The following is a 461,373-nucleotide window of genomic DNA, read 5'->3' on the forward strand; positions in this document are numbered from 1 at the left end:
CTGGTGTTGCTGCGGTGAGTCGGGTGGGGACGGTAAATACCAACGGCGAAAAATTTTCTGAATCGACAATCCTTCCACCGGCTGGTGTGATGACATCAACCACACCATGCGCCAGGATGCTGATTGTCGAATGCGAACCGGTGATTGTTAAGGTGTGCGATTGATTATTATAAGCGTCGATAAACGCCGTTTTATGTCCTGCCGTTTTGACGTCCCATTGAATGACTTGCTGATGCGTTTCTATCCGCGGCGTCAAACGTAACTGTTGAATCGTATACGTTGACGGCAGCGAATAGTGATAGGTTGTTTGATGCTGAATAAGGAGTTGCATATCAATACTAAGCAGCCAACGGAACCAGAAAATCGCGGCTGATGCGATTACCTAATTCAAAGATGCGCTCTAAGAATTCAGTCAATGTGTCGTGTAATCCGGCGGCAAGTATATCTTCGATTTTCGCAAATTTCAGCTCTGCATGGAGTTTGCCAGCAAGTCGCTCAGTATCTGCTGAGACATCGTTACGCACTTCCGCGAGGTTGGCAACGACTTCATCCATACATGCCAGCAATGAGCGAGGCATATCGCCGCGCAACATTAACAGCTCGGCGACGCGTTCAGGGGTAATCACATCGCGATAGACTTTGCGGTAGATTTCAAACCCAGACACTGACCGTAACAACGCACCCCAATAATAGAAATCTCGTTGCATGACTTGATGGTTGCGCTCCACCTCGTTGATACTATGAAACTTCACGTCCAGAATCCGTGCCGTGTTATCTGCACGCTCTAAGAATGTACCTAAACGAATAAAGTGGACCGCCTCGTCTTTAAGCATCGTGCCCAGTGTCACGCCGCGTGACAGGTGGGAACGGAATTTCACCCATTCAAAAAACTGACCGGGATCTTGTTCTAGCATACCACTGGCCAGCTTTTCTTGGACTTCTAGCCACGTCGCATTTTGTGTCTCCCACACCTCGGTGGTGAGTGTCCCACGTACGGCACGAGCATTTTCGCGGGCTTCTTTCAGACACGATGCAATCGACGATGGATTCATGGGATCGCGAACCATAAAATCGAGCACGTCTTTTTTGGTCAGGATGCCATAGTGATGATCGAATGCTGATTGCAATTCAGAAATGCCCAACATCGCACGCCATCCGTGTTCTGCATTTTCTGCTGATTGCGGCAACATGGATGTCTGGACATTCACGTCCAGCATCCGTGCGGTGTTTTCGGCGCGTTCGGTATAACGAGCCATCCAAAATAAATGATCAGCGGTACGACTTAGCATGGTAGTTCCTAGCGCGCCACGAGTGACGCCGTAAAATCATAATGGTATTGAGTCATCCAGTAACCGAGGTGCATCACTGGCTGGATTATTTTTCTAGAATCCACGTATCTTTCGTGCCGCCACCTTGAGAGGAATTGACGACCAGTGATCCTTCTTGTAACGCGACACGTGTGAGTCCACCCGGTACCATTGAAATCGTTTTACCCGACAAGACAAAGGGGCGTAAATCAATATGTCGTGGTGCAATCCCATTCTCAACAAACGTCGGACATGCAGACAGGGCGAGCGTTGGCTGCGCAATGTAGCCGTCGGGTTTGGCAATAATACGCTGACGGAAATCTTCAATTTGTTGCTTTGTTGACGCAGGACCGACCAACATACCGTAGCCACCGGCACCATGCACTTCTTTGACAACCAAATCAGCCAGATTCGCCAGCGTGTAAGACAAATCTGCAGGCTTGCGGCATTGATAGGTAGGCACGTTATTGAGAATCGGTTCTTCGGAGAGATAAAACTTGATCATATCCGGCACATACGGATAAATCGATTTATCATCAGCGACGCCGGTACCAATTGCGTTGGCCAAGGTCACGCGACCCGAACGATAGACAGATAACAAACCCGGTACACCCAACGAAGAATCCGGACGGAACGCGAGTGGATCTAAGAAGTCATCATCGATACGGCGATAAATGACATCGACGCGTTTCGGACCACGCGTTGTTCGCATATACACCGCGTTATCGTTGACAAACAAGTCTTTCCCTTCAACCAGCTCCACACCCATTTGTTGTGCGAGAAACGCATGCTCAAAATAGGCAGAGTTGTACATGCCCGGTGTCATGACAACGACGGTTGGGTTATCAACACCGACCGGCGCGACAGACCGTAAATTATCCAACAGCATGTCAGGATAATGATCGACTGGTGCAATTTTATTGCTGCTGAATAATTCCGGAAACAGTCGCATCATCATTTTGCGATCTTCCAGCATGTAAGACACGCCAGAGGGAACACGCAAGTTATCTTCGAGCACATAAAATTCACCAGCACCAGCACGGACGATATCGACACCAGCAATGTGGGCATAGATATCGGAGGCCACGGAGATACCTTGCATCTCTGGGCGATACTGCGCGTTTTTGTAGATCTGGTCTGGCGGAATAATGCCTGCCTTGATGATGTTCTGATCATGATAAACGTCATGAATGAACATATTGAGCGCTTGAACGCGTTGCACTAAACCTGCTTGCAACTGTTGCCACTCATGCGCTGGAATAATCCGGGGAATAATATCGAAAGGAATCAGACGCTCAGTTCCTGCGTCATCGCCGTAGACTGCGAAGGTGATACCAACGCGTCGGAAACTCAGATCGGCTTCAGCACGTTTGCGCTGCAAACGCTCCGGTGTTTGCTGCTTCAACCACAAATCAAAATCGCGGTAGTGTTCTCGCGTTAAGTTCGCTGTGTCGGGGCTGCTTGTTACATCAGCAGTCATTTCATTAAAAAATTTTGCCATGTTAAATTTCCGCGAGTGCTGTTGATGCTGACTATATCAAGAAGCGTGCCAGATCATCGTCAATGAGAGGACTGATAGCAGACTGTATTGGCTGGGAAAAATGACAAAGAAGGCACAAGGCGATCGTCTTGTTGTCAGCTACCCATGCGGAAGCGCCAGTACAGTGCCATCCATCAGGATTAAATCACTGATCCAAAATGGCTCTCGGAAAGTGCGTCAGTGATACAAGCATGACGGAGATTGCGTGCGCATCCAAAAAAGCAGCGCGCAGAAGACCATACCACACTGTCTATGAGACGATTTTGTGTCAGTCCTATTTTTATATCAAGGCGCGCGGATATAGTCAATCAATTCGAGTGTATGTGTATCTGGTTTGGGCGTGAAGATGCTAACGAGTGCCATGGCGAGAAATCCCGCTGGTACTCCAAACACACCTGCTGAGATTGGTGCGATGTGCCACCATTGATTGTGAATGTTGCCGCCGAACAATGGATGGGTGTACAGCATGTAAAAAACGCACACACCAAACCCAGTGATAATGCCGGCGATTGCACCTTGGTGGTTCGTTCTTTTCCAGAAAATGCCCAATACCAGTGCAGGAAAGAGCGCCGATGCAGCAACCGAAAATGCTGCACCAACAAGTGACAAAATATCCGCTGGTTTTAACGACGCGACATAGGCTGCAAACAGCGCCACAACCAGCAAGAACAGTTTTGAGATAGTCACGCGCTTTTGTGTTGATGCAGAAGGATCAACCATCTTGTAGTAAATGTCGTGCGATAAAGAATTAGAGATGGTCAGCAATAAACCATCCGCGGTTGATAATGCCGCGGCCAAACCACCCGCAGCAACCAATCCGGAAATCACGTACGGCAAACCAGAAATCTCAGGTGTCGCGAGGACAATAATGTCACCATCGATGTTGATCTCGGAGAGTTGCACAATACCATCTTTATTGATATCAATGATGCTAACGAGAGGGTTCAATTTATCGATATTCGCCCAGTAGGTGACCCATGAAGGTAGCTCCGAAAATTTACTTCCAACGAGGGATGTGTAGATGTCGTATTTCAGCAGAATAGCGAGTGCTGGGATCGTGATGTAGAGCAGCATGATGAAAAACAAAGACCAAAAAACAGAATCTCTGCTCTCGGTAACCGAGGGTGTTGTGTAATATCGTGTTAATACATGGGGTAATGCAGCGGTTCCCATCATCAAGCACAGTACCAGCGCGAGAAAATTATTTCTCTTGTCATCTGATTCTGAGGCTGTTTTTGCTGCATAAGGTGTGTATTGTGAAAATCCTGCCTGAGCCTTCGCTAAATACGTGTTCTGCATCTCAGTCCACCGCTGGCGTGCTTCTTCAGGACTTGCTGGATAATTGGCGAGCGCTCTTGTTGCGTTTTTAATCTCAATCAAACTGCCTGCACCATTTTTTAATGTTTCCAGTGTGGTGACCAACTCTGTGCGACCACTTTCCCATGATGCGGGTAAATGCTGAATTTTTTCCTGAAATTCGTTGGCCCTTAGTTTGTAAATTGCGCGCACATCTTTTTCCTTTGGATCATTCTCAAAGGTTTTTTCTAAGTGACTTATTTTGGGTAAGAAAGAGCCATAGGCGATTTGTGGCAGTGGATTGTCACTATGCTTGATCGACAACCAAATCACCGGAATCATGAATGCGACCAAAATAATGATGTATTGCGCAACCTGCGTCCACGTAATCGCACGCATGCCACCCAAAAATGAACACACCAGAATACTGGCTAGCCCTAAAAAAATACCGACAGAGAAATCAACACCCGTAAAACGCGAAGTAATCAGGCCGACGCCATAAATTTGAGCGACGACATAAATGAAAGAAATAATGACCGTGGCAAAGACAGCGAGTAAGCGCACAAGATTGCTATCGTTTTTTCCTGCAAAACGCGCCCCAAGAAAATCTGGAATTGTGTATTGCCCGAATTTTCGAATATAGGGTGCGATGAGCATCGCTACCAAACAAAAACCGCCCGTCCACCCGACGATATAGGCAAAGCCATCAAAGCCTTGCAGATACAACCCACCCGCCAAACTTAAAAAACTTGCCGCCGACATCCAGTCTGCCGCTGTTGCCATGCCATTAAAGACAGCGGGAACACGGCGTCCAGCGACATAGTATTCGGTGATATCCGAGGTGCGGCATAGCACACCAATCCCGGCGTAAATAATGATGGTCACAAACATGAAAAGATAACCGATCCATGAACGTGGCACACCTTCTCGCTCTAAGATGGCGAGACTAATCAGAAAGACGAAAAAGAGCAGCGTGTACCACGTATAGTATTTCGTCAGCCGTCTGGAAAAACGATGATCCGCCATCAATGTTTCTCCTTGGATGTGGTGCGTGTAATCCAGCGCATACCTAGGGAGTAAATCGCCAGTAGCAGCACAAAACTCAGTGTGAGTCCTTGGGCTGCCATATAGAGCGATAATGGCCAGCTGAAGAAATGGATAGTGGACAATTCACGTGCAAAAAATAAGCTGATAAAAGTGAGGCTGAACCACACTATGAGCAGTGTGATAGTGAGTCTTTTCGTATTACGCCAGTCGTTGCGTTTTTCTGGTAGCGTCGTTGTATTCATCTCAGTCGCCTTCCGGGACGAAATCATCGAATGGATTTAATTTAAAGGAGATACGGAACACACAACCGGGAAATTGTGGATCTTGCGGATGCGGATTGTCGCTGATGTCAATGTGTGCATCATGTTGCAAGGCAATTTCACGCACAATCGCCAGCCCCAAACCACTGCCTTGGACATTGGTTCCTAAAATGCGATAAAAGCGTTCAAACACGTGTTCGCGTTCCGACGCGGGGATACCTGGTCCGTTATCTTCTACTTCGAGGATCGCCAATTGTTGTGCGTGGTTGATATTCACTTTCACGGTGATACTGTGCTCAGCCGGAGTGTAGCGAATTGCATTGTCGACCAAGTTGCTTAGCATCTCTCTAAGCATCAGTGGATTGCCAAAGATATACACGGCTTCATCTGCCTGTTCAAAGCCAAGATCAATCCGCTTATTGAATGAGATCGGAATCCATTCACGTACGACATCCATCGCTAACTCGTTGAGATTGACTTGTTCTCGTGGTTGCTGCGCCGGTGTTTGGTTTTCTGCGCGGGCCATGGTCAGCAACTGATTAATCAAACGAGTGGCAGCTTCTGAACTAGTTGATAACTGGATCAGTGACCGATGAATTTCTTCTTGATCCGTTTGTCGTAGCGCGAGTTCTGATTGCATGCGCATTCCCGCGAGCGGCGTTTTCATTTGATGAGCTGCATCAGCAATAAAGCGCTTTTGACTATTGATCGTCTGTGTCAGTCGCTCTAACATGTCATTGAGCGAATTGACGAGGGGGGTAATTTCTTCAGGCACCTGACGAGAATCAATCGGACTAAGATCGTCGGGACGACGCGCACGGATTCGTTGTTGGAGTTCAGCAAGGGGCGATAACCCGCGACTCAATGCAAACCAGACCAAGGCTAAGGCGATCGGCAAAATGATGAATTGTGGCAGGATGACGCCTTTGATGATTTCATTGGCGAGATTGGAACGTTTATCGAGTGTTTCTGCGATTTGAATGAGAACTTGTGGACGCGGCGTTTTCTTGGTGTTGTTGGCTGTTGTTTGGAGGGAGCCGCTGTCAGGAGTGTCTACACGATCGACTTCCATGTAGGCGTACACTACACGAAAATCAGCTCCACTAAAGCTGACATTTTTGATTTGGATGGCACCAAGCGCTGGTTTTTCATCTTCGTCCGGTGGGGGAATAACTTGGTCGCCATCAATGAGTTGTCCACCACTTGTTTTGACCTGAAAATAAATCCGATCGATATCATCAGCGCGAAGAATGTCACGGGCCGCCGGTGTGAGGCGTGATACCAGTTTGCCATCCGCTTGCTTGATCTGCTGCGCGATGAGTGTGATTTTATTTTCTAGAGCATGATCAAAGGGTTGATTCGCAATCGACTTCGCCACCAGATAGGTGATCGCGATACTCATTGGCCATAGCAATAAGAGCGGCGCCAGCATCCAATCCAAAATTTCACCAAACAGCGAGCGTTGAGTGACTTCTTCTGGTTGGTTGAGCAGCGTGTTCTCCGGGCTCCCCCGAGGTGGCGCGGAATTGACGCTACTCTCTATCGTCATTTTTGATCAGTGCTGGAAAGCGGAGTGGTATCGGAAGATGCTGCACGTGCGGCTGGTGCAACAAAGAATTTCTCTAAGCAGTAACCAAGCCCCCGTACTGTCGCGATGCGTACCCCATCGATTTCGATTTTTTTCCGCAAACGATGAACATAGACTTCAATCGCATTGTTACTGACTTCTTCACCCCATTCGCAGAGATGATCAACCAGCTGTTCTTTTGAAACCAAACGACCGGTACGTTGTAATAGCACCTCTAGTAATCCCAATTCACGCGCAGACAGATCCAGCATTTGCTCATGGATGTAGGCGATTCGCCCCACTTGGTCATAACTTAATGGGCCATGTTTGATGATCGTCGGACCACCGCCAGCACCACGGCGGGTCAGCGCCCGAACTCGTGCTTCTAATTCGGATAAGGCGAAGGGCTTCGCCATGTAATCATCTGCACCGAGATCAAGACCTTTGACACGCTGCTCAACGGAATCGGCAGCGGTGAGGATGAGAACGGGTAAATGAGAATTTCTGGCCCGTAGACGGCGTAATACTTCGAGGCCACTCATTTTGGGCAAGCCCAGATCGAGAATGAGTAGATCGAAATCTTGGGTCGATAGGGCAGAATCCGCTTCCTGACCGTTGTTCACGCAATCGGTTGCATAACCGGATTGACGCAATGAGCGGGTGAGTCCATCTGCCAGGACACTATCGTCTTCAGCAAGCAAGATACGCATGAGATTTCTTTACAATGAATTTGTCTCTTATTCCAAAAGAACATGCGCTGTGGTGCGTGCTCTTTTCTTTCTGTGTCGGGAGCAAACCACGATGACGCGCTGTCTTTCATCGCTTTATTATGATCATTATTATCGTTGAAATTCTCCCAAGAGAGGCTTGGAAAGCGCATCACGCTGTACTTTTCGCCACTCTGAGAAACAATTTCGTCTTTGTTTAACGTTATACCAAATTTGCTGCAGGATTTATAGGCGAATTTACCAATTCATCAGAGAAAAATGAACCGGACTTGATATTTATTAGGAAAGCCGTCTCTTATTCTTGCTGATCGCTCTGCTGCATGATGTGTACCTTGACCTTGATGCTCTCAGTGACGATCGTCTTTGTCGATCACATTCATGAGCATGCTTGCAGACCGAGAGGGATGTTAAACTGTCACTACATGTAAAAAACATTCGTCAATATTGCGTCATCGTTGACGAAAGAGCGTACAAATCACGAAAAGTGAGTGGAACATTCAATCAGTTGAGGAAGTGTCATGGAAGTATTTGGTCTTGGTATTCATGTATTGGTTGCGATTTTTTTTGCAATCCACGTCGTTCGGACGGGGCAAAATATGTATTGGTTAGCGATTTTATTCATGTTTCCTCTCCTTGGTAGCGTGGTCTATGGTATCGCGATCTATTTGCCAAGTTCTCGTATTGAGCATGGTGCGAAAAAAGTCATTTCTGTCGCTGGAAAATTACTTGATCCAGACCGTGAATTACGGGCAGCGAAAGAGGCATTCGAATACACACCGACGGCGCAGAATCAGATGCGTTTGGCGGCAGCCTTGTTGGCAGCAAATCAACCGCAAGAGGCAGCGCAGCATTACGAGGCGTGCTTGCAAGGTCCCTTTGCGAGTGATCCGGCAATACGCTTGGGAGCAGCCCAAGCCAATTTCGCTTGCGCCCGTTTTGAGGCGTGCCTCACCCATTTGCAGACACTGCGCCAACAGTCGCCCCATAATGCGTCCGAGGTCGTTGCGGTCCTGATGGCGCGTTCGCTGGCTGGAATGGGGCGCACCTCTGAGGCCCGTGCTGAGTTTGAATTTGCGCTACAGAAATATGGAAATTTTGATACCCGTGCTGAATATGCGATATGGGCACAGAGTCTTGGTGATACAGAGACGGCTCAGCGTCTAAAAGCGGAGTTGGATCAGACAATCAACCGCTGGAGCAAACACAATCGGGAACTCAACGCAGAGATGTTGAGACGTCTTCGCGATGCCTTTTAATGCAGCGACCGTTATTTGTCAGGTCGGTGAGCGTTAATTGACCATATCGGGTGCTTCAAGTGGCAAAAGGAGCGTAAAGCAAGTACCTTCACCGGGCTTACTTTTAACGCTTAACTGCCCATGCAAGATGGACGTCACAATGTTGTAGCTGATACTGAGCCCTAAGCCACTCCCTCCTTGGCCGAATCGAGTGCTGAAAAAAGGCTCAAAAATATGCCGAATATTTTTTTCTGGAATGCCGTTGCCGTCATCGGTAAAGTAAATTTTGATTTGCTCACTACCGACTCTTTCGGCACTCATGGTCATCTGGCCATGGCTGTGACCGTCGAACGCATGGAGCAAGGCATTTTCGATCATGTTGGTCAGCACTTGGCCTAATGGTCCAGGATAGCTGTTCAATACAAGATCATGAGCGATATCAAGATGTAATTCATGTGCTGAATTGACGATACGATTTCGCATAGACGCGATAATATCTTGGCATGTTTCTAGCAGGTTAAAACGTCGTTTGTGTTCGGTATTTCTGTCCACTGCAACTTGTTTGAAACTGCTTAACATCGTTGCCGCCGCAGTGAGTCCGTTGAGAATGAGTTTCGAACCTTGTTGTACGTCTTTGAGATAGTCGTCGAGATCTCGCCGCTTTAAATTTTGCTGATGGATCTGTTCAATCACAGTGTTGGTTTTTTCAGCGATGGTGCTGGCGATTAAAAGACTGTTGCCAATCGGCGTATTCATTTCATGCGCAACACCAGCGACCAGTGACCCCAGCGCTGCCATTTTTTCTTGATCCACTAATAAATGCCTTGCATCCATCAGTTGCTGATAGGCATGTGCATTATCCAGTGCGATCGCACTGTAGGAACACAGGGTACGAAAAATAAGACGCTCTCTTTCCGGATAGGCGCGTTGTTTTGGCGATTGGACTGACATGACGCCAATGACTCTTTCCGCGACAATTAACGGCGCAAACAACAACGTTTCCATGCTTAAGGTGCCGGGGAGTTGTGATGCTGTATTAATGTCATCGAGAAGCTCGACCAAAATTTCGCGCCTTTCTCGGACGCAGCGAGAAGAATAATAAACGGGACTATCAACAGGAAAAGCATACTGAGATAGGCGCGTACCTGCTTCCATGCCATACGCGAGCGTCAGTGTCGAACCGGTATTGTCGAGGAGCCAGATCGATAGATGTGTTGCATCAAGTAAATTATTGACATGATGCAGGAGTACTTGATAAATATTCTCTAATTCGAGCTGCGTGGTAATTTCTTGCCCGATCGTCCCTAAGATCGATAAGGTCTCATTATTTTTTTCAAGCAGTAGTGCGCGCCGCTCTTTCTCTTCCACCATGGCTTGATGGTGTTCGTTATCACTAATCGCCTTCTCTACTTGCAACCTGAGCTGCAATGCGATGGCACTATTGCTGATATCGGCATTGAGACTTTTTTCGCGAGATGAAAAGGCGCAGAGTGAATAGCGATAGGCTTCAGTATATTCGTCTCTTTTTGCGTACTCTTCTGCAATGCGTGAATAGAGCTTGTCGGGAATCGTGTAATCCTGAATCTGCTTACCAATGGCGACTGCTTTGAGCAGATAATCGAGCGCGAGTTGGTTTTGTTCTGGGCTGGCACCATGAATAATATTCTTTGCAGAATAGATATCAGCCAGAACCCATAAAGACAGGATCTGATGTTCTTGATAGTGGTTTTCTGTTGCGATCTCAAGCGCTAGATTGGCGGCATTTAATGCGGCTTCAATTCTCTCTAGCCCCAATAATGCTTGCGCCTGACCCCTCAGTGATATGCACTGAAAGTCGAGCTGTAACTGGGCGAGAGGGTGGCTATACAGCTGTTTGAAGCAGTCATAGGCCTTGTCGTATGCTGATTGCGCAAGCGTGATCTCGCCGAGGGATCGAAGCGCAAGCAAATAATTCCGTGTATTGGGTACTTTGCTTAGAATTCTCAGCGCTTCATTCAATAATTCTTTGCTCGAATCGAATTGATCTATTTTGAGGAATGCTTCTGCGGTCTGTACCAGACTCACGCCGAGAGAAATGGGCCAATCTTTTTGGCGCGCTAGTTGGATCGCACGATGGCCCCATTTGAGTGATGACTCATGATCGCCTAAGCGTGCCATGGAGAAGCATACGTTGGACGAGGCAGCAACGGCGCGGGCAATCTGACCGCTATGTAATGCGGCGTCAGCCGCACGAATGAAGAGTGCAGTTGCCGTCGCGAAGTCACTATATTGCACCGCTTGCCCGGCAAGAAAATTGAATACCCAGGTCAGCAGCCCTTGGTCTTTTTGGGTTTGCAAGTGATCAAAATGGCTCACGAGACTCTGCTCTTCTGGATAACGCATTTCAAACACTTTGAGGCGTGCATTGCATGCGTTGGCAATTTCAAAACGAATTTGATCGCCTGCGGCGGTCGCATGCGTCATGCACAGTCCCAGTTCCTTTTGCTGTAATTCAATATCACCAGCGTCATTTTCAAGAATGGAAAACAGCCAATGCGTATCAGCGAGACCAACGTCATCATGAGCGAGTGTGAAGTGCTCTAGTGCCGCGTTGGCTTGTGTCCGGGCGTTGACAAAATGTGCCCTGAGCAGCGCAATTTCCGCGCGAATTAACAATACGCGCGCAATACATTGATTCTTTTTCTCTGTTTGCTGTTGGGACGCGTTGAGTTTCTCATCTGCTTGGTCGCATAATTTGAGGGCGCGCTGCGTATCACGTTGACGCATTGACCAAGCAAGGTGAATCAGTAGCGATACCGGTGGTTCATTCGTATGACGAATGAACGCCTGTTCCAGTTCTGAAACAGTATCGTTACTGACAAAGAGTTCCATACCATGCATCTCCAATTGATGAGAAGAGTTTGCCCTTCAGCGGTGCGAGCATCAACAATGACAGCCCTATTGCATTGTCAAGAGCACCGCGCCTCATAGTGAGTCGCTCATCTCAAGTGACCCTATAAGGCAGTCAAAGACAATGCCGTGATAGCGTCGCAAGCAACATTATGAAGAGATGTTACCCCAGAAAAGCCGAATTCCATTGAGTAAAAATTGCCAAATATTGTCAGATGGTTAGTTAGGAACGATCACTTGTTTAGTGGGCTCGATATCCTCTTTGACTGGAAAATACGCCTGATAGTTCACATCGTGATGAAGATGGTGTGTTGATGTAGTTTGGCTACAATTTACTTTTCGTGAAAATTTGTAAATTGTTGATTATTAAAGAATTTGTGAGATTAGTGAGTGAAAAAGTGGCGTCTTGCCGTATGTTATCGTTTACATTGTATTTAGTTTAATTACATAATGGTGTAGGGCATAGACCCTGATGCATACCTCATTGGCTAATTCATTAGCCATAAAAATATAAAAAATACAATGTAAAACACGGAGACGGTGATGAAGAAAAAGACGATTCAGCCATGCGTTCATTTGTACTCGGGCGATAGCTCAAGCAATCAGTTGTTTCATGAAATAAGCTTTCATCGCATTGCGATCACAGTACTCGCATCAGCAACCTTGCTGTTGAGTGCGTGTGGTGGCGGAGGAGGTGGGGCACCGGCAGCAAGTGGCTCTGGGGCGTCCACACCAACGGGGCCGACACCCGTGGCGATCAGTTTTAATGCATCCAAGGCGATCTGGCTCACGTCAGATACCGTTGTTTGGCCCAATGCCAGCACCACTGCGCAATACCAACTAACAATCGCCAACGCAGGTGGGTTAGCGGTCAATAGTTCTGGTGTCATGAGCGGGAATAGTGCGCAGTATCCGATGTCCGTGGTGACAGCAGGTTTCAGCAGCTTACCGGCGTCGGTGCAAGCGCAATATCCGCAATACGCTAATGCGACGGTTTTAAAATTAACAACGCCACTCACTGCGGCACAAATGGCGTCCGCATTATCCGGTGAAATGGCGGTGATTCAGACCGCTAGCAACGGCGTAGCGACTGATGGCACCCAACTGCAAATTGCACCGCTCTTAGATAATCTCTATTCGCCGACAAAGCAAAGTGCGACGCAGACTTCATCGCTTGGCGTGACATTTTCAGCGGGCATTCCTACTTTCAGTTTATGGGCACCCACCGCAAAATCGGTGGCGTTAAACGTGTATCCGACAGCGACGGCTACTACGCCGTCGACCACGGTGCCAATGAGCCTCAACGCTGCCACAGGTATCTGGACTTATACGGCAAGCGACACTAGTTGGACTAATACCGCGTATTACAGTTACACCGTGAATGTGTATTCTCCCTATGCCGCAGGGGGAACCGTCGTCACCAATACCGTCGCCGATCCTTATGCCGTTTCAATGAATGCATTGGATTTGACGAATCCTGGCAATCATCATTCGATGGTGCTTAACTTAGCCGATCCCGTTACGATGCCAAGTGGTTGGACGACACAAAACTTACCAGCGACCTTAGATGGAACGGACAGTGCGATTTACGAGTTGCATGTCCGTGATTTTTCTTCGGGGGATGCGAGTGTTGCGGCGGCATCGGTGGGGCGATTTGAGGCGTTTTCTCCTGCTAACGCCACGACAACGAATGGCATGCTGCATTTGGCGACACTTGCGCGTGCAGGTCTGACGCATGTCCATTTGCTACCTGCCGCTGAATTTGCCAGCATCGATCAACTTCATTGCGCTTCACCGAGCATTGCGCCCTCTGTTGGCGCTGGATTGAATGCGCAACAAGCGGTTGTTGCAAGTCAGAATAGCGATTGTTTTAACTGGGGTTATGATCCGCTTGTCTATGGCGCACCGCAAGGTAGCTATTCAAGCAACGCCAACGATGGCGCTGCGCGTGTCCGGGAATTCCGCGATATGGTGTTGGGTCTCCATACGATTGGATTACGCGTCATTATGGATGTGGTGTACAACCACACTGCCGCAGCGGGTCAAAATACGAATTCCATTCTGGATCAAATCGTACCGGGTTATTACTATCGACTAGATGCCAACGGAAATCCAACCTCGGTGTCCGGTGCTGGGCCTGATCTCGCGACCGAGAACGCGATGACTGAAAAACTCATGATCGACACACTCGCTCGCTGGGCAGGACAATATAAAGTCGATGGTTTCCGCTTTGACATTATGAGTTTGACTCCAAAGCAAGTGATGCTCGACGTGCAGAGCGCGCTGAATCAAGTGGCTTTGAGCGATGGGCGTCGCACAGCGACCGGGCCAGGTGTGTATCTCTACGGTGAGGGATGGACGCAGACAGGTCTGAACTTTGTCAATGCACAGCAATCGGCAATGAGTGGCACGGGTATTGGTACCTTTAATGATCGCTTGAGAGATGCGGTACGTGGAGGAAGTCCTTTTGATAGTGGTGGAAGTATGGTGTCACATCAAGGCTTTATCAACGGGCTTTGCTACGATAATAACGATGGCTCAGGATGCAATACGACAACAGCGAATGTATCGGGCTGTTCGTCTGGTTCGATGACGCAGCAACAATGTCTGTTTTTATTGCAGAGTCGGATCAGCGTCGGCTTAGCGGGTAATCTGTCCACGTTCCAGCTCAATGCGACGACCTCTGGTGCAAAACTCGATTATTTCGGATTGCCCACGGGTTACACGGCGATGCCGCAAGAGAATGTGGCCTATGTCTCGGTACATGATAATGAGACGCTCTTTGATCTTAGCCAATACAAACACCCTGTCGCCACGTCCGCTAGTGACCGTGCTCGTGCGCAGACCGTTGGTTTGTCCTTAGTCGCCTTGGCGCAAGGCGTGCCGTTTTTCCAAGGCGGTGACGATATGCTTCGGTCAAAATCGATGGATAGTAATAGCTACAATTCAGGCGACTATTTCAATCTGATTGATTGGACGGGTAGGGGGAATAATTGGGCCGTCGGCGCACCGCCGCAAAATACTGGTAATAATGCGGCGAATTTGGCAGTGATGACGCCATTGCTCAACAATGTAGCCCTTGCGCCTGCGAGCGCAGACATCAGTAGCGCGACATTGGCGTTTCAGGATTTTCTCAAAATCCGACAGGATACGACCATGTTCCGTTTGAAGACCGCTGCAGCAATTTCAAATTGTGTCAGTTTCCCTGATCAATCTTCACAACAAGCGGGCCTTATCGTGATGAGAATTTCTGGTGCATCGGGCTGTGGGGATAGTAAATATAAGAGCGTTATCGTGTTATTTAATGCGAACAAAATTGCGCAAAGTTTTACGATTCCATTTTATGCTGGTGCGACTGTTCAATTGCATCCAGTTCAACGCAATGGTAGCGATAGTATAGTGAAGACAGCGGGGTTTAATACAGGCGTGTTCACAGTGCCAGCGCGAACAACGGCGGTGTTTGTTCAAATATAAGAGCGATTAATAAGATGCATGGCGGGGGCTTTGGATGTGATGATAAAGTTCCCGTCGTTGTGTTCGTGCCGTAATTTCTTCACTGCTGAATCAAGCGTTAGTTCGCTGTCCCATTCAGTACTAAACGCCTCTCGGTGGGCACATTGTAGCCATTGGTCTAGATGGTGAATGTCAATCCGGTTATAGCCCACTTTCAGTAACCCACACATCTCAAAGTATTTCAGTAAATTGGACGTCGTTGTACGGCCTGCTGCACTGACTTTTCCTAGACATTCTTGTGAGATATTGATGGTCAATCGATCTGAACGTATCTCGTCATCAGTCCTCACGTTCGTTAAGGTAAATGTATTGCCTTCTACCAAAAAAAGAAGAGTGTAAAAAATTTTACCGATGGCATTGGAGTACAGTCGTCGGAGGGTGATGTAATTTTGGCGGACGGCTTGAATCGCGATGGCGTTTAGAAATTTTTCACCAACATGAGATTCCGTCGCAATGACCTCGCGCAAAATCGAAAAAGGAATTTCAATCAGGCTTGATTCAACCTCCGCGATCATATTGAGGGACAAAGGATAATTTTCGTAAAGGTATTCTTCACAACACCAACGTCCCGGGAAAAAAAGAATCGAATATCTCTGTTCTGTCACTTTATTCAAGATTTTTCCGGCTAATAAACCATCGAGAACAAAGACGAAGTGCTCAGGAATACTTCCCTGTTCAAAAATAATGTCTCCTTTTTCATAGTTGCGGAAACTAAAATTTTTAAAAATACGCTCTATATTTTTTTCATCCCTTATCTGTAAAGGTTTCAAAATATCGAGGAGAATTTTCTTTAGCATTTGTCGTTTCTTGAAGAAATTTTTGAATAAAGCACGATATACACAGAGCGTAAAAAACGGCTTTTTGTCTCTAGATGATGTCGACAGGAAAGTTAACTTTATGCTGAGAAAATAGTTAATGCTAGACACTTGTTTAAGTAAGAATGAATACCGCTATCGGTATATCAATGCAAGTGTCAAGAAATGCTCTAGGGAAATAGGCATTGAAGAGAACCCCGGCGAATGCGACGCCGAGGTATCAGTGATATTCCAATTGTTGTATATAAGGGAAATTAAACGCGATCAGCGTAATTTAGCCCACGTGATTCTTTTTCCAATACTAACGCCAGCGGAATTAACTTCGACGGCTACCCCCGCTCCATTGGTCGTTTGTTGAATCATGTATTGCTTAGTCACGGAGCCCGTTGTACTAGGGTTACTTCCTTGATTGGTGGTCGACGACGTAACAAACGTCGGTGTCCCTGTTCCGTTGAGACCCAATCCAGCGATCACAGAACCGGAAGGTGGCGAAATACCTGCTGCAGAGGATGCGGTGGAGAAGAACGATGAAACCGGTGCTCCGCCTGTGCTTGGATCGAGTGCCATCGTGAATCCTGAAGCACCTTGCGTTGAGCACGTGATCACTTGATTGACACTTGGGATGGTGGTGTTGACAAACAGTCCCCCATTTTGCATCACAGGGTTGTAAATAATTTGCTCTCCTGTATTTGGTAGCGGCAATTGCCATCCAAATTGGGTGTTGGCGCTGCCTGCGCAGGTCGTTGAGCCCGCCCAGCAAACTGGGTTCTGGCTCACAGTTCGGTAAGTCGTGATGCTACCGCCAGCGGTATAGTTAGTAATCGTTTGCAGCTGTAGATTACCAATTCCCACATTTTGTGGCGCAGGCAGTGAGGCATATTTGGCAGAGCTCATGCTATTCCACGTCGACATATCCCAGTCCCAAACGCCATATAATGCCTGTGGAGTCGTTGCGTAGGTAATGCTGCTAGTAAGTGTTTGTGGAAACTGTACCCCTGTGCCAAAGTTGAGAATAATTAACGGATTTTTGGCGGAGAGGATGCTTGAATTGACGGAAATCTTTGTTGTGATGGGTTGTCCGCTTGCTGTCGTAAATACCTTTTTATTGATGCTCCATAAACTCGGACTATTACTTGTTAAGTCCAAACGCCACACTTGACCATAAGCGTCACCTGCATAGACGTAATCGGCAACACCATCACCGTCGAGGTCGACTGGCGTGACGTGATCAATCCAATTGATATTCGATGTCGATCCAGAACCAGTATCAAAATAAAGAAAGGAGATAGCACCGCTCGTTCGATTAACAGACATAATAAAAATGCCTGCAGTGCCATTAGCACTATTGCGTCCATTTCCAAAAATGACAGCAAAATTCCCGTCGTGTAAAACACGAACGACTGGCGTCCCAAAAATTTGTCCGAGTTTTGTTTTGCAATTTGCATCGTTTGTGCAGCTAATTGTGGATGAACTCCATTCACCGATGACAAGCTTTGCTGCGTCACTCTCTTGAAACGTCGCTGGATCTGTAACGTCAAGGGCATAGAGAACACCATTCCCTACCGTTTTCGTATCATTAATAACCCCATTTGTATTTCCGCCACCACCGAGTCCGCCAATGATCCAGGTATGCCACGCATTGGCATAAAAAAGACTACCCGAAGCGGGGGCTGCATCAACGAAACTATTATGACCGTAATTGGGAGAGCTAAAATCAAGCACTGGGTTCGTTGAGTGGATGGTGTTGATGACCGCGTTCGGAACGTAGGCGATCATCTCATGTCCATCGTTGGGATTGTTTGCACGGAATCCATGAAGCATTCCATCATTCGCACCCACATAAACGACACTTGTTCTAGAGGCGTAGGCCTTGGAAAATGCCGCGTAGGAACTGTATCCTGGTAAGGCATTTTTGTAGAGCGCATCGATAGTCGGTAGCGTCATCACACTTTTTGGTGGTCCTACCCACATCGGTGTCGAATTAACGATGTCACCCAAAACGCTGTCTCGGGTGCGATAAGTTCCTATGCCCGCCGCGTTGATCTCGTTCGTTCTATCACCACGTAAGTAACTGATGCGGTTTGTACCGGTGTCATTACCAGATCCCACCCCTCCAATGGCAGCAGCTTGTTGTGCGTTGAGTTTGGCATACTGAAACGCGATACCTTGATTGGCACTGGGGTCCCAAGAGACAATATTACGGCTTGCAGGCACTTGTGCGCTGGTAATAGTTGGACCTGATAAGCAGCCAGTCAGTACGCAGCTACCATCCCAGTTGGGATTGCTACTGATCGTGATGTTACCCAAACTATCCGTGAGCAAATTAGCCGCCAGTAGTTGTCCCCATGAGTTAATGGGATGATAAAAGGCCAGGTAAATTTGTGAACCGACTTGCAACTTGGCGGATTGTTCTGAGTTGGTCCCCGCTGTTGTTGCTGAGATAATAATTTGCGATGCTGAGAAACAGGTGATCTCATGCACATTGGTGCCCGCCCCAGTGCTCGACGTAAAACCAAAGAGTAGCGACGATGGCAATGGACCATTATTTTGTCGGATGTCTTGGTTGGTAATCATTGAGATCATTGCGCCACCATTGATGCTATAAGCAAGGCTGAGCAATGAGTTAGGGGTTATTTTGAGGGAGTAGGTAATCGGTGTGGCTAAGCCACGTTTCGGCAATGTTGTGCCTCCTGCTCCTGGCGTCATTTCTTGGTTTGATATTGGGACAGGAAAGGGGACTGGGCCCGCAATCACGCGATAGTCTGGTGCCACCACATTCGTTGACGTCCAACTGCTTGTACTCGCATTCCATGCGCGATAATAGCCGCTACTGCATGTCGCCAAGACGCCCGCTTTTTGCTGTGCTGGCGTTAATCCAGATGGGTAGTAGGTGGGATTGTAAGCGTTCAACGCTGCGTAATTCACGCTACCGCCACCGCGGACGGTGATGGCATTTGGCGTCTGAATCGGAAGGCCATCAGATGTCGTCAGTTGACTATTAGAATAGTTACCAAATTCGTCAATGCCAACACCAAGATAGCCGCCGCTTGTACCGCCTGCACCATCATTTCTGCAACTGTAGCCGAGGCTTGCGCCAGGTGCACCCAACACCATGTTAGAAGTGGGGCTGGTCAGATAACTTGCATCGATCAATGAGAACGCTAATCCGTCAGCCCCTGAAGCGATATTGCTATCGTTGGCGTAGCCATTGCCGCCGTAGGTAACTGTCGTAAATGTGACTTGGAGGCCAGATGTGGCGCTGAATGGCTGTGTGGAGACGATTTGTCCTGTTCTGTTAATGTCAACATTACCGCCATTTGTTAGACGTAATGCGCCTTGTCCCACTGGGTCTGGCAGTTGCCCATTGACACCACCGACATGCGGTTTACCTGTATGCGTATTTGTCGCGGTACAAGCGGGGATGGTACTCGGTGACCCATCTCCCGCTGTTAAGCAGGTATCCCCAAACGTTTGCCATGCATAGTTGGATGACGTGCCTGTGAGTACATCCTTGACAACCAACTGTGCATGCAAAGAAGACGCTTTGCAAATCAATACTAACGTCACGCCTCCAGTAATGATTAACTTGGTTAATTTCATGGTCATTCATTGAGCTTGAAAAAGGTGATTGCCAAAGTGCGCAACGACATATGCCAATCGATAATTTTTCATTCCCACAAGATGATGCATGTTCAATCAGCGTAAAAACCAATCTGAGAACGGTGGAAATAAATGGAATGAAGGCGATTTTATGAACGCTGGGAAAAAATCAGAATTGCAACTGTTCAGCATCGAACAAATGTTGAAAAGTCGTTTGAATTAAAAAAAAGACAGCATCACGTGGACAACGTGATGAATTTTTTAAAAGAAGGAAAAAATCGGGAATGACATTCTTCTGATGTAAGAAGAATTCATGTGGGACGTGTGCGTGCTATTGAACGGTCGCTGACAAAACGCATATCACTGGTAACGAATACCAAGAGATAAAAAAAGCTGATCTCTCTCATGGTGAAAGGACGTTGCTTGAGACGCTAGCCAATCCCTGACCGACTGAATTGCTTGAGAATTATCGTCCGTTTTTACAAAGTAATAGGCCGCTTTTGAATGAACCGCAATGGGAAACGGTGCCAGCAGTTTTCCCGATAGAAGGTCGTCAAATACGATGGCGAGTCGTCCTATCGCGATTCCCTGATTTGCCTTTGCCGCTGCGATCGCCATCTGTGACAAATTGAAGTATTGGCCGTCATTCCAATGATGATCTAGGCGTGTATTACTAGTGGCGTCAAGCCATGTCATCCATTCTTCATGGGGTTGCGCACCATCCCAGGGGGCCGCATCATGCAGTAGATGTGTAGCGTCGAGACGGCGTTGACGAATCGCTGTTTGATGTTCCGCCACCCATGCAGGACTTGCCACAGGTATGAGCCACTCGTCCAGAAAATGCTCGGCCTGCAGATCAATGTAATTGCCTAAGTCATAGCGGATGGCTGCATTGACCTGATCTGCTTGCATGCGCGTGCGATCCATCGCATGAAATTCACCCGTCACGCGTAGACCAATGGGAGGAAAAGCACGAAAAAAGTCGCCCAATCTGGGTGTTAGCCATGCCATCGCAAAGGAAGGGGAACAGTTCAATATCAGGGAGCTTCCAAGCGGCTGAGGGCGAATTTGGTCGAGGATGTTTCCTAATTCGAGAAACATCTTCGATAAAACGGAAGATAAATTTTTTCCATCGACCGTTAATACCAAACCGCGGGCTGTGCGCAGAATAAGCGTGCGCTCGATCCATCGCTCTAGACTCTTGACTTGTTGACTTACCGCACCCTGTGTGATGCAGAGCTCATCGGCTGCTTGTGTAAAGCTGCCGAGACGCGCCGTGGCTTCGAAACAGCGAAGCCAACTTAAGACAGAGGGCGAGAGTCTATTTTTCACGGGGCCTTGAGAATGAACTTAACATATTAGTGAGACTAATGATGGATCAGTATAACTCCATTGACCAATACCCCATAGAAATTTAAAGTGACATCAAGAAATCAGACCAAAGGTTCACCATGACACATCAGAATGACATAGGTATACGAGCTGTTCCAACGATCCAACAATCTGGGGAGATCAACGATTTATTGCTGACGATGCGTGCGTTGCAGTCCGTTTTTTGGACTGGACGTTCTACTCGCTCTGTAGAAAGCGGAGGCACTATTAGCCACAATGATATTGTCGAAGCCGAAAGACGCTTTGAACGATTTGCACCACTTCTTCAGCAACTCTTTCCTGTACTTGCTGAGAGCAACGGAAAAATGGAGTCCAACTTGGTGCATCTTCCTCGCATGCAACAGCAACTTGGTATGCAGTCATCGTCTGGTGCGCTATTTCTGAAGGCCGATCATGCATTGCCAATTGCTGGTTCAATCAAAGCGCGTGGGGGTTTCCATGAAGTGCTGGACTATGTTGAATCATGCGCAATGCAATTTGGCTTGATGCCAAATGGCGACTATACGGCACTTGCGACGCCCGCTAGCAGGGAGGCGCTTTCAAAACATGAACTGGTTGTGGGGTCGACGGGCAACCTGGGTCTTGCAATCGGTTTGATGGGAGCGAAGCTCGGCTTGAGAGTCGTGGTGCATATGTCAGCAGATGCGAAGGCATGGAAGAAAAATAAGTTAAGGGAAAATGGTGTGTGCGTTATCGAGCACGAAGGTGACTATGGCGCGGCAGTCGCCGCGGGGCGTCGTGAGTCCATGCAAAAGCCTTTTTCGCATTTCGTTGATGACGAAAAATCATCTTCACTGTTCGTTGGCTATGCCGCGGCTGCCAGACATCTTTCAGAGCAACTCACCGATGCGGGTCGTGTCGTCGACAAAAATAATCCATTGTTTGTTTATATACCTTGTGGCGTCGGTGGCGCACCAGGTGGGATTGCAACTGGCTTGCACCACATCTACGGAGAACATGTCCATTGCTTTTTTGCTGAACCTATTCAGTCTCCCTGCTTTTTGCTTCAAATGCTGTTTGAGTCTGGTGAGTTCACTGGCTATGGAAGTAATCCTTCAGTTTATGATCTTGGACTGAATAACCTTACGCAAGCGGATGGTCTTGCGGTACCGCGTGCTTCTTTGCTTGCGGCGCGCGAAGTGAGACATTTTATCGGTGGTGTCTATACTGTACCGGACGGTGAACTCTTCCGTTTGCTTTACGAATTGTTCGTGAGTGAAGGGATACGCATCGAACCTTCTGCAGCGGCTGGGTTAGCGGGACCAGGTCAACTTTTGAATTCAGCGGCGGGGCAACGTTACCTTCAACGTCATGATTTAGCCCATCTTGTTCATCAAAGCACGCATATTGCTTGGAGTACGGGCGGACTGCATGTCCCAGATTTGGACTATTCTGAATTTCTGTCTCAAGGCGAAGCAATGACCAGAAAGATTGAATGAAGATGGTTTTGTTTGGCTAAAACGGGAATAAAACAGATGTACATCAATAACGTGGCATTTGATGTTGCTTAGAATAAATTGTTAACCACTTTTTTTCATTCAAAAGTCTTCTTGTAGACAATCTTATCTTGTTATATGGGAACTCAGTTGGTAAAACACTATTATTGAGATTGCAATATGAGCGTTTTGCGATGAGCGCATGTCTATTTTTAGGTAGCGGTAATAACAGCAAGGAAGTGATTCAGTGCCCATATATTTCCACAAACATAGCCACAAACGCCACAACCATAGCCACAAGCAACAGGAAAGCCAACTAATTCGATTGTTGTCCTCAACAGAGCTTGGTCTACGTTGTTGCGCCAGCGAGATATGACATGAAAATTCTGTCATTTGGTCGCCCTCTGGTTCGTAAACTGATTGACAACAGCCCTTGGCTAGCATCGTGGGACGCATCTGACGTAAATGAAATTTTCGACAAAGGCGAGCTCCGTGAATATGAGAAAGCTGAGTTGGTGTACAAAGATTATGAAACACCCGAAATTTTGTTTATCGCCACCGGATCCGTCTGGATTTGCTTGAGAAATACAAACGGGGTAGCTAAATTCGGAATGATGTTTCCAACAAGTATTATTGGCGTTTCTCAGTTGCTTCGAAATACACAATCTGATTCGCCGTGTTACGAGTTTTATGCCGTTGAAAAATGTGTCGTGTTTGCAGTGCCCACAAAAATTTTTCTGGATCGACTAGCCAATAAGCCGCTGCTCTGGCGTACGGTGGCTGAGGCATCGATTTTTTTCCAACGAAAATGCATGCGGCTAGCACTCCTCTTGTACGTTGGAACGACCAAAGAACGACTGAGCACAGCACTCCATCACTACGGACAACCCAAAGGAACGAAGTCGCAGCCATCACAAACGCGTATTGTCAGCATCTCGCAAGAGGACCTAGCGATTTTAATTCAGTCCTCAAGGCAACACGTGAACCGCGCGTTGAAAGAACTTGAATCTGAGGAGTTGATTGTTCTTGGCTACAAGAAGATTGAAATTATTAAACCTGATGAATTAGAACGCATCGCCCTCAGCAGACACCTTGGCATATCAGCCTCCTAACTATCGTCAACCATTGTCTGCAGTGCGTGTCTGCCATGAATTTCAGGATTGTTTCAAGTCATACCCTCAGGAGATGGACAGTGGCACTCTATAAGCATGCAAACATTCTCGTCCAGTCAGGAGATCAAGCGTTTGATTTTGTCTATGCACCCGGATCGTTAGCACCTCACACTGGGCTGTATCGCTGCATCACATGTGGATATGAAATTGTGATGTCGAATTTACAGACATTTCCTGATGTCGGATGTCACACAAAGACGGAATCGATGCCAATGGGATGGCGATTAGGCGTCTATGCACAGATATCCGCATTCTCTCCGGCGGGGACGTTGAACAAGGCGGACTGAGGCAGGTTTACTTGTATAGACCTCTACTGCGGTTTATTGCCTATCGACGATTCATGTAAATCTTGCTCCAACTTGCATAACAAGACGTAGTAACGACACAGGCGGATATTTGTCATGCATGTCTTCAAACTGGGACATTTTGTCTCAATGGCTAAACGTCGTTTTGAAGTAATATGTACGCGCTGAAGTGATGGTCCGACTCATAGAAAGACGCGGAAAAAGACTTCGGCACTCGGCGTCATACACCACAATCACGCTGTTAAATACAAAACTTGCATCATAGATCGAACATCAACGGTTGAGCTAACGTTGAGACGCGACGACTGCACGTTCTATACGTGCCAATGAATTAATTGAAAGTTAGTGAATATAATGGATTGGGTTCCAATCGTCTTAGTGACGTTCAAACTTGTCGTACTTGGTATCGGTATGTATTTCGCCATTCGCTGGCATTATGATAAAGAGACAAATAAGCGAGCTGCACTTCGAGGAGCGGGCAAAGTACTTATTATCTTTGCCATCGCGTTGCTTGCATTGGGATTATTCACTAATGCGCTCGTGCATATGCTTGGACTCGAATTAACTTTTTAACTCGGTCAATTTGCTGTATTGAGTTTTTCTAGAAAATGACATCTGAGGTGGGATGTTATTTCACCTTTAATAGCAACACCATCGCCAAAGCGCATACCACACTCTCTTTTCATTGACTGCGTCGCTCGTATAGCATGTGACGCAGTCAATTCACAATTGACGATCCGTCCATCACTCCATCACGCGTGATCAAAATAAATCCGCGGCTTTCCTTGTTCACTTTGTTCAGCACAGAACATTCCACATTGAACCCATTCTTCTATTTTCAGAAAATAACATCACAGACTGATTCGCAACGATTACTTGTTTGCGTTGTAGTTTAAAAAGCACCGATGTGTAAATGAAAAGAGATTACTAAAAAAGTTCTTAGCGAGTCTCAATGTGAGTTGGCAAACGATTTGAAATGCTTCAGAACCTGGGTAAGAAAAATGGCGTCCGAATTTGAAGTGGTGACATTAAAAAGATGGCCAGATTTAAGGGCGGAATCGATTGAGGATCAAATAGATATCGCCAAAATCTGTGCCTTTTTAGCGTATCGACCATCCGTAAAATATCTACTCTCCAATCGGCTCGAGATAGATCGATATCGAACAAACATGTTGTTGGATGGACTGATTAGAAATTCTCACGTCACGATCACTCAGCACAATAGAGCCGAGATCGTTGATGAAGCTGATACTGAAGTGTGCGAAAAGCGACCGAATAACAAAGTATCAAAGCAATCGATTTGGAAGAATTTTTTTAAGTGGATTCGAGATGATTATTCAATGTGAAAGCAAAATTTTGATCATCGGATCTGTCGGTGTCGGAAAAACGACTGCGATACAAACAATCTGCGATGAAGACGTTATTTCCACTGAAGTGATTCCTACCGATGCGATTGCTCAAATTAAATCGTTAACGACAGTGGGCATCGATTTTGGAGTCATCAACGTTGCTAATCATTCTCGCATTGTTTTGTATGGAATGCCGGGGCAGGAACGGTTTGAATTTATGCTGACCGTTTTATTGGATCAAATCAACGCCGTACTCTTACTTATTAATCATTCGTCGAAAGATCCAGTGGGGGAGTTGCGTGCCACGCTTGAAAAATTAAGTAAAAGCCTGCCGCATTCCATGCCCATGGTGATTGGTATTACCCATTATTGTCAGACGAGCGATGCTGGGCTTTCTCCTTATTTTGACCTTGTTGAAAGCATTGATTTTCCTTGGAATCACCAGTACGGAGCACCACCCATTTTCATCGTTGATACGCGAAAAAAAGATGATGTGATTTCTGCATTGATTGCGCTTGCTGCAATCACAGAAGGCGATATGAAATTCAAAAAAAATACCTTAAAAAAAGAGTTTGTTTAAAAATTTGATGGTGCCCATTTTATCGTTTCATCACTTTTCAATGAGATTTCGCGGAAAAACCATTCTGCAGAATGCCAACATCGCAATAAGAGATCGTGGTGTGACCGCAATTTTGGGACCGAGTGGCACGGGGAAATCGACATTGTTACGTTACCTCTCTGGCGTGCGATGGTCAGCAGATGAGGCGCAATGGTCGGGGGAGATTTTTAGGCATGGTATTGAATGTACTGAACAGATCAGTATTCCACTCCATCCACAAAAGAAAAAAATAATGCGGCAGCGTGCGCATCAACAATTTGACTATGAGGGAATTGAATTACCACATTTGGATCTCCATGCGCCCCAACTGATCGCGTTGTGTATGCGGTTTGATTGCAAAGATATTGCAGCAAAAATTGCTGATTGCGCAGATACGCTCTGCTCATTTGAAAAAGTATGTATTCAACTTTTGAGCCTTTTTCTGCTTGATAGCGACATGCTTTTAATCGACGAGCCGACTGCGAATATGAAGGCGATCGAAGCGAGCATTATCTTGAATCTCATCAAAAAAATGAGTGTTGAAAAGGCGGTACTGTTAGTCAACCACAATATTTCGCAGTGCAAGGAAGTGGCAGATGACATCGTTTTATTGGCAAACGGTGATGTCAAAGAACATGGAAATGCATTTGAGTTTTTCACGCATCCAAGCACTGATTCTGGCCGTGAATTTTTATTATCGGGATCATGTCAGGAGCGACTTGAATGGAGTCCAGTGTCGATGACAACGCTGACCCAGTGTCGATCGATACGTTCTAAAAAAATTGTGCCAACGCATGTTATCGCGCGGGGGCCCAATGGATTTGCATGGTTAGTAGAAGGAAGAATTGGTGGCGCTCCTCGTCCTGGAATCATTCAGTCAATCGAGCACGATTTAAAGTTATTAAAGAGTATGGGTGTGACGCGAATGATCTCGGCTACGGAGTCGCCCATTGATTCTGCTGTAGCAGCGCGTTACGACATTGATTTTTATTGGTTTTACGTCACTGATATGGGGGCTCCATCGATTGAGGCGATGCTGAGTTTGTGTCGACAAATAGACTGGTGGTTGAGTTCTGGTGAAGTCGTGATCGTTCATTGCCACGCAGGGAAGGGGAGAACGGGAACATTACTCGCTGCTTGGTGGATTTGGCATACAAGAGGAGAAGTAACGGCGATGGACGCCATCTACTATATTCGGTCGCAAAACAGCGTTTGGATAGAGTCGGCTCAACAAATGAATTTTTTAAGGAATTTCGCTGTAGTTGTTGCATCAATGTGTTTGTAAATTTTAGTTCACGAGTTTTTTCAACATCAAAGGATAAGTCATGGCAAATATCGAGACTGAGCTGCAAAAAACAATTTCTTCTGTACCTGATTGCATCGCCGCAGGATACATTGATCTTGATTCTGGAATGGTATTGGGAATGAAGACGGTTGATTCACATCCGATCGAGGTACTCAATTTAGTGGCTGCTGCGACTGCTGATTTGTTTCAAGGTCCGAATGTGGCAGCGATCGAAAAGATGTTCCGCATTGCTCGCGGCTTGCCTGAAGATGGTCGTCACTATTTTCAAGAAATTATTGTCAATAGCGATAACCTGATTCACATCTTCTTACGGAACAAATCGCAAAAGCATGTTCTGGTGATCGTCTGCAGAAAAGGGGCAAATTTAGGCATGGTGTTGATGAAAACACGCCTGGCATTGCCATCGGTCGAATCTAGTTTTTAAGAAATCAATGGCTGATATTCTACAAGTATCGAGCTCAGCCAAATCAATTTTACGCCGACTCCGGTCGGCGGAATCGTTAATTGATGGCTGTGCATTTGTGACGCGTGATGGCGTCGTCGTTGCCTCTGAATTTGATCAGAGTGCGAATTCAAACAGGCTCGGAGCAATGTGCGCAACCTTGCTAGCACTAGCGCAGCGCACGGTCATGGAAGTGAAGAAAGGGGAGCTCGCTCAGCTCATCGTTGACGGAACGTCAGGGTTAATGATTATTTCACCAGCTGGCTCAGGCATATTGGCGGTGGTAGCTAATCGTAAAGTCAAGTTAGGGCTGTTAATTCTAGAAGCAAAAAAAGCATCCAAAGAGTTTGAAAAGATTGAAGCAAGCTGAGAGGTGCCGTTGCATTGACTTTTAAAAGAAAATCGGTCATGCCCAGCACCTTTTTGAAATTGGCTTATCGCGTTTGAATCCCTGACTTAACGAGCGGTATCGCTATTTTGTGTTGCTAACGCTGGTTGTGGAGTGCTGGGTTCGCTCACCGTATTTGATTTATCTGGTGCGATATACTTGTCGAGAAATGCCAACAACGTGTTGTAATAAATAAATTCGTTGCGGGTATAGAAAATACCGTGCCCCTCATCCTCGAGAACCAACCATTCCACTTTTTTCCCATGGCGCTCTAATGCATCCTTCATTTTTTCAGCGTGAGAAATGGGGACCCGCTGATCCAATTCGCCATGAATTAATAAAACGGGCGCGTGAATTTTGTCTGCATGCTTCAAGGGGGAGACCTCGTCGAACTTTGCTTTCTCCGTGTTCACATCACCGATGCGGTTGAGCATCCATTCTCTTGCCGTTTTTTGGCCTACTCTGTCGGAGCCATCATGGAACATGTATTCGATGTCTGAGACCCCTGCAAAACTCACGCCACACTGATATAAATCTGGGGTTTTGACCAGACCCCACAGAGCCGCATAGCCACCGTAACTTGCACCAACAATGCAAATACGCGCTGGGTCAGCGACACCTTGTGCAATCAGGTCATTAACACCCGCCGTAATGTCATCTTGCATCGCGCGACCCCATTGACCAAATCCTGCTTCCTCAAAACGGCGACCGAAGCCCGTCGATCCACGAAATTGTGGTTGAAACACAGCATAACCATGCGCAGCAAGAATTTGTACTTCTTCATCCCACGTCCAATAATCACGCGCTGTGGGACCGCCATGAATCAGCACTACCATTGGCATAGGCTTAGCATTATCGTTTGCGAGCGTCAGAAAAGCGGGAATTTCTTTTCCATCCAACGCTTTATACGAATATATTTTCATCGGTCGCATCGTGGCATTTGACACAGACGGTTTGCGATGAGCAAATAATTTTAATGTTCCATTTAATGTATCGAATAAATACCAGCTTCCGGGATCTGTATCGCTTCGAGAATGGATCAGCACGTTACCTTTTGGATCACCGCTCAATTTATTGATATGGTTTGGAAGCGCTTTATCGACTGCTTGCTGCACAGCGGCCCAATTCGCATCAAACCAAATTTGTTGTGGCACCATGCCGCCCGTTACCACACGTTCTAATGCGCTCTGTTCTAATCCACTGAAACTTAAAATGTCCTGTGTCGGGTGCCCTGCTAACATCTCAGTTAGTGCGTGCTGTGCTATATCGTAGTTAAATAGAGCATAAGTATCGCGGTCGATACGACTAGTAACGATCAATTGGTTTGCTTCGTCCGGTACGTAGACTGGATACCAATATTCATCGGTGATTTTGAACTCTGCCAGTTTTTCCCAATCGGCATTAGCTGATTTTTTATACCAATTGGATATGATCGATTCATCCTTCCAAAACGCTGAATTAACCAAGGTGACCGCACGCAATTGACCATGGCGATCAAAGGCACGCCGCAAGATCTTTCCGCGAGGAGTGCTAAACTTCGTTTTGATGCCAGTACGAGCATTAACGAGAGCGACATCCCCGTCCTCGACGTCAGTGTAGACTAAAAGATTGGGCGAAGTTGGTACGCTAGGTTCTGCATGGCCGATGACTTCTTCACCCAATTCTCTGCCTTTTTTGCCTTGTAGATCGATCGTCTCTGCGACGAGCCCGTAATTGACCGCGATTAAGTCGTTATCAACCCATGTAATCTCGCGCGGTGCTTTTGTGTAGGTATAAAATCCTACGCGCCCACGCCCTCCTGACGTCAATAGCCTTGGAGTGAGCGTCTCGGTATCATATAAAACCAGACCATAATTGGTACCATTAAAAATGACACTGGCGATGTATTTTCCATTTGGCGAAAGACTTGCATAGGTCATCCCTCGAGAATCGATTGCCTGCTCAATTTCTAATTGCTCAGCTTGGGAAATTGATGAAAATGTGCAACTCCATATAACAAACAAGAATAATAATTTCATTTTCCTAAATCACAATAATTTAAATAGATGTAAATCTCAAAGGTATTGGGAGTGACAGCACAAGTTTAAAATTGAAATGCAAGCGCAATAAAAGAATGCCCGATCATCCCTCTGGTAATGCTTTATTTTGTCGCTTGGAATCCACGCGCCACGGTTCCGAATTTTCAAATTTATTTTAATTTTTTGAAGCAGTATATTTTCTCGCTCAAAAGTACTTTAAAACTGCCATTTTGGCAATATTTTCATTTTAAAGTCGTGTATGGTTCAGTCGCAATTATCATTTTGGGATAGTTTATTAGAGCGATCTCTATCTCCAGCGACAATTGCAATGACCGTTGACTTGAATCTGAAGGCAGACATTCGTAGATGTGAATGGCGATAGTTGCATGCCTTCCGTGTTAGCGCCTTTGGGACACAAACCCGGATACGGATGTATTCTTCTGACTTAGGGGTGTTATGTTGGCTACCGACAAAACGGTTCCGTCGCGTTTACTTTTTAAAAGCGAAATCAATTATGCTCAGCATCTTTTAAAAACGGACGTTAGTCATGCTTGATACAAACGAATGCGATTTCCGTTGGAAATTATAGCCGTCTGTATTCGTTGGTATGCGACTTACCCATTATGATAGTATCTATTGCAATTAACTTTGCGCTGGGTCCTGAAGGTTCTGGTTTGCTTAGCGCATTGACAGAAAATCCGATAGCGCAAACTGCAATTGCTGGTTTTGTGAGTGGTACGGTTGCAACCGGTAATATCAAAGGTGGACTGCAAGGAGCGGCGACTGCTGCGGCATTCTTTGAGGTTGGTGATTACCTCAACGGCAAAGGCGCGTTTTCTGGAAATGCTGCACCGGGTGAGTGGTCAGTACAAGGCGTTGCACTGCATGGCGTAGTCGGGTGTGCGTCTAGTGTTATGGCGGGATCGAAATGTGGCTCTGGTTTTTTGAGTGCAGCGTTTTCTCAGGCAGCTTTGCCAATAAAAGGAAATGACGTTGTTTCTGGGACGATTTCGAGTATGGTTATTGGTGGGACGGCTTCTGTTCTCGGTGGAGGGAAGTTTGCTAATGGAGCAGAAACTGCGGCGTTTGGGTACCTGTTTAATTTCTTGCGTCACGGGCAGTACATATCTAAAGAAGAGGGACAGTTAGTTGTTGAAGAGGCGGCTAAGTGGAAAGGTACAGCATATAAGCTTGTTGGTCCAAATTCGGAAATTAAAGAATTTGGAGATTGTTCTGGAACAACTTATAAGATCTACGATGCTGTTGGCGATCCGTTTGAATACAAGATGGCTAGACAATTTGGTGCTGCTGCTGATCAAGAAGGATTTCCTTTCCAGAGACTTGGTACTAATGATGCACGTCAGCTTGGCGATGTTCTTCAATTTGACGGACATGTTGCTATCTATGCTGGTCAAGATTCAAATGGAAATGACCTGATGTGGACTGCATCTACGGGTCATAAGCAATACGAGCTCCAACAAATTAAATTTTTTGGAAAACCAGTTATTGGTACCTTTCGATACCAAGTGCAGGATGGTCACTAATTATGGTAAAAATAATATTAGAGTCTCTATTTGCTATAGTCTCAATCTTTGCGTTATACCCGACCTATGCTATTGCAGATAGCCCTGAAGAATTTTTACTCAATATTGTAAAATCTGATTTCAAAGGCGATCCTGAATACAGGGGCAAACGCGTGACATTTTCTCGTAAGTCAGCACAAGCGGCGTATGAGAAGGCACTAGAATTACCTGATATTCGTCCAGAATATTACTCTTTGGATCTTGATCCACTAAAAATTGTAACGGACTGGGAAGTCATAGAACAGAGAAGTTTTAGTAGCAAAAAATTTTGTATGGATGTACGTTTTACTTTAGTTGCCTACAGTATAGGAAGAGGCCTTCCTCCGTGGTTTAGCAAAAATACTCGCAAATTTGTAAGTCTAGATAGACCTATTCTTGAAACCGTTCGTTACTGTGCTGTAGAAATTAATAACCAGTGGATGTTGGTTGATCCGCCTATTCCGAGAGTAGAAAAAGTAATTGTGGTTCGTTTTTTTCAAGAAAAGTTAAAAGATGCAATGCATCAAATTGATATCGTCAAAACAAATAGACCACTAGGGATTAAAAACATGGCGGTTATTATTGCTTCCTTCGCAGATCAGTTAGCGTCATTAGGAGCGAGCGCAAATTAAAGTTAAATTTATAAATTGCAAATAGAGTGTAACCCTCCCGTAAATTCAAGCCACCTATAATTACCGTGGTTGAAGTGAGTTAGAATAATTGCTGAGAAGCAGCAGTTTTGTATTCGCCTCAGTGCATCGGCGCTTAAGGCAACCCTAGAGCAACGCTAGCTGGCTAATCTGCGCTAGCGGATAAGAAATCGAAATCTTAGTGACTAGCCCGTCCATCTTTAAAATCAAATTTTTGTGTATTTGATAAACCATCCTTATTTGATAATTCTTATTATCAAATATTGATTTATAAATCACTTTGGCTGTAAAGAAAGACTATTGATCCAATTCGACAGTACGCATGATTGCGTACAAAAAAATTTACATATTTAAATTCGATTAAGTCTTTTTTAAATATTTTTTAAGAGTCAAGAACATATATGATCTACATGCATTTTATTAACACCAAATGCCACAATCAAACTTGAACGGTTTAGTTTTGAGATTTTTGACAAAATAACAATCAGTCGTACAAATGAATATGTACTGCTAATGAGTCATTGATCAGTAAAAGCAAGATTCGGCCGTTCATGATCTACAGCGCCTATTCAGAATGGGCCTAGTTCGGCTCGTTAGCGAAACACAAGCCATTAAATTCGACCCCTGTTATTGATTAAAGACATTCTTATCAGTAAATATCATTTCCCATCATTTTTCCATATTGCACACGTTAGTGATGATGTTTGCGGTAAATATCGAAATATCCAAAAAAAATTCAGAGTTAGCTGAACAAAAATCAGACTTAAGTGCATTTCGACAATGTCGACAAATGCGCAAATCCAGAACGATTTTCAATATGTTTTAAAAAGTCGCTTGCATAAATCACTGTTTTTTTATACAGTACTACAAAACCTGGAATTCACTCCTGCGTTTATTTTCCACCGGCTGCTTATTGAATGAAAGAATGTATGGACGATAAGAAATCTGACAACAGCTCAGAAAAGAGCAAGGCGCTTGCTGCGGCGCTGGCACAAATTGAAAAGCAATTTGGTAAAGGATCGGTCATGCGGATGGCCGATGGTGCAGTGGTGGAAGAAGTGCAGGTTGTCTCCACTGGCTCATTAGGCCTCGATATTGCTTTGGGCGTTGGCGGTTTGCCACGTGGTCGCGTTGTTGAAATCTACGGTCCAGAATCGTCGGGTAAAACAACACTCACACTCCAAGCCATTGCTGAAATGCAAAAAATTGGCGGTACGTGTGCATTTATCGATGCGGAACACGCACTCGATGTTGGTTACGCACAGAAGCTGGGCGTTAATTTGAATGAATTGCTGATTTCGCAGCCAGATACGGGTGAACAAGCACTGGAAATCACCGACGCGTTAGTGCGCTCTGGTAGTGTTGACTTGGTCGTTATTGACTCGGTCGCTGCGTTGACACCACGTGCTGAAATTGAAGGTGACATGGGTGATTCCTTACCAGGTCTGCAAGCACGTCTGATGTCTCAGGCATTGCGTAAGTTGACAGGTAGCATCAAACGTACCAATACACTGGTCATCTTTATTAACCAGATCCGTATGAAAATCGGTGTGATGTTTGGTAGCCCTGAAACGACCACTGGCGGTAATGCACTGAAATTCTATGCATCCGTGCGTTTGGATATTCGTCGTACCGGTTCGATCAAGGCGGGTGATGAAGTCGTTGGTAACGAAACGAAAGTCAAAGTCGTCAAAAATAAAGTCGCGCCTCCATTTAAAGAAGCGCATTTCGATATTCTTTATGGAGAAGGCACTTCTCGTGAAGGTGAAATCCTTGATTTGGGTGCCGATGCCAAAATCATTGAAAAAGCGGGCGCTTGGTATAGTTACAATGGCGAGCGTATCGGTCAAGGGAAAGATAATGCACGTAATTTCCTGAAAGAACGTCCACAGCTGGCGCATGAAATTGAAAATAAAGTACGCGAGCACCTTGGTGTTCCAGCTTTGCCAGCGTTTAATGCCGAAGCCGCTGAGTAATATCGTAGTAACTAGGTAGGAACGAAGTGGTAATGAAGTAATGAAAATGTATCGGCGTTGTGTATTTTTCGATATACGCCGATCAACATGAAAGCCGATAATTGACAGCGAAGTAGCAAGCTGAGATTGTCGGCTTTTGTTTTTCTGGCACATGGTGAACGGTGTGAGAGCCCAATGTTGATGCTACATTGGCATTCTATTGGCGTTCGCTTTCTATCGCGTTGGTACTCAGTGTGTGCTGTATCTGGCCATCCTCTATCTATGATGAAACAAAAATTGAGTCTCAAAGGACGCGCGTTACGGTATTTATCGATGCGTGAACATAGTCGGGTTGAGTTAGCGAGAAAGCTGTCTCCCTATGCAGAAGAGGCTGACGAGGTTGATGCGGTATTAAACTGGCTAGAGGCGTCTAACTTTATGTCGGCTGAACGCTTTTCTGATTCTCTTGTGAATCGCCGCTCAGCGCGTTTTGGTAATCAACGAATCTTGGCAGAGCTACAAACACACCAGCTTGATCATGCTGAGATGCAGCGTGTGAAAGAACAACTCGTTGAAACTGAGTTGGAGAGGGCGGTTGCGGTGCTTCATCGTAAGTTTCCGCATAGCCCAGCGGACCACGAAGAACGGACTAAGCAAAGTCGATTTTTGCAGCAACGGGGATTTTCTGGGAAAGCGATCCAAGCGGCAATGCGCGCAGCGAGAGAGGATGACGAAGTTTAGGTCGGGCGCCCACGTTTTGCATCGAGATAGTTATAGATGTTAGATGGCACGTGAGGTAACCACCTTGATCATATTGAGTTTTGGTGGGGTGTCGCATTCAGCCATCGAGTCTCCTCATTTCTTCCTACTGATTTTCATTTCCATTCATTCAAAATCGAAGTCAAAATAGCAATTAAAATGCCTTTTTTTGGGTTTTGATGTCCGACTTTGTACTTTAGAAATGCAAAAAATGACCGCTTTTGGTGAGTTCATGTTTTAGCTGTGCTAGAATTCGAAGGTTTTTTGCAGCGCCGCAGGAGCGGCTGTTATCGTAGAAGCTGCGGTAACGACGCGCAATTGTGGCTCTTTTATATTGAATTAGCCGCCAGCAAGGCATGATGCCCTTACCATCACCGACAATCCCACGCACGTTGAAACATACCCGTGCCATCAGCATCGCCGCGTTTGCTCGCGAAGATGGTCTATGGGATTTTGACGCCCACATCACCGACCATAAAACGCGTGATATCAAGCTCGCGTCAGGTGTGCGTCCACAGGGGCAGGCCTTGCACGATCTCCACATCCGTGTGACCGTCAATCTGCAACTTCAAATCGTCGATGTTGAAGCCAGCTCTGACGCCGTTCCGTATCCAGGCTATTGCGAAGTCATTACGCCGGATTATAAAAAATTGATTGGTTTAAATTTACTCAAGCAGTTCCGTCAGGGCGTCAAAGAGCGCATGGCAGGCGTACATGGCTGCACGCATCTGACTGAACTTGCACAAATTTTACCAACCGCGGCGGTCCAAGCCTTTGCAGGCGACGTGATCGATACCCGCGATAGCGCCAGTGATCAAGCTGGTAGCGCAACCCAGACTCAACCTCCGTTCCAGCTTGACCGTTGCCATGCGCTGCGTCTCGATGGACCGGCTGTTGTGCAGTATTACCCGCGTTGGGCGAAAGCATCGCCTGACGCAAAATCACCCAGCTAGTTTGTTTGTTTAATTATTTATACCTCAGTGTCTGAAGGGAAGTCGTATGAAAATCCATGAGTATCAGGGTAAAGAAATCCTCCGTAAATTCGGAGTGACCGTACCACGCGGTATCCCATGCTTGTCCGTTGAAGAAGCAGTGAAAGCGGCTGAAACCTTGGGCGGACCAGTCTGGGTCGTCAAAGCGCAAATTCATGCCGGCGGTCGCGGTAAAGGTGGTGGCGTTAAAGTTGCAAAATCTTTGGAGCAAGTGCGTGAGTACGCCGATGCGATCATGGGTATGCAATTGGTTACACACCAAACTGGCCCAGAAGGTCAAAAAGTGCGTCGTTTGTTGATCGAAGAAGGCGCAGATATCGCTAAAGAACTGTACGTCAGTATGGTGACAGACCGTATCAGCCAACGCGTTGTCTTGATGGCATCGTCTGAAGGCGGTATGGACATCGAAGAAGTTGCTGAAAAACATCCAGAACTGATTCACTCCATCGCTATCGATCCAAGCGCTGGTCTGCAAGACGCAGAAGCAGATGATATCTCCCGTAAAATCGGTGTGCCAGAAGGCTCTATCGCTGATGCGCGCGTTCAATTGCAAGGTTTGTTCAAAGCCTTCATGGAAACAGATTGCTCCTTAGCTGAAATCAATCCTTTGATCTTGACTGGTTCAGGCAAAGTAATCGCTCTGGATGCCAAATTCAACTTCGATTCTAACTCCCTGTTCCGTCAACCAGAAATCGTTGCTTACCGCGATCTGGACGAAGAAGATCCAGCGGAAATCGAAGCATCCAAATTTGATCTGGCTTACATCTCCCTCGACGGTAACATCGGTTGCTTGGTGAACGGTGCTGGCTTGGCGATGGCAACGATGGATACGATCAAATTGTTCGGTGGCGAACCAGCGAACTTCTTGGACGTGGGCGGCGGTGCTACAGCAGAAAAAGTAACTGAAGCGTTCAAGATCATGTTGAAAAACCCAGGTCTGAAAGCCATCCTGGTGAACATTTTCGGCGGCATCATGCGTTGTGACGTGATTGCTGAAGGCGTGATTACTGCATCTAAAGCAGTATCTTTGCAAGTACCACTGGTTGTACGTATGAAGGGTACAAACGAAGACATCGGCAAGAAAATGCTGGCTGACTCTGGTCTGCCAATCATTTCTGCTGACACGATGGAAGAAGCAGCACAAAAAGTTGTTGCCGCAGCCGCTGCTCACGCTTAATTATCGCAAGGAATCAATATGTCCATCCTGATTAATAAAGACACTAAAGTCATTACCCAAGGTATCACTGGCAAAACTGGCCAGTTCCATACACGTATGTGCCGCGAATACGCGAACGGCAAAGAATGTTTCGTTGCTGGCGTGAATCCAAAGAAAGCTGGCGAAGATTTCGAAGGCATTCCTATTTATGCTAACGTTTCTGAAGCAAAAGCGGCAACTGGCGCAACTGTTTCCGTGATCTACGTTCCACCAGCAGGTGCAGCAGCTGCGATCTGGGAAGCTGTCGAAGCTGAACTGGATCTGGCGATCTGTATCACAGAAGGCATTCCTGTTCGTGACATGATGATGTTGAAAGACCGCATGGCAAAAGCTGGTAGCAAAACAAAATTGCTCGGCCCTAACTGCCCAGGTCTGATCACACCAGACGAAATCAAAATCGGTATTATGCCTGGTCATATTCACCGTAAAGGTCGTATCGGCGTGGTTTCCCGCTCCGGTACATTGACATATGAAGCAGTGGGTCAATTGACTGCATTGGGCCTGGGTCAATCTTCCGCTGTTGGTATCGGTGGTGATCCGATCAACGGTCTGAAACATATCGACATCATGAAGATGTTCAATGATGATCCAGATACAGACGCTGTGATCATGATCGGTGAAATCGGCGGTCCAGATGAAGCGAATGCTTCTTACTGGGTACGTGACAACATGAAGAAACCAGTTGTTGGTTTCATCGCTGGTGTTACAGCGCCTCCAGGCAAACGTATGGGCCACGCAGGTGCCTTGATTTCCGGCGGTGCAGATACTGCACAAGCTAAATTGGATATCATGGAAGAGTGCGGTATCAAAGCAACTAAAAACCCGTCCGAAATGGCGCGTTTGCTGAAAGCGATGCTGTAATCTGGCTTCAACGCCGCATTCCCATCGTTAAGCATCAAAAAGCCGCGTTGAACGCGGCTTTTTTTCGTTTAATGGCGTCGATTTGCCGGAATTTTGTGCAAACTCGTTTCCTTAATGTTAAGCTTAGGTTGTTCACAGGCGAAATGCCACGTGAGCGTTCGGTTGGCGTTTTTAATCTCTTGTCGTCTGTGTCGTTCTGTTCCACTCTTTCTCTGTTGATGTATAAACAGACGAGCTGATTGGCGGAGGCTACACTCTGTCTAAGCTAGACATGGCGTTTGCGCAGGAGAAAAAATTGGATTGTGCTCCCTCATAGGCACTCGATGTCGGTCTCTTTACACGTAGCCATTGCACCCGCCCGAGAATGGCAGCAATATTTCCACGCGGGTAATCATCGACTCCAAGTAGAACAGCCGAACAAAAAGGCGAGCAGTTACGCCGTGACGTGTTTTTATTTTCATTCCACCAGATTGGCACAGTTAAGCATTTATCGATGTCTCACCAGCATGTACTAGAATTCGCAGCACTCTCTGATACGGGGTGTGTCCGAGATCATAATGAAGACGCCATTGTTGTGTGCGCTGATTATGGCTGCGCCATTCTTGCTGATGGGATGGGGGGGTACAAAGCCGGTGAGGTAGCGAGTGCGATGACAACGCAAGTCATCGCGGATTATTTGTGTTCAAAACTCGACGGTGCTTGGACTTCAAAGCTTGGTTTGCAGGCGCTGAACTTGTCTCGCTGGATGGTGGAATCCATTGAACTCGCCAATCGCCATGTGCTGTATTCGTCGCAAACCAATTTGGACTGTTTTGGTATGGGAACAACCGTCGTGTTGGCGTGTTGTCTTCAGGATAAATTGTTGCTCGCACACGTCGGCGATTCACGTGCCTATCGCTTCCGGGATGGTCACTTGGCGCGTCTTACCCATGATCATTCGGTTCTACAAGAACAACTCGATGCTGGATTGGTGACCGAAGAGCAGGCGCGATTCTCGTCGATCAGAAATTTGATCACCCGAGCGATCGGTACGCAGGAAGATGTTGTCGTCGAATTACATGCCCACCAGTTGAAAGAGCAAGATTTATACATGTTATGTTCAGACGGATTGACCGATATGCTCAGTCATGATGAAATTCAACTTTTAATACAACAGAATGCAGGCGATTTATCGCTTTGTTGCAGAGCATTGATAGATAATGCCAATGCGGCTGGCGGCATTGATAATACATCGGTCGTCTTATTCAGAGTCAATGCGGTACCGAGTATGACCTGGCTTCAGCGCTTGTTATTACGTTAATCTTGAAGTTAGCGATTCTGTTGGTCGTTTGCTCACATTGAATTTATGAGAGAGTTATGGCGAAGATCATCGTCACCTTTAATGGTTTGATACAACAAGAAGTCAGCATTACCAAATCCCGCATGACGATAGGGCGTCGGCCAGGCAATGATATCGTCATTGATCACCTCACTGTGAGTGGTCAGCACGCTGCCATCGATACCACAGCGAACGGTTCGTTTGTGCTGGATCTGGGCAGTACCAACGGCACCATGGTCAATAGCCAGCCTATCAAAAAGCATCTATTGCAACATGACGATGTGATTGATATTGGCAAATACAAATTGCGTTTTCAGGTAGAAAAAAGCGCGCAGGTGAAACCGCTTGGTGAGGTGGCGGCGGACCCCGGCATCGCGGCTCTTGCAAAAATCCGCGTAATGAATGGTAACAATGCAGGCAAAGAGTTAACGCTCGTCAAACCCATCACGACGATTGGCAGCCCCGGCGTACAGGTCGTGGTGATTGCAAAGCATGCCACCAATTACTCTATTACACCCGTCGAAGGTGCCACAAAGCCTAAAATCAATGAACGGGAAATCATCGCAAAGACCATTCTGGCACATGGTGACATTATCGATTTGATGTCAACCAAGATGCAGTTTTTGGTTGATCGCTCATAAACAAAAATGGACTACCCATTGCTGGCGTAGTCCATTTTTATTGAAGAGCAAACAGCAGCTTAGCACTCCTCTTTTCACATCATATCGTTCTTCGTTGTATCGAACGAGTTGTTGCTTTCGTCAAATTCGTTTACTTACCGCACAGCACCGCTTCGGTACTTTCTGAGCAGTTGCATGTTATTCGAATAACTAACTGGACCGTCATTCACATTACCTTTTGGCGTCGAGTATTCCAACCGAAGGTTGTTGTCATCGGATATCCATACCATTGGATCTACGCCCACGTTGACGAGGTAACGATCAATACCCTGACTATCTAGCTCTCTGCTTTCGATCACATGTTCAATCGTTTGATTGGCTTGCGCTAAAAGGTTCACAAGTGGCGATGTTTGGCGAACCAAATTGATGGCTGTTGGATTCACGTCGCTACGAAGCGGATCATTAGAAGCAATCAGCATTCCTTGGCCGCCAAGTTGATACAAAGAGACATACTTAAACTCAGACCTAGCGGTACTGATGATACTTAGGATGTCCGTTGGATTTAAGTGGTGCAGCTGTACCCATTGTTGGAGAATGCCGTCTGGTTGGAGATGTGCTTTGGCCAATTGATAAAATTCGCGGTTGTACAGCGACGCCGCGCCAGCGAACCAAATAGAGGTAATTTCAAGGCTGATCATATCGTAACGTTGTTCCGGCGAAGCGAGCAATAGCATATTGCGTCCGTCGGTGATGTGAAGATGGACATGCGGCAGATCAGTCACATGCGCATTCACTTCACCGAAATGCTTATTCGCCATCTGAACGACATCGCGGCTTAGTTCTGCGATATCTAGGTTTTTAAAGCCAGCATCATTCAATACGCGGCTGGTGACACCAGTCCCGTAGCCAATCACTAATGCACGATCACGCTTCTCTTGATGCATCAATGGAACGATAGCGAAGCCAATTTGGGCGGTCATTTCACCTTGCCAGGAATTGTTGCCTTGAAATTTACCGTTGGTGAGCAAAGTTTTTGTTTTCTCGCCTGTTGCTTGTGTCACCGAGGTCAATCCACCATCAATACTTTCTGCATGATCAATGACCTTGCCGATCGCTTGAGGCGCAAAATAAACATTCGCACCAGAGCTCAAGGCTTGATAATTGAGCGGAATTTCAACGCAAACTAATATCAGGCACCCGGAGAACACCACTAAAAGATAGTCGTGTTTCTTCAATGGCAAACCACTCAGAACTATCACGAGCATTGATAACAATAACGCCGTCAAACTGATGACGTGAATGGATTGAATACCACCGATGCTTGGTAATAAAACGAAACCAAATAACACGACGCCGATAATATTACCCACCGTATTGATTGCTGATCCAACGCCAACAGCCTGGATCTGCTTGTTCGGTGTTAGGTGGGTGATGATGTCCATGCCTAGTACATACGCGCCACCGATAAAAATAGTGGGTGGTAACATAATCAATGCACAAACGATGGCACGAATTGCTTCTCTTGCTGCAAAAGTGCGAGCTGGTGGGTGTGCCGCGAAGCTAGCGAAATAATCTGGAATAGCGTTCCAAAAGTAGATACTGCATGCAGTGCTGAGTGCTAGTCCAATCAATGCATAGCTGAGCCATCTTAATGGTTCTGGCTGTGATCTTTCCAATAGGCCCTTGAAGAGAAAACCACCAATCGACAGTCCTGACAGGAAGGTCGCCAGCATCAAGCTAAAAGCATAAACGCTGTTTCCTGCTACGATAGAAAGCATATGTACGTATGTGACTTCAAGTCCTAAAGATAACAGTCCTCCAATGCCCAACGTGGATAAGACGAGATTCATTGCATACTTCGGTGATTCTGGGATGATATAGACGATGGTTTTCGTATCTATGGAGGGTTGAATGATCCATTTTTTATTAAGTTCGATACCACCCAGAGCCACTAAAAAATTAAGCACTGCAGCGATGAGTGTCGTGTTTGTGATACCAACGTAAGGGATCAACACATAACCACAGATCAAGGCGCCGATTGTGGCTCCTGCTGTATTGGCAAGATAAAGCAGTGCAACTTTGCTACCAATTCGATGTGTTTTTATATTAAGTATTTGTGCAAGCAGAGGCAATGTTGCCCCCATAAGTATCGTCGGTGCGATGAGCACCAGCCCACCGAGACATACTCTGAGCGATAACAAAGCTGGTGAATCTGGTGAGATTCCCTTCGCTACAGACACATAGAGCGTTTGAGTCGCATGAAATAGCGCGGGGGTGGCAATACAATACAGAGCAATCAGACCCTCGATCGCAGCATAGGTGAAAAGGGGTCGTTGCGATTGACTCGCGAACCTTCCACCCAGATACGACCCGATTGCCATTCCACCTAAGAACGTTGAGAGTACTGTCAACGTAGCTGTTGAGGTGCTACCGAAGGTGAGAGCGAGCGTCTTCGCAAATACCACCTGATAAATTAATGCTGCAGCGCCAGAGGCAAAAAACATGACGCTGACTTTTCTTTCCAAAGTCGAAAAGAAAGTCAGTTTGAGACCACGATCGCTAACTGCATTTTCAATCGGTAATGCTGCGAGGTAATTGAAGCGCTTTATGGCAATTGATTGAAAAACCACGACGATGGCTGTCCATCCATTCATCACCCAGCAGAACCATGGATGTTGCTCTGAAAAAGGCACTAGCTCACGCAGTACGACGATCCAAATGAACCAGGTGAGGAATCCACCAATAACAGTCCATTTTCTCTCAGCGTATGACCAAGCAACGGTTTCGGTGCAGAGCGCGATAGCCGCTAGTGTAAAAGGGACGGCTACGATGAGGTCGACCACATAGTGCTCACCTAGGTAGAGAGTAGCGGTCATAGTCAACGCCGTCGCGATAACATAAAGGAGCTTACTCCACCAAGAACTACCAGTGCGCCACCATAGCAAAGTTGACGCTAGCATCCAGCCAAAATGCATAGAAGGCATACCATTTCTTGGCGCAGCTCCTCCTGGTACTAGTTGGATCGGGAAATGGTTCCACTCTTTTAATGAATGAATATATTCATTTGCTCCAAAAATATACTTTGGGCCAGTTACTGGGAAAAAATAATACGCGAAGATCGCGGATCCAGACAAAATCAACCATGTTTTTGCACCAGAAGCGACGTGCGTAGGCATACCGCTTAATTGTTTTAAAGAAACCAATAAAAAACCGATAGGCGTAAAACCGTATGCGATATTTACTAAAACTGGTAGCCAACTGTTGGAGTTTACAATGTGATAGAGGGATGGGACAAAGTTAAGACCACTACTTACATCCCAACGCACTGCGTATAAATCGTAGACAAGCGGGTCGAAAAGGACCCCTAACTCAAATGCGGTAGCAGGAAATGCAAAAAATAAAATAATAACGACAAATAATCGAGATAAATTTTGCTCAAATATCGTGTTACTGGTTGTTCTGAAAATTTTAATTATTTTTATGAAGAGCAAAGTGATGGCTGGAATGCTCATGAGGGCGGTCAAAGTAATGAAGCCATCGACTCCATGTTTTTGTAGCCACGTGAGGGGGTTTCCTACTTTTAGATGCACAGCAACGTAAATAGTGAGCAATGCTCCGGATAGAAAAGCGAGTTGACAGGATTTGACTGATGGTTTTGAACCAATAAAAAGTAAAAGAAAAATCACCGAGAGGCTTTTAAACAATCCAAAAAAAGCACTTGGGCTAAAATCTGGCATATTCCGAATATAAGACTCATATGGCCAGGTATTAAGTTTTAATGTTGCACTGACTAAAAAAATAAAAGTAAAAATGAGTGCGATTTTTTGAGCTGATTTGTAGTCTTCTACACCATTTTTTCTAGATATCATTTTTATTCTTGGTCGTTAGGAGAGTTAGATCTTGTTGATAGTTAAAAACTAGATACTATTGCAATATTCTCGTTTGATTTCTTTAGAGCTTTTCGGTCGAAAAAATCTCAAGTAAAAAAAATAGCCCCATAGGGGCTATTTTTGGAGATCAAACTAATTAATTACCGCGGCAGCTTGCAGGCAAGTAATTAGTTGGGATCGCTGTTGTACCTGTGTTGCAAGTCCAAGTCACTGCGCCACCTGTTGTTGCCGGTGCTGTTGGTGTCAACACAATAGTACCCGAGCTCATTGCTGGTTCCGCAGCAGATGCTGTAGCGGTAATGATACCGGCGCTTTGCGCAACAGATGCGACATACTTCGTGCTTTGTGTAGCAAGAGTTAAAGAAGTCGCTGCAGGGAACGCATTATTGTAAGCGTAGAATTCGGCTACAGCGTCTTTACCAGCAGATGCCGCCAAGATAACTTCGGAAACTTTAGCGCGCACTGTGTAATCTTTATACGCTGGCAATGCAACAGCAGCCAAAATACCGATAATCGCGACAACGATCATCAATTCGATCAGAGTGAAACCTTTTTGTGCTTGAGAAGCAATGCTTTTAGTGATTTTCATTTAAAACTCCTTGAGTGATAGGGAATGAACTACAACGCTGATTAAGCATTTAGTGTGCCAGCTTTCAATTAGCTACAATAATTAAGATTTTATTAATAAAATAAATATAAAAATAGTCGAATGTTCCCGATGTTTCTTTTTTAATTTAGCTTTGTTCGTGCATGCTTCGTAGAGGGAAGATGAGTGAAGGAAAAAAATCCACGACGCAATTTTATAGTTGTCCGCTTCGACGTGACAAAAAACGTCAATTATTTGAGAGTGACAAAATTTGGCGGTCGGTGACCTGTTATCGGCCAAATTTGGGGAGTATGTGAAGACGTCTGGCAAATCTTTATTTAATTCAGATTTTAAAAAGATAAATTTTCTGAGTGATTGACGTTGAGCAGTCGCCGGCGTTAATGTCTCGATTTTCTGAGTTGGCTTAGAAAGGAATTGTAGTGAAGATGACTTGTGTTTTTAGCTTTTACAACTTTTTTCTTTTCCATTGTTTATCATGACTAGTAAATTCAACATTCAATCTCGTCTGAAAGCTTCGGGTATTCACCTTGCTCTTTCTGTAACCATTGCGGCTTTAGTCGCCGCTATCGTGTTTTTAGTTTGGTATCCGGTTCCCTATGACACAATTTGTGGTGGTTTAAATCTTTTAATGTTGGTATGTTCCGTTGATATTGTGTTAGGACCACTTCTTACTTTCGTCGTTTTCGACGTCCGAAAGAAAAAATCAGTCCTCGTGCGTGACTTGGCTGTCATTGGCCTTGTTCAATTGGTAGCGCTGACATACGGTGTGCATACAGTCTATATCGCACGCCCGGTCGCGATTGTTTTCGAAGGCGGTAAGCGATTTCGAGTGGTTACGAATGTAGAAGTTCAAACGGAAGAGCTCCCGAAAGCTTTACCTCAGTTCCGAAGCTTGTCAATGACTGGACCTGTATTAATGAACACTCGAACTGTTAGTGATAGTGAAAATTATGATGCCGTCATGGGCGCATTGGCCGGCGCGGATATTGGCACACGTCCCAGCTTCTGGGTGCCCTATGAAGGTCATGAGCAAGAAGTGATCAAAGCTGGTAAGCCGTTGGATCGGTTGTTGAAGCAATATGCAAGTTCAACCGAGACGATTGATGCGATGATTCGCCATGCGGGGCTTACGCGTGAAACGACTCGCTATCTACCTCTGGTTTCTCGACGGGTGACGTGGACGGTTCTGATTGATGCAAATCATGGCAAGATTATTGGCTTTTTGCCATTGGAAGGCTATTTTTAGCGGTCAGTGAGGGTGTTGCCTTTGCTCCAATGCGAAGGTGTTTACCGGTCTGCGGTTCGTGGGTCTGGTGGTGTCATTAAGGGGTGCGACTGATCTGAAAGGCAATGTCAGTCGCATTTTATTTTGTTGGTGATTTTATTGGGTGTGGTCGAAGTGATGGGTTTATCGAAGTGGACGACAGGAGCAGTCGGAACAGATCGCAAATCGGATCTGGTATATGCCATCCTAGGTGTTGGGTTGTTGTTATCTTTTATCCTGCCTTGGCATGTTCATCCGCTCAGAAGCTATTACCACGATCTGAGTAGTATCGCGGGTGTACTTTTATGCGCGGCGAGTATGGCATGGTTTGCACGCGGTCGTCAGCTGATGCTGCAGGTGCCTGCGTTGATATTGTTTCCGATCGCGATGGTGCTGATCATCGCCATCGATGTTTGCTTTCCGAACAGAACGGCTTGGTTTGATGTGTTGATCCCGATTCAGTATTTCTTGATGATGGCTGTATCGATTGTGCTTGGTGCATCGTTGACGTCAACCGAGCGTGGTCGTGATGATTTTTGCGTCATGGTGGCGAGTGTCTTTTTGATTGCGGCGATGCTTTCTTTTGTGATGCAGTTGATTCAGGTTGCCGGGATTGATGTTTCGCCAGCAGTGATGTATCTGCCATTTACCAAAAATTTAGGGCGCCCCTATGCCAATCTTGCTCAGCCAAATCAATTGGCGTTACTGTTTTGCCTTGGCTTGGCAGGTACATGGTATTTGTTTAAAAAACGAGGCGACGATCATCAGCCGCAATTAACCGCACCCCAATCGCTGCTCATTGCAATGTGTCTGATTGTGGGTATCGCGCTCACACAGTCAAGAATTGGCTGGATTATTCTGCCGTTGTTTACAGCGATGCTTGTTGCGCAGCATCGTGATGCATCTTCTCGTCGTCAGCATGCAGCGATTATTGGGTTAATGTGCCTGTATGCCGCGATTGTGTTTTTACTACCGCACATCACTGCCTCTGTTGGCATGGTTGGCGGTAATGTCGCAGAACACGTGGGTGGCCGATCTGAGCGTAAAGGTTTGTGGTTGCAGGCTTTGACGTTAGCACAGACGCATCCGTGGTGGGGTGTGGGTTGGTTTGGTTTTGGTGCCGGACAGGTCCACATTGCGGCCGATTTTTCTTCGTCGACGTATGCGGAGCATGCACACAACCTGATTCTGAATTTTGCTGCAGAAATGGGCTGGCCCATCACAATCATATTTGTTGTCGCGTTTGGTTGGTGGTTCTGGCAAAGTTTTGTCGTCGTTCGCAAACAGCCTGCGTTGCAGTTATCTGGAATGTGTCTGATTGCTGCCTTGGTACACAGTATGGTGGAGTTTCCACTCTGGTATGCCTACATGCTGTTGCCTGTCGGCCTGCTGATGGGGATGCAGCATCAAATGCGTTGGTCTGCCCGTGTGGTGGCCGTCAAACCTTCTGCGGTAATCAGTGCTGTTATCCTCGCTTTCGCTTGCATCGGGTATATGACGTGGGATTACCAACGGGTGGTGGCCGGCTTTCAGGTGTTGCGGTGGGAACCGACGCCGTCCGCATCGGGGCTCAAAAAATTAGAAAAGCCGAACTTTACCTTGTATCCGCAGTTTTTTGATTACTTCAAGCTCATGGAAATGGACGCTGAAGAGGGGATGTCGGCAGAGGATATTGCTTATGTCGAGAAATGGACACTCCGTTTTGGCTTTGTCCATATCATTAATAAATTGGCAGAAATTCATGTGCTCAACGGTGAGCCGCAAAAAGCAGCCCGTGAGATGACGACTTTACAGCGTTTGCATCCCGATGCTTACCCTGAATATTTTGATTACTGGAAAGCAAAATCGGCCTTGGATTCACGCTACGCGATGGTGTTTGCACAAATGCCGCCGCGCAACGCGCCCTGACCGCATCGGGCGCGGGTTTGAACTAGTCTGTCACTGGGGGAGTCTGATGATTGGCTTGATCAATTAGACTCACCCAATCTCCTGATTTACCACCGTGTTTTTCCATGACGCGGATATCGCTCATCACCATGCCACGATCGACGGCTTTGCACATATCATAGATGGTGAGTAAGCCGATCTGTACTGCGGTCAGTGCTTCCATTTCTACACCCGTTTTACCGATGGTATCGACTTGTGCTTTGCATTGTATGGTATTGGTCTCGGCGCTGATGCTAAAATCAACTTGTACTTTGGTTATCGCAAGTGGATGGCAAAGCGGGATGAGATCACTGGTGCGTTTTGCGCCCATGATCGCTGCGATGCGGGCAATACCCAGGACATCTCCTTTTTGTGCTGTACCGTTGGTGATGATGGCCAGTGTTTCTGGCTTCATGCGAATGGTGCCGCAGGCGATGGCAATGCGGTGAGTATCTTGTTTTTCTGCGACATCAACCATATGTGCTTGACCATCTTGGTCAAAATGGGTGAGCTGTGTTGGTGGTAAATCGTTTGCCATGAGAGTCACATCAGGAGGAAAGTTGAAGAATTTTGGAACGAACGCTGTCAGCAGACATCATAGCACCGTCACAAAAAAAAGCTTATCCGGTCGATTAAATCGGATGTTGGTTCAGCGTAGTCTCGTGGCCGCAATGCTTGCCGCCTTATGCTACGCGCCAGCGGGGTACACCCAATCGACTTCCGCAACACAAAATCTGCCCACCCTTGGCGACACTTCGCGCGAGGACTTATCCCCACTCGCTGAGCGCAAACTCGGCGAGCAGATCATGAATGTCGTCCGGAATGACCCAGATTACATCGATGATGGTCCTGTTTCTGAATACCTCAATCGACTCGGCAATCGCTTACTTGATGCACACCCAGATGCGCGGGGCGAGGCGGCATATAACTTTGAATTTTTTGCGGTTCGTGATCCGGTGTTAAATGCCTTCGCCTTTCCGGGGGGATTCATTGGATTACACACCGCCTTGTTGCTCACGGCACAAACGGAGTCTGAGTTAGCTTCGGTGATTGGGCATGAGATCGGTCACGTCGCACAGCGGCATATTGCACGGATGCTGACGAGCCAGAAATTTGATTCGTACATTCCCTTGGTCGCCTTAGCGCTTGCTGTGCTGGCTGCGAGGTCTAGTCCGGATGCCGCGATCGCCGTTGCAGCAGGGGGGCAGGGTGTGGCTATTCAGAAACAGCTTAATTTCAGCCGGGATGCCGAACGGGAAGCGGATCGCGTCGGCTTTCAGATTTTGAGTGATGCGGGTTTTGACCCAACGGGAATGGTGACTTTTTTTGGGCGATTACAGGCTTCTACTCGTAATTACACGGATAACGCGCCTGATTTTTTACGAAGTCATCCCCTGACAAGCGAACGGATTGCGGATATTCAGGCACGTGCACAGACCTTGCGCTACAAACAATACGCGGATGGCCTTGAATTCTTTTTGATGAAATCCCGTGTTCGCGTGTTGCAAGATACGACCGTGCAAGGCTTGATGGACGCAAAACAAGCTTTTGAGTTGCAATTGAAATCGGAGCGGGAGGTTGATCAGATTGCTGCAACCTACGGTCTTGCGTTTGTCGCTTGTAAGCAGCGTGATTTTGTCAAAGCGAGCACCTTACTGGAAGACGCTAAGGCGCAAACGGCACGTTCGTCATCGCAAAAGCATGTCCTTGAACTCAGTAGTGCGTTCGATAGTCTGAGTATTGATATTTTATCGGGTAGCAAACAATTCGACAAAGCCAGCAATGAAGCAGCCCATGCCATTGAGCGCCTACCGTTGTCACGAGGCTTGGTCTATCAATATGTCGATACATTACTTGAGGCAAAAAAAGAGGCTGCTGCTGGTGTGTTTCTGCGCGATCAGTTAGTGCTTTATCGGCAAGATGCGAAGTTGCAAAAATTGTTGGCCAAAGTGTATGCGGCTGAAGGGAAGCAAGCCCTGCAACACATCGCGCTCGCTGATGCATTGGCGATTCAAAATAATTGGAGCGGCGCTCTCCAGCAGCTCGATATTGCCCGACGCGAGAAAGACGCCGGTTATTATGAGTTATCGGTGATTGATGCGAATGAGCGCGACTGGAAAGAGAGCCACAAAGAGGAATTGGCCGAAGAACGTAAGCAACGACGTTGATGATCAAGGTTGTGGCTGGGGATGACTGATAAATCGATAGGCTGCCATCTGCAGTGGGATGGTACTGAACTGAACCGCGATCACTTCGTCGCTCCGTTTGTCGAGGCGCAATGTTAATGCATGGTGTTGCCCCTCGGACGCCAGCCACCCAAAAAGTGTCTCGTCGCTGACTGGGTGTCCGTCAATCTGTAAGTGGCTTGCGACCTGCGCTAAATCTCGGTCATCCACTAAGGCAAGTAGTTTTTCTGACGCTAAAACGAGATGGCCATCGGCGTCCATGGTCGCTGCGATCACCGGCGGCATTGCTTGCTGGGTATGAAGTTGGAGTGAGAGCAGGTCGTCAGTGGTGCTTTCGTTTTTGTCGATGGTACGCGCAATATACGGTGTGGTATCGAGATCGACATACACGCGTTGTGGACCATTCTGAAAATACCAGCAACCTCGCTCATCGGAGGAATAATTGCGATGGATAAAGTCGATTAACGTCGGATGACGAATGATATCGCCGGGTAATTGCAATGCTTGGCAGCGTTCATCGCGCATGCGCCATTGCCCCCGAGCGTCGAGCGCTAACCAGCCGTAACAGTGCGGCACATTGGGCCATTTGGCCATCGCGGCCTTGACGATTTCATCCATCAGCATGCCTTATCAAAAAAATGCAATATTTTCTCGGGCAACCAGTTGAGGCTGCCAGGAGGGGTGCCGGTCGCAAAACCGACATGTCCCCCATGTTGCGGGTAATCGAGCGTCACGCAGGGCGCGGCGTGTTGAGGTAAATGCTGGCCCGGCAAGAACGGGTCATTTTTTGCGTTCAGTACCAGAGTGGGCAGCGTGATGTCATGCAAAATATGTCGTGCGCTTGCCCGGTACCAATAATCTTCGGTATCGAGATAGCCGTGCAACGGGGCTGTTACTACGTTGTCGAATTCATAGAGATTTTTCGCTTCCAGCAGACGATTTTTATCAAATAGACCTGGGAATTGTTCTAATTTTTTTAGGCATTTGGGCTTTAAGGTTTTCAGAAACATCCGCGTGTACATCATATTGATGCCGCTTGATAGCGAGGCGCCCCCTTGTGCCAGGTCAAGTGGAGCGGAAATGGCGCAAGCGGCGCGGACAATTTCAGCCTGATGTTGGGATTCGCCAAGCCAACGTAAGAGCGCATTCCCACCGAGCGAGACGCCTGCCGCAAAGAAATGGGCAGTAGGGTAGTGCTGGTGATGGCGCTGGTGAAGGCGACGTAAAACCCAGTCGATCTCTTGCGCGTCGCCTGAATGATAGAAGCGGGGCGCTTGGTTGAGTTCTCCGGAGCAACCGCGAAAATGCGGAATCACGCCCCACCAGCCGCGCGTCTTCAGAGCGGCCATTAATGCTCTCGCGTAGTGACTATCACTCGATCCTTCTAAGCCATGAAACAACACAACCATTGGCTGACCGGGTTGACCATCCACAAAATCGAGGTCGATAAAGTCGTCATCAGGTGTCTCCCAGCGCTCGCGCCGGAAGGCTACCTCGGGTTTAGTGATCCAAAGTGCAGGATAAATCGTTTGTAGATGCCCCCCGGGGAGCCAGCGTGGTGACTGATAGTTCATTCTGACGTGGTAGTGAGATCGTGCTTCGCTGTGTGTGAGCAGGAAATGATACCGCAGAAGCCCACGCAGCGTGGGAGTCGCGTCAATGCAGAACGCTAGCTTTGAACAAATCGAGTGGAGCCTTGCCTGCGGCGACCGAGGCGTGATGCATGGTGATTCGCCATCCCTGTGGGGTTTTCATGTAGACGTTCGTTGCCAGAATATGGACATCTGGCAGATTGTCGTTGGCATTGTGTACTTGCTCAATGACACTATGGACGGCGCTGAGCAGGTTATGCGTCGCATGGAGTTGCGTGGCCTGAATATGCACGCTACCCCGCTCAAAGATGGCTTCCCATGAAGCGCGGATTGCAGCGTGGCCGATCTGACGGCTCGCCCCAGGATGAATACAGACAATTTCTTCATCTTCCGCCCACAAAGCCATCAAACCATCGATATCAGCACGTCCAAGCGCATCATAAAATGCGGTTTCGACTTCATCGGCGCTACCATTAAACTGCTTCTTTGCGGGCATGTGAGTGACCTGGTGTGATCGATCGGTTCGTTGGGCGATGTGGGTGTCGGAGCAAAGGATCGTCTTAGTGACCTTTGATGACGGTGCCTGGAGCCAGTTTGTATTGCGTTCCGCAATAAGAACAGGTTGCCGAGCCGCCATGTGACAGATCCAGGTAAACTCGTGGGTGGGAAGACCACAGCGGCATCGCTGGATTTGGGCAATGTGCCGGTAAATCTTTGGCTTGCAGTTCGACAACGTTATTCGCTGATGTGGTGTTCTGTGTAGCTGACATACGGACTCCGGTAAAAATAAGTGCGGTTGTGAAGAAAAACAGGGGCAGCAGATACCGCTGAACCGCCATTTGCTTCAGTTGAAGACAATAAGCGGTGATTTTAACGGATTCCAGTCAATTACTGTCATTGATTTGTGGTCATGGGTGAGCGTCGTTTTGTAATCAACGTTAAAATAACGGGCTCTATTATCAAAATAACGATCTGCACACAACGATACGATGACGCTGCCCACATTGGCGGCTACGTGGCCGGAGACGCCGACGTCATTGTTTTGTGTCACTCCTTTTCACCATGTCTTTTGAATCTGATCACGCTGCAACGAAAGAGGCCCTGCGTCTTGGTGCGCCCACTTGGTTTGGTATTGGTGCCTGGGGGCTGGTGGTGGGTGTCGCCATGATCAAAGCCGGTCTGAGTTTGCCCCAAGCCTTGGGAATGACTTTTATTGTCTTTGGCGGCTCAGCGCAATTAGCCTCGTTACCTTTGATTGGTGCGCACGCACCAGTGTGGGTGATTTTTGTGACGGCGCTGGCAGTCAATTTACGTTTTGTGATTTTTTCAGCGATTTTGGCACCGCATTTCTCGCATTTGCCATGGCGTAAGCGTGCCTTGTTTGGGTTTATGACGGGCGACGTAGCGGTTGGTTTATTTATTCAGCGTTTTCCTGATCTGCGGGATATGAAAGGTAAGTTGGCCTTTTTGAAGGGGCTGATTTTTCCTAACTGGTTGGCATGGCAGGTGGGTTCGGTGATTGGTATTTTTCTGGGAAGCCAAGTACCGAGTCGGTGGGGACTTGGCGTTGCCGGAACGTTGGCAATTTTGTGCGTCATGTTGCCGTTGATTATCAGCCGCGCCGCACTCGCGGGTGTCGTCGTTTCTGGCGTGGTTGCTTTGCTGTGTTTCCACTTTCCTTATAAATTGGGAATATTGTTGGCAGTTGTCGTCGGGGTCATCACGGCCATGATGTTTGAAGAAATGATGCTTAAAAAGCAATTATCGAAGGGACCTGAGGCATGACTGACCTTGAGATTTGGATTGTCATTGCTGCGTTATGGCTGGCCACCTTTATTGCCCGAAGTGGCTTTTGGCTCGCTGGTCACCGTATTCAACTGCCACAACGGGTGCAAGAAGCATTGCGCTATGCCCCTGCCTGCGCTTTGGCCGCCATTATCGTGCCTGATTTTTTGACTTATCCCACTGGTGCCGATCAATGGGATTTTAGTTGGCATAATCCTAAGTTGCTGGCAGGTATTGCGGCAACCGTGTTTTTCCAATGGAGAAAGAACATGTTGCACACGATTATGTTTGGCATGGTGGTCTTCACAGGTCTACGCCTAATGTCGTGATGCCTTGACGGGACTGCCCAGAGCCTCAAAAAGGGCACCGCGCCGCGTTCCACGACACAAAAGATTGTTATAATGATACTTTTTAACTGGTATCCTGCAATTTCTTGTTATCACGCACAAAATCACGCACAAAACTCTGTGGTGTCGGCAAGGGGCTTTGGTAAAATAGCGCTTTTAGTGCGGTCAACCAGATCCAGGATGGAGCACCACCTTGGCTTCTTACGGGTAGGATCTTCTATCGTTGGGCGGGATCGTTGCAGTTCGACACGCCTGTTATTCTTTTAACCACGCAACTTCACTCTCTATCACGATGCAATTCAACCGACTCAGCGACCTCATCGCAGGCAATCAGCTCCAAGGCAAACGTGTTTTTATTCGTGCCGATCTTAATGTTCCTCAGGATGATCAGGGAAATATCACCGAAGATACGCGTATCCGCGCATCGGTTCCTGCGATTCAACAGGCGTTGCAAGCAGGGGCAGCCGTGATGGTGACTTCCCACTTGGGTCGCCCTACAGAAGGTGAGTTCAAGCCTGAAGACAGCTTAGCACCTGTTGCTGCGCGTTTGTCTGCATTGTTAGGTGTGCCAGTTGAGTTGAAACAAAACTGGGTTGATGGTGTCGATGTTGCTCCAGGCCAAGTGGTCTTGCTTGAAAACTGCCGCGTCAACAAAGGCGAAAAGAAAAACGACGATGCGCTGGCCCAGAAATTGGCTGCACTGTGCGATATCTACGTCAACGATGCCTTCGGTACAGCGCATCGCGCAGAAGCAACAACCCATGGCATCGCTAAATTTGCTCCTGTTGTTTGCGCAGGACCACTGTTGTCCGCAGAACTGGATGCGTTGGGTAAAGCCTTGGGGCAACCAGCTCGTCCATTGGTGGCGATCGTTGCTGGCTCTAAAGTATCGAGCAAACTGACCATCCTCAAATCCCTTGCAGACAAGGTGGATAACCTGATCGTTGGCGGCGGTATTGCCAACACCTTTATGCTGGCTTCTGGCTTAAAAATTGGTAAATCATTGGTCGAAGCTGATTTGGTTGATGAAGCCAAAGCGATCATCGATATGATGGCAAAACGCGGCGCATCAGTACCTATCCCAACGGATGTGGTGTGCGCGAAAGAATTCTCTCCGACAGCAGTAGCGACAGTGAAAGCCGTTGCTGACGTCGCCGATGACGACATGATCCTTGATATTGGCCCTGCGACAGCAGCCTTGTTGGCAGAACAAATCAAAACAGCGGGCACCATCGTTTGGAATGGTCCTGTTGGTGTGTTCGAATTTGATCAGTTTGGTCACGGCACGAAAGTATTGGCGCAAGCCATTGCTGATTCTGCAGGCTTCTCGATTGCAGGTGGTGGTGATACGCTGGCAGCGATCGCGAAATACGATATCGCTGATCGCGTGGGCTACATCTCTACTGGCGGCGGTGCTTTCCTTGAATTTTTGGAAGGCAAAACATTGCCAGCAGTCGATATTTTGTTGCAGCGTGCAGCGAAATAATCGAAAGCCTTTGCAAAACAAGCTGTCAACGTAAAAATAAGTTCGTCAGTGCATCAACCGACTAAAAAAATTCAGGAGATCAGATGTTACGTGCCACTAAGATTGTCGCCACAATTGGCCCCGCCTCAAACGACGTTGAAACCCTCATCCGGATGATACGTGCAGGTGTTAATGTGGTACGTCTCAACTTTTCTCATGGTAAGGCACAAGATCACATTGATCGCGCTAACATGGTTCGTCAGGCTGCAGCAGCATGTGGTCGTGAAGTGGCGATTATGGCGGATTTGCAAGGTCCTAAAATCCGTATCGGTAAGTTTGAAAACACCCGTATTCAGATCGAAAACGGTGATAAATTCATTCTTGACTCTGATTGCACGCTTGGGAATCAAGAGCGCGTTGGTCTGGATTACAAAGCCTTGCCGCGTGACGTCAAGGTCGGTGATGTGCTGCTGCTCAACGATGGATTGATTGTATTGATCGTCGAGCGCATCGTGGGTAATGAAATCCATACCGTTGTCAAAATCGGTGGTGAGCTGTCGAACAACAAAGGTATTAATCGTCAGGGCGGTGGTTTAACAGCACCAGCACTGACAGGAAAAGACATGGAAGACATCAAAACAGCGATGTCTTTCCAAGCAGATTATATTGCGGTCTCGTTCCCGAAAAATGCGACGGACATGGAAATGGCGCGTCAGTTAGCCAACATCGCTGGCGAACCTTACAACCATAAACCGATGATGATCGCGAAGATTGAGCGCGCTGAGGCGATTCCTGTGTTGCAGGAGATTCTCGATGCGTCGGACGGTATTATGGTGGCACGTGGTGACTTGGCGGTGGAAGTCGGCAACGCAGCGGTGCCAGCATTGCAAAAGCGCATGATTAAAATGGCACGCGAGTCCAACAAATTGGCCATCACAGCGACCCAGATGATGGAGTCCATGATTGTGAATGCGGTGCCAACCCGTGCAGAAGTATCCGACGTCGCTAATGCGGTATTGGATGGTACGGATGCCGTGATGACATCGGCTGAAACAGCGTCGGGTAAATATCCGATCGAAACGGTGGAGGCAATGTCAGCCATCTGTATCGAAGCTGAAAAGTTTCAGGAATATAAGCTTGACGCCGATTTTCTGAATGTCACGTTTACACGCATTGACCAATCAATCGCGTATGGCGCGTTGTTCACAGCGCATCACCTAGGCGTGAAAGCGATTGTGGCCTTGACTGAGTCGGGTTCGACTGCATTATGGATGAGCCGCCATAGCATTAATATTCCGCTGTTTGCATTGACGCCAAGCGTCGCAACACAGCGTAAAGCAGCCTTGTATCGCAATGTTCGTACTTTCACTTTGCCGTATTCTGCTGATCGCGACGCAGTGCTGAGATCTGCCGAAACGGTGTTGCAGGAGAATGGCGTTGTCAGCAAGGGCGACATGATTGTAGTGACCTGGGGTGAGCCGATGGGACAAGTGGGCGGTACCAACGCCATGAAGATTGTCCGCGTTGGCGAGTATCAGGCGTAGTCTGCGTGAGCATACGTTGATGCGGCGCCGTCATGGCGATGACCGCATCCGTATGACGGTTAATGATTTTTAATAGTACTTCTGGAGTTTAATATGCCTCTCGTATCGATGCGTCAATTGCTGGACCACGCTGCTGAAAATAGCTACGGTTTGCCAGCGTTTAATGTGAACAATCTGGAACAAGTAACAGCGATCATGGAAGCCGCTAACGAAGTCGGCGCGCCAGTGATTATGCAAGCTTCTGCTGGTGCACGTAAGTATGCCGGTGAAGCATTTTTGCGTCATCTGATCGAAGCTGCTGTTGAAGCGTATCCTCATATTCCTGTGGTCATGCATCAAGATCACGGTCAGTCTCCAGCCGTCTGTATGGCAGCGATTAAGTCTGGCTTCACTTCGGTGATGATGGACGGTTCGTTGATGGAAGATGGTAAGAGTGTTGCTAGCTACGAGTACAACGTTGCAGTATCGCGTGAAGTCGTGAAATTCTCTCACTCGATCGGTGTGACGGTTGAAGCCGAACTCGGTGTGCTCGGTTCATTGGAAACAATGATGGGCGACAAAGAAGACGGTCACGGTGCTGACGGTAAAATGACGCGTGAACAGTTGTTGACGGACGTACAGCAAGCCGCTGACTTCGTTAAGCAAACACAATGCGACGCGTTGGCGATTGCGATTGGTACTTCCCACGGTGCCTACAAGTTTTCCCGTAAGCCAACCGGCGATATTCTGGCGATTGATCGCATCAAAGAAATCCACGCACGTATTCCAAACACCCACTTGGTGATGCACGGTTCTTCTTCCGTACCACAAGAATTGCTCGAAGAAATTCGTCAATTTGGTGGCGACATGAAGGAAACGTACGGTGTACCAGTTGAAGAAATCGTGATCGGTATTCAAAACGGTGTACGTAAGATCAACATCGATACCGACATTCGTTTGGCGATGACAGCAGCGATCCGTCGTTACATGTTCGAAAATCCAGGTAAGTTTGATCCACGTGATTACTTGAAACCAGCACGCGAAGCAGCAAAACTGGTGTGTAAAGCACGTTACCTGTCCTTCGGTTGCGAAGGTCAGGCAGCAAAAATCAAACCACTGCCATTAGAAAAAGTAGCAGAGCAGTACAAAAAAGGCGCGTTGTCGCAGATCGTCAACTAAGCTGTTGTGTAACTTCAGGGCGCAGACAATGCGCCCTGAGCATTTTTACAGATGTAATTTTGCATTATTAAATTTGCAGCATTGATGTGCTTCTGACATCGCTAGTGTGACCCACATGAACGATGGCAACCATCCCATTGCAGCACTCAAGAGTATTGAAAAATCATGACTACCCAAATTAATTCCACACTCAAGTCTTTGCCACTGTTAGGTCGCGGCAAAGTGCGCGACAACTACGCCGTTGGCGATGATAAATTACTGATCGTAACGAGCGATCGTTTGTCCGCATTCGATGTCATCATGTCTGAACCAATTCCTGAAAAAGGTCGCGTTCTGAATCAGATGGCGAATTTCTGGTTTGAAAAATTGGGTCATATCGTACCAAATCACCTCACTGGTATTGCGCCAGAAAGCGTGGTTGCAGCGGATGAGGCCGATCAAGTACGTGGTCGTTCTGTTGTTGCGAAACGTCTCAAACCGATCATGGTGGAAGCGGTAGTTCGTGGTTATATCATTGGCTCTGGCTGGAAAGATTATCAAGCGACTGGCGCTATTTGCGGCATCACTCTGCCAGCAGGTTTGCCACAAGCAGCCAAGTTATCCGCACCGATTTTTACGCCTGCAGCAAAAGCGGAAATGGGCGAGCATGACGAGAACATCAGCTTTGCCGACATGGAGCAACGTATCGGCGCAGAACTCGCTGCAAAAATCCGTGATATCAGTATTCAGCTCTACACCGAAGCCTCCGACTACGCTGCCACACGCGGCATCATTATCGCTGACACCAAGTTTGAATTTGGTCTCGATGACAATGGCGTATTGCATTTGATGGATGAAGTGTTGACCGCTGATTCTTCTCGTTTCTGGCCTGCTGATTCGTATGCAACGGGGATTTCACCACCTTCATTCGACAAGCAATTTGTTCGTGACTATCTCGAAACGATCACGAGCTGGAATAAAACGGCACCAGCACCTGCACTGCCCGAGGACGTCATTCAAAAAACATCCGCTAAATACCAAGAAGCGCTGGAGCGTTTGACTGGTGAAAAACTGAAAGCGTGATCATGACCCAAGAGCAAAAAATTGTTGTGGGTGTGGTGATGGGCTCTTCTTCCGATTGGGAAGTGATGCAACACGCCGTCTCCGTACTCAAAGAGTTTGGTATTGGTTTTGAAGCGAAGGTTGTTTCTGCACATCGTATGCCAGATGAGATGTTTCAATTTGCCGAAACCGCCCGCGAGCGCGGCATCCGCGCCATCATCGCTGGCGCTGGCGGTGCAGCCCATTTACCAGGCATGATCGCAGCAAAAACGATTGTGCCTGTGTTTGGCGTACCGGTTCCTTCGAAATATTTGCGTGGTGAAGATTCGTTATTGTCGATCGTACAGATGCCCAAGGGCATTCCTGTTGCGACGTTTGCTATCGGCGAAGCGGGTGCAGCAAATGCAGCGTTGGCAGCGATTGCCATGCTCGCGACAACCGACGAGGCACTTGCTGCGCAGTTGTTAGCGTTTCGCGAGAAGCAAACCCAAGTCGCTCGCGACATGGTGTTGCCAGTCTGATTGAGCGGTACTCAGTGATGCAGTGCTGGTGTGGTTGAACATGCACCGCACTGTTTCTTGAAGTGCCGTCGAGACGTTTTTCGGCAGTACAAAAAATCGACAGCAATCGAACACGATTCGACATCAGATCGATGCAGTTTTAAAAAAGCGGCTAACCGCTTCAACGCCGTCGCTGGCATTAGGACATGTCAGCGTTGGTCGTTAATGCGTCTGGAGGCGCGGCGCGCTCGCACGTCGTTCCGGACTCTCACAATGTTTTATCCAGACCGGGGAAGCACTATTGACCCCGATTACAGGTGATTGACCCTGTTACACAGAATTTGACATCATGACTATCGACAAGCAAGTACATCCAAGACAACCGCTCCTTCCTAACACCGTCTCCAGCTGCCTCGGCATTTTAGGTGGTGGTCAGCTCGGTCGCATGTTTGCCCACGCCGCACAGGCAATCGGCTACAAAGTAGCGGTCCTCGAACCTGAGGCGGGTTGTCCTGCGGCACAGGTTGCCGAACACCATGTTCAGGCAAATTACGACGATGAAGCGGGAATGAGCGTATTACACACCTTGGCTTCACGCGTAACGACCGAGTTTGAAAATGTCCCTGCGGATAGTTTGAATTACTTTGCCCGTGATGGTTTTGTCTCACCTGCTGGGGCATGCGTGTCGATTGCCCAAGACCGTCTTTCTGAAAAACATTTCTTTACCCGTTGCGCGCTCAATAACGGTGTTTATCCAGCGCCGCATTGGGGCATCGCGACATCCGACGATGTGAAGAGCGCCCCGGATGATTTGTTGCCCGGTATCCTCAAAACAGTACGTATGGGCTATGACGGTAAAGGCCAAGTCCGCGTTCGCACGCGTGAAGAATTAGCACAAGCATTTGCTGGTATGAACGGTCAGCATTGCGTGTTAGAAAAAATGCTGCCGCTCGCGTATGAAGTGTCGGTCCTTGTTGCACGAGGCGTTGATGGTGAAGCGGTCGTCTACCCCATCGCTGAAAACGTGCACCGTGACGGTATCCTCTTTACGACGGTCGTACCAAGTCCGAATGTGTCACCAGAGATCGCAAAAAAAGCGCAGGCAGCAGCGTTAGATATCATCGCTGAACTTGGGTATGTCGGGGTATTGTGTATTGAATTTTTTGTACTCGATGATGGTACCTTGGCGGTCAATGAAATGGCTCCGCGTCCGCACAACAGTGGTCACTATACGATCGATGCATGCGTGACGAGCCAGTTTGAACAACAGGTGCGTGCGCTGGCGCAGTTGCCGTTGGGCGATGTTCGCCAACATTCTGCCGCTGCCATGCTCAATATTCTTGGTGATGTCTGGTTTGACACAGATGCCGCCACAAACAAAGAAACAATGCGAGAACCAGCGTGGGATCAGATCATGGCGATCCCTGGTGCACATCTGCATCTCTACGGCAAGGCGGAAGCACGTCGCGCCCGTAAAATGGGGCACATCACGTTTGTCGCTGGCACTATCGCTGAAGCGCAAAAAGCGCTGGCCAACGCTTGTACCATCCTCGGTATTGCGGCACCGGAGCAAGCGTGATGTCGGTGGTTGCAAGCGTGAATGAAGCGGCGCAAATCAGTGCCGCAGCACAGGCATTAGCAGAGGGAAAGCTGGTTGCTTTTCCTACTGAGACGGTCTACGGACTCGGCGCTGATGCAGAGAACCCAGAGGCAGTGGCGCGTATTTATGCGGCCAAAGGTCGCCCTTCCAATCATCCAGTGATCGTGCATGTGGCACCGGAAGCAGATATCCGCTATTGGGTAAAAGAGATTCCCGCCGAGGCAGAAAAGCTCATTGCTGCCTTTTGGCCTGGTCCGTTGACCTTCATTCTGAAACGTGCGGATCATATCCCCGATGCAGTTTCCGGTGGACAGGATACGGTGGGTATACGTTGTCCTTCGCATCCCGTAGCGATGGCCTTATTGCGTGCTTTTAAAGACGGAAAAGGCGGCGTCGCAGCACCATCTGCGAATAAATTTGGACATGTCAGTCCGACGATGGCAGCACACGTTATCGAAGAGTTTGAACAAGAGGTACAGGCAGGTGGTCCGATTGCTTATGTCCTTGACGGTGGTCAGAGCGAGGTTGGTATCGAATCGACGATTCTTGACTTGAGTCGTTTAGCGACGCATGGTCCGGTTTTATTGCGTCCTGGCCACATCACGGCAGATCAACTGGCGTCGGTACTGGGTGTTGTCCCCGCAAGCCCCGATGCCGCTGCACCCCGTGCCTCAGGCACCCTGGATGCCCACTATGCGCCACACACCCCCGTGGTGCAGGTCGCTGCCAATGAACTTGATGATGTGGTTCAACAGTTACAAGCCAAAGGTCAGCGTCTTGCATTGATGAGTTATCAAGCCCATCCGGCGATTCATACGGACGCTTGGCGTCACCTACCCGCCGATCCAGCAGGCTATGCGCATGACTTGTATGCAGGCTTACGCGAACTTGATCACGCCGATGCCGATGTGATTTTGGTGGAAGCCTTGCCGCAAGAAAAAAATTGGCAAGGCGTCAACGACCGTCTCCGCCGCGCGGCATTTGACTCGCAGGACGTGTTACGTCAGTTACTGGCGTCTTGATTGGACGCCTAGTTGCGTCAGCCGCATCACGATTAGGACATCAACCGCGATTTGTTTTCACCCACAACACTGTCATCACGGTAACCGCATTTTGCATAGACGCGCTACACCGTCATCACTGTAACCGTAATTTGCGTACACGCTCTACACCGTCATCACCGTCACCGCATTTTGCAAACACCCACAACACCGTCATCACCCGCGTAGGCGGGTGATCCAGTGCGCGTGAGCGCTTTGCGGTTGGGTGATGTGCGACAGGTCAGCGTTGAAGGTGCTCCCGCACCACTGGACTCCCACCTGCGTGGGAGTGACGAATCATGGGGGCGTACGCCGTTTCACCATCGCCAATGTGGTTTTTCGCTCCTACTTTTTGCACCGTCATCACCGTAACCGTAATTTGCGTACACGCTCTACACCGCCATCACCGTAACCGCATTTTGCATACACCCCCAACACCGTCATCACCCGCGCAGGCGGGTGATCCAGTGCGCGTGAGCGCTTTGTTACTCCTAGTCGCGTTTTAGTCTCGCCCACCACGAAGCTGACCGGTTTGAGCGTAGCCAAATGGATGATCCATGGCGTTTTAAGGCCCCACCGACCCCATTGAAAGAAATCCGCTACACTTACTCCGCTTTGTGATGACCACGTACGTTGAATCTGTTTTTTCAGAGCATTCGCCAATGTCAATACCAACCAAAGAGGAATGAAATGCACGCTAGACGATTTACCCAATTAACGGCTGCATGTTTGATTGCTGGTGTGTTTGCCCCAGCAATGGCAGAGGACACAACCGTTTCTCCTGATAAAATTATTGCTGAATTTGAAAGTATCTTCGGTGTCAATCCTGGCCATCGTCGTAACCACACAGCAGGAATGTGTGCGCAAGGCGAGTTTGTCGGTGCGAAAGAAGTCAGTGCGATTTCTTCGTCGCCGATGTTTTCAGGAAAGAAAATTCCAATTGTCGCACGATTTTCGTTGGCGGGAGGCAATATCAATGCGCCGGACACCTCCAAAAGCCCACGCGGCATGGCATTAGAGTTTACGTTATCGAAAAACAGCCTTCAGCACATGACGATGCTCAATGTGCCGATGTTTGGGGCAGCAACACCGCAGAGTTTTTACGATGGGATTTTGGCTGGTAAGCCTGACCCCGCTACCGGAAAGCCTGACCCTGAAAAAATCAAAGCCTATCGTGCATCGCATCCGGATAGTCTTGCATTGATGGAATTTATGGGAAGCCATAACCCACCAGTGAGTTACGCTAACAGCGATTTTTACAGCATTCATACCTTCAAAATGCTGGATAAGAAAAACAAAGTCACGTTGGTGCGCTGGCGTTTTGAGCCGGAAGAGGGGGTCGTGAGACTCACTGATGATGAAATCAAATCAGGTCCATCCCATTTTCTGGAAAAGGATTTCTTAGCCAAAGTGAGTGCGAAACCTATTCGCTGGAAGATGGTACTGACCATTGGCGAACCAGGTGACGTGCAAGATAATCCGACCATCTTGTGGCCTGCCGGGCGCAAGGAAATTCAAGCAGGTGTATTGACGTTGACTTCTGCCACACCAGAGGCAGGTGCTGCGTGTGCAAAAATTAATTTTGATCCGTTAGTGATGGGTGCCGGTATTGCGCCGACGAATGATCCTGTCTTGCTGTATCGTTCACCCGCCTACGCATTGTCCTATGTGAAGCGGATTAGTAATCAGTAATCCTTTAGTCTTCATCTGTAACAAGTAATGACATGCTTCCTGCCCACATCCGTTTGGGCAGAAAGCACGTTATTCTGGCTGTTGACGCTCAAGATTGCTTTGGACGATATGCAGTAACTCCACCAGCGTATCACACTGATCTTCCGACAACCCCTCCACCGCTTTTTCTATGACCTCCGCGCCTTGCTTCTGGAGTTCTTCATGGACCGCTTTTCCTGTTTGACTCAATTGCAGACGGATATGGCGTCTATCCGTCGCGTCCTCGCGGGCTTCTAAATACCCATGTTCACGCAATCCGCGAATCAGCCGAGTTAATTGGGCCTTATCCCGACCAGAGTGAAGGACGAGGTCACTGAGCGTACTACCAGGGTGATGGGAGAAAAAGTGCAATACCCGGCTTTCCATGTGCGTAATGTCTTGTTCACCGGCACGAAACGCGACAGACCGTTGTGAGCGGTACAAATGCATCACCGTGTGAATGGCTTCAAAAACCATATCCGCTGTAGGTGATTGGTTGACTTTATCAACTTGTTTTTTCATAATGGTAGATATTATCAACTAATTGAAAGAGTGACGATGAAAACAACTTCCCGCGAAGTACAGCGCGTTCGGCATGAGCTCAAAATGCGTGATGTGACGGTCACTGAGATTCGTCAGTTGGGTAACAATATGCTTGGCATCACATTTCAGGGGCCATCGCTCGCTGATTTTGTTTCGCTCTCGTTCGATGACCACGTCAAGTTCATCTTTAAGGATGATACCGGAGAAGTCGTCCGGCGTGACTATACGCCGGTCCATTACGACAAGCAACGCTGCACGCTGACGCTGGAATTTGCCCTCCATGCCCATGGTGCTGCAACAGACTGGGCACGTCGAGCACAGGTGGGTACGACGGCGATTATTGGTGGCCCGAAGGGATCGATGATCGTCCCGACCAACTATGACTGGCATTTGTTGGTGGGCGATTTGTCGTCATTACCAGCAATCACCAGACGCTTGCAAGAACTACCAGCCTCAACAAAAGCCATCGCTGTTGTCCAGATCAACGATGTGAGTGATATCCGCGACATACCCAGCGCCGCGAATATTGATCTCCAATGGGTGACGACAAGCGAAGATGTTTTTGCGTACATCAGAGACCTCGATTTACCCGCTGGCGATGGCTACACCTGGGCGGCGGGTGAGGGCAATACCATGAAGCAACTGCGGACCATATTGATCAATGAGAAAGACCTACCCTCATCACAGTTGCGCATTGCTGCCTATTGGAAGCAAGGGACGTCGGATTTTCATGAACGGCTTGAGTGATGTTTTTGGTGGTTGTTCACCAAACGGACTACTTTCGTGCGTTGATGTCAAACGTGGTTGCGTAACGTACGGCATCTTCACCGTCCCAGATACGTCCGTCAATCAATTGGACAGGCGTTAATGTTGGCGATGTAATGGTGAGCCCCAACTCTTGTACCGCTTCGTGATAGAGCGTGGTCTGACATACCTGACGGGCGATGGATTCCCATGCAGGACTAGAGGCGACCAATCCCCATCGGTGGAACTGGCTCAGAAACCACAAGCCATCAGTCGGATTCGGATAATTAGTTGATGTATCGGTATAAAAATTGATTGGTAAGCTTGCGTGTGTTTTGCCTTGTGGGATCGACCAATGAGATTCATCAGACAAAGCAGGACTGACCAGCCGCGAATAAATCAAGGCTTGGGGTAAGTGCAGGTATTCTGCTTGCGCTAACCAAGCGCTTAATTGCTGTTTGTTTTCGTGGTCCGCGATCCATTGACAGGCATCGAGCATGGTGCGGATCAATGCCTTTGCCGTATGCGGATAGAGTGCAGCAAATTCGCGACGGCAGGCGAGTGCCTTTTCTGGATGGTGTGGCCAGATCTCGCTACTACGAATGATCGTGTGTCCGGTTTGTTGGTCTTCGACAACCGCGTGCCATGGCTCTCCTGCGCAAAAACCATCTAATTCGCCATGTGCGAGCGCCTCTGGCATTTGCGGCGGTGGAATCACAACGCTATCGATATCGTTGAGCGGATGGACATGGTTTGCTGCCAGCCAATAGTTGAGCCACATGGCATGTGTGCCAGTTGGAAATGTTTGTGCAAAGACGGGTTTTCGACCTAAACGGTGTAGTGCTGTCGCGAGCGATTGTCCTTGTTTTAACTGTGCTGCAAGGGAATTGGACACCGTAATCGCTTGTCCGTTGCGATTGAGGGTCATCAAAATCGCCATGTCCGCTTGTGGGCCACCTAAGCCAATTTCGACGCCATAAACGAGCCCATACAATGTCTGTGCTGCATCGAGTTCGCCCGATAGTAATTTATCGCGAATTGCTGCCCAAGAGGGCTGCTTGCAGAGTTCTAATGTTAGACCATGCCGTTGATCGAATCCCATTTGATGCGCAACGATGAATGGCGCGCTATCGATGAGTGCGACATAGCCAATACGCACATGTTGCCGTTCTGGTGTAGGCAGGATAGAGGTGGCGGAGGGGGCATTTGCGAGTGTAGGGAGTGGCATCATCGGGAATTCTTTCAGTTCAGCAAATCTGCCATGGCGATGATTTGGCGTGCAATTTCTGAAATTTTCAGGCCTTGCTTCATGGATTGATTACGCAGGGTTTCGTAGGCTTCAGCTTCGCTCATCTTGCGCTTATCCATCAGGATGCCCTTGGCACGGTCAATAACTTTGCGATCAGCAAGTTCGTTTTCGACGGTTGCTAACCGTTGTCGTAATTTTGATTCAGCGGCAAAGCGTGCAAGAGCCACGGTAAGTATTGGTGCTACTCTCTCTGGTGCTAGCCCGTCGACTACATATGTCGTGACGCCCGCACCAACTGCGGCACTAATGAGATGCTGATCTGCATCATGGCTGAACATCACCACGGGCCGCGGGGCAGACGAATGCATGAGAGCGAGTTGCTCCAGGGTATCCCGCGAGGGCGATTCCGTATCGACGATCACGATATCCGGCTTCTGTTGTTTCACTGCCTCGGATAAGGCGCGCGAAGTGGCAACCAACGGCAGCACTTCATAGCCGTTTTCCCTCAGCGTCTGACATAGTTCGCCGAGAGGTTTATCGGTATCGTTGATGAGAAGAACACGGAGCATGAGTTCTGCAATAACCTTTCACAAATAACCGGTGTAATGATCAGGAGACATTCATTTTTGCCACCATCTGTGCAATTTGGGGTACACACGATCCGCATACACTACCACATCCTAACGTCACTTTCAGTTGCGTCAAAGTCGCGCCTTGACGAATGGCATTGTCTATTCGGGATGCTTTGACCTGCATACATTGGCAGATGGTGCGATCAACCACCTGTCCCGCACTTTGCTTTGAAAAAATCGTCAGACGTGATCCTTGCCATGGTTGTTGCTCCCGAAGTTGGTGCATCGCTGCCGGTGCACTTTGTACATCTCCGGAGAAAGCAAAACCTGCCAGACGGCCGTCGCTCCAATGCGCTCGCTTTGCAATGTGTCGTTGTTCATCGCGGTATTCCAGTGTATCCGGTCCCACTTCTAAGCCTAACATCGCATAGACGTTTTCTAACCAACCTGCTGGCGGTGCGTGGTGCGCTGCATGCACAATAAGCATATCGTTCTCCATACTGATCGCGGCATAAGCAAACGATCTCAACAACGGTTGCACGCGGGCTTGCATCGCTAACACATCGCCACGCCGCGCAGCCACCATGCGCCATGGTAGATCAATCGCTTCTACTCGGACGGCGGCGTGCTTTAATTCAGGCTGAAAAGATCGTGGGTCGACTTTACCTGTCATCACCTCATTAATCCCACCGCTGTTGAGATATTGACCGTTCCAATGCATCGCAGCAAAAACAGTGCCAGATTTGACATCTTCAGTAAGTTGTAACGGAAGAACGATGTTTGTTTTTTTGTTGCTGACAGTAACTAACTGTTCTGCCTTCAAACCTCGACGTTCAGCATCCGCCGGATGCATCATCAATGCTGGCAGTGGCTCGTGCGCGAAAGCCTGGGGTGCTCGTCCGCTGCGGCTCATGCCATGCCATTGATCACGCAACCTACCAGTCATTAAATGAAATGGGTAGCGCGCGTTGGTTGCTTCTGCCACTGGAAGATAACGTAGGGCATGAAACTGTGCACGACCATTCGCGGTATAAAACTGTCCATCGGTGTAGCGACGTGCGAGTCCTGTTTGTTGTCCTTCCTTGAAGGGCCATTGCTGCGGACCTATTTTTTCTAGTACCGTATAGCTGAGACCACCAATATCCAGATCACGCCCCACTGTCAGATCACGGTGCTCATTAAAAATTGATTCTGGTGTCGTAAATGGAAAGAGATCCTTGTATTCAGGATGAAGCATGGTCTGCAGGCGACGGGCAATGTTATTGGCAATCCACCAGTCTGGCTTCGCGTCACCTGGTGCAGGAATCGCCTGACGAACACACGAAATTCTGCGTTCGGAATTGGTGACAGTGCCGACCTTTTCTGCCCAACTACTCGCTGGCAGAATCACATCCGCAAAAGGAATAGTGTCCGTTTGCATGAAGGCTTCCTGGACAACGACAAATTCAGCGCACCGCAATGCCTGACGTATTTTTTCTGTTTCTGGCATGGAGTGGACGGGATTGGTGCAGACAATCCAGATCGCTTTAATTTTGCCCTCAGAAAGTGCATCAAACATCGCAACGGCGGGTAATCCTGGTGATGCTGGCACCGACGTAATACCCCACTTTTCTGCGATCTCGGTGCGATGATCCGCGTTGCTGATGTCTCTATGTGCAGCCAGCATCGTTGCCATACCGCCGACCTCGCGTCCCCCCATTGCGTTGGGCTGTCCCGTCAGGGAAAACGGTCCAGTTCCGGGACGCCCTATGTGTCCTGTTGCTAGATGAAGATTAATCAAGCCCAGATTTTTGTCTGTTCCGTGGCTCGATTGATTGAGTCCCATACAGTACAGTGATAACGAAGCAGGTGATGTGGCGAACCACTCTGCGGCTTGGATCAATGCGTGTTCGGAGATGCCACAGAGCTCTGCAGCAATCCGCGGCGTATAGTCACGCACAAGTGTTTTCAGTGCTTCAAAACCGTCAGTGTGCTCTTTAATAAAATCAGTATCGAGCCAGCCTTCCCAAATCAGGTGGTGCAGCATCCCATTCAATAGGGCCACATCCGTGCCTGGTTCGATCGCGAGATGGAGGTCTGCCATGGCGGCGGTGTCGGTTCGACGTGGATCAATCACAATCCATTTGATGGCAGGGTTCTTTTCTTTTGCCGCTTCTAACCGACGAAATAATACAGGATGGGCATACGCCATATTGCTGCCGGCGAACAAGACTGTGCTTGCTTGTTCTAGGTCGTCATAACAACCGGGCGGTGCGTCCGCGCCAAATGCCATTTTGTATGCCGTCACAGCACTCGACATACAAAGGCGTGAATTGGTATCGATGTTATTGGTGCCGATTAAGCCTTTCGCTAATTTATTAAAGACGTAATAATCCTCCGTCAATAATTGTCCCGATACATAAAATGCAACGGCATCAGGACCGTGAATGCGGATGATGTCAGCAAAGCGTTGTGCCACAGCTTCTAGTGCTGATTCCCAATCGACCTGACGCCGTGGTGAGTCGCGATCAATCCGCAGTTCGGGATATAAGGCACGACCTGTTTCACTGCTAACTGTCTGTGGTAGTGACAATCCCTTGCTGCATAATCGTCCTTTATTTGCGGGGTGATCTGGATCACCCGTCACGCTAAGGACACGATTTCCTTCTGATTCAATCAACACGCCACAACCGACTCCACAGTAGCAACAGGTGGATTTCGTGATTGTGCGTGTCGACGGCAGGGTAGGTAGGGTCATCAGATTCTCTCAACTACTCAAGGGCGAGGAAAACGTGGCCCGATTCTATTTTCACGGGAAAGTGTCGGGCACAGCCGACATCAGGCGCTTTGGCTTCACCGTTGGTTAGATCAATATTCCAGCTATGGAGGGGACAAGTAACGACTTCTCCATGGACGATTCCTTGAGACAGTGGCCCCGCCTTGTGTGGGCAACGATCGAGCAAGGCAAAGACCTTGTCACCATGCGTTCTGAACACAGCAATGTTGCCATTCGCACGTTCAATGACGCGGGAGCCCAGTTCTGGAATATCGTCGACATGACAAATGTGTACCCAATCGCCTTTGATGATGATTTTCATGGTGTTCCACCTTAAGCGATGACTTTAATCGGGATGAATTCATGGCGCTGGGCTCCTTTGATCCGGGCTGCCCAAGGGTCAGGTAAGCCATCTAAGGAATACAGCAGACGCTCATGGTAGGCTTTACGCTGCGCATGATCAGTGACGATTTTTGCTTTGATATAGTCAAGGCCGACGCGTGCAATGTAGTGCACTGTGCGGTCAAGGTAGTACGCTTCTTCACGATACAACTGTAGGAAAGCGCCTGCGTATTCTTTCACTTCTTCAGCCGTTTTGACTTTGACTAAAAATTGCGCTACCTCGGTCTTGATGCCGCCATTGCCGCCGACATACAACTCCCAACCACTATCAACAGCAATGACGCCCACGTCTTTGATCCCCGCCTCAGCGCAATTACGCGGGCAGCCTGATACTGCCAGTTTGACTTTGTGTGGCGACCACATGTTTGCGAGCATGGTTTCTAAATCAATGCCCATCTGCGTACTGTTTTGTGTACCGAAGCGGCAAAATTCACTCCCGACACACGTTTTGACGGTACGAATTGATTTGCCATATGCATGACCAGAATTCATGCCCAAATCGGACCAGACGTTGATGAGATCATCTTTTTTGACACCCAAGAGATCAATCCGTTGTCCCCCTGTTACCTTCACCATAGGGATCTGGTATTTGTCTGCGACGTCTGCAATACGGCGTAATTCCGATGCATTGGTTACGCCACCTTTCATTTGTGGAATCACTGAGAAGGTGCCATCTTTCTGAATATTGGCATGAGCACGTTCGTTAATGAAGCGACTTTGTGGGTCGTCCGTGGCCTCATGAGGCCATGTTGATAACAGGTAATAATTAATCGCAGGACGGCAAGTCGCACAACCATTTGGCGTACGCCATTCAAGAAAGCGGTAGGTGCTTTGGTGGGTGAGTAACTTGTGCTCGCGAATGGCTTTACGTACTTCGCCATGGTTGCGGTCGGTGCAGCCACATATTGCTTTGGTTTTGGGTGTTTCCTGAAAACTACTACCGACGGTATTCAATAAAATTTGTTCAACGAGCCCAGTGCATGAGCCGCAGGAGCTTGCTGCTTTCGTTTGTTTCTTGACGTCATCGACAGTAAACAATCCTTTTTCTTTAATAGCTTTGACAATCGTGCCTTTGCAAACACCGTTACAGCCGCACACTTCATCACTATCTTGCATTTGATTCGCACGGCTTTGTCCTTGTACACCAACGTCACCGATGTTGGATTCGCCAAACATGATATGGTCCCGCAGCTCGCCAAGTTTGCGCCCTTCCTTGAGTAGTTTGAAATACCATCCACCGTCGGCCGTATCGCCATACAAGCATGCGCCAATGAGCTGATCATCTTTGATTACCAGCTTTTTATAGATACCGCCGGCAGGATCTGAAAGCACAATCTCCTCGCTGCCTTCCGTACCCATGAACTCACCAGCAGAAAACAAATCAATACCTGTCACTTTCAGTTTTGTCGACAGCACAGAACCCAGATAGCGCCCAATTCCCATTTGAGCGAGATGGTTCGCACAGACTTTCGCCTGTTCAAACAAAGGGGCTACTAAGCCATACGCGACACCACGGTGGCTAACACATTCGCCAACGGCATAGACGCGTGGATCGTAGGTTTGCAACGCATCACTGACAACAATACCGCGCTGGCAATAAATACCCGCTGCTTCCGCCAATGCGGTATTAGGTCGAATTCCAACAGCCATGACGACCAGATCTGCTTTTACGGTTTTGCCACTTTTAAACCGAACCCCACTCACGTGTCCTTGGTCATTGCCGATGATTTCTTCTGTGGCTTCTTCCATCAGAAATGCCAAGCCACGCTCTTGCAGTGACTGTTGCAACAGCATTCCTGCCGTCTTGTCTAACTGTCGCTCTAATAACCATGCGGCTAAGTGAACTACGGTCACATGCATTCCGCGTAATCGAAGACCATTCGCAGCTTCCAATCCAAGCAAGCCGCCACCGATCACTACCGCGTGTTTTTTTACACGTGCTGTTTCGATCATGGTTTCGGTGTCATGAATATCGCGGTAGCTAATGACACCATCAAGCTGATTGCCGGGCACGGGAAGAATAAACGGTGTCGAACCGGTTGCTAACAATAAGCGATCATAGGGTGTGCAATGACCATCGGCCGTGATCACTTGGCGCTTTACGCGGTCGATTTTGGTTACTTCACAGCCCATCCGCAGATCAATGCCTTGCTCAGCGTACCATGACACGGGATTGAGCACGATATCGTTAAAATTCTGCTCGCCTGCTAACACCGGTGATAGCAAGATACGGTTGTAGTTTGGATGGGGTTCATTTCCAAACACGGTGATTTCATACATATCCGGTGCGATAGCAAGCAATTCTTCTACCGTTCTGATGCCAGCCATGCCATTGCCGACCACGACTAATTTTAATTTTTTCATCATTGGCCTCTTTGATCAAACGCGCACCATGCCAGCAGACCAACTTGTACGCCAACGGGCTTTGACGCCGCTAAGACTGATCCACCCTAAGGCAGCGAGGAATGAGAACAACCACAAGCCAACAGCATAGTCCCCTGTTGCTTGCTTAATCGCTCCGAGACTGGCTGCTAGGATAAAACCACCAATGCCACCTGCCATACCAATCAAGCCGGTCATTACAGCAATTTCTTTACTAAACCGCTGCGGAACGAGTTGAAATACCGCGCCATTCCCCGCACCCAAACACAACATCGCCATGATAAAGAGTGTCAATGCGCCAAGTGAGCCACCGATATGAAAGCCAGCCGTTGCGATCAGGATTGACGTACTCGCGAAGACTGCAAGCAATGATTTAGTTCCACCGATGCGATCAGCTAAAACCCCACCCAGCGGACGCATGATTGAACCCGCAAATACACATGCGGCGGTCGCTAATCCTGCTGTTTTTGGATCGAAGCCAAATTGATCATGGAAATAGCCTGGTAGTGCACTGGCAAATCCAGAAAAACCGCCGAAAGTCAGGGAGTAGAAGAACATGAACCACCATGCATCGGAATCCTTTAGCATCCGCAGATAGTCACTCACATTTTTCTTTACAAAAGTCCCTGGCGCATCTTTTGCCAGTCGAGCATAGGTCATGAGCAATAAGACAAGCGGAATACAAGCAACGCCAAACACGTTTTGCCAACCTAATGCTGTTGCGAGCAGTGGCGCGAACAAAGCTGCGAGTACGGTGCCGGAGTTCCCCGCACCCGCGATACCCATTGCAGTCCCTTGGTGCTGAGGTGGGTACCAGCGGGATGCCAGTGGCAGCGCTACCGCGAACGATGCCCCTGCAACGCCTAAAAATAATCCAAGCAGCATGATGCCCGCAAAGCTTTGAATGCCAAACTGCCAAGCACAGAGCAAGGCGGCAATGACAACGACTTGCCCGATCAATCCTGCACGCTTCGTGCCCACGCGGTCCGCCAGAAAACCCATGAAGACCCGCAAAATGGCACCCGCCAAAATCGGTGTCGCGACCATGAATCCCCGCGCTTGTGTGGTTAAACCCAACGAGGTCGCAATCTGCACTTGCATCGGTCCAAGCAGATACCAGACCATAAAACTGAGGTCAAAATAAAGAAAAGAACAAAATAATGTCGGCGTGTGGCCGGAGCGCCAAAAACTACGATCCATGTGAATCTCCCAGCTAAAGCAACGTATCACGGAAAAAGACACGCTGCGCGAACCAATAAAAAATGGCGTCCGCTCGTAGGTTTCTACGAGGGGACGCCATTGTCCTTGTCGCACGTTGTCGCCGTTGACATCGCACCTTGCATTCTCGTTCAGCACGTCGTTGTGCTTACATCTGTTGCGTTGCAATATGCATGCCAGCCCCCCAAAAAGATTGATCAGAGGGACGCGCATCGATGCAGAAGTTCGACGCGCTAGAATCGTGCACTGCAGAAGTGCGAAATGGAGAGAGGTGCACTTGAATGGAACAAGTGCGTTATGAATAAACTACCGCCCTCAGCGGGGGATACGATCCGTCATGCGTGCTGATGGTGTACCGCGAATGATTGCATGTCAGAAAGGTAATATAATTAAACTCATGCGATCAAACGGCCGTTTGCACCGATATGTTAAGCAAATAATCGACCAAACACGCAACCAACATCGATGCGCCCAATAGCGGAAAGACCACTCCTAGCGCGACACTGATGCCCACAACACCCAGCGCAAGGTGGGCATCGCGAGGACGGGGCGGGGCGGCCAGTTGACCTTGCGGACGGCGCGACCACCACATCACCACACCACTGACGCACAGGAGCATGGTTGCAAGACAGCCTAACAGCATGATCAGTAGGTTCATCCCTCCAAACTCGCCACCTTGATGCACACTGACTCCCCATTCCACTGCATAACCGAGCGCGCCAAATTGCGCTGGTGTGACATCGACGAGCACTTTTCCGGCATATTGATCAATATGGATCACCCGCTGTGCAGCCAGTTTCGGCGATGAGTGGATTGCGCTGTAGACTCCCTCTTTGCCTCGAGGCAGCATTAAACGGTAGCCTTTTGGCATTCCTAATGAGTGAATGATCTTAACAACATCATCAATCGGCTTGGTCGCTGGTTGGCTGTGATTGATTTCTATTGAATCGTGATGCAACGCGTCATCCTGATGCATGCGGTGTTCATCATGCTCGTTGCTGAGGGCGGACGCTGGTACGGGTTGTTGCTGGAGGTTCCACGGTAGGTCTCCCAGTGCTTCAGCTGGCAGTGTAGAGTGAGGGACACTCCGCCACATGCTATTAGGCACGCCCCATCCTTGGTCGCTGAGAAGCTGATTGACATGTTTACCCCAGAATACGGACCACGGCATGCCCGTCAGCGCCAAAAATAGAATCACGATCGCTGCAAAAGCACCAGCGACAGCATGCACATCGCGCCACCAGACACGGCCAACCGCCTCTTTGCGAATGGATACGACACCTTTCGTGCGACCACGCGGCCACCAAAGGTAAGCGCCTGTTAGCACGAGCACGATGATCCAACCTGCAACGATTTCGATGAGGCCTAGCCCACCGACACCCAACATCGCGAGCGAATGCACTCTTTTGACCATGGTCATGAGGCGATCTGACGCATCCATAGCCCCCACCACTGTACCCGAGACAGGATCGACAAACACTTGCAACACCGTCCCCTCTTTGGTCGCCACATCGACCTGAACATTGTGAAACGTATCTTCTGGAAAGGTGATGGATTTCACCGCGCCGGGATAGCGTTCGCTAGCCCGGTCGATCAAGGTACGTGCAGATAGTGTCGGTGTGTCTGCGACCATCGATTGGCTGTCGGTTGTGGATCGAATTAGTTTGTCCGCATAAATGATGTCATCGAGTTGGCGATGAAATAGATAAATGGATCCCGTTGCGGCGAGGGAGAAAATAAAAGGCAAGCAAAGTAGGCTTGCAAAAAAATGCCAACGCCATACGCGGCGATACAAAGTAGAACTGCTTCCTGCAGTTGAACTATTATTTTTAAAAGACATGAATTCTCACTTGTGAACTTGAACGCTAATTTCAACGCTTATTTCAACGCTTATTTCAACGATTATTTCAGCGTTCATCTCAGCGTTCATCTCAATAGGTATTGGGTCAAATTTTTACCGTTTAGCGATTGGCCGTGCATCCCTATATCCTTATGTGACGTCACCGTTCATAGGGGGACATGCTCTCTGCAATGTGTGAATAGACGCATCCGCGCTGCCTCCTGAGAGAGCAACATCGCCAAAACAGTCGTAAAAACGAAACAGAAAGTATTAGATCAGTGGCGGTGCGCGCGATTGCACACCACGCCAAGCTTGCAACGGTTGTGGTGAGAGGTAGAAGAGGGGTGGTAATGTTTGATGTTGACGAATAGCGCTGACCAAGGTGATATCAGCCACCGACAGAAAAGGCAGATCGGCTTGCATCACACAATAACCACAATCAAGCTGATGTCCTTGTGGATGTTCTTCTGATCCACCACGTTGTATTACTCTTATCGACACCTTGAGTGCTTGTGTTGGCACACGACAAATCGTCGTCGTGAAGTCGGCTCGCAGTGCAAGCAATCTTGATACCGACGGCGCAAAGAACGCCATCAACATGGCAAAGATAGCGATGTTGATGATCAGTGCGTTGAGTTGTCGACGGAGGTGCATATGCTACGAGATCGATTACGTACAGAAAATTGTACAGATAGTGTTGTGCAGATGAGATCGTCGATTTTACATGACTTGATATCAGCAGTAGAAAAAAGCGATGATATTTTTTGATCCCAATATGTCGTAAATTAACTATACATATACGAACTAATTCGTTGCTTAGTTACGTCCTTGGTTTTTACACTTGCATTGCGCATGACATTAGTCGTGGCAAAAAAAGGTCATCGGAAGATGGTCGTTGCAATGAGGCATACCTGCCATTCTTATCCTGTGATCTCCGTATTCTCTTCATCCTTGTCGGCCCGGAGGAGGGGTCTTCTTCGGTGAATGTATTTCAGAGCTGGAATTTCTGAGTGATGCAATTCGATATTGGCATCGCTCACAATTTTCTATCCATCGTTGTCGTATTCAATTACTTTTATTTGCAGATATCATGACAAATTCGATACATATAGACGCTCCCGCAGTAGAAGGAGCGCGCAGCACATCAACACAACCAATTGGTTGGCGTGAAATTTTTTTAAAAGAGGATTGGTGGGCTATTTGGGTTGGCATAGGGCTAGTGCTCGTTGCGTATGCGCTCTTTGCCTCCGGTAGTAGCCTTAAATGGATTGCCGTAACCCCGGCAAAATGGTCAACACTTGCTGAGCTCACGTCGCACTTTACCGCTAATTGGTTACGTTATGTGGCGCAGTATGTTTTATGGATCTCAGTTTTTTCAGTCGCATTAAAAACACTAGGGAGTAAGTTGTCGGAATTTATCCCCGCATTTTCTTTATTGTACGTATTCTCACTGGTGATCTTTACCTTAGGTCAATGGGCGCAAGCAAGTAAATATAATCTAGAGCCACCACTGGTTGCTTTAGTGCTTGGGATGCTTATTTCAAATACGGTCGCGCTGCCTGATTGGCTTAAGAGTGGCTTTCGCGTCGAATTTTACGTCAAAATCGGTATCATTTTATTGGGCGCGACCTTACCGTTTACCTTGCTCGTTTGGGCTGGTCCGATTGCCATTTTCCAGGCATCGATCGTTTCTATCGCGACTTTCTTAGTGATCTTTTTTGTTGCTATTCGCCTTGGCTTGGATCGTCGTCAGGCGGCGACCTTGGCCGCTGGCGGTGCGGTATGCGGCGTATCTGCATCCATTGCGATCGCGGGTGCTGTTGGTGCAAAGAAAGAGCATGCCTCTGTCTCAATTACGATCGTCATCTTGTGGGCAATCGCGATGATTTTTGCACTTCCTTTAATTTCGCGCTATTTGCAACTACCAACGGGGGTGGCCGGTGCATGGATCGGCACATCGGAATTTGCTGATGCAGCCGGTATTGCGGCCGCTCAGACCTATGGTGGTTATGCAGGTCAGGTGCAGGGCATCGAGGGGACCGCTGATCAGGCGGTGTGGGCATTTACCTTGATGAAAGTGGTTGGACGTGATGCATGGATTGGTATCTGGGCCTTTATCTTAGCGATTGTTGCCACCACCCGATGGGAAAAAACAGAAGTAGGTAGGAAGCCGAATGCAGCTGAAATATGGTGGCGGTTTCCGAAATTTGTGATTGGTTTTGTGATTGCCTCGTTGGTGATTACCTGGGTAGCCAGTGGTTATAGCATGGCGGACTACGGTAAAGTCGTTGGTCCTGGCCTCTCTGATCCGATCAAAGGCTTACGCGTCTGGGCATTTATTTTCTGCTTCTTAAGTATTGGCTTGACCACACGTTTCAAAGAATTAGCACATGCGGGTAAAAAGCCATTCTTCGCGTTTAGTGCTGGGGTCGTCGTCAATGTGGTGCTTGGCTTTGTGTTGTCTGTTTATGTATTCGCGCAGCATTGGACGAATTTAACGCACTGATAGATCATCATGAAACCTCAGCAGACAGCCTCTGTTTGTCGTCATTGCAAGCATTTCTGTAATGACCCACGATTTCTGGAAAAAGCCGTACCGGGACTATCGAGTATGAGCTCAGCGTATGCCTCCATTCGGAGTGAGGATGGCATTTGCTCCATTCATGATCGTTATCTATCTGCGCATGCAACGTGCGTGGATTTTGAGAGTAGTGCTGTCACACGCAGTTAAAATTGAAAAGAGTGAAAAAAGTGAAAAGAAAGGCGCCGATTGATCGGCACCTTTCTTTTGTTGCTACCACATATGTTGATACTACATATGAATGCGATTCGCATCATCAACAATCATGCGACCCATTTTTATCATAGCGAATGATGTTAATGGATCGCATTTTATCAAAGGCGTGTGTTTAGAATACGAGCGAGACGCCAGTATAGATATAACGTCCTGCCGCACCATTTGGTGCAATGAAAGAGTAAGGGTTGATGCCGCTGGCACTATTCCCCGTGACATACTTTTGTGGATAGTGATTGAAAATATTTTGAACAGAAAAATCAACATGCAGGCTATTCGTCACTTTATAGGTGATCGATGTATTGACATAACCCTCTGGTGAAAATTCTTGGTCAACGTTACCATTTGGCGAGGCGACGCCAGCGACATTGCCCGCATCATACCAGTATGTTCCATAGTGAATGAATTCACCATTAACAATCCACGGTCCCGTTTTATAGCGTGCGGTTAGCACGAATTTATTTCGAGGCGTTCCGCGCTCCGCGTCGCGGATTTGATAGTCGCTGATCGCCATGTATTGATTATTGCCGATCTTGACGTATTTGTTGACATTCGAAACCGTTGTCTTATTCACGTTGATTGCGGCACTGAGATCGAGGCCTGCATGCTCAAGCGTAATATGTTTGTTCGCGACAATATCCAGACCATTACTTGTCGAGTCCCACGCATTGAGTGCATAACTTACCGTTGAATATTGCGACCCCAGTCCACTCGTTGCAATTGCATTGGTAACATCAACACCACTGAGACTTTGTGAAGTTGTGATGACGCCATCAATCGCTAACCGATAGGCATCAATCGTGACGGACGCCGTATCACTCAGTCTCAGCACTGTGCCAAACGATAGGGTTTTCGATTTTTCTGGATTGAGAGGCTTGCCGCCGAACGCCGCTTCACGAGGATCGCTTGATCGCATTGCTAAAATATAGCCGGAAGAGCCTCCACTCCCATTATTTGACCAGTTGGATGGAGAGCTTGTTGTTTGTTGCCCTAACAGTGCTAGCGATGGCGCGTGAAATCCACTGCTGACAGTACCTCGGAAAGAGACTGTTGGATTGAGTTCAAAGCGTCCAGTCACCTTATAGTTCGATGTGGATCCAAAATCTGAGTAGTCTTCGTATCGACCAGTCACGCCCAGTTGTAGCTGATGACTCACATGAAAATCACCGCCAAGATACGCGCCGTTCACGTGTCGATCGACAGCATAGTCATCTTGCGGACGGATACCCACTAAATCAGCAGTTGTACTTAAATTCTTCAGGCTATCTGCAGTAGCTTGTGCATTGGCGGATGGGTTCGCGTAAGGGTATAGCGATGGATAATTTTTATATAAAGTTGATAAATGTGTGCCAGCAAGTGGACCCGGCGTATATGACTGGGAATCGCCATTGTCACCGGTATGCCAATTTTCAAGCCGATGCAGAACCCCCGCATTAATCACTGCTGGTTCAGTCAAGAAGGGTAACGAGATATCTTTCACATAATCCGCCGTGAAACTCGTTGAGTGATCAACCCAAGAACCAAGATAGTAGCTTGTTGCACTCGCTGCGCCCCAACTAGGATTATCGGTTTGGTGGACCCAACGTTTTGTGGTGTTGTTTCCATAGGCGACAGAAAAATCCCACTTTCCATTTTTTTGTTCATCACCGAATTTGATGCCACTGACGGCAGCCAAATCCGTTGTTCCGTAGACGGCTTGAGGTTGATTCCCATTGGGATACAACCACGGGTTAAAACTCGTATTGTAGTTGTAGGGATCAGTCACAGCATCTGGTGATCCTTTGATCGGTGCCGTCACTGGTAAGACGACGCGATCAAAGTTGACAAAATTAGAGGTCGTTTGATCCGCATAGTTGATGTAGCCATATGCGCGTGCATCAGCGCCAACTGCGACTTCACTATTGATTAAAAATTTCCAATCCTTTCGTTCGGCTTGCCCCCACTGCCCCCCAAATTCGCCTCCTGCAGTTGCATTGCGAGGATCACCATTTGGATAAAGCTGACGCCAATCAGGGATCGTACGACTTACTTGCGCACTTTTTAGTAGGTCGATACTTGCGTTTAAAAAACCATCTTTTCCAATCGCGATTCCTTTTGAGGCGGAAAGGGATTTGGTTGCACCACCACCATCCGAGTAGCCTCCACCGTGCATATTGAGTTCACCTCCATTGGCGTCAGACTTCAAAATAATATTGATCACGCCAGCGATGGCATCGGAACCGTATTGTGCAGCAGCACCATCACGCAGTATTTCGACGTGGTCGATCGCAGTAATCGGAATGACGTTGATGTCGACGACCTGTGCGGTCGTCCAGGGATCCGTTCCAGCAAGCATGGAAGAGACGTTCCGACGCTTTCCATTGACTAGCACCAGTGTATAGTCAGGACCAACACCGCGAAGGGATGCTGAACGAACGCCCATGCCTTTTACTGCATTTTGTCCCTGAGGAAAATTAAATGAAGGATCGAGGATGGACAGTGCCTGATTGAGCGTTGTTGCGCCTGTTTCTGCTAGTTGCCGATCGCTAATGACTTCAATCGGTGAAGTGCTGGTAAGGACCGTGGTGTCTTTCCGGTTTGTCCCGAGCATGATAACGGAATTAATCACGATATCGTCGCTATTGATTCCCGGTTGCGGCGTATAAGTCTCGGTATGACCATCAGGCGAAGCCAACATCGTCAGCGTGGCAATAACGGAGGCGACACATAGGTTTATTTTTCGTGGACGACTGATCGTGAGAGGTAAATCAAAAGGGGCTTGATAGCGAAAATTTTTCTGATCGTAAATAAGTGTAGACATAGTTTCTTTATTGATTTTCCTGAGATTGCTCATCAGGTTTTTGGTTATAAACATTGGTTGAATCAAACTCAATTCTGCAATCTCTATGCCATTGGAAAAATCATTCCTGTACGAGGATTGAAACGATGATCTACGAGGGAAGTCAGGAATGACCTACGTGAATAAGGTTTATTTTCTGATGAAAAATCAACTCTTCGATAATCAGTCTGTTGATTTTCCAGCAGAACTTCTGCTGGGTTCGCAGCAGAAGCTTGAGTGCGTGATGTTGAAAAATATCTGTCTCTAAATCACCAGTGGTACTGCTTCAAAATCAACATGGCAATCGCAATATTGCTGATTATTTAGCAGACGAAAAATTTCATTTCTGGAATTTATTTCCCATTATTTCATCGGGAGATATAAAAAAACATGAATTAAATCAGTGATTTACAGTGAAATTTGTCATGACCTTTTTCAAAATGCTTTAGATCATTCTCGACCCCGCTGTTGGTGGCATGCCAATTGCGAAACTATGAGTATCGCTAACAAGTAGCTCATTTAAACTCGCGGAGATCTATGTTGACATCGCTCGAAAAAAAAATCCAACGAACGCGTCGCTTGACGACTTCAAGCCAATTCCAACTTCGTGCAATGGCTTTTTGCGTGACATCGATTGTGGCTTCAGGTGCATTGGGACAACAGGCTGAACCAGATCAACACCGATCATTTTATGAATCAAGCATGAAGGCGCTACAGCTCGCTGCCAACGACTTACCAAATGGTCCTAACGCAGAAGCATCAGCGTTACCAACGGCTGCCGCTGCAAATACCGATACGGGCAATTTAGCAAGCGTGACAGTGACAGCGCGAAAGCGAGAAGAATTTATTCAGTCGGTCCCCGTTCCAGTGACTGTCTTAGGTGGAAAAGATCTTGCACGTGATGGTGCTGTCACGTTGGGTGATTTTGCCGAGAAAGCGCCCAACCTTGCAGTGAGTGCCACGAACTCGCGCCAGACCAGTGTTGCTTTGCGCGGTCTGGGAAAAAATAGCGCCAACGAAGCCATTCAAAGTAGTGTTGGTTTAATCGTTGATGGTGTGGTGTTAACGCAAGCGGGGATGTCTTGGTCTGATTATGTTGATCTCGATCAGGTTGAGGTATTGCGTGGTCCACAAGGCACCTTGCAAGGAAAAAACACGACCTTAGGCGCGATTGTGATCACCACAAAGTTGCCTAGCTTTAAGCCTGAATACACGTTTCAAGGATCGTATGGATCTAGGAGTACATTCGACCTCAAGGGATCTGCGACAGGACCGATTGCTGAGGATGTGTTGGCTTACCGTGCGTCATTTTATGATACGCAAGGTGATGGTCCGATCAAGAATATTTATACCCCACTCGGCGGAACATGGGAGGGACGCAATCGCTGGGGCAGCCGCATCCAGTTTTTGCTCACGCCACATCCGGATTTCAGCGCACGGCTCATTCTCAATTATGACGCCAGCAATGAAAAGGGGAATTTATCTCCGTATATTTCGGATCCAACAACATTCGCCAATGGTACGCCAAGAACCATCACCTACACGAGTCGCTTAGCTCGGAGTTATTTTGGTGGATACACACCCTTAATCGGTGCCATCTCAAGTGACTATGTCGATCTGAATTCCGCGAAATCTTTACCCGTTCACCAAAGTGGTATCTCATTAGAACTCAATCAGCATTTTTCTTCTTTTGATCTGACATCGATCACGGCTTATAAGCATAATGACTTTGATTTTCAGAATGACTTTGACTATACCCATTTCAATATTAGCCAATTATCAGGAACCGTCGGTAATACGCATCAGTTGACGCAAGAATTCCGCTTGGCGTCTCCGATCGGAAAAGCAGTTGATTACCAATTGGGGATATTTGCCCATACAGCCGATTCCTACACGCTTAGCCGCACATTATATGGACAGGATGCGGGTGCCTTTTATGCGAGCAATGCACAGTATGCGGCACTGACGGCTGCCCAATTACAAGCTTCACTGAATGGCGTCTATAACACGACAGAAATTGATCCCTCATCAAAAAGCATCGCTGGATTTGGTCAGGCAAACTGGCATATCAACGATAAGGCAACATTGACCGTTGGCCTTCGTGATACCCGCGAAACCGTTGGTGCCAGTTTCAATAAGATCAGTACGGGTGGCGTTGCTGTCACTGGTGGTGCATTAGCGATACGGCAAGCGCAGCAGGGTGTGACGTATGGTTATGTCAATCCAGCCGATGTGACGGATACGTCGGCATCTTGGCTCCTCAATCCAAGCTATCAATTAACGCCGGATGTGTTGATCTATGGCTCTGCCAGCCATGGCACAAAATCAGGGGCCGTACAGTTGGATAGCAATGGAAAAAGCGCTAACGTCAGCCCAGAAAATTCCAAGGATATCGAGGTCGGCTTCAAAAGCAGTTGGCTGGATCGGAGCTTATTCATTAACGTGAATGCGTTCCAAACCACTATTACCGATTATCAGTCAACGGCCACCGTTGTCAGCAGCACGAGCTCCACTGGATACACCAGCTTATTGACGAATGTCGGTGGCGTAAAAATACGCGGGGTAGAGATTGATGGAGCGTGGAATCCCAATCATACACTCCGCGTCAATCTTGGTGCGGCGTATAACCAGGCCAACTACTCCAGCTACACAAATGCGACTTGCCCGGTCGAGTTAAACGTCTCCACACCATGCGACTTCACTGGAAAACAAGTTGCCAATGCTCCGCGCATTACAGCCAATCTTGGTGTTGACTACAAACATGCATTAGCAAATGGATCGACCGCTCATGTGTTCTTAAGCGATGTCTTCCGTTCGCGTGCAAACCTATCAACGACCCTATCAGCATACACATGGCAGGGAGCATACAACGTTGTGAATGGTGGGTTTGGGATTATTTTGGCGGACGGTAAGAGCGAGCTCGATATCGTGGCGAGAAATCTTTTCGATAAGCGCTATGCGATTAATCTCGGACAGTATTCCAATGCGGCAGGCGTGTCGGAGTTTTATGGCGATCCACGCTATGTCGGCATCTCATTTAAAACACGTTTTTAAGGACCAATACATCACTCATCAACGGATTGAACGATGACGAGATCGCCTACTACACAGCGACTACACGGGGACTACACAGGGACTACGTAGGCGATGTCACGAGATGGTTGTCAGAACGGTTCGTCACGCGGCGATCCTCCTTCAACCATCGCTAATAACCAAGCACTGGTATTTTTTTCATGTCATGACTTATAGGGAAATAAAAATGAAATTCCATAACGCATTAAAACTCGCTTCGCTTGCAATCGCCTTATCGGCGCCACTGAGTTATGCCGCAGATACGACAGCTCCTGTAGCAACAAGCAAAGCACCTGCATCGAAGGCGCATATTCTGAATCGTTCCGAAATCGACACCTTATTAGCGGCACCTGACAAAGTCGTCTTTATCGATGTGCGTCGTCCAGACGAAGTGACTTCTATCGGTGGCTTTCCGGTGTATCTGAGTATTCAGTCCAAAGATCTGGAAAAAAATCTCGCGTTTATTCCCCGTGATCGAACGATTGTCGTCGTTTCTAACCACGCCGGTCGGGCGGGAAAAGCAGCAGATCTTCTAACCGATAAAGGATTCAATGTCGCTGGCGCTGCCGGTGTGGAAGGGTATGAAGCTGAGGGAGGTGTCATTCAAAAGATCATCCCACCTCTTCCTAAACAAGCGAGCGCCGTGACCAATCCGTAATCGTGGTTGACGGCGTCGATCAATGACATTTTGTATGTATTTTATTCACCATTTTTAAGGACCAAGCCATGAATTTATTTCGTCATTTGAAGTTAGCTATTACGTTGCCAGTTTTTTTATTAGCATCCATTTCTGCCTACGCACACCATGCATTCTCAGCAGAGTTCGACGGTGAAAAGCCCGTCGAGGTCACAGGAGTTGTCACCAAGCTGGAATTGATTAATCCGCACAGCTGGTTGTACTTGGACGTGAAAGACGCAGAAGGAAAAGTCACGCATTGGGGTTTTGAATTTGGCGCACCATTTAGCTTGAAAGAGAAGGGCGTCACTAAAGCAACGTTGGCGCCAGGCACCAAAGTGACAATTAATGGCTTTCGCGCCAAAAGCGGAAAAGACTTTGGCTACGCCGTCTCGACAACCTTGCCCGACGGCCGTGTAGTCAAAACCGGTGGCGCGCAAGATGCACCGACTGCTGTTGGTAGCTGATTAGCCTTTGTCTATTGCATATCTATAAGGAGAACTTTCTTGAATTCAACATTGAATAGGCATTGGTCACCACTTTACTTGGTGGTGGCAATGTTAATGACTTTATCGCAGCCGGCTTTGGCCTCTGAAAAAATTCCTCGGTTAGCGAATGGTAAGCCGGATTTTTCAGGTATCTGGCAAACGACGAGCGCCGCAAATGATGATCTTGAACCGCATTCAAATCGTAAAGATGCGCCACCAAGTGCAGGTATCGTCGAAGGAGGGACGATTCCTTATTTTCCTGAAGCGCTGGAACAAAAAAAGAGAAATTTCGAGAACAGAGAAACACTTGATCCGGCGAGAAAAGGGTGGACGTTAGGCGTCCCTCGTGCCGTGTATTATCCCGCGCCATTTCAGATCTTTCAACGTCAAGCTGATCTCAACCTCGTACCGCAGTTCGGGCATTCAGTCCGAACGATTCATACGAACGGTAGCGGTCATCCGACCGATCCCAATGATTGGTGGCTAGGTGATTCGCGTGGACATTGGGAAGGTGACACGCTGGTGGTAGATGTCGCGGATTTTAATGATAAAACCTGGCTCGATAGTGCCGGCAATTTTCATAGCGACGCATTGCATATTGTCGAACGCTGGAGGTTTTTAGATAAAAACACGATCGATTATCAAGCAACAATTGAAGACAAAAATGTATTTAGTCGTCCCTGGAACATTGAAGTGATTTTGTATCGTCATCGTGAGAAAAACTTCCAATTAATTGAAGACTATCGTTTCACACTCGATTACGACCAATTTTATCCGCCGAAGCCAGAGACTAAATAGTCGTGCAACCTGCAGGAATGCAGCGTCACGAACCATCAGAGGGATTTATGAAAAACAGAAATAGACAACACTATACAAGTTTGACCGGCGGTATAGTTCTGGCAGTATCGTTGCTACCAGCCATTGGATTTGCCGCAGACGATACCAAAGCGAAACCGACACCTCCCGCAGGTGGCGGCATCGCGCAAGAAAAGACGGTACCTGTCATCGTATCGGGAAAGTGGACGGGAAAGCGTCTTCCTGATGGCCAGCCTGATATTTCAGGGGACTGGTCAAACACCATCGCCAACCATAATAATTTCACCGATCCACAAGGAAGAATTCCGGGTGAGCCAGATCGTCCGGGTGTGAAACGCAAAGAGTTAGGACCACGAGCAGAACGGGCACCAAGCCGTGTGAGTGATCCCGTCGATGGTCAATTGCCACTACAAGACTGGGCGCTGGCGAAAGTTAAAGAATTTCAGATTGGTTTTCATAATCCTGTGAAACAGGAACATGTTGAACCATTAGCGCGTTGTGCGCCAGCCGGTATTCCTAAGTCGTTCTATTGGCATGGATATGAAATTGCTCAGTATCCTCACTATGTCGTCTTTTTCTTTAATTCAGGAACAAGGATCATTCATCTTGACGGCAAGCCGCACTTACCTTCTTCGATTAAGTTATGGAACGGTGATTCACGTGGCCATTGGGAAGGAAATACATTAGTGGTCGACGTTACCAATCAAAATGGTAAAGCCTTGCTTGGTCGCTCCGGTGAATTCTTGAGTGAGAATGCGCGAATTGAAGAGCGCTATATTTTCTCTCCAGATGGACAACGCTACAACTACGTCGCCACCATCACGGATAAAGATGTCTACACACGTCCTTTTACCGTGACGATTCCCGCACGCAAATGGACAGCGAACGATAAGCCAAACGGATGGCATTTCGAAGTTGAGAAAGCGAATAGTCCTCAAGGCAATTACGAACACTACGAACGTATTTGTACTGAAAATAATGGTGGCTTTGGATTAGGTGCCGCATCGCCAACAAAGTAGGTCGCCTCAGTGTTGAAAATTCAACAGGGTCGGCAAGGATCTGCTGAAAAACAAACAGATAACTTGTCGCCCTTCACGCATTGTTTCTTATTTCACGCCATTTTCGATCGGTTATTGTGGGTTTTCCCATGGCACAGTTGTTGCGAATTCCTTTGATATCTGTCGTAAAACCTCTTCTTTAATTTTTATCTCTATCTCTGTGAAGGAAACAATCTATGACCTTATTAGAAATTGGTCAGTGGCTTAATGATACCGAGATCGGCGTCACTGTTCGTGAATCCGTTTATGCCTTTCCGATTATTGAGGGCGCTCATTTAATTGGGTTGGCGTTATCGTTGGGACTGATTTTGTTCGTTGATTTGCGTCTGACCGGCTACTTTTTACGTGAAGTTCCTGTGGCCAGTATTTTACATGCCTTGCGTCGATGGCTTTTGCTTGGCTTTGCGCTCACGCTCAGTACAGGTGTCGTTTTATTTTTAGCAGAAGCGACCAAGCTCATTTTTTTACCGGTTTTTTGGTTAAAAGTATCGCTAATTTTTTTCGCAGGAATCAACGCGTTATGGTTTGAATTGAAATGGGGGCGACGTGTTGGCAATTGGCACCAATTGACTGTATTGCCGACCGGTGTTCGTTTTGCTGGATGGGCGTCACTACTTTTATGGTTTGGTGTTTTAAGTTGTGGTCGCCTGATCCCGTATTTGGGCGCTGGTTTATAAACCGTGTTTGCTTTACTGACCTACTTTTCAGGTAATTTATTATGAGTGTTTTTTCTGTTTTCGATCAACTGCAAAATAGTGATATTTCGACTGCTATTAGCAGACAAGACCATCTCTTTGGTGCTGGAGCTCAATTACTGCATATTAGCGGTTTGATTTTGGTGTTGTCATCTATATTGATCGTGAGTTTACGGCTGTTGGGGCTGGGTCTCGTCCAAGTGCCACTTCCCAGACTGGTGAAGGCTACCGCTAAATTTATTTGGCTAGGACTCGCATTGTTGGCGATTTCAGGCGTCGTCATTTTTTTGCCCGCTGCTGATCATTATTATCCTAACCCTGTTTTCTGGCTTAAATTTGGACTGTTGGCGTTTGCAATCGTTTTGCACCTGACATGGTATCGCCGCGTAACCCGACAGGAATCTGTCAAACCGCTTATTGCCCGAGGTACTGCTGCGCTCTTATTGACGACTTGGTTTGGCATTGCGTATGCCGCTCGCTTTATTGGATTTTATTGATATGCCTAAGTCACCCAAAAATCGATATGCCACCACGCTGATGGGCGTCATTCTAGCGACGTCGTTACTCAGCGCCTGCAATAAGGCACCTGAAGTAACTAAAGCCCCGCCCCCTAGCTTTCGTCCAACAGCGACTGTTCAAGAAATCATGCAATCAATCATTGATCCGAATATTGATGCGGTATGGAACTCCGTTGCAACGATTAGTACGAAAGCAGGTGTCGAAGAACGTGCTCCCAAGTCCGATGATGAATGGCGCGAAGTGAGACAGCACGCGCTGGTCGTTGCCGAGGCGAGTAATTTATTGTTGATGGATGGACGGAAGGTTGCGGCAAAGGGTGCCTCAACGTCATCCCATGCCGTAGAACTCAGTCCGGATGAGGTTGAAAAAGGCATACAAAATCATCGCGCTGACTTTGTGAAGCATGCCCATGACTTGCAAGCGGCAACGCAAGAGGCCATTGATGCGATTGATCATAAAGATACTCAACGGCTCGTACAAGCGGGTGGTCGCATTGACCAGGTGTGTGAACAATGCCATGTTCAATTTTGGTATCCCAATGATAAGCCACCACTGCAAAAATAAAATGAGCGCCAATGCCCGAAGCGTGACTTCTTCTTTTGAATTGAAAGTTTCCCCATGAAAACCATATTGTGTCTCTCAATGCTTAGTGTATGCAGTCTCTGTTGGTCGGCTGAAAATGTCGCTGTCGCTGTCGGTTCAAGTGGGCAAGTCGCGCCCCAAGGAGGCACTGCTACGGCAACTGCTATACCGCCATCACCGCCATCTCCGCCATCTCCGCCGGCTCGTGGACCTGCGCTTAGTCTCGCTATCAAGGCGGCAGAAAAGGCGATTAGTCGATGTCAGAATCTTGATCAAAAAGTCGCTGTCAGCGTCGTAGATAGTGGTGGGATTGTTCGCGTTCTGCTGGCCAGCGACGGTGCGGCTGCTCGCGCTGTGCAGTCAGGGACAAATAAAGCGTTGACGGCGCTTGCGTTCAAAAAAGCCAGCAGCGAAATCGGTGAGCAGATAAAAACGGATCTCGTTTTAGCAAAAGAGATTGCAGCGAACCCAAATTACAACACTCGTGCAGGTGGCATTTTGCTTCAGGTGCGCGGCGAAATCATCGGTGCGATCGGTGTCGGTGGTGCGCGTGGTAGCGAGAAAGATGAGGCTTGCGCCATAGCAGGATTGAAGGAAATCGAAGGTCAGTTTGACTAAAAATTTGCGGCTTTCGTCATACCTTAAAACGGCGTATATACGGAAAGGATATATTCAATTTCAACTAAATTCGTTTCAAAGCAAAGTGATGTTCACCTATAGTTAAAATATGAACTCACACAATTTTCTATCAGACTTTGAACGAAATACCCGGATAGCGAAGGGTGGCTCGAACACAGCAGATCCGTTAATTGCCTTCGATGAAGCGCAAAAGATGAGTCTGTTGATTCGTGCCACCGCTTTCGTTTTTTCTGATCCACGTTCACGAGAATTACATCAGTTGATCGAGCGTATTGCACCGAGTGAGGCAACCGTACTCATTACCGGTGAAACCGGAACGGGTAAAGAACTCGTCGCTCGACACGTCCACGCATTGAGCCATAGAGCAAAAGAGAATTTTTTAGCAGTGAATTGCGGAGCTTTTTCTGAAACCCTCATTGAAAGCGAACTCTTTGGACACGATAAAGGATCTTTTACTGGGGCAATCAACAATAAAGCAGGGTGGTTTGAATCGGCGAATGGCGGCACTTTATTTTTAGATGAAATCGGTGATTTGCCGATGGCAATGCAGGTGAAATTACTGCGTGTATTGCAAGAGCGAGAGGTTGTCCGGCTCGGATCGAGAAAGGCAATACCGATTGATGTGAGACTCATTGCCGCCACCAATGTTGATTTGAAGGAAGCTGTCCGTGCGGGACATTTCAGAGAGGATCTTTTCTATCGACTTCAGGTCATCTCACTGCCTTTGTTCCCTTTAAGAGAGCGGCCTGGCGATATTCTGCCGCTCGCGCAGCATTTTTTAAAGACATATATCAAGCGTTTACATCTTCCTCCAATCGATTTGAGTGCGGATGCTAAGAATGCCCTGCTTAGCTACCCTTGGCCAGGGAATATTCGTGAATTAGAAAATGTGATTCATCGGGCACTCCTTGTGTCAAATGATGTCACATTGAATGCGATTGATCTCAATTTGCCAGGCTGGCATACGATGACAAACAAGCATGATGTGATAACATTTCCTAATGTTATCAATCTCGATCAACACCAAGCAAACGTGGAGCGTTGTTCACTCAACGAAGAATGCAGTGCATTTCCTGAACTAGACCATTTTTATCAAGCATGGGAAAACCTGCTTGATCAACCTATGCCTGTTCAGTTTGAGGAGATTCAACAGACCTTAGTGCACAAGGCATGGACGAGGAATCAACAAAATCAGGTTCGCTCCGCAAAACAACTTGGTATAAGCCGCAATGTCTTACGTACGTATTTAAAAAAGACAGGCGTTATTTAAGTTCGTTGCTTACCCCTATTTTTTCTTTTAGTCTTTTTTAGATGACAAATTTAATGTTTCTTTTTTTTCAGACCTTAGGCAGTGATCCGCAATCAAAAAACAATCGAAGCAACGTATCTAACGTATCCAACGTACTTACCTTATCGACGATAGCAAAGAGCATACAGAAAGCGTTGATGTTCTCAGGTCATTCTCGTTTTATTTTCTTTGTTCCCCTTGTGGCTTGCATTCAAACTGCCTCTGCAGCGGATGGAGATAATACAGAAAACATCGTGGCATTTGCACCGCAAGCAGTCGTGATTGAGTCGCGTCATTACAACAATGCGGTCGGTACTTCCGATGCAGCATCGCAGGGCGTGATTTTGGGGGAGTTGCTACAAGACAGACCGTTATTAAGACCCGGTGAAGTGTTGGAAACAATACCGGGGATGGTGGTGACCCAGCATTCTGGCGACGGAAAAGCGAATCAATATTTTTTGCGCGGTTATAACTTAGATCACGGGACGGATTTTGCAACGCGCGTCGATGGCGTACCTGTGAACATGCCGACCAATGCCCATGGTCAGGGATATTCCGATTTGAACTTTCTTATTCCTGAATTGGTGGATCATATTGATTACCGCAAAGGAACCTATTTTGCAGAGAATGGCGATTTTGCCGCTGCGGGTTCAGCGGATATTCAATATCGTTCGCGTCTCGATCATGCATTTATTGATGCCACAGTGGGAGCGTACAATTATAGGCGTGTCGTTGTTGCAGGGTCGACGCCATTAAGTGACGATCCTGAGAACAGTCACGTTCCAGTTTTACTTGGTGGACTTGAGTTGATGGAAGAAAATGGTCCTTGGTCGCCGCCAGAGCATGCGCGGAAGGTCAACTTTTTTGGACGCCTCAGCGATGGGAACCGTGATCAGGGCTGGTCAATCGAGAGCATTTTGTATGATGCACATTGGCATTCTGTCGATCAGGTTCCTTTATCCCTCATTCAATCGGGCGAGATCAGTCGCTATGGCGCCGTTGATCCAACGGATGGTGGCAATACGGGGCGTTATATTGTCTCTGGCGAATGGCACTCACGTAACCAAGATGGATATTCAACGCTATCAGCCTATGCTGAACATACTCGTTTGCAATTGTGGTCTAATTTTACGTTAGATGAATACCGACCTGCGACTGGTGATCAGTTTGAGCAAGTAGAAAGTAGGAATATTGTTGGTGCAAAGGCTGTCCGAGGATGGCGCATGCCGCTTTTCGGACATGATTCCATAACGGAAGCGGGTTTAGAAATTAGACATGATCAAATCCGTGTTGGTTTGCTTAATTCCGCTGCGCGGATTCCCTTTGAAACGGTGACTGACGATAAAGTCGCAGAAACGACGACAGGGATGTATCTGCAAAATACAACCGATTGGACACCATGGTTTCGGAGCCTGATCGGTGCCCGCGCTGATCGTACGACGATGGACATGACCTCACTGCAACTTCCTGCCAATAGTGGCAGTGCATCAGGTGCGAAGCTCTCTCCTAAGTTGTCGTTGACATTCGGTCCATGGCAAAAAACGGAGATCTTTTTGAATGCGGGTAAAGGTTTCCACAGTAATGATGCTCGCGGCGTGATCGATAAAATTGATCCCACGACAGGGACCGCGTCATCACCGGTGCCTGTCCTCGTTGGTAGTATTGGCAAAGAGATTGGTTTGCGTACAGAAATCATCCCAGGCTTGCAGAGTTCTTTGGCGTTATGGAGTTTAAACAGCGAATCCGAACTCACCTATAACCAAGACTCGGCAATCGGAAGTACATCACCGAACGGTGCAAGTAAGCGGTATGGCATTGAATGGAATAACCGGAATTATGTAGCAGCCGCACAAGGCTTTTCCCTCAAATTTATGGCTGTTAGTGCGACTCTCTAAGCTGCATTGCGTCCGCTTCGACTTTTTTGCGATCAAATGCGTGGCAATTAGCTTTGGCATCATGCAGTGCATGATGATCCTTGATGCGATTGTCAATAAAGTACATCTGCAACGCAACTTGATCGAGATACTTGTAAATGTTTTTTCCGCGCAACCATGCAGGGATTTCGTAGCCCATCGCATGGCAAAACAAACGCCAGTCACCATCGAAATCAAAACAGATAACTGGCGCTCGGGCTGAGAATTGTTCTAACCACAATCTCAGGCGTTTTTGCAGTTCGTCCACCGAACATCGCGCCTCTGGCACCTTGCCAAGTTGCGGCAAGATGGTCGCCAGGACAAAATCATTACACTTGCTTTGATTGACCGGAAGTTCTGCATAAAATTCATGCTGGCCGCACTCCGATACCAAACCTATGCTGATTAGCTCAGCGTCCTTGAAATCAGTAAATTCGGTATCGATAAAAATAAGCATGGCAGGTCAAAATTATCAAACAAAGGCCGCAATTTGTTCTTGCACTGTTCGCTCTATTTCCCGCTTCCACGCTGGAGCATCATTATTGCTAACCGCCAGGCAGTCGCGTAAAAATTCTTGGATTAGTTTTGGCGTGATTGTTCCAGAAGAGAATCCGGCACTGAATATTTTTTGGAACTGCTCAAGCGTGATTGGCACGATTTGGAGCGCCATTTTTGAATCATCTGATTTATACCAGAAGCCAATCCTCAGTGTTTCTACCGTGTTGGTATCAACCTTGTTTGCAATAAATAATCCATAGACGCGCTTACCTGGATAACCCTCAACAATTCTGGCGACATGCCGACGCACAGGCTCCCCCTCCGCCGCCTCTTGCCTGGAATTATCTGTCAGCGTTACCTCAACGACCAAAACAAACTCATCAAACTCAAAAATCAAATCAGGGCCGTTTCCTGGGGCAGTGCCGACCGGCAGGAAGTCTTGGTCTATTTTGAAGCGCCTGGCTTCGTAAGGCTTATTGACGAGGCTATTCACTGCGAGAAAAGCCCTCCATAACACCCACTCAAAGTAGGCTGGGGCTTCCGCTTGCGGAATTTCGATTTCCGCCCCACCTGACAATATTTTTTTGGATCTGCTACGGCGGTGAATCAAGAGATCCATGTACGCTGCAATTTCTTCCCATTGACCCGCTTGTTTGGCGGCATATTCTTCTTCGCGCCGCGCCGACAAAATAGCTTCTATTTCATGCCGAACGCTGCCAATATCAGCCGGAGTCTCAAGCGATTTACCCGTAGTATCAAATGTAATGCCATAGGTGCTTAACTGAATTAATAAATCTTCCAAAACAACCAGTGCGGAATCCTTATTGTCAGTGGGGAGCGTCGCGCCGTTGCACAGGAACGTATAAAACATTTTATCGGATTCTGGGACTTGGACAGTCTCAACCAACTTCTCGATGAATACATGTTTTTCCGGCACCAGTGCAATTCCGCGACCTTTGCTTTGGACAAGGCCAGTCGCTTTCAAATAGCGAAAATTGGTATCTGCGTAGTCATTGAAGGTCTGCGGCACATAGTCATCCAGCTTCGCTGTTTTTTCTAATTCTTGTCCATCGAATTGTTTTTTATTGCCGGATTTTTGGCGGCGATCACGCAAATCAAGAATTTTCGCAACGATGCCAGCCATATCGTCGGCACTGGTGGAGTTCTGAATAATGACGGCCATCTCGATAAAGTTGAGATGATTTTCTCCTGTTGATTTCTCCAATTCCAGCATGACCGCCAATGTATGGCGTAGCGGAGAAAACGCGCCAAACTCATATTCTTTCTCAAAATCGGAAGGAATGTAGTACGCGGCCAGCGAGCGCAGAAAGCATTCCTGCATGGCAGGCACCGAATCAGCATTAATAAGTCGCCAGCCGTTTGCCGTGATGGTGTCAAGCGGCCCGATTTCACCTTGCGTAACCGTCGATGTTTTGGAGACTGGCGGATAGAGAAACCCGCGCCTGTTCAGTGCTTTACGCCATTTCCGGCTAACGCTAAACGTTGCATCACTACCGAGGGAAACTACGCCTAATTCGCCCAGCAGATCGCGAAACGCGACTTCCTGCTCCCGACCGCGTAAATTTCCCTGTAGCGACGACTTAGAAAGGGCAATCAGCCCTTCGCGTAGGCGAAATGGGCTGCGAACAGTTGGATTTTCAAGACACCACGGCCTCATGGTTTTGTGACCAAGGTGAGGTTAGTGGCATGGCTGGATGTGCTTACATTTTCTTGATCGTTGGCATTTAGCATGTTGAATTATCATTAATAACCTACAAAAATATATTCTTGCACATCGTTGTTATTATCGCCAACTTTGTTTGCTTGGTTGCCAATGGAATATTTGTAATCGACAGGCACGACCTCAACGTGTCGCTTGTGTTTCGCCATGATAGCGACCATTTCATCCAGCGTTGGCTGACTGTTTGATGAATAGGACACCACAAGTACGCTGTCACGGAAATGCTTAAACAGGATGTTAAATGCTTCTGCCGCACCTTTACGTGAAGAAAATGGGGTCGGGTATGACTTGAATTTCTTGGTGATCGTATGTTCCTGAATCTCAACGCCTTTCCAGTCGCGTGCCAAGCCTTCTACAAAATGATAACGGCGCACATATTCATTATCGGACAGTGGCGAATAGTATGGCGGGTCAATATAAACCAAGCCAGGTTCCGTTTTTTTCAACGTCATCGCGTCACCATTGCGCGATTTGCACACCTGGCCGTTATCGAATACTGCGTTATTCACTGCATCCACCGCTTCCAGGAACTGAGCGCGGAATGTCATCGATAAATCCTTGCGACCGTCATCATAGCGATGACCGACATAGGTAAAAATGCCGCGAGGCCGCTTCTTGAAGCACGCACGTATCAACGCGGACATGGCAATGGCACGTTTGTATGGATTTTTGAGCGCCTTAATATTGGCACGGAGTACGTCTATCAAGCGATTTTCTTCGTCTGTAAAATACAGTCCTTGGAATTTCTGCTCTACAAAATGATCGACTGCCAAACGCGGCTCCAGCAATGCCAATGCCTCTTCGTTGGTAAGCGTGACTTCTTTGTTCTCAACCATCGCCTTAGTGAACGTGGCAGACATCGCCATATAGTCATTGCTGATGACAGCTTTGCCGTGAGACTTCAACATGTAACTGACAACACCCGAGCCGGAAAATAAATCGACCGCTGTATCAAATTCAAATTGCGAGGCAACCGCCCAAATTTCTGTCAGCAATTTGTTTTTCGAACCCATGTAACGGGTTGCCGGATACTGCGTGGCCTGTTGAGGCAAGGGGGACGGAACCAACCTCAGATCAAATCGAGGCTTAGGTAAAGCATTGACAATGACATCCTCACCTGTACGCCCCTTGCCATTGCAGGAAATGTAGCGTTTGGTTTGAATAACTTCAATATTGAATTTCGTGTACTGCTCGTGCACCAGCGGATGATTTGAGTTCGTCAGGATAACGTGACATCCCAACTGGTGAAGGCGCTCGACTTCCGCAGCTAATTCAACATGATCCTCTTCGTAAAACTGTTCTTTCGTGTAACGCTTGAAGTCGGCATATTCGGAAATAGGCAGATAAGGTGGGTCAAGAAAGATGAAATCACCAGCCTGTGCATTTTCTTGCAAAACAGTCTTGTAGTCGCCACAAATGATCGTGGTATTGCTCAGCAAAACAGACGCTGCTTGCAATGCATCTTCATCGATGATTTTTGGATTTTTGTAACGACCAAACGGAACATTGAATTGCCCTGTCTTGTTGACGCGATACAAGCCATTAAAACAGGTTCTATTCAAAAATATGGTTCTGGCTGCTGCCTCGACATTGGATAACTTGGTAACGTCTAGTGCGCGAACAGCGTAAAACACATCTTCCGTGTTTTCATATTGACGAAGTTGCGCAATAACGCCATCCACGTCTGTGGCAACGGTGCGATAAAGATTGACCAATTCTGGATTGCTGTCTGCGATGATTCCATTTTCAGGACGTGCAGCAAAAAAAACAGCGCCGCCGCCAAAAAAAGGCTCGATATAACGGCCATATTTTTTCGGTATCTTAGGGATAATTTCACCTAAAAGCTGCGTCTTTCCGCCAGCCCACTTCAAGAGCGGCTTCGCCAAAGTTAAATCCTGCGGACTCTCAAACAAGGAAACACGTCCCATGATTTCACCTTTAATAATTATTTTTGAAATGCCCAACGCACAAATATGTGACGCACTTACTCTTTGCGTTAAACACTGTACATAAATACAGTATTTAACGCAATGTTATCTTGCTCAATGCGCACTTAAATTGTTTTACCTGCGATCTCGGCCGACTTGGATTCCAAATCCAAGTCAGTTTGCTTGCTTCCACCAAAACGCCCTACAGCGGCACCGCCACGCGGTTTTTTGGGAGCAATTTCAATTCCTTCCAGAACCGCCCGAAAATCGATTTTTCGCTCGCCCATTTCACCAAGCAACGTCGATATGACGGCTAAATGTGACGGAACCTCGCCGCGTTTGGCGCAATTCGTTACTGATTTTTGGTTCATTTTCACCAATTCAGCAAACTCGCGAATATTCAGTCCGGCCTTGCCGAGCTGACGATAAAACTCTTGATAGGTCATGTTGCGCATCATATAGCAAAAGTATAGCACATACAATTATTTTTAAAAGGAATATATTTATGGTATTTAAAAATAAAATAATGTGCAAATCTTCTTGATTGCACATAAATTTATGGCTATACTTAAGCACATAAATCAATGTGCAAACGGAATAAAAATGACTCAGCACTTTCTCCTTTCTGCAAAAGCCCGCACTTTATCCCTGCGCCGCGTGTTTGAAATGAACGACGAGCAGGCATTCAAGGTCTTTAAAAAAGTGCGCTGGGGTGATGGTAAGGCCGTGACTTGCCCGATGTGTGGCGTCGTGCATGAGCACTATTTCATCGCCACGCGTCGCCAGTGGCGTTGCAAAGACTGCAATCACACTTTCAGCGTAACCTCCGGCACGATCTTCGCGTTTCACAAGCTCCCGCTAAAAATGTACCTGGCAGCGATTGCGATCTACACCAATGCCGTCAAGGGAATTTCCGCGCTGCAAATGGGGCGGGACTTAGACGTGCAGTACAAAACCGCCTTCGTTCTATGCCATAAAATCAGGGAATCTCTGATGGAGCGGCGCGACGATACGCCGCTGTCGGGTGAGATTCACATGGACGGTGCGTATGTGAACGGACACATCCGGCCTAAGAATAAAAAGGAAGACCGTATTGATCGCCGCCTGTTCATCAACCAGCGCCCGGATAAACGCTGCGTATTCGTCATGCGCCAAAAAACGAATATCGTCGGCAGCACCATCCAGGGAGCCAATAAAACGATTTCATTCGTGATTAAAGCGGAGAATCAGGCCGATGTCGGTATGTTGGCGGATCTGTATGTGAAAAAGGGGTCTGTCATTTGTGCCGATGAATCGAACGCCTACGATGGCTTGCACGCTAAATTTGATACGCGCCGTGTGAATCACTCGATTGAGTATCGCAGCGACGCTGGCACGACGAATAATCTGGCTGAATCGTATTTTTCGCGGTTCCGCCGCATGCAGTACGGCCAGACACATAAGTTCGGCAATCTGTACCTGGCAAATTATGCCAATGAAGCCGCCTACCGCGAAGATACGCGCCGCATGACTAACGGTGATATCTTTGATGATATTTGCATGAAGTGCGTACAAACAAAAACGCACCATGACTGGTGCGGTTACTGGCAGGGGAATAAGCGGACTGCTGAGCGGCTGGCCGCTTGAGTATTACTATCCAGTCAAATAATTTCCCATTGCATGACGCCGCGCTCGCCGCTAGCATCGACCTCTCTGAGAATGCGGCGCGTTACCAGGCGGTGCAGTACGGCCAGAATGTTCTTTTGAATCCTTGCCACGATGGCGGGAGTGGTTTCAATTCCCTTGCGCTGTATTAGGGCATCTGCAATTTCACGACTGCACATAGCAGCTTGCGTCTCACGCATCAAATCCAAAGTCATGCGCTGCGCCTCACCCTGAGCAAAATATTGATTGCGCGTATTGGTTCGTTTAGACTTGACTGTACGTAGGTCGTATTCTGGCGAAAACAGTTTAATTGTGCCGTCGATGTGCGATAAGGCATGTTGCAAGCGCTGGATTTCTGACTGGTGCGATGCGATTTGACCTGCGACTTCGGCACGCTTGGATACCAAGCCTGAAACTACGTGAGATTCTGCCATGTTGACTTCCCAAAAAAATGATTACTGATTGGGGTAGTGTAGATTTTTAGATCAAGAAAAGCTCTGTGCGGCTGCTACATAATTCCGGGAATAACCATGCAGCCTTAAATCAATGGCTTTTCATTGATGCTGATCTCGCATGGACTCGTGCACGTTATGCGCAGGCGAATGATAACGGTGAACTAGGCAGTAACATCCCTAACGCCGTCAGTAAGGTCGCCTCGGTTGGATTGTCAGTGACGCATTGGGGGCCGTGGTCCGGTAGTCTCAATACACGTTATATTGGCTCTTATCCGTTGTCTCAAGATGGTGCCCTCGTTGGTCCGCCAGCAATCGTGACTTCTTTGCGCATTCAACGTGAATTGACGCCCCATTTAAGTCTATCGTTAAACGTATTAAATCTATTTAATCGTCCGTATTTCGATATTGCCTATGAGCAGGATTATCGCTTGACGCCGACTGCTCCCATTGTCCCGAGCGGAATCACGGTGCATCCCGGTGAACCCCGTGAGTTACGGCTGACATTGAGATATCAACTTTGATCTCACCATCCCAAGTCGATGAAGATATTGCCGTATACATTGTCGAGATCGAACGAGAACGTTGCTATGTGCTTGGGCTCGTTCGATGGAGTAATGTTAAATCATGTGAGATGACGATAGATCATAGGGTAATTTTTAAAGATTAAAAGTCGATAGCTCTACAATTGCGCTAGCACAAAAAGTACGCGTCATGGCTGTGTTACTTTTTGCTGTAACTGCGATTTGAGATCAGCGAGAAAATAGATAAAGAAGAGAGAGAAAAACTGCGCCTCGCGCCGCGATAAATTGTCCATCAATGGTGAGATTTCTACCTAGGATCGCCTTTGTTGTCGTGTTCTTTGGTCGTACTGACGCAATCGACCTACTGATTGCCTCTAAAAAAGATCCAACGAGGCGCGATGAACACAAGGTGTTGTGTCTATTTTTGATGACCAACACCACGTCAATTCAAGCCAACTCAAGTCAGCAGTCGTTGTGACTGATAAACGATACCCTTTGATAAGTACATACGTGCCGCCCACTTCGTCCTGTATTCCTAATGAGCAGGCGGGGTTGGTATTGCTTGCGTGAGATGGGTACCTTATTTTTAACAAAGAGCTCGGCTGCCGCTTTTAGCGATGGATGCTCAATACTTACTTTTTTAGATGGCATCTGAACATTCTCTCCTTATTCGTAAAGATCAATTAGATATTGGCATGTTTGTTCGGCTTGAACTGAGTTGGTTTTCTCATTCGTTTTCCAAGAACTCATTCAAGATCGTCAATGCGCAACAAATCAAAGAAATTCAGGCGCTCAACATCGATCATATTCGGATTATTGTTGATAAAACTGAGCCCGAAGTATTAGCGAAACTTAATGGCACGCTTCAGAAATCGACACAAACAGAAGAACCTAACACGGTCATCGATGCCAACGTCGTGATGGTGTATGACGATATTGCTGAGGCAAAGAAAGAGCGGTTTGAGAAGCTTGTCAAACAACGAGAAGAAATTGCACGCCACGAACAAAAGTTCGTCAACGCCTCGACCGTGATCAAAGATATCGATAAGAATATTTTTTCGAGACCCAAAGAGACCGTGGCGGAGGCATCGAAATTAATTGATAGTATCGCGCAGGTTTTTTCAGAGAGTGATGATGCGTTTATGCTCCTCATCCGCTATCAACAGGCCGGTGGTGAGGATGTTTACTTTCACACCCTGAACGTCGCATTTGTGGCGATGATGCTGGCCAATGAACTCAAATGCAATAGTGAACAACTCAAAATCATTGGCCTTGCCGCACTGTTTCACGACTTAGGTAAAGTCAACGTTCCAGCGAATATCCTCAAAAAAACGACGCCTCTTTCCCGCCCCGAGCGGGCTATTTTAGAACTGCACACCTACCACGGCGAACAAATCGGAAGAAAGGCGAATCTCGATAAAGGCGTCTTGAGCGTGATCGCCAATCATCACGAATTTATGGATGGTACCGGTTATCCCAATCGCCTCAAAGGAGAGCATTTAAATCGGCTGACACGGATCATCACGATCGCCAATGAGTATGATAATTTGTGTAATCACGTCAATATCAACTTGTCATTAACACCGCACGAAGCGCTTGCCTTGATGTTCTCAAGCCGGCGTAGCCAATTTGATCCCGTTATTTTGGCAACATTAGTCAAATGCTTAGGCATTTACCCACCCGGTACGATCGTTCGACTCTCAGATGGTTCGATTGGTCTTGTTGTTAATGTGAATACCGGCAAATCTTTGCGCCCTCAAATTCTGGTCTATGATCCAGACCTCAGGCCAGAAGATGTGATTATTCTTGATTTGGCAAACGAAAGCGATGAGTTGCGCATCACGGAAGGGATTCGTCCCGCGATGCTACCAACAGAGATACACCACTATCTCAATCCACGAAAACGCCTCAGTTACTTTATGGATTCGAAAGCCAAAAGTAGAAAGTCGTCATCAGAGTCGCGCTAACACGTATATCACGTCACTGTGCATCTGCGGCTGACGTGAGACGGTGCTATTTCAGGAATAGTGAGGAACTTGTGAGCGCCGTTTGTCGATGAGACGATGGACGTAGCGACTTATTGCTGGAAAAGAAAAAAGGGCTTACATCGCTGTAAGCCCTTGAATTCTGGTGGGATAGGTGGAGTTTAATAGTCGCTTGAAAGCTATGTCTACTGTGTATAAACGGTTTATAGGTGCCATTTATGCCCCTTAATCTGCCCCTAAAAAACTTTCCTTACTAATTCCCCTCTCTTCTTTTCTTTGCGTATTTACTTTGAACTATTGAATACATGAAGTTTTTCCCAAGCCTATATTGGTAAGATTCTTTCCGCATTTAAGTGTTGTATTAAAGGTAGTCCTCCATACTAAGAGTTCCGCAGCAATTTTTTGGTAGTTAACTTTGGAAAGACGGCAGCATGAGTGAAGATCTTAAAGATAGAGTTTCAAAGTTGGTAGAGTTGTTAAAAAAGAATAAAAATAGAGTCCTAAAACATCCTAGCAATGTTGAGCTGATTAAACGGATGATTGGTCAATGGGTTGGGATAAGCGCCAGCGAAGCTCAATACGAAATTGACTCAACGACTTCGGAACATTACGACGACTATATTATTCAAGCTCTTCATGATATTTCCCTAAAAAAGGTTAGTGTTGGGGAAGATGGAAAAACAGTTGAACATCCCCATGATCGCATTAGGCGTCTCGGCGAAGAAAGTATAAAGGCGGGAAAAACAAGCCAAATATACTTGTTAATAAAAGACTTTGAGTTGAAAAATAAAGGCCTGCCGGATTTCAAACAGCCGCGAAGAAGAATGATAATTGCACAGCGTAGATTGGATTTAGCATTATCTTTTAAAGCCCACTTAAATGACTACCTTGTTAATCCTCCCCTAAAGGTGCAGAAAACAAGGTCTAAATCGGAAATACCTCACAGTGCTGTCAGAAAAAAAGTACCGACACTTAAAGATGCGAAACGAGCTTTTGAAAAAAAATACTCAAAATCGTTTACACCAAGGGCTATCAACTTAGCATTGGCCGAATATGGATTAAATATACATTCATATCATGCTGACTCTGCTAGAAAAGGGAAAGGTAAAAAAAACGAAAACTGAGTTCGTGTCGCAAGTTGCAGCACTGTAAAAATTATAGTTTGTTCCTAAGCAGTTCAATCAACCCCAACCGAACTGCTTCAACTAAGAAAAGGAACAATATGACTCACCATCCACAAATCCCCCAAACAGGTTACCTCAGATTGCCAGAGGTACTTTATTATTTTCCAGTCGGAAAAACTACTTGGTACGCAGGTGTCAAGTCGGGTCGCTACCCAGCCGGAATTAAACTTTCAGAAAGATGTACTGCATGGCGCTGCGAGGACATTACCGCCTTGATCGCGAGAGGAGCCGCGAAATGATGAAAGAATCTGTGCCTGAGGCAGGATTTCTTGAACAGCGCGCCGCCGATCTTGAGAAAATGAATAACAACGTTTTTACAAAATTTAGCGGGATTTTGGATGAGAAACGGCAAATCGAATGGCTGATAAATAATAGCGCCATATCTGCGATTGAGTTGGGGAATTTGACTATTGAATCTGGCATGGATAGACACGGTCAGCAATATTGGCTCGTATCACAACCAAACGGGTTGAGGTTTTCGACTATACCTGATGTCACTCCAATTTTTGTAAAGTCAAAAACTGCTGGCGCTGATAGCTTGAAATACCTTTTCGAAAGTAAAGATGTGTCTATATGTGGTCAGTCAGACTTTGGTGGTTTCACTGTTACTTTTGGTTCCAAAATTACGACAGAAGAAGACTTCCTAATTATTACAAATGATCAAGGTCGGTGTTTTATGCTGTATGCGGATTATAGCCAGCTTGGAGCTAGTAAGAGTGATGTAGGTGGCAAAAAATGAATTTCGACGAATACTCAGAAGTCCAACTTTACTACGCTGATCAGATAAATCAGATTATTCGATCAATCGCCAAACATCATCCAGCACAAGCAAAAATAAAGTCGTATCACGATGAGAGCTTAGCTAGCGACGGCTTTGTCGATAATAAGCAAATCTACTTATTTGCGCTTCAGTCGATTAAAACGGATGCTGATATTGCCGCAGAGCTAGAGTTTGATCAGCTTTGCCGCGATCTTGGAATGGCTATTGACGAGCATACAAAATGAATGCTGAAAGCCAGCCTTTAAAAACGGCTGACATGACTAAACCCGAACCGATCGGTTCGGCGTTGTTCGAATCTTGGTTTCCTCCGCTTACGAGGAGAAAGTCGCATAGAAGGACTGATTCTGGTGATGATGCTCTTGGAAACACTAAGAAGCAATTTAAAGCACAGAAGGTAGGTTATGTACCACTTTCCTCGTTACTTGATCGTACTTCTTCTGAGATGAGGTTAAGACCTTCTGTATCACCGCTGTCGTATACGGTTGACCCTGATCCAAAGAAATTAAGACTCGAAAATTTGGTTTCAAAATTATTCCGCGATGATCTTGTAAATAAATTTGTAACTGCGTTTTCTAGCAAGTTTCGAGTAGCTGCGCTGGTGTATGCGGATGAACTTATTAGGCGTGGAATTCCTCCCGCTATGTGGTTTAGTCCTCACGCTGATAGATCTACCTACGATATTAATCAAAAGTCAGACTTAACAGTCTATGACCTTAGATGGCTTAGATTTACTTATCCAGTACACAGCGCCAAAATAAGTTATAAAAGGCTTTTTAGAAACACACTTACCCACAAAGAGTCTGCTTTTTATAGTACAGCAGAATTTTTAATATATGGTGGTAACCGAGAGCCTTGGGAGATCGTCGCAAGTCTCAAGTTGTCCGAGTCACAGCAATACGAAATGTGCCAATTGCAGTCGCTTCCTTTGAGTCGACGCAATGAAGTCACTAACGAGATGCGTCGCAAAGTTTTCACTGCCATTAAAGTACATTCAGACAGAACACGTAAAACGAAAACCTTTACAGATGATGATGCAAAAGATACGGTTTTTCGTCGTCATAGATTTTGGTTATGCTCACGAACGGTTACAAGTTATGGGGTAGAACTCACTCGAAGGTATGAGCAAATGACAGGCATTTGTATTTCCGTTGATATTGCAAAAAGACAGTTAAAAATTGTCGATGAAATTCTCGCTGAAGCGCACATTGTAAAACGCAAAAAAGGACGCAAACACAAGGCAAAAACAACGAAAACATGATTCCGCAGCATTATCTGTCGGCTGCTCCCCCAACTAAAGTTGGGGGCATCAATTAAATATACTCAAACGCTTACCCAGTAACACTCTTGACCTGTCCTAAGGGGCTTGATTTGCGATGCAATTTATCGCCATATTTAGTAGCTTTTATGAAGTTAGTAGGACAGATCAAAAGGACAGGTCGAACGCAATTAAACAGCACTCAAAACGCGCTAAATTAACTCAGTGTTTGAATGTTAAAAAGAAGATTGAAGCGCGCACTCAATGTAACCATAGTTGCACCAAGCAGGCATTTGTTTTGAGTCTATTTGATGTAGTACCAACCCTGCGACATACATCCAGTGAGTCGCGAAGCAAAAGGAAATTTAATGTCACCACAAGCTAGAAATCTCTTTCAAGTAATGACGCTTGAACAGTCACTCTATTTTTGCAATAAGCTAGCTGAAGTTGAGCAAACAATCCAAACTGAAGTAGCAACCATTCACATCTGCAACATCGGCACAAAAGAAAGTCCTTGTCGGTATGTAGTCATGAATGATGAGCTAGGAAATTCAACGATCAGCCCACCATTTTTTAATAACTAAATAGGATTGCAAAGAAAGAGCCGCTTTTTCTTTGCAGTCTTGTTGATAAGTCACGGCTGACTTAGCCCCCCCCTCAAAAGACAAAGTCCTAGAAATAAAATCTAACCGTGTTGGGTGTGTGTTCACTAACGGGGAGTTTTTTTAAAAAAACCTTATACATTGCATTCGGGGCATAAAAACGGCGAGTACAAACTTTGATCGATTTTATATATGGAAGATATTAAAAATAAAATATTGCCAAATAAATAATTATGCCGTAGGCTTGGCTTTCTTACTCTTTAATTTCATCGAACAATGTCAATGATTAATACACTTCTTCAGAAGTTCAAAAGCCTAACACCAGAACAGCTTGAAGCGCTCGAAGCCATTGCGATTGCAATGCTATGATAATTATCATCATGATCATGGCTTTTATCGTTGCGATAATCGACTGGAACACAGGCAAACACCTACAAGCGCTTTTCAATGGCGTATCCCTCGGACAGTTCATTCTCTTCTTGATCGGCGCAGGTGTCGTACTTAGCTTCTTGTCGTCTCTAATGCCAGAATCTAGCGTGGAAACTGCTTTTCGAGAAGGCGCGCCAAAGCATCGACCATTGACACTCCCTCCAACGCGCAACTGACCTTGATGCGTAAGTTCTATTCCGGTTAATTCTGCATCTCACAACTTGATCAACTTAGATGACAATAAATCAATTGCCGCACAAAACAGTCCAGTGTATATTCGATTAACTATTTCTCGTTTAATAGCTATTTAATGCTTCCCTGTAGATTGGTGAATTCGTGAAGAAAGTTTTATCTTGGGCTGTCGCCGGTGCATTTGGCTTACTTTTAATATTTCTAAGTTTTTATGTTTTAACATTTGGATATCATCCAATTACTACACCCATTGATATATTGCCTAACAAGAAAGATCCCCATGCGATATGGGCGGAGTTCTTTACTATGTTGGCTGGTTTTGGCGGGATACTTTCACCATTTATCTCGCTTGCGACAATTTACTTTTTATACGGACAAGTGCTGGCGCAAAGGGAAGATGTTGAAAAGCAAAAGACGAGGGATGAAGTAGCCTCTGAGTTTAAAGAACTCCACGGCATGATCTTTGAATGGGCAGAGCGAGAAATATCCGGTGAAGTAATCAGAGCCGGTTTGGCTAGCTGCTTAAAGTCAAATCAGGTATACGACTTAGAGATCACATCTAGTAATGAGGGATTTATATTTCAATGGGCTAAAGTTCCTAACGAAGATTCGATTCATGAGTATGTATGCAAGATTGAAATTGCGAAAACTGGCACTCTTGCGCAGTGGATCGCAAAAGCAAATAAAATTTTGACTGAAAACAATTTCTGTTTATATCAAGTTGTTGACGAAGAGCAGAACTATTTTCCGATGTTGGCAACATCACTTGCAGGACACTTAAAATCGCTTCTTATGTTTGCAAAGAAAGCTCATGTTATAGGAGTTGATAAAACATCGATTAAATTTCGACTTCAATATTATAGAGATTTAGCTGATTTGCTACACAAAGCTAGACTTCTGGATGATATGTTCTTGGATCAATATGATGCACTGATCAGTTCATGCAGTGATTAGCAATAAAGAACTAAATGGTAAGTATTTTTAAGATTCGGTATTGGTGTATTTTCCGATATATTTATCGAAGTAACTTGTGAGAGAAAATGGCTAGATAGTGGCGTTATATGAGAGGCTAATATTGTGAGACGTTAGATGATCTCAGTTGTCCTTGCTCGCAAACAAAAATTTATGGTGGAACTATGGTGGTTTAAGCCCACTTGCCAAACTTTCCTAAGATTACGTTTCCACTTGTAGCTGCGTATAAATAATCAGCATATTGCTGCATCATTACTTTGCGCTCATCAAGGAATAGAGCGCGGTCGTAGGCTTCTCCGTAGGCATCTCCAGATGCATGTGATAGTTGACGATCAACGACTTCGTGGCGGTAGCCTAGACGCTCTTTAATCACGCCCATGGCGAGCGACCTAAACCCGTGTCCGGTCATCTTACCGCTATAGCCCATGCGCTTGACCGCTGCCAAAATTCCAAAGTTAGTCGCTGGCTTTTCATGATCGCGCAAGTTCGGAAAAAGATATTTGTTATTGCCAGTGTGCTGTTTTAGCTCTCTTAACATCTCCCAGCCTTGGCGGGGTAAGAAAACATGATGATCTACTTTGCGTGGATTGAGTTTCTTTTTACCCATTTTCATACGTTGCCAAGGTATGACCCAGCTTTCATTATCAAGATCAATTTCTGTCCATTCCGTTGTGGTCAGTTCGCTGGTGCGTACGAAAGTTAGCATCATCAAGCGGAACATGATTCTGGTCGGCGCGTACATCTTGCCTTCAATCGTTTCAAAGGCGCGGATGAAGTCGGGCAATTCGTCTGGTGTAATGGCAGCATGATGACCCTTGGCAGTAGCTTTGAGAGCGCCACGTAGACTAGGGACTGGGTCTATTTCCGCTTTGCCTTCAGCGATAGCAAATCGGAAAATCTGTCCACACACTTGCCCCTGACGCTTAGCCATGTCAAAAGCTCCGCGTCTTTCTATTTGTCGCAACACATCCAACATGATTGGCGCTTTTATCTCTGCAATAGGGTATCTCCCTATTAACGGGAAAACGTCTTTTTCGAGGCGGTGTAAGACATTTGCTGCAGTTCTAGCTTGCCAAGAGTTCAGTTTATTGGTGTGCCACGCCCGCGCAATCGCTTCAAATGTGTTTGCGCTGGCTGTTGTACTTTTAAATTTCGCAATTCGTTTTGCTTGCGCGGGGTCGATCCCTTCTGAGGTCATGGCGCGAGCTTCTTGTCGCTTTTCACGTGCTTTTAATAACGAAATCTCTGGATATTGACCGAAAGATAAGCGACTTTCTTTGCCGCTTGCTTGATTGAACTTCATCCGCCAATGTTTTGTACCTGTCGGCATGACTTCTAGATACATACCTCCGCCATCTGCCAACTTGTATGCCTTCTCTTTTGGTTTGGCACTTTTGACCTGTATGTCAGTCAATGGCGTGGCTTTTTTAGGCATCTTGGGGGCATCCTTTCGTTGGGGGCATGATACTGCCCCCAAGCTTGCCCCTAAAAAAACCGGATGTCAACGAACAATAAAAACCTTAGGCGAACAAAAAACCCGCTGTAGCCTAAGCTAGAAGCGGGTTTTTTGTACGTTACTGAACTAGTCAGAACGCGAATCTGGTGGTGATAGGTGGACTTGAACCACCGACCCCAGCATTATGAGTGCTGTGCTCTAACCAACTGAGCTATATCACCAAGAAGCCTGAGATTATGGCAGCTTGTGGGGTGGGTGTCAAGCCTGTGCCTGGATTTTTTGCAGGAAACGTCGGGGATTTTCTAAAAAGACAAGGGGAATTTGTCGATTATTGGGGTAGATTGAGACGTTCTTTCGCTAATTGCAGGATTTGTTGTGGGGGATTGGGGCTGAGGCAATCGATCACCACGCGTTCGGGCATGGAGCGCAGCCACGTGAGCTGGCGCTTGGCGAGTTGGCGGGTGGCGATGATGCCGCGTTCGCGCATCTCTTCGTAATCGCATAGTTGGTCGAGGTAGTCCCAAGCTTGGCGGTAGCCAACACAGCGGATCGAAGGGAGGTTGGCATGCAGATCGGGACGCTGTTTGAGGGCGGCGACTTCGTCAATAAAGCCATTGTCTAACATCAAATCAAAACGTAAAGCGATGCGTTGATGTAAGACGCTACGGTCTGCGGGCTCTAGTGACACGGACAGCATATCGAACGCAGGACCCGCTTTGGTTTGGCGGGCAAATAGCGTGGACATGGTTTCGCCTGAGATGGCGTAGATTTCTAAAGCGCGTTGTATGCGCTGGCTATCGTTGGGCTTCAACCGAGCAGCGGTTTCTGGATCGATCTCTGCGAGTCGCGCGTGGAGGCCTGGAACGCCGATACGTTCCGCTTCGGCATCAAGCTCTGCGCGGATGGCTGGATCGGCACCTGGAAGGTCGTCCAATCCTTGTTTCAAGGCGTTGAAGTACATCATTGTGCCCCCAACAAGAATGGGTAGTTTGCCACGCGCTTGGATCTCGTTGACTAAACGTTCTGTATCTTTGCGAAACTGCGCCACGCTATAGGATTCCGCGGGATCGATAATGTCGATGAGATGGTGTGGCGCGCTGGCGAGTTCTTCTGCGCTAGGTTTGGCTGTGCCGATATCCATCTCCCGATAAACGAGGGCGGAATCCACGGAGATAATCTCGGCGGGGATATGCCGGGCGATTTCTAAGGCGGCAGCGGTCTTACCCGATGCCGTGGGGCCCATGATAGCGATAACGTTGGCCTTGTTCATGCTGCAGACTTTCTGTATGACACGATCACACTGGTTGTTGGAACAGGTGATTTTTGCGTAAGGGTTGACGATTAGAGTGCACTGTTTTTGATACGTTGCGCTGCGTTATTGGCCACGCATAAACATTTTATCGAGATCGTTCATGCCTAACTGTACCCAGGTCGGACGACCATGATTGCATTGATCGGCGCGTTCGGTCTGTTCCATTTGGCGGAGCAAGGCATTCATTTCTGGTACCGTCAGACTGCGATTAGCGCGCACGGCGGTATGGCAGGCGAGCGTACCGAGTAATTCATTGCGACGGTCAATTAACACCCGAGAGCCACCAAATTCTCGCACTTCACGCAAAACGTCGCGGGCAAGCGATTGGGCATCTGCATTTTTGAGTAAGGCGGGAACGGCGCGCACAGCCAGCGTGGTGGGCGAGATGGCCGCCATATCAAAGCCGAGTGTCTTTAGGGTATCTTGATGTTCTTCGACGGTACCGACTTCGATGGCATCGGCGTAAAACGTGACGGGAATTAACATCGGTTGCACAGGCATGGCGTTTTCATCGAGCGCATTTTTGAGTTGCTCATACAGAATGCGCTCGTGGGCGGCATGCATATCCACCAGCACCAAGCCTTTGCTATTTTGTGCTAACACATATACGCCATGGAGCTGTGCAAGGGCAAAACCGAGTGGATGATCGTCATCGGGTAAACGCGATGCACTGGCTGATGAGAGAGTGCTGAAAGGCGACTGATCCTGTGGCGTAACGCTGCCACTGTCATTCTCATTGCCGTTGTGACTGCTATTGCTATTGCTGAAAAACGCGCCATAACTTTGCAGACTCTGGGCCACGCCTTGCTCGGTGCGGCGTCCAAATTGATTGTAATTCTGCGTACCGCTGTAGCCTGATTGGCTTCCGTTGGTGTACGGGGATGGCGTATTGAACTGACTGGCAAAGGTCGTTTGTTCGCCCGCAATCCATGGCGTCTTGCCTGATAAGACCGCTGTTGCAGACGCTGCGGTGGCGGGAGCAGGTACGGTACCAAAGGCCGTGGCAGAGGTCTGCGCCAAGGCACGGCTTACTGCATGAAAAACAAATTGATGGACGGCGCGGCTGTCGCGGAAGCGAACTTCAATTTTAGACGGATGTACATTGACATCGACCAATGCCGGGTCAAGGTCAAGCGCTAGGACGTAGGACGGATAACGGTCGCCGTGCAGTACGTCTTGATAGGCGGCCCGTACAGCATGGGTGAGTAACTTATCTCTGACGAAGCGACCATTCACATAAAAGAACTGCGCATCGGCGCGACCACGTGAGGCGGTAGGCAAACCGACGAACCCGTGAATACGCAGCGGTCCAGCACTTTCGTCTAAGGGAAGGCGCGCACTAGAAAACGCATCGCCCAGAATTTGTGCGCTCCGTTTGTCGATGGCGCTGACATTCCAATGATCGACGGCTTTGCCATTGTGAGTGAGCGAGAACGAGACATCGGGGCGGGCGAGGGCGATGCGGCGAACAACTTCGGCGCAATGTCCAAACTCGGTTTGTTCCGATTTTAAAAATTTACGACGTGCTGGGGTGTTGTAATACAAATCCTGCACATCAACCGTGGTGCCAACCGCCCCAGAGGCGGGTGAAATTTTACCAGCTTCAATTTGCCACGCGTGCGGTGCATCGGCGGTCCGTGTGGTGAGCGTTAGCAAGGAGACGGAGGCAATCGACGCCAATGCTTCTCCACGGAAACCAAGGGTAGCGACGTTTTCTAATTCCGTGAGGGATGAAATCTTTGACGTGGCATGTCGTGCGACGGCCAGCGGAAGTTGCTCTGGAGGAATGCCGCGACCATTGTCGCAGATCGCAATACGCTTCACTCCACCTTCTTCCAGCCGGATTGTGATACTCGTTGCACCTGCATCGAGCGCGTTTTCGAGTACTTCCTTTACGACGGCGGAGGGACGTTCGACCACTTCGCCAGCGGCAATCTGGGAAATAAGGTGGTCGGGGAGGGCCTGAATCGGCCGATAAGCAGGAGAATTCGTAGTCATTCCCCGATTATACCCGTCTGTGCTTGCGCGTAATACCGCATAGTGTATGATTGCGACGGCTTCATTGACTAGGATAATAATGGATTTAATGCAACTATTTGACATGATCTTGCATGTCGACAAAATGCTGGATGAGGTAATCAAGCAATACGGGACGTTGGCCTATTTTGTTTTATTTGCCATTATTTTTTGCGAAACGGCGTTTGTTATTTTTCCGTTTTTGCCGGGTGATTCATTGTTGTTCATCGCAGGCGCATTCAGTGCAACAGGTTCATTGAATGTCGTGATAGTGATTACGCTCTTTATTTTGGCTTCTGTGCTTGGGAACACGGCCAATTACTGGATAGGCAGTTTGATCGGCCATAAAATTCTTGAGAAAAATTACGGCTGGCTAGACAAGAACGCTTTAATGAAGACCCATGAATTTTATGAAAAACACGGTGGTAAAACGGTGGTGTTGGCACGTTTTATTCCGATCGTGAGAACGTTTGCGCCGTTTGTCGCTGGGATTTCAGAAATGACGCATAAGACTTTCCAGACCTTTAATGTTCTGGGCGCCTTATTGTGGATTTTTTCGCTGGTACTGAGCGGTTATTTCTTTGGTAACATTCCATTTATCCGTGATCATCTCAATACCATCGTTTTATTCGGCGTTGGTGTGGCAATTATTCCGGTGATCTTGGGTGCGGTGTGGAAGTTGATCAGCGGGTTCCGTCGCAAGCGATAAGCATGTAAAAACGGACTCTTGCGTGTCCGCTGGCATGAGTAGGGCGTCAATAGAGGTGCGGTTTGAAAGAGACAACATCCTCCACGGTGGTCTGGTTAGCGCAGCAAGCGCCTCGTAAGCCCGAGATCGGGCAGTCATGTAACGGGTGTGGCGTGTGTTGTGCTGCTGAACCCTGTCCGGTGGCACGGGTCTTTTTGTGGCAGCGTAAGGGCAGTTGTCGTGCCTTAATGTGGGATCCGTCGCAAAGTCTGTATCGATGTGGAATGCTGCTTCAGCCTGCAGCCTTTTTGGATTGGCTGCCACAACGCTGGCAAGGATGGTTTGGACGGCGCGTTCGTCGATGGATCTCTGCTGGTGTTGCGTGTGATTCTGATGCGACGATTGAATAAAAACAAAGCCCGGCATCGTGTCGGGCTTTGTTGTTTGTGGCGTGGTTTGTGATGTGGTTGAGGTCGCCGTTTAAGTAAAACGACTTTTTGCTAACGGCGGATTACGCGAGAAGTACTTTTTAATCCCCTTCATCACAGCTTCCGCCATCTGATCTTGGTACGCCTCATCCGTCAGCTTGGCTTCTTCTTCCGGATTAGAAATAAACGCGGTTTCGATCAAAATGCTTGGGATATCCGGCGCTTTCAAGACGGCAAAGCCCGCTTGTTCTACCGATCCTTTATGCAGCTTGTTGATGCCGCTGATTTCTGACAGCACAACTTTACCCAGCTTTAAACTATCGTTGATTTGTGCCGTGGTGGAGAGATCCAGAAGCACGCTGGCGAGCTGTTTATCATGCGTTTTAATGTTGACGCCGCCGATTAAATCCGCCGCGTTTTCATTATCAGCGAGCCACCGTGCTGCGGCAGAGCTGGCGCCTTTGTCTGAGAGCACAAATACCGATGACCCTTGCGCTGACGCATTCACAAACGCATCAGCATGCACAGACATAAACAAATCCGCCTGTACCGCGCGGGCTTTTTGTACACGGACATTCAATGGCACAAAAAAGTCCGCATCACGGGTCAGCATGACCCGCATATTGGGCTGCTGTTCTATTTTTGCTTTCAGACGTTTGGCGATCGACAACACAACGTCTTTTTCATGGTTCCCGCCGCGCCCCGTTGCTCCAGGATCTTCACCGCCGTGGCCTGGGTCAATCGCAATCGTGATCATTCGACCATTGCCAGTGCTCTTTTCTGGCGCAGAAGACGCTTGTTTTGCATCGATTTTTTGCTCGACCTTTGAATCTATTTTTTGTTCCGTTTTTTGATCGCCCTTTTGCTCGGTTTTGGCGTCATTTTTTGCTATTGCAGTCGGCGGCGTCGATGAATTGGGTACTGTTGGTGTCGATATCGTCGGCGTCGTCGGCGCAATCTGGGCCTGCTTGCCGTCATTTTGCCAGTCGCCTTTTTCTATCATCGCCATGATGGGATCAGGTGCCGTAGCGGGATACAAATCAAACACCAAGCGATGCTTGTAATTGCCAACGGGTTGCAGCGTAAAGACCTGTGGATTGACTTCTTCTTTCAGATCAAACACCAAGCGGACGACGTTAGGCTTATTTTGTCCTACGCGTACTTGTTTGATGTACGGGTCATTCGCTTGAATTTTTGCGACCAGCTCTTTTAAGGTCGGATTGAGCTCAAGGCCTTCGATATCAACGACCAAGCGCTCAGGATTTTTGACGGTGAAATAATTAGTGACCAGTTCACTGTCATTTTCTAGCGTGACACGGGTGTAGTCATCAGCAGGCCAGACGCGTACCGCCAAGATTTTGGCGGCATGGGCAGTTTGGGGAACAAGGACTGACAGAAGTAATGTGCCGCCCGCTTTCAAGAAGGTGCGGCGCTTTTTTGCCACGGACACCGTGTTGGTGGGCGTGGCGTCCATAACAGATTCTGACGTTACAGATTCGGAACAAATTGGAGTGATGCGAGACATGCGATACCTTTGGCAGACAACGCTTGTAATTCTACCTCACGCCCGTCGCCTTTGACGCGTAAAAATACATGTAAGTCCGGTTCCGGAAGAAGACCTTCTGCTTTTTCCGGCCATTCAATGATGCAAACCGTGTGATCATTGAATTCTTCTCTGAAACCTGCCTCCAGAAATTCTTCTGCACTGACCATGCGGTAGAGGTCAAAATGCATAATGGTGGTTGGTTGACCTTGAATCTGGACGGCGTAAGGTTCTGCTAATGTGTAAGTAGGACTTTTGACGGTACCAACGTGACCTGCAGCATGAATCAACGCGCGCGTGAGCGAGGTTTTGCCTGCTCCCAAGTCGCCATGCAAATACAGCGTCATTCCGGGGCTCAGGGCGTGTGCTAAACATTTACCTAATGCCTGCGTAGCCGCCTCGTCGTGCAGGGTCGTTTTATAATGGGACATTTCCAGCCTAGTTTCTATTTATGAATGCGCTAAACATAGCATATTGCCTCGCCCTTGTGTATGGTCCTAGGGGACGTGCGTGAGTCTCGACGAACAAGCATTGGCTGCCTTGTCAGCTCAAATTAAAGTATGGGGCAAAGAATATGGCTTCGCAGAAATACGCATTGCGGATGTCGATCTGCGCCACGCAGAAAGTGGCTTGCAGGCATGGCTGGATGCCGGGTTTCATGGTGAGATGGCTTATATGGCCGCACATGGAACAAAACGCAGTCGGCCTGATGAATTGGTCCCTGGCACAGTACGGGTGATTTCTGCGCGGATGAATTATTTACCTTCATCCGCATCGTGGCGAGACGCTGAGAAAAATCATGCGCCCGATACCGCCGTTATTTCTCTGTATGCGAGGGGGCGGGATTATCACAAGGTCCTACGCTCACGCTTGCAGCAATTAGCCGACAAAATTGCTGCACAGATTGGTCCATTTGGGTATCGGGTCTTCACCGATTCAGCACCCGTGATGGAGGTGGCGCTTGCAGAAAAAGCGGGTCTCGGTTGGCGTGGTAAGCACAGTCTGTTACTGAGCCGCGAAGCAGGTTCGATGTTTTTTCTAGGCGAAATTCTCGTTGATCTTCCATTACCAGTCGACGAGCCAGTTGGGCAACACTGCGGTCAATGCCAATCCTGCATGGACGTCTGCCCGACACAGGCGATTGTTGCACCATTTCAGGTCGATGCACGTCGTTGCGTGTCCTATCTCACGATTGAGTTGCATGGCAGTATTCCGGTCGAATTACGCCCATTAATCGGCAACCGAGTCTATGGATGTGACGATTGCCAGTTGTTTTGCCCATGGAATAAGTTTGCACAAAGCGCCGTTGTGGATGATTTCGAGGTACGCCACGGGCTCGACCATGCTCGCATGGTGCATTTATTGCTTTGGACTGAAGAGCAGTTTCTGCGCATCATGGAAGGTAGCCCGATCCGCCGGATAGGTCACGAACGTTGGCTCCGAAATATCGCAGTTGGCTTGGGAAACGCGGCGTCTCAGATGCCCGGAGATCCAGATATTGTTGCGGCATTGACGAGCAGGCTTGACCATCCCTCGGCGATGGTGCGTGAACACATTCAGTGGGCGTTAGAGCAACATGGGCAGCGTGTTGTGTAATAAGCAAATGTATTGTTACATCAGCAAAAGTCGATCCTGAGTGACACCCTTGATGGCGCGTGCTGTCGCAGATCTGTCGTCGAACAATGTAAAAATCACGTGCCGTTAATGATCCTGCCGATGTTTACCGCTATGATGGCGTTTTTGTGTCACACAAATGAAATACGACCCGCTGGGAAGCATTGCATTGGCGTGACGCCGGACTGAATTTTTGTCGGTGCGATGACATTGTTACGTATATTCTGCGCTCTGATCTCATTCATAGTACTGCACTAGAAGCACAGAGGCGTTTTGATGGATGATTGCCGGTCATCAGCATCGGCTCTGTTGATCGCCGAGTGCTATGCGCGGAGGTCACTTTTAGCAATCGTATTAAATCGTATTAAACCGTACTAATCGTATTAATGAGCAATGCGCAGGTAAGACTGAACATAAAAACAAGGATAGATTTTGAGACAACCATCATTTTTAAAGCAGTTGACCCGCACAAAGGCGGTCGAAGCGCATGATATTCTTTCTGACGAGCAACAGCAAAATAGCTTGCACCGGTCGTTAGGCATTTTTTCTTTGACGATGATCGGCGTGGGAGCCACGATCGGCACCGGCATTTTCTTTACCATGGTCGAAGCAGTACCCAAAGCCGGACCTTCGGTCATTTTGTCCTTTTTAATCGCAGCGCTGACCGCGGGGCTGACGGCCTTGTGTTACTCGGAATTGGCAGCACGGATTCCCGCTTCAGGCTCCTCGTATTCATTTGCGTATGCCACCGTGGGCGAATTTGCTGCTTTTGTAGTGGCAGCGTGTTTGCTCCTTGAGTATGGATTAGCGGCAAGTGCCACGGCGATCGGCTGGTCGGATTATTTGAATAACTTTTTGCAGAACGCTATTGGTTGGAAAATTCCTGAAATGCTACGTTCACCCATGATTGTTTCAGGTCCGAACGGCGTCGAATTCCATCCAGGACAATTCAACTTGCCACCGATTGTCTTGGTCTGTATTTGCTGCTTCTTACTGCTGCGCGGGGCAAAAGAATCGGCGACCGTTAATGCCATTATGGTGATGATCAAATTGGTTATTTTGATCTTTTTTGCTGTCATTGCGTTTTCTGGATTTAACATTGAGCATTTCACGCCTTTCTTTAATACCGATAACAGCAAAGGCATGGCGGGTATGGCGGGCGTTACGTCTGCCGCTGGCACCGTGTTTTTCTCATTTATTGGCTTAGATACCGTTGCAACGGCGGGTGCCGAGGTGAAAGACCCTAAACGCAACGTGCCGCTGGGGATTATGGCGGCACTGATTGTTGTGACGGTGTTCTATATGCTGGTCGCGGTCGCGGCTGTTGGTGCCCAACCTGCGTCGATGTTCCAAGGGCAAGAAGCAGGCTTGGCGGTGATTCTGCAGAACGTTACAGGGAAATCCTGGCCAGCGCTGATTTTATCGGCAGGTGCAGTCATCTCTGTATTTAGCGTGACGCTGGTGACAATCTATGGCCAAAGCCGCATTTTGTATGCGATCAGTAAAGATGGCTTGATTCCTTCGTCCTTCCAAGTCGTCAACCCGCGCACCCGTGCACCGGTCGTCAATACAGTGATCGTTTGTGTCGCCGTCGCGATTGTTGCTGGTTTGGTCGATTCTACGTTCCTGTGGGATATGGTCAGTATGGGAACATTGGTGGCCTTTATCGTGGTGTCGTCGGCAATTCCGGTGATCCGTCACAAAGGCATTGGTCAAGGCATGGAAGGGTTCCGTGTACCGTTTGGTCCCTATTTGATTCCTGGGCTGAGTATTTTTGCTTGCTTGTATATTTTAAAAGACCTTTCTGACACCACATTCAAGGTATTCTTTGCGTGGATGACATTAGCGATCGCGTTGTATTTTATTTACAGCAAGCGTCATTCCCGCCTGAATAAGTCGGCGAATCAATAAGCGACAACATCGGAAGCGCCGCGCCCTGTGATTGCATGCCCTGAACGTAGGGCAAAGGGCGCTCTTGCTGCGGTGTTTTTCAGCTTGTGTCGTCAGTGATCGATGAGTAATCCCTCGTTGGAATTGACCCAAAAATGGTGAAAGCAATGAACATAATCAAGGCAATACAAGCAGTGAATACACGTCAACTCAAACGCAGCGCCATGACATTTGCCATGCTCGCCGTCGCCATGAGTGCCGTCGGTGCGCGGGCAGAAGGAATCGGTAGCGTTGATACGGCATTTAAACTCATCGGCCCCGACCATAAAATCGTCGTCGAAGCTTACGACGATCCCAAGGTGAATGGCATTACCTGTTATGTGTCTCGCGCCAAAACGGGCGGGATTGCCGGTGGTTTGGGGTTGGCAGAAGATAAGTCTGAGGCATCAATTGCATGCAGACAGGTTGGCCCCATTAGCTTTACAGGACCACTCAAGCAAGAAGAAGAGGTCTTCAATCAAAGTTTGTCCATCTTGTTCAAAAAGTTACGCATCGTTCGGATGGTGGATCAAAAGCGCAATGCATTGATTTATTTGACTTACTCCGAAAAACTGGTCGACGGCTCCCCCAAAAACAGCGTGACAGCGGTTGCGGTAGATCATGGGACGGTCATTCCAGTTAAATAAAATAGTGCTATCCTGATGATGTAATGCCACTATTTGCGCGTTGGCACAGTCTAAATAGAACGACTGTGCCGATTTCGTCATAAAAAGACGATATTTGTGCACAGGAAAGAATTTCTGTGAGGCAATGGATGCGTTAAAATGCGTTTTGCTCGCAATGACCTTTATATTTTTTTAACATGACACCCTCGAGTTCTCCTGCCGTTGCGTCTGATCAATCGGTTGATGCACTGATCAAAACCATCCGGATACCGCCACGCCCCAGCATGCTCATTGACGTGCAGGCGGAGTTGGCGTGTAAAGAACCCGATCCAAAGCGCCTCGCAGCGACCATTGCGAACGATGTTGCTTTGTCTGCTTCGCTGATGAAGCTCACCAATTCATCGTTTTTTGGTTTGCGTCTGAAAGCCAGTTCGGTGGAGCATGCGGTGCATTTATTGGGATTGCGGCAGAGTGGCTTATTAATGACGGGGATCATTGCCCGTCAGTCGGTCAAAGTAGAGAATATGTCACTGGTGAAATTCTGGGACTTTTCTTCTAAGCGTGCGCAGGCGATGGCGCATTTGGCAAGTCATATGCGTGTGTGTTCACCGGATCTGGCGCATACCTTTGGTCTTTTTTGTGATATCGGCATCCCCATTTTGATGGAACGTTTTGAGGGATACCAAGAAACGCTTGATTTCGCCAGTCAAGAGTTCGAAAAGAAATTCACCGCGGTAGAGCAGGAAAGACACAGTACCAGTCACACCTCGATTGGTGCATTAATGGCGCGTACTTGGGGCCTGCCTGAAGAAGTATCGACAGCGATTTTGTTGCATCACGATTATGATGCGTTGCAGGACAGTACTACTCCAGAAACCATACGCGCGTTGATTGCGCTGGCGCTTGTCGCTGAATACAGCATCCACAAATATCACGGTGAAGAAACGCTCGCAGAGTGGGAAAAAGGCGGCGCACTTGCTTGCGATTTTCTGGGTCTTCCCAACGATGAATTAGAAGACCGATTTGAAGAGCTGCACGATCTTTTCAACTCTGTGCACTGATCACTTCCCGCATCGACTGGGACACATCAAAATAAGCGATTGAGTACTCTCGCGGGCAACATGACAACCGCCCGCAAGAGCTCAAAGACGCCTTCCACCGCAATACCGAGCAACCGAAACGGCAATGTAAGAACCCATACCAGTGGGTAGAGTACGATTGCGATCAGTGCCAGTGGCCAGCAAAAAATAAACAAAAAAAGCCAGATAAATAAAGTCAGCATGATGATTTTATTTGACGATGATATGGATGAGATTGCTCAGCATGACGAGGGCGATTGTCGCAATAACGACGGCATCCATGTTTGCGTAGAGTTTCATACGATTTCCTTTCAATGTTGGGTTGATGGTGTCACTGTAGCGTGCACTGAAAGGTAATTCGAGGACAATGAGATAAACGGTGAGAGACGTAGGATAGAACGCAATGGGGCCGGATAAAGTGATACGCCCCACATTCAATATCGATCACTGAGCAGTGACATGACTACTCGTGTCGGCACATGAAGGCATATTACGGTGTCATTTTGCTCAGCAATACATCAATCATCGCAGCGGTCTGCGCATCTGGAACTCCATCGAATTTCTCTGGTCGGTACTTCATCTGAAATGCGGCAATCACATTCTTTGTTGGCTCATCCATGACGCCGAGTTGCGGAATTTTATAGCCGATTTTTGCCAGTTTTTGCTGGAACCACTTCACGTCAGGTAACTGCTGCTCATACGTCGGTTGCAGCTCGGCGACAGCACTTGCGTCTGGCCAGTAAATCAAACCTGCATCCGCCAGTTGTTTCCATGGAAAAAGTGGGCCCGGGTCTGGCTTACGTTGCGGTGCGATATCCGAGTGCGCCAAAATGTATTGAGGGCGGATGTGGTAACGGGTTGCGATGTCTTTGACCAGTGCAATAACGCGGTCAATTTGGGCTTGTGGAAACGGGAAATAAACCCTGCCGTCTGGCGTCTCTTTGTAGCCGAGGTTCACAATTTCAATGCCAATCGAACTGGCATTCAGACGACTAAAGTCGCGCCAGTCACTGTAGCCAGCGTGATAGGCCATGCGGCTTTCGTCCACTAATTGCCAGACTTTGATGGGGTTTTCATTGCCCACCAGATAGTGAGCGCTGACGTCTTGGGTGCTGAGCACACGTAATGAGGTCGGCTGATCAATGGCTGTGTAATGCAGGATGATAAATTGCACCCGGTCTTCCTGACCTTTTGCCACCACACTACGATCGATGTCAGCGCGGGGAGGTGTCGTTGCACAGCCGCTCAGCAATCCGATCATTAATCCGAAAAATCCAATAGCAAAGCGTTTTTTCATAGAGAATATTGTCATCGTTGAATGTGTAATGGAGATATTTATAGCGTTTTCAATTGTCTTGCTGCGAGGCGAGCGGCAGAAAAATGGGCCTGACAGGGCTTTTGTCTGAAGCTGATCTCGGGCGGTAAATTGGCCCGTAAGGATTCCGTGATCACTGGATGCAATTCTTGCACGCGACCGCTCATGGCAATCGGTTTATCACCAAATCGCTTACACATCGCCAAGCCAAGTCGCGCCAATTCTTCCCCAGCACGTTTGAGAATATCCAGTGCTACGAGGTCTTTATCTGCCGCTTGGGCAACAGCGAGTGCGAGCTTGCCAATGTCACCTCGGCTGCGCTGATAAATGAATTCGCGGGATTGGTTCCAGTCGGCGCTACCGATCGCTTGAAAAATTGTCCGCGCCAAAAACGACGTGCGCCATTGCTCAGGATATTCGTCCTCGAGCCGCCAAATATGGCGTAAAGCCTCACGAGCGATCCAAAAGCCGCTACCACCATCATCGAGTAAATAGCCTCGTCCCCCGGCGCGATGAAACTGTCCTTGTTCGTCGATATAAACAGCGATGGATCCTGTGCCCGCATAAATCAGGTATCCAGCACCGGGTCGGAATGTATCGTGGTAGGCGATTTCAACATCATTCCCGACACAAATCTGCTCGTCGGGTAACTTAAAAATTTTTGCCAGCGTGCTTTGAAGATGTTCTGTATTTTCCCCAAACCCTGTGATGCCCGCTCTGACGGATTGCAAAATACCGTGGGTGCCTGCGGTCGCGGCGAGGGCAGAAAAGACCCGCTTAAATACTTGCTTACCTTCTGAGGTATTGAAATGCAAGGCGGTCAGTCCCTCTGCGGTGCCGCTGGCAATGATTTCCTCATCAATCCCCGCGAGTGCCCAGCGGGTCTGTGTGCCGCCCGTATCGATGCCAAGACCCAATATCGGCGGTGTGTAGGGGGTAGAAGGTGGCACGGGTGTGTGGTGGTGGATCGGGGGCATGCGAGTGAGCAAAGACTAACTTTTGTCTTTTTACTTGAGGGTTGAAAAAAATAAGTGTAAAACAGCCAACGCCATGAATATCGCGTGTAATTCCGTTTATTATAGGTCGCTTATTGCCTGCCGTATGTATGAATGTGCATGCTGTCCGTACATGTAGCGGAAAATACAATCGTGTTGATGATGTACCTCAATGCTAGTTTGATACGAAAAGTGACGGAAAACACGATCGTATCGTCCCCTTGAATCACTCTGAGAACAAAAAATAAAAACGATGAGCACCACCTTACCCCCGTCCGACGCTGCTGTTCAATCCTCTTCTCATCGAGCATGGCGCTGGGTTCCTTCGCTTTATTTTGGTCAGGGAATTCCGTATGTTGTTGTCATGACCCTCTCGGTAATCATGTACAAAAACAGTGGTATTTCGAATGCGGATATTGCTTTATATACAAGCTGGCTCTACTTGCCTTTCGTGATCAAACCTTTGTGGTCACCGATTGTTGATCTGCTTAAAACGCGGCGACTCTGGATTGTCAGCATGGAGTTGCTGATTGGCGCCTTATTTGGTTTGATCGTACTCGTCATTCCATTGAGTGGATTTTTTCAATGGACTTTACTGATGTTTTGGCTACTGGCCTTCAGCGCGGCAACGCATGATATCAGTGTGGATGGCTTTTATATGCTGGCATTAGAGCAGCATCAGCAAGCAGCTTATGCTGGTGTTCGCAGCATGTTTTATCGTATTGCGATGCTGACCGGGCAGGGGGTATTGGTATTTGTTGCAGGGATGCTGAAAGATCTGACGGGGCGTGTTGATCTCGGCTGGTGTGCGGTATTTGCGGGACTTAGTCTGCTTTTTTTGAGCCTTGCTTGGTATCACTATCGTGTACTGCCGTTCCCAGCACAAGACCGTCGACAAGATGCTCCCGCAGCCAGCGTACAAGAGTTTTTGGCGGTGTTTCGTGATTTTTTCAAAAAGAAAAATTTGTTACTGAGCATTTCTTTTCTACTTTTTTATCGTTTTGGTGAGGCACAGCTCGTTAAAATGGCGCCGCCTTTTTTGTTGGATGATGTGCTCAAAGGCGGGCTCGGTTTGTCCACCCAAGCAGTGGGCATTATTTACGGTAGCGTCGGGATGTTGGCACTCACTGCGGGTGGTTTATTGGGTGGTGCTGCGATTGCTCGGTTTGGACTTAAGGCTTGTTTGTGGCCCATGGCGTTGGCGATTAATGTGCCGCATGTGGTGTACGTCTATCTCGCTTTTGTGCAGCCGCAACAGGTCCTGTTGGTCGGTGCGGCCGTCGCGATCGAACAAATGGGGTATGGTTTTGGGTTTGCGGCTTATATTCTCTATATGATTATGTTGGCCGAAGGCGAGCACAAGACCGCGCATTATGCGATCTGCACTGGATTTATGGCGCTGAGCATGATGCTGCCAGGGATGTTTAGTGGTGCATTACAAGCAACCCTTGGCTATGCGCACTTTTTTGTGTGGATTTGTTTGTCTGCTGTTCCTACTTTTATTGTCGCGGCGATGATCAACATTGATCCGGCGTTTGGCAGAAAACAAGATGAATAGTTGGTGACGGACCGCGCACCAGACGACCGAAGTCGGCTTCAATGCCCAACGGTGGGACACCTGTCCATAGACATGACGGAGACATGATAATAGGTGTCTTCAATGAGGATAAATAAATAAATGAATGTACGTTTTTTTTGCAAGCAAGCTCTTGCTGCATTTGGGTTGATGTCGGTTGTGATGACAGGCATTACCGCACCGGTCAAAACACTGCACGTATTACTGACCAAGCAAGAGAGCGTGATGGATCCAGCGGTCGCCTCAGATATCACCACGGTGAGTATCAATGAAAATATTTTCGAGCCGATGCTAACGTATGATTATCTCGCCCGTCCCTTGAAATTAAAGCCGAATACGCTTTCCGCCATGCCCACCATCAGTGATGGTGGAAAAACCTACGTCATGCATTTACAGCACGGTATTTTATTTACTCCCGATGCGGCGTTCCATGGCAAACCACGTGAATTGGTGGCTGACGATTATGTTTATGCGATTAAGCGCCTGTATGACCCGGTGTTGAAATCACCATGGTTGTTCATGTTTGAAGGCAAATTGCAAGGTGATGAGAAATTACGTGCAGATAAACTACCTGCTGGCAAGCAAGTGGATATCAATACCCCGATCGCTGGCATCAAGGCGCTTGATAAGTACACGCTGCAAATTAAACTTAATGCCCCCGATACCAACTTTTTGTTTATTCTCGCGACAACAGCAACGGGTGCTGTTGCTAAAGAAGTGATGCAAGCCTATGGTAGTCAGGCGGGTAATCATCCCGTTGGTACAGGACCATTTTTTTTGAGCCAATGGCAGCGGAGCTTTCAGATTGAATTGAGTAAAAACCCCGACTACCGATCGACGCCCTTTGAGGGCGATGCGGGACAAGACCCCGTCGTGAAAGCCATTGCCGCGCGTCTCCAAGGGAAACGCTTGCCGCTCGTTGATAAAGTCGAGATCAGTATTGTAGAGGAACAGCAGGCGCGGGTATTGGGGTTCTTGAATCGCGAATTTGATGTGTTGGAACAAGTACCTGCACCCTTAGCGGAAATGGTATTGAAAGACGGCAAACTCAAACCTGCTTTGCAGCAGCAAGGTATTCAGCTGACGATGTTTCCGACATTGCAAACGTATTACATGTGGATGAATATGCAGGACCCCGTCATTGGGGGATATACACCAGAAAAAATTGCTTTACGACGCGCAATCGCTTTGGCGTATAACAGCAAAGAAGATATTAGTCTGATGGAAAAGGGCTTAGCGATCCAAGCGCAGACACCGTTACCGCCCAGCGTACTGGGTTATGACGCACAATTTGTGAGTCCAGTGCAATACGATATTCAGCTTGCGAACGCCTTACTAGATCATTTCGGTTATCGACGTGGTGCGGATCATTATCGTCAATTACCGGATGGCCAACCGTTGCAATTACTGATGCACACCGAAGCGAATGCATCCGGGCGTTTACGTGACGAAGTCTGGCGTAAAACCATGGATACCCTCGGCATCCGGATTCAATTTAAGGCCGATAAACACTCCGAAATTATTCATGCCGCGCGGTTGGGTAAAGTTCAAATGACCGAAGCAGATTGGATTGCGGATTTTCCGGATGGCGAGAATTTTTACCAATTGCTGTATGGCGGTAATGTTGGCCGAGCGAACTACGCCCGTTTTGATTTGCCAGCATTTAATCAATTGTATGAACAGTCGCAGAAAATAGCGGATTCTCCAGAGCGTCGGCGTCTGTACCAACAAATGGCGTTATTGGTTGCTGCTTATAATCCATGGGTTTTACGCACTCATCCATTGTCAGCAGATGTAACCCAACCATGGCTGCAGAATTATTTACGTCATCCAGTAAACTTTACCAATTGGCGTTATCTGGATATTGCGCCAGACGCGCAGCAAAACCATAAAAAATAAGGCTGCATGACGAGCACATGCAGCCGGTGGTGTTACATCATGGCGTTTGCTTTGAGGCTTTCCTGCCCTGATCGACTGATCGCCATGACGGTGATCTGACGTACAGCAGCAGGCGCGCCGTTCTTGACATCAATGGTGAGCTGCGATGCGGGCTGAACGGAAAAGAGCCATTGTTGATCTGTCCGCTTCCAGATCGCTAACCAACGGGTATTTTCTGGATCGGCTAACCGAACACTGATGTTTCTTTTAACCTCTGATAGCGTCAACTGAGGTGGTGCAATGTTGGTATTTTCTAGCCAAGGCGAGGCCGGTACCAATGCGGGCGATGTATATTTTTCTGATGCTAGACGCTGACTGATATTTTTACGGTTTTGCTTTAAAGCGATCAGACTGAAATGGACATGCCCATCACTGCCTTGCCCGCGTAGGGCGTCGACCTGGTTCAGAATTTCGTCCGCAGTCCAAGAGTGTTCGGTGTGATCAATACGGCTGGTATATAAACCAGGCCAGATATGACGCTGCTGCGGATTTTGCGATTGCCAGTAGGCATCAAGCACTTTAAACGCTTGCGGTGCCTGATTGATGGGCCAATAGAGTTGCGGTGACAAGTAATCTAGCCAACCATTCGCAAGCCACAGTTCGACATCGGCGTAGAGTTTGTCATACTGGCTAAAGCCGGTGATACCTGCAGGTACTTTGTCTAAGCGACCAATACCAAAAGGGCTGATGCCAAACTTTACCCAGCTTTTTTCTTGATGAACAAGTGTGTTGACCGCTTCAACTAGGTGATTGACATTGCTTCGTCGCCAGTCCGTACGGCTCAGTGTGCCACCGCTCATGAGATATTTTTGCCAAGAGATTTCGTCTGGAAAATCGACTTCACTACCGTTTGCGGCTTTAATGGGATAAGGGTAGAAATAGTCATCGATATGGATACCATCGACATCATAGCGACGTAATACATCGCCAATTACGGCGATCGTTTGTTGTAGCGCGGCGGGTTCACCGGGATCCATCCACGATAAATCTCCATATTGTTTGACTACTTCGGGGATCGTTTTGCTGACGTGATTTCTGGCCGCATTGCTTTTAGACACCGCCGTTCTGGCGCGGTAGGGGTTGAACCATGCATGCAACTCCAAGCCACGCGCATGGGCTTGCTCGATCCAGAACTGTAATGGATCGTAATACGGCATCGGTGGGCGACCTTGTTCTCCGGTCAAAAATTCAGACCATGGCTCAATCGCGGAAGGGTAAATAGCATCCGCTGCGGGGCGCACCTGCAAGATGATGGCATTCAACTTGAGGGCGACTGCTTGATCGAGGATCGCGATAATCTCTGCTTTTTGCTTATCGCTACTGAGATCGCGGCGACTCGGCCAATCAATATTCGCCACGGTTGAAACCCAGACTGCGCGGAATTCGCGTGGCGTAGGGGGTGTTTCAGCACCCGGAACCTGATCAGGCAGGGGGGCGTTCGCGACAATGACAGATACGGGCGCGGTTGCTGGCGGCAATGAAGATGTCGTTGGCGCGTCTTTTTTGACTTTATTCGTACTACACGCGCACAGCGTACAGAGCAGTAACGCCATGCACCATTGTGAGAATCGACGCCAAAAACGGACGCCAAAGGGCGTAAAGGGCCCGAGATGGTCGGGGGAAGAACGAAGAGCGGAAAACAAAAACATGCGTCGCGGTTGGCTCAATGACAAAGACTTGAGATGCTACTGCATTCCAGTTTATCAAACCAGCCTTTCTTTACACCGCGGGGTATCCCCATGATTCTGGTAGGGGATTTGGCGCTCAAGTACCCTGTTTATTCACGTGATGGCTAGTGACACCATTCTTTCGCTAACGTGAAAGTGACGGCCCATGAAATGATGGCGGTACAAATTGTGCATACAAAACCAAAATACTGGATCGGATAACCCCGACGGCGATTATCGGCAAAAATGATCATTTCACCGACTGTCATGACGGCAGTCAGAATAGCAACGAACATGACCAGCAACATGACCAAGGCTTCTTTATCAGACAAATTACGGCAATTTTGTGTGTAGAGGTGAGCGATCTGGAACGTACGGTCGAATCCCATCATTTCAAACATCACAGCAACGACAACAATCGCCACGGTCATCAATGGGATAAACCAAGTGAGAAAGTGCTTATCCGTGAACGTGATCGTGAGGAGCTTGATCCAGTCTTTTAAGAACGCGAGCATACTTACCTTTGTGATCAGTGTTCAGAACGAGCGCCTCAAGCACACCGTTTTTCGTAAAAGAAACGAGTTTGTGTCACTGAGTATATGTTAACGGTGATCAAGTACAAGTTATGCCGAAGAGCATCTATTTCTTTGTATCAAGATGCTTACAAACAACACTTACTTCGTTGACGAAAAGGCGACCAGGAATGTGGGTCAGAGGAAATGGGCGTCAAGTAAAGCTTGATCCCATGCAGGAATGGGCTGGTATTCCGCAACCAAAAAGTCGATTAAGGTGCGGATTTTGGGCGTCACTTGACGTGTCGCAGGGTAGAGTGCGGTCAGATGGTTGAGTGGTAAATCCCATGCTGTGAGCACGGGGATTAACCGTCCCTCCAGCACGTCGCGCCAAGCGAGAAACGTGGTGTCATAGACGATGCCAGCGCCCCGCAAGGCAGCTTGGTGCAAGACCTTGCCATTGTTAGCGCTAAAACTTGGGGTGATATCGACGGAAACATGTTCACGTTCGCCGGCATGATTTCGTGAAAACTGCCAATGCGCGCCTTGGGTCAGATGACTGAAATGCAGGCAGCGATGGTGCTGCAGATCTAGCGGGTGATGCGGAACACCATGGAGGGCAAGGTAATCTGGACTGGCGCACAACAGACCCCGACACGGAGCCAGCGTTCGCATTTGCAAGCCTAGGCTATCGGGGATGCCGCCCACACGAATGCTCAGATCAAAGCCGTGTTTAAATGGATCAAGTAAGTTATCGTCGACATGCAGGCTGACCTGCAGCTTGGGATGCGCTAAGGTAAAGCGGGCAATGGCGTCCGCTAACCATTCCGCACCAAAGCTCGTGGGTGCCTGCACCCGCAAACCACCGGCGAGTTCGCTGACTGATTGGGTAATGGCGAGACGTCCTAGCTTAGCCTGTTCGACGCTTGCAGCACATGGCGCGAGATAAGCATGACCTGATTCTGTCAGACTCACTTCACGTGTGGAGCGGTGAAGCAAGCGGGTGCCGAGTTCTGCTTCGAGTTGCAGAATCAGCTTGCTCACCAGCGCGCGACTCATGCCCAGCTGTTTTCCAGCCGCACTAAAGCTGCGGTGGCGTGCCACCTCCACGAAGATTTCCATTGCTTTTAGTTGATCCATGCGTCCATTGTCAATAATTTGGCGACAATCTGTCAACCGAATTTCTATTGTGATGAGACAATTTGATTCATTACACTGTGACATTCTCGCCCGTATGGCTGGGCGTGGGCTTGAGATGAATCCACAATAAAAAGGAAAGACAATGCTAACCCAAGAACAAATTTCCCAGTTTCATGAAGACGGTTATGTGCTGATTCCAGATTTCAAAACCGCCGCAGAAATTGCGGCGCTGCGTGAACGTGCAGAGCAGATTGTCAATGATTTTGATCCGGCGAGCTCAAAGTCGATCTTTACCACGAAAGAGCAAGAGCAGCATATCGATCATTATTTCCTTAATTCAGCAACGAACATGAGCTGTTTTTTTGAAGAAGAAGCGTTTGATGCCGACGGTAAATTGAAGCAAGATAAATCATTGTCGATCAACAAAATCGGCCATGCGATGCATGATTTGGATCCCGTGTTTAGTGCATTTTCAAGAGGTCCCGGGTTGGCGCAGGTCGCGAAACAACTCGGCTTACAACGACCACAGATTTGGCAATCGATGTACATTTTTAAGCAGCCGGGAATTGGCGGTGAAGTACGCTGGCATCAGGATGCGACCTATTTTGAAACAGACCCCGTCAGTGTGACCACCTTCTGGTTTGCACTAGAAGACGCTACGCTCGAGAATGGCTGTTTATGGGCAGAACCGGGCGGGCATAAAACACCGATGCGTGAGCGCTTTGTGCGTCATGGTGATGTAGTGACGGTGGAGAAATTATCTGATATGCCTTGGCCTAGCGATGCCACTGCTGTCCCGCTTGAAGTGAAAGCCGGCACACTGGTCTGCTTTCATGGATTGTTACCGCATTACAGCGCCCCGAACCGTTCCCCCATTTCACGTCATGCCTATACGTTGCATGTGACAGATGGTGCGACAACGTATTCGCCGCAGAACTGGATCCAACGTGATGAGCGTTTTCCGGTGCGTGGCTTTGAATGATGGCGGTGCATCATTCGTCTCAAAACAACGACAATGCAACGACAATGCAACGACAAAAGCACGATAAAACAGCGATGAGCCAACAACTTTACATTTTTGCGCCACACTGGGGAAGTGCCCACCTCAGCCGCGAAGCATTTATTGATCGCGTGAAAGAAGCCGGATTCGACGGCATAGAAATGTCTCTGCCAATGGATGTGGAAGAACGTGAGGCATGGTGTAGAGCGATTGAGGACGCGGGGCTTCTGCTGATAGCCCAGCAATGGGAAACAGTGTTCCATGCCGATTTTGAGACGCATAAACAAGCGCTCGCAGAGTACCTCCTCAATGCCTGCGCTGCCCAGCCCTTATTGATCAACACGCACACCGGCAAAGACTTTTATAGCTTTGCCCAAAACAGCGAGTTACTTGATTTGTGTGATCGTATCAGCTTGGAGACGGGCGTTCCCATCGTGCATGAAATTCATCGTAGCCGTTTTTCTGGCCACCCAATGCTGCTCCTACCTTATCTGCAGCAACGCCCCGCATTAGCGTTAAATGCGGATTTGTCCCATTGGTGCTGTGCTTGCGAGTCGTTACTTGAAGATCAGTCGCAGATGCTTTCACAGGTGTTTCCGCACGTGCAGCACATTCATGCCCGAGTCGGTCACAGCCAGGGGCCGCAGGTCAATGATTTTAGAGCACCAGAACATGCCCACGCATTGGCGCAACATCTCGCGTGGTGGGATCGTATTGTTGCCTTGCGCCGCGCAGCAGGAGCAAAGCAAATCACGATGACCCCAGAATTTGGCCCGACGCCGTACACCCCAACTTTGCCTTACACCAATCAGGTCGTGAGCGATGCTTGGGAGTTAAACGTAGCGATGATGCATTTGCTGCGAGCGCGTTACGCAGAGTAAGTCTATACGATCATAAAAAAACGCTGTCAGGTCGTTGAAGATCTGACAGCGTTTTTATCACGACTATATGGTGTGATTGGCGATCAATGCGCTACTTACCAGTTATAAGCAACTTTACCGTAGAAATAACGTCCATCAAATCCATACGGTGAGAACGTGCTGTAAGGCAGTGTTCCACCACTATTGAGGCTGCTTTGGACTTGATCCGGATACTTGTTGGTCACGTTATTGATACCGCCTGTGATTGTCCATTTGCCTGCATGGTAGCTGGCAGCCAGGTCCAGCAAGGTGTTGGCGCTGTAGGTCTGATCTTGGGCCGCATTGTTTTGTGGTACCAAGAAACTACCGTAGCGTGTCACTTGTGCATGGGTTGTCCACTGATTGATGATGTAATCTGCCGCCAGTGTCAGCTTGTCTTTTGGTGCGGATGCTGTTGCACGTAAAATGGACTGGCGGTCAATGAGTGTCAGATTGTTAGCTGCCAGAATCGCAGGATTGGCAGCAACGTTACTCACGCTCGTATTGTTGTGGTTGTAGCCAAACGTCAGCAAGACTTTATCACTGCCGGTGATGGACAATTGATAGTTACCCACGACATCAACACCGCGTGTTTTGGTGTCAAGCGCATTAGTGAAATAACGGGCGGCACCGACCAAGACTCCTTGGTTCGCAAGCACACTTTGTAAGCTGGCAGGCAAGACTAAGTTGCCAGAATATAGAATGCGGTTGTCGATATCGATTTCGTAGGCGTCAACGCTCAGCGATGCATTATTTGTCGGTTGGTACACGCCACCCACACTGAAGTTTTTCGACTTCTCTGGTGCCAACGGTTTTGCGCCCAAGGCTTTGGCTGCTGCCGTACCAACACCAAACGTACCGGTATCCACCGGTTGGGTAGTGCCATTGACGGTCAGTAAGTTCGTACCAGTGATGGTGTAATTTTCTTGCGCTAAGGACGGCGCACGGAAGCCATTCGATGCCGCTGCACGCAGCGCAAACTCTTTGGTCAATGCAAGACGCGCTGACAATTTACCCGAAGTGACGCTACCAAAGTCGCTGTAATCTTCATGGCGAATCGCTGCAGATGCACTCAGTTGTTTGGTCAAATCTGTCTCAAGGTCAGCATACACGGCACTGCTGTGACGGCGGTAATCACCAGAATTCGATGGCTGAAATCCCGCAAAGCCTTGTGCGCCACTGCCACTGTAAGAGTTTGGATTACCTGGGCTAATCTGGTATTCATCGCGTCGGTATTCCGCGCCAAACGCGACTGTCAGTGGATTCGCTAACGCAGCCAATTCAATTTCTCTCGCAGCATCGAAGTTGAATAAGGTCTGTGTATTTCTGAGCTGACCATCATAGAAGCTGGTCGGACTTTTTGCACCGAGACTTAAGTTGGCGGTATTGTTCACGTTGAGTGTGAATTCGTTATAGCCATAGTTCAGACTAGAATCCCAGCGCCAGCCATCAGTATGACCGCGCACACCAATCACGCTAGAGAAGTCAATATTGCGCGCTGCTTCATTAGGCAAGAAACCATTGGGATACAACGGTGAACGTAATGTTGTTCCTGTGGTGTAAGCCGTGCGCCACGTCGCGGCGGCGTTGGTGTTTCGCTGACTTGCGTTAATGAACGTATAGAGTTCGATATCGTCATTCAAAGGTAAGCCAGCATTGATACCCACATTGTATTGCGCCAATTGTGGATCACCTTGTTGCTGTGTGATTTTGCCGTAGAGAGGTTCTAATGGATTACGGAAATCAGCGCCTGCACGATTGGTTGTCCCTTGATGTTTTTCTTCAGCAGTAAAACGTAACCACCCTTTTTCGCCGAGGTGAATGCCGAAGTTGGTACTTAGATCTCCTTGGCGTCCATCGCGTTCACTATATTCACCACCGCTGAGAGCGATTTCACCACCTGTCGCGCCTTTTTTCAGAATGATATTAATCACGCCAGCAATCGCATCAGAGCCATACTGTGCTGCAGCGCCATCGCGCAGAACTTCGATATGATCGATTGAGGATAAAGGAATCGTGTTCAAATCAGCTGGTGAAGAACCACGACCCACAGTGCCGTTGACGTTGACCACCGAGGTCGTATGCCAGCGTTTGCCATTCACCAAAATCAGTGTTTGATCAGGAGAGAGTACGCGTAATTGTGCAGGGCGGTTGGCAGAGGTCGCATCCGCGACCGCTGGACTTGGAAAGTTGAGCGATGGCAGCAAACGATTTAAGGCGGACCCAATGTCCGTGGCGCCGGTTGTTTGCAGATCTTTGCTCGTTAATACATCGATCGGTGCTTCGGAGTCTGTGACCGTACGGTTGACACTACGCGTTCCCGTCACAATGACGGCTTGTGCTGCAGTGGCTTCGGCTGAAGCGACGGTTTGTTGTGCCGATTGTTGCGTTGATTGTTGCGTTGATTGTTGCGTTGATTGTTGAGCATAAGCCGCAGGCATCAGACCACTTGCAAACAAGGCAGAAATGAGAAGAGATGAACGTCGTCGCGTTAAGCGATAAGGGACAGAAACTGACATAGAATTTTCCAATGAAGATAGTGTGCGCTAAGCAGCGGATTGAGCTCCGATCAACGATAGTGCTGATCAATAGCAAGATGAAAGCGATGATACAGGCGGCTCGCTGCACGACCAACGAAGGTTTTGCAATTTGAAAAGACAAAAATAATATATAGCGTTTTTTGCCGTGCTAACGCGTCAATGAAACGATACAGATGAATCGCCTAAATCGTTTCATCGCTTCATTGCTTAGGGAAGAGGTACCTGTGGAAAAGAGGAGCGTGCCGCTGAAAGATTGTCATCAGTGATCGCGCCAGCTGCGACCCAGTCGATCAGTGTGTCGAGAACTGACCGCGCCTTTTCGGCTGCTTCTGCATTGATCATCGCCACAACAATCCACTGTTGATGGTGGATGTCTCGCACATAGCCTGCAATGGCAACGCTATCTTTTAACGTCCCAGTTTTAATGCGTGAACTTTGTGCGGCAAGACTATCCTTGAGTCGACGGCGCATCGTACCGTCTACCCCTGTAATCGGCAGGCTGCTCGCGAATTCTGCATACCAATTACTACGTGATGCTGCTAGTAAAACGGCGGCCATTTGTCGTGCGCTGATTTGTTCGGAACGCGATAAACCGGAGCCATTTTCAAGGACGATACCGGCGTCATTGATTTGATTTTTAAAAAGCCAGGATCGAACCCGAGACTCGGCGCGTTGCGCGCTACTCTCGGTTTGTGGTGCGTTATTGTTCTCTATGCCCAGTGTCAGAAAAATCGTCCGTGCCATTGCGTTATCCGAATGCTTGTTGACGATACGGATCGTGTCGGCCAATGTTTCTGAGGCGCGCTCTACGATCAGTTGTGCCGTGGGCGGCGTGATCCCATCGCTCACGTCACCGTCCCAAGTGCCTCCAAGCTCTTGCCAAAGTTGGTGGATTGCTTGGGCGATGTAACGATTCCGATCAAGTAGATTCAGCGCTTGCGTAATCTGACAATTGCGCGGAAAACTACCATTGAGCGTCACCACCACGTCAGCGCCTTGATAACTGATGTTCGGTGCTTGCCAGTAGGTCTCCCATTGTCCGCAGGGCTTTTTGATGATGTGCAATTGGCTCACTACACTGACATGTTGTAATGGCGTGAGGAGCGTTGGAGAGACCGTATCGTTATCAGATTGCACGCGGATGGTGCTGATGTTGCTGTTGATGAGCAAGGCGTCCGGAATGACGTTGTAATAGGCATCAGGAAACGCATCAAAGGGAGGTGCGTTGGTATCAATGCGCTCAGGCTGAAAATAGCTGCGATCGAGAACGATATTGCCTTGAATCGTTTTGACACCTTGGTAGCGAAGATCACGCAACAAGGCACTCAGCTTCTGTATCGTTAAGTCTGGGTCACCACCGCCGCGCAAATAGAGATTGCCACTCAGCACCTCTGACACTACCGGCTGATCACGCAAGATCTGGGTTTTCCAACGAAAGGCAGGTCCCAATTCATCCAGCGCCACCATGGTCGTCAATAATTTCATGGTGGATGCTGGGTGCATTGGCTGATCAGCGTTGTAGCTGATCAAAGGGATGTTGGACCTATCGTCACCGTGAGCATTCAGTGGGAGAACGACGATGCCGATCCCATTGGCGGGCACACCTGCGCGCTGTAATGCCATCTGTATTGGATCTGGCAAAACCGACTGCATGGCAATATCTTGTCCAGCGCATGCCGTGCTCAGTCCCCATCCTATCGTCAAGAGAATCAAAGGAATGGATTGGCGGAGCGGGGAGAATAAAGACATGGATTCGTCGATCATCAATAGAAAAAGCGCAACGTCAGACGGCACGTTCGGCGGTACACATTGTTGCAGAATTGTAGATGAATTGATATGTTTCCTGAAAAACGGCACAAAAAAAGCAGTCAGAAACGAAAATTCTCGTCGGTACTTTACACATTGACATTGGTATTTGCCGCCATTGCACTAAAAAGCACCTTGAAACGGAACACATGCAGGACATAAGCCCTTGATTTCGTTATAATTTCGCCCTTTCCTCGTTACACTGGTCGTCGCCATGAGCTTGCTCGTCAATCAAACTGAACTTTTGTCTCCCGCTAAAAATATTGAGATCGGCAAAGAAGCGATCTTGCATGGCGCTGACGCAGTGTATATTGGCGGCCCGTCATTCGGCGCACGTCACAATGCAAGCAATGAAATTACCGAGATTGCGGAGTTGGTGCAATTTGCCCACCGCTATCATGCACGTATTTTCGTGACGATGAATACCATTCTGCATGAGTCAGAATTGGAGCCAGCACGCAAACAAATCCATCAGCTCTACGATGCCGGTGTCGATGCGCTCATCGTGCAAGATATGGGCATTTTGCAACTTGATATTCCACCGATTCAACTCCATGCCAGTACGCAATGTGACATCCGTGGGGTAGAAAAGGCGAAATTTTTGGGCGATGTTGGTTTCTCGCAGTTGGTGCTTGCACGTGAACTGACGATAGAACAAATTAAAGCGATCAAGGCCGAAGTGAAGACGCCTTTGGAGTATTTTGTCCATGGTGCCTTGTGTGTTGCATTTTCTGGTCAATGCTACATCTCCCATGCCGATAACGGTCGTAGCGCAAACCGGGGCGATTGCTCACAAGCCTGCCGCTTGCCTTACACGCTCACCGACGGCGAAGGTCGCGTCGTTGCCTATGAAAAGCACTTATTGTCGATGAAAGACAATGACCAAAGCCGCAATTTAGAAGCGTTGCTGGATGCTGGCGTACAGTCATTAAAAATCGAAGGCCGTTATAAAGACATGGGCTATGTGAAAAATATCACTGCCCATTATCGCCTGCTGCTCGACGAAATTTTAGAGCGCCGCCCAGAATTCACACGTGCATCGAGTGGTCGCAGTCAGGTTTCTTTCACACCTAATGTCGATAAAAATTTCCATCGTGGTCATACCGACTATTTCGCCAATGGCCGTCTCGATAACATCGGCGCGTTCGATTCCCCTAAATACGTCGGCCTACATCTTGGCTACGTGACACGTATCGGTACGACGTGGTTTGAGATTGAAACGAATGAGCCGATGGCGAATGGCGATGGGTTGAATTACATGCTCAAACGTGAAGTCATGGGGATTCAGGCCAATACGGTTGAGCACATGGGCAAGAGCGACAACGGCGATCTCTGGCGCGTGTTTCCAAACGAAAAAGTCAGCGAGTTGACAGGTCTCAAGGTTGGCATGCTGATCAATCGTAACCGCGATCAACGCTGGGAGCACGCACTGACAAAGAAATCCGCAGAACGTCGCGTCCCGGTGTGGCTTACCTTGTCTGACGATGAGCAGGGGCTCCGTTTAGCAATTACCGATGAAGATGGCGTCCATTCTGAAGTCAGTGTGGCACTGGCACTGCAAGTCGCGCAACAAGCCGATAAAGCAGAAGCTGGGTTGCGGGATAGTTTAGCGAAACTCGGCAACACGATGTTTGAAGCCGCCAGCGTGGATCTGCGTTTGCGCCAACCTTGGTTTGTACCATCCTCCGCGATCAACGCCTTACGCCGTGACGCCGTCACCGCCCACGAACTCGCTCGTACGCAAGCATGGCAACGCCCAGAACGTACACCAGCAGTCGAGCCACCAGTAACTTATCCTGAGACCACACTGAGTTACCTCGCCAACGTCTACAACAGTAAAGCGCGTGAGTTTTACCAGAAGCACGGCGTGCAACTCATTGCTGCTGCCTACGAAGCACATGAAGAACCGGGCGAAGTATCACTGATGATTACCAAACACTGCCTGCGTTTTTCATTTAATTTATGCCCGAAGCAAGCCAAAGGCGTAAAGGGCGTGCAAGGGCAGGTCAAGGCCGAGCCAATGACCTTGGTTACTGGTGAAGAAAAATACACCCTTAAATTTGATTGCAAACCATGCGAGATGCATATCATTGGTGCGATGAAGAAGCACATCTTACAAGCACCTCCGCCATCGTCGGTCCCGTATAGCCCTCTGGTATTTCATAAGACACGTCCAGCGCAGTAACTGCTGAAGTGAAGGTGGGATGACTCTCATCTTCACACTACCCCATGCTTCGTCATACTCCGCGAAAGCGGAGTATCCAGAGCTACGACCGTGCCTAAAAAAGCGCTGACGCGCACTGGACTCCTGCCTGCGCAGGAGTGACGGGGTGGAGGGGAGTGGTCGCTTTTCGTAGAGCCCCCCATGCTTCGTCATACTCCGCGAAGGCGGAGTATCCAGTACCCCTCATCATGGCACCCACCCTATGTCTCGTCATACTCCGCGAAAGCGGAGTATCCAGAGCTATGACCGTGCCTAAAAAAGCGCTGACGCGCACTGGACTCCTGCCTACGCAGGAGTGACGGGGTGGAGGGGAGTGGTCATTTTTGTAGCCCCCCCGCCGCGTCATACTCCGCGAATGTGAAGCCTCCAGCATCCCTCACCATCACACCCACCCCACACCTCGTCATACTCCGCGAAAGCGGAGTATCCAGAGCTACGACCGTACCTAAAAAAGCGCTGACGCGCACTGGACTCCTGCCTACGCAGGAGTGACGGAGTGGAGGGGAGTGGTCATTTTTGTAGCCCCCCGCCGCGTCATACTCCGCGAATGTGAAGCCTCCAGCATCCCTCACCATCACACCCACCCCATACCTCGTCATACTCCGCGAAAGCGGAGTATCCAGAGCTACGACCGTGCCTAAAAAAGCGCTGACGCGCACTGGACTCCTGCCTACGCAGGAGTGACGGGGTGGAGGGGAGTGGTCGTTTTTATAGAGCCACCCCGCCGCGTCATACTCCGCGAATGTGAAGCGTCTAGCATCCCTCACCATCACACCCACCCCACACCTCGTCATACTCCGCGAAAGCGGAGTATCCAGAGCTACGACCGTACCTAAAAAAGCGCTGACGCGCACTGGACTCCTGTGTACGCAGGAGTGACGGCGTAGAAGGGAGTGGTCATTTTGGGATTATTGTCGCCAGACGCAAGCAATCAAAATAGTTTCGTAAATAACCAATACAACGAACCCGACAACAACATCGCAGCTGGCATCGTCAAGACCCATGCCATTGCCAGATTACGGATCGTTGACATCTGCAGGCCTGAGCGATTGGCGGCCATGGTGCCGGCAACGCCAGAAGACAGCACGTGCGTTGTCGATACGGGTAAGCCATACATGTCTGCCGCACCAATCGTCAGCATTGCAACTAACTCTGCCGATGCGCCTTGTGCATAGGATAAATGCGTCTTACCAATCTTTTCACCGACAGTCACCACAATACGTTTCCAGCCCACCATCGTACCCAGACCCAGCGCAATAGCGACGGCGATTTTGACCCATAAAGGGATAAATTTCGTCGCATCGTCAATTTGCTTTTTAAAGGCTTTGAGATTGTCTTTGGTCGTGTCATCAAAGTTTAGCTTGGCATCTTTATCCATTAAACGGATCGCTTCAGAAGCCAGGAACATGTCGTTACGGACATTCGATACCAATGCGGTTGGTACTTTATCGAGTGTGCCGTTTTCTTTGATTTGCTTTGCAATTTCACCAGTCGTCGCCGCCAATGCGGGCAAAACGTTAGGTGTCATTTCTTTTGTACGCACATAATTTGCCAAGATTTTGCGTGGATTGGCCGGCGTTTCTTGAATAATATATTTGTGCAAGGACTGCTCTGTGACCTGAGCAACCGCAATAAATTGGGTCATGTGATCGACAGGCATAGCTCGGTTTAATGCGTAGGCCATTGGTGCGGTACCGACCAAAATCAACATGATCAATCCCATTCCTTTTTGACCATCATTCGAGCCGTGGGCAAACGAGACGCCGGTGCATGTCAAGACCAGCAAGCCGCGGATCCACCAAGGTGGTGGTGTGTTCGTGTCTGGCTCTTCGTAGAGTTCTTTGGCTTTCACGAGCTTGCGTAACAGCAGCAGCAATACGGCGGCACACACAAAACCAACCAACGGCGACAGCAGCAATGAATAGCCTACTTTGGTTGCTTGTGCCCAATCGACACCAGTCGTACCATCACGACCATGCATGAGCGCGTTTGCGACACCCACGCCGATAATCGAGCCAATCAGCGTGTGTGATGACGAGGCTGGTAATCCTAACCACCAGGTACCCAGATTCCACAAAATCGCAGCGATCAGCAGTGCAAATACCATTGCGAAACCGGCTGATGAGCCCACTTGCAGAATCAATTCGACTGGTAGCAATGAAATGATCCCGAACGCTACTGCACCGCTCGACAACAACACGCCCAGAAAATTGAAAAAGCCCGACCACATGACCGCAAAGTTAGGTGGTAAGGAATTGGTGTAGATGACTGTCGCTACGGCATTGGCGGTGTCATGAAAACCGTTCACAAATTCAAAGCCCAGCGCGATGAGCAGTGCGATGCCCAGCAGAATATACGGTACCCATGTTGTTGTGCCAAAATTGACGGCGCTCATGTCAGTGACCAGACTGTAGCAGGTGAACGCTAAGCCAGCAATCAATAACACGGCAAAAATAAGAATAGTGGCAGGACTTGTTTTATGGTCCTTGAGTGTTTTTTTGGTCGCTAGCTCAGGTAAATCTGAGGCAGCAATGTTGGTGATACTCATGCGGGTAATCTCCGTTTAATAGCGATAATGATTTAGTGTTTCTTTATCTGAACAGTGAATGAACAGTGAATGAACAGTTAAATATTCGTCTTTATTCGTCTTAATAGACTTTCGGTACGATGATGTCGGCTGGCACTGGATTGCGCAGATAATCCTCATGGCGCTGGCGCTGTGGTAATTCGATCACCGGATGCGGAATTTCTTGATACGGCATTTGGTTTAAGAGGTGATGAATGCAATTGAGTCGGGCTTTCTTTTTGTCGTCTGCCTCAACCACCCACCACGGTGCTTCAGGGATATGCGTACGTTCGAGCATAATCTCTTTGGCCTTGGTGTAGTCTTCCCAGCGACGGCGAGATTCCAAATCCATGGGGCTCAGTTTCCACTGTTTGAGCGGATCATGAATACGACCCAAGAAGCGTGCTTTCTGCTCTTCATCGGAAATGGAAAACCAGTATTTAATCAACTGAATCCCAGAGCTGACCAACATCCGTTCAAACTCTGGCGTTGTACGGAAAAATTCCTCGTATTCTGCGTCGGTACAAAAGCCCATGACTTTTTCAACACCCGCGCGGTTGTACCAGCTGCGATCGAATAAGACGATCTCACCACCCGCAGGAAGATGCGAAACATAGCGTTGAAAGTACCATTGTGTCCGTTCACGGTCATTGGGTGCTGGCAGTGCAGCGACGCGGCAGACACGTGGGTTCAATCGTTGTGTAATCCGTTTGATTACACCACCTTTGCCCGCAGCGTCGCGTCCTTCAAACAAAATGACGACTTTGTGCTTGGTCGCGACGACCCAGTCTTGCAATTTGACGAGCTCTGCTTGGAGACGGAACAGCTCACGGAAGTAAATGCGACGCTGCTCTTTTTCTGATTCGGTCAATACCGGCGCGGCATCGTGCTCTTGCAGGTAGTGACGATCTTCGATTTCTAATTCAAATTCTTCATCGTAGCCATCGAGTAAATCACGACGAATATGTTCACTGAGTTCTTGGGAATTGAAAGTCACAGCATCACCTCATGTCTCCACTATAAATGTCCATGGAACTATAAGGAGTGGATGTGACTCATCTATGACATAGATCAAATTCACATTTCCATGCAGAAATATGTGTGTGGATTTGTTCGCTGATGGCGGAATTTATTTGCATAAGAAAAGAGAAAATGATTGAAATGAGATCGAAAAACGCGACATCGATTGACCCACCGACGGTGTCGCAGTACCCTAGATGCTGGTAGCCGCTTGCGTGATGAGATGGCGGCAGAGTGAGCGTGGAAGCGCAATGCAGTTAAATGATTTGGAATCAGGCATGAAGAAGATTGTTGTTAAATTTGGCGGCTCGAATTTACGTCAGCCACAGGATATTGATCGGGTTGTCAACGTTGTCCAGGCCTATCAGCGGCCTTTGGTGTTAGTGGTGTCAGCTTTTTATGGAATTACCAATGCCTTGATTGAATGCGTGAAAGCGGCAAAGGACGGCGCAGGGACCAAAGCAGCCCTCAAACAGAGTCAAAACTATACGCAGCATCTGCGTGCCTTAAAACGCGAAATTCTCGAAGCAAATATCAGCGATGTGGCGCACCGTGATCGCACCGAGCAAGCCTTGGGCGAGCGTTTAGACCAACTTGATCGCTATTTAACTGGTATTCATTGCATCGGTGACGTGCCGACCTTCGTTAATGATGCGATTTTGAGTTACGGTGAGCGTTTGTCGAGCTTATTGTTGACAGAAGTATTATTAAGTCGCGGAATCGCGGCACAAGAAGCCTTGCCAGAGGATATTGGCTTGGTCACTGATGGTATTTTTGGCAATGCGGCGTGTGATTTCGCTGCGAGTACTGCACCTGTCGCGGCGGCATTGGCGAACAATGTGGTGTATGTCGTGCCCGGGTTTTACGGTGTTGATCAGGAGGGTAAAACAACGCTGTTTGGTCGCGGTGGCTCGGATTATTCGGCTGCATCGATCGCCGCTTGCATTGGCGCAGAATCGCTCGATGTCTGGAAAGACGTTGATGGTTTCCTGAGTGCTGATCCGGGCGCGGTGACTGCACCACGGTCCATTTCTCAGCTCAATTATCTCGAAGCGGCAGAACTGTCCTATTTTGGCGCAAAAATTTTGCATCCTCGTACCGTTGAGCCTTTGTTTGATCGTGATATTCCCATTCGTATTCTTAACATCACCCGTCCAGAGCGCGGCCTGATACCGTACACGATCATCGATGCACAGCGTAAAGTGACGAAGGACGTTGTGAAGAGCGTTAGCTCGACCGAGGATGTCGCGATTCTGAAGTTGCACGGTCCGGGTGTCGGCTTTAAACCGGGTATTCTGGCGCAAGTGACGAATACGCTCGATCAACACGGAATTAACATCAAGAGTGTGCTGACGGCACAAACGGCGATTAACATTTTGCTGGCGCGTGATCATCTCGATGCCGCCTATGCTGCGTTAAGTGAACATCACTTAGCTGGCGTTGTTGAAGTGAGCCGTAACGACGCTGTCGCGATTGTGGCTGTGGTGGGTGACGGCGTGTTGGACGCGTCAGATGTGGGAAGCGCCATTGCCAGCCGTGCCTTGTCCGCTGCCTTAGCAGGCGGCGCACGAGTGACCTTGGCAGCAGCGGGTGCGAGTGAGGTAGCGGCGTATATGTTGGTGCAGCAAGAGGATCGCAAACTTGCTCTTCGCTTGGTACACGAAGAGTTCTTTGGTCAATAAAAATGATGGCGCAGGAAACTGCGCCATCATTTTTCATAAAGCAAATGAGTGCGACGGACTCGTTAGTATTCATTGAGAGCAATTGCTTTAATGAATGAAAAATACTCACGGAGCCAACTGTTATAGCGCACGCCAATCGGTGTCTCTGATCCCGCGCTGGCGGTATTATCGAATCCGACCTTATGCGCAATCCGACGCGACCTGACGCTATGAAAATCACTCGTAACAATCAGTAAGCCGTCATGCAGGTGGATTCCATTTTGTAGGAGAACCTTTTTACTGAAAAGGAAATTTTCATAGGTATTCGTGCTGTGATCTTCTTGCAGAATACGCGATGCCGATAAGCCCTTAGTGACGAGGTAATCGCTCATGACTTGAGCTTCTGTGCACGTCTCACCAAAATCCAGACCTCCACTCACAATCACCTTCGCTTGCGGAAAGCGTGTCGCCCACGTATAGCCCAAGTCAAGTCGGGCCGCTAAGGTCGGTGTTGTACTACAACGATCAGAACCTGCGCCTAAAATCAGGATGGATTTCACTGGGCCTTGAACGGCATTGATATCGGTATCGTGACCTGCTCGAATAAAATAAAAAAAGACTGCAACACTCAAGAGCCATAACCACGCCAGCGTCCAGCCAGCAAGCCAGAGACGTTTTCGAATGGGGGACTGCGCCAACCAGCGATGCAGTTGCTGCCATTTTAGGCCGATGCCTAATAAAAAAACGCCGATACCCGAGGGGAGCGTGACACCCAAACTGAAATTATTTTGCAGCATGAGATAGATGCTATCGATCAAAAGCAGAGTACCGATGAGCAATGAGAGACGATGTAGCCAGGGTGCGTGCGACGGGAGGGTGAACATAAAAAATGCGACAATGATCAAAATGTCATTGTCGCACGAGAGTCTATGTCATTGCCACGATATCTTCACATCCTTGTCGGATGCCTAGAGCAGGATCATTGCTGCGCAGGTTTTGCTTGCTCCAAATGAAGCCCCGCTGCGGTGCGCGCTGGAAAGCCTTTCCAGTACGTATGATCGGTATTCTGGCTGCCATCTTTGGCCACTGACCATTTACCGTCTTTCGCATTTTCAATCACATTGAGGTAGACATCTTTGCTCGCATCGCTTTTTAAATATTTATCCAAAAACGCCGTAACAAAGTGCTGAGAGATATTGTTCATGCGCACGTTGTCCCAGACGGGATCAAGATAATGCTCGGCGGGAACGAAGTGTAACTTTTCTGAAAAGGTCCATGTCTCTTTGGGGGCTGGCATTGGCGCACCCGCGTTGTGATTGGCGTTATCAAATGTGAGTAGATAACGCGGCGCATTGACCGTATTCTCAAAAATAGAACGCACACCTGGCGCATAGCCTGAGACGTCATCAACACTGCCTGCAATAAAAAAGATGGGAGTTTTAATGCCAGCCAAACCTTGTTTATCCCACATGCCGTAGTTCCATCCCCACGGTGCAAAGGCGACCGCTGCTTTGATCCTTGGGTCTAGTGATGCGAGATAGCTCGCATTACCAGCTTGACGCACAGCGAGACCTTCGTTGGGCACACCCAGTGGGGATTTCACCGCCGCCTCGCTGAGGCCACCACCAATGGTATTGACGACGCCATAGCCACCCATCGAGTAACCAATGATGCCTGTCTGATTGGCGTTAATCATTCCCTGAAATCCCGATGTACGATCTTCATTCAACCGAGCCATCTCGCGAAGTACGAATAGTTGATCGAGCGAACGATTCAACAGCGTACTCGCAAAACTTGCTTGGTCGCTGTAGGTGCTGTCGGTATGATCAATCGACGCAACAACATAGCCTTTACTTGCTAAATTGTCGGCGAGGTGGCTGAGTAAAAAGCGATTACCGGGATAGCCATGTGAAATAATCAGCAGCGGATAGGCACCGTGTGTCAGATCCGCCTTGGCGTCGCGTACAGCGTGCCCCCATAACGATACCTCGGTCGTGCCATCCCTCGTGATCGCTTTGAGCGCGCTACCGGTGTGTTGATCCGCCGCGAGCGTCGCGGGGTACCATACTTCAACGGTTAATGGTCGATCGTAGTGAGGCATGGCTTCACCTGCTTTTGCCTTGACCACATCAATTTGATCAGCGTGCACAAAATGCAGGGTCTTCACACCTGTCTCATGGCTACCGTAACGCGCTAGCGCCGGTGCGTCTGGGCGAATAGTGTCGATGCGATTTTCTTGTGCGGTACTCAGCGTGCTATAAATGAGCAACAGGCCCGTGACGAGCGTGGTCGAGAGTTTTTTCATGGTGTGTCACAACATTACAGTAAGAGGTGAGGTCAGCCATCGATAAGCTGACGGGTCGACTGATGAATAGCGCGCGATCGCGCAAAGCAAATATATTATGCAGTGAATAAGAAAATTGCGTTGAAACTGATGTTTTTTGATCACGATTTCAGACATTCTGAATCCGTGTACGCTGATGTCATTTTGGCGTCATTGATGTTGCGTAGTATCGAGCATTTTTTTTGAAACCGTCCCTTCCATAAGCAAGCGTATCAACTCGAAAAAAAAGCCGCTGTGCGTCAGCGGCTTTTTAAAAGGGAATGGGAGAGACGTTATTTAGAGGGAGCAGCAGTACCTGTGTAGTACTTGATCATATACGCACTGATCGACCCATCAGATTGCGGTACGCCAGTCACTTCGACTTTATTTCCGGCGACTAAACCGGTGGTCAATGCGCTCAGCCCGGATGCTGAAGTAATGTCTTGTAGGCTCACGGTCACATCGTCTTTAGAACGATCTACTTGATACACTAACGTTGCCGAACCAGGAACCGCACTGACGCCAACCGTCACCGTTTTACTGCCGTTGGTTGAATTGAGTCCGAAGGTGTAGTTATTGGCGACACTTGGTTTCGCCACCAGTGCAGAGGCAACGACCGTATGGGGGAACGTTTGTGGCATCAAGATGACGTACGATGCCGACCAACCGTTCACATTCGAGGCATTACCCCAAGTGTTATAGGTCATCGCTGTTGCATAGTAAGTCGTCGCTGCGGAACCAAAATTGACCGCACTACCGCCATTAGCACTGGTTGCAGCAATAAAGTTAGTGACGGCGTTGGTGGAGCCAGTGGTGTACGTCACAATACTTGGATAGGCATAGTTCCAGTACTTGAATCCTGTGATCGCCGTTGTTGGATTTTGTGGGTCGTAGCCATTGCTGGTTGTGGCGCTGATATAAGCGAGTGGGATCGTATAGTTATCCGTTTTCGTTGGATAGCTTGATGTGACACTAAAGCCCGTAGCGCTCACGTTATTGATCAGACCTTGATACGGTGCGGTTTCGATGTCGATGGATGCAGCATGCATTGGAGAAGCGGTCGCATCAACGGGTGTGACTTTGACTTTGAATCCACGGACGATATTGTGACTTTGTACAAAACCTTGTCCTTGTCCGATCGCTGTCACGTCGCTCGCATTACCGGGGTTACGGAAATAGAAGTTCGTTGTTGGATCAATGGCGATGTTGATCGGCTTGCCATCTGCATTATCAACGACAATCTTGGTGCCTGTTTGATCCACGTGGGTTACATGACCCTCTGGACTGACGTAGACTTTATTGAAGGTAGTTGATGCATAAATGCGTGTAGCGACCAAGCTACCGTCTTGCTGATATCGCGTCGCAATCCGGACATATTCACCGCTCTGCTGCAATGCTGCCAGCACATTCGCTGCAGAGAAATCTTTAATCGTTGCGTTGTTTGCTTTGTTATCCAGATCGTAGAACAACGTGCCATTCGTTGTGTCGAGGCCAATCGTCGCAGACTTTCCAGTATCGACCGCGACAAACGTATTTCCGCCTGTCGATAACTTACCCGTATCGCGTTCGACGACCAGATTTTTATTCGCTGCTGAGACCGAGGTCACACTACCGTAAGTGTGACGCAATACGAGGTGAGTCAGATCGGAGACGGGCTTGTGTTTCACCGGACCTGCAAAATTCACCGCCCAGATTGTGTTGCCTCCAGCCGCTGGTACATGACCGATAATGAATGCAGGATGGCTCAGATCGAAGTCAACATTAATGCCAGTTGTTGTAGTGCCGGCGGCTGGCGTGGGATTAGTCGCTGATGTCGCTTGTGGCGCAACAAATGGTGTGGCAAATTTCACTGAAAATGTCACTGTCTGACTTCCTACAGCACCTGTCGCACCTTGAATCACAATGCGGCTCGTTGGAATCACGGTGCCTGGTGCCTCAGGGAATCCAGCTTCAGGATCGCTGGCAACTGTTAAGCCGATATCACCTGGATTGGCACTGATTGTCAGATTGGCGCTGACGTAGGTGCTGCCTGCAGTTAACGTTGCTGTGCTGAGATGTTCTGCCAAGTTATCCAACTGCTCTAAGTTGCCGCTCCATGGCGTACTGAGCAAATTGGCTGTGACATTACCCGCTGAGTCGGTAAACGTGATTGCATTAATCGTGACGTTGATTGCCGACCAGTCATCAGACGAGGCATCGCTGATCATCAACGGAACGTTCACGGATTGCGGTGTAACGACAGGCGTCGTGGATGTCGCAGATCCTGCTGTTGTCGATGATCCGCCACCACCACATGCAGCAAGGCATGCAAGTGTGATTGTACTGAGCGCAAACTGATATTTTTTCATGATACTGGTATCCCTATGAACTAGTTTTAGTGAAAACCGAACTCCAACCAAAATCCGACGTTCCTTGCGAAGCGCCAATGAAACAAGTCGCCGATTGATTTTTTTGCTCAACCTCTGCCGCGAACTTTTGCAATACGTTACGTTGATGTGATGACGTTAATTATCGGTGAACTGTTTTATTCTTCCATCGCTATTTGTTGCGAGGTGGAAACAATTTTTAACAGTGATTTGTTTCAGATCGTATCAATTTATGTAGTTCATTGAAGTCCTCCATGGTCTTCAATTGCTGTTCTATAAATAGCAGTCTGATATCGTCGATATCTTTTTGATCAGGTAGATGTTGCACTTTTCTCACGAGCTGATTCACCCTGATATGTTGAGAAATAATCATTACTGAAAGGATGAGCAGCCCAATCGTTGATAGACAAAAAAAGAGGTCTATTTTTGATGTTTCAGAGGGAAGAATTGTCATTATCGCTTTTTCTTTTCGTCAAAAAAATTGGATATCGATCACGTCAATCTGATGTGTCAGCTCACAAAATTTGTTTGATTTCATTGGGATTGCGCAGCACGAACGTCTGCATCAAGGTGTGACAGAAACGCTGAGGAATCTGATGTAGTTGACGGGTTATAAGTAACGTAGTTTAGAGAGTTGTAAGTGAATGAAATGGGATTGGGGGAATTGCAAAGTCAGTGTTGTTGAAGGCACTGACGTGCCACTGGATACTCCGCGTTCGCGGAGTATGACGGAAAAAATAGGTGGAGTATGACGGAAAAGAGGGGCGGCGTACGACGAAAAAGAAGGGCGGCGTACGACGAAAAAGTGGGGTGGTATGTGACGAATTGGAATGGCGGAGTGTAACAAAAATGAGAGAAAGGAGTATCCCCTCCACCTCGTCACTCCCGCGCAGGCGGGAGTCCAGTGTGCGTCAGCACTGTCGAAGCAGTGCCGACGACTAACGAAAAATTGTTATTTGCTTTTCGGCGTCACATTAGTTGGTGTCGAATACATCTGAATCACACGTTCAACGGCAGCACTGCACACATCGCAAAACTGATCCGTACGGTTAAACATAATGCATTGCATCGCTGGGCGGTAATACCCAGTTGACTCATAATTCGCCCCTTCAAACGCGCCGATTGTGTGTTCAAATTTGGTGCCAGCAAAAAGCTTATTGCTGTAAGCAAGGTCTTCTCTGAATAAGGCATTCATTTCAGACTCAGGACGATTGTTTGCACGTAAATCTGCGCGTATTTTTTGGTACACCTTGGCGTGCTGGTCATACGCTTCTTTCGGCCACGCAGTTGGCAGTGGTGTCTCAGGCTTGACCTTGTCTTGCCATTTCACGTGCGCAGGGTCGAGAAGTGCGGTCACGTTAGGTTCCCATGGTTCTACTTTCGTGCTGCTTGGTTGATATGCAACTGGCGACGTGTAGTATTCATCAGCAAGGCCAGCAAAGTGATGACCAAATTCATGCACGAATAAATAATTCGCCCAATCATTCTTCGCGGCGGCAGTGCTGAATTGTCCGAAAATGCCGCCACCGCCATAGGTGTCGTTGTTGACTAAAATTTCGATGAATTCATACGGCGCATATTGGGCGATGTCACGGAGCGCGCGGTTGTCGGTGGTTAGTACATAACGTTCGCTACCGAAAATATCGTAACGTGCACCCAATGCCGATGCATGATGCACTCCTGTTGATGGACGTGATACGCCGGACTCTGGTGTCGGTACCGCCATCGCCCATACATTAAAGTCTTTCGCGTGTTCTTTGAATGGCGACACCTCAAACAAATGCTGACTTAAGCGTGTCGCATCGGCTTTAAATTTGGCCATTTGCGAAGCGGTATATCCATCGCCCAAAATTAATAAATCGACTTTGTCTTCAGAGCGGCCCGACACATGAATCGGTATCGGCTTGGCAGGTGCTGGGCCTTGTTTACGAATCACATCCTGTGCGTCGGTGTTGATCTCGACGCTCCAAGTAGGGACGAAATGATTCTGCTCATCCCGTTTGTAGATGCTGACTTTGACAGGGTGTTCTGGTTTAGCAAAACGCACTGACTCCTCAAAGCCGCGGCTGATTTTTGCAGCCTCGTCTGTGCTTCGCCATTCACCAAATACCGTCGAGAATCCTCTTGAATACAATAACTCGCCTGTCTTGAGATCAGTGACTTCCACTTTATTGTTACCGAGACCAGAATTGTCGATGGCTTGTTTGAGATTGCCAGGCCAAGGCAAGGGTTCGACCAGAACGCGCTCTAAGGCGTAGTTTTCGGTCGTTGCATTGCCGCTGTGCAGATAGTCAACACGGATGGTCGCGGGCTGGGCTGCTTGGGCAAGCTGGGTAAAACACAATACTGCGGCGCTGAATAACGCAGATCGAGAGAAAAACATAGGTGGCTCCGAAATCATGATCTTTTTAATAGGGCTTGATTGTAAGCCACGATACGACAAGCGGGTACCCTGAGCGGGCGAATAAAGCGCCTCTAATTAAAAATTTAAAACACTTCCGAAATAGTTGCCCGGTAAAAAAACGACCTTAGTGTGCGACTGGATCCCCCGCTTTCGCGGAGGATGACGGTAAATAGATGGCAATAATGATGCCCATCCAGCCCGTCGTTCCCGCGCACGCGGGAACCCAGTGGCGCGGCAGCGCCTTCTCAGCCCAAAATAAAAAACCAACACAAAAAGTGTTGCACAATCGCTTCAAAGTTGTACGCCTGCATCTATCAACAAACAAGAGATTTGCTCACTACAATCCAATCTCTTATCCTTTTCGCTACTCATGCACACCATGCTCCGCTCGGTGTTGCCTCCCCCTTACATGAAAGCAAATTGACCCAATTTCTCGTTTGTAAATGAAACAACCCGCAGTCTACATTCTCGCAAGCCAACGGAATGGCACTCTCTACATTGGCGTCACCTCGAACCTCATTCAGCGCGTCTGGCAGCACCGACAAGGCCTCAATGAAGGTTTTACAAAAGACCATAACGTTAACATCCTCGTTTGGTACGAAATACACAACAACATGGAATCCGCAATCATGCGAGAAAAGCGCTTGAAGAAGTGGGCGAGGGCCTGGAAGATCCAATTAATCGAAGAAAGAAACCCAGAGTGGCGTGATCTTTGGCCTGAAATCAATGGCTCGACAGACGCGCTACCCCCATTGCCTTGATCATCAGTCTCTACAAGTGCATCACCCGTCGTTCCCGCACACGCGGGAACCCAGCGCATCGCGAAATCAACATCCCCGTCGTTCCCGCGCAGGCGGGAATCCAGTGGCGCGGTAGCGCCTTTGGGAGCTGAAGCGTTAAAACGCGCCCTAGCACAATTGGATCCCCCGCTTTCGCGGAGGATGACGGTTCTTTCGCGGAGGATGACGGTTCTTTGGCGGAGGACGATGGTCTTCTCGCGGAGGATGACGGTAAAAAGATGATAATGATAATCCCCCCCAGGCCCGTCGTTCCCGCGCACGCGGGAATCCAGTGGCGCAGCAGCGCCTTTCAGAGCTGGAACGTTAAAACGCGCTCTAGCGCGACTGGATCCCCCGCTTTCGCGGAGGATGACGATTCTTTGGCGGAGGATGACGGTTCTTTGGCGGAGGATGACGGTCTTCTCGCGGAGGATGACGGTAAAAAGATGATAATGAAAATCCCCCCAGACCCGTCGTTCCCGCGCAGGCGGGAACCCAGTGGCGCGCAAGCGCCTTTCGTAGTGCAATCGCCTCTAACAACCCACCCGCACTTTGTATACAATCACCAGACCATATCAACACCGATTCAACCCCCATGTGCGTCAATTACACCCCCACCCGGAAAGAACAGCTCACCCAGTTTGGCGTCATCAGCGCACACCTCGATGACTACAAGCCTGAAACATGGCAAGACTACGTCGCACCCATCATTCGCCATAACAATGGCGAGCGTGAAGCAGTGTTAGCCGCGTACAGCATGGTGCCGAAATCAAAAATGCCAGCGGGCGTCAAGCGGTTTTCGACCATGAACGCCCGCGCCGAAACAATAGGGCAGTTGCGTACCTATGCCAAACCATGGCGCGAGGGGAAGTTATGTTTGGTGCCGATGCAAGATTTTTTTGAGCCGTGTTATGAAAGCGGTAAGGCAGAGCGGTGGCGGATTGGACTTGTGGACGAGACGGACTTCGCGGTGGCCGGTTTATTTCAGGATTGGCTAGAACCGGACGGCCAGCGTAGTTTTTCATTCACGCAAATTACTATTAACGCCGACGAGCACCCGTTGATGCGTCGGTTTCATCCCTCGGGTGAAGAAAAGCGCTCTCTGGTCGTTGTTCACCGAAGTGATTACGATGATTGGCTAGACTGCAAAAACCCCGAACGTGCCCGTTCTTTCTTGCAACTCTATCCAGCAGAACGCATGCGTGCTGAAATAGCATTAAAGCAACCTCAACCTGTGAAGCCTCAACCGGTTGTCCAACAGGGGAGTTTATTTTGATTGCGGTCAAAAACGATGTCACCAGCTCAAAAGTTTCTCTATGAAAAGAAAAATAATGTCCCTAGAGATAGAAAATCGTTTCACTCATAAAACTATTATCTTTTTTATAAATAAACTTGTGGTTTTTGCACTTTAAATACTGCTAAAATGTAAACACGGTTGCGAAAAATTTATGCAACTCGTCGAATTTTAGGCTATACTTCAGTTACACAAAAATCCGTTTGGGGAAAGTTATGATGAAAAAATTTGTTAAGCAAGGCGTTATCGCCCTGGTGCTGACTGCAGCTCTTCCTGCATATCAGGTTTTTGCGGCAGACGCAGGCACTAAAGATCCGAAAATCACTGCTATCTACACTGCGTTAGCTGAGTCCAAAGATAAAGTGAAAACGATCACTGAATTGGCAAAAGCAGACAAGGCTGATGCGGCTTTGATCGCAAGTATCGCTGCTGCTGCTGGTATCGCTCCAGAAGTCGTTGAAGCTGGTATTAAAGCCGGCAACCCTTCTGAAAGTACATCTGCAATTGCTGCTGCGTACAACAAAGGTTTGAACGACGTTACTGCATATACACCTGCAACTGCTGCTGGTCCAAATGCAGCAAACCAAGTAGCCCAAGGTAACAATGCATCCAATGGCGGTTTTTCTAATTCCCCAGGCTCGTCTTTCTCAGGCGGTGGCGGTGGATCTGCAAGCCACAACTAATCTTTAATGCTTAGTTAAAAAAGGTAGCTTAGAGCTACCTTTTTTTATGTTTCAATGCATTATGCGTCAATGCAATACATTGCCAGATGGAATGGCCGTGGTTTTGCTTCCCCATCGTTTCCACTTCGTATCATCGTTTGTTAATGAAAAACACCCACCAGTTATCCGATACTTGGTTATTCAGAGCATTACTCGCACTGATTGTTTATCTTCCTCTGCCATTAGCTAGCAACCGTACGTGGGCGATTGCGATCTTAGTGACACTCGTGGCTCTGTTATTTGCGTCAACGCTTATTGTGTGGCGCAAGCATTTGAATGACATGCTGGCGCACCTCGATCAATTTCGTGCGCCGCTGGTTGTTTTCTTCTTGTTTCTCTTGGTTTCAGTCCTGCAAGTTGTTCCGTTGCCAGATGCGGTGATTCAAGTCCTGTCTCCTGAGGCGTACAACGTGCAGGTGACGGCAGGTTTGCAGGGACACATGCACCTCTCATTGGATATCTACCAAAGCCGCTTAATGCTAGGGCTGACAACGTCATATATCACGGTGTTTTTCTTGTGCCTCTTGTTGGTACGTGATTCTGCGCGTCTGGATCTGCTAATGAGTGTCTTGGTCTGGAGTGGCTTGTTTCAAGCGATTGTGGGTGTGTTTCTCTTCTCGATTGGTGCGCATTACCGCTTATTTTTTGTCGATATTATCCACGAGAACGTCATCGGCACCTTCGTCAACCGCAATCACTTTGCCGGTTACATGGAAATGACGCTTGCCGTTGGTATTGGCTTAATGATTGCAAAGTTAGGGCGTGGTGGGCCGGGTTATAGTGGCTGGAAAGCGCGCGTTGTCGCTGCGTTGACTTTTGTCATGAGTCCCAAAATGCGTCTTCGCTTAATGCTGGTCGTGATGGTGATTGCACTGGTGCTGACCCGCTCGCGTATGGGTAACTCTGCCTTCTTCTCGGCGATGTTAATTGTGGGGGTGATTACGATTGTTCTTTCTCGCCGCACTGCGCCGGCGACAGCAACCTTGATTTTAAGTTTGGTCATTGTCGATGTTTTTGTGATCGGCACCTGGGTGGGGTTAGATAAAGTGGTGACGCGACTCAACCGTACAGAAATCGTCGCTGCAAACGCAAACACCAATGGAATCGCCGCAACCAACGGTGTAGCAGCTAGTACGAGCAGTGCGGCACAAACGCAGACAGAGGCACCTTCGCCGCAGGAAGAGTCTTTCGAGCAGCGTTCTTTGCCTGCGAAATACTCATTAGCGATGATTAAGCAATTTCCAGCATTTGGCACTGGCGCAGGTAGCTTCTATAACAGCTTTAATCGATACCGTCCTCCTGAGATCACAGAATACTTTGATCATGCACATAACGATTACATTGAGCTGATGTGTGATCTAGGAATGAGCGCGTGGTTGTTATTTTTGGTAACAGGAATGACATTATGGCAAGCTTTGCGGGCGATGCGCGTACGCCAATTAAGTATTGCCAGAGGCGCGGCCTTCGGTACGGCGATGAGTATTGTGGCGTTGGCGATACATAGTAGCGTTGACTTTAATCTACAAATTCCAGCGAATGCACTCACATTTGTGATTATTTTGTCGCTTGCTTGGATTGCGATGAAGCTACCATCCCCAAAATATCATGAATAATGTTGTAAATTTTTCTATTATTTTAGGAATTAGATAATATTCGTAACATTTTTTACCAAATTCGTAGGATAATCACGCTATAAAAGCTTGACGGTAAAATAATTTTCCACTAGGAAAAATTTGATTAGATAAATAGTTATTTCATTAAGTTTTGTTAAATATTTATTTAATTTACGTTTTCGTGCGCTGTATGGGAAAATTCAGTCTCCCGTTCAAGTTTATTTAATTTTAGGTGAGTCTTCATGACCTTACGACGGCAATTATTAATTGCAATCTCGATATTGTTTTTGTTGGTGTTTGCGGGTCTGCAAACGCTTTCCATCTTATCGACTAAAGATTTCTTGCAGCAGCAGTTGTCTTCACACGCGCAGGATGCGGCCAGTAGTTTGTCGCACACCCTCGTAGAACCGCTTGCTGCCAATGATCAGACCTTGGCTGAGATTCAAATTGCCGCCATGTTTGATCGAGGCTATTACCGACAGATTATCTTGCTCTCACCCGATGGTAAGCAAGTAATCAACAAAGAGTTACCCGAAAATATTGAGAATGTCCCCGTTTGGTTTTCTTCATTACTTTCCCTTGATACGCCACCTGGTCAGGTTTTTATCACCTCTGGCTGGAAACAATTAGGTAAGTTAGTCGTGGTGAGTCAGCCCACGTTTGCTTATCAATATCTGTGGACATCCGTAAAGCAGACAACATGGTGGCTGATCGCGATGTGTTTGTTAGCTTGGCTGTTAATGATTCTGTTTTTAAGAATCATCCTTGCGCCGCTACAAGCCATTGAGAATGCAGCGATCGATATTCAAGGTAAACGATTTACCAAAATCGAGGTGTTGCCTGGTGCACGTGAATTGCGTCGCGTTGTTGTCGCCATGAACGCGATGTCAGGCAAAATTTCTGAGATTCTTGATGCCGAGATGCAGCGTGCGGATGCGTATCGTAAGGATGCCTACACTGACAAGGTGACCGGTTTAGAAAACCGCCAGGGCTTTGATCTGCGGTTTGATCATTTGTTGGCGGATAAAGGTAGTTTTACGTCTGCTTCAATCGTCGTGCTTGAGTTTGATGGATTGAAAGAATTCAACAATGAGCACGGCTACCGAAGTGGTGACAATGTATTGAAGGGGGCGACAGCCATTGTCGGTGCTATGGCTGATATGGATGTCCGAATTGCAGGGCGTATTGGCGGTACTGCATTTGCGTTTGTCTCTGTCAATCATTCGGCAAGTGAGAGTGAAGTTCATGTGCGCGCAATGCAAGCGGCGCTGTCCACATATCTCGATGCCGAGGTTCCTGGGAAGACGCTCTCATTTAGTATCGGTAGTATTGCGTTCACACCAGCGCAATCGAGGGGGGATATTTTTGCCAAAGTTGATTTGGCGTTAGAGACGGCGCGTCAGCAAGGTCGTAATAATGCGCTGACGATCAACTTTATTGAAGAGGCTGGTGTTGTTGAGGGATCGTTGGGGTGGCGTACGCTGATTCAAAACGCGCTTGCCGAAAGCCGTTGGGCGTTAGTGGCGCAGCCAGTGTTGGCCTTGTCTTCTGGTGTTCTCTATCAGCACGAGATTTTCTCTAGGTTGATTGATACGCAAGGTAACTTTGTACCAGCTGCTAAATTTATGCCGATGGCCTTACGCCATCAATTGATGGAAGATATTGATAGAGCGATCATCACGTTGATCTTTGATTTGCTTGATTCTGAGGCGAACCGTTTTAAAGGTGGGGCGATTGACGTTTCTGTTCAGTCTGTCGAAAGCTTAGAAGACCTCTCATCACGTGTGAGCCACTATAAAGATGTTGCGGTGAATGTCTCAGTGCAATCTATTGAAAGTAGTGGTTTCCGTGAGTGGTTGGCTGAGCAGTTGCGTGGATCGAAAGAGATTGCACGTCGATTGTCTGTTGAACTGAGTGAATTTAGCTGTGTCAAAGACATCGAGCTGACACAAGAATTTGTTAATCTGTTGCGCAGTTTTGGTGTGCGCTTCGGTATTGATCATTTTGGACTGGATCCGCATGCGCTGGAATTTTTGCGCCGCGTACCACCAGACTATATCAAACTCGACGGTGGTTTAGTACGAGGCATGGCTGAGAATCCAAGCGGCCATGAACATGTACGAGCCATTATCAAGCTGGCGCATTCACTTGAAATTCCAGTGATTGCACAAAACGTCGAGTCCGAAGAAATGCAGACAATGTTATTGTTGGATGCTGTTGAGTACGGTCAAGGCTATTTCCTTGGCACCCCTCAACCTGCGTAACGGTTATTTTATTTTATGATGAGCTTAAAATTTTTATTCGCCCTGATCGTTGTTTATTTAACATCGATATTGGCGATCATGTCGATTCGTCCTTATGCGGCTAAGTTTTTTTTAGAAGATGTGCCCTGTGGGCGGAAGCAACATAAAGCCCCCACCCCTGTGATCGGTGGCATTGGTGTTGTAGCAGGGTTTTATGCGGTAATGATTTTGTTCGGCTATATGCCACTTGAACAGCCTGCATTTTGGGTGGCATCGTTTTTGCTGTTTGTGGTTGGCTTGTTGGATGATATGCACGAATTTGGTTCACGGATCAAATTCATTGCCCAAGGCATTGCTGCCTTACTGATGATTATGTGGGGACACAACAAGTTAGGCAATCTGGGTAACTTGTTCGGCACGGGTGATGTAGTGCTGGAAGGTTTGGCGATTCCTTTTACTGTATTTTTTGTGGTGGGCGTGATCAACGCATTCAACTTGATTGATGGTGTGGACGGTTTATGCGGTAGTTTGTCTATCGTTACCACACTCTCTTTTGCGGCTGCGTCCATGTTGAGTGGTCGTTCAAGCGATGCGGTGATTTTGTTGATATTATCCGCTGCCATCGCGGGTTTTTTAAGTTTGAATTTGCGCTTACCAAAGCGACCAACAGCCCTTATTTTTTTGGGTGACGCTGGTGCCTTGTTTGTTGGTTTTGTGATCGCATGGTACGCCATTAAATTGGCAGGTGATCAGTCACGGATTATGAATCCCATCATTGTGGTGTGGCTTTTGGCTGTGCCGCTCTTTGATACTGTCGCCGTGATGACGCGTCGATTGATGATGAAGGCGAGTCCATTTAAAGCGGACCGAACACATATTCACCATGTGTTACTTGACCTTGGTGTGGCCGATCACAATGTCGTTTTTATTTTGTTTGTAGTTGCAACCGTATTTGCATTAATTGGTTTGGCTTGTACGTTTTATTTGCGTTTTTCTGATGCGGTGATGTTGGTGTTTTTTGCCAGTCTATTTGGCCTATATTGTTACATTAAGAAGAATCTATTTAGTCATGTACGGAAGAGTTCCTGACCGTGTTGCATATAGGTATTTTTTGAATTTTTAGTTCTCAGAGGTTTCCATGAAAAAGTCCAGCAACGTGTTCTCTAAAACTGCCATCTTTTCAGCGACGCTGTTAGTGTGTCAGCTTGCTTCCGCACAAGTCGTGCAAGCGCCAGAAGGCCAAAAAAATGAGGTGACTGATCCAAAGCAAACAACGGATCAAACAACATTAACGCCAGCAACAAGCAATTCTTTGGGCACAAGTAACTTGCTCAACACAGGTACAGGCGCAGCCCAAACGGCATTTACGCCTGGGTATGAGCTCTCAGGTGCCAAAGCCGGTGACGGCACAGCAGGTACTATGACTGCACCAGCACGCGGTGCTCCAATTGTGTATGGCGGCTTGTACATCTACCTGGATGCACGTGCAACCGAAGGTCGCAATAATAACGTCTTAGGCTCCGCTAACAACACAACCTCCAGTTCTTTGTTTGGCTTGGAGCCAGAAGTTGTTGCTGAAGTTAAAAATCACGGTGATCGCTATACGGCAAGTTACCTGGGTAGCTATGTACGCTATCAAAACAGCTCTAGCGACAACTTTAACCACCATGATTTCCGCATTGCAGGCGATGATATTTTTGATAGCCGCACACGTCTGAGCTGGAATGCTGGCTACATCGTGAGCACGGATCCACGTGGTTCGACTGACCGTACAATTTCCACGACACCAGATGAATGGCATGCACCTACTGTCGCGGGTATCTTCTCGTACGGCGCGACAGATTCTATGGGTCGTGTTGAGGCAGATGCTTCGTATTTGAAAAAAACCTATACCAATAACCGCACAACGACAATTGGCTCTGACGTAGATATTTCTACCGTTTCTGCACGCTTCTTTTACCGCGTAGCGCCAAAGACTTCGTTGCTGATTGAAGCAAAAGATATTAAATCAGCGTATGCTTTGTCAACGTCCGTCAATAGCAATAGCGACCGTCGTTTGATGGTGGGTGCGACTTGGAACGCAACAGCAGCGACAACCGGTATTTTTAAAATTGGTTATTTGAACAAGAGCTTTGATCAAGCAGGTATCGACGGATATAAAGGTGTAGCATGGGAGGGCAAAGTACGTTGGTTACCGCTGACTTATAGCACGTTTGATGCTATGGTATCCAAGCTTCCATCAGATGCGACTGGTGTCGGCAACTATATTATGAACAATAATTACGATTTATTATGGACGCACCGTTGGACTAGTCAGTTCTCCTCTAAAGTAGACCTTGGCTATGTGAAGTCTGATTATGTGAACGGCAATCGTCAGGATAATATCAAGAACGTAGGTTTAGGCGTATCTTACGACATGCGTCGCTGGTTACGTTTGGGTGCAGAGATCACCAATACAAACCGTAGTTCGACTGTATCGGGTAACGAATTTTCTCGTAATGTTGTTCTGTTCACTCTGCAATCGACGCTGTAATTATCTAATCTAACAGCTTTAATCCTCGTAAGCTGGCCGCTCCATTTGGAACTGCCAGCTTTATTTAGTTAATAAAAATCGAATATGAAACTACGCTACTTTCTGTCTTGTGCTTTGTACTTTTTGATGTCGACACTTGCTTTTGCGCAAAATGAACTGGTGTCTGACCCAGTGGTGCGTCAATCGGGGCTTTCTAGTAACACAGCGTATTCTTCTTATCGCCTCGGTGCTGGCGATGTTGTTAACATCCGGGTTTTCGGCGAGGATGATTTAAGTAAAGAGAAGATTCGCCTCACTGATGCGGGTACTGTACCTTACCCGGTCTTGGGCGAGCTTAGAGTTTTAGGGATGACAGTAGGCGATTTAGAACGTCTAATTACTGATGGACTCAAAGGGCGTTACCTGGTTAACCCTCGTGTATCAGTTCAGATTGATGAGTATCGGCCATTTTATGTGAATGGCATGGTTGAGAAACCTGGTGGTTATCCGTATCAACCCGGATTGACCGTACGTAAAGCTGCATCCCTAGCCGGTGGTTTTAAAGAGCGAGCATCGTCTTCTAAAATGTATGTGATTCGCGAGGGTGATCCATCACATCGGCCAGTCAAAGTTGACTTGAACACAGAAGTTGGACCTGGTGACATTTTGACTATCGAAGAGAGTTTTTTCTGATTGTTGCTAACCGATTTCAACTGCTGAGAAAGGGGCTTTTGCGCCCCGAAACCAGTGACCTCCCAGTTTCATAATTTAAGCGTGCGAGCAATTCTAAGATGGATACAACAGTGATACCACTCAATTTAAACCCCAGTCAACACGCCTCAAAAGAGCTTCATGAGCTTGAGGAAAAAGTTGACTTTGTTGAATATTGGAAAAGTATTTCCAAGAGAAAATGGGCAATTTTAGGCTTTAGTTTAACAGTTGCGTTATTGGCAGCAATTGTTGCTTTTCTTATGACACCCGTTTACCGCTCGACGGTAACTTTGTTAATTGATTCGACCAAATCCAAAGTCGTCTCAATAGATGAGGTTTATGGTGGTTTTTCTGAAAATCGTGACTTTTTTTTAACGCAAGTCGAAATATTAAAAGCCCCTGATATAGCGTTAAAAACAATCACCAAATTAAAATTGTGGGAGATCCCAGAATTTGATCCACGCAAAAAAGAGCAATCTGCCGTCGAAAAATTCTTAATTGTAATTGGATATACAGAGGACATTCCTAAGAAGTGGGATGAAGAGTCCCTAGCGAAAGCTGTGCTGCCAAAGTTTACCAAGCAGCTTTCAATTGAGCCAATACGCTTAAGCCTGTTGGTTAAAGTAAATTTTGAATCAGTTGATAAAGAGTTAGCTGCAAAAATAGCTAATACAATGGCAAACACTTTTATTGATTCTGATCTTGACATCAGATTCCAGATGACCCAACGGGCAAGTAATTGGCTTGAAGAGCGCATGGTTGGCGTACGTCAAAAGTTAGATGCATCAGAAAAAGCTTTGCAGGCTTATCGAGATCAAGCAGGAATTGTTGATATCAAAAGCGACTCACAAAGTGGTGCAGGTAAGCAGATCGAAGAAGTTACTCAAAAGTTAGTTGAGACGCGCTTGCGTCGGGCTGAAGCTGAGAATGCCTACAATCAGATAAAAAATGCTCCAAAAGGTGCAGATTTGTCGTCGTTGCCTGCAGTAGTTAAGAATATAGTTGTTGGTGAAGCTCTGAAGCAGCAAGCTGAAGCTGATCGGAAATTATCTGAGATTGCACAACGTTACGGAGCCGAACATCCAAAGTATGTTCAAGCTGAAGGAGAGGCCAAAACTGCGCGTGAAAATGTTAAACGTCAAATTGAAACAGTTGTTCAAAGTGTTACTCGTGAATATGAAGTTGCAAAGGGCACCGAGAACATGCTTGCACAGACGCTAAATCAAGCGAAAGGTTCTGTCCAAGGGATTAATCGTAAAGAGTTCCAATTGAATTTATTAGAACGCGAAGTTGATTCCAATAAGCAAATTTACGACCTATTCTTGAAGCGTGCGAAAGAAACAAACGTGTCTGGCGATTTACAGAACCCAGTTGGCAGGGTTGTTGATCAAGCAAAAGCATCCAATTTACCTGTTAAGCCGCAAAAGATTCAAATTATCTCAGTTGCATTCGTCTTTGGTTTGCTAGCCGCCGCTGCTGCGTCACTGTTAATTGATTTGCTTGATAATACGTTAAAAAGTACAACCGACGTGGAAGCCAAGCTGAAGCAACCATTGTTGACCACTTTGCCGCTATTGGCGAAGAAAGATGCTGATCGCTCATCTACTGCGCATATGTTTTTGGAAGACCCAAAATCGCTATACTCAGAGTCTATACGTACTGCCAGATCCGCAGTCCTACTGTCATCGATAGATCTTTCAAATCGCATATTGTTGATTACTTCCAGTGTTCCAGGTGAGGGTAAGACTACGTTTTCCATTAATCTCGCAGTTGCTCATTCGCATACGAAAAAAACTTTACTTATTGATGCTGATATGCGTCGTCCAGCAGTTGCTAAGGGACTGGACTTTGAGCCGCACTCTTTAGGTTTATCGGACTTAGTCGCAGGAACAGCACCGTTCAGTGAATGTGTAAAAACATTACCGGGATGTGATTTACATGTAATAACAACGGGTACGAACGTTCCCAACCCGTTGGAGATCATTCTTTCACAACGATTCAAAGACACTATTGCAGAGTTGTCTAAGATTTATGAAATAGTCATCATTGACTCCCCTCCTGTCGAATTGGTAAGTGACGCGTTGGTATTATCTAAAATGGCTTCAGGCGTAGTTTATGTAGTCAAAGCATTGGACACACCATATCAGTTGGCACGTAAAGGGCTAATGCGGATTCGTCGTGCCGAGGGCAAGATTCTTGGAGTGGTATTAAATCACCTCGACTTTAAAAAGGCAGAAAAATATTACGGTGAGTACTCAGGCTACGGTAAGTACGGCTATGACAAATACGGTTATGGTGATAACTACGGTAGCAAAGAAGAGAAAAAAGCTTAAGCCATGATTGATTTGCACTGTCATTATTTGCCCGGTGTAGATGATGGCCCAGTAGAGGCAGTGGAAGCATTGCAGCTGGTGCGCGCTGCTGTCGCTAATGGAATTACTGCCGCGGCATTAACGCCACACATTCATCCACGTCGATATCCGAACTCAAAAACTCGGTTGTTACATACTTTCGTGCGTTTTCAAGAACTGGTTAAACAGCAACAAATTCCCATCAAGTTGTATTTGGCTGGCGAAGTTCGTATATCGCCAGAGTCTTTGGATCTCTTTGAGCAAGATGAGATTCCTTTTTTGGGAACTGTTGACGGTTATAAAATCGTTTTGTTGGAGTTCCCGCACGATATGATTCCAGTGGGTAGCGAGCAGTTTGTTACCAAATTGTTAAGGATGAAGATACGGCCGTTAATTGCTCATCCCGAGCGAAATAAACAGGTACTTGGCGACCCTGAGCGTATCAGGCCGTTTGTCGACATGGGATGTTGGTTGCAATTAACTGCAGGATCTCTGGTTGGGAGCTTTGGAAAACCTGCTAAAAAAGTGGCTACTAAATTGTTAGAGGAAGAACTGGCTTGGATTGTTGCCACGGACGCGCATAACCTAGAACATCGTCCACCAGATCTAGCACAAGGATATCAATGTCTAGTCGATATTTGTGGAAGTAGAACGGCGAAACGCATGGTAGAAACTAGACCGGGGCGAATTCTCGGTCTGGAGCAATAACTGTGAATGTTTTTAAAAATAAAATTCCAGCTCTCGTCTTGCTGGTTCTCTTTGGCAGCATGCTAGAGAGCGCCAATTACTGTGTCTTCGCCGGCATAACTGATGCAGTCACACTTAAGTCCCGCTCTGAACTAGGTACTTTTCAAAGAATTGGAAAAGTACCTGATCCTGTGGCTTGGGAGCGTCTTGTAAGCGATTTTGCAGATGCGAGCCGGGTTGTACCCGATGCATCTGAATACTACGAAAATATTGCTTACCTGTTCGCTCTACGCGGAGCTTCTGCAATTGGTTTTTCAAATTTAGCACAATTAAATTTTTCTCAAGCTGTAACTAACTATAAACAATCATTACGGATGAGACCAATGACTGGGCGCACTTGGGCCAACTTATCCCTTGCATCTTTTTACCTAGGCATTGAGAATAAAGAAATTGCTAGTTATTTTGATAATTCCTTAGCATTTGGACCATTCGACGCTAGTACGCAAATGCCACTAATTAGTTTATACAAAAATCGATGGTCAGGTCTATCAACGAAGCAAAAGTACGAATTGCGAAATGTCCTTATGCAAGCGAAAGACCCTGCAATTCGTAACTTAGGACTATCTATCCCAAACTCTGACTGATCCTCTAACTTCAAACGAACTTGAAGTAGAAAACCGACAGTCGGAAAGCGATTTCTCAAAAGCAAAAAAATGAAAATACTTGTTTTTTTAAATAGTTATTTGCCAGGTTTTAAGTCTGGTGGTCCCGTACGTACAATCGAAAACATGGCTAAAAGTCTGCCTGGGCATGAATTTTCCGTAGTTACCACAGATCGCGATTTGGGGGATAGTGAGCCTTATCAGGGTATAACGAGAGGCGTATGGACAAAAACAGGTGATTCCGAAATTTATTATTTGAACGAAAAGATAACCTTATTTGCGAGAATAGTTGAATATTACAAGTTATTGAAGTCGACTTCGTTTGATGTGTTGTACCTTCAGAGTTTTTTTAATGTTCGCTTCACTATGTTGCCGCTGGTCATTTTTCGGCTGATTCATGGTTATTCCAAGCCTGTTGTTATCGCACCAAGGGGTGAGTTTAGTAAAGGTGCAATTTCATTGAAATCGTGGAAAAAAAAGCCGTATGTATTCCTGATTAAATTTAGTGGATTACTAAAAAATATTACTTGGCAAGCATCTACTGAAGCTGAGCACAAGGATATTTTGGATGTTCTATCAAAAACCAAGACCCACGTATTTAAAGCGGACAATATTTTTATCGCTCCAGACATTGGTTCATTAAAAGTCTCGCGTGATATCAGGAAGTCTTCCTCCGATTTTAAAGTTATTTTTGTATCTAGAATTACAAAAAAGAAAAATCTTAGTTTTTTATTAGATTGTTTATCGCACACGAAAATCTCTCTCATTTTGAATATCTACGGCCCAATAGAAGACGAGAAGTATTGGAGTGAGTGCAAAAGAAAAATTGATAACTTACCTACTAATGTTGTAGCCAACTATTTAGGAAGCGTAGATCACTCGGAGATTTCCTCATTGTTTTCCCAGCATGATTTATTTTTCTTCCCAACTCTTGGCGAAAATTTTGGTCACGTAATCATTGAGTCTCTTGCTTCTGGAACACCAGTATTAATTAGTGACCAAACCCCTTGGTCCACAGACAAAGATGGCGCTTGTACAGCTCTACCATTGAATCGTCCAGACTTGTTTAATGAAGTGTTACTTAAGTTTGCAAAGCATACGACTCAAGAAAAAGATACTTTAGCAATGAAAGCTATAGAACTAGCACAGATATTGACGGGAAGAGAAGTTGCGATAGAAAAAAATAATGCTCTGTTTGAATTTTCAAAGGCGAATAATTCTCGGTCTCGAATGTAGAAATTAATGTCCAAAGATCTGACTGCTATTTTTCTATTTCTTCAGGTATCAGTAGATCATTGATAACTTTGTTTATTGAGATTTGTTCATTTGGGATCTCCGTAGGTTAGCAAATAATTTACTATTTAACTTTCAAATTTCCCGCATGAAGAAAATAATACTTCTATTTGCCTTGCTATTCATACTTGACGCAAGTGCAGAAGGACTATCATCAGCTCCTCTAATTACGTCGAATAGTGGAGAAAGATACGATCACACCGCACGACCTACGATTGTATCCGCTAGCCCTAACGTTGAAATTAGGTCGACTGATTCGTTGTCCAGCGAAAAGCGCGAGCTGAAACAACAAATCAGCTTGTTTGATTTTTTGACGGAGATACAGAAAAAAGACCTGGTTACCGGACATCCCTCAATAGACTTCACTCCTCAGATTCAGGCTGCAATTAACGCTGCCGCTGGAAAGACCTTGTTTGTACCGGCTGGGTCATATTTGCTAAAGGCGCAAAAAGGCAATACCCTTCTAACAATCGCAAACACAATCTCGATCAAAGGGCAAAGAGGTTCCCAATTTTTGATAGATGCAAATGTTCCAAATGATGTTGATGTGATCACTGTTAATCCGCACACAATTGCAGACGAAGGCGTAGAAATTGATAATTTGTGGATTTTTGAGCAGGCTGGGAAACCTGCGCGAAATATTATCAAAGTTAATCTTGATTCGGAACATGGATTAAAAAAACTATCGATCACCAATAGTTTATTCCGTGCTAAATCGGGATTTGGAATTTGGGTTGCTAATCCGAATAAGGCAAGTAGTAGAGGGCTATTCCTAAGTAAAATCGTTGGTAACGAAATCTACGGTGGTATTCAATTAGATAACTTGGGCGACTCAAACCTGATCGCAGATAATGCAATTACTGGTCCAAACATAGGTATTCATTTTGATCTGCTTAACGAAGTCGGGGCATTGGGATCAGCGGCAAAATTGCAGATAATTAGGAACAATATTACTAGTTTTGGTGGCGCAATCGTTGGCTCTCACGCACGCGGGATCGTCATCGAAGACAATAATATAGAACAGACAGTTCCTTTACAGGATGGTTATAGCGTGGCCTTATCCTATCTTGATGAAGTTGAATCGGGAAATCCAGTTGCTATGTCTGGAGTGTCAGTTATTTCACGCAATAAAATTGAGCCGGCCGATCCCACCTCTCGATCGAATGGTTTGCTTTTATTTAAGTGCAATGGGACAGTTGTCGAAAATAATAGTATTGGAACCTCGCAGAACGGGACTAAAGGTGCAAGTGCTATTACTATCCGATCTTCTTTTAAAACCGTCATTCGTGGAAATTATTTGCTTCCTTCTCTGGGGGGGACTGGCATAAATATAGACTCCGCATCGTTAAATACAGAATTTACTCGCGGGGTATTTTCACCTGTAGTCCCCAATGTGATTGAGATTAAAGATCAAGGCCTTGGTACAAAGGGTGTCTGGAAATCGGGTGTGTTAGCATCTAATTGGGTTCCAACTTCGCCAAAAATGGTTGGATTCTCTTTTTATAAAACAAGAGATAATTTAGTCCTCCTGCGAGGAAATTTAAGGAAACTCAAGAAAGTGCCAAATGACGGCGTCATTGGATTTTTGCCAGCTGGGTTTTTACCGGAAGAATTAACAGCAAAAAATGGTGATGTTGGAGAAATGTTTTTATCTACCATAGTCATTCGAACGAATGGCCAACCTTCACCGGCGGTATTGAGAATTACACGCGATACCGCTTCCGGATTAGGGAAAATTATGCTTCATACTCCGAATTTAGACGATTTAGATACTTTGAGTTTTGATGGAATTACTTTTTATTCTCTAGATATACCAACTTAAGTATCGATCTTAGATATATGACTTAGTTCTTAAATCCGACCTAGGTGAGGATTAGTCATTTGTACTAGATACCATTATTAGCAGAGTTACTCAAAATTTCCGATTACTGATCTCAGATTTGATTCTTTTGTTTTTGAGAGTTTAATTTTTTAAAAGGCTGCACAGGATGCGCACCAAATCACCGCTACTTTCATTAATTGTTGCATTTCAATGCCTGACGATTGTTCTTTACTTCCTTGGTCCAATTAATTACGTAGGTCGAAGATTCGAAGTTTTTTTTTGGATCGCGTACTACATAGTAATGCTGGTTTTGGGTGCTAGGTTAGGTCGTGATATTTTTTTTAAAGATAAATATCCAGACGAAATAAAGTCCACTAACAAACGCCATAAATTTATTCACTTGTCTACTTTCTTTTCCTTGATATTCATGATTTTCGCTTTTGTTAGTCGAGTCGGAAACATGAATTTTGGCGAAAATATTGGAGAACAATACTCCTTATCTCTTGAATATCGGAACAATAATCAAAGTTTGTTTGAATATATTAGGATGTTCTTTGCCGTTTATTTATTTGGTTTTTTCTCAGTCTTCCTTTACTTTTACAAGGAATTTTCGAGTAAGGATAAAATTCTTGGCTTTGCCGTTATCTTGTTAAATATTGCGCTAGGTTTTGCTACGGGTACAAATAAGTACTTGTTTGATTACGTTGTAATTTCTGTGGCTATCTTCTTGCTTAAAGAATTTTCCTTTGTAAAAATCGGCTATAAAAAAATAGTTTTATATTCTTGTTTGGTCGCGACGCTTCTGTGTGGATCGTTGTATTTTTTTGCTGTTGGTCAGTCAACTAGATATGGCTCTGCAGCCGTTTCGGGAGTAGATCATCGCCTAGGCGCTTACGCGGACTATAATTTAGACGATGGTCTCTTCCTTATGGGATATTCCGCACTGACCTCGTACCTTACTCAAGGATACCGATTATTCGATATGTCATTGAGTGAGGATTTCAAGTGGACATACGGTGTTGGGAACTCTACTTTTTTCTCTCGCCAAATCGATCGTATCCTTGATACCAAGATTAGTGACAATTCATTTCCTGCAAGGCTAGAGAGCAAGGGACTGGATCGCTTTATTAACTGGTCTACATTTTATTTGTGGTGGGCTTCTGATTTAACTTATTTTGGGGTTGGATTTCTTCTTGCCTTCCTTGGTTTTGTGTTCCGCGTCAGTGAAAATTCAATTTTGAAGTTTAAGGATTTAGATGCGTTAATTCTTTATTCTTACTTGACGATGTGTTTTTTTTATTTATCAGCAAATAATCAACTTATGCAATCAGGCGAGACTGCGATTGGATTCTTATTCGTGTTGATTACCGTTATTCGGAGTAAAGAATTAGTTAAGATCAGCTCACCTTCGTTCAAGCCGATTTAAGTGATTGAAAAGTAAAATGAGTGAAAAAAAAATAAATACGAACTTGTTTGTTGGTGCAATTTCAGTTGATAGGGAGTTATCAGGTTCGGCATATTCTGAGGCAGGGACGCAGGTTCAGCTGGAAATTATTCGATTATTGAACGAAAAGCTTGATGCAGATGTTCAGGTTGTTTCGCTGAACCCTTTATCTGTTTTTCCTAACGGTACCTTTTTTAGTAAATATCAAAAAAAAGGAAACATTTATTTTTTGCCTTTTTTAAACTTGCCAATCTTAAAGCATATTATTTACAGCCTAAGTTTGCTTTTATTCTTATTTACATTTGCACCAAAAAAAATAATTGTTTATAACAGTTATTTTTTCCAAAATTTTTCCATTTTTCTATACAAAAAATTTTATCCTAAAGTAAAAATCGCGTTACTGGTTCAGGATGTATTACCTGTTGGGAACGGATTGCAATCGATACAAAGGTATCTGGATAGAAAATCATTGAATTGGCTTTCTTATTACAATTTAGTAGTCCCAATTAGTAAACATATTATTTCGGATTTCGATATCAGAGTACCTTCTTTCGTTGTGCAGGGAGGGATCACTAAAAATATTATTGATCATTTTCCGTATGCGAATTTTGGTAATTCGAAATTCAAGCGGGTTGTGTTTGCTGGCGCCTTGGAGCCACATAATGGTGTGCATTTGCTTATAGAGCAGTGGGCTAAACAGCATATTCAGACTGAACTGCATATTTTCGGAAAAGGCTCTTTAAAAGAGTTCGTATCGGATTTTGCTGGGAAATATCAAAATATTTTCTTTCATGGCTTTGCTCCTCATACAGAGGTTCAAGATTTCATTTCTAAGTCTATGTTCACCCTGATACTTAGGTACGATTTGGGACTTGAAACAAAATATTTTTTTCCGTCAAAATTTTGGGAGGCATTAGCAAGCGATTCACACATTGTTTGCAATAATTTCAATAGCTTTCCTAATGATTTAAAAAAATATTGCATTATGCTGGAAGCAGATTTTTCGAACCTAAAATGTTTGGATGATATAACTGCATCCAACTTTGATCTCATTTTGGATAGACGAGCATATGTTCAAAATACACATATGTGGAGTCAACATGTTGACAAAATAATAGAGTCTTTATGAGATCGATTTTGGGAAAAGCATTGAATAATACTTATGTAGTTGGTATTTTCTTCACAATGTTGTCTATTTGTGTTTCATTGCTAATTAATGTAATTTTGTATCCAATTTATTGGAAAATTTTAACTACTAGCGATTTTCAAAATTGGTTTTCGATCTTTGAATTTAGCTTATTGTTTTTACTTTTAGATATTGGATTTTCTCAAAACTTTATTAAAAATAATGTCGAAAGCTCTGCAGTTGTTTTTGAGCATAATTTTCATAAACTTCGAGGCACTTTATTTATCGTCTCAGTCTTTGCATTTGTAGTGCAATTACCAGTTTTCTTTTTCATTCGTCAGCCTGAAAATTTTACCCAGTTTTTCCCGTATTTTTTATTGGCATTATCGACTGCATTTACTCTTTGGGCTTATTCAGAAACTGCTGCCCTTCGAGTATTACTAAAGTTTAATTCGATAGCGTTTATTTCGATTACAGGTAATTTAATTTTTTTAATTCTTGTATTTTATTTTAGACATTACGGTATATACGCAATTGCTTACGCAGTGCTTTTACGAGCGCTCGTTATAAATTTTTTGCAGCTCTTTATTTTGTCAAAATCTGTGAAATTGAAAATGATTTTTTCATTGCAGTTTGAAGGAGCAACAACTAACGCACTTATGAATTTTTCTTATTTATCGATCTTCGCATTTGATGCCGTTGTGTTTTCAAAAGCAGGCATAAAGGGAAGTGACGTTGCCTCATATATGCTGAATAGAAAAGTGTATGATTTGATTAAGGGATTTTTTGATGCTGCCATGAACGTGATCTCTGTTAAATTGGTTAAGCAGAAACTAAGTGACCACCTTTTATATGTTGTCTTATTTCTTGGATTGATATTTTTATCTGTCTATCTCGTATCACCATACCTTTATCGTTACGCAATTGGTTCCAATTCATTTGATAGTAAATTGTCTTTTCTTTTAGCACTGTCAGGTTTTTTAGCCGCAATCACTCGTTTCTGTCAGCTTTCGTTTTATATGACCAGTCAAACAACGTTGATTCTGAATCTTTTTGCAGTAATTAGTTTTTTAAAACTAGTTTCATTTTCGACGTTATTCGTCTTTCATACCCAGATCCCGAATTTTTATTTTTTGCAATGTGGCTTTATGTTGCTTTTAATTCTCTTTACTTACTTAAATAATCGGAAGAAAGCGTTAATTTAACTGTTTAGTATCCTTACCTTAAATTTCACAAGTCTGTTAAAAAACTCAAATAATTTTTGGTTAATAATCAAAAAAAAATGCTGTTGGTGTACCAGAATTCTTGAGGCGTTTAATTCGTGCAGAATAATCTTTCTTTATGGAAAATATTGCAAAAAGAAAATAAAAGAGCGGAAATGCTTCCTTTTTAGTAATTTTTAACTGTTTTTGTTTCAAAATGACATATTTTTTTCTTCAAATTTTCTGTTTATATCATTAATATTTAGCTAAGTTTTTTGATTTGTGTTAAAGTAAAGAAGATTTACAATTTCTAAGATTTTGTAACATTTTGAGTTTGAGCTTGAAGTCGGTTTTAAAATTAATAAAAGTGAACTAATTAAATAAGAGAACGTTTGTTGTGACTGCTTGCCGTAAAAAATGATTGTAGAGCGTCGCGGTAGAAGCTGCCTTTCGAGATAAAACCCAAAAAGCTGACATTCAATTTCCTAGGGAAAAGTTATACATTAATAATCAGATGGTTAAGAGGAATTCATGTTTTCTAATAAGACGCTGCTGATCACGGGTGGTACGGGTTCATTTGGTAACGCAGTTCTACGTCGGTTTTTAGACTCCGATTTGAAAGAAATACGCATCTTCAGTCGTGATGAAAAAAAGCAAGACGACATGCGTAAGAAGTACAACAATCCAAAGCTCAAGTTTTATATTGGAGATGTTCGCGATTATCAGTCCGTTCTCAATGCGGTTCGTGGTGTTGATTACATCTACCACGCAGCTGCACTAAAGCAAGTTCCTTCCTGTGAATTCTATCCTCTCGAAGCAGTCAAAACTAATGTGCTCGGTACAGAGAACGTCCTCGAAGCCGCTGTGTCCTCTGGTGTCCAGCGCGTCATTTGTCTGAGTACTGATAAAGCCGTCTATCCTATCAACGCGATGGGCATTTCAAAAGCGATGATGGAAAAAGTAGTTGTCGCTAAATCACGTGGATCAGAAAAAACAGTAATTTGCGCCACACGTTACGGTAACGTTATGGCGTCGCGCGGTTCGGTGATTCCACTGTTTGTAGAGCAGGTTCGTGCCGGTAAGCCAATCACGATTACCGATCCTGAGATGACGCGATTCATGATGACGTTGGATGACGCAGTAGATCTCGTTTTATTCGCATTTGAGCACGGTACGCCTGGTGACATTTTCGTGCAAAAAGCGCCCGCCGCAACAATTCGTGTTCTCGCGCAAGCCCTAGTACAGTTGATGAATTTGCCTGATCATCAGATTGACATTATTGGTACGCGCCATGGTGAGAAGTTGTTTGAAGCCTTGTTGAGTCGTGAAGAGATGGCTGCAGCTGCCGACTTGGGTGACTATTTCCGTGTTCCACCTGATTTGCGTGATCTGAATTATGGAAAGTTTGTTGAGCAAGGTGAACAAAAGATTTCTGCGGCAGTAGATTACAACTCGCACAATACTACCCGACTTGACGTTGAGTCGATGAAGAAATTACTGTTGAAATTACCGTTTGTTCAGGCGCTGACGCGCGGTGAATATATCCCACCGGAGGCTTAAATGCGTGTTTTAGTGACCGGTGCTAACGGTTTTATCGCCAAAAATTTATTGGTGCACCTGAACGAAAAAGGCATAGAGGCGATTCGATTTACACGCGATATGGATGAGGCAGATCTGGCTGACCATATCGAAAAATCTGACTTTGTTTTTCATTTGGCAGGTGTGAATCGTCCTAAAGAAATTGGCGAATTTGCTGAAGGTAATGCGGGTCTGACGGAGCGTCTTTGTACGCTTATGAAGCAAAGTGGAAGACGCATTCCAGTTTTGTACACATCGTCAATTCAGGCAGATTTAGATAATCCCTATGGGATTTCAAAGCGGAATGCAGAGCAGGTTTTAGAGACTTATGCAGCAGATACGGGTTCACCGGTTTATATTTATAGGTTACCGAATGTCTTTGGTAAATGGAGCCGCCCTAACTACAACTCTGCTGTTGCAACCTTTTGCCATAATATCGCGAATGATTTACCGATCCAGATTAATGACAGGAACGCATTAGTATCACTGGTATATGTTGATGATGTTGTTGCTGATTTTCTGAAGAAGATCGACGATACGTTGACCGAAGGTCATCGAGTTTTGACGCCGCAGATTCAGCCTGTCTATTCCATAACCGTCGGCGAACTCGCAGACCAGATTCAGGCCTTCAAGAACAGCCGTCAATCACTTGTCACCGAAAGTGTTGGTACGGGCTTGATCCGCGCGTTGTATTCAACTTATTTAAGCTTTTTAAAGCCTTCTGAATTTTCTTATCCATTGGTCACTCATGCTGACCCGCGTGGTCGCTTCGTTGAAATGTTAAAAACGAAAGACAGTGGTCAGTTCTCATTCTTTACGGCGTTCCCAGGTATCACGCGTGGTGGTCACTATCATCATTCTAAAAATGAAAAATTTTTAGTGATACAGGGTAAAGCACGCTTTGGATTCCGCCACATTGTAACGGGCGAGTATTTCGAAAAATTAACTGATGGTAGTCACCCAGAGGTGGTTGAGACCGTACCTGGTTGGTCGCATGACATCACAAATATCGGTGATGTCGAAATGATCGTGATGCTGTGGGCAAACGAGATTTTTGATCGACAGGCGCCAGATACCGTTAGTCATAAGGTTTAATATGAAAAAATTGAAAGTTGTATCCGTCGTTGGAACTCGTCCTGAAATTATTCGCCTATCGCGCGTATTGGCAAAGTTAGACCAGCATTGTGAACATATTCTGGTACATACTGGTCAGAATTATGATTACGAACTGAATCAGATTTTTTTTGAGAATCTGGGTATCCGTAAGCCCGATTTCTTTTTAAATAGTGCTGAGGGCAGCTCGGGGGCTGCGCATACTATCGGTAACTTGATCATCGCCGTTGATCAAGTGCTGGAAGAAGTTAAGCCTGAAGCGATGTTGGTGCTGGGCGATACTAATAGCTGTTTATCGGTGATCCCTGCTAAGCGTCGAAAGATTCCAATTTTCCATATGGAGGCCGGCAATCGTTGTTTTGATCAGCGCGTTCCAGAAGAAACGAATCGTCGTATCGTTGATCATACAGCCGATATCAACTTGACATATAGCACTATCGCCCGCGATTACTTGCTGCGCGAAGGCTTGCCACCAGATTTAGTAATTAAAACTGGTAGCCCTATGTTTGAAGTCTTAACCCATTATTTGCCACAAATTGATGCATCAACTGTGTTGAATGACTTTGGGTTGGAGACTGGTAAATTTTTTGTTGTGAGTGCACATCGCGAAGAAAATATTGAATCTCTCCAAAGTTTTACCAAGCTATGCGAGATCTTAAACGCAGTCGCGCAGGAGTATGGGTTACCGGTCATCGTTTCCACACATCCACGCACACAAAAGCGTATCGATGCGACGGGAACAACGTTTCATCCACTGGTTCGACTGATGAAGCCGTTGGGATTCCATGACTATGTAAAGTTACAGAAATCAGCACGTGCTGTATTGTCTGACAGCGGGACAATTAACGAAGAATCGTCAATCTTGAACTTCCCTGCGTTAAATTTGCGTGAAGCACATGAACGCCCAGAGGGTATGGAAGAAGCGGCCGTAATGATGGTTGGCTTGGAAGTAGATCGTGTCAAACAAGGTCTCGCTATTTTGCAAAGCCAGTTGAGCGGAGAAGATCGTAGCTTACGGCTTGTGGCTGATTACAGTATGCCAAATGTATCCGATAAGGTGGTTCGCATTATTCATAGCTACACGGACTATGTAAATCGAGTCGTTTGGAAAAAATATTAATTCATAGGTTAGTATGCGCATTGCTTTGATTGCAGACGTATTTCCCCCATTGAGGACTTCTGGGGCGGTACAGTTGCGTGATTTGTCTATCGAGTTTGCGCGTCAAGGTCACCAGATGGTGGTGATGATCCGGTCTTCCGAAATAACAACACCTTGGACCCTAGATGAATTGCAGGGTGTACAAGTGTTGAGGTTACGTGCACCCAAGACCAAAGATATCAATTATGTTCGGCGTACTATCAATGAGTTTTTGATGCCTTTTTACATGCTCAAGAACTTACGCAAGAGTCCATACGCTGATGCGAAGTGGGACGGCGTCGTCTGGTATGCACCAAGTATTTTTTTAGGGCCAATTGCGAATGCATTAAGAAAAGCGAGTGGCTGCAAAAGTTATCTCATCATTCGGGATATTTTCCCGGAATGGGCAGTTGATATGGGATTGATGGGGCGAGGGTTACCTTACCGATTTTTCAAATTAATTGAACGATATCAATACAGCGTGGCAGATATTATTGGTGTACAGACTCCCGCGAACATACCGTATTTTTCCGGCGAAATAAATCCTAAAAAGAGCAAAATCGAATTGTTGCAAAATTGGCTATCGCCAGCCTATGAAATTGGTTGCACTATTCAGGTTAGCGAAACGAGATTATCAGGACGCACCATTTTCGTCTATGCTGGTAATATGGGTGTTGCACAAGGTTTGGGCATCATTTTAGAATTGGCAAAAGAGTTGCAAAATCGTCCGGAATTCGGTTTCTTATTTGTTGGACGCGGCTCTGACGTCAAACAATTACGAGATTATGCAATTAAACATAATCTTGAGAATGTCTTGTTTTTCGACGAGATTGATCCCACTGAAATTCCAAGCTTATTTGCGCAATGTCATGTGGGTATTGTTGCTCTCGATCCGCGCCACAAAACACACAACATTCCAGGAAAATTTTTAACTTATATGCAGGCCGGGTTACCCGTATTAGCACTGATCAACCCCGGCAATGATTTAGAGCAGATGGTCAATGACAACAATTTAGGGCGAGTTTGCACGAACCACTCACTTGTTGCTCTCAAAAAAACTTTTCTCGAGTTGGCGAACGAGTTACATCAATACGATGAGATTGCTGTGCGTTGCAAAAAAATATCGGATGATTTGTTTTCAACTAAGACAATTGTTCGACAAATTGTCGACGCATTGACAATCTAAGTTGATTTTATCAATGTTATTTTCGCCGGAGTGATTTTGTTTCTTCGAATTAATTGACTTTGAACTGAAAAGACATCCTTCACAACTTACTCTCCCGATCCATCTTCTCAATCACATCCTTCCACAAACGCACCGTGGTTGCGCCGCCTTTTCGGGTGGTGCCGTTGGGTAGCCACAGGTCGTCGTCATTAAAACTGTAGACTGGGACGAGGTCGGTGCGGGCGGAGCCGCGTTTGATTTCGGGGATGAGGTTGTCGAGAATCCACGGGTCGGCGTCGGGGGTGGGGTAGTAGGCGAGGACCATGTGGGTTTCGCCGATGTTGATGGCGCGGACGTAGGTAATGCGCAGGCGGTCGACGGGGACGCCGAGTTCTTTTAAGGTCATGTATTTCGCGATGGCGTAGTCTTCGCAATCGCCGCCCAAGGAGGCGACCAGCTCTACGGGGGTGGCCCAATAGTCTTCCACGCCCCAGTGTTCCATATCCGAGAAGTACGGAATCTGATTGTAAAAATCATTGGTTTTTTGCAGGAAGGGTGTTTCGAGCCGGATGTCTTTGGACTTCAATAAATTGGCAGTGAAGTTGGGGCCGGCGGTAGATTTCATCTGACGCACGGTGACCTGCATGACTTGTAAGTGGCCGACGGCGGCGTTACCGAAGCGTTTTGTCGCCCAGGCATATAAGCCGGTCGTGAAGTCGACGAGTCCGGACATGGCAGGTGGAACCACCAGGCAGCTCAGTACCAGCGTGACGACAACGAGGCGTATTTTCTTTGAAACGACCATGGGTGGAACTTCACTCGGGCTACAGTATATAAACAGGGTGCATAGTGCGATGCGAATACGTCGCAACACGCATCATACATGGATGGAACGCTGTTGACTAAGGGCATTTATTCGTTTTTTTACTGATCGGCTGCTGCGATACCGAGTGTAGAATAAATTTGCAAAAAAATCATCGCTACAGTGGTATTCGTTGTTATGGAGGGTGTTTTTGCTGGCGAGTAAGGCGTTACCTGGCAGAACTGCCGTGAATTGATTGTCCGTGGAGACGGAATCAAATTTATAATTTTACCTACTCTTATTTTATCTTTCCTCGACCATGTCTCAAAACACGCCGCCGGCAGTGAAACACCAAGCATTTGAAGCCTTAAAAATTCCGAGTTTCCCGATCTTTGTTGCAACGTTCGTCTTGACGATGATGGCAGATAACGTTGAGCACGTTATTAGCTACTGGGTCGCCTTTCAGAAGTTTCAGTCGCCCACGTTGGGTGGCTTTGCGGTGATTTCGCATTGGTTGCCGTTTTTATTGTTTTCTGTGGGAGTGGGGGCGTTGAATGATCGGTTTGATTCTCGTCGCTTAATTCAAATCGGCGGGAGTTTGTTTGCCTTGGTGTCGCTGGGGTGGGGGTATTTCTTTGTCACGGATACGCTGACGATTCCGTGGGCGATGACGTTGCTGGTGTTGCATGGGTTTGCTGGGGTGTTTTGGATGACATCGAGCCAGGTCTTGCTGTATGACATCGTGGGGGTTGAGAAACTCGCGAGTGCGGTCCGTTTAAACGCGACAGCGCGTTATTTTGGGGTGTTGGTGGGGCCTGGGGTCGGTAGCTTGATTATGTCGACGCTGGGGCCATCTAAAGGGATCTTCTTGAACGCGGCTTTGTATTTGCCGCTGTTGATTTGGTTGATGAATGCACCAACGCCACATCGTACAAAACGCCTAGAGCAATCGGCGGCGCGGCGGGTGAGTGGGTTGACGGATATCTGGCAGACGATTCTTACCGTGAAAAAAATTCCGACCTTGGGTGTGATGATTTTATTGTCCGGTGCGGCATCGTTTTTTGTGGGGAATAGCTATCAGGCGCAGATGCCTGGCTTTGCGTCGGACTTGGGTGGGATTTCTCCGGGGTTGGCGTATTCAATGTTATTGGCGGCAGATGCGGCCGGTGCTTTGTTTGCTGGGGTAACGCTGGAAGCGGGTTTCCGATTCACACGGGTAACACCCGTCGCCGCAATGGGCTTTGCGATGGCGTGGGCGGTGGCATTGGGTAGTTTCGCAATGACGCGCAACTATCATGTGGCGCTGGTGTGTTTGTTTGCCGCGGGGTTTTGTGAGTTGTCGTTTAGCAGTATGAATCAGACCATTGTACAAATGAAGGCACCGGATGCGATTCGCGGAAAAGTGCTGGGTCTGTTCGGAATGTCGTCGGCGGGCTTGCGTTTATTTAGCGGGATATTTGTGGGGTTGATTGGTAGCAGGATTGGGATTCATTGGTCGATGCTGGGGGCGACGGTTGTGTTCTTTTCGGTTGCGTTGGGGTTGATGTATCTGAACCGTGCTGGCGGGGGGCAAGCGGCGCAGACTTAGGGGGAGCTTGTATTTATCTCTTCGTTGAATAGAAGGGCGACTCGTGGGTCGCCTTTTTTGTTTTTAGGATGGGCTGGGTGCTGACGCACCACTGGGTTCCCGCGTGCGCGGGAACGACGAAATTTGACTGTTACGTAACTTCGTCATTTCCGTTTACCAGAGATCGATGATACAACCTCGTCATTCCCGTTTACCCGAGACCGACAATACAACCCCGTCATTCCCGCGAAAGCGGGAATCCAGTGGCGTGGAACGCCTATGTGCATCCGTCAATACGACTATCCTCCGCAACACCTTCTTAGAATGAAGTGGCGGGATTGCTACGTGTATTCCGGTGAAGGTGCTGGCGCACCACTGGGTTCCCGCGTGCGCGGGAACGACGAAATTTGACTGTTACGTAACTTCGTCATTTCCGTTTACCAGAGATCGATGATACAACCTCGTCATTCCCGTTTACCCGAGACCGACAATACAACCCCGTCATTCCCGCGAAAGCGGGAATCCAGTGGCGTGGAACGCCTATGTGCATCCGTCAATACGACTATCCTCCGCAACACCTTCTTAGAATGAAGTGGCGGGATTGCTACGTGTATTCCGGTGAAGGTGCTGACGCACCACTGGGTTCCCGCGTGCGCGGGAACGACGAAATTTAATAGCTCTCAACCCCGGTCATTCCCGCCTACGCGGGAACGACGATATTTGACCATTCCGAAACCCGTCATTCCCGCGAAAGCGGGAATCCAGTGGCGTGGAGCGCCTATGTGCATCCATCAAAACGACGCACCTCGAACCCGTCATTCCCGCGAAGGCGGGAATCCAGTGGTGTGAAACGCCTATGTGCTTTCATCAATACCACTGGGTCGTCTTTTCATGAGCTTATACAACCAAGAATCGCGTGCATTGACTGTACAGGGCGTAACGATCCTAGACCGCATGTGATGATCGGTTTTTTTTCAAATCCTCGCGATGATTGAAAAAACACATTAATTAACATTTACCATCATATTTTCTGCAAATACTTAAACTAGTTGAAGTATTTTGAAGGAAATCGAAATTAGTATTTAAATGAATTTCATCAACTTAATTTCATCGCAAGTAAAAGAAGCGGATGAAGGAACGTAATAGGTGGTGATGTTGTTGCATTGGATGAAAGCCTTGTTCACTTGTTATAGGGAGAAGACTTTTTTATACCTTTGTGAATTTTTATGTCATTTCAGATGAGGAGCTAAAAAGAGACGATTTTTATCCGAATAAACTTGATGTACCTGATTCAAAAAAGTAGTGAGTAACTTTCTCTTCTCGGTGTATCGAGATAGAGAGAAGTAGGAGAGAAACACGTTGCCGTTTGATATTGAATGATTCTGCAATTTCAGGTTAGAAAAAGTAGGTTCTGTTAACTTTAGAGATCGCTAATCATGAACGAGAGATATTTGCTCGAAGCCTTGCGGCATAAGGATGCTTGCACCGAACGTTACGGGTATACAGAAGAAACGTATATTGAAACAGTGAAGCTCGTTGCTGGTATCGCACAGGATTTCAGTGTGAAAAAAGGAAGCTTTTTGCAACACGTTGGCACGCCTGCGCAACATATATTTATTCTCACTAAAGGGGTCATGAGAGCTGGTTTTATCAGCCCGAATGGTGAGGATGTGACAGTGCGTTTTTATACAGAGGGTTATAGAGCGTTTACTTCCGATTTATTTTTTTCTACATCGCACCTTCCAGCGAAATGTTTTTTAGTGGCCGAAACGAATGTGGAGGGGTTCACGGCGAAAACCTCGGTACTTGAGGAGATGGCACTGCAGCATCCGGTGATCAATGATTATCGTATGAAGCTACTGGAATATCAGGTGAAATTTGGTCCTGATTTCGACGTGATGAAAGCTGTCGCTTCGGCAGAGGAAAAACTTGTTGAGTTTCGCGAGGAGTACCCTGGGCTAGAGGAGCGCATATCTGCCAAAGTCTTGGCGTCTTATTTGCGGATTACGCCGCAATATTTATCGAAATTATTGAAACCTGAAAAACATCATGAGGATGATGTTGTGGGGGAGTGATTTTTTATTTTTTTGTATAGCGTGGGGCGGTGGTTGTGTGGGAGTGATGGTTTTGTTGTGATGTGTCACGCTGAAGGTGCTAGCGCACCACTGGGTTCCCGCCTGCGCGGGAACGACGATGTTTGAATGTTATGTAACTTCGTCATTCCCGTTTACCCGAGATCGACGATACAACCTCGTCATTCCCGCGAAAGCGGGAATCCAGCGGCGTAGAGTGCTCATGAGCAGCAATCAAAACTACGCACCTCAACCTCGTCATTCCCGCTGATCAGAGATCGACGATATCTAACAGCCCGCAATCTCGTCATTCCCGCGCACGCGGGAATCCAGTGGCGTGAAAACGCCTACTTACATCCATCAAACTGACACACCAATTTATCCAGCCCCCAACACACCACACTTAAAACAAATCAATCGCCCCAGACCGAATTTCTTCCAATTGCCCCGATGCGATTAAGTGGTTGTAGTCGTAAACCCGATTCCGGCCATCGTTTTTTGCTTTGTATAACGCGCGGTCCGCACGGCTGATTATCGTCTGCGGCAGTACCGTCGAATCAAGCGCACAGTAGCCGCCGCTGATCGAGATTTTACCGATCTGCGGAAACACAAATTGTTCAACTGCATGGCGTGCGCGTTCAAATACTTTTGCGGCTTCTTCTGCTTTATGCGCTGCGATGATGGCGATAAATTCTTCACCGCCATAACGGAAAATTAAATCCCCACGACGCAGCGCGCTCTCGATGAGGCGCGATGTGAGCAACAATACTTCATCACCAATAATATGGCCGAAGCTATCGTTCACGTTTTTAAAATTGTCGATATCAAAAACACCGATCCAGTAAGAAAATGATTCAAGCTTACGCCGATCATTCTCTTCGTCGTTGTCTATCGATTCAATTAACTGATCATTTTTTTTACCAATTAAATCCCATAATCGCGCTAGGTTGATTTCTAAGGAATAGCGGTTTTGTAAACCCGTAAGCTGGTCGCGTTGGCTTGAATCGAGTAGGCCATAATAATTCGAGAAAACTTCCAAAACACCATGGATCACGGCTTCGTCCATTTCAGTAATGGGACTTTCTCGTTTGAAGATGAAGTATCCGTAGAGTTGATCAGCGCCATTAAGTGGAAAACCGTACAAATACTCTTGATCGTAAACATAGTTCGTCGAACGTCCTATGAGACGCATGGTGTCGAGCAAGCTGTTGATCGCGACGTCATCTATTTTTGGGTTGTTGAGCTCTTCGATATGTTCGCTAATACGTTGTAAATCGCCGCTCCCTAATGCAAATGAACGGGTGTGATTCAGCACGCGGCTGACGGCGTTACGTTGATCGACTTTGTACAGCGAAGTGGTAGATACACCCAGTAAGGGGCCGAGTGTTCTGAGTAGACTCAGTTCAACAAGATGCATGTGTCGAAATCCCGTCATGTTCCCGAGTTGCTTCAGTAAAGAAGGGAATGGGGCCTGGGGCGTTGTTTTTGCGGACTGTGTGGTTTCCATACAAGACTAAATGAGATTAAAAAACGGACGTGATCAGTCGCTTTTTTTGGGGTAGAGGGAGATTCTCAGGATTGAGAAAAAATTTGTTCGTAGCGAGTGGCAAGCGGTGTTGAGATATCCGATAAGCGTGCGTAAGGTTCAGCATACGAAAGAGTCTGTCGATCGTTATATAGCTGAGGGAATCGATCGATAGCAAATTAGTGCAATAGTGCACTTGCAATTAACGAAGCTCCTTTGAAGACGAGCATCACTTGAGATAGGTGAAGCTCTATATGGCACGAAGTGTAGTGTTACTCGCTGTCTTCGGACGTTAAACTAGATTAACTTTCGAGAGTCTTTTTTTTGCTTGTTGGAATTAAGTGATAGAGAAATTTCCGTGTGGAAAAATAGTGTGGGTAATGGGGGAATCCAGTGGCGTTAGAACGCCAATGTGCGTTAATCAAAACGACGCGGCTCAACCCCGTCATTCCCGCGAAGGCGGGAATCCAGTGGCGTGGAACGCCTATGTGCATCCATCAAAACGACTATACCCGGCAACACTTTCTTAGAATGAAGTGGCGGGATTGCAACGTGTATTGCAGTGAAGGTGCTGACGCACCACTGGGTTCCCGCCTACGCGGGAACGACGAAATTTGACCATTCCGAAACCCCGTCATTCCCGCGCAGGCGGGAACATTCCCGCGAAAGCGGGAATCCAGTAGCGTGAAACGCCTATGTGCATCCATCAACGACTATGCCCCGCAACAACTTCTTAGAATGAAGTGGCGGGGTTGCTACGTGTATTGCGGTGAAGGTGCTGGCGCACCACTGGGTTCCCGCCTACGCGGGAACGACGAAATTTGACCATCCCGCAACCCCGTCATTCCCGCGCAGGCGGGAATCCAGTGGCGTGGAACGCCTATGTGCATCCATCAAAACGACTATACCCGGCAACACTTTCTTCGAATGAAGTGGCGGGGTTGCTACGTGTATTGCGGTGAAGGTGCTGGCGCACCACTGGGTTCCCGCCTACGCGGGAACGACGAAATTTGACCATTCCGAAACCCCGTCATTCCCGCGCAGGCGGGAATCCAGTGGCGTGGAACGCCTATGTGCGTTAATCAAAACGACGCGCCTTAACCCCGTCATTCCTGCGAAAGCGGGAATCCATAGTTTTACGCGCAGACCTGATGCATCCAGCCGTGTGTGTCGTTTGCTGTGCCGTGTTGGAGTGCCAATAATGCTTCGCGCAGTGCCATTGTCACGGGCCCGTTTTCGCCGTTGTTGATTTTAATTTCAAAGTTCTTCGCCTTCGCATGACCCACTGGCGTGATCACCGCAGCAGTGCCGCATGCAAATACTTCGGTCATTTTCCCGGAGGCAATATCATCGCGCCATTGTTGGACTGTCAGTTTGCGCTCCTCGACTTCATAGCCCAAGTCTGCAGCGATCTGCAATAAACTGCGGCGGGTGATGCCCGACAGCAATGTGCCCGTCAATTCTGGTGTAATCACGCGGGTTTTGCCTTCTTCTTTGTACACGAAGAACAAGTTCATGCCGCCCATTTCTTCGATGTTTTCACGGTTTACCGCATCAAGCCACACCACTTGATCGCAGCCTTTTTCTAAGGCCTGAGACTGCGCAATCAAACTCGCAGCGTAGTTACCAGCGCATTTCGCTTCGCCCGTACCGCCAGGTGCAGCGCGTACGTAGTCTTCGCTGATCCATACCGTCACAGGCTTCACGCCCTGTGGGAAATACGCACCAGCCGGCGACGCAAATAATACAAACAGGTATTCATTCGCCGGACGCACGCCCAAAAACGGGTCCGTCGCAAACATCAAAGGACGCAAGTACAAGCTTTCGCCCACTTTTTTCGGCACCCAAGCTTTATCAATCGTAATCAACGCATCCGCAGCTTCCATAAACAATGACTCAGGCAATGCCGGCATCGCCAAACGTGCAGCGCTCAAGTTGAAACGTGCGCTGTTAGAAGCAGGGCGGAACGTTTTAATACTGCCATCAGGTTGGCTAAACGCCTTAAATCCCTCAAAAATCGCCTGACCATAGTGCAACGCCGACGCTGCAGGGTCCAGACTCAACGGGCCATACGCCTTCAATTCACCACGTTGCCAAGCGCCATCACGGTAAGGAATCACCACCATATGGTCCGTAAAAATACGGCCAAAACTCGGGTTAGCAATCCGTTCTTCGCGTTGCGCATCGCTCGCAGGGTGGTCAGAAGGGGTGATTAATAAGGTAGGTGTTGAAGAAATCATAATTTTTTGCAAGTCAAAATGAGGAAAATAAGCAAAACGAGGGGGCGAATTGATGTATTTCCTGGGTTAGTGAGGGGAGTGGTTATTAGTCTCTAAGTTACTAAGGATGCCCCCCTCTGTCAATCAAGTCCTGCATGAACGTCGCCCCAGCTGCGTTGTCGCTCCTTGCCGTACTGTACGTACGGTCTTCGTCGCTCCGCCTTGCTGGGACGACGTTCAAGCAGGACTTAGCTGAACGTCGCCCCAGCTGCGTTGTCGCTCCTTGCCGTACTGTACGTACTGTCTTCGTCGCTCCGCCTTGCTGGGACGACGTTCAAGCAGGACTTAGCTGAACGCCGCCCTAGCTGCGTTGTCACTCCTAGCCGTACTGTACGTACTGTCTTCGTCGCTCCGCCTTGCCAAAATTGCCGCATCGGTCATGTGGGTTTAGAATGGCGTCCCTTTACGCTCAGCCATGAAGGAAAATGCGTGTAGTGAGGGACTGCTATACGTATTTAATATACGAATCTTTAAATTCGATATTGGTTTGCGCATTTTGAATTCAGTACGATTCCCATTGTTACGGTGAAGTAGCGCACGTAACGGCGTTGAAATAGTGTTTTCTATTTCCGCTGGCATTTAAAACTAAAAAATATTGGGGACAGAATGAAACAAAAAAAATTGAGTTGGCTCATTGGGGGATTGTTTACGCTTCCGGTTTTAAGTGCGGTGGCACAACAAGCACCAGCAACGACGGAGCAAGCGGTACAGCAAGTGACGATGGTCGGTGTGCGCGATTCGATGAATAGCGCGACAGCGACCAAAGAAGCGTCGAACAATATCATTGAGGTCGTGTCTTCCGAAGACATCGGCAAATTACCAGATACCACCATCGCAGAATCTTTGGCACGTTTGCCAGGCTTGCAATCGGGTGTCGATCGCGGTAACGCGAGTCAGATCGTGGCGCGCGGGTTGGGGCCACGTTTTATTGCAGCGACATTGGATGGTCGTGAACTGGCATCACCAGAACCGAACCGCGCTGTGCGTTTTGAGCAATTTCCATCGGAGTCATTAACGGGTGCGGCGGTGTATAAAACGCAGTCCGCAGAATTGATTGAAGGCGGTGTTGCCACAACCATCGATTTACATACCGTCTCGCCTCTGAATTTTAAAGAACGTCAATTTACCTTCAAGGGCGATGCGTTGTATGCACCCTTAGGCAACGGGATTGATGGCGCAAAGAATACAGGACCACGTTTAGGCACGCTCTACGTGGATCAATTTAATAATCACACGCTGGGTGTTGCGTTTGCCGCCAGCTACCAAAAGCAACCGTCACTCGAAGTGATGAAAGAGAGCTGGGGATTTAACACCGGTAGCAGCGCTGGCGCTGTGAATGGTAGTAACGGTCAGGTAGTACAGACGCCATGGGGCTTTCAGGACTCGGTCAAACGTGGCACGGATACACGCAGCAGTGCATTAGCCAAAGTAGAGTGGAAGCCAAATCCCGATGCCATCATCACGGCAGATGCTTACTATGAAAAGCAAGCCATCCTCGAACCGGAAATATCGCATTACTATCAAGGCGCGATCGGTAACTGGAACGGTGGCAATGCCGCTAGCTATAGCAATCCAACGATCGTTAATGGCGTGGTAACAGGCGCGACGGTGTCAGGCATCACGCTCGATAACAACGATAATCTGTGGACACAGGATTCACACACATTCGCGACAGGTTTGAATGGTAAATTCAAGTCTGGAGAATGGAAATTTGAAGGAGACTTGTCAAAATCCTCCGCAAGTCGTGATAGTTCATGGGAAAGTTTGCAGCAGCAATTATCCACCAACCCCACTTTTAGCTGGAGCAATGGCGTTCAGAATTATTCACTTAATGGTGCAGTGACGGGTAATCCTGCGTTGTTTAATGCGCCGTGGAACATGAATATTAATACGATCGGCCACGTCAAAGATGAGATGACCTCGCTGCATCTGAATGCGATTCGTTCTGTTGAGAACTTAGGCGATGTGAAGCAAATCAAGTTTGGCCTGCGTGCGACCGATCGTGAAAAAAGCTATAACCAACTGACTTATACCGTGAACCCGCTGCAAGCCATCCCTACGTCGGCATACAGCACGGTGCACGTTAATGGGTTGCCTGATTTCATTGCGCTCAATGACTTTAATGGCGCCGCCGTGACAGCCTTTGGACCGAACGTGTTTAATCCAGCCGGAAGAACGCCTACCTTGTCTGACCAAGAAGCAGGCTGGAATGTGAAAGAACGTAGTGAATCATTGTATTCACAAGCGGATCTGGATGGCGTGATGTTTGGGAAAGATTACCGTGGAAACATGGGCTTACGTTTTGTACGTACGACCCATACAAGCTCGGGTGTACAGTCCATCAACGGTGCACCAGCGACGCCAATCTCTGTCGATGGTTCTGATACCGAAGTGTTGCCAAGCGCTAATCTGATCTTTACCTTGGATCCGCAACAAGAGCACCAATTGCGCTTTAGCGTTGCCCGTGCCATGGCGCGTGCACCGTTGGATGAGTTGCGTGCTTCACAGGCCTTGTGGTTCCCATCACCAGGATCACAACAACCCGTCACAGGTAGTGCAGGTAATCCCAACTTAAAACCGATGCTGGCGAATCAAATTGATTTGGCGTATCAATGGTATTTCGGAAAAGGCTCGCTGTTGTCCGCTGGCGTGTTCTTCAAGAAAATGCAGTCGTATGTGAAGATTGCGCAAAATCAGGGTACGATCAATGGCCAGAATGCGCTGATTTCACAATCAGTGAACGGCACAGGCGGCGAAGTGCGTGGTGTGGAACTGGTGTATCAACAAGCCTTTACCAACCTGCCTGCACCGTTTAACCGCTTGGGTATTTTTAGTAACTATGCGTATACCACCAGCAACATCACAGAATCGAATGGGGGCGCACCTTTCCCAGTTGATGGCTTGATGAAAACCAATGCGGGCTTAACGCTGTGGTATGAACACAATGGTTTTGAAGCACGGTTGGCAGCGACGTATCACAGTGCATTCACACGTGATCCATCGTGGACAGCAGGTCAGTTTATTATCAACGGCGCTGAAACGAATCTGAGTTTTAATCTGTCGCAACAGATCACCAAAAACGTACAGATTCATTTCGGGGCGGATAATCTGACGAACCAAAAACTGGTGTACACCGATCCTAACAACGCGTACATCCAGCAAATCCGTGAATTTGGTCGCCGCTATAACCTTGGATTTAGCTATCGTATGTAATCATTGCTGATTGGATAGTCAAAGCTCACCAATGAAAGTTGGTGAGCTTTTTTTATTGTTTAAACCTTGTGATGTACTTTGATGTACTTTGATGTACGTTGATGTACTTCGATGTACTTCAAAAGCGGATATCAACACGATACGCCAGCATTTGATTTGCAGGCGTGATCGGAACGTCGTTGCGAAACAAATCTAATGAAGGACTATCGTGCAGGTGTGGGTGCAGGTGCTGTTTGATAGAGCGTTGCTGCGACGTCTCGTAAGGTCGTCAACATGGCTTGTGCACCAGGGGAGAGTTTGTGTTGTTTGCGGGTGACGATGCCGTACCAATCCATGCGTAAGCCCAGGTCATAAGGCAAGACGGTCAGGAGGCCGATATCGATATAGGGACGTACTAATTCTTCTGGCAACGCAGAGATCATGTTGCTGCCGATGAGTAAATTGGTAATCATCGGGAGTGCAGTGGTTTCTACGGTCTCAGCAGGTTGGTCTAGTCCGTGGGATAGAAACAAGGCAGTTAAGCGATCACGCAAAATGCTGCCTGCTGGGGGCATAATCCATCCCTCTTGCACTAATTGTTCTAGCGATAGATCGGCTTGATTGACCAAGGGATGCCCAGCACGTGCAATCAAACTATGCGGTTCATCCGTTAACGGTTCAAAGTGTAGCTCGTTGGCGGAATCGGAATCGAGAATACGACCGATGACCATATCGAGTTCTCCTGCACGCAGACGCGCAATGAGCACCTTACTAGAATCAACGGTGATGGAAACATGCACGCGAGAATAACGTGACTTTAATAGCTGAACGGTCTGCGGCAAGAGATTAATGGAGGGCGTCATGACCGTGCCAACGGCAACGCGACCACTGAGGCCAGAGAGCAGTTCCATGATCTCTTGATGCGCCGCATCCATCTCTGACAAGGCAGCGCCGGCACGACGGATCAGGACTTCACCATAGCTCGTCGGTACAACGCCGCGCGGCAGACGTTCAAATAAAGGCACTCCCAGCGCGTGTTCTAATTCGCCGAGGAGTTTTGAAGCTGCCGGTTGGGTAAGATTCGCTGCTTGTGCTGCGTGGAGGATGGAGCCATGACGCCCCAATTCGACCAGCAACACAAGGTGACGGGTTTTTAGATGAGAACGAACAAAACGATCAGCGCGGGGATCAGACATGCAACAGCATCATAAAATGGTAGTGTAGTGACTATTCATGATAAAGCTGGGAGCGACCACCGTCAATTAAGATGTCCGTTGCATTGATAAATCGCGCTTCGTCACTGGCGAGAAACAACGCCGTGTAGGCGACTTCTTCCGGCGTGCCGATCCGTTTGCAAGGCAAAATGTTAGCTTGACGGGCTTCTTCTGCAGCAGGATCAGGACAGCTATTGAGCCAGTTCCGGACATTGTCCGTCATGATTAAGCCTGGAGAGATCGAATTAACGCGGATACCACGTGCAGCGTATTCGATGCCTAAGGACTTTGTTAAACCAATCAGCGCATGTTTAGCAACGGGGTAGGGAAAGCAGCCAGGAATGATTTTATGGCCATGCACCGAGGCGATATTGACGATACTGCCAGCCCCTTTATTCAACATCGAGGGCAACACCGCACGTGCGGTATTCCATGCTCCTTCCAGATCCACCGCAAAGCACCGTTGCCATTGTTCTTTGGTCATTTCGAGCGGTTCAGCGAAGACATCCATCCCAGCGTTGTTGATGAGGACATCCACTGGACCAAAGCGAGCGATCGTTTGATCCACCAGTTGTTGCATGGACGCAGGATCAGCAACGTCTGCTTCGATGAACAGGCAACGATCTTTGTCGGTGGTTGCTATCATCTCAGCGGCGGCGTCATCCATACGGTGGCTGTTGATCACGACATACGCACCTTCTGCTAAAAACAACTGCGCGATGGCGCGACCGATGCCGCGTGTGGAGCCGGTGACGATCGCCACCTTATTTTGTAATCTGTTAGTCATGGTGTGATGTGTGATCGATGTTATGCGTTATTGCTGTTATGCGTTATGGATGTTGTGTGTTTTTATGTGATTTATGAACGTTGGCCACGTGTTTTCAGTTGATCCAATAACACGGCAACCAGCAAAATCAGACCACGCATCAGGTATTGATAGAACGCATCGATATCCATTAAGTTCATGACGTTTTCTACCGTACCCATGATAAGCACACCAATCAGAACACCGAAGATTTTAGCTTTACCACCTTGCAATGAGACGCCACCCAGAACACATGCGGAGATCACATCTAATTCAAACCCTTGCGCAGAATTGGGTTGTCCGCTGGTGATACGGGATGCCAGAATCAGACCTGCCAATGCCGTCACCAGGCCTTGCAACAAAAAGATCCACACACGGAGACGTTCTACTTTCACGCCAGCCAAATGCGCCGCTTCTGGATTACCACCAATCGCCAAGGTATTGCGACCAAAGACAGTATGGTTAAGCAAGACACCAAAGACCAGAAAACACGCTGCCGTCACCAACACCGGCAATGGCAAGCCAAACAGGCGACCATCTCCAAAGCTAATAAAGCCTTCATCGGCAATACCCACTGCCTGACCATGGGAGACGATAAATGCCAGACCACGTACCATCAACATGGTCGCTAAGGTCGCAATCAAGGCATTGACACGCAAATAGGCAATCAATACACCGTTACCTGCACCGATCAATGCACCCGCTACCAAACCACCACCGACGGCCAAGAAAACGTTCTGAGTGTGTTCCAAAATAATCGCGCCCAATACACCAGAAAACGCAATCGTAGAGCCAATCGATAAGTCAAAATCCCGTGAGGCGAGACATAGCATCATGGTACAAGCAACCATACCAATCTGTGCCACGGAGAGCATCAGACCGATGATATTGGTGCCGGAGAAAAAATTCTCGACGGTAAAAGACAGCGCAATAAACAAGATGATATAGCCCAGCGTCATGCTGTGTTCAACAAACCATTGGCGGTGTTTGCCTAGCAGGTGTTGGGGTTGTTCTGGTGCAGGCTGCTTCATGGCAGTATCCGGTTTCGCGTTAAAAGAGTGAGCGGTAGTCATAATAATGAGATTCTGTAGGGAGTAATCGACAAAAATGGGTAATCGGTCAGCGCGCCTATGGCCTATGCTGCTTTATCCAGTGCAAGACTTAAAATCGCTGTTTCGTTGGCATCAGCACGATCTAACTGACCACTGATTTTTCCGTCACGCATCACCACAACGCGATCAGAAACACCCAGTACTTCAGGTAACTCTGACGACACTACAATCACGCAGCAACCGCGTTCAGCGACTTCATAGATGATGCGATAGATTTCATTTTTAGCGCCGACATCAATGCCACGTGTGGGTTCATCGAGAATCAATACTTTTAAATCAGGTTCTGCCAGCCAGCGTGCAAGGATGACTTTCTGTTGATTACCACCCGAGAGCAAACGAATTTCTTGGTCGCGGTTGGGTGTTTTAATCCGTAGTCGCTGAATAAACGCATCCGCTAAGGCCGCTTCTTTTTTATGGCGTAAAAATAATCCACCGAATAAATCATGACGACGGCAACTGATGTTGATGTTTTCAGAAATAGAGGCTTGGGCCAAAATGCCTTGTTCTTTGCGGTCTTCAGGACACAGCACAATACCCGCATTAATCGCAGCGTGTGGACCCGAGCCGTCGACGGCGATACCGTCTAATTCGACTTGTCCGGAAAGACGTTGATCAGCGGCGTAGAGTAAGCGCATCAGCTCTGTTCTGCCTGCACCAACCAAGCCAAAAAAGCCAACGATTTCACCGCGCTTCACGGTGAAGTGATTTTCTTCTGGTAAGGCTTTTCCGCGCAGGGCAACGACCTTCAAGCGGTCTTCGCCGACAGCACGAGGACGATAATCATAAATATCCGTGACATCACGTCCCACCATATCGCGGATAAGTGTGTCACGCTGCACATTCGCCATGACTGGGTGGGTGACGATTTTTTTACCATCTCTAAAAATCGTGCAAGCATCACACAGGGCATACAGTTCTTCGAGACGATGCGAGATATAAATCAGCGTCTTGCCAGCCGCACGCAGCTCGCGTACCAATCGAAACAACACTTCGCTTTCGAGATGCGAGAGGCTACTAGTTGGTTCATCAAAGGCGATAATATTCGCGTTTTGCATGACGGCTTTGCAAATTTCCACCATCTGCCGCTGTGCAATCGATAAATCAATCAAACGTGCATCGGGATCAAGATCAACGCCCATCTCAATTAAACGCTCAGACACAATGCGCCGTGCTTCGACTTTATTGACGATGCCAAACCGGGTTGGAAGGCGGCCCATCAGGATATTTTCAGTGACGGTCAGCTCTGGCACGTATTGCAATTCTTGATGAATCACCGCAATCCCTGCTGTAATTGCATCCGCTGCTGAACCAAACTGACAGACTTTGCCGCCGACTTTTAAGCTACCACCATCTGGGCGATATTGACCACCCAGAATTTTTAACAGGGTGGATTTACCCGCGCCGTTTTCACCTAATAATCCATGCACAGTCCCCGCATGGGCTTCAAAGCTAACGCCGCTTAATGCGCGGACGCCAGCGAAATTTTTTGATACCTGATCAAATTGCAAGTAAGCCGACATGATGATTACAATCCATTCTGTGCACGTAATTGCGCCTGATTACGACGAGTCATTAACGTGCCGGATGTCAGTGTGACGGCCGGTGGCATTTGTTGATCGACGATCCATTTGTACATGTTCATGGTTGTTTCATAGCCATGACGTTTGGGGCTGATTAAGACGGTACCGTAAAAGCCAGTGGCAACCGGTTTGATGAATTCATTCAAGGCCGTTTTGCTACCACCAATACCAATACCAATGACGGCGTCGCTCTTCAGCGCATGGCTTTCTGCTGCGCGTACTGCACCCAGAACAGCTTCATCGTTCATGCCAAAAATAAGCCAGTGCTTGATGTGGGCTTGTTTGGTAAAGGCGATATTGGCGGCATTGAAGGCGCTCTCGGTATCGGTTTTGCTCTGTGCTGCATCAAACAGATTGGCAACGGGAAAACCACCGGCTTTGAGCGCGTCAACAGCGCCTTGTGTTCTTTCGTGTGCCGTCGGTAATTGGTCATACGCCATCCGCAATGCGCCAACTTCCGACAGGGACCAGCCGCGTGATTTCACTTCTTCCAGTAATCCCTGACCGACTTGTTTGCCAATGTCGTAGCCGGAAATACCCATGTATGGAATGCTAGCGATCGGTTTGCCAGTGCCATCGATCAATTGATCATCGACGGCAATCACTTTTAAGCCGTTGCGTTTACTGGTGCGTTCAATGGCCATGCCCAATTTCACGTCGGGGGCGCAGATGATGAAGCCTTGGACTTTTTGCGCGGCCAAGTTATCGATGGCAGCCATCATTTTTTCGCCATTAGGAATACCGATTTTGACGAGGGTAAATCCTTTTTCACGGGCGGCTTGATCTGCAAAGCGCCATTCGTCCTGAAACCACGGTTCTTCTGCTTGCTTGACCAGAAAGCCGATTTTGACGGGTGTTGTGGGGGCACCTGCTTTTGCTGGTTCTGCTGCGTAGACAGACGTACTGACGAAGAGGCCGGTCATTGCCGTAACAAGGATGGCCGGAGCAAGGCGTCGAAATAAAGTTGTTGCATGCTTCATGGTGTATCTCCTGATTATTTTTTGTATTGATCGTTCTTTGAAAATGCTTAGTGACCTTTGATCAGTGCCGCTTTCTCTAACAGTTTTGCTTTTCCACCTGGTGCAGAGGGGGCATGACTCAGATCATGAAAGAGTGCATCGGGCAGACCAGTGGCCTGCGGTAGTTGGATGCTAAACAGACTCCCTGCGAGAGGCATCTGTTGGTGTTCTTGGGGTGTCATGTCTTGGCGAGAGGTCGTGACCATTAAGATGTCCAAATCGGGCCCACCAAAGGCGGGGCAGGTTGGATTTTTGGTGGGCACACTATAACGTTGCATGACCTTGCCACTTGGGTCGTATTGCACGATTTGTGCTGCGCCCCATTGGGCATTCCACAGACAGCCATGGCGATCGATGACGGATCCATCCGGGTATGCTGGCGCTCCGTCGGCATCGCTGACCTCAACGAAATGACGGACATTGCTGACCCGCGCACTGGCGGCATCGTAATCGCATTGCAAAATACGGCGGGTCAGGGTGTCGGTGAAATACATCGTCGTGCCGTCAGGGCTAAAGCAAATGCTGTTGGCGATGGCGACGGCCGGTAAGGCGAGACGGCGCAGGCCGTGGCGTGTCGAGTATTGGTAAAAACTACCGATGAGGCGTTTTTCAGCGGATTCATTGATGGTACCAAAGACAAAATTGCCGCTTCGGTCCGTACGGCCATCGTTGATACGAGTGCGTGGTTCGGCAGCGTCAACCGCCACGAGCGACTGTACGTGTAAATGGCGACTGAGAATTGGGCTTCCGGTAGCGCCGGAAGTCAGCGTGCTACTTGAGGCTGGCGGTGCGACATCCGATTCATTGGCAATACAAAGACGTTTTGTCATACCCAGCAAAATGCGACCTGATTCACAATGGGCGAGTGATCCGACTCGGTCTGGCAATCGGTAGTTACACAAGGGCTCGTTGTCGCCGCGCCAGGCGTGGATGGTCGATGATTCAATATCGGTCCACCACCAAGACTGGCTTGGGATATGCCACACCAGACCTTCACCCAACACTGCTTCTTGAGCAAGTGCCAGTGACATACGCTTATTCGATAGAGTGCTCGCGTTCATTCGATGTCTTTGTTAAGTTGTCTCTCGTTTTTATTTGGTGCTACTGCAGTGTGACTCTGCAGTACGACTCAGTGAGCAGATCTGCTGAGTTGAAAAGCATTATTGCAAGCAGCGACATATCGGACAAATGCATTTTTTATCGGCATCTATATTGATTTGTTATAGATGCCGCATTTCTCACACAATGTACTTCCTTACTTCGTCTTTGTCTTAGAAGAGATGCTCAGTTGATACACCGGGATGAGTTTGACTTGACGTAGGGCGGCAATCTGCGCTGCACCAGCAAAATCAGGACGGCTTTCTTTGGGCAGGTAGATAGGGGCATCGGCACGCAAAGGCAACACAGAGAGGCGCAGTGGTGAAGCCGCTACGGTCAATGGCGTCGTTAGCGTGGATGCGTACTGACGTAGGCCAATTTGCCAGCCATAGCCAGAGTAATACCAATCATCGAGAAGTCGTACGCCGCTAAATAGGCGACCGATATCCCCAACAAAATCGATCGACAATAACACGTCGGCAACACCCGGCGAGGCGAATGCTTTTTGTAGCTGTGCTGTGGGTAAATCGAGCTGCCATGTCGCTGCCGCGCTAAAACTTTCTGGTTTCGGTTCGAGTGCCGCTTTCGCAATACCGCCAATCATCACTGGCGCAACAGGTTTGGCTTCGCGGGTTAAGCGTGCCGTTATAGGCAAATCGACTGCTGCTTGCTCCGCCTCAATGACTTGAAAAATACCTTGATGTGGTCGCTCATGGAGGGGCGTGTCAGCATGCACCTCATTGAGATGGAGCGCGGGGAAGACTTCGACATGGAAATGGTTGTCGTTTGTCGCGCGTAGCGCCAGACCGGTTTGCGTCAGGTAGGATTGCTGCTCGGTGATGATCAGACGTCGTTGTCCTTGTAACTCACCAATTGTGAGATGCTGGGATTGTTGTTCGGTCAGAATCACAATCTGCACCGGTGCGGCATGGGGACGTTGAATCGTGAGGGCAACGTTGCTCCCTGGCTGAATGTGATCAACCGTAAGGTGACCATTGCTTTGGGAGAGAGCGCCGCCATGGACTTTGATTGACGCGGCATCTGACGCATGAAAGCCTAGTTCAACAGGAATAGTGCCTGAAGCGGCAAAGACGTAGGTGATCCCTTGGGTGCCATGGTCAAGTCGTGCGATGACTTTGGCCGTGGCGTAGCGCAGGGTCGTGCCATCGAGGTCCAGATTCAATGGCCAGATAAAATAACGACCTTCATCAATCGTGACGGGTGTCTCAGGAAATGCGATGGTTTCCGTATTGAGTTTCACAGAGAAACGCACCTGTGGATGCGCCGCTGTCGCATATTGACGAACGTGATTATTGACAAACAAAAATCCTTGGTCACCTTGACTGCGCACTGACCAACGTAATGGCTGTAAATCGGTTTCGTTGGTTGGCACTTGATCCGGTTTGCGTACCCGCATCGGTGCCAGTAATGCACCGAAGTCATGTAAAAAATAATGGTAAGGACGTAGAAAACGCAGAACGTCGCGCTGTTGCCCATCAGGACTCAGCGGGGCCTGAAAATCGTAGCTGATCATGGGCGTGTCGTTGTACCCACCACTCATGCTACTTTCTTGCATCGACGTACCCGCATTCGTCATTGGATTGCGGCCGCCATGAAACATGTAATAGCCAAGCAAATTCACGCCAGACCCGAGTTGGACAGGCAGCATCGAGGCGATGTCGTCGGCAGAAACCACGGTGCGGCGACGGTACATCGCTGGCAAGCCTGCGCCATATTCTGCGCCCAGAAATGGTGTTAATTGTGCATCGGCTTCAGCGGTGCCTGGCGAGGTCGCGACTGTTTGCGCTCCAAGGTCTCCGCTGACGCGGCTATCAAATCGGAAGGCATACGTTTCTTTTGGGGGTAACTCTGTCGTCGACACACCCCACGGTTCATCCGGGTAGCCACCAAAGACCGGTACGACTTCGCCTTGCGGATAGATCGTGTTGTCCCAGCCAGTGACGGTGTACATGGGCACGTCGAGTCCGGCTTTCAATGCCAAAGCTTTGAGCATGCGGATGTGCTGTGCACCTTGTTGCGGTCCGTTGAGGTTGTATTCATTTTCTAACTGAACACCAATGACAGGCCCGCCTTGTTTCCAGAGCTGCCCTTTTAATTGTTCACCAATCTGGGCATACAAGCGTTCAACGTAATGCAGATACTGCGGATCATCGCCGCGCGTCGGCATCGCATTCACCACCCAATCCGGAAAGCCACCAAAGCGGACTTCAGCATGGGACCATGGGCCAATCCGAACAACGACTTTTAACCCGACTTTTTGGCAGAGCGCGATAAAGCGATGTAAATCGCGGTTCTCTTTCCAGTTAAATTGACCTTCGTGCTCTTCATGGTGGCTCCAAATCACATAACTGGCAACGATGTTCACGCCGGCAGATTTCATTTTTTGGAGCTCGGCTTCCCAACTGCTGGCAGGACTGCGCGAGTAATGAAACTCGCCCATGACAGGTAGCCAAGGATGACCACCCTTGAGAAGAAACTGATTATTGATCGCTAAGCGTTCGCCATTGGGCGCGAGCGCGGATCCCATGTGTAAATGCTGACTACTGACCGGCACGTTCACACCACTCGCATCAATGCTCAGAAGCGACGTGTTTGTTGGTGTTGCTGCGTGACCTACAGATACAAAGAGGGACGTTATCCATAGGGCTAATTGCTTTTGAGGTGTCATGCTGTCTCCGTGCCGGTGTAATTTTTTTTGCTTTATTGTTTGATTTATTTTTATGTGCTACTTGTTTCGTTGCCTACGTTACTGATCTTGCTGACGTTGCTTAAGTTGATTAAGTTGATTGTGCTGCCTGTGCCTTCCATGCCTCAACAAATTCTCTTGCACGCAATGTCACTTTTTCAGCAGGCATGCCTGGTGCAAATAAGACGGATCCCAAGCCAAACCCAGTCGCCCCAGCTTCACGGTAGGCGGACATCCGTTCTGGCGTAATACCACCGACAGGCAACAACGGCATCGCTGGAGGCAGCACCACACGCATTGCTTTGAGGATCGCTGGCGTGATTAATTCCGCCGGAAAAATCTTTAAGGCATCAGCACCAGCATGAATCGCAGCGAAAGCTTCGGTTAATGTGGTGATGCCTGGCAAACAAAACAGGCCGAGACTTCTCGCTGTTTTAATCACATTGACATCGGCGTGGGGCATCACAATCAACGTTCCTCCCGCATCGCGCACCTGAAACACGGCTTCGGGTGTGAGAACCGTCCCTGCACCAATCACCGCGTCGGCGGGCAAACTGCGTTTGAGCAGCTTAATCGACTCTAAGGCATTTGGCGAGTTGAGGGGGACTTCGATTAAACGAAAGCCTTCGTCATACAGCGTGCCGCCGACAGCAACGACTTCTGCAGGCGTAATTCCACGCAAGATGGCGACGAGGGGAAGATGATTAAAGGCGAGATCAAAAGGAGTGACGATGGATTTCATAGGATGTACGTGACCATAAAAGAACGAAAAAAATCACTAGCGCTGTGATTGTCAGTTGATTAGACCAACGCAGCCGTCCGAGCGATGTGCCACAAACCTTGTGGTGCGGTGTTGGATAAAACGAGAGAATGCGTTTGTTCAAAGCACATCAACGCGCGCTGATAACGTTCGCAAAGGCGCGTATCACCGATCAACACGAGAGGGGCCGTTGCCAAGCCCGCGCTTTCGCGCCACGCGAGACCTACTTTGATTTCATGTCCAATCAAAAGGCCGGATAGGTAGTTATTCAGCGCAACGCCATTGTGCTGATGGATAATGCCCAATGTACGCACTGCAAAGAGCTGATGCGTTAATCCTGCATCACCTTGGTCTCGTGCGGCTTCGACGCCTGCAATGAAGGTCGGCGTGTCTTCGGCGTTGTTTTCAGCGTTAGCTTCAGTACACAACAAGCGGCCAAGTACCGAATGCTGGCGCAGAACGGCGAACAACTCGCCAGTCATGTGCGTCGCGAAGCCGGTGATGCTGCCATTATGGATACGCGCCCATTTTGAGTGGGTGCCAGGTAACACAACGCAGGCTTCTGGCTGCAGTGCGGGGTAGGCAGTGATGGCTCCAATCAGTTGTGTTTCTTCGCCACGCATCACATCGGGGGCACTGTCAGCAGGGCTATAGAGTAAGCCGGGCACAATCTGAAAAGAGGCAGCTGCCGTCGCTTCTTGAATGCGTCCTAATTGTGCAGCGATCTGCGTTGCGTTGGCCGGGCAATCAACATAAGGCACTTCCATCCAGCCATGTTGACTACCCACCATCCCACACGCAAGGGCCGGAACTTGTTTGCCTGCTTGTTGGAGTTGTGCAAACCAGTCACCCAATAAGCTACTGAAGGTGGCAGCAAAGCCTGCTGCCCCTTGGATTGATGAGGCACCCGATGCCGAGGTGATGGTCGCGAGGACAACGCCTTCGTCCGCCATCAAAAAACCTCGGAATCCCGTGCTACCCCAATCAATCCCAATTAAGCGGGCAGAGGCGATATCGGTCGCTGTCAAGCTGTGATGTTGCTCGCTTACCATTCTGCGACACTGCCATCTTTGTGACGCCACAGCGGATTACGCCAATCAGGTGCATTGAGGCTGGCTGCAAACACTCGTTCTTCATCAATCTCGACACCGAGACCTGGTTTTGGCATCGGATTGATATAGCCGTCAGTGATTTTGAAATCTTCGCGGTTGATCACATAATCAAGTAATTCGGCTTCTTTGTTGTAATGAATGCCCATACTTTGTTCTTGTAGTACGGCATTGTGCGACACAAAGTCGACATGCAAACAGGCCGCGAGTGCAATCGGTCCGAGCGGGCAATGAGGCGCTAAGGCGATATCGTAGGCTTCTGCCATCGCACCAATTTTGTAGCATTCGGTAATCCCACCGGCGTGCGACAGATCTGGTTGCACGATGGAGAGTCCACCTTGGCTAAAGACGTTTTTAAATTCAAAGCGGGAATACATCCGTTCACCTGCTGCCAACGGAATGGACGTGCTTTCTGCCAGACGTGGGTAGTATTCTGCTTGCTCTGCTAGTACAGGTTCTTCGACAAATAACGGACGATACGGCTCTAAGGCTCTCAACAATACCTTGGCCATCGGCGCTGCGACACGACCATGAAAATCGATGCCAAACTCAATCGACGAGCCGAAGGCCGAACGGATCTCAGCAATTCGTTCTACTGCTGCATCGACAGCGGCTGCCGAATCGATGATGCCGAATTCTTCTGTCCCGTTCATTTTGAAGGTGTCAAAACCCGCTTCACGTAACTTAGTGATGCCAGCAATCACATCCGAAGGACGATCACCGCCGACCCAGCTATAGGTTTTCATACGATCGCGAACTAATCCACCGAGTAGTTCATAGACTGGCAGGCCGTGTGTCTTCCCTTTGATATCCCACAGCGCCTGATCAATACCGGCAATGGCACTCATCAAAATCGCACCGCCGCGATAAAAGCCGCCACGATACATGGCTTGCCACAGATCATTAATCCGCGCTGGATCTTGCCCAATGAGGTAAGGCTCCATCTCTTTGACGGCCGCTTCCACTGTACGTGCACGCCCCTCAATGACTGGTTCACCCCAGCCAATGATTCCTTCATCCGTTTCAATTTTTAACAGCATCCAACGAGGAGGAATCCGGTATGTAGTGAGTTTGGTAATTTTCATGAATTCGTTATTTGTCAGTAAACGTGAATGATCTTAATCGCATTAGCTAGATAGCAAATATGAATAATTTGCGAGGATGTATATGAAATTAGAATACATGCGCGATGTCGTGGCGGATGCCAGAAACACGGTGATGTTGGTCAGCGCAAGGAGAGGGCGATCTCCATTCATCCTCAAGCGCCACTATCGAACCCTCAAGCGCCACTAATGCGCGAGAGGGTGTTTCGCACTCCGCTTATGGGGCGTAAGCGCCCATGGCAGCCGTAAATTGGCCATTGGCATTCAATGCACCCATGTTGTACCCCTGCCAGCCTGGGTAGGCTTCGGGTTCCCAATAAAAGACGCCAAGGCCGTAGCTTCCGAGTGCCTTATTTTTGGCGATGACATCGGCCATCATGCTGTGGGCTGTCGTTGCTTGGGCGTAGTCCATGCCGACTTCGCTGATGATGACGGGTTTGTTATAGCGCGCGACCATCTTGCTCATATTGGTAGCCAACTCGTTATCTAGCGTTTGCCAGTTTGCCGTCGTGGGATAGTGCGACATCCCGATCACGTCCCAATTGGCCCCAGCCGCTTTGACGCCATCAAAGAACCACTGAAAGTTGGCATTGTTGTAGCCATTCGCCAGATGCAAAATCACTTTGGCGTTCGGATAGATCGATTTGGTCGCTTGATAGCCGCTATTGATGAGCTGCGCCAGTTGTCCGAAGTTGGAGGTACTTCCTAACGGCCACAACATGCCATTATTGATTTCATTACCAACCTGGACCCAAGTGACATCAATACCATTGGATTTGAGGTAACTCAGAATACCGGAGGTGTGGCCATAAACATGGGTATTAAGTTGCGCCAAGGTATCGCTCGCCCATGCTGCTGGTAAGGTCTGATGGCCAGGATCCGCCCACACATCGCTGTAATGAAAGTCGATCATAATCCGCTGCCCTTGTGCTGCCGCACGTTTCGCTTTGTAGAGCACATCAGCACCATCACACCAGCCATTGGCAGGATTGACCCAAACTCGCAGTCGGATGGCATTGACATTGAGATTTTTAAGTAAAACAAACGGATCGGTTTTGACTTTGTTAGCGTTATAAAACGCATAGCCACCGGTTTCTTCTTGATTCACCCAACTCACATCGGCACCATTGGCGAAAGCACCGGTTTGGGTTTGTGCGGGGGCTGATGCGGCTATGGCTATGAGGGCAGCAGCGATGAATACGGCGATTGCCGTTCGTGTGGATGTCATTTTTGTCTCCTGAATTTGATGACCAGATCTTTGTCTTGGTTGTCTATTTTTTTCATAGACTGATAACAGTCACAGAATTACATCACTGTGTTCTGCGCTGTGATACTACCGGGGGAGAAGGGAGTGCCTGTATGAATTATTTGATGCTTCGTATGCTGATTTGATATAGCGCGATGTGGTGGTGGGTGAGATACCACAACCACCAAAAGCGCTGACGCGCACTGGGCTCCCGCTTTCGCGGGAGCGACGGATGGGGGGGTAATCGTCACAAAAAAATAACTGTCACCACCCTAAAAAAACCACCGTCATTACCAAAAAAACACCGTCATCACCCAAAAATCAACGTCATCACCCAAAATTCACCGTCATCACTCAAAATTCACCGCCGCCCCCCAAAAACTACCTACCCCCCAAATTCACCGTCATCACCCGCGCAGGCGGGTGATCCAGTGGCACGGCAGTGCCTAGGCTCCCGCTTTCGCGGGAGCGACGGGTGGGGGGGGGGAACAATCGCCACAAAAAAACCGTCACCACCTCAAAAATCACCACCCTAAACACCCTTATTACCGCAAAAATAAAAGTCATCACGTCAAAATTCACCGTCACCCAAAAACCACCGTCACCCAAAAACCACCGTCACCCAAAAACCACCGTCACCCAAAAACCACTGTCGTCACCCCAAATTCACCGTCATCACCCGCGCAGGCGGGTGATCCAGTGGCACGCCAGTGCCTACGCTTCCTATGACGCGGGAGTGACGAAAACGGCAACGAAGTGTTGTAGATTCCAAACAAAATAATAAAAACAAAAAACACACAAAGAACCGACCCAGCGTGCGGTGAAAAAAGGTTTTCAAGTGTCATGGCAGCACTACGCCCATTGGTAACCCACTTTCTGTTTTGCTGATTTCCACATCAACGCACATTCCAAAAAATGAAACCTTCTTCCGCGAATGAAAATTTAATTTCACTTTTGCTAAGTATTAACCGCAACCAGTGATGCAAAAGGCGTTCGCTATACTGCGACTCCCATTAAAAAAGCAGTGAGGAGATTCAAGATGAAGAAGATCGTTAAGTCATGGCAAAGGTTATTTGCCGCAGTGTTAGTGATGTCACTCGCTTCAGTAGCGATGGCAGATGGAAAGCCGAATGTCGTTATTTTGGCGACGGGTGGAACGATTGCCGGTGCCGGTGCCGATGTGACGAATAGCGCGACGTATCAAGCGGCGAAGGTGCCCGTGGATAAATTGATTGCGGGTATTCCACAGCTCAATGAGATTGCCAATGTGCGTGGTGAACAGGTGTTTCAGGTCGCCTCTGAAAGTCTCCGTAATGAGAATTTACTCACGCTTGGTCATCGTGTTTCTGAGTTGCTTAAGCGGGATGATGTGGATGGCGTGGTGATTACGCATGGTACTGATACGACAGAAGAAACAGCGTATTTTTTAAACCTCGTTATTCATAGCGACAAGCCGATCGTCGTGGTCGCATCGATGCGTCCTGGTACGGCGATGTCAGCAGATGGCACCTTAAACTTGTATAACGCAGTGAGTGTGGCTGGTAACAAGGACTCACGCGGTCGTGGTGTGTTGGTGGTGATGAATGATGAAATCAACAGCGGTCGTGATGTCGCGAAAACGATCAATATCCGCCCTGATGCATTCAAAAGCCCATGGGGTGATCTGGGGATGATTGTCGAAGGAAAAACGTACTGGTTCCGTCGCCTCGATAAGCGCCATACCTCCAATTCTGAATTTGATATCGACAAAATGACGTCACTGCCATTGGTCGAAATCGCGTATGCGGGCGGTAACGTGAACGACACCGCTTACCGTGCGTTTGCACAAGCTGGCGCGAAAGCGATTGTGCATGCAGGCCCAGGCAATGGTTCTGTGAGCGGTACGCTTGTGCCAGTGTTGCAGGAATTACGCGCAAAAGGCATTCATATTATTCGTTCATCGCATGTCAACGGCGGTGGCTTTGTCTTGCGCAATGCAGAGCAACCTGATGACAAATACGACTGGCTCGTCGCGCACGATTTGAATCCACAAAAAGCACGTATTTTGGCGAGCGTTGCCTTGACCCGTACCAACGATACCAAAGAACTTCAACGCATTTTCATGCAGTATTGACCGACGCGAGATGGGCGCTATCTCTGAATAAAGAGAGCGCTGATCGAACGAAGAGGGTGTCTTTAAAATCATGTCGCTCGGTCAGGACATGATTTTTTTTTTGCCTTTGAATAGTGAGAGAAGTGCCCGTGAACAATCGGCTAATTAAGTTTGCAATCGTTCACTTGCAAAATAGCAATCCTTAGCCCACTATGACATCGGTGGCATGAACTCGTTGTCAGGTATCTGTTCGTGGTGGATATGCCCAACCGTGTTGAAAGAGAAAGACTGGAAATGGTTAAAAAAGTAACCCCTGCAACTCAGGTCCAGTATCGCATTCAAGGTCGGTATGAATTGCGTATTGAGGGGCGTATGATGGTGAGTAGCGTCCGCGGGCCTTGGAATATTCGCGCCGTCAAAGGGTATGGCGTCGCCTCCGCCGAGTTGGTCCGTTCACTCGCTGGTGCGCCTTGGGTGGTGCTTGCCAAAATCAGTGGTGAGCCGCTTCATACGGCAGAGTCGATTGACGAACTAGTGACCATGGTTCGCCACCATCGCGAACTGGGGCGCAGTGGGACCGCATTGGTGTTTGAAGAGGATTCGGCAGTGTCTCGCATTCATCAGTTAATGTTGTCAAAAATATATACGTTATCGGGCGAACCTTTTTATTTTGCGGAGGATGAAGCGTCTGCACGTGCGTGGCTCGATCAGCAATTGACGAGTCAACCGGTGTCGCAATCCTGACCCAATCGGTGGTCCATCCGGTTGCCAAAAAAATGCCCATGAGATCGTCATCCATTGACCTGCATGAAAGCATTGCGCTGATGTTCTGGTAAGGTGGATAAAAAGAGGGGTGTTTTTTATTCAATTGTTTGGTCATGAGACGATAAACATGCGCTTTACCAGTATCGAAGAAAAAATTCTGCAGAAGACCGCCCCATTGCGCAAACGCAGCAAAGAGGAATTTATTTTGCTGTTGATGTGCGCGCTCAGTATTCCGAGTATTTTCCCATTCGCTATCTACCGCTTGTTACACCACGCCTGGCTCGCCGCCCTCGTTGATTTTTGTATTGTGGGTGGTGTGTTTTCAGTGATGATTTATGTCTGGGTAACAGGACGCTTCAAAGTCGCTAGTATTTTGGTGACGATCTTTTACTCTGCAGGAATGGTATTCGCCGTCAAAGTCAACGGTATCAGTTTAATTTACTGGACGTATCCCACCATGATCGCGGCATTTTTTATGCTCAAGCCGCGGGTTGCTGTGTTGATCAATGCTTCATCGTTAGCGGCGTTAATTGTGATTTTGGTGCAGAAGGTTCCATCGCTTGACCTCATGACCATTGTGATGACGTTTATCCTGATCAATCTATTCGCCTATATCTTTGCGTACAGAACCGCCATTCAGCACAAAGAGCTAAATCAGCAAGCTGAGCACGATTTTCTTACCGATACAGGAAATCGGAGGGCACTCGAGGCGCATCTAAAACGTTACCTAAAAGCCCCAAGCGCACGCCCAGAGGCGAGCATACTGATGCTCGACATTGACCATTTCAAGCGTATTAACGATCAGTTTGGCCATCTCATTGGCGACGAAGTACTGATCCGTCTTTGTGAATTGTTGCGAACACGTACCCGTGCATCGGATAGGATTTTCCGGTATGGCGGCGAAGAGTTTGTCATGATTGTAGAAACCGCTAATACCAAAGCGGCAGCGAAACTGGCGGAAGAGCTGCGTGTATTGGTGAGTGAGTCCGTGCTGATCGAAAACCATCCTGTCACGATCTCTATCGGCGTTTCAGGTATGGAGCGGGATAAGAGTCCTTCAGAATGGCTGATGAATGCCGATCAGATGCTCTATCTGGCGAAGCAATCGGGACGTAACCGGGTGTGTACCGCAGATAGATAATCGTGTTGCATTGCGATACGACGTCATGCTTCCTCTTTTTCTGGAAATGTGAATGATTGTTAAATCAAAATTTTTCATGTGACGTGGGTTTTGAGGAACTCAATCCGTTTTTCTACGTATATCAACGATTTTTGTAAAAACATTTTTGCACCAAATCGTCAACTTTTCGATTTAACAGGGGCACAGATCGCTACAAAGCCCTGATTTGGGCGATGATCAGGCTAGGACGCGGTATTTTTAGCCTACAAGTAAGGGGTAATCGTTCGGAAAGCGATGTGTTGAAACGATGCGTCTGTCAGCGAAGCAACATCAGATATGTTAAGATTTTTTCGCTTTATAACGAATATACCGAATTGTTATTTCACTTTTCGATAGTAATAACCACGAACGAGGATAGCCATGACGCAAATCTCTCGCCGTCAATTTCTCAAGATAACCGGTTCAACGGTTGCAGGCTCCAGCCTGGCGCTGCTCGGATTTATGCCGACAGCAGCACTTGCAGAAGTGCGGCAATATAAGCTGTCTCGCACGACTGAAACACGCAATACGTGTCCGTATTGCTCAGTTGGTTGCGGTATTTTGATGTACGGTCTGGGCGATGGTGCAAAAAATGCCACCGCCAGCATTATCCATATTGAGGGTGATGCAGACCATCCGGTGAATCGCGGTACGTTGTGTCCGAAAGGCGCAAGTCTGATCGATTTCATCCACAGCCCTAACCGTGTGTTGGCACCGGAATATCGTGCACCAGGTACAAGTGAGTGGAAAAAAATCTCTTGGGATGATGCGCTCGATCGTATCGCCAAGCTGATGAAAGAAGACCGTGATGCCAATTTTGTGGAAAAAACCGCAGATGGCAAAACAGTCAATCGCTGGTTAACGACAGGTATGCTGGCCGCCTCTGCTTCAAGCAATGAGACCGGTTATCTGACGCATAAAACCATGCGTAGTTTGGGGATGTTGACATTTGACAATCAGGCGCGTGTCTGACATGGTCCGACGGTGGCAGGTCTTGCCCCGACGTTTGGCCGTGGAGCGATGACGAATCATTGGGTTGATATTAAAAACGCCGATGTAATCCTTGTCATGGGTGGCAATGCCGCCGAAGCGCATCCTTGTGGCTTTAAATGGGTCACAGAAGCAAAAGCACATAACAAAGCAAAACTGCTGGTGGTCGATCCGCGTTTTACGCGTACCGCATCGGTTGCTGACTACTACGTCGCAACGCGTACAGGAACGGATATCGTTTTCCTTGGAGCGCTGATTAACTATCTGCTGACCAACGATAAGATTCAGCACGAATATGTCAAGAACTACACTGACATGTCATTCATCGTGCGCGAAGACTTTGCGTTGAATGATGGTTTGTATTCCGGCTACGATGAGAAAGCGGGTAAATACACCGACAAATCCTCTTGGAGCTACGAGATTGGCCCTGATGGCTTTGCGGTTGTTGATCCAACGCTGGAGCATCCACGTTGCGTCTACCAACTGATGAAGAAACACTATTCTCGTTACACAACGGAATTAGTGTCGCGCGTCTGTGGCGTTCCACCAGAGAAATTCAAGCACGTTGCGGAAACCTTGGCGTCCACAGCCGTACCTGGTCGCGCTGCCACCATTTTGTATGCATTGGGTTGGACGCACCATAGTACTGGCGCGCAAACGATTCGTGCGGGTGCGATGTTGCAATTATTGCTGGGTAACATCGGTATCGCCGGTGGTGGTATGAACGCATTGCGCGGTCACTCCAACATTCAAGGCTTGACTGACTTAGGTTTGATGTCAAACCTGTTGCCAGGCTACATGTCCTTGCCTAACGAAGGTGAGCAGGATTACGAGGGGTATATTGGTGTTCGCGCCAAGAAGCCTTTGCGTCCAAATCAGCTCAGCTACTGGAAAAACTACCGTGCGTTTTACGTCAGTTTGATGAAAACATGGTGGGGCGATGCAGCGAAGGCAGAAAACAACTGGGCATACGATTACCTGCCAAAGTTGGATAAGCCTTACGACATGATGCAAGCTATCGAGTTAATGCATCAAGGCAAAATGAATGGCTATATCTGCCAGGGCTTTAATATTTTGGCGTCGGCGCCGAATAAGAAAAAAGTCTCTGAAGGATTGTCCAAACTGAAGTACTTGGTAGTGATGGATCCGTTGGCAGTGGAAACGGCTGAATTCTGGAAACCTTACGGCGAGTTCAACGACGTTGACCCAAGTAAGATTCAGACGGAAGTGTTCCGTTTGCCTGTGACCTGTTTCGCAGAGGAAAGCGGTTCATTGGTGAGCTCTTCACGGGTTCTGCAATGGCACTGGCAGGGTGCAGAGCCTCCAGGTGAGGCACGTAGCGATATCGACATCATGTCCGGTATCTTCTTACGTATGCGTGCTAAGTACAAAACCGAGGGTGGTAAGTTCCCTGATCCTATCGTGAACTTGACATGGCCTTACGCGAATCCAAAGTCGCCACGTCCTGAAGAGTTGGCGAAAGAGTTCAACGGCCGTGCGCTGGCAGACATCACCGATCCTAAAGATCCGACCAAGATTCTGGCGAAAAAAGGCGAGCAGTTGGCTTCTTTTGCACTGTTGCGTGATGATGGTACGACCACGAGTGGTTGCTGGATTTTTGCGGGTTCGTGGACGCAAGCCGGTAACAACATGGCGCGCCGTGACAACAGCGATCCAACAGGTATTGGTCAGACACTCAATTGGGCGTGGGCATGGCCTGCAAACCGTCGCGTGTTGTACAACCGTGCATCGTGTGACGTGAATGGTAAGCCGTTCGATCCGACCCGTAAGCTGATTGCGTGGAATGGCACTAACTGGGCTGGCGCAGACGTTCCTGACTTCAAGGTGGATGAACCACCAGAAAACGGTATGGGTCCATTCATCATGACGCCAGAAGGGGTGGCTTGCTTCTTCTCATCGAAAGGACTGAACGAAGGACCGTTCCCAGAACACTACGAGCCATTTGAGAACCCATTGGGCTACAACCCATTGCATCCTAAAAATGCACGCGCTACCAGCAATCCAGCAGCACGGATTTTCGCTGGCGACCGTGAACAATTAGGAACGCATGAGGAGTTCCCGCATGTGGCAACCACCTACCGTTTGACCGAACACTTCCACTACTGGACGAAACATGCCAAGCTGAATTCCATCATTCAGCCTGAACAATTCGTCGAGATTGGTGAAGAGTTGGCGAAACAAGTCGGTGTGAAAGCCGGTGACAGAATCAAAGTGAGTTCCAAGCGTGGTCACTTGGTGGCCAAGGCGGTCGTCACGAAACGTATCAAGCCATTGACGATTGAAGGAAAAACTGTGCAAACAGTGGGTCTGCCAATCCATTGGGGATTTACAGGTGTAGCCAAGCCAGGCTATTTGGTCAACACACTGACACCAGAAGTAGGTGACGCGAATTCCCAAACACCGGAATTCAAATCCTTCTTGGTGAAAGTAGAAAAAGCCTAGGAGAACCCATGCCACTACAATCTCTTGATATTAAGCGGATGTCCGCCACGACGGTGCAGCCACCGGCTGCCCGTGAACCCATCACGGGCACCGTTGCGAAACTGATCGACACGACGAAGTGTATCGGCTGTAAAGCATGTCAGACGGCATGTATGGAATGGAATGATCTGCGTGATGAAGTGGGTGAAAACCACGGCACGTATGACAATCCAGCCGACATGACCGAGCATTCTTGGACAGTGATGCGCTTCTCTGAATACGAAAATCCGAACGGCAATCTGGAATGGTTGATCCGTAAAGATGGCTGTATGCACTGTGAAGATCCGGGCTGTCTGAAGGCATGTCCTGCTCCAGGCGCAATCGTGCAATACACCAACGGTATCGTCGATTTCCAGGAAGAGAACTGTATCGGTTGCGGCTACTGCGTCAGCGGTTGCCCATTCGATGTACCTCGTATCTCGAAACAAGATAACCGCGCTTATAAGTGCACGATGTGTTCTGACCGTGTTGCTGTTGGTCAAGAACCTGCTTGCGTGAAAACCTGCCCTACCGGCGCGATTGTTTTCGGTACCAAAGAAGATATGAAGCAGCATGCCGAAGAGCGGATTATTGATCTGAAATCGCGCGGTTTCGATAACGCTGGTTTGTATGATCCCGCAGGTGTCGGCGGTACGCACGTGATGTATGTTCTGCACCATGCAGATAATCCATCGCTGTACCACGGATTGCCTAACGCGCCACGGATTTCACCGATGATCCGTGTCTGGAAAGGCTTGTCCAAACCGTTGGCTGTTGCCAGTATGGCCGCCGCCGCTGTGATCGGTTTCTTCCACTACACCCGTGTTGGTCCAAATGAAGTGACCGAGAAGGATGAGCAGGAAGCGGCAGAAGCAGCGAAGGCAGCCAAAGCAGCAACGTCGTCACAACCAGAGGAGGCGCATCATGAGTAATCAGCACGATGCATCAAAAATCGAGCGCTATAACGCCAATGACCGTACGTATCATTGGATCACAGCGATCAGCTTTGTTTTGTTGGCAATCTCTGGTCTAGCGTTGTTTCATCCGTCGCTGTTCTGGCTCTCGAATCTGCTCGGCGGTGGACAATGGACCCGCATCTTGCATCCCTTCATTGGTTTGCTGATGTTTGGTATGTTTGTGGTGCTGGTACTCCGTTTTTGGCATCACAACATCCTAGAGCCTGTTGATCACCAGTGGATGAAGCAAATGAAAGACGTACTTCACAATCGTGAAGAAAATCTGCCGCACATTGGTCGCTACAACGCAGGTCAGAAGGTGCTGTTTTTTGTACTCATCTTCTGCATGGCTGGGTTGTTGTTATCGGGTGTTGTGATCTGGCGCGCCTATTTTTCTTGGGTGTTTCCGATTGGGTTGATTCGTTTTTCTGCCTTGTTGCATGCGTTCTGCGCATTCGTGCTCATCACGAGCATTATTGTGCACATCTATGCAGCGATCTGGGTCAAAGGATCGATCGGCGCGATGATGCGTGGCACCGTCAGTTTAGGCTGGGCGCGCAAGCATCACCGCTTATGGTTTGATGAGGTAGTCAAAACTTCCGAAGAGAAACACTAAGGTCGTATCGACACGAAACGTATCTCTCAGACAAAAGCCGACGCCTTGATATCGCGTCGGCTTTATTTTTAAAACTAGTCTAAAATAGTCTTATTCCTTCCATCCTTGTGACGGCTGGCCGTTGCACTTTGCTTTGCTATTGGAATCATCTTGGTACAACGAATTATTGAACGTGGCGAAATAGAATCGCTCGACCATACGGCGCTGCCGCGCTTACATTTGCCTGAATCAGCACAGTCCCTTTTCACCACAAGGGCAGCGCGCCTGCGCGATCTGATCGACGGTAAGGTAGAAGGCGTCGCCTCGAATGGTGCTTTGGCGGGTTATTTAGACCTGATGCGTGAAGTGATTCTGGCGCAAGCTGAGATCGCGAAATCGCTGACGGACGAAGACCTCGCGATGCCAGATCAGAAATCACTCGATCTCGCCTTAGACCATATGATGCCGCCCCTCGCAGCGCAGCTCGAACGACCAGCAAGTTGGCGCACGATTCTCAATCAACTGATGGACAAGCTCTCCGATGAGCAACATGGTGTACGTCCTGAGTTGCAAGCTGTGTTGGAAAGTATCCGCGCCCTGAGCGAAGACGATCTGGAAGATCAAGCGAACATGATTCTGGCGCAGCGCCATGAAGAAGTGAATCCCGCGCAGGCACCGTTTATTGCTGCTGCCTTGCAAATCTTTTGGACGGCCCGTGCTGCGAAGCTGAATCAGCAAAAAGTACCGATGTTAGAAACGTTCACCCTTTGTCCTGTGTGCGGTTCGCATCCGGTGGCGAGCTTGATTCGTATTGGTGGTCAGTCGCAAGGCTATCGCTATCTGACGTGCGGTATGTGTTCCAGCCAATGGCACATGGTGCGTGTGAAATGCGCAAGCTGTGAGCAAAACGGCAAGATTTCTTATCAGGGTCTTGATCCGATTGATGCACCAGCGCCGCCCCCAACACCGGTCAATAAAGCCAACGATCCACGTAAATATGTACGTGCAGAAACCTGCGGCGATTGCCAGTGCTATACCAAAATTTTTAATCAAGAACACGACTACAACGCCGAGCCGTTTGTGGATGACTTGGCCACACTGACCTTGGATGTGCTGGTGAGTGAATTAGGTTTCCATCGCGGTAACGTCAATCCATTCTTGTGGTTTGGAGAAACGGAATGACATCCGCTGCGCCTGCTTCATCTGATCAATCCGTTGTCCGACGGATGGTGCGTTTGCCTTCCGTCGACAAGGTACTGCAAGAGGCAGGTGAATTGATCGCGTTGCATGGGCGCAGTCGGATCGTTCATCACATTCAGGCGGTGTTGAATGAGATGCGTCAAGCAGCCTTGGCGCAGACGGTGGACGGCACGACCGCGCAAGCAGTGAATGTCGCGCCGAGTGTGGGTGAGGTCATTGAACACGTAACGCAAAAGTTAGCGTTGCAAGACCGGTCCAATCTCAAAAAAATGTTCAATCTGACCGGAACCGTGCTGCACACCAATCTGGGGCGTGCACTGTTACCGGATGTGGCGATCAAAGCCGTGGTCGATGCAATGACGTCTGCCACCAATCTCGAATTTGATCTTGAAACCGGTAAGCGCGGCGATCGTGATGATCTCGTCGAAGAATTATTGTGCGAACTGACCGGTGCCGAGGCCGCGACTATTGTTAACAATAACGCAGCGGCGGTGTTGCTGTTGTTAAATACGATGGCGATGGGTAAAGAAGTCATCGTCTCGCGGGGTGAGTTGGTTGAAATCGGTGGGGCGTTTCGGATTCCCGACATCATGCAGCGCGCTGGTGCCCGTCTGCGTGAGACCGGATCGACCAATCGTACGCATCTGACGGACTACCGCCATGCGATCAACGCCGATACGGCATTGTTGATGAAGGTTCATTGCAGTAACTACGTCATTACTGGCTTTACAAAGAGCGTCGAGTTATCGGAGATTTCCGCGCTCGGACGCGAGCACAACATTCCTACGGCAGTGGATCTGGGTAGCGGTACACTCATCGACCTTGAGCAATTTGGCCTCGTACGTGAGCCAACAGTCCGTGAAGCGATTGAAGCAGGGGCAGATCTGGTGACGTTTAGCGGCGATAAACTTCTTGGTGGACCACAGGCCGGCATTATCGTTGGACGCGCTGACTTAATCGCCCAAATCAAACGCAACCCCTTAAAGCGGGCATTACGTGTCGGTAAGATTACCTTAGCAGCCTTAGAGCCTGTGCTGGCCTTATACCGCTCGCCAGAATTACTCACGCAACGCTTAACCACCATGCGCCTTTTGACGCGCCCCCGTTCAGACATGCAGCAAGAAGCACAGACGCTGGCTCCTCTGGTGCAAAACGTCTTGGGTGACGCTTATGTTGTACAAGGCGAAGAAATGATGAGCCAAGTGGGCAGTGGCGCGTTGCCTGTCGATCAGTTACCGAGTTACGGGCTGACGATTCGCGTTGCGCCAGGTCGCAAACTGAGCAACCCGATGGGGCGCCTGGAAAAAGCATTCCGCCAGTTACCACGTCCGGTGATTGGTCGCATTGCCAATGAGACTTTCTGTCTTGATTTGCGTTGCCTCGATGGCGAACAACAATCTTTTATTGACCAACTCACGCTTCTGAATCCATGATTGTTGGTACCGCAGGACATATTGATCACGGGAAAACAACCCTCAGCCGCGCCTTAACAGGTGTCGACACAGATCGTCTGAAAGAAGAAAAAGCACGCGGTATCTCGATTGAACTGGGCTATGCCTATACGCCGTTACCCAACGGTGATGTTCTCGGCTTGATTGACGTCCCCGGTCATGAAAAACTGATTCACACCATGGCGGCTGGTGCGAGCGGTATTGATTACGCGCTCTTGGTCATCGCAGCCGACGATGGCGTGATGCCACAAACCCGAGAGCATTTAACGATTCTCGAACTGTTGGGTATTGAACGCGGTGTGGTCGCGCTGACCAAGGTGGACCGCGTCGATGCCGAGCGCATTGCCGCCGTCACAGCAGAGATCAACCATCTACTCGCGCCAACCGCCTTAGCAGGCGCGTCGGTTTTCTGCACCTCTGCCCATCTGGACAATGATCCCGGCGTGGCGGCACTCAAAGCGCACCTAATGAGTGTTGCACAAACCGTGGCGCAGAAAGAACATCAACGCTTATTCCGACTCGCTATCGACCGCGTGTTTAATCTCAGCGGGAAAGGCTTGTTTATTGCAGGCACGGCATCGGCAGGACAGGTGAGCATTGGGGATACGATTACCCTCGCGCCTTCCGGCAAAACCGTCCGCGTGCGCAGCATCCATGCGCAAAATCGGCCAGTTGATATCGGCTACGCCGGGCAACGTTTATCCATGAATGTGGTCGGAATCGAAAAAGAACAAGTCGCACGGGGTGATTGGGCTGTGGCCGCTGCAATGGCAGACGTGTGCGACCGGGTCGATGTCGATTTACAACTGATCGAGAACGCCGGTATTCAATTAAAACCGTGGTCGCAAGTGCATGTCCATCTAGGCGCCGCACATCGCGTTGCGCGTGTCTTGATGCTGGATGGCGAGACGATCGAACCCGGCCAACGTGCGCGCGCGCAATTGGTGTTTGATACGCCTGTCCACACCGTCCCCGGTGATCGCTTTGTGATCCGCAACGCCCAAGCGCTACGTACGATTGGCGGCGGTCGCGTACTCGACCCATTTGGCCCCGCACGCAAACGCCGCAGTGCCGAACGTCGCGCGTGGCTCGACGCCCTCAGCGCCTATCTGGCTTCAGACGAACCACAAGAACTCATTGCCCATAGCAGCATGGGAATCAGCCGTTCGATGTTGACGCGCCTCACACAGCAAACATCCGCGCAATGGCATCTGGGTGACGATGCGATTGAAATTGATCTCAAAGGCGACGATGCCGTTTTGCTCTCTGCGGCTAATTTATCTGCTTTACAGACACGCATCGTCGATGCTCTACGCCAGTTTCATGCTGATTTCCCAGATGAAACCGGCCCGCAGCAACCTCGACTGAAGCGTATCGTTGCGCCAGAAATGCAAGATAGCTTGTGGCGCGCCGTGATCGATCAACTGGTGCAATCAGCCATGCTCATTGCGCAAGGACCATGGTTACGCTTACCTGAACACAGCGTCGAGCTCGATCCTGAACAGCAGGCTTTGGCAGACGTGTTAATGCAATCATTACATGCCGCCGCTTTTGACCCACCTTGGGTGCGTGATCTAGCGAAAACGCATCAGCGCCACGAGGAGGTGGTACGTAGCCTGTTGCGTAAGCTTGCCTTGCGTGGTCAGGTGTATCAGATCGTGCGCGACTTATATTGCCATCCACAACGAATCGCCGAATTAGCACGCCTTGCAGACGGTATTGCGGTTGCACCAACGCAAAATAGTCCGTATCGCCAACTCAATGCGGCAGCGTTTCGGGATGTCAGCGGTTTAGGAAGAAAGCGAGCGATTCAATTTCTGGAGTTCTTTGACCGCGTAGGCTATACTCGCCGCCTGCGCGATGTGCATGTAATTCGACCTGATAGCTTGTGGCAGGCCACGAACATGCACTAAAACGGTCGCTGCTACAGCGACAATACAACGGAAGGCACACGTATCCGGTGGTGCGGGCGGGCTTCAAACCCGTCAGGGGATGTCAATCATTCTCTCGTAAGTTCGACTCTTACTGTCTTCCGCCACGATTTTTCTCTTTTATTTTTCCCACCATATTTTGTTATGTCCGCCTGCGCGGAGGATGACAAAACGGCAAACCAAACAACCGTCACTCCCGCGCAGGCGGGAGTCCAGTGGCGCGGCAGCGCCTTGTTCACGTTACCGCACTCATTGACGGTAGAAAGCGCATTCGCGCACTGGATCCCCCGCTTTCGCGGAGGATGACGAAGTGGGGGGATTTTCCGCTTCCTCGGAGGATGACGAAGTTGGGGGAATTTCTGCTTCCTCGAAGGATGACGAAATCAAGGGTTGAGTGAATCATCAGTCTTCGTGGACGATGATAAAACGGCAAACCAAACAACCGTCACTCCCGCGCAGGCGGGAGTCCAGTGGCGCGGCAGCGCCTTGTTCGGGTTACTGCACTCATTGCCGGTAGAAAGCGCATTCGCGCACTGGATCCCCCGCTTTCGCGGAGGATGACGAAGTTTGGGGATTTTCCGCTTCCTCGGAGGATGACGAAGTTGGGGGAATTTCCGCTTCCTCGAAGGATGACGAAAACAAGGGTTGGGTGAATCGTCCGTCTTCTTAGTGGATGACAAAACGGCAAACCATACAACCGTCACTCCCGCGCAGGCGGGAGTCCAGTGGTGCGGTAGCGCCTTGTTCGGGGTACGTCACTTATTGCCACTAGAAAGCGCGTACGCGCACTGGATCCCCCGCTTTCGCGGAGGATGACGAAATAAAGAGTTAGGTAATTCGTCAGGCATCACGGAGGATGACGAAAACAAGGGTTGGGTGAATCGTCCGTCTTCTCAGAGGATGACAAAACGGATAACCAAACAACCGTCACTCCCGCGTAGGCGGGAGTCCAGTGGCGCGGCAGCGCCTTGTTCGGGGTACTGCACTCATTGCCGGTAGAAAGCGCGTACGCGCACTGGATCCCCCGCTTTCGCGGAGGATGACGAAGTGGGGGGATTTTCCGCTTCCTCGGAGGATGACGAAGTTGGGGGAATTTCCGCTTCCTCGAAGGATGACGAAAACAAGGGTTGGGTGAATCGTCCGTCTTCTCAGCGATGACGAAAATAGGCCACTCTCTTCACCCTCCCCAAAAAAATCCTTCTTTTTTTAAAAAAACATTTCCGGTTTTTACCTCTTCCAACGAATAGAACTCTAGATGCCGCAACACAGTGGCTTCCCAAGCGTCAGTGATGGTTTAGCCGTCATGACCTTGGAGTGATGTGACTTATTTCTTATTTATTCAACAGAAAGTAAAGGTACCCGAAATGAAAAAACGTGGCCGCATTATGCGTGATACCAACAATGGACCTGGCGTGATTGGATGCGAGGGGCAGCAGTTTGAATTTCAATTGGAAGGTGTCTGGAAATCAGAGGCAGCGCCGGTGATGAATACGGTGGTTGAATTTGATGTCGATGACATGAATAAAGTGACGGCGATTACCGTGATCAGTGAGAGCCAATTGGCGAAAGAGCAGGCGGATAAAGCGCTGCAGGTGGCGAAAGAGAGCGGTGCTGCGGCCTTGAATGAAGTGGTTCGTCGTGTTGGTTTGCCTGTTTTGGTGGCGACTGTTGTCTTGATGATTTCGTGGTTTTATCTGAGTACGATTACTGTGCAAGCATCGCAATATCTCCATGCCAAAATCACTTTTTGGAAACTCCTTACGATTCTTAATCTGGGAAGTAGCGGTATGTTGCAGGCGCTGGAAAGTGGCGGTGGTAGTGAGTCTGGCGTGATTGGGTTGCTGGCGATTGTCTCGTTGGCGGGTCCCTTTATTCATCAAGTGTGGAAAGATCCCAAAGCCCATTTGGGGAATTGTTTGCCGCTGGCGATGATGCTGTACGTGGCGCTGTCTTTTTACTTTGGTGTGCAGGATGGCATTCAATCATCCCAACAGATTTCATCCGCGTTGGGCGGTGGTGCACAGGCAAATCAGATCGTCAACAACATGATGGGCGAAATGATGAAAGCCGTTATGCAGGCGATTCATGTTGGTATGGGTGCTTATCTGTCGCTGTTATCGAGCCTTTATCTTGCCGGAGTTGGCGTGACGCGGTTTCTCGCTGCTAAAGCCTAATTCTTCATCATCAAGTGTCTTCTCCCATTTTCGTTTAATTTTCAAAAGGAAATATCATGAACATGTCTCATTCTTCTTCTGTGTTGTGCGTGATCGCATTGTTATCGGCATTGACCGCATGCTCTAAAAATGACAGTACATCGGCGGTGAGCGCGGCGCATCCTGTGGCAGCGGGTGATGCCACGCCAAGCTTGGCGGAGGCAACCTCTACCAAGGGTGTCGAGCAAGCCAAATTGAATGCGCTGCCGAAAGGCGATCCGGCAACACCTGTGTCGCAGTATCGTACGCTGACTAGCGATAAAGACGTCATGATGACGTATTACGCCATGAGTAGCCTGCCTGTGGATTACGACAAAGTGTTGCTCAATTATTCGCAGGATTATCGTTCGACGAGCGATGAATTTAAAAAGCAGGATATGCAAAAGGCGCTCAAGCCGAAAATTGATCAAGAGATCGCTAATGCGAAAAGCAGTCAATACATCAAGATGACCTGGGATCAATTCCGTCTTGATCAATACGACTTTCAGACAAAGGCTTTTCCGCAGCATGCGCTGACTAAAGACGTGAATTTCGGTTGGGGTTATGACTACCGCATTGAATTTAGTAATGGTGATGACTTTACGTTGCTCAAGGTGAATGACGAAGCCAAAGCACGGATCATTGAAGAAAAACGGAGCAAAGGTCAACCACTTGATTTGATCATTTATGCGTTTGCACAGGAGAGTGCATTGGATCAACACCACGTGAAAGCGCAGATCTTAAAAGTCGTGTTGGTCGATAAAAACGGCACCGAGCTGTTTTAAGGTCAACAATCCGGATCACCTTTATTTACTTTATTCACTCTTTTACTTTTTCCATGGAATCTATCATGACTACCTGTTTTAAAAAAATGTTTGTATTGTCGATGCTGGCTGCCTCGATGTTGTTGACCGGTTGCTCTTTTGCGCCTATTGTTGCGCAGAAAATGGGACTCGGTACCGCCAATGAAGCGGATATCATCGCTGCGACGTCGAAGGTATTTAGCGTACCGACCTCTGCCGTTAAAATTGCGGATATTCAGCAAGACAATACGTTGAACGGATCGCAAATTTATTTTGCAGCGACTGTGCAGGGTAAAAGCTACCGGTGCGGTATGTTGAGTTCGTTTGCCGGTTCATCACTGCCGAAATGTGTCAAACCCGGAGAACCGCTCTCTTTGCAATAAAAAATAGCAAAATACGACAGCAAAAAACGATAACAAAAAACCAGCGTTGATATCGAATCGACGCTGTTTTTTTATCAAATTGCAACGCGCTTCTTCTATCCGCTTCCCTCACCATGATGCCGCCTGTGCTTCCCTATTCACACTGCGAGGCAGCTTCGCCGCTGAATTTGGTATGATTACTTGTATGAAGTGAGTCAGCATTGGGTAATACCGGTTATTTTGTGTGAAGCAGGCCCAGCAATGGGTTACTTTTGGAAGCGTTGCAATACGCTTAACGAGCAATGAATTTTCATTTTTCAGATTTAAACAATGCACTGCGCGTGCCCCTTGCCGCTGAAGTGCACTCGCGACCTTTCATGCCGCTCAATGCACCGGAATGTTTGACGCATTTGGCGGTGTATTCGAAGTCGCCTTCCAATGAATTAACAGAGCATCAGAATGCCCAGCATGCCTTGCTGGTGCATCTGTGTAGCTATTTTGGTGTGGTCGCACCTGGTCTGGGGGCGAAGTACTTCTACCATGATTTCGGACGATTCCGTCTGAAGTGGGAGTTGCATACCGAGTTTGCGACGTATACCTTTGCCTCGACGCCGACAAGCAAGGTCGGCGATGCCCAACAGACGCTTAGCATCGTTGATGCCTTTGAGCAGATGCCGATCACAATGATTCCCCATGAATGGCTTGCACGCTTGCAAGGACAAGTCATGGTTGGCGCACATGTTGTTTTTCATGCGGGTTCTGCCGAAACGCCAGAAATGCAGTCGGCATTGCAATCCCTGTTTGGTAAATCGATGTTTGTCGGCAGTAAGGTGCTTTCAGGAGGGGAAGTCTGGACTGACTTTTTGATTCACCCTGACGGGTTTAGCCGCTTTGTGCTGTGTGATGTAGCATTTACTGAGCATCAGGCAAGCCGGATGATTCAACGCGTGTTAGAGATTGAAACGTATCGCATGATGGCATTGCTTGGTTTGCCAGCAGCGCAAAAGTCGGCACCTGAGCTCAATATCATTGAAGCGGAGTTGTCGCAATTATGCGAGGAAATGGTGCGCGGCCAACAAGCAACGAGTGCAGACATGGCGCTTAATGTTGATGGTGAACAGGTTCTTCTCCAGAAAATTATCGCGCTAGCGGCCCGTCTGGAGGCGATTGCCCTCGAAAACAATTACCGTTTTTCGGCATCGTTGGCGTATTTTAATTTGGTGCAGATGCGTATCGACGAGCTGCGAGAGATCAATTTCCATGGGATGCCGACCATTGGCGAGTTTATGGACCGACGTTTGGTTCCTGCGATGAACACCTGCCAATCGATTGGTCGTCGTCAAGTCGCGTTGGCGGAACGGATTGCACAAACCAATGATTTGCTGCGAACGCGGGTGGGGATTGTGCAGGAACAGCAAAACCGCCAGATTTTGCAATCGCTCAGTAAGCGTGCCAAGCAGCAGGTATTGCTTCAGCAATCGGTCGAAGGTTTGTCGGTGGTCGCGATTTCGTATTACATGACGGGGTTGTTGGGCTATGTCGGTAAAGCGGTAAAAGCCGCTGGTTTTTACGTTAATCCGGACGTGCTGACGGGGGTGGCCTTGCCTGTGATTGTGTTCGGTGTCTGGCTGGGCTTACGTCGTATGCATAAAAAAATCTCTGTGCATTTGGTGGGATGATTCCTTGTTGAGGGAGGAGATCGCTGTTTCACGGAGAGCTATTACCAAGATGAATGACTGATATATAAAAATAGCTGTTGTTGATTTTGTTGCGATGCAATATAGTGGAACTGTCTCCTCCAAATCCGCAAAAGATTTGGATTTAAGCCCGCCTCGTGCGGGCTTTTTTTTTACCTTCATTTTGTTTTCATTTTCCTTTCATTTTCCTTTCATTGTTGTCTTATTTTTTCTGATTGACACGCTGCGTTGAGAAACAACACATGAAGTTGTTTTAATTTGAGGAAAAAGTCGGGTAGAATCGATATCGTCTTAAGGTGTTCTTTTGCTATCTGCAACAGAATTAAACGGGAAGCCGGTGCGTTGATGAGTGTCTTTTCATCGCAAACCCGGCACTGCCCCCGCAAAGGTAAATGAGTTAACTTCGGTTAGTGCTACGCAATATGTCACTGTGTTTTCGAACATGGGAAGGCGCGTTAGCTGGAATAGTTTCCGCTCATCAGTCCTGATACCGGCCTTATGTACTAGCGGCAATTTCGCGGTGGGCGATGCTTGCGTAATCCGTGCACGCGCACGCGTTCCGTATCCATTTCCTCTCCAGAATTGCTATTTTTTGCCACGCGGGTGTGCGGGTGAAAAATGACATTTGTACTCTCAATGCTTGTCAGGTCACGCTTGTAACGTCGTGCTTTTGCGCAAGGCTGTTTTTGGCTGCGCATCAGTGTGTGCTTCGTTGCGCTTAGGTGCATGCTTCAGCTGTGTCGTGCAACAACGAGAGGGGTTATTTTTTTCTGTGAAGTATGTACACGCGCTGGCGATGACTGACTCTTGTGATGAGGAATCGCTATGCATATCGAACCAGGCATTATTGCCCCGGCTAAACTAACTTTTGCTGCTGTCACTGCATCCGCAGTGTATCTTGGCTACTTACCATCGTTATTTCGTCGTCCGACTTTACTCTTACGTACTGCGTTGGCGGCGATTTTCTTCTCTCTGTTTATGCAGGCGTTCCACATGCAAGTGGGGCCCTCCGAATTGCATTTCATTGGGGCGATTCCGATTTATCTCAGTTTTGGATTTGTCCCCACCTTGTTTGGCTTTGCGCTCGGCTTACTTTTACAGGGTGTCTTATTCGAACCGCAAGATTTAGTGCACTTGGCCGTCAATAGCTTAAGCCTTGCTGTGCCACTCATGGCTATGCATTACAGCGTTGGTCGTCATTTGAAGAGGGTTAGTCTGACGACCTTACTCAAACTCGATGCCATGTATTACAGCGGTGTCACGTTGATGGTGGGGTTTTGGTTAGCCTTGGCGCAGCCTGAGACATCATTCCTTGCATGGTCACAATTCGCATCGAGCTATTTGGTACTCGTTTTACTAGAACCCATTTGTAGTTTGGCGATTTTATGGGGTATTCGTCGCTTTTCTGGTAGCAAGTGGCTTGCCTTGTGCATCTCCGATCAATCGCGGTCGGCATTATCTCTCCCTTCTCGCGCTGACGTATGAGCGACGTGATCACTCCCCACAAGCCAGGTCAGGTCTGGTTTGTGGGTGCGGGTCCTGGTGATCCGGATTTATTGACCGTGAAAGGACGGGATCTGATTGCCCGTGCTGGCGCGATTTTGTTTGCCGGATCCCTCGTCAATGAGGCGGCTACGCGATGGGCGCCAGCGGGTTGTGTCATCGCAGATTCCAAAGACATGACCCTTGAGGAGATGGCAACGTGGCTCATTGCTCAAGCACACCAACATGACACGGTGATCCGTCTGCAAACCGGCGATCCCAGCCTCTATGGTGCCTTGATCGAAGTTGTTCAGCCATTGGATGCCGCTGGTATCGCCGTGCAAGTGGTACCTGGCGTGTCCTCTGCCATGGCCTCGGCTGCTGCTGCCGTTGAAAGTCTGACCTTACCTGAAGTCACACAAACGGTGATCTTTACCCGCGTCGAAGGGCGTACGCCCATGCCTGAAGGTGAGTCGCTGGAAGAACTTGCTCGCCATCACACGACGCTCTGCATTTTTTTGAGCATCACTTTACTAGGACGGGTCACGACGTCATTGATTGCTGCTGGCTGGTCGCCCGATGCGCCGATGTTAGTGGTGCATAAAGCGAGCTGGTCCGATCAGGAAAAAATCATTCGCGGCACGATTTCAACGATACAACAACAGTGCCGTGACGAGAAAGTGGCGAGTCAGGCGATGATCATTGCGAGTCCCACATTGGGAGCAAGACAATGGACGACCTTGATTAAATCAAAGCTCTACGACGCCAGTTTTACCCACCGCTTCCGTCGCGCCAGTGTCGCGATGCCTTCTTCACCGCCCACCCATTCAACAGAGATTTTATGAAAAAAGAGACGATTCTCCTTGTCGGACATGGTTCCCGCGAGGCCGCAGGTAATGACGAAATTATGGCATTCGCTGCCCAGTGGCGCTTACGTCAACCGCAATGGCATATCGAGGTGTGCTTTATTGAGTTTTCAGAAATCACGATGCGCGTGGGGCTGGCACGTGCTGCACAACATGCCGATCGTGTGTTGGTCTTGCCACTCATTCTCAATGCGGCAGGGCACGTGAAGATGGACATTCCGCAAGCAATTGACGGTGCTCGTCTTGCCTTTCCTCACACTCAGTTTTTATATGCGCCGCATTTAACGGCATGCGATCCGATTTTAACTATCCTCAAGCGAAGGTTACGTAAAGCAATGCAGTCTTTGGATATGCCAGACCCGACAACAACAGGTGTGATTGTTTTAGGGCGCGGCTCATCGGATCGTCAGGCGAATGGCGATATGGCCAAGATGGCACGCTGGTTGATGGAAGAAAGTGACCATGAACTGGTTGATCTGGCATTCACTGGCATTACGTATCCGCGCATCGAGAAAGTGGTGCAGCGTCAGCACATGTTAGGGATGACACAAATTGTGGTGCTGCCGTATTACCTTTATAACGGGACTTTAGTCGAGCGGATTGCGCGTCAGGTGGCGCATTTAAAAGCGCAATATCCTCAGATACGTTTTGCAGCGAGTACGTATTTTGGATTTGAAAAAGAAATCTTTGAACTCTTGGAGCAGCGCGTCCATGACTTACAGCAGGGTCATCACCAGGTGACGATGCCGTGTGATGGTTGTAAGTTCAGAGATTTTGCAGTGGAGCATGGATTGGGTGGACATCACCATGACGATGCCCACCATCATCATGATCACCCGCACGATCATCATCACGATCACCAACACGAACATCAACACGACCATCATGCACATTCCCATGCTGAACCAGTGCTCAATGTAGCGAGCTGAGCCATGCATCAAAATGTAATCACCGAGCAATTAACCGATGCTGGCCGGGCGATAGAGCATGATTCGTTTGCTGTGATTGACCGTGAGGTCGTCAGTCATGCCTATACAGAAGAACAATGGCCTGTTGTGAGGCGGATGATTCATGCCAATGCAGACTTCGATTTTAATGGCTTAACCGATTTTCATCCGGGGGCGGTTCGTGCGGCACTGAGAGCAATTCGCAGTAGAACGTCGCGCGTTGTGGCGGATGTCGAAATGATTTGTGTCGGCTTATCGCAACCACGTCTCGCGCACTTTCAGATGACCACCCATCAGTTCATTGCTGAACCTGAAGTCATCGCACAGGCGAAAGCCCAAGGCACAACGCGTGCTGTTCAAGCGATGCGGCGGGCACATGAAATCGGATTGTTGGAGGGCGCCATTGTGGGTATTGGCAATGCGCCCACTGCGTTGATCGAGCTTGTGCGTCTCATTCATGAGCACGGTGTTCGTCCGGCGTTGGTGGTGGGCATGCCTGTTGGTTTTGTCTCAGCGGCAGAATCAAAGGACTTGATGGCATTAGAGCAGGAAGTGCCATGGATCGTGATACGAGGCCGTAAAGGGGGATCAACCTTGGTGGTCGCCGCTATTCATGCGTTGCTTGGCTTAGCTGAGGCGGCTGAACTCCGATGATGAAAAAGGACACCCCTCGCGGTACACGCACTGGCTTTACGACCGGCGCGTGTTCTGCTGCGGCGGCACGTGCGGCGGCGTTGGGTTTGGTCACCGGTCATGTGCCGTCGCAAGTGGAATGCAACTTGCCCAATGGCAGCGTGGTCGTTTTTGACGTCCACGATGGCTACTGCGATGGACAACGAGCGCATGCCATGGTGATCAAGGATGCGGGAGATGATCCTGATTGCACCGACAAAGCTCATCTCACCGCTGATCTGCGTATGGTGCCGGAAGTAGGGCAGGTGTTGCTGTTAGGGGGTGTCGGGGTCGGTACCGTGACGATGCCGGGTTTGGGGCTGGAGGTGGGTGGTCCGGCGATCAATCCTGTGCCACGTAAAAATATCATCGCCAATGTGATGGCCGTTGCATCGGGTTTATTGGATGACGCTGGGATTGAAATCACCATTTCTGTCCCACAAGGCATTGAGATGGCAAAGAAAACCCTCAATGCACGGCTAGGTATTCTGGGTGGTATTTCTATCCTTGGCACGACAGGGATCGTGAAGCCCTATTCAACTGCCGCCTATCGCGCAAGCGTCGTGCAGGGCGTCCAAGTGGCAAGCACCTTGGGACACGATGTCGTTGTGCTGACTACCGGTGGTCGTACCGAAAAATTTGTCATGGAGGAAATGCCACATCTCCCTGCCGCGGCCTTTGTTCAGATGGGCGATTTTTTGCGGTATGCCATGAGCGCGGCAGCACGTCATCAAATTAAACAAGTCATCATCGGTGGGATGGTCGGCAAGCTGACCAAAATTGCGCAAGGCGAAGAGATTACCCATGCCGGACGCGCTGACGTTGACACCGGGTTGCTGGCAAACATCGCTCGTGATTTGGGAGCGCCGGAAGCGATATGCGCCGCCATTGCGGAAGGTGAGACCGCCCGATTTGCCAGCGAGCAAATGGAGATCCTTGGTCTTTCTGTTCCGTTTCATACGGTGTTAGCCGAGCGCGTGATACAGACACTCCAAGCGCGCTATCCCCAACAATTCCAATTACATGTCTTGGTCTGCGATTTCGATGGTCGCAAAGTGACCGAAGTGAGATCAGAAAACTTATGCTAGATAGCTTACCTACCCAGCCACGCTGCCGCATCATTGGCGTTCTTGACGATGGCGTCGCCAGCTTGTCGGCGACAGCTTTACTCCATATTCAGCAAGCGCAAGTGATTATCGGTGCGCGTCGTACCTTGGACTTGTTTCGTGCACACCTCTCGCCCATCGCCATCAAACGGCCTCTCCGCGGTGCGTTAACGCAAGTACCAGAATGGATACGTGCCGCACAGAGTGACGATTTACGTGTTGTCGTACTCGCCACGGGCGATCCTTTGTGTTTTGGTATTGCAGCTTATCTTGCTGCGCATTTGTGTATTGAAGCCATTGAAGTGATTCCTAACGTATCAACTATGCAGTTAGCCTGTGCGCGTTTGGGGATGCCGTGGCAGCAGATGAAGTTCAGTTCTGTGCATGCCAAAGATGCCGGAGAGTGGTCGCTGGGGAGTGATGCATCCCATGGTTTATATCACCTGATGCAAGAGATCCGACATCATGCACGCTTAGCGATTCTGACTGGACCGGATAATACGCCAGACAGAATTGCGCGAATGATCGTGATGGAGGGGCTGCAAGATGACTATGAAATGGCAGTCTGCGAAAGACTTTGCCAAGAGGAGGAGCACATCGTCACAGGGATCAGCATCGCTGCCGCTACGACGATGCGCTTTGCTGATCCTAACGTTATGTTGTTATGGCGCACTGGCATGTCTTCAGCGCCAGTGCTCTTCGGACTAGCGGATGACCGATTTCAACAGCGCTATCCGGGAAAAGGTTTGATCACCAAACAAGAGGTGCGCGCTGTGTCGCTCGCGCGGATGCAATTGCGTGCTGACAGCATTGTGTGGGATATCGGCGCAGGCTCAGGTTCTGTTGGTCTGGAGGCTGCACGTCTATGTCAGCGAGGTCATGTGTACGCCATCGAAAAAAATCCTGACGATCATCAGATTGCCCTCGCAAATTGGCGTCAGTTTGGTCTCAGTAACTACTCCATTGTGAATGACAAAGCGCCTGCGGGAATGTCCCATTGGCCGGCACCAGATGCTATTTTTATTGGTGGTTCGGGTGGTGAATTAAAAGAGTTGATAGCGTTATGTCTGCAACGCCTGCGTCCCCACGGTTGGCTGGTGATGAATTTTGTGACGCTAGAAAATCTTTCAACCGCGATCGCTGCGCTTAAGGATGCTGGTGCCAGTTGGGATGTGATTAGCTTACAAGCGTCACGGAGTAAGCCTATCCTACATATGAACAGAATGGCCGCCGAAAATCCCGTCTGGCTGGTGTGTGCCCAAGCGAAAGCAAGCGTATGAGTAAATTAATCGCTTTATCGTTAGGGCCAGGTGATCCCGGTTTAATTACCCACCGTGCTTGGCAACAGTTGCAACGCACCGACACGGTGTGGACATACCCCATCCGTAGTCTGCGGAAAGAAAGCTACGCCCTCGATATCGTTTTGCGTGCCGGATTTACTTTACCGCTGCGGCATCAGCCTTTGTTGTTTCCGATGACACACGATGTCGAGAAGTTAGCGCGTCATTGGCTCAAGGCGGCACAGACGGTGCAGCAAGTATTGCAGTCCGGACAGGACGTCTTATTTTTAGTCGAAGGCGATGCATCGACCTATGCCAGTTTTTGTTACCTCGCTCGCACGTTGCGTGAGCTGGACGAGACGGCAGACATTGAGATCATTGCAGGCGTCAATTCATTCAATGCCGCCTGCGCCACATTGCAGATGCCACTCTCCGAACAAGATGACACGATCGCGATTATCCCTGCCGCCTATGGCATTGACGTTGTCGAACGCATGCTGAATGACGTTGATACGTTGGTACTCATGAAAGTCAAACCTTTACTGGATGACCTCATCGATCTATTAGCGCGAAAGGACTTACTACGCCACGCACGATTCATTGAAAAAGCAGGATCTCCCTTTGAACGCATCGTGACTGATGTCGCTAGTCTCAAAGGCGAAAAAGTGAATTATCTGTCGCTCCTCATCGTTAAAAATCCCGCCAGAGAGCGGGGCGCGTTATTGCGCGGCTGTCGGAAAAAAGAGCGTGCTGAAAGCGATCAAAACGATGAAAAGAATGAACAGGATGAACAGGATGAACAGGATGAACAGAATGAAGGGATCACCACGATGAATACCCAGCTTAAATTGAAATCCCATTGATCTTTTTAAACATCACAAAAAATAGATAGAAAAGAAGACAGATGAAGAACGAACCCAAAGACGAACCCAAAATCGAACCCAAAAACGAACCCAAAAACGAACTCACGATGAACACGATCATTCGCCCAGAACGCCTGAGCTCTCGTAGTGAAGCAATCGAAGCAACTCAAAGCGTTCCCATGCCGCGCATTATCCTCGTCGCCATCACTAAACATGGCGCGCTGCAGGCGGCAGCACTGGCACGATTTCTGCCACAGGTACAGATTTTTCTTCCCGAGAAATTTGCTGGATTGGTGAACGGTCTGACCCACATCGTTCGAACGTATTCAGGGCCGTTTCGTGATGAGATCGCACGATTAATGATGGATTATGATCAAGTCGTCTTTTTTGTCTCGCTGGGGGCGGTTGTTCGTTTGATTGCACCGCATTTAAAAAACAAAGAAGAAGACCCCGGCGTGATTGTGGTGGACGACGCGGCGCAATTTGTGATTCCCGTTTTATCGGGACATGTCGGTGGGGCCAATGAATGGGCTGAAAAGCTCGCAGATCTCTTGCAGGCAACGCCCGTGCTAACGACGGCATCGGATGTTGGAAAGACGATTCCAGTGGATATTCTGGGACGCGATTTGGGGTGGAAAGTAGAAGCCCCAAAAATCAACATCACCCGCGTCTCTGCAAATGTGGTCAATGGTGAACCCATCGCTTTTGTCCAAGAGGCGGGGCAAAAGAATTGGTGGAATCGCGCCACGCCTTTACCTTCGACAATTCATTTATTTGAACGCTTTGAAGACGTGGATACTGACCGCTTTTCGGCTGTGTTATGGGTCACGCATCAACCTATCCCTGCGCATTGTTGGCAGCAACTGCATGAGCGACTCGTGATCTATCGTCCACCAGAGGAGGGCTGAGATGCGCTATTACAGCATTGGCGTTGGATGTGATCGCGGCACCTCCTTAGCGACACTGCAAACAGCCTTGCAGAAGGCGTTGCACATCGTTGGTACGAACACGGCCCACATCCAGACGATCGCCACCATTGACCTTAAATCCGATGAAGTCGGCTTGCTCGCCTTGGCACAAGCATTAGGTCTGCCGCTATTGTGTTATCCCGCCAAAGAGCTGGCAGCGGTGCCTGTCGCCAATCCGTCAATGACGGTGCTCAAATATGTCGGTACGCCTTCTGTTTCTGAAGCAGCAGCCTTATTGGGTGCGGGCTATCGCGTAGAACCGAACAGAGAAGTAGAAGCCGAAGCCGAAGCGGTGAAGGACGTGCCGTCGCTTGTACTCGAAAAATATAAACACCACGGGGTTTGCGGTAAAAACGTCACCCTATCCATTGCGGAAATACCATCATGAATTCATTCTCTTCGAATCAACACCCCGACATGGCACCTGAGCCTACTGCTCTTCACCGCGCTGGCGGAAAAATCTCTCTGGTCGGTATCGGTCCCGGCAGCCACGCCCACATGACACAACGAGCACGTGATGTCATCGCAGAAGCCGATACCATCATCGGGTATGTCACCTACATCAAACTCGTGGCGGACTTAATTGTGGGGAAAGAAATTATCCGCAAATCGATGACCGAAGAATTAGATAGGGCGATTCATGCTTTAGCGTTTGCGCAACAAGGTAAAAAAGTCGCGTTAATTTCGTCTGGAGACGCAGGGGTGTACGGCATGGCAGGCCCCACCTTTGAGGTCTTATTTCAGGCGGGATGGACACCAGCAACGGGGGTAGAAGTAGAAATTGTGCCGGGTGCCTCTGCCTTAAATACCTGTGCCTCGTTGGTTGGGGCACCGCTCACACATGATTTTTGTTCGATCTCTTTGTCTGATTTACTCACTCCTTGGCCCGTCATTGCTCGCCGACTCGATGCGGCGGCGGCGGCTGACTTTGTGTGTGCGCTCTACAACCCCAAGAGTGGCCGTCGCACACAACAAATTATAGAGGCGCAACGTTTATTTCTACGACATCGCGATCCACACACGCCGGTTGCTATCGTTAAATCCGCGTACCGACCTAAGCAACGTATTGAATTCACGACCCTAGAAAAAATGAGCGATTGCGATATCGGCATGCTGACGACCGTATTGATTGGCAACAGCAATACCTTCGTCCGAGAGGGGCGCATGGTGACACCGCGTGGCTATGCCAACAAATATTCGATGGACGATCATGCACCCCATGACGGTGAGAAAGCAGGGCGCTCGTTATCGACCGGCTTAATGGGCTGGCTGGCGCATTTACACGCCGACCACCAAGCAGGGGTGAGTGCAACCAGTTTGGCAGAGCGCCACCGCTTACCGCTTGATTACATTCAATCCACGTTAGCGCAAGCATTGACCACAACAGACCAACAAACCGCCACAGAACCCCTTTTGGAGAATGAAGCATGAGCGACGTCGTGAAACCAAGCATCGGTGCCTACAAACGGCATATTTTAATTTGCACTGGACCCCGCTGTGCTGAGGATGGCGCTGCACAGGCCTTGTTTGATAGTCTGGGAGATAAATTTAAGTCAGCCGGTCTCAATGAAGGCGCATTGCGCGTGAAGCGTAGTCGCGTGAGTTGCTTTGCCGCTTGTAAAGGTGGGCCGGTGATGTGTGTCCAACCCGATGGGGTGTGGTATTACAATGTCACACCGACGAATATGGATCAGATTATCGAACGCCATTTGGTGGGCGGGAAGGCGGTGGAAGAACTCGTCTTTCATCGCGGACCGAGTGGCGATATTGATTCAGATAGCGACGCCAACGCCAAAGCTAATGCCAACGCCAACGCTAATGTCAACGCCTGCTAAACAGCACTGTAAATCACTCAGCGTCGTTGAAGGGAAATAGCACCATCTTTCCCCGCAACGACGGCCGGTTTCGTTGTGTTATTTCGCCAGCTTATTCATCCCGAATCCACCCACGCTGGCAATCAGTCTCAGTTTCGCCGAGCGCCATTCAGCCTGACAACGGACGCGTTCGAGTTGTGCGTCAGCCATGGCATTTTGTGCATTGAGGATCTCTAAAATGTCTGCTGCACCACGTTCATATTTTCGTTGAACGCTATGCAGTGCCTTATCTGCGGCCTCTAAGAGATGTTCAGAAGCCGTGAGATTATTGAGCGCAGACATGCTGTCTGCGTAGGCTTTAACGACCTCCATGGCGACTTGTAATTCCGTGTCCTTCAGATCGGCTTCGCTTTTTTCTACTTGTGCTTGTGCTTCACGCATTTTGTAATTACGGGCAAAGCCTTCAAACAAAGGAACCGTCACCGAGAGTTGGATAATTTTCTCATGCGTGGATGGCGTCAGTCCTTGGCCAGGACGACCATTCTGATAATAATTACCCGTTAAATCCACGGACGGTAAGCCTTCAGCGGCAGTAGAAGTAGCTTTTTCTTGCAGTGCTAGAACCTTTGCTCTTGCCATAATGATGGAAGGATGTTGTTGCTCTGCTTGATCCAACCATAGCGACAGCCGTTGTTGTACGCGTTCTGTGTCTGAAGGCAATGGATTATCATCGTCAGCGAGGCCGATATCATCATTGATTTCAGGTGTGTAAGCCAGCGCAAGCCCCAAGTTATAAGCAAGGACCGACATTGTTTTTCGATAATTGCCTAACGACCGCTCTTTTTCTAACGAGGCTTTCGCCAAGGCGGTTCGCGCTTGCAGCGTATCGGATAAATCGCTGGCGCCGAGATGCAGACGGCGCTCTGAGGCCTCGACCGTTAACTGGGCGAGCTGCTCCGTTTTCATCTTTGTTTGCCAAGTAGCACGGGCGGTTTGGGTGTCGTAATACGCACCGATCACGGTATTAATCGTCTTTTGCAATTGGGCATCGTGCCCTGCCATCGCAGCAGACAAATAAGCGTTGGCAGAGCGAATCGATGCGGCACGCGCGCCAGCGTCCCATAGCCGCCAACTGAGCGTGCCGTAGAGCGTGGTGCTATGGACTGCTGAGGACGGAAAATTCGTGCCAGGATAAATAGTGACATCGTTGGCAACACCTTTTGAGACCGACACGGTCGGAAAAAATGCTGCACGTGCTTGCCCCAGTTCTGCCGCTTGCACCTTGATCAATGCCCAAGCGCCTTTCACTTGCGGGTTACGGCATACTGCAATGTCGATCGCCTGCGTCAAACTCAGGTTATGCAGCACCGATAATGGCACTTTCGCCGCTGTATCGTCACACACGATGGGCTGTTCATCACCGGGCAAGGTCACCTCTTGGGCATTCATCGAGGCGGGCATGGTTTTCAGTACATCTGCCATGCGCAGATTCAGTCGGTCCACAAATCGTGTAATTGATGTTGACCGATCTTGATCAAGCCCACTGCGCACGTCCGTCGCTCGGAAGAGATCAATGACCTGCTTACCGTTCGGCTTAGCTGGTTCGCTTTGCTGCGCATGGACGGCGCTGCTTCCCATGATCGCGCCACAGAAAGCCAGTGGCATCATCAGTGGCATCATCGACGGTAAATGAAGCCGTTGGCGTTGTTGTTTAGCGTTCATGCAGCGCCTCGTGTTGGTGTTGGATGAGCGGTGATAAGAGATATTCGATCACGCGACGGTCTCCGGTTTTTACCTCGACATTGACCGACATACCAGGACCAAGCCGCATCTCTTTGCCATCAATATTCATCGTGGATTGATCGAGGATGACTTTCAATTCATAAATCAGACCCCGCTTGCGATCATCTTGGGCATCCCGAGCAACGTAGGAAACCACGCCAGGTACCGTGCCATATTTGGTGTATTCAAAGGTATCGATTTTTACTTCGACGCGCTGGCCTTCATGGACAAAGCCAATATCTTTGTTTTCTACAAACGCCTGAACTTCGACCTTATGCTCGCGAGGAACAATCAGCATCAATGCTTGCGTTGCAGGGACGACACCACCAACGGTATGAACGGCCAGTTGCTGGACGCTACCATCGATCGGGGAGGTGAGTTTGAGCAACTTACTGTGTTCACCCGCACGTCGAGCGTCTTGTAAGCTTTCAGCCATTTTTTTACGCGCTTCATTGAGCTTGTCGTGCGCTTCTTTGCGAGTTTGTGCAATGAGCGCAGCGCGTTGATTGCGTGCATCCTTTAATTGGCCTTCGATCTCAATCCGTTGCTGCTCCTTTTCTATCCATTGCGTCCGTGAGACGTCATGGTTTTCTGCCAAGAGTTTGTAATTATTGGCGCGTTGCTGTGCTAATGGTAAGCCTTCCGCATACGTGGCAATCGATGCATTGAACCGTTGTAACTTGGTGTTGTATTCATCAAACTGACTCCGCAATTGCCGTTGTGCATCCTCATAGAGCGCGGCGTCAATGCCAGACAATGTACTTAACGCTGGCAACGTGGGGCCACCCGACACATGTCCATCAATGGCGTTGATCAAGGCTTCCGAACGCAGCATTTCTAACTGTTCGGTTTTACTATTGTCGCTTGCTTTATCGTGCTCGGCATCGGGTCCTGATGTATCGAGTTCGACGAGTACTTCACCTGCTTTGACTTGTTGTCCCTCATTCACATGAACCGCCCGCACAGAAGCCACATCGACAGAGGCAATGGTTTTGGTGTAACTGGATGGAATAATTTTTCCCTTTGCATTGACCACAATATCCATGTGACCAAAAATACTCCATGCTAAGGCACTGATAATCATCAGCATCAATAAACGTCCCGTCCATCGTGCTGTGGTCGAGACTGGTTTCTCTTGTAAAGAAAGGGCCGCAGGTAAAAATTCGGCTTCGTCCTCGCTCAATAATCCACCACTTAACGAGTCGCGTATTTTCCAGGAATAGGCAGTAATAGACGCATAGCGCTTCAAGACATCGCTCAGCGCTTCCCATCGGTATTTGAAGCTCATGGCTGTACCCCCATGGCAACTGTTGCAGTGTCGCTTGGCGCGTGACCTTGCTGTAAGCGATACAAATGCGAATAGATCCCCTCGGGATCACGCAGTAATTCGGCGTGACTGCCCACCTCAGCAATTTGTCCACGCTCAAGAACCACAATACGATTAGCATCGCGCACAGCCGACAGTCGATGCGCAATGATCAACACTGTACGACCTGCACAAATGCTTCGCATATTGTCTTGGATAATTTTTTCGGATTCATAATCGAGCGCACTGGTCGCTTCGTCAAAGATGAGAATCCGAGGATTAGAAAGTAATGCCCGCGCAATGGCGATCCGTTGGCGCTGACCACCGGATAAACCCGTACCGTGCTCGCCCACCTTGGTGTCGTAACCCTCTGGTAATTCGCAGATAAATTCATGGGCACCGGCAAGCTTGGCTGCTTCGATAATGGCTTCAATCGGCAGCGAAGGATTTGAGAGCGCAATATTGTCGCGAACAGAACGCGTGAACAATGTATTCTCTTGCAACACCACGCCGATTTGTTGGCGTAGCGACGTGGTGTCGATAATGGCAATGTCTTGTCCATCAATTAACACCCGTCCCCGATCAGGCAGATACAAGCGTTGTACTAATTTTGTGAGTGTACTTTTACCTGAACCAGATCTGCCCACAATACCGATCACTTCACCAGGCTGAAACGCGATGTTAATACTGCGGATTACGTCAGGCGTATCTGGACGATAGCGAAACGACACCTGATCAAATTCAATTGCACCTGCAATACGCGGAATCCGTGTTTTTTGTCCCGCCACCTCGGTTCTCGCATTCAAAATATCACCCAAGCGGCCCATGGAAATACCAATTTGCTGAAAATCATTCCACAACTGCGCAAGGCGTAAAATCGGTGTGGAGATTTGTCCAGAGAGCATGTTAAAAGCGATCAACTGGCCAACGGTTAATTTCCCATCCACCACCAGCGTGGCACCGATCCACATGATCGCGGCTGTCACCAGCTTACTCACCAGTGTGACGCCACCGCTCGCTACCATGGAAATATTATTCGTCGACAACCCCGCGCTCACATACGCCGCGAGTTGCTTCTCCCATTTCTGCTGCCAACGTGGCTCGACAGCCATCGCTTTTACGGTATCGATACCGCTCAACGTTTCGACGAGAAACGATTGGTTTTCTGCACTTTTGTTAAATTTGTCATTGAGTCGTTCACGCAAGATGGGCGTGAAGATCATCGATAACGCGATATACACCGGCAGCGAACACACCACAATCAACGTGAGCTTCGGGCTATACATCATCATGACTACAAAAAATATCCCAGAAAACAGCAAATCTAAGACCAGCGTCATGGCATTGCCAGTCAGGAAAGAACGGATATTTTCTAACTCACGTACCCGTGCGACAGAATCACCCACCCGTCGCGATTGAAAATAACTGATCGGTAAATTCAATAAATGACGAAACAACCGCGCACCCAACTCGACATCAATTTTGCTACTTGTTTGAGAAAACACGTAAGTGCGGATACCCGTCAACAGCGCCTCAAACAAGGTCGATAGAAATAAGCCCACCGCAATCACGTTCAAGGTTTTCATGGCGTGATTGACCAAGACTTTATCCATCACCACCTGAAAAAATAACGGTGTCACCAACCCAATCAATTGCAACACCAGCGAGATCAACAGCACTTCACCCAGCAACTTTCGATACTTGATAATCGAGGGAATAAACCACGTAAAATCAAACCTCGCAGCGTCGCCAACGAAGGTCGCTTTACTGGTAAAAAAAATCAGTTGCCCATTCCATACATCGTTGAATTCATCCATCGTCAAAAGCTCAGGTGGATTACCTGGACGTTGAATCAATGCTTTTTTATTCAGCGGATCACTGTCATCCACTTTACCCAGAATCAGAAACTGTCCGTCTCTCGTCACCGCCACCGCAGGCAAGGGGGCTTTATGTAAGCGCGCACTGTCTTGCTGTACAAGCTTCGCCTTCATCCCCAGATTTTTCGCAGCGAGAAGGACGGTCGCGGTGTTAAAACGTTCATTTCCATAGGTGTGTTGCAATTGCTGCATGTCCGCAGCAATGTGATGAAAACCTGCAATCATGATCAAACAAATGAGCCCCGAATCGAGTGGCTCGGTGGGCGCAGCAGCACCCGTATGTTGATGAGAACCGGTATCAGAAGTGCTTTTTTGCATATAACTACCTGGGGTCCAATTTGACATCACCTGAGTATAGGGAATGCCCATGTTCTAGAAAATAAAAAGCGTCTGAGCAACAACAAAATGTTGTTGCTCAGACGTCAAAGAACCCAGCAGCGCATTTGGTGCGCTGCTGGGTTAATTTAGTGACGACAATTAAATGGATGGGTTCACCGTTAATGGCGTTGAAAGAGAGTTAAGCGATGGTGCTGAGGTAACACTGTTTGCAGAACTCGAACCACCAACCGAAGACGCTTTATGAGACAAGGCGTTAATCGTGTAAGTCGTCGACCCCACAACCGTCGCCCCGTTATCAAGAATGCTAGCGGTATAAACAGCGGCGGCACCGGCAGTGATGTTGTCGGTGAAGGTCCAGTTATCGCCACTAACACTTGCTTGACCGACAGCGACACCATTGCGATACACCTCGACTATTTCACCGGACAGCAGATTTTGGCTGATGGTGCCGGAGATGACCGGTGTCGTGGTGGTTGTGTTGGTGCCGTCGGAGATGGTGATGCCGGGACCACCTGTGTTTGTTACTATATTGGAAAGTGTAAAGTTGGCTGTATTCGATATAGTAAAAGATGTCGCGCCATTTATATTGTTATCAACGAAATTAACCCAGTAGCCGTTAGCTGTTCCAAAGGGAGGATACGCCAAGACTGCTGTTTGTTCTAACGCTGCACTTTTGATCACTTTGCCGCTGGCATCATAAAAAGTGACAACGCTAGTATTAGTGATGGATGGTTCCCAAAAATTAATAGTAATTTCTTTAATCGGTCCATTTTTTGAAACAAACGTATTATTTCCTGCGTATACGATCAAACCGGCGGTGGGAAGTCCGTAAGATCCAGTTGAATTTGCGAATGGATCCGGTGCTCTCGAGTCTGAAGTGACGCTGTAGTAGTTGTATTGAGTGTCGATAGCTGCGGAACTCAATTGGATACTTCCTGATGCGGCAATAATACTTTTAAATTCAATCCAGGTCTCTACGGTTGCTAGCCAGGGAGTACTAGGTGTCTGCACCTGAGTAATCGCGACAGTTTCGTTTGTCACACTGAAGCTTGTCGAAGCCGCATTGCTGACATTGCCATAGTTATCTGTCTGCGTAACCGAGATATTTTGCGTACCAAGCGATAGCGGCGTACTTTCATTGAAAGTCCAAGTACCATTGCTGCTCACCACGGTGCTACCAAGAACGATACCGTTGTCGGTAATGTTGATGGTGTCACCCGCTACGCCAGTACCGCTAAACACTGGTGTTGTCGTTTCAGTGACATTACCATTTGGTACGTTGCCAAACTGGTCGGTAACAACCAAGGTCGGTGCGCTTGGTGCATTGGTTTCGATCAATTCACTGATCGAGCCTGCAACGGAGACGTTGCCTGCCGAGTCAGTCAAAGTGGCTGTTGCAGTGAACGTGGAGCCGGACGCTGGCGCTTTAAACAAGCCAGTTAATATAACCTTACCTGCAGCGATATTGGCGGCGGTTAATGTTTGAGTAATCTTGTTGCCTGCTTGATCTACTACAGTCAATGTGTCACCAACGGAAGCATCCTTTTGAATGCCGATTTGCAGATTAATCAAACCGCTAGAACCCAAACTAGCAATGTTCAACACGCCGTTGTTGGATGGGTTGGTAACTGATACTGTCGGCGCGCTATCAGCAACTGTATCGGTCGTGAAGCTGATGGTGCTCGCGACACTCACATTTCCATACGTATCCGTTTGCGTAACGTTGATATTATGTGTGCCATCTGCCAACGGTGTTGTCAGTGACAGACTCCACGTGCCATTGCTTGCCACAACAACTGTACCCAACAAGGTATTGCCATCGTTGATATTGATGGTGTCACCAGCGATACCCGTACCACTGATCACAGGTGTCGCGTCGTTGGTGATGCCACCATTAGGTACTTTGCCTTGTGGCGTTGTAATCACGACTGCACCAGGGGCTTCGTTAATGGCATAGCCGTTAGAAGCGATAACCGTTGAACCGTTATCGAGGATCTTGGCGGTATAAGCAGCGGCAGCACCGGCAGTGATGTTGTCGGTGAATGTCCAATTAGTGCCACTCACGGTTGCTTGACCCACAGCGACACCATTGCGATAGATCTCGACGACTTCACCGGATACCAAACTTTGGCTGATGGTGCCAGAGATGACCGGTGTGGTTGTATTGGTGTTGGTGCCGTTCGAGATGGTGATGCCTGATACAGGTGGTAATTGAACGTTAGCAGTTATATTGAATATCCCGACATTTTCGTTTTGGGTAATAGTTGTGATTACAAAATATGTTGCGGAAGCAAGGTTGTTAATGACGAAGTGCCCGTAATTCCCGTTGCTCGTTGAATTCCATAAGCTATTTTGTGCAACGATCGTGCCTTGAGCGTTATAGAAAGTAATATAGCTACTTACAAAGTAGCTAGAATCATAATAATCAAACGCAATCGACTGAAATGCACCTACTTTTGAAGTGACCTGAAATGAATTTGCAGTTCTATTTCCATTTGGTGAGCCGAATATTAAAATCGGATTTGAGTTGGAAATATATGGGGGCTGTACACTGAGATATGCACCACTAGTTTGCGCTGTAAAAAGGTTAGTAGTAATGGACTGCCCCCACACGCCCTCGGTAACCTCAGTTAAGCTATCGAAAATTGTAGAGACCGAAGCTGGCTGGCTCGGTGTCTGAATCTGCGTAATAGCAATAGTCGTATTAGACACGCTAAAACTCGTCGAAGCCGCATTGCTGACATTGCCATAGTTATCTGTCTGCGTGACCGAGATGTTTTGCGTACCAAGCGATAACGGTGTGCTCTCATTAAACGTCCAAGTGCCATTGCTGCTCACAACGGTGCTGCCCAGAACGATACCGTTGTCGCTGATAGTGATGGTGTCCCCTGCGATACCAGTACCGCTAATCACTGGTGTTGTCGCTTCAGTGATATTGCCGTTCGGTATAGCACCATATGGGCCAGTAACAACTAAGGTCGGTGCGCTTGGTGCATTAGTTTCGATCAATTCACTGATTGAACCTGCAACAGAAACGTTACCTGCTAAATCAGTCAAAGTGGCTGTTGCTGTGAACGTGGAGCCGGATGCTGGGGCTTTAAACAAGCCAGTCAATATGACGCTGCCTGCAGCGATGTTGGCTGCTGTCAGTGTTTGAGTAACCTTGTTGCCAGCTTGATCGACGACGGTCAATGTGTCACCAACGGAAGCATCCTTTTGAATGCCGATTTGCAGATTAATCAAGCCGCTAGAACCCAAACTAGCGATGTTCAACACGCCGTTGTTGGATGGGTTAATGACTGATACTGTTGGTGCACTATCAGCAACCGTATCAGAGGTAAAGCTGATCGTGCTTGCAGCACTGCTGTTGCCGTAGCCATCTGTTTGTGTGACGCTGATGTTGTGTGTGCCGTCTGTCAATGGTGTTGTCAGTGTCAAACTCCAAGTGCCGTTCGCTGCAACAACCGCAGTACCGAGAACTGTATTGCCATCTTTTACAGTGACCGTATCACCAGCCACACCAGTGCCACTGAAGGTTGGTGTTGTGATATTGGTGTAGCCACCGTTAGGCACTGAACCCTTCGGTGTTGTGATGACGACGGTGCCTGGTGTTGATGGTGGTGTCGTTTCAACGAGTTCGCTGACAGAGCCGGCAGTAGAGACGTTACCAGCCAAGTCAGTCAATGTGGCGGTCACTGTGAATGTGGATCCGGATGCTGGAGCAGTAAAGAGGCCAGTCAATGTAACGCTACCGGCTGCGATGTTTGCAGCAGTTAAAACCTGAGTGACTTTGTTGCCTGCTTGATCGACGACAGTCAGTGTATCGCCAACAGAAGCATCCTTCGGAATGCTGATTTGCAGATTGATCAAGCCACTTGTGCCAAGGCTGGCAATATTCAACACGCCGTTTGTTGATGGATTAGTGATTGAAACTGTTGGTGCACTGTCAGCAACCGTATCAGAGGTAAAGCTGATGGTGCTTGCAGCACTGCTGTTACCGTAACCATCTGTTTGCGTAACGCTGATGTTGTGTGTGCCGTCAGCTAATGCTTTGGTTAAAGAAAGGCTCCATGTACCATTGGCCGCGACAACGGTTGTACCAAGAACGGTATTGCCATCTTTAACGGTTACGACATCACCAGCTACGCCAGTGCCAATGAAAGTTGGTGTTGTGATATTGGTGTAGCCACCGTTCGGGACAGAGCCATTTGGTGTGGTGATTGAGACTGCACCTGGTGTTGCTGGTGGTGTTGTTTCAACGAGTTCACTGACAGAGCCGGCATTAGAGACGTTACCAGCCAAGTCAGTCAATGTGGCTGTGACTGTAAATGTGGAGCCAGATGCTGGCGCAGTGAAGAGACCAGTCAATGTAACGCTGCCAGCAGCGATGTTGGCTGAAGTCAGCGTTTGAACAACCTTGTTACCAGCTTGATCAACGACAGTCAGCGTATCACCAACGGAAGCATCCTTTGGAATGCTGATTTGCAGATTGATCAAACCGCTTGTGCCAAGGCTAGCAATGTTCAATACGCCGTTGTTGGATGGATTGGTGACTGAAACTGTTGGTGCACTGTCAGCAACCGTATCAGAGGTAAAGCTGATTGTGCTTGCAGCACTGCTGTTGCCGTAGCCATCTGTTTGCGTGACGCTGATATTGTGCGTACCGTCAGTTAATGGTTTAGTTAAAGAGAGGCTCCATGTACCATTGGCCGCGACAACGGTTGTACCAAGAACGGTATTGCCATCTTTAACGGTTACGACATCACCAGCTACGCCAGTGCCGCTGAAGGTTGGTGTCGTGATATTAGTGTAGCCACCGTTCGGGACAGAGCCATTTGGTGTGGTGATTGACACTGCACCTGGTGTTGCTGGTGGTGTCGTTTCGACGATTTCACTGACCGAGCCTGCGGTAGAGACGTTGCCAGCCAAGTCAGTCAATGTCGCTGTGACTGTGAATGTGGATCCGGATGCTGGCGCAGTAAAGAGGCCAGTCAATGTAACGCTACCGGTTGCGATGTTTGCAGCAGTTAAAACCTGAGTGACTTTGTTGCCAGCTTGATCAACCACAGTCAGCGTATCACCAACGGAAGCATCCTTTGGAATGCTGATTTGCAGATTGATTAAACCAGTTGTACCAAGGCTAGCAATGTTCAACACACCGTTTGTAGATGAATTGGTGATACTGACGGTTGGCGCACTATCTGCAACGGTATCAGAAGTGAAGCTGATCGTGCTAGCAGCACTGCTGTTGCCGTAGCCATCTGTTTGCGTAACACTGATGTTGTGTGTGCCATCTGTCAATGGTGTTGTCAGTGTCAAACTCCAAGTGCCATTTGCTGCGACAACCGCAGTACCGAGAACTGTATTGCCATCTTTAACAGTGATCGTATCACCAGCCACACCAGTGCCGCTGAAGGTTGGTGTTGTGACATTGGTGTATCCACCGTTAGGGATGGAACCCTTCGGTGTTGTGATTGAGACGGTACCTGGTGTTGATGGTGGTGTCGTTTCAATGAGTTCACTCACAGAGCCGGCAGTAGAGACGTTGCCAGCCAAGTCAGTCAATGTGGCGGTCACTGTGAATGTGGATCCGGATGCTGGAGCAGTAAAGAGGCCAGTCAATGTAACGCTACCGGCTGCGATGTTTGCAGCAGTTAAAACCTGAGTGACTTTGTTGCCTGCTTGATCGACGACAGTCAGTGTATCGCCAACAGAAGCATCCTTCGGAATGCTGATTTGCAGATTGATCAAGCCACTTGTGCCAAGGCTGGCAATATTCAACACGCCGTTTGTTGATGGATTAGTGATTGAAACTGTTGGTGCACTGTCAGCAACCGTATCAGAGGTAAAGCTGATGGTGCTTGCAGCACTGCTGTTACCGTATCCATCTGTTTGCGTCACGCTGATGTTGTGTGTGCCATCTGTCAATGGTGTTGTCAGTGTCAAACTCCAAGTGCCATTTGCTGCGACAACTGCGGTACCCAACACAGTATTACCATCTTTTACAGTGACCGTATCACCAGCTACACCCGTTCCACTAAAGGTTGGCTTAGTAACATTGGTGTATCCACCGTTAGGCACAGAGCCATTTGGTGTGGTGATTGAGACTGCGCCTGGTGTTGCTGGTGGTGTCGTTTCAACGAGTTCACTGACCGAGCCGGCAGTAGAGACGTTACCAGCCAGATCAGTCAATGTCGCTGTGACTGTGAATGTTGAGCCGGAAGCTGGAGCAGTGAAGAGACCGTTCAGGACGACAGAACCCGCAGCAATGTTGGCTGAAGTCAGCGTTTGAACAACTTTGTTGCCTGCTTGATCGACGATGGTCAAAGTATCACCAACGGAAGCGTCCTTTGGAATGCTGATTTGCAGATTGATTAAACCGCTGGAACCCAAGCTAGCAATATTCAACACACCGTTCGTTGACGGATTAGTGATTGAAACTGTTGGTGCACTATCAGCAACCGTATCAGAAGTGAAGCTGATCGTGCTTGCAGCACTGCTGTTGCCGTAACCATCTGTTTGAGTAACGCTGATGTTGTGTGTGCCGTCTGTCAATGGTGTTGTCAGTGCCAGGCTCCAAGTGCCGTTTGCTGCAACGACTACGGTGCCAAGAACTGTATTGCCATCCTTTACAGTGATTGTGTCACCAGCCACGCCGGTGCCGCTGAAGGTTGGTGTCGTGATATTGGTGTAGCCACCGTTAGGCACTGAACCCTTCGGTGTTGTGATAACCACGGTGCCTGGTGTTGATGGTGCTGTCGTTTCAACGAGTTCACTCACAGAGCCGGCAGTAGAGACGTTACCAGCCAAGTCAGTCAATGTGGCTGTGACTGTAAATGTTGAGCCAGATGCTGGCGCAGTGAAGAGACCAGTCAATGTAACGCTGCCAGCAGCGATGTTGGCTGAAGTCAGTGTTTGAACAACCTTGTTGCCAGCTTGATCAACCACAGTCAGCGTATCACCAACGGATGCATCCTTTGGAATGCCGATTTGCAGATTGATTAAACCACTTGAACCCAAGCTAGCGATATTCAACACACCATTTGTAGATGGATTAGTGATTGAAACTGTTGGGGCACTATCAGCAACCGTATCAGAGGTAAAGCTGATGGTGCTTGCAGCACTGCTGTTGCCGTAACCATCTGTTTGCGTGACGCTGATGTTGTGTGTGCCATCAGCCAATGCTTTAGTTAAAGAAAGGCTCCAAGTACCGTTGGCTGCAACGACGACTGTACCAAGCACAGTAGTACCATCTGTGACAGTAACCGTGTCACCAGCCACACCAGTACCACTAATGACAGGTGTTGCCACATTGGTGATGCCGCCATTGTTGACGGAACCCTTCGGTGTGGTGATAACGACAGCGCCTGGTGTTGCTGGTGGTGTTGTTTCAACGAGTTCACTGACCGAGCCGGCAGTAGAGACGTTGCCAGCCAAGTCAGTCAATGTCGCTGTGACTGTGAATGTTGAACCAGATGCTGGAGCAGTGAAGAGACCTGTCAATGTAACGCTGCCTGCAGCGATGTTGGCTGAAGTCAGCGTTTGAACAACCTTGTTACCAGCTTGATCAACGACAGTCAGCGTATCACCAACGGAAGCATCCTTTGGAATGGTGATTTGTAAATTGATTAAACCACTAGAACCCAAGCTAGCAATATTCAACACACCGTTTGTAGATGGATTAGTGATGCTGATCGTTGGTGCACTATCAGCAACTGTATCTGTCGTGAAGCTGATCGTGCTTGCAGCGCTACTGTTACCGTAGCTATCTGTTTGCGTAACGCTGATGTTGTGTATGCCGTCAGCTAATGCTTTGGTTAAAGAAAGGCTCCAAGTGCCGTTCGCTGCAACAACCGCAGTACCGAGAACTGTGTTGCCATCTTTTACAGTGACCGTATCACCAGCCACACCAGTACCACTGATGACAGGTGTTGCCACATTGGTGATACCGCCATTGTTGACGGAGCCTTTCGGTGTGGTGATAACGACAGCTCCTGGTGTTGCTGGCGGTGTTGTTTCAATGAGATCACTGGCCTTGCCGGGAACGGAAACGTTACCTGCCAGATCAGTCAACGTAGCCGTCACAGTGAACGTAGAACCAGATGCTGGTGCCTTAAAGAGTCCAGTTAGTACGATGCTACCCGCATTGATATTGGCAGAAGTCAGCGTCTGCGTAATTTTATTTCCAGCTTGATCAACGACTGTCAGGATGTCACCGACAGAAGCATCCTTTGGAATACCGATTTGTAAATTAATCAAACCACTCGAACCCAAACTCGCGCTATTTAAAGCACCATTGGTTGTTGGGTTGGTGATGGTGACGGTTGGTGCACTATCAGCAATAGTATCGACCGTAAAGCTTGTGCTGGCTGCAGTACTGCTACTACCTGTTTTACCGATTTGTGTTGCAGTGATGGTTTGCAGACCGTTTGGTAATGCAGTCTTTAGAGTGAGCGTCCATGTGCCATTGCTGGCGACCACAACCGTACCTAAAACGGTATTACCATCTTTGATAGTGATCGTATCACCGGGAACGCCCGTGCCGCTGATGATAGGTGTTGCGTCATTGGTGATGCCGCCGTTTTTAACCGTACCAGAAGGCGTATTGATAACGATAGTTGGGGCTGGAGCACAAGTAGTCGATGGTGTTTGAGTTGTCATGATTATCCGTTTTAGGTAAGTGGACGTAAAAAGACTTACAGTTACTTCACACCAAGTAAAACGAATAACTCGATAAATACCCCTAGCTATTTGCGAATTCCTTTGAAAAGCATTGTTAATTTAGTTTCCGCAAGGAATGATTTGTTTTTTTAATTTTATTTCTTTGTATGTTTGATGCTTACATTTTTATTTTGGCAAATAACGAGCAACCATATTTTAAATGTTTGTCGACAGTGCTTTCGGCAATCCCCAAATCTTTCGCGATTTCCATGCGAGATTTTCCTTCGACTCTTTGTAGTTTAATCACCTCGCGTGGTCTTGCCGGCATGGTGTTCATTGCTGCTTGTAATAGGTGAATTTGCTCACGAGCACTCACGATGCGTTCTGGTGATAATTCATCAATCGCGGACTCTAGAAGTGCATCGGTATTTTCCATGAATTCCATTGGCGCAAGTCGAAAACGCCTAGCACGATCGATCAATAAATTACGTGCGGTCACAAATAAAATAGTGCCCGTGTTGTCTGGCGGACCGTGTCTACATGCGTGAGTGTAAATTCGCAAATAGATATCCTGACGTACGTCATCATAGTCATCTGATTTGCGTAAATTTTTTCGGAGAAACTGCATGAGAGCAGGCTCTAGCGGAAGAATGTGTTCAATGAACCATTCGTCGACAAGGGTCGTCATTTTTATTTTAATTTATATTTTGTCGCAAAGAAAAATCATATCGTGGCAATTATTTATTTCGCTTCATTCACCTTGCATATGCATTTTTTTGATGAAAAAAGTTTCTTTTTTATAGTGCGTGATTTTAGTCTGCAACGATATTTTTTTTGATAAATCGCGATGAAAAGATATGTTAGATAACAACAGACTTTTTATTCACAATAGTTTATGTGGAATAAAAATTAGTTGATGTGATGTAGGAATAAAAAAAGAATTTGCGAGCGAGAAAGATAAGTAATAAAAATCCACACACATAATTGATTAGCATTTAAATTTTTCTTTTTTTATCAAAAATAAATTTATAAAAATATTTCTGTGACGAGGGGAAAATAAAAAATATTTAAAAATAATAAAAAATAAAAAAATATTAAAGTGAAAAAAATAAAATCACGACCACTATTTTTTTTGAGATGTTTTTATTACGAAAAACAATCATCAATAAAATTATTTTTCATCAAAAAATAAACCCGAAAGTGTGTGAAAAAAATACGAAAAATAATTATTCAATTAAAAAATTTTTGCCGTTGTCAGAATTTAATTTTTATCACACTCGTAATCAGTTAGACTTTTTTCATGGTGTGAAAGGAGTTTCTACTGTGCGACTGTTCTTAACGAAAATATCTATTTTTTCCTCACTTTTTTGCTTCAGTGCATTACCACGTGCCAGCTCTCTTGATGGCTGTATCAACTCTCCTGAAAACCCTACTTTTATACTAGGAATGATTGGTCTATCAGGTGCCGTCGCACCATGGATTTGCTCGCGGTTAAATAAACAACGTCAGCGTCGAAAAAATCAAAAAAAATAATAGCGATAACCGTACCGCAGCGTGTTTCAAAATGAATGGCACTGAAATGAAAAATCCACTATTCGATTTCGCTTTCTTCGATTTTTTTTGCGGTAAAGCATTTTTTGTTTTTCTGTATCGTAAAAAAAATGCGGTTATTTTTTTTAGATCCTATTCGATGGATTGGTTGTACATCTTGCGCACCTTGTGCATGTGGTTGAGTATCGCACTCACATTATCAGGCTGTGGTGGTAGCGCACAAACTTCACAATCGTTCATTGATACGCATGGACCAGTAAGTAAGGTGCCACTTGCTGGTCGCATCAATGGAGGACGTCAGCCTATCGTTGGATCTCATGTCTACGTCTATGCAACTGGTATTACGGGTTCAACGGCGCCGACACAAATCGGTAGTGCAGTCACCGGTGCAGACGGCACGTTTAGCATCGCCTCGTGGAGTGTCACTCCAGTGAATGGCGATTTGATTTATCTCACTGCTATCGGTGGTGATGCAGGTGGAGGTGTGAACCCGAATATCGCGCTCATGAGCGTGGCAGGTGTTTGGGGTGATGCGGGTTTTGTAAGCCATGTTCAGGTCAACGAGTTAACCACTATCGCATCTATCTCGCAGTTTACTAATCATATGGCGCAGGTTCCTTGTGCCAGTATTACAGGCAGTACAGCAACAGTAGGAATTTGTCCACGGATTCTCGGTGAAGGCGATTGGACTGCACAAGTTGCTCAGGTTGTTGCCTTAGTGGATGTGGGCACAGGGCAAGCGTCTGTCAATTTACAAACAGCGACTAACCCGAGCACCGCCTATGCAACCTATCAGAATTTAAATCTACAAGCGAGCGTCTTGGCCAATTGTGTCAATTCAGCGGGAGGTGTTGCTGGTGATGGCTCTGCGTGCGGCAATCTATTGGGGTTAGCGTCAAGTCAAGCGGTGGCTGGAATTTTGACAGAGAATGGTGGCACGACGATAGTAGGCACCCAGCCGACCGCGATCGCGACGTCACATGATGGACAATTTGCGTATATTGCAAATTTTGGGGATAACACTATTTCAACGTTACGGATCGCAAATGATGGGACGCTGAGTGCATTTGGTCAACCGATAACTGTCGGTTTGAATCCTTTTTATTTTTCCATTTCAAAAGATGGAAAGATTGTCTATGTGAGTAATTCAGGTGACAACACGGTGTCGACGATGCAAGTGGGTTCGGATGGTAGTTTGAGTGTTGTCGGTCAGCCGGTCATGACGGGTCTTCATCCTGGGGTGATTGCGTTGACGCCTGATGTTCACTATGCGTTTGTCACGAATGCAGGAGATGGCACGATTTCATCGTACAGCATCAATCATGGTAATTTGAGCCCCTTGGGGCAGCCTCTTTTGGTGGGGGTAGGTCCCGTATCGATTCTGGTGTCATCGGATGGAAAGTTTGCATATGTCTCTGATCCTGATGCTCGCACACTCGTTAGTCTCGGTGTGAGTAATGGTAACTTGAGTATCATTAATTCATTATCCTTGAACGAGGGGCCTTTTTCTATGTCCATTGCGCCGAACGGAAAATTTGCCGTTGTTGCAAATTTTAACGATGCATCATTTTCGGTGTTTAATGTTACGCAGGGTGCGTTAAGTTTGATTGGGTTTCCTATTGCAGATAGCTCTCGGCTTACTGATGTCGCATTTACTCCTAATGGACAATTTTTCTATGTCGTCGATAGCGGACTGCATGATACCGAGACCTTTAGTATGGACCAGAGTGGTAACGTGATTCAGCTTGGTGATGCCGTGCCCGGTTCATCGCCGTGGTCGATTGCGCTTTCACAGAATGGACAATTTGCGTTTGTGACTAATTTATATGACGGTACTGTATCGAGTTTTCGTATTAGCACGGGTACGCCAAGTGATACGTGGTCTGCCATTGCTAATTTGCAAGCTAATCCTACGAATACTGCCGCAGCACTATTTGCTTTAGCACCTTCTCCCGCTGTCTATGGGCCAATGCCTTCTATGGCGCCCACATCGCTGACCTTGCATTAGCGTACATCTTCGCCCGGGCTACTCGCTCTGATACCGCCACAGTACGTCATTAATTCGTACCGCCAACCTCTCTAGACGTCAATAATCTCGCAGCATTGGTGCTAGGGCGTGTGTTCCTATTTCGCTCTTGAAACGTATACATTGTCTTGCGGACAAGTGGTGATCTGTTCCTACCGAAACAATTGTTCTTCTTCTTTACTTCCTTATATGACGCTGGTTAATACGACGTATTACGAGCCGATTATGTCGTCTCCCAACAACAAATTTTCTTCCAAGAATCGCATTTTGTAAAAAAAGTTCAGACGCCATTTACCCGCAATAAAAATAGGTAGAATTTTGTTTTAAATCAATTCAGACGACAGTCGGTCGATTTAATTTAAACGTAATGCTCAATCGTTGGAGATTGTCGCGCTCACTTGAAGGAGTCATTGCTGTGCGATTGTTATTAGCAAAATTGTCTACTGGAGTCGTACTCGCTTCCTCCTGCTTTTTGGCCTATGCCGATCCTTTGGACGGTTGTGTTAATTCCCCAGAAAATCCGACGGTCATTCTTGGATTAATTGGTCTTGCGGGTGCGGTGACGCCGTGGGTCGGCAAACAACTGCGTATGCGTCAGCAACGAAAAAAACAGAAGCAAGATCACGATCAGCACTGACGTCGGTTTTGCAAGCTAACCGCGCAGACCTGGATTGGTGCGCGTTGAGGCTAAAAATACGCTCATCCATTATCTTGGAGTACTGTCGCCATGAAGCTTTCTCTACACTTGTCCGCTGTAAAACATCCTCCACTGCGCCAACATCTGTCTCACATGCTGGTACGAGTGCGGATTGTCTGTGTCAGTTTGATAGCGAGCGCAAACTTGGTAGCGTGTGGTGGCACATCAAATTCGACGCCGCCCTCTGCCAACAATAATATCCCAGTGAGTCATGCGAGCCTGACAGGTCGACTCATGGGAGGGCGACAAGCCATCGTGGGTTCGACGGTGTATGTCTATGACGCCAGTGGAACAAGGGCAGGTGCTTCAGTACAAATTGGTGCTGCGACGACGCAAACCGATGGCACGTTTAGCGTTGCGACATTAAGCCCCGCCCCTGTGAATGGAGATTTAATTTATTTGTTAGCAGTGGGTGGCGATGCGGGGGGAGGTGTCAATCCGAATGCGACGCTCATGAGTGTGGCGGGTGTGTGGGGTGATGGCAACTTCGTGAGCCATGTACAGATTAACGAATTAACGACGGTTGCCGTGGCATCGAAATTAGGGAGCTACATGGCGCAAGTTCCTTGTACGAGTATCGGTGGCAGCACTGCCACTTCGGGTACGTGTCCAATGATACGGGGGCAAGGCGGTTGGGCTGTGCCTGTCGCCAATGTGGCAAGTTTGGTTGATGTGAGTGCGGGGGCAGCAGCACTGGCGTTACGCACCGCATCCAACCCCAGCGCGGCGTACACGACCTACCAAAATTTAAATCTACAAGCGAGTGTCTTGGCAAACTGTATCAACTCTGTGGGCGGCACGGCTGGAGATCATTCTGCCTGCGGTAATTTATTTAGCGTAGCGTCAAGCCAGGCTGTCGCAGGCTCTTTGTCCATCAATGGTGGAACTTTCTCGGTCGGCCCGACACCTGCGTTACTCACCATATCGCCGAATGGTCAGTTTGTTTATGTGCCGAATTATGGAAACAGCACCGTGAGCACCTTAAAAGTAGCCAGTGATGGCAGCTTGAGTGCCGTCGGGTCGCCTATCGCCGTGGGTATGCAACCTTATTTTATCGGCATATCCAATGACGGTCAGTACGCGTATGTCGTGAATTCAGGGGATAACAGCGTGTCGACCATGCATATTGCTCAGGATGGAACCTTGAGCGCCGTAGGCTCAGCAACGGTGGTCGGTAATATACCCTCATCGATTGTATTTTCAGTGGACGGACAATTTGCCTTTGTTGCTAATGCAGGGGATGGCACGGTATCGACGTTAGCGATCAACAATGGTAGTTTGAGTGCGGTTGGTTCGCCATTGCATGTTGCAAGTGCTATCGAGGCGATGGCGGTATCAGCTGATGGTCAATTTGCGTATACCGCTAATGGAAGCGATAACACGGTGTCTTCGTTAAGCATCACCAACGGAAGTCTCAGTGTGATTGGGACTGTCTCTGCAGGCAACGGTGCTAACTCGGTGACGGTTTCACCAAACGGTCAATTTGTGATTGTGGCAAATTTAAATGACGGTTCCATTTCTTTATTTAGTTCGACGAATGGCGTCCTCACATTCATTGGGCAACCTGTCACTGGATTGGGGGATGCCGCTTTCGTCACTTTTTCGCCGAATGGTCAGTTTTTCTACGTACTAGATAGTACGCTCAATAACGTTGGTGCGTATAGTATTGATCAAGCTGGTAACGTTACTCCAGTCAATACTTTAGCCGTAGGTTCAGGCTCTTGGGCCATGGCCATTTCGGCGAACGGCCAGTTCGGTTATACCGCTAATGTCAATGACAATACGGTCTCGATCTTGCGTCTTGCTTCTGGTACGCCGAGCGATAGTTGGTCTACTTTTGCTAATCTGCAAGCGAACCCAGTCAACACCGCTGCCGCATTATTTGCGTTAGCGCCATTTCCGGCGGTATATAGCCCAATGCCGTCTAGCGCGCCTACAACACTAGCGTTACCTTAATAGCATTGAACGTGTACACTCACGAAGAGCGTGGCCACGTTCAATGCAAAAAAGCGATAAAAAACGCAAGAGGCCACAGAATAAACCCAGAGGGTAATGCATCGACATGGCTTATCGTTATTCTGACATTTGGCAACGGACTTCTTGCGTACAGTTCGTCTTATTCCTATCGCGCATAGTCGCCTTGCTGATCCTTGGTAGTGTGGTCACTGCCTGTGGCGGTGGTGGCGGTGGGGCAGCTTTTTCGACGCCCGTACCTCCTTCGCCAGCGTCGGTGAGTGTGAATTGGCTGGGAGTAGTCAATGCAGCAGGGCATCCTTTGAGCGGTGCCAAGGTGACGATCTATGCCGCAGCCAGCAATCGCGGTAGCGCGCCGCAGAGCTTAGCGCAAGTTACCACCGACGCTAACGGTCAATTTGCTGTGACGAGCGTTCCAGCATTACCTGCCGTCGGGCAAGTTGTCTATGCGGTTGCAGATGGCAGTAACGGTGTGACGCGATTGCTCACCGTAATGGGAGCCTATTGCGCGACCGATAGCACGTGTTCTTTTGCGACCAACGTTACCCTCAATGAGCTCACTACCGTCGCCGCAAGTTATAGCCTCGCAGCGTATGCGACGGATGGTACGACAGTCACACTTGCTGGTAATAGTACGGGTGTTCTGAATGCTGCGAAAACTTTTGCGAGTTTGATTAACCCAACGACTGGGCATGTGTCGGCTTCCTTGGTGGGATTGAATTGTCAGGGAAGTGTGAGCGAGCAGACCAATTGTGCCTTGGTACAAAAAATGAATACGCTGGCTCATTTCACCGCCAGTTGCAGCGCCGCGGCAAGCGCTACGGACAAAGCGTGCGCGCAGTGGCTCGCACTCAGTAATCAGGCGACCGATACCTTAGGGCTGCTTTTGCAGATCGCTACCCAAGCAGCAGTGCGTAACAACGGTAGTGGCATTTTTAATGCGATGACTGCGTCGTCGAGTACACCCTCGTCGCTCTATGCACCAGTATTAGCGGCAGCACCCGCGGATTGGACTCTGGCGCTCAGTATTACGGGCGGTGGCTTAAGCAGTCCTGTGGATATGGCATTGGACGCGCAAGGACAAGTGTGGGTCGTTGATGGGACGTCAACAGGGGCGCTGAGTAAGTTTGGTGCCGATGGCGTGCCTTTGTCTCCAGCAAGTGGATTTGTCGGTAATGGCTTGGCTGGACCTCAAGGCATGGCGGTGGATAGTATGGGTCGCATCTGGGTAGCCAACTGGGCGCAGGGGAGTGGAACGTCATTATCCATTTTTAACAACGACGGATCGGCAGGAACGGGGTCGCCTGTTATGCAGACGGTGCAAAACGGTGTGGCGTCTCTTGTTGGTCCGATCGATCTCGCATTGGCCCCCAATGGTGCAATGTGGGTGGCGAATTACGGCAATAGCACACTGAGCCAATTTTCTTCTAACGGGACACTGGCAATTGGCCCGGTGGTGGGCGCGGGATTATCTTTTCCAACGAGATTGGCGACAGATAACACCGGTAACGTTTGGCTGGTCAATAGTAGTAACAGCAGCGTCAGTCAATTTAACGCGACAGGTATTCCTGTTATTTCGACAGCCTACACGCATCTCAATCTGAATAGCCCTAGCGATGTCGCCATGACCCTTGCTGGTGATGTCTGGATCAGTAATCAGGTCAGCAATTCGATTGAACGTATTATCGGGGGCAATACTCCGCCAGCCACTTGTCCGTCCGTACCATTGGCGAGCGATACCGCTTGTGTGGCTGCCACGGTGGCGTCGTCCAATGGGGGTTTTCATGGACCTGCCCGTCTCGCGGTGGATGGGGCTGGTACGGTCTGGGTCGCTAATAAACTCAGTGCCACAATGACGGCAGTCAGTAGTGCAGGCAGCGCGTTATCGCCGCTGGCTGGTTATCGCTCATCAGATATGCTGCAACCAGCCGCTATTGCGATTGATGCGTCTGGCAATGTTTGGATCGCCAATCTGGGAAGTTATACCGTGACCAAATTCATTGGTATCGCCGCGCCGGTCAAGTTACCCAAACAAGGGCAGCCGGTGCCTTTATGATGCCATCTCGTGTGCGGGCTTTACTTCAAGGTGGCACTGATGGTGGCACAGATGGTGATATACGCCTGATGTCACTCATGCCTATCATAGCGATCATACTGACAGTACTTGGTTTATACGTGGCCTTTTCAGAGATGCTCATGTCATTGGTGTTGATGTGGCGCACCGATGAGCTCCGGTCGATTGGTCTATTGATGCCTCTCGCCGCCTTATTTTTTGCAGTGCAGAAAAAAGAGCAATTAGATTGGAATGCAGGTAGCTGGTGGGGCTTGGTACTGATTGTTGTGTTGGTGGCTTTACGTTATCTGAGTGGCGATCGAGCGGTATTTTCTATTCTCTATGGTGAGCAGCTCATTGCCTTCGCGCCCTTATCAGTTGGTATGACCCTGATGCTTTATTTTACTGGCGCCGTTTTGTTTTTTTGCGGTGCGCGTGGTGTCCGGCTTCTCCGTTTTCCGTTGTTTCTATTATTGTTTGTGAATCCTGTTCCCGGCTTTTTTGCTTCGCTTGATTTACCTCTGCAAACAATCGGGGCGATCGTTGCGCGATGGTTCGCTGGCGTCATGAGTGTGCCAGTGGAGCCAGGCTTGCTTAAGCTCATGTTTGCACCGCATCTGGGGATGTTCATTGCGCCGGGATGTGATGGCTTGCGCGGTGTTTCTACCATGCTTTGTCTATCACTGATTGTCGGTCATTACTATCGTATGCGACCTGCACACCATGGCATGTTTGTCTTGTTGTCGATGGCCTTGGCTTACGGGTTAAATCTCGTTCGTTTATGTTGTGTAGTGGTGTATTACCGTATTGCTCTCAAAGTGGATGCGATTGCACCGTGGGGGGCTGAGATCGATTATGTGATTGGCGGGATCTTGTTTTTTATAGCGGCCTTGTTTGTCTTTGGTTACCCGCGAAGAAAGTCCGCGGTATGAAACTGAAGCTTGCCGTCTTTGCGATGTTGATTGCGTTGTTGTGGCAATTCAAGCCGAGATCGCTTGAGGATGTGGAAGCCATATCGGCTGCCGATGCGGTTTCTCTGGTGCCAGAAAAGATCGGGGCGTTTGAACGTCAGCCACGTACTTGGCGCATTCCGCATCATGATGGGGTGATCGAAGAGGGCGCGATGTACAGTCTTCCGGCGCAAGGAGGAACCGCGTCTATACCAGTCCAACTCGACTTTTATCGACACGCCCGGTATCAGCACAATGGATTAGCTTGCTATCTGAATGTGGGAGAGGTCTTGCGCTGGTCTGAGAGAAAAGACATCTCGCCAACAGTGCAACTATTGCTGTCATTGACGCAAGCCGAACATCAACTGCGCCTGGTAGCGACCACCGAGTGCTATGTTGATCATTGCAACGAGCAACGTATCGCGACAACGTGGACCGTACAGATGCCAGATTGGGCACCTTTGCAAGCGCACTATTCCAAACAGCGTGGCGTCGTCCCGATGTCGATTGTCTTGACTGCGGACGTTAATGATGCCAATCAACACGAGGTCGAGCAAACGCTGAGGACGCAGATGGCGCGTTTTCTTGCTGATGTCGACTTTAACCCTGCCATCCGCGTTGCGGCCTTACAAACGGCCCCCTAGTGCCATCGGATTGATCTCCAATCAAGCATCTCGGTCATTCTCGTCGTTGCTACGACATTGTGTGGTTGATGCTGCCTAAGAATGTCTCATTGGCGTGTCATTGATGTCATCTGATCTTTGTGACAAGCACGGGATATGCTACAGTTTTACTACAAGTAATATTGAGGATCAAAGATGCATCGTTGATCCTCATGGGCTGTCATTTGCCGAAACGCTCGGTCTGGATCGATGCCAGGCTGACGATTTTTGTGGAGTACAACGTGCTATTCCTGATCTGAGCTTATGCCAATCCTACCTAAAACCATGTCGCTGCGTCAGTTCGCTGACAAACTCGCTGATCATCCTGGCGGTGTTCTTTTCTGTTTGATGTCACTCCCGTTGCTCTGGGGAGTATCGACGCCCAGTTTCTATTTCGTGATCAACCCAGCGAAGTTCGTGTTTTTGCACAATATTGCAGAAATATTTGCGGTTGTTGTGTCGATGTTTATTTTTGTCACGGGCTACAACGCATTTTTTTCAGCACGAAAAAGTGCTGTGATGGTGTTGGCGATCTGTTTTTTCGGCGTAGGTGCACTGGATCTGATGCACACCCTGAGCTATGCGGGCATGCCAGATGCAATGACGCCCAATAGCTCCCAAAAATCGATATTTTTTTGGTTGAGCGCCCGCACATTGGCATCGCTTGCGTTACTGGCCTACGTTGTGATGCCCCCACACGAACAGCCTTCCAGGCTAAAGAGACGCCTTACCACGGTCACTCTTGTGGCGATGGTTGCCATTCTTGGATACATTGGGCTGTTTCATGTTGATAGCGTTCCCAGCCTCTTCGTGGTCGGGCAGGGGCTTACTAATCTTAAAATTGACATTGAATGGTTCATCATCGGTGTTGATCTCATCACCTTCATTGCCATTTGGATGAAGCAAGCGCAATTGCCCAAAGAATCGGTGATGCCGCTATTTTTTGCATGCTTTCTATCAGCGATTTCAGAGCTGTTTTTTACACGTCTCGGGGTGATTGATAAAGATAGTGCGAATTTAATTGGTCATGCCTATAAAGTCCTTGCCTATCTGTATTTGTTCAGAGCCACCGTCAATGAGGCGCTGCACTGGCCTTTACGGCAAAAGGAAACACAATTTTTCCGAGAAAAAGTCATGTTGGAGGTTGCGCCGTCTGGCATTTTATTGCTGGACGACAAGGGAATTATTCTCAAATCAAACTCCGCATTGAACTGCATGTCCGGCTGGACTGCGACCCACTTAGTGGGCATCCACGTGAGTGTGCTACTGCCTGATTTCGCGATCCTACGCGCGATTGCCTCCAGTCGGGAAATCTCCAATAGCGACCGATTAATTAGCGATTTTGATTTAACTTGCCGCGATGGAACGAAACTACCCGTTGATGTCTCGATTGGGTCGTTTGCGGATGAAGTGAATGTTCATACGATTGTTTATGTTCGCGATATGAGTGAGCGCAAAAAGTTAGAACAATCGCTGCGCTTTCAGGCAATGCATGATGAGCTAACGGGATTACCTAATCGACGGCAATTTCGCGACCGCCTCGATCAGGTGATTGCCGAATCTGCGGGACGTGGCCGACGCATTGCCTTGTTATTTTTAGACTTAGATTACTTTAAATCGATCAACGATAGTTTCGGACACGTCACCGGTGACGCATTATTAGTCCAAGCCGCTTACCGTTTAGAGCAGCGTATCGGCCATGCTGGCGTTGTCGCCCGACTGGGTGGTGACGAGTTCGCTATTTTTCTGACTGACATCGATCAGGTGAGCCAAGCGGTGCAAATCGCCAATGATTTGCTCAATGAGCTACGTAAGCCTTTTCACTTGGAGCAAGAAGAGGTTTATTCCAGTGCGAGCATTGGCTTGGCTTTTTACCCTGACGATGCCGATGACAGTCATACGCTATTACGGTATGCCGATATGGCGATGTATCGGGCCAAGCAAGCAGGTCGCGGCACCTTGGCTTGTTTCTCGCACGAGATGAATCTTCAGACCCATGAAGATCTCAAGCTACATACGCGTCTCAAAGAAGCCTTAGAACAAGGGCTTCTTGCATTACATTACCAACCCCAAGTTGACGTCAATAGTGGCCGTATCGTTGGTGTCGAAGCTTTATTGCGATGGACCGATCCGGTACTGGGCGTTGTCTCACCCGCAAGGATGATCCCGATTGCCGAAGCCACAGGCTTGATCTTGCCGTTGTCAAAATGGGTGTTAGACCAAGCGTGCCAACAAATCGCAGCATGGACGGCGGCGGGCTTTCCTGTGCCTGTTGCGGTCAATTTTTCTGCGCAACTCTTTCGTCAGCAAGATTTAATTGAAACGGTATCCCTGGCGCTGCAACAGAACCAGGCGAAGGCAGCGTATTTATGCATTGAAATCACAGAATCCGTGGCGATGATCCACCCACAAGAGGCGCACCGTCAGTTAATGGCGCTGGTGGCGATGGGGTGCCATATTGCATTGGATGATTTTGGGACGGGATTTTCTAGTTTGGCGTATTTAAAGACGCTACCTGTCAGTAAGCTTAAGATCGATAAAAGCTTTATGGATGGCATTCCGAATGACGGTAATGACATCACAATCTCCCGTGCCGTGATCGGGTTAGCGCATAGTCTGGGGATGTCCTTGGTGGCAGAGGGTGTGGAGACCAAGGAACAACTCGATTTTTTAAAAAATAATGGATGCGAAGCCTATCAAGGCTGGCTGTTTTCCAAGGCGATTCCCGCTGCAGCGATGACGAAGATGCTGGCCGAGCAGGCGACATCGTCGTCCGATCAGGGTGAGGCGCATCACACGGCGGCGGGGTAAGGCGGTTTGAGCCACCAGACTAAGAAAATACCGCTCAGTAATGCTGTTTCTCTTTTGTAATTTTTATAAATATCAACAAAGTGAATGTCTGATATATAAAAATAGAAGTTGTCGATTTTGTTGCGACGCAATATAGTAGAACCGTCTCCTCCAAATCCGCAAAAGATTTGGATTTAAGCCCGCCTCGTGCGGGCTATTTTTTTATCTGCGTCTTGCTAAAGATATCACCGCAGGCGTCTTGTCGTTTCGCGCACAACAAGCTCTAGCGGCGGCAGATCCATGTCTGTTGGCTTGCCGTTGATGATATTGATGAGGGCAGTCGCCGCAGCTTGCCCCATTTCATACAAAGGCTGGCGTACCGTTGTTAAGGGTGGGGTGGTGTACAAGGAGTTTGGTAGATCATCGAAGCCGATAATCGACATATCGTCAGGTACACGAATTCCTTTGCGATACAGACTCAAGCGGGCACCGTAAGCGGTCTGATCGTTGACTGCAAACACGGCGCTGAATTTTTGCTGGCTTTCAAATAAGCGATTGATCGCGATAAGACCGCTTGCCTCGTGCAAATCACCCTCGATGATGAGTTTTTCTTCGATGGGTAACTGCGCCTCTTCTAATGCGCGGCGATAGCCCGCAAGGCGTTCGCTTGCATCAGGGTTATTGTCGGGACCCGCAATAAAAGCAATATGCCGATGACCTAATTCGATTAAATGGCGCATGGCCAGAATGGCACCCATTTCATTATCGATTTTCACGCTTTTCACGGTATTACTAGAGACATTGCGTCCCGTCGCGACAATGGGCCGCTGCTCAGAAAAGCGCAAAACGTCTTCATCGGCAATATGACCCGATAGCAGAATCAGTCCATCGATTTTTCGGGCAATTAAGAGCCTGATACGGTCAGCTTCTTCTTGCGCATTCCAGTGTCCGCTCACAATCACCGAGGCATACTGCTGCGCGTTAAGCACATCGTCAACACCACGTAAGGCTTCCGAGAAGAAGGGGCTGGCAATATCTTGGACGACAATGCCAATGGTCATGGATTTACCACTTTTGAGACTTTGCGCAAGCTGGTTCGGTTCAAATTTGAGCTCTGCAATCGCCGATTCAACCGCCTGACGCTTGGCATCAGAGACCTTCGCTGTGCTATTGAGTATCCGGGACACGGTGCTTGGCGACACGCCAGAAACACGCGCCACATCCAGTAATGTCACCGGTGAATTTATTTTTACTTTGTCGATCACTACTCGCCTTTACTGAAGGAATGGGAAGGAGATGTTGAAAAGCTTTTCAAATCCGTCGAGGCATGACTTTTTTGGATATCTTCGCCCCTTGTTATATCCAACTTATACCTATTCATACTGAAAATATCAATCGATTCAACGTCAATCTTGCAATAAATCGTCAAAAATGCTGCATCGAGGCTTGTGATGTCGTTGACAGTAACATAGGTGGGTGTTAAATTCTGGAGTTATGAAAACGTTTTCATAAATCACCAATCGGCAAAAATGACACGATTTACGCAGGAGGGATGCAAATCTTGTCGTCGATGCTGCCACCAGCTGACAACATAAAAACATGCCAACGACATCTAGACCGCTTCATTTTCCCCCCACTTTTCATTGGGGCGTTGCAACCAGTGCATTTCAAATAGAAGGAGCCGCCTTAGAAGACGGCCGTGGTCCATCTATCTGGGACACGTTTTGCCATCAATCCGGCACCATTTTGGATGGCAGCACCGGTGATGTGGCCTGCGACCATTATCATCGCTATGCCAGCGACGTTGATTTAATCGCCTCGTTAAACGTGGATAGTTACCGCTTCTCGATTTCATGGTCACGCGTTCAACCACTCGGTTACGGGGCGTGGAATGAGCGTGGTTTTGAGTTTTATTCGAAGTTAATTGCGCGTCTCGCTGAAAAAAATATTCAAGCACATATCACGCTGTATCACTGGGATTTGCCACAAGGCTTACAAGATCTGGGTGGATGGTTGAGCCGCGAGACGCCACAACGATTTGCGGAGTATGCCGCTGAAGTAGCGCGACGTTTTGGGTCGCAGGTTGCGTCCATTGCGACTCATAATGAACCGTGGTGCACCGCCAATCTTGGCTACGGTAATGCGCAGTTTGCGCCTGGCGTGGCAGACCGCGCTTTGTCGATACAAGTATCCCATCATCTGTTGTTATCCCATGGCCTCGCCATCAAAGCAATGCGTGCAGTGACGGGCGATGCGGGACCTCAGTACGGTATCGTCCTCAACCAATGGCCCGCAGACCCAGCAACAGCGTCACCTGCGGATGTCGCCGAGGCGCAATGGGAATACGCCCGCTCGGTAGAATGGTTTATGGATCCGATTTTTAAGGGACATTACCCGCAACGCGCCTTGGATCGTATGGACCTCAGTCGATTTCATGTGATGGACGGCGATATGGAAATCATCCAGCAGCCGATTGATTTTCTGGGCGTGAATTACTACACCCGCACCTTTGTCAGCACAGACAACCCACCGAAAGCCCGCCCAGGTGTTCTTGGTTTTACCGATATGGATTGGGAAATTTATCCTCAAGGGTTGACGGCATTACTGGTTGGCTTGAAAGAAGCGTACAAAGACTTACCACCGATCTATATCACCGAAAATGGCATGGCAGCAGCAGACCATGTCAGCAACGATCAGGTCAACGATCAAGCACGTATTGAGTACATTCAAATGCACCTACAAGCACTGCAGGCAGCGATGGAGCAAGGCGTGGATGTGAGAGGCTACTTTTACTGGAGCTTGATGGATAACTTTGAATGGAATTCGGGTTATAGCAAGCGTTTTGGACTGATCTATGTTGACTATGCTACCCAACAACGGACACTGAAAGAGAGCGCCTACTGGTACCGTGATGTGGTGCAATCGCAGCGTCAAGAGAAATAATAGATTGTCGCTGTTTATTCCTTAAGCAATATCAAGAAGCATCGAGCATTATCAAGCAATCTGTAACAGCATAAAAATACAGTAAGACCCACAAGGAGCCAGCGAAAGCTGGCTCTTTTTGTTTCACACATAGGCAAAACGGCGAGCGAAGACGCAAGTAAAAAAAGCCTCCCAATGCACAAGGCATGGGAGGCAAAGACGGGTAAAACTCTGTTGCCCTTATCGGGCGATGGCAAGTGAGACTAGCTCGATGACTTAGAAGTCGATACCTGCATTAAAGCCCACAGTACGTGGTGGCAGATACTGCGCTTGCCATGTATTAAAACCATTCAGTGCACTGGTTTTAATATTGTTGTTGCTGACATTGCGTACGAAGCCGTCAATATAGAAGTTATTGCGGGCATACCGTAAGCCAACGTCCGCTCTTGCATAAGAACCTTGTTTATCAGGTGCGCCAAAGTAATCACTAAAGACGCTCAAGCCGCTTTCCGATTCATAATGCACACTGATCCGTGGCGTTAATGTGGCGTCACCCGCCAAATGCAATGTGTGTTGATACTGCACTTGCAACTGCACTTTTGGCGTATGTGGCATGGTGAAGCCAGTCACATCCACGCAAGTACTGATCGTTGGATCGGCGACGCATTTCGGCAGTGAGTAATCATTCGAGCCAGCAATCAATTTGCCCAAGGTGGCTTTGGGGGTGTAAGCGAGAGAAGCTTGTACTTTGTCGTCCTTGCTTAACTTCGCTGCGATTTCCGTTTCAAAGCCTGCAATCTTAGCGCCTTCTGCATTGCTCGTTGCCAATGTGTGTGAACCATCTGGATTGGTCACCGGTGCGCTGAATTGATATCCTTTAAAATTTTCAAAGAACAAAGCATTGTTGATTTTGACGGCACCATTCAAGAGCGTGTGCTTCGTGCCCAGTTCATAGTTGGCTAAGGTCTCTGGGTTATACGTCCGGCCACCATCTTGCAAACCACCGGATTTATAACCAGTTGAGTAGCTGACATAGATCATGTTGTTTTGATCGAAGTCATAACTAAACCGCGCCAAACCAGTCAGTTTAGAGCTGCTGTAAGAACCTGTGTTGGATGGCACACTTGGGCTATAACCTTGACCTGGAATGGTGGGGTTAATGTTGGCGCTGAGTGGTACTTGTGGGACTGTTGGATCACCATTCCATGTATAGCCATTGCCACCTTCGTTGGTCCGTTTATCACTGGTATAGCGTAGACCGCCAGTCAGGTGAGTTTGCTCAGAGAGATTCCAAGTCGATTGACCAAATACCGCCGTTGATTGCACGGTTTCTTTTGGTTGAATAAACGAACCCTGCCAACCCACACTACCTTGTTGCGTACCGTTCATGATAGGGATATCGAAGCGAATATCATTGGTTTCTGCACCGTAGTACAGACCCAACAGCCAATCGACATCACGTTTCCCCGTCGATTGCAATTCAAACTCGTGGCTGTAGTTGGTGTAGTGCGATGAGACCGTATTGTTTTCTTGATGCGTCGCACCAGTGGTGAAACTGGTTGGAATACTCGCGCCACCATCCTGATCGTAGTTCGATGATCCGCTGAATTTTGAATACCCTGCGATATAAGAAAGCGACATTGCATCATTGATCGCGAAATCTACACGACTGCGAATGGAGTCCGTATCCCGATTCACAAACGGCGCGGTATCAATCAATGCTGACCACAATGCTTGACCAGAACGTGGCGTTTGCATCAAGTTGATATTGGGTGTGCCACGATCTGCATATTTTTCATAGGATACGTTCCAAGTGATCGCTGACGTTGGTTTCCAGAGCATGCTGATACGTGCTGCCGATTGGTCTTGTGCATCGTATTTCGGACCATTCGTCACAAACAGGTTGGGATTGAGTGCTTGGAAGCCAGTGAGACTACCTTTATTCGAGGCGGCATACGCAGCCTGTTGGCTTGAGAGGGAAATCGACGGCAGTGTTTGGTAATCAACATAACCATCGTGTTGTTCATGAACATAAGCAAAGCGTAAGGCCATCGTGTCACTGACGGGGACATTGAACGCGCCGCGTGTGCCAAAACGTTTATAGCTGCCAAGGCCACCTTCAATCGTACCCGACCGTTCGCCGATCACGGGCCGTGCAGTTTGCATATTAACGGCACCGACGGTGGCGTTTCGTCCCCACAATGTACCCTGTGGTCCGCGCAAGACCTCGATACCTTCCATGTCAAACAAAAGGGATGTAGCGCCTTCTGGACGCGGTGAATAAATGCCATTGATAAATGTCGCGACTTCAGGATCAGCGTATTCGGTCTTCGCGCTATCGTTACCGACACCGCGCATCGTCATCGTAATGACGCCGTGATCACCTTCTGTCGTGGCGGAGAAGCCAGGCACCAGATTGACCACGTCCTGAATTGTTTGTACGTGTGCATCGTCCAGTGCAGCAGCACCGATCGCTGTAATCGCCACAGGCGTTTTTTGCAGAGATGTTGCACGCTTTGTACCAGTCACAATGACTTCCGACATGCTGCCATTGTCAGCGATGGCTTTCGCCTGTGCTGCTGCACCGCTTTGTTCTTGCGCATGTGCAGAGTGAATACCGGCAATCAATGTCAGGATAGCAAGTTGTATTGGCGAGCCCAGTTTCTTAGGGGCGTAGTGGGGGCTAACGTTCATAGGTCTCCTAATTACTTGTAAGTGAATGCCGGTATGCCGGTCATAATTTTAGTTTGAAAAGGTTTTCATTTGCTTGAAAACGTTTTCATATTACGTACCTTTGATGAAAAATGTCAAATTAAAACCCTCTTTCTCATCAAAATTTGATTTATTATTGTGCCTTGTTGTGATCACACAACCCGAAATTCAAAAAAAACACGGCTCAGAATAAAAATACGGAGACAAATTTGAAAACGATTTCACGTGTCATCATTGTGGGTGGAGGGACAGCAGGGTGGTTGACTGCGGCTTTTCTCGCCAAATCACTGGGCAGCACCGCGCCAGGCGCGGTTGCAGTGACGGTGGTCGAATCGCCAGAGATCGCCACCATCGGCGTGGGCGAGGGGAGTTTTCCCTCGATGCGGGGCACCTTAGCGGCGATTGGCATCGACGAAGCGAGATTCGTTCGTGAATGCCACGCCACTTTTAAACAAGGTATCAAGTTTGTGGATTGGGTGCGCCCACCAGGAACGCCCGGCGTCGATCATTACTTTCATCCTTTCAGTTTGCCCAGCCAACGTGCGGGCGGTCCTGAGCTATTGCCGTATTGGCTGCAAGGCGTTGCCCCGACAGGGGTGGCGTTTGCTGATGCGGTGACCATGCAAAAGCGGATCGCTGATCAATGCCATGCGCCCAAGCGTGAGATCGATCAAGATTTTCTGGGGCCCATGAATTACGCCTACCATTTTGATGCGGGTTTATTTGCTGGCTTACTTGAACGTCACGCCAAGACCCTCGGCGTTGAACACCAACAAGCCACCATCGCCGATGTGGTATTGACAGAAGATGGTGCCATTGCCGAATTACTGACCAGCGAAGGTGCACGTCTCTCTGCGGATTTGTATATTGATTGTACAGGATTCCGAGCAGCATTGATTGGTAAAGCCCTTGGTTCACCATTTCAATCCGTCGATGACACCTTGTTTGTCGATCGCGCAGTGGCAATGCAAGTGCCCTATTCATCCCCCGAGAGCAGTATTCCCTCTTATACCGTCTCAACAGCGCAAACAGCGGGTTGGATTTGGGATATTGGCTTGCAGCAGCGTCGCGGCATCGGCTATGTCTACGCCAGTCGCTATCAAGATGATGTGTCTGCCGAAAAAACACTCCGCGATTACATTGGACCCGCAGCCGATGCGCACACGGCGCGGGTTATCTCACTCAAACTGGGATATCGGCCACAACAGTGGGTTAAGAATTGCGTGGCAGTCGGTCTTTCGGGTGGGTTTCTGGAACCACTCGAAGCCTCAGGCATTGGCTTAGTCGAAACGGCAGCCTATTACATTTCTTATCTGTTCCCAATGGATGGAAACCAAGCGCCGGTTGCCGCCTTGTTTAACGACCTCATGCGACAGCGGTACGAGCGCATCGTTGATTTCATCAAAATGCATTACTGCCTGACGCAGCGCCGAGATAGTGCCTTCTGGCGCGATAATGTCGACCCCGTCAGCGACAAGCTGAAACAACAGCTCGCGATGTGGCGCTCCCGTCCACCGCATCGGCTCGATTTTGTCAGTGATGTTGAAATGTACCCCTGCTCAAGTTGGCAATACGTGTTGTATGGCATGGAGTTTCAGACCACACTCCCACCCAATCCTCACGTCTGGCACCGCGCAGCGGATGCGGCGAAAGAGTTTGAGATGATCGCCATGCTTTCCCATCGCGCTTTAAAAGATTTGCCGACACATCGCGCACTCATTCACCATTTGTGTCAGAGAAGATAGCCTCGCTTGAGAGCGTGCGCAAAAAACATGAGCCAACCATTCATAACGACCGATTTCAGATAAGAATATCAACCCCTACTTAGACCAAGAAGCGCCGTAGGATGTGACATCAATAAAAAAGAAAGCCGAGACATGCAATCCAATCAACCTGCCAAATCCCCCTTGCTATGGGTGCCTACGACGTACTTTACGATGGCCCTCACGTACATGACGCTCACCAGTGTGACCGCCATCATGTTCAAAAATATGGGGATGGATAACGCCCAAGCAGCGCAATATGCCAGCTACCTTATTCTGGCCTATACCATTAAGCCTTTGTTTGCACCGTTTGTTGAAATGTATCGCACCAAAAAATTCTTTGTCATCGGTAGCCAACTCTGCATTGGTCTTGCTTTTGCCGGGGTCGCCTTGGTGATGTCATTGCCTGATTACATGGGCATATTGATGTTTCTATTCTGGGGAATTTCGTTTTTAGGAGCGACGCAAGACATCGCCTCTGACGGTGTGTATGTCACATCATTAGACGGCAAAACACAAGCGCTCTACTGCGGTATTCAAGGCTTGAGTTGGAACATTGGCCCCATCATCGCCTCGGGTGGATTGGTCTATCTGAGTGGCAAGCTACACAGTGATTTTTTTCATCATGATCCTGCGGTGTTTGGTGCGCAATGGCGTGATGCGTGGCAAGTGGTGTTTGCGATTGTGGCGGTCATTAATATCGCGATGTCGTACTGGCACCGCCGTGTGATGCCAGAGGGCGCAAAAGCTAAAACAACGCCAGACAACGTCGCCGCCGCCGTCGATATTATGCGCGATTCGTTCACTAGTTTTTTTCAGAAACGAGGCATCTGGTTAATGATCGCCTTTGCCTTTTTGTTTCGTTTAAGTATTGGGTTTCTAGAAAAAATCGGTCCGTTTTTTATGGTCGATCCCATCGCCAAAGGCGGACTGGGCTTAGGCAACGAACTACTCGGCATTATTTATGGCACCTACGGCCTCATCGCCGTCTTACTTGGTTCGATGTTAGGTGGCTGGTTTCTGGCGCGTCGTGGTTTGCAGTCCAGTCTGTTTTTACTCTGCTGCGCGGTCAATATTCCCAACGTCACGTTTTTGATTATGAGTATCTATCAACCTGATAATCTGTTCCTCATCACCGCCGGTGTCGCCATCGAAAAATTCTTCTTCGGCTTCGGCTCAGTCGGTTTCATGATCTACATGATGCAACAACTCGCCCCAGGCAACTACACCACCACACACTACGCATTTGGTACCGGATTAATGGGACTCTGCATGATGGTCACAGGCGTCATCAGCGGACACCTTCAGCAATTGCTTGGCTATACGCATTACTTCATGTTTGTGATGGTCTCGACGATTCCGTCGTTTTTGGTGTGCTGGTATGCGCCGTTTTACCAGAAGGAAGAGGGGAGTGAGGGTGTCTCTTCCGAACCACGTTCATAGCTCGCGACATGAAACTGGCTCAGCGACACCATTTGTCGCTGAGCCATTGAGTCATCTTAGTTAGATGACTTGTGGCAATTGTTTTGACTGTAGGAACAAATAATTACCAAAATTACCACCGTATTATTATTTTTAAATGTAATAATGGTAAGTATTGGTAATCTTGTTTTTCATCAGAATTTATGTCCGAAACCGTACTGCGTCAGATTGAGTGTCTCAAATTGCTATCTAAAGAGAGAACCCGCACTGCAAATGAGATACACAAAGCGCTTGAAGACCGTGGATTCAAGACATCAAAGCGTACCGTTGAACGTGATTTGCAAATGCTCTCTGCGCGCGTCGGCATCGTTGCTGATGAGGAGCAGAAGCCATTTGGGTGGAAATTCAATAAGGATGTGGCACTAAGCCTGATGCCAGGGTTAAGTGAAACGGAGGCATTAAGCTTTTTATTACTCAAGCAATTTGCTAGCCGCCTTTTACCAAGCAGTATCGAAGAGGATTTAGCGTTTTATTTTAATAGCGCTGCCAAGTCGCTATCTGAGAATATTTCTGCCAGTGCAGTGCGTGCTTGGCCTAATAAAGTGCGTACAGTTGAGACGAATCTCGTCTTAGAAAAACCAAGCAATGACCCTGCAGTGCGGAAGGAGGTGTACAACGCCTTATTTAGAAGCAAGCAAGTAGAACTTACCTATCGACCAGCAGGGAAGCTTGAAGCAAGAACCTATGCTGCAATTAATGTGTTGGGTCTCATCGAACACGGCGCAGTGATTTATGTTGTCGCAAATTTCAAAGGCTATGACAACGTCCGCTTATTAGCGCTGCATCGAATTCATCACGTCAAAGTTCTTGATACGCCTACTGTGTCTCCCGTTGGATTTGATCTAGATCATTACATCGCTCGAGATGGGATGGGATTTGGTGGTGATGGCAATGAGATTAGTCTAGTGCTTCGTTTTTATGATCGTGCCGGGTATCCCTTCTTGGAAACCGCCTTATCTAAAGATCAAACGTTCTCTATTGTCTCGGAAGATATTATCGAAATCAGTGCAACGGTACAAAATACAGTGCGCTTACACCGATGGCTACGCAGTCATGGTGCAAGCGTTGAAGTATTAGCACCCAAAACGCTGCGGGCTACAATGAAACAGGCACTTGTTGATGCATGTGATCGCTATAAGGACTAGTCCCCCCTTATTCTCAAACTACCTCTACAAAGTCCCCGAAATCATTTTTATCGTTTCATTTCATCGAGGGTACGACGCAATATGTCGCAAGTGAAGACTATGCTGTTTTCACTTTCGTGATTCTGACGAATACGCTCCTCAAAATATTGAGTGAGAATTTGTTTAGAGTTTGTCAGTAAAACGATCGTTATCCACCATCTCTGTTTTGTTTCATTTAATTAATTCACTTCAACAATAGCCAATGACTTCTATTTCGATCGAATATAAAAATATTTATACCACCGTTGAGGCCAGAATCGACGAGGTTTTACGTGGTTTGAGTTCCTCTCCCAAGGAGAGCAAACTTCATAGTGAGTATGAGAAAACAATCGCTGTTTTAAAACCGCATTCAGTTAAATTAAAAAGCGAAATACGTGCATTAGAAGAAAATGCCGAATGGAATACCTTCGTCATGGCGTTTTATGGTGAGACTAATGCAGGTAAGTCGACCATCATTGAAACTCTGAGGATCATCTTAAAAGAACGTAGCAAGGTGAAAGAGCGTGAGCTTTTTAGTAGCATTCAGAAGAAATTTAACATCACAGATCAGCGGTTTTCTGAGCTCCATACAGCAATTGAATTTGCTGAAAGTGAATCGATCCAGGCTCAGACTAACTTGTTACTATTTGAGAAAAATCACCTTATTACTCATCAATCGGAAGTAAATTCCGTTAGCGCTTTACAAAAAAAAATTGAGGAAGCAAAAACAACCGCTTCTCTATGGAAGAAACTGATCTGGATTTTTAAGGAAATGGCCGAGATTGGTGAATTAAAAAAATTAGAAGAAAGTATTCATCAACATAGTGAAATTAGACGCCAAGAGCTCGCGCTTTTAAAAAGAAAAGCAGAGCAGGCGACACGCAATAAGCAGGGGAGCCTCGATAATTTACAGAAGGCAGAGGTCGAAAAGAAAAATCTTGAGCAATATGCCGATGGCAATATCATCGGAAACGGCAAATCCGACTTTACGACAAAAACGCATGAATACCGTTTCGCCGCACACGACCAAGAATTTATTTTATTAGATGTGCCTGGTATCGAGGGTAATGAGAGTTTGGTAATTGACAGTGTGCAGGGTGCCGTCAAAAAAGCTCATGCGGTCTTTTATGTGACTGGGAAAGCAGCCCCCCCGCAAAAAGGAGAGGACGGACAAAAAGGAACGCTCGAAAAAATCAAAGAACATCTCAATTCACAGACAGAGGTTTGGACGATTTTTAATAAACGTGTCACTAACCCACTTCAGATTGAGAATGGGCTTTCGATTGGCGACGATGAACAGCAGAGTTTGGATGATCTTGACAAAAAAATGTCTGAGCAGCTACAAGACCATTACAAAGGTACGCTGGCATTAAGTGCATATCCTGCATTCCTAGCGGCAGCAAATCATCTTGTACCAGGATCACATCACTGGAGTGGCAAAGAAAAATTCAGTAAAAAATTCAACGGAAATGACATTCTGAATAGGACGAAAATGAACGATTTTTATCGATTCATTACGGTCAATCTTGTTAGAAATGCGAAATTAAAAATCTCTCATTCTAACTTTTCTAAAGCAAAGTTTGTCGTGTCTGAAGCAGAACAAGCGATTACGCAAATCGTTCAACAGACCATGATGCCGCTTCAGGAAAAACTGAAAAAAGAATCTGAACATACGATAGACCAGATCGACGGTGCGTTCGAGGCACTTCAGTCACGTATCTCATCGAGTAGCGATCGCGGTATTGAAAAATTTGTAGAAAATTTGCGCGAAAAAATGTACTCGATCATCGAAAGCGATGTGGATAATGATACCTTTAAGTCGCAGTTTGAATATCAACTCAAGTTACAACAAGAGCAGTTTGCATCCGATTTTCCCTTGCAGATTCAAGCAGAAACAAAGCGCTTTGAGCTCAAGATCGTTGATGTTCTTGATCGTTATAAAGAAATAGCACAAGACTCCATCGATGCCTATAGTCATCTCACATTTAACGGTATCGAGAAGCAGATTGATCTCAAAATCGATATAAAAAACGGTATCAATGTACCGAGCCTGATTGCCGCTGCCATCGGTGGTGCTTTAATGATTTGGAACCCTGCCGGCTGGGTAGTAATCGCGGCAGGTGCCCTGGGTATTGTGATTAGCGTCGTGAAAGCCGTTCGGGGATTCTTTAGCTCAACATACAGAAAGTCTCAACAGCGCGAGGCCGTCAGTGCCAATCTAAGTGATATTACTCGGGCGATGCATGCGTCGATGCGTACTAGTTTTGAAAACGCATTCCTGAATTTTGAACCAAAAATTGAACAGTTGGCTATTACGGTCAGAGAGCCTGCGTTGTCGCTTTCCACCATGATTGATGCGCTCCATCAGACGGAACAGCACTTCAAAAGTATCGTCGCCGATATCGATAAAAAAATTACCGCACTCACCAATCAGACCGAAGATGCCGCTGGTGTTATTCACATCGCATAAATAATTGGAAAAAATATGAAAAAAACAGTAGATACATTTAAAAACAAACAAGAGAAGTCTTTGCGTATTTTAAAAAAACTAGAATCCTTTCTCGTACAAGGCCATGAGCTAGCGATTTCTATTGACACAGATATCCATAAGAAACTGCAGATTGCAATTAACTCAATGGACGGAGAGAAGCTAAAGGTCGCGTTGATCGGTGGTTTTTCTGAAGGTAAAACATCGATCGCTGCTGCATGGATGGGTAGACTTGATAAATCAACAATGAAAATAAGTCATCAAGAATCGTCGAATGAAGTCAAGATTTACGATCTCGAAGATGATCTTACACTGATCGATACGCCAGGATTATTCGGATTCAAAGAGCAAGCAAATCTATCCACACACGAAATTGAGAAATACAAAGACATCACTAAAAGATATGTTAGTGAAGCTCACTTAATTTTGTATGTAATGAATTCAACGAACCCGATAAAAGAAAGTCACAAAGAAGACCTTAATTGGCTTTTCCGCGATTTGAATCTTCTTCCTCGTACGGTATTCGTTTTAAGCCGTTTTGATGAAGTGGCTGACGTTGAAGATGAAAGGGAATATCAAGAGGCCCTATCTATCAAAAAAGCTAACGTGATTGGGCGTCTAACAGATTTAATTAAGCTCAATGCGGATGAGGCGAATGCCCTCGCGATTGTTGGTATTGCGGCGAACCCGTTTGATTTAGGCACCGAATATTGGTTATCTTATCCAGAAAAATTTCAGGCGCTTTCCCATATACATTCACTGCAAGAAGCAACGTCAGAGAAAATTCATTCAAGTGGTGGAATTGAGTTACTCATCGAAGAAACAAAAAATACGATTATCAGAGACGTATTACATAAGCAACTACCAATTGCCATTGCGAACGACCAACTGATATCGACAGAAGTGGCAAAACTAGAATCTGCCAATAACTATCTTCAAAAGCAAATGCACGCTGTCCTTGGAGAGGTAAGTGATGTTCGTATGCATTTGCGCGAATTTGTTGTTAGTTATTTTTCTGGACTTATTTTGCAGGTAAAAGGCGCAAGTATTGAAACATTTGGTGAATTCTTTGAACGAGAAATTGGTAGTGGAGGCGTTGTGATGAATAATAAAATTCAAAACGAATTTGAACGCCAAACTAAATCGATCAAGCATTCGATCAATGGGATGGCGAATAGTTATGTCGACGAAATTCAGAACTACCAATCAGCAGTTGATCAACTTGGGCGCCAAGGGATGGGATATATGCTTAAAGGTAACATGATCAACAAAGATACAGTTCTGCTTGTACGTGATGGAATTACGAAAGCCGCTGGTTTCGTTGGTATAGATCTTGGCAAGCTACTCCATTTCAAGCCTTGGGGTGCGACAAATTTAGCCAATGGCCTCAATGGTTTGCTCGCTTTTGCTGGGTTAGCCATAGAAGCATGGGATAGCTGGCAAGAGGCTAAAAAGAAAGAGCAGTTTCAAATTGCGATTCTAAAGATGAAGTCTGATTTTGAGACGCAACGTGACGAGTTACTTCAGTTGATTAATAGCGATCACTTTGTGCGGGACTTCTTCCCATCCTTGATCGATTTGCAAACGAGTATTGATGAAATAAAACAAGAAGTGACTGCCCGTAAGATTGAGCAAGCGAGGTTTCATGAGTGGCGAAAAAACGGTGAAAGTATTGATGTTGAATTCAATATGCTTTGAGACCGACTCAAGTCTTTAGTAAAAAAATGAAGGGTGAAATCTGTCCGTTACCATTATTAGTTAATCGATTGATATAGAAGACTTGTAGCAGCAATATTGCACAAAAAAATAGAAGGTAAAACGAGATACTAAGCTCTTAATCAATGAGGAGCTTAGTTATCTGATTGGATGAGTGTCTGATTGATTCCCAGAACGGTTTTGACACAAGCATGCCGTTAATTTCGCAGAGGAATAGCCTCGATATTAATCAATAGTTGCTTTAAATAAATTTCTATTTTAGTATCTATAATGGTGCAAAATATTGCCAAATTATCTTTTATTTATATAAATAAATGAAGCTAAAGCCCGCTTACGGGGCATGTCAATTATTCTCAATTTTTTGAATTACTCTCTTTTTGGAATATCTTGTGAAGACATTAAAAACGATCGTAGTACTTGCATCGCTGATACTGGTTGGTTGCCAAAGTTATTCACCACAACGTTACACACCAATGCCAGATAACCTCCCGGCTTTAAAAGCGTTACCAGCTGTCACTATTCGCGTTGAACCGTTTGTGATGGCAACAAAATTTGATGCAACATGCAGGGGCGTGGGTGATATGACACCTCCGGTTAATATGACGATGCAAGGTTATTTACAGACGGCCCTGGCTGATGAATTGAAGGTCGCAGGAATGTACGATGCAACAAATCCTAAGATTCGTTTAACTGGAACGATCGATCAATTTAATTTCTCCTCGAGCAAAGGTCTAACAAATGGCGAGTGGAATATCGGCTTAAGCTTGGCTTCATCTAACGGAAAAAGCATGCACGCGTCTGAAAGCTACCAATTTGAAAGCGCTTTTGAAGGTGGAACAGCGTGTAGAAGAACGGCTGAAGCGCTGTTACCTGCTGTTCAGAATCTTGTGTCGAAAGTTATTCATAGTAATGATTTTAACGCGCTCATAAAAGAATAGTAGTCTCTCGATGTCCATTCCTTTTCTTGGTGTTTTTAGTTGTTCATGATGTGCCGTAGATTGTCCCTCTAAGGTATTTGGGTATACGAGATACTTTTCAATCTACCACTGACCGAACACTAAAGGACCTATGCGATTAAATGACTATGCCGACGCTGGCGATAATTTACGAGTCGGCATAGTCAATCAGGTTAGCTTTTTTATCCTCTTTTCCTACCTAGGTCATCTCAAAGCATTTTGACCACATAGATCTTTCTCGCTCCAACTTTGTCCTGATATGCTTGGCGTCCAGTAAATTGAAGTTGCTGGTGCGTTGCGTCCCAGGTCATCGGTGCATGGTTATATGGGTTTCTGAATGGTTCTTTCGCCTCATTGACATACGCCTGCATCTTATCGTTGGTGATGCCGTGACGACGGCTATCTAATTGCAAGCCCACCAAACGAATGTATCCATCCAGATCCGCCATACGCTCCATTTCAGAGAGTGCGATATCGGACGGTGCAACGCCACCATAAAAAAGCGTTTTGCCCACGGGGTTATAAAGGAAATGCAAATAAGGCACGCCAGCATCGTCATTTAACGCTTCACTCATTCCTTGGATCTTGCTACGCGCGCGATCCAACTCGGAGGGCAATACGTTGAGGGATTGGATGACCTTGGTCCAATGATCCGCCATTGTATTTTGCGTCGCATGCGCTTGGTAAAACAAGGAATAAAAACGATCCGACAAGTCCTGTTGTTCCTTTGGTTGTGCATGCATGAAGGTAGTGAGGTAATTCAAGCTATATTGCGCTTCATTATTAAAGGTAGAAACGAGCGATAACTCGTCGCTCGTGAGCGGCACCAGCATTTGAGCAAGCACATCGCCCTCGCTTGTGACGAGCTGCGGATAGACTTCCATCAATTCACTGATCGTTCTGACTTGTTCTCTCAACATGGACCTGACCATCATCTTCGTCAATAAGGTCGAAGACTGCCGCAGTAAGCGACGTAGTGCTAGATCGTTTCTTTGTAATTGCTCGATGCCTTCTTTCGTTTTTCCATCGGCAATATCAAGCACGGCCTCTGTCACCACCATGTCAGATCCCTGCCATAACGCGAGATTATTTCCCACAGCGAGTTCAGGAAGAATCGTTGGTGCTTCTGAGAACTGCGGCAGTGCTTGAATCATCACGTATCGCTTCAGAAGAAGCGCATTTTTCGCTAACGCTTCCTCCAACACTTTCCGATGAGACAGATCTGCTTTAATACAAAAATCCGTCCCATCTTTGCATTCTTTACTTTGACGGTGAAACGTATGCCACGTAAAAGCCGGCGATTTTTGATAGCTCAGTGGTTTAACGCCATCGCGACGCGAGGCATCGTCTTGCGCGACCCGAGTCAATTGCGCCGTCACTTCCTGACCGATTTTAAAAACATCCAAGCTCTCATCCGCGTCGATGGCGTTCAATATGACGTAACCATTATTCGTCATCTCAATGGGCTTTTTCGACATCGCTAAAAACGCTTCGGAAGACGGACTGAGCGATTCATCTTTGAGATTGATAACAATCACAAAAACAAGCAACATCATGAGCACCGCGATGACACCGCCGGTAAATCGTAACACCGAGCTCAAGACTGTTCTGGAATCGGACGCAGCCAATAGGGTGGGAGATGTTGCTTCTTGCATGTTGATATCCTTTGGGAAGGGGTGTTGCAATTCACAATATGAATACGGGGTTGAGCAATGGATTAAACTTGCTTAAAACGACGATTATTCTCTGCATAATTTACCCACATCGAAGGAACGGCGTTCAGCTCACGATTGATTTCGTCATATAACGAACCCAACCAATTCTTCCAGTTTCTCGAATGCCATCATCCACAAAGCCCGCCTTTGTATAGGCTCGAATTCCGGCAATATTTTCCTCGTCAACCGACAACTTTATCGAAGTGCACAAAGGCATGTGCAAGTGAACCCACGTTGCCACCGCATTGAGTGCTAAGGTTCCAAAACCACGACTTTGATATTGTGCATCGATACGCATGGCACTGATGACGATCGTGTTTTCTCCCGCCCAGGACGGTGCCGAGGCGCCACTCTTTAAAACGACAAACCCAACGATCACCGCGTCCATCTGAAACGCCATACCGATCACTTCATCTGTCGTTGCACTATCCACGGCAGCAATCGCTCTTGAGATCGGCCCCGCATATTCTCCCTGTCGTTCATCGATCTGAAGTGCACCCACAGCATCGCGCTCGACTTGGGTTAATTGATTCCAGGGGATGAGGTTCATCGCAATTCGTGTTGGTGGTTGTTTTTAGGATTTACTCATCGATCAATACGGCCATGTTCTAAAAGTAGGCACCGCCCTTAAGCGCGATCTTGGTTCGGATGCTTCTCAAACTGACGCAAACAAAAAGCAACCCCGAGAGCGCTGCCCCAAGCGACCTTGGATGCGTAACTGAGCATGAAGGCTAAACCAGAATAGGCATGCGGACCAAGTAGAAGCGCTTGGACCATCGTCAGTCCAGTCACAACCATGCCGAGCGGCATACCCCAGCGTTTTTGAACCATCATGCCAAAGACCGATGCTAACAACAGGAGTTCGTATGAAATCGACGCAACGATAGGAAGGCTCCCCGAGGGCAATTGGCGTGAAGAGAGCAACGCCTTAAAGATCTCCCTTGATTGCTCTGGAACAGCATTCGGAAATAACACATCACATGCCCCCGCCCCGATGGCTAGTACGACGGCGGAAACGAGCAAAGTTCTGAGAACGTTTATTGGTTTCATAAATGAAATGTCGATCTAAGTTGGGTTTAATCGAGTCAAAAATAACTTTTAAATCATATTTTACTAATTAAAATATTGTTTTGCTATCTTTTTTAATATATCTCGATATTTATCTGAAATCGATTAATTGCAAATTTGCTCAAAGAAAGCCGTCAGATATTTAGCTTTGGTATGTAAGTTTGCTTCGAGATCTCTATTTATGCATTACTTGATTTTACCGAAGGCTTACAATTCTGGAGGCTCTTTATATTTGATCAACCACATAGAAAAATTGGAACAAGTCTATCCTGCATGTAGATATGAAAATGATATATTTAACATCATTGGCGCATAATTGATAACTTATCAATTACAATCGATATTCCAAAGATATTCTCCACTAGTGGAGTCATTTTGTTGGAAACTCAGCGAAAATGAATCGAATATACGTTTAAACTCAATAAAAATAAATTGTCAAAAAATACACAAAAATCAATGACCAAAAACAAATTAACGCTTTCGCAACTAGAACAATATCTATCTAAAGCCGCCTGGATCTTAAAAGGACCAGTCGATGCCTCAGACTTTAAAGTATATATTTTTCCCCTCCTTTTCTTTAAACGCATTTCTGACGTTTACGATGAGGAATATAGAACCGCTCTTTTGGAGTCTGATGGAGACCAAGCCTATGCCCAGCTTCCAGAGATGCATAGATTCGAAATTCCTGCGAACTGCCATTGGCAAGACGTAAGAGAGCAAACAACAAATGTTGGACAGGCTATTGAATTTGCTCTTCGCGGAATTGAGAAGGCAAATCAAGATTACCTTTACGGGATATTTGGTGATGCGCAGTGGAGCAACAAGAACAAGCTCTCGGATAAGCTTCTTATTGATCTAATCGAACACTTCTCACAATACAGTCTCAATAGCGAATATGTTGATCCAGATATGCTTGGACAAGCATACGAATACCTGATCAAGCACTTCGCTGATCTTACAAACAAAAAAGCGGGTGAGTTTTATACACCACGATCTGTTGTGCATCTTTTGGGTTTGATTTTAGATCCACATCAAGGGGAAACGATTTACGACCCTGCGTGCGGCACCGGTGGCATGTTGCTCGAGTGTGTCGATCATCTTAAACATAACAACGAAGACTACAGAACCTTAAAATTATTTGGGCAAGAAAAGAATCTAACGTCGAGTTCTATTGCGAGAATGAATATGTTTTTGCATGGGATCGAGGACTTCGAGATTATTCGCGGAGATACACTTCGCAACCCTGGATTTTTTGAAGCCGACGGTCTGAAGACGTTTGACTGCGTTATCGCAAACCCCCCATTCTCGCTAAGCGACTGGGGCTCAGAAAACTGGGCAAATGATCCGTTCGGACGCAATATCGCTGGCGTACCTCCACAAGGCAACGGCGATATGGCTTGGGTTCAACACATGGTCAAGTCGATGAATAGCACAGGACGCATGACGGTAGTGCTGCCACACGGTGCGCTATTTAGAAAAGGTGCAGAGGGAAAAATTCGCCAGGCGTTAATCGAAAAAGATATTCTCGATGCAGTCATCGGCCTCGGTCCAAATATTTTCTACGGCACGCAACTAGCTGCCTGCGTCATGGTGTTCAAACAAAACAAAGAAAAATGCCGAAAAAAGAAAGTCTTGTTTATTGATGCATCTGATCAAGTTCGCGTTGGCCGCGCCCAGAACTATCTAGAGACTCAACATCTCGGCCAAATCTACGACTGGTATTCAAAATTCGAAAACATCGAAAACTCAGTCTTTGTCGCGTCGCTAGCGGACCTAGAAGCTAACGACTACAACCTCAATATTCCGTTGTATGTCGAAAAAATCATCGAAGACAATCTACCAACTGTTGAACAAGCCATGGCTGATTTGAAAACAGCGTGGCAAGAGAGCTTGGAAGCAGAAGAAAAATTCAAAACTATTTTAAAGAGATTTTTGTAATGAAAGAACTCCAAACGCTCGACGATATTTTTGCCAAGAAAATTTTCCGTATTCCCGATTACCAACGTGGTTATGCATGGGGTGAAAAACAGCTTGTAGAGTTCTGGGAGGATCTAATTAATTTATCGCCAGACCGATCACATTACACTGGAGTTCTTTCCATAAAGAAAGTGCCACAAGAAGTTTATAAAACATGGACGGATGAAATATGGCTAATAGAAGGAAGAGGCGTCTCTCCATCTTATGTCGTCGATGGTCAGCAACGTTTAACAACTGTCTCAATTTTTATGCAGTGTTTAATTGAGGCTGTTGAATCACATCCAAATAATGCGAACCTCTCCAGTGCCAATATTTTCTTAGGCTCATACAGGCTAAGTGAAATAAGAGAAAACTATATCGTCATCACTGAACCGATACATAAAACCATTAACACCTACAAATTCGGCTACGAGATCGATAATCCTTCATTTGAATTTTTACGATTCAAAATTTTTAATGAGCCCAATGCTGGCAGCGTTAGTGAAACGTTTTACACCTTAAATCTTGAAAACGCTAAGTCGTTTTTCTCTGAAAACATAGCAAGCATACTCAACCAAGAGGGGTTGTCAGCACTAGAGGTCCTCTACAAAAAACTCACGCAACAGTTCTTATTTAATCTTTATGAAATTAATGATAACTTTGACGTGTTCGTCGCCTTTGAAACAATGAACAATCGGGGAAAGAAGCTGTCGGATTTAGAGCTATTAAAGAACCGTTTGATCTATCTCACCACGCTTTACCCTACAGATGAAGTCAAGAATAACATCAAAGAAGCCGCCCGTAAAAATATCAATGACACATGGGGTGAAATCTATAATCAATTAGGACGCAATAAACTCTCACCGCTCAACGATGATGATTTTCTGAATGCACACTGGATCATGTACTTCAAATACAGCCGCAATACTGGCAGTGATTACATTAAATTTCTTTTGGATGAACATTTTTCTCCAAAAAATATCTTTGAAAAATCAAAAATTACTATCAAGAAGCTCTCAGAAATTCACGAAATAGGGAATGATACCGAATCGGAAGACGACGAGACGTATGCCGAAGCTTTGTCGTCTGCACATTCTAAACTGACGATTACTCAAATTATTGAATACGTGAATAGTCTCAGGGCTTCAGCGAAAATTTGGTACGCGACATTTTTCCCCAATGACGCCAATGAATTGAGCATTGATGAACGACTAGCAATGGATAAAATTAATAGGGTCAAAATTTCCTATTTCAGGCCATTAATAATGGCTGCGCTACTAAAAACCTTGATTAATAGCCCAGAACGACTTTTGCTTTTAAAGAAAATTGAGCGCTTTATTTTCATTTCATTTAGGTTGTGCCGCGCCCAAGCAAACTATGGCAGCAGCCATTTTTATCGTTCAACCAGAGACGTTTACTTTGGAGAAAAAAGCTTAAGTAAAGTCTGCGAAGAATTAGATAATCATCTAGACTGGGCTTTTGATAATAATCAGGTATTCAAGGTAGGTAATTTTTCCAATTTTATGGATAAAAAATTCGCTTCAAATGGGCCGGGATTTTATGGCTGGAATGATTTGCGATATTTCCTATTTGAATATGAGGAAGATCTAAAGATAACTCGTGGTCAACCAAAACTTGGTTGGTCAAATTTTGTTCGAAGTGTAAGTGATACGTTTTCAATTGAGCACATATACCCTCAAACAGCGGATAGTGAATATTGGTCAGAACGTTTTTCTGGGTTTAATTTAGAGCAGCAAAATTGTTTGCTGGGCTCGTTGGGTAATCTCCTGCCGCTATCGTCAAGCATTAACTCCAGTCTACAGAACGATGATTTCCCAGATAAAAAAGAAACGAAGCAGGACAGTAGGAGCAAAGTAGTCAGAAACGGCTATAAAAATGGATCGTATTCAGAGTTAGAGATAGCTAGTGAATCTGAGTGGACCGCACAACAAATCAAAAAAAGAGGTTTGAGATTACTCGCGTTTATGGAAAGGCGCTGGGACCTGAAACTTGGTACCGAGTCGGATAAAATCGCTTTACTGCATCTATCATTTCTCAATGAAGCCGGTATTGAGAGCACGGTAGAACATGAATCAAACAAACTATGATGACCCAACAAGAACTAGAAAAATACCTCTGGGGTGCGGCCGTTGCGCTACGAGGTACGATCGACGCTGGCGATTACAAACAATACATTTTCCCTCTTCTCTTTTTCAAACGCATTTCAGACGTTTATGATGAAGAGTACGATCTCGCGCTTGCCGAGAGCAATGGCGATTTGGCTTATGCTGAGTTCGCCGAAAATCATCATTTCATCGTTCCAAAAGGTGCGCATTGGAACGACGTGCGCGAAACAACGGTCAATGTTGGACAAGCATTGCAAGAAGCGATGCGGGCAATTGAGAAGGCCAACCCTGATACTCTGCATGGCATTTTTGGCGATGCCAATTGGACCAATAAAGAACGCTTATCCGATGCAATGCTCATTAACCTCATCGAGCATTACTCGCAGCAAAAACTCAGCCTAACCAATGTTCCAGACGATAAACTAGGCAATGCCTATGAGTACTTAATCAAAGAATTCGCCAATGACAGCGGCCACACCGCAGCAGAGTTTTATACCAATCGCACTGTAGTCAAACTCATGACCATGATCATGGACCCGCAGCCGGGCGAGAGTGTCTATGACCCGACCTGCGGCTCTGGTGGTCTATTATTGAACTGCGCATTGCACCTCAAAAGCGAAGGTAAAGAATACCGTACACTCAAACTCTACGGGCAAGAAATTAATCTACTCACTTCAGCAATCGCCCGCATGAACATGTTTATGCATGGCATAGAGGAGTTTCAGATTGTGCGCGGCGATACATTGGCAAATCCGGGTTTGCTTGAAAATGATCAACTGAAAAAATTCAACGTCATCCTTGCAAACCCACCCTACTCGATTAAGTCATGGGATAGGAAGAGCTTTGAAAGCGATCCTTATGGCAGAAATGTATGGGGAACACCACCTCAGGGGTGTGCGGATTACGCGTTTCAACAGCATATTCAAAAAAGCCTTGATGAAAAGAACGGTCGCTCGATTTCGCTATGGCCCCATGGCGTTTTGTTTCGTGATTCGGAAGCAGAGATGCGTCGGAAAATGGTTGAAGAGGATTTGGTTGAATGCGTGATTGGGCTAGGGCCAAATCTATTCTATAACTCGCAAATGGAAGCATGCTTACTAATTACAGCAACGAACAAAGCTCCAAATCGCAAAGGTAAAGTTCTGATTATTAATGCTGTCAAAGAAGTGAAGCAGGAGAAGTCAATTTCCTACCTTGAAGACAAGCACATCAAACGAATCTTCAATGCCTACCACAACTTTCACGACGAAGATGGCTTCTGTAAAGTGATCAGTAATGAAAATGTTGTTGAGAAAAAAGGCAGCCTGAATATTGCTCAATATGTCAGCAATGTCGATGCTGACCATAGCAATCTTTCCATTACCCATGCGTTGGAAGCCTGGAATGACTCTTCTGAAAAATTACAGTTAAGTATGAATGAACTGTTTCAGACTTTGAGTGGAGTAAAATAATGCCAAAAATTGATCTAAAAAATCTCGATAAGTCTGATTGGAAAACCTACCGATTTGACCAAATTGTAAAGAATGTTTCTGAACGAGTAGAACCCGCCGAAACCGAACTCGAAATTTATATTGGACTTGAACACATTGATGCCGAATCCATTCATATCAAACGATTTGGAAAACCTTCCGATGTAGAAGGTCAAAAGCTGAAATGTTATCCCGGCGATGTAATTTTTGGCAAACGCCGAGCCTATCAGCGCAAAGCTTCGGTTGTCACCACCGAAGCGATCTGTTCCGCTCACGCCTTTGTTTTGCGAGCCAATCCCGAAGTGATTGATCCGAAACTTCTCCCGTTTTTCCTTCATTCTGACCTGTTTATGCACCGTGCCGTCGATATTTCCGCCGGTGGACTTTCGCCAACAATCAACTGGGGCGTGTTGAAAATTCAGGACTTCCTCCTCCCACTCAAGGAACAGCAGACCGAACTGGCAGAACTGCTCTGGGCGATGGATGAAGTGGTTGAGAAGGATCTGGCGGTGTTGGAGAAGTTGGTACAAGTCAAACATTCCGAACGTAATAAAATCTTTTTCGGTTATGACCGTGATTTGCTTACGAAAGAAAAAAATTTGGATGATGGAATTGAAATTATTAGTCTCGCGGATTGCTGCGAAATTGCCAATAATTTACGCAAACCAATTAACAAAGAAGAACGTCAAAAACTCAAAGGTGATTATCCATACTATGGACCGACATCGATTATTGACTATATTTCTGAATACAGAATAGAAGGAAAATACGTATTGATTGGAGAAGACGGCGATCACTTCCTAAAATACGCCACTTGGTACATGACTCAATACGCTACTGGGAAGTTCAATGTGAATAATCATGCTCACATTCTAAAAGGGACCGACCGTTGTTTAACAAAATGGCTGTACTATACTTTTCAACACCGAAACATCATACCTTACTTAACCAAACAAGGTGCGACACGCTATAAATTGAACAAGGATTCTCTTTCCAATATTCCAATAATTGTTCCACCTGTCGAAAGGCAAATAGAATACATAAAAATATTTGATGGTATCGAAAAATCACTAAGTACTATTGATTCCAGAATTTGCGCTTCCAAAGCCCTCCAAAAATCCCTCATCAACGAGGTATTCTAATGGCCTTTACCGAACTCAACTCCGTAGAACATTTCATCATCCATAAACTTTCGGGAAGCAATCTCAACACCCAAGCCACTGTACCTGCAGTGGCCGAAGATAGTGACAACAGCTACGGCCATTTCTGGCACTACCGTTCGCCGGAACAGCTTGCTCGTAGTGTGAACGAAGTGCTTTTGGAAGATGAACTCAAATCCGCCCTGATCAGACTCAACCCTGAAATCGCTGAAAAACCAGAGCGTGCCGAAGAAGTGATTCATACTCTGCGTGGGATTCTAGGTTCGGTCGCACATACGGGCTTGGTTCGGGCAAACGAAGAATTCCTCAAATGGGTCTGTGGTGAAAAATCGATGCCATTTGGCGAAAACAATTCTCATCGCCCGGTTCGAATCTTTGATTTTGAGGATGTCGCCAACAACCACGGTATCGTAACGAATCAGTTCCGCATTCATCACCGAGAAACTAAAATTCCTGATGTGGTGCTCTTCATCAACGGAATTCCAGTAGTGATAGGCGAAGCCAAAACGCCAATTCGCCCGGCCATTTCTTGGCTGGATGGTGCTCACGAGATTCATGCCATCTATGAGAACGCGGTACCACAACTCTTTGTCCCTAATATTCTGTCTTTTGCTACCGAAGGCAAGCAGCTTTTTTACGGAGCGGTTCGTTGCCCGCTGGAGTTTTGGGCACCGTGGCGCATTGAATCAGAAAACACGGCGCTGGCTCAGGCTTTAGGGCTCGCCGAAATCGGACAAGAACTGTCCGACCTGCTTTCGCCAGCACGCTTGCTTGATATTTTGCGGAACTTCACCCTTTTCTCTAGCAACAACAAGAAGGTTCGCATGAAGGTAATCCCCCGCTTTCAACAGTACGAAGGCGCGAACAAAATTGTTGAACGAGTAGTCGAAGGTCAAATAAAAAAGGGATTGATCTGGCATTTTCAAGGTTCGGGCAAATCACTGCTCATGGTCTTTGCCGCACAAAAGCTGCGCCGCACGCAAGCACTTAAAAGCCCTACCGTTCTAGTCCTGGTCGATAGGACGGATCTGGACACACAAATTTCCGGCACGTTTAACGCCGCAGATATTGCCAACGTGGAGAGCACCGACAATATCAAAGAACTGCAGACGATGCTGGAACGCGATACGCGAAAAATTATTATCTCCATGATTCATAAGTTTCGCGATGCGAAGCCGAATATGAATACCAGAGATAACATCATCGTCTTGGTCGATGAGGCACATCGTACGCAAGAAGGCGATCTAGGACGTCAAATGCGCGCTGCTTTGCCGAATGCTTTCTTGTTTGGGCTAACGGGAACACCAGTCAACAAAGCAGATAAGAATACGTTTTGGGCGTTTGGTGCTGAAACGGACGAAGGTGGCTATATGTCTCGCTATACCTTCCATGACTCCATTCGCGACGCTGCAACCTTACCGCTACATTTTGAACCACGCTTAGTCGACGTTCATGTCGATAAAGAAGCCATTGATAAAGCCTTTGCCGAGTTTAAGGAAGGTGCAGCGCTGACGGACGAAGAAGCCGATGGGCTCAATCAAAAGTCAGCCAAAATGGCAGCCTTCTTGAAATCACCGGAACGAGTCAAGAAGATCGTTGAAGATATTGCGATCCATTTCAAGACTAAGGTGGCACCACAAGGTTTCAAGGCGATGATCGTGACACCAGACCGTCACGCCTGCGTGCAATACAAAGAAGAGCTTGATAAACACTTTCCGGAGGCGGCAAGCCGCGTGGTGATATCTACGACTGCCAACGACGATTTCGATTTCAAGAAAAAATGGGGTCTCGATAAAGGTCAACAAGAAAAAGTAGTCGAGGAGTTTAACAATAAAGGCTCTGAGCTTCAGTTCCTCATCGTCACAGCCAAACTCCTTACGGGTTTTGATGCGCCTATTTTACAAACTATGTATTTGGACAAGTCGCTGAAAGACCATACCTTATTACAAGCAATCTGCCGAACCAATCGATTATTTCCGCAGAAGACTTTCGGCCGGATTGTCGACTACTTTGGCGTATTCGATGACGCAGCGAAAGCGCTTGAATTCGATGAGCAAAGCGTGAAGCAGGTTATCAGCAATCTTTCAGAGCTGCGTGATCAACTACCACAAGCTATGAGGGATGCACTGGCGCATTTTCTTGGGGTTGACAGAACCCTAGATGGCTTTGAAGGTTTGGAAGCTGCACAAAATGCGATTAGTACGGTTGAGAAGAAAGATGCTTTCGCGTTAGATTTTAAGTATCTAGCGCGACTCTGGGAGTCATTGTCGCCAGATGCAATACTCAATCTCTACAACCAAGATTACAAATGGTTGGCTCAAGTTTACGAGTCGGTGAAGCCTGCATCAGATAATGTGGGGAAACTATTGTGGCTAACGCTAGGTGCTCAAACCACCCAGCTCATTCATGACCACATCCATGTCGGAGATGTGCATACTCTAGATGAATTCGTATTAGACGCGGACGTCATTGAAAATATTTTCAACAATCCTGAATCCAAACAAGTTAAGCAACTTGAAAAAATGCTCGCCAAACGATTCCAAAAGCATGCAAGCGACCCTCGATTCAAATCACTAAGCGAACGACTCCTAGATCTGCGCGATAAGGCGGAGCAAGGACTGATCACATCCATCGAATTCGTTAAAGAGTTATGTAAGATCGCGAAAGAGACTATTCAGGCAGAAAAGGATCTAGAAGCTGCGAAGCAAGACAAGTCACCACAAGCCGCACTGACCGAATTGTTTTTGGAATTAAAAACAGACCAAACACCAGCGGTAGTCGAACGCATCGTTACCGACATTGATGCCATCGTCCGCATCGTGCGCTTCCCTGGATGGCAAACGACGATAGGCGGCGAACGAGAGGTGCAAAAGTCGCTTCGTAAGGCATTGTTGAAATACAAGTTGCATACCGATCAGGCTTTGTTTGATCGGGCGTATGCGTATATCAAGGAGTATTACTGATGGCACAGGAAGAACAAATTGGGGACAGCGATCTCACCAAAAAGATCTGGAGAATACTAGAACGAGCAAGGGGAAGTGCGAGCATCGATCATTTTCGAAAATTGGCTTTCACAATTTTGATAATTGGTTATTTTCAGGAACGATTTGGGAAGAAATATAGAGAAGTCGGTTCATCTACAATCGACGAGCTTCGTCGACACATTGTTGAACTCGTCAATATTTTCTCGGTCCAACAATTGATTGTGTGGGATTTAGAAAAAACAACAATAACTTTTCTACGAGAAAAAATTATAGACACTATTTTCTCGAAAGAAGTCGATGCTGATTTTCATCAAGAAATACGCGCATTTCTTGCTGATATACGTTTCCCGGTGACCTCGGTAGTCGCTCAAAGAACACTGTATGAGCTGAACGCAAGGTTTACAGAAAGTGAAGCGCGTACGGGCAGTCAATTTTATACCCCTAATGACTTGAATAAGCTAGTCTTAGGTATAGGGAAACGGTTTAATCCTAAAAAAATATGTGACCCTTTTGCTGGAGTCGGATTGACTGCATTACAGTTTTATCGTGAAATTGCAAACCCTCAAATATACACTCAAGAGATCAATTTAAATTCTCACTATTTGGCAACAATTGCTCGGATTATTCTCGATGTACCAGGCCAAGATTTTCTGGGAAACTCACTAAGTGAACCAATATATAAGAATCAACATTATGATTTGATTGTCTCATTTCCCCCTATGGGTATCAGAATCCCTAAATACGTTATGGAAGATACTACTCGCCAACAGGAACAGCGCGAGGTTTGGAAATTGATGACGATCGCCCGCGACTTACCTGAGACAAGAAGCGATCTATTTATTACCTTGAGCATGTTAAATGCACTTGAATCTAATGGTACTTTAATTACTTGTTGCCCATTGGGGCCACTAAATAGAACTGGAAAAGAATTTGAAATTCGAAAAGAACTTATCCTTAACAATTTAGTCGTCGCAGTCATTCTCTTACCAAACAAGATCCATTTCTCGACGAGGATTCCAACAGCACTTTTGATTCTAAAAAAATCGCACTCAAGATTCGATACGAGCCAATCAATCCGATTTATTGATGCCTCATCTTTTTGCTCGCCACAAAAAGGAAGAAATGGTTTTGAAGATACACAAATCAAGCAGATTCTTGATGCGACTGAAAACGATGGAAAATATAGTGTGTCTGTAGCTGGTCATGCCGTCATCGAAAACGGTGCATCGTTAGATCCCTCACAATACGTCAAAAAATCACTTTCCATTCGCACACTAGCTCTTCGAAATTTTCGTGGATACAAAGAATTTTCAACGTCAATTCATAGCCACCTAACCGTCCTCGTTGGCGAAAACGGTGCGGGCAAGACCTCTATACTTGAAGCCATCGCTGCTAGTCTTGGGCCGTTTTTGACTTCGATGCCCGAAGCAAAAGGGCGACTCCTTCGCAAATCCGATATTCGAATTTCAAATACGGATGAATCCGACTACGCACAAGTTTCAGTGGAGACAAATTCTAGTTTAAGCTGGGATCTAACTTTAAGAGGAGTATCGAAAGGAAGCATTTCCGGAATAGGTCATGCGGCTTTGGCAGAATTCGCAACTGAAATCGTAGAGAGTAGCGCCGAACTTCCTTTAATCGCGTATTTCGGCACGAATAGAACTCTTACTTCAGCAGGAAAAGTTGCAATCGATCCTTTTGAAATTAACAGTCGATACGAAGGCTACGACGGTGCCCTTGAAGCACGTCTTAATTACACATCAATAAAGAATTGGTTCTCGAAGATTGAAGTAGCGGAACTTAGAACTCGTGACGAAGAAAAAAGATCCAATTACGTGCACCCTGTAAAGTCTCTAATTCTTAGAGCAATACAGAAAATCGTACCGAGCGCGGAGAACATTTCTTTCGACAGAAATGAAAGTGATATTCGCGTTCAGTGGCGTACAGCAGGGAATGAACAGGTGTCACTTTCTTTGGAGCAGCTCAGTGAGGGGAATCGGAGTATGGTTTCTATGACTGTTGACTTGGTTAGACGCGCATACCAATTGAACCCGAAAAGCACCGATCCATTAAACGTATCAGGCATCGTCTTGATTGATGAGATTGAATTACATTTACATCCTAGGTGGCAACAAAAGGTCTTAGATGACCTACGATCACTCTTTCCCAATATTCAATTTATCGTATCGACTCACAGCCCCCAAGTACTCACAACGGTAAAAGGCGAAAACATTCGAACCGTATCATACGATAGTCAGGTTGCTGGGCATGTAACCACACCGTATGGTGCTGAAAGCGGATGGGTAATGGAAGAGATTCTTGGTGTCAAACAGCGCCCAGAGACAGATGTCATCGTAAAACTACGTAAGTACTTTAACTTGATTGAAGATGGACTGTCAGAGTCTGATGCCGCTCTACATTTGAGAAGGGACATCGAGGAGCTCACCGACGGCAAAGAGCCTTTGCTTCAAAAGGCCGACCTCGCGATCAAAAGGGTCAATTGGGTTCGTTCGAAAAAAGGTGAATGATGCCTTACTTCCATATTTCAGAACCACCTGAACTTGCGGCATTTAGAACGGGGAAACCTGATGCAACATGGACAGATTTGAAGGCAACAATGAACGTGAACCTTGCGGTCAAAAGTGCCGTCCCAAAAAAAGGCGGGGGATTGTGTATTTATTGTGAGCAAAAACTAATCGACAAATTCGATTTCCAAGTTGAGCATTTTGAACCGAAGAAAGGGGATAAGAATTCGACATACACCCCTAGTGAACCAAACTGGGCAATTTATTGGAATAATTTACTGCCTGCTTGTCTCGGTGGAACAGCACCTAGAAGTAACATGCCGATCTTAATTTCAGATTCGGAGTCTCGCGTTTATACTTCGAAAAACAATATCTCTTGCGGTCAATTCAAAGGGGAAAAAAAACCCAAAGATGGCTTCATTCCTCCCGAAAAAATATCAAGTACCGAAGTAATATTTCTATACGAAGTTGACGGAAAAATGAAATTTAATCAAAACGCGAAAAACCTTCGTGAATTGAATAAAGCCGCTGTAGACAAACATATCGAGTTACTCAATCTAAACTGCGATCGTCTAAAGCGAGCAAGGGCCAAGTTTGCAATATTGTTGGAGGATGAATTCGCAATCGCCCAACAAAGTGATGAGGACGTGAGCGACCTAATAGAAAATTGGTTGACACCGAATAGTGATGGTCTGCTTGACCAGCCGTTCTTTTCTCTAATTTTAAGTCGGTACAAAAACTTAGTAGCGCAAGCTGAGACTTAGATTAGAGAACATTAAAAAATTCACAGCATCTTCAGCCCTCATCTCAAAAAAGAGACTTGGTTTCTACAAATAGTTTTATAAAGTAAATTGGAATAATGAGCGACTACGATTTTACAACCTTGAACGACAAAGAATTCGAAGTTCTATGTGCTGATTTAGTTGGACTAATTGAGGAACGGCAATTTGAACGTTTCAAGCCTGGCAAAGATGCGGGTGTCGATGGTCGTTATTTCATAGAAGAAGACAAAGAAATTGTTCTTCAATGCAAGCATTGGGCAAATACTCCACTTTCGCAACTAATAATTTCCTTGAGCAAGGTCGAAAAGAAAAAACTCGACAAACTGAACCCACATCGATACATCCTTGCGATTTCCAATCCACTATCTCGATCAGACAAAGATAAGATATTCGCCGCATTGACTCCACACGTTAAATCAAAATCCGACATTCTTGGAAAGGAAGATCTCAATGACCAATTACGCAGATATCCTAAGATCGAACAACGCCACTACAAATTATGGCTGACTAGCGCAAAATTGCTACAGCAAATTGCGAACAACGCTGTGCTTGGTCGAAGTCAATTTTCAGTTGAATCGATTCTGGAATCATCACTTCGCTATGTTCGAACTGAGAACCACGATGCTGCGAAGAAACAACTTGAGAAGTTAGGGGTAGTTATCATTATGGGTGAGCCAGGTGTCGGGAAGACGACACTTGCGGAACACTTATGTCTAGATTACCTTGCCCAAGATTTCGATTTGATTACTATTGCAGAAAGAATAGATGAAGCAGAATCGTTGTTTGATCATGAATCGAAACAGCTTTTTTATTTCGACGATTTTTTAGGAAGGAATTACCTCTTAGCGTTAACTGGCCACGAAGGTAACCACATTACTCAATTCATAAAACGAGTTTCAAAAAACAAAAATAAGCGATTTATCTTGACGTCAAGAAGCACAATCTTAAATCAAGGAAAAACCTTGATCGACAGCTTTGAGATCAATAATTTACGACGAAATGAATATGAGCTTCAGATAAAATCATTATCAACTTTAGATAAAGCAAAAATTCTATACAATCATATTTGGTATTCATGCCTTGCGCATGATTATGTAGAAGAATTATACTTTGAAAAACGATATCGAAAAATCATTGAACATCGTAACTTTAATCCTCGCTTGATCAACTTCATAACGGACAATACACGTTTGGAATCTTGTCCTGCTAATCAGTATTGGAATCACATTTCGCAGTCGTTATCGAATCCGTCTCAAATTTGGGAGAATCCATTCGTCGCACAACAAGATGACTTCAGTCGATCCATTGTTATTTTAGTCGTAATGAATGGTAGGCAAATAGACGAGCAAGATTTGAAAAATGCATACGAAAGATATATAGGATTTCCAGAAAACCAGACTTTCCAAGGTCGGCGTGATTTTCAGAATAATCTGAAGCACTTAACTGGATCCCTACTAAATCGAAAAGTTGATCGAGACAACACTGTTTCGATTGATCTATTCAATCCTTCAATCGGCGACTTTGTCTTGAGTAGACACAGAGATGAAATGTCCACAATCAAGAAATCAATTCTTAGCCTAAAAACCAGTTCATCTTTAAGAACGCTAAGAGACTTGTCAACGAATGGCCTAATTACCAAAGAAAATACTTTTTCAATCTGTGAAGCGCTTCTAAATGACCTTTCTTTTACTGAAAAATCAATTAAGCACATTCAATACCTGGCATTAGTTTGTAACCTCTTCATCGATTGCATAGAACCCAGCAAACAAATTTCACATCTCTTCAAACATGCCGTGAAAGAAATCTCAAAATATTCATGTGACGGAATTACAATCGAATCATTCAAAGTGGTCGAATTTTCTTTCACTCACGGTATATTGAAAGTTGAGGATGTCGTAACCTTTCTAGACGCTATGCTACCGGTTGTCTGTAGTGATGAAGAAATACACAGTTTTATTAACGTACTAAACTGCCTTTCAGATACCACACAAGTATTTTTACCTCTAAAAGAGCTTTTCAATCAACATGTACTTGAGCTAATTCAAGAAAATCTGGACGAATTCATTGATGTAAACGAAGCATTCAATGGAGCGGGTTGGGACGATTCAGAACTCGCAGAAGAACAATTATTGTCTCTGATCCAAATTAAGCTTGACGAGTTTCAGGTAACCTATAACTTCAACAATAGATTGAAAATTATGGAATCCATCGAAATTGAATATCGTCTACAAAAATATATTATGAATTCATCTGACGGTGGGGACCAATACTCGCCTGGTTCTATCGCTCAAGGCCCTGATGCTGTTGATGATTTATTTGACCGCGGATAAAGCACAATAAATAAAAATGCCCTTTGAACTTCCCTTAACACTGCTATTCTTTTTATAAAACGTCTTTAGGTAAACTGCAGTTAAGAGATCATATCTTTTCTCCAACTAAATACTTGAGTACGAACAAAGATGTATTCGGAAAGCTGGAAATCGAAGTTCGATTACGTGATGACTTTGGTCAATGACGCAAATGGGCTTAAGTTCTCAATATTGTAACTTCTGCACCAGACCGTATTCTGGGCGCTTGTAGGTGAGCCGTTCGGTTATATGCTTTGCCGTTTGGATCTTTTACGGCGTGAGCGAACTGATGCTCCATAAAATCAACTCGTTCACCTAGTGCTTCATCCATAATAGTTCGAGCCATAGTTCTGAGCCCATGCGTAGTAATCATTTCTTTCGTGTAGTCAAGAGATCTCAATGCCGCATTGATAGTATTTTCACTCATACAGCGCTCACTCGTTCCAATACTAGGAAACACAAATTTTTATGTCCGGACATTCGGTGAACTGACTTGAAAATCGCAAAAGCCGGAGTTGACAGTGGCACGGCGTGATAAACACCCATTTTCATTTTATATATCGTATGCCTCATTCAGTTTTTTTAAGTCACTCACTGACCAATCTACCGAACGTAGTTCACTTGGCCCAACTATGACTATGGGGATAACCTAAGCCCGACTACACCATCCTCTCACAATATGTCGCGAGCAACGCTTGGAAGTACTTTCGCTATCTCTAGCAACTTCGCAATACGTACCTGCATTTGATCCGCTAATTCTTTGAGGAAGTTCTTTTCTAGGTCAGTCAGTAGCGGGTCTATTAAGAGCGTAGGCAGCGCAGCGTTCGCTTTGTTTGCGACGTTTTTGATTGTCCGTGCAACCAGGTTCAGATTGAGATTCACCTGAGTAGAGAAGTCAGCCCACTGATAGGCATGTATAGCCTCTTCCATGAACTCGTCGCCAATTGCCATCGCAAATTCATGGTTGATGGTCGGGTAGATCAACACGCTAAGTTGATCGTAGGCTGGAGCCATTTTCAATCCGTCACGGGATACGTAAAACGACATGTTTTTTCCGTGCGCGTCAGAGTTGCCTATCAAGTGTTGAAAGATCAGCCAACGCAACTGCCGTAGGCTCATATCGGCCTTGTTGATCGCCAAGTCTGTGATCGAAAATAAGTTGTTCACAGAGACGCCATCTCGGATGTGCTGCACGTGTTCGCCCGACCCAAAATTGCGTTCGTACTTTTGCTCTGGTGATTTATTGAGTGCCTGGCAAGCGTCAATCATATGCAGTCGCCGTATGTCCCCATCAACCACTTGGCGATCAAATCGCTTGACGACTAAAATCGGTTCCGGCACGCGCAAAATATCTACCTCGGCTGACTCAATTCCTGACATCGCCGCCAAGCGCATGCAGAAATATTCGTTGGCGACCTGACAGTCGTTTAATCCGCTCGTCTGAGGTTTTAAAATATGGGTAGACGCGTTCTGCCCACTCGGTAGCCACAAACGTCCATCGTGCGTTTTATGCACGGCAAGTTTGCTTTGATAGCCGGCGATAGACATACGTACCTTACCATCCCAAACGGAAAAGGGGATGTTGGGCATCGCGCGAATACGCTCAGACAGCTCTGTATGGCTGATTTCGCGCAAGTCACTATGGCTATCGATGGCTTCGGGACGAAGTCCTGGGGGAAGCAGCATCAGTGCGCCGGCACTTTCTTTACCCAGCGCATGGAGTAGTCCGAAAATATTCGATTTCGACAGCCCGTTTGCGAGCACTGCTTCATCAAGGCTTTTCCCCTCTGGGAGTAAATTCGAAAAGAAGAAGCGTACTTTTGCGGAGTGTATTTCAGCAGAGTCATCGCTGCCGGCAAGCGGGAGCGTTGGTGAAATGGGATATCCGTTGGGCGATGCGACCCAACCTGGCTCATAAACCAACCGGAACTGACCTAGGTCATTCACTTCAAGCGTTGCAACCTGAGTGTGCGCAATCCAGATGATTAGTTCATTAGTTTTTTGTAGCATCGCTAGCCTCAGTTTCTTCATTTCTGATATCGAGATCCTCGCCACGCTGCTTGACGAATAGATCCAGACCAAGGCAATTGATGACCGCAAATACTTTGTCTATCCCAACCGAGCGATTCCCATTTTCTAAATCCGAGAGCAATTGCACCGATACATTGGAGAGCGCGGCTGCATCATCAATGCGAATGCCGGCAGCAACTCGTCGTGCACGTATCCATTGCCCTAACTCCTGTGCGGAGGAGATTTGCGGAGGAGGAAAATGGGCGATTTTAGGGAATTTGCCAGCCATAATGACTCGAATAGGAGAAATAAAGAGAATCTGAGGAATGATGACATAAATATTTCTTTTATATGAGAAATGATGAGGTTTTTGAGTCGCTTTTTTACATCGTTTCTCATATTTGTTAAATATAGGTGACGATGAGCGGTGACGCAATCATGATTTCTTCTATTTAAGTAATAATGAAATGGTCGGCTTGATGTGATTGTAGGCACGGATCTACATCGTCGTCTCCATAAAACGCTACGTGTTGGTGGCGGGGGGGGGGCGTCGGCAAACACTGCGGTTGTGTTGCTTCAATAATTCGATAGCTCGATATCGCTGGTTTGTCGGAATAGTTGAGCTCATTGTTTTCGTTGCAAACGGAGCTGCGGTGAAAATGAAAACGATTAACACTCAATTGCTTGTTGAATTCAAAAATTGGCTGGCGACAGTTGCACCAAACGAAATGTGTTGAAGCGTAGACGAGGCGTGCAACAGGCCCGCATTGTGAGCGACCTGATTGACGAGGGATTGTTAATATCTACGGTGCGTTGATGATCAAGTGAACCGCAAAGCCAATTCACATTGGTGACTCATCTCAATAACAAACTTCGATGTCACCAAACAAAAAACATCCCGCAAAAACAAAAAAACCTCTTGAAGATTCAAGAGGTTGTATTCTGTTGGTGCCGAGAGCCGGAATCGAACCGGCACGCCTTGCGGCGCGGGATTTTGAGTCCCGTGCGTCTACCTATTCCGCCATCTCGGCAACGCATAAACGAGATTATGACAGGATCAGCTCATTTTTGCAAGCGTGGTGCTGTGTTCGTCGCGCTTTGGGAGTGTTTCGGGAGCGTTTTAGTGTGGGTATTGGTGGTGATGAGGCGCACGTTTTTATATTTTGAATATATTTTTTAGTCCGAATTTATTTCTTGAGACGTTTTGCGTGGGCGGTGTTAGTGCTGGGTGTCGCTGAGTGTGAAGTGGCGTTGTGTGTGTTGGAGATAGAGCCATAGGAAGAGGGCGACGAGGGCGATGCTGGCGCTGTTGGCGAGCCAGAAGCCGGCGGCGCCGTGGAGTACGGTGGGGATAGCGGCGATTTTGTAGGCGCGGAGGATGAAGGCGACGACGACCTGGATCGCATCAAAAATTTGGTACACCGCGATGAAGAAAAATAGCGGCAGGGCGGCGGCGATGATGGTGTCGTTATTGGTGTAGGCGTGGAGGATCCACACGCGGGTGAACCAAATGAGGACGCCCATGGGGATGGCGCAGCCAGCGGCTAGGTAGAGGCCGGCGTTGCTAATTGTTTTTGCGTGCTTCAATCGTTTCGCGCCGATGGCTTGTGCGACTAAGGTACTGGTGGCGTTGGCGATCGATAAGGGCAGCATGTATAAAATCGTGCCAAAGTTAGCGGTGAGCTGGTGTCCTGAGACCGCGACTTCGCCGAGGCGGGCGATGAATAAGGCCATGAACGCGTAAGCGGTCACTTCAATTAAATAGCTTAGTCCCATGGGGATGCCAAGGTGAAGCAGCGCCTTGAGCGATTGCCACTGTGGGCGCACGAAGCCAGTACCAAAAAGCGCGAAGAGTTTGTAGTACTCGACGCGATGGAGTATGACCCAGCCAGTAAGCATCATCAGCCACGCGATGACGGTGGTGGCAGCGGCGCACCCTGGGCCACCCATCGCTGGGATGCCGAAGCCACCAAAAATAAAGAGCAGATTGAGTGGCACTTTGAGTGCCAGCGAGGCGAGCTGAATCGCCATCACCATCTTGGGTCTGCCGACCGCGTTGTTGAGTGCGCTATAAATCCGAAAGCCTAGTGTGGCGGGCAAAGCGAGGGCGAGGATTTGTAAATACAGCCGCGACTTCTCATTGAGTGTGGGGGAGGCTTGTGCGATATCGAGCAATGGTTGTGGAAACAACAGCATCGTGCACCCCAGGCACGACAAGAAAAACGCGAGCCAAATACCTTGTTTGATTTTTGCGCCGATGAGCGGAAACGCGCGCGCACCAAAGAGTTGCCCCACGGTGGGCGAGATGGATTGTAGGACGCCATTGAGTCCGACAAAGATGCTGACATAAATCGAGATGCCGATCGAAAGCGCAGCCAGATCCGTCGCAGAAAATCGCGAGGTCATCGCGGTATCAATCACCCCATTGGCAACCACCGCCAGCTGACCAATTAGCATTGGCCATGCAATGGCGGCGATGTGTTTGACGTTGCCAGCGATGCCCAGTGGTGCCGGCGGCGCAGATGTTGCGTGAGAGCCTTGTTGTCCTTGGGGTGACGGTGCGGTCATTTGGCTTTGCGACGGTACAGCGTCAGCATTTCATCTTTATCGTAAGCGCGATGGCCGTTCCAGATCCGTTGCCACTGGTCGAGCTGATATTGTGCTGGCAACTGTGGTTCTTCGGATTGTTTGCGATTGTGCTGCAACATCAAAAATTCACAATCATGATCAGAGAACCCGGCAAAATGGACGCCACCAAAATACGCTAACGAAGCGCGCTGTGATGGGCCAATGAAGGCTTCGACGCAGTAATCTTTTGCTGGCAATTGCTTGGTTACTTCGGTGCTGAGCGACGCATAAGAAATGCGTTGGTTAATCCATGGTAACCACAAACTCAGGAGCAGCATCCAGCACAAGATCACGCCACCGCTCGACAGAACGACAGCACGCCACAGCACGGAGGGTTGACGTGAAATGCGCCAGTACACCAGCAAGAACCACGCGATGGTCGTTGCCAGCGCCAGTGCGAAGACAAACGGATTAAAGCTCGGCACAAAACCCGGTGCTAAGTGGATAATTTTTGCACTCATTTTTTCTGGCCAGCCGGTTTGTTCGGCGATCCAACCCAGCCAAATAAATCCAGCGATGCCTGTTAACACCAAGACCGCAAACCAATCCACGGCATTGATGGCGCTACGTTTCATGGTCGGCAAGCCAAAGGCCGCCAAGATCGCCAGTGGTGGCAAAATCGGGAGCAGCAGGCTTTCTTCTGATGAGGGATTGACGAAGCTCAACAAAACGAAGCACAAGAAAAATGTACTGGGTAAGGAAATATGCAGGGCTTTTTCTTGTCGACGCCATGCATAAATCGCCCAGCCTGCAAATGGCCATGCCGGCCACGCAAACCAAATGCTGTATTTGAAAAAGTAAGTGATGTTGGCGATGCTTGGCCAATTGACTTGGTGCGTATTCCAAGACATCCATGCTGGATAAGGGCTGCTATCGAAGGGCGCAACGATCCGAATTGCCACGAGCCATAAGGCGGGCAGGATCAGGGCGACGGGGACGGCAGCGAGAATAAATGTGATTTGTCGGGTTTGTTGGCGATAGAAGCAGAGCAGACACAAGCTAATCACCAGACTCAATGGCGCAACCCAGCCGCGCGTCAGTATCAAGAGACCTAAACTAAAACCTAACTGAATCACCAGTCGACGTCGTGGTGCATCCAACAAGCGCACACACAAATACAAACAAAATGCGATCAATGAAATGTGCAGCGTTTCGATACTGGTTTCATGGCTGCGCACCAAAAGGCCTAAGCAGCCAAGGTAAATCAACAACGCGCCATCGGCGAGTGTACGACCAAAATCTTGCGGTTCCGGTTGCCCGCCAAACGCCAGCTTGAGCGGTTGTGCTTCGGCACGTCGCCCTAAGAGGTAGGTGGCGTACCACACGGAGACGGAGCCGAGAATAAAAAAGATACCTGTCGATAACCGCGCTGCTAAGGGGTCTCCTAAGACACCCCCAAAAATCTGAATGCAAATGGCACCAATCCAGTAGGCGAGTGGCCCTTTGTCTGGCATAGGCATGCCAACGATATGGGGCCACAGCCAATCAGAGATCGTGCCGTGTGCCATGGTCCACATCACACCAAAACTGGTGGCGTCGTCCCCTTTCCAAGGGTCGCGTCCGATGAGACCGGGCAGAATATAAAGGAGGCAGAGGGCGAAGATACCCCAGCGTGGGAGTGCAATGGTAGCGGCAGCAGGAAGTCGAACTGGCTTCATAGGTAATCTTTTTATAATGACCGTGTCGGTGGTTGATGCGTAGCGTTGTACGGTCGCTTATCGTAAATGATATTGTACGGACATCATTAGTAAAAAAGGCAGCCTGAGCTGCCTTTTTTATTAAAACCGTTGCGCTGCTTAGTTTGCAACAGATGTCTTGGAACCGACGCTGCCGAACTTTTTGCGGAACTTGTCAACACGACCAGCGGTGTCAACGATTTTATGTTTACCAGTGTAGAAAGGGTGGGATTCTGCAGAAACCTCGATCTTAACCAGTGGGTATTCTTTGCCTTCGAATTCACCTTTGTCTTTTGTGTTGATTGTAGAACGTGTGATGAATTTGAAATCGTTAGAAACGTCGTGGAACAACACTTCGCGATAATTTGGGTGGATGCCGTCTTTCATGCTTGCCTCAGTATATAAAGTAGGTAGCCAATATGCACTTCGTCGATCGCACAGCTTCTTGATCCGATTGCGTATCACTTGCCAGAGTTGATTAAAGTTGGATTTTGCGAGAACAAAATGCCAAGCCCATGATTATACAATGATTTTTATATTTAGGAATAGGCTTGCATTGCTTCCGGAGGGCAAAATCCGGCTGGGGCAAGGCATATTTAAACGGAAATGTTGGGTATTTCACCTGTAAAGCGGGTCAAAGCGCGCCTTGCAGGTAAAATGCCATCCTGGAAGTCTTAAAAAATGAACATCAGTAAAGCAAATTAAAGTAAAGCTAAGCTAGCTAAACTAAGTAAATAAAGGGTTTGAGGTATGGCGAGTAGTTATCTGGGAATGAATGCAATGATCCACACTGCCGAAGTGGCCGGGGTGATTGCGTTTGCCTGCTCTGGTTTTATTGAAGCTCGCCGTAAGCGTATGGATGCTGTGGGATGTTTTACGGTCGCTTTTATTACGGCGTTTGGTGGAGGTACCTTGCGTGATCTCTTGTTAGACCGACGCCCCTTGTTTTGGGTGGAAAACCAAGAGTACCCGATTCTGATTTTTGCGTTATCGCTGCTGGCGATTCCTTTATTGCGGCATTTACGCCATGCCCTTACAGAAAACGCCCTAGAATGGGCCGATGCCTTGGGGCTGGGCTTGTTCAGTGTAACGGGAACCTCGTTGGCGCAAGAAGCTGATATGCCGGTCTTTGTGTGCGCCATGATGGGAGTGATCACGGGGATTTTTGGTGGGGTGCTGCGTGACGTGATTTGCAATGAAATCCCGTTGGTATTTAGACGTAGTCAGTTGTACGCCACCTGTGCCTTTGCGGGATGCTGGGTTTATCTCTTGCTGGACTGGCGGGGTGCATCCGAGGCGGTCGCGGTACTTGCGGGCACGTCCACCACCTTCGCCATGCGGATGCTGGCATTGAAATTTAATTGGAAACTGCCGGCTTAACTTTTTTTAATGGCGGGCAGGTAAATAATCCCGCCAAGAACATATCCACCATGCTTTCGGCGTGCGCAATCATGCAATACGCCGACGTGTCTTCGAGCCATTCATGCACAATACCCACCAAGAATGCATGATTGGCTTGCATCGCAATCCACGTATCCGTCTCAGGATGTAATTTACCTTGATCCACGGCGTTTTGAATGATGGCTTGAATTTTTGCCATACATTCGACGCGCTGCTTTTTTTCGTTTTCAAAAAAAGGCAGATCAGGATTTTTTTCGCAGCGGTGGAAAATAATGTCAAACACGCGACGCTGGCGCTGATCGCCAGAGACGAGTTGTAAAAAATGAATGTCGAGTTGCTTCAACGCTACCACAGGATCTTTGTCCGGTGTCTCTAAAATTTCATTGAGCAGTGCTTCCATGGGTAAAAACGCACGATCGCACATGGCTTGTAAGAGGGCATTTTTATCTTTGAAGTGCCAGTAAATGGCACCGCGTGTCATGCCCGCAGCCACTGCTACATCATTGAGCGTCGTATTCGTGACGCCTTTTTGAGAAAACACTTGCTCTGCCGCATCTAGCAGGGCGGCATAGGTTTCGAGTGCTTCTTCTTTCGTCTTTCTGACCATCGTATTTCCTTTTTGGTCTCACACAGAACGGTTTTGGACTATTTTATTCTTTTCATGGCGCTCTCTCAGCAGCACCCGACCCGTGTTATTTGTGTTCGATCCTTGATATTCACAGCTTAATTTCTGGCAATTGTAGGCAAGTTTAGGTGTTTGTAACACTAAAATCGCTTATTTCAGCAAAAAAAGATCAAAAAATAAACAATCATTTGATCCCCTTCAATCTGTAAGGTTGTTATACGCTATTATATACAAACATGATTGTATGTATATAATAGCGTACCGTTTTTTACTCTTGCAGAAAGAATCCTTTATGCGTTTATCCGATAACACCCCCTCCGAACCGACTTCCCGGACCCGTTCTTCTCTGTCAGCAACGATCCGGCAGTTGTACCAACATCCTGCATTACGCGCAGTGGCATTGAGCATTCCGCTCGTGACGCTGGCAGCTTGCGGTAAGGATGAGTCTGCCAATGCGGCACCAGGCAAGATGCCGCCACCTGAAGTGAATGTCGTGACCGTACAAAGCCGTGATGTGGCGCTTGATTTTGAATATGTGGGTCAGACCGCGGGTTCTCGCGAGACCGAAGTACGTGCTCGCGTTGCCGGGATTCTGGAGAGCCGCTTGTACGAAGAGGGCTCCCGCGTCAAAGCGGGCGATGTCTTGTTTCAAATTGATCCAGGCACTTACCGCACGCAGTTAGCTTCTGCTGAAGCGGCAGCGGGTGTTGCGGAAGCAAAATTGAACCAAGCGAAGCGTGAATATGCCCGTCTCTCGCCATTGGCTGCCGAAAAGGCGATTAGTCAAAAAGAATTTGATGATGCGAAATCCACGCTAGAAACAGCAGAAGCCAGCTACAAGCAAATGCTGGCACAAGTCAACGAAGCAAAACTCAATCTTGGCTACACCAAAGTGGTTGCGCCGATCGATGGTGTGACGGGTATCGCGAATAAATCTAACGGCAACCTGATTACGGCTGCGGATAGTTTGTTGACGACCATCGTCCAGACCGACCCTGTGTACATCAACTTCAGCATTCCAGAAGCGGATTACCTCAAAGTAGCGAAAGAAGTCGGTAGCGGTAAAGTTGCCCTGCCAGGCAAACGTGCAAGCAATGGCAGTCTCGCATTTGACGTGCAGTTGAAGTTGGCGGATGGCAGCATGTTCCCGACCACAGGCAAGATGAACTTTATCAGTGAAAAAGTGAATCCAGCGACGGGCGGCTTTGATGCGCGTGCACAAGTGGCGAACCCAGAGGGTAATTTGCGTCCAGGTCAGTTTGTGCGCGTGATTCTGGCGGGCGCAAAACGCAGTGCTGCCTTGGCAGTGCCACAACGTGCCGTGATTGATGGACCAATGGGCAAGATGGTTTTCGCGGTATCGCCCGACAATAAACTCATCCCTAAACCCGTCGAGTTGGATGGCTGGTCACATGGCGAATGGGTTGTCACAAAAGGCATCAATAACGGTGAGCGCGTATTGGTTGATGGCTTTATCAAAGCCCATGAGCCAGGTATGACAGTGACCCCCGTGGCGGTGAGCGCCAGTGCCGCAGCGGCAACGGGTGCGGATGCAATGCTACCTGCAGCAAAACCTGCAGCGGCCGGCAAACCAACCGCAGCGAAATAAGCTCCCTTTACTGAACATTGTGCTGCATCGTCAGCAAAGGCAAACAGGATATATTCATGTTTTCAAAATTTTTTATTAACCGGCCGATTTTTGCGACAGTCCTGTCGTTAATTATCGTGCTGGCAGGCTTGGCCGCGTTGCGTGTCTTGCCGATCTCACGTTATCCGGAAATTTCTCCGCCGGTCGTTAACGTTACCGCGTTTTACCCTGGGGCTTCTGCCGAAGTGGTAGAGCGCACGGTCGCCGCACCAATTGAAGAACAGATCAATGGTGTTGAGCACATGTTGTACATGAACTCGGTATCATCCGCCGATGGTCGCGTTTCCATCGACGTGACATTTGAAGTGGGTACGGATCTGGATATTGCAGCAGTGAACGTCAATAACCGCGTTCGTCAGGCAGATGCGAAATTACCGCAAGAAGTTCGCCGTCAGGGTGTGACGGTTTCTAAGAGTTCGTCTAACTTCTTGGTCGTTGCGGCCTTGTTTTCACCTGACAACCGGTATGACGCCCTGTACTTGTCTAACTACGCGACGCAAAATATTTTAGATGCGTTAAAGCGTGTTCCTGGTACGACGAATATTCAGATTTTCGGTGCAAAAGACTACGCTATGCGTATTTGGATGCGTCCGGATCGGATGGCGCAATTGGGCGTGACCGTCAACGATATTTCGAATGCGGTGTCTGAGCAAAATGCCCAGTACGCAGCGGGTAAAGTAGGTGCACCGCCGAATAATTCCGAAGAATTAACCATGACAGTGACCGCCAAAGGTCGCTTATTAGAACCAGAAGAGTTTGCCAACATTATCGTGAAATCCGATAAGAGCGGCGCAACGATTCGGATCAAAGACGTTGCACGTGTTGAGTTAGGGTCGAAGGACTATAACTTGTACGGTCGCGTCAATGGCCATCCTTCTGCCAACATTGGTGTGTTCTTGCAGACCGGTGCGAATGCACTGGAGACACGCAAAGCCGTTGAAAAAACATTGCAGGAGCTCAAAGCAAAATTCCCAGAAGGGATGGAATATTCCACACCTTATGACACAACGCCGTTTGTGACCGAATCGATTGCCGAGGTGTTAAAAACCCTGGGTGAAGCGATGGTGTTGGTGTTTATTGTGGTGTACCTCTTTTTGCAAAGCTGGCGCGCAACGGTTATCCCTACGCTGGCGGTACCGGTCTCGTTGATTGGTACGATGGCAGGTTTGCATTTGCTCGGGTACAGCATTAACACGCTGACCTTGTTCGGGATGGTGTTAGCGATTGGTATCGTGGTCGATGATGCGATCGTCGTACTGGAAAACGTCGAACGTTTGATGAACGAAGAAGGAATGTCGCCGAAAGATGCGGCAATTGAGGCGATGCACGAAGTGACTGGTCCGGTCATCGCGATTGTGCTGGTGCTGGTTGCCGCGTTTGGTCCTATCGCATTCTTGGGCGGCTTGGCGGGTGAATTGTATCGTCAGTTCTCGGTCACGATTTCGATTGCTGTCGTGTTGTCCGGTATCGTAGCGTTAACACTCACACCAGCACTTTGTGCGATCGTGTTGAAACCTGGTGCGGAAAACCATAACCGTTTCTTTACGTGGTTCAACGCAGCCTTCTTACGTTTAACGAAACGCTATACCAATGGTGTGAGTTTCTTCTTGAAACGTGCGACCCTTGGCGTGACTTTGGTTTTAGCGATGGTTGCGTTGACAGGTATCTTGTGGAAACACGTTCCTGGTGGTTTGGTTCCCGACGAAGATCAAGGTTACTTCATCGGTGCAGCGATTATGCCGGATGGCGCGTCGTTGGATCGTACTGATGCCATGGTGCGTCAGGTTGAAACGATCATGAAAACCAACCAAAATATCGACACCACGTTCTCGTTGGTTGGTTTGGACTTCTTGGGTGGTGGCGGTCTGAAGTCTTCCGCTGCAACCATGTTCTTCCCTCTGAAACCATGGGAAGAGCGTCAGCAATCCGCGCAGCAATTAGTCGGTGAAAGCTACATGAAAACCGGCCGCATCAAAGAAGGCTTGCCGTTGTTCTTTAGTCCTCCAGCTATCCAAGGGTTGGGGCAAACAGGGGGCTTTGAGTTCTATTTGCAAAATGCAGGTGAGGGCGGTGTAAAACGTCTGGCGACCTTGTTGCCGCTGTTGTTAGCAGAGGCGAACAAACAACCAGAACTGGCTGGCGTGAAAACCCTGTGGCAAGCCAATTCTCCGCAATTGTATGTCGATGTGGATAATGAAAAAGCGCGCTCCATGGGTGTTGCACTTTCTGATGTCTATAACACCTTAGCTGCCACGTTGGGTAGTTACTATGTGAACGACTTCAACAAGAACGGCCGTATTTATACCGTGCAGTTGCAAGCTGAAGGTCAGTATCGTGCCAAGCCAGAAGATATCGGCAGCATGTATGTGCGCTCTGCAGCAGGTCAGATGATTCCAGTACGTGCTTTCACGACGATTAAATTCATCACTGGCCCAGATTCTGTACAGCGTTTCAATGCCTTGCCTGCGATTAAATTGTTGGGTGATGCGAAACCAGGTTACAGCTCGGGTCAAGCGATTGCAGCGATGGAACGTGCCGCGAAAAATGTATTGCCAGCAGACGTTGTCTACGATTGGGGTGGTGCATCCTTCCAAGAAAAACGAAGCAGCAATGCAGCCGGTATTGCACTGGGCGCGGGTGTCTTGATGATTTTCTTGATTTTGGCAGCGCAGTACGAAAAATGGTCTCTGCCATTCTCGGTCTTGTTAGCGATGCCATTCGGGATCTTCGGTGCCTTGCTGGCGGTGTATCTGCGTCACTTCAACAATGACGTGTACTTCCAAATTGGTCTGGTAACCTTGCTGGGCTTGTCTGCGAAAAATGCGATTCTGATTGTGGAATTTGCGGTCATGAAAGTGCATGAAGGTTATGCCCCTGTTGCCGCCGCAGTTGAGGCAGCACGCTTACGCTTCCGTCCGATTTTGATGACCTCGATGGCATTTATTTTAGGTGTGGTGCCACTGGCGTTTTCACACGGTGCCGGTGCGGCTGCGCGTCAGTCACTGGGTACCGGTGTATTGGGCGGTATGTTGGCAGCGACGTTCTTAGCGATTTTCTTTGTGCCGTTATTTTTCAAATTGATTAATGACAAGCGTTTAAAGACCACTGAAGCCGATTTTGCGCACCCTGTGAAAGCGCATCATCCATCAGTGACGAACGAGACACCTGTCGTCAACACAACGCCGCAGGTAAAGGAATAATGATGTTACCTTCAAAATTTTTATTGACCGTGATGACGGCAAGCCTTGTGTTGGCAGGCTGTGCATCGGTCGGTCCCGAGTACAAACGTCCGGCTTTGGATCTGCCGACTGCATTAGCCATCCCTGCGACGCAGGGCAAAAGCAGTGCTGTCGATTACATGACGTGGTGGAAAGGATTTAATGATCCTGTTCTCAATGCGTTATTAGAAGAAGCACATGTCAACAACCAAGATGTACTGCTGGCGGCAGGACGTGTGGAAGAGGCACGTGCGTTAGCAGCGGGCACCAATGCCAATCGCTATCCGACCGTGGATGCAAACATTACGCCGTCGCGCACTCGTACTAGTCAAAACGCTGGTTTGTTAGCGCCAGGAGCGGAACCAATCAATCGCGATTACAAACTGGGACTTAGTGCCTCGTATGAGTTAGATTTGTGGGGCAAGCTCGCCAACGCCGATGCGGCAGCACGTGCACGGTTGCTGGCGCAAGAAGCAAACCAAGGTGTGGTGCTGACCAGTTTATACAGCTCACTGGCGCAAAGCTACTTTGCGTTGCGTGCGGGGGATGCCCAATTAGCGTTAGCTGAGGTGACCTTAAAAACACGCCAAGAAAACTTGCGCTTGCAGCAAAAGCTGTACGCCTCAGGCACGATTGGTGAATTAGATCTGCACATCGCTGATTCTGAAGAAGCTGCTGCAGAAATCAGTCTGGCGCAAGCCAAGCAAGCGGTTGCGACGACAGAATCGGCATTGGCTGTTTTACTAGGACGTTCACCTGCCGCCGTTGCTGCACCTGTGATTGCACGTGGTAAAAACATCGATGGCTTATATGGGCAATTAAGTGTTCCGGCCGATTTACGTTCTGATTTGCTGGAACGTCGTCCTGATATCGTCAGCGCGGAGCAGTCCTTGATTGCTGCCAACGCAGATATCGGTCAGGCGAAGGCACAGTATTTCCCGAGTCTGAAACTGAGCAGTGGCGTCGGGTATGAGTCTCAAAGCCTCAAAGATCTGATCAATCCTGCCGCCATGCTGTGGAATATCGGTGCAAACCTGACCCAGCCTGTGTTCCGTGCGGGGGCGATTGGTGCGGTGGTCTCTGGTGCCGAGGCCCGTAAGACCCAAGCCTTGGCGCAGTATGTTCAAACAGTGCAAGGTGCGTTCAAGGATGTGCATGATTCCTTAACCAACATTGCCGCGGATGAACAGATCTACACTGCTGGACAACGTCGCGTCGCTGCACTGAAAGACTCATTGCGTCTGGCAGAGCTGCGCTACAAAAATGGCTATAGCAGTTACCTCGAGGTGCTTAATGCACAACGAGATTTGTGGCAAGCGCAAGTCACCCTCATTGACACACAACGTGCACATTTAAGTGCGGTGGTGAGTTTGTATAAAGCCATGGGTGGTGGCTGGGATGCGAACCAAGCTGTGGCTGCTAAATAAGAGTGGGTAGTAAAAGCGCCCTTGAGGGATCAGGGGCTGCTTTTACCTTTATCATCGCAGGCAGTAAGAAGGGCTGCTATCTGTCAATCACAGATAGCAGCCCTTTTCTTTTGCCCGACGCATTGACTTCATGTCGGGTGCCCAAGTGATGGGTGGCAAAACAGCAAAAAAAAAGCCGCCACAACAAAGTGGCGGCTGTTCAACCGAACGATATGTTGCGGTTGAAATCCGGCTTAACCGCCTCGACGCATCATTTCGAAAAACTCTGCATTGTTTTTGGTTGCCTTCATTTTGTCTTGGATGAATTCCATCGCTTCGATCTCGTCCATCGAGTACAGCAACTTGCGCAAGATCCAAATTTTTTGTAATTGATCTGGTTTGATCAATAATTCTTCACGGCGAGTGCCAGACTTGTTCAGGTTGATCGCTGGGTAGACACGTTTTTCAGCAAGGCGACGTTCCAGGTGGACTTCCATGTTACCTGTGCCTTTGAATTCTTCGTAGATCACGTCATCCATACGGCTACCAGTTTCGATCAATGCTGTAGCGATGATCGTGAGGGAGCCGCCTTCTTCGACGTTACGTGCTGCACCAAAGAAACGTTTTGGACGTTGCAATGCGTTCGCATCCACACCACCGGTCAATACTTTGCCTGACGCTGGGATCACGGTATTGTAAGCACGTGCCAGACGGGTGATGGAGTCGAGCAAAATAACGACGTCTTTTTTCATTTCCACCAGACGTTTCGCTTTTTCCAAGACCATTTCGGCGACTTGAACGTGGCGAGTTGCTGGTTCATCGAATGTGGATGCAACGACTTCACCGCGAACGGAGCGCTGCATCTCGGTCACTTCTTCTGGACGTTCATCAATCAGCAACACGATCAATGTGACATCAGGATGGTTGGTGGTAATTGCATGCGCAACGTGTTGCAACATGACGGATTTACCGGATTTTGGTGACGCTACCAGCAAGCCACGCTGACCACGACCGATTGGCGCGATCATGTCGATAATACGGCCAGTGGTGTTTTCTTCACCACGCATTTCGCGTTCCAGTGTCAATACTTTGTTAGGGTGTAACGGTGTTAAGTTCTCGAACAGAATGCGGTGTTTAGATGCTTCTGGAGATTCACCGTTAACTTTGTCCACCTTGACCAGCGCGAAATAGCGCTCGCCATCTTTCGGTGTACGTACTTCACCTTCAATTGAATCACCAGTATGCAAATTGAAACGGCGGATCTGCGAAGGGGAAATATAAATGTCATCGGTCGATGCCATGTAGCTGGCGTCAGGCGAGCGTAAGAAGCCAAAGCCGTCTGGCAAGACTTCGAGGGCGCCGTCGCCGAAAATTTGTTCGCCAGATTTTGCACGTTTTTTGAGAATCGCGAACATCAATTCTTGTTTGCGCATACGTGCTGCGTTGTCAATATCGAGTCCTACCGCCATTTCCAGCAATGCGGATACGTGTAGGGCTTTTAATTCAGATAGATGCATGGTGAGTGTCCCGGGATGGGAGTATGAGGTGGGGGAGTGAACGGAGGAACTACAGAATAAACAGAATAGTTATTTGTATTTTGGGGTCAAATGACCATTAAAACAAGCTCTTATTTTTCGCTGATCACGTTGTCGGTATGACGGCGACCGTCATGATGGCGACTGTCATTGTTGCGACTAAGTAAGGTCAACGTACTGCATCAAAATGTGATTCATTTTACATAAGGCTCTCTGCAGAGCGATGCGCAACGATGAACGATATTCAGGTGCAGTACGGAATGATACCTTAAATATTGGCGTCAATGAAAGAGGTCAATTGACCTTTTGCCAGCGCGCCGACTTTTTGTGCCGCGACTGTGCCGTTTTTAAACAAAATCAGGGTAGGAATACCACGGATACCGAACTGTGCAGGCACAGCTTGATTCGCGTCGACGTCCATTTTTGCAACAACGATTTTGCCATTGTATTCTTTTGCGACTTCTTCCAGAATTGGGGCGATCATTTTGCATGGACCACACCATTCGGCCCAGAAGTCCACCAGAACTGGTTTGTCGGATTTTAATACGTCTGCTTCAAAAGAAGCATCGCTTACATATTTGATGTTTTCGCTCATGGAATCCTCATCGAGAGGGAAAAATTAAGGGGTAACAGCGCCACAGAATATCGGTCAGAAATCGGAACTCGCCGCATTCAGTGTTGAATCTTGAGGCGATTGGCGTAAATTCAATGGCATTTGTACAGATACCAGAAAGAGGCCAACGAAGAGACTAGCGTGGTTAGCTATGCGGCAAATAATAACCTATTTTTCAAAAAAGTGTGATGCCTGCGCGTATTTTGTGATCTTCCTCACATAAAATATTTATTTGATTACTAAATTGGTGTTTTTTTATCGACGATTCATTGGTTTTTACCTAATTCCATTCAAATTAGTTTTAAATTTTGTCAAAATTGAAGTCGATGCCGATTTTTCAGCACTTCGCCTTGGCAAGTTCTGTGTTGACAGAAAATTTACTCGTATAATAAGAACCCAGATTTGTTGTGCTTGAAAACTACCTATGATGATCTCTGATTTTGAATTACTCGCCGAAAAAGTGACGAAGCTCGCTGAGCTTACCCATGCCCTGCGCACGGAGAATGCGAGTCTGCGTAACGAAGTCGCCTTATTGACTGCGCAGAATCAAGAGATGCAACAACGCATGCAACAAGCGCATAGCAGAGTGACCGCATTACTGGCGCAACTCCCCGCAGAAATCACGACAGATGAGGAAGCAGCATGACTGACAAGAAAGTGATCCAGGTTGACGTGACAATCATGGGACAGAGTTACAAGCTCGCTTGCAAAGAAGGTGAAGACCGCGCACTACGTGAGGCTGCTGCGTATTTGGATGCCAAAATGACGGCACTGCGCGACTCATCCAAAGTCAAAGGTACTGACCGCATCGCTGTCATGGCTGCATTGGGCATGACCACTGAATTACTCGCCACTAAATCTCCTGAAGGTCCGTTGTCAGGAATGTCGATGTCCGAGGTCAAGCAAAAAATGACGCAGATGCATGAAGTGATGGATCAAGCCCTCACACCACAAGAAAACCTATTTTGAATGCAGGGTCATTGCTTAATTTAATCAAAAACAATGACATCAAATGGCGAATTCAGAGTAAACTTCAGTTCCCTGCCGTGTTCGCCAATGCCATATATTCCTTGAACCATTTATGTGCATAGGCTGTGGAACATTGTTCGATGGGCGTGAGCGTCGCTAGTCCGATGAACCCGAAATTGAACTGACTGTGGCCAACTTGAACCGCTTAGGTTCAGGATGCCGGCATAGCGGCATCGGCGGGGACTTATTCTGAACGGCTGTCATTGTTGACAGCCGTTTTTTTTCGCCCACAGTTTCGCCCCCGAGTACCTGTGAGTGATCGCCATGTTGTACATCACTAGCGCCGTTTCTTTCGTGGCATCGCTTTGCATTGCGTTGCAATGTTGCCGGCTTCGGCGGACCTCGTTATAAATGTGCGACAATTTCCTTTTTTCTGTTGAGTGAATTGCGATGGCTTATTGGTTAATGAAGTCCGAGCCGGATGAGGTCAGTATTGATGACGCGATGGCAGCGCCTGTGCCTTGGTTTGGCGTCCGTAATTATCAGGCAAGAAACTTCATGCGAGATCAGATGAAAGTAGGCGATGGCGTCCTCTTTTATCATTCCAGCTGTGCCGAGCCGGGGATTGCAGGTATCGCAGAGGTTGTCTCAACGGCGTACCCTGATCACACGCAATTCGATCCCGCCAGTCACTACTTCGATCCTAAATCAACACCTGAGACGCCGCGCTGGATGATGGTGGATGTGAAGGGCGTACGCAAGACACGTCTGCTGAGTCTGACGGAAATGCGTCGCCATGCAGCACTGTCGACGATGGTGGTGCTACAGAAAGGAAGCCGGTTATCCATTACACCGGTGACATCGCAGGAATGGCAATCAGTGTTGGCGCTTTTGGAGTCCTAAAATGACATCTCACTCTGAGGCTGGATTGCCAGCGTTTCCAGCGGCGCGGTTTATTAAAGAAATTGGTCGCGGCAAAGATGGCGCGCGCAGTATGACGCGTGAGGATGCCACTTTGCTCTATGAGGCAATGCTGGCAGGGCGGGTCTCTGATCTGGAACTCGGCGCTATTTTGTTATCGATGCGCATCAAGGGCGAATCCATCGATGAAATTGCTGGTTTCTTGGATGCTGCAAAAGCCTTTGTATTGCCGCTATCAGCCCCAGCTTCTAGGTATGCGCCGGTTATCATCCCCAGTTATAACGGCGCACGAAAAAAAGCGAATCTGACGCCTTTGTTGGCCTTGCTCTTAGCGAGAGAGGGTGTGCCGGTATTGGTGCATGGTGTGACGAACGATGCGGGACGCGTGACGAGTGCTGAGATTTTTGCGGAACTAGGCATTCCTCTTGTCTCGACAGCCGAACAAGTGTACGCACAAATGGCAGCGCAACAGCCGGCGATGATGAGTATCGATGCATTATCACCCGCGATGGCGAGGTTGCTGAATGTACGTCGGATACTGGGCGTAAGGAATTCAACCCATACGCTAGTGAAATTACTGCAGCCAATGTCTTGTCCTGCATTGCGCCTTAATTCCTACACCCACCCAGAGTACCTACATATGCTGAGTCAGTATTTCGCTACCCATCAGAAGGCGGAAGAGGGGGATGTCTTCATGATGCGCGGCACAGAAGGCGAGACGGTAGCGAGCACGGGCCGTGCGCAACGGATTGATTGGTTGAGTCGTGGCGTTGCTCAAACGGTATTGGAAACACAAGAAACACTGATTGGCAGTACGCCTGCCATGCCAGAGGCGCTCGATCCGCAATCAACTGCGCGTTGGATTACGAGTGTTCTGGCGGGAGATATCCCTGTGCCAGATAACATTGCTCGGCAAGTACAGTTATGTGTGGATGTCGCACACAACATTCAGGCATCTAGTGTTTAACTGGCTTGTTGGGTTTGTCTCGTTTCTGGAGAAACGCAGCCTTAAAAAATTAAATAATTAAATAATTTAATGATGAAATAAAAAACGCGCCCGATTGAAGTCGGGCGCGTTTTTTTGATGGATCACTTCTTCATGATCAAAGCAAGTTCATTAGAAGTTTGCTTTGAATTGAACACCGTAGCTACGTGGTTCGTTCAGGATACCTGTTAGGTTATTGAAGTCGATCGCTGCAACAACTTGCTGTTTGTTGGTGATGTTACGACCATATGCTGCCAGTTCGTATTTACCATCAGCCCATTGGTAACCAACACGCAAACCACCCTCGAGCAAGGATTTTGCTTTGTATTCTGCTGCCTCATACAAGAACATGTTGTAAGTGTCTTTGTATGCCCAGTCAGTAATCGCGTACAGAGTGCCTTCGCCTACTTGTGTTGTGTATTTCAGATTGAAGTTACCAACCCATTTAGGCGCACGTGGCAGTGGGTTACCGTTGATCGCTGCAGTGCCTTTAAATGGACCAGCAGGGTTCGTGACGGTACAGCCATTGCCGCAAGTAGCGACGAAGAGGTTTGGATCCTTGATTTCGGTATCGTTGTAGCTCACACCGATCGTTGCTTTCCAGTTACGGCTCAGGTTTGCACGCAGGTCGAGTTCAAAACCTTGTCCAGTTGCTTTGTCAGCGTTCACCAGTTTGTTTTGATTCACGGCGCCACTACCTGCGGTCAATTGCAGATCTTTTGCTGTGTATTGGAATACAGTGAAATCAACGTGTGCAGTGTTATCAAGAATATCTTTTTTGATACCAGCTTCAAACGACAAGTTCTTTTCAGACTGTGCAACAGAGATGCTGTCACCAAACAAGACGCGACCTTGTACACTTGGTGCGCGGTAGCCAGTTGCTACGCGAGCAAACAGGTTTGTTGTCTTGTCTAATGTGTAGCTGCCGCTCAGATCCCAAGTCACGTTACTTGCTGTTGGGTTTGCAGTCAGGACTGGTGTGCCGCCTGCACTGATTGCTTTGCCAGGAGTCCATTGGCGTTGTGCGTCAAAGTCTTTGCTGTCTTTGGTGTAACGCAGACCTGCACGAACTTTGAACTGATCGTTCACTGCATAGTTCACAGAACCAAAAGCAGCGTAGGATGTTGCATTTTGGTGTTGAACTGCGTAGCCGTCTTGTACGTTACCAGCCAAGGAGTTGTAGTCGAAACTATCCACTTGGATTTTTTCGTTGAAGTAATACAATCCAGTGATCCATTGTAATGGATCGTTTGTGTTGGATTGAACACGTACTTCTTGTGTGATTTGACGCAGGTATGGCAAGCCGTCCGCTGTTTCAGATGGGAATGGAATAAAGCCAGGTCCCATTGTTGGAGCGTAAGAAGCGCCGTAGCCACCGTCAACGTCAGCACGGCTGTAGAACTTCGCTTTGTCGTAACCAGTGATTGAGTAGACTGTCAACCCAGTCAGATCCCAACGCAGACGTGCGTTTGCGCCTTCAGAAGTCAGCGTTTGCTTGTTCAGACCATCAGTTGGGTAGGTGCCGTAGTCAAAGCCTGGAACCAGATTGTTGGTGCCCTTTTGGATGATGTTGGCGCGGAACAATGTTGCGTTACCTGCCATATCGCGACCGTGCACATTAAACAATGCGCTGAAATCGCCGTTTTTGTACTGTAATTGCAGACGTGCTGCGTTGTCGTGGTAGCCTTCCAGTGTCTTTGTACCAGTGCTCAATGGGTTTGTTACGCGGTCGTTGCGGCTTTGTGCCTGACCAGAGAAACGCATTGCCCAGTCTTGGTTCAGCGGAACGTTAACAGCACCTTCCGCATTCACTGCGCCGTAGTTGCCGTAGCCAATGCTGCCGTAGCCTTCAAAATTGCGTGTTGGCTTAGCGGAGTCAAATTTGATAACGCCTGCTGGGGAGTTACGTCCAAAGAGTGTGCCCTGTGGGCCGCGCAATACTTCAACTTGGTCAACGTCAAATACAGGGAAGCCTTTCAGAATAGGGCTTTCCTGAACGATATCGTCATAAATCAGGCCAACTGGTTGTGATGCGTTTAAGTCGAAATCTGTGTTACCCAAACCACGGATATAAAAACGTGGGAAGGTACGGCCGAAGTCGGACTCGATGTTCAAGCTAGGAACGCGTGAGGACAGGAAACGAATATCCTGACCGCTGGCACCGTAGGTGTCGAGTGCTTCGCCTTTGATTGCAGAAATTGACATCGGTACTTCTTTGATGTTTTCTGCGCGGCGGTTAGCAGTAACAATCACTGTTTCCAGTTTTGTACTGTCTTTGCTCGAAGCTTCTGGCTTCGCTTCTTGAGCCATTGCTGCGTGCATCGGAAATGCAGTGCTTACTGCGACAGCGATGAGGGTGCGTGTAGCACCTTTCCATAGCTGCTTAGAAGAATAGTTGCGCATGAAATTAATCCCAAAGGTGAGGTTTGTCCAGATAGAGGATCTTTTTAGTGCAAAAATAATTAACTTTGAGGGGGCAAAGAAAAAAATTTGCTTATATTTGTTCGATTACGCAATCGTTTGCGCAATCGTTATTTAGTTATCTCTTTTTGCTGAAAGCAAGTCAATAATTTCTTTTATATTGAATTCAAATTGGCGATTTTAGGCACAGAAATGTTGTGTTTTTCTAACAGCGTTATTGTTATAACCATATGAAAAATGAATGCATTCTTTTGGTGCGCGATGTGTTGTTATGGTGATGGCAATATGTCGAAGTTGGCGCGTTAATCGGGATAAAAGTTGCACGATGGGAACAGTTTAATGATATTCGTGCTTATTTCGAGTGATATTTGAGGCCGCGATATGCCTCCATATCCGCTACAATCTCGGCCTGATTTTGACGAAAGTAATACCATGAGTAAACAATTTGACGTTGCGGTGATCGGCGCCGGTGCGGCTGGAATGATGTGTGCTGCCGTAGCAGGTCAACGTGGAAAACGCGTGGTATTAATTGATCACGCTTCACGTCTTGCCGAGAAAATCCGTATCTCGGGTGGTGGACGCTGCAATTTCACGAATTTACATGCCGGGCCTGCGAACTTTCTGTCTGAGAACCCTCATTTCTGTAAGAGCGCATTGTCGCGCTACACGCCACAGGATTTTTTATCGCTCATGAAGCGCCACGGTATCGCTTGGCACGAAAAACACAAAGGTCAGTTGTTTTGCGATGACAGTGCCGAAGATATCATCCGGATGCTTAAGGCGGAATGTGATGCCGCTAAAGTTCAGTGGCGGATGCCTTGCTCGATTAATGAAATCACCGCGATTGAGGGTGGAGGCTTTTCATTAGCCACCTCCACGGGCGATATTGTTGTTGATAGTGTCGTCGTGGCGACCGGTGGTTTATCGATTCCAAAGATTGGTGCCACGGATTTTGCACACAAGATTGCTCGTCAATTTGGTATTAAGGTCATTGAACCGCGACCTGCGTTAGTACCCTTGACCTTCGATGCAGCATCGTGGGAGCCGTTCGTTCCCTTGTCGGGTATTTCATTAGAAGTGGATATTGAGACGGGGGATAAAAAATCCCGCATGACATTCCGTGAGGATTTGTTGTTCACGCACAAAGGTCTGTCTGGGCCCGGAGTGCTCCAGATTTCGAGTTATTGGCAGCCTGGAACGGCTATTCGCATTAATTTGTTGCCTGAAGTGGATGTTGCTGCGGCGTTAATTGAGGCTAAAACGAGCACCAAAAAGAATTTGGCGAATCATATGGCGCAATATCTACCAGCGCGTCTGGTCGATGGCCTATTGCTTGCTCACGGTTTTGATGGTGATCAGAAGATTGCTGATATGCCGGATAAGCGCCTGCGTTTGTTAGGCGAAAAACTTAATCGCTGGGAGCTGGTACCGAATGGATCAGAAGGGTACCGCAAGGCCGAAGTGACGCGAGGGGGCATTGATACGCGCGCGCTTTCGCAGCAGAGCATGATGGTCACTAAAGTGCCTGGCTTATATTTCATCGGTGAGTCCGTTGACGTGACCGGATGGTTGGGTGGCTTTAATTTTCAGTGGGCATGGGCGTCCGGCACTGCCGCTGGTCTTGCGTTGTAAAAACACTGCATTTTTTGTGTTTGATGTTGAAAATGGGGTGGAAGCATCGTTATTTTTCATACTGACAGGGAGTATCTGTTAGTCAGCTTTATTTTATGTAGACAAGAAGCTTATTTTGCTGGATACTCCCCACCTCAATTTCAAAATGCAGACAAGAAGTATAGATTTTCTGGTTAAATTGCTCAGATCAATTAAAGTTTTTGCGTAAGATTTAATCAGATTCCTTCCCATAAATCGAAAATCCTGTTACTATCTCTGTCTTCCTATAATCTTTCAATGGTTTGAACTTACATGACCACAATTCGCCTTAAAGAAAACGAGCCGTTCGAAGTCGCCATGCGCCGCTTCAAGCGCACTATCGAAAAGACCGGTCTGTTGACCGAATTGCGCGCTCGCGAGTTCTACGAAAAGCCAACTGCAGAACGCAAACGTAAGCTGGCAGCAGCTGTTAAGCGTCACTACAAACGCATTCGTAGTCAGCAATTGCCTAAGAAAATGTATTAATTCTGATGTTGTATCTGGCGATGCCAGGTGCGATGTTGAGTAATACGTTTTAGGTTTTGCATGCCCGCTCCGGTCAGCCGCAGCGGGTTTTGTTGTTTTTATCTGATTCAGTTTCCTGGGGTAGTTCATGAGTTTAAAAGACCAAATCACCGACGACATGAAAGCAGCAATGCGCGCAAAAGAAGCCGGCAAGCTGAGCACCATCCGTTTGTTGACTGCGGCAATGAAGCAAAAAGAAGTGGATGAGCGCGTTGAGTTGGATGACGGCATGATTCTCGCGATCATCGAAAAAATGATCAAACAGCGCAAAGACTCCATTCAGCAATTCGAAGCCGGCGGTCGTCAGGATCTGGCTGATATCGAAAAAGCAGAGCTGGAAGTGTTGTCCACTTATATGCCAGCAGCGCTGTCGGATGAAGAAGTGCAAGCAGCCGTAGCGGCAGCAGTGGCTGAAACAGGTGCGGCTGGTCCACAAGATATGCGTAAAGTGATCGACGTATTGAAAGCCAAACTGGCCGGTCGTGCAGACATGGGTAAAGTGTCTGGGCTGGTGAAAGCCGCGTTGACACGCTAATGGCATTGACTTCATTGTCTTTTGCTTGTCGATGACTCTTTTGCACAAGCCGCAAGGCTGGTAGCCAACGTTGATACCGCAAAGTTTTATTCAAGATTTGCTCGCCCGCGTTGACATCGTTGACGTGGTGGGCAAATACGTCCAACTGAAAAAGGGTGGCGCAAACTACATGGGTTTGTGCCCCTTCCATAACGAAAAATCTCCTAGTTTCACCGTCAGTCCGACCAAGCAGTTTTACCATTGCTTTGGATGTGGGGCGCATGGCAGTTCCATTGGTTTTCTGATGGAGTATTCCGGTCTCAGCTTCGTCGACGCGATTCGCGATCTGGCGCAAAGCAACGGCATGATCGTCCCCGAAGAAGACCGCATGTTGCCAGCGCAACGTGCTGAAGCCACCGCTAAAACCTTGGCGCTTTCTGAGGTGATGACGAAGGCGGGTGATTACTACAAACAACAACTACGCAGTGCCCCTCAGGCAATTGCTTATCTCAAAAAACGAGGTCTGACGGGCGAAATCGCTGCACGCTTCGGCCTGGGCTTTGCGCCAGATGCGTGGGATGGATTGCGTTCAGTTTTTGTCGATTATCAGACGCCAGAGTTGGTTGAGGCTGGCTTGGTCATTGATAAAAGTGACGAAGAAGGTGGTGGTCGGAAGCGATATGATCGATTCCGAGACCGCGTGATGTTCCCGATTCGCAACACCAAAGGACAGATCATTGGTTTTGGTGGTCGGATTATGGAGCAAGGCGAGCCCAAATATTTGAACTCGCCAGAGACGCCGCTGTTTCAAAAGGGCTTCGAACTGTACGGCTTGTTTGAAGCGCGTCAGGCAATCCGAGAAGCAGGTTACGTCTTGGTGACCGAAGGCTACATGGACGTCGTCGCCTTGGCGCAAATGGGTTTTCCGCAAGCCGTTGCAACCTTGGGTACTGCATGTACGCCAACCCATGTGCAAAAATTGTTGCGTCAAACGGACCACGTTGTGTTTAGTTTTGATGGCGATAGTGCCGGTCGTCGTGCTGCGCGTCGCGCCTTGGATGCGTGTTTGCCGCACGCGAACGACGATAAATTCATCAAGTTCTTGTTTTTACCTGCAGAGCACGATCCGGATAGTTTTATTCGTGAATATGGCGCAGACGCATTCGATCAGCAAGTTCATGATGCGATGCCGTTGTCGCAGTTTTTTATGCGGGAAATGATTGGGGATAATGACCTGACCTCCGCAGAGGGTCGTGCTCGCACGCAGTACGATGCCAAGCCATTACTGCAGGCGATGCAGCCGTCCGGATTGCGATTGCAGATAGTGAGAAATCTGGCGCAGGTGACCCAAACAACGCCCGCTGAAATTGAGGCGTTGTTTGAATTGTCGCAGCCAGTAGCCCGTGTCAAGCTCGCACCGCCGCGTTCAAAACGCAGTGCGCCGATCGGTCTCGAACTCCAGATTATGCGAATTCTGGTGGCCTATCCTGCGTTGTCGTTGATGCTGGATGACGCCATTTTGTCCGAAGCGGCATTGCTGGCACCGGATGGTGCGGCCATGTTAAAGCAACTGGTAACGGTGGCGCAGGGCATGGGTGAGGGTGCGCAGTTCGCGGCGCTTGCTGAGCAGTTAAAGGCGGTGAGTCAGGATTTTGACGGACTCATTGCTGAAGTGGCAGAACAAGCAGACACAGATCCTGACTTGGTGCGATTGGAGCTCATGGGGGCGATTCGTCAGATTCGTTCTCAGGCACTCAAAAACGAAGCGGAGCGCTTGGTTGCTTCAGGATTGCGGACCGATGAAGACAAGGCCCGTTGGCGCGAGATCATGCAATTGCAAGAAGCCTTGCGTCAGCAGGCAGTGACAGAGGCGGGGATTCGTTAGTGCGACCTGATTTGATGCTCTCAGGAAACAAGATATCTTTTTAATCATTTGCTGCTTTATTTTGCATCCGAAGTGGTGTTGCACCCCGAAAATTTCAAGAGCGATTTGCAAGAAAATTGCCTAAATTTTTATCAGTTAAGTTGTCGTTTGTCTAGCTTTGGGCTAGAGAAATGCTTGACCGCGTGCTATAATTAAAGGCTTACGATTCAAGGTCTTAGGTTGTTTCATTTCGCGCAAATGTGTCTGCTTGCGACGAAATGTGTTGTTTAGGTGAGCGTAATGCTCCTCCGAGTAACCCAAAACACTGGCGCTGAGTCTCGGGAAGTCTGAAGCAAAAACGGGTGTGCACCGCAAGCGGGTCAATTTACCGGCGGCGAGGCATTTCTTTTTGTGAATTTTGTACTTAGTACAGGCAGGCGACTTCCTCAGTTCCGGATGGTTTGATTCAATGGCTAGCGCAATGAAGAAACCCGCGAAAACACTGACGTCTGCGACAGTTAAAAAAGCTGCTGCAACAACGTCTAAAAAAGCAAGTGTCGCCCCTGCAGCAAAGACAGTCAGTAAGACAGCAGTAGCCAAAGCAACAAGTGTCGACGTTAAAGCGCAATCTCAGGCTGCCAGTCAGCCTGCTACCAAAGCAGCCGCTAAAAAGACAACACCCGCCGAAGTAAAAGCGAAATCCAGCCCGGTAGCTGCCAAAGCCGCGAGTAAAAAAGAGGTTGCCAAAGGTGGTAAAGCGCCTAAAGTAAATGTAGCTGAGGAAAGCACGGCTACATCGAAAGGAGCAACCAAGGTGACAGCAAAAGCAAGCTCCAAGGTCACAACCAAGGCGGCATCAACAACAAGTTCCTCTGCCGTTGCCTCCAATAAGGCGGCAGCAGAAAAGCGCACAACCAAAACAGTCGCCGAAGTGAGTGTGCCTGTGGCAAGTAAAAAGGCGCAAGTAAAAGAGAAGGCTGAAGCGGTCGTCAAAAAACCAGCCCAAGCCAAAAAAAGTGATGAGCACATTGCGGAAGTCGCAACTCATCAGATTGCTGATAAACAAAAGCGCGACGTAATTGAAACGCCTGAGTCTGATTCAGCGGTATCCGCAACATCGAAAGCTTCCGTGACAACTAACAAAACCGATTCAAAGACAGTGACTAAGCCTACCAAGAAATCAGCGAAAGCTGCTCCTGAAGTTCAGGAAATTAAAACTGGATCTGCACCGACCGTCTCTCAGACGACCGATGCTGCGGTGTTGGCCGCGATTGATACGTCCGGTTATGTTTTGCCAGGTGTCAAAGTGCCTGGACGTCGCGGACGCAAGCCAAAAGAATACCAACCAGAAAACGAAGAAATTGCAGCATTGAACGCGGTTGAACGCGCTGAGATGAAAGCAATTGACAAAGCGAAGGCAAAAGACCGCAAGGCAAAAGAAAAAGCCCTGCTCAAAGACGCATTCTCTTCGGATCCAGAAGCCACAGAAGAAGAACTCGAACGCCGTCGCCAAAAGCTCAAAACGCTGATTAAACTCGGTAAAGACCGCGGCTACCTGACTTTTGCTGAAATCAACGATCACTTGCCAGAAAACGTCGTTGATCCAGAAGCAATCGAAGGCATTATCGGTACCTTCAACGACATGGGCGTTGCCGTCTACGAGCAAGCGCCTGATGCTGAAACATTGCTGTTGTCTGACAACGTCGTCACCGTTACGACAGATGATGATGAAGTCGAAGCGGCTGCCGAAGCAGCGCTCTCGACGGTAGACTCTGATTTCGGACGTACAACGGACCCAGTTCGTATGTACATGCGTGAAATGGGCTCGGTAGAGTTGCTGACACGCGAAGGCGAGATCGTCATCGCCAAGAAAATCGAAGAAGGCCTCAAAGACATGATCCAGGCGATTTCAGCCTGCCCGACAACGATCGCTGAGATCCTTGCCGCCGCAGAAAAAATCGCTGCTGATGAAATGAAAATCGACGAAATCGTCGATGGTCTTGTTGATCCTAATGCGACAGATGAGCCAGCACCAGTTGTCGTTGCTGCCGCTTCGGATGAGGATGAAGAAGACGAAGAAGACGAAGAAGACGAAGAAGAAGAGGACGACGACGGTGGTGCCGCAGGCGCCGCTGCGATCTCTGCTGAGCAATTAGAACAAATGAAGCGCGATGCGCTGGCCAAGTTTGAGATTATCTCTACCAATTTCGATAAGATGCGTAAGTCTTACGAAAAAGAAGGTTATAACTCCAAGGCCTACGTCAAAGCACAAGAAGCCATTTCTAACGAATTGCTGGGTATCCGCTTTACTGCAAAAGTCGTTGAGAAATTATGCGACACCTTGCGCGGTCAAGTCGATGAAGTCCGTCATATCGAAAAACAGATTCTTGAAGTTGCTGTGAATCGTTGCGGTATGCCACGTTCCCACTTTATCAAAGTGTTCCCAGGTAACGAAACGAACCTGAAATGGGTCGAAGGCGAAGTCAACGCAGGTCACGCTTACAGCGCCATATTGGGCCGTAATGTGCCAGCTGTTCAGCAGTTACAACAAAAGCTGATCGACTTGCAATCGCGCGTTGTATTGCCACTGCCAGATTTGCGTAACATCAACAAGCGCATGTCCGCCGGTGAAATGAAAGCGCGTAAAGCAAAACGCGAAATGACCGAAGCCAACTTGCGTCTCGTTATTTCGATCGCTAAAAAATACACCAACCGTGGTCTGCAGTTCTTGGATCTGATTCAAGAAGGTAACATCGGCTTGATGAAAGCCGTGGATAAATTTGAATACCGTCGCGGTTACAAATTCTCCACGTACGCTACATGGTGGATTCGTCAGGCGATTACCCGTTCCATCGCCGATCAGGCACGCACAATTCGTATCCCAGTGCACATGATAGAGACGATCAATAAAATGAATCGTATCTCTCGCCAGATCCTGCAAGAAACCGGTGTTGAGCCAGATCCAGCGACACTGGCAATCAAGATGGAAATGCCGGAAGACAAAATCCGCAAGATCATGAAAATCGCGAAAGAACCGATTTCCATGGAAACGCCTATCGGTGACGATGACGATTCCCATCTCGGCGATTTTATCGAAGACAACCACACACTCGCACCTGCCGACGCCGCATTACACGCGTCCATGCGCAACGTGGTCAAAGACGTTCTCGACTCCCTCACACCACGCGAAGCCAAAGTGCTGCGCATGCGTTTTGGTGTCGAAATGTCGACCGATCACACCCTGGAAGAAGTCGGTAAACAGTTCGACGTCACCCGCGAGCGCATCCGACAAATAGAGGCAAAAGCGCTGCGTAAACTGCGCCACCCATCCCGCTCCGACAAGCTCAAGAGCTTCCTCGAAGGGAATTAATGTTGTATAATTGGCGCTGGTTTTTTTCAGCGCCTGCCTCTTTTTTACACCAGTTTTTACCGGTATTAATCACGCGCAGTAGCACCAGTTAAACGTATTTTTGTTTTGCAGAAAACGTTCAACAACACGAAAAAAAATGGGCCTCTAGCTCATGTTGGTTAGAGCAGCGGACTCATAATCCGTTGGTACCGTGTTCGACTCACGGGAGGCCCACCAGAATTGTGTAGAAAAGGACTTAGGTTTAAACCCTAAGTCCTTTTTTGTTTTTTGAGAGAATGAAAAGACCAATGTCTATACGGCGAGAAACTGAATTCAGTTCGACAGAACGGATGGTGAGCATCGTTGAGGTCGTTATGCATTGCCCAGCATTTGCTCTTGGTTGAGGGCAGGCGCGTGGCAAGCGCGTTTCACTCTATTTGAGTATCAATGGCAGTTTGTCCATTTTTTGCGATCAACTCAAGATCTGTCTTTAACTGGCTACTACGATCTCCGACAATGCGCTGAATGCCTAGGTCGTGTTCTTGTACAACGGCAGTTATTTCGCTGAGCGCTTTAGTGCCAGCTGGGGTGAGTGTTACACCCCACGCGCGGGCATCCATATCGTCATCATGCCTCTCTACCCATCCACGTTCAGATAACCAGGCAACGAGTCTTAATGCGCCGCTACGATGCAGACCTAAAGCCTCGGCTAGTTGCGCTTGTCGCATGCTTTTATTTTCTGCAATCAAGACTAAAGCGGCAAAGCGTTGGGGACTAATGTCGTAGGCGGCCGTCGCCCGATAGAAATCCATAAACAAGGTGTTTTGTGCTCGTCGCAAAGCAAATCCGAGTAAATCATCCAAGATGCCGTATTCGAGAGTAGGGACCCTTAGCAGAGGTCGTTCTTGATTCACTTCACTATCGGCGGTCCCGGTATTTTTTGTCTTCTTCATCACTAACTGAATTATTTAAATGTATCGTTTTTGAGTCATCCGACTCACGTATCAGGCGAAACATCATATCCGATATCCCCCTCTGAAGCAGTAAGTTTTCTGCCTCTATATTTGTTTCTTTGTCATCTTTATTTCATTAAATTATTGTTGCACAGTGCAACAATATGATCTACGATAAATCGCAGCTATCAAAAAAATAATGGAGACTTGAATGACACAAACGCAAACACAACAGCGAACACAAAAGCGCAATATTTTGATTTCTGGCGGGGGCATCGGTGGTCTCTGCACGGCGCTTGCACTCCATGCGAAAGGGCATCATGTGACCCTATGCGAGGCCACAGAGACTCTGAAACCCCTTGGTGTCGGCATCAATGTATTACCTCATGCCGTTGCCGTCTTAGACGAGATCGGTGTGCTGGATTCCTTGAGAAAAATCGCTGTTGAAACATCGGCGCTGATATTCGCTAATCGTCACGGTCAGACGATTTATAAAGATCCTCGTGGTACGTCAGCGGGATATTCCCATCCGCAATTGAGTATTCATCGCGGTCAACTTCAAATGCACCTATGGGAAGAGGTCGTCAAACGTATCGGACAGCAGCATCTTCATCTCGGACAAAAAATTCGCTCTGTGACGCAAAGCGCGGATCACATCACAGCAACGGCGGTATTGCCGGATGGGACAGAAGTGCAGCACACCGCCGATTTTTTGATTGCAGCGGACGGGATTCATTCTGCTATTCGCAAACAATTTTACCCAGACGAGGGTGCACCAAAGTGGAATGGCATGATGATGTGGCGCGGAACAAGTCGGGTCAAACCCTTTCTTGATGGAAGATCGATGGTGCAGGCAGGTCATCGTCGCGCAAAATTTGTGGTCTATCCCATAGAAGCGCCGAGTGCTGACGGATTGCAGTTGATCAATTGGATTTGCGATCGACGTTTGCGAGAGGATGGCTTCGGTGGTGCTCTCACTGCCCCGTCACGTGAGGATTGGAATCAACAGGGAGACCTCAATGATCTTCTTCCGACATTTGGTGAGTGGAAATTTGAATGGCTTGATATCCCAGAGGTATTGCACGGGGCAACGCAACTGTTTGAGTGGCCGATGGTTGATCGCGATCCCTTACCTCGTTGGCGTCATGACCGGGTGACCTTGCTTGGTGATGCTGCGCATCCTATGTATCCGATTGGGTCTAATGGTGCGACGCAAGCAATTTTAGATGCCAAATGCATTGCAGATGCGCTTGATCGAGACTTGCCTCTTGAGGCTGCTCTTGATGAGTATGAAAGCCAGCGCCGTCCGATGTGCGCTGACATTGTTCGGTTAAATCGTCAGGAAGGACTTGATGCGATTCTCGATGTGGTGGAAGAACGCTCACCAAATGGATTTGCCAAGTTAGAGGATGTGATCGATCCAGATGAGATTAAAGGGATTGTGACGACGTACAAGAAAGCGGCTGGCCATCGAGTAGGGTGAGCTCAATGAGCTTGAAATTCATCTCAACGTGGCTCGCTTTCATCGTGTAAGCGAGTCACTTCAATCAATACTAAGAGGGAGATCGTAAGGTATGAGTGAAGTGTTTGTAGTCGCAGAAATACGGATCACTAACCCGAAAAGCTATGCAAGCTACTTGCCGTTATCAACGGCAAGTGTCGAGAAATTTGGGGGAGCGTTTTTGGTCCGTGGGGGGCGTCGGGTCCAAAAAGAAGGAGGAGATGACCTGCATAGTTCCCAATGGCGAACCGTGATTGTACGTTTTCCAGATGCCGAAATGGCGAACCAATGGTATGACTCCCAGGATTATGAAACAGCCAGGGCTATTCGAATTGCTAACTCAGATGGGAGATTATTTTTTGTAGAAGGGATCTAACCGCAGTCGCCGTCCTTGCAATGAATCATGAAGAATTCAGCAGGGCAACATACATCAATAGGATAATAACAAGGAGACAACCATGTTAAGTGCTTTAGAAATGGAAGGGCAGGATAGGGCTACGACCAATTTGTCGGTGCAAACGCTGATCAATACACACCCATTTTCTAGATACCAGAGGGTGATCTTTGTGATCTGCTTTGCCATCGTATTATTGGATGGCTTTGATACGGCAGCCGCAGGTTTTTTGGCGGTGTCGTTACAACATGAATGGGGTATCACTAAACAGGCACTCGCGCCTGTGCTAAGTGCTGCACTCATTGGATTATCCATTGGCTCGCTGTTCGCTGGCCCTATCGCTGATAAATATGGGCGCAAAATCGTTATCGGCACTTCAGTTTGTTTTTTTGGCCTGACTTGTCTTCTATCGGCTTTTGTCGACAACTTAGATCAGCTCGTCATATTGCGCCTGTTGACGGGTCTTGGCTTGGGAGCGGCCTTACCCAATGTGGTGACATTGATGAGTGAATTTTGTCCTGACAAAAGTCGGTCATTTATTACTAATACATTGTTTTGTGGTTTTCCATTAGGTGCTGCATTTGGTGGATTCATTTCTGCCTGGATGATTCCTCATTGGGGTTGGCGAAGCGTATTAATCGCTGGTGGGTTGTTTCCTATATTGCTATCGATTATCGTCTTCACTTTCATGCCAGAGTCTGTACGATTTATGGCGACAGCTGGACGCTCGTCGAAAAAAATCGCAGTTATCCTCAGTAAAATTACTTCACGAGAGGTTCTAGAGTCCGACTTTATCATCCCTGATAAAGTCACCAATTCAATCAGCGCTGGACTGTCCTTAATCATCTCACGACGCTATATCGTTGGCACGCTCATGCTCTGGTTGAGCTATTTCATGGGATTATCGATTTTCTATTCTCTGATTAATTGGATGCCCATCTTGCTCAGAGATATTGGCATTAAGGCTGAAAATGCGTCGTTGATCTCGGCTCTCTTTCCTTTAGGTGGTATCGGCGCTATTTTCTTTGGATGGCTAATGGATCGATTCAACCCCAATATCGTTGTCGCGACAGGGTATGCACTCACCGCGCTCCTTTTATATGTGATTGGTCACTCTTCCGATACGAATATCTATCTGATGCTCTGTGTCTTCGCTGGGGGAATTATGATGAATATGTCGCAGGTATCACTCGCGGCACTAGCAGCAGCGTTCTATCCCACGCAAGCGAGAGTAACAGGTATCTCGTGGATGTTAGGAATCGGTCGATTTGGCGGCGTAGCGGGGTCTTTTTTAATTGCAGAACTCATACGACTGAATTTTAATTTCGTCGGAATTCTGTCGTCGTTATCGTTAGCAGGACTGATTGCCGCGATCGCATTGATCGTCAAGCATCTCACGAGTGATATGGCACACTAATCGTCTAAGGGGTTTCGTCGTGTCTTCACGTAGATTGATTTTGTCGTAACCAGGCAGACGCGGCGAAGCAGCAAGAGCACGAGCAATTAACAAGCCAAACAGGGACATTGTTTGGCTTTGAATAACGCATGTGTTTTCTTTTACTAGGATGAAGATCGTTGTTCTAGCACCCCCTCCAAATTCTTCGTGGTTACTGTAGAAGTTGTATGTCATCGCACACATCACAGATTGACCTCCAACGGATCGTCAAAATGCGTCGAAACTGGCTGAAACATAGGATATTTCATTAATTCCCCATATCCATTTCTCGCATATCGTCCTGCGAATTTAATGGTTCTGATTCGCGCTTAGTTCAGGCAATATCCTACTCTTCATGATCAGTGCGTCGTTGAGACCGTTGGTGTTGATACGGGTTGCTGCTCATGCTTTCTCGGGCCTTGAAATTCTTTTTTCTCTCCTTATTGCGTTCGGATATCAAGGTTACTTGTGCATATATTTTTGCTTTATTCAAAGGAAATCATGCGTACTATTTTTCGTCGAGTGACGTCTGCGCTATGGGCGACGTCTGTGCTTTTTTCTGGCATGGCGGCAGCTGAGGCGCCTAAAGAGTTGCGGGTTGATTTTGCTTATTACTCCCCTCAAAGTTTGGTGCTAAAAAAATTTGGTTGGTTAGAGGAAGCGGTGAAGAGTGACAATGTGCCTGTGAAATGGGTCTTAAGTCAGGGAAGTAATCGCGCTCTTGAGTATTTGAATAGTGGCAGTGTTGATTTTGGCTCGACCGCTGGATTGGCGGCGGTATTAAGTAGAGCAAATGGTAATCCGATAAAAGGGATTTATTTTTTTTTCTCAGCCAGAATGGACCGCACTTGTCGTGGGTAAAGATTCCACGATCAAATCGGTCAATGAGCTGAAAGGGAAAAAGATTGCGGCGACGAAGGGCACTGATCCTTATCTGTTTTTATTACGTTCGCTGCATGACGTAGGTTTGAAGAAATCGGATGTTGAAATCGTCGGACTGCAACATGCGGATGGTCGTAGCGCCTTAAAGCAGGGACGCGTCGATGCGTGGGCGGGGTTGGATCCGCTTATGGCGGCGAGTCAACTCGATGCGGGATCGAAGTTGTTGTACCGTAACGTTAACTACAATACCTATGGCTTTCTGAACACAACAGAAAAATTCGCCAATGAACACCCTGATTACGTGAAGAAGGTGCTCGCGGCGTATGAAAAAGCACGTCAGTGGATTTTGGCCCACCCGGATCAGACGGCGCAAATTATTGCTGAGGAAGCCAAAATATCATTGCCAGTCGCACAGCTACAACTATCACGAAATAACTTTAAAAACGCCGTACCAGGTGAGGTTGAGAAACAAGCGCTCAAAGCGGCTGCGTCCATTTTGACGGAAGAGGATTTGGTCAAAAAAGGAACCAATGTGAATGCCGTGATCGATAGCTGGATTGATCCTGCTTACGCTAAGGCAGTGATTAAATAAAGGTAGGCGATGGGTCACAAGCATACAGGCACTTTTGCTGCAGAGAAGCAGGCGCATTCCGCAAAGGCCTTATATCGACAAGTCGCACAGCATTTGACCGGTGCCATTCTCCCGCTGATATGTCTCCTTCTGTGGCAGGGCACAGTAGACGCGGGGTGGATCAATGCGCATGTATTGCCACCACCGAGCGAGCTCTATGAAACCTTGATAGAGCAGTTCCAGCACGGTGCCCTGTGGCAGCATATCCTTGTGAGTAGTTTGCGGGTATTGCTAGGTTTTTTCATTGGTGCCGGACTGGCTATCTTGATTGGCGTCGCTGTGGGGCTGTCGCGTCAAATTGAAGCGTTCATCGATCCATCGTTTCAGGCATTGAGGGCGATTCCTTCGTTGGCCTGGGTGCCATTATTACTGTTATGGCTGGGGATTGATGAACCACCCAAAATTACGTTGATTGCCATTGGTGCGTTCTTTCCGGTTTATCTCAATGTGATTTCGGGGATCAAGCATGTCGATCGCAAATTAGTCGAAGTCGGAGAAATTTACGGACTCACTCGATATCGTCTGGTTACGCGAATTTTTATTCCTGCGTCGTTACCCAGCCTGTTCACCGGTCTACGGACGGGGTTGTCATTGGCGTGGATGTTTTTGGTTGCGGCTGAACTGATTGCTGCCACTAAAGGGTTGGGCTATTTGCTGACAGACGGACGGGAAACGGGCAGGGCAGACTTAGTGATGATCGCCATTATCATTCTGGCCGTGCTAGGAAAAATAAGCGATGGTGGACTGCAGTGGCTGGAGCGGCGCTCACTCCAGTGGTGTGATGTGTACAAAGCTGAAGGAGGCTAAATTGAAGAGCAAACTATTGCAATTACAGGTGCAGGCGAAGGATTTTCCTGGACATCGGGTGATTGATGATATGGCATTCGCGCTCGACCATCATGAGATTGTCAGCCTCGTTGGGCCAAGTGGTTGCGGTAAAAGTACGTTATTGAGGATCATTTCTGGGTTGGATAAAAAATACCAAGGCCAAGTCTTGATCAATGATAAGACGCCGCATGTCCACTCGCCCGATGTCGGATTTGTGTTTCAAGAACCCCGTCTGCTGCCATGGCTCACTGTGGCGCAAAACGTTGGTTTTGATCAGGGAGAAAAAGGTGCCACGAGTGAACTGACCAAAGAGCTCTTAGCCGAAGTTGGTTTGTCCGATTTCGCGAACGCTTACCCCAAAGAACTCTCTGGGGGGATGGCACAAAGAGCAGCGATTGCACGGGGTCTATTCACCCATCCGGATTTGTTGCTGCTCGATGAACCCTTCAGTGCCGTCGATGCATTGACGCGTATGCGTTTGCAAGACTTGTTGTTATCTATTGCGACAAAACATCAAACAACCATTTTACTGGTCACCCATGATGTGCAAGAGGCTGCTTTCCTAAGTGACAGGGTATTGATTCTCGCCAGTAATCCAGGTCGTATTGTTGGTGAAGTGGATATCACACTTCCTCGACCACGCGACCGTAACAACCCACTCATCGCTCAGAAGCAAACCGAGATTCTTAATTTGCTTCACCATTCACAACATAGCGATCTGAAAGTTGCTCCTGCGGTGAGCGATAGTGCGCGTTCTGAATACGGGTTTGTGAATTATCAGTTGGCGATTTAAGGTAAGTGATGGGTGTTGTTAATGCGGTGTTGATCAGCGCAAACAACGTTGGCACAGCGAGTGAACGCGGGTTGAATCTCGTGATAAATACTAAAACAACTAAGTCGATTTCAACCTGAGTGCATCCAGTAAAACAGAGAAAGCTGGCGATAGTTGACGCCGACTTGCAAAGTAAAGGTGATAGCCTGGAAAGTAAGGGCACCACTCTGTCATGACTCTTACAAGACGTCCAGCTTGGACATCTTGTTCTACCATATCCTCGGGAACATAGGCGATACCTAATCCCGCCAATGCGGCTGCGACCATTTGAGGGCTAGTATTAAAAGTGAGTTGTCCCTCGACGCGAACATTGACGGCATGATTCTCTTTTTCAAATTCCCACGCGTACAAACCTCCGTGCGTGGCAAATCGAAATCCAATGCAATTATGGTGGGCGAGATCCTGGGGTATCTTGGGAACCGGATACTTTGAAAAATAACTCGGAGAGGCAACGACGGCCATGCGTAGATCCGGTGCGATCCGAACTGCGATCATGTCTTTGGCGACTTGATCACCTAGCCTTACACCAGCGTCAAATCGTTCAGCGACGATATCAATGAGCCCATAGTTGATGATGACTTCGACTTTGATGTCAGGATAGTTCGGTAAGAATTTTTCTAGTAAAGGCCACACGACATTCGTGGCTGCATGCCCCGCCGCAGAGATCCTGATATTGCCGGCCGGTTTGTCTCGTAACTCACTTAAAGCAGCCACCTCTGCCTCAATTTCATCCAATCGCGGTGCCACCGATGCAAGTAGGCGTTCTCCCGCTTCCGTGGGGGAAACGCTGCGCGTTGTTCGGGTGAGTAGACGAATCCCTAAGCGAGACTCTAACGCTCGGATGGTGTGGCTGAGTGCGGACTGAGACACGCCAAGCTGTGCCGCGGCTCTGGTAAAGCTACCTTCTCGGCAAATCGCAACAAAGGCGATCAAGCTATTAAAGTTCTCTTGCGACATTGATGAATTCCTTTCATAAGCTCATGCTGATTATACCGTCTAATCAAAAGTGCGCGCCGTCTGTACAGTGTCGCTGTGGAATAAGTATGTGCAGTGAACAGTTCAGCGGCATCGTTACCTGCTGATATCTTGGAGAGAAAAATGCAAAAACGTCAATTAGGTCACAGCGGTCTAGAGGTATCCGCGATGGGATTCGGATGCATGGGGTTGAGCTATGGTTATGGGGCAGCAGCCGATAAGGACGTTGCGATTCAATTGATCCGGCAAGCGGTCGATGCAGGCGTCACCCTGTTTGATACTGCGGAAGCTTATGGCGCGCTAAATCAAGAGATTGTCGGCGATGCGCTCGCTCCGGTTCGTGAGCAGGTCATTATCGCTACTAAATTTGGTTTCAAAAATGGGGATATTAAACAAGGTCTGGATAGTCACCCTGCGAGCATCCGTCTTGCAGTAGAGACTTCTTTAAAACTGCTGAAGACCGATTATATCGATCTTCTCTATCAACACAGAGTCGATCCCAATGTGCCTATTGAAGACGTTGCTGGAACGGTGAAGGATCTCATTCAAGAGGGAAAAGTAAAGCATTTCGGGCTGTCAGAGGCGGGTGCAAGCACCATCCGTCGAGCGCATGCAGTTCAGAAAGTGACCGCATTACAAAGCGAATACTCGTTATGGTGGCGCGAGCCAGAAGTTGAGATCTTGCCAACCCTGGAAGAATTAGGCATTGGCTTTATTCCGTTTAGCCCGCTAGGAAAAGGCTTTCTAACTGGCGCGATTACTGAAGCAACACAATTTGACCATACGGATTTCCGAAATTCAGTGCCACGCTTTTCGCCAGAGGCGAGGAAAGCTAATCAGGCTGTCATTGATGTGTTAGCACATATCGCTGCATTCAAGAAGGCAACGCCTGCACAAATCGCGCTTGCATGGTTGTTGTCTCAAAAACCGTGGATTGTACCTATTCCCGGAACGACGAAATCACATCGCTTACAAGAAAACATTGGCGCAACGAATGTGGTACTCAATCAGGTTGATCTCGATGACATTCAACATCAGTTCGCTTCTTTGACCATTCAAGGTGGTCGATATTCAGAAGCCAGTCAGAAAATGATTAACCGATAACGCGAGGGAGAATAGATATGAAAAAGCGTCTATTAGGTCAAAGCAAGCTTGAAGTTTCCGCCATTGGTCTTGGCTGCATGGGAATGACGTCCGCTTATGGCCCCGCTGGTGACAAACAGAAAATGATATCGCTGATGCGGCAAGCCGTCGATTTGGGGGTGAGTTTTTTTGATACGGCAGAGGCATATGGGCCGTTTGAAAATGAACATCTTGTTGGAGAGGCCTTAGCACCTGTCAGGGGCAAGGTTGTGATTGCAACGAAATTTGGTTTTGATATTGATCTCGATACGGGTGTGAGGCGGGCAGGTGTCAACAGTCGCCCTGAGCATATCAAAGCTGTTGCCGAGGCCGCACTCAAACGTCTGAAAACGGACCGTATTGATTTATTTTATCAACATCGCGTTGACCCATCGGTACCAATTGAAGATGTTGCTGGCGCGGTGAAAGATCTTATTGTGCAAGGAAAAGTAAAGCACTTTGGATTGTCTGAAGCGAGCGCCCGAACTGTGCGTCGTGCGCATGCTGTTCAGCCAGTGACCGCGTTGCAAAGTGAATATTCCTTATGGTGGCGCGGCCCCGAGACGGAGTTGTTGGCGACCTTAGAAGAGCTAGGCATTGGCTTCGTGAGTTTCAGTCCCCTTGGCGCAGGATTTTTGACCGGAAAAATCGACGAAAAAACTAAATTTGATCCTACCGATTTTAGGACGATGGTTCCGCGATTTTCTCCGGAGGCAATGAAAGCCAATATGGCACTTGTAGATCTAGTACGTTCTATCGCTGCCCGAAAACAAGTCACACCTGCGCAAATTGCCCTCGCTTGGTTACTCGCTCAAAAGCCGTGGATCGTGTCCATTCCCGGAACAACGAAAATCGAAAGACTGGAAGAAAACTTAGGCGCGTTGGCTGTTGACTTTAGCCAAGCTGAGTTGGATGAAATCGCTCTTGCAGCTTCTAACATTGCCGTACAAGGCGCCCGTCTACCAGAAAGTGCTTTAAAGATGACGGGTCTATAAGGGTCGATGAAGAGAGAAATGCAGGCTGTCCTTTGAATAGAGGCTCGCATAGGAATGTCGCTCGTAACATTATCAAACATATCAATATGAAAAACGTTCTTGTACTTGGTGCAAATGGCCAATTGGCTCGCAATACGATTCCATTTTTTTTGGCTCATAGTGATGTTCACTTAACGCTCTATTTGCGTCGGTCAACTCGATTAAAAAACCCAGATCCTTCTAGAGTTACCATCATTGAGGGAGACGTGCTCGATACACCATATTTAACTTCAATCATGAAGGGACAAGATGTCGTGTATGCCAGTCTCTCTGGTGCCTTGGAGATGCAAGCCACATCGATCGTTAACGCGATGAAAATGGCAGGTGTGGAGCGATTGATTTTTATCAGTTCTATGGGGATTTATGGCGAAGTTCCGGGTGAGAAATATCGCAGTGTGCTCAACCCATATCGTGATTCTGCCGCAGTGATCGAAGCTTCTGATCTTAGTTATACCATTTTACGACCAGGGTGGTTTGTTCATGATGATGAGATTCACTACCAATTGACGCAAAAAGGGGAGCCATTCATTGGATATGAAGTTTCACTCAATAGCCTATCCGATCTTATCGTCAAACTTTGTATGTCTCCGACGATGGAATTGAAACGTAGCATCGGAGTGAGCCGAGGGTAAATTTTTTCAATGCTTAACACTGGAAGCTGTGCGGAAAATGATTCAAGCATGTCAACGATGAATGATTTTTTTGAGGTGGAAATAGTGTAGGAATAAGTAGTAATGCTGGAATTGTTATTCACATGAATAGATGAAAAGAGGGTAGATATGATAGACGTTATTGTTGTTATCGGTTCTGGCTCGATTGGCATTGCGATCGCTCGTCGCGTCGGTGTGGGCAAGCATATTGTCTTGGCTGACTTACGAGAAAGTAATGCGACAGATGCGGCTGTTGTACTTAACAATGCAGGTTACCAAGTTAGTACTGCGATTGTGGATGTTACTGTTCGCGCATCGGTGCAATCGCTGGTACACGTTGCATTGAGTTTCGGATCTATCACGGGCGTGATACATGCTGCCGGTGTTTCCCCAAGTCAGGCTAGCCCAGCGACAATTTTAGCGGTCGATTTGTATGGAACGGCTTTGGTGCTTGAAGAGTTTGGAAACGTGATCGCCAAGGGAGGCTCTGGAATTGTTATCGCTTCTCAATCGGGACATCGGTTACCCGCACTGACTGCTGAACAGGATAGATTACTTGCAACGACACCCACTGATCAGCTACTTGCTTTGCCGATGCTGCAAGCGGATCAGATCACAGATTCATTACATGCTTACCAAATCTCGAAACGCGGCAATTCATTACGTGTGATGGCAGAAGCAGTGCGCTGGGGGAAACGTGGTGCGAGAGTCAATACGATCAGTCCTGGCATCATTATTACACCACTTGCCAACGATGAGCTCAATGGTCCGCGTGGAGAAGGATACCGACGGATGATGAATTTATGCCCAGCGCAACGTGCTGGGACACCAGACGAGATTGGTCATGTGGGTGCCTTATTGATGGGGCCTGATGGTGCGTTTATTACTGGTAGCGATTTCTTAATAGATGGTGGCGTGACTGCCTCCTATTTTTACGGTGATCTCGCTCCAAAGTAGCCCGTAACAGTGACATCCTCAACTTATTTGGTTCGGATAATTGCCCATGGAAGAGCATCAATCAGATAAAACTACAGAGCCTCAGTATAGGCTCCGCAGTATTACGAGTTGGATGGAAGAACATTTAGCGGAAGCGCTAAGCCTTAGTCAATTAGCGGAGAGAGCGGGTGTCAGTGAGTACCATTTTAATCGCTGGTTTAAACGCACAATCGGGCTTCCACCCTCGCAGTACCAAATAGCGCTCAGGTTAGACCGGGCAAAACGACTATTACGAGAAACAAACTTAGATCTCATCGATATTGCGAATGAGGTAGGTTACGTCAATGCTAGTGACTTTGCGCGTCTGTTTCGAAAGGCATCGGGGATGACACCGAATGACTATCGACAATCGCTACATGAAAATGAAGAGTCTCTTACTAAATGATGGAAAGGAAATCTAATGAAATTACGTGAACTGGGAAAGAGTGGACTACAGGTCTCTGCACTTGGTATGGGGGTGATGAATTTAAGCTTTGGTACAGGTAAGGCGGTCGATGAGAGCACGGGAGTCGATGTGATCAGAGCTGCCGTTGAGCGGGGAATTACGTTCTTCGATACAGCGCAAGCGTATGGTCCCTACACGAATGAAATTTTGCTAGGAAAAGCCCTGCAACCTTTCAGAAAAGACGTTGTGATTGCGACAAAGTTCGGCTTTAAATTGGAAAATGGAGCCATTGTCGGTACTGATAGTCGTCCAGAAACAATCCGTGCCGTGGCTGAGGCCTCGTTGAAGAGTCTGCGCACAGACTATATCGATTTGTTTTATCAGCATCGGGTTGATCCGAATGTTCCTATCGAGGATGTGGTTGGGACATTGAAAGACTTGATCACGGAAGGCAAGATACGCCATTACGGTTTATCCGAAGTAGGTGCCGCAACGATTCGTCGCGCCCATGCAGTGCATCCCGTCACCGCGGTACAAAACCAATATTCAATCTGGACAAGAGAGCCTGAGGCTGAAGTTATCCCAGTCTGTGAAGAACTCGGAATCGGCTTCGTGCCATGGGGACCTCTTGGAACTGGGTTTTTAACCGGCTCGATTGATGCGACGACAAAATTTGATGCAAGTACGGATTTGCGTGCATCGTTTCCTCGTTTTACGCCGGAAGCAATGAAAGCGAACATGCCAGTCGTCGATATGTTAAGAGCATTGGCCGCAGAAAAAGATGCGACGCCTGTCCAAATTGCGCTTGTGTGGTTACTTGCCCAAAAGCCATGGATTGTGCCGATTCCTGGAATGGATAAGTTGAGCTATATCGATGATAACCTTCAATCGACGAATGTCGCATTATCTGCAGATGATTTGCTTGAAATTGATCGTCGTTTGTCACAAATTGCGATTCAAGGTGCTCGGTTAGATGAGGGCCTGCTCTCGATGTCTGAATAAGTCAAATGTCTCAAAGAAACGTAGACAAAGAAGTGATGTCAGTGTTGGAAACCTACCATGCCGTAATGGTAGGTGCATCAATCGACACCTTAGATGTGATACTAGATGAAGGGTTCACGCTGACACACATAACAGGTTATGTCCAGCCACGAGAGGAGTGGCTGGATGTTGTTCGTTGTGGAGATTTTAATTACCACGACATTCATATCGATGAAAGCTCTCTGAGTGTGGACATTAGTTCTATTTCTGCGAAAGTAAAAGGACGGGGCATTTTCTACGCAACGATTAATGGCTTGAAGCGACGTTGGCCATTGCAATTCAATATCATTTTGTTGAAGCAGAATGAGGGTTGGAAGTTGCACAGTGCGAAGTATCGCAGTGGATAATACATTTGACTCAAGAATGATGATTCAAGAAGAGGAAAAAGATGCGAGGTATTTCACTGGATGAGAATAGATGCTTTTCAAGCAAAGCCATGAGTGTTGGTGTGCCAGTCATCGCGCCCAATGACGATATGAATCCGATTCTTTTTTTTAAGCTTAGCGCTATTGAAATCATAAGAGAATGAGCAATTGCTTATTCACACCTGCAACAGATCGGGTGAACGTCAGTGACGCACACCCGATATCGGTACAGTAAAACGAATGTGAACTAGCCTGCGATAACATCTTTCAGATACACTGAATGTGACAATGCTTGGTGGATTTGACGCGAGGTCTCATCAACAAACACTTCTTCAGCGCCTTGCTCTATTGCATCCAACGCTTGGCGTACAACGTCAACAGGGCTGGCTTTAGGAACATCAAAAGTGCGTGTCATATCTGTGTCGATGAATCCTGCATGCAGACCAGTAACAAGTGTTCCTTGTGAGCGCAGCTCGTGACGGAGACCATTAGTAAGTCCCCACGCAGCCGACTTTGATACACCATATCCAGCGACGGACGGTGTATTAATCCAGCTGAGAACAGACAAGACGTTGAGAATAGCGCCGCCACCATTGCGTGCAAGATGCGGTGCAAACGCCTGACTCAAATTGAGTAAGCCAAAGACGTTCGTTTCTAGTTGCTCACGTAGCGCGTCTTGTGAATGTGGCGCTGCGATACTACCCGGGCGTGCAATTCCAGCGTTGTTAATCAGGATGGTGATGTCACCAAGGTCTTTTGCTGCGGCAGCAAATTCTTCTGGTTTGGTCACGTCAATGTTGACCGGAATGACGCCCGGTAATTGAATCGATGCAATATCACGTGCCGCTCCATAAACGCGACTTGCTCCGCGTTCAAGTGCTTGCTTTGTAAATTCAAGACCGAGGCCGCGATTAGCGCCTGTGACTAAAATAACGGAATTTTGGATTTTCATGGGGTGTTCCTTGATAGTGAGTTAATTAATATGGCGAGTACCAATCTACTTTTCACGGTAGTTTTTGATGCGAGTGATGATGCTTAGTCTGAGAATTGGTTAAATTGACGTAAACTTTTATCGACGATCGATTCTGGGAAGAAACGTCGCATAAAGCGTACTTGGGTTGATTGTTTTCCCGCGGTATAGCGAAGTTTTGGTGAAATGGCGGTGGCAGCTTTGACAACCGTCGCCGCAACAACCTCTGGCGCGTCTCCTGCTGTTATCCAATCGCGCATTAAGGATTCCATGCGATGACGTTCTGATTCGTAGAATAAAATTTGGCGGTCAGGGCGAGTGATATTGTCATCAAATGATGTTCGAGTGACGCCTGGTTCGACCAGTACAACGCGGATTCCGAGACTGCGTACTTCGTGGTCAAGAGATTCTGAATATCCCTCTATTGCGTGTTTGGTCGATGAATAGAGCGCGTTATAAGGGGAGGGAATCATGCCTAATATCGAACTCATGTTGATGATGCGTCCTTTCTTTTGAACACGCATCATTGGTAATACGGCGTTTGTAACCCGCATCACCCCGAAAAGATTGACATTAAATAATGCCTGCGCCTGTTCAATTGACGATTCTTCTGCTGCACCAAGTAAGCCAATACCTGCGTTATTGACCAATAGATCGATTCCTCCGGTCTGTAGCTGGATAACCGCGATCATTTTCTGCACGGAGTCATCGTTTGTGACGTCACACACGAGCATCTCGATCCCATCGTCACTCACTGGGACATGTTTTCGACTTGTGCCAAATACTTTATAGCCGGCTTGCTTCAAGGCAATCGCTGTGGCTTTCCCTATACCCGACGAAGCACCAGTAACCAGTGCGACGGGTCTATCAATTTTTCTCATAATTTGATTTCCTTTTCCTGATGGATTGTTTTCTTTTGCAGTGGTACTATCGGATGAAAGTAGGTAACTATCACTTCGATACTGATGTTACTACTAATTTGAAACTAAGTCACTATCTAAATAGTATGAACTCTAAAAATATTATCGATGAACCCTGTCCGATCGCGAGAAGTCTCAGTTTTGTTGGCGATGCGTGGAGTATGTTGATCCTGCGTGATGCGCTTTCAGGCTTGACGAGATTTGATCAATTTCGAAAGAATTTAAATATCGCACCAACGATCCTGACTCGGAGACTGGCGACACTGACCGAAGAGGGGTTGTTAGAAAAGCACCTTTATTCGGAGCGACCACCGAGAGAAGAATATTTGCTCACCGATGCGGGGAGAGATTTTCTGCCTGTGCTTTTTATGATCGGTGCTTGGGGACGAAAATACCGTGGAGAGGGAAAGCTAGTACGATTTCTGGATGCAGAAAGTGGTACAGAAATTCAACCGGTGACTTTGGATGAGGTAACGGGTGCAAAGATTGGCACGCGTCCAATACGAATCGTGGTCCCAACAGAAGATTAAATCGCGCAGAATGATGTTGACAGTTTATTCAAGACGATAGGGAAAGCGCTCATGATTTCCATGCAGTCCTAGCGAGATCGCACCTGAGTATCCCGGAGCAATCTCATAGGAATATGTTGTTGGTGCACTGTTGGTGCAGTTTCCAACTTTCTCAAACTCATGGTTAAAGCGTTAAGCAAAAAATGCCACGGTTTGATTTCCTGAGGTGATTAACTTGCCCTCTCGATTCCACATCGCCATCGTCTGAAACGAATAGCCGTTTTGTGCTTGTCTGCTTGACGAGCGTAGTAAAAACCATTTGTCAGATGTTGCTGGTTGTGGAAGATCGATAGACCAAGTCATCGAGCTCATTGGATAAAACTGAGTAAAGCACGAGAGTACTGCCGGTGGTAAACAATCACCCAAAGCAAGTAGGGCAACGGCGGGATCAATGGTTGCGTGGTTGATATGCCGGATCCATGCAATAAGCTCGGGATGGTCAGAGCCAGATACGGGCGTTGATGGGCCAATAAATCGTACGTCAAAGTTACTTAAAAATGCCGGGATACCAGCTCTTCTCTCTAATTCGGGAAAGTGTTCTGGTGGTTGGGTAGGTGGCGCTGGGCACCGTTGATGATCAATTTTGCTCTCTCTGGGATGCGCAAACACAAACGTCACATGTGTTACCACCTCTTTGCTGGTGTAGCAATCAACAGCAATCCATGTAGCGGATTTTCCTTGTCGTAAGATCGTTTTTTTAAAACGCAAAGGCTCGATGGACGGTCCGATGAATGACACTTGTGCCGACTTCAATGGTGGTAGGTTGTCGGGAGCGTCTTTCAAAACAGTTTGGAGCGCCAATGCCACAGATAAGCCACCGTAGGTCGTTCTCCCTTGTAACCAGTTTTGCGGTGTCACAAAGTCGGTATCTGGATCGAAATGTTGGATGATTTCTTGTAGTGTCACCATGTTTTGCTCCGCGCTTATTGGCTTCAAGATTGTCTATGTCTGCTTTTACTTATTGAGTGACTGATTAATTTATTTAATTCAACGTCACTTTCGTCGTAGCAGAAAGTCCGGGTCGTATTTCTTCGAGATGTTCTTGTTTGGGATTAAGCCGAATGCGAACAGGAACACGTTGGACAATTTTTGTAAAATTGCCCGTGCCCGGCTCAAAAGGTAATAGTGAAAATTGAGAGCCTGAGCCTGGCGCGATGCTATCGACTGTGCCGCTAAACGCTTTTCCCTTGATCGCATCAAGTTCAATGACGACGGGCTGTCCGGGGCGTATGCGGTCAATCTGTGTCTCTTTAAAGTTAGCGACGACGTAGCATGCCTTGAGGTTAACCAAAGATAACAAGCGGCTTCCTGCTTGGACGTAATCGCCTTGTTGTACTTGACGATTGCCGATGAACCCATCGACAGGCGCGTGGATTATCGTGTGCTGTTGATCTTGTTTTGCTAAATCCAGATTGGCACTTGCTTTCAACAATGAAGCTTCCGCTTTTTGTAGTGCAGCGTCGAGGGCAGCACGTTTGGCCCGCGTTACTGACTCGGCACTTTGCGAGACATCCAGTAATGCGGAAACGCGTGCCACATCTTGCTCGGAAGTTATTGCCTGTACGTGATAGGTATCAACATCACGCGTCGAGACGGCACCGCTACCCACTAAGCTCACAAACCTTTTGTAATCGTTGCTTGCACGCTCTGCTTGTGCTTTCGCGCCGCGGATGGCGCTTTGAGAGGCGCGAACGTTTGATGCTGCATAACGTTCTTCTGCCTCTAGGCTGAGGAGCGCTGCTTTTGCAGAGGCAACATTTGCTTTCGCATCCATGAGATCCGCTTCAGCTGTCGCAACGCGGGCATTGAATTCTTCGGGGTCAATTTGGACGAGTGCATCCCCTGCGTGAACAAATTGGTTGTCACTCACATACACTTTCGAGACAACACCTCTCACTTTCGGAGCAACAAACGTTGCATCCGCATTGACGTAGGCATTGTCTGTGGATTCGCTGGACTTCGTTGACATGAGATAGGCAACACCAATCAATGCGACAAGGATGGCAATTATGAGAACGATCAACCCTCTGCGTGATGATCTATGTGGGGGCGTCTTGACGGCTACGTTCTCTTCTTTTTTAAGCGTGTCCTGATTATTACTAGGTGCTTCATTCATCATGCATCCTTCTTTTAAATCATTACATTACGGTTATAATATAATGGCTTTCATCGACATGCAAGCACGAAAAACTGACGAGACACCACGACTGCGTGTTCTTGAATGAGACGCTCACGTGATGACCAAATCATTTTTACTTCACATTCATTTTGGAATACCCTCATGACTAACTCACATCAGTTGCTTGATCCATCTTCTATGCCGAGTAGTAAAAAGTTTCTGATCTTTGGTGTGATGGCATTTGGTATGTTCTTGGCTTTGCTCGATATCCAAGTTGTAGCGGCATCATTGAGTGAGGTGCAAGCTGGACTTGCCGCGGGCCCAGACGAGATAAGTTGGGTACAGACCGCTTATTTAATGGCTGAGCTAGTCATGATTCCTTTCTCTGCTTTTTTGGCACAGGCCATGTCGACGCGGTGGTTATTTTCGATGTCAGCGGGATTGTTCACGCTTTCAAGCATTGCGTGCGGATTGTCTTGGAATATCGAATCGATGACGATTTGTCGGGCGATACAAGGTTTCACGGGTGGCGCAATGATTCCGACCGTGTTCTCGGTTGGTTTTACTTTATTTTCCGGAAAGCAGCGAGCGGTGATTCCTGCCATTCTTGGCATGGTTTCGGTGCTAGCGCCAACCTTAGGGCCGACAGTGGGTGGACTTATTACTGAATACATCAATTGGCGTTGGATCTTTTTTATTAATATCGTGCCTGGTATCGCTGTGACTGTGTTGACGATGACTTTGCTTAAAATCGATATGCCAAATCCCGCCATGTTCCGACGGATCGACTGGCTCCACTTGGGTTCAATGGCAATGGCCTTGGGTGGTCTGGAATATGTGTTGGAGGAGGGACCGAGGCTAGATTGGTTTGGTGACCACAGAATCACTGTCTGTGCTTGGTTGTCTTTGGTGGCATTGGTTGTTTTTTTAGAGCGTTCGTTTTTTTCTTCGTCACCGATTGTCAGATTAACGCCATTCAAAAGACCTAGTTTTATGTTTGCCTGCATTTTTAATTTGGTCATTGGATTTGGTTTATTTTCATCGACGTATTTAATTCCTGTTTATCTTGCAAGAGCACGTGGATTTAATAGCCTACAAATCGGCACGACAGTCTTTGTGGTTGGGATTGCGCAGTTTTTTAGTACGATCATTGCTGCGCGTTTATCCGAAAAAGTCGATCCACGCTGTGTGATTGCGGTCGGTATGCCAATGTTTTCGTTTAGCCTATGGTTGACGTCGCAGGCAACTAGTCAATGGGGATTTGCTGAGTTTCTCGTGCCGCAGTTAGTGCGTGGCCTAGCAATTATGCTGTGCATTGTGCCTAGTGTTGGCGTCGCGTTATCCGGATTTGAGGGCGTAGAGTTGCGCTACGCTTCAGGCCTGTTCAACTTGATGCGTAACCTCGGTGGCGCCATTGGAATTGCCGTCGTCAATACGTGGTTACAGGATAATGCACGCAGAGCAACCGCACGATTTGGTGAAGCCCTTGCTGGCAATACGCAGATCGTGAACGAGTTGATTGATGGCGTATCTCATCGTTTTAGCGGCGTAACACCAGATCAATCGCTGGCACTGTTACAAGCAAAGGCAATGTTTGGCAAGATCGTTGCGCAGCAGGCGTTTGCAATTGCTTTTGATGATGTATTTCGTTTGATGTCTTTCTTATTTCTGGGCGCGTTGGTGATGGTGCCGTTTGCAAAAAAGGCGGCATTCGGATCGCCACCTTCACCTGTCGATGCTCATTAATGATGATTTAATGTTGAAGTGAAAAGGATTCATCGGATCCTTATATAATGTCATAAACAGTCATTGAGGTAGATCATGCGTTACGACAGTGAGCATAAACAGCGTACTTACGAAAGTATTCTCCGTGAGGCGGCGAGTGAAATTCGGTTAAAAGGCCCTGATAAAGTGGGCGTCGCTGGATTAATGTCAAAGCTAGGGCTCACCCATGGTGGCTTTTATGCACACTTTAAGTCGAAAGACGATCTCATTTCAGAAGCAGTAACGTATATGCTCGATGATCGGCTACATTTTTTTAACCGATGCTTCGCCGATGAGGAATTATCTGAAGGCTTAACGCGTTATATTGATTTGTATTTAAGTAAAAAACACCGTGACGGACGGGAAAGAGGGTGTCCTGCTGCAAGTCTTGCAAGTGATGCCGTCAGACTTCCAATGGACGCCCAATTGAATTTCGAGATTGGCGTAGAAAAATTAATCAATGGCTTGGCGGATATACTCAAGACCTTAAAAAAGCCTCAGCCGAAGTCGCTTGCTTCTAGTATTTTCTCGGAAATGGTGGGCACGATTGTTATTTCTCGCGCATTACCCAATTCAGTACAGTCGGATCGCCTACTTTCTTTAGCGCGAAAAAATATCAAAGAGCGCCTGGGGTTGGTATCGAATGAGACAAGCGACGAGGATGCATAATTCTGTATAAGGCGCTCTACGTTTCGGTGGCCTATCTCCTTTACGTACCAAAGAAGTCGACGAACATCTGATTAGCGACATCATTTCAAACCTGATCTAACGACACCAAAGATGACATTCGGTGCGCGTCAGATTAGGTCAAAATCTCCTCAAAATCACCTCAAAATCACCTTACATGATCCGACTTACCGTGAGGCTATTCGCTGGTCGTTTGTGTCGGACCATCCGCCCCCCAATGCCTTGAAGAGTGCAACCGCTGCGAGCGCAGATTCGGCTTGGGCTTGTGCTCGTGCATCTGATGCTCTGAGAACGCTTTCATCCGCATGTAATACATCGATCTGACTTGCTGCACCTTTCTGGAAGGCGATATAAGACGATTGTCGTGCGCTGGCAATTGAGGCTTCTCCAGCGGTGAGTGTTGTCACTTCCGTATCGCTATTCATTGCACCGGAAACGGCATTTTCTACGTCTTCCGTCGCTCTCAAGGCGGATTGCTTGTAATTTGCGACAGCCTCAGCGGCTTGTCCTTTTGCGTGGTTGATTTCAGCATTGATGCGTCCAAAGTCAAATAATCTCCAACGCAAGCCCAGAACTCCCGCCGATTGCTCTGCACCGCTCGTGAAGAGATTTTTACTTGAGACGGCAGTGGCGTTACCAATCAGCGCGCCGATAGAAAATTGTGGGTAATACTCTTTGACTGCAACACCGACCCGTGCGTTCGCTGCGGCGAGTTTGCGTTCTGCGACAATCAGATCTGGTCGACGACGCAGTAGGTCGGCAGGTGCACCAATATGATCAATGCGTGGTGCGGTGGGAATTGGTGTGGCTGCAAGCAATGTAGGGCGGGTGGTACCAGGCTGCACGCCTAAGATCACATCTAATCCATTCATTGCCGCATCGAGTCTGGTGTGGAGGAGTGGCAACGCTGCTCGCGCTTGAGACAGGCTACCTTCAGCTTGGTGTACTTGGTATTCGGCCAAGAGCCCTTTACTGAGCAGAAGTTTTGCTTTTTCAAGCAGTGCTTCTTGTGTTTTGACTTGCTTTTCGGCGATCTCTAATCGGGTTTGTAATCCTCGGATCGTGATGTATAGATTGGCCGTTTGTGCTTCGATGGTTAGCCTCGTTGCGACCGCCGCGGCTTCGGATGCTTGATATTCTGCTATTGCACCTTGCCGTTGTTCGCGCAGACTTCCGAAGAGATCAAGCTCCCAACTTGCTGCGAGATTGAGTTCGTAGGCGTTGCCATTGCGGTTAAATTTTGGCGATGAATTCAGTACTTGGCCTAGTGGTGTTTCGATTGACTGATGAGATCTTGCCGCCTGACCACTGATATGAGCAGATGGCAGAAGAGCGGCTAGCGCAGCATCATTACCCGCCTTACTCTGTTCAACTCTGGTAAATGCTTGCGCCAGATCAAGATTTTCTTTGAGCGCTTTCTCGATCAGTTCTGTCAGGACGGGGTCATTAAATCCTTCCCACCATGCTTCTAATTTGAGCGTTGTGGGTGGCGATGTGAGCGAAGTATTTGCTTGACTTGTGTAGTTTCCAGAGAGTAGCTGGTCTGGCGTCTTATAAGCCGCTTGTGTGGTGCAGCCTGCAATGAGACTTGCACCTATTAGGAGAGTGAGTGGTCGAGTGGATAGCATGCTGGTTCCTTTTCGATGGTTATTTAGCAATAGTTGCAGCTAAGCGAATGTTTGGTTGTTTTGTTTTTTGGTTCAAGTGTGACTATATTACAGTTTGGTCACATATTGTCAACCTTCTCCGTTCGCGTTAAGCTGTGAACATGACTACACATATGCAACCCCCCAATACCCGTGGCCCTCTGGATCATAGTGTCCGAGAACAAATTGTTTTGGCAGCCACTGAGCACTTTGCGCATTACGGCTTTGAAAAGACAACAGTGTCTGATCTCGCGAAATCGATTGGATTTTCTAAGGCGTACATTTATAAATTTTTTGATTCAAAGCAGGCCATTGGCGAGGTTATTTGCTCAAACAGGCTGGCTTTAATGACCGAGCACGTCACGGTGAAGGTAACGAGTGCTCCGAGTGCAACGGAGAAAATTCGCCGTCTTTTTAGCGCCCTTGTCGAGGCGGGCAGTGACTTATTTTTCCATGACCGTAAGCTCTACGACATTGCTGCTGTGGCGTCGAGAGATCGTTGGCCATCGACGCAATTGTATGAACAGCAATTGCAAAAAATGCTCGAAGACATCCTTATCCAAGGGCGTCAGGATGGTGAGTTTGAACGCAAAACACCGTTAGATGAGTTAGTCAATGCGGTTTATATGGTAATGCGTCCCTATGTGATGCCAGTGCAACTTCAATATAACTTAGATATTGCCAATAGCTCTGCCGTGCAACTCTCGGCATTGATTCTGAGGAGTTTGTCACCTTAATAAGTTGACGCTGACAAATCATCCTTATTTCGATGTGACTATTGACTTAATTGGTCACTAGTTTAATAATGCGGTTCTTTCTATTCATTTTTAGGGGAACCCATGCGTCGGCTTACACCCATCAATCTTGTTCTTTGTTCTTCGTTTTTGGCACTTGTCGCATGCGGCAAGTCGCCCAACGCGGTTGATCCTCGTACGCAAGTGCCCGTTGTAAAGACGGCCACGATTCAAAGCGCTACGACATCAACAACGACTTTTTCTGGCATCGTGGCTGCACGGGTCCAGAGTGATCTTGCTTTCCGTGTCAGCGGAAAAGTCATCGAGCGGCTTGTTGATACTGGTCAGATCGTGCGCCGAGGGCAGCCGTTAATGCGTCTCGACCCCGTTGATCTGGGATTGCAGGCACGCGCGCAGCAAGATGCGGTGGCGGCTGCAAAAGCACACGCAAAGCAAACGGCTGATGACGAGATACGTTATCGCGATCTAGTAGCGGCTGGCGCCGTCTCTGCTTCCACCTATGATCAAATAAAAGCAGCGGCTGATAGCGCAAAGGCGCAACTAAGCGCTGAACAAGCACGTGCTGATGTCGCCCACAATGCCTCAGGCTATGCCGTTTTACTTGCCGATGCCGATGGCGTGATCGTTGAAACCTTAGCAGAACCTGGGCAGGTGGTTAATCCCGGACAGGCTGTCGTTCGGTTAGCGCATGCAGGGCAGCGTGAAGCCATCGTGCATTTACCAGAAACAGTCCGCCCAGCAACGGGAACGGTGGCGTCAGCGACCTTATATGGGAAGGACAATATTCACCTGCCAGCCAAACTACGGTTGTTGTCCAATGCCGCTGATCCACTCACTCGTACGTTTGAAGCGCGATACGTCCTTGAAGGTGAGCTGAGTGATGCTCCCCTTGGGGCGACAGTGAATATCGATATTCAGCAGGGCAATGCATCAGACGGCGGATGGCAAGTCCCGACGGCTGCAATTGAGGATGCTTGGAAAGGCCCAGGTGTGTGGGTGGTGTCAGGTTCTCCAGCAAAGGTGAATTGGCGTCCAGTACACGTTCTCAGTATCGGTGACGAAACGAGCCGCATCTCGGGCTCGTTGAAATCGGGAGAGCAAATTGCCGCCTTGGGTGTGCATCTTTTGCATGAAGGTGAGCACGTAGCGATTGTGGCGAAGGAAGGAGTGCATCCATGAGTTCTGGTCGATTTAATCTTTCTGCCCTTGCTGTGCGTGAACGCTCTATCACGGTATTTCTGATTTTTTTGATTTCAGTTGCGGGTATTCTTGCCTTCTTTAAGCTCGGTCGTGCGGAAGATCCTCCCTTTACTGTGAAGCAGATGACTGTGATTAGTGTGTGGCCAGGCGCTACTGCACAAGAAATGCAGGATCAGGTTGCTGAACCCTTGGAGAAGCGTCTCCAAGAGTTGCGCTGGTATGACCGTGCCGAAACCTACACACGACCTGGTATGGCATTTACCATGGTATCGTTACTCGATCGTACGCCACCATCTGAAGTACAAGAACAGTTCTACCAAGCACGTAAAAAAGTCAGTGACGAAACAAAAAATTTACCCGCGGGTGTCATTGGTCCGATGGTGAATGATGAATTCTCCGACGTGACATTTGCATTATTTGCCTTGAAAGCCAAAGGTCATCCGCAGCGGTTATTAGTGCGAGATGCTGAAGCTATAAGACAACGCCTTTTGCACGTCGCTGGTGTAAAAAAAGTGAATATTATCGGCGAACAAGCCGAACGAATTTTTGTTTCATTCTCGCACGAGCGATTGGCAACCTTGGGTGTTTCACCACAATCTATTTTTGCTGCGCTCAATAACCAAAATGTACTGACGCCTGCAGGTTCGATTGACACAAAAGGTCCGCAGGTGTTTCTGCGTATTGATGGCGCTCTCGATCAGCTCGATAAAATTCGTCAAACACCCATCGTTGCACAAGGGCGAACATTCAAGCTTGAGGACATTGCAAAGGTCGAACGTGGCTATGAAGATCCTGCGACATTTTTAATTCGTAACAACGGGGAAGACGCATTACTCCTTGGTGTTGTGATGCGCGATGGCTGGAATGGATTGGATCTTGGTAAAGCGCTCGACACTGAGACGACAAAAATAAACCAAGGTATGCCTCTCGGGATGACGCTCACCAAAGTGACAGATCAATCGGTAAACATCAGTTCCTCTGTCAATGAGTTTATGGTTAAATTTTTTGTTGCCTTGTTAGTGGTGATGCTCGTGTGCTTTATCAGTATGGGGTGGCGCGTTGGTATCGTGGTGGCCGCAGCAGTACCGCTCACCTTGGCTGCGGTCTTTGTCGTGATGGCAGCAACGGGTAAAAATTTTGATCGTATTACACTGGGATCGCTCATCCTCGCTTTGGGCTTATTGGTGGATGATGCCATTATCGCCATTGAGATGATGGTCGTGAAGATGGAAGAGGGCGCAAATCGTATCGAGGCTTCGGCCTATGCCTGGAGTCATACGGCAGCACCCATGCTGTCAGGTACATTAGTCACAGCGATTGGCTTTATGCCTAACGGGTTTGCCCAATCGACAGCCGGTGAATACACCAGCAATATGTTTTGGATTGTTGGGATCGCCTTGATCGCTTCATGGATTGTTGCCGTTGCTTTTACGCCGTATCTTGGTGTGAAATTATTGCCCGATATTAAGAAGGTCGAAGGTGGACATACGGCAATTTACAACACGCCGCATTACAATCGTTTTCGTCGCATTCTTACGCAGGTCATTACTCGTAAATGGATTGTCGCTGGCAGCGTTATCAGTATTTTCGTGATTGCAATCTTGAGCATGGTGTTCGTTAAAAAGCAATTCTTTCCGACCTCCGATCGCCCTGAAGTCCTGATTGAAGTTCAGATGCCATATGGCACCTCGATAGAACAGACAAGTGCGACATCTGCCAAGATTGAGGCATGGGTACAAAAGCAAAAAGAAACGAAACTAGTGACCGCGTATATCGGTCAGGGGGCACCGCGTTTCTATCTGGCGATGGCACCTGAACTCCCAGATCCCTCCTTTGCAAAAATCGTTGTTCTGACTGATAGCCCAGAGTCCCGTGAAGCACTGAAGTTACGTTTACGTCAGGCGGTCGCCGATGGTTTGGCACCTGAAGCGAGGGTACGAGTAACCCAGCTTGTTTTTGGACCTTATTCGCCATTCCCAGTCGCCTATCGCGTGACCGGACCAAATGCTGCGACATTACGTGACATCTCAGCAAAGGTACAAGATGTTATGCAATCGAGCCCGATGATGAGAACGGTGAACACCGATTGGGGGACATTAACGCCAACAGTCCATTTTGTATTGAACCAAGATCGTCTACAGGCAGTAGGGTTGACCTCGAGTGGCGTCGCGCAGCAACTTCAATTTTTACTCTCTGGTATTCCAGTGACACAAGTACGAGAAGATATTCGCTCCGTACAGATTGTAGGACGTGCTGCCGGTAATATTCGTCTTGATCCTTCAAAGATCTCGGGCTTTACATTGGTTGGATCAAATGGACAGCGCATCCCATTGTCGCAAGTGGGGAAGATCGATATTCAAATGGAGGATCAGTTATTGCGTCGCCGTGATCGTACACCGACGATTACTGTGCGAGGAGATATTGCCGAGGGTATGCAACCACCAGATGTTTCGACGGCAATCATGAAAGAATTACAGCCGATCATCGATCAACTTCCTGAGGGATACCGTATCGAACAAGCAGGATCCATTGAGGAGTCAGCGAAAGCCAACGAGGCAATGCTACCGTTATTTCCGATCATGATTGCAATGACCTTACTCATTATTATTCTACAAGTGCGGTCGATTTCAGCAATGACGATGGTATTTCTCACCTCACCACTAGGGATTATTGGTATGGTACCGACATTGCTCATTTTCCAGCAACCATTTGGGATTAATGCATTGGTTGGTTTGATCGCCTTATCGGGCATTTTGATGCGTAATACCCTGATATTAATCGGTCAGATTCATCACAACGAGAAAGAGGGTTTAGATCCTTTTAATGCCGTGGTTGAAGCGACTGTGCAACGTGCACGACCAGTGCTTCTGACTGCTTTGGCTGCGATCTTAGCTTTTATTCCTTTGACGCACTCGGTGTTTTGGGGGACTTTGGCATATACCTTGATCGGAGGTACTTTTGGCGGAACAATGATTACCTTGGTCTTTCTTCCCGCGATGTATTCTATCTGGTTCAACATCGCTCCAGATAAGACGCATCTAAAACAAGAAATGCCAGCCTAGTGCGGAATGATCAATCGTCATTTCAATGCCGCTTCATTGTTGTAGGTTGTGCTAGGTCACTGGTTTATTGTGTATGCGTACACTCCGTTGATGGGGTGTTCGACCTACACGAATGAATCCGTATTTCTAATGATTGAATCAGGCCCTGACGAAAAATCGTTAGGGCTTTTTTCATTTTTATGGTCCGAATGACCAAGAGACCTTGCACAAAAAAGGTCGAAGGTCGGCGCTTTTTGCGCATCATGATGAACGCTACTTTCGCGCCACTCCCACACTATCATTAGTCGAATTTATTGATTGCAGAGCGCGGTAGACGTTTTACATTAGGGTACGCTTCATTGATCAGCCAATTTTTAAATTTGATCATCATGGGCTCTGCGCGTCGATGTCCAGTGCGCGTTGCTAGTAGTCTTAACACGCCCTTTTCTGTCATACCGTATATTCGTTGGCCGGGTATCTTTTGATATTGATCAGTAAGTAGTGTCAGCTCTCGTCGTTGAAGAGGGGGCGTTAATACTTTTTTTAAATCATCTGCTGGAATAAAAATCTCGTCGTCTACCGTGTAGAAGCGTATTTGTACACCTCTGAATTCATAATAAGCGCCACTCCATGGGCCCAATATGAGAGAGTCAACCCCTTTTTTCATTGATGGAACGAACTCGACCAGATATTTGCTAAACAACGCGGTCATTAAGAGTCCATCGAATAAAAAGACGGATCCTCGCGTGGCAATCGTTGAGTCATGCGACACGATGTAGTACGTTGCTGCCGTTGCTATGGTGGCAGTGATAAGCCTAAATGTCATGCTAACCATGTGTGTCCTTCTAAATTGACTTCGACGTCAAGCTCCAAAGTAATGACTGCCGAGCATGTGCAACACGTGGCTGCCGTAGTGCTGATGGCAGCCACACTAAATAGTAATCGAGATAAGTAGAACCTTGTGGAGGGGGAATTTCGACCAATTCTCCACTCGCAAGAAATGGCCCGCACAAATATTCAGGGAGTACGGTCCAGCCGAAATGGTTGCATAGCAAGGTTCTTAATGAGCGTAGATCTTGGCCAATCATTGCTGGATTCAAATCGGGAAGTGAGATTTTGTTTTTTTCTAACCAGCGGTCAATGATGGGTAGTTCTAAGTTGTAGGCGAGGATGTGTTCTGAGACGAGCGCTTTTTTCAAATCAGCACTCTTCATGATTTTCTTTGCGACGATGGGTGAGGCGACGGCAATGATGCGTTCGCTTCTGATGAGCTCGTACTTGAGGCGTTTATCGCTGGCAGGGTAGGCTGAAATCCCTAAGTCACAATGGCCCTCGGCCAACATCGTTGTAATAAGATCGGCGCTCCCTGATTGAATACGCACTTTGACGCCATTTTCAAGTAAAGGCTGTAAATGAGGTGTGACAACTTCAGCCAGAAAATCACCATGTCCAATGATGCGCAGTGCGCCAGTCAGTTCGATCGATCTGGCTCTGGCAGAGGAAAGGGCTGCTTCTGCGGCATCTAATTTATCGCCGAGGTCGGAGGCGAGCTCATCGGCTGCCGCCGTGGGAATGACACCCCTGACACCACGCTCGAATAATTTTCGACCAATCGCAATCTCCAATCCGGCGATGTGCTGAGAAGCGGCGGGTTGGGTCAAGTTAAGGCTTTTTGCCGCGTTGCTGATGGAGCGTTGGCGGTAAACCTCGATAAAAGTGCGGAGACGTTGCAGAGACATAGTGAGGGTATAAAAATATTTATGGGTGCTCTACGATAGTCTAATTGGTCAAACCACGTACGGCAACCTATGATGCATCTATCGCAACAAACAACAGAAGCGCGTTGATGTCGTGAACTCACACGAGATTTGGTTATATCTGCATATAGGAAAGCGTCTCATCGTATGGATCAGCAACAAACAAGCACCGAGTTACAAGCCATCCTCTCAGCAATGAAAAAATGGCACGTCAAGCAAGGGCAATCCACTGCGGTTGTCCGAAAGGACCGATTACATAGAGCCGCGAAGTTAATCACAGAAAACTATGATGCGCTCATGAAAGCGATGAGTGCTGATTTTGGAAATCGTAGCCATTATCAATCGCTGGCAGCAGATATTGCCACGACCAGAAATATGCTGATGCACTCCGCAGAGCATGTGGAGCAATGGATGCAGGCGGAAGTTGTTGATACCCCCAATCCTGGGATGAAAGCCTGGATTGAACACCAGTCGCTGGGCGTTGTGGGGATTATCAGTCCATGGAACTTCCCTATCAATCTCGCATTCGGACCGCTGGCTGGCGTATTTGCTGCTGGTAACAGTGCTTTGCTCAAGCCATCGGAGCTCACACCTCGCACTTCTGAATTGCTGGCGGAGTTGGTTGCGCAATATTTTGATCCCATGGAGCTCGGCGTTGTATTGGGTGATGCGTCGATTGGCTCTTTATTCAGTACGCTGCCATTTGACCACTTAGTCTTTACGGGTAGTACGACCGTTGGTCGTTATGTGATGCGGGCCGCCGCCGAAAATCTCGTTCCTGTGACACTGGAATTGGGCGGAAAATCACCCGTCGTCATTGATGAAGAGGCGAATATTGCCCTGGCAGCAGAGCGGGTCATGACTATTAAAGCGTTTAACGCGGGACAGATTTGTCTCGCACCTGACTATGTGTTGATGAATGAAGCTGGCATAGCGACATTTACCGCCGCAGCGAAACGCTTTATTGCACAAAGCTATCCGACGATGCAATTTAATCCGGATTACACATCAATCATCAATGAGCGCCACTTTGCACGCTTAGCAGGATTGATCAGCGATGCGAAACAAAAGGGTGCGACTGTCATTAGTCTGGCACCTGATGGCGAACCTGATCTGGATATGGCCACCAAAAAAATCGCACCACATCTTATCTTGAACGCAGATGACAGCATGGATGTGATGCAAGAAGAAATTTTTGGTCCACTTTTACCTATCGTGTCAGTGGCGTCTTCGGCTGCTGCGATCGATTTTATCAATGCTAGACCACGTCCTTTGGCTGCCTACTATTTTGGTGATGATGAAACGCGACAACGTCGCTTTTCCTCTAACACAACATCCGGCGCATTAGTGATCAACGATGTAATGAGCCATGCGTCGATTGAAACGCTTCCTTTTGGTGGCGTGGGCGCATCAGGTATTGGTGCCTATCATGGCATTCACGGTTACCGACGATTTACCCATGCGAAAGCAGTGGTATCTCAGAGTGAAGATGGTGCTTCTAATTTACGGTTAAGAGCACCTTATGAAGAAAAGTTAGTCAAGATGCAGTCGATACTCGATAGCTTGATCTAACACTCCCCTCAACGTAGCTTGTCTTATTTTGTCTTATTTTGTCTTTAGACCAGCACGTGGTTTATCGACTGTTTCAAACACTTGGAGAATGAAAATGAATATCTTAATGGTTCTGACATCGCACGATCAGTTGGGTGATACTGGAAAGAAAACCGGTTTTTGGTTGGAAGAATTCGCCGCGCCTTATTTTACATTTGCAGATGCAGGAGCGACAATCACATTGGCATCCCCAGCAGGTGGTCAGCCTCCATTGGATCCGAAAAGCGATCTGCCAGAATTTCAGACTGAATTAACACATCGTTTTAAAGCGGACCCAGATGCTCAAGCCCGTCTAGCAAATACGGTCAAACTCGATACCATCAACGAAAAAGACTACGATGCCGTGTTCTATCCTGGTGGTCATGGTCCTCTCTGGGATCTCGCTGAATCGACTACATCCATCGCATTGATTGAAGCTTTCGAGCGTGCAGGAAAAATCGTTAGTTTTGTCTGTCACGCCCCCGGCGCTTTACGTCACGTCAAAGCAGCCGATGGTCAACCGTTGATTCGTGGTCGTCGCGTCACTGGCTTTACCAATGGCGAGGAAGAAGCGGTCGAATTGACGAAGGTTGTGCCGTTTTTGATTGAGGATGAATTTATCTCCTTAGGCGGTTTATATGAAAAGGGTCCAGATTGGCATCCGTATGTGGTCGTCGATGGCAAATTGATTACTGGTCAAAATCCTGCTAGCTCTGAAGGCGTAGCGAAAAAAGTCATCGAACAATTGCGTTAATCGAGCATGCCGCCAGCACAGTATTTCTGCTGGCGGTATTTTATTTCTATCAGGGTGATCAGATGAGTACAGCTACCGACGTGAATCTCTTGAAAGGTCGATCAGTTCAAGAGGTATTAAATTTTTTGATTAATGAATTTTGGCAGGGCATGTTGCAGCACCATAGTCATGTCGCGATCATCAATGCACTGGGTCTGAAAAAGCTCTCGCAAGAGATGTCCGAGCGTATCAGTGATGAGCCCGATACCATCAGAAAATTGAGTGATCGATTGCTCGATATCGACGGTGTGATCGATATTAATCTGAGAAAGTGCGACTTAGGATCGTCATTGCGTGAAATTCTGGAACGTGACCTCAACGCACAGAAAGCAGGCGGCCCCATTTTTGCTGCAGCGATAGCCATCGCCGAACAAAACAAAGACATCGTCACAAAACGCCTCATTGAAGACATCGCGATCGATGAGGAAGCACATCTGCTGTGGCTAAAGAATGAGTTGAGTTTGCTTGATCGCGTCGGGGATCAGCTGTATTTCTCAACTCGCTCTTAAAAGCTTGTGTTAAATCAAAAGCAAAATAGTTCGATCACTTAGACTATCGCTCAGACAGGGAATGTCTCTGTTTCTTTGCGCCTTCTTTTGTCATCTGAACACTATGCTTAATCAACGTGGCTTTCGCTTATTCAGCATGATCGCATTATTGTCGATCATGTTGAATACGTTGATGCCAATCGCATCGCAGGCGGTCGATGTCGCTTTGATCAAAGCGGGTGCTGATGTTGGCGACTGGATGGAGATTTGTTCCGGTAACCGTCCAATTTGGATTCGTCTTGCTGCTGATGGTCATGTTATCGAGAAATCGACGAGTCGACCCGAGAGTGTTCCATCGCATGTGAAGATAGATCATTGCGGCTATTGCTTACCACACGCTGCCTCATTCGCATTACCTCCCTTTCCTTTATTGATATTTCTGATCGATCAGGAAACAGCGCAAATTCGTGCGTTTCAATCCTTAGCGATCGCTCGTCAGGTTGCCTGGGTTGCCCCTGCCGTCCGCGCGCCACCATCTAGCATGCCAGCCTGAACCACCAAGCATCGTCAATACATCATTGTGATGTGCTTGTCATGCCTCATTCGTCATGCGGCGACATAACTCCTGTTTCAGTTTTATTCTCCCGCTCAACTTCGCGGGAGAAAGCGCTGGCTCGCCTTGCGTGTTTTGTCGTCACTACGATGGTTTTCAGTTCTTTCCTCATGTTTTAGATCGCGTATGTCTACTCCACAGATAAACACAACGACTGTGAAAAAAACCGGTTCAGGGAAATACCTGAAGCGTGAAATATTGATCGTTCTTTTGTTGAAATTGTTGATTCTATTCAGTATCAAGGCTGCTTTTTTTCCGCATCGTCTATCCAAGGATATCGTGACGAGTGGATTACAAGATCGCATAGCTTCTTCTACTGGCAACGTTTCAGTGCAACGGAGAGACAAAGACCGATTGTCATCACATGAGATAGATTTAAAGGAAAAATAATGATTTCTGATACCTTGGTTGATTTATCGCGACTTCAGTTCGCGGCAACCGCGTTGTACCACTTTTTATTCGTACCATTAACGCTCGGTTTGTCGTTGATCCTAGCGATTATGGAAACAGTCTATGTCATGACCGGTAAAGCGATTTATCGTGATATGACCAAATTTTGGGGGAAGTTGTTTGGTATTAACTTCGCACTCGGGGTAACGACAGGACTGACAATGGAATTTCAGTTCGGTACGAACTGGGCATACTATTCTCACTACGTGGGCGACATTTTTGGCGCGCCATTAGCGATAGAGGGTTTGTTAGCGTTTTTTCTTGAGTCGACATTCGTCGGTTTATTCTTTTTTGGTTGGGACAGATTAAGTAAAGTTGGTCATTTAAGCGTGACCTATTTAACGGCAATTGGCTCCAATCTCTCCGCGCTTCTTATTTTAATTGCCAATGGTTGGATGCAAAATCCAGTCGGTGCAGAGTTTAATCCAGTGACTTTGCGGATGGAATTACATAGTTTTTGGGATGTCGTCTTTAACCCGGTAGCGCAAGCCAAATTTGTGCATACCATTAGCGCTGGTTATGTAACAGGATCGATTTTTGTTCTGGCGATCAGTAGCTGGTACCTATTGAAAGGTCGGGATCGCGCATTTGCTTTGCGATCATTTCGTATTGCTGCGGCATTTGGTCTGGCTTCGACGTTATCGGTTATCGTCCTTGGGGATGAATCTGGCTATACAGCGGAAGAAACACAAGAGACAAAAATTGCGACGCTCGAAGGCATGTGGAAAACAGAAGCAGCACCAGCAGGCCTGACGTTATTTGCTATTCCTGACGAAGCGACAAAATCGAATCACGCTGAAATAAAGATTCCGTATCTCTTGGGGCTGATTGGAACGCGTAGTACAGATAAAGTCATACCTGGAATTGATACCTTAGAAGTCAGGATTGCCGCTCGCATAGAACGTGGCGTGTTAGCCGTTAAAGCGCTTGAAGCCTTACGTCAAGATCCAAAAAATCTGCAGAAATTGGCAGTCTTTAAAGGACTTCAAGCTGATCTTGGATATGGATTGCTTCTAAAAAAATACATTGCAGATGTCAGCCTTGCGACGCCAGAAATGAAGGCGAGGGCGGTACATGATGCTTTCCCAAGGGTTGGTCCGATGTTTTGGACATTCCGTATCATGGTTGGTATCGCGTTCGCGATGCTTGCATTGATTGTAGTTGCTTTTTGGTCTTCTGCGCGTAACCGAATTGAAAGCCGTCCATGGCTTTTGAAATGGGCTGTCTGGAGCTTGCCATTGCCATGGATTGCTTGTGAAATGGGGTGGTTTGTTGCGGAATATGGACGTCAACCTTGGACTGTTCAGGGGATGTTACCAACGCATCTTTCTACCTCAGCACTTAGTGGCAACGATGTACTCTTTTCTTTAGGAGGCTTTTTGCTTTTCTACACGCTGTTGTTGGTAGCAGAGATGTTCCTGATGCTGAAGTATGTTCGCCTTGGTCCTTCAAGTCTTGGTACAGGTCGATATGCATTTGAAAAACAGCAGTTAGAGGCCAATCCATCCATAACACTTACTTCTCAAGGGGCGTGATATGCTCGACTACACTCTGCTTAAATTGATTTGGTGGTTATTGGTGTGCGTTCTGTTAATCGGTTTCGCGATTATGGATGGACACGACATGGGCGTCGGCGCCTTGTTGCCTTTCTTGGGTCGAACCGATAATGAAAGACGCGTCATTATTAACACGGTGGGCCCACATTGGGATGGTAATCAGGTCTGGTTTATCACCGCCGGCGGCGCCGTATTTGCTGCGTGGCCATTGGTTTATGCAACCGCATTCTCTGGGTTTTATTTTGCATTAATGGCTGTTCTATGGGCAATGTTTTTCCGTCCGGTTGGCTTTGATTATCGCAGTAAGGTCGCCGATCCACGTTGGCGTAGTGCTTGGGATTGGGGACTTTTTGTCGGTGGCGCTGTTCCGTCATTAGTATTTGGTGTTGCCATTGGAAATGTCATTACCGGCGTACCATTTCATTTTGAAGACAATATGTTGCCAGTGTACACGGGGAGTTTTTGGGGGTTATTTACGCCATTCACTTTATTATGCGGCGTCGCTAGCCTGAGTTTATTACTTTTTCATGGCGCGAATTATCTCCAGTTACGTACAGAAACACAGATTGCCCTTCGCGCACGTAAAGTGAGTATCGTCTGTGCCTTTGTTCTTGCGGGGGTGCTGGCATTGGCAGGCATGATGCTTTCTAAGATCGATGGATATCAGATCACGTCTGTGATTCAGACAGGTGAAGGTATTTCTCCTGTAGGTAAAACGGTGTTGCGTCAAGTTGGCGGATGGTGGGGAAACTATCAACGGTTCCCTTTGATTTTATTGTTAGTCGGCTTGGCATATGCGGGTATCGTTCTTGGCTTACTCGCATCACTTGCTAAACGTGGTGGAATCGCTTTTATCGGCAGCGCTATTGCATGTGCAGGCATCATCTTGATGGCCGGATCTGCCATTTTCCCCTTTGTATTGCCGTCTAGCTCACATCCAGATCATAGTCTAACGATCTGGGATTGCGTCTCCAGTCAACGTACTCTCAATATTATGTTTTGGGTGGCGCTAGTCATGACACCTATCGTCATTAGCTATACCAGTTGGGCTTACCGAATCATGCGTGGCAAAGTCACTGTGGATGCCATCGAGGCGAATAGCAAATCACTCTATTAATGAAAATTGGGAGGAATAACGATGTGGTATTTTAGTTGGATGTTAGGAACATCAATGGCCGTTTTATTAGCAGTCGTCAATGCTTTATGGTTTGAAGCGCAGGGTGGCAATTTACCAGACGAGTGATTTCATACCGAAGCTGAAAACATAATCTCTTTCGAAATGAAAGAGATTATGTGAAATCCAAGAACGCGCTTGCATTCAAACAAAGGATGCGAGCGCAAATACTTCTGGCATCTATTTGTTTCCCATGCCGATGTTAAATAGACGTTTAATTCCTAGCCATTGTTGTGATAAGAAGCTGTTCCCATAATTGGCTATACAGTGATCACCTGCTTCGACTTGATCCCGAATACCTGTTGGTAAATAGGTTCGATCCCAATTTGCAGTAGAAAAAAAGATATCCCAGCAAGGTAGCAAAATTCCGAAATTATGCCCACCTAAGACGAATTTTTCTTGAATTTGTCCATCCTCAGAGAGCGTAATTTGTTTGTTCTCGTGGCCGATACTCATTCCGTGATGCAACCGATGAAAGGCGGGACTTACCCATAGACGTTTACCCCAATATCCAAACGAAAGTCGTAGATTTGCGTGCTGCAGACTTTGTGATAATTGGCTGATGAGCGTAACCGCGATGAATTGACCAGGTGGAACACCAATCAATTGCGCGAGGATGGCGGTAATGCCACTTTGAATAACGTCATCAATCAAATGATTGCGATTGTCCGTCCACATGGTCATTTGTCGTTGTGAATGATGGACTGCATGAAGCGCCCACCACCAATTGAAATGATGTTGTGCTCGGTGCACCCAGTAACCGACAAAATCAAGAATGATAAAGTAGACGATTAAACTGACGATGGGCTCGTCCGTAAAGCCAGGCCAGATATTGTCGAGGTTAAAAGTAGGTATTCCTGCGACGTGAAGTTTTCCAGAGAGATAGTCAAAGATCGGATTTAAAGAAAAAAACATCAATAGGTTGAAAATACCCAAACGATGAAGCAAGGTATAAAAAATATCCGTTTTGATACTGTCCCGATCGGTGATTGGTTCAACTGGACGCCAACGCTCTAAGGGGCGAATTACCAGTAGTAATAGCACTATTTGTAGCAAACCCAAGAGAAGCCAGCCAGTGCCATCGAAGGCATCTTCGAGTAAATTGGCTAAGCCAATTTTCAGCATCAATGGCTGTATGGCAGATTCGAATAAATATTGTTGTAAAGACCAAAACTGTTCAATAAGAACATTAAAAAATGAGAGCATTGTTATACCTTAGCTAAACATCATTTGCGCTCGTAGGTGAACTTGAATTCGCTTATTCTGTGTTACCTATCGTACCGACAAAGTGAATCAGCGCGTCGCGTGATCCAAGGTCCAGATACCATGGGGAGATTTTCCGACTGGGATCTGTTTTATCACTTGGTGTTTTTCGACGTCAATGACGGTCATTTTTCGCGCCCATCTCGATGAAACATAGATGAATTTCTTATCCGCTGAAATATCCATGTCATCGGGTCCGCCCGGTGCCGGATAGGTATCGACGACGGTTTGTGATTGCAGATTTATTTTGCTAATCGTGTTACCTGCACGATTACTGACTAAGACGTGCTGTCCATCACCAAAAGCTCTAAATGAATGCGCTCCTGCTCCAGTCGGGAGTGTTTTTACTAGCCGAGGAAGTTTATCTGTGAGTGCATAAACTTCGATGCCAGCAGCACCTGTGAGCGCAACAAATAAAAATTTATCATCACTCGTACCAAACATATCAGCAGGTGTTGATCCCGTCTTCATTCGCCAAAGAATTACCTGGCGTTGTAAATCAATGCAGACTAATTCGTCGCTGTCTTGCATGGTCGAATAGATGAGTTTGCTTTTAGTATCAATCCACAAATGACTGGGTGTTTTTCCTGTTGGTATGCTTTTCACTAGTGAGACGTCATGACCATTCCAGCGATAAATGTCAACGTGATCTAATCGATTGGCATTGGTGACAAGCCAGTTCATGTCGGGTGAGAAGCGAAGTTGATAAGGATCGGAGATGCCAGTAATTTTACGTTGAATTTGCGCTGTTTTTGGATCGAGGAATAGCAGAGAGTCACCTAACGCATTCGCAATAACGAGTGACTTTTGATCGGGCGTCAGGTAAAGGTGGTGTGGCTCTTTGCCAGTAGAAATACGCTCTTTTTCTTTCCATGTGACAGGATCGATGACGCTAATCGTGGCATCAAGAGAGTTGAGCACAAAGATCGGTAGGCTCTCAGCCTTTGATGATGGGGCAATGATGGCACCTAGGAGTGCAGAGATACATACCGTTGATGTCGTGAGTTGCTTGATTTTTGTGCCTACATTTTTTCTATGTTTCATATTCTTTTCTATCTTCGTGATGCAATGATCTTGGTTGCTAGTGGCTAATGGCTAATGCGATGTGATAACGCCTCTTTCACTCCTCATGATTGCTTGACGCTGATATTATTTTCATCACGATGAAAATAAGAGAGACGAAGCCAGCAACCCTAATAATGACTAGACCATGGGAACATGGTCACTCATCGCAATCTTGGAATGGATTTGAGGATCAATCTACACGAGAATAAACTGCGTGCTTCTTGAAAAACATGTGGCGAGAATCGTCATTGAATTTGTCGATAACGCCATAGGCGCTTGAAAAGTAAGCGTCGTTTTTCTTTGCTTTTGATCCTGCTAGGTGCGTATTAGGTCATGAATGGTGGCGCGCGCGAGGGAGCTGTGACCCAAATAAAAAGTGATGTTAACGAACCGTAGAAGAAATCAGGAACGTGAGGGTGAGATGTTGCGATCCGAAAAATAAAGACCTGGATACACGATAAATCCAACGGAGGTACCGAACTGGAACAGAAGGCACAATGTTGATGCGGACCGGTGCTGTGATCTGAGGAGGCTGGCGACTGAGTTGCTGATGCGCTCGCGGCTTTGTTCCCTACCTTTTTAGTCGCCAATGCCGTACAAATTTCGCTCAAGGGCGTTACGTTGCTCGTGTGGGGGAGAAGGGCATAAGCGACGCCGTGGGAAAAAAAAGAAACAAGGATCGCGAACATTGCGATCCACGTCGTACATTGCTGTGTTGTCTTTTTTAGGCCCATGGCACGATCTTACCATTTTGCGCTAACACTAACAATGTGATCAGTTGCCTTATCGACCTCGTGGTTTGATCACACCTTGCGTTTGGTATGTTGATGTATATTGAGGTTGTTTTTCAATTGGTTTTGGTTTTTCCACTATACCCATTCTTTGCTATTCGCTGAATGCAAGGAAACGTGACATTATCGATCGACAGAAATCCGGTAGTACGATAAATTCCTCTGAAGTCTTAATCGATAGTTATTCGATAGTTATTAGCAATCGCTTTCAGCTATAATAGAGAGATGACCAGAATGCTAAAGCGACGAACACTGTACATCTGGATTGCGATGTTGGCGATCATGTTTGGTGCGTTCGCTCCGTTCATTTCTCATATGTTAACTGCTGGTTATGGTGGATCAGCAGTCACTGCCGAAATTTGCTCTGCGAGTGGCAACAAGCTGTTCAAGGTTTCTGATGCTGGCGGCAGTAAAGCACCCTTATCAGCAAAGCATTGCTCGGCAGACTGTGCCTTTTGCTCGGTCCACGGTAGCACTCTCGCACTGACAAATTCTCAGGCACACATCTTTGTGATCGAGATCGGACGCGATTTCTATCCACCTTTATTCTACGCTGCAAAACATTCCCTCTATGCTTGGTCTGCGGCCTATCCGCGGGCACCGCCGTCCCTCGCCTGACAAGCGCTTCCGACACGCTTTTGCGTGCTCAGTTGATCCCTTTTAATTTGTTATCAAAGCTAGATGAGATGGTCTGCATGACCGTCGCCTATCTGCTGGTATTAGCACTTGCCTTGCAAGGATCGCTATGAATCAATCAGGAAGAGGATCAATTTTTATTGTTTTATTGCTGGCATGACATCGATCGTTTGATGGATGTTTTCGATTGTCAGCATGATGACGCCAAGAATTCTCCTTCGTTCACCATCAGCAGCATGGTGACGAACAAATTGCCCTACATTGAATTGGAATGAAGATGAAAAAGACGTATATGTGTGTTTGTGTGGCAGCGGCATTTGCTACTAGCCTTGACCTCCATGCGGAGGCAGTAGTTGCATCGATTGCTGAGCCATCGGCCGCGGTGGATGCAATGACCAATCAGGGTGAATCGACGACCAATCAAACGCAAGATGCGTCGAGTTGGAACATTAAACAAGTGATTGTCACTGGAAAGCGCGAGCGTTACGCAGTACCCGCAGCAGCGGCTGCAACGCGCACAGAAACGCCACTTATCGAGGTGCCGCAGTCAGTGCAAGTGCTCACCCGCACCTTACTCGATGAGCAGGACCGTCGTACACTTGGTGAAGCTTTGGTGAACGTTTCTGGTGTCGTTCCCACGCGGTCTGAAGAGCAGTTATTGATTCCGCCACTCGTACGAGGGTTTCCTGCCGAAGTTTATCTCGATGGTTTACCGATCTATGCAGGCAATCAACAAGCATTTGATCCAACCAGTCTGGTAGGCGTGGAGCAGATTGACGTTCTTAAAGGGCCGAGCACGACGCTATACGGTGGTGGTTTAGGAACGCCATTAGGCGGTGTCATCAATATCGAAACCGCGCGCCCAAATGACAAGTTCGGTGGTTCTGTGGAGCTGCGTGGCGGTAGCTACGCTACCAAAGGTGCAGCGAGTGACATCAATATTCCTTTATCACAGGGTGTGGCGGCCAGGATTGCTGGCGAGTACCAAAGCAATGATAGCTGGATCGATCAGGTCCATGGGCAACGTTGGTCACTGCAGCCTAGTCTGTCAATTCAGGTGGATCCTGCGACGGATCTGCTGCTCCAAGGTCAAGCCAATCGCCGTAGCCAATTAGAATATTCAGGTTTGCCAGCAGGACCGGCATTGTCGGGACAAATTGACCGTAATGCCTTCCCAGGTTCGCCAATTCAACAGCCGCAAACAACAAATGACAACAATATGGGGCAGGCGACATTGCGCCATACATTCTCGGATGACGTGAAGCTCACCGTTAACGGACGTTATTATAAGAGTGCGATCCGAGAGTATGGTAGCTTGGTTGATCCTGACATGCTGGCGCCGGATCCCACAACGCCCACCGTTTATCCAATTATTCCGATCACGATGATTACCGATACCGAAGAAGTGACGTTCGATGCCAATCTTCAGGCGAAGGTAAATATGCTCGGGGGAACCCATGTCCTATTAGGGGGCTGGGACTATGATTGGACTCGGTTTTCTAGCAACATGGGACTTTTTGTGAGCAACACGCCTGAGGGAACGATCAACCTAGCGAATCCAGTGTACAACGTTGCCTATACGCCGCAGTTGCCAGTGAATTATCTTCAGACCGACCATTATCGAACGATGGCATTTTATCTTCAGGATCAGGCGACATATGACCGACTGCACGTGACGGGTGCGCTCCGTTACACCCAGCTTCAATTTACAGAAGTCAGCAATATTGGCGTCGCGAATGACCAATCGTATCACCGATTTTCTCCTCGGATCGGTGCAACCTTTGATGTATCCCCCGGCGTCGCGCTCTTTGCTGGTTATGCCACGGCTTTTCGTGCGCCATTTGGCTTTGTTGGACTTGGCGTACCCAAGCCTGAGACCTCGCAAAATATCGAGGGTGGGTTGAAGCTGGCACTCCCTTCTGCGGGCTTATCGGGAACCTTCTCGGTCTTCAATCAGACGCATGATAATGTAGCTACTGCAGATCCTAATAATGTTGGATTCAATATCCAGACAGGTCAGCAACGAGCGCGCGGCGTGGAGGCCGACTTGATTTGGGAGCCATCACCGGCGTTTTCGTTGCTCGCCAATTATGCGCATACAAATACGACAGTGACAGCTGATAGCGTTATTCCAGTCGGTAACGAATTAGCTCGCGTACCTCGGAATAGCGGACGTATCGCCGCACACTATCGATTCCTTCATGGAGCAGCCAAAGGGTTATCAATCGGCGCAGGCGTAACGGCACTCAGTGCTCGTCAACTCACCTTGCCAAATACGCTGAGCGTACCAGGTTATGCCATGGTGGATGCGCAAGCATCTTATGATATGGGTCGGTTTACGATTCAGGGATCGGTGGCGAATCTCACTGGACTACGCGTGTTCGATACCTACCAGTATTTGGGTGGTCCACTCGTCATGCCAGTGCAGCCTCGTTCTGTCTTCATCAACCTTAAAACGCAGTTCTGAAAGCTGAAAAATGTTCATGAGCCATGTCACGCGAAAAATTTGCCTAGGGATGTTCGGGATACTGCTTTCCACGGCAGCGACTGCGCATACCTCGACGGATGATCAATTGATTATTCCCCTCTACCCCAATGAGACGATCGGATCGCTAGGGGTTCCGGAAATACGAGAGCATTTAGATAACGTGGATGGCAGGATGATCCGTAATGTCAGCGAGCCCACGCTTGAGCTCTTTCGTCCAGCACCTGGCCACGCAAATGGTACCGCCATGATCGTCGCGCCGGGAGGCGGTTTTGTTGGGCTGGGCTACGATGCGGGAGGAACGGCAGTTGCACGTCGACTCGCTGAGCGTGGGATTACTGCATTGGTCCTCAAATACCGCACTATTCGCAGTGCGGCTGATCCAATGCAGATGCCAGAGGTTCATCTGAAGGAAATGGAGCGGCTGATGGCACGGGCGCAGAGCGGTTCTCCAGTTGAGATACCACGCTTTGCAGGCGAACAACATGCCGTCGAGGATGGTGCACGTGCCATGAAGATCGTAAGACAACGTGCTCATGAGTGGGGTATCGATCCTCATCGCATCGGCTTTATTGGCTTTTCTGCTGGCGCTTTTCTTGCCACAGACCTTGCCATTGGTGAGGCAGCATCGAGGCCGGATTTCGTTGCCTTGCTTTACGGAGGATTACGTACGCCAGTGCCTGCCAATGCTTCGCCAGCCTTCATTGCTGCTGCTGCCGATGATGAGTACCAGCCCAACGACGCCATGCAACTTTATAATGCGTGGCGCCAGGCGGGAGCCTCAGCCGAACTTCATATTTACGAGCACGGTGGTCACGGCTTTGATCTCAAGCCAAAAGGGACAACGAGTGACCACTGGTTTGATGAACTCATGTGGTGGATGCAGTCTCATGGTCTGGTGGGACCTTGACAGGATAGATTGAAATGGATGCGGTACACGCATGCTATTCCGCATGCGTGATTTCGCAAGTAGCAAATTACTTCATACATTCCTAGCAGCAGCCACCAAACCATCGAGCCAGTCTTGGTGGCCGTTGATCATCGGATTGGGTTTGGCGAGGGCAAGCGCTTTGGCGGGTTGTCCCACTTGCGTTTCTTGAGTGAGGATACGCAGACGTCCACCTGATAGCTCTTCAATGAGCCACGCATGGTGAACATCGAGGCGGTCTTCTGGTGTGCTACCTGCCCAGCCGTGCCATGCGATACGCGCTGCCTGACCCTTGGTGGGAGGCGTATATTCGACTACCTGCGCTTCAACAGGAAAACCAAACGTCTCAAAGTAAAAGCGAACTCCCGGTGCCAGTTCTGGGCCTTTGCCGTCATGGAAGCGAGTATTGGCCGAATTGGCATAATACGTAGGCCACATGTGTGGCGTATTCAACAGAGGCCAGACGTCAGCGGTAGTGAGTCCGGTAACGATGACTTCGTTGGAACAAAAGTTATCGGTATAGCCTGGGACGTAGCCTTCTGGCCAGATAATATCGCTCATGGTGATTTCCTTGGTGAATGATGATAGAGAAGGTCATTACTTTATCTAGTAACATTCAATGAATAAATGGCGCTAAAATAACTTCATTTATTACATCAGTGAATAAATCATGAGAGCATTCGACGGCATGCAGTTAGGAAGTGTGGAACTCTTCTGCAAGGCGGCAGAGTTAGCGAGTTTTTCTGCGGCCGCGGAGTCCCTGGGTTTGACGCCGGCCTCGGTAAGTCGCTCAATCAAGCGCCTAGAAGAAAGGTTGGGGGTGCGGCTATTTGCCCGTAGCACACGCAATGTGCGCCTGACAGTGGAGGGGGAGTTGTATTGGCAGCAATGTCGCCAAGCACTCGAACAAATTTCTGAAGCTGAACGTGTCATCGCGGGGCATCAGAAAGTGCCAAGTGGCACCTTGCGACTAAGCGTCGGCACACTCTACGCCAATTATCGGTTGCTGCCGCTCTTGAAGCAGTTTACGGCGGCATATCCAGACATCGAGTTAGAGATGAGCTTATCAAACCGCGTTGTCGATATTATCGATGAGGGGTACGACTTGGCTATTCGTATTGGCACTCCGCAAGATTCGCGTTTAATTGCCTACAAACTGGAAGAGGCGACGGTGGGGGTGTTTGCGACACCAGATTATCTTGCGCGGCGTGGTGTTCCGTATTCGCTAGACGATTTACCGCACCATGATTGTTTGCAGTTTATTTTGCCGACAACAGGACGACCGATGCCGTGGATTTTGAAGAATCCAGACGGCGAGGAAATCGATTACGTCTTTCACAGCCGATTGCGGTTAATGGATGACGCGTTCGGGTGCGTGAGTTGGGGGCATGCAGGTGGTGGACTGTTTCAGACTTATCACTTCATTGCTGATGCAGCGGTCAAGCGGGGAGAACTGGTTGAGGTGCTGCAAGCCTATGGGGGACGGTCACGTCAATTCTCTTTGATGTATCCACAAAACCGTCACCTTTCAGCCAGAGTGAAGGCATTTGTGGATTTCATGCGAAACAACGTAACGTCGAGGTAGAGACGCGGCGTGGTTCCTTGCCTAGCGTACAAACAGCCAGATCGTCAGTGATAAACCAACCAGTACCACAAAGCCACGGAGTAATCGCTCGGGTAAGCGATGCATGAGCCACGATCCGGTGATGCCACCTAAAACGCCGCCGATTCCTAGCGCAACGACAGCGGCCCAATTAATCATTGGTGAAAACGCAAAAATCGCCACAGCGGACGCATTCATCGTCATTGCTAAGGCATTTTTAGTTGCACCGGCAGTACGCACTTGCTGGCCAGCGATGGTTAGTGCTGCCAACATTAAAAATCCAATACCACCACCAAAGTAACCGCCGTAGATCGCGATCAATCCTTGTACACTTAAAATCACCCAATTGGGCAAGTGATTAGCTTCGCCACTGGCTTTGGGTTTAAATCCAAAACTTCCCCATGCAAATGCTGTCGTGGCAAAGAGCACGAGCCAAGGCACCATATTGGAAAAAATACTGACCGGTGTCGAGAGCAATAAGATAGCGCCGATAATCCCACCGATGATGCTCACAATAAATAAGGCTCGAAATTTCACGCCACCGACGCCACTCGCTATTTTTCTGCCAGCGATGGCAGTTGCGATTTGACTTGGGAAGAGGGCAATGGTTGAACTCATATTGGCGGCCAATGGATTGAGTCCTGCGAGCAATAATGCCGGAAAAGTAATGAATGATCCGCCACCCGCTAATGCGTTTTGCATGCCAGCATAGAGCCCGGCAAGAGCGATCAATAATAAGACATGCAAAGGTTGATGTGCGATGGTCATGTGGAGTCGGTGATGAAGGGATAATCAGATCGGACATTGTAGCCGATCTGATTTCGACAGGGCGTGCGGGGCCAAATCACCCCGAAGCTAGACTTATTTATTGCTATTTGTATTGCGGTCCGCTGGTGATGAATGACCCACCGTGGTAGTTGGCACCAATATCTTCGGCGTCAGGGTAATCGCCAGATGGTGGGAAGAGATGTTGGAAAGCGATAGAACTATCCTGCGGTTGATAGCCGAGATGAGCCGCTTTTCTGTTATCCCACCAGCTGGAAGGATTGTTCGACATTCCAAATACAATCGTATGGCCAACCTTGGGTGTGAACACCGCGCTGTGCAATAACCGCACCAAGTCATCATAGCTGAGATAGGTGGTGAGCATACGACGGTTATTGGGCGCGGGGAATGAAGAGCCGATACGAACACAGACGGTCTCTAGCCCAAAGCGATCAAAATAATAACGCGATAAATTTTCACCAAAACATTTACTGATGCCGTACATGCTATCTGGACGAACAGGATCATCAGCGTCGATGTGCTCCGTTGTTTTGTAAAAACCGATGGCATGGTTTGAACTCGCAAAAATCACCCGTTTCACAGCGTGCAGATGGGCTGCCTCATAGATGTTATAGGTACCTTGGATATTCGCCGACAAAATGTCTTCGAAAGGTGCCTCGACAGAAATGCCGCCAAAATGCAGGATGAGTTCGGTGTCCTTCACGAGGTCATTCACCGCTTTTTTATCTGCTAGATTGCACTGAACAATTTCCTCGCCTTCGGCTGCTTCACCCATGTCGCTGATATCGCTCAGACGAATAATGTCTGCCCATGGTTTTAGTTTTTCGCGCAAAATTTTTCCTAATCCCCCTGCTGCGCCAGTGAGCAAAATACGGTGAAAAGGTTTTTCGGATACGTTGGCATTCATAGTGGTCTCGAGTGAGTTATCTTGTTGATGTTGTTATGAGGTAGCACGATCGGGCCTTAGGTCACGGGTGCTGGATTGAAGAGGACGAAGTCATTATGGAGCTTCCAATGCTCTGCCCAGGTTTTCTTTCCGCTCGCAACGGCAAGCAAGAGTTCAAATAATTCCATGCCAACATCTTCAATGGTGGCCTTTCCTGTGGCGATTTTTCCGGCATTAATATCCATCAAATCATGCCAACGCTGCGCGAGGTCGTCACGTGTTGCCACTTTCACGACAGGAACCGCGGCTAATCCATAGGGTGTTCCGCGACCGGTCGTAAAGACGTGAACATTCATCCCTGCTGCGACTTGTAAAGTGCCACAGATAAAGTCACTTGCAGGTGTTGCGGCGTAGATTAATCCTTTTTGGGTCAATCGATCACCTGGAGACAACACGCCAGAGATGTTGGATGTGCCTGATTTAATGATCGAGCCCATGGCTTTCTCAACGATATTAGAGAGTCCGCCTTTTTTGTTACCGGGTGTGGTGTTCGCACTGCGATCTGCACCGCCGCGTTTGAGGTAATCGTCATACCACTGCATTTCTCTAATCATCGCTTCTGCGACGGCAGGCGTTGTGGCGCGGGACGTGAGTTGATCGATGCCATCACGCACCTCGGTCACTTCAGAGAACATCACTGTTGCCCCCGCACGTACCAATAGGTCCGTCATGTAGCCGACAGCGGGATTAGCAGTGACGCCCGAAAAGGCATCGCTGCCGCCACATTGCACGCCAACAACCAGATCGGATGCGGGGCAAACGGTGCGTTGTCTTTCGTTAAGAATCTTGAGGTGGGTTTCTGCTTGTCGCAAGATCGATGCAATCATCGATTCAAAACCGACATGCGCCGTATCTTGCAGGCAGACGACAGGTGGCGTGTCATTGTTTTGAATGGGAATGCTGCCAGCTGGGAATAATTTAGTTGGCTGAAGTTTCTCGCAACCGAGGCTGACGATCATGGCCTGACCGCCGAAGTTGGGATTGCGAGCAATATTACGAATTGTCCGGATAGGAATTTCTGCGCCCGGCGCATCAATCGCGACACCGCAACCGTAGGTATGTTCGATGCCGATCACATCCTCGACATTGGGATAATTGGGCAGTAACTCTTTTTTGATGCGTTGAACGGCATAGTCGACGACGCCTGACACACATTGTACTGTCGTGGTGATTGCTAACAAATTACGCGTACCCACTGAGCCGTCGGCATTGCGATACCCCATAAAAGTAAAGCCATCGAGCGGGGGGAGGTCGGGGCGCAGCATGGTCGATTTGGGCAAGTGATCCAGTTTCTTTGCTTCAGGCAGCGTCAACATGGATTCATTAATCCATTCGCCTTGCTGGATATCTCGCAGGGCGTTACCGATGACCACGTTGTAGCGCCGTACCGCATCGCCTTTTGCAATAGAAGTCAGTGCGAGCTTATGTCCTTGTGGGACATCGGTAATGAGACTAAGGCCGCATTGGAATGTTGCCCCACTTTTTAAGCCGCCATCGTTTGCGACAATGGCCACATTGTCAGCATCATGCATTTTGATATAGAGAGGGCGGGAGTCATTGCTTAACGTCATGAGGCAACCTATGCGAGGAATAAATGAATGTTTTTTTAGATTTTGCTTAAATGGTCTGACCAATTTTATGATTGGATGTACCAATAATTCATTGATTTTTTAAATAAATTTTTTTGAATATGTAAAAAATAATGCATATTTAATGAATTAAATCATTGAATTTATGTTGTTATTCAATGACTTATACTGTTTTTTGGACAGTGAGTTCATAAAAATCGTTATAATCAGAACCTACCTGATTTGTGGCGAGTATGCCACTTTACAAAAAAGTTTGCTAGTCTTGATTGTGATTTTGGTCAGACCAATTTAGAATGGCCTGACCGGAGTCGTTGATGATCTGTTTTAGTTGTGGGATTGTGGAATGACGAAAAAAAGTGCTTTGCCTCATAGTGAAGGTCAGTCGCAAGAGATGCGGCTCTATCGGGTGGTTGCTGGAAAAATTCAGGCCTTGATTGAGTCTGATGGCATCAAACCTGGTGAGCGCTTGCCGCCAGAGCGTGAGTTGGCATCAAAACTGAATGTCTCTCGTGCTTCATTGCGTGAAGCTTTAATTGCGCTGGAATTGACGGGGGTGGTGGATGTTCGAGGCGGCTCAGGTGTGTACGTAAGCCAAGTCGTTGAAGAGGTTGAAACAACATTGCCGGAAGCAGGTGCAGGGCCATTTGAAGTGTTGTCGGCGCGGCGTTTGATTGAATCGGAAGTGGCTGCGATCGCCGCCCGCGTAGCGACGGATTCAGCGATTGATGCCATTTTGAGGGCGGTCATTGAAATGGAAGTGAAGCACGACGATTACGCGACCAATGAAAATGCTGACCGGAATTTTCATATGGCGATTGCAAGAGCAACAGGAAACAGTGCGTTGGTTGGGGTCACTGAGTATCTATGGAACCAACGTGGTCGCTTGTGGCACAAGTTAAAAGAGCATTTTCAGACAGAAGATTTGCGCTTAGAAACATTGAAGGATCATCGTAATATTTTAGAGGCCATTGCTTCACATGATCCAGCGGCAGCAAGAAAAGCGATGCGGTCGCATCTTGAACGGGTGACGAGAACATTTTCTCGAGGATAAGACGGCGAGAAGTAGTAAGGAAGGGAAAATTTTTGCCTAAAATTTTTAAAAAAAGTTAACAATAATAATTACTTATAAGAAATAAAAATAAAAAGAAGCGAATCAAAATTCGCCATCGTTTTGACCAGGGTTTGACTCATTTTTCGACCGGCTGAGACCTCGGTGGATCACGATCCATCCTCGTCGCAGCGGCACGGAACACGCGAGGTGTTCCAGACGGCATCGAACAGTTGATGCACATTATTTGAAAAATAAGAGTTTGAGGAGACACAAAATGAAACGTATTCAGTTACGTGGGCGAAGCTTTGCCTTGACTACAATGAGCGCAGCACTGCTTGCGATCTTTAATGACGTTGGCGCGCAAGAATTACAAGCGCAAGATGCCCAGAAAGTGGAGGTCACCGGGTCATCTATTCGTCGTATCGCGAGTGAAAGTTCATTGCCCGTGACGACGATTTCCGCTCAGGAACTCGAAAAGCGCGGTATGACGACGTTGGCCGATTTTATGATGGCATTGCCGCAATCATTTTCTCTCGCCCCTTCGAATGCAGGCTCAGGGACCAATATCAACTTGCGTGGTTTGGGTGTGAATCGTACGCTGGTATTGTTAGATGGACGCCGTTTAGCAAATGAAGCAACTGCCGATGGTTATGCCAATCTGGATGTGATTCCAATGAGCGCCATTGCGCGAGTTGAGGTATTGAAAGACGGGGCATCGTCGATCTATGGCTCTGATGCGATTGGTGGTGTTGTCAACTTCATTACCAAGCGTGATGTTCAAGGAGCGTCGGTCAGCGTGCAAACCGTCCAGCCACAAAAACATGGCGGAGGTGATGAGGAGCGTGTATCGGCAACCTTCAGCAAGGGTAGTTTGGCAACAGACGGTTGGAACTGGTTTGCGACAGTAGATGCGCACCGTCGTAGCCCATTAGCGGCAAGCGACCGCGCAGAATTAAGTACGCCAGACATCTTGGCAAGCTTGGGACGCTCTGTTGCTCTTGGTAGCGGCGGTGTTGCAACACCCGCTAACTTCACGACTCCAACCAATAAAACTGCACAAAATCCGTATTATGCGACGGGCTGTCAAGCGCCATATTCCATACCCGGTGCCAAGAATACTTGTATTCTGAATACGAGTGCCTATGGCATGGCCTTGTATGGCAATCAACAGGTGACGTTCTATACCAAGTTCGCGAAGAAGTTGAGTGAAGACAATACCCTGACGGTCGATTACATGCGCGGTGAGGAATATATTATCTCCACCAAAAATCCAACGACAGCATCTGCGGTCAATGGCGTGAATGCCATCTTGCCGTCAACAAGCAAATGGTATCCTGGCAATAGCGGTGGTGTCCCAGCGGTGGCTGGTTTGAATGGCGCACCATTGACCGTGACCTGGAGCGTTGCCGATCTTGGATTAGCAACGACCAAAGATATTCAAGTCAATCATCGACTGGCCGTTAGTGATGAGGGGCGTTTTGGTGAATGGGATTTCAAAACAGGTTTCTTGTATGGCTACAGCCAACGCGATAACTATTTCGACAGCGGCTATGTCACTGGTCAAGGGTTGTTGGATGGCTTAACCAAGGGTATTTTGAATCCGTTTGGTTTACAGGATGCTGCTGGTAAAGCGTATTTAAAAAGTATCTCTGTCGACGGTGCGCAAGCTCGCCACTCTTATGTGACCTTAACGAGTGCGGATATCAGTGCATCTCGCGAAATTGGTCGCTTGTCCGGTGGTCCGATTATGCTGGCGCTGGGAAGCGACTTCCGCCGGGATACGTACTGGGATTCAAAAGCGCAGATTAACTCAATTGTTACGTATGCGGGCACTTCGCCAACGTATGCGAAAGCTGCTCGTAACGTTGCTGCGGCTTTCTTGGAAATCGATTTTCCGATTACCAAGCAATTAGATGTCGACTTTGCTGCTCGTGATGACCATTTTAGTGATTTTGGTAATACCGTGAATCCTAAATTGAGCTTCCGTTATCAGCCAACAAAAAATATCATGTTCCGCGGATCAGCAAACACCGGCTTCCGTGCACCGACCTTGTTTGATCGTTATGGCTATCGGGTACCTGGTGCCAACACAACAACAGCTTCTAAATGGGACGATCCAATTCTTTGCCCAGGCGGAACGCCAGGTGTCGCGGGCACAGGTAAGGCAGTAGCGGGTGTGGTTTCGTCGACGGTATGTAATACCACCTTTCCGAAACAGACCGGTAGCAATCCTGACCTGCAACCAGAAAAATCGAAAGGTTTTAGTCTCGGTTTAGTCGTAGAGCCAACCTCTAACATTACGTTATCAGCAGATTACTGGCATATCGAGATGACCGATATGATCGCCAATTTGCCAGAGCAAGTGTATTTCCTCAATCCACAGAAATATGCCAATCTGTTTATCCGTAACCCAGACGGCACCATTGCGTACATTAAAAATGTGACGATGAACTTGGGTGGTCAGCGCACATCAGGGATCGATGTCTCCGCGACCTATAACTTCCCAGAAACCAAATTCGGTAACTTTAAAGTGCAGTTAGATGGAACTTATCTGACGCAGTTTGATAATCAGTTAGAAGCAGGTGGTGATTGGATTTCTAACGTGGGTCGTTTTGGTGCAGCGAGCAATGGTACGACATCCAGTTTCCCAATTATTACCTTCCGTTGGAAGCATAACCTGACGCTGTCATGGAACAAGGGTGATTGGAATGCGCAACTGACACAAAACTTTAATACGGGTTATCACGATCAAAACTTGGTGGCGGCACAATACTATCGGGATATCGAGTCGTATTCTGTGGTTAACTTAACGGCGAGCTATACCGGTTTTAAACTTACTGTGATTACCGCGGGTGTTTCTAATTTGTTTGATGCGAAACCGCCGCTGACAAATAGCAATGCTTATACCTACGGTTATCTGAGCAGTGCGGCAAGCCCAATTGGTCGTGCATTCAACGTCAAAGCTATCTACAACTTCTAATGCGACACCCCCGGTGCTAGTCATCGGGGGCTAGTAAAGCCTAGGTATGAATAAGCCAATTAATCAAAAACGTCGCATGCTCTTAGCGGCATCGACAGCCACAGCCTTATCTGCCAGTCATGTCTCTGCGTGGGCAACGCGGTTTGAAAACGCAGCCAATCCCTGGCAGAAAGCCGATACTATTATTGAACGGTGTCGACGCCCACGCCCTTTCCCGCAACGTGATTTTGTAGTCACCGATTTCGGTGCGCAACCGTGCCAGTTGACCACGGTAATGGCATGGGTCAGTTTTGTCGAAAAAAAAGAATGTACAACCCCCGTCGCCGGTGCGTTTGATTGCTATAGCGCCATCCGAAAGGCGATTGAAACCTGCCACGCAGCCGGTGGTGGTCGCGTTGTGATACCGAAAGGCGATTGGTATATCGAAGGCCCGATTGTTTTGCTTTCCAACGTGCATGTACATTTACAGTCTGGGGCGCATGTCTATTTCAGTCAGCAGCCAGAGCATTATGCGCGCTACGGTGAATTCGATTGCGGAGACAACGGGAAATTGACCCTGATGCGCTGGGAGGGGAATGATTGTTTAAATTATTCACCGTTAATCTACGCACGCGGTCAGCGCAACATTGCTTTAACCGGCGATGACTGGACGTCGATTCTCGATGGTCAAGCGGGTGTGAGTTTTCCTGGAAGCGAGTATTGCTGGTGGTCTTGGAAAGGGCGGAGTAAGCCCGGTTCACTGAGCGACGGAGCGACTGGGAACGGACAATGGGTACAACACGATCCAGCGCAAACAGAAAACACGATCAACCCACTAAATCCTCATTCACTGCGCGAGGTTGCGCCGCATCTGAGTGAAGAGGAAGCTAAGTTTATTCAAGGCGACAGCGAACTCTGGCGACGAGATGCTAATTATCTTCGCGCCTTAGCAGAAGCGCGTGTTCCGGCCGAGAAGCGTGTCTTTGGACGGGGCCATTTCTTACGTCCTCACATGGTGCAGTTCATCAGTTGTACCAATGTATTATTTCAGGGATACCAAGTCACACACAGTCCCTTCTGGCAGCACAATCCGGTCGATTGCCGTAATGTCTATGTGAAGAAGATTTATGCCAACAGCGTCGGGCCGAACAATGATGGCTTTGATCCTGAGTCTTGCAATGGTGTATTGATCGAAGAGTCCCAATTCGATACGGGCGATGATTGTATTGCCATCGATTCTGGTAAGGGACCGGATATTCAGTTTGGCCCATCGGAGAATATTGTCATTCAACACTGTCACATGCACAGTGGACATGGTGCCATTACGCTTGGCAGTATTATGTCTGGTGGCATTCGCAATATCTATGTCCAGCATATCGTGATGGAAAATAGCCATTGGAAAACGGATCCGCTCAATATCGCGATTCGATTAAAAGCCAATATGAGTCGGGGTGGCTATATCAAGCATGTCTACATCCGCCATATCGACGTACCCAATGGGATTCGTACCACGCCGTCCTATTTCACGCCGATTCCGAGCGGATTGATTCCGGCGAAATCCGTGGCAACGTCCGCTGGCGCGGTGATTGTGATCGATTGTGATTACGATCCGACAGGCGATCAAGTGAGGACGCGACCGCCGGTGGTGTCGGATATTCACATCTCCCATGTCAACGTTGGCACTGTCGAGACGGCGAGTGGTACATTTTCTAGCTATCAGGCGGTCATTATTTTGGGACCTGTTGCCTCTGACTATAACGGTCCGGCAGCCAACCGTCCGAAGATACTCCCTGTTAAAAATGTCAGCATCTCAGATTGTGATTTGGGGACGCCTGTCAATAGCAAAGATCCGATCTATCTGTTTAACGCAGAAAATATCGCGCTGAAAAAAGTGCGTATCGGCAGCACTGTATTTAACCGTGTCTTGTCTGCACCGTGATGCCCTCGGGTACAGTACAGAAGTTGATATAAAAATGGATACCATGATAAAAAAATTAGGAGCGGTACTGGGTGGTCTGGCCTTATTGATCAGTAACGCTGGCTGCACTGGAGCAGGGGCACATGATGTCGCTGCATCAGCTGCTCCGGATCATGCGCTACACAATAACAATCCACCACAGCGCGTTCAGATTCTCTTGGTGGGTGATTCGACGATGGCAACAGCGTCAGGCTACGGCGATCAGTTTTGTGCAGCATTCACCGCGGCGGTAAGCTGCCTCAATGCGGCACGGGGCGGGAGGAGTTCCGCCAGTTATCGCGCTGAAGGCTTATGGGAAAAAGTGATGGAAACGCTCAGAAAAGGCGATCAAGCAGAGAAGATCGTCCTGATTCAGTTTGGTCACAATGATCAGCCAGGCAAGCCAGGACGGTCAACCGACCTCGCGACTGAATTTCCCCGCAACCTAGAACAATATGTGCTGGATGTGAAACAAGCCGGCGGCACGCCTATCTTGGTGACGCCATTAACCCGACGGACGTTTGTGGATGGAGTGTTGGAAAATAATTTGCGTCCTTGGGCCCAATCCGCCATCGATGTGGCGGCACATCAGCGCATAGAAGTGATTGACTTGAATTTCATCAGTAGTCAGGCAGTACAGAAAATGGGGCAAGCCGAGGCCGATACCTTGGCGATGGCACCTCCGCCAGAGAAAACACCGACGCCGGTTGATACCAAGCAGACTGAAAAACAGGGTGCGGCCAAATCAGCCTTTGATCGCACGCACGTTGGTAAAAAAGGGGCGGCACTTTTTTCTGCCATGGTGCTTCAGGAGTTAGTGAAACTCCACCCTGAGTTAGTCGCGATGACGTCCACTAAAGGTCAACCATGAACCGGCCATTGTTTTATCTCTTCTTATTGAGCTTGCTGTTACCCGGAGCAACGGCTTACGCGCAGGATGCCCGTCAGGTACACGAGCCTGTGGTGCCAGCGATTTGTAGCGAATTAAATGCGAACCTTGATTTGCAGCAAGTGGACCAGCAAAGTGAGACAGCACCCGACACCGCCCGATTACAAGCAGCCCTCGATCAATGCCAGCAAGGCAAGGCCGTGCGCCTCAATGGTCGTGGTACAAAAACGTATTTCCTGAGTGGCGCTATCCGCGTAAAGCCAGGCGTATCGTTGCTTGTGAATGAGGGCGTGACCTTGGAAGCGTCCCGATTAGCACAGGATTTTGATAAAGGCGATGGTCGCTGCGGTACGACAGATCAGCGTGGTCGCGCATGCTTTCCGTTCATCGATATCACGCAGTCCGCCCATGCGGGTATTTTTGGCGGCGGTATTATCGATGGTCAGGGCGGGAAAAAAGTCATTGGTCTCGATGAAAGCTGGTGGCAAATCGCGCGACGCGCACAACGAGAAAATAGTCATCAAAATGTGCCTCGTTTGATTGAGATCAGCAATTCAAATGACATGACGATGTATCAGATATGGCTCAAGAATTCGCCCAATTTTCATGTCACCTTAACCCATGTAGATGGCTTTACTGCGTGGGGTGTTCATATAGACACGCCAGCTGATGCGCGAAACACCGATGGTATCGACCCTGTTTCATCGCGTAATATCACGATCACCAAGAGCTTCATCCGTACTGGTGATGATAACGTCGCGATTAAAGGTGGCAATAGTGGTCCAAGTACCCAGATCAGTGTCACCGAGAGCTATTTTTATAGTGGTCACGGGATGTCGATCGGGAGCGAAACAAATGCAGGTGTTTCCCATGTGCTCGTTCAGCACTTAGTGATGGATGGCACGACATCTGGTTTGCGAATCAAGAGTGACGTCTCTCGTGGTGGTCTTGTCGAGAACATCACGTATCGAGATGTCTGCCTACGTAATGTGAAAGCGCCGCTCGACTTTGATACGCACTATACAAAGAACGCTACCGGTCATCTCATTCCGGTCTATTCCACGATTGAACTCGATCATGTGGACAGCGCGACGCCTGGCGCCATCATTTTGCGAGGCTTTGACGTATCGCATCCATTGACCTTGCTCATGCACGATGTCCATATCGCTCCAGGTAGTCGGGTAGAAGCAGTCGCTGCACGATGGCTGGACCAACCGATCAATTCTTCCTTGAATGCAGATTTTCAGTGGATAGAGACAAAAGGGGATGATGCAAAAGAAAGTGGTGGCAAGGGCATGACGACTTGTGCTCAGAGGTGGATGCCATTTCCTGACTATCCTGTCATCGTCAGTCGTCCGCAATTAACTGAAGATCAGGCCGCACTGTATCGCTACGCGAATGTACTCGGTTACGCAGGGTTGCCAGGGAAGGAAATCGCTGATCCATGGGATCCACTATCGCATCCTATTTCCAAACAAGTGAGTGCCGATCACCAACAGCACGGAATCTACTATGTGGACGCCAAAGCGCACAATACCTCGCGCACACAACACGGCGCTCCTATTTTTTCATCCGTACAAGCGGCGGTGAATCAGCTCATTGATGATGAGACAGCGCATCGTGTGAACACTGAGCGCGTCATTATTCAAGTTGCTGCGGGTACGTATGATGAGTTGGTGTATCTCCCCTCCACAACCCATCCAGTTAGTTTGATTGGTGCTGGCGCAGGCGTCACAACCATTCGCGCGAATATCGACGCCGCCATCACTGGAACGCAGTTTGCACAGCGATTTCAGACCCAGTTCACCAGCGCACCACCATCAGTATTGGCAATGTTTAACAGCGTGCGCGAGCGGCCGATCATCGGCACCTTTGGTACGCCCGTATTGTGGGTGAAAAGTCAGGCATTTCAGGCAAGTGATATCACGATTGAAAACAGTTATAACAAGGCAACGGGTAACGCCCGTCAAGAATGTTTGGAAGCGGGATGTGCTGGTGATGGTGTCTACGCCAAGATGTTGATGGTGCATCATCAGGCACTCGCGTTAATGACGGATGGCGTTGATCGAGCCCAGTTTGAGCGCATTCGATTGATCGGGTTTCAAGATACCTTATATATGCGAGCGCAAGAAGGGGGGAGAACTGCACGACACTTTTTTGTGGACTCGTATATCGAAGGCGATGTCGACTTCATTTTTGGTGACGCGACCGCTTTCTTTCTGAATACTGAAGTCAAATCGCTGGGAGATCGCTCTAGTTCCTATGTTGCCGCACCGAGCACGAACTTATATAGCAAATTTGGATTCGTTTTTGATCATTGTCGGTTTACGAATGATGGTAGCGCCAATGCCAAAGCAGGGAAGTTTTTTTTAGCGCGTCAGTGGTTTCACAATCAACGGTGCACACCTTATGGACACGTACCGATGGACGGCTATCAGTGTCTGGCTGGAGATCAGGATAGCTTTGTAGCACCTACGGGCACGATCACCAAGGCAACACTGGAGCATGTCGGAAAAATGGTGGTGTTAAATTCAGTGATTGGGTACCACATTAACCAAACACATCCCTGGTCCGACTGGAACAAAGTCGGAACTTTGCCATACCGACCTGCGCAGTATTCTAGCGAGGATTTCTGGCGCTATCTGAAAGCAAGTCCGATTGATCCACAAAAAGATTTAGGCTACGTGACGCCACCACCAAGCGATATTTTCTTGGGTGAATATCACAACGTGACCGAAACGTCATCGATGAACAATAGGAATAACAATGAGTAAGCAACGTAGTGGTGCGGGATTAACGAATATTCAACGTCGCCGATTAATCAGTCTCATGGCACTGAGTGGCTGCGGTTTGGGGAGCTTGAATACGTTCGCCAATACGGTCAATGAAGCGAGTTCCGCAAAGACAGGTGCGTTGCCGAATCCTTGGGCGGAGGCCGATGAGATTGTCCGTCGTGTGACTGTGCCTTTGCAGTTTCCTTCCCAGACATTTTCTATCACTGATTTTGGTGCGAAGCCTTGTCCATTAAAGAAAGTACAGGCATGGATCTCGTTTGAGGAGCAGGCCTTGGCGGATACACCTGCTGATGACGCGTTTGATTGTTATGCATCGATTGCTGCGGCAATACGTGCTTGCCACGATGCTGGTGGAGGCAAAGTGATTGTGCCTCGCGGCGATTGGTATGTTGCGGGGCCGGTAGTCTTGCTCTCTTATGTCCATTTTCACCTGGAGTCTGGCGCGCAGTTATATTTCAGTCATCGCCCGGAAGACTACGCCAAATACGGTGATGTCGATTGTGGTGCAAATGGGAAGTTGTCGGTATCGCGGTGGCAAAGTAATGATTGCCTCAATTACACCCCCATGGTTTACGCTATCAATCAACACCATATTGCCCTCACAGGAGAAGATTGGACGTCCGTTCTCAATGGTCAAGGTGGTGTTCCGTTTAATGAGGAGGGTGACTGTTGGTGGACCTGGAAAGGGAAGCTCAAAACACATCATGCCGTCGGGCAAAATAGCGTTCCGCATTACCGGGAAGGCGCTTCTTCTGAAAACACCATCAATCCTCTCAATGCGACGTCGCTTTCTTCGGTTGGCGGTCACGTCAATGGAAAGTTAGAAGCCATGATTTTGGGGCCGGGCGATCAGTGGCGTGCGGATGCGAACTATTTGCCTGCCTTGTCAGAAGCGAAAGTAGCAATAGAACGCCGCGTTTTTGGAAAGGGGCATTACCTCCGGCCACCCATGATCCAATTCATTCATTGTCAGCATGTATGGTTGGAAAACTATGAAGTTCGCAATACGCCGTTCTGGCAACATCATCCTGTCCATTGTGAAGATTTATTGATTCGCAAAGTACATGCCAAAAGTCACGGTCCAAATAATGACGGTTTTGATCCCGAAGCGTGTCGCTATGTGGTCGTTGACCAGTGTACCTTTGATACTGGTGATGACTGTATTGCGATCAAAGCAGGTAAGAACAACGATACCCAATACGGTCCCTCAGAACATATCGTGATTCAGCAGTGCACAATGCAATCGGGGCATGGCGGGGTAACGCTAGGAAGCGAAATGGCAGGCGGCATTCAATATGTCTATGCTCGCGATTTGTTGTTAGAAAACCTGCACTGGGCGACCAACCCCTTAAATACGGCAATTCGATTAAAAACCAATCTGAACCGTGGTGGCTTTCTACGGCACTTTTACGTCAATAATATTCAGATTCCTAATGGCGTTCAGACGTCACCATCCTTTTATTCTTCACTGCCCGGTTCTCCGATTCGTTCAAAAACGGTGGCAACTGCTGCTGGAGCGATTATTACCTTTGATTGTGATTACACGCCGAACAGTGATCAAGTCAGAATTCGGCCACCCGTCGTTGAAGACATTTATATTTCGAATGTGACTGCGGGCAATGTCGCAACCGCATCGGGGCAGCATTCGTGCTATCAGGCGATCGTTATTTTGGGTCCGGTCGCCTCTGATTATAACGGGCCAGCTCCGGCACCTGTGGTACTCCCTGTGAAGCGTGTGCGGGTATCGCAATGTGACTTTGGTACCCCAGTAGAAAAAAATAATCCGATTTATTTGTACAACGTGGCGGATTTAACGCTCAAGGATGTCCATATTGATGGACACCGTATGGATGGGGTCTATACCGCATAAATGGGTGTTCTATTGATTTTTAAGTTGTGACTTAAATAGTTGCAAGATGGGATTGTCATTCCCTTTGCGGAATGCATAAAGCTGGATGACTGGCTGGATGGGGACGGTGGTGATGGGGCGAAATATAACCCCATCAAACCGTAAAGTGGACGCACCTTGTGGAATGACGGCAACGCCTAGTCCTGCTCGTACCAACGCGAGCATGGTATGGATTTGGCTCACGTATTCTACGATCTCCGGCTGGACCGCAGATTTTTCAAATAAGCTACTCAGCAAGAGATGGAAATACTTGGCTTCGTACGGCGAATACATCAATAAAGGTTTTTGGTCAAAATCATTGATAATCGGGTTCAAAGGCCACTCATCTTTTAGGCGCTCTGGTATGGCGAGCACCAAGGCTTCTGTTGAACAAGGAAGCGTCTCGATGTCGCCATGATCGACCGGTGGGCGGAGGACACCCAAGTCAATTTGTCTCGCGTCTAATGCCTCTAGCTGGTCGCTACTCACCATTTCTTTTAACGTTAAACGAATATCGGGTGAAATATCCCGAATACGTTTGACGATCTCCGGTAGCAAGCCATAACCGACCGACGCCGTAAATCCAATCGCGAGGGAGCCAGAATCACCCCGAGCGATGCGCCTTGCTGTCGATGCTGCCTCATTCGCGAGTCGCAAGATCCTGTGTGCATCAGGTAAAAAACTGCGTCCTGCCGCCGTCAGTTGTACCGAGCGACTGTTTCTCTCTAGCAGGGCTGTCCCCACCTGGTGTTCTAACAGCCGTATCTGTCGGCTGAGGGGCGGCTGCGTCATATTGAGTCGTTCCGCAGCACGCCCAAAGTGTAGTTCTTCGGCGACTGCCACAAAACATCGTAAATGGCTGAGTTCAAACATCGATTCAAAAAAGGTATTGATTGAGACAGTGTTTATTCTGTACTTGAATCGATCAGAGTGCAAGAATACCAGCACAACTTAACAACATACAGGTGACACTGATGACGCAATACACGCCAAAAGAATTCGCGAAGCAGATTGGTAGCGGCTTACTCTCTTTTCCGATTACCCATTTCAAATCTGATTATTCGCTGGATGAGTCCGCTTATCGTCAAAATTTAAACTGGCTCTTTAGCCACGACGCTGCGGGCTTATTTGCCGCTGGTGGTACAGGCGAATTTTTCTCATTGACACCATCAGAAGTCGATCGCGTGGTACGTGCAGCAGTAGAGGAAACGAAGGGACGTATTCCTGTCATCGCACCTGCTGGCTATGGCACAGCGACAGCCAAAGAATATTGCAAAGCGGCAGAAGAGGCAGGTGCGGACGGGATTCTCTTGTTGCCACCTTACCTGACAGAAGCATCAAAAGGTGGTGTGGCAAATCACGTGGAAGAAGTGTGTAAATCAACCAAGCTAGGTGTGATTTTATACAACCGTGCTAATCAGGTGCTCGATGAAGTTGAGTTAGAAAAATTGACGGAACGCTGCCCGAATTTAGTGGGATTTAAAGATGGTGTTGGTGACATTGAGCTGATGACCAAGATTTATTCTCGTATGGGCGACCGTTTCACTTACATCGGTGGCTTGCCGACGGCAGAAACATTTGCGTTGCCTTACCTTGAAATGGGAGTGACAACCTACTCTTCAGCGATCTTTAACTTCGTACCGCAATTTGCGCTCGATTTTTACGCCGCTGTCAGAGCACGCGACCATGCTACGGTATATCGTATGCTTAATGAGTTTGTCTTACCTTACATCGCTTTACGCAATCGCAAACGTGGTTATGCTGTGTCTATTGTGAAAGCAGGCATGAAGGTGGTGGGGCGTGATGCAGGTCCAGTCCGTACGCCACTGACTGATTTGACCGAGAGTGAATTGGCCGAATTGGCACTACTGGTGAAACGGATTAGTTGATTGCATCAAATGATTTAGCAGCCTTCGACAAGAGGTCTGTCAGCGGAATCAACAACGAAGAATAATGAACAGGGCTTGGTTTGCAATGGTGAATCAAGCCCGATTCGCTTATCTCACTGATAACTATACTGTGCAGAGATAGCACAAAGAAATCGAGACAACCATGTTCAACATATTGAGTCGTAAACACTCTCAATCATCTGGTCAACGGACCAAGCCGACGCACGTCAGATATAGTATTTTAGCAATGCTCTTTTTTGTGACTGCCTTTAATTATGCAGACCGCGCCACCTTATCGATTACAGGTACAGCGATTCAAAAAGAATTTGGTATCGATGCTGCTTCTCTTGGTATCGTTTTTTCTGCTTTTTCTTGGTTTTATGTAGCAGCGCAAATTCCTGGTGGCTGGCTATTGGATAAATTTGGTACTCGCATTGTCTATGCCTTCAGTATCGGCCTATGGTCTCTTTTTACCTTACTCCAGGGTGTCTCTGGCTTTGTGTTAGGTGGATCGGCGATTGCTACTTTTTTTATTTTACGGGCGGCAGTCGGGGTCGCAGAAGCGCCTTCTTTTCCGGGGAATAGTCGCTTAGTGGCATCGTGGTTCCCAACAGATGAACGCGGTATGGCATCTGCAATTTTTAATTCAGCGCAATATTTTGCCACGGTATTGTTTGCACCGTTGATGGCGTGGATTGCTCATTACTATGGCTGGCGCGAAGTGTACTACGTCATGGGGATCACCGGTATCGTACTGGCGCTGGTGTGGCTTCAATTCATTCATGAACCTAACCAACATCCGCGCGTCAATGAGCTGGAGTTGATGCACATTCAACAGGGTGGGGCAGTGCGGACTATGTTGTTCAAAGATAGTCCTTCACGTCAGCCATCGACAATGAAGTATCTGCCGCAATTGCTACGAAATCGAATGTTGTTGGGTGTTTATTTCGGTCAATATTTTATCAATACACTGACTTACTTTTTTCTGACGTGGTTTCCGGTTTATTTGGTACAAGCACGTGGCATGACGATTTTAAAGGCAGGTTTTATCGCCACCTTACCAGCGATTGCGGGCTTTTTAGGCGGCATTTTGGGAGGATGGATCTCAGATCGTATGATTAAACGTGGGTTTTCACTGACGGTATCTCGGAAGACCCCGATTGTCGTTGGGATGTTGCTGTCGACGAGCATTATCCTTTGTAATTATGTTGACTCACCGATGGTCGTGGTCGCGGTGATGGCTTTTTCCTTTTTCGGTAAAGGCGTCGGCGCACTCGGGTGGGCGGTTGTTTCTGATACGGCACCAAAGGAAATTGGTGGGTTGAGTGGTGCCTTGTTTAATATGTTTGGCAATATCGCGGGGATTACCACACCGATTGTTATTGGTTTTCTCGTCTCGAAAACAGGGTCGTTTTCTTGGTCACTCGTTTATGTAGGTGCCAATGCGATTGGCGCTATCGTTTGCTATCTGTTTATTGTGAAAGAGATTAAGCGTGTGGAGATACGGGCAATCCCTTAGCCCCAAAGCGTCAGACGTCATCGTGGCTGGCGTGTCAAGGACAACCGCCAGCCATGTGAGAGGAAACTGCTATTGCTTAGAATGGCGTGTCAATCATGCCTTGTACACCTGGTCGAATGAGAATCGTCTTACCTGCCCAAGGATCAGGATCGCTAGGATCAGGACGGATGGAGGTGATCAGCAGCGATTGACCGTCGTCTCCGCCAAAGCTACACATGGCGGGCTTTTTCATAGGAAGATCAATTTTCCGATCGATCTTACCGGCGGGTGTCATCCGATAAACCACTGATCCATCATTACCGCAGATCCAATAGCAGCCATCAATATCCATGGCTGCGCCATCAGGCCGTCCTGGGATATCACGCATATCAAAAAAGAGCGTTTGGTTGGAAGGTGTTCCTGTGCTGATATCGTAGTCAAAACGCCAGATAAATTGGCGGTGCGGATGGGAGTCGGACAAGTACATCGTTTTTCCATCCGGCGACCAAGCTAATCCATTTTGAGTGAGTAGTTCACTGACAAAGGGCCCCGCAAGTTGATGATCGTTGGTCAGTCGATAGAGGTTGCCGATGGCTTTTGCGGCACCCATGTCCATGAACATCGATCCTGACCAGTAGCGGCCTTGCCGATCGGTTCTACCGTCATTCCAGCGGATGCCAGGTCCTTTTTCTGGCAGTGCTGCTACCAGTTCACACGTTGGTGCTGACGTATCGTTGAGGGAAAGATAAAACAGCCCCGTCTCCATCGCCGCCAAAAACTCACCATTTTTTCTGAGTGCAATATTGGCGAGCATTTCGGGTGTGGTCCATGAAGTCTCGGTGCCACTCTGTGGCTGATAGCGCCATAGCGTTTTCGAAGGGATATCCACCCAAAACCATGCCGTCTGTGCAGGGTGCCAGAGAGGGCTCTCTCCGACCTGACACGTGGTCGAAGAGACATACTCAATCATAGAAGTATTCATAGTGCATGCATTAAGACATCAGAGATCATAAATATCGCGGTGCACTGGTACCAGGAGTTTCATGATGGACCAAGCCAGTAGATACGCGATCGCACAGAAGCTAAACATAATCGTGTAACCAGTTTCAATATGACCGAGCGCTTTATAGTAGTCGAATAACCATCCACCCGCCTTGGAAACAGCTACACCACCTAAACCACCCGCCATCCCGCCAATCCCTACAACGGAGGCCACTGCTTTTTTTGGGAACATGTCAGAGACTGTCGTAAAGATATTGGCAGACCAAGCTTGATGCGCCGATGCCCCGATACCGATCAAAATGATAGGCACCCAAGAACTGATGAAGCCCAGAGGCTGCGCCAGTAAGACGACCAGCGGGAAGAGAGCGATGAGGAACATCGCTTTCATACGACCCGTGTAGGGTGCCATGCCAGCTCCCATGAAGTAGGCAGGTAACCAGCCACCGCCAATACTACCGACCATGGTCATACTGTATAACACCATCAGAGGGATAATTAAATCCGTCTGATGCATTTGATATTTGCTTTCAAGATACTTCGGCAGCCAAAATAAAAAGAACCACCAGACGCCATCTGTGAGAAATTTTCCAATCATGAACGACCATGTTTGGCGGTAATTCAATAATTTAATCCATGGGGTGTTTTGACGAAAAGCCTGACTTGTCACCGCCTGCTGTACTTCATCTTTGATAATGTAGTGACGCTCCGCATCGCCCATTCTTTTTTGTGATTCTGGTTTGTCGTAAAAGATCTGCCAAACGACGAGCCAGATAAAACCAATGCCACCAATGATTTCGAAGGCGGCCTGCCAACCCCATGTCGCGGCGATCAGCGGCACAGTTAAGGGTGCCAGGATCGCGCCGATGTTGGCACCCGAATTGAAAATACCGGTGGCGAGTGAGCGTTCGTGCTTGGGGAAATATTCCGCAGTGGCTTTGATGGCCGCGGGGAAGTTCCCCGCTTCACCTAAGGCAAGGACGGCGCGCGAAAGCATAAAACCCACGATAGAAGCGGGGAACACGGTCAAGCCGACAGCCGCCATGATATTGGAGAGCAATGTCCCTGCGGGTAAAGCGTAAGCGTGGAGGATCGCACCAGAAGACCAAATAGCGATAGCGACCGTGTAGGCAGCTTTTGTACCAATTTTATCGATGATGCGCCCAGCAAACAGCATTGATAGCGCATAGATGAACTGAAAAATGGCTGTGATGTTGGCGTAGTCCGTATTGGTCCAGCCGAACTCAGCAGAGAGTTGAGGTGCAAGGAGACTTAATACTTGTCGGTCAAGATAATTGATGGTTGTGGCGAAGAATAAGAGGGCACATATCACCCATCGATATTTGCCGATTTGGTTTTGGTTCATGCAAGCGTCTCCAGATATAAACTATCTCTTTTTGGATATTTTTGTGGTTACGCACACCGGAGAAAAGCGCTCCGATGTGCGTACCGATGTGCGTACCGATGTGCGTACCGATGTGATTCGGCGTTAATGTCGAGCTGACGACAGGTAGATCACCTGTTGATTAAGAGGCAGAGAAAGCGCCGTCCACAAGGCGATTTAACTTCCACTCATTACTATTTTTTAAGGCAGACGGGAGTAACTGCTCCGGTATTGCCTGATAACAAACAGGGCGTAAGAAGCGATCTATCGCCGTAGCGCCAACGGAGGTTGTTCTGCTATCGGAAGTGGCAGGGAAAGGGCCGCCATGAACCATCGAGTGACAAACTTCAACACCCGTTGGAAAACCGTTAAACAAGATCCGACCGACTTTTCTTTCCAATACCGGAATCAGACGTGCAGCGGCTTCGTGGTCCGCACTGGTTGCGTGGACTGTCGCTGTCAACTGACCCTCTAACAGCTTGGTGATGGCAATGGTTTGTTCCAGATCATCACACATGACAATCACAGACGAAGGACCAAAAACCTCTTCCTGCAATGCTGCATTGGCAATGAAGTCACGTGCGTTGCACAGAGAAATCATTCCTTGCGCTTGATAGCCCGTTGGTGTCGTCGAAGGCAGACCTTCAGCTAAGACATCTAAGGTGATCTGTTGTTTGAGTTTCTCCGTACCTTGATGAAACGCGTGCGCGATACCGGGTGTCAGCATCGTTTGTGCTGCTTTTTGCGCCATCGCTACTTTGGCCGCTTCGATAAAGCGAGTGGCTGCATCGCTTTTTTTCAAGAAGACCAATCCAGGATTGGTACAGAATTGGCCGGCACCCAACGTCAATGAATCAATGAAATCTTTCGCCAGCGATTCTGCGTTGTTTTCTAAGACGTCTGGTAACAGATAGACAGGGTTGATACTGCTCATTTCTGCATAAACGGGGATGGGTACGTGACGGGCTTGTGCTGTCCGGAGTAAGGACAAACCACCTGACCGAGAACCAGTAAAACCAACTGCCTGAATCGCTGGGTGGGATACTAAATGTTGGCCGACCGCAGCACCCGCACCGATCAACATCGAGAAGACGCCTTCATGCAGATTGCATGTTTGTACGGCTTTTTGAATCGCTTTGCCAACCAGTTCCGACGTGCCAGGATGGGCATTATGTGCTTTGACAACGACAGGACAACCTGCCGCAAACGCGGACGCTGTGTCACCACCCGCAACAGAAAAGGCTAATGGGAAATTACTGGCACCAAAGACGGCAACAGGACCTAATGCAATCTTTTGCATCCGCAGATCAGGGCGTGGAGGCACACGATCAGGCAGCGCAGAATCCAGCGTCGCAGACAGAAAATCCCCATCGCGTACCACTTTGGCAAACAGTTTTAATTGATTCACTGTTCTGCCACGTTCACCTTCTAATCGCGCAACAGGCAAACCTGTTTCGAGATGCGCGCGTTCAATCAGTGCAGGACCAATGTTGAAGATTTCTTGTGCGATTGTTTCTAAAAAGAGTGCGCGCTGCTCCAGTGAGGTATAACGGAAGCTATCATCCGCCTGGCTGGCTAACTCGCAGGCCAGATCGACTTGTTCGTTGGTGGCATAACCAAATTCAGGCGAGAGCTTTTCGCCATTAGCAGGGTTGATTGCACATACTGCACCATTGGTTCCAACGATCTGTTGGCGTCCAATGAGCATTTCTCCGCGAATTTCCATGTTCTTTCCTATCGATTGCTACGGTCAGTAGCGTATGGTTTTTAGAAATAAAACAGCAGAAACGATGGCGCTATGATTGTCATCGTTCCTGCGGTTTATCCCAATCATTTTTACATAAGTATTACGTTTGTTTTTGAATCAAACGCAACAATAATTCATCTTCTTCCGCAGTGAGATCTGTCAGTGGTGCACGCACGGGGCCAGCGCTATGTCCAACTAAGCGTGCACCAGCTTTGACGATACTGACGGCGTACCCCGCCTTACGATTACGGATCGCTAAGTACGGCAGGAAAAATTCGTCGATCAGGCGATTGGTTGTTGCGTGATCGTCAGCGGCGATCGCATGATAAAAATCCATTGCCAGTTGAGGGACGAAGTTAAACACGGCAGAAGAATACACAGGAACACCAAGCGCTTTATACGCAGCAGCGTACACTTCAGCGGTCGGCAAGCCACCGAGGTAAGAGAAGCGATCACCCATACGGCGCCAGATCGATACCATCAATTCGATATCGCCAATGCCATCTTTAAAGCCGATTAGGTTAGGGCAGCGATCCGCTAATATTGCTAATGAGTCTGGTGTCAAACGGCAAACACCGCGGTTATAGACAACAACACCAAAACGGACCGAGCGGCAGACTTGTTCTACATGCGCAATCAATCCCTCTTGACTTGCTTCTGTCAGGTAGTGTGGCAACAATAAAATACCATCCGCGCCCAAGCGCTCTGCCTCTTGTGCATGCGCAATGGCGACGCGCGTAGGTCCACCCGCACCCGCGATGATAGGTACCTTGCCACGGCAGCTGTCGACAGCAGTACCAATAATTGAGCCGTATTCGTCATTCGTTAAGGAGAAATATTCACCTGTGCCACCCGCCGCGAACAAGGCACTTGCGCCAAAGGGGGCGAGCCATTCAAGGCGTTCGATGTATCCCGCACGATGAAAATTACCCTCGGCATCGAAGTCGGTGAGGGGGAATGACAGTAGGCCATGGGACAAGATTTTTTTTAAATCATTCGGGTGCATAGGTTCTCCGTAATGTAGATGGATGCCGATGGATGTTGAATAGGGGTTTTCAATGTCAGAAAATAAACAGAATCATCGAATTGATTAAAGTCGTAGGACATCGTACAACTTAATTTTTGCAAATGCAAGGCTTAGCTGTTTTCAGCCGTTGCGCCGTTTTATCGGGCGGTGATGTGCAAAAAATATACGCACATCCGGCATTCAAGGCATTATGTATTTTGCGTCAGGGCTTGCTGAATGCGTTGTTCTGCTTCTCTGAGGCGCTCACGGCTGTTGCTCAGATGCGTTCTCATGGCGGCACGGGCACCTTCAGAGTCTTTTCTGAGAATGGCCGAACAGATATCTTCATGTTCGTTGTTGACGCGCAAAAGGTAGCTCTCTGTCGCTTCGTGATTGAGCTCGGCAGAATTCAATCGTGCCCGTGGGATTAATTCTCCACCGAGATTCGACAAAATATTGACGAAGTAAGGGTTGCCGGTTGCTTGAGCGATGAGCTGATGAAAGCGTTGATCAGCACTCACCGATTCTTGACTCGACTTACTGGTTTTGATGGCGGCAAACGCCTCTGAGATGGCAGTCATTTGCTCTTCACTGCGCCGAGAGGCTGCTAGCCATGCCGCTTCTGTTTCTAGACTAATCCTGAGCTCCAAAATATCAAGCACATCACGCATGGTGATAATTGCTTGATGTTGGAAGCTGATTGTCTGCGCTGGCGGTTCCTGAATGAAGGTCCCAATACCATGCTGGGTCTTCACCAGACCCTCGGCGCGCAGATGCGAGATGGCTTCTCTCACAACAGTCCGGCTGACGTCGTACATCTCCATGATCGCCGATTCGGTGGCAAGTTTTTCGCCTGCCTTCAATTTTCCCGATTTGATGTCGGCAGCAATACTCTCCGCTAAGCTTTGCGAAAGGCTTTTGTGTCGTTTGCGCTCAGGTTGGGTAATTGGCATAGCGAGATCGATGATTGCGGAATTGCCCCGATTGTAATTGAAAAGCAACCAAGTTTGGGAGGGAGATGTGAGAGCGACCCCAGCCGATCTGACCCCATGTCCTAGAAACACAAATAAAGAGAAACAGATAACATCATTCAGCCCTCAAAGGTTTTATCCTGTTCATCCACTGCATTGAAGGCGATATTTCTTCAAAAACGTGATCACAAGCACGAACACTTATCGGTGCCGTTGTGCTTGCTCATTTGCATCAAGCCATGATTTTTGTTGGTGAGGTGATACGATATCGTATTACTGAATGCTCGCAATCATGAAGGTGAAATACCTGCCATCGGCGACAGAATGAGCGCCGAGATCCTTGTTCTCAATGATGTATCAATTAATCGATTTTCAGAATGGATTCACCCTAACCCCATGCAAACAATTGAATTAAACACAAAGAACGGCGCAAGCTGCAAGATCGCATTGAATGGTGCCCATATTTTTTCATGGTGTACTGCGGATGGGCAAGAGCAATTGTTTTTGAGCCGCCGTACTGCTTGGAAAAATAATGAAGCGATCCGAGGTGGGATCCCCGTGATATTTCCTCAGTTTGCTGACATGGGACCATTAGTGAAGCATGGCTTTGCGAGATCCTCCCTGTGGCATCTCCTACCTGATCCTGTCGGCGACGACGCAGATGATAGCGCAACAGTTTCCTGTGTTCGACTTTGTTTGACAGAGCAGGACCTTGGCGACGCCAGCGAACAAGGATGGGACTATCGTTTTCATGTCGAACTGATGGTGACGCTATCCGATGATACGCTCCAGCTTCGTTTGATGGTCACTAATACCGATACGCGAACTATTGCATTTCAGTCGGGTTTCCATCCGTATTTTCGCATTGCGTGCCGCTACCCTGAAGTGATTGGATTACGACCGACACGTTGTTTCGATAAATTAACGCAGCAAGTCGGCGTTCAACCGGATTCGGCGGGGATGGTCATTACCAGCGCTATTGATACGATTTATAGTCAAAGTCATGACGATCTCGTGCTCAAGGACCATGATCGGCACGTATCGATTCGTCGACATGGTTTTCAGGATACGGTTGTCTGGACACCTTGGGAGGGCGCGGGTGATCTACCTGATGATTTAGAGCCTGGAGATGGTCGATTATTTCTCTGCGTGGAACCAATTAACGTGAATAACAACGTGCAGTTGGCATCAGGAAAAAAATGGATGGGCGAAATGTACGTCACCGCAAAATCAGGTCAGACATCTTCTGGTACTTGAATGTAAAAATGGCTGTATTTACGATTTATTGTTGCTAACTCAGCATGAATGGATGAATAGATGCCTCTACCATTGTTATGATATCGATATTCATCAATTAGCGTGAGCGCTTTAGGCACGGATGCCCCAATGGTAATCATCGTTTCAACGATGTCGACAGAAAAGTGAGATGTATGGACCTTCAACTGTACGTCCTTCTCACTCTTGTCGTCGATATTGTCCTTATTGTTATTCTTGTCTTCCCTTGGCTGAAAGATCGGCATAGTTGGCATGCACTGTCTTGGGCGATAGGACAGGCATCGATGAGTTTGGGTATTGCAACGACGTTGTACACTGGTTATGTGGGTCCGCAATGCATTGTTTTGGCGATGTTGTTGACAATGAGTGTCTTTGGCTTTATCGCAGGTACGGAATTCTTCATTGGGAATATAGGTCGCAAAGACTTACGGCGGATCAGTATCGGCGCAACGGTCTTTTTCCTCTTTGTTTCCATTCTCTGGCTCTACGACAAAAGATTGGTTGAGCCGACGACAGCGAATGCGTTGGGATGCGCTTTGCTCTGGTCGGGCTATCGGCTAGTCAAATATCGCAATACCTATCGATGGCTCGGATCTGTCTTGCTCGTGCGGGGCCTGTTTAATGTGCTGAATGGGTGTCAGCTTTTGCCAGACAATATTCAGCTCTGGTTTGTTTTCTCTGTGTCGATCAAGACCATTTCCATTCTGTCGTTGATCTACGCGGTGCAAGAAAGAATTCGGTTGCGCTACGCCCATTCTGTCAATAGCCTCAGTTCTGGGCTTGTCATTATTGATTTGCAAGGACATATCCATGTTATTAACGAGGCTGCTGCGAAGTTGCTTGGGTATCCTGACACGACCGGCCTGGTCGGAAAGTATGTGGCGGGTCGTTTGTTAGGAATCAATCGTCAAGAAGTGATGCACTATTTTCAAAGTTTTGCGCTGGGTAAACGTGGATATCCCATGGTGGATACATTCACCGTCCGTCATCAAAGTGGGGCATTTGTGTCTTTAGAGGTGATTGCTTCACCTTACAAGGAGCAAGGGCGCTTGTACTGCATGATGCAAATTTTCGATATCAGCGAACGCAAAAAGAAAGACGAGCAGTTGTACTACGCGGCGAATTTCGACAGTGTGACTGGTTGTCTCAATCGGTATGGGTTGGTAACCACTTTAGCTGAGTTGATTAAACACGCTGATATAGAAGGACATTCGCTATCGCTATTAGTGATCGACATTGATAGATTCAAGCGATTGATTGATTCTTTTGGGCACCTTGTTGCCGATGCCGTATTAAAGCAAGTTGCCGAACGTCTCAATAAATTCTTAAGGCCCAGTGATCGTCTTGCTCGATTGAGTGGAGACCAATTTGTGATCATCTTATCTGACGTTGCTCCAGGCGAAAACGTGAAGGTCGCGAGTTACTTTAGTGATTTGGTGATGGGTGCTTTTTCTCAACACTTCATCCTAACGCATCAAAGCGTAAAGCTATCAGCAAGCATTGGGATTGCTAATTATCCTGAGCATGGCAATGATGCTGAGGAGTTGATTCGAAACGCTGATATCGCCTTGTCTGCTGGCAGAAATGCGGATAAAGGACATTATTGCTTCTTTCAAAAGGATATGATTTCCTATGCCCGTGATGCCATGATCGACAGTGCGTTGCGTGCAGCGATTTCGACGGATGAACTCCATTTGGTGTATCAACCTATTGTCGATGCCGTCACGTACGAAGTGAAAAAAATAGAAGTGTTATTGCGGTGGACGAGCAGTCAGTTTGGCGTGATTTCTCCCGATCGCTTTATTCCTGTCGCAGAACAGAGTGATCTGATTGTGGAATTAGGCACTTGGGTGATTCATCAAGCTTGCCGAGAGTTATCGGCGCTCGAACACGATATCGACAAGGTGAGAATCAGTATTAATGTTTCTTCTCGCCAGTTAACTGATCCGGCATTTTTTAATGTCATTGATCAAGCGCTATCGTCCCATCATCTGCGACCTCAGCAGCTCGAATTAGAATTAACTGAGCGTGTGTTGATCGATGATGGTACGAGTGTCCATGCTGTTTTATCTCGTCTCAATCAACTGGGCGTGGGAATTTCGCTAGACGATTTTGGCACGGGTTTTTCCTCATTGAGTTATTTAACGCGCTTTCAAATCAATACGATTAAGATCGATAGAGCGTTTGTTTTTGACATGGAAACTAGTCCACGTCATAAAAACTTGGTTGCCGCCATCATCGCCATGGCTCACAGCCTAGAGATGGAGATTGTTGCAGAAGGCGTTGAATTGCAGTCGCAGGCCGAGTCCTTGACCTCGATGAAATGCCACTACCTGCAAGGCTATTTTATTTCTCGACCAATGCCATTGACAGCGGTCAGTGAATTCGTTCGCCACAACCCATTCGTACGAGGACAATCGACATCGTCTCTTGCTCTATAGCCTTTACACTTTGATATCGTGTAGTATCATAGGAACTGATGGTTGTTCAGGATACGTTGAGGAAAATTGATGCAAATCGCTGCCAATATTGTTGTTGCACTTGTCGCGCTCTTACACGTCTATATCTTGGTGCTTGAGATGTTTTTATGGGAAAAGCCAGCAGGCCTCAGGGCATTTCGCCAAACACCAGCATCAGCAGCAGCGACGAAAGTACTGGCAGCCAATCAAGGTCTGTACAACGGTTTTCTCGCCGCCGGATTATGCTGGGGTTTACTAGCGCATAATGCGGCAAATGAAATTAAAGTTTTTTTCTTGCTATGCGTCTTTGTCGCCGGCGTCTATGGCGCGATGACGGCGAGCCGGAAGATTTTATTCATCCAAAGTGCGCCTGCATTGCTGGGCTTGGTGCTCATCTTTTTAAGCTAGTCGACGATGCAAAAAAAGGTACTTCTACCAAGCAGTACCTTTTTCACTCACTTGCTACATCGCATGTCATCGGTCTAACATCATCCCAATTTAAAATGTCTGACGTGTCGGACGCAAGGTAATTTCATTCACAGCGACGTCTGCTGGTTGCGCAATGGCGTAGGCGATAGCATGTGCAACGGCATCAGCAGAAATTTCAAAGGCATCGTAAAAGGCCTGCATTGCTTGGGCTGCTTGCGTATCGCTGCTACCTTTCACTAATTCGCTGGCGATCGCACCAGGGTAGAGCGTGGTCACGCGGATATTGTCTGCCGCAACTTCTTCACGTAAGCCTTCACTGAGGGCTTTGACGGCAAATTTAGTGGCGCTGTAGACGGTGCCCACACCCGCGGCAACTTTGAGTCCAGCAACCGATGAAAGGTTAATGATATGGCCACTTTGTTGTTGCTGCATCGTGGGCAGAACCGCTGCGATACCGTAAAGCACGCCTTTGATGTTGACGTCGATCATTTGATCCCATTCATCGACTTTTAATTTACTCATGGCAGCCATTGGCATGATGCCCGCGTTATTCACTAGGACATCGATACGACCAAAGTGGGCGATTGCTTGATCCGCGAGGCGATTGAGATCTGTCCGCTGTGAGACATCGGTTGCGACAGCCACAGCATGGCCGCCAGCAGCAGTGATGTGGGTAACGAGTTTGCTCAATCGTTCTACACGACGGGCGGCGAGAACGACTTTGGCACCTTGTGAGGCTAAATAGCGGGCGGTGGCTTCACCCAGACCGCTGGAAGCGCCGGTGATGACGACGACTTTATCTTGAATAGCTTGCATGATGATCTTTCAATGAGGAAGGAGGGCGCGAGACAATGGGCGACCCCCTTTTATGGTATTAGACGTTCTCTGGCGCGAAGAGTATTTCCCAGTTCAGGAAGGGACCGAGCGGGATCACATCCCAATCGATCAACCCAGCGGCAGCGAGGGGAAATGCCGCTAAGGCTGCTTTGGCTGCTTCAATGGAATCGGCTTCAGCAATGATGGCGACACCTGGACGATCTTGACGGAAGTAGATATCGCGAACAATGCCGCTTTTATAAAGTGACCAGCCATGGCGGACTTCGGCTTGCAGGTAAGGTCCGTATTGTTCCATCGTCGCGTTTGGATGTGGAATATCGAGGCAAAGAAATTTCATGGTATTTTCCTGTGAGTAGGTTATTCAGTGTGACGAGGTAAGTCCGTGTGATTTATTGCTTGTGTTGCAGACGTTGCGCGATTTCTGCGACGCGTTGTCCGAGATGCGTTGCGGTATCTAAGTCACTTTGAATTGGGGTGACTTCGGGGGAGGCATCGTCGGATTGCGCCATCGCACCTAGCCAGCCACCAATACGATTGAGCTCTTGGTCGTTTTTACCTGGGAATAGATCCAGCCCAACCCATACCATGCCGTGTTGTGCAGCAAATAATGACATGGCGATCAGCGATTGCAGTTTGTCGCCATGCATCGCGCCAGAGTTCGTAAAACCAGCTGCCACTTTATTGCGCCATTTCTGAGGGATCCACGCTGGGCGGGTGGAGTCTTCCATGAATTGCTTAAAGCGGGCGCTGACGGAGCCGTTGTAGGTCGGTGAACCGAAGATGATCGCGTCGCTTGCCTCCAGCACATCCCACGGGATGTTTTTGTCGGCGATCGCGATTAAACGCACTTCGGCGCCAGTGACTTTAGTCACACCTAAGGCGACGGACATAGCTTGTTTGGCAGTATGACCGTAGCCGCTGTCGTAGATGATCGAAACCAATGTTGATGTTGCCATTTAATTACTCCGTATCGGGTTACATAATGTCTGAGGAAACCGGATCGATATTGCGTGGGAGGCGTTCATTGCAGCCTGATGTTGTAGCTAAATTTTCCCGTTCATCCGATTTTTTGATATTATATGTAGAATAAAAATCCTCAATGTAGAATAAAATTCCCATGCAAAACGATCAAAATTCACCAATCGGTGGCCCACCAGAACGCCTTGACCGACTCGATGGCATTACTGTCTTTGTTGAAACGGTTCGCTTAGGCAGTTTTGCTCGCGCGGCGGAACATTTAGGCTTGACCCGATCTGCGGTCGGTAAGGCGATGGCGCGACTGGAATCAAGGCTCGCGACACGGTTGTTTCATCGATCAACGCGTGTACAAAGTTTGACGGACGACGGTCGTATTTATTACGAGCATTGCCACAGGGCGCTCGCTGAACTGCAGGCAGCACAAGCGCAGTTTGAGTTAGGTCGACATGAAGTCGCTGGCAAGCTACGCGTGTCCATGCCAGTCCTTTTTGGACGTCATTGCGTAGCGCCGGTATTACTCGACCTTGCACGCCAACATCCACAGTTGGCATTGCAATTAAGTTTTAGTGATCGCCCAGTTGATGTTTTATCAGAGAGGATTGATCTCGCGATTCGACTAGGACCGTTGGGACGCGAAAGTGAAGGTTTGCGTGCTCGGAAGCTGACAGAATTTTGTAAAGTGATTTGTGCGTCGCCTGCTTATATTCAAGCACATGGCGCGCCATCTAGCCCGATGGAGTTAACACAACACGCCATTCTGAATTATCGCCGGGGCGATCATCTCTTGGCATGGAGACTAGAGAACGCACAAGGACGCGTCGTTGATATGCCATTGGAATCGCGGTTATCGTTTGACGATCTCGAATCGATTGCGAATGCTGCTGTGGCAGGTATGGGTATCGCATGGTTACCCGTGTGGTTGGTCAAAGCGCATTTGGCATCTGGTGCACTCTCCACCGTCCTCAATGCGTATTACGGTGAATCAATGGAGTGCCATGCGCTATGGCCGAGTGAATCCCATATGCCACTGAGGTTACGACTCGCGGTTGATACCTTATTAGAGAAGCTGCCGTTCATGTTGTCAGCGGCAGAGGATGGTCTTGGTGAAAGCTGAGCCTGTCAGCGTTTCTACAGTGAAGCGAAAATATCTCAGGTAGATATTTGATCGCTTCACCGTTCAATATCAATGCCGGTTAATGCATTGTGATGGTTAATTGCCCTTCGCGCACTTCATAGACTTGTTGAAAACCAGGACTAAGCAATTGTGATTGCGGCCACGCTGGTAGAGGGCTGATCTCAGGGATTTGCTTTGGACCGTAGTTTGTCGCCTCAAGGGGATTACCAGTACCTTGATAGGTTGCCACAAATGGGTAGGCGTAAATAGGACGCGTTGCGAGCGTTGGCGCTGCTGCTTGTGCATACGGTGCAGGAGTGCGACCATTTGCAAAACCATCGCCTCGCCCATCCGCGCCATTACTACCCGGGGTCATCTTTTTATCAGCTGGTGGCGGCCCCATACGTCGATCCGCAATCTTTTCTGCAGTAATGACGGTAGGTGCTTGGCCTTGTTCTACCCACGCCATGAGTGACGTGAGGGTATCAAACTGCGCAAACCCATCACCACCGCCGCAGTGACCAACACCCGGAAGCATGAACAATCGCACAAATTGATCCGTGGTGGTTGTGCCAAGTTGCTGCTGAAGCGCTTGATAATAGGCGATAGAGATCATCGGCGCGATAGACGTATCAGACCAACCATGCCACATCAAGAGCTTACCCCCTGCCGCATGAAAGCCAGAAAGATCAGTATTCGTCGCATCTAACAGATTGTGCAATTGGCTTACACGAGAGAGCTGTTCTGTCGTGAAGGGGAAATGGTCTGCATTACTATCACTATCTGTCGGATTTCTGTAAATCACGTTGCTCATATTTTTTAGCATGCTTGATGCGAAATTGGGACCGGCAGGACCGGACTGAGGATTGGGGCGTCGTGGGATAAAGTCCCATTGCAGTTCAGACCCTGGTTGTGCGCCACCGGGTAAGAAATGGTATCCGTTGGTATCTGTGGGACCTTGGTATATTTTTTCAGCAGCCTTCCATTCTGCTTGCGTCAGGCAGTGATCTGTATCTGCGGTGCTGTCTTTGCAAACAACCCACGATGGTTCAACGTGACACGCCCGGGGATCGGATAACAGACCGTCTTTGTTACCGTCGATCATGTCGCAATGCGCAATGACAGCGTCATGTAATACCGCAAGTTTATCGGTATAGAGAATAGGTTGACCTTCGGCTGTGTGGTTGGCTGCGGCAGTCCACGCATGCCAAAAACTATTTTGAACGGTAAAAAGCATCGCTGGCGCGCCTGCGGAGATGCCATCAAAATCCGTCGGATAGCGCTGGGCTTCCATCAGTGCCTCTCGACCACCATCGGAGCATCCAGAAAAATAGGCGTAACGTGCTGGTTGGCCATAATACGCACGAATCAATGCTTTCGAGGCGAGGGCGGTCAAATGATTGGCACGATAAGCAAAGTCGATTAACTGTTGTGGATTTTTGCCAAAGTCACCTTCCGTTGGCGACATCATCGCGCCCTGATGGCCTAAATCACTCGCGGCAACGACAAACTCGCCATCCAATGCCGGTAAGCAGTGGGTTGCATTACCAATCGATGCATTGATATTGCCACACAGGCCGCCACAACCTGCTTGCAGGAAACGCTGCGTCCATTTTTTTTCTGGCAGGTCGACTTCGAAACCGATGCTCGGCGCAATCGTGCCTTTCACCTGACAATAAGTGCCTTTGGCTGTTTCAATGCGTGCCGCTTTGAGGGTGACTTTTTCACCAACTGCCGTTTGTAGATCGATACCCCCGATGGCGGAACAGGCAATCACTGGTTGCACTGTCGCTAAAGAGGAGGGATGAGACGATGATGCAGTCTCTGCTGCACTGGCATACTGTGCGCAAAGCAGAAACGCTGTCAGGGTAGTCAAGATGGTACGTAAACCAAGTTGCATGATGACCTTCGTAAAGAAAAATAAGAGGGGAACGACGTCGTTGTACAGAAAACAGCGTGAAAGTGCAGATCGCTACTTCTCTCGTCGAGCGAGGCTTGGGGGTAGCTAATCTTCTACTGCAATGAACTTCTTGGCGTATCTATTGCATGTGCAGGCGATTTGAACCATTTGCAGCCAATACCGTTTCTTTGATGTTACTCAGTTCAATATAGTCACAAATCGTCGTTTTTTCTACACATTGAGTGAAGATTTACAGAATTTTACGTCACACGAATGACCGGATGCTAGCGGCCTTGGAAGGGGTATTCTCTTTCATCGACGAGGTGCGAAATCGGGAATAGTATTTCTGAGAGGCGCACTGTCTAGAAAAAAATAAGGAACAACACAGCAGCAGACGCCGTGTTGTTCCCTCTTTTTTAATGCATGATGCGCGATCTCAATTAATCGATGTAGACCAGACCTGCTTTTTCCAGCGGCTCTCTCATGTTGTACATATCCAGCCCCAACACGCCAGCAGCGAGCTTGGCACGCTTTTCGGCTTCGAGATCTTCTCGTTTTTGCGCGATGGCTGCAACGCGACCGACGTCGGCTGCGGGAACAATCACGATACCATCATCATCCGCAATAACCGCATCGCCAGGGTTGACCAGCGCCCCTGCGCAAATAATAGGAATATTCACGGAGCCAACGGTGGCTTTAATGGTGCCCTTGGCGCTAATACATTTACTCCAGACGGGAAAGCCCATTTCTGTCAGAAAACGTACGTCCCGTACACCCGCATCGATGATCAGTGCTTTTGCACCCCGTGCCTTAAAGCTGGTGGCCAGAAGATCGCCAAAGTAGCCATCTGTGCACTCAGCAGTGATAGCAGCAACGACCACGTCACCAGGCTGAATCTGTTCTGCGGCAACGTGCATCATCCAATTATCACCGGGATGTAATAACACCGTCACTGCTGTGCCGGCGACTTGCGCACCGCTATAAATCGGACGCATGTAGGGTTTGAGCAATCCAACACGTCCCATCGCTTCGTGGACCGTTGCGCTGCCAAATTGACCGAGATGGTTCACATGTTCTGCTTCGGCGCGAACAATATGGCGCTTGACGATACCTAATTGGTTGATGGCAGGTGTACTCATAATCCTTTGGCTTTCAAAGAGGCATCCAGTCGTGGGAAGACGCGGCGTGCGTTGTGTTCGAAAATATTGGCTTTGTCTGTTTCTGTCAGATTTGCTGCTTCAATATAGCGTTTGGTGTCGTCGTAATAATGTCCGGTTTCTGGATCAATTCCTCTGACAGCGCCGATCATTTCAGACGCAAACAGCACATTTTTGACGGGCATAATTTTGGTCAATAGATCGATACCAGGTTGATGGTACACACACGTATCAAAATAAATATTATTGAGTAAGTGTTCCGTCAGTAATGGCTTTTTCATTTCTTGTGCAAGTCCACGGAACCGACCCCAGTGGTAAGGTACCGCGCCACCGCCATGTGGAATGAGGAATTTGAGCGTTGGAAATTCTTTAAACAAATCGCTCGTTAGGCATTGCATAAAAGCCGTGGTGTCAGCATTCAGATAGTGCGCGCCAGTCGTATGGAAGCAAGCGTTGCAGCTCGTGCTGACGTGGATCATGGCAGGGATATCGTATTCCACCATTTTCTCGTAGACAGGAAACCACGATTTGTCAGACAGAGGTGGTGAAGTCCAATGACCGCCCGAGGGATCAGGGTTAAGATTGATTCCCACCATCCCAAATTCTTTGACGCACTTTTCTAATTCTGGAATGCAAGTCGCTGGATCAACGCCCGGCGACTGTGGCAGCATACATGCACCGATAAAATTATCCGGAAACAGTTGAGAAACACGTGCACATAATTCATTGCAGATCGCAGCCCATGTTGCGCTCGTATTGAAATCGCCAATGTGGTGCGCCATGAAACTGGCTCTCGGAGAAAAAATAGTGAGATCCGATCCGCGCTCTTTCATCAAGCGGAGTTGATTGAGTTCAATTGACTCGCGGAGTTCATCGTCACTTATTTTCAGATCGGCGACTTTGGGGCTGAGTTCTGGTGTGTGAAGATTGGCAATTTGTTTATTGCGCCATTCTTCTAACGCTTTAGGCGCTGTCGTGTAATGACCATGACAATCAATAATTAATGGTTCTCTCATCTTGTTCTCTCTTTGTCTTTATTTAGCGGAAACGAGGACTTCTCCGCGCATAATTGGGCGCGCTGTACGTAAGAGTGCAGCGCGTGTGATTTGGCCAGGATCGTTGTCAGCTTGCTCAATCTCTACGCTGAATTCTCCTGATGGATGTTCGATCGATAATGTTTGTACGTTTGCTTGTTGTACGCGAGCGATTCCCTCTGCGACCGTGCCGGGCAGCACACACGCGGTTGCGACGGTAACCGCTGCCAATACACCAATTGAGTCGTGGCAAACATGCGGGATAAAGCAACGAGTCGCTATGGCACCGCCCTCACGAGGTGGCGCAATCAGACACATTTTTGGATAATTCTTTGACGTCACATCACCCAGTCCCATGTGGTGTCCAGCGACGATGCGTAGCGCTTCAATGCGTGCCCGCAATGCGGTGTTGTTATCAAGTTCTGTCACGCTTTCGTAGCCAGTGATAGAGAAGTCACTGGCCCGAATGAGTACCATCGGCATGCCGTTATCAATCATCGTCGCATCGACCTCGAAGGACAAGTCGCCTTCCACCTGTAAGCGATCCAATGGCTTACCAGTTGGTAACAGAGAGGCACACACTGACCCCGCTGTGTCCAGAAAGTTGATGCTGATAGGGGATGCCGTGCCCGGTACGCCGTCGATACGGGCATCACCGCCATACTGTAATTGACCGTGAGGGGTCTGGACGGTGACATCACATTGCATGTCCGTATTGAGTGTGAGGATACGTGCCGTGGTGACGCCATCCTTGATCGGAAGCAGACCGCGTTCGAGGGCAAACGGCAGTGCCGCAGCGAGCATATTGCCGCAGTTAGGTGTGACGTCAACAGTGTCTTTGTTCGGCTGAAGTTGTGCAAATAAAAAGTCTAAATCGACGCCAGGTGTCAGGCTACGTCGTACGATGCCCACCTTACTTGTCAGGGGATGCGCACCGCCGAGACCATCGATTTGTCGAGGATCGGGGGATCCCATGGCTGCGAGCAACACGTTGTTGCGCTCTTCGACATCCGAAGGAAGATCTGATTCAAGAAAGAAAGGGCCGCGTGAAGTGCCGCCGCGCATCAGTATGCAGGGGATGGCTTGTAAATCTGAGTTAATTATTTGATTCATGATATTCACTGAGCGTACTTTGATAATAGTATTGAGTATGTCCTTTGACGCATCTTGCGTGGTTGCGTTATGAATGCGAATTTGTTCTAATTTACTTATCAGGCTGCTTGTTTTTTTATTGTTTCACCGGAGTTGTTATGCAGTTACTCAGTTTGCGCCACCTACATGCTTTTAATGTCGTTGCAACGACAGGCGGAATTCGTCGTTCATCTGAAGCGCTATTCCGTGCATCGTCAGCGGTTGTGCGATCTGTTGCAGCGCTTGAGGCGGAGCTTGCTGTCCCTTTGTTTGAACGGAAGGGCCGAGGGATGCTGTTGACAGCAGCCGGTGATGTTGTGCGTGTTCGTGCAGAGAGAATCGAAGCTGAGTTACAGGCGATACGTGAGGAGGCGATTCGCCTGAGAATCAAAGGAGGCAGCAATGTGGGGGGCATTGAGGCTTTACTGAACGAAAAACGTTTGCAAGCGGCTGTTTTGCTGGCGGAAGCACATCATATGCCCAGTGTTGCCAATGCCATGGGTGTTTCTCAATCGGCCGTCAGCCAGGCGATTGCACGTGTCGAAGATATGTTGGCGCAACCGCTGTTCTTAAGAACAGCACATGGCATGACGCCAACGGACAATGGTCGAAGGTGGGTTGAATCATTTGAACGAGTCTTAGCGGAGTTACGCCACATACCGGAAGATATTGCTGCCTTATCGGGTGTTGTTCTCGGCAGCGTGAATATTGGTGCATTGCCGCTGGCGCGTTCGCAATTATTACCGATGGCGATTGCAGCCGTACTTCACCGTCACCCACAATTACATATCAAATCTTTGGAAAGTCCTTTTGAAGAGTTGACGGCGAATTTATTAAGTGGGCGTATTGATTTCATCGTTGGTGCGCAGCGGACTGGTCATGAGGATGCGTTTATCTCTCATCCCTTATTTCAAGATAAGGCCGCTTTGGTTGCTCGCGCAGGACATCCCTTAGCCTCGCGCAGTCAACTGTCGTTGAGGGATCTAGAGGGCTTTCCGTGGGTTTTATCCCGAGCGGGTACGCCGTTACGTGAGTCGCTTGTGCAGTTTTATTTGCAGCGTAACGTGACGCCTCCAGTACCTGCCGTCGAGACCGGCGATCTCGCTTTGCTGCGCGGATTACTTGTCTCCAGTGATATGTTGACGGTGCTGTCTGCACACCAGCTGCACCATGAAGTCAGGACCGGACAATTGGTTGTGTTGCCGTTTGAGATGCCAGGGATGGAGCGGACGATCGGTATGACCATGCGTAAGGGGGCACATCTTTCTCCCGGTGCCAGAGCGTTGATGTCGGAAATCAGTGCTATTGGTGCGCGCTGGAAGGTCTGAATTCTGCGAGATGATTGATGCGTTTTACCTTTACCCAGCACGATCATCGTCCTCACAATCGTGTGTCGTTAGATGGCATTTCACGCGTGACGCGTGACGGAATGCGATCTGTCTTTATTCAGTTCTTTCGTACTTTCAAGAACGAGTTGTTGCTATGCGATTGAGATCGTTTAAGGTCTGTTTCACAGACACTTTCAATCTGATAAGGAAATTGTATCGGTCGATAAGATCTTGATCTCCTTGCTATTAAGTCCCTCATGATATTTTAAAAATAGCATTTTTAAATGCGATTTTGAAAACTTATAAGGAGGCAATCTCAATGAAAAATAAAGTACACACCCTTCACATGATCGTTTTCTTAACGGGTCTTTTGGGACGGGCGCATCCCGTCTCTTATCGTCAATCGCTCTGATGCTGACCCAATAACAAAGGAAAATGATATGAGTAAAACGAAAACAATCAGGTCGCTCAGCTGTGTCGTGCGCGTGTTCCAATTCATGTTGATGTCAATCGTTGCATGCCTCGTCAGCGCGTGCGCTGGATCAAGCTCGACAACGCCGACAAAGACAGCCACGACGCTTGGTGTCGTTACGCCGGTGGTCGATTGCTCTGCACTGGCTTCGGTCAGTATTGCAGACATCGGTGGTGCGGGGAGTTCGATTTCTTCTGCGACCGTCACAAGTGTCACGATTAACGGCAAAGCAACGAGCTTTTGTACAGTAAAAGGCACCTTGGCACCTTCCAATAATTTTGAAGTTGCCTTGCCGGTAAGTACGTGGACGCAGCGTTTTGCAGAGCTTGGCTGCGGCGGTTTATGTGGCAATCTCAGTGATCCTAGCCAGCCAAGTTCGTTTAGTTTTAGCTACACGTGTCCGCTGGTGCAAGAAGGTGGTTTCGTTACTGCCGCGACGGATATGGGACACTCAGGTATGAGCAGTAGCTGGACAACGAACACACAGCAGCAAGCCGACTTTGCTTACCGAGGACAACATATCACCACCCTCGCCGCCAAAAAACTCATCAATGTTTATTATGGACAGCCACAAAAATTTGCTTATTTTGTGGGGTGCTCGGATGGCGGACGCGAGGCATTAATGGCTGCGCAACGCTATCCAAACGACTACAACGGTATCATCGCAGGTGCGCCTGCAGCGCATTTCCAGATTCAAAATTCGCTTTATCATGGTTGGAATGTGAAGTCGAATAGCACGACCGGCGATAGTACTGGCAACGTTATTTTGTATGCCGACAAAGCGCAATTGCTCCATAAAGCGGTTGTTGCTGCATGTGGTGGTCAGTCTGGCGCGCAAGACGGTTTGTTGGTCGACCCCCGTGCTTGTCATTTTGATCCTGCTTCCATTGAATGCCCAGCGGGTGCGCAAAATACGAGTTCATGCTTGACGGCCGCGGAGGTGTTGGCTGCCGGTAAAATATATGGCGGTCCTGTCGATACCAATACCGGAGAAAGAATGCTGGGTGGTTCACCGCAGTTTGGCTCTGAAGCAAACTGGGTAGGGGTAGAAGTGCCAACAAGCAATTCGACAGGTGCACCTGTGCCCGTCGCTCAATTGTTCAGCTATTTCATCGTGACCGGGGCGTATAACCTGATCTTCAATGGCACACCAACAATGCCGAATATTGATACCTTTGGTTATAACGATGCCAGTTTTTATGCTAATTATTTACAAGCAAACCATCCGCTGAATGATGCAACGGATACGCAGTTAGCGGCGTTCAAGCAGGCAGGCGGTAAATTAATTTTGTGGCATGGCTGGGCTGATCAGCATATTTCGCCGTTATTCACTATTAGCTACTTTAATGGTCTTCAAAAGACGATGGGTGTTGATAGCGTTACGCAATTTGCACGCCTCTATGTGGTACCAGGTGTTGGACATTGTGGTGGTGGTGAGGGCTTTCCTAATATCGACTTAGTGTCTCAGATCACTGGGTGGGTGGAGCAAGGAAGTGCGCCGAATGCGGTCATGACCTATCAGACGGATGCATCCAGTAACGTGACAGCAACGCGCCCAGTCTATCCGTACCCCGCAGTGGCACTTTATAGCGGATCAGGAGATTGGCACGTGGCGAGTAACTATGTGCAAGGCGCGCCGTTATACAACGCAGTTGATCCAGTATGGGCAGGTTCTTATTTCTACGCCCCATACACGGGTGCTGTTCAAGGGGTATCTGCACCTTAAATGATGTACTGACGCCACGGCCTTCCCTGCGCCGTGGCGTTGATTTTCACCATGAAAGTGAATAAAAATTCTCTGTCTCATTTTTCTCTGCGATAAGTAAATTGAAACGATCTGGCAAACAAAAGCAATACATCAAATGTCGTCGGATCGTACACTGTGTGAATGGTGGTTATGCGATTTGTGAATGATATAGATTTTTAAAATAGAGACGAAAACTGGAGACTTAATGAATACAGCACAGATGCTTGATGTCAGGGCACACATTAATAATAGAAAAATAAGCGGCTATCAATGGTTGTTATTGGCGCTGTGTTTTTTGATCGTAGCAACAGATGGTATGGATGTGGCGATCATGGGCTTCCTTGCTCCAGCCATTGTCAAAGAGTGGGGCATTTCCCGAGCGACCTTTGGTATTGTGATGAGCGCTGCACCGATTGGTCTGGCGATTGGTGCTATTTTAGTAGGTCCGATGTCAGATCGCTTTGGTCGTAAAAAGTTACTCATGACGTCGATTTCCTGGTTTGGTATTTTTGGTTTCGCCAGTGCATTCGCTGACAACGTGACGATCTTGTCACTGTTGCGTTTCCTGACGGGACTCGGGTTGGGGGCGGCGATGCCGAACACCACCACATTGTTGTCAGAATATGTGCCTGAACGGACCCGTTCTACCTTGCTTGCTATTATGTTCACGGGGTTCAATTTAGGATCAGCGTTAGTGGGATTTGGTGCTGCCGCCATTTTGCCGCAGTTTGGCTGGCGTGCCGTGTTGATGGTGGGCGGTGCTATTCCTCTCGTCTGTTTGCCAATCTATCTGATGTTGATTCCAGAGTCCGTGCGATTCTTGGTAGTTAGAAAGTTTTCACCGCAGCTGATTCGGAAAACGCTCTTGCGCGTTGTGGGTGGCGATGTCCCTGCTGACGCAGCGTTCACCATTAGCGAACCACAAGTGACTGGTTCTCAACCTGGTAAAGTATTACTTTCACCAAGTTATCGTAAAACGACACTGTCGTTGTGGGGAACGTATTTCATGGGTCTGCTGGTCATTTATCTGTTGAGCGGTTGGTTGCCGACAATGATCAAAGATGCAGGTCTGCCAATCGAACGTGCGGCAAATATCACTGCGCTGTTTCAGCTGGGTGGTACAGTCGGTGCGTTGTTAGTTGGTTATTTTATGGACCGTTTTTCACCGAATAAAATTATCTCCCTGGCCTATATAGGTGGTGCCGTGTTTATTCTCTTCCTTGCATCAGGGAGTGTGGAATCGACGATGTTCTCTGCCTTTGTCTTGCTAGCAGGCTTTTGTATGAGTGGTGCACAAACCGGATTGAATGCGTATGCGCCTTCTTGCTACCCAACGGCAGTGCGCGCAACGGGTGTAAGCTGGATGCAAGGGATGGGACGCTTTGGTAGTATTTTCGGTTCATTCGCGGGTGGTGCATTGCTGTCGCTTGGCTGGGGATTTAGTTCAGTGATTGCGATGCTGGCAGGACCGGCTACGCTCGCAGCTATTTTTATTGTGATCAATACACTTGGTCAAAAGAAAGTCCTTGCAACAACTCAGGAACATCATGGCTAATATTATCGGCGCAATCGCCACTTCTCATACTCCGACGATTGGCTTTGCACTTGATGCCAATAAGCAGCATGACGCTGTTTGGGCACCTATTTTTAAAGCATACGAACCAGTGCAGCAATGGCTTGCAGAAAAGAAACCTGACGTCATGCTGGTGATCTATAACGATCATGTGACCTCATTCTTTTTCGATCATTACTCAGCGTTCGCATTAGGAATTGGCGAAAGCTACCACGCAGCAGACGAGGGTGGTGGTGCACGGCCACTTCCTCCGGTCGCAGGGCATGTTGGTCTCGCGCGTCACATCGGGCAATCCTTGATGGCAGACGAGTTCGATATGTCTTTTTTCCAAGACAAGGGACTCGATCACGGATGTTTTTCGCCGTTGTCGATGCTCTGGCCGCATGAAGAAAGCTGGCCGGGGAAAATTGTTCCCTTGCAAATGGGTGTGCTCCAGTTTCCTGTACCCTCTGCACGGCGCTGTTTTAAATTAGGTCAAGGCTTACGGAGAGCCATTGAAAGCTATCCAGAGGATCTTAATGTGGTGTTGGTAGCGACAGGGGGATTGTCGCACCAAGTGCATGGTGAGCGCGCTGGTTTTAATAACACGCCTTGGGATCACCAATTCCTAGATCTATTCGAAAATGATCCTGAAGTACTACTCAATATGACGCATGCTGACTTTGCGCGATTGGGTGGTTGGGAGAGTGCCGAAGTCGTGATGTGGATGGCAATGCGTGGTGCGATGTCGTCGAAATTGACGTGCTTACATCGCGAGTATTATCTGCCATCGATGACAGGGATTGCTGTCGCACTGTATGAAAATGCCGTATCAGCAGATCCTGCTCTGAAGGAAAAAACGATAGAACAGCATCGTGCACATATGGGGCATCAAACATCCGGTGTTGAGGCGCTTCCTGGCACGTATCCTTTTACCTTAGAAACAAGTGTCCGTTCATATCGGATCAATAAATATCTTCACCAACTGGTCAATAGTGACTTCCGCATCAGTTTCAAGGCTGATCCTGAGGCGACTTTTGAACAAGCAGGATTGACCGCTGACGAGAGAGAGATGATCCGCACGCGCGATTGGCGCAGGATGATTCAGTATGGCGTGATTTTTTTCCTTCTCGAAAAACTCGGTGCGACCGTAGGGGTATCGAACTTGCATATCTATGCAGCGATGCGTGGACAGACGCTAGAAGCGTTTCAACAAACCCGTAATGCGCCGGGAGCGATGTATTCAGTCGCTTCGACCGCGACAGCGGGAGCAACAGACTGGGATAAACCCGTCAGTCAATAAAAAATAATCGCAACGATCACCATGCCACGTTTCATTACATACGTGGCAGGGGACCCTTACGTCCATTTTTTTGCTAATCAATCTCGTCGCTTTTTTAGATAGAGGCGGAAAACAGATTCAACTTTGTATCACCCGTCAGTCATCGCAACACGTTCATTGAAGAAAATAAAACAGGAGATCATCATGAAAAAAAACCTTATCGCAGCATTAGGACTCGCTGCAACAGCCGTGCCATTCGTCGCCCATGCGCAGAGCAATGTGACCGTCTATGGCTTGCTTGACGTTGCCGTAGAAACGTACAACAACGCAAACACAACCGGTGCAAGTATGGTGCGCTTACCTGCATTGGGTGGAGGCATGTTCCCGTCTCGATTAGGATTTCGTGGTGATGAAGATCTCGGTAATGGTCTCAAAGCCGTGTTTGTTTTGGAAAGTGGGTTTGCACCAGTGACGGGGACATTAGGGCAAGGAAACCGGATGTTCGGCCGTCAAGCAAACGTGGGGTTGTCCGGTAGCTGGGGGACAGTCACTGCGGGTCGCAATTACAATATGCTCACCACCTCCACGTTTGACGTCGATACCTTCGGCCCTTCGCAATATGGTATTGGCTCGTTGGATTCCTTTATTCCAAACGGACGAAGCGATAACTCGATCGCCTATAAAGGGAAATTTAGCAATGTGATGGTTGGTGCAACCTATAGTCTGGGTCGAGATTCTTCATCGGCGGGTGGGCCTGCAGGTACGAATTGCGCCGGTGAAAGTGCGACCGATGCGATGCAATGCCGTGAGTGGTCGGCGATGGTGCGCTATGACGGTCAAGGCTTTGTGTTAGTGAGTGCCTATGACCGTATTTATGGTGGTCCAGGTGCTGCTGCAGGTTTGAATAGCAGCAGTAAAACAGATAGTCGTCTGCACTTGGGTGCATTATTCAGAGTCGATTATTTGAAAGTTGGTGTTGGTGCTATCTCGCGTAATAACGAGGGATCGGCAACGCCACATAGCACGATGTATTACATCGGTGCAGCCTATGATTTGACGCCGCAATGGATTATCGATGGCCAATTGGCAAAGTTGGACTACAGAGATAGTAGCAATAAGGCAGATCAAGCTTTGATTCGTGCGATCTACAACCTCTCAAAACGTAGTTCAGTCTATGTCGCTGCAGGCAGAATTAATAACGATGGTGCGTCAGCCGTCGCATTGAGTGCTGGCGGTTCAGTCGGTGCTGGCATGGGACAGACTGGCGTCATTGCAGGTCTCAAACATAGTTTCTAATTTTATCGTTGCATGGTGGGAAGGAAAGCACTTTGTGCTTTCCTTCAATGACACCGAATCCATTCGGAATTGAGCTGGCGCAAGGCTGTCATCTTATCAAGGGTGTAAATTGTATAAATCGTTATTGCTGCGCATTTGTTGTAAGTGAAGTAGTCGTGACGTGTTTCGTATTCTGTGCAAATAGAAATCCCTGAGCGGTTATCATGAATGATCAAGCTTCAATCGGTATTTCTACATTGTCAGAGAGTCACATCGATTTATTCAAAAAGGTTCCCCGTTGAAAGTCAGTCATTTACGCATAGGTACCCGCTTGGGTCTCGGTTTTGGTTTGGTCTTATTCATCGCTGTCCTTGCCTCGTGTTTCGCACTATGGTGCCTGCAGACAGTTGCCGCGGATACGCGACAGATGATGCAAGAACCCCTCACAAAAGAACGTCTCACCGAAGAATCGTATCGCATTACACTCGCTGGTCTCAAGCGCACCTTGGCGATGGCAAAGAGCAGTGACACATCGCTCAGTGACTATTTTGCCGATGACGCAAAGCGTTCTACAGCCCGCAATAGCGAGGTTCTCCAGTACCTTCAAACGCACATCAGTAATGCGGAAGAGCAGGCACTTTTCGATCAAATTGCGCCTTACCGCCAACGGTATATTGATGCACGTGATTTGATTAGCAAAGCGAAAAAAGAAGGAAGAATGCACGATGCAGAACAATTGCTCGAGGCATTTATTCCTGTCTCAGAAGCCTATCTGAAAACTCAAGCCGACTTTTTAGCTTATCAGAAACATCAAATCGATTTGTTTAGTCAGGGTGTTGACGCAACGGCGGCAAAAAGTATCCGACTCGTTGGCGCAATGATTATTTTGTTCATTGTCTGTGGAACGGCATGCGCTTGGTGGCTGACGCGTAGTATTACCCGACCAATTAACGATGCGGTGTCGTTAGCGCGATGTGTCGCGGGCGGCGACTTGACGAGCGTTATCACCGTAGAATCGACCGATGAAACAGGCCAGCTGATGCAGGCACTCAAAGAGATGAATGATGGGTTGCAGTCCATAGTCACCGAGGTACGGGATGGCGCGGATGTCATTGTGACCGCATCGACCGAAATCGCTTCGGGTAATTTAGATTTGTCATCGCGAACAGAAAGCCAAGCGAGTGCGTTGGAACAAACAGCCTCCTCGATGGAAGAGTTACACAGCACGATGCAGCACAATCTATCGCATGTCAAAGAAGCGAATCACTTAGCGAGTTCGGCTTCAGACGTTGCGGTGAAGGGCGGTGATATGGTCGCGAAAGTGGTTGATACGATGGGATCAATTCGTAGCTCCTCGCAAAAAATTGTCGATATTATTGCGGTGATCGATGGCATCGCGTTCCAAACAAATATCTTGGCACTCAATGCAGCAGTCGAAGCGGCACGTGCTGGAGATCAGGGGCGGGGATTCGCGGTTGTCGCCACCGAAGTGCGTAATTTAGCGCAGCGCTCAGCAAGTGCAGCCAAAGAAATTAAAGCCTTGATTACCGACTCCGTTGATAAAGTCGAAGAGGGCGGTACGCTTGTCGTTCAGGCTGGCGAGACGATGAAACAGATTGTTGATCGTGTGACACACGTTAATCGCATCATGAGCGATATTGTTCGTGTCACGATGGAACAGTCAACGGGAATTGATCAGGTGAATCAAGCAATCACCCAAATGGATGCCACGACCCAACAAAATGCCGCGTTAGTTGAACAGGCTGCAGCGGCCGCGCATAGTTTGAATGAACAAGCGACCGTGATGTCGCGCGCCGTTGGCGCTTTCAAGTTGCAGAATGGATCGCAAGTGGGGCATCCTATGACACGAATAGCAGGAACGGCTGAGACACGTCTTTCTTTGTCATATGCAGGTGACGATTAATACACGTCACGACGATAACGATGGTCCGCAATGAGTTGACCCATTGTGTCCTGTGAGAGGATGTGACATAGACTGCGGTGCACATCCTCTGCCATTCCTTTTAAACTGCCACATACCATGATCACGGCACCTTGCGCTACCCAGTCTCGTACGATTGATGTTTGTTCTTCTAAGGCATGCTGGACGTAATAGGGCGTGACTTGATCGCGTGAAAAACACACATTGATCTTACTTAGAACACCTGTACGTTGCCACGTGAAGATCTCTTCTTTAAAAAAGAAATCACGCGCTATCTGACGCTCACCAAAAAAGAGCCAATTGTTGTAACGTCCGTGTTCTGCTCTGGCTTTGAGATGCGCACGCAAACCAGCAATGCCTGTGCCATTACCAATCAAAATGAGCGGTCGCTCCTCAAGCGGGGTATGGAATTGTGCGTTGTCTCTGATGCGTAGTGCAATGCCATGTCCAATCGGCGCATATTCCGTAAGCCAGCCTGAACCAATGCCTAGACTGCCATCGGCACGACGCATTTGTCGAACCACGAGATCCAGATAGCCATCTTTGGGAATAGAGGCAATCGAATATTCGCGGTGTGGCAGGCGGTGGTCCGTTGACGACGATCCAAGTTCAGGGCTCTCCGGTCCGATCTCAGCGATATCCCCTGCTTGCCATTGGACGGTTTTATTCTTGGCCGAGGGTGATAAACGCAAATGATAGACAGGAGCGCCGAGGCTATCTAGGTTTAATAAATGCCGCTCACAGAGCGTCCACGTCTCATAGGCGGGTGCTTGCCAATCTGCTTGTTCAGTATGCCCACTCACGACACCAAGATGATGCTGCCAATGACGGAGCGCGGCATCATCGCCATTGTCGACCTCCACCAGATCAAATAAGCTCGTTGCTTGTTGATGCAATAGCCATTGTGCGAGGCGGTGACCAAACGCACAAAAGTGCCTGTAATGACGATCGCCCAACGCCAAAACCGCAAAGTGAAGCTGATCCAACTTGATTGACTTTGCCAACACCTGACGGGTAAAGACATCGGCGTTATCCGGCGCATCGCCTTCACCTGTTGTGCTAACAACAAAGAAGATGTGCCGATATTGTTGCAGATCATCAATGGACAATTGGTTTAACGTCTTGACGACGACGGACATTCCCCCTTGCCGTAATGCATGCGCGGTCTGGTGCGCAAGGCGTTCAGCGTAACCCGTCTGGCTGGCATAGGCGACACAGGTTACTGACTGGTTGCCAGAGAGCGTGTTGATGGACGCAGAAAGAGATGTTGCTTCTTTATCTTGCTGATATTGCAGGTAGCGATAGAGACAAAAACTGACGTACGTGAGCACAATCAGCAAAGGTAATAGGCAGTCTGCGATGTGAGTAAGATCATCATGGTAGTAGAGACATACCAAGCTGATGGGAAACAAAACGATGGATGTCCAGCGACTCAGATCGGTGATCGCCTGCTGTGAGAAAAGACGTCGTTTCATACCTTATTCATCCAACATGGCGAGGAGCGCATGACTCCGTATTTCCGAGAACGTGTGATCGGTTTGCAGTACAAACAGCGCCGCAATATTGTGCTCATTGGCGTAGGCAAGCGCACGCTGATCACCCATCACGGTAAATGCAGTGGCAAGGGCATCGGCGACCATGCATTCAGGATGAAGTACCGATACTGAAACCAGGTTATTCAGCACCGGATAACCCGTGCTGGAATCAATGGTGTGGGCATAGCGCCGTCCATCAACATCAATGAACTGACGATAATTACCTGACGTGGCAATCGACAGATCATGCAGCGCGACGAGATGCTCCGATACATCATCCGTGGATGGTGCGTCTGGTTGTTCGATGCGTACCCACCAAGGAGACTGGTCCTGACGGATGCCGCGTCCACGAAGTTCCCCGCCCACTTCAATCAAGTAGCTGGGCACGTGTTGCGCCTCTAAAAAACGGGCTAACTGATCGACGGCGTATCCTTTGGCAATCGATGAGAGATCGAGTGTTAAGCCGCCCGGCTGCCATAAACGTCTCTCATGACGATCAAATTGAAGATCCCGCCACCCAGGTCCTGACATCGCCTGCGAGATGTGATCTTGATTGGGTAACGATGACGGACGTGGCTGGGGACCGAAACCCCAAAGATTGACCAATTTACCCGCAGCGGGATCATACGCCCCCGTTGTCTGACGTGCCAAATAAATCGCATAATCAAGCACCTGACAGCATTCTTCTGGAAGCTCTTGCCACGTGTTAGGAGGGGCCTGATTATAGCGACACAAATCCGATTGGCTATCCCACGTGCTCATTTGTCGATTCACTTGATCGAGTTTTTCTTGCAAACCTTGCTGCAGAAAATCGATCGATATACCTTGGTGACCAATGAGTTGCACAGACCACGTCGTCCCCATGGTACTGCCTTGTAGATGACACTGTCGTGCATCGGAAGGCAGTGCGTCGGGTTCGGTGATCTGTGTCGGGATATAAACGTGGCGCATGCGTGCTGGATCTGGATTACTTATTGAGGCAATACTTCGAGTGTCACGTTGTAGCTGACAGTCCGTGATGTTGCTGGTTGTGCCGCGTGCTGGTCATCTTTTGCTTCTGCTTGCAGATAGTAGAGACCTGCGTTTTTCCAGGTAATACTGACGATGCCGTTGCTATCGGTCACAAGCTGTTGATTTTCTGTCGCTTGGCGATAGCGTTTGCCACCTGGGATCAGTTCGACAGGGAGGTTAGCTGCAGGCTTGCCGTCCAGCATAAATCGGAATCGGGCCGTTTCGCCAGCCATCAAATCGTTAGGATGCGTGATGAAATCAAGCTCGAGACCCTTGCCAGAGAGGGACATCGATTGACCACCAGGCTTACCATTCGTGACCACCGTCTCGACGCGGCTGATACGCTCGCTGACTTGCAAATCCGTTGCTGTTGCAGGGATCTCTTTACTCAGATTTGCAGCAGCGCCGCGCCAGCGCTTTTGCTCGCCTTGATCTTTGTAGGAAGCGAATAAATTCTGATTCAAGATATCGAGCTTATAGCTGCCTTGTTGCTTGAGTTGCAGTTCAAAGCTATTGCGGAAGCGGCTATGCGTGATGTTTTCAGCAGGGACGATGCTGCCGTCAGGTGCGGTCACTTGGAGATTATCCAATGGCAGTGCCATGTGATCAAATTCAAAGACATTCGCGGCTGCCGCAGCATCAACCATAATCCATGGCGAGGTACCCGAGACGATGGTCGAGGTCGGAACGAGGAAGGGATGATGGGCATGGGCTGAAAAACTCAGTCCAGCCATCGCCGCAACGACGATTGTTTTACGTAAAAACGATAGAGAAAAGTATGTCATCGCTACTTCCTTTATTTAATGTTGAGTGAAATCATACCAAGTTCGGTATTCCCTTTTGCTTGCAGGCTTTGCTCGCCTTTTGCTTGCCAGTGGAAAGGAATCTTCACTACTTCGCGTCCGCCATCTTCACGCGCTGCTTCGACGAGGAGTTGATAGTCGCCCGCAGGCAGTGTCGCCAGGGCACCTTTGTCACCAGCAAAGCTCAGACTGTGCTCGCCTGTCGTCCGTGTCGCGCCACTGATACCATCGACAGGCATCGTTAACTCACGACCACTACGACGCCACCATTGGCGTAGATCTTTGAGGTATTTGGTCCCTTCGTTATTGCGCTTTTTCATGTCGTACCAAACCGCCAAATTACCGGCGAAGGTTTGATCCGGCTTTTCGATCCAGATGGCCACGTAGGGTTTGTGGTATTCCGCGACATTGAGTCGTGGTACTTCAATTTTTAGTGTCATATCGGCGGCGAGCGCTTCCACAGCTGGCGCGGCGAGCAAGCTACTGATAGCGAAAGGGAGTAGTTTTTGCATACAAAGTCCTTGTAATCGTGAAACAACAATAACGAATCAATGAATAAAAATGAGTGCGAGCACGAAAGGAAGTGTCACGCCGAATAGCACCAAGGGCCACGTCGAGGGACGATTGGTCGCATGCATCTTGAGTAAGAAGAAGCCAGTCACACAAAAAATCAGACAGAGCACAGCGAAGCCATCAAGTAGATAGTTCCACACAATGCCGGTGTTGCGACCTTTGTGCAGATCATTGAAATAGGCGATCCAACCATTGTCGGTTAATTCATATTCAATCGTGCCGTCGTCAAGGGCGATGCGAACCCAAGCATCACCACCAGGACGCGGTAGTGCCACGTACACCTCTTCTGGCGACCATTCAGGACGTTGTTGATCGACGCGGATGGCTAGTTGCGATTGAAGCCATTGCCGAACGTCTTCCGGTAAGGTATCGGTGCGATGCGTATTTCCAGTTGCTGTTATCGACACTGCCGATGTCGGCGCAGTTTGTGTCTGCGTGTCACTATGGGTCTGGATTTGTGTGAGCTCATGCAATAGCGACACAGGGAGGTGATCTGTTTTTTTGATGACGTGTGCATGGCCCCCAATCTGTCCTGCATGATTGAGCGTGATTCCACTGAGCGCAAACAACAGCATCGCTGTGAGACACAATGCCGAGCTAATCCAATGCCATTGGTGGAGTTGGCGCAGCCAGAAGGCACGCCGTTGTGGGTGTGGATAGGTCGCGTTGCCGTTGAGGGGGCTGGGCGTTGTCATGGGTAAAAATCACAGTTGCAAATGATAATGATTCGCAATTATACATTTGAATTGGCGATCACTGTAAAGATTTACACTTCGTTGCTTTTCTCCCCCGCTTTTGTTGAAAAGCTCAACATTGACGCAGTTGGTGTTGGTTGATGCGCAGTTCGCAATGTATCAAACGCTGATTTAATGAGAAAATAAGGCAATCAAGTAACAAAATTCAATGGATACTGTACCGGATGCTTAAGGAGTGTAGTGTGGTAGTAGATCAACAATGCCCTTTACCGAATAACGAAACGCAGCGCGTGGCGGCTGTTCGGTCTTATCATATTCTTGACACAGCACCGTCACTCGAATTTGAGGCACTCACGCGCATTGCATCCCATACTTTTGACATGCCGATTGCTGTCGTCGCCATGATGGACAAAGAGCGCTTATGGTTCAAATCCAAACTGGGTTTAGAGGTGGAGCAGTTGGACCGGAAGGTCGCCTTTTGTGCGCACACAATCATGTCCCCTAAAGAACCTTTAATCGTGCACGATTTGCTTGAAGATGACCGGTTTATGGCGAATCCATTGGTGGCTAATGCTCCTCATTTGCGATTCTATGCAGGCGTTCCGCTTGTGGATGAGCATGACCTAGTCCTTGGAACCATTGCTGTCATCGATTCAAAACCACGTACCTTCACGGCATTACAAAAAGAGACGCTATGTGATTTTGCTGTTCTCGTTATGACGGCATTGCAAAGCCACCGTAATGCGGTTGAGCTCAAAGAATTAGCGATGACCGATTATTTAACAGGGATCCCTAATCGTGCCAAGTTTGATAGCGTGAACGCCGCTGAAATGGCTCGTGCAATAAGTACGGGTACCCACTACAGCCTCATCTGCATGGACCTCAATGGGTTTAAACAAGTCAATGATCAATTCGGCCATCCGGCGGGTGATGAAGTACTGTACGAAGTTGCCCATCGACTGACGCAGCAAACGCATGAGGGGGATTTGTTGGCGCGATTAGGAGGTGATGAATTTGCGATCGTCGCTCGGTGTTGCAATGAAGAAGAAGCGAAGGCAATTGCTAAGCGTATCGATAATGTGATCCGTCTCCCGATTTCATTGTCCAACGGCGTGCACGTCAACGTCGGGATTTCAATTGGCACTGCAACCTCGTCGTCTGCATGCACTGACGCCAATACCCTATTAGCGCTCGCTGATAAGGCACTTTATCTAAAAAAGCAGATGTAAGCGCTCGTTGACGTTGAACATCCTGCGATGAAAAAAACCATTTTCGATTTTTTTAACAATTGTTTTCAAATCGAAATGGTTTTTTTTTGACGTGATCCATTGATTGGGCACCTGAAAATTCACCCATCGCAATGTGTCTGATCAAAATTAATTTCGCTTAAATTGAATCAAAATAGAGATAACTTCACGCATCCATTTTTCAATATTTGTGTAAGAGAAATTATTTGAAATAGACCCTGTTCTCGATAACAGACATTGTGGCACCTCCCGAGCTGATGATGCGGTTTTTCAGGTCTTGCGATACAGAAATAATGTGCTAGAGTGCGCGGAAAAATGTCTACTCGGAGAGATAACAATGCTCGATGCGATCCCTGATGAAGTTACTGCTTGTGCGTCATTAACACCAAGCGACATTGAGCTGATTCATGTCATAGAGACTCTCATCATCGTATTAAGAAAATATGAGTTCTCTCTCTGCTTTGTCGGTAAAGAAGAAAATCGATCCCATGCGACGATCGCGATCGCTAACGATATCTCGCATCGTTTACATGGCACGTCACAAGCCGCAGGGAGGGTTGAGAGCTTATTTAACCACTACGTAGCTGCGCCCCATGAGGTCGTCAAATGGGAAGATGTAGGGCGAATTCCTGAGGTGGGAAGCGCCATGAATGAAATTTTGAAGAAGACCATTGACGATGTCGTTGTTGCCGCTAACTCGGGCGCTATTTCTCGCGATCGTGCAATCGGTACAGTCAATGGCATTACGTCGATTCTTTTTCAAACGGGGGCGATCAGTCTTAGCCTGACACAAACGATTAATAACGAAGTAAAAAAACGAATCAAGAAAAAGTTTTTCTTGTTTGAAAAAAATTAAATCTTGTAGGGAGTCAATTGGAAGAATTGACTCAAAAAGCGTCATGGGCCATGACGCTTTTTTTATCACTATTCAAACGCCGTCTATTTGCTGGAATGGCGCATTCCAAGTAGGACAATCTAACACTTGGCGCAGCTTCTTCAGGAAGCGGAGTAAGTCCAGTGGTCTTTCAATCGTAGGCGAAAAGCCGAAACGGGCCATATGCTCAAGGTCAAATTCTCCACTCGCTCCTAAGGTAATCAAGTATTGCAACATGAGATAGGCTTTTGGGTGGATGAGCGCTATTTTGGGTTGCTCATCGATGGGCGAGATCATTGTGTTGATGGAAAAGTGCACGTCCGGGAAAATCTTATTTATTTGCTTTTTCAAAAAACTCTCAGTAACAACGTCGTCATCCGTTGCTGAATAAATTAATACGTATTCATGGGGAGCGATTTCAGACGGTAATTGCTTGATAGAAGAATACGCCTCGTCAATTTTTGCGTATAAATCCGGACTAATGATAAGCATAATGAAATCTCACAGAGTGCGAGTTAATAGGTGATGAAGTAAAGAGTCGCGCCACTAACAGTGATTTACACCTCTGATGACGAGGTGTCGTGTCAGGTATGCCTTCTTGTTTATCGTAATCAAATAGTCGTCCTAAGACATGTCTCTTCTGCACGCATAAAAATCCTTGTTCATTTCCGCAACAAGTTGCAATACCATCCAGCGATTCAGTTGATCGGTAGCGTCAATGTACAAGCAATAGCTACATGCTGAATATTGTCCTTTGGTGCAAAACAAGGAAAAAGTAGAAATAATTTCAAAAGAAAAGTGGATTTTGTTGTCGTTCAATCGACATTCACGATAGATCAACGATAACTTTTTGTTTTTATTGCATCTCGGTCGATATGGGCATGACGTGATTGCACCAAAGTGCAATAGCTTTTTTGATTGTCCATCGCTATTCTCGCGGCACCTGTTTTTGCGTCACACCTCCATTCCTTCAAGTGATTTTCATCGCTTCTCATGATCTGTTTTTTATGTTCTGTCATTCATCAAAAAGCGATTGATTGTCTTTTAAAAATATCCCAAAAAAGAGGTGGATCGCGTTGACGTTTATATTTTTTATGTGAAGAGATAACGCTCGTTATCAGCGACGATCATCGCGCTTCGATATAGCGATTTTCTGCAAAAAAATCACAGAAAATTTATCGAACTGAGATATTTGGAATGACAAATTTCTTTGATGAATCCAATAATGATTTTCAATATAAATCGTGTTTTATTTTTGCAGTTGTTAACGCTCTTAAGCTAATCACAAAATGTAAAAAAAGTATGCGTGATTTATTGTGCATATGTATTTACGTATGCACAAAAAATTTCAACAAAAATTAAAAAAATAAAATAAACATCATAGAAATACCAATTTATAGCGATACAAAAATCATTTGAAATAGATGAATATTTCGATATTGATGGTCGAAAAACAAAGGTTTCTATGAAGAGAAAAACTTATCCTGTTTATGATCCTGCGAAAAAACGTTCAACCGAAACATTCGAAGAATACATAGTCAGATTTTTTAGAGAAACAAAGGAAGTGCAGGAGCTTCGCTCGAAATTAGATATCCCTGATGCTTATTTGTCGATGGATTCTCACAGTGTGTCGTAGCTAAATGAAACTCAACGTAATGAAGGATTTATCATGTACCAATTGAACTATGATCCAAATGCATTAGTTAATAGTGTTATCTGCACGCTTCATCTCAAAAACGATTTTCATTTGAGTAAAGTCCTTGGCATCTCACCATCAACAATTGCGCGTATTCGCTATTTTCAATTACCCGTCAGTGCAAGCATTCTGGTTCGCTTACATCAAGAGACCGGACTCAGTGTGAAAGAGCTGCGTGCGATGATGGGCGATGAGCGGAAGTTTTTTGAACGTATTGATTTAACGACATGTACAAAGATTCTCAGCCCAGCACATAAAAAGCTGGATGCGAAATACGCTGGCATGGAGAATTTTGTTGGATCGACCCGTTTAAATTAAAAAGCGGAAGTAAGCTTTTTTAGTTTGATATTCTTAGCCAACGACGATCGGTACTGATTCAAATGAATTGCGTCCGATTGTCGTTGAGTGCTAAGAATAATTATTTGTCGAGTGTGATTGGTCGTAGATAATACAATTTTTCTCATTTCTTTTTTCGCACGCACGAACTGATGGAGCGCGAAACTAATCGTCTTTTCGATTGATGTCGAATTTCTTTCAATTATTGATATTGATATTGATATTTTTATTTGTATTTTTATTGACGTTTTTATCTGTGAAAACGCAGGCAAAAAACTAAATGTAAATAATTTTCAACAGAAATAAAGAATTGACATAATTTAACGCGGAAGTTGATGTGAACGAGCGCAAAATATTACGCTGAAAAAAAAGTGCACTCTGTCCTGATAACTTCATCTTGATCGTGACAGGTTGCTAATGCTACCTCAAGAGAAACCGACAAATGAGCATCTCCGTTTCAATTATTGAAGACGATCAGAATATCGTAGATCAGTTAATCACTATCTTCGGTGCATCGAGCTTATGTCGAATACAGGGCATTGCTGTCAACGGTGAAGCAGCACAGCAACTCATTGTGAGTCATCCCACTGATGTCTTTTTAGTCGATTTAGGACTTCCAGATGCCGATGGTGTTGATCTTGTCGAGCAAATTAAACGTCATGATCCTCACGCACATATTTTGGTGCTGAGCACTTTCGGCGATGCCAAACATATCACGCGTAGTATTGCGGCGGGTGCGAGAGGCTATCTGCTGAAAGATGAAATCAACAACGACTTGATTAAAAAAATTGTCGCCTTGCATAACGGCGGTTCGCCACTAAGTCCGGCTGTTGGTAGAGTGATTGTGGACTCTCTCAGTAATCAAACACCTGGTTCAGTATGTCAGGTACCGGAGGCTAATGTAGCCGAGATGTATCAACTTAGCCCAAATGAAGTGGTGACCTTCAAACATTTGTGTGCTGGATTGCCGATTACCACTATTGCGGCAATGATGTGTATCTCCCCCCACACGGTAAATCAATACCTTCGCCATCTATACAGAAAATTGAATGTCCACTCGAGAGCGATGGCAGTAGCTAAAGCGCAAAAGATTGGCTTTAATTATGAGCATTAGATCTTGTTCATATTTGGTGATTGCATTATGTTTTTCCGCTGCAGTGATTCTGTTAAGCGGTATCGATTTTTTACCGCAGTTAAATATTCAGCCAGTCAAACAAGCATGGCAATGGAATGGTAGGAACGCAGACGATGCTGTGCAGTTTGCCTCGCTGAATAAACAAGCATCGGACATGCAGCGGGAACAACAAATGCCCATTGTATTACCGTACTACGCTCGAAAAAAAATCCCAGCAGATGCCGACGTGTTGGCTTACTCTTTTTTAATTAACGCTGATCACTCGTATCATTGCGCCCAGACGGCCACCATTGAAAATCTAGCCAAGCCTTGCGTCTCTATTTTTTTTCCTCAGTTACATCAGGGCGCAATTGTCATCTTAAATGGAAAACGCATCGTTAGCGTCGCGATGATGGCATTGGAAACGAGATATCGGTGGATCGACCCTGTGACTATCGATCTTCCGCAAGAAGCGATGCATCGTGATGGAACTCCCGATGTGCTCACCATTATTCAACCGAATATCCATACAACGGTGGTGATTCCAACTCCCTTCTATGGCAAGCCAGAAGATGTATCGCTACTTCATTCCCTCATGTATTTTTTGGGAATTACGTTGTGTAATGCTAATAATGTCTTTTGTTTGCTCTTTGGCGTCTTGATGTTCAGAGTGTGGTTTGCATCGCGTTCAGAGACTGTTTTTTTGTATGCAGGTGGTGCGGCTTGTTTTTGGGCACTTCTTTTTATTTTTAGTAACTGGGCAGCATTGCCTTCACCCTTGCATCCATTTTGGCGCTCGCTCGTCTATCTTTGTTTGGCGGGATTATCGTTGTCTGCAACGATGTATATTCTGACCTATATCAATAGCCGCCCGCCCAAAAAGCTATTGATCTCTTTACTTCTGTTTGGACTCGTTCCGCCAGTGGTGATTCTATGGATGGGGATCAAGAGTGAGCCGTATCTGGATCTCTACTGGGGGCTTCCTTATTATGGTTTATACGCTTTCGCTTTCTATAAATTGTTACGTTATTCGCTCACGACGTCGAAAGGCGTGAGAGGATTTTTGATGCTTGTTTGCACGGTTGCTTTGTTAGTGATCGTCCACGATTATGCGGTTTCCATTGGGGCATTTTTTAACAAGCCGTATTTGTTCGAAAAATGGTCATGGGCGATCTTATTGGTGGAGCCCATTTTTTTCTCACAAGTCGCATTACCAATCATCTTGTTCCTGATGCTAGGTGTTTTGCTGAGACAGTACCGTGAAAAATTGACGTTAATTCAAACTGCAAACCAACGCCTGGAGCAAGCCTTAAAACGGCGCGAAGCGGAACTGGAAGTGGGGTATCAACAGCGTAACCGGCTACTCAAGGATGAATCCGCCAGAATGGAAAGAGAACGGATTTACCAAGATGTCCATGATGGTCTTGGTAGTGTATTAGTTGCTGCGATTTTTCGTGTGAAATCCGGAGAGTTTGATCGAGCGAGTATTGTCTCACTCTTAAAAGATTGTATTGATAACATGCGGCGTATTGTGAATGGTCTAGCGGATGAGACAGAAAGTGTTCAGTCCATGCTATTTGATTATTGTATGCAGGTCGAATCATTTTTGCAGGTTTCTAAGATTCAAATTCATTACGATATTTCTACGGGACCGGAAATTTGCTTGTTAAGAAATGTTCAAACAAACCTATTTCGATGCGTGCAGGAGGCTGTTTCCAACGCACTGAAACACGCGAACTGCAATCATCTTTATATTTCTCTCAATCAAACGGATACCCACTTACACCTACTGATTAGAGATGATGGATGCGGATTTGTACTCAAAGAAAAACTTGATAATACGAACGCATCTCAATGGGATCCACAGATTCGTGCAGGTTTAGGTTTGCCTGGTATCCGTAATCGGGTAAGGCGAATTGGTGGTCAGTTAAAATTTGAATCAGTGCCTAACTTCGGCACCATGATCACAATTGATCTCCCTTTAAGTCAACCGGCAACACGTCCAGAATTGACGAGTAACGTCGACCAAACACCTGAATTGGTTGACTGACACACCGTAGTTTTTTCTCACTATCCCCCTCTTGTCACTCCTTACTCTATATGCATCGACGATGCATGTCAGCCTTCGCCTCATGGACCGCTAACTTTGTACATCTTTTCGCTCTTTATGTCGTCGCATACTTAAATAGGTAGGTGAAATTACCATTTCAGGTAATTGAAACGTTTATTTTCTAACCATAGAATGATATGTGTTCAAAAATAAAGATCATTTTTTATGAAAAAGTTGACGGTAAAAGTGATGTTGGAGCGGTAGGTTTTAGATGATCAACAAAGCGTGTTTCCATGCTTGTCTACGTGTGCTTTGTTGTGTTGGTACGTGTTGCATTGATTAGCTCTAAAAGGGCTGGTGTATGCGGTTTCAAAATTGCTTCTGTAGCAAAGCATGATGAGATTGGTCGATTGGCTTCATTCATAGAAATAAATGAGCGTTGAATCGCTTGGCATCAACCTGAGAGAAACACCGACATAAAAATCGGAAACTTCGCCGACAATATTTTTCTCATCGTTCATGTCAACCACATTCAAATGTCGTCACATGTCGCAAAGGTCAGTTTCTATTTTTTGAAAGAGCATCATGCTGAGGTTTTACTCACTCCTTGAATCGAGTACCTTCCCTGTCGATCAATTATATGGTGGGCAGCAATTGTCTGTCATTGAAAAAAGTAATTGTACCCCGTTCTCTTTGGTTGATATCTCCGAACAAGCACGATCAAAAAATGCGATTTACTGGGGTGTTTCTCCCTGGGTTGAAAAATGTTTCGGGAAAATTGTCACGATTCCAGATGGCATTTCTACGCCGGTTTCTTTGGATGATATGAAAGAATTACTGCAGTACGCAGACCTCGACAAAGCGAAAATTATTATTGATTGGTACGGCGAAAAAAGCTCATTCACTAGCCCATTGAGAGATGAAAAATCGATCCTTCTCGTCAAGCTAGAAAAGCTAGCGTACATCAATAAAATTGAGGGAAGCGAGTACAAGTTTCTTCTTGGTCCCGGTGTCACCGCGGAGAAGATGAATCATTATTTTAACGAGCATCAAATACCGCTGGAATCACCCATCAATTTTCGTGGTGCATCGACGATTTATGAGTTTTATTTAAACTACCTTGATTTTCCAGAAGATAATATTTATCTCGATGCCGGTTTCTTTTTATACCTTCGTGTCGAAACGTTAGAGGGCAAATTTATTGTTGAAGAATTTAATTTAAATAACAAAAAAAATCAGAAAGACAAGATACGTGAATTACTGTTATCAGCTGGTGCGCCGATTGGGATTATCTCGGGCATTGGTATTGATTTCAGATCATTTGTGAAGAACTACCGACCAGAAACGAAACGCGTTTTCCAAGAATTGAAAAATACAAAAATAGATCCACAGGCATTAAGCATTACGCACAAAGACGAAAGTATCAACTTTAGTAAAGATGCGACGATTGACTTACTGAAGAAAGAATTTAAATTAACCGAACGTGAATCGTTCGTATGTTGTCTCTTGTTAGAGGGACATGGTGACAAAGCGATTTCTAATAAATTAAATATCAGCTATTGGACGGTCAGAACGCACGTCAATAAAATATTAGAAAAGCTCGCCATCTCTTCCAGACTAGAGATCGCTTTTAAAGTGTTAGAGCTGTATAAAACAATTTGATGCGCCGTGAAGGTGATAGGGTGCTGCGCATTCGATTACCACGGTGTCGTCACAAAGCGATCAACTAAAAAATCCAGAAACGCTCTTACCGCCGGCCGTAAATGCTTACGTGACGGATAGAGCGCGTACACTCCCATGTCAGGTACTTTCCATTCAGGGAGGACAACCTGAAGGCGACCAGATGCGATATGTGGATTGGCTAAATACGTCGGTTGTAACGCGATTCCACCATCGGCTAATGCGGCTTGCATCAACGCAGTCGCTTCATTGGCGCTCAAGCGACTTGAGACACTGACTTCTACCTGTTCATCGCCTCGCGTCATTTTCCAGATCGTTTTTCCGAAATTGGCATAGCTGAGGTATTGATGCTTGTGAAGGTCGTTTGGCGATTGCGGCGTACCATGGCGACGCAGATAACCTGGGGAAGCGACGAGAACCGAGGCGCAAGGGGCAAGGAGCCGGCCGATGAGCGCAGGATCAGGCGCTGCGCTGATGCGTATGGCGAGATCAATCCGCGCTTCGACGAGATTTAATGCACCTTCACTCGCATTGAGATCTATTTTGAGTTGCGGGTGGTGCTTTAAAAAATCCACAATGGCTGCTGCAATCTGTGCATAGGCAAGAGAGACGCTGCAGGTCATTCTGAGCTGACCACGTAGTTCACCTTCTTGACCACAGGTTTCTTCTTCCACGTTTTCCATTAACGCCAACATTTGTTGGCTACGGCGCAGACAGTGTTCACCTGCCTCTGTGAGCGTGACACTTCTTGTTGTCCGCTGTAGTAATCGTGCGTCTAACCAGCGTTCTAGTTCACCAACGTATCTGGTCACCATTGCACGTGACATATCGAGTTTGTCGGCGGTGGCACTAAAACTGCCACTTTGAGCGACTTCCACAAAGACCTGCATCGCAGTCAATCGATCCATGATTTGCTTGATTTAAGAAATAGTGATGTGCCTATTATGGCATTTATTTGCCTGATTTTTGCAACTATAGTGTGATTCATCGTGATCGACGTGATCACACTTTTAGTAAATTCTGAGGAGAACAGCATGTTACGTCAATTGATTATTTCTACTTCGTTAGCGATGAGTGTTCAGGCAGTGCAAGCGGAGCCAGTGCAACAAGACCAACAAGGACACCAAGCAACGCCACCGTTAACTTTGAAAGTGTATAACGCCGATGCGCGTAGCTTTAATACGAACTCAACCCTGGTCATGGGTGACAAAGAGGCTGTTGTGATCGACGCGGGCTTTACACGAGCAGATGCCTTGCGAATTGCTGCGAATGTGCTTGATAGCGGCAAACAATTAACAACAATCTATGTCAGTCAGGCTGATCCTGATTACTATTTTGGTGTCGAAACCTTAAAAAGCATTTTTCCACAGGCGGACGTTGTGACGACGCAGGCGGTGTTAGCGAAGCTCGCGCCGAAGGTCGCTGGTAAGCTGGCATTTTGGGGTCCCAAAATGGGCACGAATGCGCCACAACACCCTGTGATGCCGCGTGTCTTAACCGAGGATAAGCTGATGATCGAAGGACAAACGATCGAAATTCGTGGTACGACGGGCTTGCTGGCACATCGACCTTATGCATGGATTCCTTCGATCAAAGCGATTGTCGGTAACATCGGCGTGTTTGGGCACATGCATGTGTGGACTGCTGATACCCAAACTGTCGCGGAGCGCGCAGCGTGGGTGTCGCAATTGGACGAGATGGCTGCACTGCATCCTGCCATCGTCGTCCCAGGTCATATGCAGCAAGGAACGGCCATGGATGCCTCAACGATTCGCTTTACGAGCGATTACCTGAAAACATTCGACAAAAATCTTGCAGTTAGCGCCGATAGCGCAACGCTGATCAAGTCGATGCATCAGGCCTATCCTCAGATAACGGACGGCGAGATTTCGCTTGATATTGGTGCTAAAGTCAACAAAGGCGAAATGAAATGGTAAGTTGACGTATCGCATGCCGATCCCGCGACAAAGACGATAGGGAGGGGCATGTGGCGCTTCTACGCGGGGGCACTTACTGTATCGTCATGACTTTTGTATTTTTGAGTGGACAATGAACACGATTACACTGACTTATTTATTTGATCCATTATGTGGCTGGTGCTACGGTGCTTCACCTGCCTTGCATCAATTTGCGCAGCAAGAGGGCGTTATGCTCCAGTTGTTGCCCACAGGTTTATTTGCGGGAGCGAACGGTCGCACGATGGATGCCGCATTTGCGGACTACGCTTGGTCAAATGATGTCCGGATAGAAAAGATGACTGGACAGCGTTTTACACAACACTATCGTACACAAGTGTTGGGGCAAGTGGGAAAACGTTTTGACTCCGCGTTAGCAACGTTGGCGTTAACGGCGGTTTCTTTGACGACACCAGAACGTGAGCTAGACGCCTTGACGCAACTGCAAGAAGCACGCTATGTACATGGATTAGACATCACTGATATGGCTGTCGTTAAAAGCAGACTGCGAGAGATGGGACTCGATGAAGCGGCGACACGCGTAAGCAGCGAGGATCCAGAACTGTATGTGCGAAATCAGGAACGATTACAGCAAGCTCAAAATTTGCTCAAGATCCATCGTATTTCCGGTGTTCCTCAAGTTGTTCTGACCGACCACCAAGGGAGTCGTTTATTAAGTGGCCAGATCCTATTCCAATCGCCGGTACAGGTCGCCGCGTTATTGAGCGCGTAGGCGTCGATTGGTTTGACGAACGGCGGGTACCCATCCCTGACGCCACCAGCGTGCACACATGATCAGCCCACGCGTCCACTCATCGAGCGCGTAGGCGATCCAGATACCTGGTAAGCCGAGGTGAAAGTACACGCCAAAAAGCCAAGAGCCACCGGTCATCACCACTACCATGGAAACAATGCCGGCGGCCACCGGAAAACGAGCATCGCCCGTTGCCCGCAACGCATTGATCACGACGAGATTGAATGCACGTCCCGGTTCCAATAACACGGTAATCCACAGCAGTGTCGTGCAGGTCGAGATAATGGCAGGGTCGTGCGTAAAAAAGTGCATCAACCAGGGTGATGAGATCGCAACGAGTAATGCCACTGATGTAGAAACAAAAGTCGCCAATCGAAGACTTTTGCTGACAAGCTTGTGGGCCCGACCCAGCTCACGTGCGCCAATCAAGTGGCCCACCATGATTTCGCAAGAAAAACCGACAGCGAGGCTAAAGACTAAAATAAAGAACGAAATTTGTGTCGTGTAGCTATGGGCTGCTAGCGCATTGGCTCCCATGCTTGCGGTCATCGATACGGTCGCCAGCAAGGCGAGTCGGTAAGCAATATTTTCTGCAGCTCCAGGTAAGCCAATATGCAAGGCAGCTGCTAACAGGTCGCGGCGTAATTGCCACCAATCTTTGAGTCGAGGAACGAGGTGCAGACGCCAACGCCACAGGGTCAGATGCAACGCAATGCCAAACAGTCGACTTAATGCAGCAGCAACAGCAAAGCCAATGATGCCCATCGGTGGGAAAGGTCCCCAGCCCCCCATCAGCGGTACGGACAGCATTAAGTGAAAGACGTGCATCAGGATCATCGTGAAAAGCGTATCCGCAGTAAACATATGGGCTCGCATCACTGAGCCCATGCATGCATTAAAAGCATCCAAGAGTAAGACGAGCGCAAGCATCCGTAGATACGGGTCTGCAATCGAGAGCACATCGTCTGGGGCATTGAGTAGTCGCAGCAAGACACCGGCTAATCCCAGTAACATTCCGCCAGCACCAATCCCAATCCATGTGCTTGCCCCGAGCGCAGCGCGCGCCATATCATCGGCGGCTTGACGGTTACCAGCCCCCAAGTTTTGTGTGATGACGACACTCGCCCCCATGCCGATGATCCGGAAAAGCAGGAAAAATGTCGCCTGTACTTGATTTGCCAGACCAAATGCTGCCGAGGCGGTATCTGAAACTTTCGATGCGAGCCACAAGCCTACGAGACCAACAAAAATCCCTAACACCAATTCAGCAAGCAGCGGTCCAGTAATGGCAATCAGACGCGGATGGTTGCTGGTTGACGCGGAAGGTGGCGAACGGCGGGATGGACGAAGGGAGGCACGTGGCATGAAAAAAACGGCTTTCAAAGAAACGGAGACATAGTCGGTAGCGTCACTCAGAACGCTGACCGTTTATGTTACCTCACTTTGAACGCACATTGATACGAGACGATAGGATCTGCTCTTTAAACACGAAAGATCGACCCCTCATGATGCTTCGATCATGCATCGATCCTCTTCGTCTCGTTGGTGTGCTATTTACACTGCGCGAGTGCAAACAGAGAGAGTGTGACGACGATCGCGCCGCCAATCCGTGTCGAAATTTGCGCAAATGGCATCAGCTGCATACGATTCGCTGCCGTCAAAATAGCGACATCGCCAGTGCCACCTTGGCCACTATGGCAGGCGTTGACGATGGCAGCCTCGATAGGATACATCTTCAGACGACGACCAACAAAAAATCCCGTTACCATCAAACTGGCGACGGTCGAAATAATGGTAATAAGATTCGTGATATTGAATGCTGCGACCAGTTTGTCCCACGGTGTCATCGATGCGCCAATTGCAAACAACAATGGATAAGTGACGGCTGTGGAGAAGAATTTGTACACGACAAACGATGCCTGCTCTAACTGCGGAGAAACAGCGCGCGATAATTTAAAGATCACCGCCACAAACAGCATGGCAACGGGTGCTGGAAAATCAAATATCTTAAAACACATTAACCCCACCATGTACAGCGAAATGGCAGTGATGCCAGCCGCAGCGATATGGGGAATATCGACACCGGCTGGAATACCTTCTTCGGTCATTGTGAATTCCGCGTGTTCACCCTCTTGCAAGCGTCCTTCGCCAGTGAGATGAGGATATTTTTTTCCGAGAAAATTTAATCCTCCTGCGAACAAAATTGCCGTCAGGCTGCCCAACATTACCGAGGGAAGTACTTGTGCAAAGACGTCGCCTTGCGCTTGACCGAGAATGCCAGCGTACCCGATTGACAGCGGAATAGCACCTTCACCAACGCCACCCGCCATAATCGGCACTACGATATAAAAGAAGGTGTGGAAGGCACCTAGACCAAGTGCCGAGCCAACGAGCGTACCGACCAGCGCCGCAACGACCGTCCCTGCCGCGAGCGGGATAAAGATTTTAAGAAAGCCCTGAACCAGAATGGTTCTGTCCATACTCAAAATACTGCCGACGATAATCGACGCAATAAAGAGGTATAAAAAGTTCGTGCTTTTCGTAAAGTCGACGACGTTTTTCAGAACGAGATCTGGTAGCAGGTGACTAAACGCGAGGTAGGACGGGATAAACGTCGCAAAAATGGCAGCCGCGCCAATGTGTCGGAAAATAGGGAGTCGTTTGCCGAACTCTGCGCAAGTGAACCCGCCAAGAGCGAGGATGGCGATCGAGACCGAGATGTCTGTTGGTATTTTCCCTTTGGAAATAAAGCCAACGATCAATGCCAGCAGCAAGCAGTAAATCGGCAAAGGGATCACGCCGATTCGGTATTCCATGAGTTGCCACCATGCTTGTGGCCATTGATATTTGCGTTCAGGCGCCGTCACCAGCGGTGTTGCTGTCGATGCTTTCATCTTGTCTCCAGTTGTTGTTACTTTTGCAGTTTTTTTACTATTTTTTTTGATAATAAAGCGCGATTTGCATCACTCTTTCTGCGATCCTGGGGGAATGTAACGCAAACAACCCTTCAAAATGCCTTCAGCGAACAGATCATCAACAAGAAGACGCGGATGACAAGGGGATCAAAAATGATTACCCTTACGGACATGAAATTACTTTTGGTTGAAGATAATCGTGAGCTCTCCGCGTGGCTGACGAAACTATTGACGCAGTCGGGATATGCCGTGGAGCAAGCATTTTCTGGCGAAGAGGCGTCGCATTTTTTATTGACGCAGAGCTATGAAGCAATTTTGCTCGATCTGACCCTGCCCGGCATGACCGGACAGACTTTGCTCCGGAATCTGCGGACGAAGCAAAATGAGGTGCCGGTATTGATCATTAGTGCGCTTGATACGCTCAATGATGTGGTTGAAAACCTCAATCTAGGTGCCGACGACTATATTGCGAAACCATTTGATATTCAGGAATTGGAAGCGCGATTGCGGTCGTTATTACGTCGCTCGAAAGGAAAAGCGAGTCCGTTAATCAGTTGCGGTGGGCTCACTTATAACACCAATTCCAAGCTGTTCAGTGCGCAAGGTCACGACCTGAACTTGACGCCCCGGGAGCATGCCATCTTAGAAGCCATGATCAGAAATGCGCACACGACGGTCTCAAAGATTCATCTGACCGATAGTTTATTCACGCTCGATGATAGCGTCTCACCCAAAGCCTTGGAAATTTATATTGTCCGTCTGAGAAAAAAAATTGAAGGATCTGGCGCGCAAATCATTACCTTGCGGGGCCTTGGCTATATGTTGACCTATGAAGCACAGACTCAATAGCGTCAGAACGCAGCTGGCGCTGTGGATTTTCTTGCCCGTGGTACTCATTTCGGCGCTGGATTTGCTGATGGGCTACCGTGACGCAGATCGGGTTGCCACGCTCGTACAAGAGCAATTACTGAAAGGCTCTGCAAAAACAATTTCAGAGCAACTCGAAAAGGTCGATGATCACTACGAAATCAGCCTCCCGCCGGCCGCATTTGAGTTATTCGCCAACGATTACCGAGATCATATTTACTTTACTGTCCGTACTGATGATGGTCGACTCGTTGCTGGTAATGAGGAATTACTGCCTTATACCGGTCAATTACAGCTTGAGCAGGGACACTATTACCTCTCTACGATCCGGGGCGAGGCGGTACGCGTCATCGCGTATGAGCAAACACTCGCGAACGGGGTCGGTAACGAAACGAGTGTGACCCAAGTTGCACAAACATTGAATAGCCACCATGCCTTGCGAGGAAGTTTATTTGGCCGCACGGTCCGAGAGCATCTCATCCTCTTGGTGATCATCTTGCTAGGACTGACTATTGGCATGCGCTGGATGATGCAGCCGCTTGTCCAGTTTGGACGTCGCTTAATGCAACGTCCGACCGGATCGCTAGAGAGTTTGTCAGACAACGATGCACCGAGTGAGTTGCAACCGGTTATTTTTGCGATCAATGATTATGTACATCGCCTGAACAAAACGCTTGGGTCCTATGAGCAATTTGTCGCCAATACGGCGCACCAATTGCGCACGTCGTTCTCGATTATCCAAACGCAAGTTGATTTCGCAAAGCGTCACGCCACCGATGATCCGCAGGTGCAGCAGGTCTTGGGCGATATGAAGAGTACAATTGCACAAGGCAGTAAAGTCATTAATCAATTATTGATCTTAGCAGCGGCGGAGCAAAATCAGGCAAATGCCCATGGCGGTAAATTGATCAAAGTGGCCGAGGTCGTGAAACAAGTCGTCGTCGATATGGCACTTCTTGCGCAGCAAAAGGATCTCGATCTGGGGATCGATGCGGTCGATGACAGCCTCTTGCTTCGCGCTAACCCGTATTTGTTGCGAGAGCTAATCGCTAATGTCGTGGATAATGCCATCCAGCATATTCCAGCGGGTGGCATGATAACGTTGTCCTTGACCAAAGAAAACGAAAATGCGTTGTTGATGGTTGTTGATAATGGTCCTGGTATTGCGCCCGCATATCGCGACAAAGTCTTTGAGCGATTTTACCGGATTGATGAAACAAAATCGCATAGTTCGGGTCTTGGCTTGTCTATTGCAAAAAGTATTTGCGATGCGTTTTCCGCGACGATTACCCTCAATGCGCCACCACAGGGTAGTGGCTTACAAGTCGAAATTCGATTGCCATTGGAGCACGATCTCGCACGAGAACACCCCAACAGTGAAGGTTAATGCAATGGGTATTTTATTGGTATCTGGAGACTGTATGAGGTCGTTGAGGAGTGTGTTTTTGTCTTCCATGAAGGCGATGATGAAGGCATCAAGGATGCTGCTGTTGTCAAAGAAGCGTTTCACGGCGTTACTTGTCGCATTGCTGACCGCGACGGCAGAAAGTGCCCATGCCGACCAAAAAATCAGCATCATCGTTGCCGGTATTGAAAAGCAGATTTATCTACCCGTGAAGCTGGCAGAGCAACTGGGCTATTTTTCGCAAGCGGGCCTCGATGTGGAGCTATTGACTGACCGTAATGGCATCAACGCCGAAACGCAACTGCTTTCCGGTGCGGTACAAGGTGTAGTGGGATTTTATGACCATACGATCAACTTGCAGGCGAGAGGAAAACTCGTCAAATCCGTTATTCTGCTGACACAAACACCCGGCGAGGCGGTATTGGTCTCAGAGAGTGCATCGAGAAACATTACCTCGATTGCGCAACTGAGCGGGAACGCCTTTGGTGTCACGGGTCTTGGTTCGTCAACCAACCTTCTTATTCGATACCTTGCCCAGCAAGCCGGCATAAAGGCGACGGCAATCAATATTGTGCCTGTCGGTGCGGGGGATAATTTTATTGCGGCCTTGAGTCAGGGACGTGTTCAAGCGGGAATAACGACTGATCCGACTATTTCGCGACTGACATCTTCTGGACGGGCGATGGTCTTACTGGATTTACGTAACATCAAAGAAACGCGATCAGCATTGGGAGGCCTGTATCCGGCCGCCAGTCTGTACATGCCAAACGCATGGGTGGCGACTCACCGCGATGAGGTTCAAAAAATGGTCACTGCCATAGGTAAAGCGTTGACCTATATCCAGACACATACCGCAGCCGAGATTGCCGAACAAATGCCAGTCTCTTTTTATGCGAACGATAAAGAGAGTTATGTCGTCGCGTTAAAAAATAGCAAAGAAATGTTCACGACTGACGGTAAAATGCCCGATGGTGGTCCTGAAACCGTACTCAATGTGATTAAAGATTTTGATAAAAATCTCAAAGGAAAGCACATTAATTTGCAAAACACTTTTACGAACGAGTTTATGAGTTCCACGCGTTAATCGTCTAAGATAAGGTATCTTGGATAATGCTGGGGATGATCTCTTTTATTCACGACGTCGGAAAAGTACCGTCATTAAAACAAAACAGGAGTGAGACATGCAAATTCGATATTCAATGATCGCTGCGGGCTTATTGGCTGCCTGCCTGACTGCGCAGGCAGCAGATCGTTTGCCAACCATTGCGCCAGAAAACTATAGCAATGATCAAAAGCAAGCTGCTGCTGACTTTGAGGCAAACAGAAAAGTGGCCGTATTTGGTCCCTTTGAACCGTTGATGCACAGCCCGCAAATGATGTCACAGGCGCGAGCCATGGGGGATTATTTACGCTATAAATCGGCGATTGGTAATACGCTGAGTGAATTAGCGATTTTAATTACGGCGCGTGAATGGACACAGGATTACGAATGGTATGTTCACCAGCCAATCGCCCTCAAAGCAGGAATAAAAAAAGAAATCGCGGATGCGATTGCCGACGGTAGACGGCCTGTTGGCTTGTCCGACGATGAAGAGATGGTCTACGATTTTTGTACAGAGTTGCAGCACAATAAGCGCGTCTCTGATGTGACATTCAATCGCGTCGAAAAACGTTTCGGCAAAAAGGGAACGGTAGATTTGACGGGGATTGTTGCGTATTACACGCTGCTCGCGATGGAATTGAATGTGGCGCAATATCAACTTCCTGCTGACGGCAAGAAATTAGAACGGTTCCCGAAATAAGCCTGAAGGCGTCTCAGGGGCACTTGATGTCGTCATCACACAAACTGATCGTCGCTTTTGTTGGTGGGCGGCGATCAGTTTAGCGTCATGAGGTCATGATTTTTTGGGCGGCTCCCATAGTTCGACGCGGTTACCTTCTGGGTCCATGACCCAGCCAAATTTGCCAAAATCCGATTCATCGATCTTGTTATCAACATCGCAGCCTTCTTCCTTGAGCTGCGCCAGTAGGGCATGCAAGTCATCGACACGGTAGTTAATCATGAAGGATTGCGTGCTGGGAGCAAAATAGGTTGAATCTTCAGCAAAGAGGGACCACGCCGTTTTTTGAGATTCTAGCGGACCTAGCTCTGTACTTGGAGTGAAAACGACACCGCCCCAAGGATTGACATCAAACCCCAAATGGTCCCGATACCACGCCCGCAAGGCGTCAGGGTTTTTTGATTTGATAAACAGCCCGCCAATGCCAACAACACGTTTCATGTTGATTCCTTCAAAAAGATGACAGTGTGTCGCGACACACTCCAGGTAGCTTGCCAGCAATCGTACCGCAGTAAACGGCGGGTGGCAATTAATCGATGTTGCCACCATTACATCGATTGATACGGAAGGATAAAAAAGCACGCCTGAACATTTTTTCGTTTGCAGGTACACTTAGCTGCTGATTATTGATTACTCTTCTTTTCTGGAAAGAACGCGCTCATGGATAACTCATCGACTTACGTGCCACCCAAAGTGTGGACTCCCAACAGCGATCCGGCAGGACGCTTTGCGAAGATCAATCGTCCCGTTGCGGGTCCCACGCACGTGAAAGAATTACCGGTAGGTCGTCATCCTTTCCAGTTGTACTCACTAGGAACGCCCAACGGCGTCAAAGTCACAGTGTTACTGGAGGAATTGCTAGAGGCAGGGCATGCAGGCGCCGAGTACGACGCGTGGTTGATCAATATTAGCGAGGGGCAGCAATTCAGTACCGGATTTACAGACGTCAATCCTAATTCGAAAATTCCAGCTCTTGTCGATCGCAGCGGATCTGACCCTGTTCGCATCTTTGAATCAGGCGCGATCATGATGTACCTTGCTGAAAAATTTAATGCGTTTCTGCCACCATCAGGTGAGGCACGTGCAGAGTGCCTATCGTGGCTTTTCTGGCAGGTCGGTAGTGCACCGTTCCTCGGTGGCGGATTTGGCCATTTTTATGCGTATGCACCGACCAAAATTGAGTATGCGATTGATCGTTACGCAATGGAAGTGAAGCGTCAAATGGATGTGCTGGACCGTCGACTCGCCGAGACACAGTATGTTGCTGGCGACACCTACACAATTGCAGACATGGCAATCTGGCCATGGTACGGCACAATGGCAAAGGGACAGTTGTACGAGGCGGGTGAATTTTTACAGGTCCATGAATATACCAATGTCTTGCGCTGGACAAACGAGATCGCGCAACGCCCAGCGGTGAAGCGTGGGCGCATGGTGAATCGTGTTTTTGGTGATCCTGCAAGTCAGTTACACGAGCGCCATGATGCCAGCGATTTCGAGACTAAAACGCAGGACAAGTTGAGCACGCCAGAATAGGTGGCCATCCATCATCGCGTCGCCATTGATGCCGCGATAATCCATTCCAAGGAGGAAGACACATGATTACTTTTTACGATTGCAGTACAGCGCCGAGCCCCCGTCGTGCACGGATTTTGTTGGCGGAGAAGGGTGTCGCTCATGATACGGTACAAGTCGATCTGCGTACCGGCGAGCAACTCAGTGAGGCCTACCGGCAGATCAATCCCTCTTGCACTGTTCCCGCCTTAAAAACCGAAAGTGGCCTTGTCCTGACCGATAATGCGGCCATCGCGGCCTATCTGGAGGCGCAATTTCCTGCCTCTCCTTTGTTTGGTATCACGCCTGAAGAAAAAGCGGAGATTGCCAGCTGGAACTGGCGTGTGGAGTTCGAAGGCCTATTGGCGATTGCGGAAGCGCTGCGCAATAGTTCTCCTGCGATGAAAGACCGCGCACTTCCAGGACCTGTGAACTATCCGCAGATACCAGAATTAGCCCAGCGGGGTCTTGCCCGCGTTCAACAATTCTTTCAAACACTCAATGCTCATCTTGAGCACCGCACGTTTATTGCCACGGACCGTTTTAGCGTTGTTGATATCACGGCGGTTGTGACGGTTGATTTTGCGCGTGTGGTCAAAATCAAAGTCGATGAGCAATACCCGCATTTACAACGTTGGCGGGCAGCGATGGCGACGCGTCCTAGTATGTCGCTGTAGGGCATACCGACCATTCGGCGCTCAGATTATTCGGCGGTACGCAAACGGGTGCGGTAATCTCCCGGTGAGCAAGATAAGCGTTTTTGAAAAATACGACGCATCTGATCATCGCTAGAGAAGCCGCAACGTCGGGCAATGGTTTTGACCGGAACCTTCGCCTCGGCATTGTTTGCGAGTAGTTGGCAGGCGAACTCAACGCGTGCTGCCTCGATAAATTCGAGCGTCGTGACGCCCACTTCTTGTTGAAACAAGCGGCTGAAATTTCGTAGGCTCATCCCCGCCATGGAGGCGAGTTGTGAGACCGGCAGACGTTGGTGCAAATTGGCCAGTATCCATTCTTGCAATTGACGAATATTGGTTTGCGCCGTTTTTTGGCTCAATAAGTGCGTACTAAACTGCGACTGACCGCCAGGTCGCTTCAGATACACCACCATATCGCTGGCGACCTCTAGGGCCAGCGCATGCCCACAATCTGCTTCGACAAACGCCAGCGCCAAGTCAATGCCTGCTGTGACTCCAGCAGATGTCCAAAGATTACCGCTGCGAATAAAAATCGCATCGGCATCGACACGAATGGCGGGATAGTCGTGTTGCAATTGATCGGCGACACTCCAATGGGTCGTCGCCTTCTTGCCATCGAGTACGCCTGCTTGCGCTAAAAAAAACGTTCCAGAACATAAAGCTGCTAATCGGTTAATTTTGGGGGCAACGGTCGAGATCCAGTCAACAATGCCCGGGTGGGCAATCAGGGCGTCGTTAATATGGCGAGAACCCACAACAATGGCATCGTCGGGCAACGCAATGGGATTAATCACTTTACTTGCCTCAAGGCTCATCAAGGTATCTGACCTGATGGGGCCCATTTGGACGGATGCAATTTTGACGTCATAGCAAGGTGGCTTACCACGTCGCTGTAAATGAATATTGGCGTACTCAAAAACCGACATCGGACCAATTGCCTCGAGGGATTTAAAACCCGGATAAATGACGATATCGACCGTGCGAGGCAGATGGGTTGTTTCAGACTTCATGATGGCGATAGGGTGGTGGACTCAGGCATATCATAGCGGCTTCTGTGCTCGCCGTCTTTTTGAGCCAAACTTCAGTGATTTTGTGCCAGATTGAAGAATAGATGGCGCAATCAATCCGGTGATACAACACAATAGCGCATCATTGGTTATCTGAAGAATGCCAGTCTGGCGTTCACTTTCCCACATCACGTTATTGAGACCTTTATGAAAACCAAAGCTGCTATTGCCTGGAAAGCCGGTGCACCATTAACGATTGAAGAAGTTGATTTACAAGGACCGCGCGCGGGTGAAGTGCTGATTGAAGTGAAAGCGACCGGTATTTGTCATACTGATTATTACACCTTGTCGGGTGCTGACCCAGAGGGTTTGTTTCCCGCTATTTTGGGTCATGAGGGGGCTGGCGTGATTGTTGATACCGGTCCAGGGGTGACCAGTGTTCGAAAGGGGGATCATGTGATTCCGCTTTATACGCCTGAATGCCGTCAGTGTAAATTCTGCTTATCCCGTAAAACCAACCTGTGCCAAGCGATTCGTTCGACACAAGGGCGCGGATTGATGCCGGATGCCACATCCCGTTTTTCTTTAGATGGTAAGCCACTGTTCCATTACATGGGGACGTCGACGTTCTCTAATTACATCGTTGTTCCAGAGATTGCCGTTGCCAAAGTGCGTGAAGATGCGCCTTTTGACAAAATTTGCTACATCGGTTGCGGCGTCACGACGGGTGTCGGTGCGGTGGTATTTAGTGCCAAGGTAGAAGCGGGTGCGAATGTGGCGGTGTTTGGTCTAGGGGGCATTGGTCTCAATGTGATCCAGGCCGCTAAAATGGTCGGCGCGGATAAAATCATTGGCGTTGACATCAATCCAAAGCGTCAAGAGATGGCGCGTAAGTTTGGCATGACGCATTTTGTGAATCCAAACGAAGTCGAGAATGTTGTCGACCATATTACTCAGCTCACCGATGGTGGCGTTGATTATTCCTTTGAATGTATTGGCAATACCAAGGTCATGCGTCAGGCATTGGAATGTACGCATAAAGGTTGGGGGCAATCATTCATTATCGGTGTGGCCGAAGCCGGCGCCGAAATCAGTACGCGTCCATTCCAGTTAGTGACAGGGCGTGAGTGGAAAGGCTCTGCATTTGGTGGTGCACGTGGTCGTACCGACGTCCCTAAAATCGTCGACTGGTATATGGAAGGCAAGCTCAATATTGATGACTTAATCACCCATCATTTATCCTTAGATCGGATCAACGAAGGATTTGATCTGATGAAGAGTGGTGAGTCGATTCGTTCTGTTGTTCTGTATTGATCATGACGAGCGTATCTCTTCCCGCATTGCCAGCAGGTGTCGAGCTGCTGTCGCAACATGCAAGTTTCGGTGGACGCCAACAGTTTTACCTCCATGCATCGACGGAGATCGGTTTGCCAATGCGCTTCTCTGTCTATCTACCGCCGCAAGCGTTGGCGGGCGAGGTATGTCCAGCGATCTTCTTTTTGGCAGGACTGACCTGTAGTGAAGAAACGTTCATGATCAAAGCTGGCGCACAGCGCGTTGCGGCGCGTGAAGGGTTGATCCTGATCACGCCGGACACGAGTCCGCGCGGTGCTGATCTGCCTGGTGAGAGTGACGCTTGGGATCTGGGGGTGGCAGCGGGCTTTTATCTCAACGCCACAGCAGCGCCTTGGCATCAGTACTACCGGATGGAAAGCTATATCGTTGAAGAACTGCGCCCATTGCTACTGCAACTGCTGCCAGTCGATGCAAAGCGTCTTGGCATCATGGGGCATTCAATGGGAGGCCATGGTGCATTGACATTGGCATTGCGTCATCCTGGCGTATTCCAAAGTGTATCGGCGTTAGCGCCGATTGCTGCCCCTTTGCGTTGTCCATGGGGACAAAAAGCCTTCCGGGCGTATCTCGGCGACGATGAAGCAAGCTGGGCACACTATGACGCCAGTGCATTGATGGCACATCAACAGCAGGTCCCTTATCCGGGCGGAATTTTGATTGATCAAGGAGAGGCTGATCAGTTTTTGGTAGAGCAGCTACATCCGCATATTTTTCAGGATGCCTGCGAACAAGTAGGACAACCACTGACCTTGCGTTATCAGCCCGGGTACGACCACGGCTATTATTTTGTCAGCAGTTTTATTGAAGATCATTTACTGCATCATCATGCGCAACTTAGCGTCTGATCAATGCGGGGGCGGGTGTTTCGTACATGCTTGAATATCGTCACATCAACCGTGCTAGCGGTTGATGTGATGTCGATCTCGACGCTGTGCTGATTGACTTCACCGGCACCTCATCGCTCAGGTTTCACTCCATTGCCGTAACAAATTATGATAGCAACCGACGAGACTGCGTCGGGCAGTCTCGTCTGCTTGGGTGCGGTTAAGGGTTTGAATTGCTGTATCCATATCAAACAACAATGTTCGTTGTCCGTCATCTTTGACCAGACTTTGCACCCATAAGAAGCAAGCGAGACGGGTCCCTCGTGTGACTGTCGTGACTTGATGGAGACTGGTCGAAGGGTAGACCACCATATCACCCGCCGCAAGCTTGACGCTGTGCGTCCCGTAGGTATCGGCGATTTGTAATTCGCCGCCATCATATTCCTCTGGATCAGCTAAAAACAAAGTCGCAGAAACATCAGTGCGCAACTTGGTGCCGTTATGAGGATGTAAGCGCACGCTACCATCGACATGCAAACCAAATCCCATGCCTTCGCCATAGCGGTTAAACATCGGCGGATACACGACATTGGGGAGGGCGGCACTAATAAACAAAGGATTGCGCTCCAAGGCCGACAAAATCACATGTTGGCAGTGACGTGCCACCTCAGAGCGCTCGTCAATTTGTTGATTCAATTTCACCGGTGCGCCTTGGTAACCTGCTGTAACGCGACCATCTATCCACGCGTCACCTGCTTGCTCAAGCATGGTACGTACCGCTTTTAGACTATCCCCGTGCAACACTTGTGGAACGTGAATCAACATAATCAGACTCTTCTTTTCTTCTTAAATGAACAACAGATTAAAAGCGATAATCAACTGACAGCATCGCTGTGCGTCCGGAACCAGGTACAGAGCGGCCACCATCGGACTGGATCAGATTATCGTAGTACATTTTATTGGTCAGATTGAAGACATTTAAACGTACATCGTATTTTTTCTGTTTGTACGCGACTGTTGAATCCCAGCGTGTGTAACCACCAACACTGACGGTATTCGTTGCATTCGCGTAGCGCTTGGACATGTAGACCGGACCGCCACCAATTTCCCAATGTGGAGCCACTTCATAGGTCGTCCATGCGGTGAGTGTGTTGCGCGGTGTATTCGCTGGTATTTTGCCCAGTGTGCCATCAATACTGGAGGCGTCAACGACTTTGGCATCGAGGTAGCTATAGTTCATCGCCACTTGCCATTCTTTACTGAGATTACCGGTGATGCCGGCTCTAAAGCCATTGACGCGCACGGTACCTTCTAAGGCATACACGCCGGTGCTAATTTGGCTACGTGCGTTTTCTTTTTGAATCTGGAAAATCGCCGAGGTCAGTAATAGATTTTTATTCATTAAATCCCACTTGCCACCCAGTTCATAAGAACGATTTTTTTCTGGATCAAGGTTTTGTTGACCCACTGTCCCAGTCAGCTGTTCCAAAGAAGGGTTAAACGACGTGCCATACGAGACATAGTAGGATTGTGCCGCATCTGGTTGCCAGATCGTGCCCAGACGAACGCTCGTAAATCCAATTGATTGGTTTGCACTTGGTAATGCAGTACTACCTGCCGTATTGCTGGAATTGATCGAGTTCGTGATGCTGGCGGTGTAGCGATCATAACGTAAGCCACCCACTAATTTAACGTACTGATTAACGTCCATCGTATCGTTGATATACGTCGCCACGGTATTGGCCGATCCACCCTGACGGTTACCCGCTTTACTGACGACATTCGATGGTGAATTGCTGCTACCCGGATTGAGCAGCGGTACGCAAGAAACATAGCCGCTTGTTGCGGTCGATGCCGTTAATGCGACGCCATTGCAGGTACCGTTGCGATAGTAGTTTTGGTTGTCATAGCCATCGTGACCCAGCTCAACGCCTGCGAGCACTTGGTGTTTGAAACCGCCGCTCTCGATGGTTGTCGTGTACTCAGTTTGGTTAAAGAGCGAATAATCACGGATGTTTCGGTCATGACTTTGCAAGCGCTCATACAGACTTGAGAGCGGTAAATTGCTGGTCGCAGCGACAGGCAGCGCAACAAAGCCCTTTGCCCCGATGGTGCCAATCGTATTGGGTGCCGTTTCAACGGCATTCGTGCGGACATAGTTGAATTGGGTCTGATTACGAATCGTCGACGTTGTATCGATTTTATGAATAATAGTGCTGTTGAGTGCAGCGATATCCGAATTAGTATGGTCGTCGTTGTAGCCATAGGCAGTATCACGATCCACTGGTGCTGGATGACCATTCAACGGACCCACACCGTAGTCGGGTTGATCATGGTTATGCTGCAATAACGCGGACAGGGTAATCTCGGTGGGTGTACCAATACCGAATCGAACAGAGGGTGCGAGGCCGAAATCTTGCAATGACGACTGATCACGGGTCGTTGCTTTACCGTCTTGACCCATCGCCATGACGCGCACAGCAGAGGTGTCAGAAGTTGCCTTGTTATAGTCAATCGTCGAGCGCACTAAGCCGTTGGTTGTGACCGAAGCGGTGACTTCAGTTGAATCACTCAGTGTTGGCTTTTTCGTTACCTGATTGATCGCGCCACCTGTTGAGCCGCGACCAAATAACATGGAGGAGGGGCCCATTAACACTTCCACAGAATCGAGCGCAAACGTATCACGGTAATACTGACCGCGATCACGGAAGCCATCCAGATACACGTCGGTCCGTGCGGAAAATCCATTGAGGTTAACGTTATTACCGATCTGCCCACCTTCCGCACCACCCAGTGTGATACCGGACACATTACGTAAGGCATCCGCCAAAGAGTTGGCGCCTTGTGATTGCATCAAGGCTTTATTCACAACGGTGATTGATTGCGGAATGTCGCGCAATTCTGCTTGCAATTTACTGAGTCCCAGTGGACCTGGCGCAAAATCATTTTTTTCGCCTTGAATAGTCACTTCATTGACGCTCGCTTCGGGGGCGGCGCTTGCCTCGGCATTGTGTGCAAAGGAGCTTACTGGCTGTGCAAATAAGGTGATAAGTGCTGCTGCAATCGGTGTTCGACGATCCATGGTTTCTTTCTGGAATAGGAATAGACAAGTACGCTGGCTAGCCAACTAGCATTGGGCTGTGGTCGCTAATAAGTTTAATTGTAATGCAAATGAGAATGATTATCAAATAGATTTAGATAAAATGTGACTTGCTCGAATGGATCGTCAGGAGTGCATCTCATTTTTCTGCGTTGAAACACTTGGAGAGCCACGCGTGGCGCGGTTGGCGGGTTTTTGGCGCGGTAAAAGTCGGTGCTTTGTTTTGTCTAAAAAACACATTTCATCCGCTATGATTGGGGAATTATGTAGGTCGTTTGCGCTAAGCCCTTGATTTGTAATATAATCTGTGCTTTCTTAGCCTACGCTTATTCTTCCTTGATTGTCGCAGTCTGTTGTCATGCCAGATTCCTTGCTGGCGCACAGTGCGATACGTGGGAGACCCACCATAGAATACATGACTGATACCAAGTCCGACCTTGTACAAGGTCCTGCCAGCACCACTGTAATTGAATCCCCTGTCGCCGCGCCTCGCTTTGAGGACTTTGGTTTGGCGCCTGAAATTTTGCGTGCCTTATCTGAGCAAGGGTATGTCCACCCGACGCCGATCCAAGCGGAAGCAATCCCGGTTGTCTTGCAAGGCAAAGACGTGATGGGTGCTGCTCAGACGGGAACAGGTAAAACAGCAGGTTTTTCGTTGCCGATTATTCAGCGCTTGTTGGCGCATGCAAACACAAGCGCCTCACCGGCGCGCCATCCAGTACGCGCATTGATTCTGACGCCAACGCGGGAGTTGGCAGATCAGGTAGCAGAGAACGTCAAAGCGTATTCGCGTTTCACGCCTTTGCGTTCGACTGTCGTATTCGGTGGCGTCGACATGGCGCCCCAAACAGCAAGCTTGCGTTCTGGCGTTGAGATCGTCATTGCCACACCTGGACGCTTGTTAGACCACATTCAGCAGAAAACCATCAACCTGTCCCAGACACAAATTCTGGTGATGGATGAGGCGGATCGTATGCTTGATATGGGTTTTTTACCTGACTTGCAACGCATCATTAATCTCTTGCCGAAACAACGTCAAAATCTGATGTTCTCCGCGACGTTTTCGCCAGAGATCAAAAAATTAGCAGCGAGCTTTTTGAATGACCCACAAACGATCGAAGTCGCTCGCAGTAATGCAACGTCCGATAACGTGACGCAGATTTTGTACAAAGTGGCTGAAGATGAAAAGCGTGATGCGGTGTCGTTCATTATCCGTGAGCGTGGCCTCAAACAAGTTATCGTATTTTCGAACACGAAAATCGGTGCGTCGCGTTTAGCAGTTCATTTGGTCAAGCAAGGCGTGAAAGCCTCGGCGATTCACGGCGACAAGTCGCAATCAGAGCGGATGCTCGCACTAGAAGACTTTAAGCGTGGTGAAGTGGAAGTATTGGTGGCGACAGACGTCGCAGCGCGTGGCCTCGATATTTCTGAGATGCCTTGCGTGATCAACTATGACTTGCCGTATAACGCCGAGGATTATGTCCATCGTATCGGCCGTACCGGTCGTGCTGGCGCGAAAGGGGATGCGATTTCATTGCACACCGATCAAGATGAACGCCTGTTGGTGGATATCGAAAAACTGATCAAGCAGAAAATCGTTCGTTTGCATTTAGCTGGTTTTGTGGCAGTGTCAACGCAGCAAACTGAGCGCCCACGCCATGCACGTGACCGAACAGAACGTCCGGGCAATGATCGCCCTGAAAAATCGGGGCGCAGTTTCCAAGCGCCAAGAGAAAAAGTCGATCCTTGGTTCTTAAAGCCCTACGAGCCTAGCACCAGTGCGACGCCAGTTGCCGCTGCAACGACATCGACGACGCCCGTCTCCGGAAATGCTAAGCCTCAGAAACGCGCTTTCTTACTTGGTGGTGCGCCGAAGGCCTAAGGCATTCGGCATACGGCATCAGGTCTAGCTACCAGCAGTCAGTCATCCAAAAAGAGGTCGAAACTATCGGCCTCTTTTTTTTGGTAAAAACAGATTACAACTTGCCTCGTCGTCACGTCGCTCACTCTCACTGTGTGGGCGAGATGTTTTTGTTCGACCAACTTTCCCAAACGAGATTCGCAGCACATAAATCCTCTAAGGCTGTGCCCACTGATTTAAAGACCGTGACTTCGCTGGCTGTTTGCCGTCCTCGATGCTGTCCATGACATAACGTCGCTAGTTCAGCCACAATCGCATCCCGTGAAAGACTACCATTGTGAAGACATTGCACGATATCGCCTGCCTCGGCAACGGCCCCAGCAAAGGTATCCACAAAAACGGTAGCGCGCGACATGACGGCATCGTCCACCTCTCGCATCGCTGGTGTGAATCCTCCGACCAGATCAATGTGCGTACCAGGCTTCACCCACGATGACTGGACAATGGCTTGCTGACTGGTGGTCGCGCAGCTAATGATGTCGGCCACCTGGCACTGCGTAGCGAGATCGTTGGTGATCTCGACCTGTACGTTCGCAGGAAGTTCCGGATGCGACAAGATGTGTTCCCGGCAGCGTTCTGATTTTTCGGTGTTCCGTCCCCATAGCGTGATTTTTTTGATCGGTCTGCGATGACAATGCGCCACCGCGAGATGGGGCGCGAGTTTGCCATTACCGACGATCACCAGATGTGCACTTTCTTCTCTTGATAGAAAACCAGAGGCGAGGGCGGAAGCTGCGGCTGTCCGTCGAATAGTGAGTTCTTCGCCATCCATGAGTGCCAGTGGGACACCATGACGCGTGTCTAACAACATATAGATAGCATGAACCGTAGGGTGATGCTGGTTGTGCGGTGCCACGGTCACCAACTTCACTCCTGTATTTCGTTCTGTTTGCCATGCAGGCATTAGCAAGAGACTAGTATCTGTCTGCGATGACAGAGAATGAACATGGCGAACCGGCGCAGTAACGTCTTCAGTGAACGCTTTTTCCAACGCATCAATCAGGTGGGGGTAGTCCAGAGAGGATTGCATTTCCTCTTTGCTGATGAAAGGGATCATGGGGCGACGAGGCGAAAGTAGGTCTCGCCATCATACACGCTGGATGGTGCGTGTTGTTATCGTGTGTTGTTATCGGGTGGTGTTATGGCGTGTTGTTAAGGTCACCAAGGCGACCAGCGGCCGCCATGGGGTATTGCGTATGTCAGTGGCGGGTGGGGGAGTCGACGCCACTGAGCATAAAAACGAATTACAGCAGAGTAATTGTTACGTCAACATTGCCACGTGTTGCATTGGAATAAGGGCAAACTTCATGTGCTTTGTTGATCAGATCCTGTGCAACAGCACGATCCAGACCTGGCAAAGAAACATTGAGTGCAACAGTAATACCAAAGCCGCCTTTACCGTTTGGACCGATACCGACCAGACCATTGACGGAGACATCTGCTGGAACGGCGATTTTTTCATTCGCGCCAACGAATTTCATTGCGCCGATAAAGCAAGCAGAGTAGCCAGCAGCAAACAGCTGTTCTGGATTTGTGCCTTCGCCGCCTGCGCCACCTAATTCTTTTGGTGTCGTCAATTTTACGGACAATTGGTTGTCATTGGAGGTTGCGCGGCCATCACGACCACCAGTTGCTGTTGCGTTTGCTGTGTAAAGTACTTGCATGAGATTCTCCGGTAGGTAATTAAAAAACGACTTGCTGCGTCGATGATTAATAATAGTACGCAATTAAATTGTGCGCAATCTATTTGAGTGTATTTTTTTGATTGTTTTTTTCTATGGGTAAGATAGTTTGCCCTGGTTTTTGCTATCTATTACGTTATTTACTAGGCTATTCGTTAGGCTATTTGGTCTGTCGATTCGCCATGCAACTCTTCGCGTAAGTCGTTCAGTTGCTGCCGTAATGAGATTAATGTCTCTAGTGTTTGGCCGCTCGCGCACACGATTTGGGGTGGAATCGCCATTGCTGCTTTGCGTAACTGCTTACCTTCGGGCGTCAGCAAAATACGCACTTGGCGTTCATCTTGCGCGTCGCGTTGACGAATGAGCAATCCTGCCGATTCTAAGCGTTTTAAAAGTGGCGTCAGTGTTCCTGAATCGAGAAAGAGCGCCTGACCAATCTCTTTGACAAGGACATCGTCCTGCTCCCACAAAACGAGCATCACCAAGTACTGCGGATAAGTCAGATTCAATGCCTCCAGCAAAGGCTTGTAGGTTTTTGTTAATGCCAGCGAAGCGGAGTACAACGCAAAACAAAACTGATTGTCGAGTGCCAACATGTTGGTTTCTTTTGTTGTTTTTTTTGTCATTTTGATCTCTGCTAATCGGTTCAGGTGAGGGCAAATAACGTCATGCGACGCTATTCCATCATGATAATCAAAATTCTGGCTCTCGGTTGGCGCATTTCCGGTGATTGCTGCAAGGTATAATGTCGGCATTCCGAAAAAACGTAAAAAAATTCAAAAAGCAGAGGTAATCGTGACTTTTATTAATAAACTCAATACAGCATGGACCGACCACCAATCACTTTTATGCGTGGGATTAGATCCTGATGTGAGCCGTTTCCCGGCAGAACTTGCTGGAAAACCGGATGCGATCCTGTCATTTTGTAAAGCCATGATTGATGCAACTGCGGATCTGGCGTGCTCTTTCAAGCCGCAAATCGCGTACTTTGCTGCTCTGCGAGCAGAGGATCAATTAGAAGAAATTTGTCGTTATATTAAGACGCGTTATCCGACCATTCCATTGGTACTCGATGCGAAACGGGGTGATATTGGAGCAACGGCAGAACAATATGCACGTGAAGCCTTTGAGCGCTACCAAGCTGATGCGGTAACAGTGAACCCGTATATGGGTTTTGACTCTGTGGCACCGTACATGGAATGGAAAGAAAAAGGCGCGATTGTCTTGTGCCGTACATCCAATCCAGGCGGTTCTGATTTGCAATTTTTAGATGTCGGTGGCAAACCGTTGTATCAACACGTTGCCCGTCTGGTCGCTGAAAAATGGAACGTCAATGGCCAATGCGCTTTGGTTGTGGGGGCGACTTTCCCCAATGAACTGGCACAGGTGCGTGAGATCATCGGGGACATGCCGCTTCTCGTCCCCGGCATTGGCGCGCAAGGTGGCGATATTGCTGCCACTGTCCAAGCGGGTAAAACAACCAACGGCACAGGGATGATGATCAATTCATCCCGCGCTATTTTGTACGCGAAACCAATCAATGCGGAAACGTACACAGACGCTGCTCGCCGCGTTGCGCAAGAAACGCGTGATGCGATCAATCAGTACCGGTAACTTATACCTAAAAACGCAACCCAAAAAAGGCAATCCAAAAAAGCAACTAAAGGCTTGCCTTCATCGATGCACATCACTGATCACGCCATCATGTCACTCTGGACCTGAGATGCTGTCGTTCCTGTAGGGGCGACGCATCGGCGGTCATTGGGTCGTCCCGCCTGATAAATGAGGCTTCAGTCGCTCATAACCTGCACGGCTCACTGGCAACGTTTCTCCGCTTTTTAGAACAGCAACGATACTGTCTTTGTTCGGGCGCTCAATATGGCTCATTGCGGTCAAGTGCAAGAGATAGGAGCGATGAATGCGCACAAATGGCGCTGACTGTAAGAGCGCCTCTACCTCGGACAAGGTCTGCGTTTTCATCCAACGCTGTGATGCCGTATGAATCCAAATGTAGTCATCTTCGGCTTTGATGAAGCGGATGTCACCCATCGGAATAGAGTGAGTCTGTCCCCGTTCGCGGACCATGAGCCGCTGATTTTTGATGCTATTGTCAGCAACGAGATGTTGGATGACATTGGGCGTGACGCCGATGTTATCTTGGGGGACTTGCGTTGGTGACGTCTTTGTTTGCTTATCCGTTGCAAGTAATCTTTTTGCTTTGTCGAGGGCAAGATCAAAGCGTACCTGAGAAAAAGGTTTCAATAAATAGTCAACAGCGTGTAAATCAAAAGCGCGTAAAGCAAATTGATCATAGGCCGTTGTAAAGATCACTCCTGTATGGCGACCTGAGATCTCCAAGACTTCGAGTCCCGTGAGCTCGGGCATCTGGATATCAAGAAAGATCAAATCCGGTTGTTGTCGCTGTATAGCGTCGACCGCTTCGGTGCCGGTTTCGCATTCTGCGACGATCGTGATGTCGGGGTGTGGGCGCAAATATTCGATGATCAGTCGTCGAGCTAACTCTTCATCGTCAGCAATCACAACGTGTAGCGGTCTACTCATGGTGTGCAAACTCCAAAGGTACGGTCAGTTCAATTGAAAAGGTGTCCGTTGTGGTTTTCCACATGACGCGTGCCTGATCGTCATACATCGCTTGAAAACGAGCGCGCAGATTGTGCAATCCCATGCCAGAGCCAGCTGATGGTGGGCTCTCTACTGAAAAGGGATTGCTCATCTGAATATGAAGCCACTCTTCATGTCGGATAACATCGATGGTGATGCAGCCACCAACACGCACGGTACGGATGCCATGCTTGATCGCATTTTCTAAGAGCGGCTGCAGAATCATCGGTGGAATCAGCGCAGACTTGAGCAGCTCATCAATGCGGATCGCCGTTGTCAGCTTATTGCCAAAACGAATTTTCTCGACGGCCAAAAAATCGTGACACAAGCTCAGCTCTTGTTCTAGCGTTACTTTTTCTTTTTCAGATAGCGTGAGTGTTTTACGGAAAAAGTCAGCCAATGCAATGGTCATGTCCCGTGCTGCGACCGGATCAATGGTGGTGAGTGCGCTGATGGAGTGAAGGCTGTTAAAGAGGAAATGCGGATCAATTTGCGAGCGTAACACTTGCATCTCCGCGTCGCGCGCCAAAAGACGGGCAGTGGATTCTCGTTGCTCAGCCGCTTTTACTTGATCAAAAGCGATGACCATGTCATAGGTCAACAATGCAAGCAGATAGAGCAAGGCACTGGTTGTGACGATGGAAAGTCCGAATTGATAAGAGATGACCAGTATTGGCTGATTGAACAGACTGCTGAATAAAAACACCCATCCGTAAGCAAAACCAAGACACAGTAACGCTGAGATCACAGCACTCAGAATAAAGACGAGGCTGATCGTAAAAAACGCGTATTTCTTGATATGGAAGGACTTGGCAATATAGTACGCAGACGTCGTCAAGAATCCAAATATGAGGCTTACTGGGAGGGTAAAGACACTGGCATTCGACCAGTTAGCGATCCCCGTAGCGACAATTAATTTGATGACCCCCAACCCCATGACAAGCCATAGCACGATGTGCCATAAAAACCTGCGAAAGTTTGAAAGGATGGGGTGCATAGCACAATGATTTGTTAGTTTTTAATTTCAACACTACCCATGATGGCGTAACCCTGAATATAAAGTATTTTGGCTCGCTGTATAGGGGGAATCGTTCTGTCCTCAAATCCACCTAGGATAGGAATGCCTTGCGAGACCACCTGCCAGTCGGTTGGAATTTTTAATTCTATACCGCCCCAGACTGCAAAGACATTGATGGTTGCGCTGCCTTCGATCGATGCATTTCGTAGGTCCAGTTCAATGCCTCCCATGACGGCAGTCAATTCGCCTCCTTTGAAGTTGTGCGAGGCATTTTGTACTTTCGATGCACTCATGACCGCCGATAAATTGCACACCGTATGAAGGTCCTGCCCGTCGCTAGTGAAGGTGTTGTCGGGCGTGATTTCAGACTTGATTCTGTCTTTAAAGATAATCGATAAGCCACCGAAAATCATGATGATAGGCCACCACTGGCGACTACTGAAATACACGATGCCTAAGTGTTGCAGCGTCATGAGTGTACCGATCGCAATGAAGCCACCACCGACCAATTGTCCGGATACCGTGTTACTGCGCGACATTTTAAGGGCACCAATTAAAATAAAAACGGTCGGCCAGAAGTCGAGGATGACCCGCGCATTAAAGATATTGAGGTTGTCGATCAATGACAACACACCAAAAATTAAAATGATGGTGCCAAAGACGACGCGATTATGTTGTTTTTGCTGTTTCATGTGCTGTACTCCACGTAATAGACCGGGATAGCCCGATGATGTCATCTGACAAGGAAAAGTGAATCGTGATTAAGGCTGCTTGGGAGATGAAAGTAAGCCTGAAACGATACCTTTCACTCCGACAGCGATGAGGATGAGGGGCCAACTAGTTCGAAAGGTCCACCCCCATAGATGCTCCATGGAGGCAAAAATCCAAAATGCGATGATCAGGTGAAAGCATCCTTTGGCGATGAGTTTCGGTGTGCGACCAATGAGAATATCGATGATACCTGTCAGTGCAATGTAGCCAGCGACGTAAAACCACCATTTCAGATAAAGTAAATCGGTGAAAGAGTCCCAGCCATTCAGTAAGAAAAGAAAACCCACCGCCACCAGTGATAAACCAAAAATCAAATTCTTGGCATTCCTGGCCGACGCTGCTGCTATGTGCTCACCCATGTGACCTCCCTTGAACGGTGACTTTGTGTTTTAGCAAGATAAGGGATCTTGCCATCGATGTCACGTTTTGGTCGGTTAATGACCATCATTGTCGGTCATTGACGATGTGTGCTGCTGATCGGTGGTAGATGTGGGGCTAGAAAACGGATATCGCCTCCGGTGCAGGAGGCGGTATCGTTCAAGGTGACCTTCGTTGATTAGCTCAGTAGTTGATTAAAAAACTCAGCCTGCCGAACAATGCGTTTTGACTCCATACCTAACACATTGTGCGTTTCTTGTAGGATGAATTCGTTTGAGCCTTTGGTGCAGTAGATGATGCCGCGGAAGTTTGTTCCTAAATAGACGAAAGGTGTGACTTTTGTTTTGACCGGCGTATCGTTTCCAAGAAGTGCACGGAGTTTGCGCTCAACATCATACATATTCGTTTCATTTAAATTGACCATTGCCCCTTTGGGCGTTGGAAAACTTGAAGTGAAAGCGGGTTTTTGGCCCATCGGATTCTTGATGGTGATTTTAATTCCTAGTTTTAAAAATTTAGAGACGGCAGTAAAGTCGTTTTCATCATACATAGCAAGTTCCTTGGGTAGTGCATGCGATTGCGTGTCGCTTAGATGCATCCGTAAAGCTTGCCAGAGTTCCTTTATATTGACAATATTGAATACGCAAAAGGGACTAATTTTGTGTTTTGCACACGGGTAATTCCAGCGACTGCAAAATATCCCCCTGTTGATTATCAATAAATGCCACGACCGCGAGATTTTTCCGATTAGCTTGCGCTGGAACAGCGAGCTGTACACGATCTATACGTTTGACGCCGGGTGTCAATTTGATGGGGGCAGCCCATGTCCGGACGACGGCGTCATGCGATAGCGTGCTACCACGGTTTTCGCCCGCCTTAACTTGGCTAATGAGACCACTCTCGATCAACGCCAGATGGAGTTCGCCCGCTTGTTGTGTGTCAGTGCTGCTTTGAACCTGAACAAGGTTATCGACCATAGGGGCACTGCTGAGTTGGATGGACGCAGAGGCGGGCTGTTGATTGATGCGTCTCACCCGTGCGACAACATCATCGCGCCAGTTGGGTAACTCTTTTCCGCTCAGAAAAAATTCCGGTGTATAGACACCGCGTGCGCGCGACTGGTGCGCTAAGGTTTGCTGACGCTCCGTGTGCCAGCTTTGCGCGTAAGGATCTTTCCAGCCAATGTAATCCCAATAATTCACGTGTAACGCGATGGGAATCACTTGATCAGTCGATAGACCTGTGAGTGATTGGAGATGTTGAACCAAGCGATCTGCAGGTGGGCAACTGTCACAACCCTCAGAGGTGTAGAGCTCTAACAGTGCGATGGTGTGTGTGGGACTGGTTTTAGTACAGATTTCACCTGCAACACTGACATGAACGGCAACCAGCAAAGCAAGAAATAGCGTTAAAAGTTTCATAAGAGCTCCATGGTAACGATACCTATGGGTCAATCGAGACGCCGATTCCTTACACTTGATTGATGCATACCTGTCGCTTAAACATCAGTGAGAACGAGTGATCTGAAGCCCGCGTAATCCTGTGGAACGCGTGGATCGATCACCAAGAGTGTCCGTAATTGTGCCAGTAACGTATCGTGTAACGCATGATCTTGCGTGAGCATGGTTGGATCAGGATCGATAACATGCAATGTATCGGCAAAGCGTTGTAGTACCAATTGCGGATGCTGTTCGATGAGTGCCGTATCCGGTGTTCTCCAGGTGCCAACCGCACCGGTATCCTGACGCATGGAGACTTTTGTGGCAAGTACGATCAAATTGTAACTATCGGCTGATTTTGCCCAGCACACTTGGTGCTGAAATTGTCGGTGTAATCGTGTCAGCATAGGTGCGATGATACTGGGCTTCCCCCAAACATTGGCAATCAGCACGCCACGTTCGTTTAATTGCTGGTAACAGGTAGCATAAAATGGTGCAGAATTTAAGGCAGGGACGAGACCTTGGATGTCATAGGCATCAAGAAAAATGACATCAGCGTGATAATCCTGGCGAGGGAGCCATTCGACTGCGTCAGCATGAATGATGTCGAGTCGCTCATCGTCGGCAGGGAGACCAAACGCATCCCTCAAGGCAATGACATCAGCATTAATTTCAATGGCAGTGATACGGCATTGCGGAAAATGTTCGTAGCAGTATTTCACAAGCGAACCACCACCTAAACCGATCAAGACAATATGTTTTGGCGATGGATTAAACAGTAAAAAACCCATCATCGCTCTCGAATAAGCACAGAGTAACTGCGATGGTTTCTCAACATGCATCGCACTCTGCATACAATCCGGTGTCAGATACATGAGACGCAAGGGGGCGTCGTCGAGAATAAAGGGTTTACCGCCTGCTGCTGTCGCGAGCGCTTTGAGGAGCGACTGATGCTGCGCCTCTTCTGGCGTTTGCTTTGTTAAAAACAGGCGCGATAAACTGTGACGAGCTTGGGCCATCTTGTATGGTTTCTGTTAGGCGAGTTCGATGGATTGGCGCTTACGCTGCTGATGTTGCTCGATCAAGTGCTGCTTCTAAGGCGGCTATTTTTTCTAACAACGCGGCGTTTTCTTGTTGAAGCGACGCAATTTTTTGCTGCAAAAGTTGCGTATCTGCGGAACTGCTGGCAGCAGACGCATCAACGTGTCCATCTGGAGGCGGCAAGGCGTCGCCCATTGGTGCTTCGTCATCGGGCGATGTGACTTTTTGTTTTTTGAATGGTGCTTTTTGTTCGCGAATTTTTTCACGGACTTGCCTTGCCGCTTGTTGCAACTCTTTACGCCCACCAGCCACTGCCGCAATCTGCTCTTCATCAGGTAAAGAGGCAACCGCCGCTGCTGCGCTGATCGAAATCGTGCCATCGCGCACTGCCTGCACTAATGCAGGGGAGGCTGTACGTTGGATTTTTTCGATTTGGACGACAGCATTGCTGCTAATACCCGCAACACGTGCGATTTCTTGGCGGCTTTGCGTTGGTTTGATGACAGGGACGGCGATCTCACTCTCAGCATGAGCAGCCGCGCTCGATTCATCGTGTTGTCTTTCGTGTTGCTTTAATCGAGCAGTGATAATTTCTTTTTTTCTGAGTGCCAACATGCCGCGCTGGAAATCCGAAACGCTGCGTCGTGCCAGATGATTATCGATCATCCAGAGTTGTACGTCCTCAATGGTGCTGAAATGGTCGTTTTGTACGACCTTGAAAGGGATTTGATGTTTTTGGCAGATCGCATAGCGGTTATGACCATCAATGAGCACGTCTCCCCAGCACACGAGCGCGTCGCGGCATCCTTCGGAAAGAATACTGCGCTCCAGTGCTTCGTATTCATGCTCTGTCAGTGGATCGATATAGGCACGTAATGCCTCGTGAATCGTGATGCTCATAACGTCGTTCCTGCAATATGTCTTAGAAGGCGGAATTGTAGCTGATAATTCATCAAAAAATAGGCGATCAACCCGCGATCATCTGACAAAAATTTACAGCATAAAATATCCTTGTGCGAGGGGGAAATACAGGATACCTCTCGCCGCACGTGTACAATGGCGAACCAGCCGATTGTTGTTGCAGACTGCTCGTTTGCTTCGTTACAGCAATCCTCTGAACTTGTGTATCTCACCAAAGTTGTAGAACATCGGACGACGGACGCCGTTGCGCAGTCATGCCGTCGTATCGTCGGATCGCATCGCAACGTAATCTCACAGGGCGCGTGGGCGCCCGCACAGAAGGAACCCCAATGACAATGACATATGAGCAATATCTCGATGAGGTCACCACGCTGATGACCGAAAAATTTGACCTGACTGACGAAGATGCGATCAAGCATGTCATGCGAGCACAGGCGAACGATTTCTTTACACTCCACGATGATTTACCAGAAATGCGTACGCAAGAACGTGCTGAGCAAGATGCGCAGACCATCTTTGATCAGCGTAACAAGTCTCGCCCCCACACGCCGCCACAACGTTCTGGTAAGCCGCGTAAATAAGCAGGATAAGTCAAAGAGTTCAGATGAAAACACCAAAAAGAATCCAGCCGCTGGTCGAAGAGGGATTAGTCGATGAGGTTCTGCGTCAGTTAATGAGCGGTAAAGAAGCAACGGTCTATGTCGTCCGTTGTGGTGAAGAGATTCGCTGCGCTAAAGTCTACAAAGAAGCAAGCCAGCGCAGCTTTAAGCAGGCAGCCTCTTATCAGGAAGGCAGAAAAGTCAAAAATAGTCGGCAAGCGCGTGCGATGGAAAAAGGAACACGCTATGGCCGCAAAATGCAGGAAGAGGCGTGGCAACATGCAGAGGTGGATGCGCTCTACAAATTGGCTGCAGCAGGAGTCAAAGTGCCTCAACCTTATAGCTGTTTTGAAGGTGTCTTGTTAATGGATTTGGTCACGGACGCCGAAGGTAATGCCGCACCGCGTCTCAATGATATTGAACTTTCCCCAGAGTTAGCGCGCCAGTATCACGGCCAATTACTGCATCAGGTCGTCCTCATGCTTTGCGCGGGGGTGATCCATGGCGATTTATCTGAATTTAATATTCTGGTCGATGCGGATGGTCCGGTGATCATTGATTTACCGCAAGCCATCGATGCGGCCAGCAATACTGAAGCTTCTACCATGCTGGCACGGGATGTCGATAATCTTGCTGCCTATTTTGGTCAATTCGCCCCCGAGCTCAACGGCCTGCAATATGGGAAAGAAATATGGAATCTCTATGTAGCAGGAGAATTGACGCCAGAGAGTGTGCTCTCTGGACATGTCGCTGAGGATACCCGCCCAGTGAATGTGGAAGAAGTGATGCAAGAAATTGAGTCAGCGATCCTCGAAGAGAAAGAGCGTTTGCGCCGCTTGGCGGAGATGTCTGGCGCATAATCCCGTAGCGGTTTGATGCGCTAATACAGATCTCGTCTACCTGAAAACCTATGCATACTAACGAGGTCTCCACTGTGAATTCAGTGGAGACCTCGTAGCAAATTGCTGAAGAGTCCGCTCAGGAGTCCAACATACTACGTTGTTATTTCTCGACGTAAGTGCCGGCTTTGAGCTCAGGCCAATTTTGATCTGCCGTTTTGATGTAGCCAGGAATGTCCTCTTCCCAACGCTTTAGGACGACTTTACTGAGATTTAGATAGAGTTTGCCATCGACGACTTTGTAAGCATTGGGATCGGTCTCTGGTGTATAGCCTTGTGCGACGCCATAGGCGCAGTATCCGCCGTATTGTGGTGCGTATTTTTCTGGGTCGGCTTTAAATGCTTCGAGATTAGCCTTGGTGCTGAAGTGCCATGTTGCGCCTTGCCATTCGTAGGATAAATTCGCTTTACCTTTGACTGGCTTATTTTGCGTGATGTAAGCGACGGGATCATAGCCGCGAATCGCCCCCGCCTTGGTGGAGAAGATCGGTGCAACTGGGTCTGCAAAAGCGCTACTACCAGCAAATGTCAGTACTGCAGCAGCGGCGAATTGAATCAAGAGTGAACGGCGTGTCATTGACATGGTAAGGTTCCTTTAAGCGAATCATTCGATAACAACAGGTGGTTAATCTATAGTCGCAATGAATCTGAAAAACTTACACTGCGACATCACTTATTTTTTTGCTGCATCGCTACCTCTAGCGCAGCGATATCATCCATGAGTTGGATAGGCACGTAGCAAAGTACTTCAATCGATGGATCGGCAAACACACTGCGTCGATCGCGATCCGCAGAGAGTTGATTCATGATGACATCACGTTGTTTGAGTAATGCCGAAATAGGGCGTTGATAGAGGTGAATGAGTGCTGCCAAAAACTGATTAATCTCTTTGGTCTTTTTGTTGGCTGCAATTTTAAAATGACGTAATCCACGTTCACATTGCGCTTGATTTAACCAAGGACCCTTAGTGACCCATCGATTTACAATGAAGAAACCACTTGGGATGCCTTGAGCATCCATCGATACAGCCACCAGATGCGCGGGTGCTGGGGAATACTTGTCCGTTGGACGTCGCAAGCCAATTTTTTCGGCGTGGACAAACAAATGAAAATGTCCGTGCTCAACAAAAGGGCGCTGTAAGCCAGGATGGGCATGATAAAAATATTGTGATGCATTTTTATCGTCCCTAACATCATTGTTCGGATAGTGTTCCCATTCGACGAAAACATCGTCGCCAATCAAGCTCTGTACCACTTGTTGATTTTTTTCACCGAGCGATTGAAGGCTGAGAACTAACTGCGTCGCCGCTTTCCAAGCTGCGTCGAGCTCGTCTTGTTGATAGTCTGACCAAGTGGCGTGGTGTTTGAGTACCTTAGGGAGTTTCATCGTAGTGACGTACGTTGTGGGTAACGGCAGGAGAGAGGTGTGCGGCAAGTGATCCATCAATGATCATGCGGTAGCGGCAGTCAACGTTGTCGACCGCCGCATCCAATCAAGAAAAATTATTTCTTGGCAGCACAGCAGCCTTTTTTCGCAGCACAGCAACCCTTTTTCGCAGCACAGCAGCCTTTTTTAGCGGCGCAGCAGCCCGCTTTTTTTGCATGTTTCTTTGCTTTAGCAGCAGCGCAGCAACCTTTTTTCGCAGCACAGCAGCCAGCTTTCGCAGCGCAGCATGCTTTTTTACCAGCACAAGCAGATTTCGGTGCGCAAGCAGCAACAGCAGCAACAGGTGCAGCAGCGATTGCAGAAGCGGCAACAACAGAAGCACTAACGACTTTTTTCAATGCATTGGTCAGGGATGTCGATTTCATGGGATTCTCCGGTTTGAATAAACGAGCCCGTAGCTAGGCTAAATAGATGATGCGATTTTTGATGCTACAGGCAGTTGGTCGGAAAACATATGAAAAACTTACAAACATAGATGACTTTTCGTAAAAGAAAATAAAATTCTTTAATTTCTATCATTAAGAAATTAAATTCTTTTATTTTTATTTATGAGAATTTTTAAATTGGCGGTCTGTTTGATATGGTATGAGAGAAGTTGATGTTTGATGGTGATGAATTCTCGACGTAAGGAGTTCGTTGATCAAAAAAAAGCATGACGATCATACGTCATGCTTGGACCGACATTCGATGCGGCATTCATTTGGTCAATGCCTTCAGATGCCTTTTTATTGACGAACGCGCTTCTTAGCGCCAGTTGCGGGGCTCGATTTCGCTTTAAATGCTGGTCGATTGCCTGCTTGCGGAAATCCCGGTTTGTCTCCCTGCGCATTTTGCATCAAGGCCGCAGGAAATTTGACGGCAGATTTTTTTACAGGTGCAGCAGATGCGGTTGCTGGGGTTGTTGGTGCTTCGTCTTGTCGACTATCGGATGCAACGTTTGTCGTTGTCACTGGGGTTGGAGTCGTTGTACTGACAGAAGCTATGCCCTTAGCAGGTGCCGCTTTCTTCGCTGGGGTTTTCGCTAAGACCGGTGAATTCGCCGCAGTATCAGGCTTTTTGGCGGTCGCTACCTTTGCACCGCCAGCGGCAGACTTGGATGCTGGCTTCGTTGTTGGCTTAGTAACTGCCTTAGTTGCTGCTTTGGTTGCTGCTTTGGTTGTTCCGTTCGTTGCTGGCTTCGAACTTTCCGTTTCGCTCGCCTTGACTGGTTTTTCACTACTGTCGCTCAACAGCGTTAACTGGGTGTGAACTGGCGTCTCTGAGGTCGCCTTTGTCGCTGCCTTTGTAGGCGTCTTTGTAGCCGCTTTCGTTGCTACTTTTTTTGTCGTAGACGATGCTGCTTTGGGTGTTTTGGAAGCTTTTGATACGTCAGCTGTTGAGGTGGATGGTGTTGTTGTGGTCATTGTTTTTGTTATCGCTGGCGCGGTCACTGATACTATCGCTGGGGCTGTGATTGCTGCTGTGACTGCGACATGTTCTTGTGCCTTATTGACTAGCCCAAGGATGTCGTCACGAAAGCTTGCAGAAATGGCGGCGAGATCGCGACCATAAGCTAACAAGCGTTCCATCTGCGGGGTGCTTTGTTCTTGTGCATGGGTGATTAATTCATGCGGTGCCTTCAGTGCGAAAGCCTGTTCGGTATTGCTAGATAGTCGTTCAAATGCTTCTTTGGTTGTTGTCAGGTGCAAGGCAACCAATTTTTCCAGTCCGCTGAACGCCGCCTGAGAGAATGCCTGAAACGTCGCGAGTTGTTTCTCGATATGTTCTTGCGTTGCAGCAGAAATCTGTGGGTGAAGCAAAGACATACATCTCTCCTTATGGTGTGAGGAACTATAATTGGATGGTCAATGGTGGGAAAATCGAGACACATAAAGCTTGCTAAAACCTGCTATTCCATTTTAACGCTGGATGACACACATCGCTACTGAAATATTTTGCAGTGCAGCATAAATGTCTTGTTTTAAGATTAATAGACTCGTGTGCTGGCCCCAAGTTCATGCATGATAGGGCAGTCTTATTTTTTGAAGGATGAGGAATGAGTAAAGATCAGCAACCATCGTCAGATTTATTGGTGATCCGAGATCGCTTGCGTCAATTCGCCGCTGAGCGTCAATGGGAGAAATTTCATACGCCTAAAAATTTAGCCAGTGCATTAAGTGTGGAGGCGGCAGAGTTGCTGGAGCCATTTCAGTGGCTTGAGCAGGGAGCCGTCGATGAACTCGGACCAGAGCAATGGGCGGCAGTGCGCTATGAGATGGCCGATGTGTTGACCTACTTAGTCATGCTGGCTGATAAGCTCGATATCGACTTAATCGCGGCAACAAATGAAAAAATACATCTGAATGCCTTGAAATATCCCGTCAGTAAAGTGATCGGTGATGCCCGAAAATACAATGCTTATCCAGCGCATCCGCAGGATGGCGCAGAGTCATCGTCTCTATTTCCGTAACGCTCTAATCAAGGTTCGGCAACACAATGATCGTGGTTGTCGATCGAACTCAATGACCGCCCTCGTTAGCACTTTATTCACCTTCCATTTAACAAAGCGCATCGCTTGTTAAACAATGAAAAATTTGTTTTAGAGAAATCCTTCTTGTCGCATTGCCGACTATATTCATTTTCTTTTTATAAAAGTCGCTCTTCAGCGATGTATTGCCCGAGTTTCTCGGCGCATTGATCGTGAATCGTTGACCTTCCCTCTGATAGCGCTAGGCGGTAACGTCTCAGCGCTCAGATGTGAATGCCTTTGATTACAAGAAATGCTGAATATCGATAAAAAGTCGATGAAAAACACACAGACTGCCCCAAAGGACAATTCTTTTTGAGGTGAGAACAAGGTATTTTCATCTGGTGATGGTGTTAATTTCTTGAGGCTGCTATGAGACATCTAGGATTTATGGTTATTTTTGTTTTTGGTTGCTTTTCATATTGGAATTCGAGTGCAGAGAGAATTGATCCTCTGTGGGAAAAAGTGATTGCACAAAATAACAAAAACAAAAGTTGGATTCCGAAAAACAACAGAGAAACATTGTTGATTACGCGCGATGATCGAGAAGTAAAACAAATTCTGATCGAAAAAAAGTTTGAACAATGGGCAAACGACCACGCAGTCTATCGTCCAATTGATGCGGCAGCATTGTCTGGTCTAGAGGAATTACCATCCATGCCGATCGATATGGATGTACTGTTTGATTTTCAAGGTGCTGGGGGCTACACCTCCAGAACAAACCTCAGTCACTCTGACGTTCCGGGGATCAATAACAAACAAGTCGTGTTGTTTGAGGTGCACCACTCGCGCTACCGGTTGAAGTTATGGGTTGATGAGGATTCGGGGAAAATCTACCGGCAATCGATCGATATTCTCGTACCGTTCACTTTGGATGGTTCATTGGAGTCGGCTTACCTCGCGCAGGCGGGGATAACAAAACCGATGATCGAACGGGGGAGCATAGAAACGAATTTTGTGGATGATGACGAGGGACGTCCCCTCATACAACAACGTCGGTCGCATTTCATCCTTCCGCGTTCAGCCAAAAAAGAAGAAATGACGATCACCAACGTATTTTCAAATTACGTTACCTTGGATTGAGCAGTCAATTCCGCAGCAATAAAGAACAACCAACACCAAACAACAAAAAACGCCTGCCATGCAAAGTCATGGTCAGGCGTTTTTATTCATCAGTGCAGCGCTCAACGCATCAAGATTTTATTTCTTTGCTGCTGCGCGCGTTGCTGGTTTTGCTGCTTGGGAAATCTGTGTCACTGTGTTGTTGAGATTTGCTTCCAAGACTTCAACAGCTTGCTTTGTATTTTGGCTCAACTGCTCATAGCCAGAGTGCGCGTTATTGATCGCCGTTTTGAAAAAGGAGATCCATTGCTCAGAGCCCGCTGGTGCATTTTTGGAGACTTCGTCAAACAACGCCAATACTTTGCGATTGCTTTCGATGATTTGAGACTCCGCAGCAGTTGTCAATTCCGATTGTGCGCTTGAAGCGATACTGGTGAGGTGACGGCTGTAAGCCAGTAATTTTTCAGCTGTTGGCTGCACATGGGATGTGCTCAGATTGAAAAACTCTTGTGGGTCTTTTGCTGCCAAGAGTTGCTTTGTTGTTGCAGCAGACTCTTCCAGAGTGCTTTTTACTGCATTGACATTGAGTTCAACGAGTTTTTCGACGCTCTCAAACGCTTTGCCGCTCAGTGTAGAAAATAAGGCGAGCTGTGCATCGATATTTGCTTTTGTTGCTACTGAGAACTGTTCTGGAACAGAAAACATTGGGATCTCCTGATAAAAGTAAGCAAACGGGGGGAGTTTAGTTTTGCTACAAATTTAAGCATGGCAATTGCACTTACGATATTGCGTTTGTGCGACGCAATAATTGATATTACATTGATTTATAACCGTAAATCAATCAATTTTTGTGCGTTGCAGATTGGCAAATAATTATCATTTTGATGAAAATAATTTAGCAATTATTTCTGTGGAAGGTCAGGTCGTTGGCGGCTTTGCAGGCGATGCCGTTGTGATACTGAGAAGAATTAAGAGGGGCGCTATGTTAAACTTTGGAGAGCTTTTTCCTCACAGCCATTGTGTAGCAGGCGCGTAACACGTTTCTTCATGAACAACTTTTTGA

Annotated in this window: 369 protein-coding genes, 4 tRNA genes, 1 other RNA gene, 1 pseudogene and 1 riboswitch (1 of these 376 running past the window's edge); of the genes and pseudogenes, 228 read left to right on the forward strand and 147 right to left on the reverse strand. The window is 47.8% G+C overall.

The genetic code is table 11. From position 1 onward, the window contains the following. The 7 genes from ACO0K2_RS01290 to ACO0K2_RS01320 form a co-directional block, all read right to left on the reverse strand. Nucleotides 1-331 carry the beginning of a transglutaminase family protein gene (locus ACO0K2_RS01290; RefSeq protein ID WP_423014937.1) on the reverse strand. 476 nt of this gene lie to the left of the window's left edge, so the window shows 331 of its 807 coding nt (coding positions 1-331); the start codon lies at nucleotides 329-331; the stop codon falls past the left edge of the window. Between the two features lie 7 nt (nucleotides 332-338). Further along, nucleotides 339-1,289 (reverse strand): alpha-E domain-containing protein, encoded by a 951-nt coding sequence (locus tag ACO0K2_RS01295; protein ID WP_423014939.1) that lies wholly within the window; start codon nucleotides 1,287-1,289, stop codon nucleotides 339-341. Nucleotides 1,290-1,374: 85 nt separating this feature from the next. Next, nucleotides 1,375-2,808, reverse strand: coding sequence for a circularly permuted type 2 ATP-grasp protein (locus ACO0K2_RS01300; RefSeq protein WP_423014941.1), 1,434 nt, complete (start codon nucleotides 2,806-2,808; stop codon nucleotides 1,375-1,377). A gap of 324 nt (nucleotides 2,809-3,132) precedes the next feature. Then, nucleotides 3,133-5,172, reverse strand: coding sequence for a sodium:solute symporter family protein (locus ACO0K2_RS01305; RefSeq protein WP_423014943.1), 2,040 nt, complete (start codon nucleotides 5,170-5,172; stop codon nucleotides 3,133-3,135). Beyond that, on the reverse strand, nucleotides 5,169-5,432 hold the full coding sequence (locus tag ACO0K2_RS01310; RefSeq protein WP_423014945.1) for a DUF4212 domain-containing protein: 264 nt from the start codon (nucleotides 5,430-5,432) through the stop codon (nucleotides 5,169-5,171). The genes ACO0K2_RS01305 and ACO0K2_RS01310 overlap by 4 nt, the downstream gene beginning before the upstream one ends. 1 nt (nucleotide 5,433) lies before the next feature. After that, complete coding sequence (locus tag ACO0K2_RS01315) at nucleotides 5,434-6,999, reverse strand: sensor histidine kinase N-terminal domain-containing protein (RefSeq protein ID WP_423014947.1); 1,566 nt, start codon at nucleotides 6,997-6,999, stop codon at nucleotides 5,434-5,436. Next, nucleotides 6,996-7,727, reverse strand: coding sequence for a response regulator (locus ACO0K2_RS01320; RefSeq protein ID WP_423014949.1), 732 nt, complete (start codon nucleotides 7,725-7,727; stop codon nucleotides 6,996-6,998). The genes ACO0K2_RS01315 and ACO0K2_RS01320 overlap by 4 nt, the downstream gene beginning before the upstream one ends. Nucleotides 7,728-8,263: 536 nt before the next feature. On the opposite strand from ACO0K2_RS01320, the gene ACO0K2_RS01325 reads away from it, so the two are divergent. Continuing rightward, complete coding sequence (locus ACO0K2_RS01325) at nucleotides 8,264-9,001, forward strand: tetratricopeptide repeat protein (protein ID WP_423014951.1); 738 nt, start codon at nucleotides 8,264-8,266, stop codon at nucleotides 8,999-9,001. 33 nt (nucleotides 9,002-9,034) lie between these two features. Here ACO0K2_RS01325 and ACO0K2_RS01330 read toward each other — a convergent pair whose 3' ends face one another. Next, on the reverse strand, nucleotides 9,035-11,851 hold the full coding sequence (locus ACO0K2_RS01330; RefSeq protein WP_423014954.1) for an ATP-binding protein: 2,817 nt from the start codon (nucleotides 11,849-11,851) through the stop codon (nucleotides 9,035-9,037). 561 nt (nucleotides 11,852-12,412) lie between these two features. Here ACO0K2_RS01330 and ACO0K2_RS01335 point away from each other — a divergent pair. Then, the gene (locus tag ACO0K2_RS01335; protein WP_423014956.1) at nucleotides 12,413-15,343 is read left to right on the forward strand and encodes an alpha-1,6-glucosidase domain-containing protein; all 2,931 of its coding nucleotides are present in this window, start codon (nucleotides 12,413-12,415) and stop codon (nucleotides 15,341-15,343) included. Here the strand turns inward: ACO0K2_RS01335 and ACO0K2_RS01340 are convergent. From ACO0K2_RS01340 to ACO0K2_RS01350, 3 genes are all read right to left on the reverse strand, one after another. After that, on the reverse strand, nucleotides 15,334-16,179 hold the full coding sequence (locus tag ACO0K2_RS01340) for a Crp/Fnr family transcriptional regulator (RefSeq protein ID WP_423014958.1): 846 nt from the start codon (nucleotides 16,177-16,179) through the stop codon (nucleotides 15,334-15,336). The genes ACO0K2_RS01335 and ACO0K2_RS01340 overlap by 10 nt on opposite strands. 282 nt (nucleotides 16,180-16,461) lie before the next feature. Continuing rightward, nucleotides 16,462-19,797, reverse strand: coding sequence for a pilus assembly protein (locus tag ACO0K2_RS01345; RefSeq protein WP_423014960.1), 3,336 nt, complete (start codon nucleotides 19,795-19,797; stop codon nucleotides 16,462-16,464). A gap of 360 nt (nucleotides 19,798-20,157) precedes the next feature. Beyond that, a complete protein-coding gene (locus ACO0K2_RS01350) occupies nucleotides 20,158-21,129 on the reverse strand; it encodes a LysR family transcriptional regulator (RefSeq protein WP_423014962.1) in 972 nt (323 codons plus the stop codon). A 119-nt stretch (nucleotides 21,130-21,248) separates the two neighbouring features. On the opposite strand from ACO0K2_RS01350, the gene ACO0K2_RS01355 reads away from it, so the two are divergent. From ACO0K2_RS01355 to ACO0K2_RS01390, 8 genes are all read left to right on the forward strand, one after another. Further along, nucleotides 21,249-22,628 carry a D-serine ammonia-lyase gene (locus tag ACO0K2_RS01355; RefSeq protein ID WP_423014964.1) on the forward strand — a complete coding sequence of 460 codons (1,380 nt, stop codon included), beginning with the start codon at nucleotides 21,249-21,251 and terminating at the stop codon, nucleotides 22,626-22,628. Nucleotides 22,629-23,002: 374 nt separating this feature from the next. After that, a complete protein-coding gene (locus tag ACO0K2_RS01360) occupies nucleotides 23,003-23,737 on the forward strand; it encodes a Crp/Fnr family transcriptional regulator (protein WP_423014966.1) in 735 nt (244 codons plus the stop codon). An 80-nt stretch (nucleotides 23,738-23,817) separates the two neighbouring features. Further along, nucleotides 23,818-24,084 carry a hypothetical protein gene (locus ACO0K2_RS01365; protein WP_423014968.1) on the forward strand — a complete coding sequence of 89 codons (267 nt, stop codon included), beginning with the start codon at nucleotides 23,818-23,820 and terminating at the stop codon, nucleotides 24,082-24,084. 372 nt (nucleotides 24,085-24,456) lie between these two features. Next, a complete protein-coding gene (locus tag ACO0K2_RS01370) occupies nucleotides 24,457-24,675 on the forward strand; it encodes a hypothetical protein (protein ID WP_423014970.1) in 219 nt (72 codons plus the stop codon). Between the two features lie 756 nt (nucleotides 24,676-25,431). Then, the gene (locus ACO0K2_RS01375; protein WP_423014972.1) at nucleotides 25,432-26,031 is read left to right on the forward strand and encodes a GTP-binding protein; all 600 of its coding nucleotides are present in this window, start codon (nucleotides 25,432-25,434) and stop codon (nucleotides 26,029-26,031) included. A gap of 40 nt (nucleotides 26,032-26,071) precedes the next feature. Next, nucleotides 26,072-27,334, forward strand: a complete 1,263-nt coding sequence (locus ACO0K2_RS01380) for an ATP-binding cassette domain-containing protein (RefSeq protein WP_423014974.1) — start codon at nucleotides 26,072-26,074, stop codon at nucleotides 27,332-27,334. 40 nt (nucleotides 27,335-27,374) lie between these two features. Next, nucleotides 27,375-27,779 (forward strand): hypothetical protein, encoded by a 405-nt coding sequence (locus tag ACO0K2_RS01385; protein WP_423014976.1) that lies wholly within the window; start codon nucleotides 27,375-27,377, stop codon nucleotides 27,777-27,779. 7 nt (nucleotides 27,780-27,786) lie between these two features. Continuing rightward, nucleotides 27,787-28,167, forward strand: coding sequence for a roadblock/LC7 domain-containing protein (locus ACO0K2_RS01390; RefSeq protein WP_423014978.1), 381 nt, complete (start codon nucleotides 27,787-27,789; stop codon nucleotides 28,165-28,167). 86 nt (nucleotides 28,168-28,253) lie between these two features. On the opposite strand, the gene ACO0K2_RS01395 is transcribed toward ACO0K2_RS01390, so the two are convergent. Then, entirely contained in the window at nucleotides 28,254-30,203 is a 1,950-nt protein-coding gene (locus ACO0K2_RS01395) for an alpha/beta hydrolase family protein (protein ID WP_423014980.1), read from the reverse strand. Nucleotides 30,204-30,826: 623 nt separating this feature from the next. Here ACO0K2_RS01395 and ACO0K2_RS01400 point away from each other — a divergent pair. From ACO0K2_RS01400 to ACO0K2_RS01440, 9 genes are all read left to right on the forward strand, one after another. Further along, nucleotides 30,827-31,747 carry a hypothetical protein gene (locus ACO0K2_RS01400; RefSeq protein WP_423014982.1) on the forward strand — a complete coding sequence of 307 codons (921 nt, stop codon included), beginning with the start codon at nucleotides 30,827-30,829 and terminating at the stop codon, nucleotides 31,745-31,747. A gap of 2 nt (nucleotides 31,748-31,749) precedes the next feature. Then, nucleotides 31,750-32,397 (forward strand): hypothetical protein, encoded by a 648-nt coding sequence (locus tag ACO0K2_RS01405; protein ID WP_423014984.1) that lies wholly within the window; start codon nucleotides 31,750-31,752, stop codon nucleotides 32,395-32,397. Between the two features lie 947 nt (nucleotides 32,398-33,344). Then, nucleotides 33,345-34,391 (forward strand): recombinase RecA, encoded by a 1,047-nt coding sequence (gene recA / locus ACO0K2_RS01410; protein ID WP_423014986.1) that lies wholly within the window; start codon nucleotides 33,345-33,347, stop codon nucleotides 34,389-34,391. A 261-nt stretch (nucleotides 34,392-34,652) separates the two neighbouring features. Then, nucleotides 34,653-35,111 (forward strand): recombination regulator RecX, encoded by a 459-nt coding sequence (gene recX / locus ACO0K2_RS01415; RefSeq protein ID WP_423014988.1) that lies wholly within the window; start codon nucleotides 34,653-34,655, stop codon nucleotides 35,109-35,111. Nucleotides 35,112-35,485: 374 nt separating this feature from the next. Beyond that, nucleotides 35,486-36,082 (forward strand): DUF2889 domain-containing protein, encoded by a 597-nt coding sequence (locus ACO0K2_RS01420; RefSeq protein ID WP_423014990.1) that lies wholly within the window; start codon nucleotides 35,486-35,488, stop codon nucleotides 36,080-36,082. A 31-nt stretch (nucleotides 36,083-36,113) separates the two neighbouring features. Further along, entirely contained in the window at nucleotides 36,114-37,298 is a 1,185-nt protein-coding gene (sucC, locus tag ACO0K2_RS01425; protein WP_423016123.1) for an ADP-forming succinate--CoA ligase subunit beta, read from the forward strand. Between the two features lie 18 nt (nucleotides 37,299-37,316). Beyond that, the gene (gene sucD, locus ACO0K2_RS01430; protein ID WP_423014992.1) at nucleotides 37,317-38,198 is read left to right on the forward strand and encodes a succinate--CoA ligase subunit alpha; all 882 of its coding nucleotides are present in this window, start codon (nucleotides 37,317-37,319) and stop codon (nucleotides 38,196-38,198) included. A 493-nt stretch (nucleotides 38,199-38,691) separates the two neighbouring features. Then, on the forward strand, nucleotides 38,692-39,498 hold the full coding sequence (locus ACO0K2_RS01435) for a Stp1/IreP family PP2C-type Ser/Thr phosphatase (protein ID WP_423014994.1): 807 nt from the start codon (nucleotides 38,692-38,694) through the stop codon (nucleotides 39,496-39,498). A 56-nt stretch (nucleotides 39,499-39,554) separates the two neighbouring features. Next, a complete protein-coding gene (locus ACO0K2_RS01440) occupies nucleotides 39,555-40,157 on the forward strand; it encodes an FHA domain-containing protein (RefSeq protein ID WP_423014996.1) in 603 nt (200 codons plus the stop codon). 134 nt (nucleotides 40,158-40,291) lie between these two features. Here the strand turns inward: ACO0K2_RS01440 and ACO0K2_RS01445 are convergent, their stop codons facing one another. Continuing rightward, nucleotides 40,292-44,005, reverse strand: coding sequence for a fused MFS/spermidine synthase (locus tag ACO0K2_RS01445; protein WP_423014998.1), 3,714 nt, complete (start codon nucleotides 44,003-44,005; stop codon nucleotides 40,292-40,294). A gap of 157 nt (nucleotides 44,006-44,162) precedes the next feature. After that, entirely contained in the window at nucleotides 44,163-44,615 is a 453-nt protein-coding gene (locus tag ACO0K2_RS01450) for a pilin (RefSeq protein WP_423015000.1), read from the reverse strand. Between the two features lie 493 nt (nucleotides 44,616-45,108). Between ACO0K2_RS01450 and tfpZ the strand changes: the two genes are divergently transcribed. Beyond that, nucleotides 45,109-45,879, forward strand: coding sequence for a TfpX/TfpZ family type IV pilin accessory protein (tfpZ, locus tag ACO0K2_RS01455; protein ID WP_423015002.1), 771 nt, complete (start codon nucleotides 45,109-45,111; stop codon nucleotides 45,877-45,879). 129 nt (nucleotides 45,880-46,008) lie between these two features. Next, a complete protein-coding gene (locus ACO0K2_RS01460) occupies nucleotides 46,009-47,805 on the forward strand; it encodes a Wzy polymerase domain-containing protein (RefSeq protein ID WP_423016125.1) in 1,797 nt (598 codons plus the stop codon). A gap of 22 nt (nucleotides 47,806-47,827) precedes the next feature. Here ACO0K2_RS01460 and moaC read toward each other — a convergent pair whose 3' ends face one another. Continuing rightward, complete coding sequence (gene moaC / locus ACO0K2_RS01465) at nucleotides 47,828-48,361, reverse strand: cyclic pyranopterin monophosphate synthase MoaC (protein WP_423015004.1); 534 nt, start codon at nucleotides 48,359-48,361, stop codon at nucleotides 47,828-47,830. A 22-nt stretch (nucleotides 48,362-48,383) separates the two neighbouring features. On the opposite strand from moaC, the gene ACO0K2_RS01470 reads away from it, so the two are divergent. After that, nucleotides 48,384-49,991, forward strand: a complete 1,608-nt coding sequence (locus ACO0K2_RS01470) for a M48 family metallopeptidase (protein WP_423015006.1) — start codon at nucleotides 48,384-48,386, stop codon at nucleotides 49,989-49,991. A 3-nt stretch (nucleotides 49,992-49,994) separates the two neighbouring features. On the opposite strand, the gene ACO0K2_RS01475 is transcribed toward ACO0K2_RS01470, so the two are convergent. The 4 genes from ACO0K2_RS01475 to ACO0K2_RS01490 form a co-directional block, all read right to left on the reverse strand. After that, nucleotides 49,995-50,627: a DUF2946 family protein gene (locus ACO0K2_RS01475; protein WP_423015008.1), complete on the reverse strand. Its 633-nt coding sequence runs from the start codon at nucleotides 50,625-50,627 to the stop codon at nucleotides 49,995-49,997. Continuing rightward, nucleotides 50,627-51,583 (reverse strand): YheT family hydrolase, encoded by a 957-nt coding sequence (locus tag ACO0K2_RS01480; RefSeq protein WP_423015010.1) that lies wholly within the window; start codon nucleotides 51,581-51,583, stop codon nucleotides 50,627-50,629. The genes ACO0K2_RS01475 and ACO0K2_RS01480 overlap by 1 nt, the downstream gene beginning before the upstream one ends. Nucleotides 51,584-51,665: 82 nt before the next feature. After that, nucleotides 51,666-52,097 (reverse strand): YybH family protein, encoded by a 432-nt coding sequence (locus tag ACO0K2_RS01485; RefSeq protein ID WP_423015012.1) that lies wholly within the window; start codon nucleotides 52,095-52,097, stop codon nucleotides 51,666-51,668. A 64-nt stretch (nucleotides 52,098-52,161) separates the two neighbouring features. Beyond that, entirely contained in the window at nucleotides 52,162-52,371 is a 210-nt protein-coding gene (locus tag ACO0K2_RS01490; protein ID WP_423015014.1) for a zinc-finger domain-containing protein, read from the reverse strand. Nucleotides 52,372-52,663: 292 nt separating this feature from the next. Here ACO0K2_RS01490 and ACO0K2_RS01495 point away from each other — a divergent pair, with 292 nt between their 5' ends. The 9 genes from ACO0K2_RS01495 to ACO0K2_RS01535 all read left to right on the forward strand — a co-directional run bounded on the left by ACO0K2_RS01495 (nucleotide 52,664) and on the right by ACO0K2_RS01535 (nucleotide 62,063). Next, nucleotides 52,664-53,386, forward strand: coding sequence for an AzlC family ABC transporter permease (locus ACO0K2_RS01495; RefSeq protein ID WP_423015016.1), 723 nt, complete (start codon nucleotides 52,664-52,666; stop codon nucleotides 53,384-53,386). Then, complete coding sequence (locus tag ACO0K2_RS01500; RefSeq protein ID WP_423015018.1) at nucleotides 53,383-53,715, forward strand: AzlD domain-containing protein; 333 nt, start codon at nucleotides 53,383-53,385, stop codon at nucleotides 53,713-53,715. Before ACO0K2_RS01495 ends, ACO0K2_RS01500 begins: the two co-directional genes overlap by 4 nt. Nucleotides 53,716-54,025: 310 nt before the next feature. Next, entirely contained in the window at nucleotides 54,026-55,219 is a 1,194-nt protein-coding gene (locus ACO0K2_RS01505; RefSeq protein WP_423015020.1) for a phosphoglycerate kinase, read from the forward strand. A gap of 83 nt (nucleotides 55,220-55,302) precedes the next feature. Beyond that, nucleotides 55,303-56,742 carry a pyruvate kinase gene (pyk, locus tag ACO0K2_RS01510; protein ID WP_423015022.1) on the forward strand — a complete coding sequence of 480 codons (1,440 nt, stop codon included), beginning with the start codon at nucleotides 55,303-55,305 and terminating at the stop codon, nucleotides 56,740-56,742. 93 nt (nucleotides 56,743-56,835) lie between these two features. Then, nucleotides 56,836-57,900: a class II fructose-bisphosphate aldolase gene (fba, locus tag ACO0K2_RS01515; protein ID WP_423015024.1), complete on the forward strand. Its 1,065-nt coding sequence runs from the start codon at nucleotides 56,836-56,838 to the stop codon at nucleotides 57,898-57,900. Between the two features lie 165 nt (nucleotides 57,901-58,065). Next, nucleotides 58,066-58,962 carry a phosphoribosylaminoimidazolesuccinocarboxamide synthase gene (locus ACO0K2_RS01520; RefSeq protein ID WP_423015027.1) on the forward strand — a complete coding sequence of 299 codons (897 nt, stop codon included), beginning with the start codon at nucleotides 58,066-58,068 and terminating at the stop codon, nucleotides 58,960-58,962. Between the two features lie 2 nt (nucleotides 58,963-58,964). Continuing rightward, nucleotides 58,965-59,462 (forward strand): 5-(carboxyamino)imidazole ribonucleotide mutase, encoded by a 498-nt coding sequence (gene purE / locus ACO0K2_RS01525; RefSeq protein ID WP_423015029.1) that lies wholly within the window; start codon nucleotides 58,965-58,967, stop codon nucleotides 59,460-59,462. Between the two features lie 328 nt (nucleotides 59,463-59,790). Then, nucleotides 59,791-61,020, forward strand: a complete 1,230-nt coding sequence (locus tag ACO0K2_RS01530; RefSeq protein WP_423015031.1) for a 5-(carboxyamino)imidazole ribonucleotide synthase — start codon at nucleotides 59,791-59,793, stop codon at nucleotides 61,018-61,020. Next, nucleotides 61,020-62,063 carry an L-threonylcarbamoyladenylate synthase gene (locus ACO0K2_RS01535; protein ID WP_423015033.1) on the forward strand — a complete coding sequence of 348 codons (1,044 nt, stop codon included), beginning with the start codon at nucleotides 61,020-61,022 and terminating at the stop codon, nucleotides 62,061-62,063. Before ACO0K2_RS01530 ends, ACO0K2_RS01535 begins: the two co-directional genes overlap by 1 nt. 381 nt (nucleotides 62,064-62,444) lie before the next feature. On the opposite strand, the gene ACO0K2_RS01540 is transcribed toward ACO0K2_RS01535, so the two are convergent. Further along, complete coding sequence (locus ACO0K2_RS01540) at nucleotides 62,445-62,627, reverse strand: hypothetical protein (protein WP_423015035.1); 183 nt, start codon at nucleotides 62,625-62,627, stop codon at nucleotides 62,445-62,447. 144 nt (nucleotides 62,628-62,771) lie between these two features. Here ACO0K2_RS01540 and ACO0K2_RS01545 point away from each other — a divergent pair, with 144 nt between their 5' ends. Continuing rightward, on the forward strand, nucleotides 62,772-63,773 hold the full coding sequence (locus ACO0K2_RS01545) for a catalase family peroxidase (RefSeq protein ID WP_423015037.1): 1,002 nt from the start codon (nucleotides 62,772-62,774) through the stop codon (nucleotides 63,771-63,773). Between the two features lie 69 nt (nucleotides 63,774-63,842). On the opposite strand, the gene ACO0K2_RS01550 is transcribed toward ACO0K2_RS01545, so the two are convergent. After that, nucleotides 63,843-64,313, reverse strand: a complete 471-nt coding sequence (locus ACO0K2_RS01550; protein ID WP_423015039.1) for a MarR family winged helix-turn-helix transcriptional regulator — start codon at nucleotides 64,311-64,313, stop codon at nucleotides 63,843-63,845. A 36-nt stretch (nucleotides 64,314-64,349) separates the two neighbouring features. Here ACO0K2_RS01550 and ACO0K2_RS01555 point away from each other — a divergent pair, with 36 nt between their 5' ends. Then, a complete protein-coding gene (locus tag ACO0K2_RS01555) occupies nucleotides 64,350-65,081 on the forward strand; it encodes a siderophore-interacting protein (RefSeq protein WP_423015041.1) in 732 nt (243 codons plus the stop codon). A gap of 28 nt (nucleotides 65,082-65,109) precedes the next feature. Here the strand turns inward: ACO0K2_RS01555 and ACO0K2_RS01560 are convergent, their stop codons facing one another. From ACO0K2_RS01560 to ACO0K2_RS01595, 8 genes are all read right to left on the reverse strand, one after another. Beyond that, complete coding sequence (locus tag ACO0K2_RS01560; protein WP_423016127.1) at nucleotides 65,110-66,306, reverse strand: CmpA/NrtA family ABC transporter substrate-binding protein; 1,197 nt, start codon at nucleotides 66,304-66,306, stop codon at nucleotides 65,110-65,112. A 14-nt stretch (nucleotides 66,307-66,320) separates the two neighbouring features. After that, nucleotides 66,321-66,896, reverse strand: a complete 576-nt coding sequence (locus ACO0K2_RS01565) for an ANTAR domain-containing response regulator (protein WP_423015043.1) — start codon at nucleotides 66,894-66,896, stop codon at nucleotides 66,321-66,323. 40 nt (nucleotides 66,897-66,936) lie between these two features. Further along, the gene (locus tag ACO0K2_RS01570; RefSeq protein WP_423015045.1) at nucleotides 66,937-69,636 is read right to left on the reverse strand and encodes a molybdopterin-dependent oxidoreductase; all 2,700 of its coding nucleotides are present in this window, start codon (nucleotides 69,634-69,636) and stop codon (nucleotides 66,937-66,939) included. A gap of 13 nt (nucleotides 69,637-69,649) precedes the next feature. Beyond that, a complete protein-coding gene (gene nirD, locus ACO0K2_RS01575; RefSeq protein WP_423015047.1) occupies nucleotides 69,650-69,976 on the reverse strand; it encodes a nitrite reductase small subunit NirD in 327 nt (108 codons plus the stop codon). An 11-nt stretch (nucleotides 69,977-69,987) separates the two neighbouring features. Then, the gene (gene nirB / locus ACO0K2_RS01580; protein WP_423016129.1) at nucleotides 69,988-72,420 is read right to left on the reverse strand and encodes a nitrite reductase large subunit NirB; all 2,433 of its coding nucleotides are present in this window, start codon (nucleotides 72,418-72,420) and stop codon (nucleotides 69,988-69,990) included. 15 nt (nucleotides 72,421-72,435) lie between these two features. Then, on the reverse strand, nucleotides 72,436-73,638 hold the full coding sequence (locus ACO0K2_RS01585; RefSeq protein WP_423015049.1) for a nitrate/nitrite transporter: 1,203 nt from the start codon (nucleotides 73,636-73,638) through the stop codon (nucleotides 72,436-72,438). 421 nt (nucleotides 73,639-74,059) lie between these two features. After that, entirely contained in the window at nucleotides 74,060-75,496 is a 1,437-nt protein-coding gene (locus tag ACO0K2_RS01590; RefSeq protein ID WP_423015051.1) for a PepSY-associated TM helix domain-containing protein, read from the reverse strand. A gap of 270 nt (nucleotides 75,497-75,766) precedes the next feature. Beyond that, nucleotides 75,767-76,150 carry a DUF2946 domain-containing protein gene (locus ACO0K2_RS01595; RefSeq protein ID WP_423015053.1) on the reverse strand — a complete coding sequence of 128 codons (384 nt, stop codon included), beginning with the start codon at nucleotides 76,148-76,150 and terminating at the stop codon, nucleotides 75,767-75,769. Between the two features lie 436 nt (nucleotides 76,151-76,586). Here ACO0K2_RS01595 and ACO0K2_RS01600 point away from each other — a divergent pair, with 436 nt between their 5' ends. Beyond that, nucleotides 76,587-78,002: a YeiH family protein gene (locus ACO0K2_RS01600; protein ID WP_423015055.1), complete on the forward strand. Its 1,416-nt coding sequence runs from the start codon at nucleotides 76,587-76,589 to the stop codon at nucleotides 78,000-78,002. Between the two features lie 139 nt (nucleotides 78,003-78,141). After that, entirely contained in the window at nucleotides 78,142-78,270 is a 129-nt protein-coding gene (locus ACO0K2_RS01605; protein ID WP_423015057.1) for a hypothetical protein, read from the forward strand. A 135-nt stretch (nucleotides 78,271-78,405) separates the two neighbouring features. On the opposite strand, the gene ACO0K2_RS01610 is transcribed toward ACO0K2_RS01605, so the two are convergent. Further along, nucleotides 78,406-81,090 (reverse strand): TonB-dependent receptor plug domain-containing protein, encoded by a 2,685-nt coding sequence (locus ACO0K2_RS01610; protein WP_423015059.1) that lies wholly within the window; start codon nucleotides 81,088-81,090, stop codon nucleotides 78,406-78,408. Between the two features lie 555 nt (nucleotides 81,091-81,645). Between ACO0K2_RS01610 and ACO0K2_RS01615 the strand changes: the two genes are divergently transcribed. The 11 genes from ACO0K2_RS01615 to ACO0K2_RS01665 all read left to right on the forward strand — a co-directional run bounded on the left by ACO0K2_RS01615 (nucleotide 81,646) and on the right by ACO0K2_RS01665 (nucleotide 92,836). Continuing rightward, nucleotides 81,646-84,162, forward strand: a complete 2,517-nt coding sequence (locus tag ACO0K2_RS01615) for a TonB-dependent receptor (protein ID WP_423015061.1) — start codon at nucleotides 81,646-81,648, stop codon at nucleotides 84,160-84,162. A 205-nt stretch (nucleotides 84,163-84,367) separates the two neighbouring features. After that, nucleotides 84,368-84,838: a rhodanese-like domain-containing protein gene (locus tag ACO0K2_RS01620; RefSeq protein ID WP_423015063.1), complete on the forward strand. Its 471-nt coding sequence runs from the start codon at nucleotides 84,368-84,370 to the stop codon at nucleotides 84,836-84,838. Between the two features lie 68 nt (nucleotides 84,839-84,906). Next, a complete protein-coding gene (locus tag ACO0K2_RS01625; protein WP_423015065.1) occupies nucleotides 84,907-85,323 on the forward strand; it encodes a DUF6152 family protein in 417 nt (138 codons plus the stop codon). 39 nt (nucleotides 85,324-85,362) lie between these two features. After that, the gene (locus ACO0K2_RS01630) at nucleotides 85,363-86,142 is read left to right on the forward strand and encodes a hypothetical protein (protein WP_423015067.1); all 780 of its coding nucleotides are present in this window, start codon (nucleotides 85,363-85,365) and stop codon (nucleotides 86,140-86,142) included. Nucleotides 86,143-86,189: 47 nt separating this feature from the next. Then, the gene (locus ACO0K2_RS01635; RefSeq protein ID WP_423015069.1) at nucleotides 86,190-87,179 is read left to right on the forward strand and encodes a hypothetical protein; all 990 of its coding nucleotides are present in this window, start codon (nucleotides 86,190-86,192) and stop codon (nucleotides 87,177-87,179) included. A 215-nt stretch (nucleotides 87,180-87,394) separates the two neighbouring features. Continuing rightward, complete coding sequence (locus ACO0K2_RS01640) at nucleotides 87,395-87,895, forward strand: DUF6644 family protein (protein WP_423015071.1); 501 nt, start codon at nucleotides 87,395-87,397, stop codon at nucleotides 87,893-87,895. Between the two features lie 41 nt (nucleotides 87,896-87,936). After that, entirely contained in the window at nucleotides 87,937-88,410 is a 474-nt protein-coding gene (locus ACO0K2_RS01645) for a DUF6644 family protein (protein ID WP_423015073.1), read from the forward strand. Next, nucleotides 88,382-88,996 carry a hypothetical protein gene (locus ACO0K2_RS01650; protein ID WP_423015075.1) on the forward strand — a complete coding sequence of 205 codons (615 nt, stop codon included), beginning with the start codon at nucleotides 88,382-88,384 and terminating at the stop codon, nucleotides 88,994-88,996. The genes ACO0K2_RS01645 and ACO0K2_RS01650 overlap by 29 nt, the downstream gene beginning before the upstream one ends. A 78-nt stretch (nucleotides 88,997-89,074) precedes the next feature. Next, entirely contained in the window at nucleotides 89,075-89,632 is a 558-nt protein-coding gene (locus tag ACO0K2_RS01655) for a GlcG/HbpS family heme-binding protein (RefSeq protein WP_423015077.1), read from the forward strand. 109 nt (nucleotides 89,633-89,741) lie between these two features. Further along, the gene (locus tag ACO0K2_RS01660; protein WP_423015079.1) at nucleotides 89,742-90,923 is read left to right on the forward strand and encodes a sigma-54 interaction domain-containing protein; all 1,182 of its coding nucleotides are present in this window, start codon (nucleotides 89,742-89,744) and stop codon (nucleotides 90,921-90,923) included. Between the two features lie 53 nt (nucleotides 90,924-90,976). Next, entirely contained in the window at nucleotides 90,977-92,836 is a 1,860-nt protein-coding gene (locus ACO0K2_RS01665) for a TonB-dependent receptor (protein ID WP_423015081.1), read from the forward strand. Here ACO0K2_RS01665 and ACO0K2_RS01670 read toward each other — a convergent pair. From ACO0K2_RS01670 to ACO0K2_RS01685, 4 genes are all read right to left on the reverse strand, one after another. Next, nucleotides 92,820-93,311, reverse strand: coding sequence for a hypothetical protein (locus ACO0K2_RS01670; RefSeq protein ID WP_423015084.1), 492 nt, complete (start codon nucleotides 93,309-93,311; stop codon nucleotides 92,820-92,822). The two genes, ACO0K2_RS01665 and ACO0K2_RS01670, sit on opposite strands and share 17 nt — an antisense overlap. A gap of 15 nt (nucleotides 93,312-93,326) precedes the next feature. After that, on the reverse strand, nucleotides 93,327-95,030 hold the full coding sequence (locus ACO0K2_RS01675; RefSeq protein ID WP_423015086.1) for an AlwI family type II restriction endonuclease: 1,704 nt from the start codon (nucleotides 95,028-95,030) through the stop codon (nucleotides 93,327-93,329). Between the two features lie 86 nt (nucleotides 95,031-95,116). Then, nucleotides 95,117-97,021, reverse strand: a complete 1,905-nt coding sequence (locus tag ACO0K2_RS01680; protein WP_423015088.1) for a Dam family site-specific DNA-(adenine-N6)-methyltransferase — start codon at nucleotides 97,019-97,021, stop codon at nucleotides 95,117-95,119. 125 nt (nucleotides 97,022-97,146) lie between these two features. Beyond that, nucleotides 97,147-97,467: an XRE family transcriptional regulator gene (locus ACO0K2_RS01685; protein WP_423015090.1), complete on the reverse strand. Its 321-nt coding sequence runs from the start codon at nucleotides 97,465-97,467 to the stop codon at nucleotides 97,147-97,149. Nucleotides 97,468-97,624: 157 nt separating this feature from the next. On the opposite strand from ACO0K2_RS01685, the gene ACO0K2_RS01690 reads away from it, so the two are divergent. Next, nucleotides 97,625-98,647: an IS1595 family transposase gene (locus tag ACO0K2_RS01690; RefSeq protein ID WP_423015092.1), complete on the forward strand. Its 1,023-nt coding sequence runs from the start codon at nucleotides 97,625-97,627 to the stop codon at nucleotides 98,645-98,647. 14 nt (nucleotides 98,648-98,661) lie between these two features. Here the strand turns inward: ACO0K2_RS01690 and ACO0K2_RS01695 are convergent, their stop codons facing one another. After that, nucleotides 98,662-99,099, reverse strand: coding sequence for a hypothetical protein (locus ACO0K2_RS01695; protein ID WP_423015094.1), 438 nt, complete (start codon nucleotides 99,097-99,099; stop codon nucleotides 98,662-98,664). Between the two features lie 65 nt (nucleotides 99,100-99,164). Here ACO0K2_RS01695 and ACO0K2_RS01700 point away from each other — a divergent pair, with 65 nt between their 5' ends. From ACO0K2_RS01700 to ACO0K2_RS01735, 8 genes are all read left to right on the forward strand, one after another. Continuing rightward, nucleotides 99,165-99,641, forward strand: coding sequence for a hypothetical protein (locus ACO0K2_RS01700; RefSeq protein ID WP_423015096.1), 477 nt, complete (start codon nucleotides 99,165-99,167; stop codon nucleotides 99,639-99,641). A gap of 644 nt (nucleotides 99,642-100,285) precedes the next feature. Continuing rightward, nucleotides 100,286-101,608: an HD-GYP domain-containing protein gene (locus ACO0K2_RS01705; RefSeq protein WP_423015098.1), complete on the forward strand. Its 1,323-nt coding sequence runs from the start codon at nucleotides 100,286-100,288 to the stop codon at nucleotides 101,606-101,608. 449 nt (nucleotides 101,609-102,057) lie between these two features. Continuing rightward, nucleotides 102,058-102,750, forward strand: coding sequence for a hypothetical protein (locus ACO0K2_RS01710; RefSeq protein ID WP_423015100.1), 693 nt, complete (start codon nucleotides 102,058-102,060; stop codon nucleotides 102,748-102,750). A 295-nt stretch (nucleotides 102,751-103,045) separates the two neighbouring features. Further along, a complete protein-coding gene (locus ACO0K2_RS01715) occupies nucleotides 103,046-103,549 on the forward strand; it encodes a hypothetical protein (RefSeq protein WP_423015102.1) in 504 nt (167 codons plus the stop codon). Beyond that, the gene (locus tag ACO0K2_RS01720) at nucleotides 103,546-103,815 is read left to right on the forward strand and encodes a hypothetical protein (protein WP_423015104.1); all 270 of its coding nucleotides are present in this window, start codon (nucleotides 103,546-103,548) and stop codon (nucleotides 103,813-103,815) included. The genes ACO0K2_RS01715 and ACO0K2_RS01720 overlap by 4 nt, the downstream gene beginning before the upstream one ends. Beyond that, nucleotides 103,812-104,849 carry a hypothetical protein gene (locus ACO0K2_RS01725; RefSeq protein ID WP_423015106.1) on the forward strand — a complete coding sequence of 346 codons (1,038 nt, stop codon included), beginning with the start codon at nucleotides 103,812-103,814 and terminating at the stop codon, nucleotides 104,847-104,849. Before ACO0K2_RS01720 ends, ACO0K2_RS01725 begins: the two co-directional genes overlap by 4 nt. Before the next feature lie 365 nt (nucleotides 104,850-105,214). Further along, nucleotides 105,215-105,430 (forward strand): hypothetical protein, encoded by a 216-nt coding sequence (locus ACO0K2_RS01730; RefSeq protein ID WP_423015108.1) that lies wholly within the window; start codon nucleotides 105,215-105,217, stop codon nucleotides 105,428-105,430. 783 nt (nucleotides 105,431-106,213) lie between these two features. Further along, nucleotides 106,214-107,023 (forward strand): hypothetical protein, encoded by an 810-nt coding sequence (locus ACO0K2_RS01735; protein WP_423015110.1) that lies wholly within the window; start codon nucleotides 106,214-106,216, stop codon nucleotides 107,021-107,023. 190 nt (nucleotides 107,024-107,213) lie between these two features. Here ACO0K2_RS01735 and ACO0K2_RS01740 read toward each other — a convergent pair whose 3' ends face one another. The 4 genes from ACO0K2_RS01740 to mutL all read right to left on the reverse strand — a co-directional run bounded on the left by ACO0K2_RS01740 (nucleotide 107,214) and on the right by mutL (nucleotide 111,807). Continuing rightward, the gene (locus ACO0K2_RS01740; protein WP_423015112.1) at nucleotides 107,214-108,476 is read right to left on the reverse strand and encodes a tyrosine-type recombinase/integrase; all 1,263 of its coding nucleotides are present in this window, start codon (nucleotides 108,474-108,476) and stop codon (nucleotides 107,214-107,216) included. Nucleotides 108,477-108,641: 165 nt separating this feature from the next. Further along, nucleotides 108,642-108,718 (reverse strand) — tRNA-Met (locus ACO0K2_RS01745). A gap of 107 nt (nucleotides 108,719-108,825) precedes the next feature. Beyond that, nucleotides 108,826-109,767, reverse strand: a complete 942-nt coding sequence (miaA, locus tag ACO0K2_RS01750; RefSeq protein ID WP_423015114.1) for a tRNA (adenosine(37)-N6)-dimethylallyltransferase MiaA — start codon at nucleotides 109,765-109,767, stop codon at nucleotides 108,826-108,828. A gap of 105 nt (nucleotides 109,768-109,872) precedes the next feature. Then, nucleotides 109,873-111,807 carry a DNA mismatch repair endonuclease MutL gene (gene mutL, locus ACO0K2_RS01755; RefSeq protein ID WP_423015116.1) on the reverse strand — a complete coding sequence of 645 codons (1,935 nt, stop codon included), beginning with the start codon at nucleotides 111,805-111,807 and terminating at the stop codon, nucleotides 109,873-109,875. A 79-nt stretch (nucleotides 111,808-111,886) separates the two neighbouring features. Between mutL and ACO0K2_RS01760 the strand changes: the two genes are divergently transcribed. Next, nucleotides 111,887-112,534, forward strand: coding sequence for a VTT domain-containing protein (locus tag ACO0K2_RS01760; RefSeq protein WP_423015118.1), 648 nt, complete (start codon nucleotides 111,887-111,889; stop codon nucleotides 112,532-112,534). A gap of 62 nt (nucleotides 112,535-112,596) precedes the next feature. Next, nucleotides 112,597-112,923: a hypothetical protein gene (locus ACO0K2_RS01765; RefSeq protein ID WP_423015120.1), complete on the forward strand. Its 327-nt coding sequence runs from the start codon at nucleotides 112,597-112,599 to the stop codon at nucleotides 112,921-112,923. Nucleotides 112,924-112,993: 70 nt separating this feature from the next. On the opposite strand, the gene ACO0K2_RS01770 is transcribed toward ACO0K2_RS01765, so the two are convergent. Both ACO0K2_RS01770 and tsaE read right to left on the reverse strand, forming a co-directional pair. Continuing rightward, nucleotides 112,994-114,415 carry an N-acetylmuramoyl-L-alanine amidase gene (locus ACO0K2_RS01770; RefSeq protein ID WP_423015122.1) on the reverse strand — a complete coding sequence of 474 codons (1,422 nt, stop codon included), beginning with the start codon at nucleotides 114,413-114,415 and terminating at the stop codon, nucleotides 112,994-112,996. A 14-nt stretch (nucleotides 114,416-114,429) separates the two neighbouring features. After that, nucleotides 114,430-114,915, reverse strand: coding sequence for a tRNA (adenosine(37)-N6)-threonylcarbamoyltransferase complex ATPase subunit type 1 TsaE (gene tsaE / locus ACO0K2_RS01775; protein WP_423015124.1), 486 nt, complete (start codon nucleotides 114,913-114,915; stop codon nucleotides 114,430-114,432). Nucleotides 114,916-114,994: 79 nt separating this feature from the next. On the opposite strand from tsaE, the gene queG reads away from it, so the two are divergent. The 4 genes from queG to ACO0K2_RS01795 all read left to right on the forward strand — a co-directional run bounded on the left by queG (nucleotide 114,995) and on the right by ACO0K2_RS01795 (nucleotide 119,714). After that, nucleotides 114,995-116,080: a tRNA epoxyqueuosine(34) reductase QueG gene (gene queG / locus ACO0K2_RS01780; protein ID WP_423015126.1), complete on the forward strand. Its 1,086-nt coding sequence runs from the start codon at nucleotides 114,995-114,997 to the stop codon at nucleotides 116,078-116,080. 450 nt (nucleotides 116,081-116,530) lie between these two features. Beyond that, nucleotides 116,531-118,009: an APC family permease gene (locus tag ACO0K2_RS01785; protein ID WP_423015128.1), complete on the forward strand. Its 1,479-nt coding sequence runs from the start codon at nucleotides 116,531-116,533 to the stop codon at nucleotides 118,007-118,009. 203 nt (nucleotides 118,010-118,212) lie between these two features. After that, complete coding sequence (locus ACO0K2_RS01790) at nucleotides 118,213-118,674, forward strand: CreA family protein (RefSeq protein ID WP_423016131.1); 462 nt, start codon at nucleotides 118,213-118,215, stop codon at nucleotides 118,672-118,674. A 176-nt stretch (nucleotides 118,675-118,850) separates the two neighbouring features. Continuing rightward, nucleotides 118,851-119,714 carry an HDOD domain-containing protein gene (locus tag ACO0K2_RS01795; RefSeq protein WP_423015130.1) on the forward strand — a complete coding sequence of 288 codons (864 nt, stop codon included), beginning with the start codon at nucleotides 118,851-118,853 and terminating at the stop codon, nucleotides 119,712-119,714. Nucleotides 119,715-119,740: 26 nt separating this feature from the next. Here the strand turns inward: ACO0K2_RS01795 and ACO0K2_RS01800 are convergent, their stop codons facing one another. From ACO0K2_RS01800 to ACO0K2_RS01815, 4 genes are read right to left on the reverse strand one after another with little or no spacing between them, the layout of a single operon-like run. Then, on the reverse strand, nucleotides 119,741-119,935 hold the full coding sequence (locus ACO0K2_RS01800; protein WP_423015132.1) for a hypothetical protein: 195 nt from the start codon (nucleotides 119,933-119,935) through the stop codon (nucleotides 119,741-119,743). Nucleotides 119,936-119,942: 7 nt separating this feature from the next. Next, on the reverse strand, nucleotides 119,943-120,164 hold the full coding sequence (locus tag ACO0K2_RS01805; protein ID WP_423015134.1) for a hypothetical protein: 222 nt from the start codon (nucleotides 120,162-120,164) through the stop codon (nucleotides 119,943-119,945). Nucleotides 120,165-120,222: 58 nt separating this feature from the next. After that, nucleotides 120,223-121,029, reverse strand: coding sequence for an N-acetylmuramoyl-L-alanine amidase (locus tag ACO0K2_RS01810; protein ID WP_423015136.1), 807 nt, complete (start codon nucleotides 121,027-121,029; stop codon nucleotides 120,223-120,225). A gap of 38 nt (nucleotides 121,030-121,067) precedes the next feature. Beyond that, nucleotides 121,068-122,024 (reverse strand): N-acetylglucosamine kinase, encoded by a 957-nt coding sequence (locus tag ACO0K2_RS01815; RefSeq protein ID WP_423015138.1) that lies wholly within the window; start codon nucleotides 122,022-122,024, stop codon nucleotides 121,068-121,070. Nucleotides 122,025-122,295: 271 nt separating this feature from the next. Here ACO0K2_RS01815 and ACO0K2_RS01820 point away from each other — a divergent pair, with 271 nt between their 5' ends. Further along, complete coding sequence (locus tag ACO0K2_RS01820; protein WP_423015140.1) at nucleotides 122,296-123,600, forward strand: MFS transporter; 1,305 nt, start codon at nucleotides 122,296-122,298, stop codon at nucleotides 123,598-123,600. Nucleotides 123,601-123,720: 120 nt separating this feature from the next. Next, on the forward strand, nucleotides 123,721-125,517 hold the full coding sequence (locus ACO0K2_RS01825) for an ABC transporter substrate-binding protein (protein WP_423015142.1): 1,797 nt from the start codon (nucleotides 123,721-123,723) through the stop codon (nucleotides 125,515-125,517). A 32-nt stretch (nucleotides 125,518-125,549) separates the two neighbouring features. Here ACO0K2_RS01825 and ACO0K2_RS01830 read toward each other — a convergent pair whose 3' ends face one another. From ACO0K2_RS01830 to ACO0K2_RS01840, 3 genes are all read right to left on the reverse strand, one after another. Then, nucleotides 125,550-127,109, reverse strand: coding sequence for a glycoside hydrolase family 10 protein (locus ACO0K2_RS01830; RefSeq protein ID WP_423015144.1), 1,560 nt, complete (start codon nucleotides 127,107-127,109; stop codon nucleotides 125,550-125,552). Between the two features lie 239 nt (nucleotides 127,110-127,348). Next, nucleotides 127,349-127,738 (reverse strand): hypothetical protein, encoded by a 390-nt coding sequence (locus tag ACO0K2_RS01835; RefSeq protein ID WP_423015146.1) that lies wholly within the window; start codon nucleotides 127,736-127,738, stop codon nucleotides 127,349-127,351. A gap of 195 nt (nucleotides 127,739-127,933) precedes the next feature. Continuing rightward, complete coding sequence (locus ACO0K2_RS01840; RefSeq protein WP_423015148.1) at nucleotides 127,934-128,875, reverse strand: LysR family transcriptional regulator; 942 nt, start codon at nucleotides 128,873-128,875, stop codon at nucleotides 127,934-127,936. A gap of 142 nt (nucleotides 128,876-129,017) precedes the next feature. Between ACO0K2_RS01840 and ACO0K2_RS01845 the strand changes: the two genes are divergently transcribed. Both ACO0K2_RS01845 and ACO0K2_RS01850 read left to right on the forward strand, forming a co-directional pair. Next, nucleotides 129,018-129,857: a phytanoyl-CoA dioxygenase family protein gene (locus ACO0K2_RS01845; protein ID WP_423015150.1), complete on the forward strand. Its 840-nt coding sequence runs from the start codon at nucleotides 129,018-129,020 to the stop codon at nucleotides 129,855-129,857. Nucleotides 129,858-129,901: 44 nt separating this feature from the next. After that, a complete protein-coding gene (locus ACO0K2_RS01850) occupies nucleotides 129,902-130,756 on the forward strand; it encodes a sugar phosphate isomerase/epimerase family protein (protein WP_423015152.1) in 855 nt (284 codons plus the stop codon). A 95-nt stretch (nucleotides 130,757-130,851) separates the two neighbouring features. Here ACO0K2_RS01850 and ACO0K2_RS01855 read toward each other — a convergent pair whose 3' ends face one another. Both ACO0K2_RS01855 and dacB read right to left on the reverse strand, forming a co-directional pair. Further along, on the reverse strand, nucleotides 130,852-133,293 hold the full coding sequence (locus ACO0K2_RS01855; RefSeq protein ID WP_423015155.1) for a TonB-dependent receptor plug domain-containing protein: 2,442 nt from the start codon (nucleotides 133,291-133,293) through the stop codon (nucleotides 130,852-130,854). Nucleotides 133,294-133,521: 228 nt separating this feature from the next. Beyond that, nucleotides 133,522-135,063: a D-alanyl-D-alanine carboxypeptidase/D-alanyl-D-alanine endopeptidase gene (gene dacB, locus ACO0K2_RS01860; RefSeq protein ID WP_423015157.1), complete on the reverse strand. Its 1,542-nt coding sequence runs from the start codon at nucleotides 135,061-135,063 to the stop codon at nucleotides 133,522-133,524. A 271-nt stretch (nucleotides 135,064-135,334) separates the two neighbouring features. Between dacB and ACO0K2_RS01865 the strand changes: the two genes are divergently transcribed. Continuing rightward, a complete protein-coding gene (locus ACO0K2_RS01865; protein WP_423015159.1) occupies nucleotides 135,335-137,305 on the forward strand; it encodes a peptidase U32 family protein in 1,971 nt (656 codons plus the stop codon). A 970-nt stretch (nucleotides 137,306-138,275) separates the two neighbouring features. On the opposite strand, the gene ACO0K2_RS01870 is transcribed toward ACO0K2_RS01865, so the two are convergent. Together ACO0K2_RS01870 and ppk2 are read right to left on the reverse strand one after the other, a co-directional pair. Then, a complete protein-coding gene (locus ACO0K2_RS01870; protein ID WP_423015161.1) occupies nucleotides 138,276-139,892 on the reverse strand; it encodes an inorganic phosphate transporter in 1,617 nt (538 codons plus the stop codon). Nucleotides 139,893-139,992: 100 nt separating this feature from the next. Further along, nucleotides 139,993-140,907 (reverse strand): polyphosphate kinase 2, encoded by a 915-nt coding sequence (ppk2, locus tag ACO0K2_RS01875; protein ID WP_423015163.1) that lies wholly within the window; start codon nucleotides 140,905-140,907, stop codon nucleotides 139,993-139,995. Between the two features lie 301 nt (nucleotides 140,908-141,208). Between ppk2 and ACO0K2_RS01880 the strand changes: the two genes are divergently transcribed. Further along, a complete protein-coding gene (locus tag ACO0K2_RS01880) occupies nucleotides 141,209-142,612 on the forward strand; it encodes an aspartate kinase (protein ID WP_423015165.1) in 1,404 nt (467 codons plus the stop codon). 62 nt (nucleotides 142,613-142,674) lie between these two features. On the opposite strand, the gene ACO0K2_RS01885 is transcribed toward ACO0K2_RS01880, so the two are convergent. The 4 genes from ACO0K2_RS01885 to ACO0K2_RS01900 form a co-directional block, all read right to left on the reverse strand. Next, the gene (locus ACO0K2_RS01885) at nucleotides 142,675-143,388 is read right to left on the reverse strand and encodes a YdcF family protein (RefSeq protein WP_423015167.1); all 714 of its coding nucleotides are present in this window, start codon (nucleotides 143,386-143,388) and stop codon (nucleotides 142,675-142,677) included. A 182-nt stretch (nucleotides 143,389-143,570) separates the two neighbouring features. Next, entirely contained in the window at nucleotides 143,571-144,896 is a 1,326-nt protein-coding gene (locus ACO0K2_RS01890; protein WP_423015169.1) for an alpha/beta hydrolase family protein, read from the reverse strand. Nucleotides 144,897-145,207: 311 nt separating this feature from the next. Continuing rightward, nucleotides 145,208-147,262, reverse strand: a complete 2,055-nt coding sequence (locus ACO0K2_RS01895) for a hypothetical protein (RefSeq protein WP_423015171.1) — start codon at nucleotides 147,260-147,262, stop codon at nucleotides 145,208-145,210. A gap of 970 nt (nucleotides 147,263-148,232) precedes the next feature. Further along, nucleotides 148,233-149,663, reverse strand: a complete 1,431-nt coding sequence (locus ACO0K2_RS01900) for a M64 family metallopeptidase (protein ID WP_423015173.1) — start codon at nucleotides 149,661-149,663, stop codon at nucleotides 148,233-148,235. Nucleotides 149,664-150,127: 464 nt separating this feature from the next. Here ACO0K2_RS01900 and ACO0K2_RS01905 point away from each other — a divergent pair, with 464 nt between their 5' ends. The 20 genes from ACO0K2_RS01905 (at nucleotide 150,128) to ACO0K2_RS02000 (ending at nucleotide 175,160) form a co-directional block, all read left to right on the forward strand. Continuing rightward, on the forward strand, nucleotides 150,128-150,445 hold the full coding sequence (locus ACO0K2_RS01905) for a GIY-YIG nuclease family protein (RefSeq protein WP_423015175.1): 318 nt from the start codon (nucleotides 150,128-150,130) through the stop codon (nucleotides 150,443-150,445). A 613-nt stretch (nucleotides 150,446-151,058) separates the two neighbouring features. Further along, entirely contained in the window at nucleotides 151,059-151,739 is a 681-nt protein-coding gene (locus tag ACO0K2_RS01910; RefSeq protein WP_423015177.1) for an SOS response-associated peptidase, read from the forward strand. 233 nt (nucleotides 151,740-151,972) lie between these two features. Further along, nucleotides 151,973-152,440, forward strand: coding sequence for a hypothetical protein (locus ACO0K2_RS01915; protein ID WP_423015179.1), 468 nt, complete (start codon nucleotides 151,973-151,975; stop codon nucleotides 152,438-152,440). 143 nt (nucleotides 152,441-152,583) lie between these two features. After that, nucleotides 152,584-154,092: an O-antigen ligase family protein gene (locus ACO0K2_RS01920; protein ID WP_423015181.1), complete on the forward strand. Its 1,509-nt coding sequence runs from the start codon at nucleotides 152,584-152,586 to the stop codon at nucleotides 154,090-154,092. Nucleotides 154,093-154,334: 242 nt separating this feature from the next. Beyond that, nucleotides 154,335-156,356 (forward strand): bifunctional diguanylate cyclase/phosphodiesterase, encoded by a 2,022-nt coding sequence (locus ACO0K2_RS01925; RefSeq protein WP_423015183.1) that lies wholly within the window; start codon nucleotides 154,335-154,337, stop codon nucleotides 156,354-156,356. Nucleotides 156,357-156,371: 15 nt separating this feature from the next. Next, nucleotides 156,372-157,424 (forward strand): MraY family glycosyltransferase, encoded by a 1,053-nt coding sequence (locus tag ACO0K2_RS01930; protein ID WP_423015185.1) that lies wholly within the window; start codon nucleotides 156,372-156,374, stop codon nucleotides 157,422-157,424. A 49-nt stretch (nucleotides 157,425-157,473) separates the two neighbouring features. Beyond that, nucleotides 157,474-158,868, forward strand: coding sequence for an outer membrane beta-barrel protein (locus ACO0K2_RS01935; RefSeq protein ID WP_423015187.1), 1,395 nt, complete (start codon nucleotides 157,474-157,476; stop codon nucleotides 158,866-158,868). Nucleotides 158,869-158,994: 126 nt separating this feature from the next. Then, nucleotides 158,995-159,540 carry a polysaccharide biosynthesis/export family protein gene (locus ACO0K2_RS01940; RefSeq protein WP_423015189.1) on the forward strand — a complete coding sequence of 182 codons (546 nt, stop codon included), beginning with the start codon at nucleotides 158,995-158,997 and terminating at the stop codon, nucleotides 159,538-159,540. A gap of 98 nt (nucleotides 159,541-159,638) precedes the next feature. Beyond that, nucleotides 159,639-161,891, forward strand: a complete 2,253-nt coding sequence (locus ACO0K2_RS01945; RefSeq protein WP_423015191.1) for a GumC family protein — start codon at nucleotides 159,639-159,641, stop codon at nucleotides 161,889-161,891. A 3-nt stretch (nucleotides 161,892-161,894) separates the two neighbouring features. Then, nucleotides 161,895-162,617: a tyrosine-protein phosphatase gene (locus ACO0K2_RS01950; protein ID WP_423015193.1), complete on the forward strand. Its 723-nt coding sequence runs from the start codon at nucleotides 161,895-161,897 to the stop codon at nucleotides 162,615-162,617. Between the two features lie 2 nt (nucleotides 162,618-162,619). After that, complete coding sequence (locus tag ACO0K2_RS01955) at nucleotides 162,620-163,240, forward strand: hypothetical protein (protein ID WP_423015195.1); 621 nt, start codon at nucleotides 162,620-162,622, stop codon at nucleotides 163,238-163,240. Nucleotides 163,241-163,309: 69 nt separating this feature from the next. Next, nucleotides 163,310-164,494 (forward strand): glycosyltransferase family 4 protein, encoded by a 1,185-nt coding sequence (locus tag ACO0K2_RS01960; protein WP_423015197.1) that lies wholly within the window; start codon nucleotides 163,310-163,312, stop codon nucleotides 164,492-164,494. Between the two features lie 145 nt (nucleotides 164,495-164,639). Next, complete coding sequence (locus tag ACO0K2_RS01965; protein WP_423015199.1) at nucleotides 164,640-166,373, forward strand: hypothetical protein; 1,734 nt, start codon at nucleotides 164,640-164,642, stop codon at nucleotides 166,371-166,373. A gap of 460 nt (nucleotides 166,374-166,833) precedes the next feature. After that, nucleotides 166,834-167,799, forward strand: coding sequence for a hypothetical protein (locus tag ACO0K2_RS01970; RefSeq protein WP_423015201.1), 966 nt, complete (start codon nucleotides 166,834-166,836; stop codon nucleotides 167,797-167,799). Nucleotides 167,800-167,815: 16 nt separating this feature from the next. Then, nucleotides 167,816-168,946, forward strand: coding sequence for a glycosyltransferase (locus tag ACO0K2_RS01975; RefSeq protein WP_423015203.1), 1,131 nt, complete (start codon nucleotides 167,816-167,818; stop codon nucleotides 168,944-168,946). Continuing rightward, on the forward strand, nucleotides 168,943-170,148 hold the full coding sequence (locus ACO0K2_RS01980) for a hypothetical protein (RefSeq protein WP_423015205.1): 1,206 nt from the start codon (nucleotides 168,943-168,945) through the stop codon (nucleotides 170,146-170,148). Before ACO0K2_RS01975 ends, ACO0K2_RS01980 begins: the two co-directional genes overlap by 4 nt. Before the next feature lie 528 nt (nucleotides 170,149-170,676). After that, nucleotides 170,677-171,705 (forward strand): polysaccharide biosynthesis protein, encoded by a 1,029-nt coding sequence (locus ACO0K2_RS01985; RefSeq protein WP_423015207.1) that lies wholly within the window; start codon nucleotides 170,677-170,679, stop codon nucleotides 171,703-171,705. Continuing rightward, nucleotides 171,706-172,818, forward strand: coding sequence for a UDP-2-acetamido-2,6-beta-L-arabino-hexul-4-ose reductase (wbjC, locus tag ACO0K2_RS01990; RefSeq protein ID WP_423015209.1), 1,113 nt, complete (start codon nucleotides 171,706-171,708; stop codon nucleotides 172,816-172,818). Nucleotide 172,819: 1 nt separating this feature from the next. Next, nucleotides 172,820-173,956, forward strand: coding sequence for a non-hydrolyzing UDP-N-acetylglucosamine 2-epimerase (wecB, locus tag ACO0K2_RS01995; protein WP_423015211.1), 1,137 nt, complete (start codon nucleotides 172,820-172,822; stop codon nucleotides 173,954-173,956). A gap of 13 nt (nucleotides 173,957-173,969) precedes the next feature. Beyond that, nucleotides 173,970-175,160 carry a glycosyltransferase family 4 protein gene (locus tag ACO0K2_RS02000; protein WP_423015213.1) on the forward strand — a complete coding sequence of 397 codons (1,191 nt, stop codon included), beginning with the start codon at nucleotides 173,970-173,972 and terminating at the stop codon, nucleotides 175,158-175,160. A gap of 79 nt (nucleotides 175,161-175,239) precedes the next feature. Here ACO0K2_RS02000 and ACO0K2_RS02005 read toward each other — a convergent pair whose 3' ends face one another. Next, the gene (locus ACO0K2_RS02005; protein WP_423015215.1) at nucleotides 175,240-175,944 is read right to left on the reverse strand and encodes a transglutaminase-like cysteine peptidase; all 705 of its coding nucleotides are present in this window, start codon (nucleotides 175,942-175,944) and stop codon (nucleotides 175,240-175,242) included. A 316-nt stretch (nucleotides 175,945-176,260) separates the two neighbouring features. On the opposite strand from ACO0K2_RS02005, the gene ACO0K2_RS02010 reads away from it, so the two are divergent. Next, on the forward strand, nucleotides 176,261-177,529 hold the full coding sequence (locus ACO0K2_RS02010; RefSeq protein ID WP_423015217.1) for an MFS transporter: 1,269 nt from the start codon (nucleotides 176,261-176,263) through the stop codon (nucleotides 177,527-177,529). A gap of 1,430 nt (nucleotides 177,530-178,959) precedes the next feature. Continuing rightward, nucleotides 178,960-179,583, forward strand: coding sequence for a Crp/Fnr family transcriptional regulator (locus ACO0K2_RS02015; protein WP_423015219.1), 624 nt, complete (start codon nucleotides 178,960-178,962; stop codon nucleotides 179,581-179,583). A 400-nt stretch (nucleotides 179,584-179,983) separates the two neighbouring features. On the opposite strand, the gene ACO0K2_RS02020 is transcribed toward ACO0K2_RS02015, so the two are convergent. Together ACO0K2_RS02020 and ACO0K2_RS02025 are read right to left on the reverse strand one after the other, a co-directional pair. Next, the gene (locus tag ACO0K2_RS02020; RefSeq protein WP_423015221.1) at nucleotides 179,984-180,997 is read right to left on the reverse strand and encodes a GGDEF domain-containing protein; all 1,014 of its coding nucleotides are present in this window, start codon (nucleotides 180,995-180,997) and stop codon (nucleotides 179,984-179,986) included. A gap of 1,244 nt (nucleotides 180,998-182,241) precedes the next feature. Beyond that, nucleotides 182,242-183,345: a branched-chain amino acid aminotransferase gene (locus ACO0K2_RS02025; RefSeq protein WP_423015223.1), complete on the reverse strand. Its 1,104-nt coding sequence runs from the start codon at nucleotides 183,343-183,345 to the stop codon at nucleotides 182,242-182,244. A 134-nt stretch (nucleotides 183,346-183,479) separates the two neighbouring features. Between ACO0K2_RS02025 and ACO0K2_RS02030 the strand changes: the two genes are divergently transcribed. After that, nucleotides 183,480-183,677: a hypothetical protein gene (locus ACO0K2_RS02030; RefSeq protein ID WP_423015225.1), complete on the forward strand. Its 198-nt coding sequence runs from the start codon at nucleotides 183,480-183,482 to the stop codon at nucleotides 183,675-183,677. Nucleotides 183,678-183,990: 313 nt separating this feature from the next. Next, nucleotides 183,991-186,597, forward strand: coding sequence for a TonB-dependent receptor (locus ACO0K2_RS02035; RefSeq protein WP_423015227.1), 2,607 nt, complete (start codon nucleotides 183,991-183,993; stop codon nucleotides 186,595-186,597). 203 nt (nucleotides 186,598-186,800) lie between these two features. Here the strand turns inward: ACO0K2_RS02035 and ACO0K2_RS02040 are convergent, their stop codons facing one another. From ACO0K2_RS02040 to ACO0K2_RS02090, 11 genes are all read right to left on the reverse strand, one after another. Further along, nucleotides 186,801-187,772 carry a LysR substrate-binding domain-containing protein gene (locus ACO0K2_RS02040; RefSeq protein ID WP_423015229.1) on the reverse strand — a complete coding sequence of 324 codons (972 nt, stop codon included), beginning with the start codon at nucleotides 187,770-187,772 and terminating at the stop codon, nucleotides 186,801-186,803. Between the two features lie 31 nt (nucleotides 187,773-187,803). After that, on the reverse strand, nucleotides 187,804-188,577 hold the full coding sequence (locus tag ACO0K2_RS02045; protein WP_423015231.1) for an SDR family oxidoreductase: 774 nt from the start codon (nucleotides 188,575-188,577) through the stop codon (nucleotides 187,804-187,806). A gap of 71 nt (nucleotides 188,578-188,648) precedes the next feature. After that, the gene (gene araH, locus ACO0K2_RS02050; RefSeq protein WP_423015233.1) at nucleotides 188,649-189,668 is read right to left on the reverse strand and encodes an L-arabinose ABC transporter permease AraH; all 1,020 of its coding nucleotides are present in this window, start codon (nucleotides 189,666-189,668) and stop codon (nucleotides 188,649-188,651) included. Nucleotides 189,669-189,730: 62 nt separating this feature from the next. Next, nucleotides 189,731-191,227, reverse strand: a complete 1,497-nt coding sequence (araG, locus tag ACO0K2_RS02055; protein WP_423015235.1) for an L-arabinose ABC transporter ATP-binding protein AraG — start codon at nucleotides 191,225-191,227, stop codon at nucleotides 189,731-189,733. 5 nt (nucleotides 191,228-191,232) lie between these two features. Next, entirely contained in the window at nucleotides 191,233-192,210 is a 978-nt protein-coding gene (locus ACO0K2_RS02060; RefSeq protein ID WP_423016133.1) for an arabinose ABC transporter substrate-binding protein, read from the reverse strand. Between the two features lie 104 nt (nucleotides 192,211-192,314). Next, nucleotides 192,315-193,367: an SMP-30/gluconolactonase/LRE family protein gene (locus ACO0K2_RS02065; protein ID WP_423015237.1), complete on the reverse strand. Its 1,053-nt coding sequence runs from the start codon at nucleotides 193,365-193,367 to the stop codon at nucleotides 192,315-192,317. 194 nt (nucleotides 193,368-193,561) lie between these two features. After that, nucleotides 193,562-196,093, reverse strand: coding sequence for a beta-galactosidase (locus tag ACO0K2_RS02070; protein WP_423015238.1), 2,532 nt, complete (start codon nucleotides 196,091-196,093; stop codon nucleotides 193,562-193,564). A 109-nt stretch (nucleotides 196,094-196,202) separates the two neighbouring features. Continuing rightward, nucleotides 196,203-196,853: a 2-dehydro-3-deoxy-6-phosphogalactonate aldolase gene (locus ACO0K2_RS02075; RefSeq protein WP_423015240.1), complete on the reverse strand. Its 651-nt coding sequence runs from the start codon at nucleotides 196,851-196,853 to the stop codon at nucleotides 196,203-196,205. A 59-nt stretch (nucleotides 196,854-196,912) separates the two neighbouring features. Beyond that, nucleotides 196,913-197,923, reverse strand: coding sequence for a 2-dehydro-3-deoxygalactonokinase (locus ACO0K2_RS02080; RefSeq protein ID WP_423015242.1), 1,011 nt, complete (start codon nucleotides 197,921-197,923; stop codon nucleotides 196,913-196,915). Then, on the reverse strand, nucleotides 197,917-199,065 hold the full coding sequence (gene dgoD / locus ACO0K2_RS02085) for a galactonate dehydratase (protein WP_423015244.1): 1,149 nt from the start codon (nucleotides 199,063-199,065) through the stop codon (nucleotides 197,917-197,919). The genes ACO0K2_RS02080 and dgoD overlap by 7 nt, the downstream gene beginning before the upstream one ends. Before the next feature lie 235 nt (nucleotides 199,066-199,300). Beyond that, a complete protein-coding gene (locus tag ACO0K2_RS02090) occupies nucleotides 199,301-200,311 on the reverse strand; it encodes a glycoside hydrolase family 53 protein (RefSeq protein ID WP_423015246.1) in 1,011 nt (336 codons plus the stop codon). A gap of 1,108 nt (nucleotides 200,312-201,419) precedes the next feature. On the opposite strand from ACO0K2_RS02090, the gene ACO0K2_RS02095 reads away from it, so the two are divergent. The 25 genes from ACO0K2_RS02095 to ACO0K2_RS02215 all read left to right on the forward strand — a co-directional run bounded on the left by ACO0K2_RS02095 (nucleotide 201,420) and on the right by ACO0K2_RS02215 (nucleotide 229,022). Then, complete coding sequence (locus tag ACO0K2_RS02095; RefSeq protein ID WP_423016135.1) at nucleotides 201,420-202,442, forward strand: asparaginase; 1,023 nt, start codon at nucleotides 201,420-201,422, stop codon at nucleotides 202,440-202,442. A gap of 273 nt (nucleotides 202,443-202,715) precedes the next feature. Beyond that, the gene (locus ACO0K2_RS02100; RefSeq protein WP_423015248.1) at nucleotides 202,716-203,165 is read left to right on the forward strand and encodes a hypothetical protein; all 450 of its coding nucleotides are present in this window, start codon (nucleotides 202,716-202,718) and stop codon (nucleotides 203,163-203,165) included. A gap of 148 nt (nucleotides 203,166-203,313) precedes the next feature. Then, nucleotides 203,314-204,327, forward strand: coding sequence for a GGDEF domain-containing protein (locus tag ACO0K2_RS02105; RefSeq protein WP_423015250.1), 1,014 nt, complete (start codon nucleotides 203,314-203,316; stop codon nucleotides 204,325-204,327). 399 nt (nucleotides 204,328-204,726) lie between these two features. Then, nucleotides 204,727-207,798: a formate dehydrogenase-N subunit alpha gene (gene fdnG / locus ACO0K2_RS02110; protein ID WP_423015252.1), complete on the forward strand. Its 3,072-nt coding sequence runs from the start codon at nucleotides 204,727-204,729 to the stop codon at nucleotides 207,796-207,798. Between the two features lie 8 nt (nucleotides 207,799-207,806). Beyond that, nucleotides 207,807-208,748 carry a formate dehydrogenase subunit beta gene (fdxH, locus tag ACO0K2_RS02115; RefSeq protein WP_423015254.1) on the forward strand — a complete coding sequence of 314 codons (942 nt, stop codon included), beginning with the start codon at nucleotides 207,807-207,809 and terminating at the stop codon, nucleotides 208,746-208,748. Continuing rightward, a complete protein-coding gene (locus ACO0K2_RS02120; protein WP_423015256.1) occupies nucleotides 208,741-209,388 on the forward strand; it encodes a formate dehydrogenase subunit gamma in 648 nt (215 codons plus the stop codon). The genes fdxH and ACO0K2_RS02120 overlap by 8 nt, the downstream gene beginning before the upstream one ends. A gap of 150 nt (nucleotides 209,389-209,538) precedes the next feature. Continuing rightward, nucleotides 209,539-210,549, forward strand: a complete 1,011-nt coding sequence (gene fdhE / locus ACO0K2_RS02125; protein ID WP_423015258.1) for a formate dehydrogenase accessory protein FdhE — start codon at nucleotides 209,539-209,541, stop codon at nucleotides 210,547-210,549. Then, entirely contained in the window at nucleotides 210,546-212,000 is a 1,455-nt protein-coding gene (gene selA / locus ACO0K2_RS02130; RefSeq protein WP_423015260.1) for an L-seryl-tRNA(Sec) selenium transferase, read from the forward strand. The genes fdhE and selA overlap by 4 nt, the downstream gene beginning before the upstream one ends. Next, entirely contained in the window at nucleotides 211,997-213,931 is a 1,935-nt protein-coding gene (selB, locus tag ACO0K2_RS02135; RefSeq protein ID WP_423015262.1) for a selenocysteine-specific translation elongation factor, read from the forward strand. Before selA ends, selB begins: the two co-directional genes overlap by 4 nt. Nucleotides 213,932-213,960: 29 nt before the next feature. After that, nucleotides 213,961-214,056: transfer RNA gene (locus ACO0K2_RS02140), tRNA-Sec, on the forward strand. Between the two features lie 1,257 nt (nucleotides 214,057-215,313). After that, nucleotides 215,314-216,123, forward strand: coding sequence for a hypothetical protein (locus ACO0K2_RS02145; RefSeq protein ID WP_423015264.1), 810 nt, complete (start codon nucleotides 215,314-215,316; stop codon nucleotides 216,121-216,123). Between the two features lie 56 nt (nucleotides 216,124-216,179). After that, nucleotides 216,180-216,926, forward strand: coding sequence for a hypothetical protein (locus ACO0K2_RS02150; protein WP_423015266.1), 747 nt, complete (start codon nucleotides 216,180-216,182; stop codon nucleotides 216,924-216,926). A 65-nt stretch (nucleotides 216,927-216,991) separates the two neighbouring features. Further along, nucleotides 216,992-217,327, forward strand: coding sequence for a hypothetical protein (locus tag ACO0K2_RS02155; RefSeq protein ID WP_423015268.1), 336 nt, complete (start codon nucleotides 216,992-216,994; stop codon nucleotides 217,325-217,327). 281 nt (nucleotides 217,328-217,608) lie between these two features. Continuing rightward, entirely contained in the window at nucleotides 217,609-218,985 is a 1,377-nt protein-coding gene (locus ACO0K2_RS02160) for a DUF3422 family protein (RefSeq protein WP_423015270.1), read from the forward strand. A gap of 296 nt (nucleotides 218,986-219,281) precedes the next feature. Then, nucleotides 219,282-219,516, forward strand: a riboswitch (cobalamin riboswitch). Nucleotides 219,517-219,828: 312 nt separating this feature from the next. Next, nucleotides 219,829-220,488 carry an energy-coupling factor ABC transporter permease gene (locus ACO0K2_RS02165; protein WP_423015272.1) on the forward strand — a complete coding sequence of 220 codons (660 nt, stop codon included), beginning with the start codon at nucleotides 219,829-219,831 and terminating at the stop codon, nucleotides 220,486-220,488. Continuing rightward, a complete protein-coding gene (cobM, locus tag ACO0K2_RS02170) occupies nucleotides 220,485-221,330 on the forward strand; it encodes a precorrin-4 C(11)-methyltransferase (RefSeq protein ID WP_423015274.1) in 846 nt (281 codons plus the stop codon). The genes ACO0K2_RS02165 and cobM overlap by 4 nt, the downstream gene beginning before the upstream one ends. Next, on the forward strand, nucleotides 221,327-222,280 hold the full coding sequence (locus ACO0K2_RS02175) for a sirohydrochlorin chelatase (RefSeq protein ID WP_423015276.1): 954 nt from the start codon (nucleotides 221,327-221,329) through the stop codon (nucleotides 222,278-222,280). Before cobM ends, ACO0K2_RS02175 begins: the two co-directional genes overlap by 4 nt. 3 nt (nucleotides 222,281-222,283) lie before the next feature. Continuing rightward, a complete protein-coding gene (locus ACO0K2_RS02180; RefSeq protein WP_423015278.1) occupies nucleotides 222,284-222,952 on the forward strand; it encodes a precorrin-8X methylmutase in 669 nt (222 codons plus the stop codon). Next, complete coding sequence (locus tag ACO0K2_RS02185; protein WP_423015280.1) at nucleotides 222,949-224,058, forward strand: cobalt-precorrin-5B (C(1))-methyltransferase; 1,110 nt, start codon at nucleotides 222,949-222,951, stop codon at nucleotides 224,056-224,058. The genes ACO0K2_RS02180 and ACO0K2_RS02185 overlap by 4 nt, the downstream gene beginning before the upstream one ends. Further along, nucleotides 224,052-225,356: a precorrin-6y C5,15-methyltransferase (decarboxylating) subunit CbiE gene (gene cbiE / locus ACO0K2_RS02190; protein WP_423015282.1), complete on the forward strand. Its 1,305-nt coding sequence runs from the start codon at nucleotides 224,052-224,054 to the stop codon at nucleotides 225,354-225,356. Before ACO0K2_RS02185 ends, cbiE begins: the two co-directional genes overlap by 7 nt. Next, the gene (cobI, locus tag ACO0K2_RS02195; protein WP_423015284.1) at nucleotides 225,353-226,219 is read left to right on the forward strand and encodes a precorrin-2 C(20)-methyltransferase; all 867 of its coding nucleotides are present in this window, start codon (nucleotides 225,353-225,355) and stop codon (nucleotides 226,217-226,219) included. Before cbiE ends, cobI begins: the two co-directional genes overlap by 4 nt. Before the next feature lie 179 nt (nucleotides 226,220-226,398). Continuing rightward, on the forward strand, nucleotides 226,399-227,127 hold the full coding sequence (locus ACO0K2_RS02200; protein ID WP_423016137.1) for a cobalamin biosynthesis central domain-containing protein: 729 nt from the start codon (nucleotides 226,399-226,401) through the stop codon (nucleotides 227,125-227,127). Between the two features lies 1 nt (nucleotide 227,128). Further along, nucleotides 227,129-227,575, forward strand: a complete 447-nt coding sequence (locus ACO0K2_RS02205) for a cobalamin biosynthesis protein (protein ID WP_423015286.1) — start codon at nucleotides 227,129-227,131, stop codon at nucleotides 227,573-227,575. 29 nt (nucleotides 227,576-227,604) lie between these two features. Then, nucleotides 227,605-228,618 carry a precorrin-3B C(17)-methyltransferase gene (cobJ, locus tag ACO0K2_RS02210; protein WP_423016139.1) on the forward strand — a complete coding sequence of 338 codons (1,014 nt, stop codon included), beginning with the start codon at nucleotides 227,605-227,607 and terminating at the stop codon, nucleotides 228,616-228,618. Continuing rightward, nucleotides 228,615-229,022: a (2Fe-2S) ferredoxin domain-containing protein gene (locus tag ACO0K2_RS02215; RefSeq protein ID WP_423015288.1), complete on the forward strand. Its 408-nt coding sequence runs from the start codon at nucleotides 228,615-228,617 to the stop codon at nucleotides 229,020-229,022. Before cobJ ends, ACO0K2_RS02215 begins: the two co-directional genes overlap by 4 nt. Before the next feature lie 78 nt (nucleotides 229,023-229,100). Here ACO0K2_RS02215 and ACO0K2_RS02220 read toward each other — a convergent pair whose 3' ends face one another. From ACO0K2_RS02220 to ACO0K2_RS02240, 5 genes are all read right to left on the reverse strand, one after another. Continuing rightward, nucleotides 229,101-230,723, reverse strand: a complete 1,623-nt coding sequence (locus tag ACO0K2_RS02220) for a TolC family protein (RefSeq protein ID WP_423015290.1) — start codon at nucleotides 230,721-230,723, stop codon at nucleotides 229,101-229,103. Beyond that, nucleotides 230,713-232,071 (reverse strand): HlyD family type I secretion periplasmic adaptor subunit, encoded by a 1,359-nt coding sequence (locus ACO0K2_RS02225; protein WP_423015292.1) that lies wholly within the window; start codon nucleotides 232,069-232,071, stop codon nucleotides 230,713-230,715. The genes ACO0K2_RS02220 and ACO0K2_RS02225 overlap by 11 nt, the downstream gene beginning before the upstream one ends. Then, nucleotides 232,068-234,284 (reverse strand): type I secretion system permease/ATPase, encoded by a 2,217-nt coding sequence (locus ACO0K2_RS02230; RefSeq protein ID WP_423015294.1) that lies wholly within the window; start codon nucleotides 234,282-234,284, stop codon nucleotides 232,068-232,070. The genes ACO0K2_RS02225 and ACO0K2_RS02230 overlap by 4 nt, the downstream gene beginning before the upstream one ends. A 159-nt stretch (nucleotides 234,285-234,443) precedes the next feature. Beyond that, entirely contained in the window at nucleotides 234,444-242,966 is an 8,523-nt protein-coding gene (locus tag ACO0K2_RS02235) for an Ig-like domain-containing protein (RefSeq protein ID WP_423015296.1), read from the reverse strand. Nucleotides 242,967-243,144: 178 nt separating this feature from the next. Beyond that, nucleotides 243,145-243,654, reverse strand: a complete 510-nt coding sequence (locus ACO0K2_RS02240; RefSeq protein WP_423015298.1) for an RNA polymerase sigma factor — start codon at nucleotides 243,652-243,654, stop codon at nucleotides 243,145-243,147. Between the two features lie 449 nt (nucleotides 243,655-244,103). Here ACO0K2_RS02240 and ACO0K2_RS02245 point away from each other — a divergent pair, with 449 nt between their 5' ends. The 8 genes from ACO0K2_RS02245 to ACO0K2_RS02280 all read left to right on the forward strand — a co-directional run bounded on the left by ACO0K2_RS02245 (nucleotide 244,104) and on the right by ACO0K2_RS02280 (nucleotide 255,690). Beyond that, nucleotides 244,104-244,499, forward strand: a complete 396-nt coding sequence (locus ACO0K2_RS02245; protein ID WP_423015300.1) for a hypothetical protein — start codon at nucleotides 244,104-244,106, stop codon at nucleotides 244,497-244,499. Nucleotides 244,500-244,545: 46 nt separating this feature from the next. Next, complete coding sequence (locus tag ACO0K2_RS02250) at nucleotides 244,546-246,525, forward strand: lactonase family protein (RefSeq protein WP_423015302.1); 1,980 nt, start codon at nucleotides 244,546-244,548, stop codon at nucleotides 246,523-246,525. A 433-nt stretch (nucleotides 246,526-246,958) separates the two neighbouring features. Then, nucleotides 246,959-247,180: a PExPT-CTERM protein gene (locus tag ACO0K2_RS02255; protein WP_423015304.1), complete on the forward strand. Its 222-nt coding sequence runs from the start codon at nucleotides 246,959-246,961 to the stop codon at nucleotides 247,178-247,180. A 90-nt stretch (nucleotides 247,181-247,270) separates the two neighbouring features. Next, complete coding sequence (locus ACO0K2_RS02260) at nucleotides 247,271-249,196, forward strand: lactonase family protein (protein ID WP_423015306.1); 1,926 nt, start codon at nucleotides 247,271-247,273, stop codon at nucleotides 249,194-249,196. Between the two features lie 106 nt (nucleotides 249,197-249,302). Continuing rightward, the gene (locus ACO0K2_RS02265) at nucleotides 249,303-251,270 is read left to right on the forward strand and encodes a hypothetical protein (RefSeq protein ID WP_423015308.1); all 1,968 of its coding nucleotides are present in this window, start codon (nucleotides 249,303-249,305) and stop codon (nucleotides 251,268-251,270) included. Next, complete coding sequence (gene xrtJ / locus ACO0K2_RS02270) at nucleotides 251,267-252,199, forward strand: exosortase J (RefSeq protein ID WP_423015310.1); 933 nt, start codon at nucleotides 251,267-251,269, stop codon at nucleotides 252,197-252,199. The genes ACO0K2_RS02265 and xrtJ overlap by 4 nt, the downstream gene beginning before the upstream one ends. Next, complete coding sequence (locus ACO0K2_RS02275) at nucleotides 252,196-252,861, forward strand: hypothetical protein (protein WP_423015312.1); 666 nt, start codon at nucleotides 252,196-252,198, stop codon at nucleotides 252,859-252,861. The genes xrtJ and ACO0K2_RS02275 overlap by 4 nt, the downstream gene beginning before the upstream one ends. Nucleotides 252,862-253,143: 282 nt before the next feature. Continuing rightward, nucleotides 253,144-255,690, forward strand: a complete 2,547-nt coding sequence (locus tag ACO0K2_RS02280; RefSeq protein WP_423015314.1) for a putative bifunctional diguanylate cyclase/phosphodiesterase — start codon at nucleotides 253,144-253,146, stop codon at nucleotides 255,688-255,690. 224 nt (nucleotides 255,691-255,914) lie between these two features. On the opposite strand, the gene ACO0K2_RS02285 is transcribed toward ACO0K2_RS02280, so the two are convergent. Continuing rightward, entirely contained in the window at nucleotides 255,915-256,934 is a 1,020-nt protein-coding gene (locus tag ACO0K2_RS02285) for a LacI family DNA-binding transcriptional regulator (RefSeq protein WP_423015316.1), read from the reverse strand. A gap of 334 nt (nucleotides 256,935-257,268) precedes the next feature. Here ACO0K2_RS02285 and ACO0K2_RS02290 point away from each other — a divergent pair, with 334 nt between their 5' ends. Continuing rightward, the gene (locus ACO0K2_RS02290) at nucleotides 257,269-258,612 is read left to right on the forward strand and encodes a GH1 family beta-glucosidase (RefSeq protein ID WP_423015318.1); all 1,344 of its coding nucleotides are present in this window, start codon (nucleotides 257,269-257,271) and stop codon (nucleotides 258,610-258,612) included. A gap of 255 nt (nucleotides 258,613-258,867) precedes the next feature. On the opposite strand, the gene ACO0K2_RS02295 is transcribed toward ACO0K2_RS02290, so the two are convergent. After that, entirely contained in the window at nucleotides 258,868-261,285 is a 2,418-nt protein-coding gene (locus ACO0K2_RS02295; protein ID WP_423015320.1) for a TonB-dependent receptor, read from the reverse strand. 227 nt (nucleotides 261,286-261,512) lie between these two features. Between ACO0K2_RS02295 and ACO0K2_RS02300 the strand changes: the two genes are divergently transcribed. The 6 genes from ACO0K2_RS02300 (at nucleotide 261,513) to ACO0K2_RS02325 (ending at nucleotide 270,853) form a co-directional block, all read left to right on the forward strand. After that, nucleotides 261,513-263,048 carry a tryptophan halogenase family protein gene (locus ACO0K2_RS02300; protein ID WP_423015322.1) on the forward strand — a complete coding sequence of 512 codons (1,536 nt, stop codon included), beginning with the start codon at nucleotides 261,513-261,515 and terminating at the stop codon, nucleotides 263,046-263,048. Nucleotides 263,049-263,180: 132 nt separating this feature from the next. Continuing rightward, a complete protein-coding gene (locus tag ACO0K2_RS02305) occupies nucleotides 263,181-264,509 on the forward strand; it encodes an MFS transporter (RefSeq protein ID WP_423015324.1) in 1,329 nt (442 codons plus the stop codon). Between the two features lie 182 nt (nucleotides 264,510-264,691). After that, nucleotides 264,692-265,693, forward strand: coding sequence for a helix-turn-helix transcriptional regulator (locus ACO0K2_RS02310; RefSeq protein WP_423015326.1), 1,002 nt, complete (start codon nucleotides 264,692-264,694; stop codon nucleotides 265,691-265,693). A gap of 241 nt (nucleotides 265,694-265,934) precedes the next feature. Next, nucleotides 265,935-268,181 (forward strand): hypothetical protein, encoded by a 2,247-nt coding sequence (locus tag ACO0K2_RS02315; RefSeq protein ID WP_423015327.1) that lies wholly within the window; start codon nucleotides 265,935-265,937, stop codon nucleotides 268,179-268,181. Nucleotides 268,182-268,196: 15 nt separating this feature from the next. Continuing rightward, on the forward strand, nucleotides 268,197-269,897 hold the full coding sequence (locus ACO0K2_RS02320; protein ID WP_423015329.1) for a LeoA/HP0731 family dynamin-like GTPase: 1,701 nt from the start codon (nucleotides 268,197-268,199) through the stop codon (nucleotides 269,895-269,897). Nucleotides 269,898-270,304: 407 nt separating this feature from the next. Continuing rightward, the gene (locus ACO0K2_RS02325; RefSeq protein WP_423015331.1) at nucleotides 270,305-270,853 is read left to right on the forward strand and encodes a hypothetical protein; all 549 of its coding nucleotides are present in this window, start codon (nucleotides 270,305-270,307) and stop codon (nucleotides 270,851-270,853) included. 227 nt (nucleotides 270,854-271,080) lie between these two features. On the opposite strand, the gene ACO0K2_RS02330 is transcribed toward ACO0K2_RS02325, so the two are convergent. From ACO0K2_RS02330 to ACO0K2_RS02340, 3 genes are all read right to left on the reverse strand, one after another. Beyond that, nucleotides 271,081-272,526 carry a hypothetical protein gene (locus tag ACO0K2_RS02330; RefSeq protein ID WP_423015333.1) on the reverse strand — a complete coding sequence of 482 codons (1,446 nt, stop codon included), beginning with the start codon at nucleotides 272,524-272,526 and terminating at the stop codon, nucleotides 271,081-271,083. A gap of 124 nt (nucleotides 272,527-272,650) precedes the next feature. Further along, nucleotides 272,651-273,136 (reverse strand): GNAT family N-acetyltransferase, encoded by a 486-nt coding sequence (locus ACO0K2_RS02335; protein WP_423015335.1) that lies wholly within the window; start codon nucleotides 273,134-273,136, stop codon nucleotides 272,651-272,653. 77 nt (nucleotides 273,137-273,213) lie between these two features. Further along, entirely contained in the window at nucleotides 273,214-273,636 is a 423-nt protein-coding gene (locus ACO0K2_RS02340) for a hypothetical protein (RefSeq protein WP_423015337.1), read from the reverse strand. A 474-nt stretch (nucleotides 273,637-274,110) separates the two neighbouring features. On the opposite strand from ACO0K2_RS02340, the gene ACO0K2_RS02345 reads away from it, so the two are divergent. The 8 genes from ACO0K2_RS02345 to ACO0K2_RS02380 all read left to right on the forward strand — a co-directional run bounded on the left by ACO0K2_RS02345 (nucleotide 274,111) and on the right by ACO0K2_RS02380 (nucleotide 288,986). Next, on the forward strand, nucleotides 274,111-275,592 hold the full coding sequence (locus ACO0K2_RS02345; protein ID WP_423015339.1) for a type I restriction-modification system subunit M: 1,482 nt from the start codon (nucleotides 274,111-274,113) through the stop codon (nucleotides 275,590-275,592). Then, complete coding sequence (locus ACO0K2_RS02350; RefSeq protein WP_423015341.1) at nucleotides 275,532-277,718, forward strand: DUF262 domain-containing protein; 2,187 nt, start codon at nucleotides 275,532-275,534, stop codon at nucleotides 277,716-277,718. Before ACO0K2_RS02345 ends, ACO0K2_RS02350 begins: the two co-directional genes overlap by 61 nt. Further along, nucleotides 277,715-279,187, forward strand: a complete 1,473-nt coding sequence (locus ACO0K2_RS02355) for a type I restriction-modification system subunit M (RefSeq protein WP_423015343.1) — start codon at nucleotides 277,715-277,717, stop codon at nucleotides 279,185-279,187. Before ACO0K2_RS02350 ends, ACO0K2_RS02355 begins: the two co-directional genes overlap by 4 nt. Then, nucleotides 279,187-280,347, forward strand: a complete 1,161-nt coding sequence (locus ACO0K2_RS02360) for a restriction endonuclease subunit S (protein ID WP_423015345.1) — start codon at nucleotides 279,187-279,189, stop codon at nucleotides 280,345-280,347. Before ACO0K2_RS02355 ends, ACO0K2_RS02360 begins: the two co-directional genes overlap by 1 nt. Beyond that, nucleotides 280,347-283,328 (forward strand): type I restriction endonuclease subunit R, encoded by a 2,982-nt coding sequence (locus ACO0K2_RS02365; RefSeq protein WP_423015348.1) that lies wholly within the window; start codon nucleotides 280,347-280,349, stop codon nucleotides 283,326-283,328. Before ACO0K2_RS02360 ends, ACO0K2_RS02365 begins: the two co-directional genes overlap by 1 nt. Next, nucleotides 283,328-285,877 (forward strand): N-6 DNA methylase, encoded by a 2,550-nt coding sequence (locus ACO0K2_RS02370; protein WP_423015350.1) that lies wholly within the window; start codon nucleotides 283,328-283,330, stop codon nucleotides 285,875-285,877. Before ACO0K2_RS02365 ends, ACO0K2_RS02370 begins: the two co-directional genes overlap by 1 nt. Further along, nucleotides 285,874-286,638, forward strand: coding sequence for a retron system putative HNH endonuclease (locus ACO0K2_RS02375; RefSeq protein ID WP_423015352.1), 765 nt, complete (start codon nucleotides 285,874-285,876; stop codon nucleotides 286,636-286,638). The genes ACO0K2_RS02370 and ACO0K2_RS02375 overlap by 4 nt, the downstream gene beginning before the upstream one ends. A gap of 95 nt (nucleotides 286,639-286,733) precedes the next feature. Further along, nucleotides 286,734-288,986, forward strand: coding sequence for a restriction endonuclease (locus ACO0K2_RS02380; RefSeq protein ID WP_423015354.1), 2,253 nt, complete (start codon nucleotides 286,734-286,736; stop codon nucleotides 288,984-288,986). 690 nt (nucleotides 288,987-289,676) lie between these two features. On the opposite strand, the gene ACO0K2_RS02385 is transcribed toward ACO0K2_RS02380, so the two are convergent. From ACO0K2_RS02385 to ACO0K2_RS02410, 6 genes are all read right to left on the reverse strand, one after another. Beyond that, nucleotides 289,677-291,014, reverse strand: a complete 1,338-nt coding sequence (locus ACO0K2_RS02385) for a HipA domain-containing protein (RefSeq protein ID WP_423015356.1) — start codon at nucleotides 291,012-291,014, stop codon at nucleotides 289,677-289,679. Then, a complete protein-coding gene (locus tag ACO0K2_RS02390) occupies nucleotides 290,998-291,303 on the reverse strand; it encodes a helix-turn-helix domain-containing protein (RefSeq protein WP_423015358.1) in 306 nt (101 codons plus the stop codon). The genes ACO0K2_RS02385 and ACO0K2_RS02390 overlap by 17 nt, the downstream gene beginning before the upstream one ends. A 657-nt stretch (nucleotides 291,304-291,960) precedes the next feature. Then, a tRNA-Leu gene (locus ACO0K2_RS02395) sits at nucleotides 291,961-292,045 on the reverse strand. 187 nt (nucleotides 292,046-292,232) lie between these two features. Continuing rightward, the gene (locus tag ACO0K2_RS02400) at nucleotides 292,233-293,471 is read right to left on the reverse strand and encodes an MATE family efflux transporter (RefSeq protein WP_423016141.1); all 1,239 of its coding nucleotides are present in this window, start codon (nucleotides 293,469-293,471) and stop codon (nucleotides 292,233-292,235) included. A 107-nt stretch (nucleotides 293,472-293,578) separates the two neighbouring features. Continuing rightward, nucleotides 293,579-295,300: an ArnT family glycosyltransferase gene (locus ACO0K2_RS02405; RefSeq protein WP_423015360.1), complete on the reverse strand. Its 1,722-nt coding sequence runs from the start codon at nucleotides 295,298-295,300 to the stop codon at nucleotides 293,579-293,581. Nucleotides 295,301-295,438: 138 nt separating this feature from the next. Continuing rightward, complete coding sequence (locus tag ACO0K2_RS02410; RefSeq protein ID WP_423015362.1) at nucleotides 295,439-295,705, reverse strand: type B 50S ribosomal protein L31; 267 nt, start codon at nucleotides 295,703-295,705, stop codon at nucleotides 295,439-295,441. 363 nt (nucleotides 295,706-296,068) lie between these two features. On the opposite strand from ACO0K2_RS02410, the gene ACO0K2_RS02415 reads away from it, so the two are divergent. Beyond that, complete coding sequence (locus ACO0K2_RS02415; protein ID WP_423015364.1) at nucleotides 296,069-296,698, forward strand: trimeric intracellular cation channel family protein; 630 nt, start codon at nucleotides 296,069-296,071, stop codon at nucleotides 296,696-296,698. Here ACO0K2_RS02415 and ACO0K2_RS02420 read toward each other — a convergent pair. Next, nucleotides 296,676-297,326 carry a TetR family transcriptional regulator gene (locus ACO0K2_RS02420; protein ID WP_423015366.1) on the reverse strand — a complete coding sequence of 217 codons (651 nt, stop codon included), beginning with the start codon at nucleotides 297,324-297,326 and terminating at the stop codon, nucleotides 296,676-296,678. The two genes, ACO0K2_RS02415 and ACO0K2_RS02420, sit on opposite strands and share 23 nt — an antisense overlap. A 310-nt stretch (nucleotides 297,327-297,636) precedes the next feature. Between ACO0K2_RS02420 and ACO0K2_RS02425 the strand changes: the two genes are divergently transcribed. Genes ACO0K2_RS02425 through ACO0K2_RS02435 form a run of 3 tightly spaced genes read left to right on the forward strand, consistent with a single transcriptional unit; the run spans nucleotide 297,637 to nucleotide 303,637 of the window. Continuing rightward, complete coding sequence (locus tag ACO0K2_RS02425; RefSeq protein ID WP_423015368.1) at nucleotides 297,637-298,953, forward strand: efflux RND transporter periplasmic adaptor subunit; 1,317 nt, start codon at nucleotides 297,637-297,639, stop codon at nucleotides 298,951-298,953. Nucleotides 298,954-299,009: 56 nt separating this feature from the next. Further along, entirely contained in the window at nucleotides 299,010-302,192 is a 3,183-nt protein-coding gene (locus ACO0K2_RS02430) for an efflux RND transporter permease subunit (RefSeq protein ID WP_423015370.1), read from the forward strand. Further along, a complete protein-coding gene (locus ACO0K2_RS02435; RefSeq protein WP_423015372.1) occupies nucleotides 302,192-303,637 on the forward strand; it encodes an efflux transporter outer membrane subunit in 1,446 nt (481 codons plus the stop codon). The genes ACO0K2_RS02430 and ACO0K2_RS02435 overlap by 1 nt, the downstream gene beginning before the upstream one ends. Nucleotides 303,638-303,870: 233 nt before the next feature. On the opposite strand, the gene rho is transcribed toward ACO0K2_RS02435, so the two are convergent. After that, nucleotides 303,871-305,133, reverse strand: a complete 1,263-nt coding sequence (gene rho, locus ACO0K2_RS02440; RefSeq protein ID WP_423015374.1) for a transcription termination factor Rho — start codon at nucleotides 305,131-305,133, stop codon at nucleotides 303,871-303,873. A 286-nt stretch (nucleotides 305,134-305,419) separates the two neighbouring features. Next, nucleotides 305,420-305,746 (reverse strand): thioredoxin TrxA, encoded by a 327-nt coding sequence (gene trxA / locus ACO0K2_RS02445; RefSeq protein ID WP_423015376.1) that lies wholly within the window; start codon nucleotides 305,744-305,746, stop codon nucleotides 305,420-305,422. 442 nt (nucleotides 305,747-306,188) lie between these two features. Here trxA and ACO0K2_RS02450 point away from each other — a divergent pair, with 442 nt between their 5' ends. The 5 genes from ACO0K2_RS02450 to ybiB all read left to right on the forward strand — a co-directional run bounded on the left by ACO0K2_RS02450 (nucleotide 306,189) and on the right by ybiB (nucleotide 308,621). Beyond that, on the forward strand, nucleotides 306,189-306,410 hold the full coding sequence (locus ACO0K2_RS02450; RefSeq protein WP_423015378.1) for a DUF904 domain-containing protein: 222 nt from the start codon (nucleotides 306,189-306,191) through the stop codon (nucleotides 306,408-306,410). 11 nt (nucleotides 306,411-306,421) lie between these two features. Further along, entirely contained in the window at nucleotides 306,422-306,733 is a 312-nt protein-coding gene (locus ACO0K2_RS02455) for a cell division protein ZapA (RefSeq protein WP_423016143.1), read from the forward strand. A 66-nt stretch (nucleotides 306,734-306,799) separates the two neighbouring features. Then, a non-coding RNA gene (gene ssrS, locus ACO0K2_RS02460) (6S RNA) lies at nucleotides 306,800-306,980 on the forward strand. 203 nt (nucleotides 306,981-307,183) lie between these two features. Then, nucleotides 307,184-307,636 (forward strand): EVE domain-containing protein, encoded by a 453-nt coding sequence (locus tag ACO0K2_RS02465; RefSeq protein WP_423015380.1) that lies wholly within the window; start codon nucleotides 307,184-307,186, stop codon nucleotides 307,634-307,636. A 1-nt stretch (nucleotide 307,637) separates the two neighbouring features. Further along, a complete protein-coding gene (ybiB, locus tag ACO0K2_RS02470) occupies nucleotides 307,638-308,621 on the forward strand; it encodes a DNA-binding protein YbiB (protein ID WP_423015382.1) in 984 nt (327 codons plus the stop codon). A 150-nt stretch (nucleotides 308,622-308,771) separates the two neighbouring features. Here ybiB and ACO0K2_RS02475 read toward each other — a convergent pair whose 3' ends face one another. Next, a complete protein-coding gene (locus ACO0K2_RS02475) occupies nucleotides 308,772-311,042 on the reverse strand; it encodes a TonB-dependent receptor (protein ID WP_423015384.1) in 2,271 nt (756 codons plus the stop codon). 450 nt (nucleotides 311,043-311,492) lie between these two features. Between ACO0K2_RS02475 and ACO0K2_RS02480 the strand changes: the two genes are divergently transcribed. From ACO0K2_RS02480 to ACO0K2_RS02505, 6 genes are all read left to right on the forward strand, one after another. Further along, entirely contained in the window at nucleotides 311,493-312,692 is a 1,200-nt protein-coding gene (locus ACO0K2_RS02480; protein ID WP_423015386.1) for an NAD(P)/FAD-dependent oxidoreductase, read from the forward strand. Nucleotides 312,693-312,983: 291 nt separating this feature from the next. After that, nucleotides 312,984-313,196, forward strand: a complete 213-nt coding sequence (gene rpsU, locus ACO0K2_RS02485) for a 30S ribosomal protein S21 (protein WP_005877634.1) — start codon at nucleotides 312,984-312,986, stop codon at nucleotides 313,194-313,196. A gap of 127 nt (nucleotides 313,197-313,323) precedes the next feature. After that, on the forward strand, nucleotides 313,324-313,770 hold the full coding sequence (locus tag ACO0K2_RS02490) for a GatB/YqeY domain-containing protein (RefSeq protein WP_423015388.1): 447 nt from the start codon (nucleotides 313,324-313,326) through the stop codon (nucleotides 313,768-313,770). 70 nt (nucleotides 313,771-313,840) lie between these two features. Continuing rightward, a complete protein-coding gene (gene dnaG, locus ACO0K2_RS02495) occupies nucleotides 313,841-315,634 on the forward strand; it encodes a DNA primase (RefSeq protein WP_423015390.1) in 1,794 nt (597 codons plus the stop codon). A gap of 1,108 nt (nucleotides 315,635-316,742) precedes the next feature. Then, on the forward strand, nucleotides 316,743-318,983 hold the full coding sequence (gene rpoD, locus ACO0K2_RS02500; protein ID WP_423016145.1) for an RNA polymerase sigma factor RpoD: 2,241 nt from the start codon (nucleotides 316,743-316,745) through the stop codon (nucleotides 318,981-318,983). 138 nt (nucleotides 318,984-319,121) lie between these two features. After that, nucleotides 319,122-319,199: transfer RNA gene (locus ACO0K2_RS02505), tRNA-Ile, on the forward strand. Between the two features lie 191 nt (nucleotides 319,200-319,390). Here the strand turns inward: ACO0K2_RS02505 and ACO0K2_RS02510 are convergent. Continuing rightward, on the reverse strand, nucleotides 319,391-319,915 hold the full coding sequence (locus tag ACO0K2_RS02510) for a MarR family winged helix-turn-helix transcriptional regulator (protein ID WP_423015392.1): 525 nt from the start codon (nucleotides 319,913-319,915) through the stop codon (nucleotides 319,391-319,393). Between the two features lie 211 nt (nucleotides 319,916-320,126). Between ACO0K2_RS02510 and ACO0K2_RS02515 the strand changes: the two genes are divergently transcribed. From ACO0K2_RS02515 to ACO0K2_RS02540, 6 genes and pseudogenes are all read left to right on the forward strand, one after another. Further along, nucleotides 320,127-321,398, forward strand: coding sequence for a flavin-dependent oxidoreductase (locus ACO0K2_RS02515; RefSeq protein ID WP_423015394.1), 1,272 nt, complete (start codon nucleotides 320,127-320,129; stop codon nucleotides 321,396-321,398). A 91-nt stretch (nucleotides 321,399-321,489) separates the two neighbouring features. Beyond that, nucleotides 321,490-321,792, forward strand: a complete 303-nt coding sequence (locus ACO0K2_RS02520) for a DUF1330 domain-containing protein (protein ID WP_423015396.1) — start codon at nucleotides 321,490-321,492, stop codon at nucleotides 321,790-321,792. 82 nt (nucleotides 321,793-321,874) lie between these two features. Continuing rightward, nucleotides 321,875-323,227, forward strand: coding sequence for an MFS transporter (locus tag ACO0K2_RS02525; RefSeq protein ID WP_423015398.1), 1,353 nt, complete (start codon nucleotides 321,875-321,877; stop codon nucleotides 323,225-323,227). Nucleotides 323,228-323,746: 519 nt separating this feature from the next. Beyond that, nucleotides 323,747-324,719 (forward strand): annotated as a pseudogene (locus ACO0K2_RS02530) (aliphatic sulfonate ABC transporter substrate-binding protein). A 9-nt stretch (nucleotides 324,720-324,728) separates the two neighbouring features. Further along, a complete protein-coding gene (locus ACO0K2_RS02535; RefSeq protein ID WP_423015400.1) occupies nucleotides 324,729-325,565 on the forward strand; it encodes an ABC transporter permease in 837 nt (278 codons plus the stop codon). Nucleotide 325,566: 1 nt separating this feature from the next. After that, nucleotides 325,567-326,379 carry an ABC transporter ATP-binding protein gene (locus tag ACO0K2_RS02540; protein ID WP_423015402.1) on the forward strand — a complete coding sequence of 271 codons (813 nt, stop codon included), beginning with the start codon at nucleotides 325,567-325,569 and terminating at the stop codon, nucleotides 326,377-326,379. A gap of 99 nt (nucleotides 326,380-326,478) precedes the next feature. Here ACO0K2_RS02540 and ACO0K2_RS02545 read toward each other — a convergent pair whose 3' ends face one another. Continuing rightward, the gene (locus tag ACO0K2_RS02545; protein WP_423015404.1) at nucleotides 326,479-327,375 is read right to left on the reverse strand and encodes a LysR family transcriptional regulator; all 897 of its coding nucleotides are present in this window, start codon (nucleotides 327,373-327,375) and stop codon (nucleotides 326,479-326,481) included. A gap of 141 nt (nucleotides 327,376-327,516) precedes the next feature. Between ACO0K2_RS02545 and ACO0K2_RS02550 the strand changes: the two genes are divergently transcribed. From ACO0K2_RS02550 to ACO0K2_RS02580, 7 genes are all read left to right on the forward strand, one after another. Next, nucleotides 327,517-328,497 (forward strand): aldo/keto reductase, encoded by a 981-nt coding sequence (locus ACO0K2_RS02550; RefSeq protein WP_423015406.1) that lies wholly within the window; start codon nucleotides 327,517-327,519, stop codon nucleotides 328,495-328,497. Between the two features lie 17 nt (nucleotides 328,498-328,514). Next, entirely contained in the window at nucleotides 328,515-329,510 is a 996-nt protein-coding gene (locus ACO0K2_RS02555; protein ID WP_423015408.1) for an aldo/keto reductase, read from the forward strand. An 86-nt stretch (nucleotides 329,511-329,596) separates the two neighbouring features. Beyond that, the gene (locus tag ACO0K2_RS02560) at nucleotides 329,597-330,181 is read left to right on the forward strand and encodes an NAD(P)H-binding protein (protein WP_423015410.1); all 585 of its coding nucleotides are present in this window, start codon (nucleotides 329,597-329,599) and stop codon (nucleotides 330,179-330,181) included. Nucleotides 330,182-330,328: 147 nt separating this feature from the next. Then, nucleotides 330,329-331,156, forward strand: coding sequence for an SDR family oxidoreductase (locus tag ACO0K2_RS02565; protein WP_423015412.1), 828 nt, complete (start codon nucleotides 330,329-330,331; stop codon nucleotides 331,154-331,156). Between the two features lie 46 nt (nucleotides 331,157-331,202). Continuing rightward, nucleotides 331,203-331,580 (forward strand): helix-turn-helix domain-containing protein, encoded by a 378-nt coding sequence (locus tag ACO0K2_RS02570; RefSeq protein WP_423015414.1) that lies wholly within the window; start codon nucleotides 331,203-331,205, stop codon nucleotides 331,578-331,580. 15 nt (nucleotides 331,581-331,595) lie between these two features. Continuing rightward, entirely contained in the window at nucleotides 331,596-332,582 is a 987-nt protein-coding gene (locus ACO0K2_RS02575; RefSeq protein WP_423015416.1) for an aldo/keto reductase, read from the forward strand. Nucleotides 332,583-332,587: 5 nt separating this feature from the next. Continuing rightward, nucleotides 332,588-332,968, forward strand: coding sequence for a nuclear transport factor 2 family protein (locus tag ACO0K2_RS02580; protein WP_423015418.1), 381 nt, complete (start codon nucleotides 332,588-332,590; stop codon nucleotides 332,966-332,968). A 265-nt stretch (nucleotides 332,969-333,233) separates the two neighbouring features. On the opposite strand, the gene ACO0K2_RS02585 is transcribed toward ACO0K2_RS02580, so the two are convergent. After that, nucleotides 333,234-333,938, reverse strand: coding sequence for an SDR family oxidoreductase (locus ACO0K2_RS02585; RefSeq protein ID WP_423015420.1), 705 nt, complete (start codon nucleotides 333,936-333,938; stop codon nucleotides 333,234-333,236). 83 nt (nucleotides 333,939-334,021) lie between these two features. Continuing rightward, nucleotides 334,022-334,837, reverse strand: coding sequence for an oxidoreductase (locus tag ACO0K2_RS02590; RefSeq protein ID WP_423015422.1), 816 nt, complete (start codon nucleotides 334,835-334,837; stop codon nucleotides 334,022-334,024). A gap of 125 nt (nucleotides 334,838-334,962) precedes the next feature. On the opposite strand from ACO0K2_RS02590, the gene ACO0K2_RS02595 reads away from it, so the two are divergent. Beyond that, nucleotides 334,963-335,406: a winged helix-turn-helix transcriptional regulator gene (locus tag ACO0K2_RS02595; RefSeq protein ID WP_423015424.1), complete on the forward strand. Its 444-nt coding sequence runs from the start codon at nucleotides 334,963-334,965 to the stop codon at nucleotides 335,404-335,406. Between the two features lie 171 nt (nucleotides 335,407-335,577). On the opposite strand, the gene ACO0K2_RS02600 is transcribed toward ACO0K2_RS02595, so the two are convergent. Beyond that, nucleotides 335,578-336,354, reverse strand: coding sequence for a thioesterase family protein (locus tag ACO0K2_RS02600; protein WP_423015426.1), 777 nt, complete (start codon nucleotides 336,352-336,354; stop codon nucleotides 335,578-335,580). 73 nt (nucleotides 336,355-336,427) lie between these two features. After that, the gene (locus ACO0K2_RS02605; RefSeq protein ID WP_423015427.1) at nucleotides 336,428-337,468 is read right to left on the reverse strand and encodes an HlyD family secretion protein; all 1,041 of its coding nucleotides are present in this window, start codon (nucleotides 337,466-337,468) and stop codon (nucleotides 336,428-336,430) included. Nucleotides 337,469-337,726: 258 nt separating this feature from the next. On the opposite strand from ACO0K2_RS02605, the gene ACO0K2_RS02610 reads away from it, so the two are divergent. Then, nucleotides 337,727-339,310, forward strand: a complete 1,584-nt coding sequence (locus tag ACO0K2_RS02610; protein WP_423015429.1) for a DHA2 family efflux MFS transporter permease subunit — start codon at nucleotides 337,727-337,729, stop codon at nucleotides 339,308-339,310. 75 nt (nucleotides 339,311-339,385) lie between these two features. Then, the gene (locus ACO0K2_RS02615) at nucleotides 339,386-339,997 is read left to right on the forward strand and encodes a TetR/AcrR family transcriptional regulator (RefSeq protein WP_423015431.1); all 612 of its coding nucleotides are present in this window, start codon (nucleotides 339,386-339,388) and stop codon (nucleotides 339,995-339,997) included. 185 nt (nucleotides 339,998-340,182) lie between these two features. On the opposite strand, the gene ACO0K2_RS02620 is transcribed toward ACO0K2_RS02615, so the two are convergent. Beyond that, on the reverse strand, nucleotides 340,183-341,643 hold the full coding sequence (locus ACO0K2_RS02620) for an efflux transporter outer membrane subunit (RefSeq protein ID WP_423015433.1): 1,461 nt from the start codon (nucleotides 341,641-341,643) through the stop codon (nucleotides 340,183-340,185). Nucleotides 341,644-341,783: 140 nt separating this feature from the next. Here ACO0K2_RS02620 and ACO0K2_RS02625 point away from each other — a divergent pair, with 140 nt between their 5' ends. The 3 genes from ACO0K2_RS02625 to ACO0K2_RS02635 all read left to right on the forward strand — a co-directional run bounded on the left by ACO0K2_RS02625 (nucleotide 341,784) and on the right by ACO0K2_RS02635 (nucleotide 346,678). Then, complete coding sequence (locus tag ACO0K2_RS02625; protein WP_423015435.1) at nucleotides 341,784-342,398, forward strand: TetR/AcrR family transcriptional regulator; 615 nt, start codon at nucleotides 341,784-341,786, stop codon at nucleotides 342,396-342,398. 102 nt (nucleotides 342,399-342,500) lie between these two features. Further along, a complete protein-coding gene (locus ACO0K2_RS02630; protein WP_423015437.1) occupies nucleotides 342,501-343,595 on the forward strand; it encodes an efflux RND transporter periplasmic adaptor subunit in 1,095 nt (364 codons plus the stop codon). Further along, a complete protein-coding gene (locus tag ACO0K2_RS02635) occupies nucleotides 343,592-346,678 on the forward strand; it encodes an efflux RND transporter permease subunit (protein WP_423015439.1) in 3,087 nt (1,028 codons plus the stop codon). The genes ACO0K2_RS02630 and ACO0K2_RS02635 overlap by 4 nt, the downstream gene beginning before the upstream one ends. Nucleotides 346,679-346,958: 280 nt before the next feature. On the opposite strand, the gene ACO0K2_RS02640 is transcribed toward ACO0K2_RS02635, so the two are convergent. After that, nucleotides 346,959-347,483 carry a hypothetical protein gene (locus ACO0K2_RS02640; protein WP_423015441.1) on the reverse strand — a complete coding sequence of 175 codons (525 nt, stop codon included), beginning with the start codon at nucleotides 347,481-347,483 and terminating at the stop codon, nucleotides 346,959-346,961. A 19-nt stretch (nucleotides 347,484-347,502) separates the two neighbouring features. Beyond that, nucleotides 347,503-348,396 carry a LysR family transcriptional regulator gene (locus ACO0K2_RS02645; RefSeq protein WP_423015443.1) on the reverse strand — a complete coding sequence of 298 codons (894 nt, stop codon included), beginning with the start codon at nucleotides 348,394-348,396 and terminating at the stop codon, nucleotides 347,503-347,505. A gap of 165 nt (nucleotides 348,397-348,561) precedes the next feature. Here ACO0K2_RS02645 and ACO0K2_RS02650 point away from each other — a divergent pair, with 165 nt between their 5' ends. From ACO0K2_RS02650 to cydX, 8 genes are all read left to right on the forward strand, one after another. Next, nucleotides 348,562-349,986: a coniferyl aldehyde dehydrogenase gene (locus ACO0K2_RS02650; RefSeq protein WP_423015445.1), complete on the forward strand. Its 1,425-nt coding sequence runs from the start codon at nucleotides 348,562-348,564 to the stop codon at nucleotides 349,984-349,986. A 94-nt stretch (nucleotides 349,987-350,080) separates the two neighbouring features. After that, the gene (locus tag ACO0K2_RS02655) at nucleotides 350,081-350,758 is read left to right on the forward strand and encodes a type 1 glutamine amidotransferase domain-containing protein (RefSeq protein ID WP_423015447.1); all 678 of its coding nucleotides are present in this window, start codon (nucleotides 350,081-350,083) and stop codon (nucleotides 350,756-350,758) included. A gap of 62 nt (nucleotides 350,759-350,820) precedes the next feature. Continuing rightward, nucleotides 350,821-351,306 carry a ferritin-like domain-containing protein gene (locus ACO0K2_RS02660; protein WP_423015449.1) on the forward strand — a complete coding sequence of 162 codons (486 nt, stop codon included), beginning with the start codon at nucleotides 350,821-350,823 and terminating at the stop codon, nucleotides 351,304-351,306. 103 nt (nucleotides 351,307-351,409) lie between these two features. Continuing rightward, the gene (locus ACO0K2_RS02665) at nucleotides 351,410-351,838 is read left to right on the forward strand and encodes a DUF2946 domain-containing protein (protein ID WP_423015451.1); all 429 of its coding nucleotides are present in this window, start codon (nucleotides 351,410-351,412) and stop codon (nucleotides 351,836-351,838) included. 186 nt (nucleotides 351,839-352,024) lie between these two features. Then, complete coding sequence (cydP, locus tag ACO0K2_RS02670) at nucleotides 352,025-352,288, forward strand: cytochrome oxidase putative small subunit CydP (RefSeq protein ID WP_423015453.1); 264 nt, start codon at nucleotides 352,025-352,027, stop codon at nucleotides 352,286-352,288. Continuing rightward, the gene (locus ACO0K2_RS02675; RefSeq protein ID WP_423015455.1) at nucleotides 352,288-353,883 is read left to right on the forward strand and encodes a cytochrome ubiquinol oxidase subunit I; all 1,596 of its coding nucleotides are present in this window, start codon (nucleotides 352,288-352,290) and stop codon (nucleotides 353,881-353,883) included. Before cydP ends, ACO0K2_RS02675 begins: the two co-directional genes overlap by 1 nt. 1 nt (nucleotide 353,884) lies before the next feature. Then, complete coding sequence (cydB, locus tag ACO0K2_RS02680; protein WP_423015457.1) at nucleotides 353,885-355,021, forward strand: cytochrome d ubiquinol oxidase subunit II; 1,137 nt, start codon at nucleotides 353,885-353,887, stop codon at nucleotides 355,019-355,021. Between the two features lie 21 nt (nucleotides 355,022-355,042). Continuing rightward, nucleotides 355,043-355,147: a cytochrome bd-I oxidase subunit CydX gene (cydX, locus tag ACO0K2_RS02685; RefSeq protein WP_423015459.1), complete on the forward strand. Its 105-nt coding sequence runs from the start codon at nucleotides 355,043-355,045 to the stop codon at nucleotides 355,145-355,147. Nucleotides 355,148-355,258: 111 nt separating this feature from the next. On the opposite strand, the gene ACO0K2_RS02690 is transcribed toward cydX, so the two are convergent. The 3 genes from ACO0K2_RS02690 to ACO0K2_RS02700 form a co-directional block, all read right to left on the reverse strand. Continuing rightward, nucleotides 355,259-356,284 carry a sterol desaturase family protein gene (locus ACO0K2_RS02690; protein ID WP_423015461.1) on the reverse strand — a complete coding sequence of 342 codons (1,026 nt, stop codon included), beginning with the start codon at nucleotides 356,282-356,284 and terminating at the stop codon, nucleotides 355,259-355,261. Between the two features lie 87 nt (nucleotides 356,285-356,371). Further along, the gene (locus ACO0K2_RS02695) at nucleotides 356,372-357,385 is read right to left on the reverse strand and encodes a YncE family protein (protein ID WP_423015463.1); all 1,014 of its coding nucleotides are present in this window, start codon (nucleotides 357,383-357,385) and stop codon (nucleotides 356,372-356,374) included. Between the two features lie 347 nt (nucleotides 357,386-357,732). Further along, nucleotides 357,733-358,140 (reverse strand): DUF2946 domain-containing protein, encoded by a 408-nt coding sequence (locus ACO0K2_RS02700; RefSeq protein ID WP_423015465.1) that lies wholly within the window; start codon nucleotides 358,138-358,140, stop codon nucleotides 357,733-357,735. Between the two features lie 291 nt (nucleotides 358,141-358,431). On the opposite strand from ACO0K2_RS02700, the gene ACO0K2_RS02705 reads away from it, so the two are divergent. The 3 genes from ACO0K2_RS02705 to ACO0K2_RS02715 all read left to right on the forward strand — a co-directional run bounded on the left by ACO0K2_RS02705 (nucleotide 358,432) and on the right by ACO0K2_RS02715 (nucleotide 362,228). Next, a complete protein-coding gene (locus ACO0K2_RS02705) occupies nucleotides 358,432-358,815 on the forward strand; it encodes a DUF2946 domain-containing protein (protein ID WP_423015467.1) in 384 nt (127 codons plus the stop codon). Between the two features lie 295 nt (nucleotides 358,816-359,110). Beyond that, the gene (locus ACO0K2_RS02710; RefSeq protein ID WP_423015469.1) at nucleotides 359,111-361,300 is read left to right on the forward strand and encodes a TonB-dependent siderophore receptor; all 2,190 of its coding nucleotides are present in this window, start codon (nucleotides 359,111-359,113) and stop codon (nucleotides 361,298-361,300) included. Between the two features lie 16 nt (nucleotides 361,301-361,316). Then, on the forward strand, nucleotides 361,317-362,228 hold the full coding sequence (locus tag ACO0K2_RS02715) for an alpha/beta hydrolase (RefSeq protein WP_423015471.1): 912 nt from the start codon (nucleotides 361,317-361,319) through the stop codon (nucleotides 362,226-362,228). Nucleotides 362,229-362,300: 72 nt separating this feature from the next. Here the strand turns inward: ACO0K2_RS02715 and ACO0K2_RS02720 are convergent, their stop codons facing one another. Continuing rightward, on the reverse strand, nucleotides 362,301-362,807 hold the full coding sequence (locus ACO0K2_RS02720) for an SRPBCC domain-containing protein (protein ID WP_423015473.1): 507 nt from the start codon (nucleotides 362,805-362,807) through the stop codon (nucleotides 362,301-362,303). Between the two features lie 109 nt (nucleotides 362,808-362,916). Here ACO0K2_RS02720 and ACO0K2_RS02725 point away from each other — a divergent pair, with 109 nt between their 5' ends. Beyond that, on the forward strand, nucleotides 362,917-363,831 hold the full coding sequence (locus ACO0K2_RS02725) for a LysR family transcriptional regulator (RefSeq protein ID WP_423015475.1): 915 nt from the start codon (nucleotides 362,917-362,919) through the stop codon (nucleotides 363,829-363,831). 21 nt (nucleotides 363,832-363,852) lie between these two features. Here the strand turns inward: ACO0K2_RS02725 and ACO0K2_RS02730 are convergent, their stop codons facing one another. The 3 genes from ACO0K2_RS02730 to garD form a co-directional block, all read right to left on the reverse strand. Then, nucleotides 363,853-364,611 carry a sulfite exporter TauE/SafE family protein gene (locus ACO0K2_RS02730; protein ID WP_423016147.1) on the reverse strand — a complete coding sequence of 253 codons (759 nt, stop codon included), beginning with the start codon at nucleotides 364,609-364,611 and terminating at the stop codon, nucleotides 363,853-363,855. Between the two features lie 109 nt (nucleotides 364,612-364,720). Next, the gene (locus tag ACO0K2_RS02735) at nucleotides 364,721-365,542 is read right to left on the reverse strand and encodes an NAD-dependent epimerase/dehydratase family protein (protein ID WP_423015478.1); all 822 of its coding nucleotides are present in this window, start codon (nucleotides 365,540-365,542) and stop codon (nucleotides 364,721-364,723) included. A 56-nt stretch (nucleotides 365,543-365,598) separates the two neighbouring features. Further along, nucleotides 365,599-367,152 (reverse strand): galactarate dehydratase, encoded by a 1,554-nt coding sequence (gene garD / locus ACO0K2_RS02740; RefSeq protein WP_423015480.1) that lies wholly within the window; start codon nucleotides 367,150-367,152, stop codon nucleotides 365,599-365,601. A 361-nt stretch (nucleotides 367,153-367,513) separates the two neighbouring features. On the opposite strand from garD, the gene ACO0K2_RS02745 reads away from it, so the two are divergent. The 6 genes from ACO0K2_RS02745 to ACO0K2_RS02770 all read left to right on the forward strand — a co-directional run bounded on the left by ACO0K2_RS02745 (nucleotide 367,514) and on the right by ACO0K2_RS02770 (nucleotide 378,691). Beyond that, entirely contained in the window at nucleotides 367,514-368,221 is a 708-nt protein-coding gene (locus ACO0K2_RS02745; protein ID WP_423015482.1) for a FadR/GntR family transcriptional regulator, read from the forward strand. A gap of 274 nt (nucleotides 368,222-368,495) precedes the next feature. After that, nucleotides 368,496-371,201: a TonB-dependent receptor gene (locus ACO0K2_RS02750; protein WP_423015484.1), complete on the forward strand. Its 2,706-nt coding sequence runs from the start codon at nucleotides 368,496-368,498 to the stop codon at nucleotides 371,199-371,201. Between the two features lie 46 nt (nucleotides 371,202-371,247). Beyond that, nucleotides 371,248-373,119 carry a glycoside hydrolase family 28 protein gene (locus ACO0K2_RS02755; RefSeq protein ID WP_423015486.1) on the forward strand — a complete coding sequence of 624 codons (1,872 nt, stop codon included), beginning with the start codon at nucleotides 371,248-371,250 and terminating at the stop codon, nucleotides 373,117-373,119. 34 nt (nucleotides 373,120-373,153) lie between these two features. Beyond that, on the forward strand, nucleotides 373,154-374,008 hold the full coding sequence (locus ACO0K2_RS02760) for a rhamnogalacturonan acetylesterase (RefSeq protein WP_423015488.1): 855 nt from the start codon (nucleotides 373,154-373,156) through the stop codon (nucleotides 374,006-374,008). Next, on the forward strand, nucleotides 374,005-376,800 hold the full coding sequence (locus tag ACO0K2_RS02765; RefSeq protein WP_423015490.1) for a pectinesterase family protein: 2,796 nt from the start codon (nucleotides 374,005-374,007) through the stop codon (nucleotides 376,798-376,800). The genes ACO0K2_RS02760 and ACO0K2_RS02765 overlap by 4 nt, the downstream gene beginning before the upstream one ends. Next, a complete protein-coding gene (locus ACO0K2_RS02770; protein WP_423015492.1) occupies nucleotides 376,793-378,691 on the forward strand; it encodes a glycoside hydrolase family 28 protein in 1,899 nt (632 codons plus the stop codon). The genes ACO0K2_RS02765 and ACO0K2_RS02770 overlap by 8 nt, the downstream gene beginning before the upstream one ends. A 9-nt stretch (nucleotides 378,692-378,700) precedes the next feature. On the opposite strand, the gene ACO0K2_RS02775 is transcribed toward ACO0K2_RS02770, so the two are convergent. Next, nucleotides 378,701-379,582 (reverse strand): LysR family transcriptional regulator, encoded by an 882-nt coding sequence (locus ACO0K2_RS02775; protein ID WP_423015494.1) that lies wholly within the window; start codon nucleotides 379,580-379,582, stop codon nucleotides 378,701-378,703. Between the two features lie 101 nt (nucleotides 379,583-379,683). On the opposite strand from ACO0K2_RS02775, the gene kdgD (ACO0K2_RS02780) reads away from it, so the two are divergent. Both kdgD (ACO0K2_RS02780) and ACO0K2_RS02785 read left to right on the forward strand, forming a co-directional pair. Continuing rightward, complete coding sequence (gene kdgD / locus ACO0K2_RS02780) at nucleotides 379,684-380,598, forward strand: 5-dehydro-4-deoxyglucarate dehydratase (protein WP_423015496.1); 915 nt, start codon at nucleotides 379,684-379,686, stop codon at nucleotides 380,596-380,598. A 163-nt stretch (nucleotides 380,599-380,761) separates the two neighbouring features. Next, nucleotides 380,762-382,117: an MFS transporter gene (locus ACO0K2_RS02785; protein ID WP_423015498.1), complete on the forward strand. Its 1,356-nt coding sequence runs from the start codon at nucleotides 380,762-380,764 to the stop codon at nucleotides 382,115-382,117. Nucleotides 382,118-382,193: 76 nt separating this feature from the next. Here the strand turns inward: ACO0K2_RS02785 and ACO0K2_RS02790 are convergent, their stop codons facing one another. After that, the gene (locus tag ACO0K2_RS02790) at nucleotides 382,194-383,078 is read right to left on the reverse strand and encodes an SMP-30/gluconolactonase/LRE family protein (RefSeq protein WP_423015500.1); all 885 of its coding nucleotides are present in this window, start codon (nucleotides 383,076-383,078) and stop codon (nucleotides 382,194-382,196) included. A gap of 18 nt (nucleotides 383,079-383,096) precedes the next feature. After that, on the reverse strand, nucleotides 383,097-384,461 hold the full coding sequence (locus tag ACO0K2_RS02795; protein WP_423015502.1) for an MFS transporter: 1,365 nt from the start codon (nucleotides 384,459-384,461) through the stop codon (nucleotides 383,097-383,099). On the opposite strand from ACO0K2_RS02795, the gene ACO0K2_RS02800 reads away from it, so the two are divergent. Then, the gene (locus ACO0K2_RS02800; protein ID WP_423015504.1) at nucleotides 384,460-384,588 is read left to right on the forward strand and encodes a hypothetical protein; all 129 of its coding nucleotides are present in this window, start codon (nucleotides 384,460-384,462) and stop codon (nucleotides 384,586-384,588) included. The genes ACO0K2_RS02795 and ACO0K2_RS02800 overlap by 2 nt on opposite strands. Nucleotides 384,589-384,621: 33 nt before the next feature. Here ACO0K2_RS02800 and ACO0K2_RS02805 read toward each other — a convergent pair whose 3' ends face one another. The 3 genes from ACO0K2_RS02805 to ACO0K2_RS02815 all read right to left on the reverse strand — a co-directional run bounded on the left by ACO0K2_RS02805 (nucleotide 384,622) and on the right by ACO0K2_RS02815 (nucleotide 388,185). Next, nucleotides 384,622-386,205 carry an aldehyde dehydrogenase (NADP(+)) gene (locus ACO0K2_RS02805; protein WP_423015506.1) on the reverse strand — a complete coding sequence of 528 codons (1,584 nt, stop codon included), beginning with the start codon at nucleotides 386,203-386,205 and terminating at the stop codon, nucleotides 384,622-384,624. Between the two features lie 121 nt (nucleotides 386,206-386,326). Further along, nucleotides 386,327-387,232 (reverse strand): 5-dehydro-4-deoxyglucarate dehydratase, encoded by a 906-nt coding sequence (kdgD, locus tag ACO0K2_RS02810; protein WP_423015508.1) that lies wholly within the window; start codon nucleotides 387,230-387,232, stop codon nucleotides 386,327-386,329. Between the two features lie 209 nt (nucleotides 387,233-387,441). Next, a complete protein-coding gene (locus ACO0K2_RS02815; protein ID WP_423015510.1) occupies nucleotides 387,442-388,185 on the reverse strand; it encodes a FadR/GntR family transcriptional regulator in 744 nt (247 codons plus the stop codon). 342 nt (nucleotides 388,186-388,527) lie between these two features. Here ACO0K2_RS02815 and ACO0K2_RS02820 point away from each other — a divergent pair, with 342 nt between their 5' ends. The 3 genes from ACO0K2_RS02820 (at nucleotide 388,528) to ACO0K2_RS02830 (ending at nucleotide 392,345) form a co-directional block, all read left to right on the forward strand. Further along, nucleotides 388,528-389,460, forward strand: a complete 933-nt coding sequence (locus ACO0K2_RS02820; RefSeq protein WP_423015512.1) for a hypothetical protein — start codon at nucleotides 388,528-388,530, stop codon at nucleotides 389,458-389,460. Nucleotides 389,461-389,633: 173 nt separating this feature from the next. Then, a complete protein-coding gene (locus tag ACO0K2_RS02825; RefSeq protein ID WP_423015515.1) occupies nucleotides 389,634-391,919 on the forward strand; it encodes a putative bifunctional diguanylate cyclase/phosphodiesterase in 2,286 nt (761 codons plus the stop codon). A 69-nt stretch (nucleotides 391,920-391,988) separates the two neighbouring features. Beyond that, on the forward strand, nucleotides 391,989-392,345 hold the full coding sequence (locus ACO0K2_RS02830) for a DUF1304 domain-containing protein (RefSeq protein ID WP_423015517.1): 357 nt from the start codon (nucleotides 391,989-391,991) through the stop codon (nucleotides 392,343-392,345). Between the two features lie 90 nt (nucleotides 392,346-392,435). Here ACO0K2_RS02830 and ACO0K2_RS02835 read toward each other — a convergent pair whose 3' ends face one another. The 3 genes from ACO0K2_RS02835 to ACO0K2_RS02845 are packed head-to-tail and all read right to left on the reverse strand — an operon-like array spanning nucleotide 392,436 to nucleotide 394,159. After that, a complete protein-coding gene (locus tag ACO0K2_RS02835; protein ID WP_423015519.1) occupies nucleotides 392,436-393,182 on the reverse strand; it encodes an SDR family oxidoreductase in 747 nt (248 codons plus the stop codon). 58 nt (nucleotides 393,183-393,240) lie between these two features. Then, nucleotides 393,241-393,540, reverse strand: coding sequence for a superoxide dismutase (locus tag ACO0K2_RS02840; RefSeq protein WP_423015521.1), 300 nt, complete (start codon nucleotides 393,538-393,540; stop codon nucleotides 393,241-393,243). Nucleotides 393,541-393,592: 52 nt separating this feature from the next. Further along, on the reverse strand, nucleotides 393,593-394,159 hold the full coding sequence (locus ACO0K2_RS02845; RefSeq protein WP_423015523.1) for a flavodoxin family protein: 567 nt from the start codon (nucleotides 394,157-394,159) through the stop codon (nucleotides 393,593-393,595). 161 nt (nucleotides 394,160-394,320) lie between these two features. On the opposite strand from ACO0K2_RS02845, the gene ACO0K2_RS02850 reads away from it, so the two are divergent. Next, on the forward strand, nucleotides 394,321-395,295 hold the full coding sequence (locus ACO0K2_RS02850) for a LysR family transcriptional regulator (RefSeq protein ID WP_423015525.1): 975 nt from the start codon (nucleotides 394,321-394,323) through the stop codon (nucleotides 395,293-395,295). Nucleotides 395,296-395,374: 79 nt separating this feature from the next. Here ACO0K2_RS02850 and ACO0K2_RS02855 read toward each other — a convergent pair whose 3' ends face one another. From ACO0K2_RS02855 to ACO0K2_RS02870, 4 genes are all read right to left on the reverse strand, one after another. Beyond that, nucleotides 395,375-397,195 carry a tannase/feruloyl esterase family alpha/beta hydrolase gene (locus ACO0K2_RS02855; RefSeq protein ID WP_423015527.1) on the reverse strand — a complete coding sequence of 607 codons (1,821 nt, stop codon included), beginning with the start codon at nucleotides 397,193-397,195 and terminating at the stop codon, nucleotides 395,375-395,377. Between the two features lie 440 nt (nucleotides 397,196-397,635). Next, nucleotides 397,636-398,319, reverse strand: coding sequence for a 4-carboxy-4-hydroxy-2-oxoadipate aldolase/oxaloacetate decarboxylase (gene ligK, locus ACO0K2_RS02860; protein WP_423016149.1), 684 nt, complete (start codon nucleotides 398,317-398,319; stop codon nucleotides 397,636-397,638). Nucleotides 398,320-398,330: 11 nt separating this feature from the next. Continuing rightward, the gene (locus ACO0K2_RS02865) at nucleotides 398,331-399,368 is read right to left on the reverse strand and encodes an amidohydrolase family protein (RefSeq protein ID WP_423015529.1); all 1,038 of its coding nucleotides are present in this window, start codon (nucleotides 399,366-399,368) and stop codon (nucleotides 398,331-398,333) included. An 18-nt stretch (nucleotides 399,369-399,386) separates the two neighbouring features. Continuing rightward, nucleotides 399,387-400,499: a 4-oxalomesaconate tautomerase gene (locus ACO0K2_RS02870; RefSeq protein WP_423015531.1), complete on the reverse strand. Its 1,113-nt coding sequence runs from the start codon at nucleotides 400,497-400,499 to the stop codon at nucleotides 399,387-399,389. A gap of 137 nt (nucleotides 400,500-400,636) precedes the next feature. Here ACO0K2_RS02870 and ACO0K2_RS02875 point away from each other — a divergent pair, with 137 nt between their 5' ends. The 6 genes from ACO0K2_RS02875 to ACO0K2_RS02900 all read left to right on the forward strand — a co-directional run bounded on the left by ACO0K2_RS02875 (nucleotide 400,637) and on the right by ACO0K2_RS02900 (nucleotide 410,097). Next, complete coding sequence (locus tag ACO0K2_RS02875) at nucleotides 400,637-401,845, forward strand: LysR family transcriptional regulator (protein ID WP_423015533.1); 1,209 nt, start codon at nucleotides 400,637-400,639, stop codon at nucleotides 401,843-401,845. A gap of 440 nt (nucleotides 401,846-402,285) precedes the next feature. Then, nucleotides 402,286-404,043 (forward strand): tannase/feruloyl esterase family alpha/beta hydrolase, encoded by a 1,758-nt coding sequence (locus ACO0K2_RS02880; protein ID WP_423015535.1) that lies wholly within the window; start codon nucleotides 402,286-402,288, stop codon nucleotides 404,041-404,043. 226 nt (nucleotides 404,044-404,269) lie between these two features. Next, nucleotides 404,270-405,619 carry an MFS transporter gene (locus tag ACO0K2_RS02885; protein WP_423015537.1) on the forward strand — a complete coding sequence of 450 codons (1,350 nt, stop codon included), beginning with the start codon at nucleotides 404,270-404,272 and terminating at the stop codon, nucleotides 405,617-405,619. Next, the gene (locus ACO0K2_RS02890) at nucleotides 405,612-406,919 is read left to right on the forward strand and encodes a gallate dioxygenase (RefSeq protein ID WP_423015539.1); all 1,308 of its coding nucleotides are present in this window, start codon (nucleotides 405,612-405,614) and stop codon (nucleotides 406,917-406,919) included. Before ACO0K2_RS02885 ends, ACO0K2_RS02890 begins: the two co-directional genes overlap by 8 nt. 183 nt (nucleotides 406,920-407,102) lie before the next feature. Further along, nucleotides 407,103-408,194, forward strand: a complete 1,092-nt coding sequence (locus tag ACO0K2_RS02895) for a porin (RefSeq protein ID WP_423015541.1) — start codon at nucleotides 407,103-407,105, stop codon at nucleotides 408,192-408,194. 277 nt (nucleotides 408,195-408,471) lie between these two features. Further along, the gene (locus ACO0K2_RS02900; protein WP_423015543.1) at nucleotides 408,472-410,097 is read left to right on the forward strand and encodes a methyl-accepting chemotaxis protein; all 1,626 of its coding nucleotides are present in this window, start codon (nucleotides 408,472-408,474) and stop codon (nucleotides 410,095-410,097) included. On the opposite strand, the gene ACO0K2_RS02905 is transcribed toward ACO0K2_RS02900, so the two are convergent. From ACO0K2_RS02905 to ACO0K2_RS02925, 5 genes are read right to left on the reverse strand one after another with little or no spacing between them, the layout of a single operon-like run. Continuing rightward, nucleotides 410,094-411,590 carry a sulfite reductase subunit alpha gene (locus ACO0K2_RS02905; RefSeq protein WP_423015545.1) on the reverse strand — a complete coding sequence of 499 codons (1,497 nt, stop codon included), beginning with the start codon at nucleotides 411,588-411,590 and terminating at the stop codon, nucleotides 410,094-410,096. The genes ACO0K2_RS02900 and ACO0K2_RS02905 overlap by 4 nt on opposite strands. A gap of 3 nt (nucleotides 411,591-411,593) precedes the next feature. Continuing rightward, a complete protein-coding gene (locus tag ACO0K2_RS02910) occupies nucleotides 411,594-412,601 on the reverse strand; it encodes an FAD:protein FMN transferase (protein ID WP_423015547.1) in 1,008 nt (335 codons plus the stop codon). Nucleotides 412,602-412,621: 20 nt separating this feature from the next. After that, entirely contained in the window at nucleotides 412,622-413,446 is an 825-nt protein-coding gene (locus ACO0K2_RS02915; protein ID WP_423015549.1) for a DUF4198 domain-containing protein, read from the reverse strand. An 11-nt stretch (nucleotides 413,447-413,457) separates the two neighbouring features. Continuing rightward, nucleotides 413,458-413,976 carry a DUF2271 domain-containing protein gene (locus ACO0K2_RS02920; RefSeq protein ID WP_423015551.1) on the reverse strand — a complete coding sequence of 173 codons (519 nt, stop codon included), beginning with the start codon at nucleotides 413,974-413,976 and terminating at the stop codon, nucleotides 413,458-413,460. Between the two features lie 36 nt (nucleotides 413,977-414,012). After that, nucleotides 414,013-414,732, reverse strand: coding sequence for a PepSY-associated TM helix domain-containing protein (locus tag ACO0K2_RS02925; RefSeq protein WP_423015553.1), 720 nt, complete (start codon nucleotides 414,730-414,732; stop codon nucleotides 414,013-414,015). Nucleotides 414,733-414,974: 242 nt separating this feature from the next. Here ACO0K2_RS02925 and ACO0K2_RS02930 point away from each other — a divergent pair, with 242 nt between their 5' ends. Both ACO0K2_RS02930 and ACO0K2_RS02935 read left to right on the forward strand, forming a co-directional pair. After that, a complete protein-coding gene (locus ACO0K2_RS02930; protein ID WP_423015555.1) occupies nucleotides 414,975-415,961 on the forward strand; it encodes a GGDEF domain-containing protein in 987 nt (328 codons plus the stop codon). Between the two features lie 355 nt (nucleotides 415,962-416,316). Further along, nucleotides 416,317-416,835, forward strand: coding sequence for a hypothetical protein (locus ACO0K2_RS02935; RefSeq protein WP_423015557.1), 519 nt, complete (start codon nucleotides 416,317-416,319; stop codon nucleotides 416,833-416,835). A 72-nt stretch (nucleotides 416,836-416,907) separates the two neighbouring features. Here the strand turns inward: ACO0K2_RS02935 and ACO0K2_RS02940 are convergent, their stop codons facing one another. Then, the gene (locus tag ACO0K2_RS02940) at nucleotides 416,908-417,345 is read right to left on the reverse strand and encodes a hypothetical protein (protein ID WP_423015559.1); all 438 of its coding nucleotides are present in this window, start codon (nucleotides 417,343-417,345) and stop codon (nucleotides 416,908-416,910) included. A gap of 1,177 nt (nucleotides 417,346-418,522) precedes the next feature. On the opposite strand from ACO0K2_RS02940, the gene ACO0K2_RS02945 reads away from it, so the two are divergent. From ACO0K2_RS02945 to ACO0K2_RS02960, 4 genes are all read left to right on the forward strand, one after another. Then, nucleotides 418,523-418,867, forward strand: coding sequence for a helix-turn-helix domain-containing protein (locus ACO0K2_RS02945; RefSeq protein ID WP_423015561.1), 345 nt, complete (start codon nucleotides 418,523-418,525; stop codon nucleotides 418,865-418,867). Between the two features lie 460 nt (nucleotides 418,868-419,327). Then, on the forward strand, nucleotides 419,328-419,999 hold the full coding sequence (locus tag ACO0K2_RS02950) for a response regulator (RefSeq protein WP_423015563.1): 672 nt from the start codon (nucleotides 419,328-419,330) through the stop codon (nucleotides 419,997-419,999). Beyond that, the gene (locus ACO0K2_RS02955; RefSeq protein WP_423015565.1) at nucleotides 419,989-422,049 is read left to right on the forward strand and encodes a sensor histidine kinase; all 2,061 of its coding nucleotides are present in this window, start codon (nucleotides 419,989-419,991) and stop codon (nucleotides 422,047-422,049) included. Before ACO0K2_RS02950 ends, ACO0K2_RS02955 begins: the two co-directional genes overlap by 11 nt. Nucleotides 422,050-422,634: 585 nt before the next feature. Further along, on the forward strand, nucleotides 422,635-423,711 hold the full coding sequence (locus ACO0K2_RS02960) for a helix-turn-helix transcriptional regulator (RefSeq protein WP_423015567.1): 1,077 nt from the start codon (nucleotides 422,635-422,637) through the stop codon (nucleotides 423,709-423,711). Nucleotides 423,712-423,746: 35 nt separating this feature from the next. On the opposite strand, the gene ACO0K2_RS02965 is transcribed toward ACO0K2_RS02960, so the two are convergent. After that, entirely contained in the window at nucleotides 423,747-424,637 is an 891-nt protein-coding gene (locus tag ACO0K2_RS02965) for a LysR family transcriptional regulator (RefSeq protein ID WP_423015569.1), read from the reverse strand. Between the two features lie 126 nt (nucleotides 424,638-424,763). On the opposite strand from ACO0K2_RS02965, the gene ACO0K2_RS02970 reads away from it, so the two are divergent. Both ACO0K2_RS02970 and ACO0K2_RS02975 read left to right on the forward strand, forming a co-directional pair. Next, nucleotides 424,764-425,666: an MBL fold metallo-hydrolase gene (locus ACO0K2_RS02970; RefSeq protein WP_423015571.1), complete on the forward strand. Its 903-nt coding sequence runs from the start codon at nucleotides 424,764-424,766 to the stop codon at nucleotides 425,664-425,666. Nucleotides 425,667-425,778: 112 nt separating this feature from the next. Next, nucleotides 425,779-426,417, forward strand: coding sequence for a DsbA family protein (locus tag ACO0K2_RS02975; protein WP_423015573.1), 639 nt, complete (start codon nucleotides 425,779-425,781; stop codon nucleotides 426,415-426,417). Here the strand turns inward: ACO0K2_RS02975 and ACO0K2_RS02980 are convergent. Then, nucleotides 426,403-427,803 (reverse strand): MATE family efflux transporter, encoded by a 1,401-nt coding sequence (locus ACO0K2_RS02980; RefSeq protein ID WP_423015575.1) that lies wholly within the window; start codon nucleotides 427,801-427,803, stop codon nucleotides 426,403-426,405. The genes ACO0K2_RS02975 and ACO0K2_RS02980 overlap by 15 nt on opposite strands. Nucleotides 427,804-427,988: 185 nt before the next feature. Next, on the reverse strand, nucleotides 427,989-429,332 hold the full coding sequence (locus tag ACO0K2_RS02985) for a 2-hydroxycarboxylate transporter family protein (protein ID WP_423015577.1): 1,344 nt from the start codon (nucleotides 429,330-429,332) through the stop codon (nucleotides 427,989-427,991). 174 nt (nucleotides 429,333-429,506) lie between these two features. Between ACO0K2_RS02985 and ACO0K2_RS02990 the strand changes: the two genes are divergently transcribed. From ACO0K2_RS02990 to ACO0K2_RS03005, 4 genes are all read left to right on the forward strand, one after another. After that, the gene (locus ACO0K2_RS02990) at nucleotides 429,507-430,202 is read left to right on the forward strand and encodes a response regulator (protein ID WP_423015579.1); all 696 of its coding nucleotides are present in this window, start codon (nucleotides 429,507-429,509) and stop codon (nucleotides 430,200-430,202) included. Next, complete coding sequence (locus tag ACO0K2_RS02995; protein WP_423015581.1) at nucleotides 430,183-431,607, forward strand: sensor histidine kinase; 1,425 nt, start codon at nucleotides 430,183-430,185, stop codon at nucleotides 431,605-431,607. Before ACO0K2_RS02990 ends, ACO0K2_RS02995 begins: the two co-directional genes overlap by 20 nt. A 67-nt stretch (nucleotides 431,608-431,674) precedes the next feature. Further along, the gene (locus ACO0K2_RS03000; protein ID WP_423016151.1) at nucleotides 431,675-432,709 is read left to right on the forward strand and encodes an ABC transporter substrate-binding protein; all 1,035 of its coding nucleotides are present in this window, start codon (nucleotides 431,675-431,677) and stop codon (nucleotides 432,707-432,709) included. 97 nt (nucleotides 432,710-432,806) lie between these two features. Then, nucleotides 432,807-433,427, forward strand: coding sequence for a carboxymuconolactone decarboxylase family protein (locus ACO0K2_RS03005; protein WP_423015583.1), 621 nt, complete (start codon nucleotides 432,807-432,809; stop codon nucleotides 433,425-433,427). A gap of 93 nt (nucleotides 433,428-433,520) precedes the next feature. Here ACO0K2_RS03005 and ACO0K2_RS03010 read toward each other — a convergent pair whose 3' ends face one another. Then, complete coding sequence (locus tag ACO0K2_RS03010) at nucleotides 433,521-433,907, reverse strand: VOC family protein (RefSeq protein WP_423015585.1); 387 nt, start codon at nucleotides 433,905-433,907, stop codon at nucleotides 433,521-433,523. 219 nt (nucleotides 433,908-434,126) lie between these two features. On the opposite strand from ACO0K2_RS03010, the gene yghU reads away from it, so the two are divergent. After that, the gene (gene yghU / locus ACO0K2_RS03015; RefSeq protein ID WP_423015587.1) at nucleotides 434,127-435,002 is read left to right on the forward strand and encodes a glutathione-dependent disulfide-bond oxidoreductase; all 876 of its coding nucleotides are present in this window, start codon (nucleotides 434,127-434,129) and stop codon (nucleotides 435,000-435,002) included. 62 nt (nucleotides 435,003-435,064) lie between these two features. Next, a complete protein-coding gene (locus ACO0K2_RS03020; protein ID WP_423015589.1) occupies nucleotides 435,065-435,697 on the forward strand; it encodes a glutathione S-transferase family protein in 633 nt (210 codons plus the stop codon). 26 nt (nucleotides 435,698-435,723) lie between these two features. Here ACO0K2_RS03020 and ACO0K2_RS03025 read toward each other — a convergent pair whose 3' ends face one another. Then, a complete protein-coding gene (locus tag ACO0K2_RS03025; RefSeq protein ID WP_423015591.1) occupies nucleotides 435,724-436,728 on the reverse strand; it encodes a GlxA family transcriptional regulator in 1,005 nt (334 codons plus the stop codon). A gap of 204 nt (nucleotides 436,729-436,932) precedes the next feature. Here ACO0K2_RS03025 and ACO0K2_RS03030 point away from each other — a divergent pair, with 204 nt between their 5' ends. Further along, nucleotides 436,933-438,039, forward strand: coding sequence for an S-(hydroxymethyl)glutathione dehydrogenase/class III alcohol dehydrogenase (locus ACO0K2_RS03030; protein WP_423015593.1), 1,107 nt, complete (start codon nucleotides 436,933-436,935; stop codon nucleotides 438,037-438,039). Nucleotides 438,040-438,041: 2 nt separating this feature from the next. Further along, on the forward strand, nucleotides 438,042-438,926 hold the full coding sequence (gene fghA / locus ACO0K2_RS03035) for an S-formylglutathione hydrolase (protein ID WP_423015595.1): 885 nt from the start codon (nucleotides 438,042-438,044) through the stop codon (nucleotides 438,924-438,926). A gap of 117 nt (nucleotides 438,927-439,043) precedes the next feature. On the opposite strand, the gene ACO0K2_RS03040 is transcribed toward fghA, so the two are convergent. After that, entirely contained in the window at nucleotides 439,044-439,730 is a 687-nt protein-coding gene (locus ACO0K2_RS03040; RefSeq protein ID WP_423015597.1) for a Fe2+-dependent dioxygenase, read from the reverse strand. Nucleotides 439,731-439,767: 37 nt separating this feature from the next. Next, a complete protein-coding gene (locus ACO0K2_RS03045; protein WP_423015599.1) occupies nucleotides 439,768-441,987 on the reverse strand; it encodes a TonB-dependent receptor in 2,220 nt (739 codons plus the stop codon). Between the two features lie 433 nt (nucleotides 441,988-442,420). Here ACO0K2_RS03045 and ACO0K2_RS03050 point away from each other — a divergent pair, with 433 nt between their 5' ends. After that, nucleotides 442,421-443,887, forward strand: coding sequence for a DEAD/DEAH box helicase (locus ACO0K2_RS03050; RefSeq protein WP_423015601.1), 1,467 nt, complete (start codon nucleotides 442,421-442,423; stop codon nucleotides 443,885-443,887). 127 nt (nucleotides 443,888-444,014) lie between these two features. Here ACO0K2_RS03050 and ACO0K2_RS03055 read toward each other — a convergent pair whose 3' ends face one another. The 3 genes from ACO0K2_RS03055 to ACO0K2_RS03065 all read right to left on the reverse strand — a co-directional run bounded on the left by ACO0K2_RS03055 (nucleotide 444,015) and on the right by ACO0K2_RS03065 (nucleotide 446,234). Beyond that, the gene (locus tag ACO0K2_RS03055) at nucleotides 444,015-444,983 is read right to left on the reverse strand and encodes an ornithine cyclodeaminase family protein (protein ID WP_423015603.1); all 969 of its coding nucleotides are present in this window, start codon (nucleotides 444,981-444,983) and stop codon (nucleotides 444,015-444,017) included. 187 nt (nucleotides 444,984-445,170) lie between these two features. After that, nucleotides 445,171-445,590 (reverse strand): organic hydroperoxide resistance protein, encoded by a 420-nt coding sequence (locus tag ACO0K2_RS03060; protein ID WP_423015605.1) that lies wholly within the window; start codon nucleotides 445,588-445,590, stop codon nucleotides 445,171-445,173. Nucleotides 445,591-445,763: 173 nt separating this feature from the next. After that, nucleotides 445,764-446,234 carry a MarR family winged helix-turn-helix transcriptional regulator gene (locus tag ACO0K2_RS03065; RefSeq protein ID WP_423015607.1) on the reverse strand — a complete coding sequence of 157 codons (471 nt, stop codon included), beginning with the start codon at nucleotides 446,232-446,234 and terminating at the stop codon, nucleotides 445,764-445,766. 169 nt (nucleotides 446,235-446,403) lie between these two features. Between ACO0K2_RS03065 and pyrF the strand changes: the two genes are divergently transcribed. Then, complete coding sequence (gene pyrF / locus ACO0K2_RS03070) at nucleotides 446,404-447,222, forward strand: orotidine-5'-phosphate decarboxylase (protein WP_423015609.1); 819 nt, start codon at nucleotides 446,404-446,406, stop codon at nucleotides 447,220-447,222. Between the two features lie 144 nt (nucleotides 447,223-447,366). Here pyrF and ACO0K2_RS03075 read toward each other — a convergent pair whose 3' ends face one another. From ACO0K2_RS03075 to ACO0K2_RS03110, 8 genes are all read right to left on the reverse strand, one after another. Then, a complete protein-coding gene (locus ACO0K2_RS03075) occupies nucleotides 447,367-448,170 on the reverse strand; it encodes a LytR/AlgR family response regulator transcription factor (RefSeq protein ID WP_423015611.1) in 804 nt (267 codons plus the stop codon). Further along, entirely contained in the window at nucleotides 448,163-449,182 is a 1,020-nt protein-coding gene (locus ACO0K2_RS03080; protein WP_423015613.1) for a sensor histidine kinase, read from the reverse strand. Before ACO0K2_RS03080 ends, ACO0K2_RS03075 begins: the two co-directional genes overlap by 8 nt. 59 nt (nucleotides 449,183-449,241) lie before the next feature. After that, nucleotides 449,242-449,940, reverse strand: a complete 699-nt coding sequence (locus ACO0K2_RS03085; protein WP_423015615.1) for a LiaF transmembrane domain-containing protein — start codon at nucleotides 449,938-449,940, stop codon at nucleotides 449,242-449,244. Nucleotides 449,941-450,009: 69 nt separating this feature from the next. After that, complete coding sequence (locus ACO0K2_RS03090; protein ID WP_423015617.1) at nucleotides 450,010-450,378, reverse strand: hypothetical protein; 369 nt, start codon at nucleotides 450,376-450,378, stop codon at nucleotides 450,010-450,012. Between the two features lie 197 nt (nucleotides 450,379-450,575). After that, nucleotides 450,576-450,947: a hypothetical protein gene (locus tag ACO0K2_RS03095; RefSeq protein ID WP_423015619.1), complete on the reverse strand. Its 372-nt coding sequence runs from the start codon at nucleotides 450,945-450,947 to the stop codon at nucleotides 450,576-450,578. A 103-nt stretch (nucleotides 450,948-451,050) separates the two neighbouring features. Next, nucleotides 451,051-451,818 (reverse strand): DUF1223 domain-containing protein, encoded by a 768-nt coding sequence (locus ACO0K2_RS03100; protein WP_423015621.1) that lies wholly within the window; start codon nucleotides 451,816-451,818, stop codon nucleotides 451,051-451,053. 77 nt (nucleotides 451,819-451,895) lie between these two features. Continuing rightward, nucleotides 451,896-452,855, reverse strand: coding sequence for a transferase spermidine synthase (locus tag ACO0K2_RS03105; RefSeq protein ID WP_423015623.1), 960 nt, complete (start codon nucleotides 452,853-452,855; stop codon nucleotides 451,896-451,898). Between the two features lie 40 nt (nucleotides 452,856-452,895). Then, a complete protein-coding gene (locus ACO0K2_RS03110) occupies nucleotides 452,896-453,777 on the reverse strand; it encodes a hypothetical protein (RefSeq protein WP_423015625.1) in 882 nt (293 codons plus the stop codon). Nucleotides 453,778-454,127: 350 nt separating this feature from the next. Between ACO0K2_RS03110 and ACO0K2_RS03115 the strand changes: the two genes are divergently transcribed. Then, the gene (locus tag ACO0K2_RS03115; protein ID WP_423015627.1) at nucleotides 454,128-454,379 is read left to right on the forward strand and encodes a hypothetical protein; all 252 of its coding nucleotides are present in this window, start codon (nucleotides 454,128-454,130) and stop codon (nucleotides 454,377-454,379) included. Between the two features lie 23 nt (nucleotides 454,380-454,402). Then, complete coding sequence (locus ACO0K2_RS03120) at nucleotides 454,403-455,257, forward strand: PA4780 family RIO1-like protein kinase (protein ID WP_423015629.1); 855 nt, start codon at nucleotides 454,403-454,405, stop codon at nucleotides 455,255-455,257. Nucleotides 455,258-455,399: 142 nt separating this feature from the next. Here ACO0K2_RS03120 and ACO0K2_RS03125 read toward each other — a convergent pair whose 3' ends face one another. Both ACO0K2_RS03125 and ACO0K2_RS03130 read right to left on the reverse strand, forming a co-directional pair. Next, nucleotides 455,400-455,879 (reverse strand): YHS domain-containing (seleno)protein, encoded by a 480-nt coding sequence (locus ACO0K2_RS03125; protein ID WP_423015631.1) that lies wholly within the window; start codon nucleotides 455,877-455,879, stop codon nucleotides 455,400-455,402. Nucleotides 455,880-455,965: 86 nt separating this feature from the next. After that, nucleotides 455,966-456,682 carry a DUF6969 family protein gene (locus tag ACO0K2_RS03130; protein ID WP_423015633.1) on the reverse strand — a complete coding sequence of 239 codons (717 nt, stop codon included), beginning with the start codon at nucleotides 456,680-456,682 and terminating at the stop codon, nucleotides 455,966-455,968. Between the two features lie 123 nt (nucleotides 456,683-456,805). On the opposite strand from ACO0K2_RS03130, the gene ACO0K2_RS03135 reads away from it, so the two are divergent. Then, complete coding sequence (locus ACO0K2_RS03135; RefSeq protein WP_423015635.1) at nucleotides 456,806-457,144, forward strand: hypothetical protein; 339 nt, start codon at nucleotides 456,806-456,808, stop codon at nucleotides 457,142-457,144. A 323-nt stretch (nucleotides 457,145-457,467) separates the two neighbouring features. Here the strand turns inward: ACO0K2_RS03135 and phaP are convergent, their stop codons facing one another. Further along, nucleotides 457,468-458,547 carry a TIGR01841 family phasin gene (phaP, locus tag ACO0K2_RS03140; protein ID WP_423015637.1) on the reverse strand — a complete coding sequence of 360 codons (1,080 nt, stop codon included), beginning with the start codon at nucleotides 458,545-458,547 and terminating at the stop codon, nucleotides 457,468-457,470. 230 nt (nucleotides 458,548-458,777) lie between these two features. On the opposite strand from phaP, the gene ACO0K2_RS03145 reads away from it, so the two are divergent. Together ACO0K2_RS03145 and ACO0K2_RS03150 are read left to right on the forward strand one after the other, a co-directional pair. Continuing rightward, complete coding sequence (locus ACO0K2_RS03145; RefSeq protein WP_423015639.1) at nucleotides 458,778-459,191, forward strand: nucleotide pyrophosphohydrolase; 414 nt, start codon at nucleotides 458,778-458,780, stop codon at nucleotides 459,189-459,191. A 429-nt stretch (nucleotides 459,192-459,620) separates the two neighbouring features. Further along, nucleotides 459,621-460,331, forward strand: coding sequence for a hypothetical protein (locus ACO0K2_RS03150; protein ID WP_423015641.1), 711 nt, complete (start codon nucleotides 459,621-459,623; stop codon nucleotides 460,329-460,331). A 117-nt stretch (nucleotides 460,332-460,448) separates the two neighbouring features. On the opposite strand, the gene ACO0K2_RS03155 is transcribed toward ACO0K2_RS03150, so the two are convergent. Beyond that, nucleotides 460,449-461,015 (reverse strand): phasin family protein, encoded by a 567-nt coding sequence (locus ACO0K2_RS03155; RefSeq protein WP_423015643.1) that lies wholly within the window; start codon nucleotides 461,013-461,015, stop codon nucleotides 460,449-460,451. A 157-nt stretch (nucleotides 461,016-461,172) separates the two neighbouring features. On the opposite strand from ACO0K2_RS03155, the gene ACO0K2_RS03160 reads away from it, so the two are divergent. Further along, nucleotides 461,173-461,346: a hypothetical protein gene (locus ACO0K2_RS03160; protein WP_423015645.1), complete on the forward strand. Its 174-nt coding sequence runs from the start codon at nucleotides 461,173-461,175 to the stop codon at nucleotides 461,344-461,346. Nucleotides 461,347-461,373 lie beyond the last annotated feature (27 nt).

Origin of the sequence: Undibacterium sp. MH2W, assembly GCF_049340215.1 — a bacterium.
Taxonomy (GTDB): domain Bacteria; phylum Pseudomonadota; class Gammaproteobacteria; order Burkholderiales; family Burkholderiaceae_D; genus Undibacterium.

Bases quoted from the DNA above. Each gene is read 5' to 3' on its own strand.
- ACO0K2_RS01925 (WP_423015183.1), top strand. From the start codon at position 154,335: ATGACCTTACGACGGCAATTATTAATTGCAATCTCGATATTGTTTTTG.
- ACO0K2_RS01790 (WP_423016131.1), top strand. From the start codon at position 118,213: ATGACATTTGCCATGCTCGCCGTCGCCATGAGTGCCGTCGGTGCGCGG.
- ACO0K2_RS03145 (WP_423015639.1), top strand. From the start codon at position 458,778: ATGAGTAAAGATCAGCAACCATCGTCAGATTTATTGGTGATCCGAGAT.
- ACO0K2_RS01870 (WP_423015161.1), bottom strand. From the start codon at position 139,892: ATGAGTATCACCAACATTGCTGCCTCAGATTTACCTGAGCTAGCGACC.
- ACO0K2_RS02410 (WP_423015362.1), bottom strand. From the start codon at position 295,705: ATGAAAGACGGCATCCACCCAAATTATCGCGAAGTGTTGTTCCACGAC.
- ACO0K2_RS02535 (WP_423015400.1), top strand. From the start codon at position 324,729: ATGGGTCACAAGCATACAGGCACTTTTGCTGCAGAGAAGCAGGCGCAT.
- ACO0K2_RS01885 (WP_423015167.1), bottom strand. From the start codon at position 143,388: ATGCTGCAAAATAATTTCAGTTTGGGTGTCACGCTCCCCTCGGGTATC.
- ACO0K2_RS02665 (WP_423015451.1), top strand. From the start codon at position 351,410: ATGCTTAATCAACGTGGCTTTCGCTTATTCAGCATGATCGCATTATTG.
- ACO0K2_RS01920 (WP_423015181.1), top strand. From the start codon at position 152,584: ATGAAAAACACCCACCAGTTATCCGATACTTGGTTATTCAGAGCATTA.
- ACO0K2_RS02720 (WP_423015473.1), bottom strand. From the start codon at position 362,807: ATGAGCGATATTATCTGGCCAGAAGGCTACGTCCCAGGCTATACCGAT.
- ACO0K2_RS02000 (WP_423015213.1), top strand. From the start codon at position 173,970: ATGCGCATTGCTTTGATTGCAGACGTATTTCCCCCATTGAGGACTTCT.
- ACO0K2_RS01850 (WP_423015152.1), top strand. From the start codon at position 129,902: ATGCAACGACAAAAGCACGATAAAACAGCGATGAGCCAACAACTTTAC.
- ACO0K2_RS02890 (WP_423015539.1), top strand. From the start codon at position 405,612: ATGGCTAATATTATCGGCGCAATCGCCACTTCTCATACTCCGACGATT.
- ACO0K2_RS01825 (WP_423015142.1), top strand. From the start codon at position 123,721: ATGAATGTACGTTTTTTTTGCAAGCAAGCTCTTGCTGCATTTGGGTTG.
- ACO0K2_RS02790 (WP_423015500.1), bottom strand. From the start codon at position 383,078: ATGAATACTTCTATGATTGAGTATGTCTCTTCGACCACGTGTCAGGTC.
- ACO0K2_RS02185 (WP_423015280.1), top strand. From the start codon at position 222,949: ATGATGAAAAAGGACACCCCTCGCGGTACACGCACTGGCTTTACGACC.
- ACO0K2_RS03110 (WP_423015625.1), bottom strand. From the start codon at position 453,777: ATGAGCATCACGATTCACGAGGCATTACGTGCCTATATCGATCCACTG.
- ACO0K2_RS02675 (WP_423015455.1), top strand. From the start codon at position 352,288: ATGATTTCTGATACCTTGGTTGATTTATCGCGACTTCAGTTCGCGGCA.
- ACO0K2_RS01555 (WP_423015041.1), top strand. From the start codon at position 64,350: ATGAAAACAACTTCCCGCGAAGTACAGCGCGTTCGGCATGAGCTCAAA.
- ACO0K2_RS02865 (WP_423015529.1), bottom strand. From the start codon at position 399,368: ATGAGAGAACCATTAATTATTGATTGTCATGGTCATTACACGACAGCG.
- ACO0K2_RS01530 (WP_423015031.1), top strand. From the start codon at position 59,791: ATGACTATCGACAAGCAAGTACATCCAAGACAACCGCTCCTTCCTAAC.
- ACO0K2_RS02970 (WP_423015571.1), top strand. From the start codon at position 424,764: ATGTTACGTCAATTGATTATTTCTACTTCGTTAGCGATGAGTGTTCAG.
- ACO0K2_RS03130 (WP_423015633.1), bottom strand. From the start codon at position 456,682: ATGAAACTCCCTAAGGTACTCAAACACCACGCCACTTGGTCAGACTAT.
- ACO0K2_RS02220 (WP_423015290.1), bottom strand. From the start codon at position 230,723: ATGAACGCTAAACAACAACGCCAACGGCTTCATTTACCGTCGATGATG.
- ACO0K2_RS02945 (WP_423015561.1), top strand. From the start codon at position 418,523: ATGTACCAATTGAACTATGATCCAAATGCATTAGTTAATAGTGTTATC.
- ACO0K2_RS01545 (WP_423015037.1), top strand. From the start codon at position 62,772: ATGCACGCTAGACGATTTACCCAATTAACGGCTGCATGTTTGATTGCT.
- ACO0K2_RS02985 (WP_423015577.1), bottom strand. From the start codon at position 429,332: ATGAAAGCATCGACAGCAACACCGCTGGTGACGGCGCCTGAACGCAAA.
- ACO0K2_RS02650 (WP_423015445.1), top strand. From the start codon at position 348,562: ATGGATCAGCAACAAACAAGCACCGAGTTACAAGCCATCCTCTCAGCA.
- ACO0K2_RS02430 (WP_423015370.1), top strand. From the start codon at position 299,010: ATGTTTTCAAAATTTTTTATTAACCGGCCGATTTTTGCGACAGTCCTG.
- ACO0K2_RS02415 (WP_423015364.1), top strand. From the start codon at position 296,069: ATGGCGAGTAGTTATCTGGGAATGAATGCAATGATCCACACTGCCGAA.
- ACO0K2_RS02635 (WP_423015439.1), top strand. From the start codon at position 343,592: ATGAGTTCTGGTCGATTTAATCTTTCTGCCCTTGCTGTGCGTGAACGC.
- ACO0K2_RS02855 (WP_423015527.1), bottom strand. From the start codon at position 397,195: ATGCAACTTGGTTTACGTACCATCTTGACTACCCTGACAGCGTTTCTG.
- ACO0K2_RS01295 (WP_423014939.1), bottom strand. From the start codon at position 1,289: ATGCTAAGTCGTACCGCTGATCATTTATTTTGGATGGCTCGTTATACC.
- ACO0K2_RS01375 (WP_423014972.1), top strand. From the start codon at position 25,432: ATGATTATTCAATGTGAAAGCAAAATTTTGATCATCGGATCTGTCGGT.
- ACO0K2_RS01480 (WP_423015010.1), bottom strand. From the start codon at position 51,583: ATGAACTATCAGTCACCACGCTGGCTCCCCGGGGGGCATCTACAAACG.
- ACO0K2_RS02080 (WP_423015242.1), bottom strand. From the start codon at position 197,923: ATGGTAAGCGAGCAACATCACAGCTTGACAGCGACCGATATCGCCTCT.
- ACO0K2_RS02100 (WP_423015248.1), top strand. From the start codon at position 202,716: ATGGTTAAAAAAGTAACCCCTGCAACTCAGGTCCAGTATCGCATTCAA.
- ACO0K2_RS01725 (WP_423015106.1), top strand. From the start codon at position 103,812: ATGAATGCTGAAAGCCAGCCTTTAAAAACGGCTGACATGACTAAACCC.
- ACO0K2_RS02835 (WP_423015519.1), bottom strand. From the start codon at position 393,182: ATGCAAGCTATTCAAGATAAAGTCGTCGTCATCACCGGCGCTTCCAGC.
- ACO0K2_RS02225 (WP_423015292.1), bottom strand. From the start codon at position 232,071: ATGAGCTTCAAATACCGATGGGAAGCGCTGAGCGATGTCTTGAAGCGC.
- ACO0K2_RS03085 (WP_423015615.1), bottom strand. From the start codon at position 449,940: ATGAAACAGCAAAAACAACATAATCGCGTCGTCTTTGGCACCATCATT.
- ACO0K2_RS02710 (WP_423015469.1), top strand. From the start codon at position 359,111: ATGAAAAAGACGTATATGTGTGTTTGTGTGGCAGCGGCATTTGCTACT.
- ACO0K2_RS02280 (WP_423015314.1), top strand. From the start codon at position 253,144: ATGCCAATCCTACCTAAAACCATGTCGCTGCGTCAGTTCGCTGACAAA.
- dgoD (WP_423015244.1), bottom strand. From the start codon at position 199,065: ATGAAAATTACCAAACTCACTACATACCGGATTCCTCCTCGTTGGATG.
- ACO0K2_RS02975 (WP_423015573.1), top strand. From the start codon at position 425,779: ATGAACACGATTACACTGACTTATTTATTTGATCCATTATGTGGCTGG.
- ACO0K2_RS02005 (WP_423015215.1), bottom strand. From the start codon at position 175,944: ATGGTCGTTTCAAAGAAAATACGCCTCGTTGTCGTCACGCTGGTACTG.
- fba (WP_423015024.1), top strand. From the start codon at position 56,836: ATGCCTCTCGTATCGATGCGTCAATTGCTGGACCACGCTGCTGAAAAT.
- ACO0K2_RS01335 (WP_423014956.1), top strand. From the start codon at position 12,413: ATGAAGAAAAAGACGATTCAGCCATGCGTTCATTTGTACTCGGGCGAT.
- ACO0K2_RS01495 (WP_423015016.1), top strand. From the start codon at position 52,664: ATGTCTTTTGAATCTGATCACGCTGCAACGAAAGAGGCCCTGCGTCTT.
- ACO0K2_RS01475 (WP_423015008.1), bottom strand. From the start codon at position 50,627: ATGGATGAAATCGTCAAGGCCGCGATGGCCAAATGGCCCAATGTGCCG.
- ACO0K2_RS02425 (WP_423015368.1), top strand. From the start codon at position 297,637: ATGCGTTTATCCGATAACACCCCCTCCGAACCGACTTCCCGGACCCGT.
- ACO0K2_RS01705 (WP_423015098.1), top strand. From the start codon at position 100,286: ATGGCATCTGAACATTCTCTCCTTATTCGTAAAGATCAATTAGATATT.
- cobM (WP_423015274.1), top strand. From the start codon at position 220,485: ATGAGCGACGTGATCACTCCCCACAAGCCAGGTCAGGTCTGGTTTGTG.
- ACO0K2_RS01650 (WP_423015075.1), top strand. From the start codon at position 88,382: ATGCCGCTCGCTTTATTGGATTTTATTGATATGCCTAAGTCACCCAAA.
- fdxH (WP_423015254.1), top strand. From the start codon at position 207,807: ATGCCACTACAATCTCTTGATATTAAGCGGATGTCCGCCACGACGGTG.
- ACO0K2_RS03105 (WP_423015623.1), bottom strand. From the start codon at position 452,855: ATGGCCCAAGCTCGTCACAGTTTATCGCGCCTGTTTTTAACAAAGCAA.
- ACO0K2_RS01910 (WP_423015177.1), top strand. From the start codon at position 151,059: ATGTGCGTCAATTACACCCCCACCCGGAAAGAACAGCTCACCCAGTTT.
- selB (WP_423015262.1), top strand. From the start codon at position 211,997: ATGATTGTTGGTACCGCAGGACATATTGATCACGGGAAAACAACCCTC.
- ACO0K2_RS02560 (WP_423015410.1), top strand. From the start codon at position 329,597: ATGAAAAACGTTCTTGTACTTGGTGCAAATGGCCAATTGGCTCGCAAT.
- ACO0K2_RS01340 (WP_423014958.1), bottom strand. From the start codon at position 16,179: ATGCTAAAGAAAATTCTCCTCGATATTTTGAAACCTTTACAGATAAGG.
- ACO0K2_RS02070 (WP_423015238.1), bottom strand. From the start codon at position 196,093: ATGACACCTCAAAAGCAATTAGCCCTATGGATAACGTCCCTCTTTGTA.
- ACO0K2_RS03005 (WP_423015583.1), top strand. From the start codon at position 432,807: ATGCAAATTCGATATTCAATGATCGCTGCGGGCTTATTGGCTGCCTGC.
- ACO0K2_RS02240 (WP_423015298.1), bottom strand. From the start codon at position 243,654: ATGACGACCCTTGTCGACGAATGGTTCATTGAACACATTCTTCCGCTA.
- ACO0K2_RS02230 (WP_423015294.1), bottom strand. From the start codon at position 234,284: ATGCAAAAAAGCACTTCTGATACCGGTTCTCATCAACATACGGGTGCT.
- ACO0K2_RS02155 (WP_423015268.1), top strand. From the start codon at position 216,992: ATGACTACCTGTTTTAAAAAAATGTTTGTATTGTCGATGCTGGCTGCC.
- ACO0K2_RS02590 (WP_423015422.1), bottom strand. From the start codon at position 334,837: ATGAGAAAAATTGATAGACCCGTCGCACTGGTTACTGGTGCTTCGTCG.
- ACO0K2_RS02615 (WP_423015431.1), top strand. From the start codon at position 339,386: ATGCGTTACGACAGTGAGCATAAACAGCGTACTTACGAAAGTATTCTC.
- ACO0K2_RS02025 (WP_423015223.1), bottom strand. From the start codon at position 183,345: ATGATTTCTTCAACACCTACCTTATTAATCACCCCTTCTGACCACCCT.
- ACO0K2_RS01645 (WP_423015073.1), top strand. From the start codon at position 87,937: ATGAGTGTTTTTTCTGTTTTCGATCAACTGCAAAATAGTGATATTTCG.
- sucD (WP_423014992.1), top strand. From the start codon at position 37,317: ATGTCCATCCTGATTAATAAAGACACTAAAGTCATTACCCAAGGTATC.
- ACO0K2_RS02515 (WP_423015394.1), top strand. From the start codon at position 320,127: ATGACACAAACGCAAACACAACAGCGAACACAAAAGCGCAATATTTTG.
- araG (WP_423015235.1), bottom strand. From the start codon at position 191,227: ATGTCGGCTTACTTGCAATTTGATCAGGTATCAAAAAATTTCGCTGGC.
- ACO0K2_RS01585 (WP_423015049.1), bottom strand. From the start codon at position 73,638: ATGGATCGTAGTTTTTGGCGCTCCGGCCACACGCCGACATTATTTTGT.
- ACO0K2_RS02775 (WP_423015494.1), bottom strand. From the start codon at position 379,582: ATGTTTGAACTCAGCCATTTACGATGTTTTGTGGCAGTCGCCGAAGAA.
- miaA (WP_423015114.1), bottom strand. From the start codon at position 109,767: ATGAACAAGGCCAACGTTATCGCTATCATGGGCCCCACGGCATCGGGT.
- xrtJ (WP_423015310.1), top strand. From the start codon at position 251,267: ATGATGCCATCTCGTGTGCGGGCTTTACTTCAAGGTGGCACTGATGGT.
- ACO0K2_RS02305 (WP_423015324.1), top strand. From the start codon at position 263,181: ATGCAATCCAATCAACCTGCCAAATCCCCCTTGCTATGGGTGCCTACG.
- ACO0K2_RS03115 (WP_423015627.1), top strand. From the start codon at position 454,128: ATGACAATGACATATGAGCAATATCTCGATGAGGTCACCACGCTGATG.
- ACO0K2_RS01490 (WP_423015014.1), bottom strand. From the start codon at position 52,371: ATGTCAGCTACACAGAACACCACATCAGCGAATAACGTTGTCGAACTG.
- ACO0K2_RS02745 (WP_423015482.1), top strand. From the start codon at position 367,514: ATGACGAAAAAAAGTGCTTTGCCTCATAGTGAAGGTCAGTCGCAAGAG.
- garD (WP_423015480.1), bottom strand. From the start codon at position 367,152: ATGACGTTAAGCAATGACTCCCGCCCTCTCTATATCAAAATGCATGAT.
- ACO0K2_RS01930 (WP_423015185.1), top strand. From the start codon at position 156,372: ATGATGAGCTTAAAATTTTTATTCGCCCTGATCGTTGTTTATTTAACA.
- ACO0K2_RS02965 (WP_423015569.1), bottom strand. From the start codon at position 424,637: ATGGATCGATTGACTGCGATGCAGGTCTTTGTGGAAGTCGCTCAAAGT.
- ACO0K2_RS02150 (WP_423015266.1), top strand. From the start codon at position 216,180: ATGAACATGTCTCATTCTTCTTCTGTGTTGTGCGTGATCGCATTGTTA.
- ACO0K2_RS02390 (WP_423015358.1), bottom strand. From the start codon at position 291,303: ATGGCTGGCAAATTCCCTAAAATCGCCCATTTTCCTCCTCCGCAAATC.
- ACO0K2_RS01615 (WP_423015061.1), top strand. From the start codon at position 81,646: ATGTTGACATCGCTCGAAAAAAAAATCCAACGAACGCGTCGCTTGACG.
- ACO0K2_RS03095 (WP_423015619.1), bottom strand. From the start codon at position 450,947: ATGTATGATGAAAACGACTTTACTGCCGTCTCTAAATTTTTAAAACTA.
- fghA (WP_423015595.1), top strand. From the start codon at position 438,042: ATGACGAGCGTATCTCTTCCCGCATTGCCAGCAGGTGTCGAGCTGCTG.
- ACO0K2_RS02570 (WP_423015414.1), top strand. From the start codon at position 331,203: ATGGAAGAGCATCAATCAGATAAAACTACAGAGCCTCAGTATAGGCTC.
- ACO0K2_RS02010 (WP_423015217.1), top strand. From the start codon at position 176,261: ATGTCTCAAAACACGCCGCCGGCAGTGAAACACCAAGCATTTGAAGCC.
- ACO0K2_RS02035 (WP_423015227.1), top strand. From the start codon at position 183,991: ATGAAACAAAAAAAATTGAGTTGGCTCATTGGGGGATTGTTTACGCTT.
- ACO0K2_RS01900 (WP_423015173.1), bottom strand. From the start codon at position 149,663: ATGTTTTTCTCTCGATCTGCGTTATTCAGCGCCGCAGTATTGTGTTTT.
- ACO0K2_RS02915 (WP_423015549.1), bottom strand. From the start codon at position 413,446: ATGACATACTTTTCTCTATCGTTTTTACGTAAAACAATCGTCGTTGCG.
- ACO0K2_RS02660 (WP_423015449.1), top strand. From the start codon at position 350,821: ATGAGTACAGCTACCGACGTGAATCTCTTGAAAGGTCGATCAGTTCAA.
- ACO0K2_RS02295 (WP_423015320.1), bottom strand. From the start codon at position 261,285: ATGAACGTTAGCCCCCACTACGCCCCTAAGAAACTGGGCTCGCCAATA.
- ACO0K2_RS02960 (WP_423015567.1), top strand. From the start codon at position 422,635: ATGCTGAGGTTTTACTCACTCCTTGAATCGAGTACCTTCCCTGTCGAT.
- ACO0K2_RS02655 (WP_423015447.1), top strand. From the start codon at position 350,081: ATGAATATCTTAATGGTTCTGACATCGCACGATCAGTTGGGTGATACT.
- selA (WP_423015260.1), top strand. From the start codon at position 210,546: ATGACATCCGCTGCGCCTGCTTCATCTGATCAATCCGTTGTCCGACGG.
- ACO0K2_RS01915 (WP_423015179.1), top strand. From the start codon at position 151,973: ATGATGAAAAAATTTGTTAAGCAAGGCGTTATCGCCCTGGTGCTGACT.
- ACO0K2_RS02165 (WP_423015272.1), top strand. From the start codon at position 219,829: ATGCATATCGAACCAGGCATTATTGCCCCGGCTAAACTAACTTTTGCT.
- ACO0K2_RS01970 (WP_423015201.1), top strand. From the start codon at position 166,834: ATGAATTTTGGCGAAAATATTGGAGAACAATACTCCTTATCTCTTGAA.
- ACO0K2_RS01590 (WP_423015051.1), bottom strand. From the start codon at position 75,496: ATGTCTTTTAAAAATAATAGTTCAACTGCAGGAAGCAGTTCTACTTTG.
- ACO0K2_RS02620 (WP_423015433.1), bottom strand. From the start codon at position 341,643: ATGCTATCCACTCGACCACTCACTCTCCTAATAGGTGCAAGTCTCATT.
- ACO0K2_RS01975 (WP_423015203.1), top strand. From the start codon at position 167,816: ATGAGTGAAAAAAAAATAAATACGAACTTGTTTGTTGGTGCAATTTCA.
- ACO0K2_RS02920 (WP_423015551.1), bottom strand. From the start codon at position 413,976: ATGCAAAAACTACTCCCTTTCGCTATCAGTAGCTTGCTCGCCGCGCCA.
- ACO0K2_RS02250 (WP_423015302.1), top strand. From the start codon at position 244,546: ATGAAAAATCCACTATTCGATTTCGCTTTCTTCGATTTTTTTTGCGGT.
- ACO0K2_RS02245 (WP_423015300.1), top strand. From the start codon at position 244,104: ATGTTTTTATTACGAAAAACAATCATCAATAAAATTATTTTTCATCAA.
- ACO0K2_RS02365 (WP_423015348.1), top strand. From the start codon at position 280,347: ATGGCCTTTACCGAACTCAACTCCGTAGAACATTTCATCATCCATAAA.
- ACO0K2_RS02525 (WP_423015398.1), top strand. From the start codon at position 321,875: ATGTTAAGTGCTTTAGAAATGGAAGGGCAGGATAGGGCTACGACCAAT.
- ACO0K2_RS02160 (WP_423015270.1), top strand. From the start codon at position 217,609: ATGAATTTTCATTTTTCAGATTTAAACAATGCACTGCGCGTGCCCCTT.
- ACO0K2_RS02600 (WP_423015426.1), bottom strand. From the start codon at position 336,354: ATGGTGACACTACAAGAAATCATCCAACATTTCGATCCAGATACCGAC.
- ACO0K2_RS02800 (WP_423015504.1), top strand. From the start codon at position 384,460: ATGCAAGCGTCTCCAGATATAAACTATCTCTTTTTGGATATTTTTGTG.
- ACO0K2_RS01710 (WP_423015100.1), top strand. From the start codon at position 102,058: ATGAGTGAAGATCTTAAAGATAGAGTTTCAAAGTTGGTAGAGTTGTTA.
- ACO0K2_RS01535 (WP_423015033.1), top strand. From the start codon at position 61,020: ATGTCGGTGGTTGCAAGCGTGAATGAAGCGGCGCAAATCAGTGCCGCA.
- ACO0K2_RS03050 (WP_423015601.1), top strand. From the start codon at position 442,421: ATGACTGATACCAAGTCCGACCTTGTACAAGGTCCTGCCAGCACCACT.
- ACO0K2_RS01610 (WP_423015059.1), bottom strand. From the start codon at position 81,090: ATGTCTACACTTATTTACGATCAGAAAAATTTTCGCTATCAAGCCCCT.
- ACO0K2_RS01450 (WP_423015000.1), bottom strand. From the start codon at position 44,615: ATGAAAATCACTAAAAGCATTGCTTCTCAAGCACAAAAAGGTTTCACT.
- ACO0K2_RS02840 (WP_423015521.1), bottom strand. From the start codon at position 393,540: ATGAAATTTCTTTGCCTCGATATTCCACATCCAAACGCGACGATGGAA.
- ACO0K2_RS03125 (WP_423015631.1), bottom strand. From the start codon at position 455,879: ATGTCAATGACACGCCGTTCACTCTTGATTCAATTCGCCGCTGCTGCA.
- cobI (WP_423015284.1), top strand. From the start codon at position 225,353: ATGAGTAAATTAATCGCTTTATCGTTAGGGCCAGGTGATCCCGGTTTA.
- wbjC (WP_423015209.1), top strand. From the start codon at position 171,706: ATGCGTGTTTTAGTGACCGGTGCTAACGGTTTTATCGCCAAAAATTTA.
- ACO0K2_RS01810 (WP_423015136.1), bottom strand. From the start codon at position 121,029: ATGAAAAAACGCTTTGCTATTGGATTTTTCGGATTAATGATCGGATTG.
- ACO0K2_RS01740 (WP_423015112.1), bottom strand. From the start codon at position 108,476: ATGCCTAAAAAAGCCACGCCATTGACTGACATACAGGTCAAAAGTGCC.
- ACO0K2_RS01960 (WP_423015197.1), top strand. From the start codon at position 163,310: ATGAAAATACTTGTTTTTTTAAATAGTTATTTGCCAGGTTTTAAGTCT.
- ACO0K2_RS01370 (WP_423014970.1), top strand. From the start codon at position 24,457: ATGGATTGGGTTCCAATCGTCTTAGTGACGTTCAAACTTGTCGTACTT.
- ACO0K2_RS01660 (WP_423015079.1), top strand. From the start codon at position 89,742: ATGAACTCACACAATTTTCTATCAGACTTTGAACGAAATACCCGGATA.
- ACO0K2_RS02735 (WP_423015478.1), bottom strand. From the start codon at position 365,542: ATGAATGCCAACGTATCCGAAAAACCTTTTCACCGTATTTTGCTCACT.
- ACO0K2_RS01935 (WP_423015187.1), top strand. From the start codon at position 157,474: ATGAAAAAGTCCAGCAACGTGTTCTCTAAAACTGCCATCTTTTCAGCG.
- ACO0K2_RS02695 (WP_423015463.1), bottom strand. From the start codon at position 357,385: ATGAAACATAGAAAAAATGTAGGCACAAAAATCAAGCAACTCACGACA.
- ACO0K2_RS02760 (WP_423015488.1), top strand. From the start codon at position 373,154: ATGGATACCATGATAAAAAAATTAGGAGCGGTACTGGGTGGTCTGGCC.
- ACO0K2_RS02610 (WP_423015429.1), top strand. From the start codon at position 337,727: ATGACTAACTCACATCAGTTGCTTGATCCATCTTCTATGCCGAGTAGT.
- ACO0K2_RS02335 (WP_423015335.1), bottom strand. From the start codon at position 273,136: ATGAACCTCATCCCCTGGAATCAATTAACCCAAGTCGAGCGCGATGCT.
- ACO0K2_RS01895 (WP_423015171.1), bottom strand. From the start codon at position 147,262: ATGAAAAAATATCAGTTTGCGCTCAGTACAATCACACTTGCATGCCTT.
- ACO0K2_RS01720 (WP_423015104.1), top strand. From the start codon at position 103,546: ATGAATTTCGACGAATACTCAGAAGTCCAACTTTACTACGCTGATCAG.
- ACO0K2_RS01980 (WP_423015205.1), top strand. From the start codon at position 168,943: ATGAGATCGATTTTGGGAAAAGCATTGAATAATACTTATGTAGTTGGT.
- ACO0K2_RS02450 (WP_423015378.1), top strand. From the start codon at position 306,189: ATGATGATCTCTGATTTTGAATTACTCGCCGAAAAAGTGACGAAGCTC.
- ACO0K2_RS01795 (WP_423015130.1), top strand. From the start codon at position 118,851: ATGACACCCTCGAGTTCTCCTGCCGTTGCGTCTGATCAATCGGTTGAT.
- ACO0K2_RS02995 (WP_423015581.1), top strand. From the start codon at position 430,183: ATGAAGCACAGACTCAATAGCGTCAGAACGCAGCTGGCGCTGTGGATT.
- pyk (WP_423015022.1), top strand. From the start codon at position 55,303: ATGTTACGTGCCACTAAGATTGTCGCCACAATTGGCCCCGCCTCAAAC.
- ACO0K2_RS02200 (WP_423016137.1), top strand. From the start codon at position 226,399: ATGCCGCGCATTATCCTCGTCGCCATCACTAAACATGGCGCGCTGCAG.
- moaC (WP_423015004.1), bottom strand. From the start codon at position 48,361: ATGGCAAACGATTTACCACCAACACAGCTCACCCATTTTGACCAAGAT.
- ACO0K2_RS03025 (WP_423015591.1), bottom strand. From the start codon at position 436,728: ATGAAGTCTGAAACAACCCATCTGCCTCGCACGGTCGATATCGTCATT.
- ACO0K2_RS02595 (WP_423015424.1), top strand. From the start codon at position 334,963: ATGAACTCTAAAAATATTATCGATGAACCCTGTCCGATCGCGAGAAGT.
- ACO0K2_RS02955 (WP_423015565.1), top strand. From the start codon at position 419,989: ATGAGCATTAGATCTTGTTCATATTTGGTGATTGCATTATGTTTTTCC.
- ACO0K2_RS02265 (WP_423015308.1), top strand. From the start codon at position 249,303: ATGGCTTATCGTTATTCTGACATTTGGCAACGGACTTCTTGCGTACAG.
- ACO0K2_RS01905 (WP_423015175.1), top strand. From the start codon at position 150,128: ATGAAACAACCCGCAGTCTACATTCTCGCAAGCCAACGGAATGGCACT.
- ACO0K2_RS02075 (WP_423015240.1), bottom strand. From the start codon at position 196,853: ATGAAATCCATCGTCACTCCTTTTGATCTCGCCTTTAATCATCTTCCC.
- ACO0K2_RS02925 (WP_423015553.1), bottom strand. From the start codon at position 414,732: ATGACAACGCCCAGCCCCCTCAACGGCAACGCGACCTATCCACACCCA.
- ACO0K2_RS02880 (WP_423015535.1), top strand. From the start codon at position 402,286: ATGAGTAAAACGAAAACAATCAGGTCGCTCAGCTGTGTCGTGCGCGTG.
- ACO0K2_RS02380 (WP_423015354.1), top strand. From the start codon at position 286,734: ATGAGCGACTACGATTTTACAACCTTGAACGACAAAGAATTCGAAGTT.
- ACO0K2_RS01880 (WP_423015165.1), top strand. From the start codon at position 141,209: ATGAAGAAGATTGTTGTTAAATTTGGCGGCTCGAATTTACGTCAGCCA.
- ACO0K2_RS01550 (WP_423015039.1), bottom strand. From the start codon at position 64,313: ATGAAAAAACAAGTTGATAAAGTCAACCAATCACCTACAGCGGATATG.
- ACO0K2_RS02020 (WP_423015221.1), bottom strand. From the start codon at position 180,997: ATGCATCTTGTTGAACTGAGTCTACTCAGAACACTCGGCCCCTTACTG.
- ACO0K2_RS02370 (WP_423015350.1), top strand. From the start codon at position 283,328: ATGGCACAGGAAGAACAAATTGGGGACAGCGATCTCACCAAAAAGATC.
- ACO0K2_RS02845 (WP_423015523.1), bottom strand. From the start codon at position 394,159: ATGGCAACATCAACATTGGTTTCGATCATCTACGACAGCGGCTACGGT.
- ACO0K2_RS03045 (WP_423015599.1), bottom strand. From the start codon at position 441,987: ATGGATCGTCGAACACCGATTGCAGCAGCACTTATCACCTTATTTGCA.
- ACO0K2_RS01950 (WP_423015193.1), top strand. From the start codon at position 161,895: ATGATTGATTTGCACTGTCATTATTTGCCCGGTGTAGATGATGGCCCA.
- ACO0K2_RS02060 (WP_423016133.1), bottom strand. From the start codon at position 192,210: ATGACCGGCCTCTTCGTCAGTACGTCTGTCTACGCAGCAGAACCAGCA.
- ACO0K2_RS03075 (WP_423015611.1), bottom strand. From the start codon at position 448,170: ATGAGTAGACCGCTACACGTTGTGATTGCTGACGATGAAGAGTTAGCT.
- recA (WP_423014986.1), top strand. From the start codon at position 33,345: ATGGACGATAAGAAATCTGACAACAGCTCAGAAAAGAGCAAGGCGCTT.
- kdgD (WP_423015496.1), top strand. From the start codon at position 379,684: ATGACGCAATACACGCCAAAAGAATTCGCGAAGCAGATTGGTAGCGGC.
- ACO0K2_RS01380 (WP_423014974.1), top strand. From the start codon at position 26,072: ATGAGATTTCGCGGAAAAACCATTCTGCAGAATGCCAACATCGCAATA.
- ACO0K2_RS01300 (WP_423014941.1), bottom strand. From the start codon at position 2,808: ATGGCAAAATTTTTTAATGAAATGACTGCTGATGTAACAAGCAGCCCC.
- ACO0K2_RS02315 (WP_423015327.1), top strand. From the start codon at position 265,935: ATGACTTCTATTTCGATCGAATATAAAAATATTTATACCACCGTTGAG.
- ACO0K2_RS01760 (WP_423015118.1), top strand. From the start codon at position 111,887: ATGGATTTAATGCAACTATTTGACATGATCTTGCATGTCGACAAAATG.
- ACO0K2_RS02090 (WP_423015246.1), bottom strand. From the start codon at position 200,311: ATGACATCCACACGAACGGCAATCGCCGTATTCATCGCTGCTGCCCTC.
- tsaE (WP_423015124.1), bottom strand. From the start codon at position 114,915: ATGTCCCATTATAAAACGACCCTGCACGACGAGGCGGCTACGCAGGCA.
- ACO0K2_RS01600 (WP_423015055.1), top strand. From the start codon at position 76,587: ATGACAAATTCGATACATATAGACGCTCCCGCAGTAGAAGGAGCGCGC.
- ACO0K2_RS02820 (WP_423015512.1), top strand. From the start codon at position 388,528: ATGAGCGCCGAGATCCTTGTTCTCAATGATGTATCAATTAATCGATTT.
- ACO0K2_RS01390 (WP_423014978.1), top strand. From the start codon at position 27,787: ATGGCTGATATTCTACAAGTATCGAGCTCAGCCAAATCAATTTTACGC.
- ACO0K2_RS02275 (WP_423015312.1), top strand. From the start codon at position 252,196: ATGAAACTGAAGCTTGCCGTCTTTGCGATGTTGATTGCGTTGTTGTGG.
- ACO0K2_RS01435 (WP_423014994.1), top strand. From the start codon at position 38,692: ATGTCTCACCAGCATGTACTAGAATTCGCAGCACTCTCTGATACGGGG.
- ACO0K2_RS02555 (WP_423015408.1), top strand. From the start codon at position 328,515: ATGAAAAAGCGTCTATTAGGTCAAAGCAAGCTTGAAGTTTCCGCCATT.
- ACO0K2_RS01865 (WP_423015159.1), top strand. From the start codon at position 135,335: ATGAGCTTGCTCGTCAATCAAACTGAACTTTTGTCTCCCGCTAAAAAT.
- ACO0K2_RS02145 (WP_423015264.1), top strand. From the start codon at position 215,314: ATGAAAAAACGTGGCCGCATTATGCGTGATACCAACAATGGACCTGGC.
- ACO0K2_RS01675 (WP_423015086.1), bottom strand. From the start codon at position 95,030: ATGAGGCCGTGGTGTCTTGAAAATCCAACTGTTCGCAGCCCATTTCGC.
- ACO0K2_RS02435 (WP_423015372.1), top strand. From the start codon at position 302,192: ATGATGTTACCTTCAAAATTTTTATTGACCGTGATGACGGCAAGCCTT.
- ACO0K2_RS03010 (WP_423015585.1), bottom strand. From the start codon at position 433,907: ATGAAACGTGTTGTTGGCATTGGCGGGCTGTTTATCAAATCAAAAAAC.
- ACO0K2_RS02235 (WP_423015296.1), bottom strand. From the start codon at position 242,966: ATGACAACTCAAACACCATCGACTACTTGTGCTCCAGCCCCAACTATC.
- ACO0K2_RS03055 (WP_423015603.1), bottom strand. From the start codon at position 444,983: ATGATCCCTTTCATCAGCAAAGAGGAAATGCAATCCTCTCTGGACTAC.
- ACO0K2_RS02885 (WP_423015537.1), top strand. From the start codon at position 404,270: ATGAATACAGCACAGATGCTTGATGTCAGGGCACACATTAATAATAGA.
- tfpZ (WP_423015002.1), top strand. From the start codon at position 45,109: ATGACTAGTAAATTCAACATTCAATCTCGTCTGAAAGCTTCGGGTATT.
- ACO0K2_RS02215 (WP_423015288.1), top strand. From the start codon at position 228,615: ATGAGCGACGTCGTGAAACCAAGCATCGGTGCCTACAAACGGCATATT.
- ACO0K2_RS02725 (WP_423015475.1), top strand. From the start codon at position 362,917: ATGAGAGCATTCGACGGCATGCAGTTAGGAAGTGTGGAACTCTTCTGC.
- ACO0K2_RS02750 (WP_423015484.1), top strand. From the start codon at position 368,496: ATGAAACGTATTCAGTTACGTGGGCGAAGCTTTGCCTTGACTACAATG.
- ACO0K2_RS02755 (WP_423015486.1), top strand. From the start codon at position 371,248: ATGAATAAGCCAATTAATCAAAAACGTCGCATGCTCTTAGCGGCATCG.
- ACO0K2_RS01315 (WP_423014947.1), bottom strand. From the start codon at position 6,999: ATGACGATAGAGAGTAGCGTCAATTCCGCGCCACCTCGGGGGAGCCCG.
- dacB (WP_423015157.1), bottom strand. From the start codon at position 135,063: ATGTCTTTATTCTCCCCGCTCCGCCAATCCATTCCTTTGATTCTCTTG.
- ACO0K2_RS01625 (WP_423015065.1), top strand. From the start codon at position 84,907: ATGAATTTATTTCGTCATTTGAAGTTAGCTATTACGTTGCCAGTTTTT.
- ACO0K2_RS03040 (WP_423015597.1), bottom strand. From the start codon at position 439,730: ATGTTGATTCACGTTCCACAAGTGTTGCACGGGGATAGTCTAAAAGCG.
- ACO0K2_RS02120 (WP_423015256.1), top strand. From the start codon at position 208,741: ATGAGTAATCAGCACGATGCATCAAAAATCGAGCGCTATAACGCCAAT.
- ACO0K2_RS01500 (WP_423015018.1), top strand. From the start codon at position 53,383: ATGACTGACCTTGAGATTTGGATTGTCATTGCTGCGTTATGGCTGGCC.
- ACO0K2_RS02065 (WP_423015237.1), bottom strand. From the start codon at position 193,367: ATGAACGCGAGCACTCTATCGAATAAGCGTATGTCACTGGCACTTGCT.
- ACO0K2_RS02765 (WP_423015490.1), top strand. From the start codon at position 374,005: ATGAACCGGCCATTGTTTTATCTCTTCTTATTGAGCTTGCTGTTACCC.
- ACO0K2_RS01325 (WP_423014951.1), top strand. From the start codon at position 8,264: ATGGAAGTATTTGGTCTTGGTATTCATGTATTGGTTGCGATTTTTTTT.
- ACO0K2_RS02330 (WP_423015333.1), bottom strand. From the start codon at position 272,526: ATGCAAGAAGCAACATCTCCCACCCTATTGGCTGCGTCCGATTCCAGA.
- ACO0K2_RS02310 (WP_423015326.1), top strand. From the start codon at position 264,692: ATGTCCGAAACCGTACTGCGTCAGATTGAGTGTCTCAAATTGCTATCT.
- ACO0K2_RS02895 (WP_423015541.1), top strand. From the start codon at position 407,103: ATGAAAAAAAACCTTATCGCAGCATTAGGACTCGCTGCAACAGCCGTG.
- ACO0K2_RS02040 (WP_423015229.1), bottom strand. From the start codon at position 187,772: ATGTCTGATCCCCGCGCTGATCGTTTTGTTCGTTCTCATCTAAAAACC.
- ACO0K2_RS01565 (WP_423015043.1), bottom strand. From the start codon at position 66,896: ATGCTCCGTGTTCTTCTCATCAACGATACCGATAAACCTCTCGGCGAA.
- ACO0K2_RS02575 (WP_423015416.1), top strand. From the start codon at position 331,596: ATGAAATTACGTGAACTGGGAAAGAGTGGACTACAGGTCTCTGCACTT.
- ACO0K2_RS01330 (WP_423014954.1), bottom strand. From the start codon at position 11,851: ATGGAACTCTTTGTCAGTAACGATACTGTTTCAGAACTGGAACAGGCG.
- rpsU (WP_005877634.1), top strand. From the start codon at position 312,984: ATGACCACAATTCGCCTTAAAGAAAACGAGCCGTTCGAAGTCGCCATG.
- ACO0K2_RS01695 (WP_423015094.1), bottom strand. From the start codon at position 99,099: ATGGCAGAATCTCACGTAGTTTCAGGCTTGGTATCCAAGCGTGCCGAA.
- araH (WP_423015233.1), bottom strand. From the start codon at position 189,668: ATGACTACCGCTCACTCTTTTAACGCGAAACCGGATACTGCCATGAAG.
- ACO0K2_RS02420 (WP_423015366.1), bottom strand. From the start codon at position 297,326: ATGGTCAGAAAGACGAAAGAAGAAGCACTCGAAACCTATGCCGCCCTG.
- ACO0K2_RS01440 (WP_423014996.1), top strand. From the start codon at position 39,555: ATGGCGAAGATCATCGTCACCTTTAATGGTTTGATACAACAAGAAGTC.
- ACO0K2_RS01835 (WP_423015146.1), bottom strand. From the start codon at position 127,738: ATGCTCGCGTTCTTAAAAGACTGGATCAAGCTCCTCACGATCACGTTC.
- ACO0K2_RS02175 (WP_423015276.1), top strand. From the start codon at position 221,327: ATGAAAAAAGAGACGATTCTCCTTGTCGGACATGGTTCCCGCGAGGCC.
- rho (WP_423015374.1), bottom strand. From the start codon at position 305,133: ATGCATCTATCTGAATTAAAAGCCCTACACGTATCCGCATTGCTGGAA.
- ACO0K2_RS01320 (WP_423014949.1), bottom strand. From the start codon at position 7,727: ATGCGTATCTTGCTTGCTGAAGACGATAGTGTCCTGGCAGATGGACTC.
- ACO0K2_RS01655 (WP_423015077.1), top strand. From the start codon at position 89,075: ATGCTTAGTGTATGCAGTCTCTGTTGGTCGGCTGAAAATGTCGCTGTC.
- ACO0K2_RS01665 (WP_423015081.1), top strand. From the start codon at position 90,977: ATGTTTCTTTTTTTTCAGACCTTAGGCAGTGATCCGCAATCAAAAAAC.
- ACO0K2_RS01605 (WP_423015057.1), top strand. From the start codon at position 78,142: ATGGCATTTGCTCCATTCATGATCGTTATCTATCTGCGCATGCAACGT.
- ACO0K2_RS03065 (WP_423015607.1), bottom strand. From the start codon at position 446,234: ATGACAAAAAAAACAACAAAAGAAACCAACATGTTGGCACTCGACAAT.
- ACO0K2_RS01520 (WP_423015027.1), top strand. From the start codon at position 58,066: ATGACTACCCAAATTAATTCCACACTCAAGTCTTTGCCACTGTTAGGT.
- ACO0K2_RS01355 (WP_423014964.1), top strand. From the start codon at position 21,249: ATGACACATCAGAATGACATAGGTATACGAGCTGTTCCAACGATCCAA.
- ACO0K2_RS03090 (WP_423015617.1), bottom strand. From the start codon at position 450,378: ATGGGTGAGCACATAGCAGCAGCGTCGGCCAGGAATGCCAAGAATTTG.
- ACO0K2_RS03150 (WP_423015641.1), top strand. From the start codon at position 459,621: ATGAGACATCTAGGATTTATGGTTATTTTTGTTTTTGGTTGCTTTTCA.
- ACO0K2_RS01360 (WP_423014966.1), top strand. From the start codon at position 23,003: ATGAAAATTCTGTCATTTGGTCGCCCTCTGGTTCGTAAACTGATTGAC.
- ACO0K2_RS03030 (WP_423015593.1), top strand. From the start codon at position 436,933: ATGAAAACCAAAGCTGCTATTGCCTGGAAAGCCGGTGCACCATTAACG.
- ACO0K2_RS02385 (WP_423015356.1), bottom strand. From the start codon at position 291,014: ATGCTACAAAAAACTAATGAACTAATCATCTGGATTGCGCACACTCAG.
- cydX (WP_423015459.1), top strand. From the start codon at position 355,043: ATGTGGTATTTTAGTTGGATGTTAGGAACATCAATGGCCGTTTTATTA.
- ACO0K2_RS01770 (WP_423015122.1), bottom strand. From the start codon at position 114,415: ATGGACGCCACGCCCACCAACACGGTGTCCGTGGCAAAAAAGCGCCGC.
- ACO0K2_RS02375 (WP_423015352.1), top strand. From the start codon at position 285,874: ATGATGCCTTACTTCCATATTTCAGAACCACCTGAACTTGCGGCATTT.
- ACO0K2_RS02785 (WP_423015498.1), top strand. From the start codon at position 380,762: ATGTTCAACATATTGAGTCGTAAACACTCTCAATCATCTGGTCAACGG.
- ACO0K2_RS02910 (WP_423015547.1), bottom strand. From the start codon at position 412,601: ATGCGCCACGTTTATATCCCGACACAGATCACCGAACCCGACGCACTG.
- ACO0K2_RS02640 (WP_423015441.1), bottom strand. From the start codon at position 347,483: ATGACATTTAGGCTTATCACTGCCACCATAGCAACGGCAGCAACGTAC.
- ACO0K2_RS01310 (WP_423014945.1), bottom strand. From the start codon at position 5,432: ATGAATACAACGACGCTACCAGAAAAACGCAACGACTGGCGTAATACG.
- ACO0K2_RS01485 (WP_423015012.1), bottom strand. From the start codon at position 52,097: ATGCCCGCAAAGAAGCAGTTTAATGGTAGCGCCGATGAAGTCGAAACC.
- ACO0K2_RS02340 (WP_423015337.1), bottom strand. From the start codon at position 273,636: ATGAAACCAATAAACGTTCTCAGAACTTTGCTCGTTTCCGCCGTCGTA.
- ACO0K2_RS02320 (WP_423015329.1), top strand. From the start codon at position 268,197: ATGAAAAAAACAGTAGATACATTTAAAAACAAACAAGAGAAGTCTTTG.
- ACO0K2_RS01890 (WP_423015169.1), bottom strand. From the start codon at position 144,896: ATGAAAAAACTCTCGACCACGCTCGTCACGGGCCTGTTGCTCATTTAT.
- ACO0K2_RS02360 (WP_423015345.1), top strand. From the start codon at position 279,187: ATGCCAAAAATTGATCTAAAAAATCTCGATAAGTCTGATTGGAAAACC.
- ACO0K2_RS02490 (WP_423015388.1), top strand. From the start codon at position 313,324: ATGAGTTTAAAAGACCAAATCACCGACGACATGAAAGCAGCAATGCGC.
- ACO0K2_RS01730 (WP_423015108.1), top strand. From the start codon at position 105,215: ATGTCACCACAAGCTAGAAATCTCTTTCAAGTAATGACGCTTGAACAG.
- ACO0K2_RS02355 (WP_423015343.1), top strand. From the start codon at position 277,715: ATGATGACCCAACAAGAACTAGAAAAATACCTCTGGGGTGCGGCCGTT.
- ACO0K2_RS02825 (WP_423015515.1), top strand. From the start codon at position 389,634: ATGGACCTTCAACTGTACGTCCTTCTCACTCTTGTCGTCGATATTGTC.
- phaP (WP_423015637.1), bottom strand. From the start codon at position 458,547: ATGTCTTTGCTTCACCCACAGATTTCTGCTGCAACGCAAGAACATATC.
- ACO0K2_RS02645 (WP_423015443.1), bottom strand. From the start codon at position 348,396: ATGTCTCTGCAACGTCTCCGCACTTTTATCGAGGTTTACCGCCAACGC.
- ACO0K2_RS02935 (WP_423015557.1), top strand. From the start codon at position 416,317: ATGCTCGATGCGATCCCTGATGAAGTTACTGCTTGTGCGTCATTAACA.
- ACO0K2_RS01395 (WP_423014980.1), bottom strand. From the start codon at position 30,203: ATGAAATTATTATTCTTGTTTGTTATATGGAGTTGCACATTTTCATCA.
- ACO0K2_RS02875 (WP_423015533.1), top strand. From the start codon at position 400,637: ATGCAGTTACTCAGTTTGCGCCACCTACATGCTTTTAATGTCGTTGCA.
- ACO0K2_RS01405 (WP_423014984.1), top strand. From the start codon at position 31,750: ATGGTAAAAATAATATTAGAGTCTCTATTTGCTATAGTCTCAATCTTT.
- ACO0K2_RS01690 (WP_423015092.1), top strand. From the start codon at position 97,625: ATGACTCAGCACTTTCTCCTTTCTGCAAAAGCCCGCACTTTATCCCTG.
- ACO0K2_RS02705 (WP_423015467.1), top strand. From the start codon at position 358,432: ATGCTAAAGCGACGAACACTGTACATCTGGATTGCGATGTTGGCGATC.
- ACO0K2_RS02475 (WP_423015384.1), bottom strand. From the start codon at position 311,042: ATGCGCAACTATTCTTCTAAGCAGCTATGGAAAGGTGCTACACGCACC.
- cbiE (WP_423015282.1), top strand. From the start codon at position 224,052: ATGCTAGATAGCTTACCTACCCAGCCACGCTGCCGCATCATTGGCGTT.
- nirD (WP_423015047.1), bottom strand. From the start codon at position 69,976: ATGAAAATCATCATCAAAGGCGATTGGGTACACATTTGTCATGTCGAC.
- ACO0K2_RS02850 (WP_423015525.1), top strand. From the start codon at position 394,321: ATGCAAAACGATCAAAATTCACCAATCGGTGGCCCACCAGAACGCCTT.
- ACO0K2_RS01820 (WP_423015140.1), top strand. From the start codon at position 122,296: ATGAGCACCACCTTACCCCCGTCCGACGCTGCTGTTCAATCCTCTTCT.
- ACO0K2_RS01800 (WP_423015132.1), bottom strand. From the start codon at position 119,935: ATGCTGACTTTATTTATCTGGCTTTTTTTGTTTATTTTTTGCTGGCCA.
- nirB (WP_423016129.1), bottom strand. From the start codon at position 72,420: ATGAAAAAATTAAAATTAGTCGTGGTCGGCAATGGCATGGCTGGCATC.
- ACO0K2_RS02545 (WP_423015404.1), bottom strand. From the start codon at position 327,375: ATGTCGCAAGAGAACTTTAATAGCTTGATCGCCTTTGTTGCGATTTGC.
- cydB (WP_423015457.1), top strand. From the start codon at position 353,885: ATGCTCGACTACACTCTGCTTAAATTGATTTGGTGGTTATTGGTGTGC.
- ACO0K2_RS02715 (WP_423015471.1), top strand. From the start codon at position 361,317: ATGAGCCATGTCACGCGAAAAATTTGCCTAGGGATGTTCGGGATACTG.
- ACO0K2_RS02520 (WP_423015396.1), top strand. From the start codon at position 321,490: ATGAGTGAAGTGTTTGTAGTCGCAGAAATACGGATCACTAACCCGAAA.
- ACO0K2_RS01815 (WP_423015138.1), bottom strand. From the start codon at position 122,024: ATGCCCCCGATCCACCACCACACACCCGTGCCACCTTCTACCCCCTAC.
- ACO0K2_RS02815 (WP_423015510.1), bottom strand. From the start codon at position 388,185: ATGCCAATTACCCAACCTGAGCGCAAACGACACAAAAGCCTTTCGCAA.
- purE (WP_423015029.1), top strand. From the start codon at position 58,965: ATGACCCAAGAGCAAAAAATTGTTGTGGGTGTGGTGATGGGCTCTTCT.
- ACO0K2_RS02580 (WP_423015418.1), top strand. From the start codon at position 332,588: ATGTCTCAAAGAAACGTAGACAAAGAAGTGATGTCAGTGTTGGAAACC.
- yghU (WP_423015587.1), top strand. From the start codon at position 434,127: ATGGATAACTCATCGACTTACGTGCCACCCAAAGTGTGGACTCCCAAC.
- ACO0K2_RS03000 (WP_423016151.1), top strand. From the start codon at position 431,675: ATGAAGGCGATGATGAAGGCATCAAGGATGCTGCTGTTGTCAAAGAAG.
- ACO0K2_RS01965 (WP_423015199.1), top strand. From the start codon at position 164,640: ATGAAGAAAATAATACTTCTATTTGCCTTGCTATTCATACTTGACGCA.
- ACO0K2_RS02905 (WP_423015545.1), bottom strand. From the start codon at position 411,590: ATGAAACGACGTCTTTTCTCACAGCAGGCGATCACCGATCTGAGTCGC.
- ACO0K2_RS01635 (WP_423015069.1), top strand. From the start codon at position 86,190: ATGAAAAACAGAAATAGACAACACTATACAAGTTTGACCGGCGGTATA.
- ACO0K2_RS01505 (WP_423015020.1), top strand. From the start codon at position 54,026: ATGCAATTCAACCGACTCAGCGACCTCATCGCAGGCAATCAGCTCCAA.
- ACO0K2_RS02045 (WP_423015231.1), bottom strand. From the start codon at position 188,577: ATGACTAACAGATTACAAAATAAGGTGGCGATCGTCACCGGCTCCACA.
- ACO0K2_RS01620 (WP_423015063.1), top strand. From the start codon at position 84,368: ATGAAATTCCATAACGCATTAAAACTCGCTTCGCTTGCAATCGCCTTA.
- ACO0K2_RS02180 (WP_423015278.1), top strand. From the start codon at position 222,284: ATGCATCAAAATGTAATCACCGAGCAATTAACCGATGCTGGCCGGGCG.
- ACO0K2_RS02205 (WP_423015286.1), top strand. From the start codon at position 227,129: ATGCGCTATTACAGCATTGGCGTTGGATGTGATCGCGGCACCTCCTTA.
- ACO0K2_RS01595 (WP_423015053.1), bottom strand. From the start codon at position 76,150: ATGCACCTCCGTCGACAACTCAACGCACTGATCATCAACATCGCTATC.
- ACO0K2_RS02770 (WP_423015492.1), top strand. From the start codon at position 376,793: ATGAGTAAGCAACGTAGTGGTGCGGGATTAACGAATATTCAACGTCGC.
- ACO0K2_RS02405 (WP_423015360.1), bottom strand. From the start codon at position 295,300: ATGAAGCCAGTTCGACTTCCTGCTGCCGCTACCATTGCACTCCCACGC.
- ACO0K2_RS01680 (WP_423015088.1), bottom strand. From the start codon at position 97,021: ATGGGACGTGTTTCCTTGTTTGAGAGTCCGCAGGATTTAACTTTGGCG.
- ACO0K2_RS03100 (WP_423015621.1), bottom strand. From the start codon at position 451,818: ATGAAACTTTTAACGCTATTTCTTGCTTTGCTGGTTGCCGTTCATGTC.
- ACO0K2_RS01445 (WP_423014998.1), bottom strand. From the start codon at position 44,005: ATGATATCTAGAAAAAATGGTGTAGAAGACTACAAATCAGCTCAAAAA.
- trxA (WP_423015376.1), bottom strand. From the start codon at position 305,746: ATGAGCGAAAACATCAAATATGTAAGCGATGCTTCTTTTGAAGCAGAC.
- ACO0K2_RS02795 (WP_423015502.1), bottom strand. From the start codon at position 384,461: ATGAACCAAAACCAAATCGGCAAATATCGATGGGTGATATGTGCCCTC.
- ACO0K2_RS02030 (WP_423015225.1), top strand. From the start codon at position 183,480: ATGAACGTCGCCCCAGCTGCGTTGTCGCTCCTTGCCGTACTGTACGTA.
- ACO0K2_RS01560 (WP_423016127.1), bottom strand. From the start codon at position 66,306: ATGCCACTCCCTACACTCGCAAATGCCCCCTCCGCCACCTCTATCCTG.
- cydP (WP_423015453.1), top strand. From the start codon at position 352,025: ATGTCTACTCCACAGATAAACACAACGACTGTGAAAAAAACCGGTTCA.
- ACO0K2_RS01640 (WP_423015071.1), top strand. From the start codon at position 87,395: ATGACCTTATTAGAAATTGGTCAGTGGCTTAATGATACCGAGATCGGC.
- ACO0K2_RS01840 (WP_423015148.1), bottom strand. From the start codon at position 128,875: ATGGATCAACTAAAAGCAATGGAAATCTTCGTGGAGGTGGCACGCCAC.
- ACO0K2_RS02510 (WP_423015392.1), bottom strand. From the start codon at position 319,915: ATGAAGAAGACAAAAAATACCGGGACCGCCGATAGTGAAGTGAATCAA.
- wecB (WP_423015211.1), top strand. From the start codon at position 172,820: ATGAAAAAATTGAAAGTTGTATCCGTCGTTGGAACTCGTCCTGAAATT.
- ACO0K2_RS02700 (WP_423015465.1), bottom strand. From the start codon at position 358,140: ATGGGCCTAAAAAAGACAACACAGCAATGTACGACGTGGATCGCAATG.
- ACO0K2_RS03120 (WP_423015629.1), top strand. From the start codon at position 454,403: ATGAAAACACCAAAAAGAATCCAGCCGCTGGTCGAAGAGGGATTAGTC.
- ACO0K2_RS02830 (WP_423015517.1), top strand. From the start codon at position 391,989: ATGCAAATCGCTGCCAATATTGTTGTTGCACTTGTCGCGCTCTTACAC.
- ACO0K2_RS01715 (WP_423015102.1), top strand. From the start codon at position 103,046: ATGATGAAAGAATCTGTGCCTGAGGCAGGATTTCTTGAACAGCGCGCC.
- ACO0K2_RS01855 (WP_423015155.1), bottom strand. From the start codon at position 133,293: ATGTCAGTTTCTGTCCCTTATCGCTTAACGCGACGACGTTCATCTCTT.
- ACO0K2_RS02465 (WP_423015380.1), top strand. From the start codon at position 307,184: ATGGCTTATTGGTTAATGAAGTCCGAGCCGGATGAGGTCAGTATTGAT.
- ACO0K2_RS01670 (WP_423015084.1), bottom strand. From the start codon at position 93,311: ATGCTTATTTTTATCGATACCGAATTTACTGATTTCAAGGACGCTGAG.
- ACO0K2_RS01400 (WP_423014982.1), top strand. From the start codon at position 30,827: ATGATAGTATCTATTGCAATTAACTTTGCGCTGGGTCCTGAAGGTTCT.
- ACO0K2_RS03060 (WP_423015605.1), bottom strand. From the start codon at position 445,590: ATGCAAGTACTTTACACAGCAAACGCAACAGCAACTGGTGGTCGTGAT.
- ACO0K2_RS02950 (WP_423015563.1), top strand. From the start codon at position 419,328: ATGAGCATCTCCGTTTCAATTATTGAAGACGATCAGAATATCGTAGAT.
- ACO0K2_RS02585 (WP_423015420.1), bottom strand. From the start codon at position 333,938: ATGAAAATCCAAAATTCCGTTATTTTAGTCACAGGCGCTAATCGCGGC.
- ACO0K2_RS01945 (WP_423015191.1), top strand. From the start codon at position 159,639: ATGGATACAACAGTGATACCACTCAATTTAAACCCCAGTCAACACGCC.
- ACO0K2_RS01420 (WP_423014990.1), top strand. From the start codon at position 35,486: ATGATGCCCTTACCATCACCGACAATCCCACGCACGTTGAAACATACC.
- ACO0K2_RS01685 (WP_423015090.1), bottom strand. From the start codon at position 97,467: ATGACCTATCAAGAGTTTTATCGTCAGCTCGGCAAGGCCGGACTGAAT.
- ACO0K2_RS02940 (WP_423015559.1), bottom strand. From the start codon at position 417,345: ATGCTTATCATTAGTCCGGATTTATACGCAAAAATTGACGAGGCGTAT.
- ACO0K2_RS02805 (WP_423015506.1), bottom strand. From the start codon at position 386,205: ATGGAAATTCGCGGAGAAATGCTCATTGGACGCCAACAGATCGTTGGA.
- mutL (WP_423015116.1), bottom strand. From the start codon at position 111,807: ATGACTACGAATTCTCCTGCTTATCGGCCGATTCAGGCCCTCCCCGAC.
- ACO0K2_RS02095 (WP_423016135.1), top strand. From the start codon at position 201,420: ATGTCACTCGCTTCAGTAGCGATGGCAGATGGAAAGCCGAATGTCGTT.
- ACO0K2_RS02870 (WP_423015531.1), bottom strand. From the start codon at position 400,499: ATGAATCAAATAATTAACTCAGATTTACAAGCCATCCCCTGCATACTG.
- ACO0K2_RS01830 (WP_423015144.1), bottom strand. From the start codon at position 127,109: ATGGCGTTACTGCTCTGTACGCTGTGCGCGTGTAGTACGAATAAAGTC.
- ACO0K2_RS02625 (WP_423015435.1), top strand. From the start codon at position 341,784: ATGACTACACATATGCAACCCCCCAATACCCGTGGCCCTCTGGATCAT.
- ACO0K2_RS02260 (WP_423015306.1), top strand. From the start codon at position 247,271: ATGAAGCTTTCTCTACACTTGTCCGCTGTAAAACATCCTCCACTGCGC.
- ACO0K2_RS01845 (WP_423015150.1), top strand. From the start codon at position 129,018: ATGCTAACCCAAGAACAAATTTCCCAGTTTCATGAAGACGGTTATGTG.
- ACO0K2_RS01570 (WP_423015045.1), bottom strand. From the start codon at position 69,636: ATGACCCTACCTACCCTGCCGTCGACACGCACAATCACGAAATCCACC.
- ACO0K2_RS02105 (WP_423015250.1), top strand. From the start codon at position 203,314: ATGCGCTTTACCAGTATCGAAGAAAAAATTCTGCAGAAGACCGCCCCA.
- ACO0K2_RS02565 (WP_423015412.1), top strand. From the start codon at position 330,329: ATGATAGACGTTATTGTTGTTATCGGTTCTGGCTCGATTGGCATTGCG.
- ACO0K2_RS03155 (WP_423015643.1), bottom strand. From the start codon at position 461,015: ATGTTTTCTGTTCCAGAACAGTTCTCAGTAGCAACAAAAGCAAATATC.
- ACO0K2_RS02690 (WP_423015461.1), bottom strand. From the start codon at position 356,284: ATGCTCTCATTTTTTAATGTTCTTATTGAACAGTTTTGGTCTTTACAA.
- ACO0K2_RS02980 (WP_423015575.1), bottom strand. From the start codon at position 427,803: ATGCCACGTGCCTCCCTTCGTCCATCCCGCCGTTCGCCACCTTCCGCG.
- ACO0K2_RS01940 (WP_423015189.1), top strand. From the start codon at position 158,995: ATGTCGACACTTGCTTTTGCGCAAAATGAACTGGTGTCTGACCCAGTG.
- ACO0K2_RS02480 (WP_423015386.1), top strand. From the start codon at position 311,493: ATGAGTAAACAATTTGACGTTGCGGTGATCGGCGCCGGTGCGGCTGGA.
- recX (WP_423014988.1), top strand. From the start codon at position 34,653: ATGATGAAACAAAAATTGAGTCTCAAAGGACGCGCGTTACGGTATTTA.
- ACO0K2_RS03020 (WP_423015589.1), top strand. From the start codon at position 435,065: ATGATTACTTTTTACGATTGCAGTACAGCGCCGAGCCCCCGTCGTGCA.
- ACO0K2_RS02400 (WP_423016141.1), bottom strand. From the start codon at position 293,471: ATGCTAATTGGTCAGCTGGCGGTGGTTGCCAATGGGGTGATTGATACC.
- ACO0K2_RS02290 (WP_423015318.1), top strand. From the start codon at position 257,269: ATGCCAACGACATCTAGACCGCTTCATTTTCCCCCCACTTTTCATTGG.
- ACO0K2_RS02550 (WP_423015406.1), top strand. From the start codon at position 327,517: ATGCAAAAACGTCAATTAGGTCACAGCGGTCTAGAGGTATCCGCGATG.
- ACO0K2_RS02990 (WP_423015579.1), top strand. From the start codon at position 429,507: ATGATTACCCTTACGGACATGAAATTACTTTTGGTTGAAGATAATCGT.
- ACO0K2_RS02345 (WP_423015339.1), top strand. From the start codon at position 274,111: ATGACCAAAAACAAATTAACGCTTTCGCAACTAGAACAATATCTATCT.
- cobJ (WP_423016139.1), top strand. From the start codon at position 227,605: ATGGCACCTGAGCCTACTGCTCTTCACCGCGCTGGCGGAAAAATCTCT.
- ACO0K2_RS01345 (WP_423014960.1), bottom strand. From the start codon at position 19,797: ATGAAATTAACCAAGTTAATCATTACTGGAGGCGTGACGTTAGTATTG.
- ACO0K2_RS01985 (WP_423015207.1), top strand. From the start codon at position 170,677: ATGTTTTCTAATAAGACGCTGCTGATCACGGGTGGTACGGGTTCATTT.
- kdgD (WP_423015508.1), bottom strand. From the start codon at position 387,232: ATGCACCCGAATGATTTAAAAAAAATCTTGTCCCATGGCCTACTGTCA.
- ACO0K2_RS02630 (WP_423015437.1), top strand. From the start codon at position 342,501: ATGCGTCGGCTTACACCCATCAATCTTGTTCTTTGTTCTTCGTTTTTG.
- ACO0K2_RS01385 (WP_423014976.1), top strand. From the start codon at position 27,375: ATGGCAAATATCGAGACTGAGCTGCAAAAAACAATTTCTTCTGTACCT.
- ybiB (WP_423015382.1), top strand. From the start codon at position 307,638: ATGACATCTCACTCTGAGGCTGGATTGCCAGCGTTTCCAGCGGCGCGG.